Origin of the sequence: Azospirillum oryzae (genome assembly GCF_900177515.1) — a bacterium.
GTDB classification, from domain to species: Bacteria; Pseudomonadota; Alphaproteobacteria; order Azospirillales; family Azospirillaceae; genus Azospirillum; species Azospirillum oryzae_A.
Genome location: NZ_FXAK01000005.1, coordinates 188,935 through 600,000, shown reverse-complemented (window position 1 = coordinate 600,000; position 411,066 = coordinate 188,935). Strand labels below are relative to the sequence as shown.

The window sequence follows — 411,066 nt, the reverse complement described above, 5'->3', positions numbered from 1 at the left end:
ATCGGCTCCGCCCACTGCCACGCCGCCTCGACCTCGTCGCGGCGCATGAACAGGGTGGAGTTGCCGCGCACCACGTCCATCAGCAGGCGCTCGTAGGCATCCGGGAAACGACCGCCGAAAGTCTGGGCAAAGCTGAGGTTCAGGGCCGCCGGCCGCAGGCGCATGCCGCCCGGCCCCGGTTCCTTGGTCATCAGGTGCAGGCGGATGCTCTCGTCGGGCTGGAGGCGAACGATCAGTCGGTTGGCCTGCAACTCGCCCGCCGCCTGCGGGAAGATCGAATGGCGGATCGGCCGGAACTGGATGACGATTTCCGACATCTTGGCCGGCAGCCGCTTGCCGCTGCGCAGGTAGAAGGGCACACCGGCCCAGCGCCAGTTGTCGATCTCCAGCTTCAGCGCGACAAAGGTTTCGGTGCCGCTGCCGGGCGGGATTCCGGGTTCGTCGAGATAGCCGGGCACCGCACCGCCGGCAACCGCGCCGGCGCGATACTGGCCGCGGACGGTGCAGCCGCCGATCTCGTCCGGCCCGATGGGCTTCAGCGACCGCAGGACCTTCAGCTTTTCGTCGCGCACCGATTCCTGGGCGAGAGAGATCGGGCATTCCATGCCGACCAGACAGACGAGCTGCAGCAGATGGTTCTGCACCATGTCGCGGAGCGCGCCGGATTGGTCGTAATAGCCGCCGCGCTCCTCCACGCCGACCGTCTCGGCGACGGTGATCTGGACATGGTCGATGTGGTCGGCGTTCCACAGCGGCTCGAACAGCGAGTTGCCGAAGCGCAGAGCCAGCAGGTTCTGCACCGTCTCCTTACCAAGGTAATGGTCGATGCGGTAAATCTGCGGCTCGGTGAAGACGGCGCCGACCCGGTCGTTGATTTCCTGCGCCGAGGCGAGGTCGCGGCCGATCGGCTTTTCCAACACGACGCGCGAGTCAGCGGTCGCGAGACCGAAGGCCCGCAGTTGGTCGCTGACCGGACCGAACAGACCCGGAGAGGTGGCGAGATAGAAGATGCGCACCGCGTCGCTGCTGCGCGACGGCGGGCTGTTCAGCCGATCCGCCAGTTCGTCCCAGCCCGCGTCGGAGGTGGCGTCGACCGGGACGTAATCCAGCCGCTCCAGGAAGCGGGCGATCAGGGCGGTGTCACGTTCGTCCGCCGGCACATGCTGGCGGATTGCCTCCTCCGCCTTGGCACGATAGTCGGAGGGGGCGAGCGGGCTGCGCGAGACGCCGATGATGCGGCTGCCGTCGGCCACCTGCCCCGCCTTGTCGCGCAGGTAGAGCGCCGGCAGCAGCTTGCGCAGGGCCAGATCGCCGGTGCCGCCGAACACCGTATAGTCGAAGGGAGGCAGTGCGGGGGCTGCGACGGTGGAGCGGGAGTGCATCTTCGGACCTCTCGACGTCGATGGCACGGTGCCTTGGATCAGCCCGTGCGTCATGGTGCCACAGGGATGGGCCGGTCACAATGCGGGCCGGCATGGCCCGATGCCGGCCCAAGGTTCCAGGATTTTCCGCTGCCGGATCAGCCCGGCAGGTTTCAGCCCAGCAGGTTGAGGACGGACGCGCCGCTCTCCGCCGGGCCGGCGTTGTTGCGGAACAGGGAGAACAGGTCCCGCCCGCAGCCGTGGGAGGAATCTTCGCTGGGCGGCGGGGGAGCGCCGCGGTTCTCCCACTCGGCGGATTCGACCAGGGCATTCAGAGTCCCGGCCTCCGCATCGAGCCGCAGGATGTCGCCATCGCGCACACGGCCGAGCGGGCCGCCGCCCTTCACCTCCGGCGTGACATGGATCGCGGCCGGCACCTTGCCCGACGCGCCGGACATGCGGCCGTCGGTCACCAGCGCGACTTTGAAACCCTTGTCCTGCAGCACGCCCAGGGGCGGGGTCAGCTTGTGCAGTTCCGGCATGCCGTTGGCGCCGGGACCCTGGTAGCGGACGACGACGATCACGTCGCGATCGAGCTCGCCGGCACGGAAAGCCGCCTGCACCGCCTCCTGGTTGTCGAAGACGCGCGCCGGGGCCTCGACCACGCGGTGCTCCGGCTTGACCGCAGAGGTCTTGATGACGCCGCGGCCGAGATTGCCGGTCAGCACGCGCAGGCCGCCTTCGGCCGCGAAGGGGGCCGCGGTGGTGGCGACGACCGCCGGGTCGCCGCTCTGGTCTGTGCCCGCGCGGGTCCAGGTCAGGGCGCCGCCCTCGTCCAGGTCCGGCATGCTGCGGTAGGGCTCCAGCCCGCCCTCGCCAAGGATGGTGGAAATGTCGGTATGGACGAGACCGGCATCGATCAGCTGGCCGATGATGAAGGGCATGCCGCCGGCCTGATGGAAGCGGTTCACGTCGGCGCTGCCGTTGGGATAGACGCGGGCCAGCAGCGGGACCACCGCCGACAGCTCGGCGAAATCCTCCCAGTTCAGTTCGATGCCGGCGGCGGCGGCGATGGCCGGGATATGCAGGGTGTGGTTGGTCGAGCCGCCGGTCGCGAGCAGCCCGACGATGCCGTTGACCAGCGCGCGCTCGTCGACGATGCGGCCGATGGGAGTGCCGGCGCCGGGCGTGGTCATCGCCACCACCCGGCGGGCCGCCGCATCGGTCAGCGCGTCGCGCAGAGGCGTGTTGGGGTTGACGAAGCTGGCGCCCGGCAGATGCAGGCCCATGATCTCCATCAGCATCTGGTTGGTGTTGGCGGTGCCGTAGAAGGTGCAGGTGCCGGGTGCGTGATAGGACTTGGACTCCGCCTCCAGCAGTTCCTCGCGGCCGACCTTGCCCTGGGCGTAGAGCTGGCGCGCCTTGGCCTTGTCGGCGTTCGAGAGGCCGGACGGCATCGGGCCGGCGGGGACGAAGATCGTCGGCAGATGGCCGAAGGCGAGCGAGCCGATCATCAGACCGGGGACGATCTTGTCGCAGATGCCAAGGCACAGCACGCCGTCGAAGGTGGCATGGGACAGCGCGACGCCGGTCGCCAGCGCGATCACGTCGCGGCTGAACAGCGACAGCTCCATCCCCTCGTAACCCTGGGTGACGCCGTCGCACATGGCGGGCACGCCGCCGGCGACCTGGGCCACGCCGCCGGCCGCGCGCACCGACTCGCGGATCATGGCGGGATAGCGCTCGTAGGGCTGATGGGCCGAGAGCATGTCGTTGTAGGCGGTGACGATGCCGATCGACGGCTGGGTCTCGCCGCGCAGTGCCGCCTTGTCGTTCGCCCCGCAGGCCGCGAAGGAGTGGGCGAGGTTGGCGCAGCCCAGGCGGTGGCGGCGCGGCTTTCCGCCGGCGCTCTCCAGCCGCGCCAGATAGGCGGCACGGCGGTCGCGGCTGCGCTCGGCAATGCGCTCCGTCACGCGGGCGACGACAGAATTCAGGGGGGCGGGCTTGCTCATGATCGCGTCTCGACCGTTTGTGGGAGGCGATGATTTCCGGAACGGACCATACGCCTGAGGGGACGGGCTGTGAAGAAAAATTTTTTCATATATGGGGCAAGGTAGCTGGATTTCTCGCCATATGCGGCAAAATTCTTCATAGTGACAGGAGCGCTCCTTGCAGCATCGCGCCTGTCCGGCCACCAGCAGCTCCGCCCCATCCAGGGAGTTAACTTTACGTCATGGCACCCCCGGTCAACAGCGCAGCCGCGAATCCTGCACCAATGGACATATTGGATGAGGTCCGCCGGCTTCGAGGCGACCTGAAGCGGTCGGAGGGACAGATTGCCGACCTGGTGCTGAGCGACCCGCGACGGGTGCTCGACCTCAACGTCACCTCGCTGGCTCAGGCGGCCGAGGTGAGCGAGGCGACGGTCGTGCGCTTCTGCCGCAGCGTCGGCTGCGGCGGCTTTCCGGACTTCAAGCTGCGGCTTGCCGAATCCCAGGCGCGCGATGCGCTGCGCGACGAGGTTCGCGGCGGCACCCCCTATGTCAGCCAGGATGTGGCGCCGGACGACGATGTCGGCACGCTGGCACGAAAAATTTTTTCATCGAGTGCCGCCGCCCTGACCACCGCATCCGCCGCACTTGACGATCGCGCGCTGGAGCGGGCCATCGCGCTGCTGGCGGATGCGCCGCGCGTGCTGTGCGTCGGCACCGGCGGGTCGAGCGCGCTGGCCCAGGACGCGGCGCACAAGCTGCTGCGCTTCGGCGCCGACGCACAGCCCTGCGCCGACCCGGTGCTGGCACGCATGCTGCTGGTCAATATGGCGACCGGCGGGGTGCTGCTGGCGCTGTCCAACACCGGGCGCAGCGGGACGATCAACGAGCTGGCGGCGGCGGCGCGGGCACAGGGCACGGCGGTGGTGGCGATCACCGCGCCACGCTCTCCGCTGGCGGCGATGGCGAGCGTGGTCATTGCCAGCCAGCCGGTTGAGGACACCGAGATGTACACCCCGATGGCTTCGCGGCTGGTGCATCTGACGCTGATCGACGTGCTGTCGACCGGCGTGGCGCTGCGGTTGGGCGACCCGGCGGTGCGGCAATTGGCCAAGGTGAAGGCGGCCATCAATGCCGGACGACTGCCGCCCCTGACGTGACGACAGCGGATTTCAGGGCCGCGAATCTTACGACGGCCGGCCGGCTGCATGCCGCATGCGTCATCCGACCATCGACCAAGACGGTGGGGCGTGAGCGTGGCCGCACGGGCCGCTCTTGTACCATCGTCGAATAATTACGCGAACGAACGATTGCTATCCTCGGCCGCAATCAGAATCGGCAACCGTCCTGCGCACCCGCGAAACCGGGAGCGGCGGCAGGACGGCTAACGAAAGCCGAAAGACGGATGCAGGAAGAGGACGCACAGATGACGCACAGGTCCGCCACGCCCCACAAACGCTTCCGCCGTCTGGCGCCTTTCGCCCTTGCCGGGGTGCTGGCGGCCGGTCTCGCCGGCCCGGCCTTTGGCCATGGCGACGTCACGCCGCAGCCGGTCGACACCACCGGGCTGGAGAAGCTGGGCGAGACGTGGCGGGACAGCAATCCTTATCGCGGCAACGAGCGCGCCATCGAAATCGGCGCGTCGGCCTTCAACCAGAACTGCGCACGCTGCCACGGGCTGGGCGCGGTGTCCGGCGGCATCGCTCCCGACCTGCGCTATCTGGAAAAGGGCGACGCCGGCGACGAGTGGTTCAAGGAGCGCGTCACCAACGGCTCGATCCGCAACGGCGTGACCTACATGCCGAAGTTCGGCGAAGCGCTGGGCCAGGAGGCGCTGTGGGCGATCCGCTCCTGGCTGGAAACCGTACACGAGGAATGAAGGTTGAGCCGAGACAATGGGGGCACGTCCCATGGCAGTGCGACATGTTCGCGCACAAAACAATTTGCGTCATTCGCGATGTTGCACCTCCCCATTTTGGTCTGACACAATGGAAGCGGGAAGCCTTCCCGCAGTTCGTTCCATCCGCCGCTGTGCAAGGAACCGCAGGCCATGACCCGGATCCTGATTGCCGATGACCATCCGATGGTGCGCGATGCGTTGCGCAGCGCGGTGCTCTATTCCTGCCAAGCCACCGATGTGTTGGAGGCGGACCGGCTCGACAGCGTCATGCAGGCGCTGGAGGAGCGGGGCGACCTCGATCTGGTGCTGCTCGACGTCAACATGCCGGGCATGAACGGGCTGGGCGGGCTGCGCACCTTGCGCCAGCGTTTTCCGGCCACCCCAGTCGTCGTCGTTTCCGCCCATGAGGAGCGCCGCTGGGTGCGTGAAGCGATGGAGAGCGGGGCTGCCGGTTTCATTCCCAAGTCGACCCCGCGCGACGCCATTGCCGCGGCTCTGCGGCAGGTGCTGAACGGCGAACTCTATGTTCCGCCCTCCGCCACTGAAGAGGACGGCGCCGAGGATCCCGAAGATGCGGAGACCGCGGAGATCGCGCGCCGCATCGCCACACTGACGGCGCAGCAACTGCGGGTGCTGGAACTGCTGGGAACCGGCAAGCTGAACAAGGAGATCGCCTTCGACCTCAGCATCACCGAGACGACGGTGAAGGCCCATGTCTCCGCCATCCTGCAGAAGCTGAAGGTTTACAGCCGCACCCAGGCGGTGGTGATCGCCAACCGCGTATTGGCCGACCGGCGGTGAGCGAGTATACGCACTTACCCCCACCCCGACCCTCCCCCGCTGGGCGGGGGAGGGGGATAAGCGCTTGTTCAGGAGAGTGGCGGAAGTCCCTCCCCCGCCCAGCGGAGGAGGTTAGGTGGGGGTTTAACTTCCCCAGAATCGCCAGTCTCCTCCTCTCCTTCACGCTGCTCGCCGCCCCAGCCCTCACCACCCCCGCCCTCGCCGCCGGCGTGCCGCAGCCGGACGGCTACCGCCTTTCCGAATACCGCTCCCCCACGCCCGACGGCGTGACCGGCGCGACGACGGTCGACACCCCGGCCGTGCAAACGCTCCTGTCGCAGGGCCGCGTCATTCCCATCTTCGTCCAGCGGCTGGAGCGCAGCACGCTTCCCGGCGGTCCCTGGCTGCAATCGAAGCCCTATCGGCAGATCCCCGGCAGCGTCTGGCTGCCCAATGTGGGGGTGGGCGCTCCGGACGCCGCGACGCTCGGCTGGTTCGAATCCAATCTGGAACGGCTGACCGGCAGCGACCGGGCGCGTGATCTTTTGTTCTACTGCCTGTCCGATTGCTGGCTGTCGTGGAACGCCGCCAAGCGCGCGGTGTTGCTTGGGTATGCCCGCGTCCATTGGTACCCGACGGGCATCGACGGCTGGATGGAAGCCGGTCTGCCGACGGAGGAAGCGCATCCGCTGCCGCCGCCGGCCGTTCCCGCCCCCTGACACCGGGGGTGGTCCGACGCCGAAAGAGGTGGCGGATTACACCATGGTAGCATGGCGGTCGGCCGCCCCGGACCGCTACTCTTCATCTTGCCAACCATCATGGTCAGCAACAGTCAGCAAGCAGGAGTATCACGCGATGAAGACCTGGCGCAAACCCAAGACCACCGAGATCGCCGTCGGCACCGAGATCAACGCCTACGCCTGCGCCGGCCTGTAAGCCGGACGATATGGGACCGGGGAAGCACGGCGTGACTTCCCTTCCCCGGCCCTTCCTCTCAGGATCGCGTTCAAGACGGTGGCCATGAAGATTCTCGTACTCGGTTCGGCGGCCGGCGGGGGTTTCCCGCAATGGAACTGCGCCTGCGAGGGTTGCCGCCGTGCCCGTTCCGGCGACCCGGCGGCGAAGCCGCGCACCCAATCGTCCCTCGCGGTTACCGCGGACGGCGAGTGCTGGCTGCTGCTGAACGCCTCGCCCGACCTCGGCGCGCAACTGCTCGCCAACCCGCAGCTTCATCCGCAATTTCATCCGCAAGGGGGCCTGCGCGGCAATCCGATCAGCGCCGCGCTGCTGACCAACGCCGACATCGACCATGTCGCCGGGCTGCTGACCTTGCGCGAATCCCACCCCTTCGCCGTTTATGCCACGCCGCGCGTCCATGGCGTGCTGGCCGCCAACAGCGTCTTCAACGTGCTGAACCCGGAACTGGTCGCCCGCCGGCCGATGGCGCTGGGCCAGCCCTTCCAGCCCGCCGGCGCCGATGGCCGCCCGCTGGGGCTGGAGGTGGAAGCCTTCGCGGTGCCCGGCAAGGTGGCGCTTTATCTGGAGGACGCATCGGCCGGCCCCGGCTTCGGCTCCGTCGCCGAGGACACGGTGGCGCTGCGCATTCGTCCGACCGACGGCTCCAGCGACGGCTTCTACTACATCCCCGGCTGCGCCGGCCTGCCGGGCTGGCTGGCCGACCGCCTGTTCGGCGCGCCGCTTGTGCTGTTCGACGGCACCACCTGGACCGACGACGAGATGATCCGCAGCGGCACCGGCGTGAAGACGGCGGCGCGGATGGGCCACATGCCGATGTCGGGTTCGGCCGGCAGCATGGCCGCCTTCGCGCCGCTGAACGTCGCCCGCAAAATCTACATCCACATCAACAACACGAACCCCGCCCTGCTGGAGGATTCGCCCGAACGGGCGGAGGCCGAGGCGGCCGGCTGGCGCATCGCCCATGATGGGCTGGAGCTGACCCTATGACCGACCCAACCGCCGCCCCGATGTCCCGCGAGGAGTTCCGCGCCGCCCTCTATGCCATCGGCGAGCGGCAGTATCACGACCTCCACCCGTTCCATCAGCTTCTGCACGGCGGCAAGCTGCAGAAGGGGCAGATCCAGGCCTGGGCGCTGAACCGCTTCTATTATCAGGTGTCGATCCCGCGCAAGGATCTGACCATTATGTCGCGGATGGACGACCAGGCGATGCGCCGCGCCTGGATGCAGCGGGTGCTGGATCACGACGGGCTGACCCAGACCGGTGAACTGGACGAGACCAAGGTCGGCGGCATCGAACGCTGGCTGCGCCTGACCGACGGGCTGGGGCTTGACCGCGATTATGTGAAGTCGCTGGAAGGCATCCTGCCCGCCACCCGCTTCGCGGTCGATGCCTATGTCAACTTCGTCCGCGACCATTCCCTGCTGGAAGCCGTCGCCTCCTCTCTGACCGAGCTGTTCGCGCCGTCGATCCACCGCGAGCGCATCGCCGGCTTCGAGCAGAACTATGCCTTCGCCAACGACAGCACGCTGTCCTACTTCCGCAAGCGGCTGGACGAGGCGCCGCGCGACGTGGAGTTCGGGCTGGAATACGTGCTGACCAATGCCCATACAGCAGAACAGCAGCGGCAATGCCTGCGCGCCCTGCGCTTCAAGACGGAGCTGCTGTGGGCGCAGCTGGATGCCCTGCACCACGCCTATGTCACCCCCAACCTGATCCCGCCCGGCGCCTTCGTGCCGGAGGACATGGAACCGACACGGTACAGCCGGTGAACGCAATCGCCCCCCACGTTGCCGAGACCGACCGGCTCCGGCTGGCCCCCGGCGTCATGCTGCGCAACGACCGCCGCCGCGACCAGTGGATGCTGATGGGGCCGGAGCGGCTCCTGGTGCTGGACGAGATGGCGTTGGCGATCGTCCGCGCCTGCGTCGGGCCGGAGATCGCCGATGTGGCGGCCGGCATCGATCGGCTGACGGTGGAGTATGATGCCCCGCGCACCGAGGTCGCCGCCGACGTGCTGGAGATGCTGACCGACCTGCGCAACAAGGGCTATGTCGTCACATGAGGTGCCCCTGGAGGTGCGTCCAATGAGCTGCGCCCTGCCCGCCTTCGCCGCCGCATCCAATGCCGAGCCGGCCCCGCCCTTCGCCGTCCTGATGGAGCTGACGCACCGCTGCCCGCTGCGCTGCCCCTATTGCTCCAACCCGGTGGCGCTCGACCCCGCCAGCGCCGAGCTGGACACCGCCACATGGAAGCGCGTGCTGGACGAGGCGGCCGACGTCGGCGCCCTGCAGGTCCATTTCTCCGGCGGCGAGCCCTGCGTCCGCAAGGACCTGGAGGAGTTGGTCGCCCACGCGACGGAGGTCGGGCTCTACAGCAATCTCATCACCTCCGCGGTGCTGCTCGACCAGCCGCGGCTGGAGCGGCTGCAGAAGGCCGGGCTTCAGCATGTGCAGATCAGCCTGCAGGACGCGGAATCCGCCGGAGCCGACCGCGTCGGCGGCTTCAAGGGCGGCCATGCCAAGAAGCTGGAGGTCGCGCGGGCGGTGGTCCGGCAGGGTCTGGCGCTGACCATCAACGCGGTGCTGCATCGCCACAACATCGACCGGGTGAACGACGTCATCGATCTGGCGATGGATCTCGGCGCCGGGCGGATCGAGATCGCCAACGTGCAGTATTACGGCTGGGCGCTCGCCAACCGCGCGGCGCTGATGCCGTCGCGCGACCAGTTGCTGGCGATGGACGCCGCGGTGCGCGCCCGCCTGCCAGAGCTGGCCGGCCGGATCGTGGTGGATTACGTCGTTCCCGACTATTACGCCCGGCGGCCGAAGAGCTGCATGGGCGGCTGGGCGCGGCGTTTCATGAACGTCACCCCGCGCGGCCGGGTCCTGCCCTGCCACGCGGCGGAGACGATTCCGGGAATGCAGTTCGAGACCGTGCACGACCGCAGCCTGTCCGATATCTGGCGCGACGGCCCGGCCTTCACCCGTTACCGCGGCACCGACTGGATGCCGGAGCCCTGCCAATCCTGCGACCGCAAGGAGGAGGATTGGGGCGGTTGCCGCTGTCAGGCGCTGGCGCTGGCGGGCAGCGCGGACGCGACCGATCCGGTGTGCGAGCTGTCACCGGCCCATGCGGATGTCGCCGTGCTGCGCGACCGCGATGCTGCGGCGCTGGGGACGGACTGGACCTATCGCGGGGCCTGACCTCCCGTCTCTATAGGAACCGTTCGAGCACCATCTGCGTCGTCACGTCGGCCACGCCGGGCAGTCCGGCGATGGCGGCGCGGATCGCTTCGATGCCGCGGATGTCGGGCGCCTCCGCCCGGATGACCAGATCGATGGCTCCGGCCACCGCATCCATCGCAATGATGCCGGGTATCCGCCGCAGTTTGGGAACCAGTTGGGCACAGGTCCGCCCAGGCTCATGGCGCAGCAGGAAATAGGCGGCGACACCGTCGGCGGCCGGACCATCTTCCACCGTCGTGAAGCCCCGGATGACCCCCGACTTCAGCAGCCGGTCCAACCGCTCCTGTGTGGCGCTGCGCGACAGCCCGACATCGCGGGCCAGCGCCACCAGCGTGCGGCGGGCGTCCTTGCGCAAGGCCGCCAGCAGAAGCCTGTCCTTCTCGTCCATCCCCGTCCCCACACCCCACGCCCGGCGGCGAAATGCCGGTCGGCCGGCATCTTGCCGGGATGCAACCGGCAGCCTTCCGGCGGAACCTAGCGGACAGGGACCATGGATGATTTAGAAGGAGTATCCAATGACCTTGCTTCCGGCCGCCTCGCTTCTGCTGCTGGTGGACATGCAGCGCGCCTTCGACGGGCCGTCCTGGCCGCGGCGCTGGAACCGCGCGGCCGACCAAAACGGCCTGCAGCTTCTTCAAGCCTGGCGGCGCAGCGGCCGACCGGTCATCCATGTGCGTCACGATTCGGTGGGGCCGGCCTCCACCCTTCGCGTTGGGCAGCCCGGCAACCAGTTCCGCGAAGGATTCGAGCCGCTGGACAATGAGGCGGTGGTCAGCAAGAGCGTCAATTCGGCCTTCATCGGCACCGATCTGGATTTGCGGCTGCGCCGGCTTGGCATCGAACGGCTGGTGGTGTTCGGCATCTCGACCGACATGTGCGTGTCTACCACGATCCGCACCGGCGCGAACATGGGATGGCCGATCACGCTGGTCAGCGACGCCTGCGACTGCTTCGAACTGCCGGACGGCCGGGGCGGGACGATCCCGGCGGAGCAGGTCCACGCCGTCCATGTCGCCACACTGCGCTATGAGTTCTGCGAGGTGACCACCACCGCCGGGATCATCGAAAGCCTGTAGCTCACAGGGCGCGCCGGGCGGCGGGCGTTCAGGCCTTATCGCCCGATCCACCCTTCTTGCCGCCGCCGTCCTGCTTGTTGACGGTCGCCCAGGCACGCCGCTCGGCCTCGTCGTGGGAGATCCCGCGCTTCTCGTAGCCTTCCTCGATATGCTCGGCCTTGCGTTTCTGCTTGTCGGTGTATTTGTCCTTGTCGCCCTGGGACATCGGGTCCTCCTGTTGCGGTTTTCCGGTCAACAATCCGGCCCGCTAGGAAGTTCCTCCGCGGAATAGGCTGAAACGCATATCCGGGATCGGACAGACGAAAAGCGCGGCTTGCCGTGAGCGGCGCCGTCACCCATCCTTTCCCCAATACTTTCAGGGGGAGGTTCAGGGGTGTTCACGATCTTCAACAAGGGCCGCGCCATGATGGGGGCGGCGGTGCTGGCATTCGGGCTGGTCGCCGGCACGGCACAGGCGGCGGACGCGGTCCGCGTCGGCTCGAAGCTGGATGCGGAGAGCGGGCTGCTCGGCACCATGATCCTCCAGGTGCTGCAGGCCAACGGCATCCCGACGGAAAACAAGATCCAACTGGGTCCGACCAAGATCGTGCGCGGTGCGCTGCTGTCCGGCGAGATCGACATCTATCCCGAATATACCGGCAACGGCGCCTTCTTCTTCAACATCGACAGCGATCCGGCCTGGAAGAAGGCCGGCGCCGGCTATGACAAGGTCCGGCAGCTCGACAAGGAGAAGAACGACATCGTCTGGCTGAAGCCGGCCCCAGCCAACAACACTTGGGCGCTGGCCGTGCGCCACGACGTGGCCGACGCCAACAAGCTGAAGACGATGGAGGATTTCGCCAAGTGGGTCTCCGGCGGCGGCAAGGCGAAGGTCGCAGCTTCTGCCGAGTTCGTGGAGAGCCCGGCCGCCCTGCCCTCCTTCCAGCAGACCTACGGCTTCACGCTGAAGCCCGACCAGCTTCTCGTGCTGGCCGGCGGCGACACCGCGGCGACCATCCGTGCCGCGGCGGAGCAGACCTCCGGCGTCAACACCGCCATGGTCTACGGCACCGACGGTGCCATCGCCGCCCTGGACCTCGTGGTCCTGGACGACACCAAAGGCGCGCAGATGGTGTATGAGCCGGCGCCGACCGTCCGCGAATCGGTTCTGGCGGCGCACCCGAAGATCGCCGACCTGCTGAGCCCGGTCTTCGCCAGCCTGAATGCCGAGACGCTGCGTGGGCTGAACGCCAAGATCTCGGTGGAGGGTCAGGACCAGAAGCAGGTCGCCACCCAATACCTGAAGTCCAAGGGCTTCCTGAAGTAAGCCGACGACGTGACCTCCCGCCTTCCCCTGCACAACCGCGTTGCTTTGCTGATGGCGCTTGCCGCCGTGGTTGCCGCCATTGCCCTGCCGTTCCTCGGCTTCGCGCCCAACCGTCTGCTGTCCGGCCGGCCGGTGCCGCTGTGGAACGCGGTGCAGGGATTGGGCGGGGCGGTCGCCCTGCTGCCGGGGCTGGTCCTGCTGGCGACGCCATTCCTGCGGCCGACCCGCTTCGGCCTCGGCCTGACCGTTGCGGCGGGCGGGCTGTTGACGGCCGGGCTGGTCTGGCTGGCTGGCGCCCAGGCGGCGGCGCTGGCACAGGGAGTGTCCGCGGCGGCGCGGACCTCCTTCGCCTCCGGCTTCTGGGTGATGGCGGCGGCGGGGTTGCTGGCGGCGGTCGATGCCGCGCGGCGGCTAGGGCTGGGCGCCGTCGGCCGGCTGACGGTCGGCGCGGCGATCGCCGGGCTGGTGGCACTGCAACTGGTCTCCGGCCATCTCGATGCGCTGTCGATCCTCAAGGAATACGCCAATCGGCGAGACGTGTTCGCCGACGCCGTGTTGCGCCATGCCGTGCTGGTGGCCTCTGCGCTGATCCCGACGCTGTTGGTTGGCATTCCGCTGGGAGTCGCCGCGCATCGGGTGCAGGCGGTCGGGCGCGCGGTGTTCCCAATCCTGAACGTGGTGCAGACGGTGCCGTCCATCGCCCTGTTCGGATTGCTGATGGCACCGCTGGCCGCACTCGGCGCCATGCTGCCGGGTTCGGGGATCAGCGGGGTCGGGCCGCTGCCGGCCGTGATCGCGCTGACGCTCTATTCCCTGCTTCCGATCGTGCGCAACACCGCGGTCGGGCTGGACGGAGTGCCGGCCCCGGTGCGGGAGGCCGCGAGGGGCATGGGGCTGACGCCGCGCCAGATCTTCCTGCGCGTCGACCTGCCGCTGGCCCTGCCGGTCTTCCTGTCGGGGTTGCGCATCACCGTGGTCCAGGCGGTCGGGCTGGCGGCGGTGGCGGCGCTGATCGGTGCCGGCGGCTTGGGCGCCATCATGTTCCAGGGGCTTTTCGCCAACGCGCTGGACCTTGTGCTGCTGGGCGCCGTTCCCGTCATCCTGCTGGCTGTGGCGGCCGATGCCCTGCTGTCCATCGGCATCGCCGCCGCTACCCACCGCATCGGCGTTCTGCCGGGAAGGAGTGCGCCATGATCGAATTCGAGCGCGTGACCAAGCGCTTCGGCTCCTGGACGGCGGTGGATGCCGTGTCCTTCACCGTGGCGGAGGGGGAGTTCCGAGTGCTGATCGGGCCGTCCGGCTCCGGCAAATCGACGGTGCTGCGGATGATCAACCGGCTGATCCCGGCCGACGAGGGCGCGATCCGCATCGACGGCGAGGACATCGCGTCCCTGAAGCCGGAGGAGCTTCGCCGGCGCATGGGCTACGTCATCCAGTCGGTCGGGCTGTTCCCGCACTGGACGGTGGAGCGCAACATCGCCACCGTCCCCGGCCTGCTCGGCTGGCCCAGGGCGCGCATCCGCGACCGGGTGACCGAGCTGCTTGAGTTGCTGAACCTCGACCCCCGGCGCTACCGCTCCGCCTATCCGCACCAGTTGTCGGGCGGGCAGCAGCAGCGCGTCGGCGTCGCCCGCGCGCTGGCGGCGGAGCCGCGCATCCTGCTGATGGACGAGCCGTTCAGCGCGCTCGACCCCATCACCCGCGCCAGCCTGCAGACGGAGCTGTCGGCCATCCACCGCCGCACCGGCACCACCGTGGTCTTCGTCACCCACGACATGGACGAGGCGCTGCGGCTGGGCGACAGCATCGCGGTGATGGACCATGGCCGGCTGATCCAGTGCGCCAGCCCGCTCGACATCCTGACCCGCCCGGCCAGCCCGCTGGTCCGCGACCTCGTCGGGCGCGAGGAATGGGGATTGAAGCGGCTGGCGGTGGAGACGGTCGGCGACCGCGCCCGCCGACAGGAAAGCACGACCGGCGAACCTCTGGCTGCTGAGACCCCGCTGCACCGCGCCCTGTCGGAGATGGTCGCCCGCGGCACCGAACGGCTGCCGGTGGTGGATGGCGACGGCCGGCCGGCCGGCGTGCTGCACCTGTCCGACCTCGTGCGTCCCGACGCGGGTGGAACGGCATGACCGTCGCCGGGATGGCTCCGCGTGAATTTCTGACCGACCGGCTGATGCTGGGTCTTGTGGCGCTGGTGGCGCTGGTGCTGGGCATGCCGTCGCTGAAGCCGCTGTTCGCCACGCTCTATCCCGGCCTGGACCGCCCGCTTTACGAGGCGGAGAGCTTCGTCCGCCTGACCCTCGACCATATGGCGCTGGTCGGCGTCTCCAGCCTTGCGGCCATCCTGCTCGGCGGCGGGGCCGGCATCGCCGTCACGCGGCCCTGGGGACGGGAGTTCCGTGGTCTGCTGGAAACCGTCGCCACCATGGGCCAGACCTTTCCGCCTGTGGCGGTGCTGGCGCTGGCGGTGCCGGTGATGGGCTTCGGGTCGGAACCGGCGCTGATCGCGCTGACGCTCTACGCCCTGCTGCCGGTGGTGGAGAACACGGTGGCCGGGCTGGACGGCGTTCCCGCCCCGGTGCTGGATTCCGCCCGCGGCCTGGGCATGGGACCGGCGGAGGTGCTGTTCCGGGTGGAGCTGCCGCTGGCGGCCCCGGTGATCCTGGCCGGCGTGCGCACCGCCGTCATCATCAATGTCGGCACCGCCGCCATCGCCTCGACCGTCGGCGCCAAGACGCTGGGGCTGCCCATCATCGTCGGGCTGAACGGGTCCAACCAGGCCTACGTCATCCAGGGCGCTTTGATCGTTGCCGCGCTTGCCGTGGTGATCGATGCCGGATTCGACCGTCTAGCGGGATGGCTGACGCGCTGGTCGCAACGCTGAAAAGCCGCAATATTTCAGATAGTTATCTTGCGCGAGACACTTAATAATCTTTTAGCATTCCGGTAAGAAACAGTTAGTACCCGAAAGCTGATTAGCGCGCTTATGGTCGCTTCCGAACACAGACCGTTCGGAATGCAACATCACGGCAGCCCCCCTCCGCTTCACCGAAGAGCGGGCATGTGGGCGCCGCGAAGAAGAATCCCCGCATCCGGACGGTCCCCAATTCAGGGAGACCGCCACCATGACCATCCGTCCACTGGACCCCGTCCAGGCCCTGGAACGCATGATGCTGATCCGGGCCTATGAAGAAACGCTGATCGACCTGCACGGGCGCGGGCGCGCTGCCGGGACCTGCACCTCGGTGGGGCAGGAGGCGCCGGCCGTCGGCGTCGTCTCGGCCCTCACCGCCGACGACCTGATCCTGACCAACCACCGCAGCGCCGGCCATCTGCTGGCCCGCGGCGCCGATCCCGGCCGTATGCTGGCGGAGGTGATGGGCAAGCAGGACGGTTATTGCGGCGGCAAGAGCGGGTCGCTGCACATTTCCGCCAAGGAATTGGGCATCGTGCTGACCTCCACCATCGTCGGCGGCGAACTGGCGCTGGCGACCGGCGTCGGGCTGTCGCGGACCATGTTGAACCAGCCGGGGTTGAACAAGCCGGGCATCGTCGCCTGCTTCTTCGGCGACGGCGCCGCCACCGAAGGGCGCTTCCAGGAATCGCTGAACCTCGCCGCGGTGTGGAAACTGCCGATCCTCTATGTCTGCGAAAACAACCAGTGGCAGGCCTTCGTCCATCGCAAGGAGACGATGCTGGCTGACGGCATCGCCGGTCAGGCGGCGGCGCTGGGGGTGGAGAGCGCGGTGGTCGACGGCAACGATCCGCTGGCGGTGTTCGATGCCGCCAGCGCCGCCATCGACGGCATCCGCCGCACCGGCAAGCCCTTCCTCTTGGAGGCGATGACCTATCGTCTGCGCGGCCATTTCGAGCCGGACGACCAGGGCTATGTCGACAAGGCCGAGTTGGCCCATTGGCGCGACCGCGACCCGATCCTATGCCTGCGCGCCCGGTTGGAACGCGAAGGCCGCCTGACCGCCGATGCCGTCGCCGCAATCGAAGCCCGCGTCCGTGCGACGATGGAGGCCGCGACCGCCTTCGCCGACGCCAGCCCCTATCCGGGCCTCGATGCCCTGACCACCGACGTCTACGCCTGAGCGGAGGCCCACAATCATGACCACCATGACCGTCAACGACGCGATCTCCGCCGCCCTGGCCGAGGAGATGCGCAACGACCCCACCGTGATGATCTTCGGCGAGGGCGTCGCCACCAAGCGCCACGACCTGCTGGCGGAATTCGGGCCGGCTCGCGTCCGCAACACCCCGCTGGCGGAGGGCATTATCGCCGGCACCGCCGCCGGAGCCGCCGCCACCGGCCTGCGCCCGGTGGTGGACCTGCTGTTCGCGCCCTTCCTCTGCTATGCGATGGACGAGATCGTCAACAGCGCCGGCAAGCTGCGCTACATCTCCGGCGGGCAGTTCAAGTTTCCGATGGTGGTGCTGGCGATGACCGGCGCCGGGTGGGGCGTCGGCGCCCAGCACAACCACAATGTCGAAAGCTGGTTCGTCCACAGCCCCGGCCTGAAGATCGTCATGCCCTCCACCCCCGCCGACTTCAAGGGGCTGATGAAATCGGCGATCCGCGACGACAACCCGGTTCTGGTCTTCGCCGACATCGCCCTCGGCTACAGCACCGGCGAGGTGCCGGAGGATGCCGAGGCCATTCCGCTCGGCAAGGCGGCGGTGCGGCGCGAGGGCCGCGACGTGACGCTGGTGTCCTACGCCAAGACGGTGGGCACCTGCATGGCCGCCGCCGACACGCTGGCCACCGCCGGCATCGATGCCGAGGTGATCGACCTGCGCAGCCTGAAGCCGCTGGACGAGGACGCCATCCTGCGCTCCGTCGCCAAGACCGGCAGGCTGGTTGTGGTGCATGAGGCGAGTCGGCTGTGCGGCGTCGGTGCGGAGATCGCCGCCCTGGTGGCGGAAAAGGCCTTCGCCAACCTGCGGGCGCCGGTGCTGCGCCTGACAGGACCGGACGCGCCGCCCCCGGCCAGCTTCCCGCTGGAGCAGGCCTTCGTGCCGCAGGCCGATGCGGTGGTCGCCGCCGTCCGCTCGCTGGTCGCCGAACCGGCGACCGCCTGATCGCGCGGACCTTCTTCCCCTCGCCTTATCTCCGCGCCCCGCCTCCGCCACCGGTGGCGGGGCGCAGAGACATTCCGGCCCTCGTGAGGCTTCCAATTTTTGCGAATGACTTGCATTCGCATTACAAACGACCTACCCTCCGCTCATCCATTCCAAGCGGAGCCAGTCATGTCCAGCATGCAGTCCCATCGCCGCTCCATGCCCGGCCGCGAGCGCTTCCAGGACCTGCGCGGCGCCGAGCTGTTGGTTGTCTCCGTTCTGCGGCTGTGGGCGGAGCCGTTGCGGGAGCCGGAACGCCGGCACCCGCACTGGCAGGACGGCATGATCGAGGCCGGCCTGTCGAACGATGCGGCGGTGGCCTTCGACACGCTGATGCGCATCGTGCTGGCCGCCACCACCCGCCCGCTCGACCTGCACCGTCCGCCCTGCCCGGCCCTGGGCACGGACGAGGCGCTGCTGCTCGACATTCTGCGGCTGGCGCAGCACGGCAAGCATGGCGAGGCGGGGCTGCTGATGAATGACTGGCTGCCGCTGGCGGGCGTGCGCATGGCGATGGCCCCGCTCTGCGTCCTGGCGACCGCCCTCAGCCGGGCCGGGCTGCATCTGCCGGATCCGGCGGAGGACACGCGCACGCCCACCCGGCCCGCCTTCAGCCGCATGGACCGGCCGCAAGCCGGCGTGGACCGCGGCGCCACCCTGCTTCATTGAGGCTCGGCCAAGCCCTGCTTGGCTAACGCCGCACGCCCGCGGCAATGCGGTCGGCCAGTGCGCCAACCGCCTGGCTCATCGTCCGGACCTGGGCATCGGGATCGGTTCCAGCGGACGGCACCTCGACGATCTCGCGCGTCGGGCCACTCTTGCGCCCTCCGGCCCCACCGCCCGGCGACAGACTCCATTGCGCATCCAAAACCACGCGTCCGGTGGCGTCGGCATCGAAGCGCAGCACGGTGACGGCCAGAACCGCCGTTCCCTCCGCCACGTTGCTTCCGGCCGTCGGCAGCACCGTCGTGCCCGGCAGGCGGGCCGACAGGTCGCCGGCCAGGGTGGAGCGCAGCCCGTCGGCCAGCGGCTCGGCCCAGCGGTCGAACTCCAACGTCTCCACCCGGTTGCCGTCGATCCGGCGGACGATCTGCGGCCGGTCGATCAGCATTGGCAAGTCCAGCGACCCGAGCGCCAGGGTTTGCGGCGCGGATCGCACCGGCTGCGCGGCCTCGATCGGCGGCACCACGGCAAGCGTGTAGAGCCGGCTTTCCGGCGTCGACTGGCAAGCCGCCAGCACGAGAAGCGGCGCCGCCAGCGCGGCGTTCCGCAATCCGCGCACCCAATCCATCACCCTCTCCTCCCCCATTCCGTTACCTCTTGCCCCGAAGCAGAGCCTCCGGGTGGCGTTCCAGATAGTCGGCCAGCACGCGGAAAGACCGAGCCGCGTCGTTCAGTTGCCGCATCACGCCGGCCAGATCGGCCTGTCCTCCCCCGCCACCCAGCAGCCCGTTGGCGCTTTTCAGCGTACCCTGGGCCGCGGTCGCGACGCCGCGCAGGCTCTTCACCAGCTGCGGCAACTGCCGGTCGGCATCGCGCATCAGCGCGTCGGCGCTGCCCAGCGCCTTGGCAAGCGCCGCCAGCGAGCGCGCGAGGTCCGGCGAGCCGGCAACGCCGCTGATCGACTGCAAGGTGCCGCGCAGATCGGCCAGCAGCGCGTCGAGCGGCAGCGCCGCCACCTTGTCCATCACCTGCCCGGCCGAGCGCGTCAGGGACTCCAGGTCGCTGGAGGCGACGACCGGCAGTTCCGACTTCTCGGTCCCCGGCGCCGTCGGCGGGTTGCCCGGCTCGTAGTCGAAGGACACCAGCTTCTGCCCGGTCAGCAGATTGCCGGACGCCAGCCGGCCGCGCAGCCCCTTGGCAACCTGCGTGGCGACCAGCCTGCGCACCGCCGCCTCGTCCATCGGCTTGCCATCGATCACGGCATAGGTACGGGCAACCAGATCGGGTTCGATGTCGATGTCGACGGGGATGTGCAGTTCCTGCGATTGCTCGTCATACTCCAGCCGCACGGCGGCGACATGGCCGACGGTCAGGCCGCGCATCAGCACAGGCGCGCCGGCCTGCAGCCCCTGCACCGAGCCGGGGAATTCCAGCCGGTAGCGCACGCGCAGGCGGTCTCGTGCCGCAGCGGCGGAGGCCTGATCCTCGTAGAGGGTGAAGGTGGCCCAGTCATTTGCCTGCGCCCCGGCCTCCGGATCGGGCGGGGTTTCCAGCACGACGCCGCCCAGCGCCAGCGACTTCAGCGATTCGGTCTGGAACTTGATGCCGTCGGCCCCGGCGGAGAACTGGATGCCCGATGACCGCCAGAAGCGGCTTCCCTCATGCACCAGCTCCTCGTAAGGCGCGCGGACGAAGACCGACACCGACACCGTGCGGTCCTGCGGCGACAGGTTGTAGCCCATCACCTCGCCGATCTGGACGCCGCGGAAATAGACGGGGGAGCCCTGGGCCAGCGACCCCAGCTGTTCCGTCTTCAGGTTGAAGCTGCGCCCCGGCACGTCGGCGCGGATCACCGGCGGCTCGTCCAGAGCATCGAACTCCCGCCGGTCGTCGCCGCCGCCCGGCTCCATTTCCACATAGGTGCCGGACACCACCGTGCTGAGCCCCGACACCCCGCCCAGGCTGAGGCGCGGCGCCACCATCCAGAAGCGGGTCCCTTCCTTCAGGTGGCGGGTGGCGGTGCGGTCCATGCGGGCGGTGGCGATCACCTGCGACAGGTCGTCGGACAGCCGCACCGATTCGATCACGCCCAGATCGACGTTCTTGTGCTTGATGCGGGTGCGTCCGGCCTCCAGCCCGTCGCCGGACTGGAAGGTGATGACGATCTGCGGCCCGCGCTCTTCGAACCAGCGCCAGCCGAGCCAGCCGGCGATCAGCACCGCCACCAGCGGCAGAATCCATAAGGGCGACAGCCATCGGCGCGTCGGCGTGGCAACTTCCGGCGGATGATTGGCCGGCGGAGGGCTGGCCGGCGGGTGCCCGTTCGGGGTTTCGTCAGCCATGCGGCACCGCCCCCGCTTGGCGATCCGGAGCCGGATCGGGTGCGCCCTCCTCCGCCCGGTCCCACATCAGGCGCGGGTCGAAGACGTGGCTCGCCAGCATGGTCAGCACGACCACCGAGGCGAAGGCGATGGCGCCGGGGTCGGCGCGGACGGAGGCGACGGCGCCGAATTGCACCAGGGCCGTGAGGATGGCGATCATGAACACGTCGATGTTGGACCAGCGCCCGATGGCGTCGATGATGCGGTACAGCCGCGTCCGGGCATGCAGCCTCGCGGCCGAACGCCGCCACGCGGCCAGAAGGAACCAGCCGAGCCCCGCCAGCTTCAACACCGGCACGGCGACGCTGGCGACGAAGACCAGAATGGCCAATGGCCACAACCCGGCTTCCGCCAGCTCATGCACGCCGCTGAGGATGGTGCTGGGGGCGCCCTGGCCGAAATTGATGACGGTCATCACCGGCAGCAGATTGGCCGGGATGTAGAGCACCGCGCCGGCCGTCACCAGCGCGGCGGTGCGCTCCAGGCTGTTCGGCTCGCGCGGGTGCAGCCGGCTGTGGCAGCGGGTGCAGCGCTCCGGCGCCGGACCATGGTCGCAGCCGTGGATCCGCTGGCAGACGGTGCAGGCAACCCAACGCGCCGGCGCCGGCGCACCGGACGGCGGAACATGGTCGATAGCCTGCCAGATCCGGCGGCTGTCGAGCGCCAGATCCATCAACGTGCGGACCAGCACGAAGCCGCCCAGCGCCAGCCCGCCGGACAGGATTTCGGCATTGGCGAAGCCCTTCAGCCGCGAATAGCCGACCAGGAGCCCCAGCAGGAAGACGTCCAGCATCGCCCAGGGCCGCAGCCGCTCGGCCCAGGCGAACAGGCGCGCCGTCTCCCGCACATGGACAGGTGGGCGGCCTTCGTGCAGGCGCTGCAGAACGGCGATCACCGCCATGTTGCGGGCGAAGGGGGCGGCCAACACAAGCGCGCCGACCAGCAGCGCCAGCGGCCACATGCCCTGGTCGGCCAGCGTTTCGACCCCGGTGGTGACCAGACTGGTCCGGTCGTTGCCCTGGATGTTCACGCCCATCAGCGGGTTGGCGACGATCAGCAGCAGCAGAAGCGCGCCGGCGACCGCCACCGGCAGCGCATGGTGCAGTCCGCCCCTGGTGTGCCGGAACAGCACCGCCCCGCAGCGGGTGCATTCGGCCCGGCGGCCCGGTTCCGGCAGGCGGACGCGGTGCAGGCGTCCGCAGTCGTGGCAGGCGACGAGATCGTCGCGCACCTCCGCGACCGGCACACTCAACCTTTCCTTTCCCAATCCGACCGACATGCACGCACACGAACCTTCAGAACTGCGAAACCCGCTCTCCAATTGGCTTTTTTGCACGGCTTCGCAAGCCCTTGCGAAGCGGATAGGCGGAAATCCGCCGCACCGCAGCATGGCAAAGACAAAGTTCGGGAATTCGCGATTGACCGAAAGTTTATGTACATACATTATCGCCGAAACGTCACATCGCAACGCAGCGCGGAGAGCGGGGTGCAGGGGTTGGTACGGCAAGGCCTGACCGGACAGGACCGCGGTGGCGGACCGGCTTCGCAGCCGGGCGATCCGGCGCAGGGCGGCCTGCCCCTGGATGGCGCCCTGGACGGCCGCGGCCCCCTGTTCGATCAGATCAAGCGCGCCGTCGCCGGCCAGATCCTGCGCGGACGCTGGCAAGCCGGCCAGCGCCTTCCCAACGAGGCGGAACTGTCGAGCCTCTACGGCGTCTCCCGCCAGACCGTGCACAAGGCCATCGCCCTGCTGGCGCGGGAAGGTTTTCTGGTGCGCCGCCGCCGCGCAGGCACCTTCGTCGCAACCAGCCGCCGCGACCGCTTCGCCCTGCCCATCGAGGACATCGGCGACGTGGTGGCGCGGGAGGGACGCGTCTATGAATTCCGCATCCGCGACCGCAGGAGCCTTCGCAACGGCGAAGGCATCCGCTGGCCGGACCTGCCCGACGGAACGCCGATCCTGACGCTGGAATGCCTGCATTTCAGCGACGGGACACCGATCCAGCACGAACGCCGTCTCGTCAACCTCGACGTCGTGCCCGAGGTGATTGACGAACCCTTTGACGTCGTGGCACCCAGCCGATGGCTGGTCGACCGGGTTCCCTGGTCGTCGGCCGACCACACCGTGCGCGCGGTCAACGCCACGGCGGAGATGGCGGCGCTGCTGGGGGTGGAGGCCGGCACGGCCTGCCTGTCGATCCGGCGGCAGACCATGCATCTCAGCCGGCCGGTGACGCTGGTGCATTTCCTGTCGGTGGGCGACCGCTTCAGCCTCAGCGGGTCGTCGATCACCGACAGCGCGACAGAGTTGAATTTGTAAACACAAAAGGACCGGCGACAGCCGCCGGCCGCAACAGGGGGTCCTTTCATGATGGAGAGCAAGGCTATGGTTCGGACGATGGTCAAGGCGGCGCTGCTGGGCGCCACGATGCTGGTCGCCGGTGCCGCCGCCGGCACGGCGATGGCCGACACGCTGGCCGATGTGAAGAACGCCGGCGTCCTGACCGTCGCCACCGAGATGCAGTTCCCGCCCTTCGATTTCCTGGAGAACAACGAGTACAAGGGCGTCGATCGCGACCTGATCGACGAGGTGGCGAAGGAACTGGGCGTCAAGGCCAAGTACATGGACCTGCCCTGGACCAGCGTGCTGCCCGGCCTGGAGGCCAAGAAGTTCGACCTGGTCATCGCTCCGGTCACCATCACGAAGGAGCGCATGAAGCGCTACTCCTTCACCGTTCCGATTTCCGAGGCGACCGCCGCCCTGATGAAGCGCGCCGACGACAAGACCATCAACAAGCCGGAGGACATCGCCGGCAAGAAGGTCGGCGGCGGCAAGGGCACTTCGCAGCTGGCCCAGTTGAAGGAATATGGCCAGACCCTGCCGACCCCGCCGGACGTGCGTGAATATGTCGACAGCAACCAGTCCTACGCCGATCTGGCCGCCGGCCGCGTCGATGCCTCGGTCAACTCGCTGCCGAACCTGAACTTCGCCGCTTCCAAGCGCAAGGACACCTTCGCCGTCGTCCTGCCGCCCTTCGGCAAACCGTCCTACTTCTCCTGGGTCGGCCGCCTGGACGAGAACGACAAGAGCCTGATCGAAGCGGTCAACGCCGCCCTGGTGAAGATCCAGAAGGACGGCCGCATGGCGACCATCCAGAAGAAGTGGTTCGGCGTCTCCCAGGACCTGCCGACCACCGTTCCGGAACCGCAGCTGTAAGCTAGCTGAACCGGGATTTCCCCCTCTCCGCCCGGGGAGAGGGGGAAACACTTCGTGGCTTTGCAAGTTTCGGAGAACTTCTCGCTTCCCCCCAACTTTACGCCATGCATCCCCCTCACCCTAACCCTCTCCCCAGGGGGAGAGGGGATTAGGTTCCGGTATCGCCGACAAAGGCCCACTCGATGAAGTTCAGCGTCATCTTAGACGCCCTTCCCTATCTGCTGGAGGCGGCCGTCACGACCATCTGGGTCTCGCTGCTCGGCGTTCTGCTGGGGCAGGTGATCGGTGTCGTCGTCTGCGTGGCGCGCCAGTCCGGCGGGCGGGCGGCCGACATGGCCGGCGGCGTCTATGTCAGCTTCTTCCGCGGCGTGCCGCTGCTGATCCAGCTTCTGCTGATCTATTACATGCTGCCGCTGATCGGCATCGACGTGCCGCCGCTGGTTGCCTCCATCGCCGCGCTCGGCCTCGCGTCCGGCGCCTATGTGTCGGAGATCTACCGCGGCGCGCTGAATGCCGTCCCGCACGGCCAGTCGGAAGCGGCGCTGGCGCTTGGCTTCCCCGGCCGGTCGATCTGGACGCGCATCCTGCTGCCGCAGGCTTTCCGCATCTCGGTCCCGGCCCTGGTCAACGAACTGATCCTGCTGCTGAAAGCGTCCTCGCTGATCTCCGTCGTCGGGGTGGCGGAGCTGACGCGGACCAGCCAGACCATTTCGGCCAGCAACTACCGCCCGCTGGAGATCTATCTGGCGGCCGGCGTCATCTATCTGGCGATCAACGGCGCGCTGGCCCTGTTCGGCACGCTGGTCGAACGCCGCCTGCAACAGGCCTGATCCGATGTTGGACCTCTCCCTTCTCGTCCAGTACGGCCCGTCGCTGCTGCGCGGCTTCGGCATCACCATCCTGTGCTGGGGGGCGGGCTGCCTCATCGGCATGGTGCTGGGCTTCGTGCTGATGCTGCTGCGGCAATTGCCGGTGAAGCCGTTGCGCTGGGTCATCCGGGTCTATATCGAGGTGATCCGCGGCACGCCCTTCCTGATCCAGCTGTTCCTGCTCTACAGCGGCGGCCCATCCATCGGCCTGCGGTTGGAGGCAACGACCGCCGGCATCCTCGGCCTCGGCATCTACGGCAGCGCCTATTTCGCCGAGATCTTCCGCGCCGGCTATCAGGCGGTGCCGAAGGGGCAGGTGGAGGCGGCGCTCAGCCTCGGCATGTCCTACGGCTCCATCCTGAAGCGGGTGATCGTGCCGGCGATGCTCGTCTCCACCATTCCGGCCATCGTCAACATGATGGCGATCCTGACCAAGGAGACGGTGGTGCTGTCGATCATCACCGTACCGGAACTGATGTACGAGATGCAGACGATGGCGGCGGAGACCTTCGCCACCTTCGAGACCATCCTGGGGATGGCGCTGTTCTACTGGCTGCTGGTCGAGGTGGTGTCGCGCCTGGGCCGCCGGCTGGAGGCGCGCGTCACCCGTTACCTGACCCATGCCTCGCCGCAAGGGTCGTCGTCCGAGACCGCAACCGCGAGGGCGTGATGACCGCCGTTTCCCAAACCGCCGCCCCGACGCGCTCCCCGACCGCCGACGACGTCGTGCCGATGGTCTCGATCCGCGGCGTCGGCAAGAGCTTCGGCACCAACGAGGTGCTGCGCGACATCGACCTGACGGTCAACAAGTCGGAGGTCGTCTGCCTGATCGGCCCCAGCGGGTCGGGCAAGAGCACGCTCCTGCGCTGCATCAACTTCCTTGAGGTCTACGACCGCGGCGAGATCCGCATCGAAGGCACGCTGGTCGGCTATACCGAGGACACGCCGCGCCGCCGCCTGTCGAACCGCGACCTGCGCAGCCTGCGCCGCAACGTCGGCATGGTGTTCCAGCAGTTCAACCTGTGGCCCCACATGACCGCGCTAGAGAATGTCGCGGAGGCGCTGGTGCAGGTCCGCGGCATGGACAAGGCGTCAGCCGCCGCGCATGCCGGCCGGATGCTGGACCGCGTGGGTCTGGCCGCCAAGGCCGATGCCTATCCCGCCCGCCTGTCCGGCGGCCAGCAGCAGCGCGTCGCCATCGCCCGCGTCATCGCGATGGAACCCCACCTGATGCTGTTCGACGAGCCGACCTCGGCACTCGACCCCGAACTGGTGGGCGAGGTGTTGCAGGTCATGCGCGATCTGGCAGCCGACGGCATGACCATGGTGGTGGTGACCCACGAGATGGGCTTTGCCGCGAATGTCGCAGACAAGGTGGCGTTCCTCGACCGCGGCCGCATCGCTGCCTTCGGCACCCCGCGCGAGGTCTTCCACGAATCCGCGGAGCCGCGGGTGCAGCAGTTCCTGCAGACCTACCACGAGCGGAACAGTTTCTAGGGAGCCGGCCGGCGTCGACCTGCAATAGTGCCGGCCGGCGATGCGGTGCCACACTCTTACGGGCGGGAAGACATCGGCGATGTTGCCGGAGCATCGCGGGCTATGGATAATTGTCGCGGCGCCAGCTCCAGAAAAGGAGCGTTTCGCGGCACGAACAGCAGCAGGTTGAATGACGGAGCGTTATTATGGGCAGGGCAGCTTCAGTGCCGCGCTGTATGACCTCATCGACGGCGCTCTGTGTCCGGAGAGTGAAGCGACATTCTACCGAACGCTCGCCATCGGCACCGCAACGCCGATCCTGGACCTCGGTGCCGGAACCGGACGCCTGACATTCGCCCTTGCCGAAGCCGGCCACGACGTGGTCGGCGTCGACCTTTCGCCCGACATGCTCTCCGTTGCCCGTCGCAAGCTGGACGCCGCCGATGAGGCGGTGAAAGGCCGCGTGTCCTTCATACAATCGGATATTTGCGAACTGGACCTCGGCCGCCGCTTCGATCTCGCGATAACCCCCTACCGGACCTTCAATTTTCTTTTGAGCGACAAAGACAGAAGCCGTTTCCTTCAGGCATTGCATCGGCATCTTTCCGAGTCCGGTCGCGCCGTCATCGACACCTGGGGAGCCTCCGACGATAGCAGCCGTCTGCGCCCGGTCGTTCAGAACCGCAGGATGATCGTCAAGCTGGAAGGCTCTCCATACAATGTCGCACGAACCTTCAAGAGCGACAGAACGGATCCCGAAAGGCAGATCACGGATTTCACCGTCAGTTATGAGATTTTGGACAAAGAGGACAGAGTTCTCAAAAGCAAGGATGAGTCGCTGGAAATGCGCTGGTGTCCGCCGGACGAGATGCGGGCCCTGCTGACGGACCACGGCTTCCATGTGTCGGCGGAACTGGGTAGCTTCGACGCAATTCCGGCCACAACGCCGGGTGACCGCCTGTGGATCGTTGAGCGCATGGGACGGCGCTGACGTAAGACCGGGCCCGCTTCCCCCTGGCACCCCGCCCGCAAACCCGCTAAGAACCTTTCGCACGCGCAACAGAACTGCACCGCGAAAGCCCCGTCTCCGTCGATGATCGAACTGCGGTCCATCACCCACGCCTATGGCGAGCGCCCCGTCCTGCACGACCTGTCGCTGCGGCTGACGGAACGGCGCATCGCCATTCTCGGCGGCAACGGCTCGGGGAAGAGCACGCTGGCGCGGCTGCTGAACGGTTTGATCCTGCCGACGGCCGGCACCGTCGCCGTCGATGGCCTGGACACCCGCAGCGACGGGCGGGCCGTGCGCCAGCGGGTCGGCTTCGTCTTCCAGAATCCCGACACCCAGATCGTCTATCCGACGGTGGAGGAAGACCTCGCCTTCGGGCTGAAGGCACGCAAGCTGCCGAAGGACGAGATCGCCCGCCGCGTCGCTGGGGCGCTGGAGCGCTACGGCCTCGACCGCTACCGCCACCAGCCGGCCCACCAGATGAGCGGCGGCGAGAAGCAACTGCTCGCCATCGCCGGGGTGCTGGTGCTGGAGCCGGCTTATGTGATCTTCGACGAGCCGACGACGCTGCTCGACCTGCGCAACCGCCGCAAGGTGATCGAACTGCTGCGCGGGCTGCCGCAGACGGTGATCGTCGTCACCCACGACCTCGACATGGTCAGGGATTTCGACCGGGCGCTGGTGCTGGAGGATGGACGCGTCGTCGCCGACGGTCCCCCGGCGGAGACCGTCCCGGCCTATATCGAGCGGCTCGGCTGATGCTGGGGCTGTATTTGCACCGCGAGTCTCCCGTCCACCGCCTTCCGGCCGGCGCCAAGCTGGGCGGGCTGCTGCTGGTGACGGTGGCGGTGCTGGCCCTGCCCGGTGCCTGGGGGGCGCTGACCGCCGGTCTGATCGGTGCGGCGGTGCTGGTCGCGGCGAGGCTGCCGGCCGGACGGGTGCTGGCGGAGTTGCGGGCGCCGGTCGTCATGCTGACCCTGCTGTTCGGCTTCCAGGCCCTGCTGGCCGGCGGCGGCTGGGAGGAGACGGCCGTCGCCGTCGCCCGCTTCGCCGCCCTGATCCTGCTGGCGACGCTGGTCACGCTGACCACCCGCGTGATGGACATGGTCGACCTGTTCGAACGGCTGTTCGGCCTGCTGCGCCCGGTCGGGGTCAACCCGGCGAAGATGGCGCTGATGCTGGCGCTGACCATCCGCTTCATCCCGCTGCTGGGCGAACAGGTGCGCGAGGTGCGGATGGCCCAGCGCGCCCGCGGCGTGGAACGCAACATAGCCGCCCTGTTCGTTCCACTGCTGGTCAAGATCCTCACCATGGCCGATGATCTGACCGCCGCACTGGAAGCGCGCGGCTATGACCCGGCGGATGCCGGAACCAAAAACAGCACTCAACGATAAAGCCACCAGCCGAAGGAAGCGTCCATCATGCTGTCAACCCGCGACCTCGTCCTCTGCGCCCTGTTCGCCGCCCTGCTGGGCGGGCTTGGCATGGCGCCGCCGATCCCGCTCGGCTTCCTGCCGGTGCCGGTCACTGCGCAGACGCTGGGCGTCATGTTGGCCGGTACCATCCTGGGCGCCAAGCGCGGCGGCATCGCAGCATTGCTGTTCGTGATGCTGGTGGCGGCCGGACTGCCGCTGCTGGCCGGCGGGCGCGGCGGCATCGGCGTGCTGATGGGGCCGACCGGCGGCTTCGTGCTGTCCTGGCCGGTCGCCGCCTTCGTCACCGGCTGGCTGGCGGAGCGGTTCGCCACCAATGCCAACCCGATCCGCCTGTTCGCGGTCAGCGTCGTCGGCGGTATCCTGGTCGTCTATGCCGGCGGCATCCCCTGGCTGTCGCTGGTCGCCGGTCTGCCGATCGAGAAGGCGCTGTTCGGCTCGCTCGCCTTCGTGCCGGGCGACCTGATCAAGGCCGGTGTCGCAGCCGTCGCCGCCTCGGGTGTCCGCCGCGCCGGCATCCTGCCGATCCATGCCTGAAAGAATTGCACCTGACCGACCTTCCTTGAACGGCGGTTTTACGGGGGCGGACAACCTCGCCCGCCCCTTCGCGCTGACCGCCGGGCGGGCGCCCGCCCATCCGGCGCTGGTCTTCGGCGACGAGACGGTGACCTACGGCGCCCTGCTGGAGCAGGTGCGGCTTGCAGGAGCCGGCGTGGCCGCCCTGCGGACGGGTGGCGAGCCGCCGCGCGTCGCGGTCAGTCTCGGCAATCGGGCGGAGCTGCCGGCGCTGTTCTTCGGCATCGTCGCGGCCGGCGGCATCGTCGGGCTGCTCGACCCGAAATGGAGCGCCGGGCAGACCGCCGCCGCCATCGACACTTTCCGTCCCGACCTGCATCTGACGGCGGAGACGGCACACACCTGGATTGCCGCTCAGCCGGCGGGGTGGACCATTCCGGCGGTCGATCCGGAAACGCCCTTCCTGGTCGGCTTCACCTCCGGCACCACCGGGCGGCCGAAGGCCTTTATCCGCAACCAGGGCTCCTGGTTGGCGACGCTGGAGGCGAGCCGGGTGGAGTTCGGCATCGGCCCCGACGACATCGTTCTTTTGCCGGGACCGCTGGTCCATGGTTTGGGCCTGTATGGTGCGGTGGAGGGTTTGTCGGCCGGCGCCACCGTGCGCGTCCAGCCGAAGTTCGACGCGGCGGATGCGGCGGCTCAACTGGCGACCAGCGGCGTCACGACGCTGGTGCTGGTACCGACGATGCTGGTCGGTATCCTCGACGCGGCGGAGCGCGACGGCCGTCGCTTTCCAGCATTGCGCCGGGTGGTCTGTTCCGGCGCCAAGCTCGCCCCCGCGGTGCATGAGCGGTTGTCCGCGCTCTGCCCCGATGCGGCGGTGCTGGAATATTACGGCGCGTCGGAGCTGAGCTTCGTCAGCCTGCGCTCGTCGCGCGACGGCGCCCCTGCCGACAGCGTCGGCCGCCCCTTCCACGGGGTGGAGGTGAGCCTGCGCGACGACGAGGGCAATCCGGTGGAGCGTGGCCGGCCCGGCACCGTCTGGGTGCGCAGCGGCATGCTGAGCGACGGCTATCTCGGCATCACCGACGGTGCCGGCTATCGCGAGCGCGACGGCTGGGGCACGGTCGGCGATTACGGCTGGATCGACGGCGAAGGCTGGCTCAGGCTGGTCGGCCGGGCAGGCGACATGGTCATCACCGGCGGCCTGAACGTCTACCCGGCAGAGGTCGAAGCGGTGCTGCGCGCTCATCCTACGGTGGCGGAGGCGGTGGTGTTCGGCCTGTCCGATCCCTATTGGGGCGACGCCCTGTCCGCCGTCGTCTGGTGGCGCGGGAGCGGACGCGCCTCGCTGGCCGAATTGCGCCATTGGTGCCAGGAGCGGCTGGAAGCCTACAAGGCCCCACGCCGGCTCTTCGCGGCGGCCGACATGCCCCTGACCGGCAGCGGCAAGATCGCCCGCGCCGATGTCCGCGAGCGGGCGAAGGCCGGTGGGTTGGAGGTGGTGGAGTGAGCAACCGCCCGATCATCGTCGCCGCCCGGCGCACACCCGTCGGCCGCATCGGCGGCACCCTGCGGGAGCTTCCCGTCGAGGACCTCGCCGCCCCGGTCATCCGCGCGGTTCTGTCCGACGCCGGCATCGATCCGGCGGAGGTGGAGGAGGTGCTGCTGGGCAACGCGGTCGGCCCGGGCGGCAACGTCGCGCGGCTGTCGGCGCTGGCGGCCGGGCTGCCGGTGTCGGTTCCCGGCGTCACGGTGGACCGGCAGTGCGGGTCGGGACTGGAGGCGGTCAACCTCGCCGCCCGGCTGGTGCAGTCCGGCGCCTGCGACGTCGCGCTTGCCGGGGGCGTGGAGAGCACCAGCACCGCACCCTGGCGCGTCGCCAAGCCGTCCAGCCTCTACCGCAGCCCGACCTTCTACGACCGCGCCCGCTTCTCCCCCGATGAGATCGGCGACCCGTCGATGATCGAGGCGGCGGAAAATGTCGCCGCCGCCCACGGCATCGGCCGCGCCCGCCAGGACCGCTACGCCCTGGACAGCCACCGCAAGGCCTTCGCCGCGCAAGCAACCGGACGGTTCAACCGCGAGATCGTGCCGCTCACCTTGCGCGACGGCCGCATCATCGACCGCGACGAATGCCCGCGCGCCGACACCAGCTTTGAAAAATTGGCGGCTCTGCGCCCCATCCTGCGGCCGGACGGCACCGTGACCGCCGGCAACGCCTGCCCGGTCAATGACGGCGCCGCCGTGGTCGCCGTGGTGTCGGAGCGGAAGTTCCGCGCGCTCGGCCTGACCCAGGGGCTGGCAGTGGTGGACAGCGCGTCGGCCGGCGTGGAGCCAAAGCTTCTCGGCACCGGCCCGATCCCGGCGGTGATGAAGCTGCTGGCCCGCAATCCCTGCCTGTCCGTCGCCGACATCGACCTCGTCGAGTTCAACGAGGCCTTCGCCGCCCAGGTGCTGGCCAGCCTCGATGCGCTCGGCATCGACCCGGCGCGCGTGTCGGTCGGCGGCGGAGCGCTGGCGCTAGGCCATCCCTATGGCGCGTCCGGAGCCATACTGGTGACGCGCCTGTTCACCGAGCTGCTGTTCCCGGCCCCGGGCACCACGCCCCGCCGGGGCCTCGCGACGCTCGGCATCGGCGGCGGGCTGGGGCTCGCCACACTTCTGGAGCCAGTTTGAATGACCAGCGCCGCCACGGCCGGGGATAGTTTCCGGTCGGCCTTCCGTCACCGCGCCTTCGCACTGTTCTGGAGCGCGCGGGTCTGTTCGATGCTGGCGATCCAGATGCAGGTGGTGGCGGTCGGCTGGCAGGTCTATGCCATGACCGGCGACCCGCTCGACCTCGGGCTGGTCGGGCTGTTCCAGTTCCTGCCCACCCTGGCCCTGGTGCTGGTCGCCGGCCATGTCGTCGACAACAACGACCGCAAGACGGTGCTGTTCGGCGCCCTGTCGATCGAGATGATCGCGGTCGCCGCCCTGTTCCTGTTGACCATGGCCGGCGCGCTGTCGCCCCACGCGATCTTCGCCGTGGTGGCGCTGATCGGCCTCGCCAAATCCTTCGAGGGGCCGGCCAACCAGGCGATCCTGTCGGCGACGGTGCCGGTGGAGGATCTGCCCAACGCCGTCGCCTGGCAGTCGTCGGGGGTGCAGGTGGCGCAGATTTCCGGTCCGGCGCTGGGCGGCCTGCTCTACATCGCCGGGCCGGCGGCGGTCTATGGCGTCAGCACGGCGATGCTGGTGCTGTCGGTCCTGCTGATCGCCGCCTGCCGGCCGCGCCCCGTCACCATGACCAAGCGCGCCATGAGCCTGACGAGCATGCTGGCCGGTGCCGCCTTCATCCGCAGCCGGCCGGAGATCCTGGGCGCCATCTCGCTCGACCTCTTCGCGGTCCTGCTGGGCGGGGCGACGGCGCTGCTGCCGATCTATGCGCGCGACGTTCTGCATGTCGGACCGTGGGGCCTCGGCCTGCTGCGCTCCGCCCCGGCGCTGGGGGCGCTCGCCATGGCGATGGTCATCACCCGCTGGGGCGTGAAGCGCCATGCCGGGCGCTGGATGCTGGTCGCCGTCGCCGGGTTCGGAGTCGCCACCATCGCCTTCGGCCTGTCGGCCGATCCTGTGCTGTCCTTCATCGCCCTGCTGGCGGTCGGCGCCACCGATCAGGTCAGCATGTTCGTCCGCCAGACGCTGGTCCAGCTCTCCACGCCCGACGAAATGCGCGGCCGGGTCGGCGCCGTCACCTCGCTGTTCATCGGTGCCTCCAACCAACTGGGCGAGTTCGAATCAGGCAGCGTCGCGGCGCTGGTCGGCGCAGTTCCGGCGGTCGTGCTGGGCGGCGTCGGCGCCGTCGGGCTGGCCGGCCTGTGGGCGGTGATGTTCCCGGCCCTGCGCCGGGTGGACAGGTTGCTGGGGCGGTAGACGAATCCACACGCCGGAAGCGAAATCCACTCGGACACTCTCGACATTCTAAGATTGCGCATTTACCCTTTTGCGCATGCCCTAACGGTCACCGCTTCCAACCGGTGGCCTGAAGGCGACCGTAGAATGGGATGTGCGATGGTGACGCAGGGCACGGCGATGCCGCCCCTGAGATCAGCTGCTGCAGAACATCCCCTCAGCCATACTTCCATCGGATTTCTCGAGGCCCCAGAATGACCACTGTCGTCGCGAATGTTTCGATCAATTTATCGGGGTCTGGAGATACCGCCGGTATCGTTTACGACAATTACTCCCTTCTTTCGCAAAGCTCTTCGCAGATAGCGTTCCGTTACACACTGAACGGGGCGCCGGTGATGGACATTACCGTCACCGGGTCGTTCAACATCACCGATTACAATGTGTCCGGAAGGATAACTTCCGTGTCGGCAACCCTGCCCGGCGGAAGTTCGCTGTTGTCGTTCAGCAATGCCAACATCAGCTTTTCCAGCGTCTACAGCCTTTCTTATGCGCTGACCACCCAGAACATCCTGTCCGGCAGCGACCAGATCTTTGGATCGTCCTATGCCGACAGGCTCTATGGATATAACGGGAACGATTATATCAGCGGCGGCGGCGGTGATGATCTGTTCAACGGCGGGTATGGAGTCGATACGATCGATGGAGGTGACGGCGTCGATACGGTCATCTCCAGCCAGAGCTATGCGCCCAACAAACTGATGGGCTACGGCGGCCAGTCCGCAGTCATCGACCGCCTCAATGGGTCCGATCTGATTCGGAATGTCGAATATATCCGGTTTTCCGACCGCACGGTCTCGGCCTCCAGCGCGACCACCTTCGACGCGATGAGCTATCTCGCGGCCAACCGCGACTTGGCGGCCGCGTTCGGAACCGACGGCACGGCTGCCTTCTACCATTACGTGCAGACCGGGCACCTCGAAAACCGGTCGACGACATTTGATGCCGCCAGCTACCTGGCCGCAAACCGCGATCTTGCTGCTGCATTCGGTACGAACACCGCGGCTGCGACGGAGCATTATATCGTTTTCGGCCGCTCGGAAGGGCGCAGCACGACGTTCAACGCCATGAGCTACATCGCGGCCAACCCGGATCTGATCCGGGCGTTCGGCACCGACACGACTGCCGCGGCGTTGCACTACGCCAGCAACGGGCGCCTGGAAGGGCGGACGACCACCTTCAACGCGGCGGCCTATCTGGCGCGCAATCCCGATGTGCAGCGTGCCTTGGGCAGCACCGAGGCGGCTGCGGCCACCCACTACGTCACGTTCGGCTATCGCGAAGGGCGCTCCACCGCTCCGCTGAGCACCACGGGACGGGCGGCCCCGATGCTTGAGCCCGACGGCATTTCCGGGACGCTGGCAGCAATCTCGTAAGCGGACGCGCGGCGGGCGGCGGGCACCCACCTTGCCCGCCGCATCGCCTGACAATTCACAGATATCGGATCGTCACCTTGTCCGCCGCCTGCTTGGCCCGTGCCCGCGCGTCGTCGGTATCGGTGCCGGTGGCGAGCGCCACGCCCATGCGGCGGTTCTTGCGGGTGGTCGGCTTGCCGAACAGCCGGACGTCGACCTCCTGTTCCGCAGACCCGAGCCGCAACGCGTCGGCCAGCCCCTCGATGCGGAAGCTTTCCGCCTCACGGTCGGCCAGGATGACCGCCGACGCCGACGGGGCACGGCAGACGATGTTGGGGATCGGCAGGCCCAGGATGGCGCGGGCATGCAGTTCGAACTCCGACAGGTTCTGCGACAGCAGGGTGACCATGCCGGTGTCATGCGGGCGCGGCGACAGCTCGGAGAAGATGACCTCGTCGGCGGTCACGAAGAACTCGACGCCGAAAATGCCGTAGCCGCCGAGATTGTCGACGACGCGCGCCGCCATCGCCTTGGCGTCGTCCAGCATCGCCTGTGGCATGGCGACCGGCTGCCAGGATTCCTGATAGTCGCCGCGCTCCTGCCGGTGGCCGATCGGCTCGCAATAGAGAATGCCGTCACGGGTGCGGACGGTCAGCAGGGTGATCTCGTATTCGAAGGGGACGAATTCCTCGACGATCACCTTGCGGCGGTCGCCGCGCATGTTCGCCACCGCATAGTCCCAGGCGGCCTCCAGCCCGGCGGCATCCTGCACCGTGCTCTGCCCCTTGCCGGACGACGACATCACCGGCTTGACGACGCAGGGGAAACCGGTGTGCTCCGCCCCGGCGCGCACCTCCTCCAGGCTCTCGGCATAGCGGTAGCGCGAGGTGCGCAGGCCGAGTTCGGTCGCGGCGACCTCGCGGATGCGGTCGCGGTTCATCGTCATGGTGGCGGCGCGGGCCGACGGGACGACCGTGGTGCCGGCATCCTCGAACTCGTGCAGCACCTCGGTGCGGATCGCCTCCACCTCCGGCACGATGAAGTCCGGACGGTGCTTGGCGATGGCGGCGCGCAGGGCGTCGGCGTCCAGCATGGAGAACACCTCCGCCTTATCGGCGACCTGCATCGCCGGGGCGTTGGCGTAGCTGTCGCAGGCGACGACCTCGCATCCCAGCCGCTTGGCCGCGATGACGAACTCCTTGCCCAACTCCCCAGAGCCGAGCAGCAGGATCCTGGCGGTGAACATCCACGCACTCCCGATATTGGCGACAGCTGCCCGACCATAGGGCTTCCCGCCTGCCGGGCCAAGCCCCGCCGCAGGCCTTCCGTATGCACCGGCCGGGCGGAAGCGGCGCGGAGCCAATATTTCTAAAATGAAATTATAATGGTAATGGATGAAAAACGCTGCTCATGTGTTTGTGCTTCAATGAAGCCCTATTTCAGGAGGCGGCGATGGGACCAGTGGCACGGCGCGGAGGTTTCGGCGGCAGGACCATGATGGCCGCTTGTCTGGCGGTGTCGCTGGCCTTGCCCGGCTGTGCCGGCAACGGCAACGACGACATGGCGGGCGCCCTGCTGATCGGCGCCGCTGTGGTCGGGCTGGGCGTGCTGGCCGCCACCGCCGGCGATGACGACGACGATGGCGATTACAATCGCGGCCGGCACCATCACCGTCGCGGCAGCTACGACAATGGCGGCTATTACGGCAACGGCTACGACAGCGGGTACCGAAGCCGGGGCGGCTACAGCCGCTATGCCGGCAACGGCCGGTGCGACGACGCGCGCTACCGCACCTCCAACGGCGGGCGGGCGGATGCCGGGACGGACGAATGGGACTGCCGCCGTTTCGGCGACGGCCGCAAATGACCGGTCAGCGCCGCCGTCCCTCCAGGTTCTTGCGGACGATTCCGGCGATGATCAGCGAGAAGGCCAGCAGCCGCAGCAGATAGACCCAGCTCTGCTCCTCCCTCTCCAGCCCGCCCAGCGCCAGCACCATCTGGTTGGTCGCCAGCAGCGCAAAGGCCAATGCGAAGCTGACGAACAGTGCATCGCGCGTCCGTGCCCAGAAGCGCAGGAAGAACAGCCCCGCGACCGCATACAGCGCCGCCAGCGCCCCGGTGAAGAAACTGTAGGTGGTTGGCAACATCACTCGGCATCCCAGATGAAGCCGTAAAGCAGGATCCCGACCCCGGCCAGGGCGGAGAGATGGCGGAACGGCAGCAGGTCGACCTCCGTCGGCAGAACGACGACGTCGATGAACAGCAGCAGGTTGTTGATCGCCAGCCCGACGAAACACAGCGTGCTCCACAGCAGCAGGCGGCTGTGCGACCGCAGGTAACTGCGCAGCAGCAGGACCATGCACAAAAGGCTGGCGGCAAAGCACAGCAGATAGACCGCCGACTTCATGACATCCATGTCAGCGCCCTTCTTTCCCTCTCCCCGGCGGGGAGGGGAGCCGATACATGTCGAAGGAAGAAACTGTCGGAACAGGCATCGTCTCTGTCCAGTGAATCTCAATCATTGGGGCGGAACCTGAAGGAGTCGGCAAAGATCTGTACCTTGTTGCCGGGTGCCGCGAAGATCTCGCGGATGATGGCGGACGGACGGGTGGCATAGGCCTGCGCGATCTCCTCAACCCATTTGTCGAGGATCGGGGCGGCGGGCTGGTAGCGGTGACGGCCGTCCGCCAGCGCCACCAGAAGCCCGGCCCCGAGAAAGCCGCCCAGCGCCTCCTGAACCACCACGTCGCTGCCGCGCAGCTCCATCACGAGGTCACCGTTCGACCAGTCGCGATCGGGATGCCGGCGCAACAGCAAAAGCAGTTCCAACGCCCAGACGGATCGGATGGAGCTTCTGAGCAGGGTAAGCGCGTCGTCGGACAAAACCATGAACCGGAACCTGACCTGATATGCACAACCGGCGGCGTGGGACGGCGCCGCCCTCGATCCCCCTCATCATCCCCGGACGGCCTCCGCCGGGGCGAGAGGGGCCTGCAAATCCAGCGCGCGCCGCAGGGCGCGGGCCAGAACGCCGTCGCGGTAAGGCTTCGGCAACGTTTCCGCCCGGCTCAGCACGGCCCCCAGCACGGCGCCGGGATCGGCGGCGCTGCCGGTGTCGGCGAATGCGCCGGCCTCCGGTTCCGGCGCACTGGTTCCGTTGGCATAGCCGGATGCGAACAGCACCCGCAGGGAGGGATGGCGGCGCAAACCCTCCAGTGCCAGTTCGCGCCCGTTCAGCCCGCCGGGCATCACGATGTCGGTGAACAGAAGATCGACCGGCTGGCGGTCCAGCAGGGTCAGCGCCGCTTCCGCCCCGTCGGCTTCCAGCACGCGGTATCCCAGCGCCGACACCGCCTGGACGGCGACCGCCCGCACGTCGGCGTCGTCATCCACCACCAGCACCGTCTCGCCACGTCCGGCGAAGGCCTCGTCGGCGCCGTCCTCGTCCGGAGCGGGGCCTTGCGCTGCGTCCATCGCCGCACGCGGCAGATAAAGGCGGAAGGTGGTGCCGGTGCCGGGGGTGCTGTCGATGCCGATCAGCCCGCCCGACTGCTTGACGAAGCCATGGATCATGGCAAGGCCCAGGCCAGTGCCCTTCCCCGTCTCCTTGGTGGTGAAGAAGGGCTCGAAAGCGCGCTCCAGCACATCCGGCGGCATGCCGCATCCGCTGTCCGCCACCGACAGCAGGATATAGTCGCCGGCCGGCACCGACATGCCGTGTGCCGTCTGCGGCTCGCGGAAGCGGCTGTTCGCGGTGCGGATCCGCAGGGTTCCGCCGCCGGGCATGGCATCGCGGGCGTTGATGACGAGGTTCAGCAGGGCCGACTCCGCCTGCGACCGGTCCACCGATGCCGTCCACAACGGCTCGGCATCGGCCGGCGGCGCCTCGATGGCGATGGCGACGGCACCGCCCAGCGTGCGCTCCATCAGCTCGCCCATGCCGGCAACCAGCGCGCCGAGATCCACCGGCTCCGGGTGAAGCTGCTGGCGCCGGGCGAAGGTCAGCAGACGCCGCGTCATGTCGGAACAGCGCAGCGCCGCCTGCAGCGCCATCTCCGCCCGCCGCGCCGCCTTCGGGTCGTCGGCGAGGCCGGGGACCAGGCGTTCCAGGCTGCCGATCACCACCATCAGCATGTTGTTGAAGTCGTGGGCAATGCCGCCGGTCAGCCGGCCAACCATCTCCATCTTCTGCGCATGGGCGAGCTGCTGCTGGGCCTGACGCGTCTCGGTCACGTCCATGATGGTGCCGAACAGCTCGGTCGGCACGCCGTCCTCGTCGCGCACGACGACGGCCTGGTCCAGCAGATGCCGTTCGCCGCCGTCCGGGCCACGCCAGCGATATTCCACCATGGTCAGCCCGGTCTCGTGAACCGATTCCAGCTGCCGCAGCACGCGGCTGCGGTCGTCCGGATGCAGCCCGCTTTCCCAGAATTGCGGATCCTCGATGAAGCGGGCGGCGGGGCAGCCCAGCACCGTTTCCGTGGTGTCCGACAAATAGCGGAACGGAATGCCCGAAGTCAGATCGGCAGTGTAGAGCACGATGGGAAGCTGGCCCAGGATCAGCGCCTGCCGCTCCTCCGACCGGCGCAGCGCCTGTTCGGCCTGCCGCATCTCGCGCCGCACGCGCTCATTCTCGTCCAGCAGGCGCTGCTTGGCCTCGACCTCGCGCTTCACCTCCTCGGTCTTGCGGTAGAGGTCGACGAAGACCGCCACCTTGCATTTCAGGATCAGCGGGTCGACGGGCTTGAACATGTAATCCACGGCGCCGGTGGCATAGCCGCGGAAGATATGCGTCTCGTCCTTGTTGATGGCGGTCAGGAAGATGATCGGGATGTGGCGGGATTTCTCGCGCAGGCGGATCAGCTCCGCCGTCTCGTAGCCGTCCATGCCCGGCATGTGCACGTCCAGCAGGATCAGGGCGAAGTCCTGGCGCAGCAGATGCTTCAGCGCCTCCTCGCCCGAGCGGGCGAGCACCAGTTGCGCCCCCAGATCCTCCAGCGTCTCACGCACGGCGAACAGGTTCCGCGGGTCGTCGTCGACGATCAGGATCGCGACGTCCGCCTTGTCGGGCTGGGGATTCGAATCGCTGGTCATGGTTCCGCTTTCCCATCCCGCGGGGACGGCAGCCGGGCCGGCGGGCGGTGGCACCGGCGTCACGTCGGGCGCTGGGGCCGCCGGCAGAAGCGTCTGGCGAACGGCTTCCTCGCCGGGTATCGGAAGGCTGGTGGTGCCGAGCAGGGCCGACCGGTGAACCGGCGGTACCGGAGAGGCGGGCGGCGGGACGAAGGGCGCTCGCCGCCCCCGCCTCGCCGTCTGGAGCTTGCGCCGCGTCATGGCTGCACCCCGCCGCGCGCCTGCGGACGGTTGCCCTTGGCGGTCCAGATCCGCAGCAGCGACAGCAGATGGTCGATGTCCACCGGCTTGGCGATGTAATCGGTGGCGCCCGCTTCGATGCATTTGTCGCGGTCGCCCTTCATCGCCTTGGCGGTGACGGCGATCATCGGCAGGCCGCGGAACTCCTCGATGCCGCGGATGGCGCGCATGGTCTCATAGCCATCCATCTCCGGCATCATGATGTCGACCAGCACCACGTCCACCTCCGGATCGGCGCGCAGCCGCTCGATCCCCTCGCGCCCGCTTTCGGCATGCAGGACCTCGATCCTGTGGGCCTCCATGACGCTGGCGAGCGAGAAGATGTTGCGGATGTCGTCGTCGATCACCAACACCCGCTTGCCGGCCAGCGACGGGTCGTGCTGGCGCAAATCCAGGATGCTGCGCCGCTTCTCCTCGGGCAGGCGGTCGACGGCGCGGTGCAGGAACAGCGCCGTCTCGTCCAGCAGCCCGGCCGGCGAGCGGGCGCTCTTCAGCACCACCGTCTCGGCGAGCCGGCGCAACCGCGCCTCGTCCTCCGCCGCGATGTCGGCGGCGACATAGACCACCACCGGCATCCAGGCGAGCGTGTCACGGGTGCGCAGCCATTCGATCAGCTCGAAATCGACGGTGACCGGTCCGGGCAGGTTCGGGCTGGACAGGTCCAGCACCATGCAGTCGAAACGGTCGGCCGTCAGCGCCGCCATCGCCGCCTCGATCGAGGTGACGGTGTGCGTCTCCACGTCGCCGTTGCCGATCAGGGCGGCGACGGCACCCGGCTGCGGGCTGTCCTTCTCCACCACCAGAAGCTTGCGGTGGTCGCGTTCCTTGAAGCTCTTGACCCGGTTCAGGGCGTCGAAGATCGCCTCGCGCTCCACCGGCTTCTCCGAATAATCGAAGGCGCCCATCGACAGGCCGCGCCGCCGCTCGTCCTTGGCGGAGATGACGTGGACCGGGATGTGGCGGGTCTGCGGGTCCCGCTTCAGCAGGTCGAGCAGCGCCCAGCCGTCCATGTCCGGCAGCCCGATGTCGAGCAGCACGGCGTCCGGCCGGTATTTGCGCGCCAGTGGCAGCGCCGCCGCCCCGCCGCTGGACAGGATGGTGCGGAACCCCTTCTCCCGCGCCAGATCGAGCAGGATGGAGGCGAAGGTGTTGTCGTCCTCCACGATCAGCACCACCGGCTCGCCGGGGCGCAGCTTTTCGCGGTCGTCGCCGCCCGGCGGCATGTCCAGCAGAGCCAGCCCTTCCTGCGGTCCGGAGGCCACCACCGGCCGGGTCGCCGTCTCCGTCCGCTTGGGCAGAAGCCCGGCCGGCGCAGGGGAGGTGCCGAGCGCGGCGCTGGCTGCGGCGACGGCGGGGGTGCCGAGCGGAGCGGCGGATTCCGCCATGCTGTCGAAGCTGCGCGGAACGAACAGCGTGAAGGCGCTGCCCTGGCCGGGCGTGCTGGAGACGCGGATCTCACCGCCCAGCAGCCGGGCGATCTCGCGGCTGATCGACAGCCCCAGGCCGGTGCCGCCATATTTGCGGCTGGTGGTGCCGTCGGCCTGCTGGAAGGCTTCGAAAATGATGCGCTGCTTTTCCTCGGGAATGCCGATGCCGGTGTCGATGACGGTGAAGGCCAGCACCGAAGATGCCGCGTCCAGCGTCGGATGCGCCGCGCTCCAGCCTTCGGTGGCCGGGGCGACGCGGAAGGTGATGCCGCCGCTCTCGGTGAATTTGAAGGCGTTGGACAGCAGGTTGTTCAGCACCTGGGCCAGCCGCTTCTCGTCGGTCTGGACGCTGGCGGGCAGCGCCTCGTCCATCTCGATGGTGAAGTCCAGCTTCTTCTCCTGCGCCAGCTGCGCGAAGGTCCGCTCGACATGGTTGCGCAGGTCGCCCAGCACGACCTCGCCGATCTCCAACGTCACCGTGCCGGATTCGATCTTCGACAGGTCGAGGATGTCGTTGATGAGCCCCAGCAGGTCCGATCCGGCGGAATGGATGGTGCGGGCGAACTCCACCTGACGGTCGGACAGGTTGGTGTCGGGATTGTCGGCCAGCAGCTTCGACAGGATCAACAGGCTGTTCAGCGGCGTGCGCAGCTCGTGGCTCATGTTCGCCAGGAACTGCGACTTGTATTTGGAGGTCAGGGCGAGCTGCTCCGCCTTCTCCTCCAGCGCCGCCTTGGCGAACACGACCTCGCGGTTCTTGCGCTCCACCTCGATGTTCTGCTTCTCCAGCTGTTCGGCCTTTTCCTCCAGCGCCTCGTTGGTGGTGGTCAGCTTTTCCTGCTGGGCCTTCAGCAGTTCTTCCGACTTGCGCAGCGAGGCGGCCTGCTGTTCCAGCCGCTCGTTGGTGGTCTTCAGCTCCTCCTGCTGGCTCTGCAGTTCGGTGGTCAGGCGCTGCGACTGCTTCAGCAGGCCTTCGGTGCGCATGTTGGCGGCGATCGTGTTGAGCACGATGCCGATGCTCTCGGTCAGCTGCTCCAGGAAGCTCTGGTGCGTCTCGCTGAAGCGGCCGAAGCTCGCCAGCTCGATCACCGCCTTCACGTCGTCCTCGAACAGCACCGGCAGGACGATGATGTTCAGCGGCGGCGCCTCGCCCAGGCCGGAACTGATGGAGACATAGTCACGCGGCACGTTGGTCAGCAGGATGCGCTTCTTCTCGTAGGCGCACTGCCCGACCAGACCTTCCTTCAAGTGGAAGCGGTTGGACAGGTTCTTGCGCTCTTTCAGCGCGTAGGAGGCGACCAGTTCCAGCAGCGGCTCGTCGCGGTCGCGGGTTGCGACATAGAAGACACCATGTTGCGCATTCACCAGCGGCGCGATCTCCGACAGGATCATGTTGGAGACGGTGACCAGATCGCGTTCGCCCTGCAGCATGCGGGTGAATTTGGCAAGGTTGGTCTTCAGCCAATCCTGTTCCGCATTCTTCAGCGTCGTGTCGCGAAGATTGCGGATCATCTCGTTGATGTTGTCCTTCAGCGCCGCGACCTCGCCCATCGCCTCCACGGTGATGGAGCGGGTCAGGTCGCCCTTGGTCACCGCGGTGGCGACCTCGGCGATGGCGCGCACCTGGGTGGTCAGGTTGGCGGCCAACTGGTTCACGTTCTCGGTCAGGTCCTTCCAAAGGCCGGCGGCGCCGGGCACGCGGGCCTGACCGCCCAGCTTGCCTTCGATGCCCACCTCGCGCGCCACGTTGGTGACCTGATCGGCGAAGGTCGCCAGCGTGTCGATCATGCCGTTGATGGTGTTGGCCAGCGCCGCGATCTCGCCCTTCGCGTCCACCGCCAGCTTGCGCTTCAGGTCGCCGTCGGCGACCGCGGTGACGACGCTGGCGATGCCGCGCACCTGTCCGGTCAGGTTCGCCGCCATCATGTTCACGTTGTCGGTCAGGTCCTTCCAGGTGCCGCCGACGCCTTCCACCTTCGCCTGACCGCCCAGCTTGCCTTCGGAACCCACCTCGCGCGCCACGCGCGTCACCTCCGAGGCGAAGCTGTTCAGCTGGTCCACCATGGTGTTGATGGTGGATTTCAGCTCGAAGATCTCGCCTTTCACGTCGACGGTGATCTTCTTCGACAAATCGCCCTTGGCGACCGCGGTGGTGACTTCGGCGATGTTGCGGACCTGACCGGTCAGGTTCGCCGCCATCATGTTCACGTTGTCGGTCAGATCCTTCCAGGTGCCGGCGACGCCCTTCACCTGGGCCTGACCGCCCAGCTTGCCCTCGATGCCCACTTCGCGCGCCACGCGGGCAACTTCAGAGGCGAAGCTGTTCAGCTGATCCACCATGGTGTTGATGGTGGATTTCAGCTCCAGAATCTCGCCCTTCACATCGACGGTGATCTTCTTCGACAAATCGCCGTTGGCGACCGCCGTCGTCACCTCCGCGATGTTGCGCACCTGCCCAGTCAGGTTGGTCGCCATCGCGTTCACATTGTCGGTCAAATCCTTCCAGGTGCCGGCAACGCCCTTCACCTGCGCCTGTCCGCCCAGCTTGCCTTCGGAGCCCACCTCGCGCGCCACGCGCGTCACTTCCGAGGCGAAGCTGTTAAGCTGGTCCACCATGGTGTTGATGGTCGACTTCAGCTCCAGAATCTCGCCCTTCACGTCGACGGTGATCTTCTTCGACAAATCGCCGTTGGCGACCGCCGTCGTCACCTCCGCGATGTTGCGCACCTGCCCGGTCAGGTTGGTCGCCATCGCGTTCACGCTGTCGGTCAAATCCTTCCAGGTGCCGCCGACACCCCGGACCTGCGCCTGTCCGCCCAGCTTGCCTTCGGAGCCCACCTCGCGCGCCACACGCGTCACCTCCGAGGCGAAGCTGTTCAGCTGGTCCACCATCGTGTTGATGGTGTTCTTCAGCTCCAGAATCTCGCCCTTCACCGGCACGGTGATCTTCTTGGACAGATCGCCATTGGCGACGGCGGTCGTCACGTCGGCGATGTTGCGCACCTGTCCGGTCAGATTTGCCGCCATCAGGTTCACGCTGTCGGTCAGGTCCTTCCAGGTGCCGCCGACGCCCTCCACGCGCGCCTGACCGCCCAGCTTGCCCTCCGAACCCACCTCGCGCGCCACGCGCGTCACTTCCGAGGCGAAGCTGTTCAACTGGTCCACCATGGTGTTGATGGTGGATTTCAGCTCCAGAATCTCGCCCTTTACGTCGACCGTGATCTTCTTCGACAGGTCACCCGTCGCGACGGCGGTCGTCACGTCGGCGATGTTGCGGACCTGACCGGTCAGGTTGGCCGCCATCATGTTCACGCTGTCGGTCAGGTCCTTCCAGGTGCCGCCGACGCCCTTCACCTGGGCTTGGCCACCAAGCTTGCCCTCGGAGCCCACCTCGCGCGCCACGCGCGTCACTTCCGAGGCGAAGCTGTTCAACTGGTCCACCATCGTATTGATGGTGGATTTCAGCTCCAGAATCTCGCCCTTCACGTCGACCGTGATCTTCTTCGACAGGTCACCTCTCGCGACTGCTGTCGTCACTTCGGCGATGTTGCGGACCTGACCGGTCAGGTTCGCCGCCATCATGTTCACGTTGTCGGTCAGGTCCTTCCAGGTGCCGCCGACACCCTCTACCTTCGCCTGACCGCCCAGCTTGCCTTCGGAGCCCACTTCGCGCGCCACGCGCGTCACTTCCGAGGCAAAGCTGTTCAGCTGGTCCACCATGGTGTTGATGGTGGATTTCAGCTCCAGGATCTCGCCCTTCACGTCGACGGTGATCTTCTTGGACAGATCGCCCTTGGCGACCGCGGTCGTCACCTCCGCGATGTTGCGCACCTGACCGGTCAGGTTGGCCGCCATCACGTTGACGTTCTCGGTCAAGTCCTTCCAACTGCCGGCGACGCCCTTCACCTGCGCCTGCCCGCCCAGCTTGCCCTCTATCCCGACCTCGCGCGCCACACGCGTCAGTTCGGTGGTGACGGTGACGAGCTGCTCCACCATGGTGTTGACGTTGCGGGCGGTGCGCAGGAACTCACCCTGCAACGGGCGGCCTTCGATCTCCAGCGCCATGGTCTTGGACAGGTCGCCCTTGGCGACGGCGCCGATGACGCGGGCGATTTCCGTCGTCGGCTGGATCATATCGCCGACCAGCGTGTTGATGCTGTCGACGCAGGTTTCCCAGCCGCCCGACGCGTTGTTCAGCTTGGCGCGCTGGCTGATGCGGCCTTCCTTGCCGATGGCGACGCTCAGCCGGCTGGTCTCGGTGGTCAGGTTATGGTTCAGCTCGACCACGTCGTTGAAGGCGGCGGCGATCTCGCCGTCGATTCCCGTCAGGTCCAGCGGCAGCCGCACCGAGAAATCACCCTTGCGCAGTTGCCGCAGGGCCATCAGCAGAACCTTCGGATCCAACGCGTCCGCCGTCTCGACCATCGCCGTCATGCCGTTCCCCAATCCGCGCGCCGAGCCCACCATGGACCGCGCTCCGCCCATCCCCAAGACCGCCTGGTTGTGCGGTCGAAGAAAACGCAAGCCTACACAACCGGAAAGCCGAATACCCGCATCAGGACTGTGTGTACACCGCCCCAGTTGGAAGGGCGACTGCGCAGTCCTACAGCCCCGCACGATGAAGTAAAGGCGATTCCGGTCAATTTAGCCTTTCGTAGGCGCTTGCGATTCGTGCGGAAGGATTACGCCTATGACTTACGTTGGAGAGGGTCGGTTCTTGTGCTTGGACGCTCTCCTCAGCTCAGTCATTCAGCCGAACGACCATTGCGCATCACGCGGACGCCGGAACGATTTACCCGCCGTTATCGTTAAGGATCCAGCCACGGCGGGTCTTTCCGGCACCGGCCGCTTCCCGCGGGGCAAGACGACCCGACCTTCTTCACAGCCCGGGGCTTGGCCATGACTCTGTGGACATTCACCATGCAGGCTTCGATGTGCTGCATGCTCTCTTGGATGCGCGCCTGCCAACAGAGCGTGGCCTTGGCCCATTCTTTCGCTGGAATGCCCGGATTGCCGATGCTCAGCCCACCACGACCTCCGGCTGACGTTCTGCCCTTTCCGGTACGGCGCGCGGCGCGCGGCGGCGGGTTCGGCGGACCGGCGGTGGTGATCCCACTGGGCCGGCGCTGAATCCCCGCTCACGCAATCGTGTAGACCCTGTGATTTGCCGACGGCCGGCTGCGGACCTATGGTTAGTGGCAGGAATGGTCCGTTCGGGAGAGGGTCGATGCTGTTCAAATTCCCCACCGCGTCGCAGGCACGCGAAGACGAGGTGACGCCGCGGGAGCTTTTCCTGTCGCGCCGCAGCCTGATGGCCGGCGGTGCCGCCGCGATGGCGCTGGGCAGCCTGCCGGTGTGGAGCGGCAACGCGCTCGCCGCCGCCTTCGAGGCGCCGACCACAATCAAGCCGGCCGATCCGAAGTTCGACCCGACGACGCCGATGAAGTCGGCCACCACCTACAATAATTTCTACGAGTTCGGCACCGGCAAGAGCGATCCGGCCGAGAATGCCGGCACGCTGAAGACCCGCCCGTGGGAAATCGCCATCGGCGGCGAGGTTGCCAAGCCGACGACCATCGGCATCGAGGACATGCTGAAATTCCCGATGGAGGAACGCATCTACCGCCTGCGCTGCGTCGAAGGCTGGTCGATGGTGATCCCCTGGGTCGGCTTCCCGCTGGCCGAACTGCTGAAGCGGGTGGAGCCGACCGGCAACGCCAAATACGTCGCCTTCCAGACACTGAACGACCCGAAGCAGATGCCGGGCCTGCGCTCCTGGGTGCTGGACTGGCCCTATACCGAGGGGCTGCGGCTTGATGAGGCCATGCACCCGCTGACCCTGCTTGCCGTCGGCATGTATGGCGAGGTGCTGCCCAACCAGAACGGCGCGCCGATCCGGCTGGTGGTGCCGTGGAAATACGGCTTCAAGTCGATCAAGTCGATCGTCAAGATCACGCTGGTGAAGGAGCAGCCGCCGACTGCCTGGAACAAATCGCAGCCCAGTGAATACGGCTTCTATTCAAACGTCAATCCCGCGGTCGACCACCCGCGCTGGAGCCAGGCGACGGAACGGCGGGTCGGCGAATTCTCCCGCCGCAAGACGCTGCCCTTCAACGGCTACGGCGAAGAGGTCGCGTCGCTCTATACCGGGATGGACCTGAAGGCGAATTTCTGACGATGTCCGATTTCCGCGCCGCCGCCAACGCGGCCCTTGCGTCCCGCTGGGCCAAGCCGGTCGTCTTCACCGCCGCCCTGGTTCCCCTGGTCTGGACCGTCTGGCTCGCCTACACCGGCAAATTGGGAGCCGAGCCGGTGCTGGAAAGCGTCAAGGCCAGCGGACTCTGGGCCCTGCGCTTCTTGCTGATCGCGCTGGCGCTGACGCCGTTGCGCATGCTGACGGGCGTGGCCGGGCTGGCGCGGTTCCGCCGGATGCTGGGGCTGTTCGCCTTCTTCTACGCCAGCGTCCATCTGTCCACCTATATCGGGCTGGACCAGTTCTTCGACTGGCCGGCGATCTGGAAGGACATCGTCAAGCGGCCCTACATCACGGTCGGCATGGGTGCCTTCCTGATCCTGACGGCGCTGACCGCCACCTCCACCGACGGCATGGTCAAGCGGCTGGGCGGCAAGAACTGGCGCGCCCTGCACAAAGGCGTGTTCATCGCCGGCTTGGCCGGCTGCCTGCACTTCATCATGCTGGTGAAGGGCTGGCAGACGGCGCCGCTGGTCTATGCGCTGATCTGCATCGGGCTGCTGGCCTTCCGCCGCTGGCCGATCCGGCTGGGATCCCATAAGGACAGACGGCGGAAGGATGCTCGACCGGTCGTACCGCGGCCGGTCAGAACACCGCCCGCAGCAGCCCGACGGTCCGGCGAAGCGCAAGAACCGCACTTTCCGGATGGAAGCTCCCCCGCTCGTCACAGTTGAAGCCGTGGCCGGCCGGATAGACATGCACCGGCACCCACGGATAGCGCGAGCTTACCCCCTCGGCGACCGACAGCGGGATGGCGTGGTCCTGCTCGCCGAAATGCAGCAGGGTCGGCACGCGCGGGGCGCTGTCCAGCGTCTTGCCGATCTCCCCACCGTAATAGCCGATGGCCGCGCGCACCGGCAGGTTCGAGGCCGCCGCCCAGGCGATGCTGCCGCCCCAGCAATAGCCGACGATGGCCGCCGACCCGTCACCGCCCAGATGGGCCAGCGCCGCGGCGACGTCCTGCAGGGCGTCGGCGGTCGCCACCGCGCCCTTCAGCGCGATGCCACGCTGGATGCCGGCATCATCATAGGGCAGTTCCACACCGCGCTCGGCCCGGTCGAACAGGTCGGGCGCCACGGTGGTGAAGCCCTGCTGGGCAAAGCCGTCGCAGACGCTGCGGATGTGGTGGTTGATGCCGAAGATCTCCGGCGCCACGATCAGGCGCCCGATTTCCTCGCCCTTGGCCGGCGCCCGATAGGCGCGCAGCCGGTGGCCGTCCGCCGCTGTCAGTTCGATCCAGCCGGCGGCTGATGCGTCACTCATGTCCCGAACCCTCATCTTGCGAGACCGTCCAGGCGGTCATTGCCGAGGATCATAGGGCTCTGGACCGTCACGGCAACTGGCGACAGGGCAGCCGACCGCTACGATGGTCATATCCGCTCTTCCGTTCGGATTATTGCCTCGTCACAGTGTGGACTGCGGCCATCATGGCCGGCTTACCCCCTGACGAGGTGAAACCGTGCGCAGCTTCGCATTTCTCGCCGTCCTCGCCGCCCTGACGGGCGCTGCCGTCTCCGCCCAGGCGGCGGACACCTACAAGTTCAACCTGCACAACAAATCGTCCGACTACGTCATCAACGGCTTCCGCACCTATGAAAATGGCGCGTGGAGCAAGAACTGGATCGATTTCAAGCTAAAGCCCGGCGAATCCGCCGAGATGGACTGGGGCAGCAACGAAGGCAACTGCGTCGTGCCCTTCAAGGTCGACTGGGTCGGCTATGAGTCGGAGAAGTTCAGCGTCGACTGGTGCAAGGTCAAGAACATCTACATGAAGGACCAGGGCTTCAGCTTCGATTGACGGCATCCGGGCGCCGACCGGCACACCTCACCGGCCGAACAGGTCCTTGAGGGCCGGCGGCAACTGGCCGCCCGGGATCGGCAGGGGCAGGTTTCCCGCCGGTTTGTCGGAAGCCCCGGCATTGCCGGAATTGCCTGAGCCGAGGAAACCGCCGAGGATGTCGGCCGGCGAGGCGCCTTCCTTCAGGCGCCGCACCGCCTCGGCGGCCTTTGCCGGGTCCTTGATGGCGGACAGGGCGACCCCGCTGAAATCCGGTTGGATCGAGGGGGCCCCGAAGCTGCCCGTCACCAGGACCGGGATCGTCACGCCGGCCTGTTCGAACTGCCCGCCCTGCCCCTTCAAGCTGGACGTCACCGTCGGCTCCAAGCGGAGGTCCAGTCGCCGGTCGGGCAGCGACACCGTGCCCTGCCCCTCCACGCGGAAGATCGGGGCCAGCATGCGCAGATCGCCGGTGCGGGCCACCCCGTGATCCAGGCGGAAGTTGCCCCCGAACTCGGCGAAATCGGTTTCCCGCGCAGCGTCCTGCATCCGCCCGGTGGCGGCGGCGACCGGATCGCGAAGGATGGCCGCGATGTTGATCCCCCGCAGCGCACCGTCGCGGAACAGGATGTGGGTTGTGCCCATCAGGGCGGACACCAGCGCCTTCTGGTTGCCGCCGGCCGAGGTCACGTCAATGTTCAGCGCGGTCGTCCCGCGGATCACGTTGGTCCCGGCGAAGGTCGCCAGCACCTGTTCGGCCTGCAGGCCGTTGGCGGTCATCGTCAGCGCATAGCTCGCCGGCTGCTTCGTGGCGTCCACCTTCAGTCCGCTGCTGCTGTGGCCGCCGAAGGCGGGAATGTCCGGCACATCGACGGCCAGAACGCCGTCCCGAAGATTGATGCTGGTACGGGTGGGCCCGATTCCGATGCCCCGGATTCTGGTCCCCTTGCTGTCGACGACCGCATCCAGGTTCAGACGCTGCAAGGGGGAAACATCGATCGGCTCGTCGCTCCACCCGGCGTCCGCGGAACCGGGCGCGGGTGTCTGGGCCGGCGCGGCCGGGGCGGGCGCGGGAAGGTAGCGGTCGAGGTCCAGCGGATCGACCGATGCCCGCAGCGTCACCGCCGGCACCTTGCCCGACCAGTCCGCGCTCACCGCACCACTGGCCCTGACGTCGTCGAGTGCCAGAGTGAAATCGTCCAGCGACGCCTGCGGCCCACCGAGACCGGCCTTGCCGGTGAGGCGGACCGTGCGCACCGGCAGCGTCGCCGGGTTCGGCACCCCCAGCCACTTGGCCAGGGCGGGGACGTCCGGCACCGACACCGTCAGCGGCCCGCCAGTGTGGCCGTCGGCCTCCGGCTTTGCATCCAGTTTGGCCTCGAACAGGTCGGATGCCAGTTGCCCTTGCACGGCCGTCGGATTACCTGCGGCCAGCGCGCGAGGGGAGGCGACCTGGGCCGTCAGGGTCAGCGCGCGCCCGTTGACCGCGGCATGGCCTTCGATATGGGCCGGCGTGTCGAAATCGGGCATCGCCACCACCAGCGACCCGTCCGACAGGGCGACGGACTGGCCGGACCGTTGGTCGGTGTAGTTGGCCGCCACAGTGCCGATGCGGACATCGCCGAACCGCAGGTCGGGAAGCTCTTGGGGTTTCTGGCCGTCGGAACCGGCAGTCTGGCTGCCCTGGACCGTGCCTTGGCCGTCAAAGTCCCAATTGGCGCGCCCGCCGGCATCCACCACCAGATTGGCCCGCAGGCCGTCGACACGTAGGCGCTCCAGTTCCACAGTGCCGTGCAGCAGGGGCCACAGCGGCATTTCCAGATTGGCGCTCCCGACCTCCACCATCGGCGGACGTCCGCTGCCGGGCACGTCGGACAGGGCCGCCGATGCGATCGCCGCCTTCAGCCGCGGGAACAGCGATACCGAGGCGATCCGGAGGTCGAGATCGCGGCCGGTGCGCTCCTTCACCGCCGCGGCGATGCGCTGGGCGATGAAATCCCCGGTCAGGACGAAGGGCAGAGCGGCCACCGCGACGACGACCAAACCGACGATGACGGCCAGCGCGATCAGCAGCTTTCTCATGACGCCCTCCTTTGCCGCGGAGCGGGCACCGTTTGCGCGGCGTCCGCCTCCCGTGCCGGACAACAGGCGATCCTACCCCTCGTTGCCCCGCCACGTCTCGGCGGATGAGTCCGCTCCGGCGGTCTTACGCCCATCGCTCCGCCGCAGCTTGCGCAGACCGACCTCGATCGTCCGTTCATAGGCGACGAGCGGCGGCTTGAGCCCATGGCTGAACAGGTCCTGACGCAGCGCGTGGCTGGTCCCGGTCAGGATCACCTTCACGCCGCGCCGGGCGGCCTTGTGCGCCAGCCCTTCGATGGTGTTGGCGGCGGTGGAATCGAGAAACGGCACGGCGCTGAAATCGACGATCAGCACCCGATGCGTATCGGCAATGCGGTCGAGCACCGAACCGATTGAGGCCGCCGCGCCGAAGAAGAACACGCCGGAAATGCGGTAGACGACCACATCGGGATCGGCGGCGCCCTCATCGTAGGGCGTGCGGGCGGACGCGGCGCCGTCGGGCCGGTCCTCGGCGACGAAAGGCGTCTGGCTCTCGATCGCGGTCACCTTCGACATGCGATGGATGAACAGCACCGAGCCGAGCGCGAAGCCGATGACGATGGCTTCCGACAGACCGCGGAAGATGGTGAGCAGGAAGGTCGACAGCAGGACAGCGGCGTCCCCGCGCGAGGAGCGCAGAAGCAGCGCGAAAGCCGGCTTCTCGACCATGTTCCAGGACACGACCGCCAGCACGCCGGCGAGGCTGGCGAGTGGAATGAAGCTGGCCAGCGGTGCCGCGACCAGAACGAAGACCAGCAGGAAGACCGAATGCAGCATGCCGGAAACCGGCCCATGGGCACCGGCGCGCACATTGGTCGCCGTGCGGGCGATGGTGCCGGTGACGCAGAATCCGCCGAACAGGGCAGAGGCGACGTTGGCGGCGCCCTGCCCGACCAGTTCGCAGTTGGAGCGGTGGCGGCGCCCGGTCATGCCATCGGCGACCACCGCCGAGAGCAGCGATTCGATGGAGCCGAGCAGCGCGAACGACACGGCGCTCGGAAGAACCGCCTGGATTTTGTCCAAGGAGATGGCCGGCAGGCTCGGCATCGGCAGGCCCGGCGGAATGCCGCCGAAATCGGTGCCGATGGTCGCGACCTCCAGGCCGAAGCCGGCGGTCACCGCCGCACTTCCGGCGACCGCGATCAGCATGCCCGGCCAGTGGGGCCGCAGGATCTTCAGCCCGGTGATGATGCCGATCGACGCCAGCGCCAGCCCGACCGCCGCAGGCTTCGCCGTCGGCAGGCTCGACCACAGCACCGGCAGCTTGTCGAGCAGCGGCCCAGGCTCCGGTACGCCCAGGCTCAGGCCGAGCAGATCCTTGATCTGGCTAGCGAAGATGATGACGGCGATGCCGGCGGTGAAGCCGACCGTCACCGGATAGGGCATGAACTTGATGTAGGTGCCCAACTGCAGAAAGCCGATGGCCGCCAGCATCAGGCCGGACAGCATGGTGGCGAGGATCAGCCCGTCCATGCCGTGCGCCTGCACCGTGGCGGCGACAAGCACGATGAAGGCGCCGGCGGGGCCACCGATCTGAAACCGGCTGCCGCCGAGGGCGGACACCAGGAAGCCGCCGAAGATCGCGGTGTAGAGACCCTGTGCCGGCGAAGCGCCGGAGGCGATGGCGATCGCCATGGACAGCGGAAGTGCGACGATGGCAACCGTCAGCCCGGCGATCGCATCGGCGCGGAAATTCGATAATCCGTACCCCTCGCGCAGAATGGTGACGAGCTTTGGGGTGAACAGTTCGGCAAAACTGGGCTGACGAGGTTTGGAGATTGGGCGCTGGGAAATCGGTTCGGTTCGGGCTGTCATCTGTCCGGCGGCCTTCAATAAGGCGGCGGGATCGTCGGCATCAGGTCGGCGGTCGCCGTCGCAGGTTCGATCAGGTGTGGCGTCAGGATTTTTCCGTCGGTGTCCTCAACCGGACGCCACGGCCGCCGGCGATGCTCTGCGCATTCTCGCCAATCAGTTCGATTCCGGCCTGGGTCAGGGCATCGACCACCTTGGTCAGGCTGTCGACCACGCCGCGCACGTTTCCGTCGCTCGCCTCCATGCGCTGAATGGTCGGAACGGACAGCCCGGCCATTTCGGCAAGTGTCTTCTGGTCGATCCCCAGGAGCGCCCGAGCGGCGCGCATCTGCGAAGCCGTGATCATCCTGCATACCACGCTGATACATCTGTAACTATGCCTAGAGTATGCATAATGATGTTTCAGATATCAATAAGGATGTTCAGGATCGTAGCGGCGGGAACCGGCCAGAGAACCCGCCTGCCGCGACTCAGTCTTCCTCCAGCAAGGCGCGGATCGGCATCGGACGCACCGGAGCCTGGGCGCGCAGGCGCCCCACCTCACCGGCATGCACAAGTCCCCCGGTGACAGCGATCAGTTCGGCAGCCGCAAGCTGGCAATAGCGGCCCTGGCAACGCCCCATGCCGGCCCGGCCCAGCGACTTCACCCGGTTGGCCTCCGCCCCGCCATAGGCGGCCGTTTCACGCACCGAGCCCGCGGTGATCCCTTCGCAACGGCAGAGAACGGTATCATCAGACAGGGCGCGCACCTGATCCGCCGGCCACGGGAAGGCGCGGGCGATGCCGCGCGCGAAGCGTTCCAGCCGGTCGAGCCGCTTTAGGTCGGCAGCGGTGTCCGGCGCCGGCAAGCCCAGATCGGACAGACAGGCGGCAGCGGCGAGGCGCCCGGCGACCTCCGCCCCATCGGCCCCCAACAGGCGCAGACCGTCGCCGGCCAGATAGACGCCGTCTCCGGCACGCCCCATCCGGTCGGCACAGGGCAACCACTGTGACCATGTCGCATCATAGTCGAACCGGCAGCCGGCGAGATCGGCAAGCTGGGTTTCCGCCTTCAGATGCCAGCCCAGCCCGACCGCGTCGCAGGCCGTTCGTCGGGACCGCCCGCCGGCATCCGTCCAGCGCACCGCCGTCACCCCAGTTTCCGTCGCCTCGATCCCCTCCAGACCGATCCCGGCATGGTAGAGCCGCCCCAGCCGCGCCCGCATCGCCAGCCCTTGCAGGGCAAAGGACGGGCGGACGGCAAGGTCGGGGAAGGCGGCGATCTGGCCGCGCATGCCGGCGGTGTCGAGAACCGCGGCGATCTGCGCGCCAGCCTTCAGCAGCTGGGTCGCCAGCAGGGTCAGCAACGGCCCCGACCCGGCCAGCACGATCCGCCGCCCCATCGCCACGCCTTGCGCCTTCAGCGCGATCTGCATCGCGCCGAGGCTGTAGACGCCTGGCGCCTGCCAGCCGGGAACTGGGGCGAGACGGTCGGTCGCGCCGGTCGCCAGGATCAACCGGTCATAACCGATCCATCGGCTTCCGCTGTCGCCGACCACATGCAGCGTCCCGTCGGCCAGTGCGGCGACCGAATGGCGCGGCAGATGGACGATGCGGCCGGCCGCCGCCAGACCGTCGAAGACGCCATGGAGCGCCACCGCCTTTTCCGCCTGCGAGCCGTACAGAGTCGCAGGCGGACGGGTGAATCCGTCGGGCGGGCGTCGGTAGATCTGCCCGCCGGCCTTTGCCCCCTCGTCGATCACCGTGGGGCGCAGCCCGGCCGCCGCCAGCGTTTCCGCCGCGCGAATCCCAGCGGGACCGGCGCCGACGATCACGATACGCGGTTCGGTCATGGCCAATCCTCCCGCGTCCGGGTCTGCAGCCGCATGCCGTCGGCAACCGGCGTTGAACAGGCGCGCAGCCGCGGCCCCTGTTCCTGCCAGATCCAGCAATCCTGGCAGGCCCCCATCAGGCAGAAGCCGGCGCGCCGCTCCGGCCCGAACTCCGCCTGCCGCAGAGCCGGGACGTTGGTGAGGATCGCCGTCAGCACCGTATCGCCCGACAGCGCCGTCCGCTCAACCCCATCCAGCAGGAAGCGGATCGGCTGCCGTACCGTCTCGGCCAACCTGACCAGCCGGCCACCAGTAGCCTCGGTCATTCCGCCGCCTCCCGGACAATGGCCTTGGCGCGCGGCATCTCGGGGAAGCGGGCGTAGACCTCCTCCAGCGCCGCCTCCACCCCCTCGGCCCCGGAACGGCCGGTCATGCGGCTGAAGATTTCCGTCTTGGCGAAGAAGCGCCAATGGATCGGCAACCCGTCCAGTGTCCGCGTCAGGAAATCATAGGCGGCCGGCGTCCATTGCCGCTCGTAGCCCTCGCGCTCCGGCCCGAAATGGAAATGCACGGTGGGAGCCGACCTGTTGGCACGCAGCCGGTCTGTGGCCTCGGCGTCGAGCACGCCGTCGCGGATGACGACGCCATACTCCCGCTCCGCCGCCTCGACGGAGACATAGCCGCGCGCCACGTCGCGGGCCACCCGCCATGCCTCGCGCGTGAAGGGGTCGCCCCGGCCGCCGCCGCCGGCCGAACGGATGTCCAGCACGTCGCCCGGCTGCAGCACCGCGGTGTCGATGTTGCCCAGCCGCCGCTCCCCCGCCGTGCCGGGATTGACCACCATGTCGGACAGCCCGGCCGCCCGGCCGCCCAGCACGCCCCAGGGGCGGAAGAAGCCGCGGTCGCGGTTGCGCGCGGTGATGCGGGTGTCGGGGGAGAAAACGCGGAAGGCCATGTGGGTGGCCAACCCGCCACGCCAGCGCCCGGGCCCGCCGCTGTCGGTCGCCAGCCCGTAGCGGACGAACTCCACCGGGGTTTCCATCTCGGTGATCTCGATCGGCGTGTTCTTGAGGTAGGCGGCGTCGGCGCCCGACCCGTTGGTGCCGTCGCGGTGCGGCATGCCGCCGCCGCCGCCGACCACCGGGTTGACCGCCGCGATGATGCGGTTGCCCGTCCGCTCGTCGGTGGTCATCACGTTGACGATGCAGTTGTTGCCGGCCGGCGCCGCCGGAAGCCGCTCCGGCACCGCCTGGGAGAAGGCGCCGAAGATCACCGAGCGCAGCCGCGCGCAGGTCAGCGACCGCATCCCCACCGCCGCCGGGAAGGTCGGGTTCAGCACCGTCCCCTCCGGGGCGATGCAGGTGAAGGGCCGGGTCAGGCCGGTGTTCAGCAGGATCTTCGGATTGAGGGTGTAGAGGACGTAATAGACCCCGACGAGCAGGATGGTGTGGCGCGGATCGCCGCCCGACGGCACATTGAGCGAGGAGGCAAGCTGCGGGTCGGACCCGGTGAAGTCCAGCACCGCCTCGTCGCCCCTGATCCTCAGGGTCAGTTTCAGGCGGCAAGGGTTGGCGGCGACCGAATCCTCGTCGGCGTAGTCGGCGAACACCCACTCCCCGTCGGGCATCCCGCGCAGGATGTCGCGCGCCTGCGCCTCTGCATGGTCCAGCAGCGCATCGACGCCGTCGAGGAAGGCGGTCTTGCCGAACTTCTCCACCATGGCGAGGATCTTGCGCTCCCCGGTGTTCAGCGCACCGACCAGCGCCTTGATGTCACCGATGTTCAGGTCGGGCTTGCGGACATTGGTGGTCATGATCCGCAGGATCTGCTCGTCGAACACCCCTTCGCGGACCAGCTTCATCGGCGGGAAGCGGATGCCCTCCTGATGGATTTCGGTCAGCGCCCGCGACAGCGAGGCCGGGACCGCGCCGCCCATGTCGGTGTTGTGGATGTGCCCGCCGGTCCAGGCGATGATCTCGCCGTCGTAGAAGACCGGCTTCCACAGGTGAGTGTCCGGGGCGTGGGTCGCGACGAAGCCGGAATAGGGATCGTTGGTGAAGGCGACGTCGCCGGGCCGGTAATCATCGATCATGTCGATGGCGCGGCCATAGGTCAGGCCCGGATACCAGGTCGCCCCCAGTTCCATCGGCACGCCGAAGGTCTCGCCCCGGCGGTTCAGCAGCATGACGGTGAAATCCTCCGTCTCCTTGACGAAGGCGGAATGGGCGGTGCGCTGCAGCGTGTGGGCCATGTTCTCGGCCGCCGAGCGCGCGTGGTTCGCCAGAACCTGAAGCTTCATCCGATCGAACACAGGCGTCACTCCGCAAAAGTCAGGTGGAGGTTGAGATGCGCATCGACGCGGGCTTCGGTCCCGGCCGGGATGGCGAAGGTGGTGTCCTCCTGCGCGACGATGGCGGGCCCCTGGAACTGCGCGCCAGCCTGCAGGTCCGCGCGGCGATACAGCCCGACCGGGGTCACGACGCCGCCGGTGAAGACCGGAACCGTCCGCTCCGCCGACGCGGGGCGCGGTTCGTCCGGCGCGGTGGGGAACTGCAGCGCCGGGCCATTGCCGATGGCCGACAGGCGCAGGTTGACGATCTCGATCCGCCCGTCCGGATCGTCGAAATCATAGAGCCGCGCGTGCGCCGCGTGGAAGGCGGCGGCGATAGCGCCGGGGTCGTCGCCGTCCAGCCAGGACGGGTCCAGCGGCGTCTCGATCTCATAGCTCTGGCCGGCATAGCGCATGTCGGCGACGATCCTCAGCTCGGCCGCGCCGGAATGGCCCTGGGCGGCGAGCCAGTCGCGCCCTTCCCTACCCATTGCCGCGAAGGCTTCGCGCAACGTCGGCATCAGTCCGGCGGACAGCTCGGCGAACAGGGTGCGGACGAAATCGCCGCGCAGGTCGGCGACCAACCCACCCAGCGCCGACACCACGCCGGGCCAGCGCGGCGCGACGACGCGCGGCATCCCCAGCTCACGCGCCAGGAACACCCCCAGCATCGGCCCGCCGCCGCCGAAGGGCATCAGCGCGAAGTCCCTCACGTCGACGCCGGCGCGCGCCGCCATCTTCTCGACCTCCGCGAACATTTCCGACACGGCGACGTCGAGGATGGCCTGCGCGGTGGCCTCCACCGAACGGCCCAACTGGTCGGACAGCCGCCGGACGGCGGCGCGGGCGAGGTCGGCGTCCATCCGCAACTGCCCGTAGGCCATCTGGCTGTGGCCGAGCCAGCCGCACACCACCATCGCGTCGGTCACCGTCGCCCATTCGCCTCCGCGGCCATAGCAGGCCGGACCCGGCGTCGATCCGGCGGATTCAGGGCCGACGCGCAGCACGCCCTGACCGTCGACGCTGGCGATCGACCCGCCGCCGATGCCGATGGAGCTGACCGACACCGACGGGATGTGCAGCGGGAACTCGCCGATCATCTCGCCGGTGCCGAACTGGGCCTGACCGTCGATGATGAGCGCAAAATCGGCCGAGGTGCCGCCGATGTCGAGAGTCAGGATGCGCGGCTCTCCCGCCTGCCGGGCCAACCACGCAGCGCCGTTGACGCCGGAGGCGGCACCCGACAGCAGCATGTGGACGCAGGCCCGCTTGCCCTCCGCCGCGTTCATCACGCCGCCGTTGGATTTGGTCAGCAGCGGACGGGCGGGCACGCCGCGTCCGGCCAGCCGCTCCTCCAGCGCCGACAGATAGCCGGAGATCCGGGGATGGACATAGGCGTTGAGGATCGCGGTCGTCGTCCGCTCATACTCGCGGATCACCGGCCAGACCTCGGCGGAGGTGAAGACGAACAGGTCGGGGGCGAGCCGGGCGATCTCCTCCTTCACCGCATTTTCGTGGCCGCCGTCGCGCCAGGAATGGAGGAACGAGACGACGACGCCCGCCGCCCCCTTGGCCTTCAGGGCCGCCACTGCGTCGGCGACGGCCGTCCTGTCGGGAGCCTGCCGCTCGGTGCCATCCGACCGCAGGCGGGCGGGAATGCCGAAGATCATGTCACGCGCCACCAGCTGGTCGGGACGCGAGCAGAACAGCGAATAGGTATCGGGCATGCGCAGCCGGGCGAGTTCGATCACATCCTCGAACCCCGCATTGGTCAGCAGGGCCAGCGGCGCTCCCTTGCGCTGGATGACCGTGTTCATGCCCACCGTCGTGCCGTGCACGAAGCGGGTGACGGCGCGCGGGTCCATCCCCTCGCGCTCGGCCAGCAGGGTCAGGCCGGTCATCAGCTCGGCACCGGGATCGTCCGGTGTCGTCAGCACCTTCAGCGATGCAACCCGGCCCGACCGGGTGTCCAGCGCGCAGAAATCGATGAAGGTTCCGCCGATGTCGACGCCCACCTTCCAATCGGCCTCACCCATGCCCCCGTCCATCTTCGCTCCATTCCGCAAATCAGCCTGTGCTGGCCGAAAAGCTGACATGGCGGGCCGAGGGCGGTCTAAGACCCAATGAAAGCAAACGCATAAGGCGGACTTATGCACCGGGGCTCCAATGGCGCGATCCATAGCCCGGCCTTATGGGATCATGCCCAACCCGTCTTTGACCCGCCTGTCGGTCGTGGGCAGCCTGACCGATGGGGCGGAGCCGCGTCCGCCCGCATGTAGGAGAGGTCGATGAGGGTTATCGTGCTGGGCGGCGGGTTGATGGGATCGGCCGCCGCCTTCTTCCTGGCCCGGCGCGGCCTGCGTGTCACGCTGCTGGAACGCAACCGCGTCGGCTCGGGCGCCACCGTCGCGTCCTTCGGCAACATCCGCCGCAGCGGGCGCTATCTGCCGCAACTGCCGCTCGCCCACCGGTCGCGGGCGCTGTGGGGCGAGGCAGAGCAACTGCTGGGCCGTGACGTGGAGTTCCGCGCCACCGGCCATCTGCGGCTGGTGTTCGACGAGGATGGGCTGGACGACATGCGCCGCTACATCGCCGACGCACGGCCCTGGGGGCTGGAGTTGGAGGAGTTGACGCCGTCGGAAATTGGCCGGCGCTTTCCTGGGCTGGGGCCGGGCGCCATCGCCGCCTCCTTCTCGCCGCAGGATGGCAGCGGCAACCCGCGCCTGATCGCCCCCGCCTTCGCCGACGCCGCCCGCCGCCTGGGTGCCGAGATCGTGGAGGATTGCGGGCCGGTGGAGGTATCGGCGACCGGCTCCGGCTTCGAAGCGGTGACGCAGCGGGGCCGCTTCGCCGCCGACTGCCTGCTGAACGCCGCCGGCGCCTGGGGAGCCCGCGTCGCCGCCGGCTTCGGCGAGCCTGTGCCGATGGAAGCGTATGGGCCGCAGATGGGGGTCACCGAACCCTTGCCGCACAGGATCCTGCCTGTGGTCGGCATGTGGTCGCGCGCGGGCGGGGATGGCTATCTCCGTCAGGTGGAGCGCGGCAACATCGTCTTCGGCGGAGCGGCCGAGCGTGTGCCGGTGCCGCTCGACCCCGGCCATGCCAAGGCCGATCCGGCACGGCTGCCCGGACAGTTGCGGGGCTTGATCCGGCTGCTTCCGGCCATCGCCGACGTCACTGTGATCCGCACCTGGTCGGGCTGCGAGGGCTATGTCGCCGACAAGCTTCCGGTGATGGGGCCGTCGGCGACGACGCCGGGCCTGTTCCACGCCTTCGGGTTCAGCGGCCACGGCTTCCAACTCGGCCCCGGCGTCGGCGACGTCATGGCGGAGATCATCGCCACCGGCCGCACCGACACACCGCTGCAGGATTTCCGCATCGAGCGTTTCCAGACTGCCGGCCAGCCGGTCGGCCTGGAAGCAGGGCAGTCCTGACCGAGCCGACCTGCCTGGGCCGACCGGGCCCGCGCTTCAGCGCGCGGGCCGCAGGGCTGTTGAGCGGGTGGTGAACCGGCCGGCCACCGGGATCATCAGGGCCGAGGCGGCAATGACGAAGGCGCCGGCCAGGCTGGCCGGGGACGGCAGCAGGCCGAAGATGGCCGCGTCGAGGATCAGCGCCCACAGCATGGCGGTGTAGTCGAAGGGCGCCTGGGTCGACACCGGGGCGCGGGCCATCGCCTCGGTCATGGTGATGTGCGCCAGACCGCCGGTGATGCCCGCTCCGACCAGATAGGCCAGCGAATGGGCCGTCGGGGTGCTCCAGCCGAACGGCAGGCTCGCCAGACCGCCGAGAGCGCAGAGCAGGGCGAAGTAGAAGGCGATGGTCCCCGGCGCCTCGGTCGCGGTCAGCGTCTTGATCTCGACCCGGCCGGCGGCGGTCGCGACGGCCATGGCCAGCCCGGCTGCCACCCCGATGAGGGTGTTGTGATCCAGCGCCGGCCCTTCGAAGGCGGGGGCGAGCATCAGGACCACCCCGGCAAAGCCGGTCAGCGCCGCACCGATGGCGACGGCACCCGGCCGCTCCCGCAGGAACAGCATGGCGGCCGGCACCGCGAACAGTGGAGCCAGGAAGCCCAGCGCCGTCGCCAGGGCCAGCGGCAGATAGGCCAGCGAGATGAAAGACAGCACCATCGCAGCGCCGCCATACAGGTTGCGCTTCAGGTGCCCCACCGGCTGCCGCGTCTTCAAGGCCGAGGGGAATTGCCGGCGCCACATCAGATAGGCGACGATCGGCGGCAGGGCGAAGGCGCTGCGGTAGAAGACGATCTGCCCGATCGGCGCCTCGGCGGTGGCCAGCCGGACGAACAGCGACATCACCACGAACAGCCCTGCCGACACCAGCCGAAGCAGCACGCCGCCGCGGATATCGGAAGGGGATGGTTCGGGTGGTGGTTCGGGCAGAGGTTCGCACGAAGACACGGACTGGGGGCCGGCGGAGGATTCCGGCGTCTGTCCCGGCATGATCGGCGCATCCTTTTTATTAAGCCGGTGGCGGCTCAGCCCAGGGCCTGGGTGGCGAGCGCATAGGTAACAGGACGGTCGGGCCCCCGCGTCGACGGATCGGTCAGCGGCGCCCCCAGCGACATGGTCAATACCGTGTCGTGAATCTTCAAACCCGACCGCGCGACGAACAGCGGGAAGATCCCTTCGTCCAGATGGGTGTCCAGACGCAGGAAACGGCCGTCGTGCTCGTCGACATGCGGCTGGACAACGGCGACGGCATCCTCGTCCAGCCCGGCGACCACCGGACCGACGACATGGCCGCGGCCGAAGGGGCGGCAGAGGGCAAATGCCGCCAGTTCGCCGTCCCGCTCCAACCCGTATCCGACCGACTGCTCGAACAGCCGCGCAATCAGCCCGGCGCGCGAGGTTCCGAAGGCGCGCTCGTCCAGTGCCGTGACCGCCTCCAGATCCGCCGCCTCCAACCGCCGCACCGGCTGATCGGAGGCGGTCTGGTCGCCTCGCCTCGCCTCGCCCTGGCACTGGAACACGGTGCGATGGCCGATGAAGCCGAGCGACCGGTACAGCGCCAGCGCGGCGCGGGTGGCGCTGAGCCGATAGGTTCGCCCCGCCGACGCCGACAGCACCCGCTTCATCAGCCATTCGCCGACGCCCAGCGATTGCAGCCGGGGCGAGGTCATGACCATGCCGATGGTCGCGAAGTCGTCGCCATGGGGAAACCACATCGCCGACGCCAGGACGCGGTCGATCTCATCGAGAGCAACGAAGCCGTGGCCGACCTCGCGCGCGAACTGCCAGTCCTCCGCCCGGTGCGGCCAGCCGACCGAAATCGACAGCGCCTGCAGGCGCTCCAGGTCGATGTCGGCGACGTCGGCCATCCGCAAGTCGAAGGCGTCGACCGTCAGAGAGGGCGGTAACGCACCGTCCCCGGATCCGTCCGCAAGCCCGCATTCGCTCAAAGCTGCCTCCTCCCTGGAGTTTCCATAGCGTGAGGCGGTGCGCCTTTTGGTCAACTGATATTCCTGAGCCACCTACCGCCGCCTGAGACTACCGGCGCGCGCGCCGCACAATTCACCGCAAAGCACCGGCCCAGCACAACAATCCTCCAAATCGCCCATGCATTCAGCATGGGATACAGCGCCCGCCCGCTAAGATCGTAGCTGTCGCAGCCGCCCAGGCCTCCGTGCCATTCACCGTCGGACCCATGGTGCTTGCTGAAACTGTCCAGTTCATCGGCCGGCAGTTGGAACCACAGGCGGTGCAGCATCGGCAGCGATACCGGCAGCCATTCCGCGTATTCATGAAAAAGAATCGGCATTGAGCCACCCGTCCTGCCACAATCCAAGGCGGATGCGACAGGGTCCCACTGCACTGCCCCCTACTCTGACATCAATATAATGATGGAACGTCGAGCCGCCGGTCCGCTTGCTCCATCAGCGGTTCCAACCACGGCATAAAGCATCCAATTCGCCATTTCCATACGGCTCGCCTATGTGAAGGCAAGGCGCGAGATGACACTTGTGTGTAGGGTGGCGACTGCGCTATCATCATTTTAGTGAACGGGAGGGCACATGGTTGCCGACAAAAATTCACCCGAGGCGCAGCCGAGCGAAGTGACGCCGGATTTGGCCGACGAAAATGCGCAGATGATCGGCCGGCGGGTGCGCGCGTTGCGGGGAGAGCGCAAGCTGACGATCGCTGAACTGGCCGCCAAAGCGTCCGTCTCGGCCGGGATCATCAGCCAGATCGAGCGTGGCAGCGCGAACCCTTCGATCAAGACGCTCCAACGTCTGTGCGACGCTCTCAATGTGAATGTCTGGAAGTTTCTTGACGAGGAAAAGCGAAGCGTGGCGAACGACGCTCCGCCTTTCATCCGCCGGCGGGCGCAACGCCCGCGCATGGTTGTGGGGGACAAAGGACTAACCAAGGAATTGCTGTCGCCGCAGTATGCGGACGAGTTGCGATTCATGTTCGTGACGATGCCGCCCGGGAGCGCCACGGAAGAAATGCTGATCGGTGCCGGCCAGAAGGCGGGCTACGTGACGGCGGGGACGGTCGAACTGACCGTCGGAGAGCACACCGTTCTCCTGGAGGAAGGCGACAGCTTCCAATTCAGCAGCGATGTCGAACATGGACTGGCCAATCGCTCCGACCAGGAAGCGAAGGTGCTTTGGATAATCAGCGCGCTCGACGTCCGTCTTTAATGCGCGGATCAGAAGCGCCCTGAAGCCGAAGCGGATCAGTGGAATCAGCGTACCAGACCAGAGTTTTGACCGGCACCCTCATCCCCGTCCGTCCAGGCCGGGTTCGCATTTGGAATGATGAGGGCGACGCGACGCACACGCCGGCCCCGGCTGTCTGGGAAGCAGGCAGCGGCAATCAGACTAACCGGCGAATCGTGAACCAATTCAATTCGGGCCAAAAGCCTGTCCGCATCGTGAAATGAGGGTTTGAAGCCATGCCAATCCAGGTTGAGCCCGTATCCGACAGTTCATCTTTCCCGGAACAGGTGGATGTGGTCGTGATCGGCGCCGGTGTCGTCGGCACCTGCACAGCGTATGAGCTTGCGTCGAAGGGCGTTTCCGTCGCCCTGCTCGAGAAGGGAGTGGTGGCAGGCGAACAATCGAGCCGGAACTGGGGGTGGGTGAGACAGCAGAACCGAGATCTGCACGAGCTTACCCTGGCGATGTTCAGCCTCCGGCGGTGGGAGGAACTCGGAGCCGAGATAGGACGCGACCTCGGGTTCCAGCGGACGGGAATCCTGTATTGCAGCCGCGACGAAGAAGAGATCGCCCGCTGGGAACGGTGGGGCAAATCTGCACGCGAACAGGGCTTCGTGAGCGAGCTGCTCAGCGGAGCCCAAGCCAAGGAGCGCACTCCGGGCAGCGTTTCGACCTGGCTTGGGGGCGTTTGGTCCCCGACGGACGGACGCGCCGAGCCGAGCCTTGCGGTGCCGGCCATAGCGGAAGGAGCGAAGGCAAAGGGCGTCCTGCTCCATCAGAATTGCGCCGTTCGCGGCATTGATGTCGCCGGCGGAAAAGTCGCCGGAGTCTGGACGGAGCGAGGCTTGATCCGGACTTCGGCGGTGGTTGCCGCAGGCGGTGCGTGGAACTCCCGCTTCTGCCGTCACCACGGTATCGATCTGCCGGTCGCCAACATCGGGGGAACCGCGTTCCGGACCAATACGGCACCGGATGTCCTGACTGCGGGCAGCGCCAGCATGCCGGGCATCGCCATACGACGCCGCCTTGACGGCAAATACACCGTCGCCGTGCCGGGCCATGGTTCGGTGAACATCGCTCCTCAAGGCCTGCGCTACGCCACGAAGTTCTACCAGATGTACCGGGCCAAGCTGGCAAAGAAGCTGAAATACCGGCTCGACAGCAGCTTCTGGAGCGGTCCGGAAGCATTGGGATCCTGGCATAACGACCAAACCTCTCCTTTTGAGAAAAACAGGATCCTGGATCCCAAGCCGGATGCCGATTTGGTAAAGTTCGGACTAGAGAATCTGATCCGGGAACTTCCAGCCTTGAAGGACATCAAAGTCGAGACGTCCTGGGGGGGAATGATCGACACCGCGCCGGACCTCGTCCCAATCATATCCAAGGTCGATCAACTCCCGGGCCTCGTCATCGCATCTGGATTCAGCGGCCACGGATTTGGCATCGGTCCGGGCGCCGGACGTCTCGCGAGTGAACTGGTCCTGAACGACGCGCCGATTGTCGATACAGCCGCTTATCGCTTGAGCCGCTTCAGCGACGGCTCCGCGATCCGCCGGCCCGAGATGATGTAGCACACAGCACTGACTCATGCAGGCGCGATCCATGGCGCCTGCATGCGGAAGACTAGCAGCATAAGTTGAACAAAATAATGGCAATTATGCGGCCATTCTGCAATGAAAATAGCCGCATAAGTTCGCCTTATAACACTCCCAAAAATCAGACCTGTTCTCTCCACGACTGAAACGCAATGCTGTTTTTCAAGCGCCCGCGTACGAAATGACAAGTCGATTAACCAACGGAGGGTAAGCGGATGATCAAACTCAAAACGACCCTTGCTGCGATTGCCATGGCTGTTTTCGCGACGACAGCGTCCGCGCAAACGGTTTTGAAAGTCGGCTCTACGCCGACGAGTGTGCCGTTCGCATTCATTGATGTGAAGAGCAATTCACCTCAGGGCATGATGATTGACGTGATCGAAGCCGTCAGCAAGGAGGTCGGCTTCAAGATCGAATTCCAGCCCATGCCGTTCTCGGCTTTGATCCCGGCACTTACGTCCGGCAAAATCGACATCATCGCCGCCGCCATCACGGCCTCGCCCGAACGCGCCAAGGTGGTCGATTTCAGCCAGGACGTTTATTCCTACGGCGACGGGTTGGTCGTGCCGGCCACCGACAAGACGCAGTATGGCAACGTTGCAGACCTCAAGGGCAAGATCGTTGGGGCGCAAATCGGCACCCGCTATATCGAGTACCTGAAGGCACAAAGCGGAGCTGCCGAGGTCAAGTCCTACGAAGCGCTTCCCGACGTCCTTCGCGAGGTTGCAAACGGCCGGATCGGCGCTGGCATCGGAGATTTTCCGATCTTCGCCTATAATTTGTCGCAGGGCCAGTTCCCGCAGTTGCGCCTGGTCCGGGACTACAAGTCCGGACTAAACGGTGGCATTAATTTGGCGGTCAAGAAAGACAACGCCGAACTTTTGACGAAAATCAACGCATCACTTACGGCCATGAAACAAGACGGTCGGCTGAAAGCGATCTTGGAAAAGTGGAACCTGTGATCGGAAAGTATGCGACATGGAAAAGTTCTTTAGCCAGTCACAAGAATACCTACCTTTTCTTCTTCAGGGCGTTTCCTACACCATTCTAGTGATGATGTGCGCATTCGCTCTTGCGACTGGCTTGGGTCTGATCCTGGCATTCATGAGGGTGAGCGGCATCGTGCCGCTCGCCTGGGTGGCCCGAACGGTGATCGTCGTCGTGCGCGGCATTCCAGGATTGGTGACCTTATACTACATTTACTTCGTGTTTCCGGATTTCGGTGTTGCGCTGACTGCAGTCCAAGCGGCCATTATTGGCCTCGGCATCGCCTACTCACCCTATATGGCGGAAGTCTTTCGCGCGGGTATCGAGGCGATCGATCGTGGCCAGACCGAGGCAGCTCTGTCCATCGGGATGCATTGGGGCTTGGTGATGCGCCGCGTCGTGCTGCCTCAAGCGGTCCGCGTGGCTCTGCCCCCCTACGGCAGTACGATGGTGATGCTCCTCAAGGACTCGTCACTCGCATCGACCATCACGGTTGCCGAACTTTCCCTGCAAGGCAAGTTGCTCGCGTCTTCAACCTTCGAGAACACAACCGTATTCACCTTGGTGGCATTGATCTATCTCGCAATGAGCCTTCCCCTCACGGCTTTCAATGCCTGGCTTGAGCGCAAACTGAGGAGATCGTAATGAGCGTCATCGAGTTGAAGCATGTGCGAAAGTCGTTCGGAACCCACGAGGTTATTTCCGACGTTTCTTTCTCGGTCGAGCCGGGCGAGGTGGTTTGCATCATCGGCCCGTCGGGATCCGGAAAGTCAACACTGCTACGCTGCATCAACGGTCTGGAGACCTACCAGGGCGGAGAAATCATCGTGCATGGGGAAAGCGTGGATGCCACGAAGCCCAGCATCCGGCATATCCGGACGCGGGTCTCCATGGTGTTCCAACGCTTCAACCTGTTCCCACACCGCACGGCGCTCGAGAACGTCGCCGAAGGGCCGATTTACGTGAAGAAGGAGCGTCGCGCCGAGGTCTTGGCGCGCTCACGCGAACTGCTGGCCCGGGTTGGGCTCGGCGCAAAAATGGACGCCTATCCGCCGCAGCTCTCCGGTGGCCAGCAGCAGCGGGTCGCCATTGCCCGGGCATTGGGAATGAATCCCGACGCGATCCTCTTCGATGAACCGACCTCGGCACTCGATCCCGAACTCGTCGGCGAGGTGCTGTCGGTGATGCGCTCACTCGCCGACGAAGGAATGACGATGGTCGTCGTCACCCACGAAATGGGATTTGCGCGCGAGGTTGCTGACCGGGTCCTGTTCCTTGACGGTGGCGTATTGGTCGAACAGGGCACGCCCGCCGAGGTTCTCGGTCGTCCGCAGAACGCGCGCACGCAGGATTTTCTGCGCCGCGTGCTGCCGGCTTGAGGGCTTTTCGGCGTCTGGAACCGGATAAGGCGCAGCCTTTTCGGTGGCCTGGTCGCTGTTCATGCGCAAAGGACGGTTTGCGACCATTCCCGCCAGCACTGGCAGCATCGTCAATTCGGGATGCTCAATGCAAGCGCCGCCGGACATCGGAGATAACGGGCGCCCGAACCGCACATCTCACCGCAAAGCACCGGCCCGGCACAACAATCCTCCAAATCGCCCATGCATTCAGCATGGAATGGAGCGCCCGCCCGCTAAAATCGTCACTGTCGCAGCCGCCGAGGCCGCCGCCCCTTTCCGCACACCACAGCGAAGTCAAAAGCCCTCCGCGCCGATGGCGCGCAGCATGGGACAAGGTGAGGCCGCCATGACCGTGATCGACATCCTCAAGGACCTGATCGCCGTTCCCTCCGTCGTCGGAACCCCCAACGGCGCCATCGTCGACGGGATTCGCGGCGTTCTGGAGGGCGCCGGGGTGCGCGTCCGGGTCCTGCCGGGGCCGGAGGGCGACCGGTACAACCTGTTCGCCACCATCGGTCCGGCAATGGTTCCGGGCTATGTCCTGTCCGGCCATATGGACGTGGTTCCCGCCACCGAACCCGAATGGACTAGCGACCCGTTCCGGCTGCGCGCCGACGGCGACCGGCTCTACGGGCGCGGCACCTCCGACATGAAGGGATTCATCGCCGCTGCGCTGGCGGCATTGCCGGCCCTGACCGCCGCGCCGCTGGCCCGGCCGATCCATCTGGCCTTCACCTATGACGAGGAGGCCGGTTGCCGGGGCGCGCCGCATCTTCTGCCGCATCTGCCCGACCTGTGCGCGCCGCCGCTGGGCGTCATCGTCGGCGAACCGAGCGGCCTGCGCGCCGTCCGCGCCCACAAGGGCAAGGCGGCGGCCCGGCTGACGGTGCGCGGACGCTCCGGCCATTCCTCCCGCCCCGACCACGGGCTGAACGCCATCCACGCCATGGCCGACGCGCTGACCGCCGCCGTCGTCCAGGCCGACCGCCTGACCCGGGGGCCGCTGGATTCGGTGTTCGAGCCGCCCTACTCCTCGCTGCAGGTCGGCACCATCCAGGGCGGGCTTGCGGTGAACATCATCCCCGATGCCTGCACCGCCGAGTTCGAGGCCCGCGCCATCGCCGGCATCGACCCCGTCACCCTGCTGGAGCCGGTGCGCGAAGCGGCGGCGCGGCTGGAGGAACGCGGCTTCGCCGTCGACTGGACGCAGACCGGCGCCTATCCCGCCCTGTTCCTGGCCGCGCGGTCGCCGCTGGCCCGCCTGCTGGAGGAGCTGACCGGACAGGAACCGCTGGCCGCCGTCAGCTATGGCACGGAGGCCGGGCTGTACCAGACCGCCGGGATCGACGCGATCATCTGCGGCCCCGGCGACATCGCGCGGGCGCACCGCCCCAACGAACACATCCTCGTCGAGGAACTGACCGCCTGCCAGTCGATGATCGAGGCGCTGGGCCGGCGCTGCCGTCTTTGACAATCGCCCGACCCAGCCGCGCATCGCCAAAGGGACCCAAATGACCTTCCTGTTCAATTCCGATGCGGTGCGGGGCGCCATCTTCGCCGAAGCCTTCGCGCGCGAGCTGCCCGACCTGCCCTTCTCGATGGACCCAGCCGGCGTCGATCCCGACGCGGTGCGCTACCTCATCACCTGGACCATCCCGGACAACCTCGCCCGCTATCGCAATCTGGAGATCGTCTTCTCGATCGGCGCCGGGGTCGACCAGTTCGCCATGACCGCCCTGCCGCCGTCCGTGAAGGTGGTGCGCATGGTGGAAGACGGCATCGTCCGCATGATGCAGGAATACGCCACGCTGGCGGTGCTGACCCTGCATCGCCAGATGCCGGCCTACCGCGCCCAGCAGGCCGCCTGCGTCTGGCGCCCCCTGCCGCAGCCGCAGGCGGCGCAACGCAGGGTCGGCGTGCTGGGGCTGGGCGTGCTGGGTCAGGCGGTGCTGGAGCGGCTGAAGCCCTTCGGCTTTCCGCTGGCGGGCTGGAGCCGGTCGCCGCGCGACATCGACGGCGTGACCTGCCATCACGGCGCGGACGGCCTCGACGCGATGCTGGCCGAAACCGACATCCTGATCGTCCTGCTGCCGCTGACCCCGGACACGCGTGGCTTCCTCGATGCGGCTCTGCTGGCCAAGCTGCCCAAGGGCGCCGCGCTGGTCCACACCGGGCGCGGGCCGCAGCTGGACCATGCAGCGCTTCTGGACGCGCTCGACCGCGGCCAACTGTCCGGCGCGGTGGTGGACGTGACCGATCCGGAGCCGCTGCCGGCCGACCACCCCTTCTGGACCCACCCGAACATCGTGCTGACCCCGCACATCGCCAGCGTCACCCAGCCGGACGGCGCCGCACGCGCGGTCATCGGCAACCTTCGCCGGCATTTCGCCGGGCAGGACCCGGTGGGGCTGGTCGACCGCCGGCGCGGCTATTGACGCCGGCACCGGTTCCTCTTCCTGCGGCACAGCCGCTCACCAACAAGGATTCTCCCATGTCGCTGCTGAAGACCATCGATACCGCCCCGACCTTCACCCCGCGTGAATCGACGCCGATGCCGGAACGGCTGATCTCCGGCTCACCCGCCTTCAAGACCTGGGCTCAGGACGCCGCCAAGGACGACAAGGTCCGGACCGGCGTGTGGGAAGCCACGCCGGGCGAAACCCGCTCGATCAAGGGCGAGACCTTCGAGTTCTGCCACATCCTTTCCGGCGTCGTGGAGATCACCCCGGATGCCGGCGAGCCGGTGGTCTACCGCGCGGGCGACAGCTTCGTCATGAAGCCGGGCTTCACCGGAGTGTGGAAGACCATCGAGACGGTCCGCAAAATCTACGTCACCATCGACTGAGGGCGCGTCATGAGCCTGTCCTTCGATCCGGACCGCCTGCCGCTGCCGATTGGCCATTTCATCGGTGACCGCCTGATTCCGGCGAAGGACGGGCTGCCCATGCACCGCCCGTCGGATGGCCGGGCCTATGCCGACTGCCCAGTGGCCGCGCCCGACCTCGTCGACGAGGCGGTGGCCACGGCGCAAGCGGCGCTGAAATCCAGCAAATGGGGCGGCGTGCGCCCACGCGAACGCACCGCCGTGCTGCAGCGCTGGGCCACGCTGATCGAAGAGGAGGCGGAAACCCTGGCGAAGGTGGAGGCTTTGTCCTCCACCCGTCCGGTCGGCCAGCTGGTCGCCGGCGACGTAGCGGTCACGGCCGAGCAGATCCGCTTCTTCGCCGAATTCGCCGACAAGGAGGGCGGCGACCTCGCCCCCACCGACGACGGCAGCTTCGGCATGGTGATGACGGAGCCCTACGGCGTCGTCGGCGCCATCACGCCCTGGAACTTCCCGCTGTCGATGGCGGGCTGGAAGCTCGGCCCGGCGCTGGCCGCCGGCAACGCAGTGGTGCTGAAGCCGTCGGAGATGACGCCCTTCTCCACCGTCCTGCTGGCGCAGCTGGCGGTGAAGGCCGGCGTTCCTGCCGGTCTGATCAACATCGTCCAGGGCGACGGCCCGACCACCGGCGCCGCCATCACCCGCCACCCCGGCATCGCCAAGGTCAGCTTCACCGGATCGACGGCGGCGGGCTCGGCGATCATGGCCGACATCGCCCGCAGCGGCGTCAAGCCGATGACGCTGGAGCTGGGCGGCAAGAGTCCGCAGATCGTCTTCGCCGATGCCGACCTGGAGAAGGCCGCAGCATCCATCGCCACCAGCGTGCTGTCGAACGCCGGCCAAGCCTGCGTCGCCGGATCGCGCCTGCTGGTCGAGGCGAAGGTGGCCGAACCGCTGATCGCGATGATCCTGGGCCACATGCGCGCCGTCCGCCCCGGCCCGACGTGGGACGAGAAGACGCGCTATTCGCCCATCATCTCCGAACGGCAGCGCGCCCGCATCCATTCCATCGTCACGGCCTCGCTGACCGGATCGGTGGAATGCCTGACCGGCGGGGCGCCGATGGACGGCGAGGGGTATTTCTACGCGCCGACCCTGCTGGCCGGTGTCGATCAGACCTCCCCGGCCGTTATGGAGGAGATCTTCGGCCCGGTCCTGACCGTGCAGAGCTTCGACAGCGAAGAAGAGGCGATGGCGCTGGCCAACCATCCAATCTACGGGCTGGCCGCCGGGCTCTACACCCGCGACCTGTCGCGCGCCATCCGCCTGACGCGGCGGCTGCAGGCCGGGACGGTGTGGGTCAACCGCTATGGCCGCTCGCGCGACCACATCCTGCCGACCGGCGGCTACAAGCGCTCCGGCATCGGCAAGGACCTGGGGCGCGAGGCCTATCTCGCCAACCGCCGCAGTAAAAGCGTGCTGATCGGCCTGTAATACAATTAAATCCGGTGAGGGACGTTCGATGAAAACCCACAACATTGCGATCATCAAGGGCGACGGCATCGGGCATCCCGTGGTCGATGCCGCCTGGGAGGTTCTGCAGGCCGTGGCGAAGCAGTCCGGCTTTGCGCTGACCAGCACCGAGATGCCCTGGTCCTGCGCCCATTACAAGGAAACCGGCGTGATGATGCCGGCCGACGGCATCGACACGCTGCGCAAGTACGACGCCATCCTGCTGGGCGCCGTCGGCTGGCCGGCGGAGGTGCCGGACGCCGTGTCGCTGCACGGGCTGCTGCTGCCCATCCGCAAGGCGTTCGACCAGTACGCCAATGTCCGCCCGCACCGGCTGCTGCCGGGGGTGGAGGGGCCGCTGCGCCGCGGCGGCTTCGACATCCTGTGCATCCGCGAGAACACCGAGGGCGAATATGCCGGCGCCGGCGGTCGCATCCATCAGGGAACGCCGCATGAGGTGGCGGTGGAGACCGGCGTCTTCACCCGCATGGGGGTGGAGCGGATCCTGCGCTTCGCCTTCGCCCAGGCCCGCGCCCGGCGCGGCAAGCTGGCCTCCGTCACCAAGTCGAACGCGCAGAAATATTCGATGGTGTTCTGGGACGAGATCACCCGCCAGCTGGCCGCCGAACACCCGGACGTCGAGGTCACCAGCTATCACGTCGACGCCATGGCGGCGCGCATGGTGACGGCGCCGGAAAGCCTGGACGTCGTCGTCGCCTCCAACCTGTTCGGCGACATCCTGACCGATCTGGGTGCTGCGATCCAGGGCGGGCTGGGCTTCGCCGCCTCGGCCAACCTGAACCCCGACCGCAAGGCACCGTCGATGTTCGAACCGGTGCACGGCTCGGCGCCCGACATCGCCCATCTCGGCATCGCCAACCCGATCGCCGCCATCTGGTCGGGCGCGATGATGCTGGAGCATCTGGGAGAGAAGGCCGCTGCCGACCGCGTGATGACGGCGCTGGGCGACACCACCGGCCGCGGCATCGGCACAATTCCCGGCAAGGACAAGACGGACGCGATCACCGCCGCCGTGCTGTCGGCGCTGTCGTGATGCCGGTTACCTTGAATTCACCCGAAGCGGAAAACACACCATCATGACCCATCACCTGACGGATTCCTCCCTGTTCCGCGAACAGGGGCTGATCGGCGGGCGCTGGTGCGACGGGGTCGCCGGGCGGACCATCGATGTCCAGAACCCGGCGACCGGCCGTCCCCTCGGCAGCGTTCCCGACATGGATGGCACCGACGCCCGCGACGCCATCGCCGCGGCAGCCGAGGCCTACCCGGCCTGGCGCCGGCGCACCCATGCCGACCGCGCCGCGCTGCTGGAGCGCTGGCACGCGCTGATGATCGAGAATCTGGAGGATCTGGCCCGCCTTCTGACGTTGGAGCAGGGCAAGCCGCTGGACGAGGCGCGGGGCGAGATCCGCTATGGCGCCTCCTTCGTCAAATGGTTCGCCGAGGAAGCCCGGCGGATCGGCGGCACCACCATCCCCTCTCCCACCCCCGATCGCCGCATCGTCGTGCTGAAGGAGCCGGTCGGCGTCTGCGGCATCATCACGCCGTGGAACTTCCCCAACGCGATGATCACCCGCAAGGTGGCCCCGGCGCTGGCCGCCGGCTGCACCGTGGTCATCAAGCCGTCGGACTTCACCCCCTATTCGGCGCTGGCGCTCGGCGTGCTGGCCGAACGGGCGGGCATCCCGGCCGGCGTGGTCAACATCCTGACCGGCCGTCCCGAAGCCATCGGCGAGGAACTCCTGGCGAACGAGACCGTCCGCAAGATCTCCTTCACCGGCTCCACCCGCGTCGGCTCGCTGCTGATGCGCGGGGCTGCCGACGGCATCAAGCGGCTGAGCCTGGAACTGGGTGGCAACGCGCCCTTCATCGTGTTCGACGACGCCGACCTCGATCAGGCGGTGGACGGAGTCATCCTGTCCAAGTTCCGCAACGGCGGACAGACCTGCGTCTGCGCCAACCGCATCCTGGTGCAGTCCGGGGTTTATGACGCGTTCCGCGACCGTCTGGTCGCCCGCGTCAACGCCATGCGCGTGGGATCGGGGCTGGAACCGGGGGTCGCCATCGGCCCGATGATCAACGCCGCCGCCGTAGACAAGATCGAGCGCCACGTCGCCGACGCGGTGTCCAAGGGCGCGCGCATCGCGTCCGCCGCCGTTGTCGCTGCGGATGGTCCGCAGTATGTCGCGCCGGTGGTGCTGACCGATGCCACCACCGACATGCTGCTCGCCGACGAGGAAACCTTCGGCCCGGTGGCTCCGCTCTTCCGCTTTGAGACGGAGGAGGAGGCCATCGCACTCGCCAACGCCACGCCCTTCGGGCTGGCCGCCTATTTCTACACGCAGAACCTCGCGCGGTCCTGGCGGGTCGGCGAAGCGCTGGAGGCCGGCATGGTCGGGCTGAACACCGGCCTGATTTCCACCGAGGTCGCTCCCTTCGGCGGCGTCAAGCAGTCCGGCCTGGGCCGCGAGGGTGCGCAGGTGGGGATCGAGGAATATCTGGAGATGAAGACCTTCCACATCGGCGGATTGGGCTGAGGCCCACGCACAGCAAAAAGCTCGGCGGGAGCGAAGCACTCCCGCCGGGCTTTTTGTATTCCAACCGTCACTGAACTTTGTCGAGCGCTTTGTAGTACAGCCCCACCAGCGGCAGGAACCAGGGCTTGCCGAAATGCCCCGGCACCGCGGGCCAGGACAGCCCCTTCAGCGGATTCCGGTCCTCGCGGCCCAGGATCGCGTCGGCCATGGTCATGCCGAGATGGGTCGACAGTTGCGCCCCGTGGCCGGAATAGCCCATGGCGTACCACAGTCCTTCATGATAGCCGGCGCGCGGGTAGCGGTCGCTGGTCATGTCCACCAGACCGCCCCAGCAATAGTCGATGTCGATGCTGGCGATCTGCGGGAAGATCCGCGCCAGGCTCGCCCGCAGGATCGCGCCGCTCTTTGCGTCGGATTGCTGGTCAGACGTTGCCGAGAAGCGTGCCCGGCCGCCGAAGATCAGCCGCCGGTCGGGCGACAGGCGGAAGTAGTTGCCGATGTTCATCGACGTGACGTAGGTGCGGTTGCCCGGCACCACCGACGCGATCTCACTGTCGCTCAGCGGGCGGGTGGCGATGATGAAGCTGCCGACCGAGATGATCCGGCGGCGGAAATGGCTGAAATTCGGCGTGGTGTAGGCGCCGGTCGCAACCAGCACCTCCTTGGCGGTCACCGTTCCGCGCTGCGTGGACAGCGTGTGGCGGTCGCCCGAGCGGGTGATGGCGCCGACGGGCGCGTTCTCGACCAGCACCGCGCCATGCCGCTTGGCGGCATCCGCCAGCCCGACGACGAAGCGGCCCATATGCATCATCGCGCTCTTGCGCGACAGCATGGCGCCGTAAAAGGGCGAGCCGACCTCCCCCTTCAACTCCCCGGCGCTCAGCAGCGCGGTGTCGGGGTCGACCTCGCGATGCACGACCTCGAAGTTGCGGGCGATCGCCTCGAAATGCGCGGGCTTCGAGGCCAGCTTCAGCTTGCCGGCATGGCGGAAATTGCACTCGATCCCCTCTTCGGCGATCAGCGCCTCCAGCGTTTCGATCGACTGGTCGAAGGCGCGGTAGAGCGCGACGGCGCGCTCCGTCCCCAAGGCGGACTTGGCGGCAATGAAGCTGTGCGCCAGTCCGTTGTTGAGGTGCCCGCCGTTGCGCCCCGAGGCACCGCCGCCGATGCGGCCGGCCTCCAGCACGATCACCCGCGCGCCGGCCTTGGCCAGTTGGCGGGCGGCACCCAGGCCAGTGAACCCCCCTCCGACGACGGCGACGTCGTACTGGCCCTCGATGGCCCCCTCCGCCCCGCCCGTGAAAACGGGAGCGGTGTCGTGCCAGTAGGAGACGAATTTCATGACCTGGGTCCTTCCCATTGCAGCCTGAACCGTGAAATGCGTCCCTTACAGCCCGACCACGCCGGGCAGCTCGGAGATAGAGCGGATCTCGGTATAGCCGTAATAGGGATTGGCCGGTTCGTGGCCGCGGTTGACCCACACCTTGTTGCGGATCCCCAGGTCGTGCGCCGACATCAGGTCGTAGCGGAAGGAGGAGGAGCAGTGCAGGATGTCCTCCGGCCCGCAGCCGAGCATGTCGAACATGTATTCGAATGCCTGGAAGCGCGGCTTGTAGGCGTTCGCCTGCTCGGCGGTGTAGACGGCGTGGAAGGGCGCGCCCAGCTTCGCCACGTTCGACGGAATCTGGTCGTTCATGGCGTTGGACAGGATGACCAGCGGGATTTCCTTGGCAACCTTGGCCAGGCCGGCCGGCACGTCCGGGTGCGGACCCCAGGAGGGAACCCGCTCATAGACCATGCGCGCGTCCTCGTCGCGGAAGACCACCTTGTTGCGCTTGCAGGTGCGCTCCAGCGAATTGTGCACGACCTCGGCGTAGGGCTTCCAGTCGCCCATGATCTCGTCGAGCCGGTAGGCGGCGAAGTTCTTGATGAACTCCGTCATCCGCGCCTCGTCGAGGATCGACCCGTACAGATCGCGCGCGGCTTCGGCCATCTGGAAGTTGATCAGCGTGCCGTGGCAATCGAAGGTGACGTATTTCGGCCGGAACTGGCTCATGGTTCTTCCTCGGAGTTGGGGGGCGGTGGGAAGGGAATGGCGTGGGGCGCGTTCGGCCCTGCCCCATGATCCTAGCGTCGCCGCGAGGTCGACCCTGACCGAATTGCCCGGCGCGAAAGCACAAAGTTCCGTTTCCGTCTCGACCCTCAGCATTTGGTTGGGAGCGGGGCAGCGTCCGGGTGCTCCGAACCGGGCCAGAACAGGGGCCAAGCGCCCCATCCGCGGCATCGGCCGCTCCAGCCACGGCATAAGATGCGGCTGGCCGCCGAAGCAAAGGTGGAAGATATCGCGGCGGGCGTCGCCTTCAGACGAACGTCCGGGGGCGGTAAGCCCACTCTTGGGGCAGAGGGTGAAAGGACTGCCCATGAGCAAGAATACGGTTCCCAAAAGAACGGTTCCCAAAAGAACGGTTCACTGTCTGGCTTTCGAACCGAAGCATCTCGAGGACGCGCTGGCATTGTCGCGGCAGGCGCAATGGCCGCACCGTCTGGAAGACTGGTCGCTGACCCTTTCGCTGAGCCGGGGACTGGTCGCCGTGGACGCGGAGACGTCGCAGGTCGTCGGCACCGTGCTGATGACCCCCTATGGCGAAGATGCGGCCACCATCAATATGGTTATCGTCGATGAAGGCTGGCGCGGGCAGGGCCTTGGCCGCCGCCTGATGGACGAGGCGATGGCCCTCGCCGGCGGCCGCCCCCTGCGCCTCGTCGCCACGATCGACGGGCTGCCGCTCTACGAAAAGCTGGGCTTCCACGAAATCGGCACTGTCCTCCAACACCAGGGGGAGGCCAGTCCGATGTCAGTGGTTGCAGTGGAAGGCGTCGCCCCGGCCAGCACCGACGACCGCGCCGCCATCGCCGCCCTCGACCGGCAGGCCTTCGGCGCCGACCGCACCCTGCTGCTGCAGCGCTTCGCCGAAATCGGAGCCTTCACGCTGCTGCGCCGGAACGGCGCGCCCGTCGGCTTCGCGGGACTGCGCGACTTCGGCCGCGGTCAGGTCATCGGCCCGGTGGTGGCGCCCGATGCTGACGGCGCCAAGGCCCTGATCTGCCCGATCATCGCCGCGAATGCCGGAAGATTCCTGCGGGTGGACACCACCGACGACGCCGGCCTCGGCCCTTGGCTGGCCGACTGCGGACTTCGCCATGTCGGCGGCGGAATAGCCATGCGCCGCCCCGCTCCCACCCTATCGGCGGCATCGGCGCCCCTATCGCCCCGCCCCGTTTCGACTTTCGCGCTCGCCAGCCAGGCACTCGGCTGATCCGGAGAGGACCATGCTCAGCAATTCCCTGATCGAACTCGACCGTGCCCATCTGGTCCATCCCGTCGCCTCGTATCGCGGTCATGAGAAGGCCGGCGTCCGGGTGATCGCCTCCGGCTCAGGGGCGACCCTCACCGACACGTCCGGCCACCGGCTGGTCGATGGTTTCGCCGGCCTGTGGTGCGTCAATGCCGGCTATGGGCAGAAGAGCCTCGTCGAGGCTGCCACCCGCCAGATGCAGGAACTGCCCTACGCCACCGGCTATTTCGGGCTTGGCAGCGAGCCGGCGATCCGGCTGGCGGCGGCGCTGGCCGAACGCGCCCCCGGCGACCTGAACCATGTCTATTTCACGCTCGGCGGGTCGGACGCGGTGGACAGCACCATCCGCTTCATCCGCTATTACTGGCAGGCCAAGGGCCAGCTGCAGCGCGACCAGTTCATTTCCATCGAGCAGGGCTATCACGGCTCCTCCACCGTCGGTGCCGGGCTGACCGCCCTGCCCGCCTTCCATGCCGGATTCGGCGTGCCGTTCGACTGGCAGCACAAGATTCCGTCGCACTATGCCTACCGCAATCCTGTCGGCGACGATGCGGACGCGATCATCGCCTCCTCGCTTGCCGCCCTCGACGCCAAGATCGCCGAGATCGGCGGGCCGGAACGGGTCGCCGCCTTCTATGCCGAACCGATCCAGGGGTCCGGCGGCGTTCTGGTTCCGCCCGACGGCTGGATGAAGGCGATGTGCGACCGCTGCCGCAGCCTCGGTATCCTGTTCGTCGCCGACGAGGTCATCACCGGTTTCGGCCGCACCGGGCCGCTGTTTGCCTGCACCGACGACGGCGTGGTCCCCGACCTGATGACCACCGCCAAGGGCCTGACCTCCGGCTATGTGCCGATGGGGGCGGTCTTCCTGTCCGAGGTGGTTTATGCCACCATCGCCGACGCCGCCGGCACCGCCGCCGTCGGCCATGGCTACACCTACTCCGCCCACCCCGTCAGTGCCGCGGTGGGGCTCGAGGCGTTGCGGCTGTACGAGGGCGGCCTGCTGGCCAACGGCGCCAAGGCCGGCGCCCGGCTGATGACGGGACTGCAAGCCCTGCGCGACCACCCGCTGGTCGGCGATGTGCGCGGACGCGGCATGCTGGCCGCAATCGAGCTGGTGGTGGACAAGGAGCACAAGACCCCGCTGCCGGCCGCCGCCGAGCCGTCCCGCCGGATTTTCGACCGGGCCTGGAGCAACGGGTTGGTAATCCGCGCCTTTGCGAACGGCGTGCTGGGCTATGCCCCGCCGCTCTGCTGCACCGACGACGACATCGACGCGATCCTGGAGCGCACGGCCCAAACGCTCGACCAGACACTGGAAGACCCCGACGTCCGTCGGGCGATGCGATAGGCGCAAAAGGGGGCGTCCGCGCAAGAATCCGTGAACACCCCCGTATCCAGCATTTTCTGCTGTCCGACACCGATATTCAGAGACAGGCGTCAAGCCCATAGACCACACTGGATGGAACAGAAGACCGGAACTCTGGGCCATCGCCAGAGGGGGCCATCGCCAGAGGGGCCATTTCCAGAAGGGCCACCTCCAGAGACACCCCGGCGGTCGATTCCGCCGGACCTGAAACGCCCCGCCGAACCGGAACGGTTCCCACGCGGTCCTTGATGAGGAGTTGGTGCGTTGCCCGAGAGTCTGCTGAAATTCAAATATCTGACCTTCGACGTCGTCGGCACGCTGATCGACTTCGAAGCCGGCCTGAAGGACTGCTTCGCCGCAATCGCGGCGGAAGCCGGAACCACGGTGGACGGCGAAGCGGCGCTGACCCTCTACCGCGAGGCGCGCTACACCGACGCCACCGACCTGTTCCCGGATGATCTGGTGCGGGTCTATTCGGTCGTCGCACCGAAGCTGGGCCTGCCTGCCGGCACGCAGTACGGTGAGCGCCTGCGCGATTCCGCAGCCTCCTGGGCCGCCTTCCCCGACAGCAGGGACGCCATGGCCCGCCTGTCCAAGCGCTACAAGCTGATCGCGATGACCAATGCGCGGCGCTGGGCCTTCACCCATTTCTCCCGCGAATTGGGCGATCCCTTTTATGCCGGCTTCACCGCCGACGACACCGGCGTCGAGAAGCCCGACCCCGCATTCTTCCAGCAGGTGTTCGATTTCGTCGAGCGTGACGGCGGCAGCAAGGACGACATCCTGCACGTCGCCCAGAGCCAGTATCACGACATCGGGGTTTCGCGCCGCCTCGGCATGACCAATTGCTGGATCCAGCGGCGTCATGCGCAGAAGGGCTATGGCGGCACCATCGAGCCCGCCGAATTCACCGAACCCGATTTCCATTTCCGCTCGATGGCGGAACTGGCCGATGCCGTCGACGCGGCGGCGGCAGAGCCGAAGACGGTCTCCGCGTAACCGGACCAAACCGGAGCGCGCCAAAAAATAAGAAACAGACAACACACGAACAGAGCGAGGCTAGCATGACAAAGACGCCTGATAGCTGGACCCGGATCGACGACAGCATGGTCGAAAGCGCCATCCGGCGCGGGGCCAACCGCCGCGATCTGCTCAAGATGCTGCTGGCGGGGGGCGTATCGCTCACCGCCGCCAACTTCCTTGTGGGCCGTGCCAGCGCCGCGGTATCCGAGGAACCGGTGAAGGGCGGTACGCTCAAGGCCGCCGGCTGGTCGTCATCCACCGCCGACACGCTCGACCCGGCGAAGGCGTCGCTGTCGACCGACTATGTCCGCTGCTGTGCCTTCTACAACCGTCTGACCTTCCTCGACAAGGCCGGCATCCCCAAGATGGAGCTGGCCCAGTCGGTCGATACCGAAGATGCCAAGACTTGGACGATCAAGCTGCGCAAGGGCGTGACCTTCCACGACGGCAAGTCGCTGACCGCCGACGACGTGGTGTTCTCGCTGAAGCGCCATCTCGATCCGGCCGTCGGGTCGAAGGTCGCGAAGATCGCCGCCCAGATGACGGACATCAAGGCGGTGGACAAGAGCACCGTCGCCATCACGCTGGCCACGCCGAACGCCGACCTGCCGACCATCCTGTCCATGCATCACTTCATGATCGTGGCTGACGGCACCACCGACTTCTCCAAGGGCAACGGCACCGGCGCCTTCATCTGCAAGAGCTTCGAACCGGGCGTGCGGTCGGTCGGCGTGCGCAATCCGAATTACTGGAAAGGCGGCCCGCACGTCGATTCCTTCGAATTCTTTGCGATCACCGACGACAATGCCCGCGTCAACGCGCTGCTGTCCGGCGACATCCATCTCGCCGCCGCGATCAACCCGCGCTCCACCCGCCTGGTCGACGGACAGCAGGGATTCTCCCTGTCCAAGTCGACCTCCGGCAACTACACCGACCTGAACATCCGCCTGGACATGGAGCCGGGCAGCCGCAAGGATTTCGTGGACGGGATGAAATATCTCGTGAACCGCGAGCAGATCGTCAAATCCGCCCTGCGCGGTTTCGGCGAGGTCGGCAACGATCAGCCGGTCTCCCCGTCCAGCCCCTTCCACAACGCCGCGCTGAAGCCCAAGCCCTTCGACCCGGAACGGGCAAAGTCCCTGTTCAAGAAGGCGGGCGTGTTGGGGCAGTCGATCCCAGTGATCACGTCCGATGCCGCCTCGTCCGCCGTCGACATGGCGATGGTGGTCCAGGCCGCCGGTGCCGACATCGGCATGAAGCTCGACGTCCAGCGTGTGCCGTCCGACGGGTACTGGAGCAATTACTGGCTGAAGGCGCCGATCCATTTCGGCAACATCAATCCGCGCCCGACGCCGGACATCCTCTTCTCCCTGCTCTACGCCTCCGAAGCGCCGTGGAACGAGAGCAAGTACAAGTCCGAGAAGTTCGACAAGATGATGATCGAAGCGCGCGGCACGCTCGCCTGGGCCAAGCGCAAGGAGCTGTACGACCAGATGCAGGTGATGATTGCCGAAGAAGCCGGCACCATCATCCCCGCCTACATTTCCAACGTGGACGCCATCACCAACAAGCTGAAGGGTCTGGAGCCCAATCCGCTTGGCGGCATGATGGGCTACGCGTTCGCCGAATATGTCTGGCTGGCCGCCTGAAACAGTGGATCGGCGGGACGGGACGGGCGACTGTCCGGCCGTCCCGTCCCGCCGTGGCCCCTCTCGTCGCCGCCCATCCGGGCAAGCCCTCCGGGGGCGCCTCACCATGCGGAGGCCAGCCATGACATCACGCGTTCCCTCCCTCATCCTCGGCCGGCTGTTCATCGCGCTGGTCACGCTGACCATCGTGTCCTTCGCGGTGTTCTTCGCCACCACCCTGCTGCCTGGCGATACGGCGACCATCCTGCTGGGCCAGGCGGCGACGCCGGAAGCGATCGCCGGCCTGCGCACGGCCATGCATCTCGACGAACCGGCCCTGCTGCGCTTCTTCTACTGGATCGGCGGGCTGTTCCAGGGCGATCTCGGCACCTCCTATGCCAACCATATGCCGGTGGCGACGCTGATCGGCGGCCGGCTGCTCAACACGCTGAAGCTTGCCGGCCTGACCACCCTGATAACGGTTCCGCTTGCGCTGACGCTCGGCATCACCGCCGCCATGTGGCGGGGCACGCTGTATGACCGTGTCGTCACCATCGCCACCATCGGCATCATCTCGGTTCCGGAATTCGTGCTGGCGACCTTGGCCGTCCTGCTGTTCGCGGTTTACCTGAAATGGCTGCCGGCGCTGTCCTTCACCTACAATGTCGACAGCTTCTCCGGGCTGCTGCGGGCCTATGCCATGCCGGTCATCACGCTGACCTTCGGGGTTTCGGCGCAGATGATCCGCATGAGCCGGGCCGCCGTGATCGAAACGCTGAACACGCCCTATGTCGAGATGGCGCTGCTGAAAGGCGCGTCGCGGCCCCGGATGGTCCTGCGCCATGCTCTGCCCAACGCGCTGGGACCGATCTCCAACGCGGTGGCGCTGTCGCTGTCCTATCTGGTGGGCGGCGTCATCATCGTCGAGACGATCTTCAACTATCCCGGCATCGCCAAGCTGATGGTCGATGCGGTGTCCACCCGCGACCTGCCGCTGATCCAGTCCTGCGCGATGATCTTCTGCGTAGGCTATCTGATCCTGATCACCGCCGCCGACATCGTCGCCATCCTGTCGAACCCGAGGCTCCGATGAAGACACACACCTCCACCGGCTCCCTCGCAACATGGTCCGGCTACAGGATCAATCCGGTAGGCCTGGTCAGTTTCTGCGTGGTTCTGTTCTGGGCGCTGGTCGCCCTGTTCGCCCCCTACCTCGCCCCCCATTCGGTGGGGGACATGGTCGACCTCGATTATTTCGGCCCGATGCGGCCCGGCCTGTGGCTGGGGTCGGATTATCTCGGCCGTGACATGCTGTCCCGCATCATCTACGGGACCCGCTACACCGTCGGCATCTCGCTGGCCGCGGTTTTCATCGCCTGCTTCACCGGCGTCGTGCTGGGCATGACCTCCGCCGTGCTGCGTGGGCCGGTGGACATGGTGGTCAGCCGGGTGCTCGACGCCATGAACTCGATCCCGAGCAAGCTGTTCGGCCTGATGGTGGTGGCGGCGGTGGGATCGTCGATCCCGGTGCTGATCCTGACGCTGTCGGTCATCTACATCCCCGGCGCCTACCGCTTCAGCCGGTCGCTGGCGGTCAACATCGACACGATGGATTTCATGATGGTCGCCCGCATCCGCGGGGAAAAGCTGCCCTACCTGATCGGGTCGGAGATCCTTCCCAACATCGTCGGTCCGGTGCTGGCCGATCTGGGCCTGCGCTTCGTCTTCATCGTGCTGCTGCTGTCGGGCCTGTCCTTCCTGGGTCTGGGCGTCCAGCCGCCCTACGCCGACTGGGGCGCGCTGGTGCGCGAGAACATCGGCGGCCTGCCCTTCGCAGCGCCCGCGGTGATCGTGCCGTCGCTGGCCATCGCCACCCTGACCATCAGCGTCAATCTGCTGATCGACAATCTTCCGCGGAAGATCCGGGACCGGAGTGCCTCCTGATGACGAACCTCGTCGAAATCCGCGGCCTGACGGTCGAGGCCACCACCGATTCCGGTCGCTGGATCCAAATCCTGAAGGGCATCGACCTCGACATCGCCGCTGGCGAAACCGTCGCCTTCATTGGCGAAAGCGGGTCAGGCAAGACCACCGCCGCCATGACGCTGCTGGGCTACGCCCGTCCCGGCTGCCGGATTTCCGGCGGCACGGTGCGGGTCGACGGCCATGACATGGTGACCTTGTCGGAGAAGCAACGGGCGGCCCTGCGCGGCACGGTCGTAGCCTATGTGCCGCAGAGTGCGGCGGCGGCCTTCAATCCGGCGGCGACGATCATGGATCAGGTCATCGAGGTGACGCGGATCCACCAGCTGATGCCGCCGGACGAGGCCCGCCGCCGGGCGGTCGCCCTGTTCCGCGCCCTGTCGCTGCCCAATCCCGACAGCATCGGCGACCGTTACCCACATCAGGTGTCCGGCGGGCAGCTGCAGCGGCTGGCGGCGGCGATGGCCCTCATCGGCGATCCCAAGGTGGTGATCTTCGACGAGCCGACGACGGCGCTCGACGTCACCACCCAGGTCGAGGTGCTGCGCGCCTTCAAGGCGGTGACCGCCAGACGGCAGATCGCCTGCGTCTATGTCTCCCACGATCTTGCCGTCGTCGCCCAGATCGCCGACCGCATCATGGTGCTGCGCCATGGAGAGGTGCAGGAAACCGGCAGCGTCGACGACATCCTGACGCGCCCGACCCATCCCTACACCAAGGAATTGCTGCACGCCTTCCATCCCGACACCGGCGGCCGGGTTGCCGCGGCGGAGGCTTTTGCCACCGATGCCTCCCCGCTGCTGGAAATCAAGACGCTGAGCGCCGGCTACGGCCCGCCGCAGGCGAACGGGCTGCCGCTGGCCCTCGCGGTCAAGGGGGTGAGCCTGCAGGTGAAGCGGGGCACCAACCTCGGCATCATCGGGGAGTCCGGCTGTGGGAAATCGACCCTGGCGCGCGCCATCGCCGGCATCCTGCCGGCCTGCAACGGCGACATCCAGTTCGACGGGCGGGAACTGTGGCACAGCGCCCGCCAGCGCAGCCGGGAGCAGCTGCGCGACCTGCAGATCGTCTTCCAGCATGCCGACACGGCGCTGAATCCGGCCAAGTCGATCGAGGACATTCTCGGCCGCCCGCTGACCTTCTATCACGGCCTGCGCGGCAAGGCCCGGGACGCGCGGATTGATGCGCTGATGGACATGGTCCGCCTGCCCCGCTCCCTGCGCCACCGCCTTCCGGCGGAACTGTCGGGCGGCCAGAAGCAGCGGGTGAATTTCGCCCGCGCGCTCGCCGCCGAACCGAAATTGATCCTGTGCGACGAGATCACCTCGGCCCTCGACACCGTCGTCGCATCGACGATCATCGATCTGCTGAAGGAACTGCAGCGCGAGCTTGGCCTGTCCTATGTCTTCATCAGCCACGACCTGTCGGTGATCGAGGCGATCTGCGACGAGATCATCGTGATGTATCGCGGTCAGGCGGTCGAGACCATCATCCCCTCCGCCCGGCAGCAGCCGCAGCATCCCTATTCGCAGTTGCTGTTCTCGTCGGTACCGAAGCTGGATCCGACGTGGCTCGACACGCTGGATATCGACCCCGAACGGATGCGGGTGGCCTGAGCGACCACTTTGCCGCCCGCGCGGTTCACCGCCGCGCGGGCCTGCAGGGGTTCTGCCGCGAAAGCCCTCACATCGGAAACAGCGTGGTCAGCGGCATGTGGGCCCGCACGATCGGCGATTTCAGAACGACGTAGCTGAAATACTTGTCGATGCCGATGTCCATGTCGGTCAGCTTCTCCATGATCTCCTGATACTCGCCGATGCCGGACGTGACGAACTTCAGCATGTAGTCGTAGCCGCCGGACACCAGATGGCATTCCAGCATCTGTTCGATCTTCTTGACTGCGGCAAGGAAGCGGGCGAAATCGACCTGCCGGTGGTTCTTCAGCGTCACCTCGGTGAAGACGGTCAGGGTCTGGCCGAGTTTGCTGACGTTGATCTGCGCCGTGTAGCCTTCGATGTAGCCCTCGGCCTGCAGCTTCTTGACCCGCATCAGGCAGGGGCTGGGCGACAGGTTCACCAGTTCGGCCAACTCCACGTTGGTGATCCGGCCGTTCTTCTGGAGCTGATGCAGAATCTTGATGTCGATGCGGTCCAGCTTCATGGGGAACCCATCCGGTTCGAGGGCGGGGAACGGAAAAACGACAGCAGAAAATTCTGCCGGTCGGACCAGCTCAGCTTAGCACGCGCCGCCAGCCTGTCGATGACCAAGACGCGGGTCCCCGGCAGAACAAAGCATCATGTCTTCCGGCAACGACAGAAGATAATGCCGTTGAATCGGCCAAAGCAGCGCCTGCCGGGCCGCGTGGCATGGCTAGATGGCGCAACGCCGAAATCGGAGATCCCAACCAATGCCAGCCCCTTTGCAGACGATCGCGTCCTCCCCGAACCTACCCGAACAGGCGGACGTCGTCGTGATCGGCGGCGGCATCGTCGGCGTCTGGGCGGCCTACTTTCTGGCCCGGCGCGGACTGTCGGTGGCCCTGGTGGAGAAGGGGCAGGTCGGGGCGGAGCAGTCCAGCCGCAACTGGGGCTGGTGCCGGCAGCAGAACCGCGACGCACGCGAACTGCCGATGGCGACCAAGAGCCTTGACCTGTGGGAGCGTTTTGCCGCCGAAAGCGGCGAGGACACCGGCTTCAGCCGCTGCGGCCTGCTCTATCTCAGCAATGACGACCAGGAATTGGCGGGCTGGGCGCGATGGCGCGACTTCGCCCGGACGGTCGGCGTCACCACCCATATGCTGAGCAGTGCCGAGGCGGCGGAGCGCGGCCGGGCCACCGGACGGCCGTGGAAGGGCGGCGTCTTCTCGCCCTCGGACGGCATCGCCGATCCGGCCCGCGCGGCGCCCGCCGTGGCGCGGGCGATCATGACCCAGGGCGGCACGGTGCATCAGGGCTGTGCCGCGCGTGGGCTGGAAACCAGCGGCGGGCGGGTCAGCGGCGTCGTCACCGAAAAAGGCACGATACGCACCAAGCTGGCGGTCCTGGCCGGCGGGGCCTGGGCCTCCGCCTTCTGTCATCAGATCGGCGTGCGTTTCCCGCTCGCCTCCATCCGCTCGTCGATCCTGTCGGTCGGCCCCAGCCCCACCGGCCTTCCCGACGCCCTGCACACCGCCGCGGTGTCGGTCACCCGGCGCGGCGACGGCGGACACACGCTGGCGATCAGCGGACGCGGACGCGTCGATCCGACCATGCAGCAGATCCGCTTCGCGCCGCAATTCATGCCGATGTTCAGCCGGCGCTGGCGCAGCCTGATGCCCGGCGGGCTGGAGGGGATGCGCTCCGGCCACGAGACGCTGCGGCGCTGGCGGCTCGACCGCCCGACGCCGATGGAGCGGGTGCGGGTGCTGGACCCCACGCCGGACCGCAGCACCATCCGCCTGACCCGCGAGCGGGCCATGGCCCTGCTGCCCGGCCTGAAGGACGCGCCGGTCACCGCCGCCTGGGCCGGTTACATCGACAGCACGCCCGACGGCGTTCCCGCCATCGGCGAGGTCGGCAGCCTGCCCGGCCTGATCCTGGCGGCAGGCTTCAGCGGCCACGGCTTCGGCATCGGCCCCGGCGCCGGGCATCTGATCGCCGACCTCGTCACCGATCAGGCGCCCATCGTCGATCCCAAGCCCTACCACCCTGACCGCTTCGCCGGATTCTCCGCCGGAAAGGTCGCCGATTTCTGACCGTAGGCAGGTCCGTCAGGCACCACCCGGCGACAGCGAGCGGGCGGCCAAGCGCAGGCAGTCGCGCATCAGATCGTGGCTGCCGGACAGCGGACGCTCCTTGCTGGTCAGGATGGTGATGGGCACGCGGATACTCGGGCGGAAGGGCCGCTGGACGATGCCGGAGAACTGATTCCACGGCAGAAGCCCGTCGACCACCGCCACGCCGATCCCCTCCCGCACGAAGGGCAGCGCGGTGATGGACAGGTCGATTTCCACCGCCGGGGCGTAGACGCCGCCCTCCGCCTCGACCGCACCGGCCAGCAGCCGGCCGGGCAGCGTGTCCACCCGGTAGGAAATCAGCGTATCCTCCGCCAGATCGGCAAATCCAACTTCAGCCTGTTCGGCCAGCCGATGCCCCTCCGGCAAAAGGCAGACAAGTTCGGCATGCCCGACGGTCTCGACATCAAGGTCGTGATGGGGCATGTCGTTCATCGCCACCCCCAACAGAACGTCGCCGCTGCGCAGCATGTCCAGGATGCTGGCGACCGGCGCGACCAGCGAGCGCACGACGATATCGGGATGCGCCTCGCGAAAGGCGGTCAGCGCCTTGGGAACGATCGACATCGATGGTGGAGCCGAAGCGGCGAGACGGACCAGACCGGTGCGGCCATGACGCATGTCGACGGTGCGCCGGCGCAGAGCGCCGAGTTCCGCAAAGATCCGCTCGGCCTCCGGATACAGCTCGTTGGCCTCCTGCGTCGGCACCAGCCGTCCGCGCACCCGGTCGAACAGCTTGAAGCCGAGTTGATCCTCGGCATGCAGCAGGATCTGGCTCAAGGCCGGCTGCGAGATGTTCAGCATCGCCGCCGCCCCCGTCACGGTTCCACAGCGCATCAGCATGCAGAAGACTTCCAGTTGGCGGGCTTGCATTCACGATCCTGGGCGCTGGCGAAGGGGGACGGAGGCGGCAAAGCCGGGCCACGACTACTATAGCGGTCCGCGCACCTTAGGGGAGCGGCATTTCGACCTCCACGCCCCCACCCTCCCCATTCCCGCGCAGGACATCCAGGAACCGTTCCAGCACCAGATTCGGCTGGGCGCCCTTCTTCGTCACCACCTGGAACTCCAGGGCATGATGGAAGGTGTCGGGCAGCAGCGCCCGCATCATGCCGCGCTCCACCCATTGCCGGGCATAGTGGGTGGGCAGAAAGCCGACATAGCATCCGGTGAGGATCAGGAACGCCACCCCCTCGCGGTCGGTGGCCGTCGCGGTGTTGTTCAGCTCATGGGGAAGCTGCGCCTGGGTCGGCGCCACGGCGTCGGCCGCCTCCACCGCCTCGCGCGTCACCACTCGCTCGGGACGGTCGAACAGCGGATGGCCGTCGCCGCAATAGAGCAGCGATTCCTCCTGATAGAGCGGAAGACCGGCCAAGCCCGGCAGACCGCGGCGAACCGGGACGACGCCGACGTGCAACTGCCCGTCCAGCACGCCCCGCTCGATCTCGTTGGGTGGGATCATGCGGATGTTGACGCGGACCTCGGGCGCCAGCCGCTTCAGGCCGCGCAGGGCGTGCGTCACCCGCATCTGCGGCATGGTGACGAGGTTATCGGTGATGCCGATGTTCAGTTCGCCGCGCAGGCGGCCATGCAGGGTGTTGATCTCGCTGCGGAAACTCTCCGTGCTGGCCAGCAGGCGCAGCGTCGCCTCATAGGCCAGATGCCCTTCGTCGGTCAGCCGGAAGCCCGCCCGCCCGCGCCGGCAGAGTGTGAGGCCAAGCCGCCGTTCCAGATCCGCCATATGCTGGCTGATCGCGGCCCGGCTGATGTTCAGCTCCACCTCGGCGGCGGAAAAGCCGCCGCATTCCACCACCGTCCGGAACACGCGCAGCAGCCGGATGTCGGCATCGCCGATCGGGGCAATGGACCGCGTGGGGGACCGGGTCGGCTTGCTCATGCTGGAACCGTGAGGGGTGTGGGCGCGATAGGTAAGTATGCGGTTATGTGAAGTTCTTATAGTTTGGATTTAATCGCAACCACGAACCGCGCACACTCTCCCACGACAGTGCCCAAACAAATGCGGGAGAACAGCGGATGGCCCCCTTGGACAACGATCAAGCGCAGTCGCTCAGCAAGGCCGGCGGACTGACGCGCGAGGAGCTTGACGCCCATTGGATGCCGTTCAGCGGCAACCGTCAGTTCAAGAACAACCCCCGCATGATCGTGAAGGCGGAGGGGACCTGGTACTGGGATGCCGAAGGCCGCAAGATCTACGACAGCCTGTCCGGCCTGTGGTGCAGCGGCGCCGGCCATTGCCGCCGCGAGATTTCGGAAGCAGTCGCCCGCCAGATCGCCGAGCTGGATTACAGCCCGGCCTTCCAGCACGGCCATCCGGCCGCCTTCAAGCTGGCGCACAAGCTGGCGTCGTTGACTCCGGCCGGCCTGGACCATGTCTTCTTCGTCGGTTCGGGCTCCGAAGCGGCCGACACCTCGCTGAAGATGGCGCGGGCCTATTGGCGGATGAAGGGGCAGCCGACCAAGACCAAGCTGATCGGCCGGTCCAAGGGCTATCACGGCGTCAATTTCGGCGGCACCAGCCTGGGCGGCATCGGCGGCAACCGCAAGCTGTTCGGCACCGGCGTCGACGCCGACCACCTGCCGCACACACTGCTGCCGCAGAACCTGTTCGTGAAGGGCATGCCGGAAGAAGGCGCCTTCCTGGCCGATGCGCTGGAGGAGTTGGTGGCGCTGCATGACGCCTCCAACATCGCCGCCGTGATCGTCGAGCCGCTGGCCGGCTCCGCCGGCGTGCTGCCGCCGCCGAAGGGTTACCTGCAGCGGCTGCGCGAGATCTGCGACAAGCATTCCATCCTGCTGATCTTCGACGAGGTCATCACCGGCTTCGGTCGCATGGGCGCCCCCTTCGGCGCCGACGCCTTCGGCGTGGTCCCGGACATCATGAACGTCGCCAAGGGCCTGACCAACGGCGCGGTCCCGATGGGGGCCGTGGTGGCGAAGCACGACATCTACCAGGCCTTCATGGACAATGGCGGGCCGGAGTACATGGTGGAGTTCCCGCACGGCTACACCTATTCCGCCCACCCGGTCGCCTGCGCCGCCGGCCTGGCCGCGCTCGACATCTTCGAGCGGGAGAAGCTGTGGGAGAAGGCCGCGGCGCTGGCGCCGCATTTCGAAAACCTGATCCATGGGCTGAAGGGGCTGAAGAACGTCGCCGACATCCGCAACTATGGGCTGACGGGCGCCGTCACCATCGCCCCGCTTCCCGGTGAGCCGGCCCGCCGGCCATACGAAATCGGCGAAAAGTGCTGGAAGGCCGGCTATTACGTGCGTTTCGGCGGCGACACGCTGCAGTTCGGCCCGCATTTCTACAGCGAACCGGCCGACCTCGACCGCCTGTTCGACGTCGTCGCCGACGCCATCCAGGCGACGGCGTAAGAGCGCCGGCTCACGCATTGCCCCCACCCTTCCCTCGGCTGACGCCGCGGGCCCCTTCCCTCTCCCGCCCAGCTCTCGCACAAAGCTTAGCTTTGTGCTGACGCGGCAGGCGGACCGTAGGTCCGCTGAGAGCGGGGGAGGATAGGTAGGGGTCTAACTTCGCAAAGACGAACACCCCCAGGAAACGCACCATGACCATCGTTGCCCACCTGATCGGCGGCAAGACCGACGCACCCGCCGGCACCCGCACCGCCGACATCGTCAATCCCGCCACCGGCGACGTGGCCGGACAGGTCGCCCTGGCATCGCGCGCCACGGTGGAAGAGGCCATCGCCGCCGCCGAGGCCGCTTTCCCGGCCTGGCGCGCCACGCCGCCGGCCAAGCGCGCCCGCGTCATGTTCCGCTTTAAGCAGTTGCTGGAGGAGAATGCGGAGCGCATATGCACCCTCATCACGGCGGAGCACGGCAAGGTCCTGGACGACGCCTTCGGCGAGCTGACCCGCGGCATCGAGAATGTCGAATATGCCTGCGGCGTGCCGGAACTCCTGAAGGGCGAATTCTCCAAGAATGTCGGGCCGGCCATCGACAGCTGGTCGGAATTCCAGCCGCTGGGCGTCGTCGCCGGCATCACGCCGTTCAATTTCCCGGCGATGGTCCCGCTGTGGATGTACCCGATCGCCATCGCCTGCGGGAACACCTTCGTCCTGAAGCCGTCGGAGCGCGACCCCAGTTCCGCCCTCTATATCGCCCAACTAGCGCTGGAAGCCGGGCTGCCGCCGGGTGTGCTGAACGTCGTCAACGGCGACAAGGAGGCGGTGGACACGCTGCTGACCGATCCGCGGGTGCAGGGCGTCAGCTTCGTCGGCTCCACCCCCATCGCCGAGTATGTCTATTCGACCGCCAGCGCCAATGGCAAGCGGGTGCAGGCGCTGGGCGGCGCCAAGAACCACGCCATCGTCATGCCGGACGCCGACCTGGACAACGCCGTCAACGCGCTGATGGGGGCGGCCTACGGCTCCTGCGGCGAGCGCTGCATGGCGATCTCCGTCGTGGTGGCGGTGGGCGACGAGGTGGCCGACCGGCTGAAGGACAAGCTGTCGGCGGCGCTCCGCGACCTGAAGGTCGGCGCCGGCACCTCCGCCGGCTGCGAGATGGGGCCGCTGGTTACCCGCGCCCATTACGAGAAGGTGAAGGCCTATGTCGACCAGGGCGTCGCCGAGGGCGCCGATCTGGTGGTCGACGGCCGCGGGCTGGTGGTGCCGGGACATGAGAACGGCAACTTCCTGGGCGGCTGCCTGTTCGACCGCGTCACCCCGGAGATGACCATCTACCGGGAGGAGATCTTCGGTCCGGTGCTGTGCCTAGTCCGGGTGAAGACGATGCAGGAGGGCATGGACCTGATCGACGCCCATGAATATGGCAACGGCACCTGCCTGTTCACCCGCGACGGCGAGGCCGCGCGCTATTTCGGCGACATGATCAAGGTCGGCATGGTCGGCATCAATGTGCCGCTGCCGGTGCCGGTCGCCTACCACAGCTTCGGCGGCTGGAAGCGGTCGCTGTTCGGCGACCTGTCGGCCTATGGCCCGGACGGCGTGCGCTTCTACACCCGGCGCAAGACCATCACCCAGCGCTGGCCGACCGGCGGAATCCGCGAAGGCGCCCAGTTCGCCTTCCCGTCCATGAAGTAAAAGGCGCCCACTGTCGTGACGCCGGTGCCGAGGAAGGCACCGGCGCCGGCACACTCTTGCGCGTGGCTTCCCTAACGGTGGAGACCATCGCTCTGCTTGGTATCTGCCGACGTCTTCGCCATCTCGGCCAGCAGCTTGGCCGTCGCGACGGCGAGTTGGTGCTGCGTGTATGGCTTGGCAAGCCGCGGCAGGTCGGCGACGACACCCTCCGGCAGATCGGCATATCCCGTCGCCAGCAACACCGGCAGGTCGGGAGCCACGGCACGGGCCGCCTGGGCAAGCTCGACCCCGGTCATGCCGGGCATCGCATAGTCCGTCAGCAGCAGGTCGACCGCCTGCCCGCCACGCAGAAGTTCCAGCGCTTCGACACCCGATCCCGCTTCGATGACCGTGTGCCCAAGGTCGGCCAACATATCGACCGTGCTCATGGCGATCAGCGCGTCATCGTCGACCACGAGGACCACGGCGGGCGATACCTCGGCCGCCGGGGCTGGCGGCAACTCGGCCGCCTGGGCGGGTTTCATCGCCTTCGGCAGCCACATCTCCACGAGCGAACCTTCGCCCGGAACGCTCGACAGCCGGAAGGCGCCGCCGGACTGTACCGCGAGGCCATGGACCATCGACAACCCCAGCCCGGTGCCTTTGCCGATGCCCTTGGTCGAGAAGAACGGCTCGATCGCCCGCGCCAGCGTTGCCTCATTCATCCCTGTTCCGGTGTCCCGCACGCTCAGGTGCGGGTAGGAAGCGGGCGGCAGTCCCGAAGCCACCGGAACCGGCGCCTCATCCACGGTCACGGTCAGCGTGCCGCCCTCGGGCATGGCATCGCGGGCGTTGACGGCGAGATTCAGGATCGCCAGCTCGAGCTGATTGGGATCGATCAGCGCCGGCGCCGTCGCGGGGGGTGCGTCGATACGGATGACGACGCGCGGGCCGACCGAACGCTCCAGAAGCGTTTTCATGCCGTCCAGCAGCCCGGCGAGGTCCACCGCCTGCGGCTGCAGGTCCTGCCGACGGGCGAAAGCCAGAAGCCTTTGGGTCAGCGTCGCTCCGCGCCGGGCGCCCTGCATGGCGCCGTCGAAGAGACGCTCCGTCGTCGGGTCGGCGGGAAGGCGTTTGCGCAGCAACTCCAGATTGCCGAGAACCGCCATCAGAAGATTGTTGAAATCATGCGCGACGCCGCCGGTAAGCTGGCCCAGGGTCTCCAGCTTCTGTGTCTGGCGCAGTTGCTCCTCGGCGCGTTCGCGATCGCGGATCTCGTCGCGCAGTTGGTCGAGCGTCGCCGCCAGTTCCCGGGTGCGCTCCTCCACCTTGAACTCCAGCGTCGCGGTAAGTCGCTGCAAGGCCTCCTGCGCCGCTTTCTGGTCGCTGATATCGACGATGACCGCAAGCGCTCCGACCGTCTTGCCGGTGGCGTCCCGCACAGGCACGCCGCTGACACGGGTCCAGATCGGCTGACCGCCTGCGGGACGATAGATGAACTCGATGCCGCCGACAGTCTCGCCGCGCAGGGCCTGCATCGCGACATACTGATCCCTTGGCAGCCGGCGGCCCCCTTCGTCATATCCGATCCAGCTCTCCTCCCCGTCCGGCCGCTGGGAAGGGATGACCGCATCCGGAAGGAAGCGCCGGAATGCCGGATTGGACAGAATGGTCCGGCCGTTCGGGTCCATCAGGTTCACCGCCACCGGCAGGTGTTCCACCAGCGTTTCGAAACGCGCCCGTTCGTCGGCAAGGTCCGCCAGCAGACGCTCGCGCTCCACGAGCCTCGCCCTCGCCTCATATTGCCGGCGCCGGCCACGCAGACAGGTCCGCACGACGCTGACCAGGGTGGTCGGGTGGAAGGGTCGCTCCACGAAGGTGACGTTGCCCAGCAGTTCGGTCAGGCGCGCCGCCTCGGGCGTCCGTTCGGAACCGGCTCCCCGCAAGGTGAGCAGAATGACGGGAAGGTCCGACCATGGCGGCTGTGCGCCGATCCAGGCGGCAAGCCCCTGGAGATCCGCGGTCCGCACCGCCTCTTCCGCCAGGATGAGCAGTCCGGCCCCGTCCTCCAGCGCCGTGCACAGCGCCGGCAGGTCGGGACAGGCGTGTGCAGCGATCCCGACCTCGCCCAGTAAGGCGCAAGCGACTGTGGCATCCCGTCCATGTGGCGCCAGGATCAGCGCGCGTTCCGTGGTGGCGACCTCGTTCAAGCCGGATCATCCTGCAGCAAGGGTCCGCCTTGGCCGATATAGACCGGCACGCCGCGCAGCACCCCCTGGAATGCGTCCAGCGGCGGCCCCAGAGTGATGCCGCTGTCGTTGATCCGGTACTCGCGGATCGTGTCCTCGTGCGGACCGGCGCGCTTCTTGATCACCGAGATCGCCCGCCGGACACGGCCCAGCGCCTCGAAATAACGCAGCAGCACGACGGTGTCGGCGAGATAGGTGACGTCGACCGGGGACTGCATGTCACCGATCAGGCCATGCTGTGCAATGGTGAGGAAGGTCGTCACACCCTGACGGTTCAGGTACAGCAGCAATTCGTGAAGATGCAGCACCAGAAGCTGCTCTTCCGGCATCGCCGCCTGATAGCCGTTGAGGCTGTCGATCACCACCGTGCGGATCTGGTGGTCGTCGACGCAGGCGCGGACCCGGTGGGTGAACTCGCCGGGCGCGAGTTCCGCCGCATCCACCTGCTCGACGATCAGGCTGCCGCGATCCCGCATGGCTTCAAGATCGAAGCCCATCGCCCTGGTCCGGGCGAACAGCAGGCCAAGCTCCTCGTCGAAGACGAACAGCGCGGCCCGCTCTCCCCGTGCGACGGCGGCCACCGTGAACTGAAGCGCAAGCAGCGATTTTCCGGTCCCCGCGGGGCCGATGATCAGGGCGCTCGATCCGCGCTCCATGCCGCCGCCCAGCAGCGTGTCGAGTTCGGCGATGCCGCTGGCCAGACGCTCCCCGGCGAAGCCGGTTCGATGCTCGGCCGCGATCAGCCGGGGGAATGTCTGGAAACCGTCGGCGGTGATCGTGCAGTCGTGGTAGCCACCCCGATAGGCCTGCCCACGGTATTTCAACACCCGCAGACGCCGCCGCTCCGCTCCGTAGGCCGGCGTCAGCATTTCCAGGCGGATCACGCCATGCGCGATGCTGTGGACCGTCTTGTCCATCGTGTCGGTGGTCAGGTCGTCGAGCAGCAGCACGGTGGCGCCGTGGCGGGCGAAATAATGCTTGAGGGCGAGGATCTGGCGCCGGTACCGCAACGAACTCTGGGCCAGCAGCCGGATCTCCGACAGGCTGTCGAGAACGATCCGCATCGGCTTGCAACGCCCGATCGCGTCGAACATCAGCTTGGTCGTCTCGCCGAGTTCGAGATCGGAGGAATAGAGCAGACTCTGCTGGTGCGCCTCGTCTAGCAGGCTTTCCGGCGGAACCAGCTCGAACACCGTGATCTCTTCGCCGAGCGTCCAGCCATGTGCGGCGGCTGCGTCGCGCAGTTCGCCCTCGGTTTCCGACAAGGTGATGTAGAGCCCGGTTTCACCGGCCGCCGCGCCTGCCAACAGGAACTGCAGGGCGATGGTGGTCTTGCCGGTGCCGGGACTTCCTTCGAGCAGGAAGACACGGTCGCGGGCGAGCCCGCCGGCCAGGATGTCGTCAAGCCCGGTAACGCCGGTACGCGCCTTGTGCGGCTGTTCAGAGGATGCGGCCATGGCGGGCTTGGATTTCCGTCTTGAAGGGGTCGGGCAGCGCATGCGCCGGACTGCAGTCCAGAGTGTCGGGAGTGGCACGCTGCGCATGCCTCGGGTTATGCACCGGTTGAAAATCGGGCCGGAAGTGGGCGGGTATGCCGCAGATTGGCGCCGGTCGGACCGCCGTCCACCGAAACTTGGGCAACACGCGGTTGCTCAGCACGGCACCAAGGTGAGGAAGATGGATGGACGAAGATAAGTCTGCACACACAGATCCCGTCCCTTGTACGCAGCCGTTCAATACTAACGCACTGCGCGAGCTGGCGCAGCCTGGGCTATCCTCATCGGCCCTTCCTCATAGATCGTTCGAGCACGACCTTCGCGCCCAACCACGGTCAGTCCGGAAGGTCCTGGCCGTCGTGGACCGCAAGATCCGGAGAAAGCTCCTTTACTGCGCCGATCAAAAACTCCTTGTTTCCTTCCGGTCCGGTGATCGGGCTTTCGGTAATGTCCAGAACGCGCCAGCCCGGCAGACCATCCAGCCACGCGCGGATGCGGTCGCAGACTTCCCCGTGCAGTTCGGGTTCGCGCACAACCCCGCCCTTGCCGACGCGGCCCTTGCCGACCTCGAACTGCGGCTTGATGAGGGCGACCAGCCGCCCGCCCGGCACCACGAGGGCCAGCGCCGCCGGCAGCACGATTTCCAGCCCGATGAAGCTGGCGTCGCACACCACCAAGTCGATCGGGTCCGGGATCTCGGCCGTGGTCAGGTGGCGGGCGTTGGTCTTCTCCAGAACCACCACGCGCGGATCGTTGCGCAGCTTCCATGCCAGCTGGCCATGGCCGACATCGACGGCATAGACCTTGGCGGCCCCGCGGGTCAGCAGCACGTCGGTGAACCCGCCGGTGGAGGCGCCGACATCGACCGCGGTCAGCCCCGTCGGATCGATGGCGAAGACGTCCAAGCCCTTCACCAGCTTCAGCCCGCCGCGCGACACCCAGGGATGATCCTGCCCCTTGACCGCCAGCGGGGCCTCCGCCGCGATCAGGTCGCCGGCCTTGTCGATGCGCTTCGTCTCGGAATAGACCAGCCCGGCCAGGATCAGCGCCTGCGCTTTGGCACGGCTTTCCGCCAGCCCGCGCTCCACCAGCGCCACGTCAACCCTCACCCGTGCCATGCCGTCGCCCTTCGCTCGCTCGTGACGGCGCATTCCTGACGCGGAACCGCCGCAAGGGCAAGCCCCGGTTCCAGGCGACCGCCGGTCAGGCCGGCGGGAAATCCACCGACACGCGGGTGCCGTAGGGGCTGCTGTCCGCCGTCAGCCGGCCACGCAGCTGGCCGACGAAGGCGCGCACCACCTTCAGCCCCAGCGTCGACGCACGGGCGACGTCCAGTCCCTGCGGCAGGCCGATGCCGCGGTCGACGACCTCCAGATGGATGCGACCGCCGTCGCCACGGCCGAGCCGCACGTCGATGTCGCCGGGCACTCCGGCGGGAAAGGCGTGCCGTGCCGCGTTGCCGACCAGCTCGCTGACGATCAGGCTGAAGGGAATGACCGACTCCATCGGCATCTCGGTCGTCTCGGCCGTGACCTTGACGCGGTGGGCGCCGGGCAGCGTCGCCTCAAGCTCCTGGCACAGTTCACGCAAATGGACCGACATGTCGACGGTGCCGGCCCGCAGGGCGCCGTGGGTGCGCTGGTGTGCCTGGGTGACGATGCCGACGCGCCCGCCGGCGCTCTGCAGGGCGCGGCGGACCTCCGGATCCTTGCTCGACAGGGTCTGCAGGGTCAGCAGGCTGGAGACCAGCTGCAGCGTGTTCTTCAGCCGGTGGCTGACGTCGCGCAGCCGCCGGTCATGTTCGGCCACCGATTCCGGGGTTTCCTCGGCGGTGACGATCAGGGCGCGGACGACGCCGTTGACCCCCAGCAGCGGCGTGACCCGCACATCCCAGAACCGCTCGCCATCTGTGTTGCGGTCGCCGGCGGCCCGGTTGCGCTGCGGCTGGCCGGTCCGCCGCGCCTCGATCAGCATGGACAGCGACAGGGCCGGGAAACGCTCCGTCAGGTTGGTGCCCGCGACCGCGCCCAGCGCCCGGAAGGCGGCGTTGGCGAAGGCGCAGCGGTCGCCCTCCCCCTCCACCAGCGCGGTGGGTGTCGGCGTCTGATCCAGCAGGCTGCGCAACATTGCCGGATCGTCGATGCCGACGGCCGCAACGTCGGCACCGGCAGTCCGATCCGCCCCCGGATCGGCACCGAACTCCGCGTTGCGGTATGCCGTGACCGCCATGATGTGCGCCATCGCCCCAGACCTCGTAGCCATCCGCTGCCGTAGGCTCGCTCCCCGGTTCTCCGGGGGCTACCATTCCAGCTTGGCAAGTGTAAGGCGTCGCTCGCGCTCCACACCAGTCCAACAACCCGAAAAGCCGCTAGACAAATGGCATTACGCCGTTCGGATGGCCTGGGCGAACGGCTGAAGGATAGAGGATCAGGCCCGCGCCGCGGCGCTCTCGATTCCCAGCGCCTGCAACGCGGTGCGGACGATCTGCTGGGCGGTCAGGCCGGCGGTCTCATACTGCTTTGCCGGCGAGTCGTGGTCGAGATAGAGGTCAGGCAGGACCATCGGCCGGATCTTCAGTCCGCCGTCGAGCAGCCCGGCCGTCGCCAGGAATTGCAGCACGAAGCTGCCGAACCCGCCGACCGATCCCTCCTCTATGGTGATCAGCACCTCATGCTCAAGCGCGAGGCGGCGCACCAGATCCTCGTCCAGCGGCTTGGCGAAGCGGGCGTCGGCCAGCGTGGTCGACAGGCCGCGCGCCGCCAGTTCCGCCGCCGCGCGCCGGGCCTCGCCCAGGCGGGTGCCGTAGCTGAGGATGGCGATCTTGGTGCCTTCCTGCAGAATGCGGCCCTTGCCGATCGGCAGCAGGCTGCCGCGTTCCGGCAGCTCCAGCCCCACCCCCTCGCCGCGAGGGTAGCGCAGGGCCGAGGCGCGGTCGTCGATGGCGGCCTGGGTCGCCACCATGTGCATCAGTTCCAGCTCGTCCGCCGCCGCCATCAGGACGATGTCGGGCAGGCAGCCGAGATAGGCGGTGTCGAAGGACCCGGCATGGGTCGCCCCGTCCGCGCCAACCAGTCCGGCGCGGTCCAGCGCGAAGCGCACCGGCAGATGCTGCAGCACCACGTCATGGATGACCTGATCGTAAGCGCGCTGCAGGAAGGTGGAGTAGATGGCGCAGAAGGGCTTGAACCCCTCCGTCGCCATGCCGGCGGCGAAGGTCACCGCATGCTGCTCGGCGATGCCGACATCGAAACAGCGGTCGGGGAAGCGCTCGCCGAACAGGTCCAGGCCGGTGCCCGACGGCATGGCGGCGGTGATGCCGACGATGGTCTGGTCGGCCGCCGCCTCGGCGATCAGGCTCTGGGCGAAGACGCGGGTGTAGGTCGGGGCATTGGACTTCGGCTTCGACTGGGTGCCGGTCACCACGTCGAACTTGGCGACGGCGTGCAGCTTGTCGGCCGACTCCTCCGCCGGGCCATAGCCCTTGCCCTTCTTGGTGACGACATGGATCAGCACCGGCTTGTCGTCGTCGGCGTCGCGGACGTTCTGCAGCACCGGCAGCAGGTGGTCCAGGTTGTGGCCGTCGATCGGGCCGATGTAGTAGAAGCCCATCTCCTCGAACAGGGTGCCGCCGGTGACCATGCCGCGGGCATATTCCTCCGCCCGGCGCGCCGCGTTGCGCAGCGGGCGCGGCAACTGGTCGGCGATCTCCTTCGCCAGATGGCGCAGCGACAGGTACGGCTTGGACGAGATCAGCCGCGACAGATAGGCGCTCATCGCGCCCACCGGCGGGGCGATGGACATGTCGTTGTCGTTGAGAATGACGATCAGCCGCGACTTGGTGGAGGCGGCGTTGTTCATCGCCTCATAGGCCATGCCGGCGCTCATGGCGCCGTCGCCGATCACGGCGATGACGTTGCGCCGCTCTCCCTTCATCTTGCTGGCGACCGCCATGCCGAGGCCGGCCGAGATGGAGGTGGAGCTGTGGCCGGCGCCGAAGGGATCGTATTCGCTCTCCGACCGCTTGGTGAAGCCGCTCAATCCACCGCCCATGCGCAGCGTGCGGATGCGGTCGCGCCGCCCGGTCAGGATCTTGTGCGGATAGCACTGATGCCCGACGTCCCAGATCAGCCGGTCATAGGGCGTGTCGAAGACGTAATGCAGCGCCACCGTCAGCTCGACCACCCCCAGCCCGGCGCCGAGATGGCCGCCGGTCACCGACACGGCGTCCACGGTCTCGGTGCGCAGCTCGTCTGCGAACTGGCGGAGCTGTTCGGGCTTGAGGGCCCGCAGCTTGGCTGGCGTCGGACAAAGGTCGAGCAGCGGGGTCTTGGTGGTCACTCTGGCAAGTCCTCAAGCTCTGGTCAGGCGCGGCGCGCGACGACGAAATCGGCCACGGCCTTCAACATATCGGCACGCCCATCGAAAATGTCCAAGTGCTGCGATGCCTGATGGGACAGCATTTCCGCCTGGGCGCGGGCACGGTCGCGACCGAGGATCGACACGAAGGTCGCCTTGCCGGCCTGGGCATCGCGGCCGACGGTCTTTCCGGTCTCTTCCGCCGTTCCTTCCACATCCAGCAGATCGTCGACGATCTGGAAGGCCAGCCCCAGATCGTGGGCATAGGCGCGCAACGCCGTGCGCTGCGGCGGGTTGGCCTTGCCCAGGATGCCGCCGGCCTCGCAGGAAAAGGCGATCATCTCGCCGGTCTTCATCCGCTGCAGCCGGGTGGTGGTGCCGAGATCGAAGCTCTCGTGCTCGGCGATCAGGTCCAGCATCTGGCCGCCGACCATGCCGTGGCCGCCGGCCGCCTTCGCCAGGGCCGACACCAGCTGGCAACGGATATTGGGATCCTCGTGAGTCGCCGGATCGGCCAGCACCTCGAACGCCAGCGTCAGCAGCCCGTCGCCGGCCAGGATCGCGGTCGCCTCGTCGAACTGGCGGTGGCAGGTCGGCCGGCCGCGCCGCAGCTCACCGTCGTCCATCGCCGGCAGGTCGTCGTGGACCAGCGAATAGCTGTGGACCATCTCCACCGCCGCGGCGGCGCGGATGGCGCAGTCCGGGTTGACGCCGAACAGCGCCGCCGACTGCATCACCAGGAACGGGCGCAGCCGCTTGCCGCCGTTCAGGCAGCCATAGCGCATGGCGTCGAACACCCGCGCCTCCGCCAAGTCGGTGGTCGGCAGCAGGGCGCCGATCTTCATCTCGACGGCCTGCGCGATCTCCGCCATTGCGGATTTCAATTCGGTCTGGGAAATGGTCTGCACGTCAGTCGATCCGGGCGGGTTCGGTGCCGAGGGAGCCGTCGGCGCTAACGGTGATGCGGTCGATCTTGGCCTGCGCCTCGCGCAGCTTCATCTCGCAATGGCGCTTCAGCGCCGTGCCGCGTTCGTAGGAGGAGATGGCGTCGTCGAGCTTGCCGCGGCCTTCCTCGAGCTGGCGGACGATCCGCTCCAGTTCGGCGAGCGCATCCTCGAAGCTGAGGGCGGCGATGTCGGGCGGAATGGGAACGCCAGGATTCGGAATGGAAGCGGCGGAAGGGGGCATGTCGGGCAGAACCATCGATGGAACCTCAAGCCCGCGAAGGTATGCCCCGCCCTCGTCCGGCGCAAGACCCGAGGCACTCACGTACCCCGGCCCTTGCGGACTATGTGCCGCCGCTGTGCGGCCTATGCGTTCGGGCAGTCCCTCCCCCTTTCGGGAGAAGGATGGCCGCCGGCCGGCCCGGAACGGACCGGTCAGCAGTACATCAGTTCGCGCACATGGGCCGCGCTTGCCGACGCCAATGCCCGAAGGTTGTAGCCACCCTCCAGCACCGAGACGATCCGCGCGCCGCAATGGGTTCGGGCCAATTCGCCCAGCTTGCGGGTGGCCCAGACGAAATCATCGTCGATCAGATGCAGGCCGGCGAGCGGATCGCGAGAATGGGCGTCGAATCCGGCGGAGATGATCAGCAGGTCCGGCTTGAAATGGTCGATGGCCGGCAGGATGACGTGCGTCATCGCGTGCCGGAACTCCGGCGACCCCGCCATGGCCGGCAGCGGCGCGTTGACGCAGTTGCCGTACTCCCCCTTCTCACCCGCGTCGCCGGTGCCGGGATAGAGCGGCGATTGGTGGGTGGAGCAATAGAGCATGTCGGGGTCGAACTGCAGGATGTCCTGCGTGCCGTTGCCGTGATGGACGTCGAAATCCATCACCGCCACCCGCTGCAGCCCATGGACGGCGCGGGCGTGGAAGGCACCGACGGCGGCGTTGTTGAACAGGCAGAAGCCCATCGCCTTCTCCCGCTCCGCATGGTGGCCGGGCGGGCGGACGGCGCAGAAGGCGTTGCGCGACTGGCCGGTCGCCACCGCGTCGACCGCGGCGCAGACCGCGCCGGCCGCACGCAGCGCCGCCTCCCCCGATCCGGGCGAGACGACCGTGTCGGCATCGACGCCCGCATGCTCCACGTCGGGGATCAGCGACAGCACGCGGTCGATGTGCGACTGCGGATGCGCCCGCAGAAGCTGTTCAACCGTGGCGCGCGGCGCCTCCTGCCGTTCCAGCATGTGGAACTCCTCCGTCTCCAGCGCGGCGAGCACGGCGCGCAGGCGGTCGGAGCATTCGGGATGACCGAGACCCGTGTCGTGCTCCAGGCACGCCGGGTGGGTGAACAGGGTGGTGAACATCGATTTTTCGGTCGTTATCGTTGGTTTTCGGGCGGCGATTGCAGCGTTTCCGAAAACCATTCTTCCCGCATCGCTAATGAAAGTACAGGCTGAATCCAGGACGATTCGTCACAGCCCACTTTCGGGAACCGGGGCAATCCGTGACCCCCTGCGTTTGGGGTATAAGCGGTGCGGCGGATCGCCGGTTCAGACCACCCGTTCGATGACGAAGCGCAGGACGCCGTCCTCTTCGGTAACGGAGAGCAGGCGGTTGCCGGTCGCCTCGCAGAATGCGGGAAAGTCCTTGCGGGCGCCGGGATCGGTCGCCTCCACCGTCAGGGTGTCGCCAATTGCGATGGTCTTGATGGCCTTGCGCGCGCGCAGGACAGGGAGCGGGCACTGCAAGCCCTTGGTATTCAAAGGATGGTCGGTCATGACGGAATGCTACCCGACCGGCCGGCCGGTGTCACGACGGATGCTGTGATGCGGCCGGGCATCCCATTGCGGATGATTATCGCTCACAACCGGAAGCTGGTATATCTGTAGCGGCTCTGTTTCGCGGTGCGAGAAAAACCGGGCTCTGACGATGATGGCGACGCTCAAGCCGTCGCTTGCGCCAAGCAGCGGCGCGGTCGCCATGCCGGATTCCCACAGGTGGACAATAGCGGCCGGATACGAATATACTAGGATACGAGCATTTTTCTTTGCCGGGCCGCGCAACGACGGCTCGCGCACAATACGACACGTAAAAACGAATCGGAACGGACAGGGCGACGGTAGAGCGATGAAGATCGAGGATTTGCAGGCCAACGCCCGCCGGGCAAGTGCGCTGTTGAAGGCGATGTGCAACGAGCGGCGGCTGCTCATCCTGTGCCATTTGAGCCAGGGCGAGAGGTCGGTGGGCGAGTTGGAGGATCTGGTCGGGCTCAGCCAGTCGGCGCTGTCCCAGCATCTGGCCCGGCTGCGCAACGACAATCTGGTCCGCACGCGGCGCAGCGCCCAGAACATCTACTATTCGCTGAACGGGCACGAGGCGCAGACGATCATGACGACGCTGCACGGCCTCTATTGCACGCCCGCGGCTGAAGATGCCGATGGCGACAGCCGCAGCAGCGACTCAGGAGCCGACCAGACCGACCTGCGCGCCGCCGCGGCCGGCTGATCGCCGGACGCCACCGCCCCGTTCCGACAGGCGCAAGCCTCAGCCGCGTGCCCGCAGAGCCGCGACCGCCAGCGCCAGCCAGCCGAGCATGAAGCTCCATCCGCCGGCCGGCGCCGTCATCGGCACCGGCAGCGGTCCGACGGTGCCCAGCGCATAGAGCGTGCCGCAGAACAGCAGGATCCCGGCGATGAACAGCCATCCGGCGATCCGCAGGGCCGTGCCGCCGATCCTGCCGTTCAACGCCACCAGCAGCACAAGCGCCAGCGCATGCGCCATCTGGTATTGGCCGGCGATGCGGAACCACTCCTGCGCCTGCGGCTGGGCGGCCAGCGCATGGCTGGCATAGGCGCCGGCGCCGACCGCCATGGCGCCGTTCAGCGCGGCGAAGACGATCCAGATCCGGTCGATCACTCCCACGGCCGTCCTTCCCTTCCTTCGCACCATCCCCGGCCGGTGTTTGGAGCCTGGAGCAGTGCTATGCTGACGTCTGTCTACACGCAGCCCGCCCCTGCGAGCAAGAAACGACCATGACGTCCACCACGCCATCGCCCCTGGTCAGCATCGTCACCCCCACCTGGCAGCGCGAGGAGTTCCTGCCGCGCCTGCATGCCTGCATCCGGGCACAGAGCCACGGCGAAATCGAGTGGCTGGTGTTCGACGACAGTCCGCGCCCGTCGGCCTACCTGAAGGCGCTGGCGAATCCTCGGCTGAAATATTTCTACTCGCCCAGCCGCTACGCCATCGGCGAGAAGCGCAACATCCTGGCCGAGCATGCGAAGGGATCGGTGATCGTCCACATGGACGACGACGACTTCTATGCTCCGACCTATGTGGAGCGGATGCTTGAGTGGCTCGACCGGGGGCATGATCTGGTGAAGCTGTCCGGCTGGTTCCTCTACAGCGTGCCGCACCGGCGCTTCGGCTATTGGGACACGGCCCGCGGCGGCTCGCACCATCGCTGGGGTCGGCAAGGCTGCAGCTATGTCGAGGCGCCGGATGCCCTGCCCTCCACCGACAATCTCGACGGTTACGGCTTTTCCTATGCCTACCGGCGCGCGGTATGGGAGGGGGTGCGCTTCCCGGCGGTGAACGCCTGCGAAGACGCGCCCTTCGTCAAGGCCGCACGCGACCGCTTCCGCGTCGGCGCCTTCCCGGACACGGAGGGGCTGTGCTTGCACACGCTGCACGCCCGCAGCACCAGCCTTTGCCTGCCGCAATACGAATTGCCGCCGCTGCTGATGGATCGGCTGTTCGGCCCGGAAGCGGCCGCTTACACCTGAACGTCGAGGAACATGCCGCGGCGATAGTTGCGCGGCAGGGTCAGCACGCCGTTGACCACCAGGGCTGCCAGTTCGCGCAAACTCGGAACCCGTTGCCGTCCCTGCTGGCCGACACCTTCGGCGCGTCCACGCGCACCGCTGGCGGCAACGCGGCCGCCACCGGAGTCGGGGCGGATCAACTCGTTAGAACGGTCGCCGGTGCGTCTGGTCTCTACCATGCCGCCTATTTACCATAAATGCCGCACGGGAGGAAGGGGCGCGGCTGGTGACAATTATCGTTCGGATCCAAGCCGATAGCACCGGCCCCGCACCCCCTCTGCCTGGGCAGGCGGCCCGAGACGGCGGACATTCACCATAAGGTAATTTCGATAGTGGTAGGGTTTCCTTTACGTTTTAAGTGCGAACATTTTGTAGACATATTATTTCGCCGGATGTGACGCATCCGGTCGGTCCATCCAACCGCGATCCTTGCCGAGGCATCATGACATCGGACGTGGCACGCTTCCTTGGCTTCGCATTTGCCAATGCGGATGTGCTGATCGAGGTGGACGCCCGCGGACTCATCGGCTTCGCCGCCGGCGCCTTGCAGCATGTCCTGGGCATCACCGATGCCGAGTTGATCGGACAGCCGATCGACCGGATGCTGGCGGCCGGCGACCGTGGGCTGGTGCGGCGCCTGCTGCGCACCGCCGGGTCAAACCGCCGGCTGGAGCCGCGGACGGTCGCTCTGGCGGGCGGGACGCAGGCCACCCTGTCCGGCTATCGGCTCGGCCGGTCTCCCAACGTGCAACTGACGCTGACCCGGTCGGAAAGCAAAGGAGCCGAGGCGCCGGCCCGCGATGCGGAGACCGGGCTGCTCGATCCAGAGGCCTTCCAGGCGCAGCTTGGCGAACGCTTCGGTGTCGATGTCGGCCAGTCGCCGCCGAAGCTGACGCTCATCAAGATCGCCGATTTCGGCGAGGTCAAATCGCGCCTGGGCCCGGAACTGACGCTGCGCCTGCTGGGGGAGGTCGGGGCGCTGCTGCGCGTCCATGCCGCCGACGACACGCTGGCGACGCGGCTGGGAGAGGACCGCTTCGGCCTCGTCCACGGCAGCGACCTGTCGGCCGGCGCTCTCGCCGACGAAATCGCGGTGACCGGCGCGAGCCTGTCGCCGGACGGCCAGCCGCTGGCCTCGGAAAACCTGACGCTGGACATGTCCGCCCCCGGCCTCAGCCGCGAGGACGCCGGGCGCGTCCTGATGTTCACGGTGAAGAGCTTCGCCGAGGAGACGGCCAAGTTCGACATCTCCACCATGCATGACGCGGTGAAGCTGCTGGTCGACCAGACGGTGACGCGGGTGACCAGCCTGCGCACCACCCTGACCGACGACCGGCTGAAGCTGCAGTTCCAGCCCATCGTCTCGCTCGCCACCCGCGGCCTGCACCATTACGAGGCGCTGGCCCGCTTCCCCAACGGTGCCCCCGGCCCGACCATTGCCTTCGCCGAGCAGATCGGCATGGTCCACGACGTCGACCTGCTGGTCTGCGAAAAGGCGCTGGAGACGCTGTCAACCGACCCGACGCTGCAGATCGCCGTGAACATGTCGGCGGCCTCGCTGGGCAGCGACATCTTCGTGGTGGCTTTCCAGCGGCTGGTCGCCCGCGATCCGGCGCTGCGCTCCCGCCTGCTGGTGGAGGTGACCGAATCGACCGGCCTGACCGACCTGCCGCGCGCCGCCCGCGTGCTGGAGGAACTGCGCCGTGCCGGCCACCGCATCTGCCTGGACGATTTCGGGGCCGGCGCGGCGTCCTTTCCCTACATCCAGGCCCTGCCGGTGGATTTCGTGAAGATCGACGGCAGCTATGTCCGCCGGCTGGGCGGCAGCCCGCGCGACGACGCCATCCTGCGCGCCATGGTCGGGCTGTGCCGGGAAATCCGCGTGCAGGTGATCGCCGAGATGGTGGAGACGCAGGATCAGGCGGCGCAGCTCAACGCCTGGGGCTTCGAACTGGCCCAGGGCTATCATTTCGGCAGACCGGCAGACCGCCCGGCCTACAAGCCGGCAAGCCTGTTCGCCCCGCCGGCTCCCGCCCGTCCTGGCCTGTCGGACGGCTGGGCCTGAGGCCGCTCCCCCATCTATAACCGACGCCATACGACCAAATCTTTTGCTTCCGAGTGGAATGAAAGCCGGAGCGGCGACGTTCATCGGCTCATGAGGGGACAAGATACCCCCCGACACCAGGAGGACGCCGGAATGACTGGCCGCTTTGGTTTTGGATTGAAAGCCGTGGTTCTGGGCGCTCTGGTCGCCGGATCGATGCTGGGCGCCACCGCCAGCCCTGCCGCCGCCCATGACGGCTGGCGCGGACGAGGCGACCATGGCCGCGAATGGTACGGCCCCGGCCGCGGCGGACCGGACTGGCGTTGGGAGCGCCCTCATCACCGCCATTGGCGCGAGCGCGGCGCCTATTACGCCCCGCCGCCCGTCGTCTACGCGCCGCCCCCTGTGGTCTACGCGCCGCCGCCGCGGGTGATCTATGCACCGCCGCCCGTCGTCTACGCGCCGCCCGTGGTCCCCGGCTTCGGCCTCAGCGTCAACATCCGCTGACGGTACCGGCGCTGACGCAGCGGCCCACCCGGCGAAAAGGACGGCTTCCGGCAGAGCGCTCCCCGCATTATGGTGCGCCCCGTTCGGTTAAGCCGCCCCGCCGGGGCGCAGCAGCCAGGGAGACGGGCTTTGCGGGTTCATAGTGTGTGCGCCGCGGTAGTGGGCAGCCTTTCCATCGCCTTCGGGATCGCCGGCGCCGGTTCCGCCGATGCGGCCGAGCCCCGCCTGATGGCGGCGCTTGGCAACACCGTGCTGACGATGACCGACATCGGACCGAAGCACACCCAGGTGTCGGTGAACGACAAGCCCGTGTTCGAAGACAAGGAGAGCGACATGCTGTCCTTCGTCGGCGCCTATTCCCTGAAGGACCGCTGGATCGCCCTGTTCCAGGCCGACACCGGCGCCAAGGACTGCCCCACCCGCTTCCGCATTCTGGAGGTCGGCGGGCCGCAGCCGCTGGTCTCCTATCCCTTCGGGTCCTGCAGCGATGCCGCCCAGGTCACCATCGACAACGATGTCCTGACCGTCTCGATGCCGCAGCCCGGCGGCGGGGGCGAGGCCGCCTGGACCTATCGCAACGGCAGGATCGGCCGCAGCAAGTGAGCAATCGGCACGGCAGGGTTCCGCCTCCCGCGCCGTGTCCCTCGATTGACGGCGGCAGGCGCAGCTTTTAAGGTCCGGACCTCCGCGCATTCCCGTTCCGGGACAGGAAGTCCGCCCCAGAAAGTTCGCTCCATGACTGCCAGCAGCGCCAGCCGGCCGAGCCGTCGGCCCAACACTCCGCTCTTCTCCTCGGGTCCCTGCGCGAAGCGTCCGGGCTGGTCGCTCGACGCACTGGACGGCGCGCTGCTCGGCCGCTCCCACCGCTCCAAGCCGGGCAAGGCCAAGCTGAAGGAGGTCATCGACCTCACCCGCGCGGTGCTGGGCATCCCCGGCGACTATCGCATCGGCATCGTCCCCGCCTCCGACACCGGTGCGGTGGAGATGGCGCTGTGGTCGATGCTGGGCGCCCGCGGCGTCGACATGCTGGCCTGGGAAAGCTTCGGCAAGGAATGGGTGACGGATGTCGCCAAACAGCTGAAGCTGCCGGACGTCCGCAACCTGATCGCCCCCTATGGCGAGTTGCCGGACCTGTCGGCGGTCGATTTCAACCGCGATGTCGTCTTCACCTGGAACGGCACCACCGCCGGCGTACGGGTGGCCGACGGCGACTGGATCGCCGACGATCGCGAAGGGCTGACCATCTGCGACGCCACCTCCGCCGCCTTCGCCATGGCGCTGCCCTGGCACAAGATCGACGTCGCCACCTGGTCCTGGCAGAAGGTGCTGGGCGGCGAGGCGGCGCACGGCATGCTGGTGCTGAGCCCGCGCGCGGTGGAACGGCTGGAGAGCTTCCAGCCCGACCGGCCGCTGCCGAAGATCTTCCGCCTGACCAAGAACGGCAAGCTGATCGAAGGCATCTTCGAAGGCGACACCATCAACACGCCGTCGATGCTGTGCGTCGAGGACGCCATCGACGGCCTGCGCTGGGCCCTGTCGCTGGGCGGACTGACCCAGCTGATCCGCCGGTCGGAGCAGAATCTTCGCATCGTCACGGAATGGGTGGAGACCAGCCCCTGGGCCGGCTTCCTGGCCACGGATCCGGCCAACCGCTCCTGCACCTCGATCTGCCTGCGCTTCACCGACCCCGACGTGACCGCCCTCCCGGAGGAGGCGCAGGCCGCCTTCGCCAAGAAGCTGTCTGCCCTGCTGGAGAAGGAGGAGGCCGCCTTCGACGCCGGCTCCTACCGCGACGCGCCTCCCGGCCTGCGGCTGTGGGGCGGCGCCACGGTGGAGAACGAGGATATGGAGGCGGTGCTGCCCTGGCTCGATTGGGCCTTCGCCACCGTGAAGGCGGAGGTTCTCGGCCCCAAGCGGGGTTGAGGTCGGTCAAGCGCGAGCCGGGCCGTAGTCCACAGCCCTGTTCTACTCCCCTTAAAAAGCCCCACCGTGGCATAGCCGCCACGGTGGGGCTTTTTGCATGCGCGTCTTTTGTGCTTTGCAGCAAAGGATCGGGGCAAGGAACCGTTCGTACACCGCAGCATTTCTGCACCAGTGTGACCGGCCCGACGCGCGTTCCGACCTCGCAAGCTTGACCATGGTTATCCACAGAACCGTGGACAAGGTGGTGGATAAGCCTGTTGAACCATCGGTCGCGCCTGTCCCGAAACCGTCATGGAGGAAACGGGACCGATTCGCCCCTACGGTCGCCGGACGGGCGGGGGCGGTTCCCCGGTTGAGGCACCGCCCTATCCCGAAGATGGTCTGGCAGGCTGTCGGTTGTGTCCCGACTCTTGGAAGGGATTTCCGGCGGTCCCGCTGCGGTGCGGCAACGCCGGTGCAACGACGGAAGGGCTCGGGAACGACCATGGCGCACTACCTCATCACCGGCGGCTGCGGATTCATCGGCTCGCATCTGGCCGACCGGCTGCTCGCCGACGGGCACCGGGTGACGATCCTCGACAACATGTCGAGCGGCCGGCTGGAGAACAAGCCGAGCGCCGCGGCGCTGGTGGTGGGCGACGTCGCCGATCCCGACGCGGTGCGCGAGGCGATGGCCGGCGACAATGGCGAAGGGGTGGACGGCGTCTTTCACCTCGCCGCCGTCGCCTCGGTCCAGAAATCGCGCGAGCTGTGGGCGGAGACCCACCGCACCAACCTGCTGGGCACCGTCACCGTGTTCGAGGCGGCGCGCGACGCCAAGCGCGGCAGCCCGGTCCCGGTGGTCTACGCCTCCTCCGCCGCTGTCTATGGCGACAACACCAACACGCCGCTGAAGGAGGACGAGCTGCCACGCCCGCTGTCGGCCTATGGCGTCGACAAGCTGGGCTGCGAGATGCATGCCCGCGTCGCCTGGGCGATCCAGGGGGTGCCGACGGTCGGCTTCCGCTTCTTCAACGTCTATGGCCCCCGCCAGGACCCGATGTCGCCCTATTCCGGCGTGATCTCCATCTTCGCCCGCCGGGTCGCCCGCGGCGAGGACGTGGAGATCCACGGCGACGGCCAGCAGGTCCGCGACTTCGTCTTCGTCGGCGACGTGGTCCGCATCCTGGCACTGACCATGGAGCGGCGATTCGCCGGGTCGCAGGTCTACAACCTCTGCACCGGCCGCGCGACCTCGTTGGTGATGCTGCTGGAGGTGCTGCAGGAGCTGTGCAACAGCAAGGTCCGCCGCCGCCACACCGAACCGCGGGCCGGCGACATCCGCGTGTCGATCGGCGACCCGTCGCTGATGCGCTCCACCTTCGACACCATGTGCCAGGTCGGCCTGCTCCAGGGCCTGAGCGCCACCCTGACCGGCCGTATGCCTTGAGGGCGGTGCCATAGGCGAGTATGAGGGGGAGCAGTCATCAAGGTGAATGAAACATGCCCCGCCGCCGATCCCTCTCCCTGCGGGGCCTGTTCGTCGTCCTGGCGATCCTCGCCGCCGTCGCCTTGGCGGAGCGGGTCCACATCATCCCGCCCGGCACGCTCGACCGCCTGCTGGGGCAGGAAACCCAACGCCCCCGCCAGCCACGCAGGCAGGAGCAGGCCGAGCCGCCTCCGCCGGTCGTCGCCCGTGCCACCGACAAGATCGATTATACCGAGGTCGCCCGGCAGCTCGACAGCATCCGGGTGGAGTCCGAAAAGCGCCGCGGCTACGACCGCGATGCGTGGCCGCACTGGCTGGCGCTGGAAGGCGGCTGCCTGAACGCGCGCGAGAAGGTGCTTATCCGTGATTCCCGCCGCCCGGCGACGCTCGACGCCAAGGGCTGCAGCGTGAAATCAGGGGACTGGATCGACCCCTACACCGGCGAACGCTTCACCGACCCGCAGATGGTCGACATCGACCACCGGGTGCCGCTGGAGGAGGCCTATGCCAGCGGCGGCTACGACTGGAGTCGCGAGAAGCGTGCCGCCTACGCCAACGACACCAGCGACCCGCTGACCCTGCTGGTCTCCAGCCGCGAGGCCAACCGCGCCAAGGGCTCCAAGGGGCCGGAGGAGTGGCTGCCGCCCAAGCGCGACGGCATCTGCCTCTATGTCGCCGACTGGATCCTGGTGAAGGCGCGCTGGAGCCTCAGCATGGACGAGCGGGAGCGGGTGACGGTCGGCAACATCCTGAACGACTGCCGCACCTCGGCCGGGCAGCAGCGCTGACGCAGCCCTGCCCTGCCCGGTGCATTGTTGGGCGCACCACCGGTTTCGCGCTACCGTCCACCCCAAAACCGGATGGCCGGAACGGGAGGAATTCATGAACGGAGAGTCCAACGCCCTATGGCGGGAAAGCGCCGCCACCCTGGCGGAACGGCTGGCGAAGCGGGAGCTGTCGGCACGCGAGGCGGTCGAGGTGCATCTGGCGCGGATCGCCGCGGCTGAACCGGCGCTGTCCGCCTTCATCACCGTCGCCGCCGACAAGGCGCTGGCCCGCGCCGACGCGCTGGATGCCCGGCCGGCGCCCGTCGGGCGGCTGCATGGCGTGCCGGTGGCGGTGAAGGATCTGACCGACACCGCCGGCATCCGCACCACCTACGGCTCGGCGCTCTACGCCGACCATGTGCCGGCCGGCAGCGACATCGCGGTGGCGCGGATCGAGGCGGCGGGCGGCATCGTCATCGGCAAGACCAACACCCCGGAATTCGGATTCGGCGCCATCTGCCGGAACCGCCTGTACGGACCGACCCGCAACCCGGCCGATCCGGCTTTGACCTCCGGCGGGTCGAGCGGCGGGTCGGCGGCGGCGGTCGCGGTCGGTATGGCGCCGCTGGCGCACGGCACCGATTATGGCGGGTCGGTGCGGGTCCCGGCCAGCTTCTGCGGCGTCGCTTCCATCCGGCCGACTCCGGGGCTGATCCCGGCGCCCGGCCGCGCACTGGGCTGGGACACGCTGGCGACCCATGGCGTGCTGGCGCGCGACACGGCGGATTGCGCATTGCTGCTGTCGGCGATGGCCGGCAGCGACCTGCGCGACCCGACCTCCCTGTTCGGCGACTGCGACGACGGGTCGGAGACGCGGCTGGGCGCCACCGCCGATTTCGGCGTCGCCACCGTCTCCCAGGCGGTGCGGGAGCGCTTCGCCGAGGCGGTCGAGCGGCTGGAGCGGGCCGCCGGGCCGGTGGCGCGCCGCCATCCCGACTGCGGCGACGCCATGGCGACCTTCCGCACTTTGCGCGCCGCTCAGACTCGCCACGCCTTCGGCCCGATGCTGGCAAAGCATGGCGAGGCGCTGACCGACACCATCCGCTGGAACATCGAGGCCGGGGCCGGCATCACCGCCGACGCCTATCTGGAGGCGCAGGCCGCCCGCACGGTGCTCTACCGCCGCTTCGTCGCGCTGTTCGAGGAGATCGACGTGCTGGCCGCCCCGGCCTGCGGCGTGCTGCCCTGGCCGAACGACGACGGCGAGGTGACGGTGATCGACGGGCGGCCGGTGGAGACCATCCTCGACTATCTCGGCGTCACCGCCATCGTCACGCTGATCGGCTTCCCGGTGCTGACCCTGCCGGTCGGCGGAGACGGTTTGCCCTTCGGCATCCAGCTGATCGCCCGGCCGGGCGAGGAACGGCGCCTGATCCGCCTGGGCCGCATGCTGGAGCGGGAAGCCGGGTTCGTCCACCGCTGGGCCGCCGCCTGGGCTCCCTGACCGGGCACCTGCCGCCGGGGCATGATCCGCGGCAGGTGACAGCGAATTCATGCCTTCGGGGCGGCAAAGGGTGGTAATCGGCAGATCATGTGCTGATCGCTTGCGAGTGCCCGACCGATGCCCGCGCGTGCATATACCCCGCCTGCCCCCACCGGACGCCTGTCCGCCGCCCGTGATTTCCTGTCAGACGTCTGGCGCCTGACCAAACCCTATTGGTCGTCGGAGGAGAAATGGGCGGCGCGCGGCCTGCTGGCGGCGATCGTCGTCCTCAATCTGGCGGCGGTGTTCATGGAGGTCTGGTTCACCCAGATCAACGCCGACATCTTCGACGCGCTGCAGGAGAAGGACCAGAGCGGCTTCATCCATGCCCTGCTGGTGTTCGGCGGTCTGGCGCTGGTTTTCATCGCGGTGGCGGTCTATCGCCTCTACCTGAACCAGATGCTGCAGATCCGCTGGCGCCGCTGGCTGACCGAGCGCTATCTCGGCGACTGGCTGCAGAACCAGACCTATTACCGGCTGCAATTCGCCAACACCGGCACCGACAACCCCGACCAGCGCATCGCCGAGGATCTGCGCAGCTTCGTCCAACTGACGCTGAGCCTGTCGCTGGGCTTCCTGACCAATCTGGTCTCGCTGGTCTCCTTCCTCGCCATCCTGTGGAGCCTGTCGGGGTCGGTCACCATCCCCTGGCTGGGCATCGACCTGCCCGGCTACATGGTGTGGGTGGCGCTGGTCTATGCCGTCGCCGGCACCTGGATCACCCACCGGATCGGCAGGCCGCTGGCCCGGCTCAGCTTCGACCAGCAGCGCTACGAGGCCGACTTCCGCTTCGCCCTGGTCCGCCTGCGCGAGAATGCCGAGAGCGTTGCCCTGCAGCAGGGCGAGGCGCAGGAGGCGCGAGGCTTCGGTGACCGCTTCGCCCGCGTCGTCGCCAACTGGTGGTCGCTGATGCGCACGCAGAAGCGGCTGGTCTGGTTCACCTCCGCCTATGGCCAGATCGCCATCATCTTCCCGCTGCTGGTCGCCGCCCCGCGCTATTTCAGCGGTGCCCTGCCGCTGGGGTCGCTGATGCAGACCTCCCAGGCCTTCGGGCAGGTGCAGGGGGCGATGTCCTGGTTCATCGACGCCTATGTGAACCTCGCCGACTGGCACGCCACCACCAGCCGTCTGACCGGCTTCCACCATGCGGTGCAGACAGTCCGCGCCGATGCCCGCGACCATGCGGGGGTGGAGCGTGCGGCGGCCACGGACGGCGCCCTGACGCTGGACGGGCTGGCCCTGACCCTGCCCAACGGCGGCACGCCGCTGGTCCGCGCCGACCTGACGGTGCGGCCGGGCGACAGGCTGCTGATCACCGGCCCCTCGGGGTCGGGCAAGAGCACCATCCTGCGCGCCATCGCCGGCATCTGGCCCTTCGGCCGCGGCCGCATTGCCCTGCCTGCCGGGGCCAACGCCACCGCCAACGGCAGCATGGTCCTGCCGCAGAAGCCCTATCTGCCGATCGGCAGCCTGCGCGCTGCCGTCACCTATCCCGCCGCTGCCGACGCCTTCGAGGCGGAGGCAGTGCGCGAGGTGCTGGACGCCGTCGGCATGGCCGGCTTTGCCGACCGGCTGGACGAGGAGGACCACTGGTCGCAACGCCTGTCCGGCGGCGAGCAGCAGCGCATCGCCGTCGCCCGCGCCCTGCTGCACAAGCCCGACTGGCTCTATCTGGACGAGGCCACCTCCGCCTGCGACCCGGAGACGGAGGAGCGGCTTTACGGCCTGCTTCGCACTCGCCTGCCCGGCACCACCCTGATCAGCGTCGGCCACCGCCCCGCCCTCGCCGCTTTCCACGACCGCCGGCTGACGGTTCGGCGCGACCGTGACGGGATCGGGGAGTTGGCTGCCGTATAGGCTACGCAGGCGGCCGCTCCCCCCGCGCCTCCGCCAGCAGCCACTGCCGGAAGGCAGCAAAAGGCGGGTGGTCAGCCTTGCCGCGGGGGTGGACGAGGTAATAAGCACGCGCGCTGCGATGGGGACGGTCGATGGCCGGAACCAGGGTGCCGTCGTCCAACTCGGCGCGGACCAGCAGGGTCGGCAGCAGGGCAACACCCAGACCCGCCTCTGCCGCCTGGGCGGTGGTTGCGAACTGTTCGAACACCATGCCGGCGCCAGGACGCGGCGGCAGCCCCTGGGCCGACAGCCACTCGTTCCACGCATCGGCGCGGGTGCTGGTGTGCAGCAGCGGCAGCGACAGCAGGTCGGCCGGCTCCGCCACCGGATGCGCCCTGAGGAAGGCGGGGGAGCAGACCGGCAGCACCTCCTCGTCCAGCAGATGGTCGCAGACAGCGTCGGGCCAGTCGCCGAAGCCGTAGTGGATGGCGGCGTCCAGGTCGTGCAGGCGGAAATCGAAGGGCGCCAGCTTGGTGGTGAAGTGGATCGTCACCTGCGGGTGCGCCGCCTGGAAGGCCGGCAGCCGCGGCACCAGCCAGCGCGTGCCGAAGGTCGGCAGGATGGCGAGGTTCAGCACGCCGCCCTTGGGCGCGGCGATGGTCCGCACGGTTGCCGCCGCGATCTGGCGCAGGGCGTCGCGGATCGGGTCGGCATAGAGCGCCCCGGTCGGGGTCAGCGTCACCCGCTGGCCCTTGCGGGTGAACAGCGGCGTGCCGATCTGGTCCTCCAGCGCCTTGATCTGCCGGCTGACCGCCCCTTGCGTCAGCGACAGCTCCGCCGCCGCGGCGGTGAAGCTGCCGGTGCGGGCCGCCGCCTCGAAGGCGGTCAGCATGCTCATGGAGGGGAGGAGGCGGCGCTGCAGATCCATGACCTCTTCATTACCAAAGCTCATGACCTGTGGAAAGAAAGTCGTTTGCGCCCTGGCGCACGGCACGGCACGCTCGCTATCCTGGAGATCCTGAACAGGCAGGGCGGCATCGCGATGAAGACCGGTGGTCAGTTGGTCGTCGAAGCGCTGGAAGCGCAGGGCGTGCGGCGGGTGTTCGGCGTGCCGGGCGAGAGCTATCTCGCCGTACTGGACGCCCTGCACGACAGCCCGATCGAGATGGTCGTCGCCCGCCACGAAGGCGGCGCCGCGATGATGGCGGAGGCGCAGGCCAAGCTGACCGGCCGCCCCGGCGTCTGCCTCGTCACCCGCGGTCCCGGCGCCACCAACGCCGCGTCGGGCATCCATGTCGCCCAGCAGGATGAAACCCCGATGGTCGTGCTGGTCGGCCAGATCGAACGCGGCATGCGCGGCCGCGACGCGTTCCAGGAGGTAGATTACGGCAAGCTGTTCGGCGGCATGTGCAAGTGGGTCGCCGAGATCGACAGCGCCGACCGCGTACCGGAAATAATCTCCCGCGCCTTCCACACCGCGATGGCCGGCCGCCCCGGTCCGGTGGTGCTGGCCCTGCCGGAAGACACGCTGATCGAGACCGCAGACGTCGAGATCGCCCCGTTTGCGGAAGCGGTGGAGTGCGCCCCCACGCCGGCGCAGTTGGCGTCCTTCGGCGCCTTGCTGGCCAAGGCGGAACGGCCGCTTCTGGTGGTCGGCGGCTCGCGCTGGACTGCGGAATTGGCTGCGGCGCTGCAGGGCTTTGCCGAGAAGCTGTCGCTGCCGGTGGCGGTGACCTTCCGCCGACAGATGCTGTTCGATCATTGCCACCCGCTCTATGCCGGCGACATCGGGCTGGGCATCAATCCGAAGCTGGCGGCGCTGGTCAGGGACAGCGACCTGCTGATCCTGCTGGGCGACCGCTTCTCCGAAGTGCCGTCGCAAGCCTACGAACTGCTTGGGATTCCCGATCCGGGAAAAGCCGTGGTGCACATCCATCCGGGCGCCGAAGAGATCGGCCGGGTCTATCGCCCGACGCTGGGCATGGTCGCCACGCCGGCCGGCTTTCTCGACGCAGTGTCGGAATTGAGCCTGACCGCGAAGCCGGAATGGAAGGCCCGCGCCGAGGCCGCACACGCCGCCTACGACGCCTGGAGCACCCCGCCCGACACCATCCCCGGCGACGTGCAGATGGGCCGCATCATGGCCTGGCTGGACGAGCGGCTGGAGCATGACGCCATCTTCACCAACGGCGCCGGCAATTACGCCACCTGGATCCACCGCTTCCACCGTTTCCGCCGCTTCGGCACCCAGGCGGCGCCGGTCTGCGGGTCCATGGGCTACGGCCTTCCCGCCGCCATCGCCGCCAAGTTGCAGCACCGCACCCGCGACGTGCTGTGCTTCGCCGGCGACGGCTGCTTCCAGATGACAGGGCTGGAGTTCGGCACCGCCGTTCAGGAGGGGGCCGCCGTGATCGTGCTGGTCGTCGACAACGGCATGTACGGCACCATCCGCATGCATCAGGAACGCGAGTATCCCGGCCGCGTGTCCGGCACCCGTTTGCAGAATCCCGACTTCGCCGCCTTTGCCCGCGCCTATGGCGGCCATGGCGAAACGGTGGAGACCACCGACCAGTTCGCCCCGGCCTTCGAGCGCGCCCGCGCGTCGGGCCTGCCGGCCATCATCCACATCAAGCTCGACCCCGAAGCCCTGACCCCGACCCGGACGCTCTCCGAGATCCGTGCGGCGGGCAAGGGGAAGTGAATTCTACGCCTCGCTTTTTGACCCAAGGAGCCACCCCGGTGCAGCACAGCGACATCCTCTCCCGTTTCGGCCTGACCTCCAGCGATTCCGGTCTCACCGCCCGGTCGCCGGTGGACGGCGCCACGCTCGCCACGGTGGCGGAGACCGCGCCGTCGCAGGTGTCGGACATCGTCGCCAACGCCGCCCGCGCCTTCGAGGCGTGGCGTTCCGTGCCGGCCCCGCGCCGCGGCGAGCTGGTCCGCCTGCTGGGCGAGGAACTGCGCGCCGCCAAGGAGGATCTCGGCCGTCTGGTTTCGCTTGAAGCCGGCAAGATCTACCAGGAAGGCCTGGGCGAAGTGCAGGAGATGATCGACATCTGCGACTTCGCCGTCGGCCTGTCGCGCCAGCTCTACGGCCTGACCATCGCGTCGGAGCGTCCGGGCCATTCGATGCGCGAGACCTGGCACCCGGCCGGCCCCTGCCTCGTCATCTCCGCCTTCAACTTCCCGGTGGCGGTGTGGTCGTGGAACGCGGCACTGGCGCTGGTCTGCGGCGACCCGGTCGTCTGGAAGCCGTCGGAAAAGACCCCGCTGACCGCCGCCGCCTGTCAGGTCATCTTCGACCGCGCCGTCGCCCGCTTCGGCGACGCGCCGGCCAATCTGTCCCAGGTCGTCCAGGGCGGCCGTGAGGTCGGCGAGGCGCTGGTCGCCCACCCCGGTTTCCCCATCGTCTCGGCCACCGGCTCCACCCGCATGGGCCGCGAGGTCGCCAAGGTGGTGGCGGAGCGCTTCGGCCGCTCGATCCTGGAGCTGGGCGGCAACAACGCCATGATCGTGGCGCCGTCGGCCGACCTCGACATGGCGTTGCGCGCCATCCTGTTCTCCGCCGTCGGCACCTGCGGCCAGCGCTGCACCACGCTGCGCCGGCTGATCGTCCACCGTTCGGTCAAGGACCAGCTGCTGCCGCGCCTGAAGGCGGCCTATGCCTCGGTTTCGATCGGCAGCCCGCTGGAGACCGGCGTGCTGATGGGTCCGCTGGTGGATGCCGACGCCTTCAAGGCGATGCAGCGCGCGCTGGACTCCGCGAAGGCGGAGGGCGGCACGGTGACCGGCGGCGAGCGCACGCTGACCGACCGCTTCCCGAACGCCTATTACGTCACCCCGGCCATCGTCGAGATGCCGGCCCAGACCGAGGTGGTGCGTCACGAGACCTTCGCCCCGATCCTCTACGTCCTGACCTACGACACGCTGGAGGAGGCCATCGCGCTGCAGAACGCAGTACCGCAGGGCCTGTCCTCCTGCATCTTCTCCACCGACATCCGTGAGACGGAGCGCTTCCTGTCGGCCGCCGGGTCTGACTGCGGCATCGCCAACGTCAACATCGGTCCCAGCGGTGCCGAGATCGGCGGCGCCTTCGGCGGCGAGAAGGAGACCGGCGGCGGCCGTGAATCCGGGTCGGATTCCTGGAAGGCCTACATGCGGCGCCAGACCGCGACGGTGAACTATTCCTCCGCGCTGCCGCTGGCCCAGGGCATCAAGTTCGAGATCATGGGCTGACTCCAGCGTCCCCGCGGCGTCATCGCCCCTTGCGACCCTCTTCGCCCGGCGCGACACTCCGGCAGCGAAGGTGAAGTCGAGGGGAGCGATGGCGGACGCGGCAGGTCATACGGTTCTGGCACGCCTGCAGGCCCTGCGGGCGGCGCCGGAACCGCTGGCGGCCCTGCTGGCCGACCTGCGCGGGATCGAACATGGCGGCGATCCCCGCTTCGCCATGACGCTCGACCATTATCTGCAAAGTTGGCTGGGCAGCCAGCCGCGCGAGGTGTTCCGGCTGGCCGGTCCCCGCCTGCTGATCCTGGCGCCGACCGATGCCGGCCCGCTGCTCGACGCCGGGGCGAAGGCACTGGGCCACATGCTGTTGTCCCACGGCTTCGGCACGCTTCACGCCACCCGCTACGACGTGGCGACGGAGGCGGAGCGGCTGTTCGCCGACCTGTTCCCCGACGACGCCACCGCCGCCCTGCGCGAGGCGGCGGAACGCGCGCCCACCGCCGCGCTTGCCCATCTGCTGGAGGTGGAGCGGGTGCTGCACGGCGCCGATGTCGACAGCATCGTCCGCGAGCAGCCGGTGTGGTCCTTCGCCACCGACCGCCCCACCGTGGTCGCCACCGAACTGGCGGTGTCGCTGGAGGAGTTGGAATCCCGCCTCTCCCTGTCGCTCCGGCGCGATTCCTGGCTGCGGCACGAGGTGGCGGTGCGGCTCGACCGCGGGCTGTTGCGCCATATCGCCCGTGACCGCGCCCACGACCCCCGCCCCTTCACCGTCGATCTGCACACGGCGACGGTGCTGGACGACGACTTCGAGGAACTGGCCCGCGCCATCCCGACGGAGATGCGCGGTCGGATCACCGCCGAGTTTCCCTGCTGGGAACTGACTCTCGCCCCGGCGCAGGTGGTCGCGGCGGCGGGACGGCTCAGCGATGCCGGATTCGCGGTGGCACCGGACCATGTGCCGCTGGCGGCGCTCGGCAGCCTGGATTTGGCCGGGCTGGAGCCCGTCTTCATCAAGACGCAGTGGATCCGCGGCACCACCGGCGCCGGAGACCTGCTCGCTGCCGCGGTCGCCCGGTTCGGCGCCGACCGGCTGGTGCTGTGGCGCTGCGACGAACCCTCGGCACTCGACACCGGGCGCGCCGCCGGGGTCACCCTTTTCCAGGGCCGCGCCGCCGATGCCGCAGCTGCCGCTCCCCGCCGCCTGACGGAGAGCCATCCCCGCCCCGTCGCGGAGGAGCCGGAAGAACTCTTGCCGCCTCCGGAAACGACGGAGCCCGCGCCGCCGCCCCGCCCCGGCCTGTTCGGCCGGCTGCTGGGCCGCGGCTGACCGCCGCACGGCGCAGCCATCCGCGCCCCGTGATTGACAGCCGGTCATTACGGGTTCCTAATAGTTAAAATGCTAACGAACAACGAAGGCGTCGGATGTCCATCCAAACGCCAACTCAAACACCCACCCAGGCGCCGCCCCAGACGCCCGGCAGACCGACTCCCGCCCCGGCGGCCTCTCGCTCTCCACGCCTGCTGAACGCCACCGTTTTTGGGCTTGTCGGGGCCTTCGGGTTGCTGTCCTACATCGGCATCGGCCATGGGATGGAGGCGCTGTGGAACCCCACCGGCGCGGTCATCATCGCCGGCGGCATCGCCGTCGCCGCCTTGATGGCCTTCCGGGCCAGCGAACTACGTACCGCCCTGGCGTCGCTCCGCGCGATCTTCCGTGACGACGAGTCCATCGCCCCCGACATCGCGGAGCTGGTGGCCTTCGCCCGCCTCTACCAGCGCGGCCAAATACAGCGGGCGGAGGAGCAGGGGACCAAGGCCGGCAGCCCCTTCCTGCGGCTGGGGTTGCAGCTGATCGCCGACGGCACGCCGGTCAACGACATCCTCCATGTGATGAACTGGCGCATCCAGAAGCTGATCGAGCGGGAATCGGTGCAATCGCGCCTGTACCGCACGCTGGCCGGTCTGGCGCCCGCCTTCGGGCTGCTGGCGACGCTGGTCGGGCTGATCGGCATGATGGCGCAGCTCGGCACCGCCACCATCTCGCAGGTGGGCGAGCATATGTCGGTGGCGCTGGTGGCGACGCTGTACGGCGTGGTGCTGGCCAACCTCGTCTTCAAGCCGATCGCCATCAAGCTGGAGCAGCGCACGGCGCGGCGCGTGGCGATGCTGAACGTGCTGCTGGAGGGCATCATCCTGGTGCGTCTCGGCCGCTCGCCGACGGTCATCGCCGAAGCACTCGCCGAGTTCGTGCGCGAGCGCGGGGACGAACTCCATGGCACCTCCTGAAGACGGGGTGCGGGACCGGGATCTGGCGCCGGACGACGCGCAGGACCTCGCCACCCCCACCTGGGCGACGAATTTCGGATCGAACGGCGGCCTGCTGCCCGCGGTGGCAGAAGAGGACCAGGAGATCTGGCTGCTCAGCTACTCCGACCTCGTCACGCTGCTGCTGTCGGTGTTCGTCATGTTGCTGGCGATCACCACGCTGAAGGACCAGCTTCCGACCACGCCGCAGCCGGAAACGCCTGCCGTCGCGCTCCACACGGCAACGCCGCTCCCGCCTCTGTTCGACGAGCCCGAACCGGCCGTGGTTCCCCAACCCGCTCTGCCGGAGCCGACCCAGCCCCCCGACCCGCGCCCGCGCCTGGATGACGGCGAGGTGGCGGTGACCGCCCCCGATCTGGTCGCGGCCCGGTGGCGCGAGGCCCTGGCCAAGCTGGGCGTGCCGCCCAGCGTGGCGGTGGACGTGCGGCAGAACCGCGTCGGCATCGTCATCGGCGACGGCATCCTCTTCGCCCCCGGACAGGCCGACCTGACTCCGGGCGGCGACGGGCTGCTGCGCCGGCTGGCCCCGACTCTGGCCGCGACCCGCGGTGAGGTGGTGGTGGAGGGGCACAGCGACTCCACGCCGATCGGCAACCGCCGCTTCCCCTCAAACTGGGAGCTATCGGGCGGCCGGGCGGCCAGCGTGGTCCGCCGGCTGATCGAGCTGGGATTGCCGGCGGACCGGCTGTCGGCGGTGGGCTACGCCGACACCCGGCCACTGTCCGCCGGCAGCGACCCGGCATCGCTGGCCCGCAACCGCCGCGTCGCCATCACAATCCGCGCCGACGGCATTCCGGCCGGCAATGACCCCGTCAGGGCGATTCCATAGGGGCAGGGTTTGATTTGACGCAATGCAGCGACATGGCGAAGGGGGCTATGCTGAGGTCTGGTGGTCGATCTGGTTGACGTATTGTCCTCCACCCCGATGGCGCCGCCCTTGGCGGAGGTTTCCCGGCGGAAACCTTCAACTGGGGCATTTCGGCGCCCCTTCCCCCGCCCGCCGGGGGAAGGTCGGGGAGGACTCTCCCCGCGGCACCGCCGTGGCCGCCACCATCCCGCACGGTTCCCGTCCCGCCCAACCGGCTGGAGTGACCATGTCCGCACAGCCTTCCACCCAATCGTCCGCCGACCAATCTGCCGCCCCGGCCGCCATAATTCCGGCCGCTGGGCAGGTGGTGGCCGTCCGCGGCTCGGTCATCGATCTCCGCTTTCCCGAAGCGGCGCTGCCGCCGCTGTTCGATGCGGTGGAGATCCTGTGGGACGGGCCGGAACGGCTGGTGGCGGAGGTGCAGAGCCATCTCGACGACTGCACCGTGCGCGCCATCGCTTTGCAGGGCACGTCGGGCCTGCAGCGCGGCACACCGGCCCGCTCCACCGGCGGTCCGCTGACCGCCCCGGTGGGCGACGCGGTATTGGGCCGGCTGCTCGACGTCATGGGGCTGGCGCGCGACGACGGGCCGGAACTGCCGCCCGACACCCCGCGCGCGCCGATCCACCGCGCCCCGCCACCACTCGCCCGCCGCAGCCCCCGCCGCGACCTGATGGAAACCGGCATCAAGGTGATCGATCTGCTCGCCCCGATGGCTCGCGGCGGCAAGGCCGCCATGTTCGGCGGCGCCGGGGTCGGCAAGACCGTGCTGGTGATGGAACTGATCCGCAAGATGGTGGAGCGCCACACCGGCATCTCCGTCTTTGCCGGCATCGGCGAACGCTCCCGCGAGGGGCAGGAGCTGTGGGAGGAAATGAAGCGCTCCGGCGTGCTCGACCGCACTGCGCTGGTCTTCGGCCAGATGAACGAGCCGCCGGGAGCCCGCTGGCGCGTCGGCCTGACCGCCCTGACCATCGCCGAGCATTTCCGCGACGAGGAACGGCGCGACGTGCTGTTGCTGATGGACAATGTCTTCCGCTTCGTCCAGGCCGGTGCCGAGGTGTCGGGCCTGCTGGGCCGCCTGCCGTCGCGCGTCGGCTACCAGCCTACGCTCGCCAGCGAGATCGCCGAGCTTGAGGAGCGAGTGGCCTCCACCCCCGGCGCGGTGGTGACGGCGATCCAGGCGGTCTATGTCCCGGCAGACGACTTCACCGATCCGGCGGTGGCGGAGCTGTTCAGCCATCTCGACAGCTCCATCGTGCTGTCGCGCGCCATGGCGGCGGAGGGGCTGTATCCGGCGGTCGATCCGCTGAGTTCCACCTCCAGCCTGCTCGACCCGCTGGTGGTGGGGGAGGCGCACTACCGGCTGGCGGAGGAGGTGCGCAAGACTATCGCCCATTACCGCGAATTGCAGGACGTCATCGCGCTGCTGGGCATGGAGGAGCTGAGCGCCGCCGACCGTCTGGCCGTGCGCCGCGCCCGCCGCCTGCAGCGGTTCCTGACCCAGCCCTTCATGGTGACGGAGGCCTTCACCGGCCATGCCGGGGTCAGCGTGCCGCTGGAGGAGACGCTGAAGGGCTGCCGCGCCATCCTGGATGGCGATTGCGACGACTGGGCCGAAAGCGCCTTCTTCATGACCGGAACCCTGGAGCAGATCCGCGAGCGCGACGGCGCCGGGAGGGTGGCATGAGCGACCTTTCGCTGATCATCACCACACCCACCTCCGTCGCCGCCCAACTCACCGGCCTCCGCCATCTGCGGGCGGAGGATGCCAGCGGCGCCTTCGGCATCTGGCCCGGCCATGCCGACCTGCTGACCGCCCTGGCGATCTCCGTCATCAGCTGGCGCGGCGCCGACGGGCGGGAGGGCCATTGCGCGGTGCGCGGGGGAGTGCTGACCATCCGCGACGGCGCCCGGATCGCCGTGGCGACGCGCGAGGCGGTGCCGGGCGACGATCTCCGCGCGCTGGAACATGACGTGCTCGCCCGCTTCCGCCGCAATGTGGAGGAGGAGGGGGAGGCGCGATCCGGCGCCCGCCGCATGCATCTGGCGGCGATCCGCCACATCCTGGCTTATCTCCGTCCCGACCGCCGCCGTTCGGAGAATCCCGGCGGGCCCTTCGCACCCACCCCCGACGGCGGGGAGGACGCGCCATGACCGACGAGCAGGACCCGCTTCCCGGCAGCGTCCGCCGCCGCCGCGAACGGCGGGAACATTGGTTGCGCGAAGGCGAACGGCCGATGGGCCGGAACCTGGCTCTGATCGGGGCGCTGGGCTGGCTGGTGATCGTGCCGACGCTGGCCGGCCTGTTCGCCGGGCGCTGGCTCGACGAGCGGGCCGGTGGCGGCATTTTTTGGACGGCGGCGCTGCTGTTCGCCGGCGTGGTGCTCGGCGGATGGCTCGCCTGGAACCGCATCGAACAGGAACGCTGACATGACGACCGCCCCCTTCCTTGTCCCCGTCGTGGCTGGGGCGCTGGCCGGTCTGGCGCTTGGCGTCCTGTTCTTCCGCGGGCTGGCGGCAACGGCACGGCTCTATGCGCTGGGCGGGGTCCGCCGGGCGGTGCCGCTCTATCTGCTGCGGCTGGCAGGGGCCACCGCCGGATTCACCATCGCTGCCGTCTGGGGTGGTGCGGAGGCGCTGCTGGCAATGCTCGCTGGATTCCAACTGGCCCGCAGCATCGTGGTACGGCGGGAGAAGCGGGCGCAGGAGGGGGCGCCATGACCGAATCGCCGCTGACGACGCCGGTGGTCTTCCTGCTGGGTCCGGTCCCGGTCACCCTGCCGGTCGTCGCCACCTGGGGGCTGATGGCGGTGATGGTGCTGGGCTCCGCGCTGGCGACCCGGCGGCTGCGGGTGGAGCGGCCCGGTCCGGTCCAGACCGTGCTGGAGCTGGTGGTGGAAACCCTGCGCCGGCAGATCGGTGAAACGATGCAGACCGACGCCACCCCCTTCCTGCCGCTGCTGGGCACGCTGTTCCTCTATCTGGCGGTCGCCAACCTGTCGGGGCTGGTGCCCGGCATGAAGGCGCCGACCGCCTTCCTGGAGACGGCGATGGCGCTGGCGCTGGTCGTGCTGCTGGCCTCCCAGGCGCTGGGCATCCGCCGGCGCGGCCTGTGGGCCTATCTGAAGGGCTTCGCCCACCCGACCCCGCTGCTGCTGCCACTGAACCTGCTGTCGGAACTGACGCGCGCCTTCTCGCTTTCGATCCGCCTGTTCGGCAACGTGATGAGTGGGGAGTTCGTGATCGCCATCGTGCTGTCGCTGGCCGGCCTGTTCGTGCCGGTGCCGCTGATGGCGCTGGAGCTGCTGCTGGGCCTCGTCCAGGCGTACATCTTCACCATTCTTGCCGCGGTCTTCATCGGCGGCGCCGTCGGAACAATCGAGAAAGGGTAGGAACCATGGACGTCCATGCCATCAGCATCCTCGGCGCCGCACTGGCGGTGTCGGTCGGCGCCATCGGCCCGGCATTGGCGGAGGGCCGCGCCGTCGCCGCCGCGATGGAGGCCATCGCCCGCCAGCCCGAGGCCGCCAACACCCTGTCGCGCACCCTGTTCGTCGGTCTGGCGATGATCGAGACCATGGCGATCTACTGCCTCGTCGTGGCGCTGCTCCTGCTGTTCGCCAACCCGTTCGCCTGAGCGCCGCAACCCCGAGGTCCGTCATGCACATCGACGGTTGGACGCTTCTGCTCCAGGCAGTCAATTTCCTGATCCTGGTCTGGCTGCTGCGCCGCTTCCTCTACCGCCCGGTCCTGGCGGTGATCGCGGAGAGGCAGGCTGCCACAGAGCGCGTCCGCAACGAGGCCGAGGCCGCGCGCCAAGCCGCCGAAACGGCGCGCGAAAGCCTGGAGGCGCAGCGCACCGCCCTGCCCGCCGAGCGCGACCGCCTGATCGCCGCCGCCCGCGCCGAAGCGGAGACCGAACGCACCGCCCTGCTGGACAAGGCGAGGGCAGAGGCCGACCACGCGCTGGAGGAGGCTCGCAGCCGGCTGGTCGACGAGCGGGCGCAGGCGCTGGACGCGCTGCAGCGCCATGCCGCCGATCTCGGCACACAACTGGCGACCCGGCTTCTGCGCGACGCCCCGTCCGGCGCCTTGACCCGCCCGCTGCTGGACGAGGCCTGCGTCGCAGTGGAGTCGCTGAGCGGCCCCCAGCGCCATGCGCTCGCCGACGGAAGCGATCCGGTGCCGGTGCGCCTTGCCGCCGCGTGCCCCCTGTCCGAAGACGACGCCGCTCGGGCGCGTGATCGGCTGGCGGCGGCGCTCGGCCGGCCGGTGGCGCTGGAGTTGGTCGAGGACCCGTCGCTGATCGCCGGGGTGGAACTGCATTTTGCCCATAGCGTCGTCCGCCGCAGCTGGAAACAGACTTTGGCCGAGGCGAAGGAGGAGATGACCCGTCATGACTCCGCAAGAAGCGCTGCCGACGCCCTCGCTTGAGGACGCGCTCGACGCCTGGGTGCCGGGCGCGCTGCGCCGGCTGGACGGGCTGGAGACGGCTGCGCGGCTGGAATCGGTCGGGCGTGTGGAGTCGGTCGGCGACGGCATCGCCCATGTCTCCGGCCTGCCCGACGTCCGGGTGGACGAGCTTCTGCTATTCCCCGGCGGCGTGGCCGGGCTCGCCATGGATCTGGACGACCGGATCGGCTGCGTCCTGCTCGGCGATGCCGGGACTGTCACCGCCGGCGGCACCGTCCACGGCACCGGCACGGTTCTGCGCGTGCCGGTCGGCGACACGCTGATGGGACGGGTGGTCGATCCGCTCGGCAATCCGCTGGACGACGGCCCCGCGGTGGAGGCCGAGCGGTGGGAGCCGGTGGAACGCCCCGCCCCCACCATCGCGGAGCGCGCGGCGGTGTCCGAACCGCTGCTGACCGGCACCGCGGTCATCGACGCCATGTTCCCGCTCGGCCGTGGCCAGCGCGAGTTGCTGATCGGCGACCGCGCCACCGGCAAGACCGCCATCGCGGTGGACGCCATCCTCAACCAGACCGACGGCGACGTGTTTTGCATTTATGTCGCCGTCGGGCAGAAGGCGTCGGGCGTGCGCGCGGCGATCGAGGCGGTACGCCAGGGCGGTGCGGCGGCGCGCACCCTGTTCGTCATCGCCGCCGCCGATTCCGCCCCCGGCCTGCAATGGCTGGCGCCCTATGCCGGCTTCACCATGGCCGAATATTTCCGCGACAGCGGCAGGCATGCGCTGGTCATCGTCGATGACCTGACCAAACATGCGGCGGTTCACCGCCAGATTTCCCTCCTGCTGCGCCGCCCGCCGGGGCGGGAGGCCTATCCGGGCGACGTCTTCTACCTGCACAGCCGCCTGCTGGAACGCGCGGCCAAGCTGACGCCGGCCAAGGGCGGCGGCTCGCTGACCGCCCTGCCCATCGCCGAAACCCAGAGCGGCAACCTATCGGCCTACATCCCGACCAATTTGATCTCCATCACCGACGGGCAGGTCTGCCTCGACGCCAAGCTGTTCTACGAGGGGCAGAAGCCGGCGGTGGACATCGGCCGCAGCGTGTCGCGCGTCGGCGGCAAGGCGCAGCCGCCGGTGCTGCGCAGCCTCGCCGAACCGCTGCGGCTCGACTATGCGCAGTTCCTTGAGCTGGAGGTCTTCACCCGCTTCGGCGGGCTGGTGGACGAGCGGACGCGCAAGGCGGTGGCGCACGGCCAGCGCATGCGGGCCCTGCTGGCCCAGCGCCACCTGTCGCCCCGGCCGCTGGCGGTCCAGGCGGCGCAACTGCTGGCGCTGGCCGACGGCACGCTGGACGGCTTAGCCCTGGAGGCGATCCCGCGATTTCAGGCGACACTCGCCACCCTGGTCGATGCCCGTCCGCCCAAGATCGGCGAAAAGCTGGATGATGCCACCAAGACGGCATTGCGCGACCTGATCGCCCAGGCGACGGCAGGTCTTGGCGGAGTCCCGTCATGACCGAGCGGCTGACGGAGGTCGAGGCGCGGAAGGCCAGCGTGCGGGATCTGGGGGCGGTGACCGACGTCATGCGCTCGCTCGCCGCCATGCGGCTGCAACAGGCGCTCGGCACGCTGTCTGGCACCCGCGCCTATGCCGAGGTGATCGCTGGGGCGCTGGCGCAGGCCGCCACGCTGCTGGATGACGCGCCGACACAGTGGCCGGTGAATGGGCATGGCCATTCCGCGCTCGTGCTGTTCGCGCCGGAGCACGGCTTCGTCGGCGCCTTCGCCGAACGGCTGGTCGAGATTGCGCTGACCGCCCCGCCCGGCTGTGCGTTGTGGGTCGTCGGCCAGCGCGGCGCCGCCCTGCTGGAGGAACGCGGCCGCCCGGCCACCTGGTGCACGGCGATGGCGACCAACACCGACGCCGTCACCGCCACCGCCCGGCGCATCGCCGACGCGCTCTATCGCGCGGCGGCGGACGGGCGGCTGGGCCGGGTGGAGCTGCTTTATGGCCGCACCAACGCGGGGGCGCCGCCGGAATTGGTGCGCCAGCCGCTGCTGCCGCTCGGCCTGCCGCGGGACGGTGCCCGGCCGGTGCCGCCGCTCATCAACATGCCGCCGAGGGAGCTGATCGCCCGGCTGGTGGACGAGTATGTCTTCGCCCTGCTGGCCGACGCCGCGATGGAAAGCTTTGCCGCGGAGAATGCCGCCCGCCTGACCACCATGATGACCGCCCGCCACAACATCGAAACCACGCTCGACGAACTGACCGCAACGGCGCGCCACCTGCGCCAGGAACAGGTCACGAATGAACTGATCGAGCTGGTGTCGGGGGCCGAGGCGATGGGGTGAGAGGGCGCGCGAACGCCACCAGCAGTTCCGCCGCCGCCAGGGCCGCGATCACCTCCGGCCGCTTGTCGCCGGTCAACGCGGCACCGATGGGACAGGTTAACTCCTCCAGCGCACCCGCGTCCCGTCCCCGCGCCCGGAACCAGCGCTCGAACTTCGCCCGCTTGGTCGCCGAGCCGATCATGCCGACATAGGCCGCATCGCCCCGGCGCAAGGCCGCTTCGGTGATTTCGAAATCCAGCGCGTGGCTGTGGGTCAGCACCAGATAGCCGGCCCCGGCGGGGGCGTTCGCCAGCGGGTCAAGCGGGCTGTCGGTCAGGATGCGCTCCACCCCGGCCGGGATCGTCTCGGGAAACTCCTGCGCCCGGCCGTCGATCCACTGCAGGCGCAGCGGCAGCGGGGCAAAGGTCGCCGCCATCGCACGCCCGACATGGCCGGCGCCGAACAGAAGCAGGGTGGGACGCGCCGTCAGTTCCCGGCGCTCCCGCTCCTGCAAAGCGGCGAAGGTGCCGGCATCGGCCCGTTCCAGACGCAGAACGACATGCCCGCCGCAGCACTGGCCGGTCGCCGGACCTAGGGGAAGGTCGAGCGTTTCCAGGGCGCTGCCGTCCTCCAGCATGCGCCGCGCGGTGGCGATCGCGGTCCATTCCAGCCGGCCGCCGCCGACGGTGCCGGCGCAGGCTTCCCGCCCTACCAGCATGCCGGCCCCCTCCTCGCGCGGGGTAGAGCCGCGCGCCTCGGCGACGGTGACGAGGATGGCGGGAGCGTCTTGGGAGAGCCAAGTGGAGAGCGTGGTGGAGAGCGTGGTCATGATTGAGGGGAAGCCGCCGCCCGCTCCCGCAATGCCGCGATGCAGCCCAGCACCCGCTCCGGCGTCGCCGGCGCATCCAGCCTCGGGCAGAAGCGATGCCCGGCGACGCTCGCCACCGCGTCCGATAGCGCGTGGAGCACCGACATGCCCAGCATGAAGGGCGGCTCGCCCACCGCCTTCGAGCGGAAGATGGTGTCCTCGCGGTTCGGCGCATTCTCCAGAAGCGCGACGTTGAAGATGCGCGGGCGGTCGGAGCAGGCCGGGATCTTGTAGGTGCTGGGCGCGTGGGTGCGCAGGCGGCCCTGCGCGTCCCACCACAGCTCCTCCATGGTCAGCCAGCCCATGCCCTGGACGAAGCCGCCCTCGATCTGCCCCCGGTCGATGGCCGGGTTCAGCGAGCGGCCGCAATCATGCAGGATGTCCACCCGGTCGACCACATACTCGCCAGTCAGCGTGTCCACCGTCACCTCGGCGCAGGCGGCGCCATAGGCGAAGTAATAGAAGGGCGTGCCGCGCCCGGCCGCGCGGTCCCAATGGATCTTCGGCGTCTTGTAGAAACCCGTGGCCGACAGCTGCACCCGCGCCATGTAGGCGGCGCGCACCAGATCGGCGAAGCTCATGTCGCGGTCGCCGACCAGCACCCGGTTGCGCTGGAACCGCACCGCGTCGGGCGCCACGCCCCAATTCTCGGCGGCAAACGCCACCAGCCGCTCCCGGATGGTGCGGGCCGCCGCCTGGGCCGCCTTGCCGTTCAGGTCGGAGCCGGACGACGCCGCGGTGGCCGAGGTGTTGGGCACCTTGCCGGTGTTGGTGGCGGTCGGGCGGATGGTGGAGATGTCGACCTGGAACTCCTCCGCCACCACCTGGGCGACCTTGGTGTAGAGCCCCTGCCCCATCTCGATTCCGCCATGGTTCAGCTGGATGCTGCCGTCGGTGTAGACATGGACCAGCGCGCCGGCCTGATTGTAGTGGCTGGCGGTGAAGGAGATGCCGAACTTCACCGGCGTCAGCGCCAGCCCCTTGCGCAGGATGCGGCTGCCGGCGTTGAAGGCGCGGATGTCCTCCCGCCGCTGCCAATAGCCGCTGCTTTCCTCCAGCTGCGCCACCAGTTCGGGCAGGATGTTGTCGGTGACGGTCTGGTGATAGGGAGTCAGATTCCGGTCTTCACTGCCGTAGAAGTTCCGCTTGCGGATCTCCAGCGGGTCCTTGCCCAGCGCGAAGGCGATCTCGTCGATCACCCGTTCCGCCGCGACCATGCCCTGCGGGCCGCCGAAGCCGCGGAAGGCGGTGTTGGACACCGTGTTGGTCTTCAGCGGCAGCGATTCCAGCCGCGCCGCCGGATAGAAATAGCCGTTGTCGGCATGGAACAGCGCGCGGTCGGTCACCGGCCCCGACAGGTCGGCGGCATAGCCGGCGCGGGCGGCGAACAGCATGTCCACGCCCTGGATCAGGCCGCTATCGTCGAAGCCGACGCGATAGTCGATCTCGAAATCATGCCGCTTGCCGGTGATCTGGAAATCGTCGTCGCGGTCGGGGCGCAGCTTGGCGGCGCGGCCGGTGCGCTTGGCGACCAGCGCGGTGCAGGCGGCGAACAGGTTGGACTGGGTCTCCTTGCCGCCGAAGCCGCCGCCCATCCGCCGCACCTCCACCGTCACCGCGGCGCTGGGCAGGTCCAGAACATGGGCGACGATGTGCTGCACCTCCGTCGGGTGCTGGGTGGAGACATGGATCAGCACCTCGCCATCCTCGCCCGGCACCGCCATGGCGATCTGGCTTTCCAGATAGAAATGCTCCTGCCCACCGATGGCGAGCCTGCCCTCCACGCGATGTGGAGCTTCGGCCAGCGCCGCATCGGCGTCACCCACCCGCAGCGTCATCGGCGCGGTGACCAAGGTCCGCTCGCCGTCGCGGGCGGCGGCGATGGTCAGGACGGCCGGCAGATCCTCATACTCGAGCACCGCCAGCTTGGCGGCGCGGCGGGCCTGATCGCGGGTTTCGGCGGCGACGGCGAAGATCGGCTGGCCGACATGCTCGACCAAGGTGGAGGCGAACAGCGGCTCGTCATGCTTGCCCATGCAGCCGATGTCGTTCACCCCCGGCACATCGGCGGCGGTGAAGACCGCCACCACGCCCGGCGCCTGCCTGACCGGCGACAGGTCAATGGAGCGGATGCGCGCATGCGCCCGGCTGCTGAGGCCCAGATAGACGTGCAGCAGTCCCGCCGGCTCGGCGATGTCGTCGACATAGACCGCCTCGCCGCTGACATGCTTGTGGGCGCTCTCGTGCCGACGCGGATCATGGACGGCACCCTGGATACGCTCCGGGGTGCTGACGGGTGCGATGGGGGTCGTGACGTCAGGCGCCATGGAATCAGGCATGTGCAAGCCTCCGGTCGCCGACCAGACGGGTCTCCGCCGCCGGGTCGCTGGTCTCGACATACAGCTTCATCAGCAAATTCGCGGCCACGGTGGAGCGATAGGCCGCACTGGCCCGCCAGTCCGACAGCGGCGCGTAGTCGTCCGCCAGCGCCTCCATGCCCTGGCGCACGGTCTCCTCGGTCCAATGACGGCCCAGCAGCACCACTTCGGCCCCGGCGGCCCGTTTCGGGGTGCCGGCCATGCCGCCGAAGGCGATGCGGATGTCGGCGACCCGCCCCTCGCCGTCCAGCGTCAGGCGGAAGGCGCCGCAGACGGCGGATATGTCCTGGTCGAAGCGCTTGGCGATCTTGTAGGCACGGAAGCGTTCGCCAGCCGCCGGTTTGGGCAGGATCACCGCCTCGACGAATTCGCCCTCGCGGCGGTCCTGCTTGCCGTATTCGATGAAGAACTCCTCCAGCGGCAGTTCGCGCGTCTCGGCGCCGCGCCGCAGCCGCAGGGTGGCGCCGCAGGCGATCAGGGCCGGCGGCGTGTCGCCGATGGGGGAGCCGTTGGCGATGTTGCCGCCGATGGTGCCCATGTTGCGCACCTGCTCCGCCCCGATGCGGCGGATCAGCTCACCGAAATCGGGATAGAGCGCGGCGATCCGCTCCGCCGCGTCGCTGTAGGTGACGCCGGCGCCGATCACCAGCGCGTCGCCGCGATCCTCGATCCGTCGCAGGTCGCGGACCCGGCCGGTGTAGATGACGGTCGCCAGCACGCGCTGGAACTTGGTCACCCACAGCCCGACGTCGGTCGCCCCCGCCACGATGGTGGCGCCGGGGTTGTCGAGCAGCAGCTGCGCCAGCTGCGGCACGGTGGCCGGCGCCAGGAAGCGGCGCCCGCCGGCGCCGACGCTGAGGATTTCCTCGTCGCGCAGGGCCTTCAGCTTCTCCGCCATCGCCGCGCGGTCGGCGAACCTGTCCGTGGTGCGGTCGCCCATCTCGTACATGGCATGGGCGGCACGGACGATCGGCTCATAACCGGTGCAGCGGCACAGGTTGCCGGCCAGCGCATCGTCGATCCTCTGTCCGTCCGGTCGCTCCTCGTTCAGGTAGAGCGCCAGCAGCGACATGACGAAGCCCGGCGTGCAGAAGCCGCATTGCGAGCCGTGGCAATCCACCATCGCCTGCTGTACCGGGTGCAGCGCGCCGTCCGGCCCCTTCAGATGCTCCACCGTCAGCAGCCGGCAGCCGTCCAGCGTGGCGAGGAAACGGATGCAGGCGTTCACCGCCTCGTAGCGCACCGTATCGCCGTCCAGCCGCCCGACCACCACGGTGCAGGCGCCGCAATCGCCCTCCGCACAGCCTTCCTTGGTGCCGACCCGCCGTTCCGACAGCCGCAGCCAGTCGAGCACCGTCAGGGTCGGATCGACCGCGTCGATCTCCCGAAGCTCGTCGCCGAGATAGAAGCGGAGGCGCTGGCGCATGGCTGCTCCCGATGAACTGGTGACGATGTGACGCAGTATTTCACCGACGTCGACTCTGTCACCAGATCGGCAGCAGGGGAAAGAGTTTCAAACGATTTGCAAAAGAGCGGCGGGGCGCGGACCTCCTGAGCTGTGATGAATCGCGTCCGGCGGGGAGGTGGAACAGCGTGAAACAGTCTGCGGCGGATGTTCCATCCTGTCTGACGGTCCGCCCACCTCACAGATGGCGGAAGGCAGCCTTTCCGCCCTGACGTTCCAGCGCCGAACCGAGGGTGGGATAGGGGTCGTCGGGGTTGAGGGTCCAGGGATAGACCCCCTTCGGCCCCGCCGCTTCCGGGCGGGCCAGGATCGCGGCAACGGCGCGGGGATCGGGCGCGGTGCGTTCCCGGAAGGCGCCGGGGATGCTGTCGTCGTCGAGTTCGGGGGCGATGTCGGCGGATGGGTCGGCGGATGGGTCTTCCGACGGCTGCCGGGTTTGCGGCTGTTGAGCCGGTTGGGCGGCAAGCCCTTCGAGGATACCGAGCCGGTCGGCCAGCCAGCGCACGGTCGACGGATCGCCGGAGGAGACCAGCCGCTCGATCTGCTCGACGACCAGACTGCGCAGCGAGGAGAGGCGCAGGTCGGCCTCGCGGCTCAGGGCCTGCCGCTCCCACCAAACCCTGTGACGGAAATCCTTGGAGCCGTAATAGGCCCGCCACAGGGTGGTGCGGCTGCAGCCCATGGCGCGGGCGACATAGAGGAAGCTGCTGCCGCGCGCCAGCATGCCGGCAGCCATAATCCATTGTTCCTCATGGAACTGCGATCCGGGGACCAGCGAGCCTTCGGAGGGCACCGGCGGCTCTTCGGCCCAGAGGGGGAAATGGTCGTTCTGAAGGGTACGGCTGTCGAGGGCCATGGCGTCGCTCCGCAAGGTGAAAGGGCATTTGCGGAGAGGTTATGGGATTTTGTTCCTTGGTTGGTGGATTTTGTGCAAAAGCGGGAGCGGGGACCGCCCTCGCCGCCCCTACGCATTCCCCTCCGGCGTCATCCCGGCCAGCCCCTCGCCGGCGCCGCCGGTGGTGCGCACCGACGCCAGCGTCAGCGCATGCCAATAGAGGTCCAGCAGGGCCGCCGGCATGCCGCCTTCCTCATGGCCCTCCATCGGCAGGATGGCGGCGGCGTGGGCCAGCGCCGCGGTGGCGGCGTTCGCGCTGCGCGATACGGCGTCGCCCAGCAACCCCAGCGTCTGCCCCAGCGCCGCAGCGTCGAAACGCAGCAGGGCCGGCGGCACGGTGATCTGCGCCTCGCCCCCACGCAGACGGCCGACGGCGATGTAGACATGCAGCAGGTCGGGCCGCTCCTCCGGCCGCAGCAGGGCGGCGACGATGCGGTTGCCGGTCAGCGGGCCGGTGCCGTCGAACTCGTACATCGTAGCGCGCTCGCCCTGCCGGGTGGCGGCGAGGCCGGCGAGGCGGGCGGTCAGAGGCTCCACGGCGCGGCGGTTGGCCTCGTCGAACAAAGCGGGGTGGCTGCCGCCTTCGCTCAGCACCACCAGCGGGGCGTCGGTTGCCGCGGCGGCCGCCAGCAGGCGGGCCAGCACGGCGAAGGGATCGGTGCCCGCCTCAGCCGCTTCCGCTTCCAGCAGGCCGGCGCCGCGGCGAAGCACGGCCTCCGCAAAGCTGATGTCGATGTCCATGGCCGAGCCCTCCTCGCTGACGACGGCGCTCTTTTTAGGCCGGGGCGCCCCGTCCGCTCAATGGTAACCGAAGGCGCCCGTCACCTTTCCGCGGAAGATCCAGTAGGAATAGGCGGTGTAGCCCAGGATCGCCGGGATCAGGAAGGCCATGCCGACCAGCAGGAACACCTGCGTCTCCGGCGGGGCCGCCGCCTCCCACACGGTGACGCCCGGCGGGATCAGGTGCGGCCACAGGCTGATGGCGAGGCCGAGATAGGACAGGCCGAACAGCGCCATCGACAGCACGAAGGGCGCCACGTCCCGGCTTCTGTCGATGGCCCGCCACAGGGCGACGGCCAGCACCGCCGTGAGGATGGGCACCGGCGACAGGAAGATCAGGTTGGGCAGGGAGAACCAGCGCTCGGCGATCTGCGGCAGCAGGAAGGGCGTCCACAGGCTGACCACCGCCACGCCGGCCAGCACCACCAGCATCAGCATCCGCGCCATGCGGAAGCACCAGTCCTGCAGCGGCCCGATGGTCCGCCAGATCAGCCATGTCGCCCCGAGCAGCGCATAACCCACCACCAGCGCCACCCCGCAGAACAGGCTGAAGGGCGACAGCCAGTGCAGCATGCCGCCGACGAACTGCCTGCCGTAGACCGGAATCCCCTGGATGAAGGACCCCAGCACGACACCCTGCGCGAATGTGGCCAGCAGCGATCCCAGGAAGAAGGAGCGGTTCCACCAATGCCGCCCCGCCCGCGCCTTGAACCGGAACTCGAAGGCGACGCCGCGGAAGATCAGGGCGATCAGCATGACCAGCAGCGGCAGATACATCGCCGGCAGAACCACGGCATAGGCGATGGGAAAGGCGGCGAACAGGCCGGCCCCGCCCAGCACCAGCCAAGTCTCGTTGAAGTCCCAGACCGGCGCCACCGTGTTCATCATGGTGTCGCGGTCCTCCTCCGTCGGGGCGAAGGGATAGAGGATGCCGATGCCCAGATCGAAGCCGTCCATCAGCACATACATGAACACCGCGAAGCCGACGATCCCGACCCAGATCAGGGTCAGCAGGCTTCCTTCCGCTATTTCCTGCATCGGGCTTACTCCGCGGCTTCGATGGACTGGTCGGTGGCCGACAGCGGCCGTTTCGGGCTCTGTGCCTCCGGCGGCTGGGGCGCGTCGTGGATGTGGGTCGGGCCGGTGCGCAGCAGGCGGATCAGGTAATAGGTGCCGGCGCCATAGATCAGCGTGTAGGCGACGACGAAGGACAGCAGCGAGATCAGCGCCGCCTCCGTCGTCAGAGACGGTGTAACCGCATCGGCCGTTTTGAGATGGCCGTAGACGACCCAGGGCTGGCGCCCGATCTCGGTGGTGAACCAGCCGGCCAGGATGGCGATGAAGCCGATGGGCATGCAGCCGACCAGCACGCGCAGGAACCAGTCGGTGGTGAACAGCTGGCCGCGGAAACGCAGCACCAGATGAACCACCGCCACCGTCAGCATCAGCAGGCCGATGCCGACCATCAGGCGGAAGGTCCAGAAGATGATGCGCGGGTCGGGCCGCTCGTCGGCCGGGAACTGCTTCAGGCCGGGGACCGTGCCGTTGAAGTCATGGGTCAGGATCAGGCTGGACAGGGCAGGGATGCCGACCTCCAGATGGTTGGTCTCCTTCTCCACGTCGGGGATGGCGAACAGCACCAGCGGCGCGCGCGGGCCGCCCTCCCAATTGCCCTCCATCGCGGCGATCTTGGCCGGCTGATGCTCCAGCGTGTTCAGCCCATGCTCGTCGCCGAGGAAAATCTGCAGGGGCGCCAGCACGGTGATGAGGGCCAGCGCCATGCCGAGACCCAGCCTCGCATGGTCGAGATGCCGGCGCTTCAGCAGGTAGAAGGCGCTGATGCCGGCGACGACGAAGCTGGTGGTCAGGAACATCGCCGTCACCATATGGGCGAGGCGATAGGGGAAGGACGGGTTGAACACCACCTGCCACCAATCGGTGACGAAGTAGCGGCCGTCCCGGATCTCGAACCCCGCCGGAGTGTGCATCCAGCTGTTGGCCGACAGGATCCAGAAGGACGACAGCAGCGTGCCCAGCGCCACCAGACAGGCCGCCATCAGATGAATCCCGCGCGGCACCCGGTCGCGCCCGAACAGCAGGATGCCGAGGAAGGCGGCCTCCAGGAAGAAGGCGGTCACCACCTCGTACTGGATCAGCGGGCCAAGGACGTTGCCCACGGTGTCGGACCAGCGGCTCCAGTTGGTGCCGAACTGATAGGACATGACGATGCCCGACACCACGCCCAGCCCGAAGGACAGCGCGAAGATGCGCGTCCAGAACTCCGACAGGCTGCGGTAGATGCCCTTGCCGGTGCCCACCCACAGCGCTTCCAACAGCGCGATCCAGCAGGCAAGTCCCACCGTGAAGCTGGGGAACAGGATGTGGAAGGAGATCGTGAACGCGAACTGGATTCGCGACAGGATCAACGGGTCGAGGTCCATGGCCGCCGCCTCTTGTGTTTGGGCGCGATGATACGCCGGCACCGGAACAATAGCCGGCGCCGGCCTGGCAGGAGGCGATGTAGGGTGGGCGACTGCCGCGGAAAGGGGGACTAGTCTTTCAGTGTTAAACCCGACAGAACAAGGTATTATGGAGCCGCCATAGCGATACGTCCGTCGATTTGTGTTCGCCTGCAGGAACTGATCGACGAGGTAGCCGCTCGCCCCGTGAAGCTCGACACCGCCGAACCCAGCGCCGAGCTTCAAAGGTGAAAAGGGAGCTGATCAGGCCATCGACAGATCCCCTGTCACACCACGTCGATGTCGAGGAAGTCGATGGCAACCGCCACGCGCTCGCGCAGGGGCAGGTTGTTCTCGCCGATCGCATATACGCGCCGCTTGGTCGGGAAGACGAAACCGCCGAACGTCTTGTGTTCCGTCGCATAATTGGCGCTCGACGTTCCGCCCAGGACATCGGCGCTGTAGTCATGACGCTGAAGAATCCCCGAGGCATCGAAATAGAAGGTCTGCTCGGTCGAGTGCGTCTCGATGCCCGACGGGAACGTCACCTTCAGACGGCGCCACGTCTCTCCCTCTTCCGTCGCCCACGGTTCGACTTCCTCGCTCTTGACCCCCGGGAGCTTGAAGAGAAAGGGCGTGGTCAGATAGGTCCACATGGCGTAGCCGGTGAAGTAGATCAGATGCTGGGCATCCCACGGCGTCGTCAGGGTATGGCCCGCGAACGCCTTCCTCGGTTCCTCACGCTGCTCGACGACCTCCCCGCCATCGGTCACGACCGCCGTGCGCCCGGCGTCGAATAGCGTGTGCCGACCAGCCTGGACGAAGGGCGAATATTCGGTGTGCTGCCTATGAGGGTCAATCGAGACCTGGGCGTCCTTGAAAACGTCCGGCCAGCCCTTGAGGGGCCAGACGCCGCCGCCGATCGAGACATGCGCGCTCACCGTCCTGAGCGTCTGCCAGCGGTCCCAACCGCCATGCGCTGAAACAGCAAGTTCCAACAGGTCACTCATTCCGTGTCTCCGTTTCCGACACCGGCATCCATGCCGAATGGTTTAAATTTGCAACCTCTCGACATCTGACCGAAATGGTTTAACTTTGCAACCCTATTGATCGCGACGAACGGAGAATCGAATGAAGGGAAAGCGCAAGGACCTGGGGCAGGCAAACTGCGGGATCGCGCGCGCCCTTCAGGTCATCGGCGATTGGTGGTCGCTGCTGATCGTGCGCGAAGCATTCGTAGGAAAGCAGCGATTCGGCGAGTTCCAAAAGAGCTTGGGTCTTGCGAAAAACATCCTTTCAAGCCGCCTCAAGAAGCTGGTCGCCAATGGAATATTCGTCATCGAGCCGGACCCGGACTCCGCTCTCAGTCACCTTTACGTGCTCACCCCGAAGGGGGAGAAACTCTATATCATCCTCATTGCACTCTGGCAGTGGGGTGAGGAAAACTGCTTCGAGCCGGGTGAACTCGACATTGCGATGGTCGACGAACCAAGCGGACAGCCACTCGCCAAACTGCGGCTGCTGGCGCAGGACGGCCGCGCTCTCGGCTCCCGCGATTTCCGGCTTGCCCCAAAACAGGCGCGGGCTGCCGGCCGCTCTGCCCGACGGTAGCCTCCGCCCATAGGTGCCCGCCCGGAAGGCGGCGGCAACACCCTCATCCGCCCGGCGGTCAGTGGGGCGGCCAATCAATGTGGTGGATAGACCGCCGTGATGCCGGAAATCACCGTCTGCGCGGCAAGCGCGGCCAGCACGATGCCCAGCACCCGGCTGACCGTGTGGATCACCGTACGGCCGAGCAACCGTCCGACCCGGTCGGCGCCCAGCAGGATCAGCGTCACCCCGCCGATCACCGTCGCCGCTGCGCCCAGCACGCTGATCTGTCCCGCCACCGTGCCACCGGTGCGGTCCATCAGCAGCAGGATGGAGGTGATGGCGCCCGGCCCGGCAATCAGCGGCACCGCCAGCGGGAAGACGGCGATGTCATGCGCGTCCTCGTCGGTCATCGCCTCGCCGGTGTTGCGCTCCTTGCGTTCGGAGCGCTTGGCGAACAGCATCTCGAAGGCGATCCAGAACAGGAGCGCCCCGCCGGCGATGCGGAAGGCCGGCATCTCGATCGACAGAGTCTCCAGCACGACCTTGCCGAAATAGGCGAAGAAGACCAGCACCACGAAGGCAATGGCGTTGCCGCGGAGCGCGATGATCCGCTTGTGCCGGTCGTCGAAGCCGCGGGTCAGCGCGATGAACAGCGGCACCAGCCCCGGCGGATCGACGACGACGAAAAAGACGACGAGATTGCTGATGTAGTCCGACAAAGCGGGCTCCAGCCTGATGTTTATGTGGATGGTGTGCACCAATCATAGGCTTGGCGGCGCGGGGTGTCACCCCTCGGCCAGCGCGTGGGCGAACGCCTCCACCCCCTGCACACCGGCCGGGGTCAGCCCATAGGTGCCACGCCCGACCCGCTCGAACCAGCCATAGACATTGCGCAGCAGCATCGCCCCGACATCCTTCGGCGCCCCCGCCTTGCGCAGGGCTGCGACAGTCAGCGGCCCGTCGCGCAGCAGGCGGGCGATGCGCAGCGCATCCTGGCGATAGGCGGTGACGATGGCGACGCGGGTGGAGCCGCCCCGGTTGGGATCGCCGACCCGGCGGGCGTGCTCGCCCAACAGGCGGCCGGTGCGCTTCTTGTCCTTGCGCGGGGTATAGGGGATGGGGTCGAGCAGCACGGTGACCTGCCGCCCCTCCGCCAGCCCCGGATCGACCATCAGCAGGCCGAGCCCCAGCCGGCGGCAGAGTTTCTTCACGTCGCCGTCGAGGGGAGACGGCCCGGTGGCCTTGCGCCCCGGCTGCGGCACCGCGAGATAGACGCTGTCGCTGATCGCCAGCCGGTCCACCCCTTGCAACACGAGGTCGAGGGTGAAGCGCTTCTTCAGTTCGACGATCACCGGCGGCTCAGCCCCGCGCGTGGCCACAAGATCGCAGCCGTGGATCTCCGCCTTCACCTCATAGCCCTGGGCTTCGAGGAACGCTTTCACGGGCGCATAGAGGTCGGTTTCGGCGGTGACGGTCAAAACAGCGATTCCCCCGCCAAACCTTATGCACCGATCAGCATGTCCAGCGCGGCCACAATGACCGTATCCTCCGCCATCAGACTGCCGACACAGGGGCCAAGATCGGCAACCGGGACAGCGCCGGCGAACTGAGTGACCATGACATGTGGCCGCCCCTCGACGATCAGGACAGGATTGAGCCGGACGGCCGGCAGTGGCGCATCGTCCGGCGGCAGCAGAGGTGCTACGAAGCGCGTGTTGAGATCGCGCAGGATGTTGGCCTGCAGGTCGATCAGGTAGCCCGGACCGTCAAGACGACGGTGGACATCGAAGCGGGCCATCGGGGATGGTGCCCGTCAATAGGGCCGGTATCGGGCCAGTGGAAGTCCATGGGCCTTGACATAGGCATTGGACGACGCCAGCGCCTCCCGGTTCTCCTCCAGCCAGCGCTTGCGCTGCAGTTCGGCAATCTGGTCAGCCAGACCACGCTCGCACGCCCGCGACACGTTGATGCCAAGCGCCTTCGCCTGCTCCAGCAGATCGCTGTTGAGGCTGACGTTGGTCGCCCGTTTCGGGGCCGAGGCATCAAAAGCCAGTCGTGTGTCAGGCATCGGTTTCTCCATGGCCATGCACAGTCACTATGCGCATGGCCATGGAGAGGATCAAGAGGCCGCCTTCTCCCGATACAACGTCAAGCCGCCGCCTTCTGCTTGCGCAGGATGCTCAGGATGTCCGACGCCGCCTTCGGGATGTTGGTACCCGGCCCGTAGATCGCCGCGGCACCCGCCTTGTAGAGGAAGTCGTAGTCCTGCGGCGGGATCACGCCGCCGCACACCACCAGGATGTCGCCGGCGCCCTGTTTGCGCAGTTCCTCGATCAGTTGCGGCACCAGCGTCTTGTGGCCGGCGGCCTGGGACGACACGCCGATGACGTGGACGTCGTTCTCCACCGCCTGCCGCGCCGCCTCGTCCGGGGTCTGGAACAGCGGGCCGATATCCACGTCGAAGCCGATGTCGGCGAAGCTGGTGGCGATCACCTTGGCACCGCGGTCGTGGCCGTCCTGGCCCATCTTCACCACCAGGATGCGCGGCCGGCGGCCTTCCTCGGCGGCGAAGGACGCGACCTCCTCCTGGATGCGCTTGAAGCCCTCGTCGCCCTCATAGGCCGAGCCGTAGACGCCCGACACCGAGCGGATGACGGCGACATGGCGGGTGAAGGCCTTCTCCAGCGCGTCGGAAATCTCGCCGACGGTGGCGCGGGCGCGGGTCGCCTCGACCGACAGGGCCAGCAGGTTGCCGGTCTTCTCGGTGGCGGCCTTGGTCAGGGCGGCCAGCGCCTCCTGACACTTGGCCTCGTCGCGGCTGGCGCGGATCCGCTGCAGGCGGGCGATCTGCGCCTCGCGGACGGCGGTGTTGTCGATGTCCAGCACGTCCACCCCCTCGGGGTTCTCCGGACGGTACTTGTTGACGCCGACGATCACCTCCTCGCCACGGTCGATGGCGGCCTGACGGCGGGCGGCGGCCTCCTCGATCAGCAGCTTGGGCATGCCGCTCTCGACCGCCTTGGTCATTCCGCCCATCTCCTCGACCCGGCCGATCAGCTCCAGCGCGGCGTTGGCGAGGCTGTGGGTCAGATGCTCGATGTAATAGGAGCCGCCGAGCGGATCGACCACCTTGGTCACGCCGGTCTCTTCCGCCACGATCAGCTGGGTGTTGCGGGCGATGCGGGCGGAGAATTTGGTCGGCAGGCCCAGCGCCTCGTCGAAGGCGTTGGTGTGCAGCGACTGGGTGCCGCCCAGCACCGCGGCCATCGCCTCGATGGTGGTGCGGATGACGTTGTTGTAGGGGTCCTGCTCGGTCAGCGAGACGCCGGAGGTCTGGCAGTGGGTGCGCAGAGCCAGCGAGCGGGCGTCCTTCGGCTGGAACTTCTCCTGCATCAGGGAGGACCACAGCAGGCGCGCGGCGCGCAGCTTGGCGATCTCCATGAAGAAATTCATGCCGATGGAGAAGAAGAAGGACAGGCGCGGCGCGAACTTGTCGACCGGCAGCCCCTTGGACATCGCGGCGCGGACATATTCGAGGCCGTCTGCGATGGTGAAGGCCAGCTCCTGCACCGCCGTCGCCCCGGCCTCCTGCATGTGATAGCCGGAGATCGAGATCGAGTTGAACTTCGGCATGTGCTGGGAGGTGTAATCGATGATGTCGGCGATGATCCGCATCGAGGGTTCGGGCGGGTAGATGTAGGTGTTGCGGACCATGAACTCCTTGAGGATGTCGTTCTGGATGGTCCCGCTCAGCTTGTCCTGGCTGACGCCCTGCTCTTCCGCCGCGACGATGTAGCCGGCCAAAATCGGCAGCACCGCGCCGTTCATGGTCATCGACACCGACATCTTGTCGAGCGGGATGTCGGCGAACAGGATCTTCATGTCCTCGACGCTGTCGATCGCCACGCCGGCCTTGCCGACGTCGCCGACGACGCGCGGATGATCGCTGTCATAGCCGCGGTGGGTGGCGAGGTCGAAGGCCACCGACAGGCCCATCTGGCCGGCCTTGAGGTTGGCCTTGTAGAAGGCGTTCGACTCCTCCGCAGTGGAGAAGCCGGCATATTGCCGGATGGTCCAGGGCTTCACCGCGTACATCGTGGCGCGCGGGCCGCGGGTGAAGGGCGGGAAGCCGGGCAGCGTGTCCAGCTCCATCCCTTCCAGGTCGGCGGCGGTGTAGAGCGCCTTGACGTCCAGCCCCTCCGGGGTCTTCCAGGTCAGCTTGGAAAGGTCGCCGTCGGCGCCGAGATCCTTGGCGGCCAGCTTGTCCCAATCGGCAAGGGTCTTCTTCGGGAACTCGGTCATCGACGCCTCCTGATGGCTTCTTATGGCGCTGGTAATGTTGGCAGCGCGTTCCTCCCGATGCACCCCCTTCCGCCGGACGGACGGGCCGGCGGAAGGGGGGCTGGGGGTACGCTTCCTCTCGGTACTGTTCTTCTTATTATACGGTTACGCGAATTCCACGATCTTCTGATCGACCGCCAGGCTGCTGCCTGGGGCTGCGTGGATTTTCGCGACCGTTCCGTCCTGCGCGGCACGCAGGATGTTTTCCATCTTCATGGCCTCGACCACAGCCAGCACCTCGCCGGCCTTGACCTCCTGGCCTTCCGACACCGCCAGCGACACCAGCAGCCCCGGCATCGGCGACAGCAGGAACTTCGACATGTCCGGCGGCGCCTTGACCGGCATCAGCGCGTCCAGCTTGGCCGCCTTCGGGGTCAGCACCTTGACGACGGCCTGCGAGCCGCTGTGGTGCAGGCGATAGCCGACGCCGACGCGGTCGATCTGCACACAGACATGCTGGCCGTTGACCGTGCCGCGGAACAGCGGCGCTCCGATCTGCCAGTCGCTCCACACCGTGTGGTGCTTGCCGTCGATGTCGACGGTGTAGCCGATGCGCTGCGGGCTGCCGTCCGCCGGGTGCAGGTGCACCGGATGCTGGGTGCCGTCCAGCACCACCACCCAGTCGTCGCGCACCGTCACCTTGCTGCCGGGCATCTTGCCGGAGATCTGGATGTCGCGGTCGTTCAGGCTGCGGTGGATCACCGCCGCCACCGCGATCAGCACGGCCGGGTCTTCCGGCGGTAGGTCGGAGGCGTGGAAGCCGTTCGGATATTCCTCGGCGATGAAGTTGGTGGTCAGCCGCCCGTCGACGAAGCGCTGGTTCGCCATCAGCGAGGCCAGGAACGGGATGTTGTGGCTGACGCCGCGGATGTAATACTGGTCCAGCGCCTCGCGCATGCCGGCGATCGCCGCGTCGCGCGTCGATCCCCAGGTGCAGAGCTTGGCGATCATCGGATCGTAATACATCGAGATCTCGCCGCCCTCGAACACGCCGGTGTCGACGCGGACATGCGGATCGGCGGCCGGCGGCTGGTAATGGGTCAGGCGGCCGGTGGAGGGCAGGAAGTTGCGGAAGGGATCCTCCGCATAGACGCGCGCCTCGACGGCCCAGCCGGTCAGCTTCACGTCGTCCTGGGTGATCGACAGCTTCTCGCCGTAGGCGACGCGGATCATCTGCTCGACGAGGTCGAGGCCGGTGATCAGCTCGGTGACCGGATGCTCCACCTGGAGACGGGTGTTCATCTCCAGGAAGTAGAAGTTGCGCTCGGCATCGACGATGAACTCCACCGTGCCGGCCGACTTGTACTGCACCGCGTTGGCGAGCGCCACCGCCTGCTCGCCCATCGCCTTGCGGGTGGCGGCGTCGAGGAAGGGCGAAGGGGCCTCTTCGATCACCTTCTGGTGGCGGCGCTGGATCGAGCATTCACGCTCGCCCAGATAGAGGCAGGTGCCCTGGCCGTCGGCGAGAACCTGGATTTCGATGTGGCGCGGCTGCTGGATGTACTTCTCGACGAAGACGCGGTCGTCGGCGAAGCTGGAGCGCGCCTCGTTCTGGGCCGACCGGAAGCCCTCGCGCGCCTCCTCGTCGTTCCAGGCCACGCGCATGCCCTTGCCGCCGCCGCCGGCCGAGGCCTTGATCATCACCGGATAGCCGATGTCGCGGGCGATGGTCACCGCCTCGCTGTCGTCGGCGATGACGCCGAGATAGCCGGGGACGGTCGACACGCCGGCCTGCTTGGCCAGCTTCTTCGACTCGATCTTGTCACCCATCGCCTGGATGGCGTGGGCGTCCGGACCGATGAAGGCGATGCCGGCGGCCGCCAGCGCCTCCTGGAACTCGCGCTTTTCGGACAGGAAGCCGTAGCCGGGGTGGACGGCCTGGGCGCCGGTCTGCTTGCAGGCCTCGACGATGCGGTCGACCAGCAGATAGCTCTGGGCCGACGGGGCGGCGCCGATATGGACGGCCTCGTCGGCCATCTCGACATGGAGCGCGTTCTTGTCGGCGTCGGAATAGACCGCGACGGTCTTGATGCCCATGCGGCGTGCCGTGCGGATGACGCGGCAGGCGATCTCGCCACGGTTGGCGATGAGGATCTTCTCGAACATGCTGCCGGCCCTCACAGCGGAATGTTGTCGTGCTTGCGCCAGGGGTTCTGGAGCTGCTTGTTCTTCAGCATGGACAGCGCCTTCGTGATGCGGCGGCGGGTTCCGTGCGGCATGATGACGTCGTCGATGTAACCGCGCGACGCGGCGACGAAGGGATTGGCGAACTTCTGCTTGTACTCTTCCGTACGCGCCTCGATCTTCTCGGCGTCGCCGATGTCGCTGCGGAAGATGATCTCCACCGCGCCCTTGGCGCCCATCACCGCGATTTCAGCGGACGGCCACGCATAGTTGACGTCGCCGCGCAGATGCTTGGACGACATCACGTCGTACGCGCCGCCGTACGCCTTCCGGGTGATGACGGTGACCTTCGGCACGGTGGCCTCGGCGTACGCGTACAGCAGCTTGGCGCCATGCTTGATGATGCCGCCATACTCCTGGCTGGTGCCGGGCATGAAGCCGGGGACGTCGACCAGGGTCAGGATCGGGATTTCGAAGGCGTCGCAGAAGCGCACGAAGCGCGCGGCCTTCTTGGAGCTGTCGATGTCGAGGCAGCCGGCCAGCACCATCGGCTGGTTGGCGACGATGCCGACCGTGGAGCCGTTCATGCGGGCGAAGCCGATGATGATGTTCTTGGCGTATTCCGGCTGGAGTTCGAAGAAGTCGCCCTCGTCCACGATCTTGAGGATCAGCTCCTTCATGTCGTAGGGCTTGTTCGGGTTCTCCGGCACCAGCGTGTCGAGCGAGAAGTCCTCGCGGTCGAGCGGATCGGCGCAGGGACGGACCGGCGCCTTCTCCCGGTTCGACGACGGCAGGAAATCGACGAAGCGGCGCAGCTGCAGCAGGGCCTCGACATCGTTCTCGAAAGCCAGATCGGCCACGCCCGACTTGGTGGAGTGGGTGACGGCGCCGCCCAGCTCCTCCGCGGTCACGACCTCGTGGGTGACGGTCTTCACCACGTCCGGGCCGGTGACGAACATGTAGGAGCTGTCCTTCACCATGAAGATGAAGTCGGTCATGGCCGGCGAGTACACCGCGCCGCCGGCGCACGGCCCCATGATCAGCGAGATCTGCGGGATGACGCCCGAGGCGTCGACATTGCGCTGGAACACCTCGGCATAGCCGCCGAGCGAGGCGACGCCCTCCTGGATGCGGGCGCCGCCCGAATCGTTCAGGCCGATGACCGGCGCGCCGACCTTCAGCGCCTGGTCCATGATCTTGCAGATCTTCTCGGCATGCGCTTCCGAAAGCGCGCCGCCGAAGACCGTGAAGTCCTGGCTGAAGACGAAGACAAGGCGGCCGTTGACGGTGCCGTGGCCGGTCACCACGCCGTCGCCCGGGACCTTCTGGTTTTCCATGCCGAAGTCGATGCAGCGATGTTCGACGAACATGTCGAACTCCTCGAACGACCCTTCATCGAGGAACAGGTCGATCCGCTCGCGCGCGGTCAGCTTGCCTTTGGCGTGCTGACCGGCGATGCGCTTCTCACCGCCGCCCAGCCGCGCCGCGGCGCGCTTGGACTCCAACTTGGCCAGAATGTCTTGCATCGGGCGTTTCCAATCCTTGGCGTCGCAGTGACGGTCCCCGCTCCGGCGGCAAGCGACGCAATCATTCACCGGAACGCCGCGGATTATTCACAAACTTCGCAGCGCTTCAAACAGCCTCTTCGCAAAAACGTGCGAAGTTGCGAAGCCCTTTGCAAATGCGGCTTTGCCGTTGCTAAGATTGCGAAGAACGGCCGGTTTCCAAGGCCGTCGCGCTGGCCGGATTTTATACGCATGCAAAAGAAGCTATTCCTTGGCTACAAGCTGCGCCGCCTGCGCGAACAGCGCGGCCTGACCCAGGCGTCGCTGGCCAAGACGCTGGAGCTTTCGCCCAGCTATCTCAACCAGTTGGAGAACAACCAGCGCCCGCTGACCCTGCCGGTGCTGATGCGGATCGCCGCCACCTTCGAGCTGGAACTGTCCGCCTTCCTGGAGGACGAGGACAGCCGGCTGGTCTCCGACCTGCGCGAGGCGCTGGCCGACCCGCTGTTCGCCGGCGCGCCGCTGACCGCGGGCGAATTGCGCAGCGTCGTCGGCTCCAGCCCGGAACTGGCCCGCCGGGTGCTCAGCCTGCATCAGGCCTATCAGAAGCTTCATGAGCGGGTCCAGTCGCTGGCCGACAGCCTGTCCAACCGCGAACCCAGCAGCCAAGAGGGCGACAGCTTTGCCGGGCCGCAATTTCCGTATGAAGAGGTGCGCGACTATTTCCACTACTGCAACAATTACATCGGCCCGCTGGACGAGGCGGCGGAGCGGCTTTGGGATGCTGAGAAGATCCATTCCGGATCGCTGCTGAACGAACTGGCCGCCTATCTGAAGCGCCGCCACGACGTGCGGGTGAAGATCGTCGCCGACGAGGCGGGCGAAACCGCCATGCGCAGCTACGACGCCACCACCGGCACGCTGCGGCTGTCGGCCCTGCTGACCAGCTCCAGCCGCGCCTTCCACATGGCGAACCAGATCGCGCTGCTGGAGTTCGGCGACCAGATCGACGAGCTGGTGGAGCAGGCGAAATTCTCCAGCGAGGACGCGCGGTCGATCTGCCGGGTCGGGCTCGCCAATTACTTCGCCGGGGCGCTGGTTCTGCCCTACCGCGCCTTCGCCGCGCAGGCCCGCGCCCTGCGCCACGATGTGGAGCAGCTGCAAAGCCGCTTCTCCGCCAGCTTCGAACAGGTCTGCCACCGGCTGTCCACCCTGCAGCGGCCGGGCGCGCGCGGCCTGCCCTTCTATTTCGTGCGGGTCGACATGGCCGGCAACATCACCAAGCGCCATTCCGCCACGCGCTTCCACTTCGCCCGTTTCGGCGGCGCCTGCCCGCTGTGGAACGTGCACGAGGCTTTCGCCCAGCCCGGCAAGATCCTGGTGCAGTTCGCCCAGATGCCCGACCGCACCGCCTATATCAGCATCGCCCGCACGGTGACCAAGCGCGGCGGCGCCTATCTGAAGCCGTCACGGCAGTTCGCGGTCGGGCTGGGCTGCGAGGCCAGCCACGCGCCGGAGCTGGTCTATGCGGCAGGCATCGACATCACCGACATGAAGGCGGCGGTGCCGATCGGCGTCAACTGCCGCCTGTGCGAGCGCACCGACTGCCAGCAGCGCGCCTTCCCGCCGATCGGCAGCGAATTGCGGGTGAACGAGCACCACCGCAGTTTCGTGCCCTACCTGTTCAATCCGACGGACATGCCGCCCCGCTGACCATACCACTGATACGTGCACCAGGTTGGCCCGCAACTTGCTGAGAATGGGTCGCAAGATCGGCAGGGCCGTGCCTTCGGGCATTTCCCGGCCCGGTCGCTGCAAGCTGCTTCGCATTTTGCCAATGGCGGGCCATGGACGGTGACAATCTGCATCACGCCCCCAACCGGCGGGGGACGGCCTTCGCTCCCGAAGCGCTGGCCCGCATGCTGTCGGTATCGAGCGCGGCCCTGGCCCAGGGACGCGGCATCGCCCTGAACGTGAGCGTGCTGAGCGGCACGCCGCCGCGGCTGGTGGGCGATGCGGAAACCGCGGGTGCGCTGTGCAATGCGCTGGCCGCCAGCGCCATCGCCAACGCCGGCCCCGGCCGGTTGGACGTCCGCCTGTCGGCCCTGCCGGCGGGGGAGGAGCGCGTGATCCTGCGGGCCGAGCTGAGCGGGCGCTTCGACAGCCATGGCGAGACCGGCTTCGGCCAGGAACTCGCCCGCCGCCTGCTGGCGGCGCTGGGCGCCCAGATGACGGTGGAACACCATGCCGACGGGATGCGGCGGGCGGTGCTGGACATGCCGGTCGCCCTGCCCTCCCGCACCACCGACGCCGAACGGCTGATGAGTTGGGCGCGCGCGCGCGGCGGCCGGCTGCTGGTGGTGGACGACAGCGCCACCAACCGCATGGTGGTCGCCGGGCTGCTCGCCAAGGCCGGATTTTCGGTCGAGACCGCCAATGGCGGAGCGGAAGCGGTGGAGGCCGTCGCCCAGGCGTCGGTTCCGCCGGAGGCGGTGCTGATGGACGTCGCCATGCCCGACATGGACGGGGTAACGGCGACCGCCACCATCCGCCGGCTGGGCGACGGGCGGGGTCGCATCCCGATCATCGCCGTCACCGCCAACGCCCAGCCGGAAGACCGCATCCGCTGCCTGTCCGCCGGGATGAACGACTATCTGACCAAGCCGGTGCGGCGCGCCGACCTGCTGGGCGCCCTGGAACGCTGGCTGGCGCCGCAGCCGGCCTGAGACCTTAGAAGGACGAATCCGGCTCGTTCAGGAAGGCGTCCTCGTCCGGCGTGCTTGGACGGCCGAGGACGGCGTTGCGGTGGGGGAAGCGGCCGAAGCGCTCGATGATCTCGCGGTGCCGCTGCGCATAGCGCACCGTCGTCTCGTCGCCCACCCGCTCGGTGAACAGGGCGACGGAACGGTCCTGGCTCGCCATATCCTCGTGATGCTCGAAGGGCAGGTAGAGGAAGATCCGCTCGTCGGTCGTGCATTCCAGATCGAAGCCGTTGGCGACGGCATGGTCGCTGACGCCCCGCGCCTTGTCGTCGGTGGCGAAGGCGCGCGGGTCGTCGCGGAACATGTTGCGCGGCACCTGATCCAGCAGCACGCAAAGCGCGATGCAGCCGTCGACATCCTCCGTCCAATGGTCGTACGCGCCGCGCGCCGCCGCCTCGTAATGCGGCCCCAGCGTATCGGCGACCGCCCGGTCGAAGCTGGCCGATTTGCGGAACCAGTAGGGCTTCATCGCCTCGTCGAACCAGAAATCGACGATCTCGTCGATCAGCCTGTCCACCATCGCTTTCTCCCCCTCTACGTCTGACGCCCGAAGACCAGTGCCCCAAACGGAAACAGGGCGCCCAACGGGGCGCCCTGTCCAGGTCTCACATCGCCTCACCGAACCGTCGGGCTCAGTGCAGCGTGCTCCACAGCTTGCGCTTGGCGGCATACATCAGGCCGGCCAGCACCAGCAGGAACAGGATGACCTTGACGCCCATCTGCTTGCGGGCATCCAGGTGCGGTTCCGCGACGAAGGTCAGGAAGGTCGCCACGTCGTGCGCCTGCTGCTCCACCGTCGCCTTGGTGCCGTCGGCGAAGGTGACACCGTCGGGCTGCAGGATGTTCGGCATGCCGACCTGATGGCCGGGGAACACCTTGTTGTAGTTCATGCCGTCCATGATATGGACGCCGGGCGGCGGCTCCTCGAAGCCGGTCAGGAAGGCGTAGAGGTAATCCTCGCCACCGACACGGGCCTTGGCCATCAGCGACAGGTCCGGCGGCAGCGCGCCGTTGTTCGCCACGCGGGCGGCCTGGTCGTTCGGGAACGGCGACGGGAAATGGTCGGCCGGGATGCCCGGACGCATGAACATCTCGCCCGCGTCGTTCGGGCCGGCCTGCACCTCATAGCCGGCGGCGAGCGCCTTCAGCTCGTCTTCCTTGAAGCCGATGCCGGCCAGCGTGCGGATCGGCACCAGATGCATCGAGTGGCAGGCCGAGCAGACTTCCTTGTAGATCTGGAAGCCGCGCTGCGCCGCCGCCTTGTCGATGGTGCCGAAGATGCCGGAATGCGCCCAGCTCTGCTTGGGGATGTGCACGCCTTCGGAGGCCTGCGCGGCCCCGGCGATGCCGAGTGCCAGCGCCGCCGAAAGGATTGCAGTCTTCAACGCGCGCATCAGGCCTTCTCCATCGGCTTGGCATGGGCGCCGGCGGCGATGCCACCACCGCCCTTCAGAACGGACTCGGAGATGCTGTTGGGAAGCTGGCTCGGACGCTCCAGCTTGCCCAGCAACGGCAGCAGGATCAGGAAATGGAAGAAGTAGTAGGCGGTGCCGATACGCGCGATCAGCAGCCAGGAGCCCTCGGCCGGCATGGCGCCGGCATAGCCCAGGATCAGGGCGTCGATCGCCAGGATCCAGAAGAACTGGCGGTAGATCGGACGGAACTTGCAGCTGCGGATCTTGGAGCGGTCGAGCCACGGCAGGAAGGCCAGCAGCGCGATCGAGCCGAACATCGCCAGCACGCCGCCCAGCTTGTCCGGGATCGCGCGCAGCATGGCGTAGAAGGGCAGGAAGTACCATTCCGGCACGATGTGCGCCGGGGTCACCAGCGGGTTGGCCGGAATGTAGTTGTCCGGATGGCCCATGTAGTTCGGCATGAAGAACACGAACACCGCGTAGATGATCATGAAGATCACCACGGCGAAGCCGTCCTTGACCGTCACGTAGGGGTTGAACGGGACGGTGTCCTGCGGCCCCTTGGGCTCGATGCCGAGCGGGTTGTTCGAACCGCAGACATGCAGCGCCGCCGTATGCAGGATCACCAGACCCAGCAGGACGAAGGGCAGCAGGAAATGCAGCGCGAAGAAGCGGTTCAGCGTCGGGTTGTCGACCGAGAAACCGCCCCACAGCAGCGTGACGATCGGATCGCCGACGATCGGGAAGGCCGAGAACAGGTTCGTGATGACGGTGGCGCCCCAGAAGCTCATCTGGCCCCACGGCAGCACGTAGCCCATGAAGGCGGTGCCCATCATGACGAGGAAGATGATGACGCCCAGGATCCATAGGATTTCGCGCGGCGCCTTGTAGGAGCCGTAATACATGCCGCGGAACATATGGATGTAGACGGCGATGAAGAACATCGACGCGCCGTTGGCGTGCACATAGCGCAGCAGCCAGCCGTAATTCACGTCGCGCATGATGCGCTCGACCGAATTGAAGGCCAGCGAGGTGTGCGACGAGTACTGCATCGCCAGGAACAGGCCGGTGGCGATCATGATGACCAGCATGATGCCGGCAATGGCACCGAACGCCCACAGATAGTTGACGTTCCGCGGCATCGGGTAGTGGTTGTACTCGTGATCCAGCATCGTGAAGATCGGCAGGCGGCTGTCGATCCAGTTCACGACCGGATTCTTGAACTTGGTGGCTTGAACCTGAGCCATCTCGGGGTCTCCAGAACCGTTGGGCCGCTTAACCGAGCCGGATCTTGGTATCGCCGGTGAAGGCGTACGTCGGAAGGACAAGGTTGGCGGGGGCCGGGCCCTTGCGGATGCGCCCAGCGGTGTCGTAGTGCGAGCCGTGGCAGGGGCAGAACCACCCGCCATAGTCGCCGCGCGGATCGGTGACCTTCTGTCCGAGCGGCACACAGCCCAGATGCGTGCAGATGCCGATGACGATCAGCCATTCCGGCTTCTTCACGCGGGCATCGTCGGCAACCGGATCGCGCAGGTCGTTCAGATTGACGTCCTTGGCGGACTCGATCTCTTCGGCGGTGCGGTGGCGGACAAAGACAGGCTTTCCGCGCCAGGTGACCGTGATCGCCTGGCCGACGGCCACGGGGGCCAGATCGACGTCGATGGAGGCGAGCGCCAGGGTGTCGGCCGCCGGGTTCAGGCTGTCGATGAAGGGCCAGGCGGCCGAGGCCGCGCCGACGACGCCGACCGCACCGGTGGCAAGATACAGAAAATCGCGGCGGGAACCCCCCTCGCCGCCGGAGGCCGCGTGGCCACCCGTCCCGGGCGGATGCGTGGTCTGAGCCATAAGCCTGTTTCTCCTCAAGGCATGCCCGACGCCCTTTGCCCGCGCCGGACGACCGATGGACCGTAATACAGCAAGACGCGGCTAGCCCGCCCGCCGGAAGGAAAACCCTCAGGCATGCCGCGTCCGTCCGGAGTGGGTATCTCCAGCTTCAGACCTGCGGTATACCGTCGCGTCGACATCTTGAAAAGTCCTTGGCCGGGGGACAATTTGTCGCGTGTGCGAAGGGCAAGAACATTTGTATGCAAAACAAACACTTCGAAGCAAGGCCCGCGTTGCGCCTTGTGCTGTTCGAACCCGACATTCCGCAGAACGCGGGCACCCTGATGCGACTCGCGGCGGGGCTCGGCGTCGCGCTCGACCTGATCGAACCCTGCGGCTTCGTGCTGGATGACCGCCGGTTGCGGCGCGCCGGGATGGATTATCTGGACCATCTCGACTGGGTACGGCACAGCTCGTGGTCCGCGTACCGCGCGGCACCGCATGCCGGGCGGCTGGTGCTGCTGACCACGCGGGCGGCGATCCCCTATACCGACTTCCGCTTCGCCCCCGGCGACCGCATCCTGGTCGGCCGCGAGAGCGCCGGGGTGCCCGACGAGGTGCATGACGCCGCCGACGCCCGGCTGGTGATCCCGATGGTGCCGCCCGCCCGCTCCTTGAACGTTGCGGTCAGCGCGGCGATGGTGTTGGGTGAGGCCTTGCGGCAGACTGCCGCAGCAGGTCCACAGCCTTCCCCTGCACAGCCGGACACGCCATGACAGCCGTCACGTCAGCCGACCCCAGCATCATCGAAGACCGCAAGGCCCGCGCCGCCGCCTGGTTCCAGGAATTGCGCGACCGCATCTGCACCGCCTTCGAGACGCTGGAGGACGAGCTGACCGGCACCCACGCCGACCTGCCCCCCGGCCGGTTCGAGCGCAAGAGCTGGAGCCGTCCCGACCATGGCGGCGGCGAGGGCGGCGGCGGCACCATGTCGGTGATGAAGGGCCGGGTGTTCGAAAAGGTCGGGGTCAACATCTCGACCGTCCACGGCACCTTCAGCCCGGAGTTCCGTGCCAACATCCCCGGCGCGGCCGAGACCGGCGCGTTCTGGGCGGCGGGAATCAGTCTGGTGGCGCACATGCGCTCGCCGCTGGTGCCGGCAACCCACATGAACACGCGCCACATCGTGACGACCAAGGGCTGGTTCGGCGGCGGCGCCGACCTGACGCCGATGATCCCGGACGACCAGGATACTGCCGACTTCCACGCCGGCCTGCGCGCCGCCTGCGACCGCCACGACCCGGATTATTACCCGCGCTACAAGGAGTGGTGCGACCGCTATTTCTACCTGCCCCACCGGGACGAGGCGCGCGGCGTCGGCGGCATCTTTTTCGACAATCTCGAGTCGGGCGACTGGGAGGCCGACTTCGCCTTCACCCGCGACGTCGGCACCGCCTTCCTCGACACCTACGTCGCCCTGGTGCGCCGGCATATGAACCGCCCCTGGACCGCCGAGCAGCGCGAGCACCAGTTGATCCGCCGCGGCCGGTATGTGGAGTTCAACCTGCTCTACGACCGCGGCACCACCTTCGGCCTGAAGACCGGCGGCAACACCGAGGCGATCCTGATGAGCCTGCCGCCCGAGGTGAAGTGGCCGTGACCTGACGGCCCAGACCTAGCGGCGCTGGCCCATCTGAACCCAGGGCGCCCAGGCCTGCCGCACCATTTCGCCCCACAGCCGCATCGGCGCCATCCACAGTTCCGCCATGCCGGCCGCCGCCGCCATCGGGTCGGCGCCCGGCTTCCCGCCGACGGGACCGGCCAGCAGCAGCGGGGTCATCAGGCTGGGGGCGAGCAGCTTGGCGACCGCGTCGAAGGACGGAGTGGCGCGGAACTGGATGGCGATCACCTCCGCCCCATCCTCACCGGCCTCGCGGTGGCGGATCTGGATTTCCAGGTTCGGCAGATGGGCGGTCAGCGTCGTCTCGTCCGGCTTGCGGTCCATGCTCAAGCGCTCCGTTCGGGGTTCGGGCCGGGCTCCGGCCGTACAAGGATAGGGTTTTTGCAACTGCGAAGAAACCCTCTCCAAAGGGGGTGGCGGCAACCAATCCCCTTGCCGGGCGTTGATGGCGCTATGGACACGACCCTCCCCCCGTCCGATGCGCTCCCGCCCGACGCGGACACCCCCTCGCCCGAGCAGGAAGCCGCCTGCGCCGGGCTGACCTACAGTTCCGACGAGATGCCCGGCATCCGGCGGCGGCGCTACGGCAAGGGCTTCCGCTTTCTCTGGCCCGACGGGGCGCAGGTGACGGAGGAGGACACGCTGGCGCGCATCCGCAAACTGGCGATCCCGCCGGCCTACCGCGACGTCTGGATCTGCCCCGATCCCGACGGCCATCTGCAGGCGACCGGCCGCGACGCCAAGGGGCGCAAGCAGTACCGCTACCACCGCCGCTGGACCGAACTGCGCGAGGGCACCAAGTTCGGCCGCATGCTGGATTTCTGCCGCGCCCTGCCGCATCTGCGCGAGCGGGTGAACGCCGATCTCGGCCATCGCGGCCTGCCGCGGGAGAAGGTGCTGGCCGCGGTGGTCCGGCTGCTGGAGACCACGCTGATCCGCGTCGGCAACGAGAGCTATGCCCGCGAGAACAAGAGCTACGGCCTCACCACCCTGCGCGACGGCCACACCGAGATCGACGGGTCGGAGGTGCGATTCTCCTTCAAGGGCAAGTCGGGCAAGGAATGGAACGTCGCGCTGCGCGACCGACGTCTGGCGCGCGTCGTCGCAGCCTGCCGCGACGTGCCGGGCGACGAGCTGTTCCAGTATCTCGACCACGATGGCCAGCGCCACGCCGTGACCTCCGGCGACGTCAACGCCTATCTGCGCGAGGCGACCGGCGCCGATTTCACCGCCAAGGACTTCCGCACCTGGGCCGGCACCGTGCTGGCCGCCATGGCTCTGCGCGAGTTCGAAACCTTCGACAGCGCCAGCGCCGCCAAGCGCAACGTCACCCGCGCCATCGAGCAGGTCGCCACCCGCCTGGGCAACACCCCCAGCGTCTGCCGCAAGAGCTATGTCCACCCCGAGGTGCTGGACGCCTACCTGGAAGGCGACCTGCTGGAGTCGCTGAAGCGGGAGGTCGAGGCGGAACTGCGCGACGAACTGGCGGGGCTGAGCGGCGAGGAGGCCGCGGTGCTGGCCTTCCTGCGCGAAAGGCTGGAGCGGGAGACGGCGTCGCGGGCGCGGGAGAAGCGGTAGGGGTGGTTAAGTTCGGGCTTCGGATGCCCCCACCCTAACCCTCCCCCCTCAAACCGCCTCCGCCACCTCCGTCACCGGCAGCAGGCGGCGCATGACCAGGCACACCAGATCGCCGGCGATCATCCCGTCCGCTCCCACATGGGCCTGCACGCTGCGCAGCACCAGTTCGGTGCGGTCACGGGCGGACATGCCGCGGCTGTGGGCCAGGGCGGCGGCGAGCCGCTCCTCGCCGAAGGGCTCGCGCTGGCTGTCGACGGAACGCAACACGCCTTCGGTGCACAGGAACAGCGTCTCGTCCTGGTTCAGCACCATCGCCGCTTCCGCATAAGGCACGCCTTGGCGCACGCCCAGCGCCGGGCCGCCGGTGGTGGTCAGGAACTCCACACCGCCGTCGGCGGTGATGCGGCAAGCACCGCGATGGCCGGCGGCGGCATGGACCAGCGTGCCGGCGACCCGGTCATAGATCGCGACGAAGGCGGTGGCGAAGCCGTTGAAGGGGCTTTCGCCGCACAGCCGCTCGTTCGCATGGGTCAGGATCGCCGCCGGGCCGACGCCGGGGCGGGCGGCTTCGCGGATGGCGCCGCGCACCATCAGCATCAGGAAGGCTGCCGGCACGCCGCCGCCCGACACGCCGGCGGTGACCAGCAGGCTGTGCCGCTCGTCCAGTTCGATCACGTCATAGAAGTCGCCGCTGACGGTGTGGCCGGCCAGCAGCATGCCGTAGAACTGGCTGTCGCGGCCGACCGGCAGCTGGCGGGGCAGCAGGTTGGACTGCACGTCGCGGGCGGCGCGCTGTTCCTCCTCGATCAGCTGTTCGGCGGCGGCCAGCTTTTCCGTCTTGGTCTCCAGCTCCGCCCCACGCATGACCAGCTGGGCGTCGAGGGTCTCCTCGCGCGCCGTCGCCCCCATCGCCATGCGGCGGAAGACGCGCGACAGCCGGCCGAACTCGTCGTCGCGGTCGGCGGCCTCGTTCAGGGTGAAGGGGTTGAAACGGCCGGCCTCCACCGCCTTGACCGCCTCGCTCAGCCGCTCGATCGGCGCCATCTGGTCGCGGGCGAAGCGCATGCAGGCATAGACGCCCAGCGCCAGCACGAGGACGCCGACCAGACCGCTGATCTTCAGCTGGCGGCTCAGCATCGCCCCCGGCTCCGTATAGGGAACCCGCACCACCGCGACCGTCGGCACGCCGGCCGCCGAACCGGCGGCGGAGGTGGGGCCGGCGTAGCGGATCGGCGCCAGCGCCAGCATGCTGGTGCCGGACACGCGGATGGCGACATCGCCGCCCGGCACCACCGCCTTCGCCGCCGCGGTGTCGGCGTCGGACAGCGGGCCGCCTGCCCCGTCGCCCATCACCGCCCCACGGGCCAGAACCCGGCCGTCACGGTCGAGCAGCCATGCCCCGTCCACCGCGCGGGTGGCGAGCAGCCCGTCGATCAGGCCGTCGATCCCGGCGTTGCGCACGATGTCGGCGAGGCGCCGCACGTCGGCGCCGACCTGGACGATGCGCGGCTTGTCGACGCCGGTCACGCCGGCGAACTTCATCAGCCGGCCGTTCTCCATCGCCGGTTCCGACACCACCGACGCGGGGGAGCGGTTCAGCAGGCCGGCATAGGCGCCGTGGCGCGGCCCACCCTTGGCGTCCTGGCCGAAGACCGGGTCGGGACCGGCGAGATTGTGCAGATAGGCCCGGCCGCGGTTGTCGGTGATCCACATCTCGTCCGGGCCGCCTGCTTCGGCGATCTGCTTCAGCCGGTCGTTGATGGCGCGCGGCGACTGCTTCGCCGTTTCCGCCATCGCCACCAGATGGGCGGTCAGCGTCGCTTCCGACAGCAGCCGTTCGGACAGCAGCGCGTCGACCTCCTGCGGAATGTCGCGGGACTGGGCGGCCCCGCGCGCGAGCAGGCCGGCGGTCAGCCGCGCCTCCGCCTCGATCCGCTCGGTCAGGGCGGCGCGCGTCGTCAGGGCCATCGTCGTGGTGACGGCCGCAATCGCCAGCAGCACCAGACCGGTGACCAGCAGGATCAAACGCTGTTGGAACGTCATGGGATTGCGCCCGCCCCCTGTGGCTGAAGAAGCACTTGGCCTTTGCCACCGCTTCTACCGGTCCCGGGCGCGCGAGTCCAGGCGCCGGTCGGCACAGGGAATCGGATGGGGGCTCGGTCAAGGGGTCAGGCGCAAGATTCGACCGCAGGCGCGACATTATCTCTTTCGTAACCAGATGGTCGGTAAGACGGACAGGACCTTCCGTCTTCCCGCTGGCCGCCTTCCCGCTGGTGCACGCCCATGCCGATGAATGTCCTGGAAATCGCCGTCTATGCCATGGTCCTCACCGCCGGCCAGCCGCATCCCTTCGAATGCGTCGCGGTCAAGCCGGAGGGGGTGAACTGCACCAACGGCCTGTCGGCGAAGGCCGACGGCCCCAACCTGCTGTTCAACACCGGGATCCAGGTCATCAAGGACCGTCAGGGCCGCGTGCAGCTGAGCAACGGGCTGCAGACCCGCTTCGACAGCTCCGCCTGGGTGGAATTCCAGGATGCGGGCAAGAAGCCGGTGGTCAGCGTCCGCAAGACCGGCCCGCTGCGCTTCAAATTCTCCAACGGCTTCCAGTGCGAGGCGATGGGCAACCCGGAAGACATGGCCCGCTGCCACAAGCCCTGACGGCGTTCTTCCTCGATCAGGTCTACAGCCTCCTGCGTTTGATATTAAACGCAGGAGGCTGTAGCTTCATGTTGGGCGATCGGATTCACGCTTCAAATCGATTCCGATTTTACGCGATCCGATCTAGCGGCTGATGCCGCGGCGGTCCATTTCGTCTTCGATGGCGCGGCGGTTCTGCCGGATCTGGCGCTGTTCCTCGCTCAGCCGGTCATACTGGCTGCGCAGGTCGCGGTCGGAATAATCGCTGTAGGCATTGCCGCGGCGGTTGCCGGAAGAGCCCTCGTACCGGCGGTCGTCGCGGTTCACATTGCGGTCGTCACCCGCGCGGTCGTTGCGGTCCTGCGGATAGGCGTTGGGATTGACGGTGCGGTTCAACTGGTCGAGCGCTCCGCTCCACCCGTTCTGTGATTGCCCATTCTGCGACTGGCCGGTCTGGGCCAGCGCCGGCGACGAGAGGGCCAGGACGGCCGCGGCCGCCAGGATGACTGTACGCATCGGACGAATCCCCTTCATGCGGTTGTCGTTCTCTTATCGACAACCGCCGGGGACGCCATCCGTTACGCGTCCAGAGGATCGGGGCCCAGGTCGCCACGGCCGTGCGGCGCGTCGAGGTCCAGCTCCGGCCCCTTCGGCACGATGCCGGTCGGGTTGATGGTGGCGTGGCTGCCGTAGTAATGGCGCTTGATGTGGTCGAAATTCACCGTCTCGGCCACGCCCGGCACCTGATAGAGGTCGCGCAGATATCCCGACAGGTGCGGATAGTCGGCGATCCGCCGCTTGTTGCATTTGAAATGCCCGACATAGACGGCGTCGAAGCGCACCAGCGTGGTGAACAGGCGCCAATCCGCCTCGGTCAGGCGGTTGCCGGCCAGCCAGCGCCGGGTCGCCAGCTTGGCGTCGATGCCGTCCAGCGCGGCGAACAGCGCGTCGAAGGCGGCCTCGTACTTGTCCTGGGAGGTGGCGAAGCCGGCCTTGTAGACGCCGTTGTTGATGGCGTCATAGACGAAGGCGTTGACGCGGTCGATCTCCTCCACCAGCTCCGGCGGGCAGAAGTCGGTGCGCACGTCGGTGAAAGCGTCGAACTCCCGGTTCAGCATGCGGATGATCTCCGCCGACTCGTTGTTCACGATGCTGCCGGTCTTCTTGTCCCACAGCACCGGGACGGTCACCCGGCCGCTGTAACCGGGATTCGCCTTCAGATAGACCTCGTACAGGCGGCGGGCGCCGGTGACCGGCTCCGGTTCGGCGAAGGTCCAGCCGTCCGACAGCATCAGCGGATCGACGACGCTGACGCCGATCACCCCGTCCAGCCGCTTCAGCTTGCGGAAGATCAGGGTGCGGTGCGCCCACGGGCAGGCCAGCGACACCATCAGGTGATAGCGCCCGGCCTCCGCCGGATAGGGGGTGGAGCCGTCGGCCGACACCCGGTCGCGGAACTGCGCCTCCGTCCGGACGAACGCGCCGCCGGTCTTCTTGGTGTCGTACCACTGGTCGTGCCACTGTCCGTCGATCAGCAGGCCCACGGCTCCCTCCTCTTCTTCAGCGCTTGTGACGGTTCATCAACCGTGCAGCTTGGTCGCGATCTCTGCGACATGGCGGCCCTGGTAGCGGGCGCCGTCCAGCTCGACCGCACTGGGACGGCGGGAGCCGTCGCCGCCGGCGATGGTGCTGGCGCCGTAGGGCGAGTTGCCCATCACTTCCGAAACGCCCATCTGGCCCTGGAAGGAATAGGGCAGGCCGACGATCACCAGACCCAGATGCAGCAGCACGGTGTGGGTGCTGAGGATCGTGCTCTCCTGCCCGCCATGCTGGGTGGCGGTTGAGGTGAAGGCCGCGCCGACCTTGCCGACCAGGGCACCCTTGGCCCACAGGCCGCCGGTCTGGTCGAGGAAGTTCTTCATCTGCGAGGCCATGTTGCCGTAGCGGGTCGGCGTGCCGATGATGATCGCATCGTACTGCGCCAGCTCGTCCACCGTGGCGACGGGGATGTTGCTCTCGTCCTTGTAATGGGCGGACTGGCGGACGGCCTCCGGAACCAGTTCCGGCACGCGCTTCACCGCCACCTCGGTCCCGGCGACGGAGCGGGCGCCTTCGGCCACCGCCTGCGCCATTTCCGACACATGGCCCCAGCTGCTGTAATAGAGGACCAGAACCTTCGCCATCGCCGTCACTCCCTGTTTTGTTGCGCAATCGGGTCGCCGCGGCCGGTGCCGGCCCGGCGGTGACACCAGAGATAGGGCGCAATGGCGTTTCCGGTAATCCCGGATCTTGGCACCTCATTGTTTCCGGGTGTAGAACAATGCCATGGATCGCCTCGACGACATGCTCGCCTTCATCAAGGTGGTGGACACCAAGAGCTTCACCGCCGCCGCCGACCGGCTCAATTTGTCGAAGTCGGTGGTCTCCCGCCGCATCGGCGAGTTGGAGAACCGGCTCGGCGCGCGGCTGCTGAACCGCACCACCCGCAAGCTCAGCCTGACCGAGGTGGGGCAGGCCTATTACGAGCGCTGCACCCGCATCCTCGCCGACCTGGAGGAGGCGGAGCAGGCGGTCGCCGACCTGCACGCCGCCCCGCGCGGCCGGCTGCGGCTGAACGCGCCGGTCAGCTTCGGCATCCTGCATCTGGCACCGGCGGTGGCGGAGTTCCTGGAGCGCTATCCGGCCATCGAGATCGACATGGACCTGAACGACCGCACGGTCGATCTGGTCGACGAGGGCTATGATCTGGCGGTGCGCATCGGCAAGCTGCGCGACAGTTCGCTGATCGCCCGGCGGCTGGCCCCGGCGCGGATGGCGCTGTGCGCCAGCCCGGCCTATCTGCAGAAGCATGGCGTGCCGGAGACGCCGGACGATCTGGCCAACCACAACTGCCTGATCTACACCAACGTGCCGACGCCCGATCTGTGGCCCTTCATTGTGGATGGCGAGCCCCGCAACGTCCGCGTCTCAGGACCAATCCGCAGCAACAACGGCGACCTGCTGCGCGAAGCGGCGGCGGCCGGCGTCGGCTTCATCATGTCGCCGACCTTCCTCTGCGGACAGGCACTGACGCGCGGCGAACTGGTCAGCGTGCTGCATCGCCATGTTCCAACCGAGGTCAGCGTCAATGCGGTCTATCCGCAGAACCGCCACCTGTCGCCGAAGGTGCGGGTGTTCGTGGATTTCCTGGTGCAGCGATTCGGCCCGCGCCCCTATTGGGACTGCGCGCTGCTGGATACGTTGCCCCAAGACGAAGGCTGAGGCGGCTTAGGACGGCTGGTTCGGCCGGCGGCGGGAACGCAGGTTGAGCGCGGTGATGAAGTTCGGCTGCTGGCCGACCACCGGGCCTTGCGGCACCGGCTTCTTCGGGGCGGTGGACAGGAAGCCGCCGACCCGGCCGCGCAGTTCGACCGCATGGTGCGCCGCCTCGTCCGCGGTTTCCGCCACCTGACGGCGCACCGACGGCTCCAGCGTGTTGAAGGCGCGGGAGGCGAATTCGAAGGCCGGCTGCGATTTGGTGGCGATCACCTGACGCAGCGCCTTGGACACCAGCACCGTGTCGAGACCGCCCGGCCCCTCCACCCCGTCCAGCACGTCGGCGAGGATGCCGATGGCCTGGATCGTGCGGTTGTCGTCCAGCGAAAGGTCGTGAGCGTCCATACGGGTCTTCCGATCGTCTCAAGCGGTACGGGCCCCGTCCCTGCGGACAACCCGGTTTGCACCAGACGAATCATAGTGTTTGCGCCGGCGTCTGGCAATGGACGCCAGATCGGCCGGCGGTGGAATCGTTAAGACGGCGCTTGGATCGTCACCACGGGAGGGTCAAGGCCGAGTGGCGAAGGTCGGCGGCAGCAGCCGTTCGACGCAGGCGCCGGCATCACCCACGGCCAGCGTCTCGATGAAACGGGCGGCGGCGGTGCGGCCGCACGGGCTGGCGCCCAGCACGTCATGGCCGAGGCCGCGGAAGGACAGCAGCGTCGCCCGCGGCAGGCTCCGCCCCATCGCCTCGGCCCGCGCCGGGGTGGTGAAAGTGTCGTAGGCGCCGGTCAGGATCAGCGCCGGCACATCGGACGCCACCGGCCGGTAGAAGGACGCATCCACCGGCCGCAGTCCCAGCGCCGGACAGGCCGCGTCGTAATCGGTCTCCACCGCGTCGGCCACCACATAGGGGCGCAGATCCGCCGCAGCGCGGCGGGCGGCGGCGGCATCGATGTGCGGCCGGTTCTCGCGGCAGCCGATGGTCAGGTTCAGTCCATAGGCCAGACTGTCCAGCACGGTCCAGATCGGCGGCGGCATCACCAGGGACAGGATGGCCGGATCGTCCAGCCGCCCCGCCGTACCGGCACCGACAATGCGGTCGAGCCGGTCGAGCAGGGCCGGCACCGGCACCATCCCGTCGCCGCTGCCCAGCCGCAACGCCAGGACGCCCGCCAGCATCGGCCAGTCCAGGCGCAGGTCGGTCTCCCGCCCGGTGACGGGATGGCGCAGCCGCAACTCCAGCGGCCGGCGCTCCAGCGCCACGGACAACCGTTCGACCGCCTGCCCCAGCCGGGGGAAGGCGCGGGCGCAGTCGGGCTGGGCGGCGCAATCCTCGACCATGCGGCGGTGGGCCTGCCGGATGGCGGTCAACCGGTCGAGGTCGAGCCACGTCGCGTCCGCCGTGGCCGGAGAGTTCAGCACGAGGCTGCGCACCGCCGCCCCGTCGATGCGCAGCAGCGCCTGCGCCAGCACCCCGCCATAGGAGGTCGCGACGACGTTCCAGCGCTCCACCCCCAGTGCGCGGCGCAGCGCCGGCAGGTCGGCCGCGCTCTGGCCGCTGTCGAAATCCTCCAGCCGGTAGCCGGCACGGCGCAGCGGCTCCAGGCAGGCGGTGGCGTCCTCCGCCGTCACGCCGCCGAACCAGTAGCGGAGCGGGTCCAGCCCCGGGCAGCGCAGCGACGGCTTCGACAGGCCGGTGCCGCGCTGATCGACCAGGATGACGTCGCGGCTGGCCCGCATCGGCGCCAGGATCGCGGCGGTGCCGCGCAGATCGTCGCTGCCGCCCTGCCCCGGCCCGCCGCTGAGCAGCACCACCGGATCGGCGGCCGGCGCGCCGTTCAGCGCCGGCAGGATCGTCACGAACAGGTCGAGCGGCAGACTGTCCGGCCGCTGCCAGTCGGACGGCACGCGAAAGGACCGGCAGCGCGGCGCCGGCCCCGCCGGCAGCGGACCGTCCGGGCAGCGGGCCTCCGACAGCGCCGGGACAATCGGCTGGACCGGAGGGACCGCCGGGACCGCCGCAGGAAGAGGGGCCGGGACGGGAACGGGGATGGCAGGCGGCGGCTCCACCACCACGACCGGGGGCGGGGACAGCGGCGGGCTGGCGAGCCGGTCGATGCCGAGGCCGAGCAACCCGCCGGCCAGTGCGCAGAGCGCCAGAAGGCCGCCGATGAGGGCGAGACGCCGGCCGCCGCTTCTCATCGGCTGAGCTATTCGGCGACGGTGGCGAAGAAGGCGGACTGGGCGACCACGCCGCCCTTGGCCTCCGCCTTCGCCAGCGCGCCGCGCAGGCTCGCCAGATAGGGACCGGCCGGTTCCACCTCCTCGCGGTCGGCGGGGAACAGCGGTTCGCGGGTCACCAGCGCCAGGATCATCGCCGGGCCATAGGGCGGGGCGATGGTATAGACGCGCTCGCTCGCCGACTTCGCGACGCCAAGCGTCACCGGCCGGCCAGCCTCCAGCCGGTCGTCGCGGCGCAGCCGCATCGGCACCATGTGGATCGCGTTGCCTTCCATGTCGATGTAATCGACCGTCAGATAACCCGAGGTCCCGGCGGTCACCGTGACCTCCAGCTTGTCGCCCTTGCGGTAGACCATCGACGGCCGGTTGAATCCCAGCCCCAGCGCACTGCTCCCCTGCCCCTCGGCCCGCGCCGGCAGTCCGGCGACGCCCAGCGCCTCGCACAGCGGCCAGGGCCGTACGGCGACCTGCGCATCGACGTCGATGCCGGGCGGCAGGGCGGTGATCGCCGCCTTCAGGATCCGGGCATCCTCCTCCGTGCCGACATAGCCGCCGATCCGCAGCCCGTTCCCGGCCTCGGCCGTGTGGACGCCGGCGCAGGCGAAGCCGCCCGCGGCCGTCTCCACCGCCTTGCGCGCCTCGGCCGGCGTCAGGCGCGGGACCGGGGGAGCGACGGGAAGGGCCGCCTGCTCGATCTTCGGCTGCGGCTGAGCTTGTGTCGGGACCGGAGGTGTGACGGTCTGGACCGCCGGGGTGACCGGCAGCGGCGGAGCGGCCGGCTCAGCCTTCGGCTGGACGGGTTGGGGCGGCACGGCGTCCAGTTTCACCGCCTCCTTGGCCGCGGGCGGAGGTGCGGGTTGGAGCACCGGGGCCGGGGTGGAGGTGCCGAGCGGCGCCGTCGTCATGCCCGTCGAGGGCGGCGGAACAGACGCAGTGGTGACCGGCGGAGCCGCAATGGTCGGAGCCGGCTCGGTCGGGGCGGCGGCCTGCTTGGCGGGTGGCTGCGATTGCCCGAACAGCAGGAAGCCGGCGACACCGGCCGCCACCAGACCGCCGACCCCGCCGGCGATCAGGCCGACCGGCGCCTTCTTCGCTTCCACCTTGGCTTCCTTGGGGACGTTGGCCGCCACCGTCGGCGCCACCACCGTCTTGGTCTCCTTCTCCGGCGTGGAGACCGGAAGGGAGGTGTGTTCGAAGGGCGTGATGTCGGCGGCGCGGCGGGTCAGGGCGCCGACCAGCTCCGCCATCGTCCTGGCCCGGTTCTGCGGGTCCGGTTCCAGCATCGAACAGAGGACGCCGCGCAACGGCTCCTCCACGGCCGACAGGTCGGGCACCGACATGCGCCGCTCGATCATCGCCTGCGGCGTGCGGCCCATGTCGAGCGGATGACCCAGCGCCGCCGCGGCCAGCACCAGACCGGCACTGTAGATGTCGGACTGCGGCCCCACCTGCCCGCCGAACAGCCCGAACTGCTCGGGCGAGGCAAAGCCGTATTTGCCGGCGAAGCCGTCGCCGATGACGGTTCCCGCCCCGGCGGCGGTCTGCTTGGCGATGCCGAAATCGATGATCTTGGCATTGGCGATGTCGCGGCCGGGCAGGATGACGTTGTCGGTCGACATGTCGCGGTGGATGATGCCGCGCTGGTGCGCCGCCGCCAGACCGGAGGCGATGCGGTCGAGCAGGACGGCGACCGACGCCGTATCCAGCGGACCGGCCTGCAGCACCTCGTGCAGCGACGGACCGTCGAGAAACTCCATCGACAGCAGAAGCCGGCCGAATTCGTCGCGGAAGACGCCGTCGTAGGACACCACCGCCTCGTGCCGGATCTCCCGCAATGCCGCCGCCTCGCGCCGCAGCAGCTCGACCATCTTGGCGTCCTGCGCCAGTTCCGGCCGGATCACCTTCACCGCATGCCAGGTGTCCATGTCGACATGGCGGGCGCGGTGCACCTCGCCCATGCCGCCGCGGGCGATCAGCCCCTCCACCCGATAGGTGTGGCTCAGCAGCGTGCCCGGCCCGATCGGTTCCGGAACGGCCCGGACGCCTGAGGGCTCCACCCCGGAAGCGGTGGAGGACGGCACCGGTGTAGACGGCGGCGCCGTCAGCCGGGTGGCCTGGGGATCCACCCCTGTTTCCGTGCCCGAATCCGTCCCCGCGCCGTCAACAGGCAGGATGGCGGTGGGCTCGTGGCGGTCGTCGGGGGGCTGGGCCATGGAAGGGGCGTGGTCCGGTCAGAGGGTTGATGCGGCGGCGGTGTCGGGAGGGTTCAGTCCGGCTTTTCGCCGCCGGTGCCGTCACGGCGGATGAAGCGGTCGTATTCGCGGGCGATGGCATCGCCGACGACGCGGTCGAAATCCTCCTCCAGCTCGACCACCAGATCCTTGTAAAGGACTTCGTACTGGTCCCAGTAGCGCGCCTTGCGCGCGGCCGGAACGAGGCTGTCGAGAAGCCGCGTCTCCAGCCGCTGGCTGAGCGCGCCGGGATCGAACTTGGCGACCACCTGCTTCAGCGCGGTCTGCAGCGCCGCGGCATAGGCAAGGTGATGGACCTGCACGTCGCTCGCCGCCTCGCGCACCGCATCGCCCATCGGCAGGAAGCCGCGCAGGCGCGGATTGGCCAGCACCGACACCGCCTCGTCCAGAGTTTCGCACCGCTTCAGCGGGTTCTCGCCGGCGGGGCGGAAGCTGGTCTGCTCCAGATGGAACTCGTCCTTGAAGCGTGCCCGGGCCCGCAGGCTGGCATGCAGCGCCCCCAGGCTGGCCCGCAACGCCTCGCCCAGGCTTCGCATCATCGCGGTGGCATCCGGCAGCCCGTCCGGCGGCAGCGGCGCGCCGAACCCCTCATAGAAGGCGGCGACCGCCGCACCGCTATCCGGCGTCGACGGTGACACCGGTGCCGGGGTCGGGGCCGGATTCGACCTTGGCGCCGGAACCGGCATTGCCGCGACCGGCCGGGGGGCGAGATCGGTATGGTCCTCCAGCGGATCCACGTCCGGCAGCGGGTTCGGTTCCGACGGGAGAGCCGGGGCGACGGATTTGAGCGGCAGATCCGGCGGCGCCTGATCGGGCAGCGTCTCGTCGATGTTCCAGTCGTCCGGAAGCGGCTGGGCCGCTTTCGGCGGCGGGAGAAACGACGGGTCCGGGATGGCGGGGGATCCCGGCTGCGGCGCGCCGAAGGGCTCGTCATCCCAATCGTCGGGGATGCCGCCGCCGGACGACCGCTGCGGCTCGTTAGAGAATGGGGGCGAGAATGGAGCCGAATCCTGCGCCGGGAAGGAGACGCCGACCGACAGCGCCTGGTTCAGCGGATCGGAATGGTCGTCGACGGTGCCGAAATGCCAGTCGTCCGCCCGCTCCCGCGCCGCCGCCCCGCTGCTGGAGGAGGTCCAGGCATCGAACGGCTCGGCTTCCGAACGCAGCGGCCGGTCCTCGAAAGGGCGTGCCGTCGGATCGTCGAACAACTCGTCGAACGGGTCCTGCTCAGCGGCGTTCCGTGCCGAAGCATGCCGTGCCGGAGCGTCCCACGCCGGCGCCGGAGCGAACGGGTCGGCCTCCCCGCCTCTGGCACCCAGCGAGAAGGCCCCGGTGATTTCGGTGAAGCTGGGGGCGCTCAGCGATTCCACCATCGCCTCGATGATGAAGCGGCCGATGCGGATACGGTCGCCCGACGACAGCGGCGCCGACGCGTTGCGGCCGATCGGCTGCTCCGATCCGTTGAGGAAGACGCCGTTGGTGCTGGTGTCGGTCACCCGGAAGCCGGAGCCGGCCGCTTCGAACACGCAATGCTGGCGCGACAGCAGCAAGTCGGGATCGGGCAGGATCCAGCCGTTCTCCACCCCCCGCCCAACGGTGAGGCTGCCGCCATGCAGCGTCTTCTCGGCATTGCCGCCCAGCGACGCGCGATGGTCCGACACGATCCTCAGCCTCAGCATTCCACCATCTCCTCCGCTGACAACTCCACCGCTGGGATCTCCCTTGGTTCGGGCATCAGCGGACAGGGGGGGCGCCGCCGGCCCCGGCTGGCGCCCAAGAGGGCATCCCTGCGGGCGTACCTGCGGGCGCACCGAGGGGCACCTCGACACGGCGCAGATCGCCGTCCACCAGTTCGAACAGGACCAGCGCCTCGGCGCCGGCGTCCTCCATCATGAACCGGATGTCGGACCCGAACAATGCGTCGCGCTGGGCCGCATCGCTGATCGGCAGGAAGCTGCGCAGCACCGCCGGGTCATAGAAGCGGAACAGATAGGCCGCCCCCTTCGCGTCGTTGACGATGGTGAGCTTGCGGAAATGCCGGCGCACCATGTCGATGTCGCCGCCGGCCTGCACCAGGATGCCCCAGCCACGGCCCCAGCCCTCCCCCACCAGCCAGTCGGCGACGGCGCCGCCGCGATCCAGCCGGACGAGATAGGGGGCCACCTCGGCCATCTCGCTCGCGGTTTCGCCCTGATAGAGGGCGCGCATCTCCGCCTCCTCCTCCCGCGCCAGCAGGCCGGGATAGAGGCCGGGGTCGCGCGCGGCGTCGACGATCATGTAGAGAGCGCGCCGTTCGCCATCCGGCCCGTCAATAGTCGCGCCCTGCGGCCACAAATGATGCGCGAGCCGGGCGACCACCTCCTGCGGGGTGCGGCGGGGGGATGGACCTGTCATCGCCTGGTTCATGTCCGGTGGGTCGTTTCTGGCATCATTTCCGGCATCATTTCTGACAGATCTCGCACAGCGGCGTGTTGGACGCGGCGGCGTTGCGCATCACCATGGCCTGCGCCGCGGCCTTCGGGCTGTGACTTTGCGCCGCGCGCGGCAGCTTCGCCTTGGGCGGCGCCTTGATCGACCCGCCCTTGTCCTTGTCGGCGGGCGACGGCTTGTCGGGCTTCGCCGGCGCCGCGCTCAGCCCGTTGGCGGCACCGCCGCTGTTGATCAGCACCATGGTGCCGTTCATCGAGATGCCGGCCGCGTTCAGCGTGATGAAGCTGCCGCCGACCTTGAGGGTCAGCGAGGCCCCGGCCTCCAGGCACAGGTTGGTCCCGGCATGGACGGCATAGTTGGTGCCGACCTTGTCGTGCAGATCGACGCCGATGCTGCGCGACACGCCGCCGCCGATGGATTCCACATGGTCGCCGTCCACCGTGGCGTGGTGGTTCTTGCCCACCCACTCCCACAGGCCGCCGGCGACGTTCACATGCTGGCCCGACGCCACCGACGTCCGGCTGTCATGGCCGATGCGCAGGTCGTAGTCGCGCTGGGCATGAAGGAAGACCTGCTCCTTCCCCGCCTTGTCCTCGAACCGGATCTCGTTGAAGCCGCGTCCGCCGGGCGAACTGCGCGTCTTGATGCCCGACCGCGTCTTGTGTTCGGGCAGGGCATAGGTCGGCAGCGCATCGGCGTTGTTGACCACGCCGATCACCATCGGCCGGTCGGGATCGCCGTCGACGAAATCGACCAGCACCTCCATGCCGACGCGCGGCACCGTCTGCATGCCCCACTGGTGCCCGGCCCAGCTCTGCGCCACCCGGATCCAGCAGGAGCTTTTCTCGTCCGACCGACCGCGGCGGTCCCAATGGAACTGCACCATGATGCGGCCGAATTTGTCGGTGTAGATCTCCTCCCCCGCCGGCCCGACGACGAAGGCGGTCTGGATGCCGCGCACCGACGGCTTCGGCGTGCGCCGCTCCGGCCGCACCACCGATTTCGCCGGCAGGGCGTGGAAGCTGTTGCCGTAGGAGGCCTTGCGCTTGTCGCCGGGCAGGAAGCCTTCGTTGCAGGCGTCGAACTCCAGTTCGGACACCACGACCGGCTGGTTGTTCTCGGACGCCGTCGGGTGGTCGGTCAGGGCGAAGGTCATGCCGGGATGCAGGGTGCGGCAGGCGCCGACGCCGCGCACCCCCTCCAGCCCGCGCTCCTCCGTCTCCATCCGGCGCCGCGCGAGCGTCGAGCCGGCATCGCGCGTGGCAAAGCGGCCGGGATATTCGAACAGCTCGTATTTGGTGGACACCGGCACCTTGGCGACCGACGCCTCGTCGCTGTCGAGCGGCGTGCGCGGCGCCTGGAAATCATAATCCTTGGTGGCCCAGCGCCCCGACGCGATGGAATAGACCCGCTCCCAGCGCTCGATCTGGTCGGCATATTGGCCGCTGGGGTTGAAGCGCAGCGTGGCCGGCGACAGCTTGGCGTAGCCGGCGGCACTGTCCGACAGGATCAGTTTGTGGCGGTTGCGCTCATGCGCGAAGTAATAATAGATGCCCTCTTCTTCCAGCAGCCGGCTGACGAAGCCGAAATAGGTCTCGTTGTACTGGACGCAATATTCGCGCGGCTGGTAGCTGCCGGTCAGGCTGCGGAATTCGAAATTGGAAAAGCCGAACTCATGGAAGATCGTCTCGACGATCTTCGGCACCGCCATCGGGCCGCCGCTGCCCAGGCTGTGGAAGATACGGCAATCGCTGGTGTAGGACAGCAGCGACAGCCAGGGCACCACCTCGATCGTGTAATAGCGCTGGTCGCGTCCCACCGGCACGCCGACGCCGAGCGAGCGGGCGATGCCGTTGACGTAATGCCGCTCGCCGTCCAGCTGGCGGAAGCCGATGTTCACGCTGTTGCCGACGATGACTTCCGGCGCCAGCGGTTCGATGGGACCGAGCGCATCGATGCGGTACAGGAAGGGGCTGGACAGCGATTCCCGCCCCCGGACCCGCTCCACCAGCAGCACGTCGGGACCGGCCGGGGTTTCCAGCGACAGCAGGCGGTCATCCTGGACGAACTGCATCACGCGCCCTCCCCGGCCCGGCCGGTCAGGAAATCGGCGAAGCGGGCCGCGGGCGGCAGGCCGGCGCCGGTGAATCCCTGCTCCGCCACGCCCTCGCCGCCCAGCGTCCACCAGCGGGCGGCGGCGGCGGCCGACGGACCTGAGGAGCGCGGCACCGACAGGGCGCCGACGGAGCCGACGAAGGCCTCCACGTCCAGCGTGTTGGTCAGGGCGGACAGGGCCAACTCCTCCGCCGCCTCGAACCATCCGCCGTCTGCCTCCACCCCGTCGGCGGCGTGACCGGGTGCGAGCAACGCCACCAGGGTCAGCGGGAAATGCCGCCCGGCCTTGTCGACGCTGGACATCATCACGCCGGCCGCCGCCTGCGGTCCGCACACACCGGCCTCCAGCACGAAACGCCAGATCGGCGCGTTGAGGTAGCGGTCCATCCACCCCTCGCCCAGCGCCGCCCGGCTGGCCTGCAATCCATCGAGCAGCCACTCGTGCCACGGGTCGGCGAAGCTCCGCGGCAGGCCGCGGAGCAGGAAATCGCCGCGTGCCGGCAGCTTGCCGAAACAGCCGGCATTACCCATCAAAGACTGGCCCATCAAAGACTGTCCGGGCATCGGAAATCCTTGAGGTCGCGGATCGAGAAGGGGTTGACCGCGCTTGTCATGCGCACGTCGAACCCGGCCGACTTGCCGGCGGCGCCGAAGCTCAGCGGGATGCGGTCGGGCACCGCCCCCTTGCGGCCGCGGTTGGCGTCCAGCGTGCGGAACCACGCCCAGCTTCCGCTGCGCTGGGTCATCTCCGGCGGTTCGGTCGGCTGGCCGGTGAAGGTCACGCGCAGGTCGCCCGCCCCGCCCGGCTTCGGCCATTGCAGGCCCTGCGCCAACGTGGCGTTGCGGGCGAAGGTCAGGCGCTGGCCGTCGATGTCCAGATCGACCTGCTCCACCCCCGGGCCGAGATAGGTCGGGCGCAGTTCGAAGCGCAGCGACGGCGCCCGGCCGCCGTCGGGGAAGAAGGCGTCGCGGATCGCCGCCGCATGCTGGAAGGCCGGCAGCACGGCGGCCGGGATGCCGAGGTCGGCGGCCGACGGCTGCCAGCGCCAGGGCTCCTTCGTCGTGTCGACGAACGGCCGCAGCCGGTTGGTGAAGAAGGCGTCGATCAGCCCGCCGGGTGCGAACATCCGGGCGAAATCGTCCATGCCGACATCGGCCGAGGCACCCTTGACGAAGGGATAGCGGTTGTCGAGCGCGCGGCGGCACCAGGGCACGACCGTGCTCTGCCATTCGGCGTTGATCTGCGAGCGGGCGCCGCTCAGCGTCCGCGCCGTGCCCTGCTCCACCAGCTCCTCGGTCCAGCGGCGGACCGGCTGCGGGAAATAGCCGACGTCGGTGGCGAGCTTCTGGAACACCTCGCCGCCGCCGTTGGCCGCCAGATCGAACAGCTTCTGCCCGCTGCCGGAGCCGAGCGACAGCCGCGCCAGCACGGCATGCACGGCCTCCAGCTGGCGCAGCAGCTCCTCCAGCCGGGCGTTGCCGCTGTTGCGCGTGAAGTCGTTCAGCGGGCGGAAGCGGTCGTCGACCATCTGCGTGACCAGCTTCGCCACGCCGCTGTCGGCCGCCGCCGCGGCAACCGCAGCCACCGCGGGCGAGGCGCCGGCCGGCGCCTCCGGCACGCGCTGCAGCGTCGTTTCGTTCGCCACCGCCGTCAGCAGCTTCTGCAGGGGAGAGCTGCGGCCGGACAGGATGTTGACCTCCTCGGCCAGCGCCTGCGGGTTGGCCGCCGGCACCAGGGTGATGTCGTTCAGCAGCGCGTCCCAGCGGCCGGCATAGTCGCGCAGGTAAAGCGTCAGCGCCGCCGTCTCAAGTTCCGGACCGGCCTCCTCCCCGCGCGGGGGGCCAAGCAGCCAGCTGAGGTCGCGCACCGAGCGCGCCGCAGCAGGCAGGCCCGGCAGCATGACGGAGGTGAAGCCTTGCAGGGTATAGAAACCGGGGACGCCGTCGCTGAAGCGGGCGCCGGAGGAGCGGCGGAACACCCGGTCGCCTTCCGGCCCGGCCTGTTCCGACGGGCGCCAGTCCTGCAGCTTGCGCGCCGCCTCACCATCACGCACGGCGGCATAGGCGCGGGCGGCCAGCGGCGTGCGGGCCAGCACCTCGCGCGCCTGCCGGATCAGTTCGGCATCCAGGTTGGCCTTCGGCAGGCCGGCGGGAGCGGACAGCCCGGCGTCGATGTGGCCAAGGACCGCCTTGGTCTCGTCCTCGCCCGGCGAGGGCGAGACGCGGCGCAGCCAGCCGACGGTCCAGCCTTTCACCTCCTCGCCATTGACCGGCCCGGCGCCGCCCAGCGTCAGATAGAGGCGCAGCAGCGCCTCCACCGCCGGGGCGTCGTCGGCCATCAGCCGGTCGCGCAGGTCGCGCTGCACCCGCACCAGCAGGCGCGGCATCAGCAGCCCGTTGACCGCGCGGCGATAGAGCGCGTCGCCGGCCTCCTCCAGCTTGTCGCCCTGATAGAGGCCGAAATCGAGCGCCAGCTTCTGCTTCAGCGCCAGCGTGTCATGGCCGGCCGGCAGGGCGCGCAGCTCGTTCAGCACCGGCAGGACGCGGCGGATGTCGTCGTCGGCGACGGTGCCGGCCGCCAGCGCCTCCGCCTTCGGCCGATAGGCGTCGACCGCCTGCTGTTCGCGGTCGATCAGCCCGGCATTGCCGAGATAGCTGGCGACCCAGGCGGCGGTCGCGGCGGTGGTGACCAGCCCGAACAGGCTGTAGGCGATGCGCGGAACCCAGATGCGCCGCCGTTCCGCCGCCGGGTCGAATCCGACCATGTTGGCCTCGCGGAACACCAGATCGTTCAGCAGGCCGCCCAGGAAGTAGCTGCGCTGCTGCCCGGCGGCGACGGCACCGCCGCGGAAGGGTGCCGCCGGCAGGCCGAAGCTTTCGGCCAGCCCGCCGATCAGCCGGTCGATCTGCGTGCCTTCCTGGGTGCCGCTGGTGAAATAGATGCCGCGCAGCCGCAGCGCCGGCTCGTAGCGGTTGGCCTTGAAGGCGGCGGATACGAAGTCGAGCAGCGGTTCCTTCAGGGAAGCGAACTGCGAGGGGAAGGCGAAGATGGCGCCGCGCCGCTCCTGCGCATGCTCCTGCTGGATGCGGTCGACGGCGCGGCCGGACAGCCGGCCGGCGATGCCGTCCAACTCGCTGCCCAGCGTCGCCATGCCGGCATCGCCCAGTTCGCTTTCGCCCGCCGGCAGGGTGACGCCGACGATCTGCCGGCGCTCGTCGCGGTTCAGGTCATGGAAGAACTCGTTGAAGCCGGCGATCAGGTCGGCCTTGGTCAGCAGCAGATAGACCGGCGCCTTGACCTTCAGCGTCTCGTACAGCTCGCGCAGGCGGCGGCGGATGGCGGCCGCATGCTGCGCCCGCTCCTCCGGCCCGGCGGCGGCGAGGTCGGGGACCGCCATCGCCACCAGCACGCCGTTGATCGGCTGGCGCGAGCGCGCATCCTTCAGCAGCTTCAGGAAGGCGCCCCAGCCGGTCTGGTCCACGGTCTCGTGGCTGTCCTGGGTGGTGTAGCGCCCGGCGGTGTCGAGGAAGATCGCCTCGTCGGCGAACCACCAGTCGCATTGCCGGGTGCCGCCGACACCCTTCAGCGGCTTGCCCCCGGTCTCGTCGGCCAGCGGAAAGTTCAGGCCGCTTTTCAGCAGCGCCGTGGTCTTGCCGGCACCCGGCGGGCCGATGATGACGTACCAGGGCGTGCTGTAGAGATAGCCGTCGCCCAGGCCCCGCTGCTTGCGCCCGGCCTTCAGCAGGGCGAGCGATTCGGCGAAGGTCTTGCGCAGGCCGGCGACCTCGTCGGCCTGGTCCACCGCCGCCATGTGGGCCGCGTCGGCGCCGCCGGTCAGCTCCGCCGTCATCCGTTCCTCCGCCTTGGCGTCGCGGCGCTTCAGCAGGAACAGCACGATGGCGAGGATCGGGAAGGGCACGGCTGCGGCGACCGCCAGCCAGGGCATGTCCAGACCGGCGAGCGGCGCCAGCAGCGCGATCAGCGCCGCGGCGATCACCGCGCCGACGAGGCCCAACACTGTGCGGGAGAGCAAGATGGCGGTCAGCCGACTCATTCCGATACCCCTGTCCCAATCTTTTTCCGGCCGCTGGCACCGCCCCGGGCGGGGCGGTTCCGCTCACTTCTTGAGGATGATGTCGATCCGGCGGTTCGCCGCCCGGCCCTCGGGCGTGTCGTTGGACGCCACCGGCTCGGTATCGGACTTGCCCTCCGCCTTCAGGCGGGACTTGTCGGCGAACAGCGGCTCGAACTCCGCCATCACCGATTCGGCGCGGGCCTTCGACAGGTGCCAGTTGGACGGAAAGCGCAGACGCCCGCCGCCGGTCATCGGCACATTGTCGGTGTGGCCGGTGATCAGAACCGCGCCCGGCTCTTCCGCGACGGCGCGGCCGACGCGCAGGACCGATCCCCGCACCTTGTCGTTCAGGCTGGCGCTGCCGCTGGCGAACAGGTTGGTGCCGCGCATGCGCACGGTGACCGACAGCGCGTCCTCCACCACCTCGACCAGTCCTTCGGCGATCTCCGGCTCCAGGAACTTGCGCACGCGCTGGACCTGGGTCGTCGGCGGCGGGGGCGGCGGGGCGATCTGCGGCGGGGGCGGCGCCTCCTCCGCCAGCTTGACCGGGGCGGGCGATTCGATCACCACGCCGCCATGCGGCGGCAGCCCGGCCAAGCCGGCGAACAGCCGGTCGGACGCGCCGTTCAGCAGGAAGCTCAAGGCCAGGAACAGCAGCAGCAGGAACAGCGCGGTTCCGGCGCCGGTCACCCAGACCGGCAGCGAACTGCGCGGCGGCCGGTATTCCACCGCCATCGCCGCCGCGTTCGGGCAGAGAATCCGGTCGGCGTAGCCGCGCTGCTTGACCAGGATGTTGTAGACCTCTTCGCGGATGCGGGCGTGCTCGGTGTCCTGGCGCCCGCCGACGCGGTAGCGGCCACGGAAGCCCAGCGACAGGCAGAGATACATCAGCTCAAGCAGATCACCGTACTTGCCGGGGTCCTGCCGGGCGGTGGCAAGCCGGTCATAGAACTGCTCGCCGCCGACGACATTCTTGTGGAACATGCTGGTGACGTTCTGGCGCGTCCAGGAACTCTGGGTGCCCCAGGGGGAGTTCAGCACGATGTCGTCGATGAGCGCACAGAGCACATAGTGCGCCGTCGCCTGGGTCGCGCCGTCCATGCCGGACGACATGACCCATTTCTTGAAGTCGCCGAGCGCGCCGATCACGCGCTGGCGCAGCGATTCGAGGTCCGGCACACCGCCGATGTCGTTCAGCCGCGCCGCCAGAAGCAGCACCGGCGAGGCGGCGGCGGCCAACGGCGACCGCGCGGCGAAGATGGCCGCCAGCGCCGGGCCGGAAACCCCGACCGCCGACGCCCGCGACGCGAAAACCGTCTCCCCGCCGGCCGAACCGCCGGCCGAACCGTCCGACGCGGCCGGCCGCCGGCCGCCCGGTGTCGGCATCAGGACCGTGCGTTCCGATTCCGGTCCGGGTGTGCCGCCAAACTGATCGCCGCCTTGCATGTCCACCCCAATCCGCGCTCCGTCCCGGAAACGGTCCGGTCCCCCTTTACAACCACTTTGAACGAACCAATCGAGCTTAATCTACCCATTTTTATCGGCCGAATTCGGTATGGCGTGCGTCACTCTGCCATGGCGCCGCACGCCTCACGGCTTCCCGGCCTCCGGCGCCGCCAGCGGGAAGGGATTCAGCTCGTTGCCGCCGGTCTTGAAGATGGCGGACTGGTGCCAGCGCTTCTCCCGCGCCAGCCGCGGCACCGCACGGTTCACATACTGGCCGAGCGTCAGGTTGTAGACCGCCTCGTCCCCCGGCAGCAGCGCCTTGCCCTTCAGCCCTTCCAGCACCGCGTGGGCGAAGATGCCGTTGCGGCCGTCATAGCTGTCCAACGCCTCCTCCTGCTCCGACGAGGCGGCCAGGAGGTAGCGCTGCCCCATGTCCTGGTACAGCTTGTCGACGGTTCCGGCGGACACCGCGCCGGAATGGCAGGTGTCGAGCATCACCAAGACGTTGCGGGCGGAAATCGCGCTGACCAGCCGGTTCAGCTCCTTCTCCGACAGTCCCTCCCGGCCGATCGCCTCGGCGGTGGCGGCGCTCACGTCCTGGGTGATGAAGTGGTAGAGCTTGACCGACGGATCCTTCGGCGACGGCACGATCACGCCATGGCCGGCAAGATAGAGGACGACCGTGTCCTCCTCCCGCGCATTGGCGGCGAGCGCCTCCAGCCCGGCGACCACGGCCTCGCGGCTCGCCTCCTCGTCATAGAGCGTCTTCGACAGCGCCAGCGACTGGTCCCGGTCATAGCCTGCGGGAATCCGGTCGCGCAGCGCGTCGGCGAAGGCGGTGGCGTCCGCGCGGGCGAAGCGCAGCTGCGATCCCTCCGGCCGGTACTTGTCGATGCCGACGACGAAGGTGATCAGCCGCGGCCGATCAGCCACCACACGCTGCCCCTTGCCGTCGTCCGCCGCGGCGTCTGCCACCGGGGCCGGCTTCGGCAGCACGAAATCGACCAGGGCCGAGCGTTCGTAGATCGCATCGGAGCCGTTGTAGGCGCGGATCTGCACCCGGTTGCTGCCGGGATCGAGCCGGACGGTGCTGACACGCTCCTCCGGCGCCGGGGTCTGGTCCTTGGGCGAAGCCGCAGATGATTGCGGAGCAGCGGATTGGGCGGCGGAGGGTTGCGCCGCAGGTTGGGGGGGCGCCGGCTCTTTGGCGCGGGCGAAGGCGCGCGACTTGTCCTGACCGCTGACGTTGCGGCCGTTGCGGAACAGGTCGACCGTGCCGATGCCGCCGCCGGTGTCGGCCAGACGATAGCGCAGGCGGACGGAACCGATGCCCTCCGGCAAGGCGACGGTCAGGCGCGGTTCCTCCGCCGCGACGTCCAGTTCGACCCCCTGCGATCCCGCCGGAGACCCGCTCTGCACCGACGGTTTCGGCGGCTTCGGCGGTGCCGCCGGCGACGGTGCCGGCTCCTTGGCGCGGGCGAAGGCGCGGCTGACCGGCGTCATGTCGAGCGGATGGCAGGTTTCGGCATCCGCCGCGGCGGCCGGAGTGGTCGGAGCGGCGGGCGGCGGGGCCGGGCTTCCCGCCGACGCGGGCGCCTCGCTGGCGCCGGTGCCGAGCGCCAGACCGCGGGAGGCGGCGGGCACGGTGCAATAATCCAGCAGGGTCACCTGCGGCCGGCGCTGGGTCAGCAGGCGGATGTCACCGATGGCGGCGAGCCGCGCCGCGATGTCCGCCTGCCCGGTCTGCTGCAGCTTGGCGCGCACCAGTTCGGGGGCGTCGAAGACGCGGTAAACCTGCTTGAACTCGATCCACTGGCTGCCCTTCTTCTTCGGGTCGTTCAGGTGGAAGCCGACCAGCGTCTCGCCGCCACTTTCGGAATGGTCGAAGAAGGCCTCCGGCGTCCACAGCACCCAGCGGCGGCCGTCGCGGTGCGGGAACAGCGCCGCCAACTCCTCCAGCGGGCGGGCGCCGCCCGACAGCGCGTACCAGCGCAGCGTGCCGTCGCCCAGCGCCGCCACGGCGACGCGGCCGTCGGCCGACGCGACGACCCCCCACACGGCGGCCGGCACCTCGGCGCGGGCAAGCTCCGCCCCGGCCGAATCGAGCAGGCGCAGGCTGAATTCGCCGCCCAGCAGCACGCGGCGCTGCGGACCCAGCACGGTGACGCTGCGCGCCCACTCGCCGCTGTCCAGCTTCACCGGCTGGCCGTTCACCTTCGGCGCGCGGCTGTTGCGCCAATCGGCGACACCGATCCCCGGCCCTTCGACGGTCGGGCGGTTCAGGCCCGGCAGCGGATCCGGCGCCGGGGTCAGGCTGCGGGCCAGCACGTCGAAGCGCATCGGGCGCTGGCCGCCCTGCTCCATGCCGAATTCCAGCACCAGACCGTCGTCGGACAGGCCGAAGCGGCCGAGATGGATGTCGCGGTAATCGGCGACGTCGCCCATGCGGGCGAACTGCAGCCGGCCGGCCGGGTCGATCACGCCCCAGCCGGGATCGGCGGCGGCGAAGGCCACCCCGCCGCCCGGCAGGGCCAGAAGATATGTCACAGAGTCGCGCGCCGCCGCGACGTCAGTGAAAGCGCCCTTCCCCGCCTCGGCCCAACGGCGCACCACGTTGCGCGTGCCGTCCTGCGTTGCGGTGCCGGCGGCGACCAGGGTGGCGCCGTCCCAGGCGACGGCGGCGAAGCTGCCCCCGGCGATGCCGGTGGTCTTCGGAGAATAGCGCGTCTTCAGGTCGGTGCCGGACAGCACGTCGACCCGCGTCTGGTCGGCATAGCCGACGGCCAGCAGCGACCCGTCATGGGAAAAGGCGACCGAATAGGGCAGCCCCTTGCCCGGATTGCGCTTGGTCTTCTGCTTGAACCCGGCGTCGTAGAGCCGGACATTGCCGTCGAAGGAGGCGGTGGCGAGCCGCCCGTCGGGGGCGAAGGCCAGGGCCGAAACCCGTGCCTCGTAGCCGGTATCCTCCGCGACCAGTCGGAAGCTGGTGCTGTCCCACACGCGGATGCCGGCGGTGCCGCCGAACGCCCCGGCGACGAAGCGGCCGTCCGGCGAGATGGCCAGATCGTTCAGCACCTGCGGCTGGCCGGGAAGCCGCGCCTTCAACCGCTGCGCCTTCACGTCGAACAGGTAGAGCGTGACGCCGTCACCCCAGCTGGTCCCGGTGTTCCCCGCGGCGACCGCCAGCGAACCGTCGGCGGACAGGGCGACGGCATAGAGCGCCCCCTCGTCCCCCGCCTCCATCGGCACGCGCAGCACGCCCAGCGGCTCGCCGCTGTCGCGGCTCCACAGGCGCAGGGTCTTGTCGTTGGAAACGCTGGCGATCAGCCGGCCCTGCCCATCGGTGGCCAGCCGGTTGACGCGCGCGGTGTGGCCGCCGGTCTCGATCCGCAGGAAGGCCCCGGTCGACGCATCGCCCGCCAGCGCCGCCCCGGCCCCGAGCCATCCCGTCAGGAGCCCGGCCAGCAGCAGGCCGAAGACAGCCCACGAAAAGGCAGCGGCACGGAGGCCGCATCGAAGTCGCACGATCGGGCGAGTAGGACAGCCGGCCATCATCCGTTCCGCTTGCACTGGGTCACCGGGAGCGGTCCGGCCAAGGGTCCCGTCGATTTCGGGGGACATGCGGCCGAACCGCTCCGGTCAGACTACGCCTCAGACCGCGTCGAGGGTGGCTTCCTTCTGGGCGATCTGCTGGATGCTGCTGGTGGTAGCGTTGATGCGCTCCGACGTTTCGAAGGCGGTGTTGGTGCGCTGAACCACCTGCGAGGCCGGGGCGCCGCTGGCGGTGGTGGTCTGCTTGGCCTTCTTCTTCTTGTTGGTCTGCGCCTTGACTGCGGTCTTGGTGCGGATCTTCTCGGCGGAGCCGGGTTCGATGTTGTCGGCGGCGATCAGATATTCGTCGCGGCGCTTGACGATGTTCTGGTTGATGCTGCTGGCGATGGCGTAATCCTTGTCCAGCTGGGCGCGGATCAGGGCCATGCGCTGCTCCGCCTCCGGCTTGCCGATGCGCTTGGCCTTGTAGTCGGCCTTGACGCGCGCAATCTCGGCGCGGCGGCAGTTCACCAGCTGGTCGAGGGCGATCTGGGTGCGGTTGAGGTTCTGGTTCTCGGTGTCGAGGTCGTTCATAACGCCCAGGATCGCCTGATCGCGGCCCTGCTGCGCCTTGGAATTCCAGTAGCCGCCGAGCGTGCCCAGCGCGGCGCCCGCCGCGGCGCCGATCAGCGCGCTCTTCAGGTTGCCGCCGGCGAGCGCGCCGGTCAGCGCACCGACGCCGGCCCCGATGGCGGCGCCCTTCAGCATGTCCTCGGCGTAGTAATCGCCGGTCGAATCGAGGGCGACGCGGTACTGGTAGCAGGCGTCGGTGCCGTCATTCGCGCCGATGCGGTCCTGCTGCGTGGTCACGCAGCCGCTGAGCGCCATGGCGACGATGGTGATGGAGACGAGGCTTGCCTTGGCGCGGTTGCTTCGCATGAGCTGATTCCCGTTTGCACTGCCGTTCGCGGCATCATTCGTACCGTACCCGAAGTCCCGGCCGGCCGTTCCACCCCCACAGTGGATGCGGCCCCCCTGCCGATCGGGTCCGGCTGCAACGCTGCCACAGCAACAACCGCAAAGGAAGTGATCTTTACCACCAATTCGTGCGGCCTTTTATGCATCGGCATCCGCGTGTAGCCTGTGCTGCACGGCATCGTTGGGGGACTGCAATGTTTCGAGGAAAGCGACGTCCGGGCACCGCCGCCGGCGCAATTCTGGGCGGCTTCGTCATGGTCGCGGCCGCTGCGGGACTTGCGCTCGGGCCTACGCCGGCGCGGGCGGAAATCGCCGCCCTGGTGATCGGAATCGACCGCTATACCCAGGTCAGCCCGCTGCAGGGCGCGGTGAACGATGCCCGCGACATCGCCGACGCGCTGAAGGGGCTTGGCGTCCGCAAGCTGCGCCTGTTCATCGACGGCGAGGCGGAGCGCAGCCGGATCATCGCCGCATGGCGGCAGCTGGTCGCCGAGACCGCCCCCGACTCGACGCTGGTGCTGACCTTCGCCGGCCATGGCGCGCAGCAACCGGAACGTGTGCGCGGCAGTGAGGCCGACGGCATGGACGAGTTCCTGGTGCTGGCCGATTTCGCCCCGCGCGGCCCCGGGACCGCCCAGCGGCTGACCGATGACGAGATCGCCGTGCTGCTGAAGGAGGCGGCACCGCGCCGGGTGATCTTCATCTCCGATTCCTGCCATTCCGGCACGATGACCCGTGCCTTCGACGACCGCGCCGGCATGCTGGGCACACGGGCGGCGAAGATCGACGGTGTTCCGGTCGACCAAATCGAGGACGACGCCCTTCCCCCGCCCACCCGCGCCGCCCTGCAGGCGGAGGCGGAGGAACAGCCGAACGTCACCTTCTTTGCCGCGGTCGCCGACCACGAGCTGGCGCCGGAGGTGATGATCGACCGCAAGCCGCGCGGCGCGCTGAGCTGGGCCTTCGCCAATGCGTTGCGCGGACAGGCCGACCGCGACGGCGACGGCATCGTCACCAAGGGGGAACTGGAGGCCCATGTCCGCGGCGCCGTGCGCATGGCGCTGGAGGGGCGGCAGCATCCGCAGGTGCAGCCGCGCGGCCGTGGCGAGATCCCGCTGATCGACCCGGTCGCCAGCCGGCCGAAGCCGCCGTCCCTGCTGCCGGCCGCCGGGCCGATTCCGCTGCGCATCCTGGGCAATCCGGCGGTGGTGAAAAAGCTGGCGGCGGGCTTCACCGGGATCGAACTCGCCGGGAAGGACGATCCCGCCCTGGTATGGGACAGCGCCGCCGGCGAGGTCGTCAGCTCCATGGGCGACGTGCTGGCCAGCATCCCCGGCGATCCGGCGGCGGCTGAAACCCGGCGGCGGGTGCAGGGGGTGGTCGACAAATGGGCGCTGGTTGTGCGGGTGAAGGCGGCGGCGCAGGACCGCTCGCTGACCCTGGCGGTGGAGCCGGGCGACCGCGATTACCGCAAGGGGGAGACGGTCTCGCTCGCCATCGGCGGCAACAGCGGGACCTATTTCACCCTGATCAACCTCGCCGCAGACGGCACGGTCAACTACCTCTACCCGCTGGCGGAGCGCAACGACCCGGCGCAGATCCCGCGCGGCGGCCCCTACCGGCTGGCGCTGACGGTGGAGCCGCCCTTCGGCGCCGACCATTTCCTCGCCATCGCCTCACCGAAGCCGATGACGGCGCTGCAGCGCGATCTCGCGGCGCTCGACGGCAAGCCGGCCGCCGCGGAGGTCGCCACCCTGCTGACCCGCCACCTGACCGGACAGCCGGTGGAGTTCGGCATCCACGGCGTCTACAGCACCGCCCGCTAAAGCGCGGCGGAGGCGGCGTCAGGCCAGTGCCGGCAGTTGAGGGGCGAGCGCCAGATGCAGTTCATGGCGCCCGTCCGGCAGCCCCGGCCGGTAGCCGAAATCCAGCGCGATGCCGGACAGCTTCAGCCCGTTCGCCTCGGCATGGGCATGGAGGCGGGCGAAACCGTCGGCGATCTCCGCGGCCGGGCCGTCCTGCACGGTGCGCAGATAGCGGCCGGCGTCGAGATCGACGCGGACCATGCCGGCTGGGATCTCGCTCGCCTTGGCCGCCATGAAGCCGACCAGCCGGCGCTGCATGCCGTTCTCCTCCGGCAACGACACCGCGGCGAAGGCCGCGGTCTCAATGTCAGCGGCGAACACGCGCTCCCACGCGGCGGCAACGGCGGCGGGTAGGTCGTCGCGGCCCGCCTCGACCATGCAGCCGATGACGGTCAGTTCGGGGAAGGTCACGGTTTCGATCATCGGGATCTCTTGAATTGCGGTTTAAAGATCCGCATCGGCCAGCAGACGGGCCAACACCGGGCCGGCGGCACCGGAACCGACCGGCCGGCCGTCCACCGCCACCAGCGGGCGCAGGCCCAGGCAGTTGGTCAGGATGGACTCGTCGGCGCGGGCGAGGTCGTCGGGGGTGAGCGGCGCCTCCTCCGCGCCATGGCGCTCCAGGATCAGGGCGCGGCGGATGCCGGGAAGGGCACCATCGGCCACGGGCGGGGTCAGCAGCCGGCCGGCGACGGACAGGAACAGGTTGGCGACGCTCGATTCCGCCAGCCGGCCGGCGCCGTTCAGCAGCAACGCCTCGTCGGCGCCGCGCTCCGCCGCTTCCTGCCGGGCCAGGATGGAATCCAGGTAATTCAGCGACTTCAGCCGCGACAGCGGCGAGTGCTCGTTGCGGCGGGTGCTGCGGGCGATGACGGCGGCGACCGGCGCGGTCATGTGGGCGGCCGGCGCCACAGTCATCAGCAGGGTCGGCCGGGCGTCGGCCGGCGGCAGCACGCCGCGGGCGCCGGTGCCCCGCGACAGCGTGAGGCGCAGAACACCGTCCTTCACACCCGTGGCCTCGATCAGCGCCGCCATCGCGCCGGTCAGGTCCGCGAAGTCATAGGGCCGCGGCAGGCGGAGCAGCGTCGCTCCGGCATCCAGCCGGTCGAGATGGCGCGGCAGGTGGCGGGGAGCGCCGTCCTTGATCCGGATCGTTTCGAACAGCCCGTCGCCGAGGGTGAAGCCGCGGTCGGCCGGATCGATCCGCGCCTCCGCGGCGGGCATCAGCCGCCCGTTCAGCCAGATGGTCATTGCACTCCCTCCCCTGTCCACTCCACCACCGGATATCCTGCGGCGCGCAGCTGGGCGCGGGCCTTGACCAGCATCTCCTCATGCTCCGCAGCAGGATCGGAATCGGCGACGATGCCGCCGCCGGCCTGGGCGACCACATGGTCCTGCGTCACCGACAGGGTGCGGATGACGATGTTGCTGTCCATCGCGCCGTCGAAGCCGATCCAGGCCACCGAGCCGCAATAGGCGCCACGCCGCGCCACCTCCAGCTCGTCGATGATCTGCATGGCGCGGATCTTCGGCGCCCCGGTGATCGACCCGCCGGGACAGGCGGCGCGCAGCAGATCGACCGGCCCCAGCCCCGGCAGCAGGCGGGAGGTCACCACGGACACCAGATGATGGACGGTGGCGAAGCTCTCCAGCCCGAACAGCACCGGCACCTTGACGCTGCCGACCTCCGACACGCGCGCCAGATCGTTGCGCAGCAGGTCGGTGATCATCAGGTTTTCCGCCCGGTCCTTGATGCTGGCCGACAGTTCCGCCGCCGCCGCCGCGTCGGCGCCCGGATCCGCATGGCGCGGGCGGGTGCCCTTGATCGGCCGTGTCTCGATGGTCCGGTCGGCGCCCAGCCGGATGAAGCGTTCCGGCGACGCCCCGGCCAGCCGCAGCCTGGGGCCGCAGTTCAGGAAAGCGGCGAAGGGCGCCGGGCTGAGACGGCGCAGCCGCTCATACAGCGCATAGGCGTCGGTTTCCGGCCCGGCATCGGCCAGGAATCGCTGGGTGAAGTTCGCCTGATAGATGTCGCCGGCGCGGATATACTCCAGAACCCGCCCGACCCGGTCGAGATAGTCGGGACGCGACAGCTCCGACCGCCAGCGCATCGGCTGAGGGCCGGCCGATTGTTCCGGAGGCGGAACGGACAGCCGCGCCGCCATGCGCCGGGCGCGGTCCTCCGCCTCCGGCCGCGCTGCGATCACCCAGGCGCGCCGCTCCTGCCGGTCGAAGGCCGCCACGACGTCGTAGAGGCCGAAGGCGAAGTCCGGTTGGCCGCCCGGATTGCCGTGGCGGGAGCGCAGCCCTTCCAAAGCCGTTCCGGCTTCGTAACCGATGAAGCCCACGGCGCCTCCGGTGAAGGGTACCGGGCCGTCGGATGGACGCGGATGAGCGGCCAGCGCCCGTTCCAGCGCGTCGAAGGGGCTGCCGCCGACCGGGCGGCCATCAACGAGGGTTCGCCCGCCGATCGCTTCCACCGTTTGGAACGGTTCCGCAACGATATAGGAATACCGCCCGTTCCGTGGATGGGGAGCCGCGCTGTCGAGCAGCATCGCCCAGGGCTCGGCGCTCCAGGGGCGGAACAGGGCGGCGGGATCGCCGCAGGTGATGGGAATCGTCAGCATGGCGGGGCAGTCGGCCGTCGGCTTACATCAAGATGGTGGCGCCGCCATCGACGACCAAGACGTGACCGTTGACATAGGTCGCCGCCGCCGAGGCCAGGAACACCGCCGCCCCCGCGATCTCTTCCGGCCGGCCCCAGCGCCGCATCGGCGTGCGGTTGGCGAAGTAGGCTCCGCGTTCGGGATCGGAGGCGAGGGCCGCATTCGTTTCGGTTGCGAAAAAGCCGGGCGCGATGGCGTTGCTGGTCAGGCCATGCGGCCCATATTCGGCGGCCAGCGCCCGCACCATCCCGTTCAGCCCGGATTTCGCCGCGGCATAGACGCTGTCGTTGGCCCGCGAAATCTGCCCGGCGACGGAGGTGACGGCGATCAGCCGGCCGCTGCCCCGCGGCAGCATCAGCCGCGCCGCTTCCCGCGCCAGAATGAGGCTGGAGGCCAGATCGACGTCGAGAAGGGAAACGATCTCATCGTCGGTCAGGTCGGCCAGCGGCTTGCGGTTGCGCTGTCCGACATTCTGGACCAGCACGTCGAGCCGCCCATGCTCCCGGTCGATGCGTGCGAAAGCCTCGCGCACCGCCGCCCGGTCCGACACGTCGAAGGCCAGCGCCGACGCCGATCCGCCGGCCTCCGCGATTTCCGCAACGCGGGCCTCCAGCGTGGCGGTGTCCCGGCCGTTCAGCAGCACATGCGCGCCCGACCCGGCCAGCGCCCGCGCGATCTCCAGCCCCAGGCCGCGGCCCGACCCGGTAACGAGCGCCACCTGCCCGACGAGCGAGAAGGTCGACAGATAGGGTGGGATCGTCGCGTCCATGTCTGCCCCCGGCTGTTACGGCACCGCCCGCACCCGGACGGAGCCGGGATGGTGGCAAAGCCGAGATGTAGCAGACCCGCCGGCTCAATGGCACCCCGGATGGCACCCCGGATGGCAACCGGACGCGCCGGCGCCCGGTGCCGGTCGCGGTTCCGCTTGTTGGAGGATTGTTGCCCGACTAACACTTTCGGACGTGCAGTTTTCGGTCTGCCGTGCTTCCGCTCCGCCGCATCGCAGGGAGTGCCCGACTATGCCTTTGCCGCCGCCCGACAAGCTTCGCGACCTTGCAAAGATTTTCCAGACCAACGCGCCGTCCGCCAAGGATTTCGAACCCTTCAGCGAAACGCGCGCAAAACTGGCGAAATATTCCAAGATGGCGCTGATCGGCGGCGCCCAGGCCGGCCTGCAAAGCGGTCTGACCGCGCTCAGCGGCGTAGCGACCGCGACCGTCAATGTGGGAATCGGCTCCATCACCCTCTTCCCGCTCGGGGCGGCGCTGGGTCCGTGGCTGGGCGCGCTGGCCATCGGCATCACGGCGAACGGCATCTTCGCCCTGCATGACCTGCGCGACGCCGCAACCCGCAGCACCGGCTATCCCTGCACCTGCGGGAAGTGCAAGGCCAACCTGACCTACGTGATCGACCGCAAGGAGAACAATGCGGCGATCAAGGCGGTCAGCGTCTTCACCGTCGGGCTGCCGCTGATCGCCGACCGCATCTGGTCGGTGCGCAAATATTTCCGGAAGGAAAGCCCGAAGGAGAACATCTGCGTCAGCATGATCGAGGGCGCGCGCGGCGGCTGCCTGTGCGCCATCGCCTCGGTCATGATGCTGTGCGGCGAGTGGAAGCAGAACGAAAAGGCGGATGCCGCGCTGGTGGTCGACGCCGTCGCCATCATCTGGTCGAGCGACGGCGCCAAGAAGCTGAAGTCGAAATGGTGACCGTCCGCCACCACCAACCGCGGCCCGAACAGAAAAAAGGCTTCGGATGACCGGCATCCGAAGCCTTTTTCTTGAGCATCAGCGGCCGGTCAGTGGACCGACGCCTCCCGCGCCGCGGAGGCGCTCGCCACCGGCGGCAGGGCGAAGCCCAAGGGCGGACGCTCCGGCGCCTTGAAGCCGTGCGCCCGGTCCTCCTCCACCACCACGCCGTCCAGCGCCAGCCGGCCATCGACCACCGACAGGGTCATGGTGGTCTTGCCCTCCACCTCCTCGTCGAGCAGACGCTCGGCGATCGGGTCCTCGACAAGGCCCTGGATGGCGCGCTTCAACGGACGGGCGCCGAAGGCCGGATCCCAGCCCAGATCGCCCAGCCGCCGCTTGGCCGCCGCATCCGCCGCCAGGGTGACGCCGCGCTCGGCCAGCCGCTCGTTGACGCGGGCGAGCTGGATGTCGACGATCCGCGACATCTGGTCCCGGCCCAGCCGGCGGAAGATCAGGACATCGTCCAGCCGGTTCAGGAACTCCGGCCGGAACGCCTTGCGCACCGCGTCCATCACCTCCACCGTCACGCCGGCCATATCCTCGTCGTCACCCAGGGCGCTCAGCGCCTCGGCCCCCAGGTTGGAGGTCATGATGAGGATGGCGTGGCGGAAGTCGGCGGTGCGGCCCTGTCCATCGGTCAGCCGCCCGTCGTCGAGGGCCTGCAGCAGGACGTTCAGCACGTCGGGATGCGCCTTCTCCACCTCGTCCAGCAGCACGACCTGATAGGGCCGGCGCCGGATGCGTTCCGCCAGGGAACCGCCGTCGTCATAGCCGACATAGCCCGGAGGCGAGCCGATCATGCGGCTGACCGCGTGCTTCTCCATATACTCCGACATGTCGAGGCGGGTGATCGCCGTCTCGTCGTCGAACAGGAAGGACGCCAGCGCCTTGGCCAGCTCGGTCTTGCCGACGCCGGTCGGACCGAGGAACAGGAAGGAGCCGGTCGGGCGGCTGGGGTCCTTCAGCCCGGCGCGGGCACGCCGCACCGCCTTGGACACCGCGCGCACCGCCTCCTTCTGGCCGACGACGCGCTCCGCCAGCTTGTCCTCCATGCCCTTCAGCCGCTGGCGTTCGCCCTCCAGCATCCGTTCGACCGGAATGCCGGTCCAGCGGGTGACGACGGCGCCGATGTCCTTGGCCGTCACCTCGTCACGCTCGGTGCTGGCACGCGATTCGGCATCGGCGAGACGCTTCTCCAAATCGGGCACCACGCCATAGGCAAGCTCGCCGGCCTTGGCCCAGTCGCCGTCGCGCTGGGCGCGCTCCAGCTTGGTGCGGGCCTGGTCCAGCTCCTCCTTCAGGCGGCGGCCCTCGGTGCGGCGGGACTGCGAGGCGCGCCATTCCTCTTCCATCGAGGATTGGCGGGCTTCCGCTTCGGCCAGCTCGCCTTCGAGGACCTGCAGCCGTTCCTGCGAGGCGGCGTCCGGCTCGGCCTTCAGCGCCTCGCGCTCGATCTTCAATTGGGCGACGCGGCGGTCGACGGCGTCGAGCGCCTCCGGCTTGCTGTCGATGGCCATGCGCAGGCGGCTCGCCGCCTCGTCGACGAGGTCGATGGCCTTGTCCGGCAACCGGCGGTCGCCGATATAGCGCGCCGACAGGCTCACCGCCGCGACCACCGCCGCGTCGGCGATGCGCACGCCGTGGTGCACCTCGTACTTGCCCTTGATGCCGCGCAGGATCGACACCGCGTCGTCCACCGACGGCTCGTCCACCGTCACCGGCTGGAAGCGGCGGGCCAGGGCCGCGTCCTTCTCGATGTATTTGCGGTACTCGTCGGGCGTGGTGGCGCCGACGCAGCGCAGCTCGCCGCGCGCCAGCGCGGGCTTCAGCATGTTGGCAGCGTCCATCGCCCCGTCGGTCCGTCCGGCGCCGATCAGGGTGTGCAGCTCGTCGATGAACAGGATGATGCGGCCGTTGGCCTCCTGCACCTCGGCCAGCACCGACTTCAGCCGCTCCTCGAACTCGCCGCGGAACTTGGCGCCGGCCAGCAGGGCGGTGAGGTCGAGCGCCAGGACGCGCCGGTCCTTCAGCCCTTCCGGCACATCGCCGGAAGCCAAGCGCTGGGCCAGCCCCTCGACCACGGCGGTCTTGCCGACGCCGGGCTCGCCGATCAGCACGGGATTGTTCTTGGTGCGCCGCGCCAGCACCTGGATGGTGCGGCGGATCTCGTCGTCACGGCCGATGACAGGGTCGAGCCGGCCCTGCCGCGCCTCTTCCGTCAGGTCGCGGGTGTAGCGGGCCAGCGCCTCGCCGGAGGTGGTTTCGGTCTCGGCGTCGGCGGGATGGTCCTTGCGCTGGGCATCGGCTGCGGCGGCCAGCGCATCGGCATCGACGCCGGCGCGGCGGAACAGCGCGCGCAGCGGGCCGCTCTGGCGGGCGAGGCTCTCCAGCAGGCGTTCGGCGGTGACGAAGCGGTCGCCGCCGTTGCGGGCCGAGGCGACGGCACCCTGCAGCACGGCCGCCAGCGCCGGCGACATGTAGAGCGGCTGCGGGCCTTCGCTGGCACCCGGCTGGACCGGAGCGCGGGACAGCTGTTCCTCGGTCGCGGACTTCAGCAGGTCGGGATCGCCGCCGGTGTCGCGCACCAGACGCGCGGCGACGCCGCTGGTGTCGTCGATCAGGGCCTTCAGCAGATGTTCGGGGAGAAGCTGTTGATGCCGCTCGGCAAGGGCGGCGATCTGCGCGGCCTGAATGACGCCACGCGCACGATCGGTGAATTGACCGAAGTCCATCCGGCACTCCGTTTCCCAAGGTCTCCCGCCCAGCCATCCGGCGCGGGACGGCGCTTCCACGATCCGCAAAATGCGCGATCGCCCGGCGCCTGATGGGTAAATGGTTAACGGAATTGCGGCGATCAAGAGGGGGGCCTGGCCAGGACAATCCGGAGGCCGCGACGGGCAGGCGCCATATTGACACACGATCCCCACCGCCCCCTTCATAGCGTCACGATATGGACATCAGGGGTTCCGGCGGGATGGACGTGCGGCAGCTTCGCTATTTTCTGGGCATCGTCGAGCATGGCTCGATCTCCCGCGCGGCGGAGGCGTTGCGGGTGGCGCAGCCGGCGCTCAGCCTGCATCTGAAGCGGATGGAGGAGGATTTCGGCTGCCAACTGGTCCTGCGCACGGCGCGCGGCGTGGTGCCAACGGAAAGCGGGCGGCGGCTGGCGCAGCGGGCGGCGGCCCTGATCGGCCAAATGGACGGGCTGCGCGACGAGGTGCGCGCGGTGGAAGCGGTACCGGCCGGGCCGGCCACCGTCGGCATCCCGACCTCGCTGGGGCCGGTGCTGACCGTGCCGCTGGCGCTGGCGGTCCGCCGCACCCATCCGCAAATCCGGCTGCGGGTGGTGGAGGGGCTGTCCGGCCACATGCTGGAATGGGTGCTGTCGGGACAGCTCGACCTTGCGCTGGTGTTCGGCACCAAGGAGATGGGCGGGCTGGAGACCGAACTGGTGGCGCGGGAAAGGCTGCATCTGGTCGGACCCGCCGACGACCCGCTGCTGCGCGGCCGAGGCGCGATCCCCTTCGCCGAGGCGCTGTCCCTGCCGCTGATCCTGCCCGGCCGCCCGCACGGGGTGCGCGAGGAGGTGGAGCACGCCGCCCTGCTGGCGCGGGCCGGCGTCACCGTCGCGCTGGAGATCGACGCGCTGGAGCAGATCAAGGCGCTGGTGGCGGAGGGCTGCGGCTATACGGTCCTGTCCGACCGGGTGGCGCGGCATGGCGCGGCGGCGGAGCGGCTGACCGGCCTGCCGATCGTCGATCCGCAGATCGACCGGACCATCCTGCTGGCCCATGCCGCCGGCCGGCCGATGTCGGCCGCCGCCCGCGCGACGCACGGCATCCTGAACGGGATTCTGGCCGGCCTGACCCGGGACGGCGGGTGGCGCTGAGTAGCTCCGCCCGCCCTACTCTCCGGCCCCACCCGGTCAGGAGCCCAGATTGACGATCTCCACCCGCCGGTTGACGTCGCTGGCCGGGTTCGCCGGGTCGAGAAGCTGCTGCGAACCGCGGCCGACGGCGACCAGCCGGTCCGACGACACGCCGAAGGTCCTGGTCAGGTAATCGCGCACCGAGACGGCACGCCGCGTCGACAGGGCGAGGTTGTAGCTGGGATTGCCGACGCCGTCGGTGTGGCCGGTCAGCTGGAAGCGGTAGGCGGCGAGATCCGGCGAGGTCAGGGCGCGGCCCAGCTCGTTCAGGATGCCGGTCGCCTTCGGCGTCAGTTCCGCCGAATTGAAGGCGAACTCCACCTGGAAGCTGATGCGCGGCGCCGCCTTTGGCTGGGGGGCGGGAGTGCCGTAGGACGGCGCCGGTGCCGGAGTGGGAGCGGGCGCAGCGGTGGTGTCGCCGGTTCCCAGCGCCAGGCCGCGGGTCCGCGGCCTCTCGTCGCCCTGCGGCCGGTCCGGCTTCAGCGCGCGGATGAAATCCTCCGACGTGGTCGGTGCGGCAGCCGGATCGGTGGCCAGCGCCGAACCGCTCACCGACAGCAGCAGACCCAGGCCGGCCAGCGCCGGCCGCAACATCCCGACCGCATCCATTCCCGCACCCCCGCGTTCCTATCAGGACCAAACTTCGGCCATCCTAGCCAAATGCGTGTCCCGCCGCCAGCGCCGGCCCGCAGGGTTGCAGGCAGCCACTTCGATTCAGCCCGGCCTCAGGGCAGCGGCGCGCACATCGCTGCGGACCATTTTTGCCGCAGGACCGGACGGTTCCCGGTCTTGCTACCGCCACAGTGCGGCGATACCGTGCAGCCCACGCCGCAGCCGTTCCGTGGAAACATGCACGACATCGTCATTCAAGTCCTGGGCGTTGCCGGGCTTCTCGCCCTCGTCAGTTTCCTGCCGCCGCTGGCCGCCCGGTTCCAGATGCCCTACACGGTGCTGCTGGCCGGCGTCGGTGTGGCGCTGGGCGCAGTGATCCAGACCTTCGCCGGCATGCCGGGCAAGGGGCCGTTCCACGATTTCCTCGCCTCGCTGGCGGATCTGGACGTCTCATCCGACGTGCTGCTGCACATCTTCCTGCCGATCCTGCTGTTCGAAACCGCTCTGGCGGTCGACGTGCGCCGGCTGTTCGACGATCTGGGGCCGATCCTGCTGATGGCGGTGGTGGCGGTGTTCGTCTGCACCTTCGCCGTCGGCTACGCGGTCAGCCTGTTCACCTCGCTGGGGCTGGTCGCCTGCCTGCTGCTGGGGTCCATCGTCGCCTCCACCGACCCGGCGGCGGTCATCGGCATCTTCCGCGACCTTGGCGCGCCGCGCCGGCTGACCACGCTGGTTGAGGGCGAAAGCCTGCTGAACGACGCCGCGGCCATCGCGCTGTTCACGCTGCTGCTCGACATGCTGACGCGCAAGGCCACCGGCGGCGCCGGGGCAGCGGCGCTGGACTTCCTGCGCGATTTCTCCGGCGGCGTCGTCACCGGCTATGTCTGCGGCCGCATCGTCTGCATGCTGGTGGAGCCGGTGCGCAACCAGCCGATGGCGGAGATCACGCTGACGGTGGCGCTGGCCTATCTGTCCTATGTGCTGGCCGAACATTATGTCGGCGCGTCCGGCGTTGTGGCGGTGGTGGCGGCGGCGCTGGTCATCGGTTCGGTCGGGCGGACCCGCATCTCCCCCGCCACCTGGGGCGCCATGGAGCATGTCTGGCAGCAGCTGGGCTTCTGGGCCAACTCCATGATCTTCCTGCTGACCGCCATCCTGGTGCCGCGCCTGATGGCCGATGCCGGCTGGGCGGAGGTCGGGCTGGTGCTGGTTGTGGTGCTGGCCGCCTTCGCCGCGCGCGCGGTCGTGCTGTTCGGGCTGCTGCCGATCCTGTCCTGGGCCGGTCTGGCGCAGAAGGTCAGCAATTCCTACAAGTCGGTGATGCTGTGGGGTGGCCTGCGCGGCGCGGTGTCGCTGACGCTGGCCCTGGCGGTGACCGAGAATTTCCGCGTGCACGACCGGGTGCAGAGCTTCATCGCGGTGATGGTCACCGGCTTCGTCTTCGTCACGCTGTTCATCAACGGCACCACCCTGCGCTGGCTGATCCGCCTGCTGAAGCTGGACGAGCTGACTCCGGTGGAGCACGCCATGCGCAACCGGGCGCTGGCGCTGTCCACCGACAGCATCCGCGACCGCGTCGCCGCGGTGGCCGAGACCTACGAGGTCGACGGCGTCGTCAAGGACGTGATGGTCGCCCGCTATGAGGAGCGGCGGAAGAAGATCGACCAGGAGCGCCAGGAGGAGGCCCAGTTGACCGGCGAGGACCGCGTCACCATCGGCCTCGTCATCCTGGTGAACCGCGAGGAGGAACTCTATTACGCCCACTTCTCCGAAGGGGTGGTGTCGCGCGCGGTGATGGAGATGCTGGCGGGGCGCAGCGGCCGGCTGCTCGACGCGGTGAAGAGCCAGGGCCGCAACGGCTACCGCGCCTTCGAGGAGCCCTTCATCGCCTTCTCGCCCTGGATGCGGACGGCCAGCTGGCTGCAGCGGCGCTTCGGCATCCACCGGCCGCTGGCCCGCCGCCTGTCGATGCGGTTCGAGGTTCTGGTGGCCGTGCGCACCGTGCTGCGCGAACTGCTGGCCTTCACCCGCGACCGTCTGGCCCGTGTGCTGGGCCAGGAGGTGGCGTTCGAGCTGGAGGGCATGCTGGTCGGCCGGCTCGGCATCGTCGAACAGGCGCTGTCGGCCCTGAAGCTGCAATATCCCGATTATGCGGTGGTGCTGCAGAGCCGCTACGTCGGCCGCGCCGCCCTGCGGCTGGAGCATGCCGAATACCGCGCCATGCACGCCGAATCGATCATCAGCCAGGAGGTTCTGACCGACCTGGAACGCGATCTGGAACAGCGCCGCCGCGTGCTGGAACGCTTGCCGAAGCTGGATGTGCGATTCGACGTGGCGGAGCTGGTGCGCCGGGTGCCGCTGTTCGCCGGCCTGCCGTCGGAGCGGGTGGCGACCATCGCCACGCTGCTGCGCGCCCAGCTGGCGCTGCCGGGCGAGACCATCGTGCGCAAGGGCGACCGCGGCGACGCCATGTTCTTCATCGCGTCGGGCGCCGTCGAGGTGCTGGTGCCGATGCTGGCGGAGCCGGTGAAGCTGGGCACCGGCGACTTCTTCGGCGAAATGGCGCTCTTGTCCCGCCAGCGGCGCAATGCAGACGTGCGGGCGCTGGGCTATTGCCAATTGCTGGTGTTGGATGAGAAGGATTTCCGCCGGCTGGTACAGAAGGACGCGGATTTGCAGTCCCACATCCAGGCGGTCGCCGAGGCGCGCCGCCAGCCGACCCAGTCGTCGCCGGCCGTCCCGGCGGTGAGCTGACCGGATCGGGGAAGGGATTCAAAGATGAGCGGGACCGCGACGGGCGGCCAGCCCTGGCTGCGCCTGATGCCGGGCCTTTTCGTGCTGCTGTGGAGCACAGGCTTCATCGGCGCGAAATACGGGCTGCCATATGTGGAGCCGCTGACCTTCCTGCTGATCCGGCTGGGGCTGGTCGCCGTGGTGCTGGCGCTGGTGGCGCTGGTCAGCCGGGCGCCCTGGCCCAGGGACTGGGCGACCGCCGGGCGGATCGCGCTGGCCGGGCTGCTGGTCCATGGCGTCTATCTCAGCGGCATCTTCATCGCCATCTCGCAGGGACTGCCGGCGGGCGTGACCGCGCTGGTGGTCGGCATCCAGCCGCTGCTGACCGCCGCCCTGTCCGGCCCGCTGCTGGGCGAACGGGTGACCGGCCGGCAATGGGTCGGGCTGCTGCTGGGCCTTGCCGGCGTCGGGCTGGTGGTGCGGGAGAAGCTGTCGATCGACGCGGCGCATCTGGTCCCGTTCGCCTATGCCCTGGTGGCGCTGGTCGGCATCACGCTGGGCACGCTCTACCAGAAGCGCCATGGCGGCGGCATGGATCTGCGCAGCGGCACCGCCATCCAGTACGGCGCCACCGCGCTGGCCCTGGCAATCGCCGCGCCGCTGACTGAGACGATGCAGGTGCAGTGGACGGGGGAGTTCGTCTTTGCCCTGCTGTGGCTGTGCTTCGTGCTGTCGGTCGGCGCCATCTTCCTGCTGTTCGCCCTGATCCGCCGCGGTGCGGCGGCCAAGGTCGCCAGCCTGTTCTACCTGACCCCGCCGGTCACCACGCTGATCGCCTGGATCCTGTTCGGCGAGAAGCTGGGGATCGTGGCGCTGATGGGCATGGCGGTGGCGGTCTGCGGCGTGGCGCTGGTCAACCGGAAATAGGCGAACGGACCGGGGGGAGCCGCAGGGCGCCCCCCGGCGCCCCCCGGCGCCCCCCGGCCGCCGCCGCTGCGGCGAAATTTCGCTGGATCGTTCGCTCGCTCAGCAATCTAATATGTCCGACAAATCAATAATCCCCACGGGAGGGACGCGATGGCGGACGTGTTGGACTTCGGCAGCTTCGATTACATCATCGCGGGCGGCGGCACGGCCGGCTGCGTGCTGGCCAACCGGCTGTCGGCTGATCCGGACGTCTCGGTCCTGCTGCTGGAGGCCGGCGGCAAGGACAGCTGGGTCTGGCTGCACATCCCCGCCGGCTATCTGTTCTGCATCGGCAACCCGCGCACCGACTGGTGCTTCAAGACGGAGTCCGAGCCGGGGCTGAACGGCCGCAGCATCCATTACGCCCGCGGCAAGGTGCTGGGCGGCTGTTCGTCGATCAACGGCATGATCGCCATGCGCGGACAGGCTCGTGATTACGATGAATGGGCTGCCATCACCGGCGACAGCCGCTGGAGCTGGAAGGAGGTGCTGCCGGTCTTCAAGGGCAGCGAGGATTACTGGCGCGGCGCCGACGAGATGCATGGCGCCGGCGGCGAATGGCGGGTGGAGCGGCAGCGGCTGCGCTGGGACCTGCTCGACCGCTTCGCCGAGGCGGCGCAGCAGGCCGGCATCCCGCGCAACGACGACTTCAACCGCGGCGACAATCTCGGCGTCGGCAGTTTCGAGGTGAACCAGAAGGGCGGCATCCGCTGGAGCGCGGCCAAGGCCTTCCTGCGCCCCGCGCTCGACCGCCCGAACCTGAAGCTCGCCATCGAGGCGGCCATCGACAGGGTGGAGATCGCCGACGGGCGCGTCACCGGCATCCGCTTCACCGTGAAGGGGGAGCCGGCGCGGGCGACCTCGAAGATCGAGACGGTGCTGGCGGCAGGCGCCATCGGCAGCCCGGCGATCCTCCAGCGCTCCGGCATCGGCCCGGCGGAGCATCTGAAGAAGCTCGGCATTCCGGTGGTGCTGGACGCGCCGGATGTCGGCGCCAACCTGCAGGACCATCTGCAGCTGCGCATGATCTACAAGGTCGACGGCATCGTCACGCTGAACAAGCGGGCGGGCAGCCTGTTCGGCAAGGCGATGATGGGGCTGGAATACGCGCTGTTCCGCAAAGGGCCGCTGACCATGGCGCCCAGCCAGCTCGGCGTCTTCGCCAAATCGTCGCCGGAGGTCGCGACCGCCGACCTGGAATACCATGTGCAGCCGCTGTCGCTGGAGAAGTTCGGCGATCCGCTGCATGCATTCCCGGCCTTCACCGCCAGCGTCTGCGACCTGCGCCCGGCGTCGCGCGGCTGGACCCGCATCACCAGCGCCGACCACCGCGAGAATCCGGCCATCGCCCCCTGCTACCTGTCCGATCCGGCCGACCGCGCCAAGGCGGCGAAGGCGCTGGCGCTGACCCGGCGGATCGTGGCTCAGCCGGCGCTCGCTCCCTACCACCCGCAGGAATACAAGCCCGGCCCCGGCTTCCAGACCGAAGAGGAGCTGGTGAATGCCGCCGGCGACATCGGCACCACCATCTTCCACCCCGTCGGCACCTGCCGGATGGGCGGCAAGGACGACGCCACCGCCGTCACCGATGCGGAGATGCGGGTGCGCGGCGTGCGCGGCTTGCGGGTGATCGACGCCTCGGTGATGCCGACGCTGACCTCCGGCAACACCAACACGCCGACGGTGATGATCGCCGAACGCGGCGCCGCCCTGATGCGGGCCGACCGCCGCGCGGCCCTGAAAGGGTAGCCCCGTCGGAAAGCACGGCCGACGGCGCAAAAATTTCGCTCTGTGACCTAACAATCAGCAATGGGATTTTCCGATCACCCCCGATCCACGGCCAACCCGCAAAATCATTTGCCTGCGAAAGGCGCAGACTTGTCCCCAACGATAGAATCCGAGGGGACGAGAGATGGACGGCATGCCGAAGGGCCTGCGGGCGGAACAGCCGGCGATCGATGACAGCTATCGCCTGGACGACCGCTATGCCCGCGCGGAGGGCCAGGTGTATCTGTCCGGCACCCAGGCGCTGGTCAGGCTGCTGCTGCTCCAGGCGGAAAGCGACCGGCGGGCCGGGCTGAACACCGCCGGCTTCGTCAGCGGCTATCGCGGGTCGCCGCTGGGCGGGCTGGATCAGGCGCTGTGGCAGGCCCGCAAGCATCTCGACGCCAACGCCATCAGCTTCGTCCCCGGCGTGAACGAGGATTTGGGCGCCACCGCCGTGATGGGGACCCAGCAGGTCGAATCGTCGGGCGAGGGCACCGTCGATGGCGTGTTCGGCATGTGGTACGGCAAGGGGCCGGGGGTGGACCGCTCCGGCGACGTGCTGAAGCATGCCAACGCCTATGGCAGCTCGCCGCGCGGCGGCGTACTGGCGGTGGCCGGCGACGACCATGGCTGTGTGTCCTCCAGCATGCCGCACCAGAGCGATCTTGCGATGATCGCGTGGTCGATGCCGGTGCTGAACCCGTCGGGCGTGCGCGAATTCCTCGATTTCGGGCTCTACGGCTATGCCCTGTCGCGTTTTTCCGGCGCCTGGGTCGGGTTCAAGGCGATCTCTGAATCGGTGGAAAGCTCCGCCACGGTACGGCTGCCGTCGCTGGACCGCGGCTTTTTGCCGGTGGAGTTCGAACCGCCGCCGGGGGGCTTGCATTACCGCTGGCCCGACCTGCCCAGCCTCGCCATCGAGGAGCGGCTGGCCGCCAAGGTCGCGGCGGTGAAGGCCTTCGCCCGCGTCAACTGCATCGACCGGACTGTGTTGGGTAAGGGCGGGTGGCTGCGCATCGTCACGACCGGCAAGGCGCATCTCGACCTGATGGAGGCGCTGCGTGTGCTGGGCATCGGCCCGGTCGAGGCGGCGGAGATCGGGCTGTCGGTCCACAAGATAGGCCTGTCCTGGCCGCTGGAGCCCGACTTCGCCCTTTCCGTCGCCCGTGGCGCGGAAGAAATTCTGGTGGTCGAGGAAAAGGCCCCCGTCGTCGAGGGCCAGCTGAAGGACCTGCTGTTCCACCTGCCGGCCGGCGAGCGCCCGCGCGCCGTGGTCGGCAAGACCGACGAGTTCGGCGCCTCTCTTCTGCCCGCCACCGGCGAGCTTCGCCCCTGGATCGTCGCCAAGGCGCTGGTGGAGCGCATCCGCCACCGCTTGCCCCAACGGGACTTCTCGGCCCGTCTCGCCGACCTGCTGCCGGGCGAAGCCCCCGCCGCCCCTGCCCTGCCCCGCACCCCCTATTTCTGCTCCGGCTGCCCGCACAACAGCTCGACCAAGGTGCCGGAGGGCAGCAAGGCGATGGCGGGCATCGGCTGCCATTTCATGGCGTCGTGGATGGACCGCGACACGGTCGGCCTCAGCCAGATGGGCGGCGAGGGCGTCAGCTGGATCGGGCAGTCGCGCTACAGCAACCGCCCGCACATCTTCCAGAATCTGGGCGAGGGCACCTATTTCCATTCCGGCCTGCTGGCGATCCGGCAGGCGGTGGCCGCCAAGGTCAACATCACCTACAAGATCCTGTTCAACGACGCCGTGGCCATGACCGGCGGCCAGCCGGTGGACGGCCCGATCTCCGTCGACGCCATCACCCGCCAACTGGCGGCGGAGGGCATCACCCGCATCGCCGTGGTCAGCGACGCGCCGGAACAGTACGACAGCCGCAGCGGTCTCGCCCCCTTCACCACCGTGCATCACCGCGAGGAGTTGGACGCCGTCCAGCGCGAGATGCGCGAAATTCCGGGCGTCACCGCCATCGTCTATGAACAGACCTGCGCCGCCGAGAAACGCCGCCGGCGCAAGCGCGGCACCATGGCCGACCCGGCCCGCCGCATGGTCATCAACGATCTGGTCTGCGAAGGCTGCGGCGATTGCGGCAAGAAGTCGAACTGCCTGTCGGTGCAGCCCAAGCAGACCGAATTCGGGGTGAAGCGGCAGATCGACCAGTCCAGCTGCAACAAGGATTATTCCTGCGCCGACGGCTTCTGCCCCAGCTTCGTCTCGGTGATGGGCGGAACCTTGCGCAAGCCGAACCCGGACAAGGTCGCCGCCCGCTTCGCCGACGATCTGGCCGCCCTTCCGCTGCCGCATTATTCCGCAGCCGAGGATCCGGCCGAGATCCTGGCCGAGATTTTGATTGTGGGCGTCGGCGGCACCGGCGTCGTCACCGTCGGCGCCGTGCTGGCGATGGCCGCCCATCTGGAGGGCAAGGCGTCCTCCGCGCTCGACTTCATGGGCTTCGCGCAGAAGGGCGGCGCCGTCTACAGCTACCTTCGGGTGGCCGGCGACGCGGCGCGGCTCAATCAGGCGCGGATCGATCCGAAGCAGGCGCAGCTGGTTCTGGCCTGCGACACGGTGGTCGCCGCCTCTCCCGACGCGCTGAAGACGGTGCGCCTGGGCCGGACGCGGGTGGTGGCGAACGCCCATGTCGCCCCGACCGGCGCCTTCACCCGCGACGGAACCAAGCTTCCCGATGCCGGCGGGCTGCTGCGCAGCTTGCGCCGCGCCGCCGGGCCCGACCGGGTGGAGGTGGTGGACGCCAACCGGGTGGTCACCGCCCTATTCGGCGACAGCATCCTCGCCAACGTCTTCCTGATGGGCGTCGCCTTCCAGAAGGGGCTGCTGCCGGTCGGGCTGGAGGCGCTGACCCGCGCCATCGAACTGAACGGCACCGGCGTCCCCGCCAACCTGCGCGCCTTCGCCTTCGGCCGCCTCGCCGCGCACCGGCCGGAGCTGCTGGCGACCCTGGGCGCGGAGGAGGAGGCGCCGGCAACCGACCTCGCCACCATCGTCGAGCGCCGGGCCGCCTTCCTTACCGACTATCAGGACCGCGCCTATGCCGACCGTTACCGCGCGCTGGTGGAGCGGGCGCGGCAGGCGGAGGCCCGCGTCGCCCCCGGTTCGACCGTACTGGCGGAGGCGGTGGCGCGCAGCGCCTTCAAGCTGATGGCCTACAAGGACGAGTATGAGGTGGCCCGCCTGCACAGCGATCCGGCCTTTGCCAAAAGCCTGGAGGAGCGGTTCGAGGGCGACTGGAAGCCGGTCTTCCACCTCGCTCCGCCGCTGCTGTCGCGCGACACCAATGGCTATGGCGAGCCGCGCAAGATGGCGCTGGGCGCCTGGATCCTGCCGGTGTTCCGCGGGCTGGCGGCGATGAAAAAGCTGCGCGGCACCGCGCTCGATCCGTTCGGCTACACGGCGGAACGGAAGATGGAGCGTGCCCTGATCGCCCGCTACGAGGCGACCGTGGCGGAGATCGCCGAGCGGCTGTCGGCCGATCGCCTCGCCACCGCGGTGGAGCTGGCGGCACTGCCGCAGGAGATCCGCGGTTTCGGCCCGGTCAAGCACCGCGCGCTCGAAGCGGTCGAGCCGCGCTGGCGGGCGCTGGAACAGCGGATGCGCGAACGCCCGGCACAGGCGGCGTGAGGCGGCCTCATTTCTCCAGGAAGTGCAGGAAGGGAAAGGCTTCGAAGTCGAAGCGGATCAGGCCATGCTGTCCCGCGGCTCCGCCATCAGCCGGGAACGGGCGGCGGCGGCGACCCGGTCCAGCGTCGCGTCCGCCATCACCCCGGTCTGGATCGCCACGACAGCCGTGCCGAACAGATTCCTGCCGGCATCGCCATGGCCCCCGTCGGCGGCACGGCCGAAGGCTTCGATGGCCTCATCCAGCACCTCCCGGTCCACCAGACGCCCGGCGGTCGCCAGCGTCGCGGCCATCAACCGGCTCGCCGCCAGCCGGCACAGGCCGAGCCGGAACAGGCAGTCGGGCCTGCCCGCCTACATCCCACCCAGATCCTGCGCCTCCAGCACCGTTTCCGGCAGGGTCAGCGACAGCCCGTCGAAGGGGGCGAGCATGGCGCGGATGTTGGAGCCGACGCCGCAGGCCCGGTATTCCAGACGCACCGCCTCGATCCGTTCCGGCAGCATCCGCTTGTGGTCGGTGATCAGCTGCCACGCCAGGACGCAGCTGTTCACCCCGTCCTGGGCGGTGACATAGTCGTAGTCGCCGTAGCGGTTGCGGCGGGCGGCGTCGGCGACCTTGACGGTCATCTCCGGAAACTCGCGCTTGGTCGTCGCCAGCAGCGTTTCCATGGTGTAGAGCGGCACCGGGAAAACGCGCGGCGGCTGGACCAGGGCGCCGAACAGGCTGTCAGGCAGGGTCTGCACGTCGATGGTCAGGCGGTTCTCGCCCGGCAGGACCGTCGGATTGCCCAGCACGACGATGTAGGATTTGTAGACGGCGCCGGTGTCGCGCATGCGGGCGGCGACGATGGGGAAGTCGCGGCTGTCCGGCAGGGTCACCGGCAGCGCCGCCGGCTGCACGCGCCGCCAGGGGGTGGGCGACTGGGTCAGGTTGTCGCGGACCCAGCCGGCACAGCCGGAGGTCAGCAGCGTCGTCGCCGCCAAAACCGACAACAGCGCCGCGCGTCGCCGGCCAATCCGGGCCGTACCGGAAATCGGAGAACCGGAAATCGGAGTCTCGGGCATCGGGGCTCCCTTACCAGTCATGGTAAATGGTCTTCCAGGTGATGGTGACGCCTTCGCGCGATTCCTCGGTGCTCAGCCGGTCGTCGACGGACTTGAACTGGGCATAGGCCTCGTCGAAGCGCATCAGGTTGTAGAGCGCCCAGCCGCGCAGGATCCCGAGGTTCCGCGGCTCCGGCGTCAGCTCCTTGCGGGCGTCGAGCAGGCGCAGAACGTCGTTGTAACGCTTGTCCTCCAGCGCCCGGTTCGCCTCCGTCGCCATCAGCGACGCGCGGATCTCCGCCTTCTGCGCCGGGGTCATGTTGGCGCGCGGCAGGTCGCGGGTCAGCCCGACCGTGTCGCCGGTGGCCAGCCGCGCCACCGCCTGACCATAGGCGTTCTCCTGCGCCGCCGTCGCCTTCTGCGGCAGGCCGGCCGCCGCCGGCGTGCGTCCACCCGCTCCGGCGGATTGGCCGCCCTTCGCCGGTTCGCGCGCGGCCATCGCCTGAGCCTCGGCGAAGGCGGCCTCGGCCTCCGACGGGCGTTTCATCTCCAGCAGGCACCAGCCGCGCTGCTGCAGAAGGGCGGCGGTCGGGCCGCTCTTGGCGATGCTGCTGCGGATGATGCTGAGGCACTCGGCAAAGTCCTGGCGGGCCAGCGCCCGGTCAAGCTCGCTCGGCCCCTGCGGGCCGCTGCGCCCGCCGCCAGCCCCGCGCGGTGGGTCCACCGCCTTCAGCGCCTGATCGATCCGGCTCGACTTGCCCTTCCAGGGCGCTGCCGCGGCGCGGGCCTGCGCCTTCTCGCCCAGGCCGTTGTAGGCCAGCACCAGCCCTTCCGCCGACTTGTCGGACGGCGCCCAGCCGTTGGCCTGCGAGAACCAGCTCTGCGCTTCGGCGAAGTTCTTCTGCTTCTGGAAATACCAGCCGAGCGCGATGGCGCCGTCGGCGTCCTGCTTGTCGCGGACGATGCCCTGGATGCGCGACAGGTCGGCCGCCGACAGGGCGCCGGGCTTCGCCCCTGAACTGGCGGCGCCCAGACGCTCCAGCAACCGGCCGGTCTCCAACTCCGCTTCCGCGGTGCGGACGGTGGAGTAATCCTCCCCCTTCGCCGGGTTGGCGGTGGCGCCCAGCGCGGTCAGTTCGCGCAGCTGGTCCGGGCTGAGATAGCGCGACGCCTTGAAGATGGTGTCGCGCCGCTCCTTCGCCTTGGGGCAGGTGCTGACGATCGTCCGGTAGGTGTCGAAGGCGCGGTCGGCCTGCTTCAGCTCGGCATAGGCCTCGGCCAGCCGCCACGCGTTGTCCAGCCGGTTGCAGGCCACCGCCTCCGGATGGGCGGCGGCGGCATCGACCACCTCCTGCCAGCGCCTGGTGTCGCTGGCCGAGCGGATGCGGCCGGCGCTCTCGGCGGTGTCGAGTTCCTGCAGAAGCTTGTCGGACGGCTGCCAGGACGGCGACTTGCGCCGCTGCTCGGCGATGGCCGCCCGCGCCTCCGCCACCTTGCCGGCGGACAGCAGGTTCCAGAACGGCGTCTCGTCGACACCGGGGGTGGTCGGCTGCGGCGCGAACAGGTCCTTCGGCGGTTCCCAACCCGGATCGAGCGCACGCAGACGGGCGATCTCCGCCTCAAGCCGCTCGCCGTCGCCGATGCGGGCGTAATAGCGCAGCGCCGTCTCGTCCACCTTGCCGGCGGCGGGGGCGGAGCCGCTGCCGGGTGCCGGCGCCACCTCCACCTTCACGCCGGGGGCCAGCGCGCGGGCGCCGCCGCTCGACTGCGCCCAGGCGCCGTTTCCGGCACCGGTGGCGGCGATGCCGGCGAGAAGAAGGGCGGAAAGCAGGACAGGACGGGTCACGGATCGATCCCCAGGCTTTGCGCCGCCAGCGCGGACAGGTGGGCCAAGGTGGTGGAGTAATAGTCTTCGTCGGGTGCCAGCGGCGGCACCGTCACCGCGTCACCGGCCCCGGCAAGGCGGCAGGCCAGCCGATAGACCGCCAGCATGCCGACCGACGCCGCCACCTGGGTGGTGGTGCCGCCCGGCAGGGAGACGGTGGCGGGGACCGCCGTGCCGCCGAACTTCGCGACCAGATCGGCGAAGGGACGGAAATAATAGGGATCGCGGTAGCCGTCCCACGCCAGATAGAGCGGCACCCGCACGGCGTCGTAGCCGTACTGTTTCTTGAAGCCGTCGGCGATGCCCACCGTCCCGGCCGCATCCAGCGTCATCCAGTCCGGCGGCAGCTGGAACCCGCCGAAGCGCGCCTTCGACAGCAGCACCAGCCCGGCATCAGACAGCTTGCCCCAGCGTTCGCCGCCGGGCAGGGCGGCGAAGGCGCGGATGGCCGGAAAGATCCAATAGCTGGGGTTGAGCACCAGCGTCTCGCCCTTGCGGAAGCCGTCGCGTCCCGGCAGCAGGACGGTCAGCCCGGCCTGCTCCACCAGTAGGCCGGAGGCCAGCGCCTTGACGATGCCGGCGGCGGCGGTGCGGTAGGCCTCCGTCTGCCAGACCTCGGCGGCGCGCAGCAGCGCCCAGGCGATCAGCATGTCGCCATCCGACGCGTTGTTGCGGTCGGTGACCCCGCCGTCGGGCGTCCAGCGCCAGGCGGCCAGCCCGTCGCCGCGCACCATCAGCATGCGCTGGGTCCAGCCCCACAGCCGGTCGAAGGCGGCGCGGTCGCCCGCCGCCACCGCCAGCAGCATGCCGTAGCCCTGCCCTTCGGAATGGCTGATGCCCTTGTTGCCGGTGTCGACGATCCGCCCTTCCGGCAGCAGGAAGCGCTCGGCATAGCGGCGCCACGCCGCCCCGTCGAAGGGCGCCGCGCGCAGGTTTCCCGGCAAGGCCGCCGCCAGCCCGAGGGCGGCCGATCCGATCAGCAGGTCGCGCCGCGATACCGTCATGATCCGCTCACGTCCTCTCCACTGCGTTCGCCCCCACTACGTTCATGGTGCCCGCCCTTCAGCAGCAGGCGCATGCTGACCGTCAGCACCACCGCCGTCCCCAGCAGCAGGGCGAACAGAACCTCGATCCGCTGCGACAGGTTGCGGGCCAGAATCAGGATCAGGTTGCCGATGTCAAAGGGATTGAGAATGATCTGATAGGGCCGCGACGCCTCCAGCGTGGTGACGGCCGGCGCCGCGCTGCTCCACAGCGCCCCACCGCCGCGCAGCTTCTCCCACAGGCCGGCCTCGCCCAGGCTGCGCATGGCGCGGTCGACGGCGCGCGGGTCCGAGGCGGTCAGCAGGGTCCAGGTCAGCGGATCGTTGCCGGGAGCCCGGTATTGCAGCAGGGCCGCTTCCGGCAGCGTCTCGGCGGTCTCAGTCAGCGCCACGACGTCGACCGGCGCATCCTCCACCGCCCAGTGGTTGATATACCGCGCCGCCCCGGCCATGATCCGCCGCGCCCAGTCCGGCACCCAGCCATTCCCGGCGGCCGGTTCCTTGGCATCGCCGGCCATCCGCTGCCAGCGGTTCGCCGTTCCGCCGTCCGCCGCCATCGCCGATCCCACCATGGCCATCTGCCCCAGCGGCTGCTGCACGGCACCCGGCCGCGGCGCACCGGCGCGGGCGGCGTTGCCGGACCAGCCCAACCGCAGACGGTCGGCCAGGGCGCGGCGGTCGGCCGCCGCCATCGGCTCGCCCCTCGCCTTGGCCTGGGCGATCAGCGATCCCGCCTCCAGCAGTCCGGCCAGACGGTCGGCGGGAAGCGGCGCGGTGGCGAAGACCGCCTGCGGCAGCGCCGCGACCGGGCCGACGATCAGCGCATTGTCGTTCGGCGCGCCGTCCCAGCCGGTGTAGGGCACCACCGCCATCAGGTCGCCCGCCCGCTGCGCCAGCTTGGCGGTCAGGCTCCAGGCGGCGCCGGACCAGGCGGGGTCGCGCCCGACGACCACGAGGTCGAAGGGCGGCGCCGGCTCGCCCCCGGCGATGCCGCCATAGGGGTAGGCGGTGCTGGCGAAACCGCGCAGGTTGGGCAGGGTGACCAGACGGGCGAAGCCGGGGATCTCGATGCTGGAGCTGTCCAGCAGGGTGAAGGTCGGGCGCCGCACCGCGAAGACGCAGTCGGTGCCGCCGGCCGGCGGCAGTTCCGCTTCGACCTCGATCAGGTTGGGGCCGGGGCGGAACAGCGCCATCGCCAGCGGCATCTCGCCATTCTCGATCACGCCGCTGGACCGCTTGTCGACTTCCATGGCGCCGGCCGACTTGCCGTTCACCCGGACGTTCAGCACCGCACCCGGCCCGAGATTGCCTTCGAAGGCGCCGTTGACATGGAACAGGATGGAGCGGTCGCTGACCGGGGCGAAGCCGGCCGGCAGCGTCAGTGCGACGCGGCCCGTGTAGCGGTAGCCGCTGTGCTGCACCGTCTGGAAGCCCAGTTCCGACAGGCGGTAGCGCCCCTCCGCCTGCACCGGCGGGGGCGGCGGAGCGGCGGGCGCGGTCGCGTCGGCGACGATCATGGCGGTCTGGGTCGGCAGCGGCCGGGTGACGTCGGACAGCCGCATCACCGCCTGATCCACCTCCTGCTGCGTGCGGCCGGAGGCGACGGCAACGAAGCCGCCGCCGGTCCCGTCGCCTGCGGCCGGCAGGGGATAGACCGCCAGGAACGGGCCTGTCACGGCGGCGGCGCGCGCCTCCCCCAGAATCGGGGCGATGCGGTCGCGGGTGCCGATCAGGATGTTCTTGCCGCCCGGCAGCGGCAGGCTTTCCAGCGTCTGCGCCGCACCGCCGGCGGGTTTGGCCGGCACCGGCACCGCCACCACGCGCGGAGTCCGGTCGCCCAGCAGCAGGCCGTAGGACTGCGCCACCATGGCGCCCCAGCCGAGATGGTCGGCGTCGATCTCGCTGCCGGGATAGAGGATCGCCAGCGGTTCGCGCGCCCGGTCGGCGGAAGCCAGCAGCTGGCGCATCATCGCGAGATCGGGTTCCGGCACGCCGCCGTCCGACAGCAGGGTCAGCGAGGACGCCGCCAGATTGACCCGCGCCCACAGGTCGTAGGTGCCGCGGACCGTGCAGATGGCGCGGTGCTGGGCACTGGTCTGGAAGACGATCTGGTTCTCGCCCGGGCGGATCAGGCTGCCCGGCAGGGTGATGGAGGCGTTGACCGGTCCCCGGAAGGCGGCGAGCGGCAGGTCGGCCACCGGCGAGCCGTTGATGAAGACCGACATCGCCCCCTTCTCGGGCAGGATGTCGATGCCGTTCTCGTAGGTCAGCGCCAGCACGGCGGAGGTCAGCCCGACCACCGGCGGCAGGACGGCGCGCAGGACCACCGTCTCCGTCTCGCCGTTGAGAGTGACCTCCGGCTGGTCGTCGCGCAGGTTCGACAGCGGGATCACCCGCTTGTCCGCCGCCGACGCCGGCTGCGCCCAGCCGGCCCACAGGGACAGCAGCGTCAGCACGGTCCAGCAGGCCCGGCGGAGGCCGGTATGAGTGCGCATGCCCGCCATTGCCGTTACGGAGCCTGGAAGGTCAGGATGCGGCGCAGCGCGCCGGGCAGGGCCAGCAGCACATGCCCCAGCCGCGGCACCACCCGGGTGGCGAAGAACAGCAGCCCGCCGAAGAAGGTCGGCGCGGCCACGCGCTTGCGGTCCAGGAAGATGTCCCAGCCGACGCTGTTGCCGAAGACGAAGCGCGCCATCTCCACGATGTCCTGGCGGTCGCGCGGGGCGAACCCGGCACCGACCGCCAGTTCGCCGCCGCGCATCTCGATGCGGAAGATGCGCACGCCGGTGGTGGTCGCCGCCTCCGTCTCCGTCGCGGCGATGGTCAGGACCGGCGTCCGGTCGGGCTGGGCCAGCAGGTCGCGCCATTTCGGATCGACGATCAGCCCGACGCCGCCGGCCGACACGTCGGCGACCGTCAGGTCGATGCTGGTCCCGTCCTCGAACTTCAGCGCCGCCGGACGGTCGACGGTGAAACGCTCCTGCCGGCGGACCCGCTTGCGCTCATAGACGACGGCAAGTCCACCCAGCGCCAGCAGGAAGCTCAAGGAACACCACACCGCCACCGGCACGATGGCGGCGCGGTGTTCCGGGAAGATCGAATAGCGCCAGGCGCAGGCGGCCAGCCCGGCAGCCAGCAGCAGCGTGGTGACGATGAAGGGGGTGGCCAGCGGAGAGAAGCCGTCCTCGTCAACCGACTGGCCCTTGGCGGTCACCTTGAACACCGGGTCGCGCGGCCGGATCATCGTCGCCAGCGCCGCGCGGGAGACGTGGAAGGACTGCAGGTACTCGTACAGTTCCGAGAACAGCGGCCAGCGCATCCGGCCGTGCAGGAACTGCGACAGGAAGGCGGCGGCGAAGACGTGCGGCAGGACGAAGCAGGCGAAGTCCGGCAGGTTGATGCGGTAGATCTCCAGCCCGAACAGGGCATAGCACAGCGGCGACAGCAGGAAGATCGGCCGCCAGAACCAGAAGAACCAGTAAAGCATGGTGCTGGTGTAGCAGAGCCGCTGCGAGATGGTCAGGCCGCGCTTGAAGAGCGGGTTCTTCAGCAGGAACAGCTGGATCATGCCCTGGGTCCAGCGCGAGCGCTGGGCGATGAAGCTGTCGAAGGTTTCCGGCTGCAGCCCGGCGATCAGCGGGCGCGGCAGATAGACGCTGCGCCAGCCGCGCGAATGCAGCTCCAGCGCGGTCTCGCAATCCTCCGTCACCGTGTCGCCGCTGAAACCGCCGACCTCCTCCAGCGCCGCGCGGCGCAGGATGGCGGCGGACCCGCAGAAGAAGGAGCCGTTCCAGCGGTCGAGCCCCGGCTGGATCGAGTAATAGAACATCTCGTTCTCGCTCGGCATCCGCTCGAAGGTGCCGAGGTTGTATTCGACCGGGTCGGGATTGACGAAGAAATGCGGCGTCTGGACCAGGAACAGGCCGGGGTCCTGCTGGAAGAAACCCACCGTCGCCTTCAGGATGCCGACCGTCGGCACATGGTCGGCGTCCAGGATCAGCAGCAGGTCGCCCGACGTCTTGTGGAAGGCGTGGTTGATGTTGCCGGCCTTGGCATGCTCGTTGCGCGGCCGGGTCATGTAGGTGACCTGCAGCCGCTCGCACAGCGCCTGCAGAGTCTCGCGCCGCGCCTTCGCTGCGGCGGCCTGCTCCGGGTTGCTGTGGGCCAGCTTCTGGTCGGTGCCGCCGTCGTCCAGCAGATAGACGTGCAGCTTGTCGCGCGGGTAGTCGATGCAGACCGCGGCGGCCAGCGTCGTCTCCAGCAGTTCCGGCTCCTCGTTGTAGGAGGGGATGTAGACGTCGACGCTGGGCCAGAGGGCGGGATCTCCGGTCGGGGCCGACGGTTCGCGGGCGACGGGGTCGATGATGACGAACAGCGAGGTCAGGAACAGAACGAAGGACAGCGCCTCGGCCGCGAACAGGGTCACGCCGGGGATGAAGTTCACCAGATCGTCCACCGGCGGCATCGTGCCGGTCAGCCGCCAGAAGAAATAGCGGAAGGTGACGAAAGCCAGCAGCAGCACGGTCAGCGTGCGGGCATGCCAGAAACGCTGGGCGAAGCGCCCCAGCACGAAGGCCGCGGCGACCACGCCGGCGGAAATCGCGGCGCTGGCAAATCTTCCGACGGGCAGGGCCGCCAGCGCAAGAAACAAACCCGCCGACAGCAACAACAGAATCCAGAGCAGAACCGACCGCAGCGAGAACCGGCGACTCTTCAGGCTCGACTGTCGTTTGGCTTGCTGCGCCTTATTGTTCAGAGGGCGAACAACGGTCTTGGCGCCGGACGAAGTTGTCATGCGGATCCGCGGAATTGTGCCATTCCACCTTAGTGGGTGCCCCCTTATCGCTCAAGCTTCGTTACAAATCGTTACTGACTCGTGATAAAGATTGCTCAAAAGCCATGCTTCGCGATCCGGTGCGCCCTCGACCGCGGAACCCTGTCGCCGGGGGCCGGCGGCGCCCCGATCGAAGCGCCGCGACTCGGGGATGTGGCGAGGCTCCTCAGCCCGGCGCCCCCGGATAACGCGCGCCCTTCAGCAGGCCGGCGAGATGGGCGGCATTGCGCGCCAGCATGGCATTGGTGGTGGCGACCGGCTTCGGCGTCTCCTTCAACTCGCGATAGTCGGTCGACTGCATCGCCTCTCCGACCCAATAGGTGCCGGCGGTCGCGGCGAGCGTGAAGCCGACGTCGTTCAGCGCCTGGAACAGCTCGGCGCAGACATGGTGGGCGCCGTCCTCGTTGCCGACGACGCAGACCGCGGCGACCTTGCCGAAGGACACCATCCGCCCCTGGTCGTCGGTCTCGCCCAGGAAGGCGTCCATCCGCTCCAGCACCCGCTTGCAGACGGAGGAGGGCTGGCCCAACCAGATCGGCGTGCCGAGCAGCAGGATGTCGGCGTCCAGGATGCGGCGGCGCAGCGCCGGCCAGTCGTCCCCCTCCCCTTCGTCGGACGTCACGCCCGGCTTGATGTTCAGCCCGGCGACCCGCACCACCTCGCCGGCCGCGGAAACACCATGGCCGGCCAGTTCGGACAGCACCTGCCCCAGCAGCACATCGGTCGAGGACGGCTTGTCCGACGCCTTCAATGAACAATTCAGGGCGATGACGGTAAGCGGCGCAGTTGCCATGTTCATGATCCTTTTCCGGTTGGCTCCGCAGCGACTTGGACCGCGGCGCCGGATCGGCAAACAATCGCACCCCGGCCTACCGCCAATGCCCCCGGCCATCCTGCGCAAACTGATCCTTTGCGCGGCTGCCTTGCGCGGTGGCTTGGGCTTGGGGGGATGACGCGGCGCGGGAATGCCGCCATGGTGGCTGACAATTCGTCCACCCACCGGTTGCAGCACGGGATCCGCACAGCCTCCATGCCCGCCTTCGCCCTTCTGTCCGACGCCTTTGCGGTGCTGGCCCCGGTCTTCCTGGTGGCGGCGCTGGGCTATGGCTGGACCCGCCGAAAGCTTCCCTACGACAGCGCCTTCATCACCACCTTCGCGATCAACGTGTCGTCGCCCTGCCTAGTCTTCTCTGCCCTGACCCGGCTGCACCTGTCGGCCGACGTGATGGGGGAGATGGCGCTGGCGGCGACCGCCTGCATGGCGCTGACCGCGCTGGCGTCGGTGCCCGTGCTGCTGGCGAGCGGACTGTCGCTGCGGGTCTATATACCGGCGATGGCCTTTCCCAACGCCGGCAACCTGGGTCTGCCGGTCTGCCTGTTCGCCTTCGGTGAGAACGGCCTCAGCCTTGCCGTCCTGTTCTATGCGGTGATGGCGGTCGGCCAGTTCACGCTGGGGCCGGCGCTGGCCGCCGGGCGGTTCGATTTGGGGCAGATGGCGCGCACGCCGACGATCTACGCGGTGGCGCTGGCGGTGGCGATCCAGCTGGCCGGGCTGCCGCTGCCGCTGTGGATCGGCAACACCACCACGCTGCTGGGCAATTGCGCCGTGCCGTTGATGCTGTTCTCGCTGGGGGTGGCGCTGTCGAAGCTGCGGCTGTCGGGGGCGGTGCGGGCGCTGTCGATGTCGGCCTTCCGGCTGGCGGTCGGCTTCGCCATGGGACTGCTGGTATCCTGGGCGATGGGGCTGACCGGGACCACGCGCGGCGTGGTGCTGGTGCAAAGCTCCATGCCGGTGGCGGTCTTCAACTATCTCTGGGCGTTGCGCTACGGCAATTCGCCGGAGGATGTGGCCGGCATGGTCCTGTGCTCCACCGCCATGGCCTTCGTCGGGCTGCCGGCGCTTCTGATGATCGTGATGCAGTAGGAGGGAGGAAGTTCATGGCGCACAGGCAACACCGCTATGCCGTCCGGCTGAGCTGGACCGGCAATCTCGGCACCGGCACCTCGGGCTACAAGGCCTACAGCCGCGACCACGAGCTGACCGCCGGCACCAAGCCTGCCATTCCCGCGACCTCCGACCCGGCCTTCCGCGGCGATCCGGCGCGCTGGAACCCGGAGGAGATGCTGGTCGGCGCCCTGTCCTCCTGCCATCAGCTCTGGTACCTGCATCTCTGCGCCACCGCCGGGATCACCGTCACCGCCTACAGCGACGAGGCCGAGGGGGTGATGGAGGAGGAAGCCGACGGCGCCGGCCAGTTCACCACCGTCGTTCTGCGGCCGCGGGTGACGCTGGCGCCGGGATCGGACGCCGAAAAGGCGCTCGCGCTGCACCACGACGCCGCGGAGAAATGCTTCATCGCCCGTTCCGTCAACTTCCCGGTCCGGCACGAGCCGACGGTTGAGGTCGAGGGATGAGCAGCGCCCCTCCCCTCTCCGTTTCCCTCTCCGTCCTGGACGCCGTCGCCGGGCGGCGCAGCATCCGCGCCTTCCTGCCGACGCCGGTGGAGCGCGAGACGGTGCTGCGCATCCTCGACCTCGCCGCCCGCGCGCCGAGCGGTTCCAACATCCAGCCCTGGAAGGTCCATGCCATCGCCGGGGAGGCGCGCGCCGCCCTGTCGGCGGAACTGCTGGCCGCCCATGAGGCGGGGGAGCCGGAGGTGCCGGAATATCCCTATTACCCGGAAAACTGGCGGGAGCCCTATCTCGGCCGTCGCCGGGCTGTGGGATGGGCGCTCTACGGCTCGATCGGCATCGGCAAGGGCGACCGGGAACGGATGGCGCGTCAGCACGGCCGCAACTGGCTGTTCTTCGGGGCGCCGGTCGGGCTGTTCTTCTCCATCGACCGCGACATGGGCAAGGGCGCCTGGCTCGACCTCGGCATGTTCATGCAGAATGTCATGATCGTCGCCCGCGGCTTCGGGCTGGAGACCTGCCCGCAGGCGGCCTTCTGCTACCGCCACGCCATCACCGCCCGCCATCTGGGGCTGCCCGACACGGAAATCATCGCCAGCGGCATGGCGCTGGGCTTCGCCGACTGGTCGGCGCCGGAGAACAACTTCCCGACCGAGCGCGAACCGGCTGAGGCGTTCACCCGCTTCACCGGCTTCTGAAACCGACGCTTCTTAGAGGGTGACGAATCCGCTGGGCGCCGCCGCCGACGGGGCGCAGGGCGACAGCAGCCGGGAGACGAAGGCGGCGGTCTGCACCAGGACGCGCGGCGAGAAGGGCTTGGCGATATAGCCCAGCCCGACGCCGCCGGCCTGGGCCTTGCTGGGCGGATTCCCGGTTGCGAAGACGCACGGGATCCCCATCGCCTTCAGTTCGCGGGCGACGTCCAGCCCGTTCGACCCGTTGGCCAGCTTGATGTCGACGAACGCCATGTCGGGGGTCTCCTTCCCGGCCAGGGCGAGGGCGGAGGGCAGATCCTCCGCGATCCCCGTCACCTCGTGGCCGGCGGACTGAAGCGTCAGCGCCACGCCCTCGGCGATCAGAAATTCGTCTTCTATGATCAATATCTTCATTGTTTTTCTTGTAATTTTTGCACGATGTACGGAAGCGTCACGCCCGGGTTGGTTTTCCCGGCCTCATGGGGAAAGTTAAAAGGAAGCGCGTGCCCGGAGTCAAACGTTCGATCTCCAGCCGCCCCCTGATCTGCCGCGTCAGATTGCGGACCGTGTTGAGCCCGAAGCCGCCGCCGCCGGTGCTGGCGACCTCGTCGGGCAGGCCGATGCCGTCGTCGGCGACGTCGATGCGGACCTCATTGCCCTCCACCTCCATGTCCAGCCGGACGGTGCCGGTCCGCCCATCGGGGAAGGCGTGCTTGTAGCTGTTGGTCAGCAGTTCGTTGACGATCAGCGCCACCGGGACCGCGGTGTCGACCGGAGCCGCCAGCGGCGTGCCCACCGCCACGCTAATCGTCGGCTCGCCGGCCCCCCCGCCGCCCCCGCTGGCCGGTATCGCGTTCTCGGCGATGCTGCGGATCAGGTCCGACAGTTCGACCGTGTCGTACACCGCCCCTTCGCCGTAGAGACGGCGATGGACCTCGGCGATCGCCAGCACCCGGCCGCTGCTTTCCAGCAGTTCCTCCCGCACCTCCGGGCTGCGATGGCGGAGCGCCTGGGTCCGCAGCAGATTGGCGACGATCTGCAGCGAGTTCTTCACCCGGTGGTTCACCTCGTCCAGCAGGACGCGGTTCTCCTGCAGCGCCGCGGCCAGCGCCTGCCCCTCCGCCCATTCCGCCTGATAATCCCGCTCCAGCCGCCGGACCGTCGTGTAGCCGCGCCAGCCGGCGACCGTCACGAACAGCAGCCCATAGCCGATCATTAGCAGTTCCAGGATGGTGGCCTGGCGGCTGCGCCGGGCGAGCAGTTGGCTCTCCTCCGCCCGCATGGCGGCGGTCGTCCGCCGGATCTCGGCCATCATGCCGGCGCCCGTGCCCTCCCGCGCCATGTCGAACGCCCGGCCGAGGCCGGCGTCCTCCACCTGCCGCAGAACCTCGGCCATCCGTTCGAGACGGTCGGCGGTCAGCGCATGCAGGGCCTTCACCTTGTCCTGCTGGACGGGGTTGTCGGCGGTCAGGACGCCAAGACGGTCCAGCAGCGCCCGGCTGCGCGCCACCCCCTGCTCGTAGGAGGCGAACTGGTCCCGGTCCTGCGACAGCAAATAGCCGCGCTGGCTGGATTCGGCATCGGACAGGCTGGACTGCAGATCCTCAACCGTGGAGATGACTTTATGCGTGTGGTCGACCCAGTCGATGGCGCGGCGATATTCGATGAACACGAAGACGAGAAGCAGAAAGCCGACGAACAGGCCGCCGAACAGCACCGCCGATACTCTGGCGGCACGGGCGCGGACCTGCTTCCGCGCCAAGCTGGCATCCGTGTTGATCGACATGGCCTATTCCCGCTTCACGGCGAAGACCGCCTGATCCATTGTCCGGGCAGTCTGTATCTTCCCGCAGGGGCGGCATTGACGTGAGTCAAAATCAGCGGAACTGGAAAAAGAGCCTGGGGACTACCCGCAACATGACAGGGCACCACCGCTACCCGCCCAACGCCGAAGCCAGCGCGTCCTGCAGGCGGGCGGGCTGGATCGGCTTGTGCAGCAGCGCGCACTGCGCGCCGGCCGCTTCGCGCAGACGGTCGGCCGAAGTGTCGCCGGTCAGCAGAACACCGGGAACGTCGCGCGACAGGCGGCGGCGGACCATGTCCATCACCATCAGCCCGGTGGTCCCCTCCGGCAAGCGATAGTCGGCGAGGATCAGGTCGGGCGGTTCGCCCGCGTCGATCAGGCTGTCCAGAAGCTGCTCCGCCTCAGCCCCGCTGCCGGCCTCCATCACGCGATAGCCCCAATCCTCCAGCATCAGGACCAGCGCCATGCGGATGACGGCGTCGTCCTCCACCAGCATGACCAGCCGGTCCGTGCCATCGCCGGTCAGGCTGCCGCCGGCGCTTCCGCCCACGGCCGGATGTTCCCCGCCATTCGCCCTTTGCTCCGTCAGCGGCAGGCTGACCGTGAAGCGGCTGCCCCGGCCGAGCGAGGAGGTCACGTCGATATCGCCGCCCAGCATGGTGACCAGCCGCCGGGCGATGCTCAGCCCAAGCCCCAGACCTTCGCGCCGGTCGCGGGCGGCGTTGCCCACCTGGAAGAAGTCCTGGAAGATGCGGCCGATATGCTGGTCGGCGATGCCGATGCCGTTGTCCCACACCTCGATCTGCAGGCGGTCGCCGCGCCGCCGGGCGCCGAGCAGCACCCGGCCGCCGGGGGCGTAGCGCAGCGCGTTGGTCAGCAGGTTGCGCAGCACCCGCTCGAGCAGTCCCGGATCGGTCCGCGTCGACAGCGACGGGGCCACCAGACGCAGGCTCTGCCCGCCCTTTTCGGCGAGGGCCGAGAATTCACCATGCAGCCGGGCCAGCAGGGCGGCGATGTCGACCGGTTCCGGATTGGGGGCCACCAGCCCGGCCTCCAGCTTGGAGATGTCGAGCATCCCGTCCAGCATGCCGCCCAGCCCGCCGAGAGACGACTGGATCTGCTCCGCCATCCGCCGCGCCCCGGCGGGAAGGCTTTCCTTCAGCAGCAGGTCGGACAGCAGCAGCAAGGCCTGCACCGGCTGGCGCAGGTCGTGGCTCGCCGCCGCCAGGAAGCGTTCGCGGGCGTCCAGCGCCACGTTCAGGTCGCGCTCCAGCGCCTTCACCGCGGTGATGTCGGCGACGCTGGACACCACGGCCTCCACCCTGCCGGCCTGATCGGCGACGGGGTGGCTCGACACCCGCAGCCAGCGGGTGGGCGCGGTCGCCTCCCCCCCCTCGACCATGCCGATGATGCGTTCCACCACCGGTTTGCCGCTGCGCACCGCCTCCGCCGCGGGGGGAAGCCCGTGCAGGCGGTTGCCGTTGGCGTCGATGAAGCGGCGGCCGGCGGTGGTCTGGACCGGTTGCGCGTCCGCCGCGTCATAGGCGGACGCCGTGGGGTCGAGCAGCGCGCGGGCCGGGCCGTCCAACAGCCGCTCGGCCATGGCATTGGCCAGCAGGTTGTGGCCGTCGGCGGCGGTCATCGCCAGCGCGTCGTGCAGCGACTGCACCAGCACGCGGTGCCGCCGCTCGCTGAGGTTCAGCGCCGCTTCCGCCGTCCGCCGGGCGGTGACGTCGCGGAAGGCGACGACGGCGCCTTGGATGCGCTCCTCCATCGGCGCCAGCCGCTTGCCCGATGCCAACATCGGCGAGATGGAGATCTCCACCAGCAGCGTGCCGCCATCCTCGCGGCGCAGCCTTTCACAGGCGACGCGGCGGGGCCGGCCGTCCGTCAGCGACAGGGCCAGCGCGCGGGCCGCCCCGCCGGCCTGGCCAGTGCCCCCGAATGCAGTGTCTCCCTCGCTCCCCGGAAGCCCCGTCTCCGTCTCCGGCGCCGGACCGGCCAGCAGGTCCGACGGCGGCCGGCCGATCAGGTCGAGGTCGAGATGGCCGGTCATCGCCGTCGCCGCGGCGTTGACGAAGCGGATGCGGCCGTCGGCGTCCACCCCCAGGATGCCGTCGCCGACCGACTGCAGGATATGGTGATAGTCGGCCCGCGCCCGCTCGGCATCGTCGCGGGCCTGCTGTACCTCGCGCAGCCAGGCATTGCGTTCGGTCAGGTCGGTGATGGTCAGCAGCACGTCGCCGCGGTCGCTGTCGTCCAGCGTCACCCGGCGGGCGTCGGTCAGCCCGTCGATGATCGTGCCCTGCGGCCCGAGATAGCGGAACTCCTGCCGGACCCATTCGCCGCCATCGCGCAGCCGGCCGAGCGCGGTGAACAGACGGCCATGGTCGAGGCTGTCGACCAGAAGCGTCAGCGGCCGGCCCTTCAGCCGCAGCATCGGCAGGCCGAACTGCCGTTCGGCGGCGCTGTTGGCCTCGCCGACGATGCCGGCGGCATTCACCGCCAGACAGGCGAGCGGCACCGACTGGAAAAGCTGGAGATATTGCAGGCGCGACGCCTCCAGCGCCTGTTGGGCGCCGCGCAGTTCCTCGTTCTGGATTTCCAGCTCGGCCTGATGGACATACAGCTCGTGCAGCAGTTCCTTCATCGAGGTGGCGGTGATGTCCGCCGCTTCGAAGTTTCCGCGGCTGAGGATGGTTTCGGCGCGGCGGCGCAGGCGGCCGGAAGACTCCTCGGTCATTCAGCCCCCCTGTCGCCCTTTGCGGCGCCGTTCCCATTCCCGTCGAGCTGCAATTCCATCAGCCTGCGGTTGGTGATGTTGATGTGGCTGACGACGATGCCGCCGTCACGGTCGTTCAGGCGGGTGGCGTGCATCAGGAACCAGCGCTGCTCGTCGGGCGAATGGCAGGGATATTCGATGGTGAAATCGTCGGCCTCGCCGTCCAGGATGCGGCGCAGCCCGTCATGCACCGCACGGCCGATGCCGTCCTTCTCCTTTACTTCCGGGGTCAGGCAGACCTCCAGATAGTTGGTGCCGACGCCGCAACGCTCGACCGCAGCGGCGCCGTTGCGCTGGGCGAAGCTGCGCCAGGCGGCGTTCACCATGACGATCCGGCCCTGCCGGTCGGTGACGGCGATATGCTCCGGCAGGCTGTCCAGCACATTCTGCAGCCGCTCTTCCGCCAGCTTGGTGTCGGTCACGTCGACGAAGGTCACCACCACGCCGCCGACCTGATTCTTGTCGGTCAGATAAGGCAGGATCCGCGTCAGCACCCAGCGGCCGTCATAGACGCGGACATGGCGTTCCACCGGCTCCTGTCCGTCGAACACCTTGCGGATGTCGGCGAGGAAGTCGGGATAGTCGATGTTGGTCGACAGATGCGCGATGGACCGGCCGATGTCGCGCGGGATGATGTTGATGAATCCGGCCGCCGCCGGGGTGAAGCGGCGGATGACGAAGTCGGTGTCGAGAAACACCGTGCCGATCTCGGTCGAGCGCAGCAGATTGTCGAGGTCGTTGGTGATCTCCGTCAGCTCCTCCACCTTCGCCTGGTATTCGGCGTTGACGGAGTAAAGCTCCTCGTTGACGGACTGCAGTTCTTCGTTGGTGCTCTGCAACTCTTCGTTTGAGGCCAGCAGTTCTTCGTTGGTCGCCTGCAGTTCCTCGTTGGCGGTTTCCAGTTCCTCGATGGTCGCCTGCAGATTCTCGCCGCGCGACAGCAGTTCCTGCTCCAGCCCGCGGATGCGCTCGGCGGCGTCGGCATTCAGGTCGAAGTCGGAATCCGGCACCGACAGCGGCAGCATATTGGCGCGGTCCAGCACCACCAGGGCGAAGCGGCGCCCGGTCTTGCGCGCGACATAGGGCTGGACGCGCAGGCTGATCGCCGCCACCCCCTCGCGGTCCTTCACCGGGATGTTGGACAGCGCGAACTCCTCGCCGGAGCGGAAGGCACGGTTCAGCGCGGTGCCCGTCACCATGGCGACGGAGGAGGGCAGCATCTTCAGCACATTCAGCGTCGCCTCGCCCGCCGGCACCTTCAGCAGGGACGATGCGTCGCCGAACACGTGCATGATCGTCATCTGTTCGTTGACCAGCAGGCAGGGCGGCACATAGGCCTTCATCAGCGTGGCCATCGCCTCGTCGATGGCGGCCCCCTCCTCCATCGCGTGGGATCCGCCGTCGTCGGCATGGCGGGCCAACGGGGCCGCCACCGTCGGCACCAGCAGCCGCGACAGCCGGAACGACCCGGCGCGCAGGCTCTGGAAGACCTTGTTGCGGCTGTCGACCGTGTGGAAATCGCCTTGCAGGTCGCCCAGCGTCTCGCTGGTGCCGAGGAACAGGAAGCCGCCCTGGCGCAGCGCGTACTGGAACAGGCTGAGCACCTTCCGCTGCAGCGGCTGGTCCATATAGATCAGCAGGTTGCGGCAGCTCAGCAGGTCGATCTTGGTGAAGGGCGGGTCGCGCATGATGTTGTGGGCGGCGAACACCACCATGCGGCGGATGTCGCGCGACACCACATAGCTCTCGCCACGCGCGGTGAAGAAGCGGGAGAGCCGTTCCTGCGACACGTCTTCGGCGATGGATCTGGGATATTCGCCCAGGCTCGCCACCTCGATGCTGTCCTGGTCGATGTCGGTGGCGAAGATCTTGACGTCGAAGCTGCGGCCCAGCCGTTCCTGCGCCTCGGCGAACAGGATGGCGATGGAATAGGCCTCCTCGCCGCTGGCGCAGCCGCAGACCCAGACGCGGATCATGTCGGTCGGGCTGCGGTTGGCGAGCAGGCTGGGGATCACCCGGTCAGCCAGGACGCGGAAGGCCGCCTCGTCCCGGAAGAAGCGGGTGACGCCGATCAGCATCTCCTTGTAAAGATTGACCGTTTCGGCGCTGTTCCGCCGCAGCAGGGCGGCATACTCCTCCATCGAGTCGAGCCCGGCACCCTGCATGCGCCGTTCGATCCGCCGCAGCAGCGTCGCCAGCTTGTAATGCGAGAAATCGACGCCAGTGACGGAGCGGATGACCGCGATGATCTGGGCCAGCGGATCGTCGCCCTCCTCGCGCCGCTGGCGGGCGGGCATCGGACGGGCGCGGGCCAGCGCCTTGCGCGCGTGCTCGATCAGCCGGGCCGGCAAATCCTCCGGCGGCAGGGCGGCATCGATCTGGCCGGTGGCGAGCGCGCTGCGCGGCATGCCGTCGAACTGCGCCGTTTCCGGCTGCTGGACCGCGGCGAAGCCGCCGGCCGACTTGATTGCCATCAGGCCGCGCGTGCCGTCCGACCCGGTGCCCGACAGGATCAGGCCGATGGCGCGAGAGCCCTGGTCGCGGGCGAGCGCGGTCAGGAAGATGTCGATCGGCAGGCTCATGCCGCTGCCGGCATCCTTGGTGGTCAGCCGCAGGCGGCCGTCCTCGATGCTCAGGTGCTTGCCCGGCGGCAGCAGATAGACGGTGTTGCGCTGGACCGGCACGCCGTCGGTCGCCTGCACCACCTCCATCTCGGTATGCTTGGCGAGCAGGTCGACCATCAGGCTCTTGTGCACCGGCGACAGGTGCTGGACCACGACATAGGCGAGGTCGCTGTCGCCCGGCACCGCGTCGAAGAAACGCTGCAGCGCCTCCAGCCCGCCGGCCGAGGCGCCGATGCCGACGATGCAGCAGGCCTGTTCCGGCGCAACGCCGTCTTCCGCCGGCTGGGCCGCAATCGCAGCGTCCTCTTGCGGCGTTGTTGTGTTCACGTCAGGTTGCGTGACCGGGGATTCCGTTGGCACGGCGATAAACAAGTCCTTCTGGCGTCGGCTGCCGGTTCTCGGTGCAAGCGAGCCCTTCGCTATATCCGCCGCATCTGGTTTGGTCAACTTGGCTGTCGTAGGACTTCGTCCTCCAACCGCATCATTTTAATTGGAATGCGTCGGATGATGTATCGATTTGACCTTGGTTTTATAACGAATGTATCGTGTCTGAAGTATCTTGCGCCGAGCGGCCCGCATGCATCGTCCGAAAGGCTGGAAAGCCGCGGCCCATCGGGACGGAGGGCCTGACGCGCGCGAAATTCCTGCTATGTTTGCTTCCCAGGCACCACATCCGGGGCGCCACATCCGGGAGCGTCACGGGATTGCCAAGTCAGCAGGAACGGGTCATGAGCTTCACCTCGATCTATCGCCACGGATTCGCGCGGGTGGCCGCCTGCACCACGCGCTGCACCCCGGCCGATCCGGCGGCCAACGCCGCCGCCGTGCTGGAGGCCGCGCGGGCCTGCCACGACAAGGCTGTGGCGGTGGCCCTGTTCCCCGAACTGGCGCTGTCCGGCTATGCCATCGACGATCTGCTGATGCAGGACCCGCTGATCGACGCGGTGGAACAGGCGATCCTCGATCTGGTCCAGGCTTCGACCGGGCTGATGCCGCTGCTGCTGGTCGGCGCGCCGCTGCTGTATGACGGGCGGCTCTACAACACGGCGGTGGCGATCCAACGCGGCGAGCTGCTGGGCGTGGTGCCGAAGCAGCATCTGCCGAACTATCGGGAATTCTACGAGCGCCGCCAGTTCGCCTCCGGCGCCGGCACCGAAGGCGGGACGATCCGCATCGGCGACCTGACCGCCCCCTTCGGCCCCGACCTGCTGTTCTCCGCCGAGGACCAGCCGGGTCTGGTCGTCCATGCCGAGATCTGCGAGGATCTGTGGGTGCCTGCTCCGCCCAGCACCATGGCGGCGCTCGCCGGCGCCACCGTGCTGGCCAACCTGTCGGCCAGCAACATCACCATCGGCAAGTCGGACACCCGCCGCCTGCTGGCCAAGTCGCAGTCGGCGCGCTGCCTCGCCGCCTATCTCTATTCGTCGGCCGGCACGGGAGAATCGACCACCGACCTCGCCTGGGACGGCCAGACCTCGATCTTCGAGAATGGCGAGATGCTGGCGGAGACCGACCGCTTCCCCGACGGCGCCCAGATGGCGGTCGCCGACGTCGATCTCGACCTGCTGCGCCAGGAACGGCTGCGCCAGGGCACCTTCGACGACAACCGCCGTCTGTTCGTTGAGGCGACCGGAGGCTTCCGCACCGTCGGCTTCCGCCTCGACGCGCCGGAGGAGGATGTCGGGCTGCTGCGCGTGGTGCCGCGCCTGCCCTTCGTTCCGGCCGCCGCCGAACGGCTGGAGCAGGACTGCTACGAGGCCTACAACATCCAGGTCGCCGGGCTGGTGCAGCGGCTGCGTGCCACCGGCATCGGCACGGTGGTGATCGGCGTGTCGGGCGGGCTGGACAGCACCCACGCCCTGATCGTCGCCGCCCGCGCCATGGACCGGCTGGGCCTGCCGCGCTCGGGCATCCTCGCCTACACCATGCCCGGTTTCGGCACCAGCGAGGGCACCAAGTCCAACGCCTGGCGGCTGATGACGGCGCTGGGGGTGACGGCCAAGGAACTCGACATCCGGCCGGCCGCCAACCAGATGCTGAAGGACATGGACCACCCCTTCGCCCGCGGCGAGGCGGTTTATGACGTGACCTTCGAGAATGTGCAGGCCGGCCTGCGCACCGATTACCTGTTCCGCCTCGCCAACCACAACAACGGCCTCGTGCTGGGCACCGGCGATCTGTCGGAACTGGCGCTGGGCTGGTGCACCTATGGCGTCGGCGACCAGATGTCCCATTACAACGTCAATGCCGGCGTGCCCAAGACGCTGATCCAACATTTGATCCGCTGGGTCAGCCGCACCGGCCAGTTCCAGCAGGAGGTGTCGGAGACGCTCGACGCCATCCTGAAGACGGAAATCTCGCCGGAACTGGTGCCGGCCGGCTCCGACAAGGCGCTGCAAAGCTCCGAATCCGTGGTCGGGCCGTATGATCTGCAGGACTTCAACCTGTTCTACGTGCTGCGCTACGGCTTCCGCCCGTCCAAGATCGCCTTCCTGGCCCGCCATGCCTGGGGCGACGTCGCCAAGGGCGATTGGCCGGAGGGCTATCCCCTGGAGAAGCGCCGCGCCTACAGCCTGGCCGAGATCCGTGACTGGCTGCGCGTCTTCCTGCGCCGCTTCTTCGGCTTCAGCCAATTCAAGCGCTCCGCCATGCCGAACGGCCCGAAGGTGGCCGCCGGCGGCTCACTGTCGCCCCGCGGCGACTGGCGCGCGCCGTCCGACGGCAACGCCCGCATCTGGCTGGAGGAATTGGAGCGCGAGGTTCCGACGGAGTGAGAGCGGTTCCCGCCCTCCTTCTCGGCCGTCATTCCCGCGAAGGCGGGAATCCAGTCGCATCAAGTGCTTGAGCCGGAAGCCTGGATCCCCGCCTTCGCGGGGATGACGGCTGAAAAAGGCTCTGATGCTTCAGAAGTATGGAAATAAGCAAAAAGGCCGGCGCCCCATCGGAGCGCCGGCCTTTTGCTGTCGATACGAACCTGCTCAGATCGAAATGCGCAGCGATTCCCGGTTCACCGGCGCAGCGTCGGGCGTGGTCATCGGGCGCGGCGGCACGGCCGGGCGCAGGCCGGCGGGCGGCTGGCCCTGAGCCGGGGTGGCAGCGGGCTGGGCGGCAGGCGCCTGTGGAGCGGCGGTCTGCGGAGCAGCGGTCTGGGGCGTGCCCGGATGCGGCTGGGTCGCCTGCTGGGCGGCGATGAACTGGCCCTGGGCGGTCAGGCCGCTGGCGACGTTGCGGTTGATGTTGACCAGCGTGTCGATCTTGCCGAAATCCAGGTCGACCAAGCGGTTCGTCGTCTCGCGGTCGACCAGCAGCGACAGGGCCGCGATGTTCGTGCGGACCTCCGGCGGATGGCCGCAATCCTCTTCGGTGATCGCCGCCTGGAAGATCGTCCACAGGCGCTGATTCAGCTGCAGAGCCTCGCGGAAGGCCTTTTCGTCCTTGGCGTGGCTGGCGGCGATGATACGGCGCGCCGCTTCCGCCAGGGCCCAAGCCTCGACGTCGCGCGGATTGTCCGAGGTCGGCTTGTTGGCGTAGGTGGGAGTCGGCTTCATTCCAAACCCTCGGGGGAAAACCCATCCGGTGGGGCGGACCTGCCCCTTTGCTTCGTCGCGGAAGTGTCGGTTATCCGACGGGCTTTGTCAACGCAACGGGGGTACTTCGGCCGGTCCGCAGGCCCGTGCCGCAAACTGGTCACAAGTCCTATGCGTTTCGGAAAGGAGATCAATTGCGGTTTCCACCACCCGCTCCTCGCCGATGCCGTCCATCAGGCCGCGGTCGTCGGGGTTGGCGGCGACGCGGGCCAGCAGGTCGGCCTGCGGCACGCTGCTGGTCACCACCCGGCCACGCGGCCCCCAGGGACCGTAGATGGCGGGATAGCCGGGACCGAACAGCCCGACGGTCGGCACTCCCGCCGCCGCCGCGATGTGCATCAGCCCGCTGTCGTTGCCGACATAGAGCGCCGCCCGCTCCAGGCAGGCGGCGGCGGCCATCGGGTCGGTTCGGCCGGTCAGGTCGATGGCCTTCGATCCCAGCGCGTCCAGCACCGGCCGTGCCCGTTCGCGCTCCGGCGGGGCAGCCAGCACCGCCACCCGCGCGCCGGCCAGCGGCCCGCCCTCCCCCGTCAGGCGCAGGGCCAGCCGGGCGAAGCGGTCGGCCGGCCATTCCTTGCCCAGCCAGTTGGCCGTCGGCCCGATGGCGAGGAAGGGACCGGTGCCGGCGGGGATCAGGGCGTCGGCCTGCTCGCGGGCCGCCGCGTCGATCCACAGGCGCGGGGCCGGCGGCGGCGACAGGCCCAGCACGGCGGCATTCTCCTCCACCTTGTGCATCGGGCGGACGGCCTTGGCGTGGAAGGCACGGCGCCGGGCCGGCACCAGCCGCCCGACCGCCGAGTTGCGCAGATCGACCACCAGATCCCAGCGCGTGCCGACGCACTCCAGCCACAGCCGCAGCCAATGCCGGGCGTAGGAGCGCTTGGCCAGCGGGATCAGCCGCTCCAGCCCCGGCACGGCACGGAACAGCGGTGCCGGCAGCGGCCCGCAGGCGATGGTCAGCCGCGCGCCCGGATAGGTCCGGGTCAGATGGTCGAGCAGCCCGGTCGACAGCACCGCGTCGCCCAGCCGGTTGGAGGTGATGAAGAGGATGCGGCTCATGACGCCGGCCCGGCCGCCGCATCATGTCCGGAAGAGGCCCCATCCGGCGCGCCCTGCCGCCTTGTGGGCCGCAGGCTGAGGCCGCGCGACATCACCCACAGCGCCGGCAGCAGCGCCACCAGCGGCATGGCGTACATCAGCGGCACGAAGACCGTCGCCTTGCCGGCGAGGCTGGTCAGTCCCAGCGCCCCAGCCTGCAACCCCATCACCAGCAGCACGGCGATGGTGACGCGGGAGGACTGGCCGCGCCGGTTGAACTCGCCCGACAGCAGCGCAGACAGCGCCACGAGCGCATAGGTCAGCGCCAGCAGCGGCGAGGAGAAGCGGTGGTGCAGCTCCGCGATCAGGCCGCGGCGCATGCGGTCGTCCTGGGCCGGGACGTTGCCGTCCATCAGCTCCGCCGTCGTGCGTTCGCGGGCGTCGGGCCAGCGCTCCGCCGCCTGGGGCGCCACCGCCTTCAGGTCCACGGCATAGCGGTCGAAGAACAGCTGCGACAGCCGGTTGGTCTTGCGGTCCAACTCCTGCCGATTGCCGTCATAGACGATGAAGCGCGTGCCCTCCGGCCCGGTCTGCATCACCGCGCGGTCGCCCATGATCGTCACCGGCCTGTCCGGCTGGCGGCCGTCATGGATCAGCACCTTGTGCAGGTTGCCGTCGGCGTCGCGGTCGCGCAGGAAGACGCTGAAACGGTCGCCGACCTCGTTGAACACGCCTTCGCGCAGGAACAGCTGCGAATAGTCGCTGCGCACCGTGTATTCCATCCGCACCAGCTCGCGGTGGGCGGCCGGGGTGATCCAGACGTTCAGGAGGAAGACGATGGCCATCACCCCCACCGCCAGCACCAGCGCCGGTTTCGACAGCGAGAAGGGACCGACGCCCGCCGCCCGCATCACCACCAGTTCGCTGTCCGTCGCCATCTTGTTGTAGGTGAACAGGATGGCGCCGACCAGCGCCAGCGGCAGCACGATGCCGAGGAAGGTCGGCACGGTCAGCAGCAGCAGCCACAGGAACATGCCCATCGGCGCGCCGGCGCTGACCACGATCTCGATCAGGCGCAGCGACTGGCTGAGCCAGATGGTCAGCGTCAGGCCGGCGGTCGAATAGAGCGTGGCGATCAGCAGGTTGCGGAACAGGTACCGTTGCAGTCGGTTCATGGAGATCGGCCGAGATCTGTATAAGGCCGGCAAGCTGACCGCCCCGGCCCGCCGGGTCAAGTGTTGAAAACCGGCGGCGGCGATACGGGTGGCCCGCCGCATCCACATTGCACATTGGAACACCCTGCCTGGAAAGGGCTGGCACCGGCCGACGCCAACCGGTATGACGGTCGTCATGGCGACGATCCAGGAAGCGATGGCTGCCGCGGTGGCGCATCATCAGGCTGGCCGGCTTGCCCAGGCGGCGGCCCTCTACCATGCCGTGCTCGACGCCATGCCCGGCCATGCCGACGCCGCCCATCTGCTGGGTGTCGTCCATCTGCAGTCGGACCAGCCCGACCGCGCCGTCTCCCTGATCCGCGGCGCCATCCAGCACAATCACCGGGTCGCCGACTATCACGACAATCTCGGCAGCGCCCTGAAGGCCCTCGGCCGGCTGGAGGAGGCGGTGGCGGCCCACCGGCAGGCGGTGCGCCTGCGGCCGGAATTCGCCCAGGCGCTCTACAATCTGGGCAACGCGCTGGAGGCGCTCGGCCGGCTGGAGGAGGCGGCGACCGCCTTCCGGCAGGCGGCGGCGCGGCGTCCCGGCTATGCCCGTGCCCGCTTCAACCTGGGCAACGTGCTGGCCGCCCTCGGCCAGCGGGCCGACGCCGACGACGCCTATCGCGCCGCACTGGCCGACGATCCGACCTTCGTCGAGGCGCATGCCAACCGCGGCAGCCTGCTGCTGGCGCTGGACCGGCCGCAGGAGGCGGCGGCGGCATTGGCCCGCGCGCTGGCGCTGCGCCCCGACCATGCCCCGGCCCTGTCCAACCTCGCCGCAGCCCGTCTGGCGCTCGGCGACCGCGACAGCGCGGAGAGCGCCGCCCGCCATGCCGCGGCAGCCCGTCCGGATCTGGCCGACTGCCTGCTGCGCCTGGGCGAGGTGCGGCAGCGTGCCGACCGGCTGGGCGCGGCGGCCGACGCCTACCGCGCGGCGCTGGCGCTGAACCCGGCGCTGGCGGAGGCGCATGCCAACCTCGCGCTGGTGCGGCAGGGCCAGGGGCTGCTCGACGCGGCGGAGCTGGGCAACCGGCGGGCGCTGGCGCTCGATCCCGCGCTGGCCGACGTGCGCTCCAACCTTGCCTATCTGCTGCTGTTCCGGCCGGGGGTGACGGCGGCGGCGGTGCTGGAGGCGCATCGGGACTGGGACCGCGTCCATGGCGCCCCCCACCGCGGGCGGTGGGTCAAGCCTGGAAAGGCGACCGCCGGCAAAGGGCCGCTGACGGTGGCCATCCTGTCCGGCGACTTCCGCCGCCACCCCGCCGGCCTGTTCGCCGTCCGCACGGTGGAGGCGCTGCCCGCCCACGACATCCGCCTGCTGCTTTACGCCAACCAGACCGAGTCCGACGACGTGACCGGCCGCTTCCGCCGGGCGGCGGCACGCTGGACCCCGGTCGCCGGACTGCCGGATGCCGAGGTGGCGAGCCGGATCCGCCACGACCGGCCGGACGTGCTGATCGACCTCGCCGGCCACAACGCCCGCGGCCGTCCCGGCGTCTTCGCGCGCAAGCCGGCGCCGGTGCAGGTCGCGTGGTCCGGCTATATGGCGACCACCGGGCTCGCCGCCATGGATGCGCTGGTCGCCGACCGCCACCATGTGCCCGACGGCATGGAGACCTTCTATGCGGAGCGGGTGCTGCGCATGCCCGACGCCTTCATCGCCTACGACCCGCCCGGTGACGATACGGAGCTTCCGCTGACGCCGCCGCCCTGCCTGTCGGGCGGGCCGGTGACCTTCGGCAGCTTCAACATCCTGACCAAGCTGAACGACGGCGTGCTGGCGGCCTGGGCGGCGATCCTGCAGCGGGTGCCGGACTCCCGTCTGCTGATGAAGACCAAGGCGCTGTCCTGCCCCGTTACCGCCGATCTGTGGCGCGGCCGGCTGGCCGCCGCCGGCATCGACCCCGGCCGGGTGACGTTGGTCGGCGCCACCAGCAGCCTGGACCATATGCGCCACTGCGCGTCGGTCGACGTGGCGCTCGACCCCTTCCCCTTTTCCGGCAGCACCACGACGCTGGAGACGATGTGGATGGGCGTGCCGGTCGTCACCCTGCCGGGGGAAACCTTCTCCAGCCGCCATTCGCTGGCCTTCCTGACCGTGGCGGGGGTGGAGGGCTGCATCGCCGCCGATCCGGCCGACTATGTGGAGCGCGCCGTCACCTGGGCCACCGACCCGCAGCGGCTCGAGGAACTGCGCCGAACCTTGCGCAACCGCATGGCCACCGGCCCGCTGTGCGACGGCAACCGGGTGGCCGCCGCCCTGGCTGCGGAACTGCAGGCGCTCGCCCGGCCACACTGACGTCCGTAACGGAACCAACGCGCCGGCATCGCCGTTGACCGTGGGTACTCCCTCCACGCCCACAGACGCGGGATTTCGGCGCATGCACAGCACCATACGGCCAGCCCTCATGCTTTCCGCGACGGTCGCGGTCCTGTCGCTCGCCGGCTGCGGCGATCAGGCGACGCTGCCGGTGTCGGCCGGCACCGGCCCCAACCCGACCCTGCCGGAACCGAATTCCTCGCTGATCCCCACGGTCAACATCGCCGACGCCATCGGCTGGCCGCAGGGCGCACAGCCTGTCGCCGCCCAGGGATTGAGCGTCACCCCCTTCGCCACCGGGCTGGACCATCCGCGCTGGCTGCTGGCTCTGCCCAACGGCGACATCCTGGTGGCGGAGACCAACGCTCCGCCGAAGCCGGAGGACGGCAAGGGCATCAAGGGCTGGGTGATGGGGCTGGTGATGGGCAAGGCCGGCGCCAAGACGCCCAGCGCCGACCGCATCACCCTGCTGCGCGACACCGACGGCGACGGCAAGGCCGATGTCCGCGAACCCTTCCTGCAGGGGCTCTATTCGCCCTTCGGCATGGCGCTGGTCGGCAATGACCTCTACATCGCCAACACCGACGCGGTGGTGAAGGTGCCCTACAAGGAGGGCGACACCAAGATCACCGCCAAGCCGGTGAAGGTCGTCGATCTGCCGGCCGGGCCGATCAACCACCATTGGACCAAGAACATCATCGCCAGCCGCGACGGCAGCAAGCTCTACGCCACCGTCGGCTCCAACAGCAATGTCGGCGAGAACGGGATGGAGGCGGAGCAGGGCCGCGCCGCCATCTGGGAGATCGACCTGAAGACGGGGGCGCACCGCATCTTCGCATCGGGCCTGCGCAATCCCAACGGCATGGACTGGAACCCCGTGACCGGCGAGCTGTGGACCTCCGTCAACGAGCGTGACGAGATCGGCAGCGACCTCGTCCCCGACTACATGACCTCGGTGAAGGACGGCGCCTTCTACGGCTGGCCCTATAGCTATTACGGCCAGCATGTCGACCAACGGGTGGAGCCGCAGCGCCCCGACCTCGTCGCCAAGGCGATCCCGCCCGACTACGCGCTGGGTCCGCACACCGCCTCGCTCGGCTTCACCTTCTCCAGGCCCGGCGAGTTGCCGCCGAACCTGCAGCAGGGCGCCTTCATCGGCCAGCACGGATCGTGGAACCGCGAGCCCGCCAGCGGCTACAAGGTGATCTTCGTGCCCTTCCAGAACGGCAAGCCGGCGGGCGACCCGGTCGACGTGCTGGCCGGCTTCCTCGACAAGGACGGCAAGGCGCAGGGCCGCCCGGTCGGCGTCACGCTGGACAACAAGGGCGCGCTGCTGGTCGCCGACGATGTCGGCAACGCGGTCTGGCGCGTCAGCGGCAGCAACGCGGCGCAATCGGCGGAACGGCCGGCGGAACGGCCGGACCAGCCGTCGCAGTGACACGATCGAAGGGGAGACGGACATCCCTCCTCCCCTTCCGCCGCCGATGGCGCGATACTGGGGCCATGATCTATCTCGACCATCTGGCCTCGACGCCGCTCGACCCGCTGGTGCTGGAGGCGATGCTGCCCTGGATGCGGGCGCAAGCGGCCGGCAACCCGCACGCCGCCCATCCGGCCGGCTGGCGCGCCGCCGACGCCATCGCACAGGCGCGGGTGGAGGTCGCGGCGCTGGTCGGCGCGCAGCCGGGCGAGGTGGTCTTCACCTCCGGCGCCACCGAGGCCAACACGCTGGCGCTGCTGGGCGGCGTCCCGGCGGGCGGCGCCTGCGTCGTCTCAGGCGTCGAGCATGCCAGCGTTCTGGCTTGCCTGCCGGAGCTGCGGCGGCGCGGCCATGCTGTGGCGGTCCTGCCGGTGGATTCCGGCGGCCGGGTCGATCCCGCCGTCTTGGACAGCACCCTGAGCGATCTGCCGAAACCGGCGCTGGTCTCGGTGATGGCCGCCAACAACGAGGTCGGGACGGTCCAGCCGCTGGCCGAACTGGCGGCGGTGGCGGCGCGCCACGGCGCGACGATGCACAGCGACGCGGTGCAGGCCCTCGGCACCCGCGCCCTCGACATGGCGGCTCTCGGCATCCACGGCCTCAGCCTGTCGGGACACAAGCTGTATGGACCGATGGGGATCGGCGCCCTGATCGTCCGCCGCCCCTTTCGGCCGGTGCCGGCCTCGCCCGGCGGCGGACAGCAGCGGGGCCTGCGCGGCGGAACCTTGCCGACGCCACTCTGCGTCGGGTTGGGCGTTGCCTGCCGGCTGGCCCACGAACGGCGGGAGGAGGATGCCCGGCGCATCGGCGACCTGCGCGACCGGCTTTGGCAAAGGTTGCAGAGCCGTCTGCCCGGCATCCGCCGCAATGGCGCGGCGGATGGTCTGGCCGGCTGCCTGAACGTCACCATTCCCGGCATCGACGCCGCCGACCGGCTGCTTGATCTGCCGGAGCTTGCCGTCGCCACCGGCTCCGCCTGCCACAGCGGCGCGAGCGAGGCGTCGCATGTCCTGCTGGCGCTCGGCCTCTCCGTCATGGATGCCCATGCCAGCCTGCGATTCGGCCTCGGCCGCGGCACGACGGCGGCGGAGGTGGACGAGGCGGCCGACCGGCTGTCCGCCGCGCTGGGTTCGGTGAAAGCAGGGGGAATGAATCGCCCGGCCTGAGCGTCCTTATCCAACTGGCTCTGCCAGCGAGGTCCATCCCGGCCACAAAACAAGCAGCCACGGAGGAAACCCATGATCAGTGCAAGCGTCAGGATCGCGGCGGCGACCGCCTTCATGCTGGCGATCCCAGGGGCTGCGGCCGCGCAGCAGACAGGTCCTTCCGCCATGACGTTCTTCGTCACCAGCGTCGGCACCGGAAAGGGAGCCGATCTCGGCGGGCTGAACGGCGCCGACCGGCATTGCCAGCAGCTGGCCGAGGCTGCGGGCGCCGGCAACCGCACGTGGCGGGCCTATCTCAGCACCCAGGCCGCCGACGGCCAGCCGACGGTCAATGCGCGCGACCGCATCGGCAAGGGCCCCTGGCAGAACGCCAAGGGCGAAGTAATCGCCCGCTCGGTCGAAGAGCTGCACGGGACCAACGCCCTGACCAAGCAGACCGCATTGAACGAGAAGGGTGAAACGGTCAACGGCCGCGGCGACCAGCCCAACATGCACGACATCCTGACCGGGTCGCAGCCGGACGGCACCGCCTTCCCCGCCGGCCAGGACATGACCTGCGGCAACTGGAGCAGGAGCGGCACCGAGGGCGCCGCCATGCTGGGCCACCACGACCGCATGGGCCTGAACGAGGAGCCGCCGGCGAAATCCTGGAACTCCTCGCATGCCTCGCGCGGCGGCTGCAGCCAGGACGCGCTGAAGGGCACCGGCGGTGCCGGCCTGCTCTATTGCTTCGCGGCGAACTGAACGGCCAGGACTTGGTCAAGGCGGGGGATGGAGGTGTCATCCCCCGCCCATCCCATCGCCGCTAGAACAGCAGCCGCGCGCCGACCTTCACCACAGCGGCCAGGGAATCGGCACTGGTGTCGATGTCGGTGTCGGCCATCACCTGCCAGCGCGGCGTGATGTGATAGGTCAGGTCGGCCAGATATTGGCCGCCGGCGACGCCTTCATAGGGGACCGTCCGCCGCACCCGCAGCGACAGGGTCATGTCGCCGCTGCCATAGGCCAGCGCCGCGTTCAGGCTGCGGAGCGAGGCACCGTCCGCCTCCTCCTGCTGGCGGAGGTCGCCGTTCAAGGTCACGCTCTTCCAGGCCAGTTGGGTGCCGACCATCCAGGTCTGGCGCGGCAGCCGCCGGCTGTCGCTGCGCACCCGCGCCCGGCTGGTGCCGGCGGTCAGCCGGGTGCTGATGGCGCCGAGTTGCATGGTCTTGCGCACCGCCGCCTCCACCAGATGCATCGCTTCACGCGGATCGGCCATGTCGCCGTTGCCGCGGGGCATCGGCGTATAGCTGGCTCCCACCTCGAACCCCCGCAACGGCGGGGTGTAGTAGGTCACTTTCGCCGAGTTGCTTCCAGCCCCGAAGGATGTCGGCAGGATCGACGATCCCACCAGCCGGTTGCGGGCACTGTCGGTCTGCCCGATCTCCAGCTCTCCCCACGAAACATCGACCTGCAAGAAATGTCGCTGATCTGCAACACTACCCTTTTGGTAGAGAATATCAGCATACGCCTCACCGGTCGAAAAAATCGCCACTGCCGCCAGAATAGGCATGGAAATTCGTCGTTGCATGGGTAAGACCTGTGCTGTTTGGCCGAGGATCGACTATCCTTTTGGTCGACACGACCCTGTGTATCCTTTCTCCTTTGTGGGATGTTCGTCTAAAATTCTGACAAAACTGTGACCTGGTCTTTGCATGTTGCGGTGCAAAGATAGGCGATGGCTCGCGTATTGCGGGAGGGCGATTGGTGGAGTGCGGGCTTACGAATGCCCCCACCTGACCTCCCCCGCTCTCAGCGGACCTACGGTCCGCCTGCCGCGTCAGCACAAAGCAAAGCTCTGTGCGAGAGCTGGGCGGGGGAGGTCAGGTGGGGGTCTAACTCAGCAAATGCCAGCCTCAGGCCACCGCCCGCACCACCACCCCTGCCTCTTCCAGCGCCCGGCGCACCGTCGCCGCCATCGCCACGGCGGTCGGCGTGTCGCCATGGACGCAGATGGTGTCGGCGACGATCGGCAGCCGGGTGCCGTGGCGGCTTTCCACCGCACCGTCCAGCACCATCCGCACCACCCGCGCGGCGGCCAGATCCGGGTCGTGGATCACCGATCCGGCCACCGTCCGCGGCGTCAAGGTGCCGTCATCCTCATAGGTGCGGTCGGCGAAGGCCTCGCGCGCCACGCGTAGCCCCACATCCTGCCCGGCGCGCTCCATGGCGCTCAGCGGTGGGACAACGAACAGCAGGGCGGGGTCCACCGCTTTGACCGCGCGGGCGATGGCGCCGGCCAGATCCGGCTCCACCGCCGCCATGTTGTAGAGCGCGCCGTGCGGCTTCACATGGGTCACCCGCTGGCCCGACAGAGCGGCACAGGCCTGGAGCGCACCCACCTGATAGGCGACCAGCCGTTCGACCTCCGTCACGGTGATGCCGCGGATCACCCGACGGCCGAAGCCGGAACGGTCCTCGAATCCCGGATGGGCGCCGATGCGCACCCCCTTTTCCCCCGCCAGCCGGGCGGTGTCGGCCATGATGGTGGGATCGCCGGCATGAAAGCCGCAAGCGATGTTGGCGGAGGTGACGATGTCCAGCATCGCCCGGTCGTCGCCCATGGTCCAGGCGCCGTACCCCTCCCCCATGTCGCAATTCAGATCGATGCTCGGCATGGCGTTTCTCTCAAGTCAGTCAAACGAAGCTGTCGGGCGTTCTCTCGCCGCCTCCGACTGTCGCAGGGAATGGATGAAGCCGGCAACCTCGCTGCGCATCGATCCCATCTGCTCCGCCAGCATGCCGGCGGCGCCGTCCAACTGGTTGGACGCGGCGCCGGTCTGCCCAGCCACGTCGGAGGTGGCGTTGACGTCGCCCAGCAGGGCGCGCACCCCCTGCGCCGCCTCAGCAACGCCGCGGCCGATCTCCGCCGTCGCCGCATTCTGCTCCTCCACCGCCGCGGCGATGGAGGCACTGATCTGGCTGAGGCTCTCCACCACGCGGGCGATCTCGACGATCTCGTCGGCGGCGGAGCCGGTGGAGCCCTGAATGGCGCGGATCTGCGTCTCGATGTCCTCAGTCGCCTTGGCGGTCTGGGTCGCCAGCGCCTTCACCTCGCCGGCGACGACGGCGAAGCCCTTGCCGGCCTCCCCGGCGCGCGCCGCCTCGATGGTGGCGTTCAGCGCCAGCAGGTTGGTCTGCTTGGCGATGGCGTGGATCAGCGTCACCACCGCCGACACCCGGTCGGAGGCCTGGACCAGCCCCGCCACCTGCTCCGTGGCCTTTGAGGCCCGACGCGACGCCTCGTCGGCGATCGATTGCGAATGCTGCGCCTGGGCGGAAATCTCGCGGATCGACGCCACCAGCTCGTCCACCGCGGCGGCCATACCGTCGACCGAGGCGTTCACCGCCGCGGCGTTGCCGGCGGCCTGCCGGCTGACCTGACCGTTGTGCTCGGCGACGTCGGCAAGGTCGCGGGTGGCGGCGCCCATGCCGTCGGTGGTGCGCAGCACCTCGCCCAGCACGCTGCCGACACGCCGTTCGAAATCATCGGCGACCGCGGCGATGGCGGCATGCCGCTCCGCCTCGGCCTGCCGGCGCAGTGCGACCTGTTCGGCTTCCAGCCGCTGCTTGGCGGCGCCCTGTTCCTTGAAGACCTGGACGGCGGCGGCCATGCGGCCGATCTCGTCACGGCGGTCGAGCGACGGCACATCGACCACGATGTCGCCGTCGGCCAGCCGCGTCATCACCCCGGTCAGGCGGACGATGGGCCGGGTGGCGCCGCGCACCATCAGGAACAGCACGCCGCACAGCGCCACCAGCGCCGCGATGCCTCCGCCGGCCAGCAGCCATGCCCGCTCCCGCGCCTGGACCTCCGCCCGGCGCGGCGACAGGTGGATCTCCACCGTTCCCAGCGTATCGACGCGGGCGCCGGTCTTGCGTTGGATGTCGGCGCGGCGGACCAGCACCGACGGGTCGCCGTCCGACACGTCGCCGCTTTTGGCGAAGACCTGTCCCTTCGGATCGAGCACCCGGCTGCCGAGATAGTCGGGATCGTTGGACAGCGCCGCCAACTGTGCCGCGGCGGATTCGGCATCGACGTTCCACAGCGGCTCCGCCAGCCCGCCGGCGATGACGCGGACGGTGACGGCGGCCCGGTCCTCCAGCGCGGTGCGGGCATCCTCGCGGTTGACGGTGACGACGGCGGCTATGCCGGTCGCGCTGATGACTGTGACCATCAGGGCGATGGGAACGACGACACGCATGGCAAGGGTACGGCCCACACGCTGCAGCATCAGGGGAACTCCATTGTGGGTGATGGAAAGGGGGCGGGGTCAGTCCCAGCCGGTGACCGCGCCGCCGATCAGGTTGAAGCCGAGAAGCCGGCCGCTGTCGTACAGCGCGAAGCCGCCGGCCGATTGCAGAAGCGCCGGCAGGCCGTCCACCATCTCGCGGTGGCGGGCCTGGATGCGTCCGGCCTCCAACGCATCGACGGCGGTGAAGCGCAGCCGCTCGCCCGGCCGCATCTGCGCCAGCACCGCAATGTCCGGCCCGACAACGCAGGCGATCTTGGGATAGCCGCCTGTGGTCTGCCGGTCGGCCAGCAGCACGATCGGCCGCCCGGTGCCCGGCACCTGCACCGCGCCCAAGGGAATGCCATCCGAGGTGATGTTGAAGCCGCGGGCATGCTCGATCACCGGGCCGTCGAGCCGGCAGCCCATGCGGTCGGCCTCGTGGCTGACAGTGTAATCCTCCTCCAGGAAGGCCCCGATCCCGGCCGGAGTGAAGTAATCCTGCTGCGGCCCCAGCATGACGCGCAGCCGCCCGCCGCGCGGCGGCAGCAGAGAGGGATCCAGGCAGCGCTCCCCCCGATCCGCCGCGTGATCCAACGACAGCGGCAGCCGGTCGCCCGCCTTCAGCGCGCCGCCGTCCAACCCGCCCATACGGCTGCGTATGTGGGTGGCGACACTGCCCAGCACCGGCTGAATGGCGAACCCACCCTCCACCGCCCAATAGCCGCGCATGCCGCTTCGCAAGGCACCGATGCGCAGGGTCTGCCCGTCGGTCAGGCGCAGGCTGGTCCAGGCCGGCACCGGCTCACCATCCACGGCCAACTCGGCATCGGCGGCGACGGCGATGCGCACCGGCCCGCCCTCCACCACCACACTGTCGCCGGCCAGGGTGAATTCAACCGCCCCCTCCCCCGGCCGGTTGCCGACCAGGGCATTGGCGACGGCATGCAGCAACGGATCGGCCGCCCCGGCGACAGAAACGCCATAGCGCTGATAGCCGACCCGCCCGCGGTCCTGGATGGTGGAACTGGGACCGGCGGCCACGATGCGAAGATGGCTGGTCATGCGGCGGCTCCCTGCAGCAGGGCGGCGGGTGCGGTCACCGTCTCGCAGTCGGGCAGATAGCCGCTCAATCCCTCCAGCCGGTCAAACTCGGCGGCGCTGATGGCGGTGAAGCGGATGCGGTCGCCCGGCGCCAGCAGGAAGGGCGGCTCCCGCCTGAGATCGAAGGTCCGCGCCGGGGTGCGGCCCAGCAGGTGCCAGCCGCTGGGCATGGCGATGGGGGAGATCGCCGCCTGCGCCCCGCCCTGCATGACGCTGCCCGCCGGGGTGACCATGCGCGGGTTCTCGCGCCGGGGCTGGTGCAGCACCTCCGGCAGCCCGCCGAGATAGGCGAAGCCGGGGGAGAAGCCCAGCATATAGACGCGGTAGTCGGCGGTGCAGTGCAGCCGCACCACCTCCTCGGCACTCAGTCCCGACCGGCGCGCCACGTCGTCCAGATCCTCGCCGTGGGCGCCGCCGAAGCAGACCGGCACGATCCAGCGCAATTGCGGTTCCGCCGCCGCGTGGGTCAGCTCCGCCGCCAACCCCAGCAGGGCTTGGCCCAGCGGCTCCGCCGCCGTCACCGCCGGGTCGAACTGCACCAGGATCGAGCGGTATGTGGGTACCGTTTCCACGATGCCGGGCAGACCGGCGTCGGCGATGCGGCGGTCGAGCCGGTGGACGGCGGCGTTCAGGTCCTGGGCGATGCCGTCGCCCAACTCGACGATCAGGGCGCTGTCCCCGGCCGGCCGCAGAACGGGTGCCGGAAACGAAGTGGTCACGCTCATGGCGGCTTCTCGAAATCTGGTCGAAAGGGGAAGCGCCCTGCGGTCAGCGGGCGTATTTGTCCAGGATCTGCTGATAGGCGCCGCTGACCTTCATCGCCGCGACGCCCTTGTCGAAGTCGTCGCGCAGCTTTGTGGTGTCGCGCGCCTTGGTGAAGGCGATGTAGCTGGGGATGTCCTGCACCGCCGGGCTCAGTTCCTTCACCTTGTCCAGCGCGCCGGCCTGCTTCAGGAAATACTGCGCGACATAGCGGTTGCTGGGCATCACGTCGAAGCGGCCGGAGACCAGCTTCTTCACGTTGCTGTCGCTGTCGTTGGACTTCTCCACCGCCGGCAGCACGCCGGTCTTGATCGCGTCGTCGACGATGGAGCCGTAGCTGATCTGGTTGACCACGCCGAACTTGCGGTCGGCCAGCTTGGACAGGTCGCCGTCGAAGCTGACCGGGCTGTCCTTCGCCACGAACAGCGATACCACCTGCGGCACCAGCACCTGGGTGGAGTAGTTCAGGAACTGCTCGCGCTCCGGCGTTTTATAGGCGGTGAAGATGGCATCCGCCCCGCCCTCCCGCACCGTGTCGAGCGCACGCGCCCACGGCATGATCTCCACCGTCACGGAATGTCCGGAAGCCTTCATCGCCTCCGTCACGATGTCATAGGCGATACCGGCCGGCTTGCCGCCGTCGTCATAGATCAGCGGCGGGAAGCTGAGCGCCACCATGCGCAACTGATCGGCCGAGGCCGGTGCCGCGACGGCCAGCAGGCCGGCGGCGAGAATGGACGTGGACAGCAGGCGGGCGGAGAACGGACGCGGCATCGGGCAAGCCTCCACTGTTGCCGCGCAAGGCGGAATGCCCGCGCGGCGGCCGGTGTTGCTGGGATTTGAAAGGGAGAGGGAGACGGAGAAGGGGCGGTCAGAGCACCGACAGGTGCGTGTTCAGCAGGTCGGTGATCAGCATGGCGCCGGGGCTGTGGGTGATGGCGATCGGCGGACGGGCATTGCGGATCGCGACCTGTGGCGTCACCCCGCAGGCCCAGAAGACCGGCACCTCGCCGGGTTCGATCGGAACCGCCTCGCCATGTTCGGGATCGGCGATGTCGCGGATGCCGATGGCGGCCGGATCACCGAAATGCACCGGCGCGCCATGCACCGACGGAAAGCGCGAGGTGATCTGGATGGCACGGATGGCGTCCTTCGGCACCATCGGCCGCATCGACACCACCATGTTGCCGCGGAAGCGGCCGGCAGGGGTGCAGGCGATGTTGGTCTCGTACATCGGCACATTGCGGTTCATCGCGATGTGCCGCACCGGCAGCCCATCGGCCAGCAACGCCTCCTCGAAGGAGAAGGAGCAGCCGATCAGGAAGGCGACGAAATCATCCTGCCACAGCTCGGTGATGTCGGTCGGCCCGTCCGCCAGCACGCCGTCGCGATAGACGCGGTAGCGTGGCACGTCGGTGCGGATGTCGATGTCGTGGCCGAGAGTCGGCAGGCGCGGATCGCCGACCTCCGACACCGCCAGCAGCGGGCAGGGCCGCGGGTTCGCCTGGCAGAAGCGCAGGAAGTCGCCGGCCCAATCCGCCGGCAGGATGGCGAGGTTGGCCTGGACATGGCCGGGGGCGAGTCCGGCGGTCTGGCCGCTGACGGCGCCGCTGCGGATGCGCAGGCGTTCGGCGGCGGCGGTGAGGAAGGGTCTGGTCATGGGGATGGTCCGGGGAGTTGGTGGTTTAGCTCATCCCCTCTCCCCCCCGGGGAGAGGGTTAGGGTGAGGGGGATGCATCGCGAGGATCTCTTCGGCTCCGCCGACCCCCTCATCCCAACCTTCTCCCCAGGGGGGAGAAGGAGCAGAGGTCCAGCGGTGGGCACGCACCCTTCACATGCCCAGATACGCCTGCCGCACCTCGTCGTTGCCCAGCAGGTCCTGGCCGCTGCCTTCCATCACGACGCGGCCGGTCTGGATGACATAGCCGCGGTCGGCGATCTCCAGCGCACGGTGGACGTTCTGCTCGACCAACAGCACGGTGATGCCGCGCCGGCGGATCAGCTGGATGGTCTCGAAGATGCGGGTCACCAGCTTGGGCGCGACGCCCCAGGACGGCTCGTCCAGCATCAGCAGATCCGGCTGGCTCATCAGGCCGCGGCACATCGCCAGCATCTGCTGTTCGCCGCCGGACAGGGTGCCGGCCTGCTGCTTCCGCCGTTCCCCCAGCACGGTGAAGGTGTCGTAGGCGAATTGGAGCGTTTCCTCGCGTTTCGCCGCATCGTTGGTGGTGAAGCCGCCCAGCATCAGGTTCTGTTCCACCGTCAGGCGCGGGAACAGGCGGCGACCTTCCGGCACCAGCACCAGCCCGCGCTTCACCCGCTCGTGGGCCGGCACGGATGAGATGTCCTGGCCCTTCAGCATCACCGACCCGCCGTCCAGGGCGTTCAGCCCGGCGACGGCGCGCAAGGTGGTGGACTTGCCGTTGCCGTTGCCGCCGACCAGCGCGACGATCTCGCCCCGCTTCAGGGTCAGGCTGACGTCGCGGATGGCCGGCACCCGGCGGTAGCTGGACTGGATGTTGCGGACCTGCAGCATCGCCTCGCCGGCGGGTGCGACGGCCACCGGGCGGACGGGTTCGGACAGGGTCGGTTGGAGCATCGTCTCACTCCCCCAGATAGGCGGCGATCACCGCCGGGTTCTCGGCGATTTCGGCCGGCGTGCCGTCGGCGATCTTGGCACCATAATCCAGCACAAGCATCCGGTGGGCGATGGGCATGATGCCCTCCATCACATGTTCGACGATGATGCTGGCGATGCCGCGCTGGTGGATACGGTGGACCAGGGCCGAGGCCTCGCGGACCTCGGTCGGGTTCAAGCCGGCCATCACCTCGTCCAGCAGGATCAGCTTCGGTTCGGTGGCGAGCGCGCGGGCAACCTCCAGCCGCTTCTGTTCCGACACCGTCAGGTCGGACGCCGGGGTATCGGCCCGGTGCGACAGGCCGACGAAGGCCAACTCCTCCTCCGCCCGGTCGCGGGCCTCGCCCACCCGCTTGTTGCGCAGCATGGCGCCGACCATGACATTCTCCAGCGCGGTCATCGACTGGAAGACACGGACGATCTGGAAGGTGCGGGCGATGCCCAATGCCGCCGCCGCTTCCGGGGTCGAGCCGGTGATGTCGTGCCCTTCGAAGGCGATGCGGCCGGTGGTGGGGGTGTGGAAGCCGGCGAGGCAGTTGAACAGCGTGGTCTTGCCGGCGCCGTTCGGGCCGATCAGCCCGATGATCTCGCCATGATGAACGATGAAGCTGATGTCGCGGTTGGCGATCAGTCCGTCGAAGGCCTTGCCCAGGCCGTCCACGGCAAGGAGGGGAGCGGTGTTCACGGGCGGACCTCCATCTTCTCGGCCTTTTCGGCCTCGGGCTTCGCGCCCGGCAGGTGGCGGCCCAGGTGGCGATGCACATCGCCCAGAAGGCCCAGAACGCCGGACGGGCTGAACACGGCGACCAGGATGATCATGGCGGCGTAGATGATCATGTCGGTGCCGGAGCCGGTGCTGCCGAACAGGGTGCGGCTGTATTCCTCGATGGTGATCAGGATGACGGCGCCCAGCACCGGCCCCATCAGCCGGCCCACCCCGCCCAGGATGGCGATCAGCGCGATCTTGATGGAGATCGTCGTGGCCAGGACCGAACCCGGATCGATGAACATCTCCTTCTGGGCGTAGAAGCTACCGCCCATCGCGGTCAGGAACGCTGACACCGACAGCGCGATCAGCTTGTAACGGGTCAGGCTGACGCCCAGGGCGCGGGCGGCTTCCGGCTCGTCCTTGATGGCGCGGAAATAATAGCCGATGTGGCTGCGCTCGATCGCCCAGGACACCAGAACCGTCAGCACCAGCAGGCCGAGGATGACGTAATAGTAGGGCAGCTTGGACAGGAAGATCAGCCAGGTCCAGCCGCTGCGGTCCATCGGCAGGTAGAGGCCGACGGCACCCTCCAGGAAGTCGCTGTTGGTGACCAGGATCTGCATGATCTCCGCCACCGCGATGGTCGCCATGGCGAAATAATGCCCCTTCAGCCGGAAGCAGGGCCAGCCCATGGCGAGCGCGAACAGTGCGGCCAGCAGCCCGCCGACCAGGGCACCGATCCAGGGCGTCAGTCCAAGCGTGGTCAGCAGCATGGTCGAGGTGTAGGCGCCGATGCCGTAGAACACCGCATGCCCCAGCGAGACCTGCCCGGCATAGCCGCCGACGATGTTCCAGGCGACGCCCATCTGGGCACCCATCAGGATCAGGATCAGGAAATTCTGCTGCGACGGTTCGGTGATCGCCAGCGGCAGCACGGCGGCAAGGGCCAGCAGGGCGCCGGTGCCGGCTGCCTTGCGCGAGAAGTTGGTTCCGGTCGTCATCAGGCTTTCCCCAGCAGGCCGCGCGGACGCACCAGCAGCACGACCAGCAGCAGCGACAGCACGATGGCGGTCTTGTATTCCGGGCCGATCAGGAAGCCGCCCAGCACCTCGATCAGTCCGACGATGATGCCGGCCAGGAAGGCGCCGGTGACGCTGCCGAAGCCCCCCAGCACGACCACCACGAAGGCGATCAGGATGAAGTTGGATCCCACCTCCGGAAAGATCGGGAAGAAGGTGGCGATCAGGCCGCCGGCCAGACCGGCGCAGGCGGCGCCGATGCCCCAGGCAAGGGCGAACATCTTCTGCCCGTCGATGCCCATCAGGGTCGCCGCCTCACGGTCGATGGCGGTGGCCTCCAGCGCGGTGCCGAGCCGGGTGCGGTGCAGGAACATCCACAGGGCGCCGGTGACGCCGACCGCCCCCAGCGCCGCCACGAACTGCGGCAGGCCGAACTGGACGGGGCCGAGCGCGATGTTGCCGCTGACCAGGCTGTGCGGGATCAGCCGGTGGTCCGGCTTCCAGAAGAACTGCGCCAGACCGCGCAGCAGGATCATCAGACCGAAGGTCGCGAAGATCTGCGACAGCATCGGGGCCTTCAGGATACGGCGGATCACCGTCTGATAGACGATGACGCCAACCGCGAACAGCAGCAGGGCGGTCAGTGGAAGCGCCACGATGGGGTCGATGGCGAAGAGGGCGAAGGCCCAGAAACTGGCATACATGCCGAGCATCAGGAATTCGCCATGGGCGAAATTGACGATGTCCATCACGCCGAAGATCAGCGTCAGGCCCACCGCAACCAGGGCATAGATCAGCCCGATCAGCAGGCCCGAGACGAGCACTTGGATGAGAATGTCTGCGGTCATTGCCGCGCCCCTTTTGCGGTCAGGGTGGGCCGGAGGAACTGTGCGGGAAAATCCCCTTTCCCATCCTGGAAAGGGTGGCGCCCGAGGCGCCGGGCTGAGGATGCGTCGTGGATCGAAGCGCGGGACCGACGGAACGCATCCACATCCCTACCCGTCGCGATGCGACAGGCTCCCCCTTTTCCGGGATGGGAAAGGGTAAGCAGCAGCCCGATGAAAGATGCGGTGCTCAGCGTCCGTCCCAGGCCGGCATCGGGTAGACGACCGGCTTGGTCGCCACGTCGAACGGCCACACCGTCACGTACTGGCCGCCCTGCACCTGGACGATGATGCCCTGGCCCAGCTCGTTCTGGCCGTTGGCGTCGAACTTGACGCCCTTCCACGGCATGATCAGACCGCTGGCCGGGATGTCGGTCTTCTGAAGTGCCTCGCGGATCGCGTCCGGCTTGGTCGAGCCGGCGCGGTCCAGCGCATCGGCCAGCACGGCGATGCCGGTGAAGGCGCGGGCGGAGTTGCCGTTGAAGTTCACGCCGGAGCGCTGGTGCATCAGGTCGTTGACCTGTTTGATCAACGGATTGCGCTCCGCCTGATCGAGCGCCCAGACCTCGCGGCTGATGACGAACTCGCCATCCTTGCCCATGGTCTTCAGGAACTCGCTGTCGTTGAAGCCGGCATCGTTGGCCAGCAGCATCTTCGGCGAGAAGCCCAGCTCCTTGTAGGTCTTCATCGACAGGATGGCGTCGCCGAGATAGCTGGACTGCATGATGACCGCCGGCGCGGCGGCCTTGATCCGCTGCACCTCGGACGTCATCTGCGTCGTCTTGGCCGGATAGAGGATCTTCTCGGAGATGGTGAAGCCCTGCTCCTCGGCCAGCTTCACCTGCAGCTTGGTCGTCTCATTGCCCCACAGCGTGTTCTCGTTGAACAGCGCGACGGTGCGCAGCTTGTCGCCGGTCTTCTTCTCCATGTCGTGCAGGAAGGTGAAGAAGTTGCCGACGAACAGGTCGTCATGCGGCGTGGTGCGGAAGAACCATTTGAACTTGCGCTGGGTCAGCGAGGCGGACGAGGACTCCCCGTTCAGGAACGGCACGCCATAGCGTTCGGCAACCTGGCTGGCGGTGGCGGTGACGTTGGAGAAATAGGCGCCGGTCAGCGCCACGACCTTCTCGCTGGTGATCAGGCGCTCGGCTTCGGTGGCGCCGACCTGCGGGTTGCCCTGGTGGTCGCCGAAGATCAGCTTGATCTTCGCGCCGTGCAGGTGCGGCAGGCCGATGCCGGCGACCAGCCCCGGCGGGGCGGGGATTTCCTTGTTGATGATGGCGGCGGCCAGTTCGGCGGCGGCCTTCAGCTCCACGCCGGTGGAGGCGGCGGCGCCGGTCAGCGGATAGATCACGCCGATGCGGATCTCGTCTTCGGCCTGGGCCGGCGCAGCGCCGAAGCCGATGCCGGTCAGCGCGGTCGTGGTCAGCAGGGCCGCCGCGGCCAGCATGCGCTTGATCGTCTGCCGGCGGGTGGGGAGCTTGCCCTTGGCGTTGGCCTGGAAATCGGGCGTGCGGGTGGGTTCGGTGATCGCTGCCGCGAACCGCATCGTGAATCTCCTCTGTTCAGTGCCTTGGTGGCTTGCGGCGCGCGCCTTTGCGGCTGTTTGGTGCGCCTCTGACAGGATGATGACACGAACAGTCTCGGGTCCGTCCAATCGTATGTTTTGATCTGGATTGATAAACAGCGACGATCAATCGCTTGCTAATGCGCACGGGGTCACTCGGCGGCGCGGGGCGCCTCGTTGCCGGTGGTCGCCTCGTAATTGGCGGCAACCTCGGCCGCCAGATCCGCGACCACAGACGCCATATGGTTCTCCGCCGTGGCGGAATGGGCGGCGCAGAAAGTCATGCCGGGCAGGGTCGCCTGCGACCGGATCAGCCGCAGCCGCCCCTCCGCCAATTCGCGCTGGACGATGACGGTGGGGATCACGCTGACGCCGACGGCGTCCACCGCCATCCGGACGACGCTGGCGAGCGAGCTGTTGCCGAACATCCGCACCTGCAATCCGACGGAGGAAAACATCTCGCGGATCACGCCATAGGGCTGCGTGGTGCGGGAAAAGGTGATGATCGGCCAGGCCGCCAGGTCGCGCAGCGACACCGGCTCCTCCGGCAGGGGCAACGCCGGGCTCGCCACCCAGCCCAGGGGATAGTTGCCGACCGGGACCGCCCTGAACCGGACATCGGTGTAGGAGGCCAGCATCACCGCCACGTCCAGCTCGTGCCGGGCAAGCGCATCGCGCATGCTTGGGGAGGTTTCGACCTCAATCTCCAGCGACACCGCGGGGTAGAGGGCGTTCAGCCGTTCGATCAACTGGCTGAGCCATGTGTGGACCACCGTCTCCGCCACGCCCAGCCGGATGACGCCGCGGATGGCGCTGCGGTCCGCCACCGCGGTCAGCAACTCCGACCTGAGCGCCATCATCTTCTCGGCATAGGTCAGCAGGACCATCGCCTGCGGCGTCGGCGCCACCCGCCGGCCGACCCGCTCGAACAGCACGACGCCCAGCTCGTCCTGAAGCTGGGCGATCCGGGCGGAGACGGCGGGCTGGGTGGTGTTCAGCCGCTCGGCCGCCCGGCGGAACCCGCCGAGCCGCATCGTCCAGATGAAGGTTTCCAGCGATTTCAGGTCCAGCATGCCTCACCCATCCCCGTTCCGGATCATCGCACGCCGCACCGTCATCGCCGGCTGCCCTCAATCCTCGTCGGCCAGCGTCGCCAGTTCCGCTTCCAATACCGCCAGCCGCTCGCGCAGCCGGTCGCGCTCCGCCTCCAGCGCCTCCCGGCGGCTGACATGGTCGATGGCCTTGCTCCGCAGGTCGCGCTTGAAACGCACGATCTCCGGCCGGGTGACGTCGGGTCGGATCAGGTTGCGCTGGTCGGCCAGTCGCAGCTGCTCGCTGGTGAGGGTGGCGAGCTGGTAGACGGTGGCATAGCTCGGCGGCAGCTTCGGTCCCGGCAAACGCCCGCTGTCCACCGCCTCCGCCACCATGCGCAGCTGGTAGGCGACCTGATAGCCGAAAGGCAGTTCGTTCTCGACCATCGCCTGGAACTCGCCATGCGGCAGCCGTGCCCGCGCCTGGACCAGATAGCGGCCGATCAGCAGGAACTTCTCCTGTGCGCTGCGCCAGAGGGTGGAGATTTCCTGGACGAACTCCTCGCGGCGGACGAGATCGACCGTCGCCTCCGACATGCGCTCGATCCGCTCGTCCACCGCGATGTGGCGGCGGGCCTGGGCCTTGGAAACCTGCTTGAACCCGCTCATTGCGCCAGCTCCAGTTCATGGCGGACAAAGGCCCAGACGCCGGCGACATGCTCGGCCCCTTTGCCCCCCTTCAGCTCCAGCAGGCCGAGCCCGCGGCCGGCGGTGAACTGGATGTCCTCGTAATCCGGCACCTCGACCGGACAGATGCGGCCGTCGCCCAGCAGCTTGCGCTGCGCCTCGGTGAAGCCGCGGGTGCGCGGCTTAACGCGGTTCATCACGAAGGCGGCGTTCTTGCCATAGCGGCGGACGAAGCGCATCCAGGGCCGGACGGAATCCAGGTCGTCGTCGCTCTGTCCGGTGGGGACCACGATCAGGTCGGAGGACAGCGCAAGCAGCTTGAACTCCTCCGGATGGTCTTCGATCGACGGCGGCGTGTCGATCACCAGCAGGTCGAAGCCTGCGATGCCGTCCAGCGCCGCCCGGATATCGGTCGGGGTCATGCCGGCTTCGAAATGGGTGATGGACGCCATGCCGTCCGGACGCTTGGCGAACCACTTGGTCAGGCTGCGCTGCGGATCGAGATCCAGCGTCGCCACCGCGCAGCCGTCAAGCGCGGCGGCCACCGCGATGTTGCGGCTCAGCGTCGTCTTGCCGATCCCGCCCTTCGGGCCATTGACCAGCAAGCGCTTCACCGGCCCGTGTCCCGTGTCGTTGCTCATTGCAGTGTCCCTTATCGCCATCGGCTGTCGGCCCCTTTTACCAAAGCCTGCCCGCGGCGCAAATCTAAGACATGTCTTAGCTTCGCACCGCCGGTACGGGGTGTCGCCCCGGCCACAGAAGCGCGAGTTAAGACAGAATTCGGCATCATCATCGCATACGACGCATGGCCGACGCCAGCACCGGTCGCACGGCGCCGCCTCCACCGCCCAACTCCCCGGCCCGTTCCCCAGCCAGGGCGATTGCCCGCAACCGCTCCGCCAGAGCGCGTTCGGTGGCACAGGCTTCCTCGCACAGTGCACGGATCTCGGCAATGCTCGGCCGCCATTTGCGGGTCCGGCGCCAGCGGCGTGCGGCTTGATCGATCGCCCAGGCCGGGAACTCGCCCAGATCATCCGCCCAGTCCATCGCGAGCAATTGCTCCACCTCCGGCGTCGTCGCCTTCGCCGGAAAATGGCTGAGCAGTGCCAGCACCCGGCCCAGCAGATGGTTTGCCGGCGCCGGCGCCAGGATGGTTTCATCGATCTCCGCAAGCGCCCGGCGGGCAAGCGCGGCATGGCGCGGTGTCACCCCGTCGGGCGGCGTCCAGTCTTCCACCACATCGGCGAAACCGTCCTCGGTGAAGCGGCTGTGGCGCCCGACCTGCCCGCGGTCGAGCAGCCGCTGCAGTGGCTCCGGCAAAGCCTCGCGCAGCATCCGGCCGCGCAGGGCCGGGGCCATCGCCGGATCGAAGGGCAGCGGCAGGCCGGGCGGAACGGCGGGGGCCGCCGGGAACGGATGCAGGTTGCTCATGCGATCCCCCAGGGATTGGCGGGCGTGGCCGATTGCCCGGCGTTCAGGCGCGCTGCAACACTCGTCCAGGCCGACAGGCGCTGTTCCGCATTGGCGGCGGTTGCCGCAGCAGGTGTCGACGTGCGGGAAATGGCGTGTGCACCACGGTTGCCGGATCCGCGGACCGTTGCCGCGGGCTGTGGCGCCATACGCCCGGCGTCCTGCAGCAGCCACGACCGCCACGCCGCTGCCGGATCGCGGTAGCGGTAGCCATGGGCGCGGCATTGCTGGACGAAGCGCTCGGCATGGCCGTCGACGTCCAGGTCGGGGAAGCGTCCCGCCGCCCACTCCCGGTCAGCGGTCGGCGGCATCCAGCCCTGCGGAACCTCCTCGGCCACCGGCGCCGTCCGCTCGCCCGCACACCGGTGGAGCGTGTCAGGAATCTGTTCTGGTTCAGGCTGTTTGTGACTCGCCGCTGAACAGGGGGAGTCCGCCGCCGAGTCAGCGGGGCTGTCCACCCCTGCACCATCGCCGGCTTTCCCATCCGCCGCGTTTTCGGCGATCAGCGCTAGCCGATAGCGGCAGCTCAGCCGGCCGCCATTGGCCGAGCGGCGGTGTTCGATGCGGACCAGCCCGAGCGCCTCCAGCCGGCCCAGGATCCGGTTGACGGTCGGCCGGCTGCGCTTCAGCTTTCCCGCCAGCGTCGCCTGCGACGGCCAGCACACCCCCGCCTCGTCGGCGTAGGTGCTGAGCGCCGCCAGCACGGCGAGGCCGTCGGCGTCGAGGTCGGGGTGGTCGAGCCACCAGGCCGGGATCCGGCCCCAGCGGTTCGGGTTCGTGCTGCTCTCGGTCATCTGTGGCGATACTCCTCTGCGCCATCCGCGCAAGATTGGACGCATGGACGGCCGCATGTCTGGCCGTCACGGTTGGTCCAGAGGATTCGAAGCGGTTGATGGCAGAGTCGAATCGCGGGCAGCTGCTCCATGACCATCCCATGGAGTGGCTGCCCGCGCTTGGTGAGCGACAGCCCGCGACCGTAAAGCCCCTGCCCGCGACCATGGAGCATCGGCTCGCGGTTCCGTCGCGAATCGGAATCCTGGTGCCTTTGGCCGCGGTCCTGGAGCCATTGCCCGCGATTTGAGGCCCGCCAACAGCCCGCGATCCCGGACATTCCTGGAGCAACAGCCCGCGATTGACCGCGGACAGCGGAAATAGCGAGCAATCCGGCCCCGCTCGCATCCGTTCCCGCTCCCCATGGAGCGCCAGCCCGCGGTTCCGCCCGGCCCACGTGCCGTCCGCCGGTGCCGATTCTCCCCGATTCTTCAAGGAGTCGCGGTCACGCACCCCGGCCGGACCCGCTTTGCGGCCCAATCGCGGGCTGTCGCTCCATAACCGCGGGCCGTTGCTCCATCATCGCGGGGTACGGCACCATATGCGCGGGCTGTCGCTCCATCCCGGATGCGGTAATTTCTCCGCGTTCTGTTGCACCGGCGGGTCCGCCGCGCCATGGTTACTCCCGACCTTCGGAGACGTTCATGACCAAGATGGCCCCGACCAGCGCCGCACAGCTCATCCTGTTCGAGCTGGAAGACCGTTCGCAATCGCACCTGATCGCGCTCTACGATCTGGCGCCGCGCTTCGTCTTCGTCTCCCGCGACAACGACAAGGAAAAGGCCGCCAAGGACAAGGGCGAGCTGGTCACCAAGGACAACTTCATCAAGTCGGTGCGGCGCGAGTTCGCCTTCCGCGGTCGCAACTACCGCCTGACCGTCCAGCCCGCCCGTATCGACCGGCTCAGCACCGCGAAGAAGGACGACCGCGCGCCCGGCGCCGGCCCGGATCTGGTCGAAGTCGAGATCTTCCCGTCGGAGCGCGAGCAGGTGGTGGAGCAGGTCGTCCGCCGTCTCGCCATGGACCGTTCGCGCCTGTCGCTGACCGGCGAGAACCGCGACAAGGTGCAGATGCGCTTCAGCCTCTACGAGATCCAGCGCGAGCTGCGGGCGGTCAACCACACCCTGTCGATCCAGGACATCCGCGAATCCCTGACCATCCTGGCGCGGTCGCGCATCATCATCTCCACCGGCGGCAGCGCCGAGCCGGGCAAGAAGAGCCGCGGGCAGAACCTGCTGGAATCCACCGCCTTCCCGGTGCTGGCGATCCGCTCGCGCCCTGATCTGGTCGATGAGGATGGCGGGGTCGAGGAGACCTATCTGGAATTCAACCCGCTGGTCTCCGCCGCCATCCGCGATCTGGAGTTCAAGCCGGTTTCCTACGCCTGGCTGATGAAGCTGAAGTCGCCGGTGTCGCGCTGGCTCTACAACCGTCTGTCGATCGAATACGACACCGCCGACGACGAGGCGAAGCCGATCTCGATCAGCGCCGACGAGATCATCAAGAACAGCGGCATGAACGAGTGGTCGCGCCGCCGCGACACGCTGCGCGTGGTCACCTCCGCCGTCGATGCGCTGGTGGAGGAGGGGATTCTCGATGTCGCCGACAAGGAATACACCAAGGTCGGCAAGCGCATTGATGCCATCGACTATGTGCTGACCCCGTCGCAGAAGTTCCTGGATCAGGTCCGCCGCGGCCGCCGGGTGCAGACCACCAACATCGACCTGCTCAAGCAGATCGTCGGCAATGCCATGCGCCCCGACGGTTTCGTGCCGTTGAAGGCAGGGGAGGCGGCGGAGGTCCGCAACAAGCGCGCCAAGCGGCTGGCCGATCCGGCGAAACCGGCGCAGGCCGCACTGCCGCTGCCGAAGAAATAGCGGCTCAGCGCGCCAGAATACGCCGCGCTACCAGCGTGATGGCGGTCCCCAGCAGAGCGCCCGCCAACACGTCGGAAGCCCAATGCCGGTGCCTGACCACCCGCCCGCCGGCAAGGGCCGCCGCCGTTCCGTAGATCATCAGGCTTTGTGCCGGTGTCCGGCTGACCGTGGCGAGCGCCGTCGCCGCGGCAAATGCGCTTGCCGCATGTCCCGACGGCAGCGACCGCGCGCTGATGCGCCATCCCGGTTTGCGGCGCGGGGCGCATTCATCGGGGCGCCGACGCTTCACATAGCGCTTGATCGAGCGGCTGGCGGTCGCGGTCACCACCAGGCCGGCGACGCCGACGCTGCCGGCACGCCGCAGATCCTTGTGACCGGTCAACAGCCCGACGATGCCGGCAATGGCGAAGCCGGGGATCAGCACATGCCGCTTTATGGCGTAATGGCCCGCGGTCGCCAGCGCATGGCTGACCGGGCCGGGATCGCAGGTGACGATGTCGTGGACCTGCGCGTCGAGTGCATCGACGGCGGTCAGGGTGGGCTGAAGGATGGCGGGAACCGGGTTGCCGCCATAGCCGATGCCGCCGCCCGGATTCTCGATCGCAGTCTGTTCGATGATGTCGCTCAACGCCGGTCCTCTGCCTTCCGCGCCGCAACATGGGCGCCGCAGAGGAACGCGGGGCGGGCGGCGGCGGTTCCCTGAGCCTGTCTGCCTGAACGACGCTCCACTCTCGACAGGACATCCCATAGGATATCATCTGGATTGCTCTCCGTAAGGGATCCACCCATAATCACAGGAATGAAGAGAGCTGTCCTCGACACCAACATTCTGACCGCAGGCTTGCGGAGTCGGCAGGGCGCCTCATTTGCGGTGCTGAGCCTCCTTGCCGATCGACAGTTCACTGCATTGGTGACCACAGCCCTGTTCCTGGAGTACGAGGCGGTGTTGAAGCGGCCTGAACAGTGTGAGGTTCACGGACTGAGCGAGGCGGATCTGGATGGTCTGCTAAGCGAATTGGCAGCAGTTCTGGAGCCGGTTGACGTGCGTTTCACATGGCGGCCCCAACTTTCCGATCCTGCCGACGAAATGGTGCTGGAGGCGGCGGTCAATGGCCGGGCAGACGTGCTGGTAACCCATAATGTTCGGGACTTTGCCAGTGCGGCACCGCGGTTTGGCATCCCGGTTCTCAGGCCGGCGGAGTTCCTGCGAGGAGTAGCGATATGAGCAAGGCGACCTATCCCCTCAAGCTGCCCGCATCCGTCAAGGATGCCGCCGCCCGGCTGGCCCGCGAGGATGGCGTATCACTGAACCAGTGGATCGCTGCGGCTGTGGCCGAGAAGGTCGGTGCGGTCGAAACGGCTGCCTTCTTCCTGAAAGCCCGTGCCGGCGCCGCAACGGGTGCGGGCCTGCGGTCATTTTTGGACCGGGTGCCGGACCGGCCGCCCCAGACGGGTGACGAATTGGAGCGGTGAGACTCGCTTTGGGACGGCTCCGGCCAACGGCGCCGCCCCAAAACCGGTACAAAAGGATCAGCCCTGCGCCGGCCGCCAGCTGGTGAAGGCGTTCAGCACCGCCGTCAGCACCCGCTGCAACCGCTCAGCCCGGTCGGGCAGATAGGCGAAGGGTGGTGCCTCCTCATCCATGTAGCGGTCCTGCGCCAACTCCATCTGAATGGCGTGGACGCCGTCCGCCGGCCGGCCGTAGGCGCGGGTGATGTGGCCGCCGACGAAGCGGCCGTCGGTGACGCAGGTCAACCCCTCCGCCGCCGAAGCGCTTTCCATCGCCGCGACGACGCGGGCGATCAGGGCGGGATCGGCGCTGGTGCCGCGCGCCGTGCCCAGATTCAGGTCGGGCAGCCGTCCGTCGAACAGCCGCGGCACCTGGCTGCGGATCGAGTGAGCGTCGAAGAGCAGGGCGAAGCCATGCCGCGCCTTCACCCGCTCCAGCTCCGCCGTCAGTGCATCATGATAGGGGCGCCAATAGCCCTCCACCCGCTCTGCAATCTCCACGGCGTCGGGCGCCTGTCCTTCGCGGTAGAGCGGCGTGCCGTCGAACAGCACGTCGGGGCACAGGCCGGTGGTGGCCTGACCGGGATAGAGGCTCTCGCCCGTCGATGCCCGGTTGAGGTCGACGACATAGCGCGAATAACGGGCGCTGAGCAGCGTCGCGCCCATACCCTTCGCGAAGCCGTAGAGGCGCGGGATGTGCCAGTCGGTGTCGCGCAGGGTCAGCGCCTCCTCGGTCAGGCGCTCGGCCAGTCCGGGGGAAAGCTCGGTGCCGCAATGGGGCATGCTGATGACCAGCGGCCCGTCTCCCTGCACCAGATCGAAGATTGTGTCCGTCATCATGCGGTCTCCAGTTCCACCGGCATCAGATGGTCAAGCGCGCCGTTGCGCACCAGGGCGCCGATGGCGGCCAGATCCGGGGCGAAGTAGCGGTCGACCTCGTAGCGCGGCACCTCGGTGCGGATGGTGGCGATGGCCTGTTCCAGCCGGTCGGCGGTCTTCAGCGGGCGATGGAACTCCAGGCCCTGAATCGCGGCCAAAAGCTCTATACCGACGATGTCGGCGACGTTGCCCGCGATGTCGCCCAGCCGCCGCGCCGCGAAGGTCGCCATGCTGACATGGTCCTCCTGGTTGGCGGAGGTCGGCAGGCTGTCGACGCTGGCGGGGTGGGCAAGCGTCTTGTTCTCCGATGCCAGGGCGGCGGCGGTGACATGGGCGATCATGAAGCCGGAATTCAGCCCCGGCTCGGCGACCAGGAAGGGCGGCAGGCCGCTGATTGTGGTGTCGATCAGCATGGCGATGCGGCGCTCGGCCAGCGCACCGATCTCCGACGCGGCGATGGCGAGCTGATCGGCGGCCATCGCCACCGGCTCCGCATGGAAGTTGCCGCCGGACAGCACCTCGCCGGTGTCGACAAGGACCAGCGGGTTGTCGGTGACGCCGTTGGCCTCGATCACCAGCGTGCGCGCCGCCTGCCGCATCTGGTCGAGCACGGCGCCCATCACCTGCGGCTGGCAGCGCAGGCTGTAGGGGTCCTGCACCCGGTGGCAGTCGGGGCCCTGGTGGCTGGCGTTCAGTTCGCTGCCGGCCAGCACGTCGCGGAAGGCGGCGGCGACGGCGATCTGGCCGGGCTGGCCGCGCAGCGCGCTGATGCGGGCGTCGAACGGACGGTGGCTGCCCTTGACCGCGTCGACCGACAGCGCACCGGCGACCAGCGCCGCCTTGAAGGTGCGCTCGATCTCGAACAGGCCGGCAAGCGCCAGACCGGTCGACACCTGGGTGCCGTTGATCAGCGCCAGGCCTTCCTTGGCCTTCAGGTCGAACACCGGCAGGCCGGCGATGCGCAGCCCTTCCTCCGCCGGCAGGGTTTCGCCCTTCACCCGGACATGGCCGATGCCGAGCAGCACGCCGCACAGATGGGCCAGCGGCGCCAGATCGCCCGAGGCGCCGACGGACCCCTTGCCCGGCACCACCGGCAGCACATCGGCCTCATAGAGCTTCAGCAGCGCATCGACCAGCGCCGGGCGGACGCCGGAGGCGCCGACGGCGAGGCTGACCGCCTTGATGACCAGGATCAGCCGCACCACGCCATCGGCCAGCGGGGCGCCGACGCCGGTGGCGTGCGACAGGATCAGGTTTCGCTGGAGCGTTTCCAGATCCGACGCGGCGATGTGGGTGTGCGCCAGCTTGCCGAAGCCGGTGTTGACGCCATAGACCGCCTCGTCGCCGCCGGCGATCCGGTCGATCAGGGCGCGCGAGCGCTCCATCCGCGGGTAGGCCGCCGGGTCGAGCGTCAGGGCCGGACGGTCGCGATAGATGCTGCGCAGCGTGTCGAGCGACAGCGCGCCCGGAACCAGAGTGATGCTCTCGCTCATCCCAGAAGTCTCCCAAGTGTCTTTTTGAAGCGGTCGGCGATCTCCTCCTCGCGCGGGTGGCGGCGGTCGCGGACAATTGCGCGTCCGGCGATCACCACGTCCCGTACGAGGAGGGCGTTGCCGGCGAAGATCCAGCCGTCGAGCAGCGCGTCACCCTTGCGCGCCGCCAGCAGCGGGTGGTCGGTGTCGAGCACGACGATATCGGCGCGGAGACCGGCGGCGATGCGACCGGCCTCGAAGCCGGTCGCCTGCGCGCCGCCGGCCTGGGCGTCCTCCACCAGCCGGCGGGCGGTGGAGCGGCGGGGGCCGCCGGCCAGCACGGTGCGGCGTTCGCTGGTCAGCCGCGCGCCGTACTCCAGCCAGCGCAGTTCCTCCACCGGGCTGACCGAGATGTGACTGTCGGAGCCGATCCCCCAGCGCCCGCCCTGGCCCATGTAGGACTCGGCGGCGAAGAAGCCGTCGCCGAGATTGGCCTCGGTGGTCAGGCACAGGCCGGCGACGGCACTGCTGGCGGCGACGCCAGTTACCTCGGCTTCCGTCATGTGGGTGGCGTGGATCAGGCACCAGCGGCCGTCGACCGGCTGGGTCTCCAGCAGATGCTCCACCGGACGGCGGCCATGGTGGGCGAGGCAGTCCTCGACCTCCTTGCGCTGCTCGGCAATGTGGATGTGGATCGGGCCCTGCGGGTGTGCGGCGACGGCTTCGCTCAGCAATTCGTCGGGCACGGCCCGCAGCGAATGCGGAGCGATGCCCAGCCGCACGTCGTCGGACCCGCCATAGGCGCGGCGCAGGACCATGGTTAGCCGGTCGAACCCTGCCCCGTCATGGATGAAGCGCCGCTGTCCTGCGGTCGGCGGCGTGCCGCCGAAGCCCGACGCATTGTAGAGCACCGGCAGCAGCGTGATCGGCAGCCCGGCGGTTCGGGCGGCGGCGATGGCACGGTGGCTCATCTCCGCCGGGTCGGCGTAGGCGCGGCCGTCGCGGTCATGGTGCAGGTAATGGAATTCGGCGATGGCGGTGAAGCCGGCCTTCAGCATCTCCACATAGAGCTGGGCGGCGACCGCCTCGAAATCCTCCGGCTCCATGCGGTCGAGCGCGCGGTACATCACCTCGCGCCAGCTCCAGAAGCTGTCGGAGCCCTCGCCGGAGCTTTCGCCCATCCCGGCGATGGCGCGCTGGTGGGCATGCGAATGCAGGTTGGCGATTCCGGCGACCGCCGCCCCGGCAAAGCGCTCCGCATCGGCCGGGCAGGCCGCACCGGGCGTGGCCGAGAGGATCCGGCCGCGCTGGTCGGTGATGACCAGCACATCCTCCGCCCAGCCGTCCGGCAGCAGCGCCGAGGCAAAAAACAGGTTGCTCATGAGGGCGCCCTCGCTATTATAGACAACACTATACAAGTATAGGCAACCTGATGCCAAGGGGGTTGCTGCACGAACTTGTAGGAAGGAGCCGAACCGATGCCGACCAGTGCGCCGTGGGATTCCCTGTGGGTCGACCTGTCTGTTGCCACGATGGACGGGGCCACCATGAGCGAGGCGGACGGTTACGGCGCCATCGCCGACGCGGCGGTCGGCATCAAGGACGGCCGCATCGCCTTCGTCGGCCGCCGCGCCGACCTGACCGATGCGCCAGAGGCGCTGGCGACCGAGGTTCATTCGGGGCAGGGCGGCTGGATGACTCCCGGCCTGATCGACTGCCACACCCACCTCGTCTATGGCGGCAACCGCGCCCGCGAGTTCGAAATGCGGCTGAACGGCGCCAGCTATGAGGAGATCGCGCGGGCCGGCGGCGGCATCCTGTCCACCGTCACCGCCACCCGCGCCGCCAGCGAGGACCAGCTTCTGGCCGCCACCCTGCCGCGGCTCGACAGCCTGCTGGCCGAAGGCGTGACGACGGTGGAGGTGAAGTCCGGCTATGGCCTCGACACCGAGACCGAGACCCGCATGCTCTGCGTCGCCCGCCGGCTGTCCCAGGTCCGCCCGGTGGAGGTTCGGACGACCTATCTCGGCGCCCACGCCCTGCCGCCCGAATTCAAGGGCAACCCCGATGGCTACATCGACCGCATCTGCACCGAGACGTTGCCGGCCATCGCCGAAGCTGGGCTGGCCGACGCGGTGGACGCCTTCTGCGAGGGCATCGGATTCTCGGTCGACCAGACCCGCCGGGTGTTCGAGACGGCGAAGCGGCTCGGCCTGCCGGTGAAGCTGCATGCAGAACAGCTGAGCAACCTCGGCGGCGCCCGGCTGGTGGCGGAGTTCGGCGGGCTGTCGGCCGACCATATCGAACATCTGGACGAGGAGGGCGTCGCCGCGATGGCGCAGGCCGGTACGGTGGCGGTGCTCCTGCCCGGCGCCTTCTATGCCCTGCGCGAGACCAAACTGCCGCCGATCGAGCTGCTGCGCCACCATGGCGTGCCGATGGCGCTGTCCACCGACAACAACCCCGGCACATCGCCGGTCACCTCGCTGCTGCTGATGCTGTCGATGGGCTGTACCTTCTTCCGCCTGACTCCGGCGGAGGCGCTGGCCGGCATCACCCGCCATGCGGCGAAGGCGTTGGGCCTGACCGACCGCGGCGTCATTGCGCCCGGCCTGCGCGCCGATCTGGCGGTGTGGCGCATCGAGCATCCGGCGGAGCTGGCCTACGCCATCGGCCTGAACCCCTGCATGGCGGTGGTCAATGGCGGCGTGGTCCGCAGCCCCCGCGTGGAGGCTCCATGAGCGACGTCATCTCCACCGCCCAGCCGCGTTACGCCCAGATCAAGGAGACCATCCGCCGCCGCATCAGCTCCGGCGACTGGCCCGAGGGCTTCCAGATCCCGTCGGAGCACAAGCTGCTGGAGGAATTCTCGGTCAGCCGGATGACGGTGCACCGGGCGCTGCGCGACCTGACCGACGAGGGGCTGCTGACCCGCGTGCAGGGGCTGGGCACCTTCGTCGCCGAACGGCCGCCCAGCACCGACGTGGTGGAGTTGCGCAGCATCGCCGACGAGATCGCCGAGCGCGGCAACGTCCATTCCTGCCGGGTGGAGCAATTGCTCGCGGTTGCCGCCGATGCCGGTCTGGCCCGCCGCTTCAACCTGCCCGTGGGTGCGAAACTGTTCCATTCCGTCGTCGTCCACAGCGAAAGCGACGTGCCGGTGCAGCTTGAGGAACGCTGGGTCAACCCGGCGGTGGCACCCGATTATCTGGATCAGGACTTCACCCGCCAGACTCCGGGCGAGTACCTGATCCGGCTGGAATCCTCGCCGCAGGTGGAACACGTTATCGAAGCGGTGTCGCCGACACCGGAGATCGCCGGACTGCTGGACATCCCCGTCACCGAACCCTGCCTGCGCGTGACCCGCCGCACCTGGGTGAAGGGCCGGGTGGTGACCGTGGCGATGCTGGTCCATCCCGGCAGCCGCTACCGGCTGGGCGCGCGCTTCCAGCTGCCGCCCCATTAGCAGACCAATCTTCGAAAAGCACATCCCTCCCATCAGGAGTCATCACCAGATGTCATCCCGCCTCGACAACCAGCGCGTCATCCGTGCCCCGCACGGCCCCGAACTGAGCTGCAAGAGCTGGCTCGCCGAGGCGCCGATGCGCATGCTGATGAACAACCTCGACCCCGACGTCGCCGAACGGCCGCAGGAGTTGGTCGTCTATGGCGGCATCGGCCGCGCCGCCCGCGACTGGGAAAGCTTCGACCGCATCGTCTCGGCACTGAAGACTCTCAACGACGACGAGACCCTGCTGGTGCAGTCGGGCAAGCCGGTCGGCGTTTTCCGCACCCATGCCGACGCACCGCGCGTGCTGATCGCCAACTCCAACCTCGTGCCGCGCTGGGCGACCTGGGAGCATTTCAACGAGCTGGACCGCAAGGGTCTGGCGATGTACGGCCAGATGACCGCCGGCAGCTGGATCTACATCGGCAGCCAGGGCATCGTGCAGGGCACCTACGAAACCTTCGTCGAGGCCGGGCGCCAGCATTACAACGGCGACCTGAAGGGCAAGTGGATCCTGACCGGCGGCCTCGGCGGCATGGGCGGGGCGCAGCCGCTGGCCGCCACCATGGCAGGCGCCTGCATGCTGGCGGTGGAGTGCCGCCCCAGCAGCATCGAGATGCGCATCCGCACCGGCTATCTCGACCGCCACACCGCCGACCTCGACGAGGCGCTGGCCTGGATCAACGAAGCCTGTGCGAAGGGCGAGGCGATCTCGGTCGGCCTGCTCGGCAACGCGGCCGACGTCTTCCCGGAATTGGCGCGCCGTGCCGGCACCGACATCAAGGCCCGGCCGCACATCGTCACCGACCAGACCTCCGCCCATGACCCGGTCAACGGCTACCTGCCGCAGGGCTGGACGCTGGAGGAGTGGGAGAGCGCCCGCGAAAGCCAGCCGGCCGCGGTGGCCGCAGCATCCCGCAAGTCGATGCGGGTCCAGGTGGAGGCGATGCTGGCCTTCCATGCCATGGGCATCCCGACCGTCGATTACGGCAACAACATCCGCCAGATGGCGAAGGAGGAGGGGCTGGAGAACGCCTTCGACTTCCCCGGCTTCGTCCCCGCCTATATCCGCCCGCTGTTCTGCCGCGGCATCGGCCCCTTCCGCTGGGCCGCGCTGTCCGGCGATCCGGAGGACATCCGCAAGACCGACGCCAAGGTGAAGGAGCTGATCCCCGACGATCCGCACCTGCACAACTGGCTCGACATGGCGGCCAAGCGCATCCAGTTCCAGGGCCTGCCGGCACGCATCTGCTGGGTCGGTCTGGGGCACCGCCACCGCCTCGGCCTCGCCTTCAACGAGATGGTGAAGTCGGGCGAGTTGAAGGCCCCCATCGTCATTGGCCGCGACCATCTCGACAGCGGCTCGGTCGCCAGCCCGAACCGCGAGACCGAGGCGATGAAGGACGGCACCGACGCCGTGTCGGACTGGCCGCTGCTGAACGCGCTGCTGAACACCGCCAGCGGCGCGACCTGGGTCAGCCTGCACCATGGCGGCGGCGTCGGCATGGGCTTCTCCCAGCATTCCGGCATGGTCATCGTCTGCGACGGCACCGACGCAGCGGCCAAGCGGATCGAGCGCGTGCTGTGGAACGACCCCGCCACCGGCGTGATGCGCCACGCCGACGCCGGCTATGACATTGCCATCGAGTGCGCCAAGGAGCAGGGACTGAACCTGCCGTTTTTGAAGTAACTGACGCCTCGGGGAAATCTCCCTTTCCCGTCCCGGGAGAGGGAAGGGGCCCATGCGGAGCATGGGAAGGGTGAGGGGCTAGGCACGAAGCCGTACGCTTCAGGTTTCTTGGATCACCCCTCACCCTCCCCGCGCCTGTGGCGCGGGTCCCCTCCCTCTCCCGGGGCGGGAGAGGGCTTTTCACTCACCCCCCCTCCGGATCAGCTCCGAATACCAGCGCGCGGACTCCTTCGGGATCCGCGCCTGGGTTTCGAAATCGACGCGCACGATGCCGAACCTCGTGCCATAGCCGCCGCCCCATTCGAAATTGTCCAGCAGCGACCAGACGAAATATCCGCGCACGTCGGCCCCCAGCCCCTTCGCCTCCGCCATCGCCGCGATGTAGGCCTGGAGGTAGGCCAGCCGCTCCGCATCCACCACGCGTCCCTCGGCGTCGGGCGTTTCCGCCGCCTTGGTGCCGTAGCCGTTCTCCGTCACATAGATCGGCAAGCGGTAGCGCCGGGTCAGGTCGACCAGCGTGTCGCGGAAGCAGCCGGGGTCATAGGGCCAGTCGATGGCTGTCCGCTTCATCCCCGGCGGCGGCGACCCGAAGCCGAAGCCCCAGATCAGGCTGTCGTCCCGGCGGCCATAGACCGGGGCATAGTGGTTCAGCCCGAACCAGTCCACCGGCCGGGCGATGCGCGCCATGTCGCCGGGCTGCACGTATGGCTCGATGGCTTCGGCGATGCGGCGCGGGTAATGGGCCAGCAATTGGGCGTCGGGAAAGGCGCGGTTCCAATGCTCGTCGAACAGGGCCGCCGCCTCGACGTCCTCCGGCTTGTCGGTCTCCGGCCGCATCGGCTGTACGCTGTGCACCGCGCCGATGGAGGCCCCCGGCACCAGCGCCCGCAGCACATCCACCCCGGCGCCATGGGCGAGGTTGACGTGGTGGATCACCTTCAGGTGAGTGGCGCGGTCGGCGATGCTGGGCGCCCCCCAGCCGAAGGCCCAGCCGAACAGGGTGAAGACCGAGAACTCGTTGAAGGTGGCCCAGCGCTTCACCCGGTCGCCATAGCGCCGGGCGCACAGCGCCGCATAATCCTCGAACCAGCCGATGCTGTCGCGGGTGGCCCAGCCGCCCAGATCCTGCAGGGCCTGCGGCAGGTCCCAGTGATAGAGGCAGAGCCAGGGCTCGATCCCCTTCTCCAGCAGCCGGTCGATCAGCCGGTCGTAGAAATCCAGCCCCTTCCCGTTCGGTGCCCCCCGCCCGCGCGGCAGCACCCGCGGCCAGGAGATGGAGAAGCGGTAGGCCTGCAACCCCAACTCCGCCATCAGGTCCACGTCCCGCGGCATCAGGTGGTAGTGGTCGCAGGCGACGTCGCCGGTCTCGCCGTTGTCGACCCGGCCCTTCAGCTTGCAGAAAGTATCCCAGATGCTGGGCGCCCGCCCGTCGGCCTCGGCCCCGCCCTCGATCTGGTAGGCGGAGGTGGAGGCGCCCCACAGGAAATCTTTGGGAAAAACCGGACGTTCGGCCATGGCGGATCACCCGAATGGAGAGTGGGTGAATCCTACCCCTTTCCCGTCCGGGTGGAAGGGGCCAATCGTCGCTGCTGCGGGTGGCGTGGGGCACCACCATCCGTCGGGTAATCCGTCACCATATCGCGGTCGACAGGACGGCACGGCGCTCCTATGGTCACGCCGACCGGACGAGCGAATCAGAAAGGATCGGGCGCATCATGGCGAAGAAGGACGGAGTCAACGGCAAGGGCGGCCAGTTCAGCGGGACCCCGGCCGACCGGCTGGTCCGGCTGTGGCGCAACAACGACGAACGCTTCGGCGCCTTGCTGGACGAGGTGCTGGACGGCAACCGCCAGGGCGTGATCGAAGCCGCGCTGGGCAAGCTGCGCGAGGAGGAAGGCTACGACTTCATGGACGAGGTCGAGGCCTTCTCCGAAACGGCGCAGAGCACCGACGAGCATGGCGACCCCACGCTGTCGACCCTGTTCTGGGTGGCGCTGGAGGTCGAGGGACGGTTGGACGAGCCGCCGTCGGTCGACGCCATCGAACGCGCTCTCGATTCGGCCGGGCTGCTGGAAAAGGCCGCCGACATGCGGCTGCTGCCGCTGTGGCTCGATCCGGAACCGCTGTCCTACCTCGAGGCCGCCGACCGCCGCACCCTGCTGCGCCGCCTGATCGACTCGCCCGAGGCGGCGGAAGCCTTCGTGCGCGAGCAGGATCTGGTCGCGCCCCCCGACGATACCGGCACCCGTCTCGTCGGCGTCGTCGGTCTGGTGATCGAGGAGGATGCCGAGCAGGAGGGCGAGGCGATGCCCGACCCGCTGAATCTCGGATTCTCCGGCGAGGGCGAGGAGCCGGAGATCGACCCGATCGAGCAGGAGCGCATCCGCCAGTCGATGGCCGCCTTCGCCGAGGCGGTAGCATCCGCCGATCCGCGGGTGAAGCGCTGCGAGCCGGTCGGCGGACTGAACGACCTGCTGGACTTCACCGCCGAGGGCGTCTGGCCGGACGATGTCGGGGCGAGCTTCGACGAGGTCAACGACTTCCTCGACATCGCCGGCAACGAGACCGGCGACGGCGTCCTCGACGTGACGGCGGAGCAGACGCCGGAGGGCCTGCAGGTGCGCGCCTACAACTCCGACGGCGTGCTGCTGGACGAGCGCAGCTTCGACTTGACCGGTGACCGGGCGGAAGAGGCGCTGGCCCTGATGAAGCGCCGCTGCCGCCGCGTCAGCGAGGGGTAATCGGCTCCCTCATTGCATCTCTTCCAGCCGCAGGGGCTTTTCCACCAGCAGGCGGAAACGGCCCCTGCCGGTCTTCTCGATGCGCAGGCAGCCGCAGCGGTCGGCCAGCCGACGCTGCAGCAGGATCAGCCGCGCTTCCAGATTCTCGGCGAAGTCGGGCAGCGGGATATCGGGCGCCAGCCGCAGTTCGCGGTTGGTGAAGTCGGTGCGACCCAGCGCGGTGTGGTCGCGCACCAGCTTCCACAGGATGGCGCCGGCCACCCCCTTGATCAGGTAGTCATGGTCGAGGAAGACGCTGTCGTCGCCTGCGTAATGACGCACGGTGATTGGCGTGCCGACGGCGGGCGGTGCCACGGCCGGGGCCGGCATCTCTTCGGCCTCGGCGCCATGGGCCGGCGGCAGGCCGCGCATCAGCGCACCCAGCTGCGCGGCCAGCGTCGCCAGCGCATCCTCGTCGTCATAGGTGAAGCGCATCTCCTGCGCGCTCTCCACGAACAGCACGCCGGCCAGGTCTCCGCAGGCTCCGGAACTCGCCAGGATCGGCACCGCCAGCTGGCTGTGCGGCCGGTCCAGGCCGGGGAAGGGGATCTCGTGCGCGATCCCTGCCGCTGTCCCCTCGCGCATCGCCATGCTGTAGGCGACGTCGGTGGTCATGTGGGTGATGCGGATCGGGACCCGCTCGCGCGCCGCCACCCCGATCACCCCGTCGCCCGGAGCCACCTCCCAGCCGATGCCGCTGCCGCGCCCTGACGCCTCATAGCCCAGCGCCGCGACGGTGAACAGCCGGCCGCTGGCGGCGTCTGGCAGCAGGATCAGCGCATGTTCCACCCCGAACAGGTCGCGCAAGGCGGCGACGGCGCGGTCGAGCAGGTCGGACAGGTCGGCGGCGCCGCGCAACCCCTCGCAGGCCCGTCGGACCGCCGACAGCAGGCTGCGCGGCCGGACCGGAGCGGGCAGGGGGGCGCCGCCCGGTACCGCCTCGATCGCCACCACCCGGAACAGGTCGGCGCCGCGCAGGCGGAACACCTCCGCCATCCCGACATGGGAGGCGATGCCGGACAGCTTCGCCTTCATGCTCTCGAACAGCGGCCCCTCGGTCTCGGTGCGCAGATAGGCCAGCCGCAGCCGGTATTGCGCCCCGGTGGCCGGATCGATCACCTCCAGCTGCGCGTCGGGATTGGCCAGGATGTTGGCGCGCGTCTTGTTGAAGAACTGATAGGACAGGGCGATGTGGCCGGGATCGACGTAATGGACCTGCGACAGCTGCGACACGTTCGGCGTCCCCACGGCATCCGCCGTGGCGATGGTGCCGGGGATCACGCCCTCCAGGCAGGTCCGGATGGCGTCCAGGGTAAGAGCGTCGTGGGGCAGGGGGCGGGGCAGGGGGCGGGGAAGCGGGCCGCTCATGCCGGGATCCGCTCGCCGGCCCTCGGCCCCGGCGTCTGATCGAAGACGTCGGCGGGCTCCAGATGCAGCGCCACCAGATCGGCCGGATCGAACGCCATCACCGCCCGGACGAAGGCTTCGGTGAAGCCCATCCCGGCCAGTTCTGCGATGAAGCCGTCGATGTAGGGGCCGGGCAGCGCCGACTCGTCGACGGTCGGGGCCGCCACGGTGGCGCCGTCGTCCTTGATCTGAATGGACCGGTGGGTGCTGGGTTCGGTGAAGACCACGGCCAGCCGCCCGGTCGCGGCGACGGCGGCGACCAGCACGGCGTTGGCGCGCCCGTCGATCAGCACGGTCAGGCGTTCGCCGTCCGGCGATATGCCCGGCGACACCCGCGCCGCCACGGCCCGCGCGACCAGCGGACGGCCATCATGGTCGCTGGTCGCGACATTGACGCTGAGGCTGCGGTCCAGGAAGCGCCGGACCGTCTCGTCCAAACCCCTCTCCCGCCGCATATCCTGACGCTCCGCGCTGCTGCTCCACACCGGCGACCGGCCGTCAGCATAGCGCCGCAGCCGGGCCGGCGGCAAACCAACCGAAGGACGTCATCCTTCGGCGAGCCATGCCGTAGAGGGACCGCGAGGGGGCGCTCAGGCTCCCGGCGCCACCACGAAACAGGCCATGCCGATGGTGACCAGCCCGCTGCAGGCGCTGGCCGCATCCTGCTGAGACAGGCCGGACAGGCGGGCGCGGTAGAGCGGCCCGGTCTGGGTATCCACCGCCTGGACGATCCGCTGCGAGCGCGACAGCACCGGCAGGGAACTGCGGGCGCGGTCGATCACGCGCTGGCTGTCGTCGGGCGAGCGGAAGGCGCCGAGCTGCACCGTCCACACCCCGCCGCCGGCGGTCGCCGCCCCGCTCATCGTCGCCACCGGACGCGGCGCCGGCGCATCCGGCGTCGAGGTGTCGGGCGCCACCACCCGCACCGCCGGTGCCGGAGCCGGAGCGGGCAGCGCCGCCACGGCGATCGGCGGCCGGCTCGCCGCCGGGCGGCTGCTGGCCGGCGGCGTGTAGGACGGCGCCGGATTGACCGGGGTGGAATAGGAGGAGGACGGCCGGGCGTAGGGAGACCCGTAATCCGGCGGCGAATCGGTGGACGGCGCGCTGACCAGCACGATGTCGGCGCCGTTGGGCGCCGGGGTGCGGTTCAGGCGCGGCCCGACCGACGCGATGTAGCGCCGAGTCTCGCCCGGCAGGCCGCGCTTGCCGGCCAGATAATCGCCGTAACAGCCGGGACCGCAGTTGTATGCGCCGAGGAAGCCCGGCGCGCCGAACAGGTTGTACATCTCGCGCAGGTAGGCGGTGCCGGCGATGATGTTGTCATGCGGATCAAAGGGGTCGGAACCCAGATTGTGCTTGCGCCGCATTTCGTCGTAGGTCGCCGGCATCACCTGCATCAGCCCCATGGCGCCGGCCTTGCTGACGATGGGCTTGCCGTTGACGGTGGTGCGCCCGCCGCTCTCCTGGCGGATGACCTCGCGGATCCACAGTTCCGGCATGTCGAACCGCTTGGAGGCTTCCGCGACATGCGCGTCGATCTCCTCAGGCGACGCGACGCGATGTGAGCCTCCCCCGCTGGCGCAGGCGCTCAGCAGAGCAGTCAGGGCGGCGCAGGTCAGCAACGGCTTCAGGCGACGCACGGAACCCCCGGTCATCGTTCAGTTCAACTTTAGGATAAGCCCGATTTGGAGGTAGAGACCTTTGCACATTCCCGGCCCGCCGTAAACCGTCCCAGCTGTGACCTTCGACGCGGCCGGGGAACGCGGGAGGGGAGGGGCTGCCAATCCTTCGGACGGACAAGCGGTCGTCCGGGTATCTGCCGTCCGGCGCGGCCTATGCCGGGATTTCCCTTGCCGGGATTTAAGGGCGATCAGCTCTCGCGGTCGTCGTCCGGGTCGCGCCGGGTGGCGAGTTCGCGCATCAGCCGTTCCTTGGCGGTCTTGCGGCTGGGCCGGCCGCCGCCTCGTCCGAACAGCCCGCCCAGCAGGCCGCCGGGCTTCGGCTCCTCCTCCGGCTCCTCGGTCATCTGGGCGCGTTCCGCCTCGCGCCGGGCCAGCATGGCGGCGCGGTCGACCAGCGGGTTGCGCAGCCGGTGCGGCAGCGACTTGAAGGCGAGGTTGGCGCGTTCCAGGTCGGCCAGATCCTCGGTGGACCGCGCGATGCGCAGCGCCACCCGCAGCAGGTCGAGCCGCCATGCATCCTCCGGCGCATGCGGCAGCGTCTCCGCCGCCGCCAGCAGGGTATCGAGCCCCTTGCCGGTCAGCGCGCTGGTGGATCGTTCGCTGCTGGATTTATCGGTGTCGCGGTCCCGTCCCATTCCGTCATCGAAGCTGTCGCGCTGAAGGCGGACTTTAGGACGGCTCGACAGGATTTGTCTGCCCCCATGCGGAGACCACACCATTCGGGTGGGGGAGGGGGCTGGTCAGGCGGCCTCCGCCAGCCGGTGCAGGGCCGCATCGGGGATCGACTCGTCGACCACTTTCGCGGCCCCCGCGATCACCGCCAGTTTGGTGCCGAAGGCTTCCTTGTTGCGGACAACGGCGATGCGGGCGGGACCATTCTCCAACTGCGCGATGTCGAAGAATTTGGTGACTGCGGCAGCGATGGCGGTGGGATGGTTGGCGACGGGTTCGAACACCGCTTTATGGCCATCGGCGCTGACCAGCGTCGCGACATGCCATGGGGTGTTGGAGGCGCCGAGCACCTCGACATCCTTCGCCACCCGATCCCGCGAGAAGACGGTAACCAGCCGCTCGTAAAGGCGCTCCGTCGCGTCCTGCTGTCGCCGTTCCGCCAGCTTGAACGCGGTCAGTTGCACCGCCTCCTGAGAACAGGCGGCGATAGTCGCCACCGCCCCGGCAAGCTGCGGGCGGGCAACCTCCATCAGGAAAAAGTCACGATGGTCGAAGGACACCCCGGCCCGCTCCGCCACCTTGGGTGCCCAGCGGGCGAACAGGGGCGCTGCTCCCATCAGGTCCGCCTCCTGGCGGCCGAGACCCATGTCGGAGACGATGAAGCGGTCGGCGGAGGGGCCGCTGCCGGCGCCGACCGCCGCAACGCGGATGACGACCATCGAGCCGCCCGGATACATGACCGGCGTGCGCAGGTAAGACGCATCCTCATCGTGGCGGACGGCACTCAGCGAGCGGGCCGCCTCATCCACGATCTTGCGGAGGATTGTGTATTTGTCGTCCACCCCGATCATAGCCTTCCAAGCCTCGGTTCCCACGGCGGCACCGGGAATGCCTCCATGCCCTGGATGTTGAACAGCCGGCCTGCCAAATCCGTCAAATCGTGGAAGGACGCCGGTTCATCGGCCAGCGGCTCCGCAATCGGCAAATTCTCTCCGAACATCCGCTGGAAGCCAAGTGGCCAGTTGAGCGCAAACGGATGGTGATGGCTGCCCTCGATCACCATCAGCCGCAGATGCGCCGGTCCGATATTCTTATTGCCGTGGGGTGATTCCGGCCGCCAGTCCAACCTTGCCACTGCACCGCGCCGCCACCCCGGTGCGAGCCACTCCAGTTGAAAGGTCACTCGCCGGTCCGTGATTTCACGAATGCACTGGCCGCGCAACCACAGCCCCTCCATCGTCACCCCGTCGATGTCCAGAGCGCAAACGGCACGGAACTGGTCATCATGTGCGCCCCATCTTGCCGGCGCGGCGAGCCGCTTCGTCGCGGCGATCAGGTCTGGAAGGTAGTCGGGCATGTCCCGTTCTTACATCACTTTTTATGAACTCACCATTGCCAGAACCTCTTGAGCGGGTGGTGGCCCAGTGTTCATCAAAAAAAGCCCTCCCCCGGTCGCCGGAAAGAGGGCCGCAAGTCTGTCGGGGAAAATGCACGGCAGGATGCCGGCAATCATGCCGTTGCCCAGGGGGCCGGGCGCGGCATCTCAAGGCCGGCCCCTCCGCGACGCCGCGGAAGGGCCGGAACGTTCACGTTGCATTCAGGTCATTCGGCCGCCTGCGCCACGGTCAGGCCCAGCCGCTTGGCCACCCCCTCGCCATAGGCCGGGTCGGCGGCCAGGAAGTGCTTCAACTGGCGCTGCTGGATGAACAGCGGGGCCTTGCCCAGGCTGCCGGCGATGTTGTCCATCAGGCGGGCTTGAGCCTCGGTGCCGATCAGGCGGAACAGCGCGCCGGCCTGGGCGTAGTCGTCATTGCCCTCGCGGTGGTCGTAGGCGGCGGCGTCGCCGCTGATGCGCAGCGGCGGCTCGCTGGCGACCCCGGTCTGGGCCGGGCCGCCGAAGCTGTTCGGCTCATAGTTCGGCCGGCCGCCGCCATTGCCGTCCACCCGCATGGCGCCGTCGCGCTGGTAATTGTGGACCGGGCAGCCCTGCGGCTTGTTCACGGGGATCTGCGCGTAGTTGCCGCCCAGCCGGTAGCGGTGGGCGTCGGCATAGGCGAACAGGCGGCCCTGCAGCATCTTGTCCGGGCTGAAGGAGATGCCGGGCACCACGCTGGCCGGGCTGAAGGCGGCCTGCTCGGTCTCGGCGAAGAAGTTCTCCGGATTGCGGTTCAGCACCAGCTCGCCGATCTCGATCAGCGGGTAATCGGCGTGCGGCCACACCTTGGTCAGGTCGAACGGGTTGATGCGGTAGGCGTCGGCCTCCGCCTCCGGCATGATCTGCACCGAGACGGTCCAGGCCGGGAAGTCGCCGTCCTCGATCGAGGCGTACAGGTCGCGGGTGGCGTGGTCGGGGTCGATGCCGCCCATCACCGTCGCCTGCTCGGCGGTGAAGTTCTCGATGCCCTGGCGGGTCTTGAAATGGTACTTGACCCAGAAACGCTCGTTCGCCGCGTTGATCCACGAGAAGGTGTGGCTGCTGAAGCCGTCCATGTGGCGATGGCTGCGCGGCGTGCCGCGGTCGCTGAACAGGATGGTCAGCTGGTGCATCGTCTCCGGTGACAGCGAGAAGAAGTCCCACATCGCGGTGGGGTCCTTCAGGTTGGTGGCCGGGTTGCGCTTCTGGGTGTGGATGAAGTCCGGGAACTTCAGCGGGTCGCGCAGGAAGAAGACCGGCGTGTTGTTGCCGACCAGATCGTAATTGCCCTCTTCCGTATAGAACTTCACCGCGAAGCCGCGCGGGTCGCGCTCGGCATCGGCGGAGCCCTTCTCGCCGCCGACGGTGGAAAAGCGCAGGAACACCCCGGTCTCCTTGCCGACCGACGACAGGAAGGCGGCCTTGGTCCAGTGCGTCACGTCACGGGTGACGCGGAAGGTGCCGTAGGCGCCTGCGCCCTTGGCATGCACCACGCGTTCGGGAATGCGTTCGCGGTTGAAGTGGGCCAGCTTCTCGATCAGGTGGAAATCCTGCAGCAGCAGCGGACCGCGCGGCCCGGCGCTCAGCGAATTCTGGTTGTCGGGAACGGGCTGGCCGAAGCTGGTGGTCAGGGTGCTCATCCGGGTCTTCCTCTTCAAAGGCGGGTGCCGCTCGTTACGGCCGTCATTGTCTCGCCCCTGGTTATCCGGCGTCTTGAACGATATATCCAAGACATGGAAGGAAATGCACCAATAGGCATCGTCTATGAATCTCTCCGGCCTGTCCCTGCGTGACCTGGAATATGTCGTCGCCGTCGCCGAGCTGCGCCATTTCGGCCGCGCCGCCGAACGCTGCGCCGTCAGCCAGCCCTCTCTCAGCGCCCAGATCCGCAAGCTGGAGGAGTCGCTCGGCCTCGCCCTGTTCGAACGCACCAGCCGCAAGGTGCTGCTGACCCCGCGCGGCGAGGCCATCGTGGCGCAGGCCCGGGTGGTGCTGGAGGAGGCGCGGCGGCTGCTGGCGCTGGCTGACGGGTCGGACGGGGCGCTGACCGGACGGCTGCGGCTGGCGGCGATCCACACGCTCGGCCCCTACCTGTTTCCCCACATCCTGCCGCCGCTGCGCGCGCGCTGGCCCGACCTGACCCTGACCCTGTCGGAGGGCCGCACCGACAGCCTGCTGGAGGAACTGCGCGACGGCCGGCTCGACGCCGTGCTGCTGGCCCTGCCGGTGGAGGGCGACGGGCTGACGGCCGAGCCGCTGTTCTTCGAGCCCTTCCTGCTCGCCCACCCCGCCGGCCACCGCCTGTGTGCCGCACCCAACCTGTCGCTGAACGACCTCGACCCGGCCGAGCTTCTGCTGCTGGAGGAGGGGCACTGCCTGCGCGATCAGGCGCTGGCCGCCTGCGGACTCAGCGCGCGGGGCGGCGGCGTCCACGCCACCGGGCTGGAGACGCTGCGCCACATGGTGGCGGCGGGGGCCGGCTGCACGCTGATGCCGATTCTGGCGGCCAAAGGGGCGGCCAAGGGGGAGGACGGCCGCGCCGCCACTGTCGGCGGGCTGGTGGAGTACCGCACCTTCGAAGGGCCGCGCCCACCCGGCCGCGTCATCGGCCTGGTCTGGCGCGCCAGCGACCCGCGCGACCGGGGCCTGCGCGACTTGGCCGACCTGCTGCGCCGCGACCTGCCGGCCGGCACGGAACCCATCCTACCCCGAAAGGATGACTGACGAGGGGACGGAACAAGCGACCATCGGCCGGGTTGTAGGCTCCGCCCGCTCTCCTCACTGTTCAGGGGACGGGTGTGACTTTCGATACAGGCGGAGAAACGGGCGATCATGGCAAATATCCTGAGGCAAGCGACCAGGCTCGGTGAAGGATTGCCCTTTCCGCTGGGCGCGACGTGGGATGGACTGGGCGTCAACTTCGCCCTGTTCTCCGCCAACGCGACGAAGGTCGAACTGTGTCTTTTCGATGAAAGCGGTGAGGAGGAGCTTGAGCGTATCGAGCTTCCCGAATTCACCAACGAGATCTGGCACGGCTATTTGCCGGACGCCCGTCCCGGCCTGCTCTACGGCTACCGCGTCCACGGTCCCTACGAGCCGGAGAACGGCCACCGTTTCAACCCGAACAAGCTTCTGCTCGACCCCTATGCCAAGGAGCTGGTCGGCGAGATCCGCTGGAATCCGGCCCATTTCGGCTATGTGATGGAATCGGGCGACGACCTGACCTATGACGAGCGCGACAGCGCGCCCTTCATGCCGAAATGCAAGGTGATCGACCCGGCCTTCACCTGGGGCCGCGACCACAAGCCCGGCACCGCCTGGGACCGCACCATCTTCTACGAAACCCATGTGAAGGGCTTCACCAAGCTGCACCCGGCGGTGCCCGACAGCCTGCGCGGCACCTATGGCGGCATGGCGGTGAAGGAGGTGGTCGACTACATCAAGTCGCTCGGCGTCACCTCGGTGGAGCTGCTGCCGGTCCATGCCTTCGTCCAGGATCAGCATCTGGTCGACAAGGGGCTGGCGAACTACTGGGGCTACAACTCCATCGGCTTTTTCGCGCCGGAACCGCGCTATGCCGCGTCGGGCAACGCCATCAAGGAATTCAAGGAGATGGTCGCCCATCTCCACAATGCCGGGTTGGAGGTGATCCTCGACGTCGTCTACAACCACACGGCCGAGGGCAACGAGCGAGGGCCCACACTGTCCTTCAAGGGCATCGACAACGCCTCCTACTACCGCCTGCTGCCGGACCAGAAACGCTATTACATCAACGAGACGGGGACCGGGAACACCGTCAATCTCAGCCACCCGCGCGTCCTGCAGATGGTCACCGATTCGCTCCGCTACTGGGCGACGGAGATGCATGTCGACGGCTTCCGCTTCGACCTCGCCACCATCCTCGGTCGCGAACCCTACGGCTTCGACGAGGGCGGCGGCTTCCTCGACAGCTGCCTGCAGGACCCGATCCTGAACAGCGTCAAGCTGATCGCCGAGCCGTGGGACTGCGGTCCCGGCGGCTATCAGGTCGGCAACTTCCCGCCGGGCTGGGCCGAATGGAACGACCGCTACCGCGACACCGTCCGCGCCTTCTGGAAGGGCGACGAAGGCAAGCTGCCGGAGGTGGCGCCGCGGCTCTGCGGCTCCGCCGACCTCTTCAACAAGCGCGGGCGCAAGCCCTGGGCCAGCGTGAACTTCATCACCGCCCATGACGGCTACACTCTGAACGACCTCGTCTCCTACAACGACAAGCACAACGAGGCGAACGGAGAGGGCAACAACGACGGCCACTCGCACAACCTGTCCTGGAACCATGGGGTGGAGGGGCCGACCGACGATCCCGAGATCAAGGAACTGCGCGAACGGCAGAAGCGCAACATGCTGGCGACGCTGCTCCTGTCGCAGGGATCGCCGATGCTGTTGGCCGGCGACGAGTTCGGCAACACCCAGCACGGCAACAACAACGCCTATTGCCAGGACAACGAGACGGCCTGGTTGAACTGGGACGGCATCGACGAGGACGGGCAGGCTCTGATCGAGTTCGTCCGCCGCGTCGTCGCGGTGCGCCAGTCCTTCCCCATGCTGCGCCGCGGCCGTTTCCTGTCCGGCGAATACAATGCCGAGTTCGACGTGAAGGACGTCACCTGGCTGACCCCGGCCGGCGACGAGATGGACGAGAGCCATTGGCACGACGGCAACGCCCGTTGCCTGGGCATGCTGCTGGACGGCCGCGGGCAGGCCAGCGGCATCAAGCGCCCGGCGATGGACTCCACCTTGCTGCTGGTCATCAATGCCCACCATGACGTGGTGGAGTTCACGCTGCCGGAGGTGACCGGCGGCAGCGTCTGGCGCTGTCTGGTCGACACCAACCTGCCCGACCCCGACGAGGTGCCGCGCGTCAACACCGGCGAGGGCTATATCGTCACCGGCCGGTCGCTTCTGCTGCTCGCCCTGGAACCGGAAGGCAAGACCTCCTTCGCGCTGCGCCGCGCCACCCGCGCGCTCCGCAGCGTCGCCGAAAGCCCGACCCCGGTGACCTCCTACGGCGAGGAGACCGCGGAAGAGGAGAAGCCGGCCGAACCGGTGGAGGCGAAGGAACCGGTGAAGGTCGAAGCGGTGGCGGCAACTTCGCCGGCGAAGAGCGAAGCGCCCGCCAAGAAGCCGACCTGACCCGACCCTCAATCCCCCTCTCCCTCCCGGGGAGAGGGGAACTCTCCCGGATCCCCCGCCATGAAACTCTTCGAATGCCAGAACTGCCACCAGCCGCTCTATTTCGAGAACACGCTGTGCGAGCGCTGCGGCCATCGGCTTGGCTATCTGCCGGATGTGGGGACCTTGTCGGCCCTCGACCCCACCGACCATGACGGCGTGTGGAGCGCGCTCGCCACCACCGAACCGCTTTACAAGTTCTGTGCGAATGCGGAACTGGACGCCTGCAACTGGATGCTGCCGGCGGACTCCGCCGACACCCACTGCGCCGCCTGCCGGCACAACCGCACAATTCCCGACCTGTCCGACGCCGAGAACCTGACGCGCTGGCGCAAGCTGGAACTGGCGAAGCACCACCTGTTCTACACCCTGACCAACCTGAATCTGCCCCTGCAGACCCGGACCGAGAATCCGGAGGAGGGGCTGGCCTTCGATTTCCTGTCCGACACGGTCGCTCCCGACGGCACGGTGACGCCGGTGCTGACCGGCCATGCCAACGGCCTGATCACCATCAACGTCGCCGAGGCCGACGACGCCGAGCGTGAGAAGCGCCGAACCGAGATGGGCGAGCCCTACCGAACGCTGCTCGGCCATTTCCGCCACGAGATCGGCCATTACATCTGGGACCGCCTGGTGCGCGACGATCCGGCGCTGCTGGAGCGCTTCCGCGCCCTGTTCGGCGACGAGCGGCAGGATTACGGCGAGGCGCTGAAGCGGCACTATGCCGATGGTGCTCCGCCCGACTGGCAGGCGAACTTCGTCAGCACCTATGCCACCGCCCACCCGTGGGAGGATTTCGCCGAGACCTGGTCGCATTACCTGCACATCGTCGACACGCTGGAAACCGCCCGCGCCTTCGGCCTGCGGGTGCGCCCACGCATCACCGAAGGGGCGGAACTGGAGGCGGAGGTCGACTTCAACCCCCACAAGGCCCGGCGGATCGAGGATCTGATCGACCTTTGGCTGCCGCTGACCTACGCGGTGAACAGCCTGAACCGCAGCATGGGCCAGCCGGACCTCTACCCCTTCATCCTGTCCGCGTCGGTGATCGAGAAGCTGGGCTTCATGAACGGGATGGTGCGGGGATTGGAGGGACGCTAGACACTCATTACTCCACCGCCCCCACAACCGCCCGCACCCAGCGGACCGCGCGGTTGCGGCCGTCGCGCTTGGCCTTGTAGAGCGCGGCGTCGGCATGGCGCATCACCGTCGCCATGTCGCTGTCGTCCTCCGGCCAGGAGGCGATGCCGATGGAACAGCCGACGCGGACCATCTCGCCGTTGAACGACACCGGTTCGTTGACGGCGGCGATGATGCGGGACGCCAGTTCCCCGGTGTCGGGAGCAGGGCGCCCGGCGCGGCGGGGAAGCACGGCGGCGAACTCGTCGCCGCCCAGCCGGGCGACCACGTCGTCGTCGCGGAAGATGCTGGCCAGCCGGCCGCCGATCTGGCGCAGCACGGCGTCGCCGGCATCGTGGCCCAGCCGGTCGTTCACCGGCTTGAAGCCGTCCAGGTCGATGTACATCACCGTCGCCGATCCGCCGCCGCCGCCGGTCGACGCCTCGACATACTGTTCGAAATAGCGCCGGTTCGGCAGGGCGGTCAGCCGGTCCTCGTAGGCGATGTCCTCCAGCCGCATCAGGGCGGCGTCCTTGTTGGTCAAACCGTCCACCATGTCCCGCAGGGCCACCGACAGCCGGCGGATCTCCGCCGCGCCGCCGACCTCGGGGATCGCCACGCCGCGCTCGCCCTTGCCGATGCGCTCGGCGGCGTCGGCGATGGCGCCCAGCGGCCGGGCGATGCGTCCGGCGGCGAACCAGCCGATGCAGCTGAACAGCAGGGCCAGCACCGCGCCCGACCCGATGATCGTCATCCGCAAACGGTCGGTTTCGGCATAGACGATGTCGGCCGGCTGGCGGGCGACGACGGTCCAGCCCAGTCCGGCGTAATCGTGCAGCCCCTTGCCGTGGGCCACGCCGGTGACATAGGTCACGCCGTCGGGCCAGACCCCGCTGCTCCAGCCGTCATGCAGCCTGGTGGTCACCGCCGGCACCGGCAGCGGCTTGCCGACCGCCGAATCGGGACCGATCAGAACGGTGCCGTCGGCCGACAGGATGTAGAGCGTCAGCCCCTTGCGGTCGGACAAAGGCTCGATCAACTGCCGGATCGAGGCGTGGGCCCACTCCCAGCTGTAATGAGCCGCCAGCACGCCGACCACGGTGCCGTCCGCCGTCTGCAGCGGGGCGGACACATCGACGAATTTCGGCGTTTCGCCCTGCAGGTACTGTACCTTGCCGCGCAGAGCCACGGCTTCGTGCACGTCGCCGACGAACAGGCCCTTCATGCCTTCCTGATGGACCGGCCGGCTGGAGATGTCGGCCCCCAGCAGCAGCCCGTTGGCGGCGGCCACCACCCGGCCCTCCGCATTGGTCATGCCGATCCAGGCGATGGCCGGGTCGCGGCGCTTCAGCTCATCGATGGTCGATTGCGCCACCGCCGGGTCCTTCAGCGCTTCGATCCGCGACAGCGCGGCGATCTGGTTGGCGCGCGCCCACATGGTCGAATCGAGCTGCCGGGCGAGCGACTGCGCCAGCCCGGTCATCGAGTTGCCGATCTCCTTCGCCAGGGCGTCGGCGGCGCCGTTGCCGACGACCAGCCCCTTCACCAGCGTCGACCCGAGCAGCAGCAGCACCAGGATGACGGCCACCGTCACCTGCAGGCCGATGGCCCGGCGCGGCCTGCGGACCGGAATGCTGCGGGCCGCTGCGGTCCTGCCGCTTGCCTGTCCAAAGGGCGACATCGTGGCGGGATCCTTATCAAACGAACCCGGACAAGCCGGATGGGAGACGATCAGTGCAGACACTGTATCATCCCAGCCCTTTACAAAGGGTCAAGCGGAACCGCGGCGATGCATTTACAATGTAAAAGGGAAGGTTGCGCGGCGTTCGGCACGCCCCGGACGTACGTCAGCCAAAAAAGTTTGCGAAGCTGACTTTCAGCATATTGCGTAAAAGAGAAAAGGCCGCTAGCTATACAGCCGCGGCCCGAGTTTAGGGAGGAAACGCCTGAAAGGCGATCGAAACAACAAATAATGCTGCGTCGCCGAAAATCCAGCCCGATGTGGCTGGATTTTTCGTTTCAGCAGCAAGAATCTTCTTATTATGCGGTGCTGCCCCGGCGGAAGGGGGATTCCCCAAACGGTTGGTTGCGCTATCATGTCAGCCCAACGAACCATACAGTCGGGAAGAATCCTCATCATGAAACGGCGTGCGTTTCTCTCCAGCGCCGGTGTCGGCCTTGCCGCCGCCGGAACCGCCGCGACCATCGCGGCTCCGGCCATCGCCCAGACCTCCCAGCCGGAGATCAAGTGGCGCATGGCGTCGAGCTATCCCAAGAGCCTCGACACCATCTATGGCGCGGCGGAGTTCATCGCCAGGCGGGTGTCCGACGCCACCGACGGCAAGTTCCAGATCCGCACCTTCGCGGCCGGCGAGATCGTTCCGGCGCTGCAGGTGCTGGACGCCGTGCAGAACGGCACGGTCGAGTGCGGCCAGTCGGCGGCCTATTTCTATGTCGGCAAGGACCCGACCTTCTGCTTCGACACCGCCATGCCCTTCGGCCTGAACACGCGCCAGCACATCGCCTGGATGATGCATGGCGGCGGGCTGGAACTGATGCGGGAGGTGTTCAAGGATTACAACATCCACCACATCCCGGCCGGTAACACCGGCGCCCAGATGGGCGGCTGGTTCCGCAAGGAGATCAAGAGCCTGGACGATCTGAACGGCCTGAAGATGCGCATCGGCGGTCTGGTCGGCCAGATCCTGACGCCCTTCGGGCTGGTACCGCAGCAACTCGGCGGCGGCGACATCTACCCGGCGCTGGAACGCGGCACCATCGATGCGGCGGAGTTCGTCGGCCCCTACGACGACGAGAAGCTGGGCTTCTACAAGGTCGCCAAATACTATTACTACCCCGGCTGGTGGGAGGGTTCGGCCCAGATCCCGCTGATGTTCAACATGCAGGCCTGGGAACAGTTGCCGAAGTCCTACCAGACCATCCTTGAGCAGGCCTGCTGGGAGGCCAACGCCTGGATGATCGCCAAGTACGACACGCTGAACGCCTCGGCGCTGAAGCGGCTGGTCGGCGGCGGCGCCGTGCTGCGTCCCTTCCCGCGCGACATGATGCAGGCCTGCGAGAAGGCGGCGTTCGAATTTTACGACAAGCTCGCCGCCGGCAACCCGCGCTTCAAGAAGGTCTATGACGGCTGGAAGCCCTTCCTGGAGCAGGAGCGGCTGTGGTTCCGCGTCGCCGAGAACGGCTTCGACAGCTTCGTCTACAGCCAGTCGGCGCAGCGCTGAGTCGCGTCGCGGGGCGGATCGTGTGCGGCGATTCGCCCCGCCTTTCGCGGCAAACACTGATTTTCACGCCGCCGTATGTCTGCGATCTCGATCATCGGTCTTCTCAATCGCACGCGAAAGGAGCACACTGCCGGTCTAAGCGTGGGCATAGCCTTCGCAATTGCACAAAATTTCGGCAAAGCGTTGAATTGATCACGACATAGTCATTCCTCTTGTCTATTTTCTTAAACGCGTGGTACCGTCAGGGTCAGAAAGACGGACCGGGCCGGGGTGGCGTACCCGGATCCAGGTCGCCTGTGACGGGAGCGGACGGATGGACGGCGGGATGATCGCGACGACAGAGACCCTGGTGCGCTTTTCCGGGGTGCAGAAGACCTACGATGGCGAGCATCTCGTGGTGAAAAGCCTCGACCTCGACATCCGCAAGGGCGAATTCCTGACGCTGCTGGGGCCGTCGGGGTCGGGCAAGACCACCACGCTGATGATGCTGGCCGGGTTCGAGGTGCCGACCCATGGCGACATCTTCATCGGCGACCGGCCGATCAAGAACACGCCGCCGCACAAGCGCGACATCGGTATGGTCTTCCAGAACTACGCCCTGTTCCCCCACCTGACGATCGAGGAAAACGTCGCCTTCCCGCTGTCGGTGCGCGGCGTTCCGAAGGCGGAGGTCAAGGAGCGGGTGAAGGCCGCGCTCGACATGATCAAGCTCGGCAACCTCGCCAGCCGCCATCCCGGCCAGCTCTCCGGCGGCCAGCAGCAGCGCGTGGCGCTCGCCCGCGCCCTGGTCTTCAATCCCGCCCTGGTGCTGATGGACGAACCGCTGGGCGCGCTGGACAAGCGCCTGCGCGAGCATATGCAGCTGGAGATCAAGCGTCTGCACGAGACGATGGGCCTGACCGTCGTCTACGTCACCCATGACCAGGGGGAGGCGCTGACGATGTCCGACCGCATCGCGGTCTTCAACGACGGCATCGTCCAGCAGATCGACCGGCCGGATGCGCTGTACGAGCGGCCGGTGAACAGCTTCGTCGCCAACTTCATCGGCGAGAACAATGTCCTGAGCGGCGTTGTCGAAAATATCGAACAGGGCTGGGCGCGGGTGACGCTGGACGCCGGCGGTTCGGTGGTGGCGCAGGCGGTGAACATCGGCGGCGCCGGCAACCGCACCTCGCTGTCGCTCCGGCCGGAGCGCGTCGCCATCGAAACCGGTGACAGCGGTGACAGCAGCATGAACCGGCTGCCGGCGACGCTGACCGACCTGATCTATCTGGGCGACCACACGCTGGCGGTGCTGAGCACGCCGGCCAACCCGGAATTCATGGTCAAGCTGCCGGCCGGCTCCTATGCCGGTCTGGCGCCGGGCCAGGATGTCTACATCGCGTTCCGCCCGGAGGACTGCCGGGCGCTCGATCCGGTCTGAGGACGTGGTTCCTCGGCGCCAGGATGCCTTTCAGCAACAACAACCACGACGAATAAGGACGGGGAATCATGTCGAAGATTAAGGTGGCTCTCGGTTTCGCTGCGACCTTCACCGCCCTCACGGCCCTGGCTTCGGCCGCAAGCGCCCGCGACCTCACCGTCGTGTCGTGGGGCGGCGCCTATCAGGACGTCCAGAAGAAGGTGTATTTCGGTCCGTTCAAGGAGACCGGCACCCCGATGAACGACGAATCCTGGGACGGCGGCGTCGGCGTCCTGCGCGCCAAGGTCCAGGGCGGCGCCTCCACCTGGGACGTCGTGCAGGTCGAGAGCGAGGAACTGGCGCTGGGCTGCGACGAGGGCCTGTACGAGAAGCTGAACTATTCCAAGATCGGCGGCGAGGACATCTATCTGCCCTCCACGGTCAACCCCTGCGGCGTCGGCGCCATCGTCTATGACTTCGTTCTCGGCTACGACAAGGACAAGCTGAAGGACGCGCCGAAGAGCTGGGCCGATTTCTTCGACACCAAGAAGTATCCGGGCAAGCGCGGCCTGCGCCAGGGCGCCAAGACCACGCTGGAGATCGCGCTGATGGCCGACGGCGTCGCCCCGGCCGACGTCTACAAGGTGCTGAGCACCGACGCCGGTATCGACCGCGCCTTCAAGAAGCTCGACACCATCAAGAACGACATCGTCTGGTGGAAGGCCGGCGCCCAGCCGCCGCAGCTGCTGGCCTCGGGCGAAGTGGCGATGACCTCGGTCTACAACGGCCGCATCGACGCCGCCAACAAGAACGAGAAGAAGAACTTCGGCATGGTGTGGAACGGCGCGCTCTACACCATCGACAGCTGGGTAATCCTGAAGGGCAGCCCGAACGTTGATGCCGCCTACAAGTTCCTGAACTTCGTCGGCAAGGCGGAGAACCAGGCCAAGCTGTCCGAAGGCATCGCCTACGGCACGTCGAACAAGAAGGCCCCGTCGCTGCTGCCGAAGGCGGTGCTGGCCGACCTGCCGACCGCGCCGGACAACATGAAGAACGCGATCGAGATCAACACCGACTTCTGGCTGGAGAACATCGACCGCCTGACCGAACGCTTCAACAAGTGGGCGGCGAAGTAAGCACTTTGTTGTAACTCGCCCATTACCCCCTCTCCCCCCGCTCACGCGCAAACTTCGTTTGCGCTGACGCGACAGGCGGACCTCCGGTCCGCCGAAAGCGGGGAGAGGGTCGGGGTGAGGGGGACGCACAGCGGCACGCATCGGGCCCGGAAGCGCTTCCCACTTCAGTTTTTTGGCGGATCACTTCCCGCCCTTCGGTGACCGGACGCCCTGCGTCCCCCTCACCCTGACCCTCTCCCCGGGGGGGAGAGGGGATGGTGCGCAAGCGCCTTTTGCGTCTTCTCAACAGGACAATGCCGATGACAGCCGCCTTCGTTGCCGGCGCCGACGTGCCGTTGAAGCGTCGATTGAAACGGGCCGAGCGGGCCCGGCAGTTCCGTGCGCTGGGTCTGGTGCTGCCGCTGCTGGCCTTCCTGCTGTTCACCTTCGTCGTGCCGCTCGCCGGCATGATCTGGAAGTCGGTGGACGACTGGGAGGTGCCGCAGGCGATGCCGCAGACCGTCGCGGCGCTGGAGCATTGGAACGGCCAGGGCCTGCCCGACGAGGCCGCCTTCGCCGCGCTCGCCGCCGACGTCCGCGCCGCGTATGACGCCGGCACGCTGGCCGTCGCCGCCAAGCGGCTGAACTACATCGTCAACGGCTATCGCACCACGCTGCTCGCCACCGGGCGCAAGCTGAAGGAGCAGCCGGCTCCCGGCACCGCCAAGGAAACGCTGATCGCCCTCAACCCGGCTTGGGGCGAGCGCGAGAGCTGGACCGCGATCAAGAGCGCCAGCGGCCCGGTCACCAGCTATTACCTGCTGGCCGCGGTCGACCTGACCCGCAACGCCGACGGCGCCATCGTGCACGCCCCGGCGGACCAGTCGATCTACCGCGAGGTGTTCATGCGCACCTTCGAGATCGGCTTCGGCGTCACGGCGCTCTGCCTGATCCTCGGCTTCCCGGTGGCCTATCTGCTGGCGAACCTGCCGACCGGCCGGTCGAACCTGCTGATGATCTTCGTGCTGCTGCCCTTCTGGACCTCGCTGCTGGTGCGCACCTGCGCCTGGATCGTGATCCTGCAGAGCGAGGGCATCGTCAACGGCTCCCTGGAATGGCTGGGCATCATCGACGAGCCGATGCGGCTGATCTACAACCGCTTCGGCGTCTACATGGCGATGACCCATGTGCTGCTGCCCTTCATGATCCTGCCGCTCTACAGTGTCATGCGCGGCATCTCGCCGGCCTACATGCGGGCCGCCGCCTCGCTGGGCGCACCGCCGACGACCGCCTTCCTGCGCATCTACCTGCCGCAGACCATTCCGGGCATCGGCGCCGGCTGCCTGCTCGTCTTCATCCTGGCCATCGGCTACTACATCACGCCGGCGCTGGTCGGTGGGGCCGCCGACCAGATGATTTCGTCCTTCATCGCCTTCTACACCACGGAAACGGTCAACTGGGGCCTTGCCTCGGCGCTGGGTGCGGTTCTGCTGCTCTCGACGTTGGTGCTGGCGCTGGTCTACGGCAAGCTGGCGCTCGGCCGCCAGACGACGGGAGGTCTGAAGAATTGAGCGCGAACCACGCCCCCCAAACCGCCAGCCAGCGCATCGCCTGGATCGCCACGATCGTCGCCTCCACGCTGGTGTTCATCTTCCTGATGGCGCCGATCCTGGCGATCGTGCCGCTGTCGTTCAGCTCCAGCACCTACCTGACCTATCCGCTGCCCGGCCTGTCGCTGCGCTGGTACGAGGAATTCCTCAATTCGGCGCGCTGGATGAATTCGCTGAAGAACAGCTTCATCATCGGCATTTCGTCGGCGATGCTGTCGATGGCGCTGGGCACGCTCGCCTCGCTTGGTCTTGCCCAGTGGAAGAGCAAGTGGAAGCCGCTGATCCTGGCCGTCGTGCTGTCGCCGATGGTGGTTCCGGTGGTCATCACCGCGGTCGGCGTCTATTTCTTCTTCGCGCCGCTGGGGCTGACCGGCAACTATCTCGGCCTGATCCTGGTGCACACCGCGCTGGCGACGCCCTTCGTCGTCATCACCGTGTCGGCGACGCTGCAGAGCTTCGACATGACGCTGGCCCGCGCCGCCGCCTCGCTGGGGGCGCCGCCGCTGCTGACCTTCCGCAAGGTGATCCTGCCGCTGATCCTGCCGGGTCTGGCGTCGGGCGCGCTGTTCGCCTTCGCCACCAGCTTCGACGAGGTGGTGACGGTGCTGTTCCTCGCCGGGCCTGAACAGCGCACCTTGCCGCGAGAGATGTTCAGCGGCATCCGCGAGAACATCAGCCCGACCATCACCGCGGTGGCGGTGGTGCTGACGGTGATCTCGGTCTTCATGCTGTCGACGCTGGAAATCCTGCGCCGGCGCAACGAGCGGCTGAAGGGGAATGTGGGGTAAAGTGGTCGCTGATGACCCCCACCCTAACCCTCCCCCGCTGGGCGGGGGAGGGGACCAGTGCTGATGTGGGAGGGTGGCGGCAGTCCCTCCCCCGCTCAGCGGGGGAGGTTAGGTGGGGGTCTAACTCAGCGGCCTCACAAATACGGCGGCGTGCAGGCGCTGATCAGCTCGCATTCCACCTCGCCGATGTTGCGGAACCGATGGGGCACGCGGCTGTCGAAGAAATAGGCGTCGCCGGGGCCGAGAAGCTGCTTGCGGTCACCCACCGTCAGCTCGATCTGTCCCTTGATGACGATGCCGCCTTCTTCCGATTCGTGTTGCAGCATGGTGCGGCCGGTGTCGGCGCCGGGGGCGTAGCGTTCGTGGAGGATCTGCAGGTTGCGGCTGCGCAGGTCGCCCACCTGCCGGAAGGAAACCTGGCCGACGGTGCCCTTCAGCTCGCCGGCCAATTCGATCAGTTCGTCGCCCTTGAAGAAAATCTGCTCGGGCGGCGGCAGATCGTCGGAGGAGAAGAATTCGGCCAAGGTCATCGGGATGCCCTGAAGCACCTTGCGCAGCGACGACACCGACGGACTGCTGCGGTTCTGCTCGATCAGAGAGATCGTGCCGTTGGTCACTCCGGCCCGCTGGGCGAGCGCCCGCTGCGACAGCCCGTGCTGTTCGCGGATCTGCTTCAACCTGGCGCCGACATCGAATTCCATCACCGGACTCCTGCTCCACACCCGTCTAGGCAATAGCCCATCCGCGCAACCCCGTCATCAGAATATGAACAGCTAAACAGGGGTTGTTTAATTTATTAAACATGGTAGGCTTCTGTCCAAGGTCCAGGCCCCCGTGCAGGAAACCCTTGATCGGCAAGGATATTTCCATCGGGCGCGGCCGGACGGTTCCACAATCCTCATCCAGGGCGGATCGAACATGCTGTCGCTGAACGACCAGGGCCTTCTCCGAACCAAGGGCTACGTGAACGGTGCGTGGCGCGCGGCCGATTCCGGGAAGAGCTTCCCGGTCACCAACCCCGCCACCGGCGCCGTCATCGCCGAGGTGTCCGACATGGGCGCCGCCGAGACGCGCGAGGCGATCGACGCCGCCAACGCCGCCCTGCCGGCGTGGAAGGCCAAGACCGCCAAGGAGCGCGCGGCCATCCTGCGCCGCTGGTACGACCTGATCCTCGCAGCCCAGGAGGATCTGGCCCAGCTGATGACCGCCGAGCAGGGCAAGCCCCTGACCGAATCGCGCGGCGAGGTCATCTACGGCGCCTCCTTCATCGAGTGGTTCGCGGAGGAGGGCAAGCGCGCCTACGGCGACGTCATCCCCAGCTTCGCCGCCAACAAGCGCATCGTCGTCCTGAAGGAGGCCATCGGCGTCGTCGCGGCGATCACGCCGTGGAACTTCCCGAACGCCATGATCACCCGCAAGGTCGCGCCGGCACTGGCCGCCGGCTGCACCGTGGTGGTCAAGCCGGCCGAGGACACCCCGCTGTCGGCGCTGGCCCTGGCCGAGCTGGCCGAGCGCGCCGGTTTCCCCGCCGGCGTCTTCAACATCGTGATGGGCCGCGATCCGGTCGCCATCGGCCATGAGCTGACCCACAGCCCGATCGTCCGCAAGGTCAGCTTCACCGGCTCGACCGAGGTCGGCAAGCTGCTGATGCGGCAGGCCGCCAGCACGGTCAAGAAGGTGTCGCTGGAACTGGGCGGCAACGCCCCCTTCATCGTCTTCGACGACGCCGACCTGGACGAGGCGGTCAAGGGCGCCATGGCGTCGAAGTACCGCAATGCCGGCCAGACCTGCGTCTGCGCCAACCGCCTGCTGGTCCAGGCCGGCGTCTATGACGCCTTCGCCGCCAAGCTGGCCGAGGCGGTCAAGGCGCTGAAGGTCGGCAACGGCGCCGAGCCGGGCGTCACCCAGGGTCCGCTGATCAACGCCGACGCCGTCGCCAAGGTGGAAGAGCTGATGGGCGACGCGCTGGAGAAGGGCGCCAAGGTCGCGCTCGGCGGCAAGCGCCACGCGCTGGGCGGCACCTTCTTCGAGCCGACCATCCTGACCGGCATCACCACCGAGATGCGCGTCGCCCGCGAGGAGATCTTCGGCCCGGTCGCCCCGCTGTTCAAGTTCGAGACGGAAGAGGACGCCATCCGCATGGCGAACGACACCGAGTTCGGCCTTGCCGCCTACTTCTACAGCCGCGACATCGGCCGCGTCTGGCGCGTGGCGGAAAAGCTGGAATACGGCATCGTCGGCATCAACGAAGGCATCATCTCGACCGAGGTGGCCCCCTTCGGCGGCGTCAAGGAGTCCGGCATCGGCCGCGAAGGCTCCAAGTACGGCCTCGATGATTTCATGGAAGTCAAATATCTCTGCGTCGGCCTCGGCGCCTGACCCCCCCAAGGGAAAAGACAAAGGAAAAGCGAAAATGAGCACCAACCAGTCCTTCGTCGCCCGTCGCGAGGCCGCCGTCTCCCGTGGCATTTCCGCCGGCATGCCCTTCTACATCGACCGCGCCGAGAACGCCGAGATGTGGGACATCGAGGGCAAGCGCTTCATCGACTTCGCCGGCGGCATCGCGGTGCTGAACACCGGCCACCGCCACCCGAAGGTGATGGAGGCGGTGAAGGCGCAGTTGGAGCGCTTCACCCACACCTGCGCGATGGTCACGCCCTATGACAGCTTCGTCGAACTGGCGGAGAAGCTGAACGCGCTGGTCCCCGGCCCGACGCCGAAGAAGACCGCCTTCTTCACCACCGGCGCCGAGGCGGTGGAGAACGCCGTGAAGGTCGCCCGCGCCGCCACCGGCCGCGCCGCCGTCGTCGCCTTCTCCGGCGGCTTCCACGGCCGCACGCTGCTGACCATGGGCCTGACCGGCAAGGTCGTGCCCTACAAGGTCGGCTTCGGTCCCTTCCCGGCCGACATCTACCATGTGCCGTTCCCCAACGCCTATCGCGGCATCAGCGAGGCGGAGAGTCTGAAGGCGCTGGACACCCTGTTCAAGTCCGACGTCGATCCGGGCCGCGTCGCCGCGATCATCATCGAGCCGGTGCAGGGCGAGGGCGGCTTCAACATCGCCAGCCCGTCCTTCCTGCAGGCGCTGCGCGCGGTCTGCGACAAGCACGGCATCGTCATGATCGTCGACGAGATCCAGACCGGCTTCGCCCGCACCGGCAAGATGTTCGCCGTCGAGCATGCCGGGATCGAGCCGGACCTCGTCACCATGGCGAAGAGCCTGGCCGGCGGCTTCCCGCTGTCGGCGCTGACCGGCAAGGCGGCGCTGATGGACGCCCCGGTTCCGGGCGGCCTGGGCGGCACCTATGCCGGCAGCCCGTTGGCGACCACCGCCGCGCTGGCCGTCATCGACGTCATCGAGGAAGAGAAGCTGATCGAGCGCGCCGAGACTCTCGGCGAGCGCATCGCCGGCCGCTTCCGCACCATGGCCCAGCGCAACAGCCTGTCGGTGATCGGCGACGTCCGCAACCTGGGCGCCATGGTCGCCATGGAACTGGTGACCGACCGCGAGACCAAGGAGCCGGCGGCCGACCTGACCAAGGCGCTGGTCGCCAAGGCGGCGGAAAAGGGCCTGATCCTGCTGTCCTGCGGCACCTACGCCAACGTCATCCGCATCCTGGTCCCGCTGACCGCCTCGGACGCCCTGGTCGACGAAGGCCTGGACATCATCGAGCGTTCCCTGGAAGAACTGGTGTCGGCGTAACCAGACTCCCTCTCCCGTCCCGGGAGAGGGAAGGGGCCCAAGCGAAGCTTGGGAAGGGTGAGGGGTGATCCAAGGATAGGATCCATGTCCGGATCACCCCTCACCCTCCCGCCTTCGGCGGGTCCCTCCCTCTCCCGGGGCGGGAGAGGGCTATAAGAATCACAGGAGGAGCAAACCTTGGCCGGACCCTTGTCGCACATCCGGGTGCTGGAGCTGTCGCGCGTTCTCGCCGGGCCGTGGTCGGCGCAGACGCTGGCCGATCTCGGCGCCGACGTGATCAAGGTGGAACGGCCGGGCGCCGGCGACGACACCCGTGCCTGGGGTCCGCCCTGGGCCGGCGACCAGTCGGCCTATTTCCTGTCGACCAACCGCGGCAAGCGCTCCATCACCATCGACTTCGAACGGCCGGAGGGCCAGGAGCTTGTCCGCAAGCTTGCCGCCCAGGCCGATGTCGTCATCGAGAATTTCAAGGTCGGCGGGCTGGTCAAGTACGGCCTTGACTATGACAGCCTGAAGGCGGTCAACCCGCGGCTGGTCTATTGCTCGATCACCGGCTTCGGCCAGACCGGGCCGTACCGCAACCGCGCCGGCTACGACTTCATGATCCAGGGCATGGGCGGGCTGATGAGCATCACCGGCCAGCCGGATGGTGAGCCGGGCGGCGGCCCGGTCAAGGTCGGCGTCGCGGTGACCGACATCTTCACCGGCCTCTACGCGACCATCGGCATCATGGGTGCACTGGCTCACCGCGACCGCACCGGCGAGGGGCAGCAGGTCGATCTGGCATTGCTCGACGTGCAGGTGGCGGTGCTGGCCAACCAGGCGATGAACTGTCTGGTCGGCGGCAAGGCGCCGCAGCGGCTCGGCAACGCCCACCCGAACATCGTGCCCTATCAGGCCTTCGCCACCCGCGACGGCTACATCATCCTGGCGGTCGGCAACGACGGACAGTTCGCCAAGTTCTGCACGGTCGCCGGCCGTCCCGAACTGGCTCGGGATGAGCGCTACGCCACCAACCCGGCCCGCGTCGCCAACCGCAAGGAGCTGGTGGCATTGCTGGAGGAGCTGATCCGCACCCGCGACAGCCACGACTGGCTGAGCGCGCTGGAAGAGGTCGGCGTGCCCTGCGGCCCGATCAACGATTTGACCGCGGTGTTCGAGGACCCGCAGGTGAAGGCCCGCAACATCCATCAGGATCTGCCGCACCCGACCCAGGGCAGCGTGCCGACGGTGGCGAGCCCGATCCGTTACAGCGGCACCCCGCTGGTGCACGACACCGCCCCGCCGACATTGGGCCAGCACACCGACACGGTGCTGGCGGAGTCTCTTGGCCTGAGCGAGGCCGACATCACGGCCCTGCGCGAGAAGGGCGTGATCTGACCACAGTAAGGGGAGCCGGAAAGCGCCAACTTTCCGGCCCCATCCTCAGAACTCGGTCACCACGGTCACGCCGGCGACCTCGAACCTGTCCATGTTGACCAGGGCGTCGATCGACTGTTCCAGCGTGATCGTCCGGCCGATCAGCTTCTCCGGCGCCAGCTTGCCCGACCGCATCATCTCCAGCATCGCGTCATAGCGGTAAGCCTGCATGCCGTGGCTGCCGAGGATTTCCAGCTCATTGGCGATGACGCGGCTCATCGGAATGGCGGGGGTGCTGTTCTCAGCCAGCATCAGGCCGACCTGCACATGCTTGCCGCGCTTGCGCAGGTTGCTGATCGAATTGAAGCAGGTGGTGGGATGGCCCAGCGCGTCGAGCGAGACATGGGCGCCGCCGCGCGTGATCCCGATGACCGCTTCGGCGACCTCCCCGACCTCCGACGCGTTCACCGTGGCGACAGCCCCCAGCGCGCGGGCCAGGGCGAGCTTGTCCTCCGAGATGTCGATGGCGACGACATTGGCGCCCACGGCATTGGCGATCATGATCGCCGACAGGCCGACTCCGCCGCAGCCGTGAACGGCCACCCACTGACCCGCTGACGCCTTGCCCTGGTCGATGACGGCGCGGAAGGAGGTCACGAAGCGGCAGCCGAGGCTGGCGGCGGTGGTGAAGTCCATCGTCTCCGGCAGCCCGACCAGATTGATGTCCGCCTGATGCAGGCCGACATATTGCGCGAAGGACCCCCAATGGGTGAAGCCGGGCTGGAACTGCCGGTCGCAGACCTGATGATTGCCGGAATGGCATTCGGGACAGGCGCCGCAGCCGCCGACGAACGGGACCGTCACCCGGTCGCCGACCTTCCATTTCGTCACGTCCTTGCCGACCGCCTCGATGATGCCGGCCAGTTCATGACCGGGCACATGCGGAAGCCGGATGTCGGGGTCATGGCCGACCCAGCCGTGCCAGTCGCTGCGGCAAACCCCGGTCGCCATCACCTTGACGACGACGCCATGCGGCTCCGGCGTCGGATCGGGCACGGTCATGATTTGGGGCGGTGCGGAAAACGCCTCGTAGACCACCGCTTTCATCGGGATTCTCCTGCTGGATTATCCCGGCATTCTACGGTGACGACGCTGAAATTGCCTTTCAATTGAAGAAGCGCCGGTCCGGAGATATGAAGGGTTCTTTCGCAATCATTCCTATTCCTGCAGGAAATCCCCGCAATGGACGCGCTCGATAAAATGGATGCCGCGATCGTGGACCGGCTGCAGCAGGATGGCCGTCTGTCCAACGCCAGGCTCGCCGAGCAGCTGGCGCTGAGCGAGGCGTCCTGCTGGCGCCGCCAGAAGCGTCTGGAGGACAGCGGGGTCATCAAGGGCTATCAGGCGGTGCTCGACCGCCGGAAGCTGGGCTTCGGGGTGATGGCCTTCGTGCAGATCGTCTGCACCCAGCATGGCGAGGAGGTGACCGCGGCGTTCGAGGCGGTCATCCGGGCCTGCCCCTATGTGCTGGGTTGCCACAACACCACCGGGGAGGCGGATTTCCTGCTGATCGTCGTCGCGCGCGATCTCGACGATTACAGCAGGTTCGTGGACAAGGTCCTGAGGAAGCTTCCGGGCGTCGCCAGCATCCGCTCGAACCTGTCCCTGCGCGAGATGAAGGCGACGAACAGGCTTCCCGTCATCGGGTAGAGCGGCATTTTCGATGGTGTGCGACGCGGCTCTACCCAAAGGTGGGGCGGGAAAAGGTCCGTACACGGGGCAGACCTTTCCCCAGAACAGAAGGAACGACGCGTCCGTCAGGCCGCGCGAACGCCTCGGAGGAACTCGTCGACCGCGGAGCTGAGCGTCCTGGCTTCGCGCGACAGCTCTCCGGCGGCGTCCAGAACCTGACCCGCCATGCTGCCGCTGAGGCTGGCGGCCTTCTGCACCTCAATGACGTTGGTGGAGACCTCCATGGTGCCGGAGGCCGCCTGGGTCACGTTGCGCGAGATTTCTCCGGTCGCCGCGTTCTGCTCCTCGACCGCCGAGGCGATCGCGGTGGCGATCCCGCTCATCTGCGTGATCGTTGCACCGATCCCCTTGATCGCGTCGACGGCTTCGGTGGTCACCGCCTGCATCGTCGCGATCTGCGCTGCGATCTCGTCGGTCGCGCGGGCGGTCTGGGTGGCGAGATTCTTCACCTCCGAAGCGACCACGGCGAAGCCCTTGCCGGCGTCGCCCGCCCGTGCCGCCTCGATGGTGGCGTTCAGGGCCAGCAGGTTGGTCTGGCCGGCGATGCTCTGGATCAGCGTCACCACTTCGCCGATCTTCTGTGCGGCGTTGGCCAGACCGGCGACGGTGTCGTTGGTCCGTTCCGCATCCTTGACCGCCTGGGCGGAGATCTGCGACGAGGTGCTGACCTGCTTGGAGATTTCAAGCAAGGATGCCGACATCTCTTCGGTGGCGGCGGCAACGGTCTGGACGTTGGCCGAGGTCTGTTCGGCGGCGGCGGCGGAGGCGCTGGCCTGATGGCTGGTCTGCTCTGCCGTTCCGACCATTGTCGTAGCGACCGACTGCATGTTGCCCGATGCCGTGGCGACGCTTTCCACCACGCCTTTGACGCTGGCTTCGAAACTCCGGGCCAGCGCCGCCATGGATGCCTTGCGGTCCGCCTCCGCCTTCGCTTTCAATTGCTCCTGCTCGGCCTCCAGGCGGGCATTCTCGATGGCGTTCCGCTTGAACACTTCGACGGCCTTCGCCATGGCGCCGATCTCGTCGCGACGCTCCTGCCCCTCGATCTGCACGCCGTTGTCGCCGGCGGCCAGCCGTCCCATGACGGCGGTCATGCCGCGGATCGGCGTGGCGATGCCGCGCGACAGCACGATGCCGGCCGCCATGGCGAGGATGATCATGGCTCCGCCGCCGGCAAAATTGACGGTGTAGGAGGTGGAGAAGGCTTCGGCTTGATCGACGGCGCGTTTGATGAGCAGATCGCGCTCCATCTTGTCGATCTCCGCGATTATGCCGCGTAGGCCATCTATCGCCGATTTCCCCGCGCCGGAGGCTTCCAGTGCGCGCGCCTGCTCGCGGGTTTCAGGCTTGGCCATCAATTCGATCTCCTTCTCGACGACCGTGGTCAACCACGTCCGGTAAAAGTGATCGACTTCGGCGAAGCGTGCCTGCTGCGTCGGGTTGTCCGCCGTCAGCCGCTTCGCCTTGGCAAGGGACTCCGCATAGCGGCGCTGGCCCTCCCGATAGGGCTCCAGGAACTTATCGTCGCCGGCGATCAGATAACCGCGGACGCCGGTTTCCTGGTTCACCACGGATCCCAGGATCCTGGAGACCTCTTCGAGCACCTCGTAGGTGTGGGTCGTCCAACCGCTCGACGTCTCGATGAACGAAAGCTTCGAATAGCTGGAGAAAGCGACGGCCAAGGCGATTGCAACCATAGATGCGAATGCGCCTGAAATCTTCTTGGAGATCGACAGATTTGCAAGGATGAACATTGTCTCTTTCTCTCCCGACCCATACGCGCAAGAGTGCGTTGGGTGTTTTGCATCTTAAGGCAGCAACAGAAAAAACTAAAATGACAACATAGTTCTCTGTTGCCGGCATTTATCACCTATAGTACCGATAAAATTAAAGCGCTGTTAAAAACAGATATATGAGTTTCCTTTAGGTGGTTTGTTAATTTTCTATTGGATCTATGAGCAATGTTCATTTTTTTAATTCTCTCAGTAATAAAGATATCCAGATTTCGAATCTATGATCCATAAATTTGACCGGAAGTTTCGCAACCAAAGTCATTTTGTTTCACGGTGGCGGCAGCACTTGGTTTCGCCGTGGAGCGAGAGTTGCTCCTTGCCCGGCGATTGGGGGCGAAGCGGCGGCGGCCGGCGTGCGCCAGCACCCATTCGTCATTGCTCCCGCCATCTGCGGAGGGGTTGCGTTCGATCGCCAATCCCGCAATATGCCGACCCCGCAACCGGCTCATTTGCAGGCCACGGCCTGTGGCTTTCAAAATCCGCCCTCAACCAACCCCGGATCCCTCCATGACCGCGGCCCCCGCGACCGACACGCGCCTCGGCATCCTGATGATGCTGGGCGGCATGACGCTGTTCACGCTGAACGACGCGCTCGGCAAATGGCTGGTGGCCGACCATCCGGTCGCCATGCTACTTGCGGTCCGCAGCCTGTTCGGGCTGGCGGTGCTGGCGCCGATGATCTGGCGCGAAGGTGTCGCCGCGGTCTTCGCCGTCGACCGGCTGCCGCTGCACGTCCTGCGTGTGCTGCTGATGACGGTGGACGTCGCCTGCTTCTATTGGGCAGTCGGCTATCTGCCCTTGGCCGACGTGATGACCATCTACATGTCGGCGCCGCTGATCGTCACCGCGCTGTCGGTGCTGGTCCTGGGGGAAAGCGTCGGCTGGCGTCGCTGGGTTGCGGTGCTGGTCGGCTTCGTCGGCGTCGTCATCGTGCTGAACCCGACCGGCCGGTTCGACCTGTGGCCGTCACTGGTGGCGCTGATGGGCGCCTTCATCTTCTCCTGTGGCGTGATCTCCACCCGCGTTTTGCGCTCCGCCTCCAGCCTGACACTGGTCGGCAACCAGATGGTCGGCGGACTGCTGATCGGCGGGGTGACGCTGCCCTGGACCTGGGAGGCGCCGGGCTGGCTCGGCTTCGTCCTGCTGGGGCTGCTGGGCGTCACGGCGCTGGCCGGCCACGCCATGATGAACCGCTCGCTGCAGCTCAGCCCGGCCGCGGTGGTGGTGCCGTTCCAGTATGTGTCGATCCTGTGGGCGGTGATCCTCGACCTCGCCGTCTGGGGCACCGCGCCCACCGCCCGCATGGGGGTGGGGGCGGCGCTGATCATCAGCAGCGGCCTGTTCATCGTCTATCGCGAACAGCGCGTGAAGCGCGGCGTGGTGGCCGAAGGGGTGACGGAGGTGCCGTGAGGCGCCCGCCTCATCCCCCGAAGAAGCGCGGCACCAGCCTGACCGTCAGCGGATCCAGCGGGCGCCAGCCATAGTCGCGGATGACGTCGTTGGCCTCCACCGGCCGCCGCCCGTCCGCCAGCGACCATGTGATGTGGTAGGTGGAGCCGTCCGGCCGGTCGCTGGTACCGTCGATGGCGACGACCAGCGCCTGCACCCCCTCGCCGTCGTCGGCGCAGCCGATCACCTCGGCCAGGGTGGCGGTGGGCAGAGGGTCCTGCGGGCCGGCGCCGAACTGCAGGGTCACATGGTCGGCGACCAGCCGTTCATAGCGCGGCGGGACCAGGGCCAGCAGGCGCCCGCGCTCGTCGGCCGGCAGTTCCCACCCGGTATATCCCGATCCCATCCCCAATTCCCCTAAGCCGAAAGGTGCCGGCACATGTCACCGCCGGCCGGCGTTCATGATCCCGTCCATGATCTTATTCGCTTCCGCCGGCCCGGCAATCAACTCGATCATGCGGATGGCGGTGTAGCCGGTGCGGGCGTTGCCGGCGGGGCCGGCCAGTTCCTTCTGCGCCCGTTCCGTCAGCGAGGCGGTGGTCTTCTGCGTCATCTCCCGCAGCTCGCCGCGCAACCCCAGCGAATCGGCGATGGTCGCGCATTTGCGCAGCGCCCGCGCGTGGTTCTCCGCCTGGGCCAGCTGGGCCCGTCCCTCGCGACCGCCGCCGCCGCCGTCCAGCGCGCCGATGGCCGCGACGATGCCGGCGTCTGCGTCCTGCAGCACCTGGGTTTTCACCATGGCGTGGACGGAGTTGCGGACCTGCTTCAGCCGCTGGTCGAAGTCCTTGTTGCGGCTCTGCTCCATCGCCGCGCGGGTGGCGTCCAGGCTGGCGACGAGGTCGAGCGCCAGATCGGCCACCGCCATCCGGTCGGCATTCTCGGCGCTCTGCCCGGCCCGCGAGCGGTCCTCGATCTGGGCGACGACGGTGCCGCTCAGCGACATGAACAGCGCGGCGCGCTCGGCAGATTTCTGCCCCAGATCCATGTCCCACAGCCCGCTCAGCAGCGCCGACGGGTTGGTCAGCCGCGACGCGGCCAGCAGCACGAAGATCTTCAGCGCGTCCGGCCGGACGCGGGACAGCCGCCGGCCGATGGTCTGGATCGCCTCGACATGGTCGGCGTGCAGCTTCGGCACCGGCTTCGGCGACAGCGCCGCCTTCAGCTCCGCCACCTCGGGCGCGATCGACAGGATGACGGCGATGTCGGCCAGCGCCCGCGTCCGGTTGGGGTTCATCCGCAGGTCCAGCGGTTCGCTGAAATGCCCGGCCACCGCCCCCTCGGCGATCTTCGCCACCGCCGCCGCGCATTCGGTCCAGAACGCCTCGCACAGCGCCTTGCGCTCCGGCCCCTCCTGCAGGGCGGGGCGGTAGGCGCGCAGCCGGTCCTTGCCGATCTCCGCCTCGACCAGCGGCCACAGGCTGTTCATCAGCGACCGCTCGATCACGCTCAGCGGCACCGGGTCGGCCTTGCCCAGTGCTTCGAACAGGTCCTCGAACGGATCGCAGAACAGGCGCTTCAGGGTCGGGCGACGGCTCAGCCGCAACTCCACCAGCCGCGGGCGGATGACGGCGATGGTGCGCTGGATGTCGGGATGGTCGTTCATCTGCTCCAGCAGGCCGACCACCTGGCGGAACTTGGCCTCGTCGATGTCCAGCAGCTTGTCACCCAGCGCGACCAGATCCCTCATCTCCATGGTCAGGCGGCCTTCCCTTTGATCGTTTCGATCCGCATGACCAGATCGACGTCCAGTTGGCCGCTGCGCCAGTCGACATAGGCGCGTACGGAGCGCTTGTGGCTGCTGATCAGCTTGTCGGCCATCATCGACTGGTCGGCGCGGCCTTCGTCCTTCGGCAGCAGGGGGATGACGCGGAAGATGTCGTGGACGGCCATGTCCTGGCTGTGGCGGTCCTGGGTCTGCGCGTCGCTCCACAGCAGGATCAGGTATTCCCAGCCGTCGAGCAGCCAGGACAGCCGGCTCGACGCCTTGCGGATCAGCGCCCGCTTGGTCTCCCACTGGCGCAGCAGGGTCTCGAACGACGCCATCGCCTGGTCGAGCTGGCCGATGACGTTGCGGGCATGGTTGACCGTGTGTTCTGCCACCTCGGCGCAGAAGCCGCCGATGGGCGCCGCCTCCGACACGTTGTCGGTCGCCCAGTCGGTCATGCTGTCGCGGAAGCCCTGCAGGTCGCGCATCAGCCGCCGCAGCCGCGCCGGCTTGGGCGAGCTGGCCAGCCCGATCGACTCCATCAGCACCGCCAGCTCGGCGATGCGGCCATACAGCTCGGTCGGCTCCAGCGCCAGCCGCTGCGCCGCCTTCATCATCAGGTCGCGGGTCAGCTTCTGCCCCTCGGCGGAGGTCAGGCCGACCCGCAGGATCTCCGTCGATTCCAGACCGACCGCCTTCAGCGCCTCGACGATCAGCTGATAGTTGATGAGCAGCCGCTGCTCCTCGTCGTCGCTCAGCGCCGCTTCGGCCGCCGCCACCGCCCCGCCGCCGGCCAGCCCGCAGCGCGCCGCCTCCAGCACCGCCTTGCGGATGTCGTCGGGCGAGCAGCCGTCGGCCTTGGCGATCAGATCGTGCAGCATCCGGTCATGAACCGTCATCGGGAAGGCCAGCGGCAGCGACTTCCACGGTACCACATAGACGCCGCGCCCTTCCGACAGGTTGGGCACAAGTACCTCCAACTGGTCGCGGCTGTCCTTGCGCACCCGGGTCTGGGCCAGGACCGGCGTGGTGAAGGCCACCGCGGCACCGCGTTCCTCGAAGGTGGAGGGGGCGAAATTGGTCAGGGAACGCATCGTGTCTGCGGCCGTGGCTGCTGGAAAATGGTGGAACCGGGTGGTCGGTTGATTACGGCGCCGCGATGCTGAATTTTGCGTTAAATCCAATATAAGCTTCAACGGAAATATATCACCTTCGGGCGATGGGACTGGATCTCTCGCGGTACCCCCCGCCTCCAGCCTCCACCGATGCGCCCCCTCATCCGTTGTCCGGATCAGGGACGGAGCACGGAGGGACGGCGGAATGGCGGCGGGGGCGGGATCGGTGTTCAAATGGATCGGCTACGGGCTGCTCGGCCTCGTCGGTCTCGTCGTCGTCGCGGTCGGCGCGGTGGTGCTGCTGTTCGATTGGAACGACGCCCGCGGCTTCGTCGCGCGTCACGCCTCGTCCGCGCTGAACCGGGAGGTCGCCATCGACGGCGACCTGCGCGTCCATCTCGGCAACCCGATCCGCATCCATCTGGAAGGTCTGCGCGTTGCCAACGCCGATTGGGCGCAGGACAAGACGATGGCGGAGATCGAGGTTCTCGACGCCACGCTGCGTCCCTGGCCGCTGCTGCGCGGCGACTGGGAACTGCCGGAGCTGAAGTTCCAGGGTCCGAAGCTGATCCTGGAAAAGAACGGGAAGGGCGAGGCCAACTGGAATTTCGGCCCGCCGAATGCGGAGAAGGAGGTGGCGAAGGAGGCCGCGACCCCCGACAAGCGCGGTGACCTCCCGGTGATCGAACGGCTGGTGATCGCCGACGGCACCATCCGCTACCGCGACCCCACCAGCGACATCGACATCGACAACACCATCAACACCGCGACCGGCGGCAACGACGACGACACGGTCGAACTGAAGGGCAAGGGCAGTTTCGCCGGCAAGCCCTTCACCCTGGCGGCCACCGGCGCCTCGCTGCTGTATCTGCGCGACAACCCGAAGCCCTACCCGCTGAAGATCGACGCCGCAATCGGCAAGACCAAGGGCCACATCGAGGGCTCCATCGCCGAACCGGTGAAAATGGAGGGCGTCGACCTGTCGGTGGCGCTCAGCGGTCCCGACATGGCGGAGATCTTCCCCATTGTCGGGATTCCGACTCCGAAGACCCGTGCCTATTCCATCGAAGGCCACCTGTCGCGCGAGGGCGACCTCTGGGCCTTCCGCAGCATGGCGGGCAAGGTCGGCGAGAGCGACCTGTCCGGCGACCTGTCGGTCAAGACCGGGGGCGAGCGGCCGCTGGTGAAGGCCGACCTCACCTCCAAACGGCTGGCGGCGCAGGATCTCGCCGGTCTGGTCGGCGCCTCCCCGCGCGGCAGCGACGACTACCCGACCCGCGGCAAGGGCGGGGTGATTCCGGCCACGCCGATCCCGGTGGAAAAGCTGCGCAACACCGACATGGACGTCCGCCTGCGCGGCAAGCGGGTGGAGGCGCCCTTTGCGCCGCTCGACGACCTCGACATGCGGGTGCGGCTGAACGCCGGCGACCTTCGCTTCGATCCGCTGTCGCTGGGAATCGGCGGCGGGCGGATCGCCGGAACGGTGGAGGTGGACGGCAGCCGCAAGGTGCCGGCGATGCGCACCAACCTGGACATCCGCGCCATGAAGCTGTCGACCTTCTTCAGCGAGACCGCGCTGGCCGGGCAGATCGGCGGCACGGTTGCCGGGCGCATCCAGCTTGCCGGCACCGGAAAGACGGTGGCCGACCTGCTGGCGACCTCCGACGGCAAGATCGGCGTCGCGGTGGACGGCGGCCGGGTCACCAGCCTCGCGGTCAAGGGGCTGAAGACCAACATCCTGGAAACGCTGGGAGTCGCCATTTCCGGGTCCGAGCCGATGCCCTTCAACTGCCTGGTCGGCAACATGGCGGTGGAGAACGGCATCGCGCAGGTCCAGGCGCTGGTGCTCGACACGCCGGAAACGCTGGTCACCGGCAAGGGGCGGATCAACCTGCGCAACGAGGCGCTGGACCTGCGGATCGTCGGCGACGCCAAATCGCCGCAGGTCTTCGCCACCCATGTCCCGGTGCTGGTCGGCGGGACGCTTGGCAACCCCGACATCGGCGTCGATCCCACCGAGTCGGCGGCGCGCGGCGCGGCGGCGGTGGCGCTGGGCGTGCTGCTGACGCCGCTGGCCGGGGTGCTTCCCTTCCTTGACCCAGGCAGTGATGAGCAGCCACAGTGTGGCCGGCTGGTGCGGGATGCCCGCTCTCCCGAGAAGGGAGGGCAGGCGTCCGGCAAGTCGGGCAATGGCCGCGGGGAAGGGAAGGCGTCGGGATCGGCGCGCTGACCGGACGCAAACCCGCATCCATCCTGTCCGATCCGGCCACCGTGTAGGCCAGGAAGGACGCCGTCCCTGCCCATGACCATCGACCAGATGTTATCCTTCGGCATCATCGGCGCGGTGATCGCGCTGCTGATCTGGGACCGGCTGCGCTACGACCTCGTCGGCATGCTGGCGCTGCTGACTTCGGTCGCGGCGGGAATCGTGCCGGCCCGGGAAGCCTTCCAGGGCTTCTCCGACGACATCGTCATCATCGTCGGCTCGGCCCTGGTGGTCAGCGCCGCCGTCGGCCGATCGGGGGTGGTGGAGGCGGCGATGCGCCCGCTGACCACGCGCATGACCAGCGTCTGGACCCAGGTGGCGATGCTGGCCGGCGCGGTGACCATGCTGTCTGCCATCGTCAAGAACATCGGCGCGCTGGCCATCTTCATGCCCATCGCGCTGCAGGTTGCCCGGCGCAGCGGCACGCCGGTCTCGCTGCTGCTGATGCCGATGGCCTTCGGCTCGCTGCTGGGCGGCCTGATGACGCTGGTCGGCACCTCGCCCAACATCATCGTCTCGCGCGTCCGGGCGGAGATGACGGGCCAGCCCTTCCACATGTTCGATTTCACGCCGGTCGGGCTGGTGATCGCAGTGTTCGGAGTCGCCTTCCTGTCGGTCGGCTACCGTCTGCTGCCGAAGGGCAGGGCGGCGGGGGCGGGGCCGGCCTTCAACATCGACGATTATACGGCGGAGGCGCGGCTGCCCGCCGGCTCGCAGTTCGTCGGCCGCACCGTGGCGGAGCTGGAGCATTTCGGCGAGAGCGAGGTGACCGTCGCCGCCATCGTGCGCGAGAACTATCGCCGCTATGTTCCGTCCGGCCATTGGGTGCTGTTCGCCGGCGACATCCTGGTGCTGGAGGGCGACACCGCGGCGCTGGCCGAACTGGTCAAGCGCGCCGGCCTGCGCATGATGCAGGACAAGGACCAGGACGGTGTCGAGAACGAGGACGACATCGCCGTGGTCGAGGCGGTGGTGGAGCAGCGCTCCGCCATGATCGGCCACAGCATCGAGGAGGTGAACCTGCGCGAGCGTTTCGGCGCCAACCTGCTGGCGCTCAGCCGGCGCGGCCGGCCGATCCGCCAGCGCCTGCGCCGCGTCCGCCTGCAGTCGGGCGATCTGGTGGTGCTGCAATGCCGCCGGGCCGCCGTGGCCGACACGCTGGCGGAGCTGGGCTGCCTGCCGCTGGCCGAGCGCAACCTCGGCATCGGCCGCACGCCAAAGCGGGCGGCGGCGGTGGCGGTTCTGGGGCTTACCGTGTTTCTGATCGCCACCGGGATGGTTCCGGTCGCCATCGGCTTCTTCGGGGCGGCGGTGGCGATGACCGCGCTGAAGGTGGTCAGCCTGCGCGAGGCCTATGAAGCCATCGAATGGCCGATCCTGGTCCTGCTGGGATCGCTGATCCCGGTCAGCGAGACCTTGCGCACCACCGGCGGGACCGAGCTGATCGCCGGCTTCCTGTCGGAGGCGTCGCAGGGGCTGCCGCCCATCGGCTCGCTTGCCATGATCATGGTGGCGGCGATGGCGGTGACGCCCTTCCTGAACAACGCCGCGACCGTGCTGGTGATGGCGCCGATCGGCGCCAGCCTCGCCACCCATCTCGGGCTCCGGCCCGACGCCTTCCTCATGGCGGTGGCCATTGGGGCCGGCTGCGACTTCCTGACCCCCATCGGGCACCAGTGCAACACGCTGGTGATGGGCCCCGGCGGCTACCGCTTCGGCGATTACTGGCGGCTCGGCCTGCCGCTGTCGATCATGGTGGTGGTGATCGGCACCGCCGCCATCGCCCTGTTCTGGCCGCTGGTGCCGCGCTGAAAAACGGGTCCGTTCACGACATTGTGTAGTTCACGGGCGGTTCCGTCTTCCCTCCGTCTGGTGTAGGCTTATCCATGGGGCTTGAGCCTGACAGGAGGCGGAGATGTCGGTGTGGCGCCGCTATCTGGTGAAGGACGTGACCGGCCGGCTGGTCGATCTGCCGAGCAGCCTGCTGGACCGGGCCGACGACGGCACGGCCCCGCTGCCGCATTTCGCCGGCCGCTGCGTGGAGATGGTGGCGGCGGTGATCGTCGGCGACCGCAAGACCCATGCCCGTGTCACCGAACTGGCCTTCACCAAGCTGTATTTCGACCAGATGGGCTATGTCGACGCCGCCAAGCGCGAGCGGATGATCCGCCTGATGCTGGAAAGCTGCGCCGACCGCCGCTGCCGCCCGCCGCGCCAGGGTGCGGCCGAAGACAAATGCACTCACCTGTCCCGCCGCGCCGTCGCCGCCCGTGACCAGCTGATCCGCGAATTCGGCTGGGAACCCAAGCCCGACGAACGCGACGCCGCCCTCAGCCGCCTCGACCCCACCCGGCTTCGCAGAGCCCTGTCGGAACCGGCGCCCACGCTGCATTGAGGATCGCCGCTCTCCGCAAAGGGGAGGGGGCCTTTTAGACCCGCCTCTCCCGGCCCATATGCAGGCTAATGGAAAGCATGGAGCCTGGCGAACCGCAGATGAGTCCCCCCGATACCGCCCAGACGCTGTCTTTCGCGCGCGTGCGTCAGCTGGCCCTGATCGGCGCCGGATGCACCATCATCCTGCTCGGCCTGCTGCTCGCCCCCTTGCCCGGTCCGGGCGGGCTGCCGGTGATGCTGCTGGGTGGCGTGCTGGTGCTGCGCAACTCCGCCGACGCCCGCCGCCTGTTCGTCCGGTCGAAGCGCCGTTATCCCCGCATGTTCAGTCCGATCGAGCGCATCCGCCAGAAGCTGCGTGCCCGCCGCCTGCGCAAGATGCACGGCGGCTGATCCGCCCGCGCCGGTCGGGCGGGCGGATCAGACGGACGATGCTTGCGGTGCCTCGGATCACTGCGCCGGGAGGGCCGGAACGCCGTCCTTCCACTGGTCCCAATGGCCGACGATGTGGTCGACCATGCGTGACCCGACGAGTTCCACATTCTCCACCGTCTCGGCGAAGCCGCCGGCGGTCTCGCCGGGTTTCGGGTCAAGATGCTGGAGCGTCGTCTCGTTCGGGTTGCCCTGATCGAAATTCACGGCGCCGCGCAGGCTCATCACCCGGTCGGAGCCCTGCAGCCGCTTGATGACCAGCGTGATCGCCGCCGCCTCCATCTCGGTGATGACGTAGTCGTCCGCACCATAGAGCTTTGCGATGTACTGTGCCTGGGCCGACATGCCGGGGCCGTGGAAGAAGGTGTCGCCGGTCATGTGCGTGCCGGTGCCCACAAAAGGAGCACGTTGCGCGGCTTCCTGCGGATAGCGTTTGCGATAGGCGCGGGCGGAGTCGCTGTCCTTCAGCGGCGTGTCGGCGGTCAGGCGCATGGCCCAGGACACCAGCGCCGGGTTCATCGGGAACAGCCGCACCGCCTCATAGCCCTTGCGCGGCATGAAGGTCGGCTCGCCCGGCTTGCCTTCTTCCGGCGCCCAGCGGTGGCCCAGATCATAGTCGACCACCCAGGTCGCCCAGTTCACTTCGCCGATGGTGCCGCGCGACGGCGGGGTGCCGGCCACGCCGGTGACCAGGAAATAGGCTTGCGACAGGTCGAGCTGCGGGTTCAGCAGGATCGCCTGCATCGAGGCGGAGGAGCTGACCTTCCCCATGCCCAGCACCGACCCGCACACGCCGTCGGCGTTGCAGTAGACCGGGTTCAGCGCGCCTTTCACCGTGATGGGCTCGGCCGTTTGCCAGTAGCGCTCGTACCAGTGCTGGAACTCGCCGGCGCGGTCCCCGGTGTTCTTGCCGATCTCGAACATCGAGCCGACGAATACCTTGACCTTGATCGGCTCCGCGGCCTGCAGGGAACCAGCCAGCCCGAACAGGAGCAGAGCCGACAGGGCGGCGCCGCGGCAGCGGGAGAACAATGACATCGGACCTTCACTCCTTGGGACGGAAACTTACCTGAGTATGCAATGGCCATACCATGGCCGTCTCCGTTGCGCCGTGCCAGCGCAAACAATCCAGCGGTCCGCCGACAACCGCCAGCCCTGCGGAAGCGGGCACTGGACAGGGTCGCCCCGCAGCAGCCATCTTGTGCGTCCGTTCGCATGAGGAGGTCTTCCGGTGAAGTCGGGCAACGCGCTGCTGTCCAGCTATGGCACCACCATTTTCGAGGTCATGTCCCGCTTGTCGGAGGAGCATGGCGCGATCAACCTGGGCCAGGGGTTCCCCGACGACCGCGGGCCGGCCGATGTGCTGCAGACCGCGGCCGACGCGCTGCTCAACGGGTGGAACCAGTACCCGTCGATGATGGGCACGCCCGAGCTGCGTCAGGCGCTGGCCGCCCACGCCGGCCGCTTCTATGGCCTCGACATCGACTGGAAGACCGAGACGATGGTCACCTCCGGTGCGACCGAGGCGCTGACCGCCTGCCTGCTCGGCCTGATCAATCCGGGCGACGAGGTGGTGCTGTTCCAGCCGATGTACGACAGCTACCTGCCGATCGTCCGGCTGGCCGGCGGCGTGCCGCGTTTCGTCTCGCTGAAGGCGCCGGACTGGAGCTTCAGCCGCGCCGACCTGGAGGCCGCCTTCTCCCCCCGCACCAAGCTGGTCCTCATCAACGACCCGCTGAACCCCGCCGCCAAGGTCTTCGACCGGGCGGAGCTGGAGCTGATCGCCGAATTCGTGCAGCGCCACGACGCGCTGGCCGTCTGCGACGAGGTGTACGAACACATCGTCTTCGACGGCCGCCGCCACATCCCGCTGATGACCCTGCCGGGCATGCGCGACCGCTGCCTGAAGATCGGCTCGGCCGGCAAGACCTTCTCGCTGACCGGCTGGAAGGTCGGCTATGTCACCGCCGCCCCGCACCTGCTGCAGCCGGTGGCGAAGGCGCACCAGTTCCTGACCTTCACCACCCCGCCGAACCTGCAGACCGCCGTCGCCTTCGGGCTGGGCAAGGAGGAGGGCTATTTCACCGGGCTCGCCGCCGGGCTGCAGGCCAAGCGCGACCGGCTGTCGGCCGGCCTCGCCTCGGTCGGCTTCGACGTTCTGCCCAGCGCCGGCACCTATTTCGTCGCCGCCGATATTTCCCGCTTCGGCTTCGACGGCGACGATCAGGCCTTCTGCCGCTGGCTGGTGGCTGAGGCGAAGGTCGCCGCCATCCCGGTCAGCGCCTTCTTCGTGGAGAACGCGCCGACCAACGTCGTCCGCTTCTGCTTCTCCAAGCGTGATGAAGTGCTCGACGAGGCCATCGGCAGGCTGCGGAAGCGCTTCGTAAGCGAATAACGCCATACGGACAGTATAGTTGTCCGTGCGGATTATCCGGATGTTTGGCAAGTTTTAACCTGTCGGCGCGATGATTGGTCTTTCCCCGGCCGGTCGTCGCCCGCTGCAGCGCACCGGTGGGGGGAGCGGTGGAACGGCGGAGCGCAGGGCATGCCACGTCTCCCGATCCCTCGGTTCCCAGCCGTCCGGATTCCCTCTTTCCGGACCGGCATCCTGACGGCTGCCGTCCTGGCGCTCGCCGGGATATGGGCCGGCTATGCCCTGATGGCCTCCTCCATGCTGGAAACCCAGACGCAGGAGGCGCTGGCGAATGCCGAGGCGACGGCCCGCGCGTATGAAAGCAGCACCAGCCGCACCCTGCATGATGTCGACACCACGCTCCGCTCCTTCGCCGAGCGCTTTGCCGATGGCGGGCTGGCCCGTGCCCGCCGCATCGTCGACGACGGGCTCTGTGACACCGCCCTGATCCATCACGTCTCGGTCTTCGGTCCCGACGGCGCCCAGCTCTTCCGCAGCGGAATAATCGGTCCGCCCGACCGGCTGGACGACGACGGCCTGCTCGCCTTCCACCGGGGGGAGGGGCGGGGGCTGATGAAGGTCGGTACGCCCTTCGCCGGGTCGGCGACCGGCCAGCCGCTGCTGCGGCTTTCCCGCCGGCTGGAGGATGCGGCGGGCGGCTTCGCCGGGGTGGTGATCGCCAACATCGACCCCGATTACCTGTCCGGCTTCTACCGGCAGGCCGATGTCGGCCGGAACGGGGTGGTGACCCTGATCGGGCTGGACAGGATCATTCGCGCCCGCGGCTCCAAGGACGGGCGCAATGCGGTCGGGCTCGACGGTTCCGCCTCGGCCCTGTGGGAGACGGCGCGGCGGTCGCCCACCGGCGTCTTCTGGCAGGACAGCATCGCCGACCACGTCCGCCGCGCCTACGCCTACCGCCCGGTGGAAGGCTATCCGCTGATCCTCGTCGTCGGCGTCGCCGTGAAGGACATCGACGCCGCGGTCGCCGGATTCCGCGGACAGATGCGGATCATCGCCGCCCTGCTCAGCATCTCGGTCCTGCTGGTCGCCGCCCTGCTGCTGGTGCAGCACCGCAATGCCGAACGGCTGGCGGAGGCGCTGGCGGTCAACCGCGACTTCCTGGCCCGCGTCAGCCACGAACTGCGGACGCCGCTGAATGCCATCATCGGCTTTTCCGAGATCATCAAGGACCGGATGTTCGGGCCCGATGCCGGCGACCGCTATGCCGACTATGCCGGCGACATCCATGCCTCCGGCCGGCATCTGCTGACGCTGATCGACGACATCCTCGACCTGTCGCGGCTCCAGGCCGGCAAATTCGCCCTGCTGATGGAGGAGGTCGACCCCGTCGCCGCCGCCGAATGGGCCATCCGCATCGTCACCCCCCAGGCGGAACAGAAGTCGATCCGGCTGGAGATCAACCGCCCGCCGGCCCCGGCCCTGGTGCGGGCGGACGAGCGGGCGCTGAAGCAGATGCTGCTGAACCTGCTGGGCAACGCCCTGAAATTCACCCCGGAGAACGGGCGCGTGCTGGTCAGCGTCGGACGCGGGGTCCATGGCCGCTGCATCATCCGCGTCACCGACAACGGCATCGGCATGACGGCGGAGGAACTGCGCCAGGCCTCCATCCCCTTCGGCCAGACCTCCGCCCTCACCACCCATCCCGGCCGCGGCACCGGTCTCGGCCTGCCCATCGTCAAGTCGCTGATCGAGGCGCATGGCGGCAGCCTCCGCATCGACAGCCGGCCCGGCCAGGGCAGCCAGATCACCCTGGAATTCGCGGCCTGATCCACAAATCCCTTGCCGATCCGGCCCGCAACCAAATCGATCTTCGCGGCGGTGCCGCAAAGCCATGGCGAAACCCCCGCCGCTTGGGCATACTCCGCGCCGGTTTTGTCCAGGTCCGAGCCGACGCCAGGGCTGTCCCCGGCCGCGTGCTTCCGGACCCACCCGCGGAATTGGGGCCTGTCCAGAATGTTGCGTGCGCTGGCGCGTGTCTGTGCCGTTCTTGTCGCGTGCTCCGGCACGTTCACCGCCTCCCAGACCCTCGCCGCCGACCCGCCGGCCGAGCCGGTGCCCTTCGGCGTTTCCAGTGTCGAGGTGGTGGCGGAGCGCGATACGCCACAGGCCTGCTTCACCTTCACCGACCGGCTGGAGCGCTCGCGCGCCGTCAACTTCCGCGATTATGTGGCGGTGGAGCCGGCGGTGGACGGTGCCGCCATCGCCCGCGACCGCACCCTCTGTGTCGAGGGGCTGCACCATGGCGAGACCTACCGCGTCACGCTGAAGGACGGGCTTCCCGGAGCCGACGGCAAGCGTCTGCCGGCCGCCGACACCCGCGAGGTGCAGGTGCCAAACCGCAAGCCTTCGCTCGCCTTCCGCGGCGCCGGCTACATCCTGCCCCGCGTGGGGGCGGACGGCCTGCCGCTGCGCTCGATCAACCTGGACCGGGCGAAGCTGCAGGTTCTGCGCATCGCCGACCGCGCGCTGGTCGAGAAGATCTATTTCGGCCGCATCACCCAGCAGATGACCGATTACGACATCGGCGAGATCCTGGACAAATCGGGCCAGGAGGTGTGGCGCGGCGAGATCGGCATCGGCAACCAGCCGAACCGCACCGTCACCACCGCCTTCCCGATCGATGCTGTCCTGGGCAAGCTGGAGCCCGGCGTCTATGTCGCCGTCGCCGGTGCTGACGAGATCAAGCCGGGCGGCTGGGACCGCAAGGCGACCCAATGGTTCGTCGTCTCCGACCTCGGCCTCAACACCATCCTCGGCGAGGATTCGCTGGTGGTCTTCGCCCGCTCCGTCCAGAGCGCCGCGCCGGCCGCCGGGGTGGAACTGCGTCTGGTCGCCCGCAACGGCACGGAGCTGGGCCGCGTCCAGACCGGCGAGGACGGGCTTGGCCGTTTCGACCTCGCGGCCCTGCGCGCCGCCGGGGCGGAGCCGGTGCAGGCGCTGTTCGCCGCGCGCGGCGACGGCGACTTCGCCGTTCTCGACCTGACCGCCGGCGGCGCCCCGCCGGCCGACACGCCGGACAAGCCCGCCACGATCGTCCGCCCGGCCGCCGGCGGCCTCGACGCCTATCTCTATACAGAGCGCGGCATCTACCGTCCGGGCGAGACGGTGCAGCTGACGGCGCTGCTGCGCGACGCCGACCTGAACCCGCCGCCCGCCGGCAAGCAGCTGACCATCCGCGTCCTGCGCCCCGACGGCTTCGAGGTGGAGCGGCGCGGCCTGACCGACAGCGGGGCCGGTGGCTATGCCACCCGCATCGACCTGCCGATGAACGCCTATCCCGGCAACTGGATCGTCACCGCCCATGCCGAGCCGGACGGCCCGGCCATCGGCAAGGCCGAGTTCCTGCTGGAGGATTTCGTGCCGCCGCGGCTGGACGTGGCGCTCGCCTCCCCGACGACGGAGTTGGCTTCCGACGGCGAGGCCGACATCGCGCTCGACAGCCACTATCTCTATGGCGCGCCGGCCTCCGGCCTGCCGGGCGAGCTGACGGTGACGCTGCGCGCCGCCGCCAACCCCTATCCCAACCTGCCGGGCTATCATTTCGGTCTGGTGCAGGAGGACGTGAAGCCTGCCCGCGCCGATCTGCCGGGCTTCATCACCGATTCCAACGGCTCGGCCCGCCTGAAGGTCAAGCTGCCGCGCCCGCCCGACAGCACCCGCCCGCTGGAGGCGGTGGTGCGCGCCACCCTGTTCGACCTCGGCGGCCGTCCGGTCGGCCGCGATTTCGTGCTGCCGGTGCGTCACCAGCCCTTCGCCATCGGCATCAAGCCGCGCTTCGAGGGCGACGGCGTGCCGGAGGGGGCGACCGCCGGCTTCGACGTCGTCGCCGTCGGCCCGGACGGCAAGCCGACCGACCACGCCGACCTCTCCTACGAGCTGTTCGAGGAGGAGTATGATTACTCCTGGTACGAGGCGAACGGCCGCTGGGACTACAAGGTCACGGTGAAGGACCAGCGGGTGACCGGCGGTTCGCTGTCGGCCCAGGCCGGCGCGCCCGTTTCGGTCGAGACCCCGGTGACCGCCGGGCGCTACCGGCTGGAGGTGTTCGATCCCAAGACCGGTGTCGCCAGCAGCTTCCGCTTCGCGGCCGGCTGGTGGATGACCCCGACCGCCGGCGAGCGGCCGGACTCCGTCGACGTCTCGGTGATGATGCCGGCCTACCGCGCCGGGGAAAGCGCCTGGGTCTTCGTCAAGCCGCCCTATGACAGTCAGGTGCTGGTCGCCGTGGCCGACCGCGGCGTCTCCTATGCCGTCACCCGCGCCATCGGGACCCAGGGCGCGTTCCTGGAAATCCCGATCGGGCAGGGCTGGACCAGCGGCGCCCATGTGCTGGCGACCGCCTTCGCCACCTCCGACCCGCAGTCGAAGAAGCCGCCGCGCCGCGCCGTCGGCCTTGCGTGGCTGGCGATGGACAAGGCTCCGCGCACCCTCGACGTCCGTCTCTCCGCCCCGGCGGAGACGGAGCCGCGCCGCGCCATGACCGCCGACATCACGGTGGACGGCGTGGCGGAGGGCAAGCAGGCCTTCGTCACCCTGGCCGCCGTCGACGAATCGGTGATGCAGCTGACCGACCAGCCCTCGCCCGATCCGGCCCGCCATTATCTGCGCAAGCGTCCGCTCCGGGTGGAACTGCGCGACTCCTATGGCCGCCTGATCGATCCGGCCAGCCTGGACGCCGCCCGTCCGCCGGCCCAGCCGACGCCGCGCCTGCGCCAGATCGCCGGGCTGGTGCCGCCCAAGTCCGAACGTGTGGTCTCGCTCTATTCCGGCATCCAGACCGTCGGGGCCGACGGCAAGGTCTCCGTTCCCTTCGATCTTCCCGATTTCCAGGGGCGCCTGCGCCTGATGGCCGTCGCCTGGAGCGAGGGGCGGATCGGCCATGCCGAAAGCCAGATGCTGGTGCGCGATCCGGTCGTCGCCGACGCCGTGCTGCCGCGCTTCCTCGCCCCCGGAGACTCGGCACAGGTCCTGCTGTCGCTCGACAACCTGAACGGCCCGTCCGGCGATTACACCATGACCCTGACCGCGGAGGGCGCCGTCGCCATCGTTCAGTCGGAATCCGGGGCCCAGTCGGAGTCCGGCAACGAGCTGGCCGTGCCGAAGCTCGCACGCGGCAAGCGGGCGACCGCCGGCCGGGTGCTGACCGCCACCGCCGTCGGTTCGGGCCATGTCACGCTCGACGTCACCGGTCCGGAGGGCGTCCGCGTCACCCGCCGCTGGGACGTGACCGTCCGTCCGGCAACGCCGCTGGTGGCGCGCCGCAACACCACGGCACTGCCGACCGACAAGAGCCTGACCATTCCCGCCGACATCACCGCCGGCCTGCGGCCGGAAACCCTGTCGGTCGGTGCGGTCGTCGCCCCCCTGCCGGACCTCGACGTGGCGGGCCTTCTCTTCGCGCTCGACCGCGCGGCACCGGGCGGGGCGGAGCAGACCGCCAGCCGCATCCTGCCGCTGCTGTCGATGAGCGACGTCGCCGCCAATCTCGGCATCGCGCCGGAGGACCGCATCAAGGCCCGCGTCCAGCGCAGCGTCGACCGGCTGCTGACCTTCCAGCGCATCGACGGCGCTTTCGCCGCCTGGTCGCCGAAGGGTGAGTTGGATCCGTGGCTGACCGCCTACGCCGTCGATGTGCTGGGCCGGGCCAAGGCCGCGGGCTACCGCATCCCCGACCAGCCCTATCGCAAGGGACTGGACTGGCTGAAGCAGGCCATCGACAACGCCTGGGTCGAGACCGCCGACCTGCCGGGCCGCGCCTATGCGCTCTATGTGCTGGCGCGGGCGAAGATGATCGACGCCGGTGCCGTGCGCTATTTCCGCGAGAATTATTGGGACCGGCTGCAGACCGACTTCGGCCGGGCGCAGATCGCCGCCGCGACCGCCGTGCTGGGCGACCAGCAGGGGGCGACCGACGCCTTCTCCAAGCTGACCGGCGCCCGCATGGTCACCGCCAGCCTGCGCGACCAGGGCTCCTCCCTGCGCGACGAGGCCGGCGTGGTGGTGTTGATGGCGGAAAGCGGCGCGGTGGACCGCGATCGCATCTTCCAGGCGGCCGAGCGGGTGGCCAAGACCTTCGCCGCCGTCCGCACCACCAACCCGCAGGAGCAGGCTTGGCTGCTGCTGGCCGCGAAGGCGTTGATCGACCGCGCGGCGCCGATGAAGCTCGCCATCGGCGACCAGACGGTGGAGAACGCCAAGCCGCAGATCCTGCCCGTCGATCCGGCCGCCCCGCCCGCCATCCGCAACCTCGGCGGCGAGGTCCGGCAGACGGTGTCGGTCGCCGGCGTGCCCGACCAGCCGGCCGGCGCGGAGGAGCAGGGGATGACCATCCGCCGCCGCCTGTTCGACATGGCCGGCCGTCCGGTCGATCCGGCCGGCATCCGCCACAACGACCTGCTGGTGGTGACGCTGGAGGGCGAGGTCGGCGATCCGCTCGACCATTCGGTGCTGGTCAGCGATCCGCTGCCGGCCGGCTTCGAGATCGAGAATGTACGCCTCGCCAACAGCGGCCAGCTCGGCAAGCTGTCCTGGCTGGGCGAGCTGTCGGCGGTGCGCAATGTCGAGTTCCGCGACGACCGCTTCCTCGCCGCGGTCGACCTGCCGAAGACGGCGCCCCGTTTCCGGCTGGTCTATCTGGTCCGCGCCGTGACCCCCGGCGACTTCGCGGTGCCCGGAGCCCAGGTCCAGGACCTGCAGCGTCCCCACCTGTCCGCCCGCACCGCCGCATCCCGGCTGCGCGTGCTGCCGGAGTGAGCCATCCGGGGGCGGGACCTGATCGGTCCCGGTCCGCCGGCTGAACATGCCGACATGGACCCCATGATTGCGCCTGCGGGCTCGATCATGGGGTTTTCTTTTGCGGCTTGGCCCCCAGGAGCCAGCAATAAGTGCATTGATGTGCGTCTGCACTCGTCCTGCACGGCGGAGTGGGCGCATCCGCGTCGCAAAAATGCAACCTATTATATATAAAATGGTAGATAAACACGACCCAAAAAACGAAATGTATCTAACAATGCGATCTTATCGCCGAATTGAAACGATATTCGTCTTTCTTATCACCAATATGTCTAACTGATGACTCTCATCGCGAGAAAAAGTCTCAAGAAGTGCACTCCGAAAAATTGACCGCGATATAGCTACGTTGATATTCAAGTATATGTGCATTGGGCACGAGAAACCAAAATGAGTGCGATAGTATGTCATGCAACAGCTCTCTCAAGATGTACGTCGTGAACAACACCGGTGGAAACGCCATTTTCTCGTTTTCCCATCGTTACAGCGACGATGCGCCGGTGATCTGGCAGTCCAGCACGCCCGTTGCTCCCGGTGGCTTTGCCGGGCCGCTCGAAGTGGGCTTCAACACCGGTTTCGGCCGCACCGGCATGGATTACTGGTACTGCCGGGCCGAGGTGGTCGACGGGTCTAGCCAGGGTGTCTATCAGACCGAAGGCAGCCTGCAGGCCCCGACCAAGGAGTGCGAGTGCCAGTCGGCGGACGACGGCATGACCTACTACTTCCCGTTCACCACCAGCACTTTCATGATGCCGCTGATTTCCGGCTCCTGCACGACCTCCGTCTCCAGCTGAGGCTGCCGACGGTCGGCGCCGGACCGGCGGGCGCATCTGCCCGCCGTCCGGCGCCGTGCGGCGGCATCACCCACCCGACGTTCAACGGCGAGCAAGAGGGTCGCTCCATGGCTTCGAACATCACCAATGTCTTCGTTCTCATGCTGGAGAACCGGTCGTTCGACAATCTGCTCGGATTTTCCGGCATCACCGGCACCGACGCCGTCACCGGTCAGCCGACGGCGGTCGACGGGCTGACGGGCAAGGAGTCCAACAGCTACAACGGCGTCGCCTACACGGTGTCCCAGCCGGCCGACCAGACCCTGCCGGTGGATCCCGGCCACGAATTTGCCGACGTGGTGGAGCAGCTCTGCGGTCATGGCGCCAGCTACACGTCCGGCGGCAGCTATCCTGCGATCGACAACAGCGGCTTCGTCGCCAACTTCGCGGACTCGACCTCGGACGACGAAGGGAAGGCGCCGGTCCAGGATCTGGCGATGATCATGCGCTGCTACGCGCCGTCGCAGCTGCCGATCCTGAACACGCTGGCCCGCGAGTTCGCGGTCTGCGACCGTTGGTTCTCGTCGCTGCCCGGCCCGACCTGGCCCAACCGCTTCTTCGCCCACGCCGCCTCTTCGGACGGCCTCGACGCCAGCCCGACCGATGAGCAGATGGCGAAATGGGACACCTTTTCAGGTGTGAAGTTCAAGAACGGCACCATCTTCCAGGCGCTGAGCGCCAAGCCCAACGGCGGCGATTTCGGCTGGCGGCTGTACGGCTATGAAGCGCTGACCACGATCACCGCGGCGCTTGCCGGCGTCAACTTCTCCGACGTGAACTCGCTGGACAAGCTCGCCAAGGATCTGCAGGGGAACTACCCCTGGCTCTACACCTTCATCGAGCCGAATTACGGCAATGTCCGGGCCGGCAGCTACACCGGCGGCACCTCGCAGCATCCCATGGACGGGGTGACCGGCGGCGAGACGCTGATCAAGCAGGTGTACGAGGCGATCCGCAATTCGCCGCTGTGGGAAACCAGCCTGCTCATCATCACCTGGGACGAGCATGGCGGTTTCTACGACCACGTCGCCCCGCCGGCCGCGGTCGCGCCGGGCGACACGCTGCCCAAAACCAAGCCGAGCGACACAGGGCCCGAATTCGGGCTGAACGTCAACGGCTTCACCTTCGAGCAGTATGGCGTCCGCGTCCCGGCGGTCGTGGTGTCGCCGCTGATCCCGAAGAACACCGTCGACCATCGCGTTTATGACCATTCCTCCATCCCGGCGACGCTGGAGGCGGTCTATGGGCTGAAGCCGCTGACCAAGCGCGATGCCGCGGCCAACAACGTGCTGTCGCTGCTGTCGCTGTCGACGCCGCGGACCGACACCCCGGCCACGCTGCCGCAGCCGGCGGAGTTCGGCAACATCGTCACCAACGCGCCGGCTCCTGTCGCTCCGCCGGCGGACGCACCGATGCCGGCCAGCCAGGTTGGTTTCGTGCAGCTTCATGCCATGCATGATCTGCAGACTTCGCCGCCGGCGGAGCATCCGGCCATCCTGGCGCGCGTATCCTCCCTGCAGACGGTTGGCGATGCCAAGCAGTACATGCAGGAGGTCCAGGCGAAGGCCGGCGCCGCTCCAACCGCGCCGACGGCTTCGTAAGGGCGGTATCATGACGGGGAAGGACATCCTCCCCGACCCCGCCGATGCGGAACGGGCCGAGCAGGCATGCCGTGAACTGGCGCGCCTGCTCGGCCTTGCCCACGATGTGCCGACCGACGCGCTGCTCCGGGCTTTCGCCGATCCGGAGCAGCGCGTCCTGTTGTCCCGGCCCGGGCAATCCGTCGCCGACATCGCCGCCCGGATCGAGCGGTTTTCCCTGGCGGCCGAGCCTGCCGGACCACCGCCTGCCGGCGCCACGCTGACGGCTGCGGTCGCGGGGTTCTGGGGTTGGGCACGCAGCGGCTTCGGCATCGTCGATGCCGACACGGCCGCGGGACGGCTGGCGGCATGCGGCGTCTGCCCCCGCTACCGTCCGGCACCGCAATCGATGCTCCACATGCTGGCCGCGACGGCGTTGCACCTGCCGATCGATGCGCGGGTCTGCAGCCATTGCGGCTGCTTCATGGAAAAGAAGGCCCGGCAGGCGTCCGCCGGCTGTCCGGAACCCGATCCGGATCGGCCGGGGCTGAGCCGCTGGGGCGATCCCCTCCGCCCGCCCGGGACGGCGGCCGGCAGGCAGGCGGCCGACTAAAGGTAACTCTGCTCGCCCCGGTGGCTCTCCCGCCGGCGGGCGAGCAGGGTCAGGGCCGCCACCACCAGCGCGAAGCACAGGGTCAGCAGCAGGTAGAAGGCCAGTGCGAGGCCCACGGTCATCGTGCCGATCAGCACCATGGCCAGTATCCAGACGCCCAGCGATACGATGGCGCGCGCCGACATGGGTTGTCTCCCGTACCCTATCCCGATCTGCCCGAAACCTTGAAGTTCGCCGCGGCCTTCTGGCCGTCTGTCCGGCGCCGCATTCCATCCCCATATCGACAGGGGAAATGGACCGATGCGCGCGCTCGCTGCAAAGCCTGCCATAACCGCCACCTATGCCGGGGCGTGGCATCCTGTCACTGCGCGGGCGCGCCGCACCGGTTCATGGCTAAACCGTTGGCGGCGCCCAGTACGCCGAACTGGTTCGCATGGTCAACAAGCCAGTTGACAGCAAGCGGCATCGACTTTACCTTTACGTAAACGTCAGGGAAGGGAGTGGGCAGCTTGGATCGGCTTTCGGTCAGCATGGGTTCGATGGAGGCGGGGGAGGGCGGCAGGCCGGACGGCCATGGCTGTGAACCGCGCCTTGCCATCGGCGAATTGGCCGGGGAGTTCGGTCTGACCCACCGCACCATCCGCCATTACGAGGATGAAGGACTGCTGTCTCCCGAGCGGATCGGCAGCGCCCGCGTGTACGGCCACCGCGACCGCGCCCGTCTGGCGCTGATCTGCCGGGGCAAGCGGCTGGGCTTCAGCCTGGCCGAGATCAAGGATTTCCTGAACCTCTACGACACCGACGACGCCCAGATCGAACAGATGCGCTACATGCGCACGATCGCGCGCCGCCGGATTTCCGCGCTTGAACAGCAGCTGGCCGACGTCAAACAGACGCTGGCGGAGCTGTGCACCATCGACACCCAGATCTCCGAGCATCTTCGCCGCAACGGCATCACGGAGACGCAGGACATGGAGGAGAAGCACTCATGAAGTCGGTCGTCATCGCCGGTTATGCCCGTTCGCCCTTCGCCTTCGCCCACAAGGGCGAGCTGACCAAGGTCCGCCCCGACGATCTGCTGGCCCGCGTCTTCGCGGCGCTGGTGGAGCGCACCGGCCTGAAGACCGATGACATCGAGGATGTGATCGTCGGCTGCTCCTTCCCCGAGGGCGAGCAGGGCCTGAACGTCGCCCGCAGCATCGCTTTCCTGGCCAAGCTGCCGCAGACCGCGGCGGCCACCACGGTGAACCGCTATTGCGGCTCCTCCATGCAGTCGATCCATCAGGCGGCGGGCGCCATCCAGATGGGCGCCGGCGAGGTCTTCATCTGCGGCGGTGTCGAATCGATGACCCGCGTGCCGATCATGGGCTTCAACCCGATGCCGAACCCGGCGCTGAAGGCCTCCTATCCGGAAGCCTACTGCTCCATGGGCATCACGGCGGAGAATGTCGCCCGCAAATACGCCGTTTCCCGTGCCGAGCAGGAAGCCCTTGCCGTCGCCTCCCACGCCAAGGCGGCGGAGGCCCAGGCCGCCGGCCGCATGGCCGACGAGATCGTCGGTATCCAGACCCCGGCCGGTCTGGTCGACAAGGACGGCTGCATCCGCCCCGGCACCACCGCCGAAGGGCTGTCGGGCCTGAAGCCGGCCTTCATCGCCGACGGCACGGTGACCGCCGGCACCTCCTCGCCGCTGACCGACGGCGCCGCCGCCGTGCTGGTGACGACCGAGGAATACGCCCGCGCCAACGGCCTGCCGATCCTGGCGAAGATCCGCTCGGTCGCCGTCGCCGGCTGCGCGCCGGAGCTGATGGGGCTGGGCCCGGTCCCGGCCACCCGCAAGGCGCTGGCCCGCGCCGGCCTGTCGATCAACGACATCGACATCATCGAGATCAACGAGGCCTTCTCGTCCCAGGCCATCGCCTGCATGCGCGATCTCGACATCGACCCGTCCCGCATCAACCCGGACGGCGGCGCACTGGCGCTCGGCCATCCGCTGGGGGCCACCGGCGCCCGCATCACCGGCAAGGCCGCGGCCCTGCTGAAGCGCGAAGGCAAGCAATTCGCGCTGGCCACCCAGTGCATCGGCGGCGGTCAGGGCATCGCCACCATCCTGGAAGCGGTCTGACGAACGGGATCGGGGAGGAAAAACCATGAAGATCGAACGCGCCGCCGTGATCGGTGCGGGCGTGATGGGCGCCGGCATCGCCGCCCATTTCGCCAACGCCGGCATCCCCTGCGTCCTGCTCGACATTCCGGCGAAGGAGGGCTCGGCCAAGGAAGGTGCCGACCGCAGCGCCATCGCCAAGGGTGCCGTGGCGAAGATGCTGAAGACCGACCCGGCCCCCTTCATGCATCCCAAGAACGCCAAGCTGATCACGCCCGGCAATCTCGAGGATGACCTGAACCTGCTGGCCGACGTCGACTGGATCGTCGAGGCCATCGTCGAGAACCCGGCGATCAAGGCCGACCTCTACAAGCGCATCGATCCGGTGCGCAAGGCGGGCTCGGTGGTGTCGTCCAACACCTCCACCATCCCGCTGGCGGTATTGACGGACGGCCAGAGCGAGCAGTTCCGTCGCGACTTCCTGATCACCCACTTCTTCAACCCGCCGCGCTACATGCGGCTGCTGGAGATCGTCGGCGGCGCCGACACCCGGGCCGACGCGCTGGCCGCCATCGCCGAGGTCTGCGACCGCCGGCTCGGCAAGGGTGTGGTCCACTGCAAGGACACGCCGGGCTTCATCGCCAACCGCATCGGCGTCTTCTGGATCCAGGCCGCGGTCAACGCCGCGGTCGATCTGGGGCTGACGGTGGAGGAGGCGGACGCCGTCGGCGGCCGTCCGATGGGCATCCCCAAGACCGGCGTCTTCGGCCTGATGGACCTCGTCGGGCTGGACCTGATGCCGCACATCGCCAAGAGTATGTCGGCCACCCTGCCGGCCAATGACGCCTATCGCGGCCAGATGCGCGAACACCCGGTCATCACCAAGATGATCGCGGAGGGCTATACCGGCCGCAAGGGCAAGGGCGGCTTTTACCGTATCAACAAGGCCGGCGGCGGCAAGGTGAAGGAGTCTGTCAACCTCCAGACCGGCGAGTACGCCCCGTCGCAGAAGGCGCGGCTGGACAGCGTGTCTGCCGCCGGCCGCGACCTGCGCAAGCTGTGCGAGCACCCGGACAAGGGCGGCCGCTTCGCCCGCCGCGTCCTGGCGCAGACTCTGGCCTACGCCGCCAGCCTGGTGCCGGAGATCGCCGACAGCATCGTGGCGGTCGATGAGGGCATGCGCCTCGGCTACAACTGGAAGCAGGGTCCGTTCGAGCTGATCGACCGGCTGGGCACCGAGTGGTTCGCCGAGCTGTGCCGCTCGGAAGGCATCCCGGTCCCGGCGCTGGTCGAGACGGCCGCGGGTCGCCCCTTCTACCGGGTGGAGGACGGCAAGCTCCAGCACCTGACGACCTCCGGCGTCTACGACACTGTGGTGCGTCCGGACGGCGTGCTGCTGCTGTCGGACATCAAGCGGGCAGCCGGCAAGCCGGTGTGGAAGAACGGCTCGGCCAGCCTGTGGGACATCGGCGACGGCGTGCTGTGCGTCGAGTTCACCAGCAAGATGAACGCGGTCGACGCCGACATCATGGCCGCCTACGAGAAGGCGATGCGCCTGATCGGCGACGGCAAGGGTGATTGGAAGGCGCTGGTCATCCACAACGAGGCCGACAATTTCTCGGTCGGCGCCAATCTGGGCCTCGCCCTGTTCGCGCTGAACATCGGCCTATGGCCGCAGATCGAGGAGATGGTGGAGGGCGGCCAGCGCACCTACCGTGCGCTGAAATACGCCCCCTTCCCGGTGGTGGCGGCGCCCAGCGGCATGGCATTGGGCGGCGGCTGCGAGATCCTGCTGCATTCCGACCATGTCCAGGCCCATGCCGAGACCTATGTCGGCCTCGTCGAGGTCGGCGTCGGCCTGATCCCGGCCTGGGGCGGCTGCACCGAGATGCTGGCCCGCCATCAGACCAATCCGAAGGCGCCGCGCGGCCCGATGCCCGGCATCGCCAAGGCCTTCGAGATCATCAGCACCGCCACCGTCGCCAAGTCGGCGGCCGAGGCCAAGGAGCTGCTGTATTTCCGCGCCACCGACGGCATCACCATGAACCGCGACCGCCTGCTGGCCGACGCCAAGTCCAAGGCGCTGGAACTGGCGGAGACCTACACCCCGCCGGAGAAGACCACGGCCTACGTCCTGCCCGGTCCCAGCGCCAAGGCGGCGATGGAACTGGCGGTGGAAGGCTTCGCCTTGCAGGGCAAGGTCACGCCGCACGACAAGGTGGTCTGCGCCGCGCTGGCCGAGGTGCTGAGCGGCGGCGAGGAGGCAGACATCTCCAAGCCGGTCGGCGAGGACCTTGTCCTGCGGCTGGAGCGCGAGGCGTTCATGGGGCTGGTGCGCACCGGCGGCACCATCGACCGGATCGAGCACATGCTGCTCACCGGCAAGCCGCTGCGGAACTGAGGGGGAGGAACGAGAGATGCCGATCTACAAGGCTCCGCTTGAGGATGTGCGCTTCGTCCTGGACGAGATCGTCGGCCTGGACAAGCTGTCGGCCCTGCCGGGCTACGAGGACGCCACGCCGGAACTCGTCGGTCAGGTGCTGGAGGAAGGCGCCAAGCTGTGCGAGGAGGTTCTATTCCCGCTGAACCAGTCCGGCGACGGCGAGGGCTGCCGGTTCGAGAATGGCGAGGTCCGCACGCCCAAGGGCTTCAAGGAGGCGTACGACACCTACATCGCCGCCGGCTGGCAGGGTCTGGCCTGCGACCCGGCCTATGGCGGGCAGGGGCTGCCGAAGCTGGTCAACATCATGCTGGAGGAGTTCATCTGCTCCGCCAACCTCAGCTTCGGCATGTATCCCGGCCTGTCGCTCGGCGCCTACAACGCGCTGGCGATGTATGGCTCCGACGAGTTGAAGCAGCGTTTCCTGCCCAAGCTGGTCGACGGCACCTGGTCCGGCACCATGTGCCTGACCGAGCCGCATTGCGGCACCGACCTCGGCATCATCCGCACCAAGGCGGTGCCGGACGGCGAGGGTGCCTACAAGATCACCGGCACCAAGATCTTCATCTCGGCCGGCGAGCATGACCTGACCGAGAACATCTTGCATCTGGTGCTGGCCCGCCTGCCGGACGCGCCGGCCGGGACGCGCGGCATCAGCCTGTTCCTGGTGCCGAAGTTCATGCCGAAGGAAGACGGCACGCCGGGGGCGCGCAATGGCGTCGCCTGCGGCTCCATCGAGCACAAGATGGGCATCAAGGCGTCGTCCACCTGCGTGATGAACTTCGAGGATGCCACCGGCTGGCTGGTGGGCGAGCCGCACAAGGGCATGCGCGCCATGTTCGTGATGATGAACGCGGCCCGTCTGGCCGTGGGCATCCAGGGGCTGGGGCTGGCCGAGGTGTCCTACCAGAACGCCGTCAACTACGCCCGCGAGCGGCTCCAGGGCCGGTCGCTGTCGGGGGTGAAGGCGCCGGACAAGCCGGCCGACCCGATCATCGTCCATCCGGACGTGCGCAAGAACCTGCTGACGGCCCGCGCCTACGGCGAAGGCGCCCGCGCGCTGGGCGCGCTGGTCGCCTATCACCTGGACGTGGCGGAGAAGCACGCCGACGCCCGGACCCGCCGCGACGCCGACGAGTTCGTCCAGCTGATGACGCCGATCGTCAAGGCGCTGTTCACCGACATCGGCTTCGAGTCGGCCAACATCGCCGTGCAGGTTCATGGCGGCCACGGTTTCATCTGGGAGACCGGCGTCGAGCAGTATGTCCGCGATGCCCGCATCTGCCAGATCTACGAGGGCACCAACGGCATCCAGGCGCTCGACCTCGTCGGCCGCAAGCTGCCGCAGGACATGGGCCGGCTGCTCCGCCACTTCTTCCATCCCGTCGGCCGCGACATCGAGGCGGCGATGGAGAAGGACGAGTTGGGCGAGTTCGTGATGCCGCTGGCCAAGGCGTTCGCCAAGCTGCAGCAGGCCACCGCCCTGATCGCCCAGAAGGGCCTGAAGGATCCGGAGGAGGCCGGTGCCGCCGCCAGCGATTACCTGCGCCTGTTCGGTCTGGTGGCGCTGGGCTGGAGCTGGCTGACCATGGTGGAGAAGGCGCAGGCCAAGCTCGCGGCCGGGGAGGGCAATGCCGCCTTCTATGAGGCCAAGATCAAGACCGCCCGCTTCTATATGACCAAGCTGCTGCCGCAGACGAACAGCCTGTTCATCACCATCGCCGCCGGCGCCAAGCCGCTGATGGAACTGGAAGAGGCCGCGTTCTAACAAGTCGGTCGATCCGCGTCCTTTCGTCCTCCGGGGCGTGCGACTACAACGCCGGTGCGGTGCCCGAAAACGGCACCGGCCGGCGCTTTTTTTATATATTTCAAGATCCAGCGGCGCATTCGCACATTGATCTAAAATTGTCATAGCGCTTTAGAAATATCACTCCTGGGAAGTGTTGCCCCTATCCGCTAGGCCGTCGGAGCGGTGACAAAAGTTAATTTCCGGTTGTCGCCTCTCGTCCCTGCGTGTTACATCTCAATAGAGATTACGTTCGGCCGGTGCCTGCTATATCCTTTGGATTTTAGGGAATATGCGGGTGGCGACAGCCCCCTCCTTTTCTCAAGCCCTTGGGGCGTCTTTCGGAGGGGCAGGCATGGTTCGGGAGTTTGAGCGATGAAGATCCTGATCGGTGATGATCACGTCCTGTTCCGGGAAGGTCTTCGCCGTCTGCTTGAGCAGCTTCGCGATAATGCTACCTTTGCGGAGGCTAGCAATTTCGACGAGCTTCTGGATATGGCGGCGTCGAAGGACGAGGCCTATGACCTTGTTCTGACCGACCTGCGCATGCCCGGCTGGCCCGGCTTCTCAGGCATCGGCATGCTGCGCGATCGGCAGCCGAACGCGAAGGTCGTGGTCGTGTCGGCGTCGGAGGCACAGGCCGACGTGCGGGAGGCGCTGGAGAACGGTGCCGCCGGTTACATCCCGAAATCCTCCAGCGTGAAGATCATGCTGAGCGCGCTCGACCTGATCTTCTCCGGCGGCGTCTATGTGCCGGCGACGGTCCTGCGCGAGGGGGTGGAGCCCGACCAGCGTGGCGCGGGCGGCGTGATCCCGCCGACCGATCCGCAGTTGGAGCAGTTGCTGACCCAGCGTCAGCGCGAGGTGCTGGACCGTCTGCGCGAAGGCAAGTCGAACAAGCAGATCGCCCACGAGTTGGGCCTGTCCGAAGGAACGGTGAAGATCCACATGACGGCGATCTTCAAGTCGCTGGGCGTGCGCAACCGCACCCAGGCGGCGATGGCCTTCCCGCAGTCGCATTCGGCCTGACGCCGCTCTTCCCGAGCAAAATGAAAGGACCCGCCGGAGCGCTCCGGCGGGTCCTTTCGCGTTTCAGGCGGCGCGGCTTGCCTCACCCCCTGCTCTCATCCCATGCCGGCGACATAGCCCCGCAGCGATTCGACCTCCAACTCGGCGTCGTCGATGCGGGCCTTCACCACGTCGCCGATGCTGATCACGCCGACGACCCGGCCGGACTCGACGATGGGCACATGGCGGATGCGCCGCTGGGTCATCACCGCCATCATGTCGGCGACGGTATCGGTGGGGGTGGCGGTGATCAGTTCCCGCGTCATCAGGTCGGCCGCCGGGCGATCCAGCGCGGCTGCACCGTCGCGGGCGACGGCACGCACGATGTCGCGTTCCGACAGGATGCCGACCGGCAGCCCGTCGTCATTCGTCACCAGCACGGCGCCGATCCGGTGCTCGGTCAGCAGACGGGTGACGGCGGCCACGGTATCGTCCGGCGCGGCGGAGACGATCCGGTTGCCCTTGCGCTTCAAGACGGCTGCAACATGCATGGCTGTACGGCCTCCCTTCCGTTGACCCCTATAGGAGAATCATGGGGATAACCGTACAATCCGCAAGGCTGACGGCAAAAAGAAAAAGACGGCCTCCCCCGGATGGGGAAGGCCGTCCTTCCGATTGCCGGGATTGCTCCCGAATCGGGCCTTAGAAGCGGTAGCCGACGCCGACGCCGACCAGCCACGGGTCCAGCGTGACCTTCGAGGTGACCGGCAGCGCGCCGTTGACGGTCGCGGTGACGTCGGTCTTCAGGAAGATCTTCTTGACGTCGAGGTTCAGCGACCAGTTGCCGGTCAGGGCAACGTCGACACCGGCCTGCAGGGCCCAGCCGAAGCGGTTCTTGTACTCGACGTCGGTGATGCGCAGACCGGCCGAGTTCGGGTTGTTGGCCGAATCCTCGTTGTAGAACAGGGTGTAGTTGATGCCGGCGCCGACATACGGGCTGATGCGCTCCTTCGGCATGAAGTGGTACTGCACCGTCAGGGTCGGCGGCAGCAGGGAGACCTTGCCGACTTCGATGCCGCTGCCCAGCGCCGGCAGCAGGTTGCCGCGGACCTTGTGACGGCTGGTGCCGGCGATCAGCTCGGCGGCGATGTTGTCGGTGAAGAAGTAGGAGAAGTCGACTTCGGGGATGTAGTCGTTGCCGACCTTGGCCGAGCCGATGTCACCCAGCGCGCTGTTGTTCAGGGTGCCCTTTTCCTGCGGCAGCACGGCCAGGCCGCGCGCACGGATGACGATGTCGCCGGCCGACTTGCCCTTGAAGTCCTGAGCGAGCGACGGGGAAGCAATGGCGACGAGGGCCGAGGTCGCCAGCAGGGCGGCGGCGGCGCGCGACAGGATGGTCATGGGGTCTGCTCCAGGCAATGCGTTGTTGCTGTTCTGTGGCATCAGCCGATGGAGCTATTACCAGACACCGTGTAAGGGTACTAGGGGGTGTACAACCGATCAACGTCTCATGCAGCAGCTTTGCAACAGTGACGAGTTGTCGCATGGACAAGGAAATCAAGGACTTGGTTTGATTGTCTGCTGCGGAATCAGCGCCATGCAGTTCTGGACGATGGCATAGCATTGACCAAGTCGCGTGGACCCGCCGCTGGCGCCGCCATATACGACGCGCTCGACCACGCCGTTTCTCAAACTGAAAGTTGCTTCACAGTCGAAGCTGTTGACTTCATAACCATAAGACGGCCAGCCATAGCCGTAACCGTAGCTGGGCCATCCCCAGCCGCCATAATAGCCGAGCGGTGGCGTGCTGGGGTAGGAGACGATGCGGGAACTGCGGTAGGTGAAGAACTCCCGGTTGTCGACGGTCGCCTGCCGTTCCGGCACCCCGGCGCAGGACAGCAGCGTCGCCTTGGGCATACCGATCAGAGCGGTCTGCGCCACCAGCGCCTCGTCCGCCGCGGGGTTGGCGCAGCCGCCGAGCGCCGCGGCGGCTGCGAGTGCCGCAACGCCGAGAGCCTTCCTCGCCATCCGCCCTTGTGATGCCAGACGCACAGACATCGCACGCCTCCTTCGCCCGACAGCCAAAGCCCGTCTATCGTTTCCTCGCCGGCGACAGGTCCGACTCGGTCACGCCCAGCGCCCGCACATCCTCCGGCAGGCCGCGGCCGGTGGCGAGCCCCGCCGCCGTCCGGCCCATGGCCGGGGCGGTCTGGATGCCGTAGCCGCCCTGGCCAGCCAGCCAGAAGAACCCCTCCGCATCCGGCGCGAACCCCACCACCGGCACCTTGTCGGCGACGAAGCTGCGCAGGCCGGCCCAGCGGTGGGCCAATCTCCGAACGGTGAAGCGCGACGCTTGTTCCAGCCGCTCCACCGTGACGGCGACGTCGATGTCCTCCGGCTGCACGTCGCAGGGCTCGACCGGTGTCTGGTCGGCGGGGGAGGCCAGCAGCCGGCCGGCATCCGGCTTCACATAGAAGGTCTCGGCGACGTCCGACACCATCGGCCAGCCGTCCAGCCCGGTCTTGTCGGCGGGATCCCCGAACACCGGATCGAAGGTGATGGCGGTGCGCCGCTTCGGCACCAGCCCGACGGTGGCGACCCCGGCCAGCTTCGCCAGTTCGTCCGCCCAGGCCCCGGCGGCATTCACCACCACCGGTGCGGCAAAGCGGCCGGCGCCGGTCTCCGCCACCCACAGCCCGTCCTGCCGGGTGAGCGCCCGCACCTCGGCATCCGTCACCACCCGGCCGCCGCGCGCCTTCAACCCGCGCAGATAGCCCTGGTGCAGGGCGTGCACGTCGATGTCGCGGGCATCCGGCTCCCACACCCCGCCGGCCACATAATCCGGGCGCAGGAAGGGGGCGCGGGCCAGAACCTGTTCGCGGTCGTACCGCTCCACCGAGGGGGTGAGCCGCCGGCCCTGCTCGTACTCGGCATCCAGCCGGTCGATCTCGTCCTCGCGCCCGATGATCATCACGCCGCGCGGGGTCAGCATCGCGTGCTCGGTAAAGCCGGCGGGCGGGTTGGTGTAGAAATCCCAGCTCGCCACCGTCAGGGCACGGATCGGCGCCGGGCCGTAGGTCTGGGTGTAGAGCGCCGCCGAACGGCCGGTCGAGTGATAGCCGGGCTGCGATTCGCGTTCCAGCACCAGCACCCGGCCCTGTGCGGCCAGCTCATAGGCGGCGGACGCCCCGGCGATGCCGGCCCCGACCACCAGAAAATCGACGCGCTCCACTCGTCCCGCTCCTCTTGCATTCTTATGGGCCGCCTAAGGCGTGGCAGCGCTTTGGTTCGGCATGTGATCCGGCAGGGCCACCATTTCAAGGATCAGCTTCTGCCGCAGCGCGGTGACGAAGCTGTCCTTGTCCATGGCGCTCTTCACGAAGCTGCCCGGCCCGCCGATCACGCTCTCGTCGAAATACTCCTCCAGCCAGGGGAATTCGTCGAGGATGGCGAGGCCGTTGACGATGATTCCGCGCTTCGTCACCCGGTCGCGGGCGTCGGCCGGATCGATTCCGCTGTTGGAAAAGCCGTTGGAAACCAGGTCGATCACCTGCCGCGGGGCCTTGCCGCCATGGTCGAACAGCTTCGCCGCCTCGATGATGGCGCTGCCGAGCGCCGTCGAGTCGCCCTGGAAGCCGCGGGGCAGGGCGTCGATCCGGTCGGCGAAGCGCCCAGCGTCCTCCGGCTTGTCCAGCAGGGTCCAGGGAATCAGCACCCGCAGGTTGTTCGGCCCCGAATAGGCCGCCAGCGTCACCCGCGTCCCGGCCGAAGCCAGCGCGTCGGCCACCGCCGGGTCGCGGAAGGCGGCGGCATGGCCCTGCAACTGGAACTCCAGATCGCCGGTGGTGATGGAGGCCGAGCCGTCGAGCGCCAGCACCAGCGCCACCCCGGCCGTCTTCTCCGGCGTTTTCTGGGGCGTTTTCTCGGGCGGCGTGGCCAGCACCTCGCCGCACAGCGCCAGCAGGAGGACCATCACGGCGATCACGGCACGCAGCATTCTTATCGGCACTCCGGTCTTATTGGTACTTTGGCGGCCGCACGCCCTCCTCACGCGTTGGAAAGAGCATGGCGCACCACCTTCACCATCACCGACGGCAGGGCATGGTCGCTCAGCCGGTCGATCGGCACCCAGGTGCCGTCGGCCTGCCGCCAGTCTGTCCCGGCCTGCGCCGCGACCACCTCAAGCTCCAGGTGAAAATGGGTGAATGTATGGCGGACCAGGCCGGGCAACCGGCGCCAGCGGGCGGGCAGGGGCTGCTGCGCCGCCACCGCCGCCTCGCCGGGCAACTCATGTCCCCAGGATGTCGAGGGCACCTCGGCCATGCCGCCCAGCAGCCCTTCCTCCGCCCGGCGGCGCAGCAGGACGGCGCCGTCGGGGTTCAGCAGCCAATAGGCGACGCCGCGCCGGGTCGGCTTCTCCGGCTTGGCGGCCTTGCGCGGCAGGCTCTCGGCGATGCCGGCGGCGCGTGCCTCGCAATAATCCGCCCATGGGCACAGCATGCATTTCGGCTTGCGCGGGGTGCAGATGGTGGCGCCGAGGTCCATCATCGCCTGGGCATAGTCGCCGGGGCGGAACTCCGGGGTCAGGGTGGCGGCCAGCCGGCGCAGGCTCGGCTTGGCATTGGGCAGCGGCTCCTCCACCGCGAAGATGCGGGCGATCACCCGCTCGACATTGCCGTCCACCACGGTGGCCTTGCGGCCGAAGGCGATGGCGGTGATGGCGGCGGCGGTGTAGGTGCCGATGCCCGGCAACTCCAGCAGCGCCGCCTCGTTGTCCGGGAAGCGACCGCCATGCTCATCCGCCACCACGCGGGCGCATTTGTGCAGGTTGCGCGCCCGCGCGTAGTAGCCGAGCCCGGCCCAGGCCACCAGCAGATCGTCCAGCGGCGCATCCGCCAGATCGCGCACGGTCGGCCAACGTTCGGTGAAATTGCGGAAATAGGGGGCCGCGGCGGGGACGGTCGTCTGCTGCAGCATGATCTCCGACAGCCAGACCCGGTAGGGGTCGGCGGTCTCGTCCGGCTTGGCGCGCCAGGGCAGGTCGCGGCGGTGGCGGTCGTACCAGGACAGCAGCCGCTGGGCGGCCTCGATGGAATCTGGAATCATGATGGGAAGAAATAGAGGGTTGGAAGCGTCTGGGGAAGGGAGCCGGTCAGGTGCCCGGTCGGATGCTGGGCATCGGCCCACGCTTGCGCTAGGGTGCCGGCATCCCACATGACCCGGAACCGGTGCCTCAGCCGGGACCGCACAGGAGTGATCGCAGAGCATGACCGGACCGCGTCGCATCGGCCAATCCGTTCCGGAGGTCGCCGGAAAGGTGCTGGGCAAGCGCGGGCTTGCCTTCGGCGCGCTGATCACCGACTGGCCGTCCATCGTCGGCCACCAGCTGTCTCTGCGCACCGCCCCCGACAAGCTCAGCTTCCCACGCGGCAAGCGCGAGGAGGCCACCCTGCACATCCGCGCCATGGGCGCCATCGCGCTGGAACTGCAGCATCTGGAACCGCAGATCATCGAGCGCATCAACAGCTTCTTCGGTTATCGCGCGGTGGCGAAGATCAAGCTGATCCACGCCGCCCTGCCGTCCACCCCGTCGCCGGTGGTGCGCCCGCGCGCCCTGACGATGGACGAGGAGATCGGCATCACCACCACCACCGCGACCATCGAGGACGAGGAACTGCGCGCCACCCTGGAACGCTTCGGCCGCTCGCTGATGGCGCGGCCGAAGCGGGCGGCGCGCTAGCCGGCCTGCTGGACGCGCCGGGGCCTGATTGTCTATACGTCAACATCTGGTAGGAACGAGGGCAAAGTGAACCGCAAAATTTTGGGACGCAGGGACTTCGGACTGGCCGGCCTTCTGGCCATCGGCTTCACCGCCGCCGTCGGCACCGCCGTGACGGCTTCGTCGGCCGCCCGCGCCGCCGCCACCCTGCCGCCGGTGTCGGAGATGATGGCCGACCGCGTCATGGGCGACGCCAAGGCGCCGGTGACGATCCTCGACTATTCGTCGATGACCTGCCCGCACTGCGCCCATTTCCACACCGACATCCTGCCGAAGATCAAGGAAGCCTACATCGACACCGGCAAGGTGAAGCTGATCTTCCGCGACTTCCCCTTCGACCAGGCGGCGCTCAGCGCCAGCATGCTGGCCCACTGTGCGCCGGCCGAGCGCTACTATCCGCTGACCGACGTGCTGTTCAAGAGCCAGTCGACCTGGAGCCGCGCCGCCGACCCGACCAAGGCGCTGGCCCAGTACGGCAAGCTGGCCGGCATGAGCCAGGAGACCATCGACGCCTGCTTCGCCAGCAAGGAGCTGGCCGACGCCATCCTGAACAGCCGCCTGACCGGCCAGAACCAGTACAAGGTCGAAGCCACCCCCACCTTCATCCTCAACGACGGCAAGGCCCGCATCGAAGGCGCCCAGTCGTTCGAGGAGTTCTCCAAGGCGATCGATAAGCTGTTGAAGTAAGCGCCAGTGTTTTGCCCCCACCCTAACCCTCCCCCGCTGGGCGGGGGAGGGGATTGGCGCTTGTTCGGAAAGGCGGCGGCAGTCCCTCCCCCGCCCAGCGGGGGAGGTTAGGTGGGGGCATTCGAAGCCCGCACCTCTTCAAAGCCCAGCTCAAAGCCCAAGTACACCAAAGGTTCTTCCCCAGTGCAGTTCACGCGTCTCCGCCTGTCGGGTTTCAAGTCTTTCGTCGATGCCACCGATCTGGTCATCGAACCCGGCATGACCGGCATCGTCGGTCCCAACGGCTGCGGCAAGTCCAATCTGGTGGAGGCGCTGCGCTGGGTGATGGGGGAGACGTCGGCCAAGCGCATGCGCGGCGACGACATGGACGACGTCATCTTCGGCGGCACCTCCAGCCGGCCGGCCCGCAATCTGGGCGAGGTGACGCTGGCGGTCGACAACCGGTCGCGCACCGCGCCGGCCGGCTTCAACGAGCATGACGAGCTGGAGATCACCCGCCGGATCGAGCGCGGCTCCGGCTCCGACTACCGCATCAACGGCAAGCTGGTGCGGGCGCGCGACGTCCAGCTGCTGTTCGCCGACAACGCGTCGGGAGCCGGTTCGCCGGCGCTGGTCAGCCAGGGCAAGGTGGCGCAGATCATCTCCGCCAAGCCGCAGGACCGCCGCGCCCTGCTGGAGGAGGCCGCCGGCATCACCGGCCTGCACTCCCGCCGACACGAGGCCGAATTGCGACTGAAGGCGGCGGAGACCAACCTGACCCGCCTCGACGACGTGATCGGGGCGATGGACACCCAGCTGCAGAGCCTGAAGAAGCAGGCGCGGCAGGCGGCCCGCTACCGCAATCTTTCCGACCAGATCCGCAAGGCGGAAGCCGTGCTGTGGCACCTGCGCTGGCTCGCCGCCCAGGAGGAGCGCACCCGCGCCCATGCAGCCTTCGCCACCGCCGAGGCCGAGGTGCGCGACCGCATGCTGGCCGTCAATCAGCTGACCGCCCGCCGCACCGAGGCCGCCGCCGGCCTGCCCGAAAAGCGCCAGGACGAGGCGCGGGCCGCGTCCGCCCTACAACGGCTGGTGATCGCCCGCGAACAGCTCGACGCCGAGGAAAAACGCGTCGCCGACCAGCATCGCACTCTGGAGGCCCGGCTGCGCCAGATCGCCGGCGATCTCGGCCGCGAGGAGGCGCTGGCCGCCGACGCCGGCGAGGCGCTGGCCCGGCTGGTGGCCGAACGCGACCGCCTGATCGAAGCGCAGGCCGACGAGGAGATGCTGGAGGAAGCCGCGGCCGACGCTCTGGCCGAGGCGCGCGAACAGGTCGATGCGCTCGACCGCGAACTGACCCGGCTGACCGAAGCCGTCGCCACCGACGAGGCCCGCCGCGCCGCCACCCAGCGTCAGGCCGCCGAGCTGGAAACCCGCGCCGCCGGCCTCGCCAAGCGGCTGGCCGAGCAGCAGGCCCAGCGCGCCGCCCTGGAGGCGGAGATCGCCGCCCGCGCCGACCTGTCGGAGGCCGAACTGGCGGTCGAACTGGCCGAACAGCGGCTGGAGCAGGCCCGCGACGCCGCCGAGGCCGCCGAACAGGCGAAGGCGGAGGCCGAGCCGGCCCAGTCCCGCGCCCGCGAGGCGCTGTCCGCCGCCGATAGCGCCCGCGCCAAACTGCGCGCCGAGGAACGGGCTTTGGCCGAACTGCTGGAGGCCGGGGCGGGAGGGCAGTTTCCGCCGCTGGTCGATGCGGTGACGGTGTCGCCCGGCTATGAGGGGGCGCTCGCCGCCGCGCTCGGCGATGCGCTGACCGCTCCGCTGGACATGGCGGCGCCGGTGCATTGGCGTATGCTGCCTGCTTACGAATTCGTGGCGCCGCTGCCGGCTGGTGCCGAACCGCTGTCGAACCATGTGCAGGGCCCGCCGGCCGCCGGCCGCGCGCTCGCCCACATCGGGGTGGTCGCCGATGCCGGGGCGGGGGTGGCGCTGGCGGCGACGCTGGCGCCGGGGCAGGTGCTGGTCAGCCGCGACGGCGGGGCGTGGCGCTGGGACGGGCTGACCGTGCAGGCCGGCGCCCCGACCGCCGCCGCCATCCGGCTGAAGCAGCGCAACCGGCTGGCCGAACTGCGCGGCGAATTGGAGCTTGCCGAGGAACAGGTCGAGTTGGCGCGCGAAGCGCTCGACGCTGCCAAGCTGGCGGTGGAGGCGGCGGCCCAGGCCGACCGGCGTGCCCGCGACGCCGTGCGCGAGGGCTTCGCCGCGCTGAACGCCGCGCGCGACCGTCACGCCAAGCTGGCTCGCGAGGCCGACGCCGCATCCTCCCGCCTCGCCGCCCTGGTGGAGGCGGTGGAACGGCTTGCCGCCGACGAGCGCGAGGCCGCTGCCCGCCGGGACGAGGCGCTGGAACTGCTGGAGTCGCTGCCCGACCCGCGCGAAGGACGGGAGCGGGTGAACGACCAGCGCGCCGCGCTGGCCGAACGCCGTGCGGTTCTGGCCGAACGGCAGAACGCGCTGGATCGCCTGACCCGCGAGGCGCAGGCGCGGCGCCAGCGTCTGGCCGCCATCCAGTCCGAAACCGCCTCCTGGGACACCCGCTCGGCGGGGGCCGGCGGGCGTGTGGCGGAACTGCGCCAGCGCGCGGAGGAGGCGGAGGGCGAGATCGCCGCGCTGTCCGGCCGCCCGGCCGGGATCGCGGCGGAGCGGCAGGAGCTTCTCGACCGCATCGCCCTGGCCGAGCGGGATCGCAAGCGCGCCGCCGACGCACTGGCGGAGGCCGAGTCCCGGCTGGCCGGCACCGAACAATCGCTGCACGACGCCGAAGCGGCGCTGGCCGACGGGCGCGAGGCCCGCGCCCGTGCCGAGGCCGCCGTTTCGGCCGCCCAGCAGCAGGAACGCACTCTGACGGAGCGCATCGCCGAACGGCTGGATTGCCGGCCGGAGGACACGCGCGCCGCCGCCGACCTCGACCCCGCCGAACCGATGCCCGACGCGACGGCGGTGGAGGCCAGGCTCGACAAGCTGACCCGCGAGCGCGAGAACATGGGGCCGGTCAATCTGCGCGCCGAGATCGAGGCGGAGGAGTTGGAGACCCAGATCACCGGCCTGCATGGCGAGCGCGAGGATCTGACCGCCGCCATCGCCCGCCTGCGCCAGGGCATTTCCAGCCTGAACCGCGAGGCGCGCGAGCGTCTGGTCGCCAGCTTCGACGTGGTGAACCGCGATTTCCAGGAGCTGTTCACCCGCCTGTTCGGCGGCGGCAAGGCCTATCTGGAGTTGGTCAACGCCGAGGATCCGCTGAATGCCGGCCTGGAGATCTACGCCAGCCCGCCGGGCAAGAAGCTGCAGGTTCTCTCGCTGCTGTCGGGCGGCGAGCAGGCGTTGACGGCGCTGTCGCTGCTGTTCGCCGTCTTCCGCTCCAACCCGGCGCCGATCTGCGTGCTGGACGAGGTCGACGCCCCGCTGGACGAGGCGAATGTCGGCCGCTTCTGCGATCTGGTGGAGGACATCGCGCGCCAGGGCGACACCCGCTTCCTCATCATCACCCACCACCGCCTGACCATGGCGCGGGTGGACCGCCTGTTCGGCGTGACGATGGTGGAACGCGGAGTGTCGCAGCTGGTCAGCGTCGATCTCAGCCACGCCGAGGAATTGCGCGGGGTGGCCTGAGGCTCCTTGCCCCCTCCCGCCACGGAAAGCGGAAGGGGGCGAGGGGGATGCTTACGCCGCGACCGGCATCCGACCGTCGCGCGCGCGCATCAGCAGCCAGACCGCCGACACGCCCAGCAGCTTCGACGCGAAGCTGGCGGCCCAGACGGCGGGGTCCCAGACGTCCAGCATGCCGAAGAAGATGGCGGTGTCGACCGGCACCGACAGGGCGGCGCTGATCCACAGCCGGTCGCGCAGCGGACGGCGGGTGATGGTGAAGACCGCCCAGTCGATCATCTCCGACACCGCGAAGGCAACGACGCTGGCGGTGGCGACGAACGGATCGGTCAGCAGATAGGACAGCACGGTGCCGCCCAGCATGGCGGCGAGCGCCCAGTGGCCGAAGCGCACCTGTACCATGTCGCGCAGGATGAAGATCAGGCCGGCCCAGCAGGACCAGACCAGATCCAGGTGCGGAAACAGGCTGAAGGCGTAGTTGATGGCAAGAATGCTGCCGATATAGGCGGCGAGCCAGAGCATGGCGATGTTCCTCCGAGAGCGGACCCGCGGCAATACGGGCGCTGATGACCGGAGCCGACCCCGCGTGAATGCGAGCGCCCCGAAACCGCTGTAGCTAACAGAACATCGCCATGGTGGGAAGGTGCCGCGTCACACCGGCGTCGCGTCGCCCTTCATCAGGGCGTAGGTGTAGCTGTCCACCAGCGCCTCCATCGAGGCCTCGATGATGTTGGTGGACACCCCCAGCGTCGACCATTCACAGCCGTCGGTGCGGGCGCTGCGGATCAGCACGCGCGGCATGGCGCCGGTGCCGTCCTTGGCGGCCAGGATGCGGACGCGGTAGTCGGACAGGCTGACCTTGGCCAGCGCCGGATAGACCGGCTCCAGCGCCTTGCGCATGGCGACGTCCAGCGCATGTACCGGGCCGTTGCCGTCCGCCACCTCCATCCGCAGGGTGTCGCCGACGCGCACACGCACCACCGCCTCCGACTCCACCACCATCTTGCCGATGGCGTTGTAGCGGCGCTCGTCGGTGACGTGGAAGCGCAGCAGCTCGAAGAAGCGCGGCACCTCGCCCAACTCGCGCCGGACCAGAAGCTCGAAGCTGGCTTCCGCCGTGTCATAGGCATAGCCGTCGCTGTCGCGCTGCTTCACCAGATCGAGCAGGCCGGCCAACCGCTCGTCCTTGGCATCCACCGCCATGCCGATGTCGCGCAGCCGCACGATCAGGTTTGAGCGGCCGGCCTGGTCGGACATGACGATCTGGCGGCGGTTGCCGATGGCCTCCGGCGCCACATGCTCGTAGGAGGACGGGTCCTTCTCCACCGCCGAGACATGCAGCCCGCCCTTGTGCGCGAAGGCGCTGGCGCCGACGTAAGGGGCGTGGCGGTTGGGCGCGCGGTTCAGCCGGTCGTCGAAGGCGCGGCTCAGCTGGGTCAGGAGATGCAGGTCCTCGCGCCGGATGCCGGTCTCATAGCCCAGCTTCAGCATCAGCGTCGGGATCAGCGACACGAGGTTGGCGTTGCCGCAGCGCTCGCCCAGCCCGTTGATGGTGCCCTGGACCATGCGGGCGCCGGCCCGCACCGCCGCCAGCGAGTTGGCGACGGCATTCTCGGTGTCGTTGTGGCAGTGGATGCCCAGAGTGTCGCCGGGGATGCCGTGCGTCTCAACCACCTCGCGGACGATGGCATCGACCTCATGCGGCAGGGTGCCGCCGTTGGTGTCGCACAGCACGATCCAGCGCGCGCCGGCCTCGTACGCCGCCTTGATGCAGGAGATCGCATAGGCCGGGTTGCGCTTATAGCCGTCGAAGAAATGCTCCGCGTCGAACAGCGCCTCGCCCTTGGCGGCGTGGAGCGCGGCGATGCTGTCGCGGATCAGGTCGAGATTCTCCTCGCGCGGGATGTTCAGCGCGACGTCGACATGGAAATCCCAGGTCTTGCCGACCATGCACACCGCCTTGGCGCGCGACTGCGCCAGCGCCGTCAGCTGCGGGTCGTTGGCGGCGCTGCGGCCGGGGCGGCGGGTCATGCCGAAGGCGGTGAAGGTGGCGCGGGTCAGCTCCGGCGCCTCGGCGAAGAACTGGTCGTCGGTCGGGTTGGCGCCCGGCCAGCCGCCTTCGATGTAGTCGATGCCCAGCCGGTCGAGGTCCTTGGCAATCGCAATCTTGTCGGCGACCGAGAAATCCACATCCTGGGTCTGCGCCCCATCGCGCAGCGTGGTGTCGTAGAGATAGATGCGCTCGCCCGTCATCGCCGCCTGACCTGTAAAGACAAGGGGACCGGCAGTGTTTTGCCGCCCTGTGGAAAGCCGGGAGAATGGACGATGCGGCGCGTATCCTCAACCGTTTTGACAAGAAACTTGCGGAAAGCGGGCCTTTGCCGCAACGGACGGGAATAGGATCGGGAACGGTACGGCCGATCAGGCGCTGCGCACCTGCCCGATGAAGCGCTCCACCTCCGCCGACAGCCGGTCGGCGTCGGCCGACAGCGTCTGCGCCGCGCCCAGCACGTCTTGGGCCGCGGTGCCGGTGTCGTCGGCGGCCTGACGCACCACCACGATGTTGGAGGAAATCTCCTCCGTTCCCACGGCGGCCTGCTGGACGTTGCGGGCGATCTCGCGCGCGGCGGCGTCCTGCTGGTCGATGGAGGCGGCGACGGCGGCGGCGATGCGGTTGATGTCGTCGATGGTGCGGCCGATCTCGGCGATGGCGTCCACCGCTTCGCCGGTCGCCGTCTGCATGGTGCCGATCTGGCTCGCGATTTCCTCGGTCGCCTTGGCGGTCTGGTTGGCGAGGTTCTTCACCTCCCCGGCCACCACCGCGAATCCCTTGCCGGCCTCGCCCGCCCGTGCCGCCTCGATGGTGGCGTTCAGGGCCAGCAAATTGGTCTGGGCGGCGATGGCGTTGATCAGTTGCACGACGTCGCCGATGGCCTTGGCATGGTCGGCCAGCTGGCGGATGGTGGCGTCGGTGCTGCCAGCCCGTTCGGCGGCCCTACGGGCGACGTCCGCCGTCTCGCCGACCTGCCGGGTGATCTCGCCGATGGAGGCGGCCATTTCCTCGGCCGAAGCGGCGACGGTCTGCACGTTGGCGGAGGTCTGTTCGCTGGCGCCGGCGACCGCCGCGGCCTGCGACCGGCTCTGCTCCGCCAGGGACGACAGGGAGCGCGCGCTGGCGGTCAGTTGCCCGGCGGCACCGCCGACCTGGGTGACCACGCCCCGCACCGCCTGTTCGAACCGGTCGGCCAGTTCGGTCATCATCCGGCGGCGTTCGGCCTCCATGCCCTGCTTCAGCCGCTCCTGCTCGGCCTCGATCCGCTGCTTTTCGATGGCATTGTCCTTGAACACGGCGACGGCGCGGGCCATGCGGCCGATCTCGTCGCCACGGTCGGTGGCGGGGACCATGACCGTCACGTCACCGCCGGCCAGCCGGGCCATGGCGGCGGTCATCGCCGTCACCGGCCCGATGACCCGGCGGATGACGATGGCGATCCCGGCCGTCAGCAGCAGCGCCGCCGCGCCGACCAGCAGCCAGGAATTTCGGTGCTCGCCCTCGTAGGAGTTCTGGGACTGGGCGAACTCGTTGCCGGCGACGCGGACCTGCAGGTCGATCAGGCCGCTGACATGCTCCGTCACCGGGTCGACGGTCGGGTAGAGGTCGCGGGCGACGAACGCGTCCAGCCCTGCCTTGTCCTGCTTGTCGAGGATGCGCAGCAGCGTGGCGACGCCGGTGTCGGCCCGCTCCATCGCCGCCCGCGTTTCCGCCACCATCCGGGATTCCTCCGCCGTCAGCGAGGTGGAGGTGTAGGTTTGCCAGCGCTCCCGCACCGTCGCCAGCGCCTTGCGCACGGAGGCGGCGCCGTCGGTCCAGGGCATCGCCCCGCCGCGGACCTTGTGGGAGCTGTCGACGATCATCACCGCATAGGCGTCGGAGACGATCTTCAGGTCGCGCAGCGGCACCACCCGGTCCTCATAGACCGACTTCATCCGCTCGTTGGCGGTCTCCAGCGTGGTGATGCCGGTGAACGCCTCGAAGCCCAGCATCAGGCCGAGCGCCGCGAGTACCCCGACCAGAATCGTACGCAACGACATTACCAATCCCCAGCCACGGAGTCACAGAATCGCAATATTTGCGAATCATGTGAATTCGAACCATTATTTTTGGCAATAGGTAATATCGACGCATACGACTTTGGTTGCGGGGCTGGGGTCGCTCCTCTCAGCGCGCGAACAGGCGGTAGAGGGCGGAATGGTCCAGCCCGCCGTCGCCCTGTTCGACCAGCATCTCGAACAGCTCCAGCGACAGGCCGAGCGTCGGCAGGTCGATGCCGGACTGCTGCGCCAGCTCCTCCGCCTGCCGCAGGTCCTTGACCTGGGTGGTGACGCGGCCGCCGGGGGTGAAGTCGCCGCTGACCATGCGGCCGCCATGCAGGTCGAGGATGCGGGATTCTGCAAAGCCGCCGCGGATGGCGTCGCGCACCTTGGCCGGATCGGCACCGGCCGCCTTGGCCAACGCCAGCGCCTCCGCCACCGCGCCGATGGTCAGGGCGACGATGACCTGATTGGCGGATTTGGCGATCTGCCCGGCACCGCTGGCCCCGACATGGGTGATGCGGCGGCCCATCGCCTGCAGAACCGGCAGGGCGCGGGCGAAGGCAGCCTCGGTCCCGCCCGCTATGATGGTCAGGATCGCCCCCTCGGCCGCCACCGTCCCGCCGGAGACCGGCGCGTCGAGCCATTCCGCCCCAACGGCGGCGACACGCTCCGCCAGCGTGCGGGTGGCGGCGACGGCGGTGGTGCCCATGTCGATCACCAGGTGGCCGGGGCGCAGGACCGGCAGCAGAGCCTCGGCCACCGCCTCGACCGCCGCGGTGTCGGTCAGCATCAGGATGACGGTTCCGGCCTGCCCGGCGACGGCGGCGGGTCCGGTGGCGGCGATCATGCCTTCCGCCGCCATCTCGGCGACGGGGCCGGGGCTGCGGCTGGTCACCACCAGCTCCGCACCGGCACGGGCGAGCGCGCGGGCCATCGGCTTGCCCATCAGGCCGAGCCCGATGAAGCCGATGCGCTGGCCGGCGAGGTCGGGGCGGAGGGTCTCTTCGGTCATGTCGGAGCTTTCAGAATAGATTGGAAGACGGTCACAGGCGCATGTGGCGGGCGCGGGCGCCGCGTTCGATGGCGGCGGCGCACAGCCGGTCGACCCCCAGCCGGTGGCGGATCAGCTCCAGCATCCGCAGTTCCTCCTGCGAGGCCGTGGGATCGGCGGCGGCGATGTCGCAGGCCACCGCATAGGCGGTCTCGCGCAGCTTGGCCGGCAGCGCCTGCTCGACGATGGTCAGCACCGTGTCCAGCCCGTCGTTGTCGGACAGCATGGCGGTGCATTCGCGCGTCGCGGCCATCACCTGATCGCCGCTGTAATCCTTGAAGATCGGCAGGTAGCGCACATTCTCGCCGATGGCTTCCAGTTCAGGGTCGGTCATGTCGCCGTCGCAGGCGGACACCAGGACCATGATGTAGATGAGCGCGCTGTGGTGGTCGATCATGGCGTCGGTCGGCTTTCTCATGAGGCGGTCTCCCCTGGGGAGTGGTCGCAAGTCGGGTCGGCAATCTCGAACGCCGCCTGCGCGGCGTCAAGCTTTGGCGTCCGACGCCGCCTTCGCGCCGTCAAGGGTGCCATGCTTGGCGCGGAGGGGTCGGCCGCTCGACGCGACGGTTGGGTCTGCCTATTGTTGCGCGCCATGAACGTCGTCCTCAATGTCGCATTTCCCGTATTCGCCATCATTCTGGCCGGATTCCTGTCCGGAAAGTCGAAGCTGCTCGGCGCCGCCTCGTCCGAGGCGCTGAACAAGTTCGTCTATTGGATGGCGCTGCCGCCGGTGCTGTTCCTGGGCACGGCACGCCGGTCGATCCCGGAAATCTTCAACGGCCCCTTCATCGGCGCCTTTTTGGGGTCGATGCTGCTGGTCTATGCGCTGGGTGCGATCATCGGCCGCCTGCTGTACCGGGAGCGCACGCAGATCCAGTGCATGCAGGGTCTGAACTCGGCCTTCTCCAACACCGGCTACATGGGCATCCCGCTGTTCCTGGCCGCCTTCGGACCGGATCATCTCGCCCCCACCATCCTGGCGACCGTCATCATGAGCGCCATCATGGTCGGCATCGCCGTGATCTGGATGGAGTTCGCCAACAGCCACGGCGGCGGGCTGGGCAAGGCCCTGCGCGACGTCGGCCGGGCGCTGGCGAAGAACCCGCTGATCCTGTCCACCGCCGCCGGCCTCGCCTGGTCGGCGCTGCTGCCCGGCGTGGCGGTGCCCAGGCCGATCGCGACCTTCTGCGAACTGATGGGCTCCCCCGCCGGCCCCTGTGCGCTCTTCGCCATCGGCCTGTTCCTGGCCTCGCAACGGCTGACCGCCGGGCTGGCGGAGGCCGGGTGGATCAGCGCGCTGAAGCTGCTGGTCCATCCGGCGCTGGCCTGGGTACTGACGCAGACGCTGTTCCCGATGGACCCCTTCTGGACCGGCAGCGCGGTGATCCTGGCAGCCTTGCCGACCGGCGCGCTCACCTTCGTGGTCGCGAGCCAATACCAGACCTATGTGGAGCGCACATCCTCGGCGATCCTGGTGTCGACGGTGCTGAGCGTGGTGACGCTGTCGGGGCTGCTGGCGGTTTATGCGCCTGGGGGGTGAGCTTTACGCCTCACCACCCCCGCAGGAACTCCGCCGTCTCCTCCACCGCCTGCTTCAGCCCGACGCGCCGCATCTCCACCCCTTCCGGGAAGGCGCCGGCCAGCCGGCTCGGCATCATCGGGTCGAGCAGCACGAACACGCCGGTGTCGTCGGCGCGGCGGACCAAACGGCCGAAGGCCTGCTTCAGGCGCAGGCGGGTGATCATGTCCTCGTAGCGCCGGCGGCCGAAGGCCTCGCGCCGGGCGCGATGCAGGATGTCGGGGCGCGGCCAGGGCACGCGGTCGAAGACGATCAGGCGAAGCGAGCGGCCCGGCACGTCGACCCCGTCGCGCACCGCGTCGGTGCCGAGCAGGCAGGCGTGCTCCTCGTTGCGGAAGATGTCGATCAGGGTGGACACGTCGAGCGGATCGACATGTTGGGCGTAGAGCGGGATGCCGACCTGATCCAGCGGCTCGGCGATGCGGTCGCGCACCGCGCGCAGGCGGCTGATCGCGGTGAACAGGCCAAGCCCGCCGCCGCCCGCCGCCAGGAACAGCGACTTGTAGGCCGCCGAGACCTGCCCTAGGTCGTCCTTGCGCACGTCGTTGACCACGAAGACGCGGGTGCGGTTCGGGTAGTCGAAGGGGGAGGGGACCTGCGCCCGGATCGCCGGGGCCGGCAGGTGGCTGGCGCCGCAGCGGTCCTCGGCCGCGCGCCAGTCCTGGCCGATGTCGCCGGTGCCGTCGGTGAGTGTGGCGGAAGTGACCACCAGCCCATGGGCGGGTCCGGCCAGCGCCTCGGCGAAGGGCACCGTCGGGTCGACCCAGTGGCGGTACAGCCCGACATCGACGTCGCGGCCGTCGATCCGCTCCACCGCGAACCAGTCGACGAAGTGGGAGGGTGTTTCGGTCGGCAGGGTGCGCAGCATGGCGCGCCACGCCTCCACCGTCAGGGTGCCGCGGCGATGCAGGCTGCGCGACAGGGCGTCGATGCGGCGGCGCTGGTCGGAGTCGAGTTCGGCGCTCTCGTCCTCCAGCCGCTGCGCCAGCCGGCGGGCCAGCGCCTCCACCGGTTCGGACAGGCGGACCAGCGCCTGCTCCAGCTCCGCCGCCGCCTCCAGCAGCCCGTCCACCGGATAGGCCTTGTCGGCCTCCAGGCTGTAGGGGCCGCCCTGGCCGGCGGTGCGGGCATAGACCTGCTGGCGGGCCAGCAGCAGGAAACGCTCGGTCGGCCCCTGCGGGTTGTCGGCGGCCAGCCGGGCCGACCAGCCGTCGCCCGGCAGGACGCGGGCGCCCATCAGGATGTCGTCGAGGTGGCGCAGAGCCTCCTCGTCGCCGGCGACGATGTCCTCCAGCCGGCGCTTCAGGCCGCGGGCGCGGCTGCGCCCGGTCTCCTCGGCGCCCAGCAGCCAGCGCCGCAGCTCCTGTGTCTCGCGGCAGGTCAGGTGGCCGGCGAAGGCGCTGTCGGCGGCGTCGAAGACATGGTGCCCCTCGTCGAAGACGTATCGGCTGGGCAGGGTCGGCTCCTCGCCGCCGCCCAGCGCCGCCTGCACCATCACCAGCGCGTGGTTGGCGATGACGATGTCGGCGCGCCGCGCGCGGCGTATGCTCTTCTCGATGTAGCAGCGGGCGTAATGGTCGCAGGCGGAATAGATGCATTCGCCCCGGCGGTCGGCCATCCCCATGGTCGGGCCGCGCCCGGCGATGTCGACCAGCCAGCCGGGGAAGTCGCCGCCGGTCATGTCGCCGTCGCGCGTCGCCGCCGCCCAGCGCGCCATCAGCCCGACGCCGATGGCGTTGTGCGGCTGGAAGGGCATGGCGCGCACCGCCTCTTCCAGGTTCAGCAGGCACAGATAGTTCTCGCGGCCCTTGCGCAGCACCACCTTGCGCGCCTTGGTCGCCGGATCGCCATAGAGCCGGTCCAGTTCGGCGTCGATCTGGTGCTGGAGGTTGCGGGTGTAGGTGGAAATCCACACCGTCCCGCCATTCTTCTCCGCCCACACCGTGGCCGGCGCCAGATAGCCCAGCGTCTTGCCGACGCCGGTCCCGGCCTCTGCCAGCACCACGTTAGGCGTGTCGGGCAATTGGCGCGGGGCGAAGGCGGCGGACACCGCGCTGGAGTAATCGGCCTGCTGCGGCCGTGGCTCCGCCACCTTGCCCAGCACATTGGCCGACAGCATGGCGGCGAGGCGGCGGCGCGCCTCCTCCGGATCGACCGGGTTCTGCGCGGGCGGCGGCGGCGGGGCGCCCTCCTCCCACTCCTTGATCCGGGTCCAGACGCGCAGGCCCGAGCGGGCGGCACCCTTCTCCGGCCCGTCCGGCTTGCCGAGCGCGGCCAGCACGGCCGGCGCCCAGGGCCAGCCGGCGCGCCCCATCTCCCAGGCGAAGGCGACCGGGTCGGAGGATTCCTCCCGTCCGGCGGCCCCCAGGTCTCCCAGCAGGCGGCGCACGGCGCGCTGCAGGGCCAGCGCCTCCGCCTCGTGCCCGTCGGGGGTGGGCAGGTCGAGCGCCTCGGCGATGCCGCGCGGGGTTGGGACGCAGAAGCGGGCAGGGTGGACGAAGGCGAACAGCTCCAGCACGTCGAAGGCCGGGAAGCCGTCGATCCCCAGCCGGCGGGCGAAGGCGCGGGCATGGCAGACCAGCGGCGGCTGGCGGCGCACCTTCGACGCGGCGGCGGCCAGCGACAGCTCCTCCACCTCGCCGTCGAGGGTCAGCGACACGACGCGGCGCGCGCCGGCCACCATGGCGGGTGCGTCGTCAAGGCTGTGGAGCGGGGTGGGGTCGGCGGTCAGGTCCATCGGCGGCACTATATGGCGGTGGCGGGCCGCAAAGCGAGTGCCGGATGTTGACGGGCCGTTGCTTCACCCCCATTGAGGGAAGTCCGGAGGCCAAGCGGAGACGGGACCTTATGCGGAAACTGCTGCGCTGGGCGCTGATCGGGGCGGCGGGGCTGACGGCCTTCACCATTCTCTGGGCGGGACTCTACCGGATCGTGCCGCCGCCGGCCACGCCGCTGATGCTGATCCGGGCGCTGGGCGGGGCCGGCCTGTCGCGCGACTGGGAGCCGCTGGAGCGCATCTCGCCGGCCCTGGCAGAGGCGGTGATCGCGTCGGAGGACACCGGCTTCTGCGGTCATGGCGGTTTCGACTGGGCGGCCATCGAGGACGCCTTCGAGGACAATGAAGAGGGCAGGCGCCTGCGCGGCGGAAGCACGATCAGCCAGCAGACCGCCAAGAACGCCTTTCTCTGGCCCGACCGCAGCTGGACCCGCAAGGGGGCGGAGGCCTGGTTCACCCTGCTGATCGAAAGCCTGTGGAGCAAGCACCGCATCCTGGAGGTCTATCTGAACATCGTGGAGTGGGACGACGGCGTCTATGGCGCCGAAGCCGCGGCCCGGCATCATTTCCACAAATCCGCGGCGGCGCTGACCCGGCGCGAGGCGGCGCTGCTGGCCGTGGTGCTGCCCAACCCGCGCAACTGGTCGCCGTCGCGACCCGGTCCCTATGTCGCCCGCCGGGCGGGGGTGATCGAGCGGCGGATGGCGGTGGTGCGGCGGGACGGGCTGGCGGACTGCGTGCGGTGAGGAGATCGCGGGGGAGGGTTGGGAAGGGGGCATCGTACGGCCACCCTCCACCGAATCTTAACCCCCACCGCGCTACGCTTCCTGATGCCCCCGCCGCTCCGGATGAGGCCGACCATGGCCACGCATCGCACGCTGCACGGAACGCCGTACCCGACCCCGCCTCCCGCCCCCTTGCGCGAGGGGTTGGTGCCGCACCATGCCCCGCAGCCGGAGCCGGCGCATCCCACCCGCCTGCTGATCGTCGTCCTGATCTCGCTGCTGACCCTGGCCGGGCTGGCCTATGGCGGCGGCATCGCGGTGGACCGCATCCTGGAACAGCGGCGGATCGAGGCGCGGATGGGGCCGAAGCCGCGGCTGGCGCAGTTGCCGGCCATGGAAGTTCCCTTGGGCGCGTCGCGGGCGGTGGAGATGCAGGTCTCGCTGGTGCTGGCCCCGAAAGTCGAGCCCGACCGTGTTCTGCGCTACCAGGACCGCATCGCCGACCGCCTGTTCCAGACCGTCGGCCAAACCGACAGCGAAGCGCTGACGGGCCCCGGCTCGGCCGCCTTCCTGAAGGCGCGCATCCGGGACGCCGTCAACCGCGAGGCGGGGACCGGCCTGATCCGCGACATCTACATCGAACGCATGGTGGTCAAGTGATGCACGCGGGGCTCGTTCTGCGATGGGGCTTGTCTTGTGCAGCGCAATAGCCTATGTAGGGCGTCTTGATCGCTGGAGGCTCGCGCGTCTCTTGAGCGAGACGCGCTGTGATTGCGCAACGGCAAACGTCCCAGGGATTAACGTCCCGATGTTCTGGGGACGCTCTGGCCGCTGCATCGGATAGACGCCTCTCCCTCTATCGACCTCCTCCCGGCGAGTCCGCCGGTATGTCCCACGCCCGCCATCGGGGCGCGCGGGGCCGTGCCGTGTTGCTTTGAGAAGGTTGTTACGACTTGACGTTTTCCGAACTCGGCCTGCACCCGCTCGTCCTGAAGGCCCTCGAGGCGTTCGAATACACCACCCCGACCCCGGTCCAGCTCGCCGCCATTCCGCCGGCGCTGCAGGGCCGCGACATCCTCGCCACCGCCGAAACCGGCACCGGCAAGACGGCCGCCTTCATGCTGCCGGCGCTGACCCGCACCGCCGAGCTGCCGCTGAACGGCGCCGCCACCCCGCGCGTGCTGGTTCTGGCCCCGACCCGCGAGCTGGCCAAGCAGGTCACCGACGCCGCCCGCAAATACGCGAAGTTCATGAAGCTGAACATCGTGGACGTGGTCGGCGGCATGCCCTACCGCGAGCAGCTGCGCCTGCTGTCGCGCCCGGTCGACGTTCTCGTCGCCACCCCGGGCCGCCTGCTGGACCACGTCGCCCGCCGCCGCATCGCGCTGGACGAGGTCGAGGTGCTGATCCTCGACGAGGCCGACCGCATGCTGGACATGGGCTTCCTCGACGATGTCGAGACCATCGCCAAGTGCTGCCCGCCGACGCGCCAGACCCTGCTGTTCACCGCCACGCTGGACCGCCGCATGGCGCAGCTGGCCGGCAACCTGCTGCGCAACCCGGAGCGCGTGGCCGTCGAGAGCCAGGCGACCGCCATCAACGTGGAACAGCGTCTGCATCATGCCGACGATCTGGACCACAAGCGCCGCCTGCTGCAGCATTTCGCCGCCCAGGAAGAGGTCGGCAAGGCGATCATCTTCGCCGCCACCAAGCGTGATGCCGACACGCTGGCCGAGGAGCTGAGCGCCGCCGGCCATGCCGCCGCCGCCCTGCACGGCGACATGGACCAGACCAAGCGCAACCGCACGCTCCAGCGTCTGCGCACCGGCCAGGTCCGCCTGCTGGTCGCCACCGACGTCGCCGCCCGCGGCATCGACGTGCGCGACATCACCCACGTCATCAACTTCGACCTGCCGCGCTCGGCGGAGGACTATGTCCACCGCATCGGCCGCACCGGCCGCGCCGGTGCCTCGGGCGTCGCGATCTCCTTCGCCGCCCGCGCCGACCGCGAGACCCTGGTCCGTATCGAGCGCTACACGAAGGCGACCCTCGAGGTGCATGTGGTGCCCGGCCTGGAGCCGACGCGCCCCTTCACCACCGGTGGCGCCGGCCGTCCGGCCGGCCGCAACGGCCGTCCGGGTGGCGGCGGCAAGCCGTGGCACCGCAACGGCGAGTCCAAGGGCCCGCACGCCCCGCGCGGTCCGCGTCCGGACTATGCCCGCAACGACAACCACCGCGGCGACGCCCGCCCGGACCACGGCCATGCCCGCCGTGAAGCCCATGGCAACGGCAAGCCGGCGGCCCGTGCGAAGAGCTGGTAAGTCTTGCGTTTGACGTGATCGAAAGGGCGTCGCCGGTTGGCGGCGCCCTTTTCGTTTATCTGCCCGAACTCAACTGCCCCGCTTCCACACCGTCGTTTCGATGTAACGGCTCGCCAGGAACCGGTAGGTCTGCTTCTGCAACGCCTCCACCTTCGGCGAGCGTTCCATCGTGACCTCGTCCCAGCCCTGCAGCAGCTCCTCCCATTCCAGCAGCTTGGCGCGCAGATCGTCGCGGATCTTGCGGATGAACTGGATGGTGGGGTGGAAGTTGCGCAATGCGCCGACGATGTCGCCGGTCTGGGCGTCGGCCTGGTCGAAGATCATGTCGTATTCGCGCAACGGCTTGCGAATCAGCCCCTGCATGCGGTTCAGCTCGCTGCAGAAGGTCCGGTCGGTGCGGTAGATGGTGGCCAGCTTCGCCATCGCCTGATCGATGCGGCGGATGTGCTTGAAGCGGTCGCGCAGAGCCTCGATGTAGGACAGTTCCTGCGCCAGATCGTCGATGCGGTCGGTGAGATACTGCTCGGCGTTGGTGGTCAGCTTCAGCCGCTCGGCGATCTTGGCGAAAGCGGCCTTCATCTTCTCCTTGGTCTGCGGATCCTCGACCAGCTGTTCCAGTTCCGACTGGTCGGAAACGATGATCTCGTTGCCGGTGAAGGAGGAGACGATCTGCACGGTCAGCCGGCCCTTGGCAATGATGCGGTGCTTGTCCTCCACCGACCAGGAGGCGCGGCCGTCCAGCAGCTCGCCCGGAATTTCCTCGCCCGGCCGGATCTGCTTCACGAAGGCCAGCCCCTGTTCGATGATCTCCAGCAGGCGGGCGTCGTGGCTGCCGTCCTCGATCTGGAAGGACTCCATCAGGGTGGGGAAGGCCAGCGCCGCCTTCAGGTCGCCCAGCAGGATGTTCAGCACCGGTTCCTTGCTGTTCGGCTCCTGGCAGAAGAAGGCGCCGGGCAGGCTGAAGACCTTGTGCTGGAAATCGAAATGCGTGTCCCGCATCGGCTGGACCAGAACATTCTCCTTGGCGGCCTTTTCGGCGATGCCGGAGTCGGGAGCAGCGTCCGGATTGGTGTCCGTCTCCGGGACGGCTTCCGAGGAGGCGGTGGTCTCGTCGCTGCTGGAGGTGTCGGTCATGGGCGGGGAGGGGACTCAAAGGCCGGAGGAGGGGGCAGTCGATTGCTTGCGCAGCCTACAGCAGATCGCGCAGACGGAACCACATCATTGCGAGGACCAGCGCCGGCGTGCGGAATCGCCGTCCGCCGGGGAACGGCATGTGGGGGATGCGGGCGAACACGTCGAACCGCCCGGCGGTGCCGCTCACCGTTTCCGCCATCAGCCGCCCGGCCATGCCGGCCAGCGCCACGCCATGGCCGGAATAGCCGTGGGCGTACAGCGTCGTCGGCGACAGCCGGCCAAGATGCGGCATGCGGTTCATGGTGATGGCGACACGCCCGCCCCAGAAATACTCGACGCGGACGTCCTTCAGCTCCGGATAAATCGCCAGCATCTTCAGCCGCATCGCCTGTTTCAGCCCCGGTGCGTCCACCCCCGAATAGCTGACGCCGCCGCCGAACAGCAGCCGGTGGTCGGCGGAGCGGCGGAAGTAGTCGAGCGAGAACTTCATGTCCGACACCGCGATGTTGGTCGGCAGCAGGGCGCGCGCCCGTTCCTCACCCAGCGGTTCGGTGGCGATCATGTAGGTGGCGACCGGCATGATCTTGCGGTCCAGCGCCGGAGCCAGCCCGCCGAGATAGGCGTTGCCGGCGAGGATCAGGTGCTTCGCCCTCACCCGGCCGCGCTCGGTGCGGACCCAGGGCGCGGCACCGCTGCCCATGGCGAGGACGCGGCTGTTCTCATAGATGCGCACCCCGGCGGCATCGGCGGCGCGGGCGAGGCCAAGCGCGTAGTTCAGCGGGTGCAGATGGCCGCTGCCCTCGTCCAGCAGGCCGCCGATATAGGCCTCGCTGCCGACATGGGCGCGGATGCCGGCGCGGTCCAGCCGATGCACCCGGCCATAGCCGTAGTCGTCGCGCATTTCGCGTTCCAGCGCCGCCACGTCCTGCATGTGGCGCGGCTTCAGCGCGGCATAGGCGAAGCCCCAGGTCAGGTCGCAGGCGATGGCGTGGCGCTCCACCCGCTCGGTCAGCTGGGCCTTGGCCTCCTCGCCGAACTCCCACAGGCGGCGGGCATCCTCCTTGCCCATCCAGCCTTCGATGGCCGCCATCGGCTTGTTGTAGCCGGTGATGATCTGCCCGCCGTTGCGGCCCGACGCCCCCCAGCCGCAGCGCTCTGCCTCCAGCAGGACGACGTCGAAGCCGCGCTCCGCCAGTTCCAGCGCCGCGGTCAGGCCGGTGTAGCCGCCGCCGACGATGCAGACGTCGCAGGCGACCTCCCCTTCAAGGGTCGGGCGGTCGGCACGGGGAGCGGCGGAGGCCGCGTACCAGCTGTTCAGGTATGTGGCTTTCGGCATGGCGGCAGTTAAGTCCCAGCCGATGGGGGAGGTCAACGGAAAGGCGGATGTTTCACCAAAGCATCATGCGGAACCCTCTGGCGCGGTCCGCCGGAACGGCGTCATAGTGTCGCTGTCGTTCACAGCACGGAGGGGGCTGCCCATCGCCCGGAGCGGTCCGCCATACCCATGGGTTTTATGGAAGACTTCATCAAGAAAAACCGCATTACCGAAGTCGAATGCCTGGTGCCCGACATGTCGGGCATCGCGCGGGGAAAGATCGTCCCCGCCGAGAAGTTCCTCCGCATCCTGCGCGACCGTGGCCTGCGCCTGCCCGAGGCGATCTTCGTCCAGACCGTGACCGGTGAATTCCCCGATGACGAGGACATCACCTCGGACGAGAATTCCGACATCTACATGATCCCGGACGAACGCACGATCCGCTTCGTTCCCTGGTACAACGAGCCGACGGCCCAGGTCATCACCGACTGCGTCTATGCCGACGGCAAGCCGGTCGACGTCTCGCCCCGCCATGTCCTGAAGCGCGTGCTGTCGCTGTACGAGGAGCGCGGCTGGAAGCCGCTGGTGGCGCCGGAGCTGGAATTCTTCCTGGTCCAGGTCAACAAGGACCCCGACTATCCGCTGGTACCGCCGGTCGGGCGCAACGGCCGGATGGAAAGCGGGCGGCAGGCCTTCGGCATCGACGCCGTAAACGAGTTCGATCCGATCTTCGAGGCGGTCTATGATTTCTGCGAGAAGCAGGACATCGACATCGACACGCTGACCCACGAGGCCGGCGCCGCCCAGATCGAGATCAACTTCAACCACGGCGACGCGCTGGAACTGGCCGACCAAGCCTTCCTGTTCAAGCGTACGGCGCGCGAGGCGGCGATCCGCCATCAGGTCTACGCCACCTTCATGGCGAAGCCGATGCAGGGCGAACCCGGCAGCGCCATGCACATTCACCAATCGGTGGTGGACACCGACAGCGGCCGCAACCTGTTCGCCAACCCCGACGGCACCGACAGCGCCCTGTTCATGTCGCACATCGCCGGGCTGCAGAAATACCTGCCCTATGCGATGCCGCTGCTGGCGCCCAACGTCAACAGCTACCGCCGGCTGGTCCCCAATTCCGACGCGCCGATCAACGTGCATTGGGGCCGCGACAACCGCACCACCGGCCTGCGCGTCCCCGTCTCCCAGCCCGACGCCCGCCGGGTGGAGAACCGGGTGGCCGGGGCCGACGCCAACCCCTATCTCGCCATCGCCGCGTCGCTGGCCTGCGGCTATATCGGCATGATCCAGGGGCTGGAGCCGAACGACCCGATCAAGGGCTCCGCCTACCGTCTCGCCTTCACCCTGCCGCGCCACCAGTCGGAGGCGCTGACCAAGTTCAACGCGTGCAAGCCGCTGAAGGAAATCCTCGGCGAACGCTTCATCGACGCCGTCGCCTGCGTGAAGGAGGCGGAATATGAGGCCTACAACCGCGTCATCAGCTCGTGGGAACGGGAAAACCTGCTGCTGAACGTCTGAAATCATAGGTTGGCGAACAAAGTGGCGGCCCGCGGAGACATCCGTCGGCCGCCCTTTTACGCATTTGGTTCCCGATTCCTGCGTGGGGTCCGGCAGTCCGGCGCTTGCCCGGCGCTCAGCGGATCGCGCTGGCCGACACCCCGTTCGTGCGCCGATCCGCCACGGAATTTCGCAAGTTCGGCCACGAAATCCGGCCGTGTGGCGTTAATCGCCGCCCGTCCTACTCCGACCGGCCCGCAGTCCCACCCCAATCGATCGCCGGCCGTCGTCCCATGCCACGACCGCGCTGACCGGCCGTGTCGGCACAGCCTTAAATTTCAAAGCTGGCGTTAATCCGCTTATGGCCGCCGGAACACGAAATCGAAGACTTTCGAAGCAAAGCCGCAGTGTATTTTCGATCCGGTCAGAGGAGGTGGAAGGAGATGCGGGCGCCGCGTGGCGTTTCGGCATCGCTGCACTTTGTTATCTCCTTTGAAAATAGTCAACACACGTAACCGTTTTTCGCGGAGACGGCGACCCCTGCCGCCGGCCTGCGCCTTCGATTGCCTTTTCGGATAATCCAGGCGAGCGGCCGGACCGGCACACGGGCACTGTCTCCACACAATCGATGGGCAACCGATGGATGGCCAAGCATGAGCATGCAACCAGCGATCCCGTCCCTTCGGACCGGCCTCCACAGCGTTGGCTGGGTCCAGCGCAGCATCATCCTGGCGTCGTTGTTCATCGTGCTGACGACGGGGCTGCTCGGGCTGGCTCTGCACCGCGGCGGCCATGCCAGCAACCTGACCGACATCCAGAACCTGTTCGTGCTGGAAAACCAGGACCTGATTCCGGTCGACAGCTGGGATCCGATGATCGCGGCGCTCAACTGGCTGCACGAGCGGCCCGGCGAGAATGTCTATGAGGGGGTGTTCTTCCAGCAGCACATCAAGTTCCAATATCCGGTGACCTCGCTGCTGCCGCTGGAGGCGATGAAGGCGCTGGGGGTGCTGAACCTCGTGGCATTCGAGCGGGTCAACCTGCTGTTCGTGCTGGCGACCGCGGCCGGCATGGCGATCCTGGTGCTGGAGATGGCCGCCCGGTTGCGGGTGCCGGGTGCCCGCGATGACCGCATGACCCAGGTGCTGCTCGGCGGTTTCGGCTTCGTCGCCACCCTGTGTTTCTACCCGGTGCTGAAGGCCTTCTCGCTGGGGCAGGTGCAGGTCTGGCTGAACGCCGCCTTCGTCTTCGCCTGCATCGCCCTGTTGCGGGACCGGCGGGCCCTGTGCGGCGCCCTCCTCGGCGCATCGACGCTGATGAAGCCGCAGATGTCGCTGTTTCTCGTCTGGGCGGTCCTGCGCGCCGACTGGCGGATGGCGGCGGGCTGGGCGGCCGTGGTGGTGCCGGGCGTTGCGCTGGCGACCCTGTTCTACGGCTTCGCCCCGATGATCGATTACCTCGACGTGCTGCTGTTCATCGGCCGCCATGGCGAGAGCTATCACGTCAACCAGACCGTCAACGGGCTGGTCAACCGCCTGCTGCACAACGGCAACAACCTCGACTGGTCGGCGGAGGCCTTCGCTCCCTACCATCCGGCGGTCCACATCGCCACCCAGATTTCCGGCCTCGCCTTCGTCGCCCTCGGCCTGCTGTGGCGCCGGCGCGACCGCGGGGCCGAGCGGATCCTGCCCTTCGTCGTCGCCGGCATCTGCTTCACCGTCGGCTCGCCGGTCGCCTGGGTGCATCATTACGGCATCCTGCTGCCGGCCTTCGCGCTGGCCTTCCTGATCCTGCTGGAGCCCGGCCTGCGGCGTCCGGCCGGAGCGGCGGCGCTGCTGGCCGCTGCCTATTTCCTGGCCGGCAACCTGCTGTTCTGGCCGGTCAACGCGCTGGCCGACACCGCGCTGAACGTCCTGCAATCCTACCTGTTCTTCGCCACCCTGATGCTACTGGGGCTGACGGTCGTGCTGGCCGGCCGGCACGACCGCGCCACCCTGGTCTGGGGCGGGGCGGAGGCCGGCGACCGCAGGGACCACGCACCGCATGCGGGCGCTCCCGGCCTGACCGCGACCACCGTGGCGCTTCCCCGCGCCGCCGCGGCCGAAAGGCCGGTCCCGCCGCCCGCCGCGGAGGAACCGCCGCTGTTCGTCGATCTCGACGGCACGCTGCTGAAGACCGACCTTCTCTATGAATCGCTGTTCGGTCTGATCAAGGCCCAACCCTGGGCGGCGCTGCTCGTGCCGGTCTGGCTGGCCGGCGGCAAGGCGCGGCTGAAGGCGGAACTGGCCCGGCGCGTCGACATCGACCCGGCCGGCCTCGTCTACAACCCCGCCGTCCTGGAGCGGCTGGCGGCCGAGCGCAAGCGCGGGCGCCGGCTGGTGCTGGCCACCGCCGCCCACCACCGCTATGCCGACGCCATTGCCCGCCATCTCGGCCTGTTCGATCAGGTGCTGGCCAGCAACGACGGCGTGAACCTGAAGAGCGAGCGCAAGTACGAGGCGATCCGCGCGCAGGTGCCGTCCGGCGTCTTCGACTATATGGGCAACGACGAGGCCGATTATGCGATCTGGCGCGGTGCCCGCCGCGGCATCGCGGTGGATGCGCCGGCCGCCGTGCTGCGCCATGCCGCCACCCTCTGCCCGCTGGAGGCGATCACCACGCCGCGCCGTCCGCGCCTGCTGCTGATGATCAAGGCGCTGCGTCTGCACCAGTGGCTGAAGAACCTGCTTGTCTTCGTGCCTCTGCTGGCCGGCCAGAAGCTGGGCGAGGTCGGCCCGACGCTGCAGGCGGCGGCGGCCTTCCTCGCCTTCGGGCTGTGCGCGTCGAGCATCTATGTGCTGAACGACCTGCTCGACCTGCCGGCCGACCGCCGCCACCCGCGCAAGCGCCGCCGCCCCTTCGCCGCCGGCGACTTGCCGCTCGACCTCGGCCTGACGCTGATCCCCGGCCTGCTGCTGGCCAGCCTCGTCCTGTCGCTGGTGGCCCTGCCGCCGCTGTTCCTGGCGGCGCTGGCGACCTACGCCGCCTCGTCGCTGTTCTACAACCTGTTCGCCAAGAACCGGGTGATCTGGGACGTGATGCTGCTGGCCGGGCTCTATTCGCTGCGCGTGCTGGGTGGCGCCACCGCGACGGCCATCGTCCCGTCCTTCTGGCTGCTGGCCTTCTCCATGTTCCTGTTCCTCAGCCTCGCCATGGTGAAGCGCTATTCCGAAATGGACAGCATGCATAAGCTCGGGCTGGAGCAGGCGGAGGGGCGCGGCTATGTGACCGCCGACATGCCGGTCCTGCAATCCATCGGCGTGTCGGCCGGCTTCCTCTCGGTGCTGGTGATGGCGCTCTACATCAACAGTCCGGAGGTCGGGCGCGTCTATGACCAGCCGCAGGCGCTGTGGATCATCTGCCCGCTTCTGCTCTTCTGGATCGGGCGGGTGTGGCTGCAGACCCACCGCGGGCTGATGCATGACGACCCGGTGGTGTTCGCCGCCCGCGACAAGTGGAGCCTCGCCATCGGCGCGGTCTGCGGCGCCGCCCTTCTCTTCGGCCGGACCTGAGCCGCCGTCCTCCACCATTCTGCCTATAGCCGGGAGTCCCCATGCCCATCGCCGTCGTCGGATTGATCCTGCTGAGCGTCACTCTGTCCGCCATCGCCCAGATCTCGCTGAAGATCGGCATGTCCAGCCCGGCGGTGTCGACCGCCCTGGCGCGGGGGGAGGCCGGGCAGATCGCCCTGTCGGTCGTCGCCACGCCGCACATCCTGACCGGGCTCGCCTGCTATGGGCTTGGCATGGTGGTGTGGCTGGCGGTGCTGGCGAAGGTCGAGGTCACCATGGCCTATCCCTTCGTCGGGTTGGGCTTCCTGGTCACGCTGGCGCTCGGCGTCCTGCTGCTGGGCGAGACCATGAGCCTGACCCGCGTCATCGGCACCCTGCTGGTGGTCCTGGGCGTCGTGCTGACCGCGCAGAGCTGAAGTTCCCAGCGAGAACCCGCACCCAAGGTCCCGGCCGCCACCGGTTGGAGATGATGAAGGCGCCGCGGCAGCAGTCGCAGCGCCTTCTTTTTGCGCTGCACAAACACTGCGGTTCTGCGACTGCCGGTGTCTTGGTGAATACCCCTTTATGGAAACAAAATTCGGCACAGAATCTTTCGATCCTAAAATCAAATGTCACGATTCCCGTATTGACCGGAATAAGCGAGTGGATATAACTGACCGCATATTCGCGAGCGAAAATACCAGCGCATGCAATTTCAACGACAGGGGGGCTGGGCGCCGACCGGCTGGCCGTTGCCTGGGAAGAGGGCTCTCTTTGCCGGTCGCGACATACAACGTATGGGATTTTCGCCCCATGCGGTCGCGACCGGCCTCCCTCCTGCCGCCTAAATCTGGAAGATCGAAATCGCCAAGGCCGAAGCCGGTCCTCTGGCACAGTCTTGCGCCGAAGCAGGGACGCCGTACGGATGGTGCGGCGTCCCTTTTCTTTTGCATTCGGTGTGGGTGATTTCCCGTGGATCGGCACCGGGCGGAGCTTGAACCGCATACTCGCTGATGCTGGACAATCAGTTACAAAAGCATTCTTTCAAAAACAAAATTAAAAATAACATTTTAACAATTGACCTCTACCAGAGCATGGATATAGCTTTCTGGAAATGAGGCGCAGTATTCATACGATAGCATGAAAACTGATAATCGATAGCTCTTAGATTTCTACATGCCGTTCTGCGACGGTTCATATATTTGCCGATTTTCAGCTGCCGTTCGTTCATTCAGGAATTTCGTCAGTTCTAAACATCGGCATCAAGCTGCGCATGCAAAGCGCATTTCTCCAATCATGTCTTGCCAATCATGTCTTGAAGGAGATCATCGGATGTCCACCGGTTCCAATCGTGTGCTCTACGGCGGCGCCATGACCGAGGCGATCGCCAGCGGCGACCTGTCCAAGATGAAGGAGGTCGCCGCGGCGGCCGAGACGCACCTCGCCCAGCATGGCGACGTCGGCTCGATGCTCCAGATGCTGAAGGTCGAGATCGCGAAAGCCGAGGCGAACGGCTGATCGGGCGCGCAGTCGCCTTTCCATTTTTCCCGCGGAGCAGTCTCCACATGTCCGAAGCACCCATGCGCTCCATCAAGCCTTATGGCGTGGCGATTTCCGACGCCATCGTCAGCGGCGATCTGGCGAAGATGAAGGAGGTGGCCGCGGCCGCCGAGCAGCATCTCGCCGAACATGGTGACGTGGCCGGCGTCCTCAACCTGCTGAAGGTCGAGATCGCCAAGGCCGAAGCCGGTCTCTGACCCGGATTTTCAATCGACCGATTTCCAACCTCCCCACCATTCGAAACCGAGGAACAGACAGATGTCCAACGCGCACGTTCCCCATCCCCGTCCGATGTACATGGCCACCATGACCGAAGCCATCGCCGGCGGCGATCTGTCGACGATGAAGCAGGTCGCGGCCGAGGCCGAGCAGCACCTCGCCGCCTACGGCGACGTTTCGGGCCTGCTGCAGCTCCTGAAGGTCGAGATCGCCAAGGCCGAGGCGAAGGGCTGATCGGCTTCGGCCGGGGTGCTGCGGCCGGGGTGCGGTGCCCATGGCAGCCCGCACCCCGGCGGCGCGCCGCCGATATTCAGAGCCGCCGATATTCAGAGCCAATGCCATTGCGAGGAAGATTCCGGAACCATGGACCAGCCGCTTCCCAGCCCCGACCTTTCGGCCCGCTCCCCGGATCAGCCGGCATCCGTGCCGGCGCGCTATTGCTACGACGACGATTTCCGCAAGCTGGTCCCGGTCCTGGTGGTCTGGGAAACCACGCTTGCCTGCAACCTGAAATGCCAGCATTGCGGATCGCGCGCCGGCCGGCCGCGGCCGGACGAGCTGAGCACCGATGAGGCGCTGGACCTCGTCGACCGTCTGGCCGCACTCGGCACCCGCGAGATTTCGCTGATCGGCGGCGAGGCCTATCTGCGCAAGGACTGGGTGGAGATCATCCGGCGCTGCCGCAGCCACGGCATCAGGACCGCCGTGCAGACCGGCGCCCGCAATCTGACCGACCGCCGGCTGGACGATGCGGTGGAGGCCGGGCTCCAGGCCATCGGCATCTCGATCGACGGGCTGCCCGACCTGCACGACCGGGTGCGCGGCGTTCCCGGCTCCTACGATCAGGCGATCAGCGCCCTGCGCCGCGCCAAGGAGCGCGGGCTGGCGGTGTCGGTCAACACCCAGATCGGCCCCGAAACCCCCGACCATCTGCCGGAGCTGATGGACCGGATCATCGAGGCCGGCGCCACCCACTGGCAGATCCAGTTCACCGTCGCCATGGGCAATGCCGTCGACAACCCGGACCTGCTGCTGCAGCCCCACCGCCTGCTCGACGTCATGCCGCTGCTGGCCCGCCTCTACCGCGAGGGGCTGGACCGCGGGCTGCTGATGGTGGTCGGCAACAATGTCGGCTATTACGGCCCCTACGAGCATATCTGGCGCGGCCTGGGCGACGACCGGATGCATTGGTCCGGCTGCGCCGCCGGGCAGATCGGCATCGGCATCGAGGCGGACGGCACCCTGAAGGGCTGCCCATCGCTGGCGACCTCCCTCTATGCCGCCGGGAACATCCGCGAGATGAGCGTGGAGGACATCTGGCGCCATGCAGACCGGATGCAGTTCGGCCGTCTGCGCTCGGTGGACGAGCTGTGGGGCTATTGCCGCACCTGCTATTACGCCGACATCTGCCGCGCCGGCTGCACCTGGACCTCCGAGTCTCTGCTTGGTAAGCGGGGCAACAATCCCTACTGCCATTACCGGGTGCTCGACCTCGCCAGGCATGGCCTGCGCGAGCGGGTGGTGAAGATCAAGGACGCGCCGAACGAGGCCTTCGCCATCGGCGAATTCGCCCTGATCCAGGAACCGATCCCCGGCGCCGACTCCCCCGGCCTGCCGGAGCGCGACCCGGCGACGGTGCATCGCCACGCCTATGAACGCTCCCCCGAAGGCGGCGTGGTGCCGCCCAGCCTGACGCTCTGCCGCGGCTGCAACCAGTATATCTGGCCGCACGAGACCGGTTGCCCCCATTGCGGGGCCGACGTCGCGGCGGCGGCGGCGCAGCACGAGATCGACAGCGCGCGTCGCCGCGCCCTGATCCGCGAGACCCAGCGCCTGCTGGACGAAGCCCGGGCGGCTAAGCAATCGGCGGCTAAGCAATCCGTGGCACCTCTCCCCGGATAGCCGGTTGATCGGGCACGGCTTCGGGCGTAGGGCCGCCGCCCGGAAACCGGCTCCCGACCTCGACCCAAACCGTTGACAATATGCCCGGCCGTGGGTGCAATAGCGCCCGCGAGCCGGGTATGCCGTTGGGATGTGGCGGCGCCCGCAACACTCACGAACAGGTCGGGGCAAATCATGAAAAAACTCGCTCTCAGCCTCATCGGCGCGGTCGCGGCGATTGCCATCGCCGGCCCGGCGATGGCCCAGGCCAAGAAGCCGGTCAACATCTACATCTGGAACGACTATCTGGGTGAGACGACCCTCGACGACTTCACCAAGGCCACGGGCGCTGAGACGAAGGTCGACCTGTACGACAGCCTGGAACTGCTGGAGCAGAAGGTGCTCGTCGGCAAGTCCGGCTATGACGTGATCGTGCCGACCGCGGAGCCGACCCTCTCCCGCCTGATCCAGGCCAAGGTGGTGGGGCCGCTCGACAAGTCGAAGATCCCCAACTACAAGAACGTCGACCCGAAGGTCCTGAAGCTGCTGGAGAATTCCGACCCCGGCAACAAGTACGCCGTGCCCTATCTCGGCGGCACCGTCGGCATCGCCATCATCCCGGAAAAGATCAAGGCCGTCGCCCCCGACGTCCCGCTCGACAGCTGGGACCTGATCTTCAAGCCGGAAGTGGCGAAGAAGGTTTCGGCCTGCGGCATCACCGTGATGGATTCGGCCATCGACGTCATCCCGTCGGTGCTGAACTACCTCGGCCTCGATCCGAACTCCGAGAAGAAGGAGGATCTGGAGAAGGTCGAAAAGACGCTGATGGCGGTCCGCCCCTACATCAAGCGTTTCGTCACCGGCGAGAACATCAACATCCTGGCCGGCGGCGACGCCTGCGTCGTGATGGCCTACAACGGCGACGCCATCCAGGGCGCCGCCCGCGCCGCCGAGGCGAAGAGCGCCAAGGTCGAATACATCACGCCGAAGGAAGGCGTGCAGGTCTGGTGGGACACGCTGGCGGTTCCGGCCGATGCGCCGAACAAGCAGGGTGCGTACGACTTCATCAACTTCGTGCTCGACCCGGCCAACATGGCCAACATCTCCAACAAGGTCAGCTACGCCAACGCGGTGCCGGCCTCGCTGCCGATGGTCGCCGACGACATCAAGTCGAACCCGGGTATCTTCCTGCCGGCCGACAGCAAGCTGAAGCTGTTCTCGCTGAAGCAGATCAAGCAGACCACCGACCGCGCCCGCACCCGCGTGTGGACCAAGGTCAAGACCGGCAAGTAAGCCACTTACCGTGAAGCACCGACCCGCCCCGGCCGGTCCCCAGCGATGGGGAGCGGCCGGGGCGTCGTCATGAAAGAGGAACCTGGATGGCCGGTCAGCCGATTCGCAAACCCACCCGTCTGGAACCGTGGCAGGACGCGGGCCAGACGCCGTATGTCCGAATCGAGAAGGTGACGAAGACCTTCGGCGACTTCGTCGCGGTGGACGAGGTCAGCCTGTCGATCTACCGCAACGAGTTCTTCGCCCTGCTCGGCGGGTCGGGCTCCGGCAAGACCACGCTGCTGCGCATGCTGGCGGGGTTCGAGCAGCCGACCGAAGGCAAGATCTTCATCGACGGCGTCGATATGGCCGGCATCCCGCCCTATGAGCGGCCGGTCAACATGATGTTCCAGTCCTACGCCCTGTTCCCGCACATGACGGTGGAGCAGAACGTCGCCTTCGGCCTGAAACAGGACGGGGTGGCGAAGGCGGAGATCCGCGACCGCGTGGCGGAGATGCTGGGAATGGTCCAGCTGTCGGCCTTCGGCAAGCGCCGTCCGCACCAGCTGTCGGGCGGCCAGCGCCAGCGCGTGGCGCTCGCCCGCTCGCTGGTCAAGCGGCCGAAGCTGTTGCTGCTGGACGAGCCGCTGGGCGCGCTCGACAAGAAGCTGCGCGAACGCACGCAGTTCGAACTGGTCAACATCCAGGAAAAGCTGGGCGTCACCTTCATCGTCGTCACCCACGACCAGGAAGAGGCGATGACCATGTCCTCGCGCATCGCCGTGATGAACCACGGCGTCATTGCGCAGGTGGGCACGCCGACCGAGATCTACGAATACCCGCACACCCGTTTCGTCGCGGAGTTCATCGGCTCGATCAACATGTTCGACGGCCGGGTGGTATCGACCGACGGCGATCAGGTCGTCGTCGCGTCGGAGGAGGCGGGCTGCGAGCTGCTGATCGCCCACGCCACCCCGGCGCCGGCCGGCTCCCCCGTCTCGGTCGCCATCCGGCCGGAGAAGATCGCCCTGTCCAAGGATCCGGTCGCGGAAGGGGATGGCCGCAACCGGACCACCGGCATCGTGCGTGAGATCGCCTATCTCGGCGACGTGTCGATCTATCTGGTGCAGTTGCCGACCGGCAAGACGGTCCGGGTCACCGCCCCCAACGTCACCCGCCGCACCGAAATGCCGATCACCTGGGAGGACGAGGTGACCCTGACATGGCGTCCCTTCGCCGGCGTGGTGCTGACCCAATGAGGGCGGTCGTCTCCCTCCTCGTTTCTGGCCTCAGCCGGATCGGGCTGTGGGGCCGCGGCGTGGTCGTCGCCGTCCCCTATCTGTGGCTGATGCTGTTCTTCCTGGTGCCATTCCTGATCGTCTTCGGCATCAGTTTTTCCGAATCGATCATCGCCCAGCCGCCCTATTCCTCGCTGGTGGAGTGGCTGACCGACGAGGATGCCGGCACCTCGAAGCTGCAGATCCTGCTGAACATCAGCAATTACTTCCGGTTGGGCGGGGACGACCTCTACATCCTCGCCTACCTGAACTCGCTGAAGATCGCGGCGGTCACCACGCTGTTCTGCCTGCTGATCGGCTATCCCATGGCCTACGCCATCGCCAAGGCCGATCCGGCGCGGCGCGGGCCGCTGATGATGCTGGTGATCCTGCCCTTCTGGACCAGCTTCCTGATCCGCATCTATGCCTGGATCGGCATCCTCAAGGGCAACGGCGTCATCAGCAACCTGCTGGAATGGGCGGGCATCACCAGCGGGCCGGTGGAGATCCTCTATTCCGACTGGGCGGTCTACATCGGCATGACCTACTGCTACCTGCCCTTCATGGTCCTGCCGCTCTATTCCACCCTGGAGAAGATGGACCCCAGCCTGCTGGAGGCGGCGGCCGATCTCGGCTCCCGCCCCTTCAAGTCCTTCCTGCAGATCACGCTGCCGCTGTCGCTGCCGGGCATCGTCGCCGGCTCGCTGCTGGTCTTCATCCCAGCGGTGGGCGAGTTCGTGACGCCGGAGCTGCTGGGCGGCCCCGACACGCTGATGATCGGCCGCGTGCTGTGGAACGAGTTCTTCGCCAACCGCGACTGGCCGGTGGCGTCGGCCGTCGCCATCGCCCTGCTTCTGGTCCTGGTGGTGCCGATCATGATCTTCCAGCATGTGCAGGGCAAACAGGCGGAGGCCGGGCGATGAAACGGTTCGGCTTCCTGTCCTGGGCGCTGCTGTTCGGCTATGCCTTCCTCTATGTCCCCATCGCGCTGCTGATCGTCTTCAGCTTCAACGAGTCGCGGCTGGTGACGGTGTGGGCCGGCTTCTCGACCAAATGGTATGGCGAGCTGATCCACAACGACACGCTGCTGGACGCCGCCCTGCTATCCTTCCAGGTGGCGGCGGTGTCGGCGACGCTGGCGGTGCTGCTGGGCACCTGCGCCGGGCTGGCGCTGACCCGGTTCGGCCGGTTCCGCGGCCGGACGCTGTTCGGCGGCATGATCACCGCGCCGCTGGTCATGCCGGAGGTCATCACCGGCCTGTCGCTGCTGCTGCTGTTCGTGGCGATGGAGCAGTGGGTGGGCTGGCCCGACGGGCGCGGCGTCACCACCATCACCATCGCCCACACCACCTTCACCATGTCCTATGTCGCGGTGGTCATCCAGTCGCGGCTGGCCGGCATGGACGGCAGCCTGGAGGAGGCGGCGATGGATCTGGGCGCCCGCCCGGCCAAGGTGTTCTTCGTCATCACCCTGCCGCTGATCGCCCCGGCGCTGGTCGCCGGCTGGCTCTTGGCCTTCACCCTGTCGCTGGACGACGTGGTGGTGGCGAGCTTCGTCTCCGGCCCCGGATCGACGACGCTGCCGATGGTGATCTTCTCCAGCGTGAAGTTCGGCATCAGCCCGCAGATCAATGCGCTGGCCACCCTGATGGTGCTGGTGGTGGCGACCGGCATCTTCGTCGCCAGCATCGTCATGGCCCGCCAGGAACGCCAGCGCAAACGCGACGAACAGATGGCGATCCAGAACGGTTGACCGAAGTCTGGAGACCGGCCGGACGCCATAGTCCGGCCGGTCCGCAAACGATCCCAGCACCCCATCCATCCGCGCAGGGGAGAATTCTGCCGCCATGGATGGCAATTGCCCGCTTCTTTTGCTATGTTGAAGCCATCTGCAACAGCGAAAGAGGCCGTGCCATGCGCGCGCTCCTGTGGTTCCCCTTGTTGAGACTCGGATTCTTCAGTCCCGTTTCCAGTGCTTATTCGACCACCCGTACGGTCACCGCCCGCCGCGCCCTGCGCCCGCCGTCCGGCGCCTGATCGGCCGCCGACGGCCTTCATGCCGGCCCCCCTCCCGGCATGCCGACGCGACCCGATGTCGCGTCCGTTCAAAAGTTCCTCTGCCATAAGGCCAAGTGCCCGCTGCCGTGGACGCGATTGCCAAATGCGCGCTCCCGTGGTTAGGGTGGACCGGGACGGAAAATGTCCCAGTCTGGCGGTTTGGGTCTTGCGGTTCTGAGGCTCGCGGTTTGAAACACGCGGCCGCCGCGACGGGCAGGGACTTTTAAAAACGGGTAGGGGGATCGACGCATGACGACACCGAACGCCCCGATGCCGACGGGCCAAGGCTTCCACATGCCCGGCGAATGGGCGCCCCACAGCGGCTGCTGGATGGCGTGGCCGTGCCGGCCGGAAACCTGGCCGGAGGGTGCCTTCGACGCGGCGTGCGACGCCTACGCCGAGGTCGCGCAGGCCATCTCCCGCTTCGAGCCGGTAACGATGGTGTGCGACCCGGCGGATGTGGCGGAGGCATCGCTCGCCTGCGGTGCCGGCATCCAGATCCTGCCGCTGCCGATCAGCGATTCCTGGATCCGCGACACCGGCCCCAGCTTCGTCGTCGACGGCAAGGGCGGGCTGGCCGGCGTCCATTGGGGCTTCAACGCCTGGGGCGGCAATTACGACGGCTGCGAGAAGGACCAGCAGGTCGGCCGCCTGATCCTCGACCACCTCAAGCTCCCCTGCTTTTCCGCGCCCCTGGTGATGGAAGGCGGCTCCTTCCATGTCGACGGGGAGGGGACGCTGATCACCACCGAACAATGCCTGCTCAACCCCAACCGCAATCCCGGCCTGTCGCGGGAGGAGATCGAGCAGCAGATGAAGGACCATCTCGGCGTCGAGACGGTGATCTGGCTGGGGCAGGGCTATCAGGACGACGAGACCGACGGCCACATCGACGAGATCGCGCTGTTCGTCCGCCCCGGCGTGGTGATGGCGATCACCACCGACGATCCCGGCGATCCCAACTTCAAGATCTTTCAGGACAATCTCGACCGGCTGAAGCGCGCCCGCGACGCGAAGGGCCGCGAACTGGAGGTCATCCCGATCCAGCAGCCGGCCCGCCGCGACGTGAACGGCGTGCGCCTGACCCTGTCCTACACCAACCTCTACATCGCCAACGGCGGCATCGTCATGCCGGCCTTCGAGGATCCGGCCGACGACGAGGCCTACCGCGTCGTCCGCAAGGCCTTCCCCGACCGCGAGGTGGTGCAGATCGCAGCCCTCGACATTGTGCGCGGCGGCGGCGGCATCCACTGCATCACGCAACAGCAGCCGCTTCCTTGATGCATTGCGGGCGCCCGCCTCCACGCGGCGGGCGAGGGAACGTGCGGGTGCCGCCGGTGTTCCTGTCGGGCATTCTCCCATCCGGAAAGCCCGACGATCATGGCCGAGGACACCGCCCGCCGGCTGCAGGCACGCCCCATCGCGGTGACGAAGGCCGCTCCGCCCGTCTCCATCCAGACCATCCTGCTCATCATCACGCTGATCGTGGTGACGCTGTATGTGGCGGCGGACATCCTGATGCCGATCGCCCTGGCGATCCTTCTCGGCTTCGTGTTGACGCCCATCGTCAGCCGGCTGGAGCGCTGGCGTCTCGGCCGGGTGCCGTCGGTGCTGGCGGTGGTGGTCCTGCTGTTCCTCGCCGTCATCGGCTTCGGCGCGGTCGTTGGCAGCCAGCTCGGCGATCTCGCCGACAATCTGCCGACCTACCAGCGCAACATCCACACCAAGATCGAATCCCTGCGCAGCGCCACCGCGACGACCGGCGACCGCGGTGCCATCCAGCAGGCGACGGAGGCCTTCCGCGATCTCAAGCAGGAGCTGGAGAACGCAACCGGCAACGCGCCGAAGGAGCAGCAGGGCTCCACCGCCGGGCCCACGTCTCCGCAGGCCGGCTCCGCCACCCCGCCGCGCCGCGAACCCGTGCCGGTGCGCATCGACCAGTCCGACACCGGCGTGTTCGATCTCGCCAGCCGGGTTCTCGGCCCGGCGATGACGCCCATCGCCACCGCCGGCATGGTGCTGGTCTTCACCATCTTCATGCTGCTGCAGCGGGAGGATCTGCGCGACCGCCTGATCCGTCTGGTCGGCTCCGGCGACCTCAGCCGCACGACGGAAGCGATGAACGACGCCGGCGAGCGGGTCAGCCGCTATCTGCTGATGCAGGTGGTGGTGAACGTCACCTACGGTCTGCCGATCGGCATCGGGCTGTGGCTGCTTGGCGTGCCGAATCCGCTGCTGTGGGGATTGATGGCGACGGTTCTGCGCTTCATCCCGTTCCTGGGGCCGGTGATCGCGTCGGCCTTTCCGATCCTGCTGTCCTTCGCGGTCGACACCGGCTGGACCCTGCCGCTGCTGTGCGTCGCCCTGTTCGTGGCGGTGGAGCTGTTCTCCAACAATGTGGTGGAGCCCTGGCTCTACGGCACAGCGACCGGCTTGTCGTCCCTTGCCATCATCGTCGCGGCGGTGGTGTGGACGACGCTGTGGGGACCCGTCGGGCTGCTGCTGGCGACGCCGCTGACGGTGTGCCTCGTCGTGCTGGGCCGCCATGTGCCGCAGCTGCATTTCCTGGAGGTTATGCTGGGCGACCGCCCCGTCCTGCCCGACGAGGCGAAGGTGTACCAGCGCCTGCTCGCCCGCGACCCCACCGAGGCGACGGAGCTTGCCGAGGAGCGGCTCGGCGCCTGCAGCCCGGTCGAACTGGCCGACGGCCTGCTGCTTCCCGCCCTGTCGCTGGCCGAGCAGGACCGCCAGCGCGGCCGCCTGAATCCGGATGGACGGCAGGCGGTGGCGGAGGGCATGGCGAGCCTGCTGGACGAGTTGACGGAGACGGTCGCCGCCGACCCGGCGCGGCGCGTTCTCTGCGTCGCTGCGCGCAACAATCTGGATGAAGCGGCGGCCGGGGTTCTCGCCTATCTGCTGACCGGCCGCGGCATCCAGGCCGACGTCATCCCGTGCGAGAAGGCGTCGTCCCGCGCCATCGCCAGCCTGGGCACCACGGGCGTGGATGCGGTGGTGCTGTCCTCCCTCAATCCCTCGGCCCTCGGTCACTGCCGGCGGATGCTGCGCCGTCTGCGCCTGCATTTCGGCCCGCGCGTGCCGATCCTGCTCTGCCTGTGGAGCGCCCATCCGGAAGCCGAGGTCCCTGAGCGCGCCAGTGCTGAGACCGACGCCAATCTGGTCGCCACCGACATGGCCGGCGCCCTGGCGCAGTTGGAGGAATTGAACATCGGCGTGGTTGCGGCCCCGGCTCCCGAGGCAACGTCTCCGCAGCCTTAGTCAGGCCGCCGCGGCCCACCTGTTCCGTCCGGCGCGTTTGGCGATGTACAGCGCATCGTCGGCCGCCTGGATGCAGGCATCGGCCGTCCGCCCCTCGCGGTAGGCGGCGACGCCCAGGCTCAGGGTCACGGCGATGTCGTGCTCCTGATGCGCGATGGGATGGCGGGCGATGATGTCCCGCAGCTTTTCCGCCACAGCTTCGGCCTGGACCTGATCGGTGTCGGGCAGCAGGATCAGGAACTCCTCGCCGCCCCAGCGGGCGCACAGGTCGTGCCCGCGCAGGTTCCGCCGCAGCAGGCCGGCGGCTTCAACCAGAACATGGTCGCCGGCGGCATGGCCGAAGGCGTCGTTCACGTCCTTGAAATGGTCGATGTCCAGCATGATCAGCGCGAAGCCGCCGCCGTTGCGGCCGACACGGCACAGCTCCGCCTCCAGCCGTTCGATCATCTGGCGGCGGTTCGGCAGTTCGGTCAGCGGATCGGTCTGCGAGGCGGCGTGCAGCGCCCGCGCCATCTGGCGGGTGTCGGTCTGCATGCGGTCGCTGATCTTGGCGATCTTGGTCAGCTGCCGCATCAGCTTCAGATGCTCGTCGGCGAGGGCGCGGAATTCCCTCATCAGCGGATGGGCGGCATAATCCGGGTTCTCCGCAAGGCGGGCGAGCCAGTCCTGGATTTTCTGTTCCTGCAGCATCATGCCCACCGTTCCCCGCCGCAAGGCCCAGCGTCTGGGCAAACCCATCACTTTCGCGCCCTCAAGCCCGGCGCCGGCGGATTTGGGATCGCCGGTCACGACGTCTCCTCCGCCACCGGAGCCGCCGCGTTCGCCCGGACCTCGGCCCGCGGCACCGGCAGACGGACGGTGAAGGCCGATCCCCGTCCCAACTCGCTCGTCATCGAGATGCCGCCGCCGTGGGTGTCCACGATGCAGCGGGCAAGGTGGAGCCCCAGTCCGGCACCGGTCGTTCCGGCGGCGTTCGACGCGCGGAAATACTTGTCGAACAGCCGCGCCGCGTCGGCCGCATTGACGCCGATTCCCTCGTCGGTGATCCCCACCGTGACCTGGCCCTCACCGGCCGAAAGGTCGACACGGATCGTCCCCCCGTTCGGCGAGTATTTGACAGCGTTCTCCAGCAGGTTGGAAAACACAATCGCCAAAAGGTCGCGGTCGCCGGGGATCGGGAGAGGACGGTCGGCGCCATGCAGCTCGACCCGGTGGCCGCAGGCCGACGCTCCCACCTCGCCCACCAGCGCGGTCAGCATCGCCGCGAGGTCGAAGGCCATCGGCCGCGCCGCCGCGGTGCCCAGCCGGTCGTTGGTCAGGCAGCGTTCGATCAGGTGCAGCATCCGCTGGACCGCGTTGCGGATCTTGCCCACCCGCGGCATCGCCGAAACCGGCAGCTTCGGCTCAAGCTCCAGCATCTGCGAGGCGCTGTCGATGATCGCCAGCGGCGTGCGGAATTCGTGGCTGACCATCAGCACGAACTGGCGCTGCTGCAGCGCCATCTCCTTGGTCTCGGTCTGGAGGCGGTCGCTGATCTTGGCGATCTTGCGGAACTGGCGCAAAAGCTTGCCGTGCCGTTCCGCCAAAGTCTGGAATTCCGCCAGCAGCGGGTTGTCGGCATTGGCCGGATCCTCGGCCAGCCGCTGAACCCACTGACGAAGCTCCTGTTCCTGCGACCGCATCGTCATCCCGGGTGCTCAGTGCGCGATCAGTGCGCCAGAATTTCGAAAGGCAGCGACACGTCCTCGGCGAATTCCTCGGCCATGTCGAGCGCGCGGTCGTTGTCGCTGTCGTAATGCCAGCGCACCGACACCGTCTGCCCGTTCTGGTGGGCGCCGTCCAGCATCTCCAGCACGTCGATCATGCATTTGATGCTGCTGGTGTTGAGATAGCTCAGCCCGATGTCCAGCACCACCGCCGGGGCGGGGGCCTTCAGATACTCCTCCAGCCAGCCGAACACCGGCGCGTAGAAATCGAAGGAATTTTCCGGATAGGATTCGCCTTCGATGCGCAGCAGCCCGGCCGCCGGATCGAAATCGATCAGGGGCGAGCAGGAGGTTGCCTCGATCCGCAAACTGTCCATTATGCGTGTTCCGTGATTTCTTATAGCTGGACTTCAAGGCTGAAGAAGAAATAGGCGTCGTCGACCGCGCGCAGCGAGTATTCCAGCGGCCGGGTGGCCTTTCGCGCCATGTCGATCAGCCCCAGTCCGGCGCCGCTGGCGCCCGGTTCGCGCGGCTTGCGCGACTGTTCCTTGTAGACCGCCTTGAGGCCGGCCTTGTCCAGCCCGCGCAGCTTCTCCAGCATCGCCGACAGGCCGGGGACGTCGTCCGCCTCCACCAGATTGCCGGAGCTGACGACATAGTGGTCGCCCTCCTTGCCGATCACGACGATGCCGCTGTTGGCCGGGATCGGCCGGCCCAGCGCTTCGCGGGATGCCGTGTAGTTGCGGACATTCTGCGCCTGCTCCACATAGACGGAGAAGACGTCCATGATCGCCGACTTCTCGATCCGCTCATTTTCAAGATGGTTGCGGACCGCCTTGCCCAGCTCCTCGATGACGCTGTGGCTGAAGGGGCCGCTGAAGCAGATCAGCAGCTTCTGCCGCGACAGCAGCTCCTGCAGGTTGAAGAGTTCGTTGCCTTTCATCGTTCCTTGACGACCTGCCTTACGGGTGGACGGGGTGGGATGAGGATGCGTCGGCAAGCGTTACCATGGCCGACGCCGAATTGGTCGGGGAAACGGTGAAGCCGACCAGCGTGATGTCGTCGCGCTGGGCCCGCTCGCCCTGATGTTCGGCCAGGGCCTGCGCGAACGCCGCCCGGCGCTCCGCCATCGGGATCGTCGCGTGCTCCAGCAGCATGGTGCTGAAGCGGCGGTTGCCGAAGCCGAAGCCGCGGGCGCCGCCGGCCTGATCGAGGAAGCCGTCGGTGGTCAGGTAGAAGCTGCGGCCCGGCGCCAGCTCCACCCGGTGGGTGGTGAAGCGGTGGCCGATGTCGGAGCGGCGATAGCCGAGACTCTGCGCGTCGCCCTTGACCTCGCCGACTTCGTCCGCGCCGGGATCGACGATGTGCAGGCCGATCCGGCCGCCGGCGAACAGCAGGTCGCCCTGGTCCGGCCGCACCAGGCACAGCCCGATGTCCAGCCCGTTGTCGAAGCGCGGGTTGTCGCGCCCGCGGGCCAGCGCCGCGCGCACCATGCGATTCAGCCCGCCCAGGATCGCCGCCGGATCGCTGTCCGGCGTTTCCGACAGCACATGGTCGAGGATGGCCGACACCGTCATCGTCATGAAGGCGCCCGGCACGCCATGGCCGGAACAGTCGGCGACGCCGATCAGGAAGCGGCCGTCCTCCAGCTCGCGGAAGATGTGGAAGTCGCCGCCCACCACGTCGCGCGGCCGCCACAGCACGCACAGGCCCTCCAGCCGCCGCGCCATCTCGCGCTCGTCGGGCAGGATGGCAGACTGCAGAAGGCTGGCGTACTGGATGCTGTCCATCACCTGCCGGTTGACGACCGCCAGCTGCTCGTTGGACTGGCGCAGCTCCTCCGTCCGTTCGGCGACGCGCTGCTCCAGCCGCTCGGTATAGTCGTGGACGGTTTCCGCCATGTGGTTGAAGGCGACCGTCAGCTGGCCGATCTCGTCGGAGCGGCTGTTGCGCAGGCGCACGCGGTAGTCGCCGGCGGCGATGGCCCCGGCCGACCGGGTCAGCCGGGCGAGCGGCGCCAGAACCAGCCGGTTCAGCAGCACGCTGATCATGCCGATGACCGCCAGCAGCGAGAAGAAGACCAGACCGGCCATCGGTGCCAGCGCCGTCAGGGTGGCGCTTTCCGCCTCCTCCAGCGAATAGGTCATGCGCAGCAGGCCGACCATCGTGCGCTCGCCGCTGCTGTCGGACATGTGGATCTTGCGTTCGACGGTCGCCAGTTCGGCGCGGCCGGCCGGCCGGTCCAGCTCCACCAGCGGTTCGCCATGTCCGCCGCGCCCGCCGGTCGCCGCCCACACCTTGACGCTGCGCACCGCCGGATCCTCGGCCATCAGGCCGCGGATCATCGCCTCGACCGCGCGGGTATCGAACTCCCAAACCGCCTGCCCCATGGCCGAGGCCTGCAGCGTGCCGACCAGCGTCGCGCGGTGGGTCAGCGCGTCGCGCTGCTGCCGGCCGACCAGCACGGACGACACGCCCATGGCGATGAGCCCGACCAGCAAGGTGGAGCCGACGATCATCAGAATGACGCGGGTCAGCAGGGACGATCCGCCGGCACGGGCGACCCCGTCACCCGATCCGCGGGGGCCGGCGCCGCGAAGCGTATAGGATTCGGTGTCGTCCCATCCCGTGACGCTCATCCACATCCTCCTGACCCGGCCGATCGGGGCCTTTGCGTTCATGGCGGGTTTCATGTCACCCCCGGCCCGGAGGTTCGGGGGTGCGGTAGTCCCATTTCCATCAGTAAATCCACCCTCGCGTGCAACGTGCCGACAGTCATCGAGCCAGCCGGCGGACATCATGCGAGTGGCCGATGAGCCTATCCATAGCACGATCGATTTACTCAGTCCTGAAATAACATTTGGCAGAAGGGGTGTTCATTGTCGGAGCGGCCGACAAAATGGGAGCGACCGGCAACGGCCGGCGACCAATCCCAACCAATTGCGACGAACTGTGACATACGCACCGTTCAAGTCGCTGAAGCCTTTGCCGGACGTGGGATTTTCCGTGGACGGACGCGCCGTCGCCCATGCTACTTTCCGGGACTGCCAGCCTCCGGGCTGGTCGCGGCGGTTGCGGCGGACTTGATCCGAGCTTGGCAAGGACGGAGTGCGAAGGATGGCGTTCGGTGTTCGTGCATTCGCCGCTGCGGGGAACGTTGCGGCCCGCCTTGCCCTATTCATCGGCATCGTCTCCGCGGCGCTGCCGGCGGCGGCCCGCCCGGTGACGATCCTGGCGCCGGAATTGCCGCCGATGATGACCGCCGACGGCACCGGGCGCGAGGCGTCCATCATCAAGGAAACCCTGGCCGCCTGCGGGCACGAGGCGCACTTCAAGGTTGTCCCGTTCGGCCGCCATTGGAACGATTACCGCGACGGCGTTCAGGCGGGCGGGCAGGTGGATGCCGTCACCACCGTGCCGTCGGGAATGGAGATGCCGGGGTCCCGTTCCGTCCCCTACATCTTTTACCAGAACGGCGCCTCGGTGCTGAAAAGCAGCGGCCTGAGCGTGCGGTCGCTGGCCGATCTGGCGGGCAAGCGGGTCATCACCTTTTCCGGCGCGCCGGACGTGCTGCCGGGCCTGCGCGCCGCAATTCCCAGCTTCGGCGATTTCCGCGAGCGCGCCGACCAGATGGTGCATTCCAACCTGCTGTTCGCCGGTCGGGTGGACGCGGTGCTGGCCGACGGCCTGATCTTCGCCGAGTACAACCGCCAGCTTCAGGAAAAGGCGAAATCGGCCGGCGGACTGCCGTTCGATCCGGCCCAGCCGGTGCAGTTCACCGCCATCTTCCCGCCGACGTCCTACAGCATGGTCTTCCGCGACGAGTCGCTGCGCGCCGACTTCGACCGCTGCTTTGCCGAGCTGAAGGCGAAGGGCCGCGTCGACGCCATCGACCGGGAGTGGGTTGCGCGCTATGCCGCCACGGTCGGCGACCGCTACCTACCCAATAGGTAAGGCGTTGGAACCGATATTGCGCGGCCTCGTTTATTCCATTCGTCTGATAGGGTTTGCGTAACCCGCCCAGGCGTTTAAGATAACCTCATACGAATGTGAATGGGGGCGTGAGGCGTCGTGGCCCGGATCATTGTGGTCGAGGACGAAGCCGACCTTCGTGACGATCTTGTCGAATATCTCGACCGTTGCGGCTTCGAGGTGCGGGGGGCGTCGCGCGGTGCGGAACTGGACCGGCTGCTGGAGGCGGGCCCGGCCGATGTGATCGTGCTCGACATCAACCTGCCGGACGAGGACGGTTTTTCGGTCGCCCGCCGGGTCCGCGCCGGCTCGCCCGCCGCCATCATCATGCTGACGGCGCGGTCCAGCCTGATCGACCGCGTCATCGGGCTGGAGCTTGGCGCCGACGTCTATCTGGTCAAGCCGGTCGATTTCCGCGAGGTGGAGGCGCAGATCAAGGCGCTGATGCGCCGGATGCAGAAGGGTGCCGAGTCGCCGCCCGCCGCGGAACAGGTCCAGCCCTCTCCCGCCGCCCCCGCCGGCGCACCGGGCGCGGACCTGCGCAAGGCGTGGCTGTTCGACGACATCGAATGGCGCATCCAGCCGCCGACCGGCGCCGCCGTGCCGCTGACCGCGACGGAGTACAAGTTCCTTTCCCTGCTGGTGACCGCGCCCGGCGAGGCGGTGAGCCGCCAGGACATCTCCCTGGCGCTGACGGGCCGCGACTGGGACCCCTACAGCCGCTCCATCGACTCGCTGGTCCGCCGCCTGCGCATCAAGGTGGAGGAGCGCAGCGGCTGTGCCCTGCCGGTCCAGGCCGTGCACGGCGTCGGCTATGCCTTCATCGGCCCGGTGGTGAGCAGCGCGGTGGAGGACAGCGCCGGCTGAGGGCGTTCTACCCCGGTCTCGGCACTCGACTCCCGGCCCTCCTTCGGCGATGGTAGCGCCCGCAAGGAAGGGACGAGAGACCACCATGACTGACGCCACCGCCTCCGAGAACACCGCGACCGAAGCCAAGGCCACCACCGGCGGCGACGGCAGCGGCCTGTATCTGGTCGACGGGTCGGGCTTCATCTTCCGCGCCTTCCACGCGCTGCCGATGCTGACGCGGCCGGACGGCACGCCGGTCAACGCGGTGCTGGGCTTCTCCAACATGCTGCTGAAGCTGCTGGCCGACGCCAAGGCGGAAGCGGTGGCGGTGGTCTTCGACAGCAAGCGCCTGAATTTCCGCAACGAGTTCTACCCCGACTACAAGGCGCACCGTCCGGAACCGCCGGAGGAGTTGAAGCCCCAGTTCGCCCTGATCCGCGAGGCGACGGAGGCCTTCTGCCTGCCCTGCCTGGAGCTGGAGGGCTTCGAGGCCGACGACCTGATCGCCACCTACGCCCGTCTGGCGCAGGAGGCCGGGCGTCCGGTGACCATCGTGTCGTCGGACAAGGACCTGATGCAGCTGGTCCGCCCCGGCGTCGGCATGTTCGACCCGATGAAGAACAAGGCCATCGGGCCCGACGAGGTGTTCGAGAAGTTCGGCGTCCCGCCGGAGAAGGTGGTGGACGTCCAGGCGCTGGCCGGCGACAGCGTCGACAATGTCCCCGGCGTGCCCGGCATCGGCGTGAAGACCGCCGCCCAGCTGATCACCGAATATGGCGACCTGGAAGCCCTGCTGGCCAATGCCGAGAAGATCAAGCAGCCGGCCCGCCGCCAGAAGCTGATCGAGTTCGCCGAGCAGGCCCGCATCTCCCGCCGTCTGGTCCTGCTGGACGAGAATGTGCCGCCGCCCAAGCCGCTGGACGAGTTGCGGGTGCGCGAGCCCGACCACCAGAAGCTGATCGACTTCCTGCGCGCCCAGGGCTTCCGCAGCATCGTCTCCCGCGTCGAGATGGAGATGCAGAAGGACGGCCGCATCGCCGACGGGGCCGGCGGCGCGCCCGCGTCCTCCCATTCGGCAGCCACCCCCGCCACGACCTCTCCGGCGCCCGCCGAAAGCCCGGCCACGGATGACCGCCCGGCCCGCAAGACGGTGCTGAATGTGCCGGAGGTGCGATACGAGCTGGTGCAGGACGCCGACACGCTGCGCCGCTGGGTCGAGCAGGCGCGCGAGACCGGCGTGCTGGCGGTCGACACCGAGACCGACAGCCTGACCCCGGCCACCGCCATGCTGGTCGGCGTCTCGCTGTCCACCGAGCCGGGCATCGCCTGCTACATCCCGCTCGCCCATGGCGCCTCGACCGCCGCCGCCGGGCAGCTGGACTTCGACGCCCCGCCGCCGCCCAAGCAGATCCCCACGGCCGAGGCGATGGCGATCCTGAAGGACGTGCTGGAGGATCCGTCGGTCCTGAAAGTCGGCCACAACTTCAAGTTCGACCACCAGCTGTTCGCCCGCAACGGCATCAAGGTCTCGCCGATCGACGACAGCATGCTGATCTCCTATGTGCTGGAGGGCGGGTCCCACGGCCACGGCATGGACGAACTGGCGGAACTGCACCTCGCCTACACGCCGATTCCCTTCAAGGAGGTCTGCGGCACCGGCAAGAACCAGATCACCTTCGACCGCGTGCCGCTGGACAAGGCGCTGGCCTATGCCGCCGAGGATGCCGACATCACGCTGCGCCTGTGGACTCTGCTGAAGCCGCGGTTGGTCGACGACCGCATGGTCACCGTGTACGAGACGCTGGACCGCCCGCTGGTCCCGGTGGTGGCGGACATGGAGCGGGCGGGCGTGCACATCGACAAGAAGGCGCTGTCCGACCTGTCGCAGAGCCTGTCCGTCCGCCTCGCCGAGATCGAGAAGGATGTCCACCTGCTCGCCGGCCAGACCTTCAACATCGGCTCGCCCAAGCAACTGGGCGAAATCCTGTTCGACACGCTGAAGCTCGGCACCGGCAAGAAGGGCAAGACCGGCGCCTATTCCACCGACAGCAGCGTGCTGGAGGAGCTGGCGGAGCAGGGCCACACCATCGCCCAGCGCGTGCTCGACTGGCGCCAGCTCGCCAAGCTGAAAAGCACCTACACCGACGCGTTGCAGGAGAAGATCTCTCCCGTCACCGGCCGCGTCCACACCGCCTTCGCGCTGGCGGCGACCAACACCGGCCGCCTGTCCTCCACCGACCCCAACCTGCAGAACATCCCGGTGCGGACGGAGGAGGGCAAGAAGATCCGTCGCGCCTTCGTCGCCTCACCCGGCCATAAGCTGCTGAGCGTCGATTATTCGCAGATCGAGCTGCGTCTGGTGGCGGAGATGGCGAACATCCAGGCGCTGAAGGACGCCTTCCGCGACGGGCTGGACATTCACGCCGCCACCGCCGCCCAGGTCTTCGGCATCCCGCTGGAGCAGATGACGCCCGACATCCGCCGCAAGGCCAAGGCGATCAACTTCGGCATCATCTACGGCATCTCCGGCTTCGGCCTGGGCCGCCAGCTCGGCATCGCTCCCGGCGAGGCCAACACCTTCATCAAGACCTATCTGGAGCGCTTCCACGAGTTGAAGGTGTGGATGGAGGCGACCAAGACCTTCGCCCGCCAGCACGGCTATGTGGTGACCCTGTTCGGCCGCCGCTGCTACATGCCCGGCATCCAGGAAAAGAACGCCGCCCGCCGCGCCTTCGCCGAACGTCAGGCGATCAACGCCCCGATTCAAGGCACCGCCGCCGACATCATGAAGCGCGCGATGAACCGCATGCCGGGCGCGCTGGCCGCCGCGGGCAGCAACGCGCGGATGCTGCTGCAAGTGCACGACGAACTGCTGTTCGAGGTGCCGGAAGCGGAGGCCGAGGACGCGGCGCGGATCGTGCGGGAAGTGATGGAGGGGGCCGCCCATCTCGGCGTTCCGCTGGTGGCGGAAGCCGGGATTGGGGACAATTGGGAAGAGGCGCACTGAGGGGTGAGGAAATCCCCCTCTCCCCCCCGGGGAGAGGGTCGGGGTGAGGGGGATGCATAGGGTGGATTTGGTGGGGAGCGCGAAGTATGGGATCCTTGAGAATCCTCGCTTCGCGTCCCCCTCACCCTAACCCTCTCCCCGGGGGGGGAGAGGGGATCTACGCCACAATCCTCACCGGCACCCCCTTCGCCGCAGGCGTCTTCGACGCCTCGTCGTGATACCACAGCGGAATCAGCGGGTTCATCTCCGGGTAGTAGGCCCCGACGCAGCCGCGCGGCAGGTGGAAGGGCGTCACCGTCAGCCCGCCCACCCGGCGGTCGACATCGTCGCCGGCGTCGCTCGCCAGCCCCACCACCTGGCCCTCCTGCAAGCCGGCCGCGGCGATGTCCAGCGGGTTCATCAGCAGCACGTCGCGGGTGCCCTCGATGCCGCGCATCCGGTCGGAATAGCCGTAGATCGTCGTGTTGAACTGGTCGTTGGACCGCATCGTCATCAGCCGCCAGCGGCCCGGCGCATCCTCGAAGCCGATGGCGCGCAGGTGGGCCGGCGGGGTGAAGTGGGCCTTGCCGGACTCGGTCTTCCAGATCCGCTCGCGCGCCGGGTTGCCGCGGTAGAAGCCGCCGGGGGTGAAGACCCGCTCGTTGAAGCGGTGGAACTGGTCGGGATAGGTCTCCTCGATCAGGGCGCGGATGCGGCCGTAATCGGCCACCCACGCGTCCCACGTCACCTTCGGATTCGGCGGCAGGGTCGCCTTGGCCATGCCGGCGACGATGGCGACCTCCGATTTCAGATGCGGACTGGCCGGCGTGTTGTTGCCGAGCGAGCCGTGGATGCAGCTCAGGCTGTCCTCCATCGTCACCGCCTGCGCGCCGCTCTCCTGCATGTCCTCTTCCGACCGGCCGAGGCAGGGCAGCAGATAGGCGACCTCGCCGTTGATCAGGTGGCTGCGGTTCAGCTTGGTGGCGATCTGCACGGTCAGGCGCATGCGCGTCCAGGCCGCCTCCATCCGCTCGCGCTCGGGGATCGCGCGGACGAAGTTGCCGCCCAGCCCGATGAAGGCCTTCACCTCGCCCGACAGGATCTTCTCGCAGGCCGTGACGGTGGTCAGCCCCTCCTTGCGCGGCGGCTCGAAGCCGAACTGTTCGGCCAGCCGGTCGAGCGGCACCAGCTCCGGCTTTTCGGAGATGCCGACGGTGCGCTGGCCCTGGACGTTGGAGTGGCCACGCACCGGCGAGATGCCGGCGCCGTCGCGGCCGATGTTGCCCTTCAGCAGCCACAAATTGACCAGCGCCCCGAGAGTCTCCGACCCGTGCACCTGCTGGGTCAGGCCCATGCCATACATGGCGATGGAGCGGTCGGCCTCGACATAGATGTCGGCGGCCTGCTTCAGCTCCGCGCGGGTCAGGCCGGATTCCTCCTCGATCTCTTCCCAGCCGATGGCGTCCACCCGCGCCTTCATCTCTTCGAAGCCGGCGGTGTGCTGGGCGATGAAGTCCTGGTCGAGGACATGCCTGCCCTCCCGCTGCCGTTCCTCCTCCGCCGCCAGCACATGCTTGATCAGGCCGGTGATCGCGGCGATGTCGCCGCCGGCCTTCAGCTGGAAATACAGGGTGGAGATCTGCGTATCCTTGCCGGTCAGCATCTCCAGCGGGCTTTGCGGGTTGCGGAAGCTCTCCAGCCCCTTTTCCCGCACGGGGTTGAAGGTGACGATCTTCGCCCCGCGCTTCACCGCCTCCTGCAGCGGGTGGAGCAGGCGGGGGCTGTTCGACCCGGTGTTCTGGCCGAAGAAGAAGATGGCGTTGCAACTGTCGAAATCGTCAAGAACACAGGTGCCGACCGGCGAGCCGATGACCTTCTTCAGCCCGACCGAGGTGGTCTCGTGGCACATGTTGGAGCTGTCGGGCAAATTGTTGTGCCCATAGAGCCGCGCGAACAGCGCGTAGAGATAGGAGGTTTCCAGGCTGGCGCGGCCCGACGAATAGAACACCGCCTGTTCCGGGGCGATGGCGCGCAACTCCGTCCCGATGGCGGCGAAGGCCTCCTCCCACGCGCAGGGCAAATAGCGGTCGCTCGCCCGGTCGTAACGCATGGGGTGGGTCAGCCGCCCCTGCTGTTCCAAATCGTAGTCCTTCCAGCCCCTCAACTCCGTGACCGTGTGTTCGGCGAAGAAATCGGGGGTGCAGCGCCGGCTGGTCAGCTCCCAGATCGTCGCCTTGGCGCCGTTCTCGCAGAACTCGAAGGTGTGGGGCTTGGCCGGCTTGGCCCAGGCGCAGGACACGCACATGAAGCCGCCGGGCTTGTTCTGCCGGCGCAGCGTGTCGAGCACGGCGGCGGATGGCCGTTCCTCGCCCATGATGCGGGCCATCGATCTGACCGACCCCCAGCCGCCGGCCGGGCCGTCGTAGTGCGGGGTGTCGTCGTCGTCCGACAGTCCGTCGATGCTCATGGGATGCGTCTCTCGCTGCGATTGGGGCATGTCTTTGGGGAAACCATCTGCGCTGGTCTTCAGTCCAACCCCGCGGACGCGATCTGGTTCCGGTCCTACCCGAATCCCGGTCAACCCTTCTTCTGCTCGTTGGCCCTCTTGACCTCCGGCTTGGACAGGACCTGACGCAGCAGATCGGCGTTCCTTCGCGCCTCCTGCATCTGCGATTCCCATTGCGCGGCCAGGTTAAGTTGATTGCGCTCACGGGCGTGGCGGGTCATGCGGTTGAACAGCTCCACCCGGTCCTCATGGGTGCGCAGCGCGACCCAAAGGGCCTTTTCCATCGATTCGGCCTGCGCCTCCTCCATGCTGTCGGGGCTGAAGGCATGGCCGACCTGACAGCGGAATCGCAGGGCAGGGCCGTCCCGGATTTCCGACAGTCCGCCGCCGCATTCCGGGCAGGACAGGGTGGTCGGGCTGCCGATCGCCTGGGTATCGTCGGACACGGTCGTGAACTCCTGTTCCGCGATGTGAGCCTCTTCGGCGATGTCGAAGGGCACCGGCGGGCCGGGTGGCGCCGGCTCCGCCGCCAGCCGGCACAGCAGCGCCGGCATGGCATCGACAGGCAGCACATGGTCGATCGGCGCACGGGCGATGGCGCTTTCCGGCATGCCCGGCCACTCCGCCTCCTCCGGGTCCTGGACGATGCAGACGCCGCCGCAACGATGGATGGCGCGCAGCCCGGACGTTCCGTCGTCGAGCATCCCCGTCAGCACCACACCGACGACCCGGCTGCCGAAGGCGATCCCGGCGGAGCGGAACAGCGGGTCGACGGCAGGACGGGTGCGGTTCTCCCGCGGGCCCCGGCGCACCAGCACGCGGTCGCGGTGGACGAGCAGGTGATGGTCGGGCGGTGCCAGATGGATATGGCCGGGGCGGATCGGTTCGCCGTCGGTTGGATGGAAAGCGGTCAGCCACTCGACGCGGTTGAGCAGGCGCGGCAGCATGCTCCTGGCGCTGGGCGAGATGTGCAGGACGACGAACACGGTCGGCATGCAATCCTCCGGCATGCCGCCGAACAGTCGGGTCAGGGCCGCAAGTCCGCCGGCCGATGCACCGATCACCAGTATGTCGCGCTTGTCCATGGATCATGAACAGCCAGCCGCCTGTTGCGTCGCAATGCTGAGTCAAGAATTTCCACTTCGATCCAAACGGATCTGGATCTGGGATCTACGACGTCACTCCGCTTGAGCAAACTGTAGATTGCCGTCTATGCTCCGCCCGACACGGCGAAGATAGATATGATGACCAGCAGCAACGATAATCCGGACAGCGACTTTTCCAATCTGATCCGCCACATACAGGAAAGTCGCGGCATCGACTTCCGCGGCTACAAGCGGACCAGCCTGGAACGCCGGATCCGGCGCCGGATGGAGGAGGTGGGCTGCGACAGCTTCAACGCCTATCATGGTTTCCTGGAGGCCCATCCGCAGGAATTCATCGACCTGCTGAACACCGTCCTGATCAACGTCACCTCCTTCTTCCGCGACAAGGAGGCGTGGGAGGTGCTGCGCCGTGAGGTCGTTCCCCAGATCATCGAACGCAAGGGTGACAAGGCGCAGATCCGGATCTGGAGCGTCGGCTGCGCCTCGGGGGAGGAACCCTATTCGCTGGCGATGCTGTTCGCCGAGCATCTCGGCAGCACGGATTTCTGCCGGCGGGTCAAGATTTACGCGACCGATCTCGACGAAGACGCGCTGAACACCGCGCGCCATGCCACCTATGCCCCGCGCGATGTGGAATCGGTGCCGCAACCGCTGCTGGAGCGCTATTTCGAGCGCACCGGCAACCATTACGTCTTCCAGCGCGAACTGCGCAAATGCGTGATCTTCGGCCGGCACAATGTGGTCAGCGACGCGCCGATCTCGCGCATCGACCTGCTGGTCTGCCGCAACCTGCTGATCTATCTGGAGGCGGACACCCAGGCCATCGTCCTGCCGCGCCTGCACTATGCACTGGTCAACGAAGGGGTCCTGTTCCTCGGCAAGGCGGAAACCCAGCTGGCACGGTCGCGCATGTTCGATGCGGTGGACCTGAAAAGCCGCATCTTCACCAAGGTTCCGCAGGAATGGCGCCGCACAGCCGGCGGCAGCCTGACGCTGGCGGCCGACCTGCCCAACGGACGGAACAGCCAGCACACCCGCCTGCTGGAAAGCATCGTCGACGGCAGTTCCGCGGCCTACATGGCGGTCGGCTCCGACGGCCAACTGATCTTCGCCAACCTGCTGGCCCGCCGCCTGTTCGACATCGAGGAACCGGACATCGGCCGCCCCTTCCAGGATCTGACGATTTCCTATCGTCCGACGGAGTTGCGCAGCCAGATCGAGGAGGTGCGCAACACCGGACGCATGGTCCGCATCGACCATCAGCCTTTCAATCGGGCGGGCGGCGAGGCGATGCGCCTGACCATCGAGGTTTCGCCCCTGTTCGGCCGCGACGGCAAGCCCTTCGGCACGCTGTTGAGTTTCCAGGACACCAGCCGCGTCTTCATGCTGCAGCAGGAGGTCGAGGTCGCGCAGGAAAGCCTGGAGACCACCATCGAGGAACTCCAATCCTCCAACGAGGAGCTGGAAACCACCAACGAGGAGCTGCAGTCGACCAACGAGGAGTTGGAGACGACCAACGAGGAACTCCAGTCCACCAACGAGGAACTGGAGACCATGAACGAGGAGCTGCGCTCGACCAACGAGGAGCTTGAGGTCACCAACGAGGAGATGCGGCGCCAGAGCGACGAGGCGGGCGAGTACCGGCGCTATTCCGAATCCGTCCTGCGCAGCATCGACGCCGGCATCGTCGTGCTGGACGACAACCTGCTGGTCCAGTCCTGGAACCGCTGGTGCGAGAATGTCTGGGGGCTGCGCAACGAGGAGGTGACCGGCCAGTCCTTCCTTAACCTCGACATCGGCCTGCCGGTGCAGCGGTTGCGCGACGCCCTGCACGACGCGCTGACGACGCAGATGCCGGCCGAAGCGACGGAGATCGAGGCGATGGACCGGCGCGGTCGCCGGATCGACTGCCGCATCCGCCTGTCGCCGCTGCTCTATGACAGCCGGCAGCCGCGCGGCGTCATCCTGATCGTGGAGGACGTGACCGAGCGTCGGCGGTCCGACGCCTTCATCCGCTATCTCGGCCGCATCGTCGGGCAATCCCTGAACGAGGTCTATTTCCTCGATCCCACCACCTTCCATTTCCATCTGGTCAACAAGGGGGCGGAGGAGAAGCTGGGCTATTCGCTGGATTTCCTCCGCCAGATCGCCCTGCATGACCTGATGCCGGAGATCGATGCCGGCGCCTTCACCCGGCTTGTCGCCCCGCTGCTGTCGGGCGAGAAGGCGGAGATCGTCGTCGAGACGACCATCGAGAGCAGCAACAAGCCGCCGCGACAGGTCGAGATGTGCATGCAGTATTTCGGGCAGGAGGATCCGCCGATCCTGGTGGTGATCTCCCACGACGTCGCGAAGCGGCAGCGCATCGGTATCGACGACAGCCGGGCGGAGCCGGTATCGCGGTAATCGGCGACCGGCGCCGCGGCTCCCTCTGCGGCGCCGGCGGCATGGCAGAACCGGCCACACTGATCTGAAGATATATGGCCGTAACGGCATGGTGTCGCGACAGTTGATATGATGAACTGAGCGCCGGTGTAATGACCCGGCTTCATGCAGCGTGGACCGCCTGGCCTCGAAAAAGGACTGCGTTGGCATGTCGGACGTGCATGGACTGAAAGACATTAAGGCAAAGCCGCTGATCGTCCAGCCGATGTGGGATCGGCTGGATGTCGCCGTCATCGTCACCGACCGGAACCTCGCCGCTCCGGGTCCGACCATCCGCTATGTCAACCGAGCCTTCACCCGTCTGACCGGCTATCGTGCCGACGAGGTGATCGGCCGGTCCCCCCGTTTCATGCAGTGCCCCCGCACCGACAAGGCGGTGGCCGCCGCCATCAAGCAGGATCTGCTGGATGGGGAACACGCGCGCGGCACCCTGGTCAATCGGCGCAAGGACGGCAGCGAATATCTGTGCACCCTGGTCATCACCCCGCTGATCGGCCCCAGCGGCGAGACCGAGCATTTCATCTGCGTGGCCGGCGACCTGAAGGAGGACTGCTCTCCCTCCGCGGTCCAGCGGCTTTACGACGAGCTTGAGCAGGCGCAGACGCTGGTCGAGGATCTGGAGCGGCGCCAGCAGGAGGCGGACGAGACCATTGCGCAGCTGCGCAAGGAACTGTTCACCGCAAACGGACGATACCGCGAAACGCTGTCGCAGTTGGAAGCGGTACAGGAAAGGCTGTCGCTGCGGGAAAACGCGCTGGACAGCCGGACCAGGGAATTCGACCGGTCCGACACCGAACTTCAGGCCTCCCTGGAAGAACTGCGCGCAATGGACGAGGAACTGCGCCTCTCGCTGGAGCAGGTGGAGGAGGCCAACGCCCACCTCGCACGCTCCAACGAAGAACTGACGCGTCTGCGCGCCGCCGATGCCGACAAGCTGCAGCTTCTCGGCTCGGCCAGCCATGACCTGCGCCAGCCGGTGATGTCGATGGGGCTATTCCTGGACGTGCTGCGCCACCGGCTGGGTGACGGGGAGCAACCGATACTGGGCGGACTTCTGGCCGCGCACCTGTCGATCCGCACCTTGCTGGACGGCATGCTGGACACCGCGCGGCTGGACGCCGGGGCATTGGAACCGATGATCGAGCCGCTGTCGATGCGCGACATGCTGGAGGCGATCCAGGGTGAGTTCACGATCCAGGCGGAGATGCGCGGGCTGCGCTTCCGCGTCATGCCCTGCAGCGCGGAGGTGTTCAGCGACGCGCAGCTTCTGGAGCGAATTCTGCGGAACCTCCTTGCGAATGCGCTGAAATACACCAACTCCGGCTCGATCCTGCTGGGCAGCCGCCGCTGCCGCGACGGAAAGGGGCGCAGCAGCCTGCGGATCGAGGTGTGGGACACCGGACCCGGCATCGACGAGCGCAGCCAGACCGTCATTTTCGAGGAGTTCCGGCAGCTCGACAGCCGCAACCGCGACCAGCGGCGCGGGGTCGGCCTTGGCCTCGCCATCGTCGCGCGGCTGGCCCGCCAGCTCGACCACGAGGTCGGCTTGCGGTCCTGGCCGGGCCGGGGCTCCGTCTTTTCTGTCACGGTGCCGCTTGCCTGATAGGCCCGCCCGACGGCGCAGGTTCGGGGGAAACCGCAGAGGTTGATGTTGCAGGAAAGGATAATGCGCACAACAGCCGCTTTGCCACCTTCGGTTCGCTGACCTCTCATCCCCATGCACCCCATGGATATCCGCATGGGAAGGTTCATCGCGGCGGTGGCTTGGAACTAGAGTTTTGCTTTCGCCCCGCTTAGCAGGCGGGAGTTGGTGCCTTTGATCGATGAAGAGGAACAAACGTGGATCATCACGCGCAGCACGCCCATGGTTCCGCAGAGCTGAACATGGTGTCTGACCGCCGGACATCGTCCGACGATCCCCTCAAGTTCCTGATCGTCGACGATCATGCGCTGGTCCGCTATGGCCTGTCCCTGGCCCTGCGGCAGCGCTATCCGGACGTCGTGATCGTGGAGGCGGGATCGCTGGCCGAGGCCATGCGCAAGGCACGGTCGGAACGGGACCTCACCGCCATCCTCTACGACCTGCAGATGGGCGACAGCGACGAGCACAGCGGCCTGACCGACATGCTGGATGCCGCCGGCGACGTGCCGCTGATCGTCGTCTCCGGGGCGACCGACGGCAACGTCATCGCTTCCTGCATCCGTGCCGGTGCCCGCGGCTTCGTCAACAAGGGCTGTGAAGGGGCGGTGCTTGACCAGGCGCTGCCCATCGTGCTGGAGGGCGGCATCTTCGCCCCGGCGCCGCCCACACCGCCCGATGGGCAGCGGGTCCGGATTGCGCTGGCTTCTGCCCCCGCCCAGGCGCGTAGCGAAAACGACGCCGTCAGCAGCCTGACCGAGCGCCAGCGCGAGGTGCTGCGCCTCCTGCTGGAAGGCCAGTCCAACAAGGAGATCGCCCGCGCGCTCGGCGTGCTGGAGGGCACCATCAAGGTGCATCTGCGCACGGTGATGCAGCGGCTGGGCGTGCGCAACCGCACCCAGCTGGCGCTGGCCACCATGAAGGCCGGGATCAAGCTGCAGTCCTGAACGGGCTCGTCTATTGCGGTGTCGGGCCGATGCCGCGCTGCTGGGCGGCGTCCAGCAGGCTGACCAGTTCGCCCGACACCCACCAGCGGCAGCGGCGGCGTTCCTCGGTCGCGACGGTGACGACGCGCTCGATCAGCCTGTTTTCCGCGGCGTTCAGTTCGCGGCCGTCGCGCAGCGCCCGCTCGGCGATGGCCAGCAGCGTCTTGTCGATGGCCGTCACCTCGATGGGATAGCCGGTCTCTTCCGCCAGTTCGCACAGTTCGGCCATGGCCGACAGCGCATCCTCGCGGCCATAGGCACCGATCTGCCGGAACAGGCCGGCCAGATGCTCGCCGATCGCCGTCAGCCAGGGGTTGGTCGAGGCGGCGATGCCGCGGCGGCGAAGCCGGTGGTTGAAGCCGTTGATGAAGCGCACCGGGTCGATCAGCGGCCGGGCCGAACTGCTGGCGTTCAGCGTCAGCAGGCGGTGGCTCAGCACCGGCACCACCTCTCCCTCCACCAGCCCGGTCACCCGGCCGACGGCGGCGGACACCGCCGCCCAGTTGCGCCCGCCGCGCTCGACGCCGAAGCCCTGCAGCGCGTCATACCAGCGGAAGGCGCGCTCCTGCAGCCGGTCCACCGTCTCGCCGGCGGTCAGCTGCGGCGGGGCGGGGCGGCCGAGATGCAGGTCCTCCAGCTTCTGGCGCAGGCATTGCCAGGCGAACTGCACATGACCGACCGCCGCCTCGACCAGGGCCGGGTTGGGCGACAGGCCGTGGAGCGCCAGCGCCTGGTCGGGATCGCGCGATCCGTTGATCAGGGCGAGCGCGTAGTGCATCGCGCCCTCCGCACCACCGCCCGTGGCCGCGCCGCGCTCCGCCATCTCCGACACCATGTGCAGGACGCCGATGGTGTCGCGCGGGCGGATGGCGCCCTTCCACAGCGGGGCATGCTCCAGCATGGAGTCCAGCATCGCCAGATCGCCGAACGACAGCGGCGCCACCCCGGTCAGCCCGCGCTTGCGCAGCAGGGTGATCCGCTCCGCATTGGCGGTCGCCAGCAGCGGCCCGGCCGCGCCGCGCCGGCGCAGGATCTCCAGCGAACTCACGCGAAGCTCCTCCGCCCACCCCGCCGCGGCGGGGGAGGCGAGGACGGCATCCAGCGGATGTTCGCTCGCCCGGTCGGCGATGTCGGACTGGACCCGCCCGGCAAGGTCGCGCAGATGCGGCAGCAGGGCGAACCACCAGGCGCTGGCGTCGACCACATGCATGCAGCCCGGCGGCCGGCTTTCCGCCAGCATCAGCGCATCGGTGCGCAGCATCACCGGGTCGAACCAGCCGGTCCAGATGCGTCGGGCATGTTCGGTGCGCGGGCCGTTCAGCATGGCGACGATCAGGCGGCCGACCTCCACCGTCATCTGGTCGTCTTCCAGATGGCCGGCCTGCACCAGTTCGAACAGCTTGGACTTCTGCGCCCGGTCCAGCGGGGCCAGGATCGCCTTGACCTTGTCGAGGCTGACGGCTGCCGGATCCGGTTCCACCGCGTGGAGCGGCACGGTCTGAAGGGAGGCGCTGCGGTTGGGGCGGCCGGCCATGGCGTTCACGGGCGCTGCTGAGTCGCGGCAATTTTAGGTACTGGCACCAATGATTGCTACTGGTATGTCGTGACATATTCTGTCGAGCTGTGTCGGGGCTGTAGAATGCCCGCGGTTTGCGGCTTTTCGCCACCGGTCGGCGGCACATGAAACGAGATGTATCAAATGCGGCCTAAATTTATTTCATTTAAGCGCTAAATCGCTCCTTCACACCCGACGGTCGTAGACCCATTATTCGGGAAGGCCACGCGTCCAGCATCAAGGCGCCCCGATGATTCCGCAGAAACTCGCCGACACGAACCCCAGGTTGTTCCCCGTCATGACCGAAGTCGACACCCGGAAGGCCGAACAGGTCGTTGACGACTTCGTCGCCCGTCTGGCCGTGGCGAGCCTGCCCGATGGCGAGCGCGCCGCGGTGTGCGAGGCGGCGCTGAAACGCCTGATGGGCCACCTGATCGAACGCGAAGGCTGGCTGGCCGAGGAATTCGCCGCTGCCGCCCGGTCGCTCGGCGCTTACTGACCGCTTATACATTTCATGGGCCGCCCGTCCTCTCCAGGACCGGCGGCCTTTCGTGTTTCCGGGGGGAGGGGGCCAATCTCCCTCTCCCCGCTTTCGGCGGACCGGAGGTCCGCCTGTCGCGTCAGCGCAAACGTAGTTTGCGCGTGAGCGGGGGAGAGGGGACTTCTCACCGTTCGTTGAAGCTGTCGGACAGGGCGAAGTAGATCGGCTTCAGCAGATATTCCAGCAGCGACCGCTCGCCGGTGGGCAACTCCACCTGGGTGGTCATGCCGGGCAGGACCGGGTGCTCGACGTCGTCGCGGCCGACATGGTTGCGGCTGAGCGCCACGACCGCCTTGTAGTAGGGGCGTTTCTGCTCGTCCAGGAAGGTGGAGGCGGAGATGCGCTGCAACGTGCCGGTGATGGCGCCGTAGCGGGCGAAGTCGTAGGTCAGCACCTTGACCGTCGCCTCCTGCCCGACCTGGAGGTGGCCGACGTCGCGCGGGGTGACATGCGCCTCGACCGTCATCTCGTGGTCGACCGGGACGATCTGCATCAGGACGCCGCCCTCCGGCACCACGGCGCCGATGGTGTTGACCCGCAGATCCTGCACCAGCCCGCGCACCGGCGACGGCACGGTCAGCCGCTCGGCGCGGTCGTCCAGCTTGGCGCGGGCCTCGCGCAGCTGGGCGATCTCGGCGGTGACGGTGCCCATCTCGGTCACGGCGTCCTGCGACAGCTTGGCCGACTGGTCGAGGATGCGGTTGCCGGCCTCGGTGATCGCCTGCTGGGTGGCGATGATCTGGCCCTCGATCCGCCGCTGCTCGCCCATCAGCCGCGACTGCTCGCGCTGGGTTTCCAGCGACTGCAATTTCGACGACAGCCCCATGGACTCCAGCCTGTTGCGGATGTCGACCGATCCGGTGATGAAGGTGATCTGGTCCTTGATGTTGGCGAGCTGCCCTTCGTACAGAGCCAGTTCGGCCTCGCGCTGCGACACCTGGGCCTGCAGCACGGCGATGGCGGTGTCGCGGGCCTTGCGCTGGGTGTCGTAGATCAGGCGCTGGTCGGCGATCTGCGTCTCCTTCTGGGCCTCCGCCTGCGGCGTACCGGGGCCGGCGGCGCGGGTGAAGTCCGGCTCCCGCCCGGCGGCGAAGGCGCGCAGCCGCTCCGCCCGCAGCTCCAGCGTCAGCAGGCGGGCGTTCATCTGCTCGCGCTCGGCCTGGACCTGCTTGGGGTCGAAGACGATCAGCGGCTGGCCGGCCTCGACCAGATCGCCCTCCTTGACCAGGATGGCCGACACGATGCCGCCCTCCAGATGCTGGACGACCTGGGAGTTGCCGGACGGCACCACCTGTCCGGCGGTGACGACGGCCTCCTTGACCGGCATCAGCGTGGCCCAGGTCAGCAAGGCGGCCAGCAGCAGGACCAGCACGACGATGGTCGCACGGACCAGCGACAGCGTCGCATCGTCGGCGCTGAGCGATTTGCCGGTGGGGCGGGCGAGGTCTGAAGCGGCCATCTGCGGTTCACATTGAAAGCGGAAAGGAAGGAGCGAAACGGGTCAGCGCTGCGGCGTGGCGGCGACGCCGGGCGGGCGCTGCAGCCCGATCCCGCCAAGCAGTGCCCCGGCGATGCCGTTGGCGACGCTGCTGCCGCCGCCACCCGGACCAACCGGCCGGGGACCGGGCAGGCCGCCGGCCGGGTTGGCGGGTGCGATCATGCCGGCATCCATGGTCAGCACCGTGTCGGCCAGCGTCAGGTGGCTCGGCCGGTGGGTGACCAGGAAGATGGTGCTGTGGCCGCGCAGCGCGGCCAGCGCCGCGTGCAGGGCCTTGTCGCCCTCGAAATCCAGCCGGCTGGCCGGCTCGTCCAGCAGCAGGATGCGGGGGCGGCGGATATAGGCGCGGGCCAGGCAGATCTTCTGCGTCAGGCTGGGCGACAGGCGCAGCGACTGGTTGTCGCCGATGCGGGTGTCCAGCCCGCGCGGCAGCGCCTCCACCTCGTCCAGCGCGCCGGCCAGCGACAGCGCCCAGCGCAGCTCGGCCTCGTCGGCGGTCTGGTCGGCGAAGCGCAGATTCTGGGCGATGGTGCCGTAGAACAGCGAGCTGGCCTGCGGCACATAGCCGATGGACTTGCGCAAATCGACCGGGTCCATCTGGCGGATGTCGACGCCGTCGATCCGCACATTGCCGGCCTGCGGCGCGTAGAGCCCCAGCATCACCTTCAGCAGCGACGACTTGCCGGCACCGTCCGACCCGACGATGGCGACGATTTGTCCCGGCTTGACGGTGAAGCTCACGCCGACCAGCGCCGGATCGGCATCGTTGCGGTATCGCAACGACACGCGGGAGAAGGAGACCTCCCCCTTCAGCTTGCGCGGCTGCAGGGTGGCGCAGCGCGGCTCGCGCTCCGGCCGGATGCTCATCAGGCCGTTGATCTGGCGGGCGTTGGCGCGCAGCTGCTCGATGCGCGGCAACATGGAGACGGCGGTCTGCAGCGGCACCATCACCCGCCACAGCAGCATCATCGACGCCATCAGCGCGCCCGGCGTCATGGAACCGGCGAAGACCTGCATGGCGCCGACGCCGACGGTGGCGAGCCCGGCGACCGGCACCACCAGCCCCGCCAGCGCCGCATGGGTCGCCGACAGGTTGGCGGCGGTGTGGCCCGACCGCGCGGTGCGGGCGGACAGCCGGTCGTAGCGGTCGCGCCAATGGGCCAGCCCGCCGATGGCGCGCAGCGCCGGCATCTTGGCGACCATCTCGACGAAGAATTCCTGCCGCTCGGTATCGGCGCGCGCGGTGGTGCCGGTGCGGGCGCGCACCATCGGGTGGACGGCGGCGCCGATGGCTGCGGTCACCAGCACAGCGCCCAGGGGCACCAGCGCCAGCGGTCCGCCCAGCAACGCCATCACCCCCAGGTAGAACAGGGCGAAGGGCACGTCGAACAGGGCCGCAACCTGCCCCTGGCTGATGAAGTCGCGGATCGATTCCAGGTCCTTCACCCGGGCGATCTGCGTGCCGATGGCGGCGCGCTCGCTCAATCCGACCGGCAGCATCAGGATGCGCTCGATGGTGGCGTTGCTGATGCTGCGGGCGATGCGCGAGCCGGCATGGGCCAGCGCGCGGCCGCGGATCTGGCGCAGGGCGAAGTCGCCGGCGATCACCAGGAACGCGCCGACGGCGATGGTCGCCAGCGTGTCGAAGGATCCGGTGCCGATGACCTTGTCGTAGATCGCCATGGTGAAGAGCGGCGCGGCGACGGACAGCAGGTTGATGACCGCGCTCAGCCCCAGCACCGCCCACAGCAGCGGCAGATAGGCATGGATGACGGTGCCGACCCAGTTCTGGTTGCCGGCGCCGGCCGCCGCCTCCAGGGGCGTGAAGACATAGGCGGTGCCCTTGCCGAAATTCAGCATCACCGTCTCGCGCGACCGGCCGCTGAAGGCGGTGACGCCGTCGGCATCGGCGGACAGCAGCGTGTAGATGCCGCCGTCGCGGGCTTGGAAAAGGCAGGGCAGCAGCGACGGCTCCGGCCGGCCGAGGTCGAAGCGCAGGCTGCGCCCCTCGAAATGCAGGCGCTGGAGCACGTCGCACAGCTCCTCCACCGTCTGCACCTCGGAGAAGTGGGGCAGGGCCTCGGCCAGCGTCTGCGGCGCGCCGCGCCAGCCCAGCGCGTCCAGCAGCGGGACCATGCAGGCACCGACCGCCGACGCTTCGGCCAGGCGGCGGCGCAGGATGTCGCCGTCGTCGTGGGCGGCACGGATCGGTTCCGCATCGGCCTTGGCCTCCGCCTCGTCCGCCGTGGCCGCGGCGGCGGCGACGAGGACCGGCTGGCCGCCAGCGCTTCCGGCATCCGGGTTGCGGGTGACGGCACGGCCGTCGACGATCTGCACCACCCGGTCGGCCAGCGACAGCAGCGACGGACGGCTGGTGACCAGCAGGATGGTGACGCTGCCGCGCAGCTCGTCCAGCGCGCGGCGGAAGGCCTTGTCGGACTCGACATCGAGGGAGGAGTTCGGCTCGTCCAGCAGCAGCACCGCCGGTTCGCGCACCAGCGCGCGGGCAAGGCAGATCAACTGGCGGGCGCCGCGCGGCAGCGCCTCCTGCGAGGCGTCGCCGACGATGGTCTCATAGCCCTGCGGCAGGCTGGCGATGCGGCGGTCGAGGCCGAGGCGGCGGCAGACCTCCATCGCCAGATCGGCCCGGCCGGGGTCGAACAGGGTCAGGTTCTGCAGGATGGTGCCTTTGAACAGCTCCGGATGCTCGCCGACATAGACGACGCCGCCGATGCCGATCATGGCATCGGCCTCGCTTGTGGCGCGCACGCCGACCCGCACCTCGCCCGAATCCGGCCGCAGAACGCCCAGGATCAGGCGCAGCAGCGTGGTCTTGCCCGAACTGTTGGTCGCCACCACGCCCAGGAACTCGCCCGGCCCGACGCTCAGCGACAGGTCGCTCAGGATCTCCGGTCCACGGTCATAGGCGAAGCGGACCTTGTCCATCTCGATGGAGCCGGGGGCCAGCGCCATGCCGACCTCGCTGCCGGACTTGCCGTCCCCTTGCGGCGCCGCGGCACCGTCGACTCCGACCTCCAGCAGGACATGGCCGATGCGGCGCAGGGCCAGCGACACCGACTGGTAGCGGACCCAGCGGTCGAACAAGGCCTGCACCGGCTGAACGCAGCGTCCGGCCAGCATCGAGCAGGCGGTCAGCACGCCGGTGGTCATCGCGCCGTCGATCACCGACACGCTGCCCAGGATCACCACCAGCATCATCGTCGCCTGCGCCAGCGTGGCGGCGACGACGGAGGCGGAGCCGCTGAGCCGGGCGACGGTGAAATCCTCCTCGCTGCAGCCCTGCTGCAGGCGTTCATGGCGGCGCAGCAGACCGGCCTCGGCCCCCAGCCCCTTCACGGTATGGACGCCGGCCAGGACCTCGCTGATGAAGTTCAGGCGCCGTTCCTCCAGCGTGTGGCGGCTTTCCAGCGCCCGGCGCATCCGCCGTCCCAGCACGGCGCCGACGATCAGGAACAGCGCCAGCACCGCCACCGGGATCACCGCCAGCCAGCCGGCCAGCAGGGCGATCAGCCCCAGGTAGAGAACGGCGAAGGGGATGTCGATGGCCGACTGCAGCGCCTGGCCCGAGTAGAATTCCCGCACCATCTTGATGGCGCGGTAGACCTCGAAATGGGTGCCGATCCCCTGTTGGGAAAAGGCGTTCAGCGGCATGTGCATCAGCCGGTCGATCAGCGACGCGCTCGACCGATGCTCGATCCTGGCACCCATCCAGGTGGTCAGCGCCGAGCGCGCGACGCGCAGGATCGCCTCCATCACCGCCGCCGCCCCGCAGCCGATGCCCAGCAGAAGCATGGTGCCGTAGGACTCGTTCGGCAGGATGCGGTCGTAGACGTGCAGCAGCGTCACCGGCAGCGCCAGCGCGAAGATGTTCAGCGCGAAGGATGCCAGAACCAGCATCGCCCGGTCGCGGCGCGGCCCCAGCATGCCGGACAGCAGGCGCCGGGCAGCCTTTTCGGCCGCCCGGTCGTTGCCGGAGGACGCATTGGCCGTGGCGGTGCGCGGTGCGGTACGGATGGTGGACGGGGCTGCGGACTGCAAGACGACCAACCTGTTCACGGAGTTAACCGGGCGCTAATCAACACCATAATTGCTAGTGATAGGTAAATCCGCGAATAGCAACAAAAGGCAACCGAGTGACAAAAGGTGTTGCGCCCACCCCTTTCGATGCTGCGTGAAAGGGGAAAGAAACAAAGTGATTTCAATGGGTTCCTTCGACGTCGCATCGCCGCCGCAAGGGGCGCGCGGGGGATGCTTCACCGTCTAAGATGTTGAAACTCATCACAGGAAGTTTCTTATCACAAGCAAGTCAGAGCGCTAGAACCTAGGGTCGTGACGAGTGGCGTGGTGCGAGTTCGCATCCCTCTTATGGAGCGGTCCGATGGCTGAGGAAGCGGTTCAAGGCAATGTCCCGGCGGTCGACGATCGTCAGATCCTGGACGATCTGACCCTCCTGCAGCAGGTCGACGGCACCCGGCTGGGCGGCGTCATCCATGAGGCGAGCAGCGTCCAACTGCAGCGGCCCGACGACACGCTGGGCTATGTCCAGACCGACTATCGCGGCGCCGAGGATCTGATGGTCGGCGGTGCGGTGCAGACCGGCGAAGTCGTTGGCGAGTCGGTTGCGGTCGCCACCGACCGGGCGGTGAACGCGCTGCTGCTGAACGGCGATGTCCTGCGCACCGAAGGCACCCGCGGCTCGGGTCCGGCCGGCCCCGAAGGCTCGGGCCCGTCGGAGGGGGAGAGCCGCGAGGCCGCAGGCACCTCGGTGGAGCGGGCGGAGCTGCTGTCCAACGCACGCACGACGACCACCTACAACGAACTCGCCGTCGCGCTGCCGGACATTCCCGTGCCCGAGACGCCGGAGCAGGTGATCGACGACGGGACCGTCCCCACTGCCGATCCCGTCACCTTCCTGGATGCCGCCGCCACGCCCGACCTTACCGCCGCGGCCACGCCGGCAGCGGTGTCCGACACGCCCAGCCTGACGGTGAACGGCGTGTCGGGCGACGAGGACACGGCCATCGCCCTCAACATCGCCGCCGCCCTGACCGACACCGGCGGGACGGAGGTGTTGACCGTCACCCTGTCGGGCATCCCGGACGGTGCGGTGCTGCGCGACGGGTCCGGCGCGGTGCTGACGGTGGTGAACGGCAGCATCGTGCTGACCTCCTCGCAGCTTCCCGGCCTGACGCTGACGCCGCCGCCCGACAGCGGCGACAGCTTCTCCCTGACCGTGACCGCCACCAGCACCGACGGCAGCGCCACCCCCAACAGCGTCACCGCGACGCTGCCGGTCACCGTCAATCCGGTCTCCGACACGCCGACGCTCAGCGTCGCGGCGGTGACGGGGGCGGAGGATACGGCGATCCCGCTTTCCATCAGCCCGGCCCTGACCGACACCGACGGATCGGAGACGCTGAGCGTCACCATCGGCGGCATCCCGGACGGGGCGGTGCTGACCAACGCGGCCGGAGAGACGCTGACCATCTCCGGCGGCTCGATCACCCTGACGCCGGCCCAGCTGGCCGGACTGGCAATCACGCCGCCGCTGAACAGCGACGCCGACTTCACCCTGACCGTCACCGCGACCAGCCGGGACGGCACCGCCGCTCCGGCCAGCACCAGCATGCCGCTGACGGTCACGGTGACTCCGGTGACCGACACGCCGACGTTGACGGTCGGCGCCGCGTCCGGCAACGAAGACACCGCCATTCCGCTGACGATCAGCCCGGCCCTGACCGACCTCGACGGCTCGGAATCGCTGAGCATCACCATCAGCGGCATGCCGGGCGGCGCGACGCTCAGCGCCGGCACCCGCAATGCCGACGGGACCTGGACGCTGACCCCGGCCCAGCTGTCCGGCCTGACCATCACGCCGCCGCAGAACAGCGACGTGGACTTCACCCTGACCGTCACCGCCACGGCCAAGGACGGCACCGCCGACCCGGTGTCGGTGACCCAGACGCTTGCCGTGGCCGTCGCTCCGGTGTCGGACACACCGACGCTCACCGTCCAGGCGGCGGCCGGCGACGAGGACACGGCGATCGCCCTGACGATCGATCCGGCCCTGACGGACACGGATGGATCGGAAACCCTGAGCATCACCATTGCCGGGATTCCGAACGGGGCGGTTCTGACCAACACGGCCGGCGAGGCGCTGACCATCTCCGGCGGCTCGATCACCCTGACGCCGGCCCAACTGGCCGGTCTGAAGATCACCCCGCCGCAGAACAGCGACGAGGACTTCACCCTCACCGTCACGGCCACGTCCAAGGACGGCGATGCCTCAACGGCGAGCACCAGCGCCCCCCTGCTGGTCACCGTCAATCCGGTGTCGGATACGCCGACCCTCACCGTCAGCGATGCCCAGGGCAACGAAGACACCGCCATCCCGCTGACCATCAGCCCGGCCCTGACCGATACCGACGGGTCGGAGGCGCTGACGATCTCCATCGCCGGCGTTCCGGCCGGGGCGACGCTCAGCGCCGGTACCCACAATGCCGACGGTACCTGGACCCTGACCCCGGCCCAACTCGCCGGCCTGACGATCACCCCGCCGTCGAACAGTGACGTGGACTTCACCCTCACCGTCACCGCCATCGCCAAGGACGGTGTCGCCACCGAGGCGACCAAGAGCGAGACCCTGCGCGTCACCGTCGATCCGGTGACCGACACCCCGACCCTGACCGTCACTGCCGCGAGCGGCAACGAAGACACCGCCATCGCGCTGGCGATCAACCCGGCGCTGACCGATGTGGACGGCTCCGAAACGCTGAGCATCACCATCAGCGGCATCCCCACCGGCGCCACGCTCGCCAATACGCTGAACGGTACGCTGACGGTTACCAATGGCACGATCACGCTGACCAAGGATCAGCTTGCCGGCCTGACCGTCACGCCGCCGACGAACAGCGACGGCGACTTCACCCTGACCGTCACCGCCACGGCCAAGGACGGCACTGCCGACCCGGTATCGGTGACCCAGACGCTGCCGGTGACCGTCAACCCGGTGTCGGACACCCCGACGCTCACCGTTTCCGCCGCCCAGGGCAATGAAGACACCGCCATCGCGCTGACGATCAGCCCGGCGCTGACCGACACAGACGGCTCGGAATCGCTGAGCATCGTCATCGCCGGTGTTCCGACCGGCGCGACGCTCAGCGCCGGCACCCACAATGCCGACGGCACCTGGACTTTGACTCCGGCCCAGCTGTCCGGCCTGACGATCACGCCGCCGTCGAACAGCGACGTCGATTTCGACCTGACGGTGACCGCCGTCGCCAAGGACGGCGTCGCCGCCGAGGCGACCAAGAGCGAGACCCTGCGCGTTACCGTCGATCCGGTGACCGACATGCCGACGCTCTCCGTCACCAGCGCCCGCGGCAACGAAGACACCGCCATCGCGCTGACGATCAACCCGGCCCTCACCGACACCGACGGTTCCGAGACGCTGAGCATCGTCATCGGCGGCATCCCCGCCGGTGCCACTCTCGGCAACACGGCGGGAGACGTGCTGACGGTCACCAACGGCTCGATCACGCTGAGCAAGGATCAGCTGTCCGGCCTGACGATCACCCCGCCGTCGAACAGCGACGTCGATTTCGACCTGACCGTCACCGCCATCGCCAAGGACGGTGTTGCCGTCGAAGCGACCAAGAGCGAGACCCTGCGCGTCACCGTCGATCCGGTGACCGACACCCCGACGCTCACCGTCACCAGCGCCCGAGGCAACGAAGACACCGCCATCGCGCTGACGATCAACCCGGCGCTGACCGACACCGACGGCTCGGAAGCGCTGAGCATCGTGATCTCCGGCGTTCCGACCGGGGCGACGCTCAGCGCCGGCACCCACAATGCCGACGGCACCTGGACTCTGACCAAGGAGCAGCTGTCCGGCCTGACGATCACCCCACCGTCGAACAGCGATGTCGATTTCGACCTGACCGTCACAGCCATTGCCAAGGATGGTGTCGCCACCGAGGCCACCAAGAGCGAGACCCTGCGCGTCACTGTCGATCCCGTGACGGACACGCCGACGCTGACCGTCACCAGCGCTCGCGGCAACGAAGACACCGCCATCGCCCTGACGATCAACCCGGCGCTGACCGACACCGACGGTTCGGAAGCCTTGAGCATCGTCATCTCCGGCGTTCCCACAGGAGCGATCCTCAGCGCCGGCACCCACAATGCCGACGGCACCTGGACCCTGACTCCGGCCCAGCTGTCCGGGCTGACCATCACCCCGCCGTCGAACAGCGACGTCGATTTCGATCTGACCGTCACCGCCATCGCCAAGGATGGCGTCGCCGTCGAGGCCACCAAGAGCGAGACCCTGCGCGTCACCGTCGATCCGGTGACCGACATGCCGACGCTGACCGTCACCGATGCTCGCGGCAACGAAGACACCGCCATTGCGCTGACGATCAACCCGGCGCTGACCGATACCGACGGTTCGGAGACGCTGAGCATCCGGATCACCGGCATCCCCACCGGCGCCACGCTTGGAAACACGGCGGGCGACGTGCTGACGGTCACCAACGGCTCGATCACGCTGACCAAGGCCCAGCTCGCCGGCCTGACGATCACCCCGCCGTCGAACAGCGACGTGGACTTCACCCTCACCGTCACCGCCATAGCCAAGGACGGCGTCGCCACCGAGGCGACCAAGAGCGAGACGCTGCACGTCACCGTCGATCCGGTGACCGACACCCCGACGCTGACCGTCACTGCTGCGCAGGGTAACGAAGACACCGCCATCGCCCTGGCGATCAACCCGGCGCTGACCGACACCGACGGCTCCGAAACGCTGAGCATCACCATCAGCGGCATCCCTTCCGGCGCCACGCTCGCCAATACGCTGAACGGTACGCTGACGGTTACCAATGGCACGATCACGCTGACCAAGGATCAGCTTGCCGGCCTGACCGTCACCCCGCCGTCGAACAGCGACGGCGACTTCACCCTGACCGTCACCGCAACGGCCAAGGACGGCAGCGCCGATGCGGTGTCGGTGACCCAGACGCTGCCGGTGACCGTCAATCCGGTGTCGGATACGCCGACGCTGAGCGTCTCCGCCGCCCAGGGCAATGAAGACACCGCCATTGCGCTGTCGATCAGCCCGGCCCTGACCGACACTGACGGTTCGGAAGCGCTGAGCATCGTCATCTCCGGCGTTCCCACCGGCGCGACGCTGAGCGCCGGCACCCACAATGCCGACGGCACCTGGACGCTCACCCCGGCCCAGCTGTCCGGGTTGACGATCACGCCGCCGTCGAACAGCGATGTGGACTTCACTCTTACCGTCACCGCCGTAGCCAAGGACGGCGTCGCCGCCGAGGCGACCAAGAGCGAAACCCTGCGCGTCACTGTCGATCCGGTGACCGACATGCCGACGCTCTCCGTCACCAGCGCCCGCGGCAACGAAGACACCGCCATCGCGCTGACGATCAACCCGGCGCTGACCGACACCGACGGTTCGGAAGCCTTGAGCATCGTCATCGCGGGCGTTCCCACCGGTGCGGTTCTCAGCGCCGGCACCCACAATGCCGACGGGACGTGGACCCTGACTCCGGCCCAGCTTGCCGGCCTGACCATTACGCCGCCGTCGAACAGCGACGCCGATTTCGACCTCACCGTCACCGCCATAGCCAAGGACGGCGTCGCCACCGAGGCAACCAAGAGCGAGACCCTGCACGTCACCGTCGATCCGGTGAGCGACACCCCGACGCTGACCGTCACCGCCGCGCAGGGCAATGAAGACACCGCCATCGCGCTGGCGATCAGCCCGGCCCTGACCGATCTGGACGGCTCTGAAACACTGAGCATCCGGATCACCGGCATTCCCTCCGGCGCCACGCTCTCCAACACGCTGAACGGCACGCTGACGGTCACCAACGGCTCGATCACGCTGAGCAAGGATCAGCTTGCCGGCCTGACCATCACGCCGCCGTCGAACAGCGACGTCGATTTCGACCTGACGGTGACCGCCGTCGCCAAGGACGGCGTCGCCGCCGAAGCGACCAAGAGCCAGACCCTCCGCGTCACCGTCGATCCGGTGACCGACACCCCGACGCTGACCGTCACCGCCGCGAGCGGCAACGAAGACACGGCAATCGCGCTGGACATCCGGTCCGCCCTGACCGATCTGGACGGTTCGGAAAGCCTGAGCATCGTCATCGCGGGCGTTCCCACCGGCGCCACGCTCAGCGCCGGCACGCACAACGCCGACGGCACCTGGACGCTGACCCAGGCGCAACTGTCCGGCCTCACCATCACGCCGCCGCACGACAGCGACGTCGACTTCACGCTGACCGTCACCGCCACGGCCACCGACCGCGGGCTTTCCCCGGTCTCCGTGCAGGCGACGCTGGCCGTCACCGTGGTGGCGGTGGCCGACACGCCGACGCTCGACGTGACGCCGGTCACCTACGACCTCGCGACCGGCCAGAACAACACGCTGACCGGCACCGCCGGCAACGACACGCTGTCGGGCGGCGCCGGCAACGACACCATCCGGGGCGGCGCCGGCGACGACGTGATCTACGGCGACGGCACCGGCACCTTCACCACCGCCCTGACCATCACCCCCGCCGTGACGGACGTCGACGGATCGGAGTCGATCTCCAGGGTGACGATCTCCGGCGTTCCGGCCAATGCGACGCTCAGCGCCGGCACCCGCAATGCCGACGGGACCTGGACGCTGACCCAGGCCCAGCTGTCCGGCCTGACCCTGACCGCCAAGGAGGGGGACAGCAACACCCCCATCACCCTGACCGTGGTCACCACCTCGGAAGAGCGGGAGAACGGAAGCACCGCCGACAGCGCCACCAAGACCCTGACCATCCAGTTCACCAACACGCCGAAGGGCAACGACAGCCTGGAGGGCGGCGACGGCAACGACACCATCGTCGGCGGCGCCGGCAACGACACGCTGTTCGGCGGGGCAGGCGACGACAGCCTGGACGGCGGCGCCGACAACGATCTGCTGGCCGGCGGCCTTGGCAACGACACCATCGACGGCGGGACCGGCAACGACACCGTCACCTATGCGGACTCGGCCACCTCGGTGAACGCGAACCTCGCGACCGGGGTCGGCACCGGCGAGGGCAACGATGTCCTGCGGAATCTGGAGAATGTCACCGGCTCGGCTTTCAACGACGTCATCACCGGCAACAGCGGCGGCAACGAACTGCTCGGCGGCGGCGGCAACGACACCATCACCGGCGGGGCAGGCAGGGACACCATCCATGGCGGGGCCGGCGACGATCTGTCGATCTTCACCGTCGGCACCGACGGCGGCACCTCGTCCAGCCCGGAACTGCAGGATGGCGATGCCGGTATCGACACCTTCCGGGTGATGCTGACCGGTTCGCAGCTGTCGAACGCATCGATCCTGGCCGACCTCCGCACCCTGCGCAACCGGATCGAGGCCGCCGCCGCCGATCCCAACGCCGCGACCAACAACGCCGACGTTTCGAAGGCCGCCACCCTGAGCGCGCTCGGCATCAAGGTGGCTGATTTCGAGAAGCTGGAACTCTATGTCGACGGCCAGCCGGTCGATGTCCGCACGGCGCTGAACTACGCCCCCACCGCGACGGCGGACAGCACCTCCACCCGCGAGGATCTTGCGGTCAACGGCCGGTTGGGCGCCACCGACCAGGACACGCTCAACGGTCGCACCGACGACACGCTGACCTTCAAGGGTCCCGGCGACAACGGCCAGCCGGTGCGCCTGGCCCACGGCACGCTTGTGGTGAATGCCGACGGCACCTTCACCTACACCCCGGACGCCGATTTCAGCGGAACCGAGACCTTCTCCTTCACGGTGACGGACGCCTATGGCGGCACCTCCACCGCCACCCAGACGATCCAGGTCACCCCGCAGGCCGACGCCATCACGCTCTCCACGCTGACGGCGCGCGGCGACGAGGACGCGGCCGGCGGCATCGCGCTCGCCCCGACCATCACGCTGAGCGACGTCGACGCCGCCAGCCCGGAACGGGTGGAGAGCGTCACCCTGACCATGGCCGCCTCGCAGCAGGACGCGGCCGGCGCCAAGCTGTACGTGAACGGCGTGGAACTGACCCGCAGCGGTCCCGATGCCTCCGGCAACTACAGCTGGACCATCCCGACCACGGCCCTGACGGCCGGCGGCACGGCGGGGACCTGGACGGTCCAGGGCCTGACGGTCGTCACCGCCCACAACTCCGACGCCGATCTCAATTACACGCTGACGGTCGGAACCATCGACAGCACCAGCGCCGGGACGGCGCGCGGCACCCAGACGGCGACCGGCACCATCACCGTCGATGCGGTGGCCGATGCGCCGACGGTAACCGCCGCCGCCGCCGCGACCGACGAGGACAGCTCCGTCGCGCTGACGATCACCCCGGCCCTGACCGACACCGACGGGTCGGAGAGCATCGGCTACGTCACCATCTCCGGCGTTCCGGCCAATGCCAGTCTGAATTTCGGCAGCGTTCTCAGCACCCAGAGCGACGGCAGCAAGACCTGGAAGGTGGATGCGGCCGATCTGCCGAACCTGCGCCTGACGCCGCCGCACGACTTCTCCGGCACCATCACCCTCAGCGTCACCGCAACCTCGGTGGAGCGGGAGAACGGCTCGACCGCCGTGTCGGCGCCGGCGACCCTGTCGGTGACCGTGACCGGCGTCGCCGACGCCCCCATCGTCATCCCCACCGCGGCCACCGGCAACGAGGACAGCGCCATCCCGCTGACCATCGACGCCCACCTGTCCGACGTGACCGGGGAGACGCTGGACCACATCACCATCACCGGCGTGCCGGAGGGGGCGACGCTGTCCGCCGGCACCCACAATGCCGACGGCAGCTGGACCCTGACTCCGGGCCAGTTGAACGGCCTCAGCTTCACGCCGCCGCTGAACTATTCCGGCACGGTGACGCTGAAGATCACCGCCACCTCGGTGGAGGGGACGACCACCGCCACCTCGGCGCAGCAGTCGCTGGCGGTGACCGTCAACGCGGTCGCCGACACGCCGGTGCTGTCGGCCTCCGACGCGGTGGGGCGCGAGGACACCGCCATCCCGCTGTCGGTGGTCGCCGCCCTGACCGATCGCGACGGTTCGGAAAGCCTCAGCATCCTGGTCGGCGGCGTGCCGGCCGGGGCGACGCTGAACCACGGCCATTACGACGCGGGCCTCGGCAAGTGGGTGCTGACCCAGGCCGACCTGACCGGCCTGACCATCACCCCGCCGGCCAACTCCAACACCGGCTTCGACCTGACCTTCACCGCGCGGGCGACGGAAAGCTCCAACAGCTCCATCGCCGATGCGGCGGCGATGACCGTCCATGTCGATGTGCAGGGCGTGGCGGACGTGGTGACGCCGAACGGCACGCTCACCGCCCGCGGCAACGAGGACACGGCGATCAACCTCCGGCTCGGCGATCTGGTGATGGTCGACAATGACGGGTCGGAACGCCTATCGCTGGTCGTCAGCAACCTGCCGGCCGGTTCCTGGCTGTCGCTGGCGGCGGGGCACGAGAGCGGGCTGGTCTATCTCGGCAACGGCCGCTGGTCGGTCGATGTGGCGTACCGCAACGAACTGACCCTGACGACCAAGCAGGACTTCGCCGGCACGATCACGCTGAAGGTGGACGTCATCACCACCGACAGCAACGGCGCGCCGATCATCACGGTGAACGGCGTGACCTCCGGCGGCACGCTGAAGGACACCCGCGACCTGACCGTCACCGTCGACCCCAAGACGGACGAGCCGGTCGTCTCCATCGGCGCCAGCGGTCTGGAGGACGCCGTCGGCGGCATCCCGCTGACCATCTCCGCCCTGACCGGCGACAGCGACGGGTCGGAGCACATCTCCTCCATCGTCATCTCCGGCCTGCCGGCCTGGGTCACCCTGACCAGCACGGACGCCGGCGCGCTGACCGACAACCATGACGGCAGCTGGACCGTCGATCCGGCCAAGCTCGGCAATCTGCGGCTGAACGTGCCGGCCAACAACGCCGACGACTTCACCATCACCGTCAAGGTGACGGCGGTAGACGGCACCGACAGCCTGACCAAGACCTACACCCCGACCGTCACCGTCACAGCGGTGGCCGATGCGCCGGTGTCGCATGCCGCCGACGGTTCGGCAGTGGCCTACCATGTCGACGACCGGACGGTCGCCGGCGTACCGGACGGTCTCGTTCTCGACCTGAACGCCTTCCTGCAGGACACCGACGGTTCGGAAAAGCTGGCGGTCACCATCTCCGGCGTGCCGAAGGGCACAGTGCTGTCACGCGGCCTCGACAACGGCAACGGCACCTGGACGCTGACCGCCGAGGAATATGCCAAGGCGCTGGACGAGGGCGGCCTGAAGCTGACCGTCAAGGACGCGCACGCCGCCGGAATCACCCACAGCGTGTCGGGCACCGTCGACACGGCCAGCGTCACCCTGACGGTCAATCCCTACAGCATCGAGAGCGAGGGCGACCGCAACACCAGCGTGTCCGACAGCTTCGTGCTGAGCTGGACCACTTCGACCACTTCGACCGGCGGCGGTTCCACCGATCCGGGCGGCTCGAACGGGGGGAACAATGGCGGCGGCACCAGCCCGCCCCCGCCACCCCCGCCGCCGCCGCCGCCGCTGGACCCCAGCGTCGGCAGCGATCGGCCGGTGGCCGTAACCACCGCCGAGGATACTTCGGTCGCGCTCGGCCTGAGTGCCGGCTTGGCGAACTGGCAGGACGTGTCGACCGTCACTCTGTCGGGCATTCCGACGGGAGCCGTCCTGACCAACACGGCCGGCGACACGTTGACCATCGTCAACGGCTCGATCACGCTGACCAAGGCCCAGCTGACGGGGCTGTCGCTGACGCCACCCTCCAACAGCGACGCCGATTTCACGCTCGGGCTCGATGTGGTTTCGGGAACCAACGCCCACACCAGCCTGACCCAGGCGGTGACCGTCACCGCCGTCGCCGACAGTCCGCTGCTGACCGTGCAGGCCGCCTCCGGCAACGAGGACACGGCCATTGCGCTGGACATCACCGCCGCGCTGGCCGACACCGACGGGTCGGAGGTACTGGCCAGCATCGTCATCGAAGGGGTGCCGTCCGGTGCCTCGCTGTCGGCCGGCTATCTGGACTCCGCCACCGGGAAGTGGGTGCTGACCCCCGACCAGCTGTCCGGGCTGAAGTTCACTCCGCCGCACGACGCCAGCGGGACCTTCCAGCTGACGGTCACCGCGGTCGCGCGCGAAATCAGCAACGCCGACCGGGCGACCACGACGAAGACGCTGGCGGTCGAGGTGGCGCCGGTCAGCGACGCCCCGGCCATCAGCGCCAGCTCCGTCACCGCGCAGGAGGATCACGCCGCCAGCCTGTCCATCTCCGCCGCCGTCACCGATCTGGTCGGCACAGGCGAGGTGATCACCGCGCTGAGGGTCACGGTCCCGGCCGGCTTCACCCTGTCGGCCGGCACCTCGCTCGGCAACGGGGTCTATGATCTCACCGGCCTGTCCGCGCAGGATCGCGCGGCGCTGACGCTGACGCCGCCGGCCAACTATGCCGGCACGGTGACCCTGACGGTCGAAGCGGCCGCCCAGGACGGCTCCGCCACGCCCGCCTGGTCGACCAAGACGCTGTCCGTCACCTACACGGCCGCCGCCGACGCGCCCGCCGTCACCGTCCATGACGCGACCGGCGCGGAAGACACGCCCATCGCGCTGGACGTGTCGGCCAGCCTCGTCGACACAGACGGGTCGGAGACGATGGCGGTCATCCTGTCGGGCCTGCCCGAGGGCGCGGTTCTGAACCACGGCTCCAACAACGGCGACGGGTCCTGGACCCTGAAGCCGTCGGAGCTGTCGGGCCTGACCGTCACGCCGCCGCGCAACTATTCCGGCGGCATGGATCTGACGCTGACCGCCACCAGCCTGGAAAGCTCCAACAAGGATACGGCCAGCACGACCGCCAACATCCATGTGAATGTGACGGCGGTCACCGACGCGCCCACCGTCATCGTCGCCAACGCGTCCGGCAGCGAGGATGCGCTGATCGCGCTGAACCTGACGGCGGCGCTGGTCGACACCGACGGGTCGGAGACGATGGCCGTCACCCTGTCCGGCCTGCCGGCCGGCGCGCTGCTGGTGGATGCGAACGGCAACATTCTGACGCCGACCGCCGGCTCGGTCAGCCTGACCGCCGCCCAGCTGTCGGGCCTCAAGCTTCAGCCGCCGGCCAATGCCGGCACCGACTTCAACCTGACCCTGACCGCCACCACGACGGAGACTTCGACCGGAGCCACCGCGACCACCAGCCAGCTGTTCCGGGTCAGCGTCGATCCGGTCGCCGACCAGCCGATCCTGACCTGGGCGCCGATCACCGGCACCGAGGATACCGCCGTGCCGCTGAACCTCGCGGTGGCGCTGGCCGACACCGACGGTTCGGAGCGGCTTGGGCTGCTGACCATCACCGGCGTGCCGACGGGTGCGACGCTGTCTGCCGGCACCCACAACGCCGACGGCAGTTGGACCCTGACTCCGGCCCAACTCAACGGCCTGAGCCTGACGCCGCCGGCCAACAGCGATGCGCCGATCAGCCTGACCGTCACCGCCGTCAGCATCGAATCCAATGGCAGCACGGCGACCAGGGTCGTCACCGTGCCGATCACCCTGAACGCCGTGTCGGACATGCCCACCCTGTCCGTCACCGCCGCCGGCGGCAACGAGGATACGGCGATCACGCTGGCGATCACCCCGGCGCTGACCGATCTCGACGGGTCGGAGACACTGACCGTCACCATCGCCGGCATTCCCGACGGTGCCCACCTGTCCAACGCGGCGGGCGACGTGCTGACGGTCACGGGCGGGTCGATCACGCTGACGGCCGGGCAATGGACCGGCCTGGCGATCACGCCGCCGCCCAACAAGGGCGACAACTTCACCCTGACCGTCACGGCGACCGCCACCGACGGCACCGCCACGCCGGTCAGCACCAGCGCGACGCTGCCCGTCACGGTGACTCCGGTGACCGATACGCCGACCCTCAGCACGCCGGCGGTGACCGGTGACGAGGACACCGCCATCGCGCTGACGATCACCCCCGCCCTGACCGACCTGGACGGATCGGAGACGCTGACGGTCACCATCGCCGGTATTCCGGCCGGCGCTCATCTGTCCAACACGGCGGGAGACGTGCTGACCGTTTCCGGCGGCTCCATCACGCTCAACCCCGGCCAGCTTGCCGGTCTGGCGATCACGCCGCCGTCGAACGACGACCATGATTTCACTCTGACCGTCACCGCCACCGCCAGGGACGGCAGCGCCGCCCCGGTCACGGTGACCTCCACCCTGCCGGTGACGGTCAACCCGGTGTCCGACGCTCCGACCCTGACCGTGGCCGCGGCGACGGGCGACGAGGATGCGGCGATCCCGCTGACCATCACCTCGGCCCTGACCGACAGTTCGGAGCTGCTGAGCATCACCATCGCCGGCGCTCCGGCCGGTGCGACGCTCAGCGCCGGAACGCACAACGCCGACGGGACCTGGACGCTGACCCCGGCCCAGCTTGCCGGCCTGACGATCACGCCGCCGCTGAACGACGACGGTGACTTCACCCTGACCATCACCGCGACCTCGACCGACGGCACGGCCGCCCCGGCCTCCGTCGTGGCGCAGCTGCCGGTCACCGTCCGCGCCCTGTCCGACGCGCCGACCCTGCAGGTCGATCCGGCATCGGTGGCGGAGGGCGGCACGGTCGCCCTGTCGATCACTCCGGCCCTGACCGACGCGTCGGAGACGCTGAGCGTCACCATCGCCGACATCCCGGCCGGCGCCACCCTGTCGAACACGGCAGGCGATACGCTGACCATCGTCAACGGCTCGATCACGCTGACGCCGGCCCAACTGGCCGGGCTGGCGATCACGCCGGCCCACGACAGCGGCAGCAGCTTCACCCTGTCGGTCACCGCCACTTCGACGGACGGCACCGCCACGCCGGCGACCGTCAACAAGTCGCTGGCGGTGACGGTGACCCCGGTCGCCGACACCCCGACGCTGACCACCCCCGCCGTGCACGGAAACGAGGACACGGCGATCGCGCTGACGATCACCGCCGCCTCCACCGACAGCGACGGGTCGGAGACGCTGACGGTGCGGATCACCGGAATGCCCGACGGCGCCAGCCTGAACCACGGCACCCACAACGGCGACGGCAGCTGGTCCCTCGCCGCGTCGGATCTGGCCGGCCTGACCTACACCCCGCCGGCCAACGCGCATGGCACGGTCGATCTGTCGGTCACCGTGACCGCCAAAGACGGAACCGACACCGCGGCGGTGACGCAGACGCTCAGCGTCACGGTCGATCCGGTGAACGACAAGCCGACCCTCGCCGCCGCCCATGCCACCACCGTCATCGCCGCGGACGCCACCGACCATCCTGCCGTTGCCGCCGACGCGACGATCACCGATGTGGACAGCAGCGTCATGTCCGGCATGTCGATCCGCATCGCCGCCGGATCGCAGACCGGCGATGCGCTGAACCTCGACAGCCTGACCATCGACACCGATCCGTCGACCGGCCGCCGGACGGTGTCGGGCACCGGGATCGAGGTCAGCTGGGACGACGGCAATCACCAGCTGTCCTTGTCGGGCAGCGCCTCCACCGCGACCTATACCGACATCCTCCAGCATCTGGCGCTCAGCCCCAATGGCGGCGGCGCCCGGACGCTGGAGGTGACGGTCAGCGACGGTCAGGGACTGTCCAGCGATCCGCTGGCGGTGCAGGTGCTGGTTTCGGCCGATGCGACGATGACCGGCAGCAGCGGTGCCGACATCCTGCATGCCGGAAGCGGCACGACCAGCATGTCCGGCGGCGCCGGCGACGACCTGTTCATCTTCGCCCCGCGCGACGGCAACCTGACCATCGACGGCGGGGTGGGCTGGACCGACGTGGTGGAGGTCGGCGCCTTCGTCGCCAATGCCGGCGCCAACTGGCTGCAGCAGTTGGACGGGCACGCCTACACCATGGACCCGTCGGGCCACGGCCTGACCTTCAACCAGGAGACGACCGTCACGCTGGAGGACCAGAACCATCACCAGCTGGTGCTGCAGAACATCGAAAGGCTGACGTTCTGACCGGATGAGAAGGTGTGTCGGTGCGCCGGTTGGATCAGGCGGCCGGCGCACCGTCCTCTGCGGTGGTGGTGCCCGCCTGCACATGGGTGATGATCCGCTTCATCAGGCGGCCCAGTATCGCCCGTTCATCCTCAGCCATGGCGGCCAGCGGCGGGGTCAGCGACTGGCGCAGGGGATCGCGGTCCAGCAGGGCCCGCCCCTCGTCCGTCAGGTCGAACAGCCAGCCGCGCTTGAACCCGGGATGCTGACGGCGGGCCAGCAGCCCCTTGTCCACCAGGGTGGAGACGGTGCGCGACACCGGCGCCAGATGGATTCGCTGGAACCGCGCCAATGCGGTCAGGGTGCGCGCCGGCTCCGGCGCGTCATGGAAATAGCGCAGCGCCACCCATTGCGCCGGGAAAAGCCCCTCGGTGAAGCTGATGCCATAGACAAGCCGGCTGACCTGATCCAGCAATGTGATCAGGTCGTCGTCCGTTGACCAAGCGTCGCCATGCTCCGGCCTTTCCGACACGCTATTCTCTCCCTACCGGCATCGCGCCGAACATACCGGCGGCAAGCTTGGGCGTGGACTGTAGCGAAGTCAACGCGCCAGCGGAAGCGCCAGTCTTCGCGTGCGCGTGGTGAAACTATGGTGAAAGTTCGCGTGGATTATCTTTGAGGAAAATCCATCGCCGTCCTCCGCAAATCCTTGGCGAAACGCGCCGGCCGGCCCCACGTCTGGTCCTGTCGAATTCGACCCGCCTCCACAACCTGCGGACCAGGCACATGACCGGCTATCCCCACGTGACAAACGCCTTCCTGTTCGACCTGGACGGCACGCTGACCGATACCGTGTACCAGCATGTGCTGGCTTGGAAGGAGGCGCTGGACGAGGAGGGCATCGCCCTGTCGGTCTGGCGCATCCACCGCAAGATCGGTATGAGCGGTGGGCTGTTCACCAACATGCTGCTGCGCGAAACCGGTCTCGCCATCGACCAGGAGTTGCTCGACCGGCTGCGCCACCGCCATACGCAGGCCTACAAGCGGCTGGCCTCCGGCGTCGTCCCGCTGCCCGGCGCGCGTGACCTGCTGGACACGCTGACGGAACTGAACATTCCCTGGGCCATCGCCACCAGCGGCCGGATGGAAACGGCGCGGCCGGCGCTGGAAAAGCTGGGCGTCGATCCCGAGCGCGCGGCGGTCGTCACCCGCGACGAGGTCGAGTATGCCAAGCCCGACCCCGACCTGTTCCTGGCCGCCGCCGCGCGCATCGGCGTCGACATCGCCAGCGCTTTCGTGGTCGGCGACAGCATCTGGGACATGATCGCCGCCAAGCGGGCGCGCGCGCTGGGCATCGGCCTGTTGTCCGGCGGCTATGGCCGGGAGGAACTTGAGCGCTCAGGCGCATTGCGCGTCTATGAGGATCCGGCCGACATGCTGACTCATCTGGACGAGGTCGGCGGGCGTCGCGGACTGGCTCAGTAAAAGAGCGAACGGGGTCAAGTAACGGGCCTATTTCCTGCTTGCGGAATCCTTCGGAGCGCTGCGATCAACTTCCGCAGTCTGCATCATGCACAGTCACAGCGCTATGGTGCAGTGCAACATGATCATGAAGGACATGTGGGATCGGCGCGTTTCCCAGGGGCGTGACGGTGGCAGCATGGGTTTGCCGATGACGCCGCCGCCGCTCCCCGACGCCCGATCATCGCAATCCCAGGCATCGTAATTCCAGACAAGGAGCCGTCGCATGTCCTCCCACAAGCCCGCCGCGCGTCACACGATCGCCCGCGCCCTGATCGCTTCGGCCTTCGCGCTGGCCTCGCTGCTGTCGGTCGCCGCCGCTGCTGCCGTCTCCGCCCAGCCGGACCACGCCGCGCCTGCGTTCGAGATCGACAGCCAGTCCTTCCTGTTCAACTGAGCGGCATCCGGACAAAAAAAGAGCCGTCGGCAACACCGGCGGCTCTGAAGTCCGAGAGGAACGTCCAACAAGTTGTGCCGGGTCAACCCACGGCGCATCCAGCGGTACGGTTCTAATATACTAATATCTCATCCGCATGGCAAGCGGCTTCGCCGCATCGCAGTCGGCTTTTCTGTCCATCGCCCCAGGCATACGCAAGACGCCCTCCGGCGCTGTGCCGGAAGGCGTCCCGATCGCATCGAACCTGAAAGGCGGGACCGGATGAACCGTCAGTCGGCGCCGGCCGTGGCGTTCGGCATGGCGGCGGCGGGCTTGCCGCCGCGCTGGCCCAGCACCAGGGCGATGATGGCGAAGGCGGCCAGATCGAACACCGTCAGGCAGGCGAACAGCGGCTCGTACCCGATGGTGGTGGCCAGCTGGCCGATGATCAGCGAGAAGATCATGCCGCCCATATAGCCGGCCATGCCGCCGAAACCGGTCGCCGTGGCGACGTCCTGCTTCTCGAAGGTGTCGGTGACCAGGGCATAGAGCAGGCTGGACAGCATCTGGTGGGCGAAGGCGCCGAGCGAGAACAGGAAGATCGCGGTGATCGGGCTGGCGGCGAAGCTGATCAGGGCCGGGCCGACCATGCACACCGCACCCACGCCGACGCCGGCGATGCGGGAGTTGACCAGCGACATCTTGAAGCGCTTGACGAAGAAGGGCGACAGGTAACCGCTGAGGATGCAGCCGATGTCACCGGCCAGGAAGGGCAGCCAGGCAAACAGGGCGAACTGCTTGATGTCCATGCCGCGGGTGGAGACCATGTACAGCGGGATCCAGAAGCTGAAGGTCTGCCACGCCGGCTCGGTCAGGAAACGGGCGGCGGCGATGCTCCAGAACTTGCCCTTGCCCAGCACGCGCTTCACCGACGGCTTCGGCAGCTCGACATGCGCCTGGCCTTCCAGGATATAGTCGTGCTCTTCCCTGGTCAGGCGCGGATGGTTCTCCGGGTTGCGGTACAGCGTGTACCACAGGGCCGACATGCCGACGCCCAGCAGGCCGGTGACGAGGAAGGCTTCCTGCCAGCCATAGGTCAGCGACAGCCAGATGACGAAGGGTGGGGCGATCATCGCGCCGATCGAACTGCCGGTGTTGAACCAGCCCGTGGCGATGGAGCGTTCCTTGGCCGGGAACCATAGGGTGGAGGTCTTCACCCCCGACGGCATTGCCGCCGCCTCGCTGACGCCCAGCAGGCCGCGGAAGAAGGCCATCGACTGCCAGCTGCCGGCCAGCGCATGAGCGGCGGCGGCGGCGCCCCAGACGAAGGCGAACATCGCGTAGCCGAGCTTCAGCCCGACCAGATCGGTGATATAGCCGGCGACCGGCTGCATCAGGCTGTAGCAGAGCTGGAAGGCGCTGACGATGAAGGAATACTGCTCGGTCGTGAAGTGGAGCTGTTCCTTCAGCGTCGGCGCCAGGATGCCCAGCGTGTTGCGGTCGATGTAGTTGACCACGGTGCCCAGCATCATCAGGGCAAGGATTTGCCACCGCAAACCACGGATCTTGTTCATGTTTTCCTCACATGCCTGCCACGGCAGGCGCCGGTGCGCACGTACGGGCCCTCAGGCGGCGATCCTCGGGCGGGGATGCCTTGCCGGCGGGTGTTCGGTGCCGGGCGACTGGGTCGCTTCCGCTTCGTTTCAAGAGGGGCGGGAGCATCGCTGGTGGAGTTATATTAATATATCAGTGTGGGGTTCAAGTGGTTTTCCGGGGCCGCCTTCTGCCCTTGCGAAAATGTCGCAGCAGGATGGTGCGGTGCGCTGATTTATTCGCAGTCGCAGCATAAATCTACCGGTTGCCGACCGACACTTCTCTGCTGCGGTGCATTGTATTTACGGGTTGAAGCGTTTGCTGTTCTGTTCGGATTCTCAAGGCCAAGCCGATCGGCCCGGAGCATCCACATGTAGGAAGCCACAACGACCGGTCCCGATAAATGACTTGGATCAACGGACTGCCTCCGCCTTGCGCCGCCCCCTGCGGCGGGTTTCACCCCAACGTCCGACTGCAATCCCGCGGCAATGCTCGGCATCCACCGAATGCTGCGCTGCGACAAAGTGGGCTCTTCCTTGCAAAAGTAATATATCAGACGCTTGTGCAGCGCAGAACGGCGTTGCCCGGAATTTCCCGGTTCGACTGACGCGGGTCAATGTGTCCGGCCCGCTCCGGATGGACCATTCTCCCTGGTCGATTGCCGTTTTCCGCCGGCTTTCAAAAAGCCGTCCCGTCATCGAAGACGCGGCCATGGAGACGACCGTCGCCAGCAGAGAGGATTTTTCCGGCATGACCCAGAGCCCAACCTCCACCGTCTCGCCCCGGCCGGCCGCCGCCATCCGCATCATGGACGGCAACGAGGCGGCGGCCTCGGTGGCCTACCGCGCCAGCGACGTCATCGCGATCTATCCGATCACGCCCAGCTCGCCGATGGGGGAGTTCGCCGACGAATGGTCCTCGGCGCGTCGTCCCAACCTGTGGGGCGCCGTGCCCCAGGTGGTGGAGATGCAGTCGGAGGGCGGTGCCGCCGGTGCGGTCCACGGCGCGTTGCAGGCGGGCGCGCTGGCGACGACCTTCACCGCGTCGCAGGGCCTGCTGCTGATGATCCCCAACATGTACAAGATCGCCGGAGAGCTGACGCCCTTCTGCATGCATGTGGCGGCGCGCACGCTGGCGACGCACGCGCTGTCGATCTTCGGCGACCATTCCGACGTGATGGCCTGCCGCCAGACCGGCTTCGCCATGCTGGCCTCGGCCAATGTGCAGGAGGCGCAGGATCTGGCTCTGGTCGCCCATGCCGCCACCTTGCGGGCGCGTGTGCCCTTCCTGCATTTCTTCGACGGCTTCCGCACCTCGCATGAATTCAACTGCGTCGAGCCCTTGGCCGACGAGGATCTGCGCGCCCTGATCGACGATGCCTGCGTCGATGCCCATCGTCGCCGCGGCCTGACGCCCGATCATCCGGTCGTCCGTGGCACGGCACAGAATCCCGACGTCTTCTTCCAGGCCCGCGAGGCCGCCAACCCCTGGTACGAGGCCTGTCCGGCCATCGTGCAGGAGATGATGGACCGGCTCGCCGCCCGCACCGGCCGCGCCTACCGCCTGTTCGACTATCACGGCCATCCGCAGGCGGAACGGGTGGTCGTCGTCATGGGTTCCGGCGCCGAGACCTGCAACGGCACGGTCGACCGGCTGGTGGGGGAGGGGGAGCGTGTCGGCTGCCTGACCGTCCGCCTGTTCCGCCCCTTCGCGATTGCCGACTTCGTCGCCGCCCTGCCGCCGACGGTGCGCCGCATCGCCGTGCTCGACCGCACCAAGGAGCCGGGGGCCGTCGCCGACCCGCTCTATCTCGACGTGGTCGCCGCCTTGGCCGAGGCCCGCGCCGCCCAATCGAATGCCGATGCCTCCGCCATCGACCCCATGGTGATTGCCGGCCGCTACGGCCTGTCATCGAAGGAATTCACCCCCGCCATGGCGAAGGCGGTGTTCGACGAACTGGGCCGCGACCGTCCGAAGCGCCGCTTCACCATCGGCATCACCGACGACGTCACCCACCACTCGATCCCCTGGGATGCGGCCTGGGGCGTGGAGGAGCCGGGCGTGTCCCGCGCCGTCTTCTTCGGCCTCGGCGCCGACGGCACGGTGGGCGCCAACAAGAACTCGCTCAAGATCATCCAGTCCCGAACCGGCGGCCACGCCCAGGCCTATTTCGTCTATGACAGCCGCAAGTCCGGTTCGACCACCGTCTCGCACCTGCGCTTCTCCAGGGACCCGATCCGCGCGCCCTATCTGATCGGTCAGGCCCAGTTCGTCGCCTGCCACCACCTGCCGCTGATGGAGCGGGTGGAGGTGGTGGAGATGGCCGCCCCCGGCGCCACCATCCTGCTGAACGCCCCCGGCACGCCGCAACAGGTGTGGGACGCCCTGCCGGCCGAGGTGCAGCGCCTCTGCATCGAGCGCAAGCTGTCGCTGCACGCCATCGATGCCGGCGCGGTGGCGCGGGAGGTCGGGCTGGGCCGCCGCGTCAACACCATCATGCAGACCTGCTTCTTCAAGCTGTCCGGCGTGATGCCCGTCGAGGACGCCATCGCCGAAATCAAGACGGCCATCGCCAAGACCTATGCCCGCCGTGGCGAGGAGGTGGTGGCGCGCAACGTCGCCGCCGTCGATCAGGCGCTGACCCATCTGCGCGCCGTTCCCGTGCCCGACCACGTCACCGCCGACCACGACCGCCCGGCCCCGGTACCCGAAACGGCTCCCGATTTCGTCAAGCGCGTCACCGCGATGATGATCGCTGGTCATGGCGACCGGCTGCCGGTGTCCGCCTTCCCGGTGGACGGCACATGGCCGACCGGCACCTCCAAATATGAGCACCGCAACATCGCGGCGGAGGCGCCGGGCTGGAACGCCGACCTCTGCATCGAGTGCAACAAGTGCGTGCTGGTCTGCCCGCATGCCGCCATCCGCGCCACCGTGGTGCCGGAATCGGCGCTGGCCGACGCACCCGCCGGCTTCGAGACCATCCCCTACAAGGGCCGCGAGTTCCCCGGCGGCCGTTACCGCCTGCAGGCGTCTCCCGCCGACTGCACCGGCTGCACGCTGTGCGTCGCCGTCTGTCCTGCGGAAGAGAAAGATGGTTCCGGCCGCAAGGCGCTGGAGATGCGCCCGGTCCAGGCGCTGGCCGGCCAGCAGGAGGCCTTCGACTTCTTCCGCAGCCTGCCCGCCATCCCGCGCGAGTCGGTGCCGGTCACCGTCAAGCACAGCCAGCTACTGGAACCGCTGTTCGAGTTCTCCGGCGCCTGCGCCGGCTGCGGCGAGACGCCTTACATCAAGATGCTGACCCAGCTGTTCGGCGATCGCATGGTGATGGCGAACGCCACCGGCTGCTCCTCGATCTATGGCGGCAACCTGCCGACCACGCCCTACACCACCGACGCCAGCGGCCACGGCCCGGCCTGGGCAAACTCGCTGTTCGAGGACAATGCGGAATTCGGCCTCGGCCTGCGCATCGCCATCGACGGCATGGCCGAACAGGCGCGCGACACACTGGCCCTGCTGTCCGCCCAGTTGGAACCCGGTCTGGTGACCGAGCTTCTGGAAGCGGATCAGCATGACGCCGCCGGGATCGCCGCCCAGCGGACCCGCGTCGCGACCCTGATGACGCAGCTCGCGCCGCTGAAGGACCCGCTCGCCCGCCGGTTGGAGCAATTGGCCGACTATCTGGTCCGCAAATGCGTGTGGATCGTCGGCGGCGATGGCTGGGCCTACGACATCGGCTATGGCGGTCTCGACCACGCACTGGCCTCGGGCCGTGACGTGAACATCCTGGTGATGGACACGGAGGTCTATTCCAACACCGGTGGCCAGCAGTCCAAGGCCACCCCGATCGGCGCCTCGGCCAAGTTCGCCACCGCCGGCCGGTCGGCGGCCAAGAAGGATCTGGGGCTGATGGCGATGGCCTACGACCATGTCTATGTCGCCCGCACCGCCTTTGGCGCCCGCGACAGCCACACGCTGAACGCCCTGATGGAGGCCGAATCCTACCACGGCCCGTCGCTGGTCCTGGCCTACAGCCATTGCGTCGCCCATGGCTACGAGCTGTCGCACGGGCTGGAGCACCAGAAGCTGGCGGTGGAGAGCGGCCACTGGTCGCTCTACCGCCGCGACCCGCGTCGGCTGGCCGACGGCAAGACCGCCCTGCA

Annotated in this window: 330 protein-coding genes and 1 pseudogene (2 of these 331 cut by a window edge); 169 read left to right on the top strand and 162 right to left on the bottom strand. The window is 68.2% G+C overall.

Annotated features, from left to right (window positions below; genetic code table 11):
- Both zwf and edd read right to left on the bottom strand, forming a co-directional pair.
- On the bottom strand, window positions 1-1,382 hold the 5' portion of the coding sequence (zwf, locus tag B9N97_RS11125) for a glucose-6-phosphate dehydrogenase (RefSeq protein ID WP_085086289.1). The gene continues 139 nt to the left of window position 1, outside the view; 1,382 of the gene's 1,521 nt are visible here — the first part of the coding sequence; the start codon lies at window positions 1,380-1,382; the stop codon falls past the left edge of the window.
- Between the two features lie 152 nt (window positions 1,383-1,534).
- Window positions 1,535-3,373: a phosphogluconate dehydratase gene (edd, locus tag B9N97_RS11120; protein WP_085086286.1), complete on the bottom strand. Its 1,839-nt coding sequence runs from the start codon at window positions 3,371-3,373 to the stop codon at window positions 1,535-1,537.
- Between the two features lie 263 nt (window positions 3,374-3,636).
- Here edd and B9N97_RS11115 point away from each other — a divergent pair, with 263 nt between their 5' ends.
- From B9N97_RS11115 to pqqE, 9 genes are all read left to right on the top strand, one after another.
- Window positions 3,637-4,512, top strand: coding sequence for an SIS domain-containing protein (locus B9N97_RS11115; RefSeq protein WP_244560664.1), 876 nt, complete (start codon window positions 3,637-3,639; stop codon window positions 4,510-4,512).
- A gap of 266 nt (window positions 4,513-4,778) precedes the next feature.
- Window positions 4,779-5,231 (top strand): cytochrome c-550 PedF, encoded by a 453-nt coding sequence (gene pedF, locus B9N97_RS11110; protein ID WP_085086730.1) that lies wholly within the window; start codon window positions 4,779-4,781, stop codon window positions 5,229-5,231.
- Window positions 5,232-5,402: 171 nt separating this feature from the next.
- A complete protein-coding gene (locus B9N97_RS11105; protein WP_085086282.1) occupies window positions 5,403-6,053 on the top strand; it encodes a response regulator in 651 nt (216 codons plus the stop codon).
- A 209-nt stretch (window positions 6,054-6,262) separates the two neighbouring features.
- A complete protein-coding gene (locus tag B9N97_RS11100; RefSeq protein ID WP_085086280.1) occupies window positions 6,263-6,751 on the top strand; it encodes a rhodanese-like domain-containing protein in 489 nt (162 codons plus the stop codon).
- 28 nt (window positions 6,752-6,779) lie between these two features.
- Window positions 6,780-6,968: a pyrroloquinoline quinone precursor peptide PqqA gene (gene pqqA, locus B9N97_RS36215; protein ID WP_244560663.1), complete on the top strand. Its 189-nt coding sequence runs from the start codon at window positions 6,780-6,782 to the stop codon at window positions 6,966-6,968.
- An 84-nt stretch (window positions 6,969-7,052) separates the two neighbouring features.
- Window positions 7,053-7,997, top strand: a complete 945-nt coding sequence (gene pqqB, locus B9N97_RS11090; RefSeq protein ID WP_085086278.1) for a pyrroloquinoline quinone biosynthesis protein PqqB — start codon at window positions 7,053-7,055, stop codon at window positions 7,995-7,997.
- On the top strand, window positions 7,994-8,782 hold the full coding sequence (pqqC, locus tag B9N97_RS11085) for a pyrroloquinoline-quinone synthase PqqC (RefSeq protein WP_085086276.1): 789 nt from the start codon (window positions 7,994-7,996) through the stop codon (window positions 8,780-8,782). Before pqqB ends, pqqC begins: the two co-directional genes overlap by 4 nt.
- On the top strand, window positions 8,779-9,075 hold the full coding sequence (gene pqqD / locus B9N97_RS11080; RefSeq protein WP_085086274.1) for a pyrroloquinoline quinone biosynthesis peptide chaperone PqqD: 297 nt from the start codon (window positions 8,779-8,781) through the stop codon (window positions 9,073-9,075). Before pqqC ends, pqqD begins: the two co-directional genes overlap by 4 nt.
- 22 nt (window positions 9,076-9,097) lie before the next feature.
- Window positions 9,098-10,216, top strand: coding sequence for a pyrroloquinoline quinone biosynthesis protein PqqE (gene pqqE / locus B9N97_RS11075; protein WP_085086272.1), 1,119 nt, complete (start codon window positions 9,098-9,100; stop codon window positions 10,214-10,216).
- A gap of 10 nt (window positions 10,217-10,226) precedes the next feature.
- Here pqqE and B9N97_RS11070 read toward each other — a convergent pair whose 3' ends face one another.
- On the bottom strand, window positions 10,227-10,646 hold the full coding sequence (locus B9N97_RS11070) for an Lrp/AsnC family transcriptional regulator (protein WP_085086270.1): 420 nt from the start codon (window positions 10,644-10,646) through the stop codon (window positions 10,227-10,229).
- 127 nt (window positions 10,647-10,773) lie between these two features.
- Here B9N97_RS11070 and B9N97_RS11065 point away from each other — a divergent pair, with 127 nt between their 5' ends.
- The gene (locus tag B9N97_RS11065; RefSeq protein ID WP_085086268.1) at window positions 10,774-11,334 is read left to right on the top strand and encodes a cysteine hydrolase family protein; all 561 of its coding nucleotides are present in this window, start codon (window positions 10,774-10,776) and stop codon (window positions 11,332-11,334) included.
- A gap of 28 nt (window positions 11,335-11,362) precedes the next feature.
- Here B9N97_RS11065 and B9N97_RS35585 read toward each other — a convergent pair whose 3' ends face one another.
- A complete protein-coding gene (locus tag B9N97_RS35585) occupies window positions 11,363-11,539 on the bottom strand; it encodes a hypothetical protein (protein WP_167393270.1) in 177 nt (58 codons plus the stop codon).
- Window positions 11,540-11,707: 168 nt separating this feature from the next.
- Here B9N97_RS35585 and osmF point away from each other — a divergent pair, with 168 nt between their 5' ends.
- The 7 genes from osmF (at window position 11,708) to B9N97_RS11030 (ending at window position 18,439) form a co-directional block, all read left to right on the top strand.
- On the top strand, window positions 11,708-12,640 hold the full coding sequence (gene osmF / locus B9N97_RS11060) for a glycine betaine ABC transporter substrate-binding protein OsmF (RefSeq protein ID WP_143266605.1): 933 nt from the start codon (window positions 11,708-11,710) through the stop codon (window positions 12,638-12,640).
- Between the two features lie 9 nt (window positions 12,641-12,649).
- Window positions 12,650-13,834: an ABC transporter permease gene (locus B9N97_RS11055; RefSeq protein ID WP_085086266.1), complete on the top strand. Its 1,185-nt coding sequence runs from the start codon at window positions 12,650-12,652 to the stop codon at window positions 13,832-13,834.
- Window positions 13,831-14,775, top strand: coding sequence for an ABC transporter ATP-binding protein (locus B9N97_RS11050; RefSeq protein ID WP_085086264.1), 945 nt, complete (start codon window positions 13,831-13,833; stop codon window positions 14,773-14,775). The genes B9N97_RS11055 and B9N97_RS11050 overlap by 4 nt, the downstream gene beginning before the upstream one ends.
- Window positions 14,772-15,530, top strand: a complete 759-nt coding sequence (locus B9N97_RS11045) for an ABC transporter permease (RefSeq protein ID WP_280174761.1) — start codon at window positions 14,772-14,774, stop codon at window positions 15,528-15,530. Before B9N97_RS11050 ends, B9N97_RS11045 begins: the two co-directional genes overlap by 4 nt.
- A gap of 241 nt (window positions 15,531-15,771) precedes the next feature.
- A complete protein-coding gene (locus B9N97_RS11040) occupies window positions 15,772-16,743 on the top strand; it encodes a thiamine pyrophosphate-dependent dehydrogenase E1 component subunit alpha (protein WP_085086262.1) in 972 nt (323 codons plus the stop codon).
- Window positions 16,744-16,759: 16 nt separating this feature from the next.
- On the top strand, window positions 16,760-17,731 hold the full coding sequence (locus B9N97_RS11035; RefSeq protein WP_085086260.1) for an alpha-ketoacid dehydrogenase subunit beta: 972 nt from the start codon (window positions 16,760-16,762) through the stop codon (window positions 17,729-17,731).
- A gap of 168 nt (window positions 17,732-17,899) precedes the next feature.
- The gene (locus tag B9N97_RS11030; protein WP_167393269.1) at window positions 17,900-18,439 is read left to right on the top strand and encodes a hypothetical protein; all 540 of its coding nucleotides are present in this window, start codon (window positions 17,900-17,902) and stop codon (window positions 18,437-18,439) included.
- A 22-nt stretch (window positions 18,440-18,461) separates the two neighbouring features.
- On the opposite strand, the gene B9N97_RS11025 is transcribed toward B9N97_RS11030, so the two are convergent.
- From B9N97_RS11025 to B9N97_RS11015, 3 genes are read right to left on the bottom strand one after another with little or no spacing between them, the layout of a single operon-like run.
- Complete coding sequence (locus B9N97_RS11025) at window positions 18,462-19,061, bottom strand: PqiC family protein (protein WP_085086258.1); 600 nt, start codon at window positions 19,059-19,061, stop codon at window positions 18,462-18,464.
- Between the two features lie 22 nt (window positions 19,062-19,083).
- Window positions 19,084-20,775 carry a PqiB family protein gene (locus B9N97_RS11020; protein WP_085086255.1) on the bottom strand — a complete coding sequence of 564 codons (1,692 nt, stop codon included), beginning with the start codon at window positions 20,773-20,775 and terminating at the stop codon, window positions 19,084-19,086.
- On the bottom strand, window positions 20,768-22,060 hold the full coding sequence (locus B9N97_RS11015; protein WP_143266644.1) for a paraquat-inducible protein A: 1,293 nt from the start codon (window positions 22,058-22,060) through the stop codon (window positions 20,768-20,770). The genes B9N97_RS11020 and B9N97_RS11015 overlap by 8 nt, the downstream gene beginning before the upstream one ends.
- 240 nt (window positions 22,061-22,300) lie before the next feature.
- Here B9N97_RS11015 and B9N97_RS11010 point away from each other — a divergent pair, with 240 nt between their 5' ends.
- The 13 genes from B9N97_RS11010 (at window position 22,301) to B9N97_RS10950 (ending at window position 34,661) form a co-directional block, all read left to right on the top strand.
- Window positions 22,301-23,134, top strand: a complete 834-nt coding sequence (locus B9N97_RS11010; protein WP_244560662.1) for a GntR family transcriptional regulator — start codon at window positions 22,301-22,303, stop codon at window positions 23,132-23,134.
- Window positions 23,135-23,200: 66 nt separating this feature from the next.
- On the top strand, window positions 23,201-24,031 hold the full coding sequence (locus B9N97_RS11005; protein WP_244560661.1) for a transporter substrate-binding domain-containing protein: 831 nt from the start codon (window positions 23,201-23,203) through the stop codon (window positions 24,029-24,031).
- Window positions 24,032-24,213: 182 nt separating this feature from the next.
- Window positions 24,214-24,861 (top strand): amino acid ABC transporter permease, encoded by a 648-nt coding sequence (locus B9N97_RS11000; protein WP_085086248.1) that lies wholly within the window; start codon window positions 24,214-24,216, stop codon window positions 24,859-24,861.
- A gap of 4 nt (window positions 24,862-24,865) precedes the next feature.
- Window positions 24,866-25,570, top strand: coding sequence for an amino acid ABC transporter permease (locus B9N97_RS10995; RefSeq protein WP_143266603.1), 705 nt, complete (start codon window positions 24,866-24,868; stop codon window positions 25,568-25,570).
- Window positions 25,570-26,397 carry an amino acid ABC transporter ATP-binding protein gene (locus B9N97_RS10990; protein WP_085086246.1) on the top strand — a complete coding sequence of 276 codons (828 nt, stop codon included), beginning with the start codon at window positions 25,570-25,572 and terminating at the stop codon, window positions 26,395-26,397. Before B9N97_RS10995 ends, B9N97_RS10990 begins: the two co-directional genes overlap by 1 nt.
- A 169-nt stretch (window positions 26,398-26,566) precedes the next feature.
- Window positions 26,567-27,367: a class I SAM-dependent methyltransferase gene (locus B9N97_RS10985; RefSeq protein WP_085086244.1), complete on the top strand. Its 801-nt coding sequence runs from the start codon at window positions 26,567-26,569 to the stop codon at window positions 27,365-27,367.
- Window positions 27,368-27,469: 102 nt separating this feature from the next.
- A complete protein-coding gene (locus B9N97_RS10980; RefSeq protein ID WP_085086242.1) occupies window positions 27,470-28,144 on the top strand; it encodes an energy-coupling factor ABC transporter ATP-binding protein in 675 nt (224 codons plus the stop codon).
- Complete coding sequence (locus B9N97_RS10975) at window positions 28,144-28,779, top strand: energy-coupling factor transporter transmembrane component T family protein (protein ID WP_085086240.1); 636 nt, start codon at window positions 28,144-28,146, stop codon at window positions 28,777-28,779. Before B9N97_RS10980 ends, B9N97_RS10975 begins: the two co-directional genes overlap by 1 nt.
- A 27-nt stretch (window positions 28,780-28,806) precedes the next feature.
- Entirely contained in the window at window positions 28,807-29,355 is a 549-nt protein-coding gene (locus B9N97_RS10970; protein ID WP_143266599.1) for a biotin transporter BioY, read from the top strand.
- Window positions 29,356-29,380: 25 nt separating this feature from the next.
- Window positions 29,381-30,847 (top strand): class I adenylate-forming enzyme family protein, encoded by a 1,467-nt coding sequence (locus B9N97_RS10965; RefSeq protein ID WP_085086238.1) that lies wholly within the window; start codon window positions 29,381-29,383, stop codon window positions 30,845-30,847.
- Window positions 30,844-32,013 (top strand): thiolase family protein, encoded by a 1,170-nt coding sequence (locus tag B9N97_RS10960; protein WP_085086236.1) that lies wholly within the window; start codon window positions 30,844-30,846, stop codon window positions 32,011-32,013. Before B9N97_RS10965 ends, B9N97_RS10960 begins: the two co-directional genes overlap by 4 nt.
- Window positions 32,014-33,249: an MFS transporter gene (locus B9N97_RS10955; RefSeq protein WP_085086234.1), complete on the top strand. Its 1,236-nt coding sequence runs from the start codon at window positions 32,014-32,016 to the stop codon at window positions 33,247-33,249.
- Window positions 33,250-33,482: 233 nt separating this feature from the next.
- Entirely contained in the window at window positions 33,483-34,661 is a 1,179-nt protein-coding gene (locus B9N97_RS10950; RefSeq protein ID WP_085086232.1) for a calcium-binding protein, read from the top strand.
- 55 nt (window positions 34,662-34,716) lie between these two features.
- Here the strand turns inward: B9N97_RS10950 and purT are convergent, their stop codons facing one another.
- Entirely contained in the window at window positions 34,717-35,886 is a 1,170-nt protein-coding gene (gene purT, locus B9N97_RS10945; protein ID WP_085086230.1) for a formate-dependent phosphoribosylglycinamide formyltransferase, read from the bottom strand.
- Between the two features lie 248 nt (window positions 35,887-36,134).
- Between purT and B9N97_RS10940 the strand changes: the two genes are divergently transcribed.
- Complete coding sequence (locus B9N97_RS10940) at window positions 36,135-36,506, top strand: hypothetical protein (RefSeq protein ID WP_244560660.1); 372 nt, start codon at window positions 36,135-36,137, stop codon at window positions 36,504-36,506.
- 4 nt (window positions 36,507-36,510) lie between these two features.
- Here the strand turns inward: B9N97_RS10940 and B9N97_RS10935 are convergent, their stop codons facing one another.
- From B9N97_RS10935 to B9N97_RS10915, 5 genes are all read right to left on the bottom strand, one after another.
- The gene (locus tag B9N97_RS10935) at window positions 36,511-36,786 is read right to left on the bottom strand and encodes a DUF5985 family protein (RefSeq protein ID WP_085086226.1); all 276 of its coding nucleotides are present in this window, start codon (window positions 36,784-36,786) and stop codon (window positions 36,511-36,513) included.
- Entirely contained in the window at window positions 36,786-37,055 is a 270-nt protein-coding gene (locus B9N97_RS10930) for a DUF5985 family protein (protein ID WP_208621192.1), read from the bottom strand. Before B9N97_RS10930 ends, B9N97_RS10935 begins: the two co-directional genes overlap by 1 nt.
- Before the next feature lie 98 nt (window positions 37,056-37,153).
- Complete coding sequence (locus B9N97_RS10925; RefSeq protein ID WP_085086224.1) at window positions 37,154-37,528, bottom strand: hypothetical protein; 375 nt, start codon at window positions 37,526-37,528, stop codon at window positions 37,154-37,156.
- Window positions 37,529-37,594: 66 nt separating this feature from the next.
- Complete coding sequence (locus B9N97_RS10920) at window positions 37,595-39,733, bottom strand: response regulator (RefSeq protein WP_143266597.1); 2,139 nt, start codon at window positions 39,731-39,733, stop codon at window positions 37,595-37,597.
- 236 nt (window positions 39,734-39,969) lie between these two features.
- Complete coding sequence (locus B9N97_RS10915) at window positions 39,970-45,906, bottom strand: HAMP domain-containing protein (RefSeq protein ID WP_211099111.1); 5,937 nt, start codon at window positions 45,904-45,906, stop codon at window positions 39,970-39,972.
- Between the two features lie 760 nt (window positions 45,907-46,666).
- Between B9N97_RS10915 and msrP the strand changes: the two genes are divergently transcribed.
- The gene (gene msrP / locus B9N97_RS10905; protein WP_085086220.1) at window positions 46,667-47,614 is read left to right on the top strand and encodes a protein-methionine-sulfoxide reductase catalytic subunit MsrP; all 948 of its coding nucleotides are present in this window, start codon (window positions 46,667-46,669) and stop codon (window positions 47,612-47,614) included.
- A gap of 2 nt (window positions 47,615-47,616) precedes the next feature.
- Entirely contained in the window at window positions 47,617-48,366 is a 750-nt protein-coding gene (locus tag B9N97_RS10900; protein ID WP_085086218.1) for a protein-methionine-sulfoxide reductase heme-binding subunit MsrQ, read from the top strand.
- On the opposite strand, the gene B9N97_RS10895 is transcribed toward B9N97_RS10900, so the two are convergent.
- Window positions 48,278-48,955, bottom strand: a complete 678-nt coding sequence (locus tag B9N97_RS10895; RefSeq protein WP_085086216.1) for a dienelactone hydrolase family protein — start codon at window positions 48,953-48,955, stop codon at window positions 48,278-48,280. The two genes, B9N97_RS10900 and B9N97_RS10895, sit on opposite strands and share 89 nt — an antisense overlap.
- A 196-nt stretch (window positions 48,956-49,151) precedes the next feature.
- Between B9N97_RS10895 and B9N97_RS10890 the strand changes: the two genes are divergently transcribed.
- Window positions 49,152-49,490, top strand: a complete 339-nt coding sequence (locus B9N97_RS10890) for a hypothetical protein (protein ID WP_085086214.1) — start codon at window positions 49,152-49,154, stop codon at window positions 49,488-49,490.
- 27 nt (window positions 49,491-49,517) lie between these two features.
- Here B9N97_RS10890 and B9N97_RS10885 read toward each other — a convergent pair whose 3' ends face one another.
- From B9N97_RS10885 to B9N97_RS10855, 7 genes are all read right to left on the bottom strand, one after another.
- Window positions 49,518-51,551 (bottom strand): AsmA family protein, encoded by a 2,034-nt coding sequence (locus B9N97_RS10885; RefSeq protein WP_085086212.1) that lies wholly within the window; start codon window positions 51,549-51,551, stop codon window positions 49,518-49,520.
- Between the two features lie 72 nt (window positions 51,552-51,623).
- Complete coding sequence (locus B9N97_RS10880; protein WP_085086210.1) at window positions 51,624-53,405, bottom strand: SulP family inorganic anion transporter; 1,782 nt, start codon at window positions 53,403-53,405, stop codon at window positions 51,624-51,626.
- An 82-nt stretch (window positions 53,406-53,487) separates the two neighbouring features.
- On the bottom strand, window positions 53,488-53,748 hold the full coding sequence (locus tag B9N97_RS10875) for a helix-turn-helix domain-containing protein (RefSeq protein ID WP_085086208.1): 261 nt from the start codon (window positions 53,746-53,748) through the stop codon (window positions 53,488-53,490).
- 124 nt (window positions 53,749-53,872) lie between these two features.
- On the bottom strand, window positions 53,873-55,234 hold the full coding sequence (locus B9N97_RS10870; RefSeq protein ID WP_085086206.1) for an FAD/NAD(P)-dependent oxidoreductase: 1,362 nt from the start codon (window positions 55,232-55,234) through the stop codon (window positions 53,873-53,875).
- Complete coding sequence (locus B9N97_RS10865; RefSeq protein ID WP_085086204.1) at window positions 55,231-55,539, bottom strand: (2Fe-2S)-binding protein; 309 nt, start codon at window positions 55,537-55,539, stop codon at window positions 55,231-55,233. Before B9N97_RS10865 ends, B9N97_RS10870 begins: the two co-directional genes overlap by 4 nt.
- Window positions 55,536-57,524 (bottom strand): hydantoinase B/oxoprolinase family protein, encoded by a 1,989-nt coding sequence (locus B9N97_RS10860; RefSeq protein ID WP_085086202.1) that lies wholly within the window; start codon window positions 57,522-57,524, stop codon window positions 55,536-55,538. Before B9N97_RS10860 ends, B9N97_RS10865 begins: the two co-directional genes overlap by 4 nt.
- Window positions 57,525-57,529: 5 nt before the next feature.
- Window positions 57,530-59,578: a hydantoinase/oxoprolinase family protein gene (locus B9N97_RS10855; RefSeq protein ID WP_143266595.1), complete on the bottom strand. Its 2,049-nt coding sequence runs from the start codon at window positions 59,576-59,578 to the stop codon at window positions 57,530-57,532.
- Between the two features lie 252 nt (window positions 59,579-59,830).
- Between B9N97_RS10855 and B9N97_RS10850 the strand changes: the two genes are divergently transcribed.
- A complete protein-coding gene (locus B9N97_RS10850; RefSeq protein WP_085086198.1) occupies window positions 59,831-60,976 on the top strand; it encodes an NAD(P)/FAD-dependent oxidoreductase in 1,146 nt (381 codons plus the stop codon).
- Window positions 60,977-61,012: 36 nt separating this feature from the next.
- Here B9N97_RS10850 and B9N97_RS10845 read toward each other — a convergent pair whose 3' ends face one another.
- The 3 genes from B9N97_RS10845 to B9N97_RS34910 all read right to left on the bottom strand — a co-directional run bounded on the left by B9N97_RS10845 (window position 61,013) and on the right by B9N97_RS34910 (window position 63,320).
- A complete protein-coding gene (locus tag B9N97_RS10845; RefSeq protein WP_085086196.1) occupies window positions 61,013-62,002 on the bottom strand; it encodes a DMT family transporter in 990 nt (329 codons plus the stop codon).
- A 35-nt stretch (window positions 62,003-62,037) separates the two neighbouring features.
- Window positions 62,038-62,880, bottom strand: coding sequence for a GNAT family N-acetyltransferase (locus tag B9N97_RS10840; RefSeq protein ID WP_085086194.1), 843 nt, complete (start codon window positions 62,878-62,880; stop codon window positions 62,038-62,040).
- Window positions 62,881-63,011: 131 nt separating this feature from the next.
- Entirely contained in the window at window positions 63,012-63,320 is a 309-nt protein-coding gene (locus B9N97_RS34910) for a hypothetical protein (protein ID WP_143266593.1), read from the bottom strand.
- 253 nt (window positions 63,321-63,573) lie between these two features.
- Here B9N97_RS34910 and B9N97_RS10835 point away from each other — a divergent pair, with 253 nt between their 5' ends.
- The 11 genes from B9N97_RS10835 (at window position 63,574) to B9N97_RS10785 (ending at window position 75,100) form a co-directional block, all read left to right on the top strand.
- Complete coding sequence (locus tag B9N97_RS10835) at window positions 63,574-64,206, top strand: helix-turn-helix domain-containing protein (RefSeq protein ID WP_085086192.1); 633 nt, start codon at window positions 63,574-63,576, stop codon at window positions 64,204-64,206.
- A 254-nt stretch (window positions 64,207-64,460) separates the two neighbouring features.
- The gene (locus tag B9N97_RS10830; RefSeq protein ID WP_085086190.1) at window positions 64,461-65,795 is read left to right on the top strand and encodes an NAD(P)/FAD-dependent oxidoreductase; all 1,335 of its coding nucleotides are present in this window, start codon (window positions 64,461-64,463) and stop codon (window positions 65,793-65,795) included.
- Window positions 65,796-66,034: 239 nt separating this feature from the next.
- Window positions 66,035-66,781 (top strand): ABC transporter substrate-binding protein, encoded by a 747-nt coding sequence (locus tag B9N97_RS10825; RefSeq protein WP_085086188.1) that lies wholly within the window; start codon window positions 66,035-66,037, stop codon window positions 66,779-66,781.
- Between the two features lie 16 nt (window positions 66,782-66,797).
- Complete coding sequence (locus B9N97_RS10820) at window positions 66,798-67,451, top strand: amino acid ABC transporter permease (protein ID WP_085086186.1); 654 nt, start codon at window positions 66,798-66,800, stop codon at window positions 67,449-67,451.
- On the top strand, window positions 67,451-68,185 hold the full coding sequence (locus tag B9N97_RS10815; RefSeq protein ID WP_085086184.1) for an amino acid ABC transporter ATP-binding protein: 735 nt from the start codon (window positions 67,451-67,453) through the stop codon (window positions 68,183-68,185). Before B9N97_RS10820 ends, B9N97_RS10815 begins: the two co-directional genes overlap by 1 nt.
- A 367-nt stretch (window positions 68,186-68,552) precedes the next feature.
- On the top strand, window positions 68,553-69,677 hold the full coding sequence (gene argE / locus B9N97_RS10810; RefSeq protein WP_085086182.1) for an acetylornithine deacetylase: 1,125 nt from the start codon (window positions 68,553-68,555) through the stop codon (window positions 69,675-69,677).
- 40 nt (window positions 69,678-69,717) lie between these two features.
- A complete protein-coding gene (locus B9N97_RS10805; RefSeq protein ID WP_085086180.1) occupies window positions 69,718-70,641 on the top strand; it encodes a 2-hydroxyacid dehydrogenase in 924 nt (307 codons plus the stop codon).
- 56 nt (window positions 70,642-70,697) lie between these two features.
- Window positions 70,698-71,051 (top strand): cupin domain-containing protein, encoded by a 354-nt coding sequence (locus B9N97_RS10800; protein ID WP_085086178.1) that lies wholly within the window; start codon window positions 70,698-70,700, stop codon window positions 71,049-71,051.
- A 9-nt stretch (window positions 71,052-71,060) separates the two neighbouring features.
- Complete coding sequence (locus tag B9N97_RS10795; RefSeq protein WP_085086176.1) at window positions 71,061-72,524, top strand: aldehyde dehydrogenase family protein; 1,464 nt, start codon at window positions 71,061-71,063, stop codon at window positions 72,522-72,524.
- Window positions 72,525-72,552: 28 nt separating this feature from the next.
- Complete coding sequence (locus B9N97_RS10790; protein WP_085086174.1) at window positions 72,553-73,596, top strand: tartrate dehydrogenase; 1,044 nt, start codon at window positions 72,553-72,555, stop codon at window positions 73,594-73,596.
- A gap of 43 nt (window positions 73,597-73,639) precedes the next feature.
- Window positions 73,640-75,100: an NAD-dependent succinate-semialdehyde dehydrogenase gene (locus B9N97_RS10785; protein ID WP_085086172.1), complete on the top strand. Its 1,461-nt coding sequence runs from the start codon at window positions 73,640-73,642 to the stop codon at window positions 75,098-75,100.
- Window positions 75,101-75,167: 67 nt separating this feature from the next.
- On the opposite strand, the gene B9N97_RS10780 is transcribed toward B9N97_RS10785, so the two are convergent.
- Window positions 75,168-76,442 (bottom strand): NAD(P)/FAD-dependent oxidoreductase, encoded by a 1,275-nt coding sequence (locus tag B9N97_RS10780; RefSeq protein WP_085086171.1) that lies wholly within the window; start codon window positions 76,440-76,442, stop codon window positions 75,168-75,170.
- A 45-nt stretch (window positions 76,443-76,487) separates the two neighbouring features.
- On the bottom strand, window positions 76,488-77,156 hold the full coding sequence (locus tag B9N97_RS10775; protein ID WP_085086169.1) for a haloacid dehalogenase type II: 669 nt from the start codon (window positions 77,154-77,156) through the stop codon (window positions 76,488-76,490).
- A gap of 364 nt (window positions 77,157-77,520) precedes the next feature.
- Between B9N97_RS10775 and B9N97_RS10770 the strand changes: the two genes are divergently transcribed.
- From B9N97_RS10770 to B9N97_RS10740, 7 genes are all read left to right on the top strand, one after another.
- Window positions 77,521-78,417: a GNAT family N-acetyltransferase gene (locus B9N97_RS10770; protein WP_085086167.1), complete on the top strand. Its 897-nt coding sequence runs from the start codon at window positions 77,521-77,523 to the stop codon at window positions 78,415-78,417.
- Window positions 78,418-78,430: 13 nt separating this feature from the next.
- Window positions 78,431-79,807: an aspartate aminotransferase family protein gene (locus B9N97_RS10765; RefSeq protein ID WP_085086165.1), complete on the top strand. Its 1,377-nt coding sequence runs from the start codon at window positions 78,431-78,433 to the stop codon at window positions 79,805-79,807.
- A gap of 282 nt (window positions 79,808-80,089) precedes the next feature.
- Window positions 80,090-80,824: an HAD-IA family hydrolase gene (locus tag B9N97_RS10760; RefSeq protein WP_085086163.1), complete on the top strand. Its 735-nt coding sequence runs from the start codon at window positions 80,090-80,092 to the stop codon at window positions 80,822-80,824.
- 65 nt (window positions 80,825-80,889) lie between these two features.
- Window positions 80,890-82,497, top strand: a complete 1,608-nt coding sequence (locus B9N97_RS10755; RefSeq protein ID WP_085086161.1) for an ABC transporter substrate-binding protein — start codon at window positions 80,890-80,892, stop codon at window positions 82,495-82,497.
- Window positions 82,498-82,618: 121 nt separating this feature from the next.
- The gene (locus tag B9N97_RS10750; RefSeq protein ID WP_085086159.1) at window positions 82,619-83,569 is read left to right on the top strand and encodes an ABC transporter permease; all 951 of its coding nucleotides are present in this window, start codon (window positions 82,619-82,621) and stop codon (window positions 83,567-83,569) included.
- On the top strand, window positions 83,566-84,420 hold the full coding sequence (locus B9N97_RS10745; RefSeq protein ID WP_085086158.1) for an ABC transporter permease: 855 nt from the start codon (window positions 83,566-83,568) through the stop codon (window positions 84,418-84,420). The genes B9N97_RS10750 and B9N97_RS10745 overlap by 4 nt, the downstream gene beginning before the upstream one ends.
- Window positions 84,420-86,075, top strand: coding sequence for an ABC transporter ATP-binding protein (locus B9N97_RS10740; protein ID WP_085086156.1), 1,656 nt, complete (start codon window positions 84,420-84,422; stop codon window positions 86,073-86,075). Before B9N97_RS10745 ends, B9N97_RS10740 begins: the two co-directional genes overlap by 1 nt.
- A gap of 67 nt (window positions 86,076-86,142) precedes the next feature.
- On the opposite strand, the gene B9N97_RS10735 is transcribed toward B9N97_RS10740, so the two are convergent.
- Window positions 86,143-86,619 (bottom strand): Lrp/AsnC family transcriptional regulator, encoded by a 477-nt coding sequence (locus B9N97_RS10735; RefSeq protein WP_085086154.1) that lies wholly within the window; start codon window positions 86,617-86,619, stop codon window positions 86,143-86,145.
- A 247-nt stretch (window positions 86,620-86,866) separates the two neighbouring features.
- Here B9N97_RS10735 and B9N97_RS10730 point away from each other — a divergent pair, with 247 nt between their 5' ends.
- A complete protein-coding gene (locus B9N97_RS10730; protein WP_085086143.1) occupies window positions 86,867-88,192 on the top strand; it encodes an NAD(P)/FAD-dependent oxidoreductase in 1,326 nt (441 codons plus the stop codon).
- A gap of 15 nt (window positions 88,193-88,207) precedes the next feature.
- Here B9N97_RS10730 and B9N97_RS10725 read toward each other — a convergent pair whose 3' ends face one another.
- Window positions 88,208-89,104, bottom strand: a complete 897-nt coding sequence (locus B9N97_RS10725; RefSeq protein ID WP_085086141.1) for a LysR family transcriptional regulator — start codon at window positions 89,102-89,104, stop codon at window positions 88,208-88,210.
- A gap of 76 nt (window positions 89,105-89,180) precedes the next feature.
- Window positions 89,181-90,128 carry a LysR family transcriptional regulator gene (locus B9N97_RS10720; protein WP_085086139.1) on the bottom strand — a complete coding sequence of 316 codons (948 nt, stop codon included), beginning with the start codon at window positions 90,126-90,128 and terminating at the stop codon, window positions 89,181-89,183.
- 137 nt (window positions 90,129-90,265) lie between these two features.
- Between B9N97_RS10720 and B9N97_RS10715 the strand changes: the two genes are divergently transcribed.
- Together B9N97_RS10715 and B9N97_RS10710 are read left to right on the top strand one after the other, a co-directional pair.
- Window positions 90,266-91,627, top strand: coding sequence for an omega-aminotransferase AptA (locus tag B9N97_RS10715; protein ID WP_085086137.1), 1,362 nt, complete (start codon window positions 90,266-90,268; stop codon window positions 91,625-91,627).
- Window positions 91,628-91,818: 191 nt separating this feature from the next.
- Window positions 91,819-93,318, top strand: a complete 1,500-nt coding sequence (locus B9N97_RS10710; protein WP_085086135.1) for a CoA-acylating methylmalonate-semialdehyde dehydrogenase — start codon at window positions 91,819-91,821, stop codon at window positions 93,316-93,318.
- Between the two features lie 71 nt (window positions 93,319-93,389).
- Here the strand turns inward: B9N97_RS10710 and B9N97_RS10705 are convergent, their stop codons facing one another.
- From B9N97_RS10705 to B9N97_RS34905, 10 genes are all read right to left on the bottom strand, one after another.
- Window positions 93,390-95,507, bottom strand: coding sequence for a hybrid sensor histidine kinase/response regulator (locus B9N97_RS10705; RefSeq protein WP_085086133.1), 2,118 nt, complete (start codon window positions 95,505-95,507; stop codon window positions 93,390-93,392).
- Window positions 95,504-97,003, bottom strand: coding sequence for an ATPase domain-containing protein (locus B9N97_RS10700; protein WP_085086131.1), 1,500 nt, complete (start codon window positions 97,001-97,003; stop codon window positions 95,504-95,506). The genes B9N97_RS10705 and B9N97_RS10700 overlap by 4 nt, the downstream gene beginning before the upstream one ends.
- Before the next feature lie 374 nt (window positions 97,004-97,377).
- Window positions 97,378-98,160, bottom strand: a complete 783-nt coding sequence (locus B9N97_RS10695; protein WP_085086129.1) for a TlyA family RNA methyltransferase — start codon at window positions 98,158-98,160, stop codon at window positions 97,378-97,380.
- An 85-nt stretch (window positions 98,161-98,245) separates the two neighbouring features.
- On the bottom strand, window positions 98,246-99,283 hold the full coding sequence (locus B9N97_RS10690; RefSeq protein WP_085086127.1) for a sensor histidine kinase: 1,038 nt from the start codon (window positions 99,281-99,283) through the stop codon (window positions 98,246-98,248).
- A 186-nt stretch (window positions 99,284-99,469) separates the two neighbouring features.
- Window positions 99,470-101,380 (bottom strand): 1-deoxy-D-xylulose-5-phosphate synthase, encoded by a 1,911-nt coding sequence (gene dxs / locus B9N97_RS10685; protein ID WP_085086125.1) that lies wholly within the window; start codon window positions 101,378-101,380, stop codon window positions 99,470-99,472.
- Window positions 101,381-101,403: 23 nt separating this feature from the next.
- Entirely contained in the window at window positions 101,404-102,306 is a 903-nt protein-coding gene (locus B9N97_RS10680; protein ID WP_199230796.1) for a polyprenyl synthetase family protein, read from the bottom strand.
- A 1-nt stretch (window position 102,307) separates the two neighbouring features.
- Window positions 102,308-102,601 carry an exodeoxyribonuclease VII small subunit gene (locus B9N97_RS10675; RefSeq protein WP_085086123.1) on the bottom strand — a complete coding sequence of 98 codons (294 nt, stop codon included), beginning with the start codon at window positions 102,599-102,601 and terminating at the stop codon, window positions 102,308-102,310.
- A 176-nt stretch (window positions 102,602-102,777) separates the two neighbouring features.
- Window positions 102,778-103,707, bottom strand: a complete 930-nt coding sequence (locus B9N97_RS10670; RefSeq protein WP_085086121.1) for a histone deacetylase family protein — start codon at window positions 103,705-103,707, stop codon at window positions 102,778-102,780.
- Window positions 103,708-103,893: 186 nt separating this feature from the next.
- On the bottom strand, window positions 103,894-104,121 hold the full coding sequence (locus tag B9N97_RS10665; RefSeq protein ID WP_085086119.1) for a sulfurtransferase TusA family protein: 228 nt from the start codon (window positions 104,119-104,121) through the stop codon (window positions 103,894-103,896).
- Between the two features lie 9 nt (window positions 104,122-104,130).
- Window positions 104,131-104,325: a hypothetical protein gene (locus B9N97_RS34905; RefSeq protein WP_143266592.1), complete on the bottom strand. Its 195-nt coding sequence runs from the start codon at window positions 104,323-104,325 to the stop codon at window positions 104,131-104,133.
- Between the two features lie 145 nt (window positions 104,326-104,470).
- On the opposite strand from B9N97_RS34905, the gene B9N97_RS10660 reads away from it, so the two are divergent.
- Window positions 104,471-104,848 (top strand): ArsR/SmtB family transcription factor, encoded by a 378-nt coding sequence (locus tag B9N97_RS10660; RefSeq protein WP_085086117.1) that lies wholly within the window; start codon window positions 104,471-104,473, stop codon window positions 104,846-104,848.
- A gap of 39 nt (window positions 104,849-104,887) precedes the next feature.
- Here B9N97_RS10660 and B9N97_RS10655 read toward each other — a convergent pair whose 3' ends face one another.
- Entirely contained in the window at window positions 104,888-105,265 is a 378-nt protein-coding gene (locus tag B9N97_RS10655) for a DUF423 domain-containing protein (RefSeq protein WP_085086115.1), read from the bottom strand.
- A gap of 110 nt (window positions 105,266-105,375) precedes the next feature.
- On the opposite strand from B9N97_RS10655, the gene B9N97_RS10650 reads away from it, so the two are divergent.
- Window positions 105,376-106,128 carry a glycosyltransferase family 2 protein gene (locus B9N97_RS10650; RefSeq protein WP_085086113.1) on the top strand — a complete coding sequence of 251 codons (753 nt, stop codon included), beginning with the start codon at window positions 105,376-105,378 and terminating at the stop codon, window positions 106,126-106,128.
- Here the strand turns inward: B9N97_RS10650 and B9N97_RS10645 are convergent.
- On the bottom strand, window positions 106,119-106,346 hold the full coding sequence (locus tag B9N97_RS10645; protein WP_085086111.1) for a hypothetical protein: 228 nt from the start codon (window positions 106,344-106,346) through the stop codon (window positions 106,119-106,121). The genes B9N97_RS10650 and B9N97_RS10645 overlap by 10 nt on opposite strands.
- A gap of 275 nt (window positions 106,347-106,621) precedes the next feature.
- Here B9N97_RS10645 and B9N97_RS10640 point away from each other — a divergent pair, with 275 nt between their 5' ends.
- From B9N97_RS10640 to B9N97_RS10605, 8 genes are all read left to right on the top strand, one after another.
- Window positions 106,622-108,232, top strand: a complete 1,611-nt coding sequence (locus B9N97_RS10640; protein WP_244560659.1) for an EAL domain-containing protein — start codon at window positions 106,622-106,624, stop codon at window positions 108,230-108,232.
- A 132-nt stretch (window positions 108,233-108,364) separates the two neighbouring features.
- Window positions 108,365-108,718 carry a hypothetical protein gene (locus tag B9N97_RS10635; protein ID WP_143266591.1) on the top strand — a complete coding sequence of 118 codons (354 nt, stop codon included), beginning with the start codon at window positions 108,365-108,367 and terminating at the stop codon, window positions 108,716-108,718.
- Between the two features lie 129 nt (window positions 108,719-108,847).
- Window positions 108,848-109,321, top strand: coding sequence for a hypothetical protein (locus B9N97_RS10630; RefSeq protein ID WP_244560658.1), 474 nt, complete (start codon window positions 108,848-108,850; stop codon window positions 109,319-109,321).
- Window positions 109,322-109,453: 132 nt separating this feature from the next.
- Complete coding sequence (locus tag B9N97_RS10625) at window positions 109,454-110,641, top strand: phosphoserine transaminase (RefSeq protein ID WP_085086103.1); 1,188 nt, start codon at window positions 109,454-109,456, stop codon at window positions 110,639-110,641.
- Window positions 110,642-111,125: 484 nt separating this feature from the next.
- Window positions 111,126-112,070 (top strand): SDR family NAD(P)-dependent oxidoreductase, encoded by a 945-nt coding sequence (locus B9N97_RS10620; RefSeq protein WP_085086101.1) that lies wholly within the window; start codon window positions 111,126-111,128, stop codon window positions 112,068-112,070.
- A 53-nt stretch (window positions 112,071-112,123) separates the two neighbouring features.
- Entirely contained in the window at window positions 112,124-112,897 is a 774-nt protein-coding gene (locus B9N97_RS10615; RefSeq protein ID WP_085086099.1) for an HNH endonuclease family protein, read from the top strand.
- Between the two features lie 94 nt (window positions 112,898-112,991).
- Window positions 112,992-114,380: an amidase gene (locus tag B9N97_RS10610; protein ID WP_085086097.1), complete on the top strand. Its 1,389-nt coding sequence runs from the start codon at window positions 112,992-112,994 to the stop codon at window positions 114,378-114,380.
- 117 nt (window positions 114,381-114,497) lie between these two features.
- On the top strand, window positions 114,498-116,276 hold the full coding sequence (locus B9N97_RS10605) for an ABC transporter ATP-binding protein/permease (RefSeq protein ID WP_085086095.1): 1,779 nt from the start codon (window positions 114,498-114,500) through the stop codon (window positions 116,274-116,276).
- A gap of 1 nt (window position 116,277) precedes the next feature.
- Here B9N97_RS10605 and gcvA read toward each other — a convergent pair whose 3' ends face one another.
- Complete coding sequence (gene gcvA / locus B9N97_RS10600) at window positions 116,278-117,183, bottom strand: transcriptional regulator GcvA (protein WP_085086093.1); 906 nt, start codon at window positions 117,181-117,183, stop codon at window positions 116,278-116,280.
- 114 nt (window positions 117,184-117,297) lie between these two features.
- Between gcvA and B9N97_RS10595 the strand changes: the two genes are divergently transcribed.
- The 14 genes from B9N97_RS10595 (at window position 117,298) to B9N97_RS10530 (ending at window position 130,446) form a co-directional block, all read left to right on the top strand.
- Complete coding sequence (locus tag B9N97_RS10595; protein ID WP_085086712.1) at window positions 117,298-118,956, top strand: thiamine pyrophosphate-binding protein; 1,659 nt, start codon at window positions 117,298-117,300, stop codon at window positions 118,954-118,956.
- Between the two features lie 38 nt (window positions 118,957-118,994).
- Complete coding sequence (amaB, locus tag B9N97_RS10590) at window positions 118,995-120,491, top strand: L-piperidine-6-carboxylate dehydrogenase (protein ID WP_143266587.1); 1,497 nt, start codon at window positions 118,995-118,997, stop codon at window positions 120,489-120,491.
- Window positions 120,492-120,579: 88 nt separating this feature from the next.
- Window positions 120,580-121,815 carry a hypothetical protein gene (locus tag B9N97_RS10585; protein ID WP_085086091.1) on the top strand — a complete coding sequence of 412 codons (1,236 nt, stop codon included), beginning with the start codon at window positions 120,580-120,582 and terminating at the stop codon, window positions 121,813-121,815.
- Between the two features lie 95 nt (window positions 121,816-121,910).
- Complete coding sequence (locus B9N97_RS10580; protein WP_085086089.1) at window positions 121,911-122,774, top strand: motility protein A; 864 nt, start codon at window positions 121,911-121,913, stop codon at window positions 122,772-122,774.
- The gene (locus B9N97_RS10575) at window positions 122,761-123,642 is read left to right on the top strand and encodes an OmpA family protein (RefSeq protein WP_085086087.1); all 882 of its coding nucleotides are present in this window, start codon (window positions 122,761-122,763) and stop codon (window positions 123,640-123,642) included. Before B9N97_RS10580 ends, B9N97_RS10575 begins: the two co-directional genes overlap by 14 nt.
- Before the next feature lie 265 nt (window positions 123,643-123,907).
- Window positions 123,908-125,371, top strand: coding sequence for a F0F1 ATP synthase subunit beta (gene atpD / locus B9N97_RS10570; RefSeq protein ID WP_085086085.1), 1,464 nt, complete (start codon window positions 123,908-123,910; stop codon window positions 125,369-125,371).
- Window positions 125,368-125,838 carry a F0F1 ATP synthase subunit epsilon gene (locus B9N97_RS10565; protein WP_085086083.1) on the top strand — a complete coding sequence of 157 codons (471 nt, stop codon included), beginning with the start codon at window positions 125,368-125,370 and terminating at the stop codon, window positions 125,836-125,838. Before atpD ends, B9N97_RS10565 begins: the two co-directional genes overlap by 4 nt.
- A complete protein-coding gene (locus B9N97_RS10560) occupies window positions 125,835-126,113 on the top strand; it encodes an AtpZ/AtpI family protein (protein WP_085086081.1) in 279 nt (92 codons plus the stop codon). The genes B9N97_RS10565 and B9N97_RS10560 overlap by 4 nt, the downstream gene beginning before the upstream one ends.
- Window position 126,114: 1 nt before the next feature.
- Entirely contained in the window at window positions 126,115-126,405 is a 291-nt protein-coding gene (locus B9N97_RS10555; RefSeq protein ID WP_085086079.1) for an N-ATPase subunit AtpR, read from the top strand.
- On the top strand, window positions 126,402-127,076 hold the full coding sequence (locus tag B9N97_RS10550) for a F0F1 ATP synthase subunit A (protein ID WP_085086077.1): 675 nt from the start codon (window positions 126,402-126,404) through the stop codon (window positions 127,074-127,076). Before B9N97_RS10555 ends, B9N97_RS10550 begins: the two co-directional genes overlap by 4 nt.
- A gap of 5 nt (window positions 127,077-127,081) precedes the next feature.
- Window positions 127,082-127,321, top strand: coding sequence for a F0F1 ATP synthase subunit C (locus B9N97_RS10545; RefSeq protein ID WP_012977203.1), 240 nt, complete (start codon window positions 127,082-127,084; stop codon window positions 127,319-127,321).
- 23 nt (window positions 127,322-127,344) lie between these two features.
- Entirely contained in the window at window positions 127,345-128,118 is a 774-nt protein-coding gene (locus B9N97_RS10540; protein ID WP_085086075.1) for a F0F1 ATP synthase subunit delta, read from the top strand.
- Window positions 128,081-129,610 (top strand): F0F1 ATP synthase subunit alpha, encoded by a 1,530-nt coding sequence (locus B9N97_RS10535; RefSeq protein WP_085086073.1) that lies wholly within the window; start codon window positions 128,081-128,083, stop codon window positions 129,608-129,610. Before B9N97_RS10540 ends, B9N97_RS10535 begins: the two co-directional genes overlap by 38 nt.
- Entirely contained in the window at window positions 129,607-130,446 is an 840-nt protein-coding gene (locus tag B9N97_RS10530) for a F0F1 ATP synthase subunit gamma (RefSeq protein ID WP_085086071.1), read from the top strand. Before B9N97_RS10535 ends, B9N97_RS10530 begins: the two co-directional genes overlap by 4 nt.
- Here B9N97_RS10530 and xdhC read toward each other — a convergent pair.
- The 9 genes and pseudogenes from xdhC to B9N97_RS10490 form a co-directional block, all read right to left on the bottom strand.
- Window positions 130,397-131,254 (bottom strand): xanthine dehydrogenase accessory protein XdhC, encoded by an 858-nt coding sequence (gene xdhC / locus B9N97_RS10525; protein WP_085086069.1) that lies wholly within the window; start codon window positions 131,252-131,254, stop codon window positions 130,397-130,399. The two genes, B9N97_RS10530 and xdhC, sit on opposite strands and share 50 nt — an antisense overlap.
- Window positions 131,251-133,632, bottom strand: coding sequence for a xanthine dehydrogenase molybdopterin binding subunit (gene xdhB, locus B9N97_RS10520; protein WP_208621190.1), 2,382 nt, complete (start codon window positions 133,630-133,632; stop codon window positions 131,251-131,253). The genes xdhC and xdhB overlap by 4 nt, the downstream gene beginning before the upstream one ends.
- Window positions 133,625-135,097: a xanthine dehydrogenase small subunit gene (gene xdhA, locus B9N97_RS10515; protein ID WP_085086068.1), complete on the bottom strand. Its 1,473-nt coding sequence runs from the start codon at window positions 135,095-135,097 to the stop codon at window positions 133,625-133,627. The genes xdhB and xdhA overlap by 8 nt, the downstream gene beginning before the upstream one ends.
- Window positions 135,098-135,314: 217 nt before the next feature.
- Window positions 135,315-135,992: a hypothetical protein gene (locus tag B9N97_RS10510; protein ID WP_085086066.1), complete on the bottom strand. Its 678-nt coding sequence runs from the start codon at window positions 135,990-135,992 to the stop codon at window positions 135,315-135,317.
- Window positions 135,993-136,100: 108 nt separating this feature from the next.
- Entirely contained in the window at window positions 136,101-136,772 is a 672-nt protein-coding gene (locus B9N97_RS10505; RefSeq protein WP_085086064.1) for a hypothetical protein, read from the bottom strand.
- Window positions 136,773-136,829: 57 nt separating this feature from the next.
- Window positions 136,830-137,849, bottom strand: coding sequence for a cytochrome d ubiquinol oxidase subunit II (gene cydB / locus B9N97_RS10500; RefSeq protein WP_085086062.1), 1,020 nt, complete (start codon window positions 137,847-137,849; stop codon window positions 136,830-136,832).
- A gap of 5 nt (window positions 137,850-137,854) precedes the next feature.
- Window positions 137,855-139,252 carry a cytochrome ubiquinol oxidase subunit I gene (locus B9N97_RS10495; protein WP_143266640.1) on the bottom strand — a complete coding sequence of 466 codons (1,398 nt, stop codon included), beginning with the start codon at window positions 139,250-139,252 and terminating at the stop codon, window positions 137,855-137,857.
- A 159-nt stretch (window positions 139,253-139,411) separates the two neighbouring features.
- A pseudogene (locus B9N97_RS37010) lies at window positions 139,412-139,516 on the bottom strand (hypothetical protein); the annotation flags it as partial.
- A 41-nt stretch (window positions 139,517-139,557) separates the two neighbouring features.
- The gene (locus B9N97_RS10490; protein WP_085086058.1) at window positions 139,558-140,280 is read right to left on the bottom strand and encodes a hypothetical protein; all 723 of its coding nucleotides are present in this window, start codon (window positions 140,278-140,280) and stop codon (window positions 139,558-139,560) included.
- A gap of 121 nt (window positions 140,281-140,401) precedes the next feature.
- Between B9N97_RS10490 and B9N97_RS10485 the strand changes: the two genes are divergently transcribed.
- The gene (locus tag B9N97_RS10485; protein ID WP_085086057.1) at window positions 140,402-140,881 is read left to right on the top strand and encodes a winged helix-turn-helix transcriptional regulator; all 480 of its coding nucleotides are present in this window, start codon (window positions 140,402-140,404) and stop codon (window positions 140,879-140,881) included.
- A 74-nt stretch (window positions 140,882-140,955) separates the two neighbouring features.
- Here the strand turns inward: B9N97_RS10485 and B9N97_RS10480 are convergent, their stop codons facing one another.
- The 7 genes from B9N97_RS10480 to B9N97_RS10450 form a co-directional block, all read right to left on the bottom strand.
- On the bottom strand, window positions 140,956-141,582 hold the full coding sequence (locus tag B9N97_RS10480; protein WP_167393268.1) for a MarC family protein: 627 nt from the start codon (window positions 141,580-141,582) through the stop codon (window positions 140,956-140,958).
- A 66-nt stretch (window positions 141,583-141,648) separates the two neighbouring features.
- The gene (locus tag B9N97_RS10475; protein WP_085086053.1) at window positions 141,649-142,341 is read right to left on the bottom strand and encodes a DUF2161 family putative PD-(D/E)XK-type phosphodiesterase; all 693 of its coding nucleotides are present in this window, start codon (window positions 142,339-142,341) and stop codon (window positions 141,649-141,651) included.
- A gap of 23 nt (window positions 142,342-142,364) precedes the next feature.
- A complete protein-coding gene (locus tag B9N97_RS10470; RefSeq protein ID WP_085086051.1) occupies window positions 142,365-142,661 on the bottom strand; it encodes a CcdB family protein in 297 nt (98 codons plus the stop codon).
- Between the two features lie 15 nt (window positions 142,662-142,676).
- Window positions 142,677-142,931, bottom strand: a complete 255-nt coding sequence (locus B9N97_RS10465) for a type II toxin-antitoxin system CcdA family antitoxin (protein ID WP_244560657.1) — start codon at window positions 142,929-142,931, stop codon at window positions 142,677-142,679.
- A gap of 80 nt (window positions 142,932-143,011) precedes the next feature.
- Window positions 143,012-145,165, bottom strand: a complete 2,154-nt coding sequence (scpA, locus tag B9N97_RS10460) for a methylmalonyl-CoA mutase (protein ID WP_085086047.1) — start codon at window positions 145,163-145,165, stop codon at window positions 143,012-143,014.
- Between the two features lie 144 nt (window positions 145,166-145,309).
- Complete coding sequence (locus B9N97_RS10455; protein WP_085086045.1) at window positions 145,310-147,310, bottom strand: acetyl-CoA carboxylase biotin carboxylase subunit; 2,001 nt, start codon at window positions 147,308-147,310, stop codon at window positions 145,310-145,312.
- A gap of 11 nt (window positions 147,311-147,321) precedes the next feature.
- A complete protein-coding gene (locus tag B9N97_RS10450) occupies window positions 147,322-148,854 on the bottom strand; it encodes an acyl-CoA carboxylase subunit beta (protein ID WP_085086043.1) in 1,533 nt (510 codons plus the stop codon).
- A 231-nt stretch (window positions 148,855-149,085) separates the two neighbouring features.
- Between B9N97_RS10450 and B9N97_RS10445 the strand changes: the two genes are divergently transcribed.
- Complete coding sequence (locus B9N97_RS10445; protein WP_085086042.1) at window positions 149,086-150,546, top strand: helix-turn-helix domain-containing protein; 1,461 nt, start codon at window positions 149,086-149,088, stop codon at window positions 150,544-150,546.
- A 134-nt stretch (window positions 150,547-150,680) separates the two neighbouring features.
- Window positions 150,681-151,559 carry a response regulator gene (locus B9N97_RS10440; RefSeq protein ID WP_085086040.1) on the top strand — a complete coding sequence of 293 codons (879 nt, stop codon included), beginning with the start codon at window positions 150,681-150,683 and terminating at the stop codon, window positions 151,557-151,559.
- A 4-nt stretch (window positions 151,560-151,563) separates the two neighbouring features.
- Here the strand turns inward: B9N97_RS10440 and B9N97_RS10435 are convergent, their stop codons facing one another.
- The 4 genes from B9N97_RS10435 to petA all read right to left on the bottom strand — a co-directional run bounded on the left by B9N97_RS10435 (window position 151,564) and on the right by petA (window position 154,855).
- Window positions 151,564-152,115 (bottom strand): DUF924 family protein, encoded by a 552-nt coding sequence (locus B9N97_RS10435; protein WP_085086039.1) that lies wholly within the window; start codon window positions 152,113-152,115, stop codon window positions 151,564-151,566.
- 112 nt (window positions 152,116-152,227) lie between these two features.
- Window positions 152,228-152,989, bottom strand: a complete 762-nt coding sequence (locus B9N97_RS10430; RefSeq protein ID WP_085086037.1) for a cytochrome c1 — start codon at window positions 152,987-152,989, stop codon at window positions 152,228-152,230.
- Window positions 152,989-154,257, bottom strand: a complete 1,269-nt coding sequence (locus tag B9N97_RS10425; protein WP_085086036.1) for a cytochrome b — start codon at window positions 154,255-154,257, stop codon at window positions 152,989-152,991. Before B9N97_RS10425 ends, B9N97_RS10430 begins: the two co-directional genes overlap by 1 nt.
- A gap of 28 nt (window positions 154,258-154,285) precedes the next feature.
- Window positions 154,286-154,855 (bottom strand): ubiquinol-cytochrome c reductase iron-sulfur subunit, encoded by a 570-nt coding sequence (gene petA, locus B9N97_RS10420; RefSeq protein ID WP_085086034.1) that lies wholly within the window; start codon window positions 154,853-154,855, stop codon window positions 154,286-154,288.
- A 272-nt stretch (window positions 154,856-155,127) separates the two neighbouring features.
- On the opposite strand from petA, the gene B9N97_RS10415 reads away from it, so the two are divergent.
- Together B9N97_RS10415 and hemF are read left to right on the top strand one after the other, a co-directional pair.
- A complete protein-coding gene (locus B9N97_RS10415) occupies window positions 155,128-155,610 on the top strand; it encodes a tRNA (cytidine(34)-2'-O)-methyltransferase (RefSeq protein ID WP_085086032.1) in 483 nt (160 codons plus the stop codon).
- Window positions 155,607-156,494: an oxygen-dependent coproporphyrinogen oxidase gene (hemF, locus tag B9N97_RS10410; RefSeq protein WP_085086030.1), complete on the top strand. Its 888-nt coding sequence runs from the start codon at window positions 155,607-155,609 to the stop codon at window positions 156,492-156,494. The genes B9N97_RS10415 and hemF overlap by 4 nt, the downstream gene beginning before the upstream one ends.
- 15 nt (window positions 156,495-156,509) lie before the next feature.
- Here hemF and B9N97_RS10405 read toward each other — a convergent pair whose 3' ends face one another.
- A complete protein-coding gene (locus B9N97_RS10405; protein WP_085086028.1) occupies window positions 156,510-156,839 on the bottom strand; it encodes a hypothetical protein in 330 nt (109 codons plus the stop codon).
- Window positions 156,840-156,968: 129 nt separating this feature from the next.
- Between B9N97_RS10405 and B9N97_RS10400 the strand changes: the two genes are divergently transcribed.
- Window positions 156,969-158,093 (top strand): DNA topoisomerase IB, encoded by a 1,125-nt coding sequence (locus B9N97_RS10400; protein ID WP_085086026.1) that lies wholly within the window; start codon window positions 156,969-156,971, stop codon window positions 158,091-158,093.
- Between the two features lie 48 nt (window positions 158,094-158,141).
- On the opposite strand, the gene B9N97_RS10395 is transcribed toward B9N97_RS10400, so the two are convergent.
- A complete protein-coding gene (locus tag B9N97_RS10395) occupies window positions 158,142-160,136 on the bottom strand; it encodes a PP2C family protein-serine/threonine phosphatase (RefSeq protein ID WP_085086024.1) in 1,995 nt (664 codons plus the stop codon).
- Between the two features lie 240 nt (window positions 160,137-160,376).
- Between B9N97_RS10395 and B9N97_RS10390 the strand changes: the two genes are divergently transcribed.
- Entirely contained in the window at window positions 160,377-160,751 is a 375-nt protein-coding gene (locus B9N97_RS10390) for a hypothetical protein (RefSeq protein ID WP_085086022.1), read from the top strand.
- Between the two features lie 123 nt (window positions 160,752-160,874).
- On the opposite strand, the gene B9N97_RS10385 is transcribed toward B9N97_RS10390, so the two are convergent.
- The 3 genes from B9N97_RS10385 to wrbA all read right to left on the bottom strand — a co-directional run bounded on the left by B9N97_RS10385 (window position 160,875) and on the right by wrbA (window position 162,913).
- On the bottom strand, window positions 160,875-161,246 hold the full coding sequence (locus tag B9N97_RS10385; protein ID WP_085086020.1) for a hypothetical protein: 372 nt from the start codon (window positions 161,244-161,246) through the stop codon (window positions 160,875-160,877).
- A 62-nt stretch (window positions 161,247-161,308) separates the two neighbouring features.
- On the bottom strand, window positions 161,309-162,274 hold the full coding sequence (locus tag B9N97_RS10380; protein WP_085086018.1) for a glutathione S-transferase family protein: 966 nt from the start codon (window positions 162,272-162,274) through the stop codon (window positions 161,309-161,311).
- Between the two features lie 36 nt (window positions 162,275-162,310).
- Window positions 162,311-162,913, bottom strand: coding sequence for an NAD(P)H:quinone oxidoreductase (wrbA, locus tag B9N97_RS10375; RefSeq protein WP_085086016.1), 603 nt, complete (start codon window positions 162,911-162,913; stop codon window positions 162,311-162,313).
- A gap of 142 nt (window positions 162,914-163,055) precedes the next feature.
- On the opposite strand from wrbA, the gene B9N97_RS10370 reads away from it, so the two are divergent.
- The gene (locus B9N97_RS10370) at window positions 163,056-163,991 is read left to right on the top strand and encodes a LysR family transcriptional regulator (RefSeq protein WP_085086014.1); all 936 of its coding nucleotides are present in this window, start codon (window positions 163,056-163,058) and stop codon (window positions 163,989-163,991) included.
- 6 nt (window positions 163,992-163,997) lie between these two features.
- On the opposite strand, the gene B9N97_RS10365 is transcribed toward B9N97_RS10370, so the two are convergent.
- The 11 genes from B9N97_RS10365 to B9N97_RS10315 form a co-directional block, all read right to left on the bottom strand.
- Entirely contained in the window at window positions 163,998-164,390 is a 393-nt protein-coding gene (locus tag B9N97_RS10365) for a hypothetical protein (RefSeq protein ID WP_085086012.1), read from the bottom strand.
- Between the two features lie 162 nt (window positions 164,391-164,552).
- Window positions 164,553-166,190: an alpha/beta fold hydrolase gene (locus B9N97_RS10360; RefSeq protein WP_085086010.1), complete on the bottom strand. Its 1,638-nt coding sequence runs from the start codon at window positions 166,188-166,190 to the stop codon at window positions 164,553-164,555.
- 8 nt (window positions 166,191-166,198) lie between these two features.
- Window positions 166,199-168,442: a serine/threonine-protein kinase gene (locus B9N97_RS10355; protein WP_085086008.1), complete on the bottom strand. Its 2,244-nt coding sequence runs from the start codon at window positions 168,440-168,442 to the stop codon at window positions 166,199-166,201.
- Window positions 168,443-168,495: 53 nt separating this feature from the next.
- Window positions 168,496-170,160 (bottom strand): type VI secretion system-associated FHA domain protein TagH, encoded by a 1,665-nt coding sequence (gene tagH / locus B9N97_RS10350; RefSeq protein ID WP_085086006.1) that lies wholly within the window; start codon window positions 170,158-170,160, stop codon window positions 168,496-168,498.
- 55 nt (window positions 170,161-170,215) lie between these two features.
- Window positions 170,216-170,875, bottom strand: a complete 660-nt coding sequence (locus B9N97_RS10345) for a DUF4123 domain-containing protein (protein WP_244560656.1) — start codon at window positions 170,873-170,875, stop codon at window positions 170,216-170,218.
- A 46-nt stretch (window positions 170,876-170,921) separates the two neighbouring features.
- Window positions 170,922-172,985, bottom strand: coding sequence for a type VI secretion system Vgr family protein (locus tag B9N97_RS10340; RefSeq protein WP_085086002.1), 2,064 nt, complete (start codon window positions 172,983-172,985; stop codon window positions 170,922-170,924).
- On the bottom strand, window positions 172,985-173,572 hold the full coding sequence (gene tagF / locus B9N97_RS10335) for a type VI secretion system-associated protein TagF (RefSeq protein ID WP_244560655.1): 588 nt from the start codon (window positions 173,570-173,572) through the stop codon (window positions 172,985-172,987). The genes B9N97_RS10340 and tagF overlap by 1 nt, the downstream gene beginning before the upstream one ends.
- Window positions 173,572-177,081: a type VI secretion system membrane subunit TssM gene (gene tssM / locus B9N97_RS10330; RefSeq protein WP_085085999.1), complete on the bottom strand. Its 3,510-nt coding sequence runs from the start codon at window positions 177,079-177,081 to the stop codon at window positions 173,572-173,574. The genes tagF and tssM overlap by 1 nt, the downstream gene beginning before the upstream one ends.
- Before the next feature lie 63 nt (window positions 177,082-177,144).
- Window positions 177,145-178,488 carry a type VI secretion system protein TssL, long form gene (gene tssL / locus B9N97_RS10325; protein ID WP_244560654.1) on the bottom strand — a complete coding sequence of 448 codons (1,344 nt, stop codon included), beginning with the start codon at window positions 178,486-178,488 and terminating at the stop codon, window positions 177,145-177,147.
- 204 nt (window positions 178,489-178,692) lie between these two features.
- Window positions 178,693-182,073 (bottom strand): caspase family protein, encoded by a 3,381-nt coding sequence (locus tag B9N97_RS10320; protein ID WP_244560653.1) that lies wholly within the window; start codon window positions 182,071-182,073, stop codon window positions 178,693-178,695.
- Window positions 182,074-182,199: 126 nt separating this feature from the next.
- Window positions 182,200-183,018, bottom strand: a complete 819-nt coding sequence (locus B9N97_RS10315; RefSeq protein ID WP_085085993.1) for a YMGG-like glycine zipper-containing protein — start codon at window positions 183,016-183,018, stop codon at window positions 182,200-182,202.
- Window positions 183,019-183,251: 233 nt separating this feature from the next.
- Between B9N97_RS10315 and B9N97_RS10310 the strand changes: the two genes are divergently transcribed.
- Window positions 183,252-184,883 (top strand): caspase family protein, encoded by a 1,632-nt coding sequence (locus tag B9N97_RS10310; RefSeq protein ID WP_244560652.1) that lies wholly within the window; start codon window positions 183,252-183,254, stop codon window positions 184,881-184,883.
- Window positions 184,884-184,901: 18 nt separating this feature from the next.
- Here the strand turns inward: B9N97_RS10310 and B9N97_RS10305 are convergent, their stop codons facing one another.
- The 4 genes from B9N97_RS10305 to B9N97_RS10290 are packed head-to-tail and all read right to left on the bottom strand — an operon-like array spanning window position 184,902 to window position 188,357.
- Window positions 184,902-185,345 (bottom strand): GyrI-like domain-containing protein, encoded by a 444-nt coding sequence (locus tag B9N97_RS10305; protein ID WP_085085991.1) that lies wholly within the window; start codon window positions 185,343-185,345, stop codon window positions 184,902-184,904.
- 21 nt (window positions 185,346-185,366) lie between these two features.
- Entirely contained in the window at window positions 185,367-186,173 is an 807-nt protein-coding gene (locus B9N97_RS10300; RefSeq protein WP_085085989.1) for an aminotransferase class IV, read from the bottom strand.
- The gene (gene pabB, locus B9N97_RS10295; RefSeq protein WP_085085987.1) at window positions 186,170-187,549 is read right to left on the bottom strand and encodes an aminodeoxychorismate synthase component I; all 1,380 of its coding nucleotides are present in this window, start codon (window positions 187,547-187,549) and stop codon (window positions 186,170-186,172) included. The genes B9N97_RS10300 and pabB overlap by 4 nt, the downstream gene beginning before the upstream one ends.
- A 22-nt stretch (window positions 187,550-187,571) precedes the next feature.
- Window positions 187,572-188,357 (bottom strand): SDR family oxidoreductase, encoded by a 786-nt coding sequence (locus B9N97_RS10290; RefSeq protein WP_085085985.1) that lies wholly within the window; start codon window positions 188,355-188,357, stop codon window positions 187,572-187,574.
- Window positions 188,358-188,607: 250 nt separating this feature from the next.
- Between B9N97_RS10290 and B9N97_RS10285 the strand changes: the two genes are divergently transcribed.
- Window positions 188,608-189,297: a hypothetical protein gene (locus B9N97_RS10285; RefSeq protein ID WP_244560651.1), complete on the top strand. Its 690-nt coding sequence runs from the start codon at window positions 188,608-188,610 to the stop codon at window positions 189,295-189,297.
- Window positions 189,298-189,386: 89 nt separating this feature from the next.
- Here the strand turns inward: B9N97_RS10285 and clpB are convergent, their stop codons facing one another.
- Window positions 189,387-192,071, bottom strand: coding sequence for an ATP-dependent chaperone ClpB (clpB, locus tag B9N97_RS10280; protein ID WP_085085983.1), 2,685 nt, complete (start codon window positions 192,069-192,071; stop codon window positions 189,387-189,389).
- Between the two features lie 242 nt (window positions 192,072-192,313).
- Between clpB and B9N97_RS10275 the strand changes: the two genes are divergently transcribed.
- On the top strand, window positions 192,314-193,228 hold the full coding sequence (locus tag B9N97_RS10275; RefSeq protein WP_085086702.1) for a LysR family transcriptional regulator: 915 nt from the start codon (window positions 192,314-192,316) through the stop codon (window positions 193,226-193,228).
- Window positions 193,229-193,264: 36 nt separating this feature from the next.
- Here the strand turns inward: B9N97_RS10275 and B9N97_RS10270 are convergent, their stop codons facing one another.
- The gene (locus B9N97_RS10270) at window positions 193,265-193,876 is read right to left on the bottom strand and encodes an OmpA family protein (RefSeq protein WP_085085981.1); all 612 of its coding nucleotides are present in this window, start codon (window positions 193,874-193,876) and stop codon (window positions 193,265-193,267) included.
- Window positions 193,877-194,116: 240 nt separating this feature from the next.
- On the opposite strand from B9N97_RS10270, the gene B9N97_RS10265 reads away from it, so the two are divergent.
- From B9N97_RS10265 to B9N97_RS10250, 4 genes are all read left to right on the top strand, one after another.
- Entirely contained in the window at window positions 194,117-196,633 is a 2,517-nt protein-coding gene (locus B9N97_RS10265) for a cation:proton antiporter (protein WP_085085979.1), read from the top strand.
- A gap of 24 nt (window positions 196,634-196,657) precedes the next feature.
- Window positions 196,658-197,539 (top strand): DMT family transporter, encoded by an 882-nt coding sequence (locus B9N97_RS10260; RefSeq protein WP_085085977.1) that lies wholly within the window; start codon window positions 196,658-196,660, stop codon window positions 197,537-197,539.
- Window positions 197,540-197,689: 150 nt separating this feature from the next.
- Window positions 197,690-199,327 (top strand): GMC family oxidoreductase, encoded by a 1,638-nt coding sequence (locus B9N97_RS10255; RefSeq protein WP_085085975.1) that lies wholly within the window; start codon window positions 197,690-197,692, stop codon window positions 199,325-199,327.
- A 163-nt stretch (window positions 199,328-199,490) separates the two neighbouring features.
- Window positions 199,491-202,988, top strand: coding sequence for an indolepyruvate ferredoxin oxidoreductase family protein (locus B9N97_RS10250; RefSeq protein WP_085085973.1), 3,498 nt, complete (start codon window positions 199,491-199,493; stop codon window positions 202,986-202,988).
- A gap of 57 nt (window positions 202,989-203,045) precedes the next feature.
- Here B9N97_RS10250 and B9N97_RS10245 read toward each other — a convergent pair whose 3' ends face one another.
- The 7 genes from B9N97_RS10245 to B9N97_RS10215 all read right to left on the bottom strand — a co-directional run bounded on the left by B9N97_RS10245 (window position 203,046) and on the right by B9N97_RS10215 (window position 212,590).
- A complete protein-coding gene (locus B9N97_RS10245) occupies window positions 203,046-203,279 on the bottom strand; it encodes a hypothetical protein (protein WP_085085971.1) in 234 nt (77 codons plus the stop codon).
- A 60-nt stretch (window positions 203,280-203,339) separates the two neighbouring features.
- Window positions 203,340-204,050: a cellulose biosynthesis protein BcsN gene (gene bcsN / locus B9N97_RS10240; protein WP_244560650.1), complete on the bottom strand. Its 711-nt coding sequence runs from the start codon at window positions 204,048-204,050 to the stop codon at window positions 203,340-203,342.
- A gap of 10 nt (window positions 204,051-204,060) precedes the next feature.
- The gene (locus B9N97_RS10235) at window positions 204,061-205,875 is read right to left on the bottom strand and encodes a hypothetical protein (protein ID WP_085085968.1); all 1,815 of its coding nucleotides are present in this window, start codon (window positions 205,873-205,875) and stop codon (window positions 204,061-204,063) included.
- Window positions 205,872-206,918 carry a glycosyl hydrolase family 8 gene (locus tag B9N97_RS10230; RefSeq protein WP_085085966.1) on the bottom strand — a complete coding sequence of 349 codons (1,047 nt, stop codon included), beginning with the start codon at window positions 206,916-206,918 and terminating at the stop codon, window positions 205,872-205,874. Before B9N97_RS10230 ends, B9N97_RS10235 begins: the two co-directional genes overlap by 4 nt.
- Window positions 206,915-209,452 carry a cellulose biosynthesis cyclic di-GMP-binding regulatory protein BcsB gene (locus B9N97_RS10225; RefSeq protein WP_244560649.1) on the bottom strand — a complete coding sequence of 846 codons (2,538 nt, stop codon included), beginning with the start codon at window positions 209,450-209,452 and terminating at the stop codon, window positions 206,915-206,917. Before B9N97_RS10225 ends, B9N97_RS10230 begins: the two co-directional genes overlap by 4 nt.
- A 14-nt stretch (window positions 209,453-209,466) precedes the next feature.
- Window positions 209,467-211,752, bottom strand: coding sequence for a UDP-forming cellulose synthase catalytic subunit (bcsA, locus tag B9N97_RS10220; protein ID WP_085085962.1), 2,286 nt, complete (start codon window positions 211,750-211,752; stop codon window positions 209,467-209,469).
- A 205-nt stretch (window positions 211,753-211,957) separates the two neighbouring features.
- Entirely contained in the window at window positions 211,958-212,590 is a 633-nt protein-coding gene (locus B9N97_RS10215; protein WP_244560647.1) for a flavodoxin family protein, read from the bottom strand.
- 174 nt (window positions 212,591-212,764) lie between these two features.
- On the opposite strand from B9N97_RS10215, the gene B9N97_RS10210 reads away from it, so the two are divergent.
- The 3 genes from B9N97_RS10210 to B9N97_RS10200 are packed head-to-tail and all read left to right on the top strand — an operon-like array spanning window position 212,765 to window position 214,901.
- Window positions 212,765-213,715, top strand: a complete 951-nt coding sequence (locus B9N97_RS10210; RefSeq protein WP_244560646.1) for an AEC family transporter — start codon at window positions 212,765-212,767, stop codon at window positions 213,713-213,715.
- A gap of 14 nt (window positions 213,716-213,729) precedes the next feature.
- Window positions 213,730-214,206, top strand: coding sequence for an OsmC family protein (locus tag B9N97_RS10205; RefSeq protein WP_085085958.1), 477 nt, complete (start codon window positions 213,730-213,732; stop codon window positions 214,204-214,206).
- On the top strand, window positions 214,203-214,901 hold the full coding sequence (locus tag B9N97_RS10200) for a nitroreductase (RefSeq protein WP_085085956.1): 699 nt from the start codon (window positions 214,203-214,205) through the stop codon (window positions 214,899-214,901). The genes B9N97_RS10205 and B9N97_RS10200 overlap by 4 nt, the downstream gene beginning before the upstream one ends.
- A gap of 12 nt (window positions 214,902-214,913) precedes the next feature.
- Here the strand turns inward: B9N97_RS10200 and B9N97_RS10195 are convergent, their stop codons facing one another.
- The 4 genes from B9N97_RS10195 to B9N97_RS10180 form a co-directional block, all read right to left on the bottom strand.
- Window positions 214,914-215,312 carry a response regulator gene (locus B9N97_RS10195; RefSeq protein WP_085085954.1) on the bottom strand — a complete coding sequence of 133 codons (399 nt, stop codon included), beginning with the start codon at window positions 215,310-215,312 and terminating at the stop codon, window positions 214,914-214,916.
- A gap of 37 nt (window positions 215,313-215,349) precedes the next feature.
- The gene (locus B9N97_RS10190; protein WP_085085952.1) at window positions 215,350-216,684 is read right to left on the bottom strand and encodes a sensor histidine kinase; all 1,335 of its coding nucleotides are present in this window, start codon (window positions 216,682-216,684) and stop codon (window positions 215,350-215,352) included.
- 148 nt (window positions 216,685-216,832) lie between these two features.
- Complete coding sequence (locus B9N97_RS10185; protein ID WP_085085950.1) at window positions 216,833-219,445, bottom strand: PAS domain S-box protein; 2,613 nt, start codon at window positions 219,443-219,445, stop codon at window positions 216,833-216,835.
- Window positions 219,442-222,435 (bottom strand): chemotaxis protein CheB, encoded by a 2,994-nt coding sequence (locus tag B9N97_RS10180; protein WP_244560645.1) that lies wholly within the window; start codon window positions 222,433-222,435, stop codon window positions 219,442-219,444. Before B9N97_RS10180 ends, B9N97_RS10185 begins: the two co-directional genes overlap by 4 nt.
- Before the next feature lie 401 nt (window positions 222,436-222,836).
- On the opposite strand from B9N97_RS10180, the gene B9N97_RS10175 reads away from it, so the two are divergent.
- Window positions 222,837-224,882 (top strand): NAD(+) synthase, encoded by a 2,046-nt coding sequence (locus tag B9N97_RS10175; protein ID WP_085085948.1) that lies wholly within the window; start codon window positions 222,837-222,839, stop codon window positions 224,880-224,882.
- A gap of 204 nt (window positions 224,883-225,086) precedes the next feature.
- On the opposite strand, the gene B9N97_RS10170 is transcribed toward B9N97_RS10175, so the two are convergent.
- The 3 genes from B9N97_RS10170 to lptF all read right to left on the bottom strand — a co-directional run bounded on the left by B9N97_RS10170 (window position 225,087) and on the right by lptF (window position 227,908).
- Entirely contained in the window at window positions 225,087-225,656 is a 570-nt protein-coding gene (locus B9N97_RS10170) for a flagellar biosynthesis regulator FlaF (RefSeq protein ID WP_085085946.1), read from the bottom strand.
- Between the two features lie 87 nt (window positions 225,657-225,743).
- Entirely contained in the window at window positions 225,744-226,754 is a 1,011-nt protein-coding gene (locus B9N97_RS10165) for a glycosyltransferase family 9 protein (RefSeq protein WP_085085944.1), read from the bottom strand.
- Window positions 226,751-227,908 carry an LPS export ABC transporter permease LptF gene (gene lptF / locus B9N97_RS10160; protein WP_085085942.1) on the bottom strand — a complete coding sequence of 386 codons (1,158 nt, stop codon included), beginning with the start codon at window positions 227,906-227,908 and terminating at the stop codon, window positions 226,751-226,753. Before lptF ends, B9N97_RS10165 begins: the two co-directional genes overlap by 4 nt.
- A gap of 175 nt (window positions 227,909-228,083) precedes the next feature.
- Here lptF and B9N97_RS10155 point away from each other — a divergent pair, with 175 nt between their 5' ends.
- From B9N97_RS10155 to B9N97_RS10140, 4 genes are all read left to right on the top strand, one after another.
- Window positions 228,084-230,249, top strand: a complete 2,166-nt coding sequence (locus B9N97_RS10155; protein ID WP_244560644.1) for an O-linked N-acetylglucosamine transferase, SPINDLY family protein — start codon at window positions 228,084-228,086, stop codon at window positions 230,247-230,249.
- A gap of 109 nt (window positions 230,250-230,358) precedes the next feature.
- Complete coding sequence (locus tag B9N97_RS10150) at window positions 230,359-231,708, top strand: PQQ-dependent sugar dehydrogenase (RefSeq protein ID WP_085085938.1); 1,350 nt, start codon at window positions 230,359-230,361, stop codon at window positions 231,706-231,708.
- Between the two features lie 65 nt (window positions 231,709-231,773).
- Entirely contained in the window at window positions 231,774-232,916 is a 1,143-nt protein-coding gene (locus tag B9N97_RS10145; protein WP_085085935.1) for a cysteine desulfurase family protein, read from the top strand.
- 72 nt (window positions 232,917-232,988) lie between these two features.
- Complete coding sequence (locus tag B9N97_RS10140) at window positions 232,989-233,660, top strand: hypothetical protein (protein WP_085085933.1); 672 nt, start codon at window positions 232,989-232,991, stop codon at window positions 233,658-233,660.
- 61 nt (window positions 233,661-233,721) lie between these two features.
- Here the strand turns inward: B9N97_RS10140 and B9N97_RS10135 are convergent, their stop codons facing one another.
- The 17 genes from B9N97_RS10135 to B9N97_RS10055 all read right to left on the bottom strand — a co-directional run bounded on the left by B9N97_RS10135 (window position 233,722) and on the right by B9N97_RS10055 (window position 249,852).
- Complete coding sequence (locus tag B9N97_RS10135) at window positions 233,722-234,468, bottom strand: porin (RefSeq protein ID WP_348520081.1); 747 nt, start codon at window positions 234,466-234,468, stop codon at window positions 233,722-233,724.
- Between the two features lie 343 nt (window positions 234,469-234,811).
- The gene (locus B9N97_RS10130; protein ID WP_085085929.1) at window positions 234,812-235,573 is read right to left on the bottom strand and encodes a LamB/YcsF family protein; all 762 of its coding nucleotides are present in this window, start codon (window positions 235,571-235,573) and stop codon (window positions 234,812-234,814) included.
- Between the two features lie 15 nt (window positions 235,574-235,588).
- Complete coding sequence (locus B9N97_RS10125) at window positions 235,589-237,190, bottom strand: methyl-accepting chemotaxis protein (protein WP_085085927.1); 1,602 nt, start codon at window positions 237,188-237,190, stop codon at window positions 235,589-235,591.
- Window positions 237,191-237,229: 39 nt separating this feature from the next.
- Window positions 237,230-238,252: a 5-oxoprolinase subunit C family protein gene (locus B9N97_RS10120; protein WP_085085926.1), complete on the bottom strand. Its 1,023-nt coding sequence runs from the start codon at window positions 238,250-238,252 to the stop codon at window positions 237,230-237,232.
- A complete protein-coding gene (gene pxpB / locus B9N97_RS10115; protein ID WP_085085924.1) occupies window positions 238,249-239,016 on the bottom strand; it encodes a 5-oxoprolinase subunit PxpB in 768 nt (255 codons plus the stop codon). The genes B9N97_RS10120 and pxpB overlap by 4 nt, the downstream gene beginning before the upstream one ends.
- A 43-nt stretch (window positions 239,017-239,059) precedes the next feature.
- Window positions 239,060-239,827, bottom strand: a complete 768-nt coding sequence (locus B9N97_RS10110) for a substrate-binding periplasmic protein (protein ID WP_085085922.1) — start codon at window positions 239,825-239,827, stop codon at window positions 239,060-239,062.
- Between the two features lie 97 nt (window positions 239,828-239,924).
- Window positions 239,925-240,713, bottom strand: a complete 789-nt coding sequence (locus B9N97_RS10105) for a putative hydro-lyase (protein ID WP_085085920.1) — start codon at window positions 240,711-240,713, stop codon at window positions 239,925-239,927.
- Window positions 240,714-240,884: 171 nt separating this feature from the next.
- Window positions 240,885-241,652, bottom strand: coding sequence for an ABC transporter ATP-binding protein (locus B9N97_RS10100; protein ID WP_244560643.1), 768 nt, complete (start codon window positions 241,650-241,652; stop codon window positions 240,885-240,887).
- Between the two features lie 4 nt (window positions 241,653-241,656).
- Entirely contained in the window at window positions 241,657-242,376 is a 720-nt protein-coding gene (locus tag B9N97_RS10095) for an ABC transporter ATP-binding protein (RefSeq protein ID WP_085085918.1), read from the bottom strand.
- Window positions 242,373-243,401, bottom strand: coding sequence for a branched-chain amino acid ABC transporter permease (locus tag B9N97_RS10090; RefSeq protein ID WP_085085916.1), 1,029 nt, complete (start codon window positions 243,399-243,401; stop codon window positions 242,373-242,375). The genes B9N97_RS10095 and B9N97_RS10090 overlap by 4 nt, the downstream gene beginning before the upstream one ends.
- Window positions 243,401-244,267 (bottom strand): branched-chain amino acid ABC transporter permease, encoded by an 867-nt coding sequence (locus B9N97_RS10085; RefSeq protein ID WP_085085914.1) that lies wholly within the window; start codon window positions 244,265-244,267, stop codon window positions 243,401-243,403. The genes B9N97_RS10090 and B9N97_RS10085 overlap by 1 nt, the downstream gene beginning before the upstream one ends.
- A 226-nt stretch (window positions 244,268-244,493) precedes the next feature.
- Entirely contained in the window at window positions 244,494-245,852 is a 1,359-nt protein-coding gene (locus B9N97_RS10080; protein ID WP_208621189.1) for an ABC transporter substrate-binding protein, read from the bottom strand.
- Window positions 245,853-246,022: 170 nt separating this feature from the next.
- A complete protein-coding gene (locus B9N97_RS10075; protein WP_085085912.1) occupies window positions 246,023-246,943 on the bottom strand; it encodes a LysR family transcriptional regulator in 921 nt (306 codons plus the stop codon).
- 57 nt (window positions 246,944-247,000) lie between these two features.
- Window positions 247,001-247,570, bottom strand: a complete 570-nt coding sequence (locus B9N97_RS10070) for a hypothetical protein (RefSeq protein WP_085085910.1) — start codon at window positions 247,568-247,570, stop codon at window positions 247,001-247,003.
- On the bottom strand, window positions 247,567-248,229 hold the full coding sequence (locus B9N97_RS10065; RefSeq protein WP_085085908.1) for a ParA family protein: 663 nt from the start codon (window positions 248,227-248,229) through the stop codon (window positions 247,567-247,569). The genes B9N97_RS10070 and B9N97_RS10065 overlap by 4 nt, the downstream gene beginning before the upstream one ends.
- A 148-nt stretch (window positions 248,230-248,377) precedes the next feature.
- Entirely contained in the window at window positions 248,378-249,019 is a 642-nt protein-coding gene (locus B9N97_RS10060) for a hypothetical protein (protein WP_085085906.1), read from the bottom strand.
- Entirely contained in the window at window positions 249,016-249,852 is an 837-nt protein-coding gene (locus B9N97_RS10055; RefSeq protein WP_085085904.1) for a helix-turn-helix domain-containing protein, read from the bottom strand. The genes B9N97_RS10060 and B9N97_RS10055 overlap by 4 nt, the downstream gene beginning before the upstream one ends.
- A gap of 681 nt (window positions 249,853-250,533) precedes the next feature.
- Here B9N97_RS10055 and B9N97_RS10045 point away from each other — a divergent pair.
- Window positions 250,534-251,766, top strand: a complete 1,233-nt coding sequence (locus B9N97_RS10045) for a plasmid replication protein (protein WP_085085900.1) — start codon at window positions 250,534-250,536, stop codon at window positions 251,764-251,766.
- A 4-nt stretch (window positions 251,767-251,770) separates the two neighbouring features.
- Here B9N97_RS10045 and B9N97_RS10040 read toward each other — a convergent pair whose 3' ends face one another.
- Window positions 251,771-252,394: a phosphatase PAP2 family protein gene (locus B9N97_RS10040; protein ID WP_244560642.1), complete on the bottom strand. Its 624-nt coding sequence runs from the start codon at window positions 252,392-252,394 to the stop codon at window positions 251,771-251,773.
- 171 nt (window positions 252,395-252,565) lie between these two features.
- On the opposite strand from B9N97_RS10040, the gene B9N97_RS10035 reads away from it, so the two are divergent.
- Entirely contained in the window at window positions 252,566-252,991 is a 426-nt protein-coding gene (locus B9N97_RS10035) for a putative toxin-antitoxin system toxin component, PIN family (protein WP_167393267.1), read from the top strand.
- On the top strand, window positions 252,988-253,239 hold the full coding sequence (locus B9N97_RS10030; RefSeq protein WP_085085894.1) for a pilus assembly protein HicB: 252 nt from the start codon (window positions 252,988-252,990) through the stop codon (window positions 253,237-253,239). The genes B9N97_RS10035 and B9N97_RS10030 overlap by 4 nt, the downstream gene beginning before the upstream one ends.
- A 57-nt stretch (window positions 253,240-253,296) precedes the next feature.
- Here B9N97_RS10030 and hutG read toward each other — a convergent pair whose 3' ends face one another.
- The 3 genes from hutG to B9N97_RS10015 are packed head-to-tail and all read right to left on the bottom strand — an operon-like array spanning window position 253,297 to window position 257,008.
- Window positions 253,297-254,112: an N-formylglutamate deformylase gene (gene hutG / locus B9N97_RS10025; RefSeq protein ID WP_085085892.1), complete on the bottom strand. Its 816-nt coding sequence runs from the start codon at window positions 254,110-254,112 to the stop codon at window positions 253,297-253,299.
- Window positions 254,112-255,647 (bottom strand): histidine ammonia-lyase, encoded by a 1,536-nt coding sequence (gene hutH, locus B9N97_RS10020; protein WP_085085890.1) that lies wholly within the window; start codon window positions 255,645-255,647, stop codon window positions 254,112-254,114. Before hutH ends, hutG begins: the two co-directional genes overlap by 1 nt.
- Complete coding sequence (locus B9N97_RS10015; protein ID WP_085085888.1) at window positions 255,644-257,008, bottom strand: formimidoylglutamate deiminase; 1,365 nt, start codon at window positions 257,006-257,008, stop codon at window positions 255,644-255,646. Before B9N97_RS10015 ends, hutH begins: the two co-directional genes overlap by 4 nt.
- A 96-nt stretch (window positions 257,009-257,104) precedes the next feature.
- Here B9N97_RS10015 and hutI point away from each other — a divergent pair, with 96 nt between their 5' ends.
- Genes hutI through hutU form a run of 3 tightly spaced genes read left to right on the top strand, consistent with a single transcriptional unit; the run spans window position 257,105 to window position 260,824 of the window.
- Window positions 257,105-258,367 carry an imidazolonepropionase gene (gene hutI, locus B9N97_RS10010; protein ID WP_085085886.1) on the top strand — a complete coding sequence of 421 codons (1,263 nt, stop codon included), beginning with the start codon at window positions 257,105-257,107 and terminating at the stop codon, window positions 258,365-258,367.
- Window positions 258,364-259,092 (top strand): histidine utilization repressor, encoded by a 729-nt coding sequence (gene hutC, locus B9N97_RS10005; protein ID WP_085085884.1) that lies wholly within the window; start codon window positions 258,364-258,366, stop codon window positions 259,090-259,092. Before hutI ends, hutC begins: the two co-directional genes overlap by 4 nt.
- A 49-nt stretch (window positions 259,093-259,141) precedes the next feature.
- Entirely contained in the window at window positions 259,142-260,824 is a 1,683-nt protein-coding gene (gene hutU, locus B9N97_RS10000; RefSeq protein WP_085085882.1) for a urocanate hydratase, read from the top strand.
- A gap of 180 nt (window positions 260,825-261,004) precedes the next feature.
- On the opposite strand, the gene B9N97_RS09995 is transcribed toward hutU, so the two are convergent.
- The gene (locus tag B9N97_RS09995; RefSeq protein WP_085085880.1) at window positions 261,005-262,339 is read right to left on the bottom strand and encodes a GH1 family beta-glucosidase; all 1,335 of its coding nucleotides are present in this window, start codon (window positions 262,337-262,339) and stop codon (window positions 261,005-261,007) included.
- Window positions 262,340-262,539: 200 nt separating this feature from the next.
- Here B9N97_RS09995 and B9N97_RS09990 point away from each other — a divergent pair, with 200 nt between their 5' ends.
- Window positions 262,540-263,565, top strand: coding sequence for a hypothetical protein (locus tag B9N97_RS09990; protein ID WP_085085878.1), 1,026 nt, complete (start codon window positions 262,540-262,542; stop codon window positions 263,563-263,565).
- 9 nt (window positions 263,566-263,574) lie between these two features.
- Here B9N97_RS09990 and B9N97_RS09985 read toward each other — a convergent pair whose 3' ends face one another.
- The 7 genes from B9N97_RS09985 to B9N97_RS09955 form a co-directional block, all read right to left on the bottom strand.
- Window positions 263,575-264,972, bottom strand: a complete 1,398-nt coding sequence (locus B9N97_RS09985; protein ID WP_085085876.1) for a GAF domain-containing protein — start codon at window positions 264,970-264,972, stop codon at window positions 263,575-263,577.
- Complete coding sequence (locus B9N97_RS09980) at window positions 264,969-265,448, bottom strand: hypothetical protein (protein ID WP_244560641.1); 480 nt, start codon at window positions 265,446-265,448, stop codon at window positions 264,969-264,971. The genes B9N97_RS09985 and B9N97_RS09980 overlap by 4 nt, the downstream gene beginning before the upstream one ends.
- A gap of 153 nt (window positions 265,449-265,601) precedes the next feature.
- A complete protein-coding gene (locus B9N97_RS09975) occupies window positions 265,602-266,666 on the bottom strand; it encodes a transglycosylase SLT domain-containing protein (protein ID WP_085085874.1) in 1,065 nt (354 codons plus the stop codon).
- A gap of 215 nt (window positions 266,667-266,881) precedes the next feature.
- On the bottom strand, window positions 266,882-267,328 hold the full coding sequence (locus B9N97_RS09970; protein WP_085085872.1) for a hypothetical protein: 447 nt from the start codon (window positions 267,326-267,328) through the stop codon (window positions 266,882-266,884).
- 105 nt (window positions 267,329-267,433) lie between these two features.
- On the bottom strand, window positions 267,434-268,207 hold the full coding sequence (locus tag B9N97_RS09965; protein WP_167393266.1) for a hypothetical protein: 774 nt from the start codon (window positions 268,205-268,207) through the stop codon (window positions 267,434-267,436).
- Between the two features lie 5 nt (window positions 268,208-268,212).
- Window positions 268,213-268,722, bottom strand: coding sequence for a hypothetical protein (locus B9N97_RS09960; protein ID WP_085085868.1), 510 nt, complete (start codon window positions 268,720-268,722; stop codon window positions 268,213-268,215).
- 245 nt (window positions 268,723-268,967) lie between these two features.
- A complete protein-coding gene (locus B9N97_RS09955) occupies window positions 268,968-270,419 on the bottom strand; it encodes a catalase (protein ID WP_085085866.1) in 1,452 nt (483 codons plus the stop codon).
- A gap of 124 nt (window positions 270,420-270,543) precedes the next feature.
- Between B9N97_RS09955 and B9N97_RS09950 the strand changes: the two genes are divergently transcribed.
- From B9N97_RS09950 to B9N97_RS09940, 3 genes are all read left to right on the top strand, one after another.
- A complete protein-coding gene (locus B9N97_RS09950) occupies window positions 270,544-271,503 on the top strand; it encodes a LysR substrate-binding domain-containing protein (protein WP_085085864.1) in 960 nt (319 codons plus the stop codon).
- 108 nt (window positions 271,504-271,611) lie between these two features.
- Window positions 271,612-273,948: a glycogen debranching protein GlgX gene (gene glgX / locus B9N97_RS09945; protein WP_085085862.1), complete on the top strand. Its 2,337-nt coding sequence runs from the start codon at window positions 271,612-271,614 to the stop codon at window positions 273,946-273,948.
- 60 nt (window positions 273,949-274,008) lie between these two features.
- Window positions 274,009-275,088, top strand: coding sequence for a zinc-binding metallopeptidase family protein (locus B9N97_RS09940; RefSeq protein WP_085085860.1), 1,080 nt, complete (start codon window positions 274,009-274,011; stop codon window positions 275,086-275,088).
- Window positions 275,089-275,095: 7 nt separating this feature from the next.
- On the opposite strand, the gene B9N97_RS09935 is transcribed toward B9N97_RS09940, so the two are convergent.
- Window positions 275,096-276,787 (bottom strand): GGDEF domain-containing protein, encoded by a 1,692-nt coding sequence (locus B9N97_RS09935; protein ID WP_085085858.1) that lies wholly within the window; start codon window positions 276,785-276,787, stop codon window positions 275,096-275,098.
- 457 nt (window positions 276,788-277,244) lie between these two features.
- Here B9N97_RS09935 and B9N97_RS09930 point away from each other — a divergent pair, with 457 nt between their 5' ends.
- The 5 genes from B9N97_RS09930 to B9N97_RS09910 all read left to right on the top strand — a co-directional run bounded on the left by B9N97_RS09930 (window position 277,245) and on the right by B9N97_RS09910 (window position 283,263).
- Window positions 277,245-278,348 carry a TRAP transporter substrate-binding protein gene (locus tag B9N97_RS09930; protein ID WP_085085856.1) on the top strand — a complete coding sequence of 368 codons (1,104 nt, stop codon included), beginning with the start codon at window positions 277,245-277,247 and terminating at the stop codon, window positions 278,346-278,348.
- A gap of 313 nt (window positions 278,349-278,661) precedes the next feature.
- A complete protein-coding gene (locus B9N97_RS09925) occupies window positions 278,662-279,771 on the top strand; it encodes an ABC transporter ATP-binding protein (RefSeq protein ID WP_085085854.1) in 1,110 nt (369 codons plus the stop codon).
- A gap of 68 nt (window positions 279,772-279,839) precedes the next feature.
- On the top strand, window positions 279,840-280,886 hold the full coding sequence (locus tag B9N97_RS09920) for an ABC transporter substrate-binding protein (protein WP_085085852.1): 1,047 nt from the start codon (window positions 279,840-279,842) through the stop codon (window positions 280,884-280,886).
- 299 nt (window positions 280,887-281,185) lie between these two features.
- A complete protein-coding gene (locus B9N97_RS09915; RefSeq protein WP_085085850.1) occupies window positions 281,186-282,436 on the top strand; it encodes an ABC transporter permease in 1,251 nt (416 codons plus the stop codon).
- Window positions 282,433-283,263 (top strand): ABC transporter permease, encoded by an 831-nt coding sequence (locus tag B9N97_RS09910; protein WP_085085848.1) that lies wholly within the window; start codon window positions 282,433-282,435, stop codon window positions 283,261-283,263. The genes B9N97_RS09915 and B9N97_RS09910 overlap by 4 nt, the downstream gene beginning before the upstream one ends.
- A 134-nt stretch (window positions 283,264-283,397) precedes the next feature.
- On the opposite strand, the gene B9N97_RS09905 is transcribed toward B9N97_RS09910, so the two are convergent.
- The gene (locus B9N97_RS09905; protein ID WP_014249644.1) at window positions 283,398-283,964 is read right to left on the bottom strand and encodes a cupin domain-containing protein; all 567 of its coding nucleotides are present in this window, start codon (window positions 283,962-283,964) and stop codon (window positions 283,398-283,400) included.
- A gap of 217 nt (window positions 283,965-284,181) precedes the next feature.
- Here B9N97_RS09905 and B9N97_RS09900 point away from each other — a divergent pair, with 217 nt between their 5' ends.
- From B9N97_RS09900 to B9N97_RS09890, 3 genes are all read left to right on the top strand, one after another.
- On the top strand, window positions 284,182-285,642 hold the full coding sequence (locus B9N97_RS09900; RefSeq protein WP_208621188.1) for an NAD-dependent succinate-semialdehyde dehydrogenase: 1,461 nt from the start codon (window positions 284,182-284,184) through the stop codon (window positions 285,640-285,642).
- Between the two features lie 34 nt (window positions 285,643-285,676).
- Window positions 285,677-286,966 carry a 4-aminobutyrate--2-oxoglutarate transaminase gene (gene gabT / locus B9N97_RS09895; protein ID WP_085085846.1) on the top strand — a complete coding sequence of 430 codons (1,290 nt, stop codon included), beginning with the start codon at window positions 285,677-285,679 and terminating at the stop codon, window positions 286,964-286,966.
- A gap of 177 nt (window positions 286,967-287,143) precedes the next feature.
- Entirely contained in the window at window positions 287,144-288,346 is a 1,203-nt protein-coding gene (locus tag B9N97_RS09890; protein ID WP_085085844.1) for a CaiB/BaiF CoA transferase family protein, read from the top strand.
- A gap of 45 nt (window positions 288,347-288,391) precedes the next feature.
- Here the strand turns inward: B9N97_RS09890 and B9N97_RS09885 are convergent, their stop codons facing one another.
- Window positions 288,392-289,432 carry a zinc-dependent alcohol dehydrogenase family protein gene (locus B9N97_RS09885; RefSeq protein WP_085085842.1) on the bottom strand — a complete coding sequence of 347 codons (1,041 nt, stop codon included), beginning with the start codon at window positions 289,430-289,432 and terminating at the stop codon, window positions 288,392-288,394.
- Window positions 289,433-289,567: 135 nt separating this feature from the next.
- On the opposite strand from B9N97_RS09885, the gene B9N97_RS09880 reads away from it, so the two are divergent.
- Window positions 289,568-290,035: an Lrp/AsnC family transcriptional regulator gene (locus tag B9N97_RS09880; protein WP_085085840.1), complete on the top strand. Its 468-nt coding sequence runs from the start codon at window positions 289,568-289,570 to the stop codon at window positions 290,033-290,035.
- Window positions 290,036-290,142: 107 nt separating this feature from the next.
- Here the strand turns inward: B9N97_RS09880 and B9N97_RS09875 are convergent, their stop codons facing one another.
- Window positions 290,143-291,759, bottom strand: a complete 1,617-nt coding sequence (locus B9N97_RS09875) for a CHASE3 domain-containing protein (protein WP_348520080.1) — start codon at window positions 291,757-291,759, stop codon at window positions 290,143-290,145.
- A 618-nt stretch (window positions 291,760-292,377) separates the two neighbouring features.
- On the opposite strand from B9N97_RS09875, the gene B9N97_RS09870 reads away from it, so the two are divergent.
- On the top strand, window positions 292,378-293,280 hold the full coding sequence (locus B9N97_RS09870; RefSeq protein ID WP_085085836.1) for a DMT family transporter: 903 nt from the start codon (window positions 292,378-292,380) through the stop codon (window positions 293,278-293,280).
- A 10-nt stretch (window positions 293,281-293,290) separates the two neighbouring features.
- Here the strand turns inward: B9N97_RS09870 and B9N97_RS09865 are convergent, their stop codons facing one another.
- Genes B9N97_RS09865 through B9N97_RS09855 form a run of 3 tightly spaced genes read right to left on the bottom strand, consistent with a single transcriptional unit; the run spans window position 293,291 to window position 296,118 of the window.
- Entirely contained in the window at window positions 293,291-293,665 is a 375-nt protein-coding gene (locus B9N97_RS09865) for a hypothetical protein (RefSeq protein ID WP_085085834.1), read from the bottom strand.
- Window positions 293,666-293,701: 36 nt separating this feature from the next.
- Window positions 293,702-295,012, bottom strand: a complete 1,311-nt coding sequence (locus tag B9N97_RS09860) for a hypothetical protein (protein WP_085085832.1) — start codon at window positions 295,010-295,012, stop codon at window positions 293,702-293,704.
- A gap of 2 nt (window positions 295,013-295,014) precedes the next feature.
- Entirely contained in the window at window positions 295,015-296,118 is a 1,104-nt protein-coding gene (locus B9N97_RS09855) for a hypothetical protein (RefSeq protein ID WP_085085830.1), read from the bottom strand.
- A 226-nt stretch (window positions 296,119-296,344) separates the two neighbouring features.
- Between B9N97_RS09855 and B9N97_RS09850 the strand changes: the two genes are divergently transcribed.
- From B9N97_RS09850 to B9N97_RS09835, 4 genes are all read left to right on the top strand, one after another.
- Window positions 296,345-298,369: an AsmA family protein gene (locus tag B9N97_RS09850; protein WP_085085828.1), complete on the top strand. Its 2,025-nt coding sequence runs from the start codon at window positions 296,345-296,347 to the stop codon at window positions 298,367-298,369.
- A 72-nt stretch (window positions 298,370-298,441) separates the two neighbouring features.
- A complete protein-coding gene (locus tag B9N97_RS09845) occupies window positions 298,442-300,217 on the top strand; it encodes an SLC13 family permease (protein ID WP_085085826.1) in 1,776 nt (591 codons plus the stop codon).
- 103 nt (window positions 300,218-300,320) lie between these two features.
- Window positions 300,321-300,800, top strand: coding sequence for a hypothetical protein (locus tag B9N97_RS09840; protein ID WP_085085824.1), 480 nt, complete (start codon window positions 300,321-300,323; stop codon window positions 300,798-300,800).
- Between the two features lie 98 nt (window positions 300,801-300,898).
- Window positions 300,899-301,189, top strand: coding sequence for a hypothetical protein (locus tag B9N97_RS09835; protein WP_085086687.1), 291 nt, complete (start codon window positions 300,899-300,901; stop codon window positions 301,187-301,189).
- 57 nt (window positions 301,190-301,246) lie between these two features.
- Here B9N97_RS09835 and B9N97_RS09830 read toward each other — a convergent pair whose 3' ends face one another.
- The gene (locus B9N97_RS09830) at window positions 301,247-302,266 is read right to left on the bottom strand and encodes a purine-nucleoside phosphorylase (protein ID WP_085085822.1); all 1,020 of its coding nucleotides are present in this window, start codon (window positions 302,264-302,266) and stop codon (window positions 301,247-301,249) included.
- A 193-nt stretch (window positions 302,267-302,459) separates the two neighbouring features.
- Here B9N97_RS09830 and B9N97_RS09825 point away from each other — a divergent pair, with 193 nt between their 5' ends.
- The 6 genes from B9N97_RS09825 (at window position 302,460) to B9N97_RS09800 (ending at window position 313,480) form a co-directional block, all read left to right on the top strand.
- Window positions 302,460-303,623, top strand: a complete 1,164-nt coding sequence (locus B9N97_RS09825; protein ID WP_085085820.1) for an aminotransferase — start codon at window positions 302,460-302,462, stop codon at window positions 303,621-303,623.
- A gap of 150 nt (window positions 303,624-303,773) precedes the next feature.
- Window positions 303,774-305,432, top strand: a complete 1,659-nt coding sequence (locus B9N97_RS09820; RefSeq protein WP_085085818.1) for a sensor histidine kinase — start codon at window positions 303,774-303,776, stop codon at window positions 305,430-305,432.
- 186 nt (window positions 305,433-305,618) lie between these two features.
- Window positions 305,619-310,418 carry an alpha-2-macroglobulin family protein gene (locus tag B9N97_RS09815; RefSeq protein WP_244560640.1) on the top strand — a complete coding sequence of 1,600 codons (4,800 nt, stop codon included), beginning with the start codon at window positions 305,619-305,621 and terminating at the stop codon, window positions 310,416-310,418.
- A gap of 473 nt (window positions 310,419-310,891) precedes the next feature.
- A complete protein-coding gene (locus B9N97_RS09810; RefSeq protein WP_143266582.1) occupies window positions 310,892-311,248 on the top strand; it encodes a hypothetical protein in 357 nt (118 codons plus the stop codon).
- A 107-nt stretch (window positions 311,249-311,355) separates the two neighbouring features.
- On the top strand, window positions 311,356-312,888 hold the full coding sequence (locus tag B9N97_RS09805; RefSeq protein WP_085085814.1) for an alkaline phosphatase family protein: 1,533 nt from the start codon (window positions 311,356-311,358) through the stop codon (window positions 312,886-312,888).
- A 10-nt stretch (window positions 312,889-312,898) separates the two neighbouring features.
- Window positions 312,899-313,480, top strand: coding sequence for a hypothetical protein (locus tag B9N97_RS09800; protein ID WP_085085812.1), 582 nt, complete (start codon window positions 312,899-312,901; stop codon window positions 313,478-313,480).
- On the opposite strand, the gene B9N97_RS09795 is transcribed toward B9N97_RS09800, so the two are convergent.
- On the bottom strand, window positions 313,477-313,665 hold the full coding sequence (locus tag B9N97_RS09795) for a hypothetical protein (protein WP_085085810.1): 189 nt from the start codon (window positions 313,663-313,665) through the stop codon (window positions 313,477-313,479). The two genes, B9N97_RS09800 and B9N97_RS09795, sit on opposite strands and share 4 nt — an antisense overlap.
- Window positions 313,666-313,989: 324 nt before the next feature.
- On the opposite strand from B9N97_RS09795, the gene B9N97_RS09790 reads away from it, so the two are divergent.
- The 5 genes from B9N97_RS09790 to B9N97_RS09770 all read left to right on the top strand — a co-directional run bounded on the left by B9N97_RS09790 (window position 313,990) and on the right by B9N97_RS09770 (window position 320,839).
- Window positions 313,990-314,472 (top strand): MerR family transcriptional regulator, encoded by a 483-nt coding sequence (locus B9N97_RS09790; protein ID WP_085085808.1) that lies wholly within the window; start codon window positions 313,990-313,992, stop codon window positions 314,470-314,472.
- Complete coding sequence (locus tag B9N97_RS09785; RefSeq protein WP_085085806.1) at window positions 314,469-315,605, top strand: thiolase family protein; 1,137 nt, start codon at window positions 314,469-314,471, stop codon at window positions 315,603-315,605. Before B9N97_RS09790 ends, B9N97_RS09785 begins: the two co-directional genes overlap by 4 nt.
- A gap of 25 nt (window positions 315,606-315,630) precedes the next feature.
- Window positions 315,631-317,985 carry a 3-hydroxyacyl-CoA dehydrogenase/enoyl-CoA hydratase family protein gene (locus B9N97_RS09780; RefSeq protein WP_085085804.1) on the top strand — a complete coding sequence of 785 codons (2,355 nt, stop codon included), beginning with the start codon at window positions 315,631-315,633 and terminating at the stop codon, window positions 317,983-317,985.
- A 16-nt stretch (window positions 317,986-318,001) separates the two neighbouring features.
- A complete protein-coding gene (locus B9N97_RS09775; protein WP_085085803.1) occupies window positions 318,002-319,792 on the top strand; it encodes an acyl-CoA dehydrogenase C-terminal domain-containing protein in 1,791 nt (596 codons plus the stop codon).
- 393 nt (window positions 319,793-320,185) lie between these two features.
- Window positions 320,186-320,839, top strand: a complete 654-nt coding sequence (locus tag B9N97_RS09770; protein WP_085085802.1) for a response regulator — start codon at window positions 320,186-320,188, stop codon at window positions 320,837-320,839.
- A 95-nt stretch (window positions 320,840-320,934) separates the two neighbouring features.
- Here B9N97_RS09770 and B9N97_RS09765 read toward each other — a convergent pair whose 3' ends face one another.
- The 6 genes from B9N97_RS09765 to mutY form a co-directional block, all read right to left on the bottom strand.
- The gene (locus tag B9N97_RS09765) at window positions 320,935-321,369 is read right to left on the bottom strand and encodes a CBS domain-containing protein (RefSeq protein WP_085085800.1); all 435 of its coding nucleotides are present in this window, start codon (window positions 321,367-321,369) and stop codon (window positions 320,935-320,937) included.
- Between the two features lie 151 nt (window positions 321,370-321,520).
- Window positions 321,521-322,219 carry an OmpW/AlkL family protein gene (locus tag B9N97_RS09760; protein WP_244560639.1) on the bottom strand — a complete coding sequence of 233 codons (699 nt, stop codon included), beginning with the start codon at window positions 322,217-322,219 and terminating at the stop codon, window positions 321,521-321,523.
- Between the two features lie 156 nt (window positions 322,220-322,375).
- Window positions 322,376-322,876: a hypothetical protein gene (locus B9N97_RS09755; protein ID WP_244560638.1), complete on the bottom strand. Its 501-nt coding sequence runs from the start codon at window positions 322,874-322,876 to the stop codon at window positions 322,376-322,378.
- Between the two features lie 34 nt (window positions 322,877-322,910).
- Window positions 322,911-324,050 carry an NAD(P)/FAD-dependent oxidoreductase gene (locus B9N97_RS09750; protein WP_085085794.1) on the bottom strand — a complete coding sequence of 380 codons (1,140 nt, stop codon included), beginning with the start codon at window positions 324,048-324,050 and terminating at the stop codon, window positions 322,911-322,913.
- 33 nt (window positions 324,051-324,083) lie between these two features.
- A complete protein-coding gene (locus B9N97_RS09745; protein ID WP_085085792.1) occupies window positions 324,084-324,815 on the bottom strand; it encodes a DUF1194 domain-containing protein in 732 nt (243 codons plus the stop codon).
- A 50-nt stretch (window positions 324,816-324,865) separates the two neighbouring features.
- Entirely contained in the window at window positions 324,866-325,924 is a 1,059-nt protein-coding gene (mutY, locus tag B9N97_RS09740; protein WP_085085790.1) for an A/G-specific adenine glycosylase, read from the bottom strand.
- 160 nt (window positions 325,925-326,084) lie between these two features.
- Between mutY and B9N97_RS09735 the strand changes: the two genes are divergently transcribed.
- The 3 genes from B9N97_RS09735 to smc all read left to right on the top strand — a co-directional run bounded on the left by B9N97_RS09735 (window position 326,085) and on the right by smc (window position 330,929).
- Window positions 326,085-326,558, top strand: coding sequence for a DUF721 domain-containing protein (locus B9N97_RS09735; protein WP_085085788.1), 474 nt, complete (start codon window positions 326,085-326,087; stop codon window positions 326,556-326,558).
- A gap of 66 nt (window positions 326,559-326,624) precedes the next feature.
- Complete coding sequence (locus tag B9N97_RS09730) at window positions 326,625-327,284, top strand: DsbA family protein (RefSeq protein WP_085085786.1); 660 nt, start codon at window positions 326,625-326,627, stop codon at window positions 327,282-327,284.
- Window positions 327,285-327,467: 183 nt separating this feature from the next.
- Window positions 327,468-330,929, top strand: a complete 3,462-nt coding sequence (smc, locus tag B9N97_RS09725; RefSeq protein WP_085085784.1) for a chromosome segregation protein SMC — start codon at window positions 327,468-327,470, stop codon at window positions 330,927-330,929.
- A 51-nt stretch (window positions 330,930-330,980) separates the two neighbouring features.
- Here smc and B9N97_RS09720 read toward each other — a convergent pair whose 3' ends face one another.
- The 5 genes from B9N97_RS09720 to B9N97_RS09700 form a co-directional block, all read right to left on the bottom strand.
- On the bottom strand, window positions 330,981-331,448 hold the full coding sequence (locus B9N97_RS09720) for a preQ0 transporter (protein ID WP_085085782.1): 468 nt from the start codon (window positions 331,446-331,448) through the stop codon (window positions 330,981-330,983).
- A gap of 129 nt (window positions 331,449-331,577) precedes the next feature.
- Window positions 331,578-333,179: a citramalate synthase gene (gene cimA / locus B9N97_RS09715; protein WP_085085780.1), complete on the bottom strand. Its 1,602-nt coding sequence runs from the start codon at window positions 333,177-333,179 to the stop codon at window positions 331,578-331,580.
- 168 nt (window positions 333,180-333,347) lie between these two features.
- The gene (locus B9N97_RS09710) at window positions 333,348-335,018 is read right to left on the bottom strand and encodes a methyl-accepting chemotaxis protein (RefSeq protein WP_085085778.1); all 1,671 of its coding nucleotides are present in this window, start codon (window positions 335,016-335,018) and stop codon (window positions 333,348-333,350) included.
- A gap of 127 nt (window positions 335,019-335,145) precedes the next feature.
- The gene (locus tag B9N97_RS09705) at window positions 335,146-336,033 is read right to left on the bottom strand and encodes an NAD(P)-dependent oxidoreductase (RefSeq protein ID WP_085085776.1); all 888 of its coding nucleotides are present in this window, start codon (window positions 336,031-336,033) and stop codon (window positions 335,146-335,148) included.
- Window positions 336,034-336,064: 31 nt separating this feature from the next.
- Window positions 336,065-336,490: a tellurite resistance TerB family protein gene (locus tag B9N97_RS09700; protein ID WP_085085774.1), complete on the bottom strand. Its 426-nt coding sequence runs from the start codon at window positions 336,488-336,490 to the stop codon at window positions 336,065-336,067.
- A gap of 174 nt (window positions 336,491-336,664) precedes the next feature.
- On the opposite strand from B9N97_RS09700, the gene B9N97_RS09695 reads away from it, so the two are divergent.
- Complete coding sequence (locus tag B9N97_RS09695) at window positions 336,665-337,612, top strand: AEC family transporter (protein ID WP_085085772.1); 948 nt, start codon at window positions 336,665-336,667, stop codon at window positions 337,610-337,612.
- Between the two features lie 10 nt (window positions 337,613-337,622).
- Here the strand turns inward: B9N97_RS09695 and B9N97_RS09690 are convergent, their stop codons facing one another.
- The gene (locus B9N97_RS09690) at window positions 337,623-340,388 is read right to left on the bottom strand and encodes an ATP-dependent DNA helicase (protein WP_085085770.1); all 2,766 of its coding nucleotides are present in this window, start codon (window positions 340,386-340,388) and stop codon (window positions 337,623-337,625) included.
- Between the two features lie 110 nt (window positions 340,389-340,498).
- Between B9N97_RS09690 and mtgA the strand changes: the two genes are divergently transcribed.
- The 3 genes from mtgA (at window position 340,499) to B9N97_RS09675 (ending at window position 343,473) form a co-directional block, all read left to right on the top strand.
- A complete protein-coding gene (gene mtgA / locus B9N97_RS09685) occupies window positions 340,499-341,173 on the top strand; it encodes a monofunctional biosynthetic peptidoglycan transglycosylase (protein ID WP_143266580.1) in 675 nt (224 codons plus the stop codon).
- Between the two features lie 114 nt (window positions 341,174-341,287).
- Window positions 341,288-341,812: a flagellar basal body-associated FliL family protein gene (locus B9N97_RS09680; protein WP_085085766.1), complete on the top strand. Its 525-nt coding sequence runs from the start codon at window positions 341,288-341,290 to the stop codon at window positions 341,810-341,812.
- 293 nt (window positions 341,813-342,105) lie between these two features.
- Window positions 342,106-343,473 carry a DEAD/DEAH box helicase gene (locus B9N97_RS09675; RefSeq protein WP_085085765.1) on the top strand — a complete coding sequence of 456 codons (1,368 nt, stop codon included), beginning with the start codon at window positions 342,106-342,108 and terminating at the stop codon, window positions 343,471-343,473.
- A 69-nt stretch (window positions 343,474-343,542) separates the two neighbouring features.
- Here the strand turns inward: B9N97_RS09675 and B9N97_RS09670 are convergent, their stop codons facing one another.
- Both B9N97_RS09670 and B9N97_RS09665 read right to left on the bottom strand, forming a co-directional pair.
- Window positions 343,543-344,607, bottom strand: a complete 1,065-nt coding sequence (locus tag B9N97_RS09670) for a hypothetical protein (RefSeq protein WP_085085762.1) — start codon at window positions 344,605-344,607, stop codon at window positions 343,543-343,545.
- Between the two features lie 55 nt (window positions 344,608-344,662).
- Complete coding sequence (locus tag B9N97_RS09665; protein WP_085085760.1) at window positions 344,663-345,943, bottom strand: NAD(P)/FAD-dependent oxidoreductase; 1,281 nt, start codon at window positions 345,941-345,943, stop codon at window positions 344,663-344,665.
- Window positions 345,944-346,111: 168 nt separating this feature from the next.
- Here B9N97_RS09665 and B9N97_RS09660 point away from each other — a divergent pair, with 168 nt between their 5' ends.
- The 13 genes from B9N97_RS09660 to B9N97_RS09595 all read left to right on the top strand — a co-directional run bounded on the left by B9N97_RS09660 (window position 346,112) and on the right by B9N97_RS09595 (window position 362,507).
- Window positions 346,112-347,455, top strand: a complete 1,344-nt coding sequence (locus B9N97_RS09660) for a glutamine synthetase family protein (protein WP_085085758.1) — start codon at window positions 346,112-346,114, stop codon at window positions 347,453-347,455.
- 632 nt (window positions 347,456-348,087) lie between these two features.
- A complete protein-coding gene (locus B9N97_RS09655; protein ID WP_085085756.1) occupies window positions 348,088-350,985 on the top strand; it encodes a UbiA family prenyltransferase in 2,898 nt (965 codons plus the stop codon).
- 41 nt (window positions 350,986-351,026) lie between these two features.
- Window positions 351,027-351,401: an EamA family transporter gene (locus B9N97_RS09650; protein WP_085085754.1), complete on the top strand. Its 375-nt coding sequence runs from the start codon at window positions 351,027-351,029 to the stop codon at window positions 351,399-351,401.
- Window positions 351,402-352,296: 895 nt separating this feature from the next.
- Entirely contained in the window at window positions 352,297-352,482 is a 186-nt protein-coding gene (locus tag B9N97_RS09645; RefSeq protein WP_085085752.1) for a DUF1843 domain-containing protein, read from the top strand.
- Window positions 352,483-352,529: 47 nt separating this feature from the next.
- Complete coding sequence (locus B9N97_RS09640; protein ID WP_085085750.1) at window positions 352,530-352,721, top strand: DUF1843 domain-containing protein; 192 nt, start codon at window positions 352,530-352,532, stop codon at window positions 352,719-352,721.
- A 61-nt stretch (window positions 352,722-352,782) separates the two neighbouring features.
- Window positions 352,783-352,977 carry a DUF1843 domain-containing protein gene (locus tag B9N97_RS09635; protein WP_085085748.1) on the top strand — a complete coding sequence of 65 codons (195 nt, stop codon included), beginning with the start codon at window positions 352,783-352,785 and terminating at the stop codon, window positions 352,975-352,977.
- A 129-nt stretch (window positions 352,978-353,106) separates the two neighbouring features.
- On the top strand, window positions 353,107-354,645 hold the full coding sequence (locus tag B9N97_RS09630; RefSeq protein WP_085085746.1) for a GDL motif peptide-associated radical SAM/SPASM maturase: 1,539 nt from the start codon (window positions 353,107-353,109) through the stop codon (window positions 354,643-354,645).
- A 174-nt stretch (window positions 354,646-354,819) separates the two neighbouring features.
- Window positions 354,820-355,917: an extracellular solute-binding protein gene (locus B9N97_RS09625; protein ID WP_085085744.1), complete on the top strand. Its 1,098-nt coding sequence runs from the start codon at window positions 354,820-354,822 to the stop codon at window positions 355,915-355,917.
- An 86-nt stretch (window positions 355,918-356,003) separates the two neighbouring features.
- Complete coding sequence (locus B9N97_RS09620; protein WP_085085742.1) at window positions 356,004-357,155, top strand: ABC transporter ATP-binding protein; 1,152 nt, start codon at window positions 356,004-356,006, stop codon at window positions 357,153-357,155.
- Window positions 357,152-358,096, top strand: a complete 945-nt coding sequence (locus B9N97_RS09615) for an ABC transporter permease subunit (RefSeq protein ID WP_085085740.1) — start codon at window positions 357,152-357,154, stop codon at window positions 358,094-358,096. Before B9N97_RS09620 ends, B9N97_RS09615 begins: the two co-directional genes overlap by 4 nt.
- A complete protein-coding gene (locus B9N97_RS09610; RefSeq protein WP_085085738.1) occupies window positions 358,093-358,926 on the top strand; it encodes an ABC transporter permease subunit in 834 nt (277 codons plus the stop codon). The genes B9N97_RS09615 and B9N97_RS09610 overlap by 4 nt, the downstream gene beginning before the upstream one ends.
- 554 nt (window positions 358,927-359,480) lie before the next feature.
- Complete coding sequence (locus tag B9N97_RS09600) at window positions 359,481-360,512, top strand: agmatine deiminase family protein (RefSeq protein WP_085085734.1); 1,032 nt, start codon at window positions 359,481-359,483, stop codon at window positions 360,510-360,512.
- Window positions 360,513-360,611: 99 nt separating this feature from the next.
- The gene (locus B9N97_RS09595) at window positions 360,612-362,507 is read left to right on the top strand and encodes an AI-2E family transporter (RefSeq protein ID WP_085085732.1); all 1,896 of its coding nucleotides are present in this window, start codon (window positions 360,612-360,614) and stop codon (window positions 362,505-362,507) included.
- Here B9N97_RS09595 and B9N97_RS09590 read toward each other — a convergent pair whose 3' ends face one another.
- The 5 genes from B9N97_RS09590 to B9N97_RS09570 are packed head-to-tail and all read right to left on the bottom strand — an operon-like array spanning window position 362,508 to window position 366,852.
- Window positions 362,508-363,296 carry a GGDEF domain-containing protein gene (locus tag B9N97_RS09590; RefSeq protein WP_085085729.1) on the bottom strand — a complete coding sequence of 263 codons (789 nt, stop codon included), beginning with the start codon at window positions 363,294-363,296 and terminating at the stop codon, window positions 362,508-362,510.
- On the bottom strand, window positions 363,293-364,195 hold the full coding sequence (locus tag B9N97_RS09585) for a sensor histidine kinase (protein WP_085085727.1): 903 nt from the start codon (window positions 364,193-364,195) through the stop codon (window positions 363,293-363,295). The genes B9N97_RS09590 and B9N97_RS09585 overlap by 4 nt, the downstream gene beginning before the upstream one ends.
- 20 nt (window positions 364,196-364,215) lie before the next feature.
- Window positions 364,216-364,590, bottom strand: a complete 375-nt coding sequence (gene siaC, locus B9N97_RS09580) for a biofilm regulation phosphoprotein SiaC (RefSeq protein ID WP_085085725.1) — start codon at window positions 364,588-364,590, stop codon at window positions 364,216-364,218.
- 20 nt (window positions 364,591-364,610) lie between these two features.
- The gene (locus tag B9N97_RS09575; protein WP_085085722.1) at window positions 364,611-365,156 is read right to left on the bottom strand and encodes a SiaB family protein kinase; all 546 of its coding nucleotides are present in this window, start codon (window positions 365,154-365,156) and stop codon (window positions 364,611-364,613) included.
- A gap of 19 nt (window positions 365,157-365,175) precedes the next feature.
- On the bottom strand, window positions 365,176-366,852 hold the full coding sequence (locus B9N97_RS09570) for a SpoIIE family protein phosphatase (RefSeq protein ID WP_085085720.1): 1,677 nt from the start codon (window positions 366,850-366,852) through the stop codon (window positions 365,176-365,178).
- Between the two features lie 478 nt (window positions 366,853-367,330).
- On the opposite strand from B9N97_RS09570, the gene B9N97_RS09565 reads away from it, so the two are divergent.
- From B9N97_RS09565 to polA, 3 genes are all read left to right on the top strand, one after another.
- Window positions 367,331-368,167, top strand: a complete 837-nt coding sequence (locus B9N97_RS09565; RefSeq protein ID WP_085085718.1) for a substrate-binding periplasmic protein — start codon at window positions 367,331-367,333, stop codon at window positions 368,165-368,167.
- Window positions 368,168-368,284: 117 nt separating this feature from the next.
- Complete coding sequence (locus B9N97_RS09560; RefSeq protein ID WP_167393265.1) at window positions 368,285-369,052, top strand: response regulator transcription factor; 768 nt, start codon at window positions 368,285-368,287, stop codon at window positions 369,050-369,052.
- Window positions 369,053-369,137: 85 nt separating this feature from the next.
- Window positions 369,138-372,041 carry a DNA polymerase I gene (gene polA / locus B9N97_RS09555; RefSeq protein WP_085085716.1) on the top strand — a complete coding sequence of 968 codons (2,904 nt, stop codon included), beginning with the start codon at window positions 369,138-369,140 and terminating at the stop codon, window positions 372,039-372,041.
- Between the two features lie 157 nt (window positions 372,042-372,198).
- Here the strand turns inward: polA and B9N97_RS09550 are convergent, their stop codons facing one another.
- Window positions 372,199-374,487, bottom strand: a complete 2,289-nt coding sequence (locus B9N97_RS09550; RefSeq protein WP_085085714.1) for an FdhF/YdeP family oxidoreductase — start codon at window positions 374,485-374,487, stop codon at window positions 372,199-372,201.
- Window positions 374,488-374,597: 110 nt separating this feature from the next.
- Entirely contained in the window at window positions 374,598-375,611 is a 1,014-nt protein-coding gene (locus tag B9N97_RS09545) for a chemotaxis protein CheB (RefSeq protein WP_085085712.1), read from the bottom strand.
- A gap of 156 nt (window positions 375,612-375,767) precedes the next feature.
- Here B9N97_RS09545 and B9N97_RS09540 point away from each other — a divergent pair, with 156 nt between their 5' ends.
- From B9N97_RS09540 to B9N97_RS09530, 3 genes are all read left to right on the top strand, one after another.
- Entirely contained in the window at window positions 375,768-378,038 is a 2,271-nt protein-coding gene (locus B9N97_RS09540) for a CheR family methyltransferase (protein ID WP_244560637.1), read from the top strand.
- A gap of 187 nt (window positions 378,039-378,225) precedes the next feature.
- Window positions 378,226-379,680: a PAS domain-containing sensor histidine kinase gene (locus B9N97_RS09535; protein ID WP_085085710.1), complete on the top strand. Its 1,455-nt coding sequence runs from the start codon at window positions 378,226-378,228 to the stop codon at window positions 379,678-379,680.
- A gap of 281 nt (window positions 379,681-379,961) precedes the next feature.
- Window positions 379,962-380,663: a LuxR C-terminal-related transcriptional regulator gene (locus B9N97_RS09530; protein WP_085086679.1), complete on the top strand. Its 702-nt coding sequence runs from the start codon at window positions 379,962-379,964 to the stop codon at window positions 380,661-380,663.
- 10 nt (window positions 380,664-380,673) lie between these two features.
- Here B9N97_RS09530 and B9N97_RS09525 read toward each other — a convergent pair whose 3' ends face one another.
- Window positions 380,674-382,236, bottom strand: coding sequence for a hypothetical protein (locus tag B9N97_RS09525; protein WP_085085708.1), 1,563 nt, complete (start codon window positions 382,234-382,236; stop codon window positions 380,674-380,676).
- Window positions 382,237-382,555: 319 nt separating this feature from the next.
- Between B9N97_RS09525 and B9N97_RS09520 the strand changes: the two genes are divergently transcribed.
- The gene (locus B9N97_RS09520) at window positions 382,556-382,756 is read left to right on the top strand and encodes a hypothetical protein (RefSeq protein ID WP_085086677.1); all 201 of its coding nucleotides are present in this window, start codon (window positions 382,556-382,558) and stop codon (window positions 382,754-382,756) included.
- Window positions 382,757-382,922: 166 nt separating this feature from the next.
- On the opposite strand, the gene B9N97_RS09515 is transcribed toward B9N97_RS09520, so the two are convergent.
- Window positions 382,923-384,257: an HlyD family type I secretion periplasmic adaptor subunit gene (locus B9N97_RS09515; RefSeq protein ID WP_085085706.1), complete on the bottom strand. Its 1,335-nt coding sequence runs from the start codon at window positions 384,255-384,257 to the stop codon at window positions 382,923-382,925.
- A gap of 42 nt (window positions 384,258-384,299) precedes the next feature.
- Window positions 384,300-388,355, bottom strand: coding sequence for a peptidase domain-containing ABC transporter (locus B9N97_RS09510; RefSeq protein WP_244560636.1), 4,056 nt, complete (start codon window positions 388,353-388,355; stop codon window positions 384,300-384,302).
- A 340-nt stretch (window positions 388,356-388,695) separates the two neighbouring features.
- Here B9N97_RS09510 and B9N97_RS09505 point away from each other — a divergent pair, with 340 nt between their 5' ends.
- Entirely contained in the window at window positions 388,696-403,434 is a 14,739-nt protein-coding gene (locus B9N97_RS09505; protein WP_085085704.1) for a tandem-95 repeat protein, read from the top strand.
- 34 nt (window positions 403,435-403,468) lie between these two features.
- Here the strand turns inward: B9N97_RS09505 and B9N97_RS09500 are convergent, their stop codons facing one another.
- Window positions 403,469-403,945, bottom strand: a complete 477-nt coding sequence (locus B9N97_RS09500; protein ID WP_085085702.1) for a MarR family winged helix-turn-helix transcriptional regulator — start codon at window positions 403,943-403,945, stop codon at window positions 403,469-403,471.
- Window positions 403,946-404,199: 254 nt separating this feature from the next.
- Between B9N97_RS09500 and B9N97_RS09495 the strand changes: the two genes are divergently transcribed.
- Both B9N97_RS09495 and B9N97_RS35580 read left to right on the top strand, forming a co-directional pair.
- Window positions 404,200-404,898 carry an HAD family hydrolase gene (locus tag B9N97_RS09495; RefSeq protein WP_085085700.1) on the top strand — a complete coding sequence of 233 codons (699 nt, stop codon included), beginning with the start codon at window positions 404,200-404,202 and terminating at the stop codon, window positions 404,896-404,898.
- A gap of 262 nt (window positions 404,899-405,160) precedes the next feature.
- Window positions 405,161-405,331, top strand: coding sequence for a hypothetical protein (locus B9N97_RS35580; RefSeq protein ID WP_167393264.1), 171 nt, complete (start codon window positions 405,161-405,163; stop codon window positions 405,329-405,331).
- Window positions 405,332-405,600: 269 nt separating this feature from the next.
- On the opposite strand, the gene B9N97_RS09490 is transcribed toward B9N97_RS35580, so the two are convergent.
- The gene (locus B9N97_RS09490; RefSeq protein ID WP_085085698.1) at window positions 405,601-406,884 is read right to left on the bottom strand and encodes an MFS transporter; all 1,284 of its coding nucleotides are present in this window, start codon (window positions 406,882-406,884) and stop codon (window positions 405,601-405,603) included.
- Between the two features lie 826 nt (window positions 406,885-407,710).
- Between B9N97_RS09490 and nifJ the strand changes: the two genes are divergently transcribed.
- Window positions 407,711-411,066: the 5' portion of a pyruvate:ferredoxin (flavodoxin) oxidoreductase gene (gene nifJ / locus B9N97_RS09485; protein ID WP_085086673.1), read on the top strand. 175 nt of this gene lie beyond the right edge of the window; the window shows 3,356 of its 3,531 coding nt (coding positions 1-3,356); the start codon lies at window positions 407,711-407,713; its stop codon lies beyond the right edge, outside the window.

Bases quoted from the DNA above. Each gene is read 5' to 3' on its own strand.
- edd (WP_085086286.1), bottom strand. From the start codon at position 3,373: ATGAGCAAGCCCGCCCCCCTGAATTCTGTCGTCGCCCGCGTGACGGAG.
- B9N97_RS11115 (WP_244560664.1), top strand. From the start codon at position 3,637: ATGGACATATTGGATGAGGTCCGCCGGCTTCGAGGCGACCTGAAGCGG.
- pedF (WP_085086730.1), top strand. From the start codon at position 4,779: ATGACGCACAGGTCCGCCACGCCCCACAAACGCTTCCGCCGTCTGGCG.
- B9N97_RS11105 (WP_085086282.1), top strand. From the start codon at position 5,403: ATGACCCGGATCCTGATTGCCGATGACCATCCGATGGTGCGCGATGCG.
- pqqB (WP_085086278.1), top strand. From the start codon at position 7,053: ATGAAGATTCTCGTACTCGGTTCGGCGGCCGGCGGGGGTTTCCCGCAA.
- pqqC (WP_085086276.1), top strand. From the start codon at position 7,994: ATGACCGACCCAACCGCCGCCCCGATGTCCCGCGAGGAGTTCCGCGCC.
- pqqE (WP_085086272.1), top strand. From the start codon at position 9,098: ATGAGCTGCGCCCTGCCCGCCTTCGCCGCCGCATCCAATGCCGAGCCG.
- B9N97_RS11070 (WP_085086270.1), bottom strand. From the start codon at position 10,646: ATGGACGAGAAGGACAGGCTTCTGCTGGCGGCCTTGCGCAAGGACGCC.
- B9N97_RS11065 (WP_085086268.1), top strand. From the start codon at position 10,774: ATGACCTTGCTTCCGGCCGCCTCGCTTCTGCTGCTGGTGGACATGCAG.
- B9N97_RS35585 (WP_167393270.1), bottom strand. From the start codon at position 11,539: ATGTCCCAGGGCGACAAGGACAAATACACCGACAAGCAGAAACGCAAG.
- B9N97_RS11050 (WP_085086264.1), top strand. From the start codon at position 13,831: ATGATCGAATTCGAGCGCGTGACCAAGCGCTTCGGCTCCTGGACGGCG.
- B9N97_RS11045 (WP_280174761.1), top strand. From the start codon at position 14,772: ATGACCGTCGCCGGGATGGCTCCGCGTGAATTTCTGACCGACCGGCTG.
- B9N97_RS11040 (WP_085086262.1), top strand. From the start codon at position 15,772: ATGACCATCCGTCCACTGGACCCCGTCCAGGCCCTGGAACGCATGATG.
- B9N97_RS11035 (WP_085086260.1), top strand. From the start codon at position 16,760: ATGACCACCATGACCGTCAACGACGCGATCTCCGCCGCCCTGGCCGAG.
- B9N97_RS11030 (WP_167393269.1), top strand. From the start codon at position 17,900: ATGTCCAGCATGCAGTCCCATCGCCGCTCCATGCCCGGCCGCGAGCGC.
- B9N97_RS11025 (WP_085086258.1), bottom strand. From the start codon at position 19,061: ATGGATTGGGTGCGCGGATTGCGGAACGCCGCGCTGGCGGCGCCGCTT.
- B9N97_RS11020 (WP_085086255.1), bottom strand. From the start codon at position 20,775: ATGGCTGACGAAACCCCGAACGGGCACCCGCCGGCCAGCCCTCCGCCG.
- B9N97_RS11005 (WP_244560661.1), top strand. From the start codon at position 23,201: ATGGTTCGGACGATGGTCAAGGCGGCGCTGCTGGGCGCCACGATGCTG.
- B9N97_RS11000 (WP_085086248.1), top strand. From the start codon at position 24,214: ATGAAGTTCAGCGTCATCTTAGACGCCCTTCCCTATCTGCTGGAGGCG.
- B9N97_RS10995 (WP_143266603.1), top strand. From the start codon at position 24,866: ATGTTGGACCTCTCCCTTCTCGTCCAGTACGGCCCGTCGCTGCTGCGC.
- B9N97_RS10990 (WP_085086246.1), top strand. From the start codon at position 25,570: ATGACCGCCGTTTCCCAAACCGCCGCCCCGACGCGCTCCCCGACCGCC.
- B9N97_RS10985 (WP_085086244.1), top strand. From the start codon at position 26,567: ATGACGGAGCGTTATTATGGGCAGGGCAGCTTCAGTGCCGCGCTGTAT.
- B9N97_RS10980 (WP_085086242.1), top strand. From the start codon at position 27,470: ATGATCGAACTGCGGTCCATCACCCACGCCTATGGCGAGCGCCCCGTC.
- B9N97_RS10975 (WP_085086240.1), top strand. From the start codon at position 28,144: ATGCTGGGGCTGTATTTGCACCGCGAGTCTCCCGTCCACCGCCTTCCG.
- B9N97_RS10970 (WP_143266599.1), top strand. From the start codon at position 28,807: ATGCTGTCAACCCGCGACCTCGTCCTCTGCGCCCTGTTCGCCGCCCTG.
- B9N97_RS10955 (WP_085086234.1), top strand. From the start codon at position 32,014: ATGACCAGCGCCGCCACGGCCGGGGATAGTTTCCGGTCGGCCTTCCGT.
- B9N97_RS10950 (WP_085086232.1), top strand. From the start codon at position 33,483: ATGACCACTGTCGTCGCGAATGTTTCGATCAATTTATCGGGGTCTGGA.
- purT (WP_085086230.1), bottom strand. From the start codon at position 35,886: ATGTTCACCGCCAGGATCCTGCTGCTCGGCTCTGGGGAGTTGGGCAAG.
- B9N97_RS10940 (WP_244560660.1), top strand. From the start codon at position 36,135: ATGATGGCCGCTTGTCTGGCGGTGTCGCTGGCCTTGCCCGGCTGTGCC.
- B9N97_RS10935 (WP_085086226.1), bottom strand. From the start codon at position 36,786: ATGTTGCCAACCACCTACAGTTTCTTCACCGGGGCGCTGGCGGCGCTG.
- B9N97_RS10930 (WP_208621192.1), bottom strand. From the start codon at position 37,055: ATGGATGTCATGAAGTCGGCGGTCTATCTGCTGTGCTTTGCCGCCAGC.
- B9N97_RS10925 (WP_085086224.1), bottom strand. From the start codon at position 37,528: ATGGTTTTGTCCGACGACGCGCTTACCCTGCTCAGAAGCTCCATCCGA.
- B9N97_RS10920 (WP_143266597.1), bottom strand. From the start codon at position 39,733: ATGACCAGCGATTCGAATCCCCAGCCCGACAAGGCGGACGTCGCGATC.
- B9N97_RS10915 (WP_211099111.1), bottom strand. From the start codon at position 45,906: ATGGTGGGCTCGGCGCGCGGATTGGGGAACGGCATGACGGCGATGGTC.
- msrP (WP_085086220.1), top strand. From the start codon at position 46,667: ATGCTGTTCAAATTCCCCACCGCGTCGCAGGCACGCGAAGACGAGGTG.
- B9N97_RS10900 (WP_085086218.1), top strand. From the start codon at position 47,617: ATGTCCGATTTCCGCGCCGCCGCCAACGCGGCCCTTGCGTCCCGCTGG.
- B9N97_RS10895 (WP_085086216.1), bottom strand. From the start codon at position 48,955: ATGAGTGACGCATCAGCCGCCGGCTGGATCGAACTGACAGCGGCGGAC.
- B9N97_RS10885 (WP_085086212.1), bottom strand. From the start codon at position 51,551: ATGAGAAAGCTGCTGATCGCGCTGGCCGTCATCGTCGGTTTGGTCGTC.
- B9N97_RS10880 (WP_085086210.1), bottom strand. From the start codon at position 53,405: ATGACAGCCCGAACCGAACCGATTTCCCAGCGCCCAATCTCCAAACCT.
- B9N97_RS10875 (WP_085086208.1), bottom strand. From the start codon at position 53,748: ATGATCACGGCTTCGCAGATGCGCGCCGCTCGGGCGCTCCTGGGGATC.
- B9N97_RS10870 (WP_085086206.1), bottom strand. From the start codon at position 55,234: ATGACCGAACCGCGTATCGTGATCGTCGGCGCCGGTCCCGCTGGGATT.
- B9N97_RS10865 (WP_085086204.1), bottom strand. From the start codon at position 55,539: ATGACCGAGGCTACTGGTGGCCGGCTGGTCAGGTTGGCCGAGACGGTA.
- B9N97_RS10855 (WP_143266595.1), bottom strand. From the start codon at position 59,578: ATGGGTGAGGCCGATTGGAAGGTGGGCGTCGACATCGGCGGAACCTTC.
- B9N97_RS10850 (WP_085086198.1), top strand. From the start codon at position 59,831: ATGAGGGTTATCGTGCTGGGCGGCGGGTTGATGGGATCGGCCGCCGCC.
- B9N97_RS10845 (WP_085086196.1), bottom strand. From the start codon at position 62,002: ATGCCGGGACAGACGCCGGAATCCTCCGCCGGCCCCCAGTCCGTGTCT.
- B9N97_RS10840 (WP_085086194.1), bottom strand. From the start codon at position 62,880: ATGGCCGACGTCGCCGACATCGACCTGGAGCGCCTGCAGGCGCTGTCG.
- B9N97_RS34910 (WP_143266593.1), bottom strand. From the start codon at position 63,320: ATGCCGATTCTTTTTCATGAATACGCGGAATGGCTGCCGGTATCGCTG.
- B9N97_RS10835 (WP_085086192.1), top strand. From the start codon at position 63,574: ATGGTTGCCGACAAAAATTCACCCGAGGCGCAGCCGAGCGAAGTGACG.
- B9N97_RS10830 (WP_085086190.1), top strand. From the start codon at position 64,461: ATGCCAATCCAGGTTGAGCCCGTATCCGACAGTTCATCTTTCCCGGAA.
- B9N97_RS10825 (WP_085086188.1), top strand. From the start codon at position 66,035: ATGATCAAACTCAAAACGACCCTTGCTGCGATTGCCATGGCTGTTTTC.
- B9N97_RS10820 (WP_085086186.1), top strand. From the start codon at position 66,798: ATGGAAAAGTTCTTTAGCCAGTCACAAGAATACCTACCTTTTCTTCTT.
- B9N97_RS10815 (WP_085086184.1), top strand. From the start codon at position 67,451: ATGAGCGTCATCGAGTTGAAGCATGTGCGAAAGTCGTTCGGAACCCAC.
- argE (WP_085086182.1), top strand. From the start codon at position 68,553: ATGACCGTGATCGACATCCTCAAGGACCTGATCGCCGTTCCCTCCGTC.
- B9N97_RS10805 (WP_085086180.1), top strand. From the start codon at position 69,718: ATGACCTTCCTGTTCAATTCCGATGCGGTGCGGGGCGCCATCTTCGCC.
- B9N97_RS10800 (WP_085086178.1), top strand. From the start codon at position 70,698: ATGTCGCTGCTGAAGACCATCGATACCGCCCCGACCTTCACCCCGCGT.
- B9N97_RS10795 (WP_085086176.1), top strand. From the start codon at position 71,061: ATGAGCCTGTCCTTCGATCCGGACCGCCTGCCGCTGCCGATTGGCCAT.
- B9N97_RS10790 (WP_085086174.1), top strand. From the start codon at position 72,553: ATGAAAACCCACAACATTGCGATCATCAAGGGCGACGGCATCGGGCAT.
- B9N97_RS10785 (WP_085086172.1), top strand. From the start codon at position 73,640: ATGACCCATCACCTGACGGATTCCTCCCTGTTCCGCGAACAGGGGCTG.
- B9N97_RS10780 (WP_085086171.1), bottom strand. From the start codon at position 76,442: ATGAAATTCGTCTCCTACTGGCACGACACCGCTCCCGTTTTCACGGGC.
- B9N97_RS10775 (WP_085086169.1), bottom strand. From the start codon at position 77,156: ATGAGCCAGTTCCGGCCGAAATACGTCACCTTCGATTGCCACGGCACG.
- B9N97_RS10770 (WP_085086167.1), top strand. From the start codon at position 77,521: ATGAGCAAGAATACGGTTCCCAAAAGAACGGTTCCCAAAAGAACGGTT.
- B9N97_RS10765 (WP_085086165.1), top strand. From the start codon at position 78,431: ATGCTCAGCAATTCCCTGATCGAACTCGACCGTGCCCATCTGGTCCAT.
- B9N97_RS10755 (WP_085086161.1), top strand. From the start codon at position 80,890: ATGACAAAGACGCCTGATAGCTGGACCCGGATCGACGACAGCATGGTC.
- B9N97_RS10750 (WP_085086159.1), top strand. From the start codon at position 82,619: ATGACATCACGCGTTCCCTCCCTCATCCTCGGCCGGCTGTTCATCGCG.
- B9N97_RS10745 (WP_085086158.1), top strand. From the start codon at position 83,566: ATGAAGACACACACCTCCACCGGCTCCCTCGCAACATGGTCCGGCTAC.
- B9N97_RS10740 (WP_085086156.1), top strand. From the start codon at position 84,420: ATGACGAACCTCGTCGAAATCCGCGGCCTGACGGTCGAGGCCACCACC.
- B9N97_RS10735 (WP_085086154.1), bottom strand. From the start codon at position 86,619: ATGAAGCTGGACCGCATCGACATCAAGATTCTGCATCAGCTCCAGAAG.
- B9N97_RS10730 (WP_085086143.1), top strand. From the start codon at position 86,867: ATGCCAGCCCCTTTGCAGACGATCGCGTCCTCCCCGAACCTACCCGAA.
- B9N97_RS10725 (WP_085086141.1), bottom strand. From the start codon at position 89,104: ATGCAAGCCCGCCAACTGGAAGTCTTCTGCATGCTGATGCGCTGTGGA.
- B9N97_RS10720 (WP_085086139.1), bottom strand. From the start codon at position 90,128: ATGAGCAAGCCGACCCGGTCCCCCACGCGGTCCATTGCCCCGATCGGC.
- B9N97_RS10715 (WP_085086137.1), top strand. From the start codon at position 90,266: ATGGCCCCCTTGGACAACGATCAAGCGCAGTCGCTCAGCAAGGCCGGC.
- B9N97_RS10710 (WP_085086135.1), top strand. From the start codon at position 91,819: ATGACCATCGTTGCCCACCTGATCGGCGGCAAGACCGACGCACCCGCC.
- B9N97_RS10700 (WP_085086131.1), bottom strand. From the start codon at position 97,003: ATGGCCGCATCCTCTGAACAGCCGCACAAGGCGCGTACCGGCGTTACC.
- B9N97_RS10695 (WP_085086129.1), bottom strand. From the start codon at position 98,160: ATGGCACGGGTGAGGGTTGACGTGGCGCTGGTGGAGCGCGGGCTGGCG.
- B9N97_RS10690 (WP_085086127.1), bottom strand. From the start codon at position 99,283: ATGGCGCACATCATGGCGGTCACGGCATACCGCAACGCGGAGTTCGGT.
- B9N97_RS10675 (WP_085086123.1), bottom strand. From the start codon at position 102,601: ATGGTTCTGCCCGACATGCCCCCTTCCGCCGCTTCCATTCCGAATCCT.
- B9N97_RS10670 (WP_085086121.1), bottom strand. From the start codon at position 103,707: ATGTTCACCACCCTGTTCACCCACCCGGCGTGCCTGGAGCACGACACG.
- B9N97_RS10665 (WP_085086119.1), bottom strand. From the start codon at position 104,121: ATGACCGACCATCCTTTGAATACCAAGGGCTTGCAGTGCCCGCTCCCT.
- B9N97_RS34905 (WP_143266592.1), bottom strand. From the start codon at position 104,325: ATGGCGACCGCGCCGCTGCTTGGCGCAAGCGACGGCTTGAGCGTCGCC.
- B9N97_RS10660 (WP_085086117.1), top strand. From the start codon at position 104,471: ATGAAGATCGAGGATTTGCAGGCCAACGCCCGCCGGGCAAGTGCGCTG.
- B9N97_RS10650 (WP_085086113.1), top strand. From the start codon at position 105,376: ATGACGTCCACCACGCCATCGCCCCTGGTCAGCATCGTCACCCCCACC.
- B9N97_RS10645 (WP_085086111.1), bottom strand. From the start codon at position 106,346: ATGGTAGAGACCAGACGCACCGGCGACCGTTCTAACGAGTTGATCCGC.
- B9N97_RS10635 (WP_143266591.1), top strand. From the start codon at position 108,365: ATGACTGGCCGCTTTGGTTTTGGATTGAAAGCCGTGGTTCTGGGCGCT.
- B9N97_RS10625 (WP_085086103.1), top strand. From the start codon at position 109,454: ATGACTGCCAGCAGCGCCAGCCGGCCGAGCCGTCGGCCCAACACTCCG.
- B9N97_RS10620 (WP_085086101.1), top strand. From the start codon at position 111,126: ATGGCGCACTACCTCATCACCGGCGGCTGCGGATTCATCGGCTCGCAT.
- B9N97_RS10615 (WP_085086099.1), top strand. From the start codon at position 112,124: ATGCCCCGCCGCCGATCCCTCTCCCTGCGGGGCCTGTTCGTCGTCCTG.
- B9N97_RS10610 (WP_085086097.1), top strand. From the start codon at position 112,992: ATGAACGGAGAGTCCAACGCCCTATGGCGGGAAAGCGCCGCCACCCTG.
- B9N97_RS10605 (WP_085086095.1), top strand. From the start codon at position 114,498: ATGCCCGCGCGTGCATATACCCCGCCTGCCCCCACCGGACGCCTGTCC.
- gcvA (WP_085086093.1), bottom strand. From the start codon at position 117,183: ATGGATCTGCAGCGCCGCCTCCTCCCCTCCATGAGCATGCTGACCGCC.
- B9N97_RS10595 (WP_085086712.1), top strand. From the start codon at position 117,298: ATGAAGACCGGTGGTCAGTTGGTCGTCGAAGCGCTGGAAGCGCAGGGC.
- B9N97_RS10585 (WP_085086091.1), top strand. From the start codon at position 120,580: ATGGCGGACGCGGCAGGTCATACGGTTCTGGCACGCCTGCAGGCCCTG.
- B9N97_RS10580 (WP_085086089.1), top strand. From the start codon at position 121,911: ATGTCCATCCAAACGCCAACTCAAACACCCACCCAGGCGCCGCCCCAG.
- B9N97_RS10575 (WP_085086087.1), top strand. From the start codon at position 122,761: ATGGCACCTCCTGAAGACGGGGTGCGGGACCGGGATCTGGCGCCGGAC.
- atpD (WP_085086085.1), top strand. From the start codon at position 123,908: ATGTCCGCACAGCCTTCCACCCAATCGTCCGCCGACCAATCTGCCGCC.
- B9N97_RS10565 (WP_085086083.1), top strand. From the start codon at position 125,368: ATGAGCGACCTTTCGCTGATCATCACCACACCCACCTCCGTCGCCGCC.
- B9N97_RS10560 (WP_085086081.1), top strand. From the start codon at position 125,835: ATGACCGACGAGCAGGACCCGCTTCCCGGCAGCGTCCGCCGCCGCCGC.
- B9N97_RS10555 (WP_085086079.1), top strand. From the start codon at position 126,115: ATGACGACCGCCCCCTTCCTTGTCCCCGTCGTGGCTGGGGCGCTGGCC.
- B9N97_RS10550 (WP_085086077.1), top strand. From the start codon at position 126,402: ATGACCGAATCGCCGCTGACGACGCCGGTGGTCTTCCTGCTGGGTCCG.
- B9N97_RS10545 (WP_012977203.1), top strand. From the start codon at position 127,082: ATGGACGTCCATGCCATCAGCATCCTCGGCGCCGCACTGGCGGTGTCG.
- B9N97_RS10540 (WP_085086075.1), top strand. From the start codon at position 127,345: ATGCACATCGACGGTTGGACGCTTCTGCTCCAGGCAGTCAATTTCCTG.
- B9N97_RS10535 (WP_085086073.1), top strand. From the start codon at position 128,081: ATGACTCCGCAAGAAGCGCTGCCGACGCCCTCGCTTGAGGACGCGCTC.
- B9N97_RS10530 (WP_085086071.1), top strand. From the start codon at position 129,607: ATGACCGAGCGGCTGACGGAGGTCGAGGCGCGGAAGGCCAGCGTGCGG.
- xdhC (WP_085086069.1), bottom strand. From the start codon at position 131,254: ATGACCACGCTCTCCACCACGCTCTCCACTTGGCTCTCCCAAGACGCT.
- xdhB (WP_208621190.1), bottom strand. From the start codon at position 133,632: ATGCCTGATTCCATGGCGCCTGACGTCACGACCCCCATCGCACCCGTC.
- xdhA (WP_085086068.1), bottom strand. From the start codon at position 135,097: ATGCGCCAGCGCCTCCGCTTCTATCTCGGCGACGAGCTTCGGGAGATC.
- B9N97_RS10510 (WP_085086066.1), bottom strand. From the start codon at position 135,992: ATGGCCCTCGACAGCCGTACCCTTCAGAACGACCATTTCCCCCTCTGG.
- B9N97_RS10505 (WP_085086064.1), bottom strand. From the start codon at position 136,772: ATGGACATCGACATCAGCTTTGCGGAGGCCGTGCTTCGCCGCGGCGCC.
- cydB (WP_085086062.1), bottom strand. From the start codon at position 137,849: ATGCAGGAAATAGCGGAAGGAAGCCTGCTGACCCTGATCTGGGTCGGG.
- B9N97_RS10495 (WP_143266640.1), bottom strand. From the start codon at position 139,252: ATGGACCTCGACCCGTTGATCCTGTCGCGAATCCAGTTCGCGTTCACG.
- B9N97_RS10490 (WP_085086058.1), bottom strand. From the start codon at position 140,280: ATGAGTGACCTGTTGGAACTTGCTGTTTCAGCGCATGGCGGTTGGGAC.
- B9N97_RS10485 (WP_085086057.1), top strand. From the start codon at position 140,402: ATGAAGGGAAAGCGCAAGGACCTGGGGCAGGCAAACTGCGGGATCGCG.
- B9N97_RS10470 (WP_085086051.1), bottom strand. From the start codon at position 142,661: ATGGCCCGCTTCGATGTCCACCGTCGTCTTGACGGTCCGGGCTACCTG.
- B9N97_RS10465 (WP_244560657.1), bottom strand. From the start codon at position 142,931: ATGCCTGACACACGACTGGCTTTTGATGCCTCGGCCCCGAAACGGGCG.
- scpA (WP_085086047.1), bottom strand. From the start codon at position 145,165: ATGACCGAGTTCCCGAAGAAGACCCTTGCCGATTGGGACAAGCTGGCC.
- B9N97_RS10455 (WP_085086045.1), bottom strand. From the start codon at position 147,310: ATGTTCGAGAAGATCCTCATCGCCAACCGTGGCGAGATCGCCTGCCGC.
- B9N97_RS10450 (WP_085086043.1), bottom strand. From the start codon at position 148,854: ATGCAAGACATTCTGGCCAAGTTGGAGTCCAAGCGCGCCGCGGCGCGG.
- B9N97_RS10445 (WP_085086042.1), top strand. From the start codon at position 149,086: ATGCAAAAGAAGCTATTCCTTGGCTACAAGCTGCGCCGCCTGCGCGAA.
- B9N97_RS10440 (WP_085086040.1), top strand. From the start codon at position 150,681: ATGGACGGTGACAATCTGCATCACGCCCCCAACCGGCGGGGGACGGCC.
- B9N97_RS10435 (WP_085086039.1), bottom strand. From the start codon at position 152,115: ATGGTGGACAGGCTGATCGACGAGATCGTCGATTTCTGGTTCGACGAG.
- B9N97_RS10430 (WP_085086037.1), bottom strand. From the start codon at position 152,989: ATGCGCGCGTTGAAGACTGCAATCCTTTCGGCGGCGCTGGCACTCGGC.
- B9N97_RS10425 (WP_085086036.1), bottom strand. From the start codon at position 154,257: ATGGCTCAGGTTCAAGCCACCAAGTTCAAGAATCCGGTCGTGAACTGG.
- petA (WP_085086034.1), bottom strand. From the start codon at position 154,855: ATGGCTCAGACCACGCATCCGCCCGGGACGGGTGGCCACGCGGCCTCC.
- hemF (WP_085086030.1), top strand. From the start codon at position 155,607: ATGACAGCCGTCACGTCAGCCGACCCCAGCATCATCGAAGACCGCAAG.
- B9N97_RS10405 (WP_085086028.1), bottom strand. From the start codon at position 156,839: ATGGACCGCAAGCCGGACGAGACGACGCTGACCGCCCATCTGCCGAAC.
- B9N97_RS10400 (WP_085086026.1), top strand. From the start codon at position 156,969: ATGGACACGACCCTCCCCCCGTCCGATGCGCTCCCGCCCGACGCGGAC.
- B9N97_RS10395 (WP_085086024.1), bottom strand. From the start codon at position 160,136: ATGACGTTCCAACAGCGTTTGATCCTGCTGGTCACCGGTCTGGTGCTG.
- B9N97_RS10390 (WP_085086022.1), top strand. From the start codon at position 160,377: ATGCCGATGAATGTCCTGGAAATCGCCGTCTATGCCATGGTCCTCACC.
- B9N97_RS10385 (WP_085086020.1), bottom strand. From the start codon at position 161,246: ATGCGTACAGTCATCCTGGCGGCCGCGGCCGTCCTGGCCCTCTCGTCG.
- wrbA (WP_085086016.1), bottom strand. From the start codon at position 162,913: ATGGCGAAGGTTCTGGTCCTCTATTACAGCAGCTGGGGCCATGTGTCG.
- B9N97_RS10370 (WP_085086014.1), top strand. From the start codon at position 163,056: ATGGATCGCCTCGACGACATGCTCGCCTTCATCAAGGTGGTGGACACC.
- B9N97_RS10365 (WP_085086012.1), bottom strand. From the start codon at position 164,390: ATGGACGCTCACGACCTTTCGCTGGACGACAACCGCACGATCCAGGCC.
- B9N97_RS10360 (WP_085086010.1), bottom strand. From the start codon at position 166,190: ATGAGAAGCGGCGGCCGGCGTCTCGCCCTCATCGGCGGCCTTCTGGCG.
- B9N97_RS10355 (WP_085086008.1), bottom strand. From the start codon at position 168,442: ATGGCCCAGCCCCCCGACGACCGCCACGAGCCCACCGCCATCCTGCCT.
- tagH (WP_085086006.1), bottom strand. From the start codon at position 170,160: ATGCTGAGGCTGAGGATCGTGTCGGACCATCGCGCGTCGCTGGGCGGC.
- B9N97_RS10345 (WP_244560656.1), bottom strand. From the start codon at position 170,875: ATGACAGGTCCATCCCCCCGCCGCACCCCGCAGGAGGTGGTCGCCCGG.
- B9N97_RS10340 (WP_085086002.1), bottom strand. From the start codon at position 172,985: ATGCAGTTCGTCCAGGATGACCGCCTGCTGTCGCTGGAAACCCCGGCC.
- tagF (WP_244560655.1), bottom strand. From the start codon at position 173,572: ATGGGCCAGTCTTTGATGGGTAATGCCGGCTGTTTCGGCAAGCTGCCG.
- tssM (WP_085085999.1), bottom strand. From the start codon at position 177,081: ATGAGTCGGCTGACCGCCATCTTGCTCTCCCGCACAGTGTTGGGCCTC.
- tssL (WP_244560654.1), bottom strand. From the start codon at position 178,488: ATGCCGACACCGGGCGGCCGGCGGCCGGCCGCGTCGGACGGTTCGGCC.
- B9N97_RS10315 (WP_085085993.1), bottom strand. From the start codon at position 183,018: ATGCGAAGCAACCGCGCCAAGGCAAGCCTCGTCTCCATCACCATCGTC.
- B9N97_RS10310 (WP_244560652.1), top strand. From the start codon at position 183,252: ATGTTTCGAGGAAAGCGACGTCCGGGCACCGCCGCCGGCGCAATTCTG.
- B9N97_RS10305 (WP_085085991.1), bottom strand. From the start codon at position 185,345: ATGATCGAAACCGTGACCTTCCCCGAACTGACCGTCATCGGCTGCATG.
- B9N97_RS10300 (WP_085085989.1), bottom strand. From the start codon at position 186,173: ATGACCATCTGGCTGAACGGGCGGCTGATGCCCGCCGCGGAGGCGCGG.
- pabB (WP_085085987.1), bottom strand. From the start codon at position 187,549: ATGCTGACGATTCCCATCACCTGCGGCGATCCCGCCGCCCTGTTCCGC.
- B9N97_RS10290 (WP_085085985.1), bottom strand. From the start codon at position 188,357: ATGGACGCGACGATCCCACCCTATCTGTCGACCTTCTCGCTCGTCGGG.
- B9N97_RS10285 (WP_244560651.1), top strand. From the start codon at position 188,608: ATGCCTTTGCCGCCGCCCGACAAGCTTCGCGACCTTGCAAAGATTTTC.
- clpB (WP_085085983.1), bottom strand. From the start codon at position 192,071: ATGGACTTCGGTCAATTCACCGATCGTGCGCGTGGCGTCATTCAGGCC.
- B9N97_RS10275 (WP_085086702.1), top strand. From the start codon at position 192,314: ATGGACGTGCGGCAGCTTCGCTATTTTCTGGGCATCGTCGAGCATGGC.
- B9N97_RS10270 (WP_085085981.1), bottom strand. From the start codon at position 193,876: ATGGATGCGGTCGGGATGTTGCGGCCGGCGCTGGCCGGCCTGGGTCTG.
- B9N97_RS10265 (WP_085085979.1), top strand. From the start codon at position 194,117: ATGCACGACATCGTCATTCAAGTCCTGGGCGTTGCCGGGCTTCTCGCC.
- B9N97_RS10260 (WP_085085977.1), top strand. From the start codon at position 196,658: ATGAGCGGGACCGCGACGGGCGGCCAGCCCTGGCTGCGCCTGATGCCG.
- B9N97_RS10255 (WP_085085975.1), top strand. From the start codon at position 197,690: ATGGCGGACGTGTTGGACTTCGGCAGCTTCGATTACATCATCGCGGGC.
- B9N97_RS10250 (WP_085085973.1), top strand. From the start codon at position 199,491: ATGGACGGCATGCCGAAGGGCCTGCGGGCGGAACAGCCGGCGATCGAT.
- B9N97_RS10245 (WP_085085971.1), bottom strand. From the start codon at position 203,279: ATGGCCGCGACGCTGGCGACCGCCGGGCGTCTGGTGGACCGGGAGGTG.
- bcsN (WP_244560650.1), bottom strand. From the start codon at position 204,050: ATGCCCGAGACTCCGATTTCCGGTTCTCCGATTTCCGGTACGGCCCGG.
- B9N97_RS10230 (WP_085085966.1), bottom strand. From the start codon at position 206,918: ATGACGGTATCGCGGCGCGACCTGCTGATCGGATCGGCCGCCCTCGGG.
- B9N97_RS10225 (WP_244560649.1), bottom strand. From the start codon at position 209,452: ATGCGCACTCATACCGGCCTCCGCCGGGCCTGCTGGACCGTGCTGACG.
- bcsA (WP_085085962.1), bottom strand. From the start codon at position 211,752: ATGACAACTTCGTCCGGCGCCAAGACCGTTGTTCGCCCTCTGAACAAT.
- B9N97_RS10215 (WP_244560647.1), bottom strand. From the start codon at position 212,590: ATGAACATGGCAACTGCGCCGCTTACCGTCATCGCCCTGAATTGTTCA.
- B9N97_RS10210 (WP_244560646.1), top strand. From the start codon at position 212,765: ATGGTGGCTGACAATTCGTCCACCCACCGGTTGCAGCACGGGATCCGC.
- B9N97_RS10205 (WP_085085958.1), top strand. From the start codon at position 213,730: ATGGCGCACAGGCAACACCGCTATGCCGTCCGGCTGAGCTGGACCGGC.
- B9N97_RS10200 (WP_085085956.1), top strand. From the start codon at position 214,203: ATGAGCAGCGCCCCTCCCCTCTCCGTTTCCCTCTCCGTCCTGGACGCC.
- B9N97_RS10195 (WP_085085954.1), bottom strand. From the start codon at position 215,312: ATGAAGATATTGATCATAGAAGACGAATTTCTGATCGCCGAGGGCGTG.
- B9N97_RS10190 (WP_085085952.1), bottom strand. From the start codon at position 216,684: ATGTCGATCAACACGGATGCCAGCTTGGCGCGGAAGCAGGTCCGCGCC.
- B9N97_RS10185 (WP_085085950.1), bottom strand. From the start codon at position 219,445: ATGACCGAGGAGTCTTCCGGCCGCCTGCGCCGCCGCGCCGAAACCATC.
- B9N97_RS10175 (WP_085085948.1), top strand. From the start codon at position 222,837: ATGAGCTTCACCTCGATCTATCGCCACGGATTCGCGCGGGTGGCCGCC.
- B9N97_RS10170 (WP_085085946.1), bottom strand. From the start codon at position 225,656: ATGAAGCCGACTCCCACCTACGCCAACAAGCCGACCTCGGACAATCCG.
- B9N97_RS10165 (WP_085085944.1), bottom strand. From the start codon at position 226,754: ATGAGCCGCATCCTCTTCATCACCTCCAACCGGCTGGGCGACGCGGTG.
- lptF (WP_085085942.1), bottom strand. From the start codon at position 227,908: ATGAACCGACTGCAACGGTACCTGTTCCGCAACCTGCTGATCGCCACG.
- B9N97_RS10155 (WP_244560644.1), top strand. From the start codon at position 228,084: ATGGCGACGATCCAGGAAGCGATGGCTGCCGCGGTGGCGCATCATCAG.
- B9N97_RS10150 (WP_085085938.1), top strand. From the start codon at position 230,359: ATGCTTTCCGCGACGGTCGCGGTCCTGTCGCTCGCCGGCTGCGGCGAT.
- B9N97_RS10145 (WP_085085935.1), top strand. From the start codon at position 231,774: ATGATCTATCTCGACCATCTGGCCTCGACGCCGCTCGACCCGCTGGTG.
- B9N97_RS10140 (WP_085085933.1), top strand. From the start codon at position 232,989: ATGATCAGTGCAAGCGTCAGGATCGCGGCGGCGACCGCCTTCATGCTG.
- B9N97_RS10135 (WP_348520081.1), bottom strand. From the start codon at position 234,468: ATGCCTATTCTGGCGGCAGTGGCGATTTTTTCGACCGGTGAGGCGTAT.
- B9N97_RS10130 (WP_085085929.1), bottom strand. From the start codon at position 235,573: ATGCCGAGCATCGATCTGAATTGCGACATGGGGGAGGGGTACGGCGCC.
- B9N97_RS10125 (WP_085085927.1), bottom strand. From the start codon at position 237,190: ATGCTGCAGCGTGTGGGCCGTACCCTTGCCATGCGTGTCGTCGTTCCC.
- B9N97_RS10120 (WP_085085926.1), bottom strand. From the start codon at position 238,252: ATGACCAGCCATCTTCGCATCGTGGCCGCCGGTCCCAGTTCCACCATC.
- pxpB (WP_085085924.1), bottom strand. From the start codon at position 239,016: ATGAGCGTGACCACTTCGTTTCCGGCACCCGTTCTGCGGCCGGCCGGG.
- B9N97_RS10110 (WP_085085922.1), bottom strand. From the start codon at position 239,827: ATGCCGCGTCCGTTCTCCGCCCGCCTGCTGTCCACGTCCATTCTCGCC.
- B9N97_RS10105 (WP_085085920.1), bottom strand. From the start codon at position 240,713: ATGACCAGACCCTTCCTCACCGCCGCCGCCGAACGCCTGCGCATCCGC.
- B9N97_RS10100 (WP_244560643.1), bottom strand. From the start codon at position 241,652: ATGCTCCAACCGACCCTGTCCGAACCCGTCCGCCCGGTGGCCGTCGCA.
- B9N97_RS10090 (WP_085085916.1), bottom strand. From the start codon at position 243,401: ATGACGACCGGAACCAACTTCTCGCGCAAGGCAGCCGGCACCGGCGCC.
- B9N97_RS10085 (WP_085085914.1), bottom strand. From the start codon at position 244,267: ATGACCGCAGACATTCTCATCCAAGTGCTCGTCTCGGGCCTGCTGATC.
- B9N97_RS10080 (WP_208621189.1), bottom strand. From the start codon at position 245,852: ATGCGGTTCGCGGCAGCGATCACCGAACCCACCCGCACGCCCGATTTC.
- B9N97_RS10075 (WP_085085912.1), bottom strand. From the start codon at position 246,943: ATGCTGGACCTGAAATCGCTGGAAACCTTCATCTGGACGATGCGGCTC.
- B9N97_RS10070 (WP_085085910.1), bottom strand. From the start codon at position 247,570: ATGAGCGGGTTCAAGCAGGTTTCCAAGGCCCAGGCCCGCCGCCACATC.
- B9N97_RS10065 (WP_085085908.1), bottom strand. From the start codon at position 248,229: ATGAGCAACGACACGGGACACGGGCCGGTGAAGCGCTTGCTGGTCAAT.
- B9N97_RS10060 (WP_085085906.1), bottom strand. From the start codon at position 249,019: ATGAGCAACCTGCATCCGTTCCCGGCGGCCCCCGCCGTTCCGCCCGGC.
- B9N97_RS10055 (WP_085085904.1), bottom strand. From the start codon at position 249,852: ATGACCGAGAGCAGCACGAACCCGAACCGCTGGGGCCGGATCCCGGCC.
- B9N97_RS10045 (WP_085085900.1), top strand. From the start codon at position 250,534: ATGACCAAGATGGCCCCGACCAGCGCCGCACAGCTCATCCTGTTCGAG.
- B9N97_RS10035 (WP_167393267.1), top strand. From the start codon at position 252,566: ATGAAGAGAGCTGTCCTCGACACCAACATTCTGACCGCAGGCTTGCGG.
- B9N97_RS10030 (WP_085085894.1), top strand. From the start codon at position 252,988: ATGAGCAAGGCGACCTATCCCCTCAAGCTGCCCGCATCCGTCAAGGAT.
- hutG (WP_085085892.1), bottom strand. From the start codon at position 254,112: ATGACGGACACAATCTTCGATCTGGTGCAGGGAGACGGGCCGCTGGTC.
- hutH (WP_085085890.1), bottom strand. From the start codon at position 255,647: ATGAGCGAGAGCATCACTCTGGTTCCGGGCGCGCTGTCGCTCGACACG.
- B9N97_RS10015 (WP_085085888.1), bottom strand. From the start codon at position 257,008: ATGAGCAACCTGTTTTTTGCCTCGGCGCTGCTGCCGGACGGCTGGGCG.
- hutI (WP_085085886.1), top strand. From the start codon at position 257,105: ATGCCGACCAGTGCGCCGTGGGATTCCCTGTGGGTCGACCTGTCTGTT.
- hutC (WP_085085884.1), top strand. From the start codon at position 258,364: ATGAGCGACGTCATCTCCACCGCCCAGCCGCGTTACGCCCAGATCAAG.
- hutU (WP_085085882.1), top strand. From the start codon at position 259,142: ATGTCATCCCGCCTCGACAACCAGCGCGTCATCCGTGCCCCGCACGGC.
- B9N97_RS09995 (WP_085085880.1), bottom strand. From the start codon at position 262,339: ATGGCCGAACGTCCGGTTTTTCCCAAAGATTTCCTGTGGGGCGCCTCC.
- B9N97_RS09990 (WP_085085878.1), top strand. From the start codon at position 262,540: ATGGCGAAGAAGGACGGAGTCAACGGCAAGGGCGGCCAGTTCAGCGGG.
- B9N97_RS09985 (WP_085085876.1), bottom strand. From the start codon at position 264,972: ATGAGCGGCCCGCTTCCCCGCCCCCTGCCCCGCCCCCTGCCCCACGAC.
- B9N97_RS09975 (WP_085085874.1), bottom strand. From the start codon at position 266,666: ATGACCGGGGGTTCCGTGCGTCGCCTGAAGCCGTTGCTGACCTGCGCC.
- B9N97_RS09970 (WP_085085872.1), bottom strand. From the start codon at position 267,328: ATGGGACGGGACCGCGACACCGATAAATCCAGCAGCGAACGATCCACC.
- B9N97_RS09960 (WP_085085868.1), bottom strand. From the start codon at position 268,722: ATGCCCGACTACCTTCCAGACCTGATCGCCGCGACGAAGCGGCTCGCC.
- B9N97_RS09955 (WP_085085866.1), bottom strand. From the start codon at position 270,419: ATGAGCACCCTGACCACCAGCTTCGGCCAGCCCGTTCCCGACAACCAG.
- B9N97_RS09950 (WP_085085864.1), top strand. From the start codon at position 270,544: ATGAATCTCTCCGGCCTGTCCCTGCGTGACCTGGAATATGTCGTCGCC.
- glgX (WP_085085862.1), top strand. From the start codon at position 271,612: ATGGCAAATATCCTGAGGCAAGCGACCAGGCTCGGTGAAGGATTGCCC.
- B9N97_RS09940 (WP_085085860.1), top strand. From the start codon at position 274,009: ATGAAACTCTTCGAATGCCAGAACTGCCACCAGCCGCTCTATTTCGAG.
- B9N97_RS09935 (WP_085085858.1), bottom strand. From the start codon at position 276,787: ATGTCGCCCTTTGGACAGGCAAGCGGCAGGACCGCAGCGGCCCGCAGC.
- B9N97_RS09930 (WP_085085856.1), top strand. From the start codon at position 277,245: ATGAAACGGCGTGCGTTTCTCTCCAGCGCCGGTGTCGGCCTTGCCGCC.
- B9N97_RS09925 (WP_085085854.1), top strand. From the start codon at position 278,662: ATGGACGGCGGGATGATCGCGACGACAGAGACCCTGGTGCGCTTTTCC.
- B9N97_RS09920 (WP_085085852.1), top strand. From the start codon at position 279,840: ATGTCGAAGATTAAGGTGGCTCTCGGTTTCGCTGCGACCTTCACCGCC.
- B9N97_RS09915 (WP_085085850.1), top strand. From the start codon at position 281,186: ATGACAGCCGCCTTCGTTGCCGGCGCCGACGTGCCGTTGAAGCGTCGA.
- B9N97_RS09905 (WP_014249644.1), bottom strand. From the start codon at position 283,964: ATGGAATTCGATGTCGGCGCCAGGTTGAAGCAGATCCGCGAACAGCAC.
- B9N97_RS09900 (WP_208621188.1), top strand. From the start codon at position 284,182: ATGCTGTCGCTGAACGACCAGGGCCTTCTCCGAACCAAGGGCTACGTG.
- gabT (WP_085085846.1), top strand. From the start codon at position 285,677: ATGAGCACCAACCAGTCCTTCGTCGCCCGTCGCGAGGCCGCCGTCTCC.
- B9N97_RS09885 (WP_085085842.1), bottom strand. From the start codon at position 289,432: ATGAAAGCGGTGGTCTACGAGGCGTTTTCCGCACCGCCCCAAATCATG.
- B9N97_RS09880 (WP_085085840.1), top strand. From the start codon at position 289,568: ATGGACGCGCTCGATAAAATGGATGCCGCGATCGTGGACCGGCTGCAG.
- B9N97_RS09870 (WP_085085836.1), top strand. From the start codon at position 292,378: ATGACCGCGGCCCCCGCGACCGACACGCGCCTCGGCATCCTGATGATG.
- B9N97_RS09865 (WP_085085834.1), bottom strand. From the start codon at position 293,665: ATGGGATCGGGATATACCGGGTGGGAACTGCCGGCCGACGAGCGCGGG.
- B9N97_RS09860 (WP_085085832.1), bottom strand. From the start codon at position 295,012: ATGGAGATGAGGGATCTGGTCGCGCTGGGTGACAAGCTGCTGGACATC.
- B9N97_RS09855 (WP_085085830.1), bottom strand. From the start codon at position 296,118: ATGCGTTCCCTGACCAATTTCGCCCCCTCCACCTTCGAGGAACGCGGT.
- B9N97_RS09850 (WP_085085828.1), top strand. From the start codon at position 296,345: ATGGCGGCGGGGGCGGGATCGGTGTTCAAATGGATCGGCTACGGGCTG.
- B9N97_RS09845 (WP_085085826.1), top strand. From the start codon at position 298,442: ATGACCATCGACCAGATGTTATCCTTCGGCATCATCGGCGCGGTGATC.
- B9N97_RS09840 (WP_085085824.1), top strand. From the start codon at position 300,321: ATGTCGGTGTGGCGCCGCTATCTGGTGAAGGACGTGACCGGCCGGCTG.
- B9N97_RS09835 (WP_085086687.1), top strand. From the start codon at position 300,899: ATGAGTCCCCCCGATACCGCCCAGACGCTGTCTTTCGCGCGCGTGCGT.
- B9N97_RS09830 (WP_085085822.1), bottom strand. From the start codon at position 302,266: ATGTCATTGTTCTCCCGCTGCCGCGGCGCCGCCCTGTCGGCTCTGCTC.
- B9N97_RS09820 (WP_085085818.1), top strand. From the start codon at position 303,774: ATGCCACGTCTCCCGATCCCTCGGTTCCCAGCCGTCCGGATTCCCTCT.
- B9N97_RS09815 (WP_244560640.1), top strand. From the start codon at position 305,619: ATGTTGCGTGCGCTGGCGCGTGTCTGTGCCGTTCTTGTCGCGTGCTCC.
- B9N97_RS09805 (WP_085085814.1), top strand. From the start codon at position 311,356: ATGGCTTCGAACATCACCAATGTCTTCGTTCTCATGCTGGAGAACCGG.
- B9N97_RS09800 (WP_085085812.1), top strand. From the start codon at position 312,899: ATGACGGGGAAGGACATCCTCCCCGACCCCGCCGATGCGGAACGGGCC.
- B9N97_RS09795 (WP_085085810.1), bottom strand. From the start codon at position 313,665: ATGTCGGCGCGCGCCATCGTATCGCTGGGCGTCTGGATACTGGCCATG.
- B9N97_RS09785 (WP_085085806.1), top strand. From the start codon at position 314,469: ATGAAGTCGGTCGTCATCGCCGGTTATGCCCGTTCGCCCTTCGCCTTC.
- B9N97_RS09780 (WP_085085804.1), top strand. From the start codon at position 315,631: ATGAAGATCGAACGCGCCGCCGTGATCGGTGCGGGCGTGATGGGCGCC.
- B9N97_RS09775 (WP_085085803.1), top strand. From the start codon at position 318,002: ATGCCGATCTACAAGGCTCCGCTTGAGGATGTGCGCTTCGTCCTGGAC.
- B9N97_RS09770 (WP_085085802.1), top strand. From the start codon at position 320,186: ATGAAGATCCTGATCGGTGATGATCACGTCCTGTTCCGGGAAGGTCTT.
- B9N97_RS09765 (WP_085085800.1), bottom strand. From the start codon at position 321,369: ATGCATGTTGCAGCCGTCTTGAAGCGCAAGGGCAACCGGATCGTCTCC.
- B9N97_RS09760 (WP_244560639.1), bottom strand. From the start codon at position 322,219: ATGACCATCCTGTCGCGCGCCGCCGCCGCCCTGCTGGCGACCTCGGCC.
- B9N97_RS09755 (WP_244560638.1), bottom strand. From the start codon at position 322,876: ATGTCTGTGCGTCTGGCATCACAAGGGCGGATGGCGAGGAAGGCTCTC.
- B9N97_RS09745 (WP_085085792.1), bottom strand. From the start codon at position 324,815: ATGCTGCGTGCCGTGATCGCCGTGATGGTCCTCCTGCTGGCGCTGTGC.
- mutY (WP_085085790.1), bottom strand. From the start codon at position 325,924: ATGATTCCAGATTCCATCGAGGCCGCCCAGCGGCTGCTGTCCTGGTAC.
- B9N97_RS09735 (WP_085085788.1), top strand. From the start codon at position 326,085: ATGACCGGACCGCGTCGCATCGGCCAATCCGTTCCGGAGGTCGCCGGA.
- B9N97_RS09720 (WP_085085782.1), bottom strand. From the start codon at position 331,448: ATGCTCTGGCTCGCCGCCTATATCGGCAGCATTCTTGCCATCAACTAC.
- cimA (WP_085085780.1), bottom strand. From the start codon at position 333,179: ATGACGGGCGAGCGCATCTATCTCTACGACACCACGCTGCGCGATGGG.
- B9N97_RS09710 (WP_085085778.1), bottom strand. From the start codon at position 335,018: ATGTCGTTGCGTACGATTCTGGTCGGGGTACTCGCGGCGCTCGGCCTG.
- B9N97_RS09705 (WP_085085776.1), bottom strand. From the start codon at position 336,033: ATGACCGAAGAGACCCTCCGCCCCGACCTCGCCGGCCAGCGCATCGGC.
- B9N97_RS09700 (WP_085085774.1), bottom strand. From the start codon at position 336,490: ATGAGAAAGCCGACCGACGCCATGATCGACCACCACAGCGCGCTCATC.
- B9N97_RS09695 (WP_085085772.1), top strand. From the start codon at position 336,665: ATGAACGTCGTCCTCAATGTCGCATTTCCCGTATTCGCCATCATTCTG.
- B9N97_RS09690 (WP_085085770.1), bottom strand. From the start codon at position 340,388: ATGGACCTGACCGCCGACCCCACCCCGCTCCACAGCCTTGACGACGCA.
- mtgA (WP_143266580.1), top strand. From the start codon at position 340,499: ATGCGGAAACTGCTGCGCTGGGCGCTGATCGGGGCGGCGGGGCTGACG.
- B9N97_RS09680 (WP_085085766.1), top strand. From the start codon at position 341,288: ATGGCCACGCATCGCACGCTGCACGGAACGCCGTACCCGACCCCGCCT.
- B9N97_RS09670 (WP_085085762.1), bottom strand. From the start codon at position 344,607: ATGACCGACACCTCCAGCAGCGACGAGACCACCGCCTCCTCGGAAGCC.
- B9N97_RS09665 (WP_085085760.1), bottom strand. From the start codon at position 345,943: ATGCCGAAAGCCACATACCTGAACAGCTGGTACGCGGCCTCCGCCGCT.
- B9N97_RS09660 (WP_085085758.1), top strand. From the start codon at position 346,112: ATGGGTTTTATGGAAGACTTCATCAAGAAAAACCGCATTACCGAAGTC.
- B9N97_RS09655 (WP_085085756.1), top strand. From the start codon at position 348,088: ATGAGCATGCAACCAGCGATCCCGTCCCTTCGGACCGGCCTCCACAGC.
- B9N97_RS09650 (WP_085085754.1), top strand. From the start codon at position 351,027: ATGCCCATCGCCGTCGTCGGATTGATCCTGCTGAGCGTCACTCTGTCC.
- B9N97_RS09645 (WP_085085752.1), top strand. From the start codon at position 352,297: ATGTCCACCGGTTCCAATCGTGTGCTCTACGGCGGCGCCATGACCGAG.
- B9N97_RS09640 (WP_085085750.1), top strand. From the start codon at position 352,530: ATGTCCGAAGCACCCATGCGCTCCATCAAGCCTTATGGCGTGGCGATT.
- B9N97_RS09635 (WP_085085748.1), top strand. From the start codon at position 352,783: ATGTCCAACGCGCACGTTCCCCATCCCCGTCCGATGTACATGGCCACC.
- B9N97_RS09630 (WP_085085746.1), top strand. From the start codon at position 353,107: ATGGACCAGCCGCTTCCCAGCCCCGACCTTTCGGCCCGCTCCCCGGAT.
- B9N97_RS09625 (WP_085085744.1), top strand. From the start codon at position 354,820: ATGAAAAAACTCGCTCTCAGCCTCATCGGCGCGGTCGCGGCGATTGCC.
- B9N97_RS09620 (WP_085085742.1), top strand. From the start codon at position 356,004: ATGGCCGGTCAGCCGATTCGCAAACCCACCCGTCTGGAACCGTGGCAG.
- B9N97_RS09615 (WP_085085740.1), top strand. From the start codon at position 357,152: ATGAGGGCGGTCGTCTCCCTCCTCGTTTCTGGCCTCAGCCGGATCGGG.
- B9N97_RS09610 (WP_085085738.1), top strand. From the start codon at position 358,093: ATGAAACGGTTCGGCTTCCTGTCCTGGGCGCTGCTGTTCGGCTATGCC.
- B9N97_RS09600 (WP_085085734.1), top strand. From the start codon at position 359,481: ATGACGACACCGAACGCCCCGATGCCGACGGGCCAAGGCTTCCACATG.
- B9N97_RS09595 (WP_085085732.1), top strand. From the start codon at position 360,612: ATGGCCGAGGACACCGCCCGCCGGCTGCAGGCACGCCCCATCGCGGTG.
- B9N97_RS09585 (WP_085085727.1), bottom strand. From the start codon at position 364,195: ATGACGATGCGGTCGCAGGAACAGGAGCTTCGTCAGTGGGTTCAGCGG.
- siaC (WP_085085725.1), bottom strand. From the start codon at position 364,590: ATGGACAGTTTGCGGATCGAGGCAACCTCCTGCTCGCCCCTGATCGAT.
- B9N97_RS09575 (WP_085085722.1), bottom strand. From the start codon at position 365,156: ATGAAAGGCAACGAACTCTTCAACCTGCAGGAGCTGCTGTCGCGGCAG.
- B9N97_RS09570 (WP_085085720.1), bottom strand. From the start codon at position 366,852: ATGAGCGTCACGGGATGGGACGACACCGAATCCTATACGCTTCGCGGC.
- B9N97_RS09565 (WP_085085718.1), top strand. From the start codon at position 367,331: ATGGCGTTCGGTGTTCGTGCATTCGCCGCTGCGGGGAACGTTGCGGCC.
- polA (WP_085085716.1), top strand. From the start codon at position 369,138: ATGACTGACGCCACCGCCTCCGAGAACACCGCGACCGAAGCCAAGGCC.
- B9N97_RS09550 (WP_085085714.1), bottom strand. From the start codon at position 374,487: ATGAGCATCGACGGACTGTCGGACGACGACGACACCCCGCACTACGAC.
- B9N97_RS09545 (WP_085085712.1), bottom strand. From the start codon at position 375,611: ATGGACAAGCGCGACATACTGGTGATCGGTGCATCGGCCGGCGGACTT.
- B9N97_RS09540 (WP_244560637.1), top strand. From the start codon at position 375,768: ATGATGACCAGCAGCAACGATAATCCGGACAGCGACTTTTCCAATCTG.
- B9N97_RS09535 (WP_085085710.1), top strand. From the start codon at position 378,226: ATGTCGGACGTGCATGGACTGAAAGACATTAAGGCAAAGCCGCTGATC.
- B9N97_RS09530 (WP_085086679.1), top strand. From the start codon at position 379,962: ATGGTGTCTGACCGCCGGACATCGTCCGACGATCCCCTCAAGTTCCTG.
- B9N97_RS09525 (WP_085085708.1), bottom strand. From the start codon at position 382,236: ATGGCCGGCCGCCCCAACCGCAGCGCCTCCCTTCAGACCGTGCCGCTC.
- B9N97_RS09520 (WP_085086677.1), top strand. From the start codon at position 382,556: ATGACCGAAGTCGACACCCGGAAGGCCGAACAGGTCGTTGACGACTTC.
- B9N97_RS09515 (WP_085085706.1), bottom strand. From the start codon at position 384,257: ATGGCCGCTTCAGACCTCGCCCGCCCCACCGGCAAATCGCTCAGCGCC.
- B9N97_RS09505 (WP_085085704.1), top strand. From the start codon at position 388,696: ATGGCTGAGGAAGCGGTTCAAGGCAATGTCCCGGCGGTCGACGATCGT.
- B9N97_RS09495 (WP_085085700.1), top strand. From the start codon at position 404,200: ATGACCGGCTATCCCCACGTGACAAACGCCTTCCTGTTCGACCTGGAC.
- B9N97_RS35580 (WP_167393264.1), top strand. From the start codon at position 405,161: ATGTCCTCCCACAAGCCCGCCGCGCGTCACACGATCGCCCGCGCCCTG.
- B9N97_RS09490 (WP_085085698.1), bottom strand. From the start codon at position 406,884: ATGAACAAGATCCGTGGTTTGCGGTGGCAAATCCTTGCCCTGATGATG.